Origin of the sequence: Pedobacter puniceum (genome assembly GCF_009674685.1) — a bacterium.
Classification (GTDB): Bacteria; Bacteroidota; Bacteroidia; order Sphingobacteriales; family Sphingobacteriaceae; genus Pseudopedobacter; species Pseudopedobacter puniceum.
In genome coordinates this window covers 1-345316 of sequence record NZ_WKJI01000004.1, presented here as the reverse complement: position 1 = coordinate 345316, position 345316 = coordinate 1, and the positions used below count along the sequence as shown (strand labels likewise).

Annotated in this window: 308 protein-coding genes, 6 tRNA genes and 1 pseudogene; 116 read left to right on the top strand and 199 right to left on the bottom strand. The window is 33.8% G+C overall.

The genetic code is table 11. The features are described from left to right. Nucleotides 1–152: 152 nt before the first annotated feature. The 20 genes from GJJ64_RS15090 to GJJ64_RS14995 form a co-directional block, all read right to left on the bottom strand. The gene (locus GJJ64_RS15090) at nt 153–1622 is read right to left on the bottom strand and encodes a sialate O-acetylesterase (RefSeq protein WP_195759296.1); all 1470 of its coding nucleotides are present in this window, start codon (nt 1620–1622) and stop codon (nt 153–155) included. A gap of 2 nt (nt 1623–1624) precedes the next feature. Further along, nucleotides 1625–3565 carry a hypothetical protein gene (locus GJJ64_RS15085; protein ID WP_195759295.1) on the bottom strand — a complete coding sequence of 647 codons (1941 nt, stop codon included), beginning with the start codon at nt 3563–3565 and terminating at the stop codon, nt 1625–1627. Between the two features lie 25 nt (nt 3566–3590). After that, a complete protein-coding gene (locus tag GJJ64_RS15080) occupies nt 3591–5390 on the bottom strand; it encodes a hypothetical protein (RefSeq protein ID WP_154288584.1) in 1800 nt (599 codons plus the stop codon). Nucleotides 5391–5396: 6 nt separating this feature from the next. Continuing rightward, complete coding sequence (locus tag GJJ64_RS15075; protein WP_154288583.1) at nt 5397–7337, bottom strand: sialate O-acetylesterase; 1941 nt, start codon at nt 7335–7337, stop codon at nt 5397–5399. Between the two features lie 12 nt (nt 7338–7349). Beyond that, nucleotides 7350–8225, bottom strand: coding sequence for an ROK family protein (locus GJJ64_RS15070; RefSeq protein WP_154288582.1), 876 nt, complete (start codon nt 8223–8225; stop codon nt 7350–7352). A gap of 305 nt (nt 8226–8530) precedes the next feature. Next, nucleotides 8531–8770: a T9SS type A sorting domain-containing protein gene (locus GJJ64_RS17110; RefSeq protein ID WP_154288581.1), complete on the bottom strand. Its 240-nt coding sequence runs from the start codon at nt 8768–8770 to the stop codon at nt 8531–8533. Further along, nucleotides 8770–9639 (bottom strand): hypothetical protein, encoded by an 870-nt coding sequence (locus GJJ64_RS15060; protein ID WP_195759294.1) that lies wholly within the window; start codon nt 9637–9639, stop codon nt 8770–8772. The genes GJJ64_RS17110 and GJJ64_RS15060 overlap by 1 nt, the downstream gene beginning before the upstream one ends. Nucleotides 9640–10329: 690 nt before the next feature. Beyond that, on the bottom strand, nt 10330–10860 hold the full coding sequence (locus GJJ64_RS15055; protein ID WP_039450519.1) for an outer membrane beta-barrel protein: 531 nt from the start codon (nt 10858–10860) through the stop codon (nt 10330–10332). Nucleotides 10861–10867: 7 nt separating this feature from the next. Continuing rightward, a complete protein-coding gene (locus GJJ64_RS15050) occupies nt 10868–11431 on the bottom strand; it encodes a hypothetical protein (protein ID WP_154288579.1) in 564 nt (187 codons plus the stop codon). Between the two features lie 224 nt (nt 11432–11655). Continuing rightward, nucleotides 11656–13344 (bottom strand): hypothetical protein, encoded by a 1689-nt coding sequence (locus GJJ64_RS15045; RefSeq protein WP_195759293.1) that lies wholly within the window; start codon nt 13342–13344, stop codon nt 11656–11658. Nucleotides 13345–13939: 595 nt separating this feature from the next. Beyond that, complete coding sequence (locus GJJ64_RS15040; protein ID WP_154288577.1) at nt 13940–14374, bottom strand: PH domain-containing protein; 435 nt, start codon at nt 14372–14374, stop codon at nt 13940–13942. A gap of 2 nt (nt 14375–14376) precedes the next feature. Next, on the bottom strand, nt 14377–15690 hold the full coding sequence (locus GJJ64_RS15035; protein WP_195759292.1) for an O-antigen ligase family protein: 1314 nt from the start codon (nt 15688–15690) through the stop codon (nt 14377–14379). A 480-nt stretch (nt 15691–16170) separates the two neighbouring features. Next, nucleotides 16171–16614 (bottom strand): DUF2059 domain-containing protein, encoded by a 444-nt coding sequence (locus tag GJJ64_RS15030; RefSeq protein ID WP_195759291.1) that lies wholly within the window; start codon nt 16612–16614, stop codon nt 16171–16173. A 34-nt stretch (nt 16615–16648) separates the two neighbouring features. Further along, complete coding sequence (locus GJJ64_RS15025; RefSeq protein WP_154288574.1) at nt 16649–17440, bottom strand: hypothetical protein; 792 nt, start codon at nt 17438–17440, stop codon at nt 16649–16651. A 206-nt stretch (nt 17441–17646) separates the two neighbouring features. Beyond that, a complete protein-coding gene (locus GJJ64_RS17105) occupies nt 17647–17967 on the bottom strand; it encodes a LytR/AlgR family response regulator transcription factor (RefSeq protein ID WP_154288573.1) in 321 nt (106 codons plus the stop codon). Nucleotides 17968–18003: 36 nt separating this feature from the next. Continuing rightward, nucleotides 18004–18291: a PH domain-containing protein gene (locus GJJ64_RS15015; protein ID WP_195759290.1), complete on the bottom strand. Its 288-nt coding sequence runs from the start codon at nt 18289–18291 to the stop codon at nt 18004–18006. 370 nt (nt 18292–18661) lie between these two features. Beyond that, nucleotides 18662–19474, bottom strand: a complete 813-nt coding sequence (locus GJJ64_RS15010; RefSeq protein WP_154288571.1) for a hypothetical protein — start codon at nt 19472–19474, stop codon at nt 18662–18664. 416 nt (nt 19475–19890) lie between these two features. Further along, the gene (locus tag GJJ64_RS15005; RefSeq protein WP_154288570.1) at nt 19891–20151 is read right to left on the bottom strand and encodes a hypothetical protein; all 261 of its coding nucleotides are present in this window, start codon (nt 20149–20151) and stop codon (nt 19891–19893) included. Next, entirely contained in the window at nt 20142–21386 is a 1245-nt protein-coding gene (locus tag GJJ64_RS15000; RefSeq protein WP_154288569.1) for a hypothetical protein, read from the bottom strand. Before GJJ64_RS15000 ends, GJJ64_RS15005 begins: the two co-directional genes overlap by 10 nt. Next, nucleotides 21383–24280, bottom strand: a complete 2898-nt coding sequence (locus tag GJJ64_RS14995) for a beta-mannosidase (RefSeq protein ID WP_229655557.1) — start codon at nt 24278–24280, stop codon at nt 21383–21385. Before GJJ64_RS14995 ends, GJJ64_RS15000 begins: the two co-directional genes overlap by 4 nt. Before the next feature lie 401 nt (nt 24281–24681). Between GJJ64_RS14995 and GJJ64_RS14990 the strand changes: the two genes are divergently transcribed. After that, nucleotides 24682–25824: a T9SS type A sorting domain-containing protein gene (locus GJJ64_RS14990; RefSeq protein ID WP_154288568.1), complete on the top strand. Its 1143-nt coding sequence runs from the start codon at nt 24682–24684 to the stop codon at nt 25822–25824. Nucleotides 25825–26508: 684 nt separating this feature from the next. Here the strand turns inward: GJJ64_RS14990 and GJJ64_RS14985 are convergent. The 26 genes from GJJ64_RS14985 to GJJ64_RS14860 all read right to left on the bottom strand — a co-directional run bounded on the left by GJJ64_RS14985 (nt 26509) and on the right by GJJ64_RS14860 (nt 65611). Then, nucleotides 26509–28071, bottom strand: a complete 1563-nt coding sequence (locus tag GJJ64_RS14985) for a sulfatase family protein (protein ID WP_154288567.1) — start codon at nt 28069–28071, stop codon at nt 26509–26511. 76 nt (nt 28072–28147) lie between these two features. Continuing rightward, a complete protein-coding gene (locus tag GJJ64_RS14980; protein ID WP_154288566.1) occupies nt 28148–30478 on the bottom strand; it encodes an IPT/TIG domain-containing protein in 2331 nt (776 codons plus the stop codon). A 30-nt stretch (nt 30479–30508) separates the two neighbouring features. After that, nucleotides 30509–32332, bottom strand: coding sequence for a RagB/SusD family nutrient uptake outer membrane protein (locus GJJ64_RS14975; protein WP_154288565.1), 1824 nt, complete (start codon nt 32330–32332; stop codon nt 30509–30511). Between the two features lie 18 nt (nt 32333–32350). After that, the gene (locus tag GJJ64_RS14970; RefSeq protein ID WP_154288564.1) at nt 32351–35218 is read right to left on the bottom strand and encodes a SusC/RagA family TonB-linked outer membrane protein; all 2868 of its coding nucleotides are present in this window, start codon (nt 35216–35218) and stop codon (nt 32351–32353) included. Nucleotides 35219–35250: 32 nt separating this feature from the next. After that, nucleotides 35251–37206: a RagB/SusD family nutrient uptake outer membrane protein gene (locus tag GJJ64_RS14965; RefSeq protein ID WP_154288563.1), complete on the bottom strand. Its 1956-nt coding sequence runs from the start codon at nt 37204–37206 to the stop codon at nt 35251–35253. A gap of 10 nt (nt 37207–37216) precedes the next feature. Next, nucleotides 37217–40435 (bottom strand): SusC/RagA family TonB-linked outer membrane protein, encoded by a 3219-nt coding sequence (locus GJJ64_RS14960; protein ID WP_154288562.1) that lies wholly within the window; start codon nt 40433–40435, stop codon nt 37217–37219. A gap of 312 nt (nt 40436–40747) precedes the next feature. Then, nucleotides 40748–41569 carry a hypothetical protein gene (locus GJJ64_RS14955; RefSeq protein ID WP_154288561.1) on the bottom strand — a complete coding sequence of 274 codons (822 nt, stop codon included), beginning with the start codon at nt 41567–41569 and terminating at the stop codon, nt 40748–40750. Between the two features lie 78 nt (nt 41570–41647). Then, nucleotides 41648–42280: a hypothetical protein gene (locus GJJ64_RS14950; RefSeq protein WP_154288560.1), complete on the bottom strand. Its 633-nt coding sequence runs from the start codon at nt 42278–42280 to the stop codon at nt 41648–41650. Nucleotides 42281–42585: 305 nt separating this feature from the next. Beyond that, nucleotides 42586–42750, bottom strand: a complete 165-nt coding sequence (locus tag GJJ64_RS14945; RefSeq protein ID WP_154288559.1) for a hypothetical protein — start codon at nt 42748–42750, stop codon at nt 42586–42588. A gap of 31 nt (nt 42751–42781) precedes the next feature. After that, nucleotides 42782–43330 (bottom strand): DUF6252 family protein, encoded by a 549-nt coding sequence (locus tag GJJ64_RS14940; protein ID WP_154288558.1) that lies wholly within the window; start codon nt 43328–43330, stop codon nt 42782–42784. 57 nt (nt 43331–43387) lie between these two features. Then, nucleotides 43388–43930, bottom strand: coding sequence for a DUF6252 family protein (locus tag GJJ64_RS14935; protein ID WP_154288557.1), 543 nt, complete (start codon nt 43928–43930; stop codon nt 43388–43390). A 28-nt stretch (nt 43931–43958) separates the two neighbouring features. Continuing rightward, entirely contained in the window at nt 43959–45791 is a 1833-nt protein-coding gene (locus GJJ64_RS14930) for a T9SS type A sorting domain-containing protein (RefSeq protein WP_154288556.1), read from the bottom strand. 21 nt (nt 45792–45812) lie between these two features. After that, entirely contained in the window at nt 45813–47972 is a 2160-nt protein-coding gene (locus GJJ64_RS14925; protein WP_229655556.1) for a glycoside hydrolase family 3 N-terminal domain-containing protein, read from the bottom strand. Nucleotides 47973–48088: 116 nt separating this feature from the next. Further along, nucleotides 48089–52264, bottom strand: a complete 4176-nt coding sequence (locus GJJ64_RS14920) for a hybrid sensor histidine kinase/response regulator transcription factor (RefSeq protein ID WP_154288555.1) — start codon at nt 52262–52264, stop codon at nt 48089–48091. Nucleotides 52265–52460: 196 nt separating this feature from the next. Continuing rightward, nucleotides 52461–52547: transfer RNA gene (locus GJJ64_RS14915), tRNA-Ser, on the bottom strand. 7 nt (nt 52548–52554) lie between these two features. Next, entirely contained in the window at nt 52555–52797 is a 243-nt protein-coding gene (locus GJJ64_RS17100) for a GIY-YIG nuclease family protein (RefSeq protein ID WP_154288554.1), read from the bottom strand. Between the two features lie 178 nt (nt 52798–52975). Next, nucleotides 52976–54991, bottom strand: coding sequence for an HD family phosphohydrolase (locus GJJ64_RS14905; protein ID WP_154288592.1), 2016 nt, complete (start codon nt 54989–54991; stop codon nt 52976–52978). 219 nt (nt 54992–55210) lie between these two features. After that, a complete protein-coding gene (locus GJJ64_RS14900) occupies nt 55211–55840 on the bottom strand; it encodes a hypothetical protein (RefSeq protein ID WP_154288553.1) in 630 nt (209 codons plus the stop codon). 23 nt (nt 55841–55863) lie between these two features. Continuing rightward, nucleotides 55864–56886 (bottom strand): Holliday junction branch migration DNA helicase RuvB, encoded by a 1023-nt coding sequence (gene ruvB / locus GJJ64_RS14895; RefSeq protein WP_154288552.1) that lies wholly within the window; start codon nt 56884–56886, stop codon nt 55864–55866. 215 nt (nt 56887–57101) lie between these two features. After that, nucleotides 57102–58175: a GDSL-type esterase/lipase family protein gene (locus tag GJJ64_RS14890; protein WP_154288551.1), complete on the bottom strand. Its 1074-nt coding sequence runs from the start codon at nt 58173–58175 to the stop codon at nt 57102–57104. Beyond that, nucleotides 58172–58909, bottom strand: coding sequence for a polyprenol monophosphomannose synthase (locus GJJ64_RS14885; protein ID WP_154288550.1), 738 nt, complete (start codon nt 58907–58909; stop codon nt 58172–58174). Before GJJ64_RS14885 ends, GJJ64_RS14890 begins: the two co-directional genes overlap by 4 nt. Before the next feature lie 73 nt (nt 58910–58982). Beyond that, nucleotides 58983–60482: a peptide MFS transporter gene (locus GJJ64_RS14880; RefSeq protein ID WP_154288549.1), complete on the bottom strand. Its 1500-nt coding sequence runs from the start codon at nt 60480–60482 to the stop codon at nt 58983–58985. A gap of 70 nt (nt 60483–60552) precedes the next feature. After that, nucleotides 60553–62331 carry a peptide MFS transporter gene (locus GJJ64_RS14875; RefSeq protein WP_154288548.1) on the bottom strand — a complete coding sequence of 593 codons (1779 nt, stop codon included), beginning with the start codon at nt 62329–62331 and terminating at the stop codon, nt 60553–60555. Between the two features lie 215 nt (nt 62332–62546). After that, the gene (locus GJJ64_RS14870; protein WP_154288547.1) at nt 62547–63443 is read right to left on the bottom strand and encodes a hypothetical protein; all 897 of its coding nucleotides are present in this window, start codon (nt 63441–63443) and stop codon (nt 62547–62549) included. Further along, nucleotides 63444–64622: an acetyl-CoA C-acyltransferase gene (locus GJJ64_RS14865; protein ID WP_154288546.1), complete on the bottom strand. Its 1179-nt coding sequence runs from the start codon at nt 64620–64622 to the stop codon at nt 63444–63446. A 344-nt stretch (nt 64623–64966) separates the two neighbouring features. Continuing rightward, a complete protein-coding gene (locus GJJ64_RS14860) occupies nt 64967–65611 on the bottom strand; it encodes a hypothetical protein (RefSeq protein WP_154288545.1) in 645 nt (214 codons plus the stop codon). Between the two features lie 130 nt (nt 65612–65741). Here GJJ64_RS14860 and GJJ64_RS14855 point away from each other — a divergent pair, with 130 nt between their 5' ends. Continuing rightward, nucleotides 65742–67328 carry an IS1182 family transposase gene (locus GJJ64_RS14855; protein WP_229655555.1) on the top strand — a complete coding sequence of 529 codons (1587 nt, stop codon included), beginning with the start codon at nt 65742–65744 and terminating at the stop codon, nt 67326–67328. A 156-nt stretch (nt 67329–67484) separates the two neighbouring features. On the opposite strand, the gene GJJ64_RS14850 is transcribed toward GJJ64_RS14855, so the two are convergent. From GJJ64_RS14850 to arr, 5 genes are all read right to left on the bottom strand, one after another. After that, nucleotides 67485–68114, bottom strand: a complete 630-nt coding sequence (locus GJJ64_RS14850; protein WP_154288544.1) for a hypothetical protein — start codon at nt 68112–68114, stop codon at nt 67485–67487. A 168-nt stretch (nt 68115–68282) separates the two neighbouring features. Then, on the bottom strand, nt 68283–68975 hold the full coding sequence (locus tag GJJ64_RS14845) for a formylglycine-generating enzyme family protein (protein ID WP_154288543.1): 693 nt from the start codon (nt 68973–68975) through the stop codon (nt 68283–68285). Continuing rightward, a complete protein-coding gene (locus GJJ64_RS14840; protein WP_149912884.1) occupies nt 68975–69334 on the bottom strand; it encodes a DUF4180 domain-containing protein in 360 nt (119 codons plus the stop codon). Before GJJ64_RS14840 ends, GJJ64_RS14845 begins: the two co-directional genes overlap by 1 nt. An 82-nt stretch (nt 69335–69416) precedes the next feature. Beyond that, the gene (locus tag GJJ64_RS14835) at nt 69417–69830 is read right to left on the bottom strand and encodes an ester cyclase (protein ID WP_154288542.1); all 414 of its coding nucleotides are present in this window, start codon (nt 69828–69830) and stop codon (nt 69417–69419) included. A 23-nt stretch (nt 69831–69853) separates the two neighbouring features. Continuing rightward, nucleotides 69854–70306, bottom strand: coding sequence for an NAD(+)--rifampin ADP-ribosyltransferase (gene arr, locus GJJ64_RS14830; protein WP_154288541.1), 453 nt, complete (start codon nt 70304–70306; stop codon nt 69854–69856). 333 nt (nt 70307–70639) lie between these two features. Here arr and GJJ64_RS14825 point away from each other — a divergent pair, with 333 nt between their 5' ends. The 11 genes from GJJ64_RS14825 to GJJ64_RS14775 all read left to right on the top strand — a co-directional run bounded on the left by GJJ64_RS14825 (nt 70640) and on the right by GJJ64_RS14775 (nt 80941). After that, nucleotides 70640–71440 carry a type II toxin-antitoxin system antitoxin SocA domain-containing protein gene (locus GJJ64_RS14825; protein WP_154288540.1) on the top strand — a complete coding sequence of 267 codons (801 nt, stop codon included), beginning with the start codon at nt 70640–70642 and terminating at the stop codon, nt 71438–71440. Then, the gene (locus GJJ64_RS14820; protein ID WP_149074539.1) at nt 71424–71780 is read left to right on the top strand and encodes a hypothetical protein; all 357 of its coding nucleotides are present in this window, start codon (nt 71424–71426) and stop codon (nt 71778–71780) included. The genes GJJ64_RS14825 and GJJ64_RS14820 overlap by 17 nt, the downstream gene beginning before the upstream one ends. Before the next feature lie 82 nt (nt 71781–71862). Then, entirely contained in the window at nt 71863–72024 is a 162-nt protein-coding gene (locus GJJ64_RS14815) for a DUF2188 domain-containing protein (protein ID WP_229655554.1), read from the top strand. A gap of 894 nt (nt 72025–72918) precedes the next feature. Continuing rightward, nucleotides 72919–74007 (top strand): tRNA 2-thiouridine(34) synthase MnmA, encoded by a 1089-nt coding sequence (gene mnmA / locus GJJ64_RS14810; protein ID WP_154288539.1) that lies wholly within the window; start codon nt 72919–72921, stop codon nt 74005–74007. Between the two features lie 18 nt (nt 74008–74025). After that, nucleotides 74026–74700: a hypothetical protein gene (locus tag GJJ64_RS14805; RefSeq protein ID WP_154288538.1), complete on the top strand. Its 675-nt coding sequence runs from the start codon at nt 74026–74028 to the stop codon at nt 74698–74700. A 99-nt stretch (nt 74701–74799) separates the two neighbouring features. Next, nucleotides 74800–77361: a type I DNA topoisomerase gene (gene topA / locus GJJ64_RS14800; RefSeq protein WP_154288537.1), complete on the top strand. Its 2562-nt coding sequence runs from the start codon at nt 74800–74802 to the stop codon at nt 77359–77361. A gap of 1 nt (nt 77362) precedes the next feature. Next, complete coding sequence (locus GJJ64_RS14795; protein ID WP_154288536.1) at nt 77363–77770, top strand: hypothetical protein; 408 nt, start codon at nt 77363–77365, stop codon at nt 77768–77770. Between the two features lie 237 nt (nt 77771–78007). Continuing rightward, nucleotides 78008–78712: a 3'-5' exonuclease gene (locus GJJ64_RS14790; protein WP_154288535.1), complete on the top strand. Its 705-nt coding sequence runs from the start codon at nt 78008–78010 to the stop codon at nt 78710–78712. A 72-nt stretch (nt 78713–78784) separates the two neighbouring features. Continuing rightward, nucleotides 78785–80017: a nucleoside recognition domain-containing protein gene (locus GJJ64_RS14785; protein ID WP_154288534.1), complete on the top strand. Its 1233-nt coding sequence runs from the start codon at nt 78785–78787 to the stop codon at nt 80015–80017. A gap of 17 nt (nt 80018–80034) precedes the next feature. Then, a complete protein-coding gene (locus GJJ64_RS14780; RefSeq protein WP_154288533.1) occupies nt 80035–80400 on the top strand; it encodes a methylglyoxal synthase in 366 nt (121 codons plus the stop codon). Nucleotides 80401–80482: 82 nt separating this feature from the next. Next, entirely contained in the window at nt 80483–80941 is a 459-nt protein-coding gene (locus GJJ64_RS14775) for a PA2169 family four-helix-bundle protein (protein ID WP_154288532.1), read from the top strand. Between the two features lie 153 nt (nt 80942–81094). Here GJJ64_RS14775 and GJJ64_RS14770 read toward each other — a convergent pair whose 3' ends face one another. Continuing rightward, on the bottom strand, nt 81095–82486 hold the full coding sequence (locus GJJ64_RS14770) for an alpha-L-fucosidase (RefSeq protein WP_154288531.1): 1392 nt from the start codon (nt 82484–82486) through the stop codon (nt 81095–81097). Between the two features lie 334 nt (nt 82487–82820). Between GJJ64_RS14770 and GJJ64_RS14765 the strand changes: the two genes are divergently transcribed. Next, nucleotides 82821–82896: transfer RNA gene (locus GJJ64_RS14765), tRNA-Lys, on the top strand. A 53-nt stretch (nt 82897–82949) separates the two neighbouring features. After that, nucleotides 82950–83025 (top strand) — tRNA-Lys (locus GJJ64_RS14760). A gap of 85 nt (nt 83026–83110) precedes the next feature. Here the strand turns inward: GJJ64_RS14760 and GJJ64_RS14755 are convergent. From GJJ64_RS14755 to GJJ64_RS14695, 13 genes are all read right to left on the bottom strand, one after another. Then, entirely contained in the window at nt 83111–84151 is a 1041-nt protein-coding gene (locus GJJ64_RS14755) for a hypothetical protein (RefSeq protein WP_154288530.1), read from the bottom strand. A 120-nt stretch (nt 84152–84271) separates the two neighbouring features. Next, nucleotides 84272–84598, bottom strand: a complete 327-nt coding sequence (locus tag GJJ64_RS14750; RefSeq protein ID WP_229655553.1) for a metal-sulfur cluster assembly factor — start codon at nt 84596–84598, stop codon at nt 84272–84274. Further along, entirely contained in the window at nt 84585–85874 is a 1290-nt protein-coding gene (locus GJJ64_RS14745; RefSeq protein WP_154288529.1) for a hypothetical protein, read from the bottom strand. Before GJJ64_RS14745 ends, GJJ64_RS14750 begins: the two co-directional genes overlap by 14 nt. Beyond that, the gene (locus GJJ64_RS14740; protein ID WP_154288528.1) at nt 85867–86691 is read right to left on the bottom strand and encodes a DUF2249 domain-containing protein; all 825 of its coding nucleotides are present in this window, start codon (nt 86689–86691) and stop codon (nt 85867–85869) included. The genes GJJ64_RS14745 and GJJ64_RS14740 overlap by 8 nt, the downstream gene beginning before the upstream one ends. Continuing rightward, nucleotides 86672–87139, bottom strand: a complete 468-nt coding sequence (locus GJJ64_RS14735; RefSeq protein WP_154288527.1) for a hemerythrin domain-containing protein — start codon at nt 87137–87139, stop codon at nt 86672–86674. Before GJJ64_RS14735 ends, GJJ64_RS14740 begins: the two co-directional genes overlap by 20 nt. A gap of 26 nt (nt 87140–87165) precedes the next feature. Then, entirely contained in the window at nt 87166–88119 is a 954-nt protein-coding gene (gene ric, locus GJJ64_RS14730) for an iron-sulfur cluster repair di-iron protein (protein WP_154288526.1), read from the bottom strand. 124 nt (nt 88120–88243) lie between these two features. Beyond that, nucleotides 88244–89014, bottom strand: a complete 771-nt coding sequence (locus GJJ64_RS14725; protein WP_229655552.1) for an ABC transporter permease subunit — start codon at nt 89012–89014, stop codon at nt 88244–88246. Next, nucleotides 89011–89721, bottom strand: coding sequence for an ABC transporter ATP-binding protein (locus GJJ64_RS14720; RefSeq protein WP_039447295.1), 711 nt, complete (start codon nt 89719–89721; stop codon nt 89011–89013). The genes GJJ64_RS14725 and GJJ64_RS14720 overlap by 4 nt, the downstream gene beginning before the upstream one ends. After that, nucleotides 89706–90938, bottom strand: a complete 1233-nt coding sequence (nosD, locus tag GJJ64_RS14715) for a nitrous oxide reductase family maturation protein NosD (protein WP_154288525.1) — start codon at nt 90936–90938, stop codon at nt 89706–89708. Before nosD ends, GJJ64_RS14720 begins: the two co-directional genes overlap by 16 nt. Then, entirely contained in the window at nt 90935–91387 is a 453-nt protein-coding gene (locus tag GJJ64_RS14710) for a nitrous oxide reductase accessory protein NosL (protein WP_154288524.1), read from the bottom strand. Before GJJ64_RS14710 ends, nosD begins: the two co-directional genes overlap by 4 nt. Next, nucleotides 91384–91956 (bottom strand): hypothetical protein, encoded by a 573-nt coding sequence (locus GJJ64_RS14705; RefSeq protein ID WP_154288523.1) that lies wholly within the window; start codon nt 91954–91956, stop codon nt 91384–91386. The genes GJJ64_RS14710 and GJJ64_RS14705 overlap by 4 nt, the downstream gene beginning before the upstream one ends. 46 nt (nt 91957–92002) lie before the next feature. Next, nucleotides 92003–93991 (bottom strand): Sec-dependent nitrous-oxide reductase, encoded by a 1989-nt coding sequence (nosZ, locus tag GJJ64_RS14700; RefSeq protein WP_154288522.1) that lies wholly within the window; start codon nt 93989–93991, stop codon nt 92003–92005. Nucleotides 93992–94009: 18 nt separating this feature from the next. Beyond that, entirely contained in the window at nt 94010–94498 is a 489-nt protein-coding gene (locus GJJ64_RS14695; protein ID WP_154288521.1) for a c-type cytochrome, read from the bottom strand. A gap of 220 nt (nt 94499–94718) precedes the next feature. Here GJJ64_RS14695 and GJJ64_RS14690 point away from each other — a divergent pair, with 220 nt between their 5' ends. Next, the gene (locus tag GJJ64_RS14690; RefSeq protein WP_052176702.1) at nt 94719–95147 is read left to right on the top strand and encodes an RrF2 family transcriptional regulator; all 429 of its coding nucleotides are present in this window, start codon (nt 94719–94721) and stop codon (nt 95145–95147) included. A 199-nt stretch (nt 95148–95346) separates the two neighbouring features. Next, the gene (locus GJJ64_RS14685; RefSeq protein WP_154288520.1) at nt 95347–96888 is read left to right on the top strand and encodes an alpha-L-fucosidase; all 1542 of its coding nucleotides are present in this window, start codon (nt 95347–95349) and stop codon (nt 96886–96888) included. Between the two features lie 56 nt (nt 96889–96944). On the opposite strand, the gene GJJ64_RS14680 is transcribed toward GJJ64_RS14685, so the two are convergent. Both GJJ64_RS14680 and GJJ64_RS14675 read right to left on the bottom strand, forming a co-directional pair. Then, nucleotides 96945–97874, bottom strand: coding sequence for a sulfite exporter TauE/SafE family protein (locus GJJ64_RS14680; RefSeq protein ID WP_154288519.1), 930 nt, complete (start codon nt 97872–97874; stop codon nt 96945–96947). 82 nt (nt 97875–97956) lie between these two features. After that, the gene (locus GJJ64_RS14675) at nt 97957–100881 is read right to left on the bottom strand and encodes a TonB-dependent receptor (RefSeq protein WP_154288518.1); all 2925 of its coding nucleotides are present in this window, start codon (nt 100879–100881) and stop codon (nt 97957–97959) included. A gap of 224 nt (nt 100882–101105) precedes the next feature. On the opposite strand from GJJ64_RS14675, the gene GJJ64_RS14670 reads away from it, so the two are divergent. Genes GJJ64_RS14670 through GJJ64_RS14660 form a run of 3 tightly spaced genes read left to right on the top strand, consistent with a single transcriptional unit; the run spans nt 101106 to nt 103718 of the window. Continuing rightward, nucleotides 101106–101981 carry a chromate resistance protein ChrB domain-containing protein gene (locus GJJ64_RS14670; protein ID WP_154288517.1) on the top strand — a complete coding sequence of 292 codons (876 nt, stop codon included), beginning with the start codon at nt 101106–101108 and terminating at the stop codon, nt 101979–101981. A 39-nt stretch (nt 101982–102020) separates the two neighbouring features. Next, nucleotides 102021–102545 (top strand): hypothetical protein, encoded by a 525-nt coding sequence (locus tag GJJ64_RS14665; RefSeq protein ID WP_229655551.1) that lies wholly within the window; start codon nt 102021–102023, stop codon nt 102543–102545. Nucleotides 102546–102554: 9 nt separating this feature from the next. Then, nucleotides 102555–103718 carry a chromate transporter gene (locus GJJ64_RS14660; protein WP_154288516.1) on the top strand — a complete coding sequence of 388 codons (1164 nt, stop codon included), beginning with the start codon at nt 102555–102557 and terminating at the stop codon, nt 103716–103718. 4 nt (nt 103719–103722) lie between these two features. Here the strand turns inward: GJJ64_RS14660 and GJJ64_RS14655 are convergent. The 7 genes from GJJ64_RS14655 to GJJ64_RS14625 all read right to left on the bottom strand — a co-directional run bounded on the left by GJJ64_RS14655 (nt 103723) and on the right by GJJ64_RS14625 (nt 113770). Then, nucleotides 103723–103793 (bottom strand) — tRNA-Cys (locus tag GJJ64_RS14655). 9 nt (nt 103794–103802) lie between these two features. Beyond that, complete coding sequence (locus GJJ64_RS14650; protein WP_154288515.1) at nt 103803–105062, bottom strand: YeiH family protein; 1260 nt, start codon at nt 105060–105062, stop codon at nt 103803–103805. A 3-nt stretch (nt 105063–105065) separates the two neighbouring features. Further along, nucleotides 105066–106493 (bottom strand): phytoene desaturase family protein, encoded by a 1428-nt coding sequence (locus GJJ64_RS14645; RefSeq protein WP_154288514.1) that lies wholly within the window; start codon nt 106491–106493, stop codon nt 105066–105068. 8 nt (nt 106494–106501) lie between these two features. Then, nucleotides 106502–107947 carry a hypothetical protein gene (locus GJJ64_RS14640; protein WP_154288513.1) on the bottom strand — a complete coding sequence of 482 codons (1446 nt, stop codon included), beginning with the start codon at nt 107945–107947 and terminating at the stop codon, nt 106502–106504. A 17-nt stretch (nt 107948–107964) separates the two neighbouring features. Then, a complete protein-coding gene (locus tag GJJ64_RS14635; RefSeq protein WP_154288512.1) occupies nt 107965–109296 on the bottom strand; it encodes a DoxX family protein in 1332 nt (443 codons plus the stop codon). An 11-nt stretch (nt 109297–109307) separates the two neighbouring features. Continuing rightward, nucleotides 109308–110678 (bottom strand): RagB/SusD family nutrient uptake outer membrane protein, encoded by a 1371-nt coding sequence (locus GJJ64_RS14630; RefSeq protein ID WP_154288511.1) that lies wholly within the window; start codon nt 110676–110678, stop codon nt 109308–109310. An 11-nt stretch (nt 110679–110689) separates the two neighbouring features. Then, entirely contained in the window at nt 110690–113770 is a 3081-nt protein-coding gene (locus GJJ64_RS14625; RefSeq protein WP_154288510.1) for a SusC/RagA family TonB-linked outer membrane protein, read from the bottom strand. A 397-nt stretch (nt 113771–114167) separates the two neighbouring features. Here GJJ64_RS14625 and GJJ64_RS14620 point away from each other — a divergent pair, with 397 nt between their 5' ends. Beyond that, nucleotides 114168–114623 (top strand): RrF2 family transcriptional regulator, encoded by a 456-nt coding sequence (locus tag GJJ64_RS14620; protein ID WP_026903670.1) that lies wholly within the window; start codon nt 114168–114170, stop codon nt 114621–114623. Between the two features lie 66 nt (nt 114624–114689). Here the strand turns inward: GJJ64_RS14620 and guaB are convergent, their stop codons facing one another. Further along, the gene (guaB, locus tag GJJ64_RS14615; protein ID WP_154288509.1) at nt 114690–116159 is read right to left on the bottom strand and encodes an IMP dehydrogenase; all 1470 of its coding nucleotides are present in this window, start codon (nt 116157–116159) and stop codon (nt 114690–114692) included. Between the two features lie 106 nt (nt 116160–116265). Between guaB and GJJ64_RS14610 the strand changes: the two genes are divergently transcribed. The 4 genes from GJJ64_RS14610 (at nt 116266) to GJJ64_RS14595 (ending at nt 122865) form a co-directional block, all read left to right on the top strand. After that, nucleotides 116266–118302: a DUF3857 domain-containing protein gene (locus GJJ64_RS14610; protein WP_154288508.1), complete on the top strand. Its 2037-nt coding sequence runs from the start codon at nt 116266–116268 to the stop codon at nt 118300–118302. A gap of 4 nt (nt 118303–118306) precedes the next feature. Then, complete coding sequence (locus GJJ64_RS14605) at nt 118307–120196, top strand: DUF3857 domain-containing protein (protein ID WP_154288507.1); 1890 nt, start codon at nt 118307–118309, stop codon at nt 120194–120196. 99 nt (nt 120197–120295) lie between these two features. Next, on the top strand, nt 120296–121603 hold the full coding sequence (locus GJJ64_RS14600) for a thioredoxin family protein (RefSeq protein WP_154288506.1): 1308 nt from the start codon (nt 120296–120298) through the stop codon (nt 121601–121603). Between the two features lie 131 nt (nt 121604–121734). Then, nucleotides 121735–122865: a TlpA disulfide reductase family protein gene (locus tag GJJ64_RS14595; protein ID WP_154288505.1), complete on the top strand. Its 1131-nt coding sequence runs from the start codon at nt 121735–121737 to the stop codon at nt 122863–122865. Between the two features lie 29 nt (nt 122866–122894). On the opposite strand, the gene GJJ64_RS14590 is transcribed toward GJJ64_RS14595, so the two are convergent. Both GJJ64_RS14590 and GJJ64_RS14585 read right to left on the bottom strand, forming a co-directional pair. Beyond that, nucleotides 122895–124166 carry a M16 family metallopeptidase gene (locus tag GJJ64_RS14590; RefSeq protein ID WP_154288504.1) on the bottom strand — a complete coding sequence of 424 codons (1272 nt, stop codon included), beginning with the start codon at nt 124164–124166 and terminating at the stop codon, nt 122895–122897. Nucleotides 124167–124172: 6 nt separating this feature from the next. Further along, entirely contained in the window at nt 124173–125408 is a 1236-nt protein-coding gene (locus GJJ64_RS14585; RefSeq protein WP_154288503.1) for a M16 family metallopeptidase, read from the bottom strand. A 125-nt stretch (nt 125409–125533) separates the two neighbouring features. Between GJJ64_RS14585 and mqnC the strand changes: the two genes are divergently transcribed. The 4 genes from mqnC to GJJ64_RS14565 all read left to right on the top strand — a co-directional run bounded on the left by mqnC (nt 125534) and on the right by GJJ64_RS14565 (nt 128752). After that, nucleotides 125534–126658 (top strand): cyclic dehypoxanthinyl futalosine synthase, encoded by a 1125-nt coding sequence (gene mqnC, locus GJJ64_RS14580; RefSeq protein WP_154288502.1) that lies wholly within the window; start codon nt 125534–125536, stop codon nt 126656–126658. 19 nt (nt 126659–126677) lie between these two features. Beyond that, a complete protein-coding gene (gene scpB / locus GJJ64_RS14575; RefSeq protein WP_195759289.1) occupies nt 126678–127241 on the top strand; it encodes an SMC-Scp complex subunit ScpB in 564 nt (187 codons plus the stop codon). Nucleotides 127242–127380: 139 nt separating this feature from the next. Continuing rightward, complete coding sequence (locus GJJ64_RS14570; protein ID WP_154288500.1) at nt 127381–127560, top strand: hypothetical protein; 180 nt, start codon at nt 127381–127383, stop codon at nt 127558–127560. A 73-nt stretch (nt 127561–127633) separates the two neighbouring features. After that, nucleotides 127634–128752, top strand: a complete 1119-nt coding sequence (locus GJJ64_RS14565) for a GNAT family N-acetyltransferase (protein WP_154288499.1) — start codon at nt 127634–127636, stop codon at nt 128750–128752. Between the two features lie 38 nt (nt 128753–128790). Here the strand turns inward: GJJ64_RS14565 and GJJ64_RS14560 are convergent, their stop codons facing one another. From GJJ64_RS14560 to mce, 7 genes are all read right to left on the bottom strand, one after another. Continuing rightward, nucleotides 128791–129132 carry a helix-turn-helix domain-containing protein gene (locus GJJ64_RS14560; protein ID WP_154288498.1) on the bottom strand — a complete coding sequence of 114 codons (342 nt, stop codon included), beginning with the start codon at nt 129130–129132 and terminating at the stop codon, nt 128791–128793. 76 nt (nt 129133–129208) lie between these two features. Further along, entirely contained in the window at nt 129209–130576 is a 1368-nt protein-coding gene (locus GJJ64_RS14555; protein ID WP_154288497.1) for a UDP-N-acetylmuramate--L-alanine ligase, read from the bottom strand. Nucleotides 130577–130581: 5 nt separating this feature from the next. After that, nucleotides 130582–131418: a 50S ribosomal protein L11 methyltransferase gene (gene prmA / locus GJJ64_RS14550; protein WP_154288496.1), complete on the bottom strand. Its 837-nt coding sequence runs from the start codon at nt 131416–131418 to the stop codon at nt 130582–130584. 76 nt (nt 131419–131494) lie between these two features. After that, on the bottom strand, nt 131495–132262 hold the full coding sequence (gene tpiA, locus GJJ64_RS14545) for a triose-phosphate isomerase (RefSeq protein WP_154288495.1): 768 nt from the start codon (nt 132260–132262) through the stop codon (nt 131495–131497). 1 nt (nt 132263) lies between these two features. Further along, the gene (locus tag GJJ64_RS14540; RefSeq protein WP_154288494.1) at nt 132264–133448 is read right to left on the bottom strand and encodes a GlmU family protein; all 1185 of its coding nucleotides are present in this window, start codon (nt 133446–133448) and stop codon (nt 132264–132266) included. A 68-nt stretch (nt 133449–133516) separates the two neighbouring features. Next, entirely contained in the window at nt 133517–133765 is a 249-nt protein-coding gene (locus GJJ64_RS14535; protein ID WP_026903657.1) for a type B 50S ribosomal protein L31, read from the bottom strand. A 92-nt stretch (nt 133766–133857) separates the two neighbouring features. Beyond that, entirely contained in the window at nt 133858–134259 is a 402-nt protein-coding gene (gene mce, locus GJJ64_RS14530) for a methylmalonyl-CoA epimerase (protein ID WP_154288493.1), read from the bottom strand. Between the two features lie 121 nt (nt 134260–134380). On the opposite strand from mce, the gene GJJ64_RS14525 reads away from it, so the two are divergent. The 4 genes from GJJ64_RS14525 to GJJ64_RS14510 all read left to right on the top strand — a co-directional run bounded on the left by GJJ64_RS14525 (nt 134381) and on the right by GJJ64_RS14510 (nt 138591). After that, a complete protein-coding gene (locus GJJ64_RS14525; RefSeq protein WP_154288492.1) occupies nt 134381–135595 on the top strand; it encodes an IscS subfamily cysteine desulfurase in 1215 nt (404 codons plus the stop codon). Nucleotides 135596–135746: 151 nt separating this feature from the next. Then, nucleotides 135747–136160 (top strand): Fe-S cluster assembly scaffold IscU, encoded by a 414-nt coding sequence (gene iscU / locus GJJ64_RS14520; RefSeq protein ID WP_026903654.1) that lies wholly within the window; start codon nt 135747–135749, stop codon nt 136158–136160. A gap of 73 nt (nt 136161–136233) precedes the next feature. Then, the gene (locus GJJ64_RS14515) at nt 136234–136560 is read left to right on the top strand and encodes a HesB/IscA family protein (protein WP_154288491.1); all 327 of its coding nucleotides are present in this window, start codon (nt 136234–136236) and stop codon (nt 136558–136560) included. 117 nt (nt 136561–136677) lie between these two features. Continuing rightward, nucleotides 136678–138591: an AMP-dependent synthetase/ligase gene (locus GJJ64_RS14510; protein ID WP_154288490.1), complete on the top strand. Its 1914-nt coding sequence runs from the start codon at nt 136678–136680 to the stop codon at nt 138589–138591. A 25-nt stretch (nt 138592–138616) separates the two neighbouring features. On the opposite strand, the gene gldC is transcribed toward GJJ64_RS14510, so the two are convergent. Genes gldC through GJJ64_RS14495 form a run of 3 tightly spaced genes read right to left on the bottom strand, consistent with a single transcriptional unit; the run spans nt 138617 to nt 140540 of the window. Further along, nucleotides 138617–138949, bottom strand: coding sequence for a gliding motility protein GldC (gene gldC, locus GJJ64_RS14505; RefSeq protein ID WP_154288489.1), 333 nt, complete (start codon nt 138947–138949; stop codon nt 138617–138619). Continuing rightward, on the bottom strand, nt 138946–139212 hold the full coding sequence (locus GJJ64_RS14500) for a hypothetical protein (RefSeq protein ID WP_154288488.1): 267 nt from the start codon (nt 139210–139212) through the stop codon (nt 138946–138948). The genes gldC and GJJ64_RS14500 overlap by 4 nt, the downstream gene beginning before the upstream one ends. Next, nucleotides 139209–140540 carry a DEAD/DEAH box helicase gene (locus GJJ64_RS14495; protein WP_154288487.1) on the bottom strand — a complete coding sequence of 444 codons (1332 nt, stop codon included), beginning with the start codon at nt 140538–140540 and terminating at the stop codon, nt 139209–139211. Before GJJ64_RS14495 ends, GJJ64_RS14500 begins: the two co-directional genes overlap by 4 nt. Nucleotides 140541–140615: 75 nt before the next feature. Here GJJ64_RS14495 and GJJ64_RS14490 point away from each other — a divergent pair, with 75 nt between their 5' ends. Both GJJ64_RS14490 and hscA read left to right on the top strand, forming a co-directional pair. Beyond that, nucleotides 140616–141953: a dihydroorotase gene (locus GJJ64_RS14490; RefSeq protein WP_154288486.1), complete on the top strand. Its 1338-nt coding sequence runs from the start codon at nt 140616–140618 to the stop codon at nt 141951–141953. A gap of 117 nt (nt 141954–142070) precedes the next feature. Next, complete coding sequence (gene hscA / locus GJJ64_RS14485; RefSeq protein WP_154288485.1) at nt 142071–143909, top strand: Fe-S protein assembly chaperone HscA; 1839 nt, start codon at nt 142071–142073, stop codon at nt 143907–143909. Between the two features lie 177 nt (nt 143910–144086). Here hscA and GJJ64_RS14480 read toward each other — a convergent pair whose 3' ends face one another. The 4 genes from GJJ64_RS14480 to GJJ64_RS14465 form a co-directional block, all read right to left on the bottom strand. Further along, nucleotides 144087–144380 carry a hypothetical protein gene (locus GJJ64_RS14480; RefSeq protein WP_154288484.1) on the bottom strand — a complete coding sequence of 98 codons (294 nt, stop codon included), beginning with the start codon at nt 144378–144380 and terminating at the stop codon, nt 144087–144089. A gap of 65 nt (nt 144381–144445) precedes the next feature. After that, nucleotides 144446–144910, bottom strand: a complete 465-nt coding sequence (locus tag GJJ64_RS14475; protein WP_154288483.1) for a DUF4268 domain-containing protein — start codon at nt 144908–144910, stop codon at nt 144446–144448. A 17-nt stretch (nt 144911–144927) separates the two neighbouring features. Beyond that, complete coding sequence (locus tag GJJ64_RS14470; RefSeq protein WP_154288482.1) at nt 144928–146007, bottom strand: lipase family protein; 1080 nt, start codon at nt 146005–146007, stop codon at nt 144928–144930. Between the two features lie 49 nt (nt 146008–146056). Beyond that, on the bottom strand, nt 146057–147004 hold the full coding sequence (locus GJJ64_RS14465) for a Smr/MutS family protein (RefSeq protein WP_154288481.1): 948 nt from the start codon (nt 147002–147004) through the stop codon (nt 146057–146059). 91 nt (nt 147005–147095) lie between these two features. Here GJJ64_RS14465 and GJJ64_RS14460 point away from each other — a divergent pair, with 91 nt between their 5' ends. From GJJ64_RS14460 to GJJ64_RS14435, 6 genes are all read left to right on the top strand, one after another. After that, nucleotides 147096–147950: an SDR family oxidoreductase gene (locus tag GJJ64_RS14460; RefSeq protein WP_154288480.1), complete on the top strand. Its 855-nt coding sequence runs from the start codon at nt 147096–147098 to the stop codon at nt 147948–147950. Between the two features lies 1 nt (nt 147951). Continuing rightward, on the top strand, nt 147952–148584 hold the full coding sequence (locus GJJ64_RS14455; RefSeq protein ID WP_154288479.1) for a hypothetical protein: 633 nt from the start codon (nt 147952–147954) through the stop codon (nt 148582–148584). A gap of 117 nt (nt 148585–148701) precedes the next feature. Then, nucleotides 148702–149994: a DEAD/DEAH box helicase gene (locus tag GJJ64_RS14450; RefSeq protein ID WP_317162943.1), complete on the top strand. Its 1293-nt coding sequence runs from the start codon at nt 148702–148704 to the stop codon at nt 149992–149994. A gap of 54 nt (nt 149995–150048) precedes the next feature. Continuing rightward, nucleotides 150049–150243: a DUF4287 domain-containing protein gene (locus GJJ64_RS14445; RefSeq protein WP_039447404.1), complete on the top strand. Its 195-nt coding sequence runs from the start codon at nt 150049–150051 to the stop codon at nt 150241–150243. A gap of 105 nt (nt 150244–150348) precedes the next feature. Further along, entirely contained in the window at nt 150349–152067 is a 1719-nt protein-coding gene (gene lysS, locus GJJ64_RS14440; protein ID WP_154288477.1) for a lysine--tRNA ligase, read from the top strand. 85 nt (nt 152068–152152) lie between these two features. Continuing rightward, nucleotides 152153–152359: a hypothetical protein gene (locus GJJ64_RS14435; RefSeq protein WP_154288476.1), complete on the top strand. Its 207-nt coding sequence runs from the start codon at nt 152153–152155 to the stop codon at nt 152357–152359. A 1-nt stretch (nt 152360) separates the two neighbouring features. Here GJJ64_RS14435 and GJJ64_RS14430 read toward each other — a convergent pair whose 3' ends face one another. Next, nucleotides 152361–152573 carry a DUF3820 family protein gene (locus GJJ64_RS14430; RefSeq protein WP_026903636.1) on the bottom strand — a complete coding sequence of 71 codons (213 nt, stop codon included), beginning with the start codon at nt 152571–152573 and terminating at the stop codon, nt 152361–152363. A 57-nt stretch (nt 152574–152630) separates the two neighbouring features. Between GJJ64_RS14430 and GJJ64_RS14425 the strand changes: the two genes are divergently transcribed. Together GJJ64_RS14425 and GJJ64_RS14420 are read left to right on the top strand one after the other, a co-directional pair. Next, nucleotides 152631–153323: a class I SAM-dependent methyltransferase gene (locus GJJ64_RS14425; protein ID WP_154288475.1), complete on the top strand. Its 693-nt coding sequence runs from the start codon at nt 152631–152633 to the stop codon at nt 153321–153323. Between the two features lie 99 nt (nt 153324–153422). Next, the gene (locus GJJ64_RS14420; RefSeq protein ID WP_154288474.1) at nt 153423–153896 is read left to right on the top strand and encodes a hypothetical protein; all 474 of its coding nucleotides are present in this window, start codon (nt 153423–153425) and stop codon (nt 153894–153896) included. Between the two features lie 194 nt (nt 153897–154090). On the opposite strand, the gene GJJ64_RS14415 is transcribed toward GJJ64_RS14420, so the two are convergent. The 3 genes from GJJ64_RS14415 to GJJ64_RS14405 form a co-directional block, all read right to left on the bottom strand. Beyond that, a complete protein-coding gene (locus GJJ64_RS14415) occupies nt 154091–154426 on the bottom strand; it encodes a type II toxin-antitoxin system PemK/MazF family toxin (RefSeq protein ID WP_154288473.1) in 336 nt (111 codons plus the stop codon). Next, on the bottom strand, nt 154416–154646 hold the full coding sequence (locus GJJ64_RS14410) for a hypothetical protein (RefSeq protein ID WP_154288472.1): 231 nt from the start codon (nt 154644–154646) through the stop codon (nt 154416–154418). Before GJJ64_RS14410 ends, GJJ64_RS14415 begins: the two co-directional genes overlap by 11 nt. Nucleotides 154647–154832: 186 nt before the next feature. After that, nucleotides 154833–156032, bottom strand: coding sequence for a BaiN/RdsA family NAD(P)/FAD-dependent oxidoreductase (locus GJJ64_RS14405; protein WP_154288471.1), 1200 nt, complete (start codon nt 156030–156032; stop codon nt 154833–154835). A gap of 94 nt (nt 156033–156126) precedes the next feature. Here GJJ64_RS14405 and GJJ64_RS14400 point away from each other — a divergent pair, with 94 nt between their 5' ends. Genes GJJ64_RS14400 through purE form a run of 4 tightly spaced genes read left to right on the top strand, consistent with a single transcriptional unit; the run spans nt 156127 to nt 158875 of the window. Continuing rightward, the gene (locus GJJ64_RS14400) at nt 156127–156711 is read left to right on the top strand and encodes an NADH-quinone oxidoreductase subunit A (RefSeq protein WP_154288470.1); all 585 of its coding nucleotides are present in this window, start codon (nt 156127–156129) and stop codon (nt 156709–156711) included. Further along, nucleotides 156708–157190 carry an NADH-quinone oxidoreductase subunit B gene (locus GJJ64_RS14395; protein ID WP_026903629.1) on the top strand — a complete coding sequence of 161 codons (483 nt, stop codon included), beginning with the start codon at nt 156708–156710 and terminating at the stop codon, nt 157188–157190. Before GJJ64_RS14400 ends, GJJ64_RS14395 begins: the two co-directional genes overlap by 4 nt. A gap of 33 nt (nt 157191–157223) precedes the next feature. Continuing rightward, entirely contained in the window at nt 157224–158363 is a 1140-nt protein-coding gene (locus GJJ64_RS14390) for a 5-(carboxyamino)imidazole ribonucleotide synthase (protein ID WP_154288469.1), read from the top strand. Continuing rightward, on the top strand, nt 158363–158875 hold the full coding sequence (purE, locus tag GJJ64_RS14385; RefSeq protein WP_154288468.1) for a 5-(carboxyamino)imidazole ribonucleotide mutase: 513 nt from the start codon (nt 158363–158365) through the stop codon (nt 158873–158875). The genes GJJ64_RS14390 and purE overlap by 1 nt, the downstream gene beginning before the upstream one ends. On the opposite strand, the gene GJJ64_RS14380 is transcribed toward purE, so the two are convergent. Beyond that, on the bottom strand, nt 158872–159435 hold the full coding sequence (locus GJJ64_RS14380) for a YqgE/AlgH family protein (RefSeq protein ID WP_154288467.1): 564 nt from the start codon (nt 159433–159435) through the stop codon (nt 158872–158874). The two genes, purE and GJJ64_RS14380, sit on opposite strands and share 4 nt — an antisense overlap. A gap of 116 nt (nt 159436–159551) precedes the next feature. Between GJJ64_RS14380 and pdxH the strand changes: the two genes are divergently transcribed. The 3 genes from pdxH (at nt 159552) to GJJ64_RS14365 (ending at nt 161894) form a co-directional block, all read left to right on the top strand. Continuing rightward, nucleotides 159552–160208: a pyridoxamine 5'-phosphate oxidase gene (gene pdxH / locus GJJ64_RS14375; protein WP_154288466.1), complete on the top strand. Its 657-nt coding sequence runs from the start codon at nt 159552–159554 to the stop codon at nt 160206–160208. Further along, nucleotides 160205–160705 (top strand): NADH-quinone oxidoreductase subunit C, encoded by a 501-nt coding sequence (locus tag GJJ64_RS14370; RefSeq protein ID WP_154288465.1) that lies wholly within the window; start codon nt 160205–160207, stop codon nt 160703–160705. The genes pdxH and GJJ64_RS14370 overlap by 4 nt, the downstream gene beginning before the upstream one ends. Nucleotides 160706–160769: 64 nt before the next feature. Then, a complete protein-coding gene (locus tag GJJ64_RS14365) occupies nt 160770–161894 on the top strand; it encodes an NADH-quinone oxidoreductase subunit D (RefSeq protein ID WP_229655559.1) in 1125 nt (374 codons plus the stop codon). A gap of 74 nt (nt 161895–161968) precedes the next feature. On the opposite strand, the gene GJJ64_RS14360 is transcribed toward GJJ64_RS14365, so the two are convergent. Next, complete coding sequence (locus GJJ64_RS14360; protein ID WP_154288463.1) at nt 161969–163066, bottom strand: S1C family serine protease; 1098 nt, start codon at nt 163064–163066, stop codon at nt 161969–161971. Then, a complete protein-coding gene (locus GJJ64_RS14355; RefSeq protein WP_154288462.1) occupies nt 163063–163641 on the bottom strand; it encodes an RNA polymerase sigma factor in 579 nt (192 codons plus the stop codon). The genes GJJ64_RS14360 and GJJ64_RS14355 overlap by 4 nt, the downstream gene beginning before the upstream one ends. 342 nt (nt 163642–163983) lie before the next feature. Between GJJ64_RS14355 and GJJ64_RS14350 the strand changes: the two genes are divergently transcribed. Then, on the top strand, nt 163984–164175 hold the full coding sequence (locus GJJ64_RS14350) for a hypothetical protein (RefSeq protein ID WP_154288461.1): 192 nt from the start codon (nt 163984–163986) through the stop codon (nt 164173–164175). A gap of 130 nt (nt 164176–164305) precedes the next feature. Here GJJ64_RS14350 and GJJ64_RS14345 read toward each other — a convergent pair. After that, nucleotides 164306–164379 (bottom strand) — tRNA-His (locus tag GJJ64_RS14345). A gap of 148 nt (nt 164380–164527) precedes the next feature. On the opposite strand from GJJ64_RS14345, the gene rnhA reads away from it, so the two are divergent. Then, complete coding sequence (gene rnhA / locus GJJ64_RS14340; RefSeq protein ID WP_154288460.1) at nt 164528–165001, top strand: ribonuclease HI; 474 nt, start codon at nt 164528–164530, stop codon at nt 164999–165001. Between the two features lie 34 nt (nt 165002–165035). On the opposite strand, the gene fbp is transcribed toward rnhA, so the two are convergent. The 4 genes from fbp to purL all read right to left on the bottom strand — a co-directional run bounded on the left by fbp (nt 165036) and on the right by purL (nt 169617). Continuing rightward, nucleotides 165036–166046, bottom strand: a complete 1011-nt coding sequence (gene fbp / locus GJJ64_RS14335; protein WP_154288459.1) for a class 1 fructose-bisphosphatase — start codon at nt 166044–166046, stop codon at nt 165036–165038. Between the two features lie 24 nt (nt 166047–166070). After that, nucleotides 166071–166565, bottom strand: coding sequence for a metallophosphoesterase family protein (locus GJJ64_RS14330; RefSeq protein WP_154288458.1), 495 nt, complete (start codon nt 166563–166565; stop codon nt 166071–166073). 8 nt (nt 166566–166573) lie between these two features. Next, a complete protein-coding gene (locus GJJ64_RS14325) occupies nt 166574–167287 on the bottom strand; it encodes a tRNA1(Val) (adenine(37)-N6)-methyltransferase (protein ID WP_154288457.1) in 714 nt (237 codons plus the stop codon). A 107-nt stretch (nt 167288–167394) separates the two neighbouring features. Continuing rightward, nucleotides 167395–169617: a phosphoribosylformylglycinamidine synthase subunit PurL gene (purL, locus tag GJJ64_RS14320; RefSeq protein WP_154288456.1), complete on the bottom strand. Its 2223-nt coding sequence runs from the start codon at nt 169615–169617 to the stop codon at nt 167395–167397. An 88-nt stretch (nt 169618–169705) separates the two neighbouring features. Between purL and porU2 the strand changes: the two genes are divergently transcribed. Continuing rightward, nucleotides 169706–174613 carry a putative type IX secretion system sortase PorU2 gene (gene porU2 / locus GJJ64_RS14315; protein WP_154288455.1) on the top strand — a complete coding sequence of 1636 codons (4908 nt, stop codon included), beginning with the start codon at nt 169706–169708 and terminating at the stop codon, nt 174611–174613. Here porU2 and GJJ64_RS14310 read toward each other — a convergent pair. From GJJ64_RS14310 to GJJ64_RS14300, 3 genes are read right to left on the bottom strand one after another with little or no spacing between them, the layout of a single operon-like run. Next, nucleotides 174598–175809 (bottom strand): lipopolysaccharide biosynthesis protein, encoded by a 1212-nt coding sequence (locus tag GJJ64_RS14310; protein ID WP_154288454.1) that lies wholly within the window; start codon nt 175807–175809, stop codon nt 174598–174600. The genes porU2 and GJJ64_RS14310 overlap by 16 nt on opposite strands. Beyond that, on the bottom strand, nt 175803–176969 hold the full coding sequence (locus GJJ64_RS14305) for a glycosyltransferase family 4 protein (protein ID WP_195759288.1): 1167 nt from the start codon (nt 176967–176969) through the stop codon (nt 175803–175805). The genes GJJ64_RS14310 and GJJ64_RS14305 overlap by 7 nt, the downstream gene beginning before the upstream one ends. Nucleotides 176970–176979: 10 nt before the next feature. Then, on the bottom strand, nt 176980–177834 hold the full coding sequence (locus GJJ64_RS14300; protein WP_154288452.1) for an FkbM family methyltransferase: 855 nt from the start codon (nt 177832–177834) through the stop codon (nt 176980–176982). A gap of 356 nt (nt 177835–178190) precedes the next feature. Here GJJ64_RS14300 and GJJ64_RS14295 point away from each other — a divergent pair, with 356 nt between their 5' ends. Together GJJ64_RS14295 and GJJ64_RS14290 are read left to right on the top strand one after the other, a co-directional pair. Beyond that, nucleotides 178191–178598 carry a hypothetical protein gene (locus tag GJJ64_RS14295; protein WP_154288451.1) on the top strand — a complete coding sequence of 136 codons (408 nt, stop codon included), beginning with the start codon at nt 178191–178193 and terminating at the stop codon, nt 178596–178598. Then, entirely contained in the window at nt 178591–179388 is a 798-nt protein-coding gene (locus GJJ64_RS14290; protein ID WP_154288450.1) for a hypothetical protein, read from the top strand. Before GJJ64_RS14295 ends, GJJ64_RS14290 begins: the two co-directional genes overlap by 8 nt. Nucleotides 179389–179408: 20 nt before the next feature. Here the strand turns inward: GJJ64_RS14290 and GJJ64_RS14285 are convergent, their stop codons facing one another. From GJJ64_RS14285 to GJJ64_RS14270, 4 genes are all read right to left on the bottom strand, one after another. After that, complete coding sequence (locus tag GJJ64_RS14285; protein ID WP_154288449.1) at nt 179409–180383, bottom strand: hypothetical protein; 975 nt, start codon at nt 180381–180383, stop codon at nt 179409–179411. 93 nt (nt 180384–180476) lie between these two features. Beyond that, on the bottom strand, nt 180477–181322 hold the full coding sequence (locus GJJ64_RS14280) for an energy transducer TonB (RefSeq protein ID WP_154288448.1): 846 nt from the start codon (nt 181320–181322) through the stop codon (nt 180477–180479). Nucleotides 181323–181444: 122 nt separating this feature from the next. Next, nucleotides 181445–182482 carry an outer membrane beta-barrel protein gene (locus GJJ64_RS14275; protein WP_154288447.1) on the bottom strand — a complete coding sequence of 346 codons (1038 nt, stop codon included), beginning with the start codon at nt 182480–182482 and terminating at the stop codon, nt 181445–181447. Between the two features lie 96 nt (nt 182483–182578). Then, on the bottom strand, nt 182579–183886 hold the full coding sequence (locus GJJ64_RS14270; RefSeq protein WP_154288446.1) for an ammonium transporter: 1308 nt from the start codon (nt 183884–183886) through the stop codon (nt 182579–182581). Nucleotides 183887–184380: 494 nt separating this feature from the next. Here GJJ64_RS14270 and GJJ64_RS14265 point away from each other — a divergent pair, with 494 nt between their 5' ends. Both GJJ64_RS14265 and GJJ64_RS14260 read left to right on the top strand, forming a co-directional pair. After that, nucleotides 184381–186555 (top strand): glutamine synthetase III family protein, encoded by a 2175-nt coding sequence (locus GJJ64_RS14265; protein ID WP_154288445.1) that lies wholly within the window; start codon nt 184381–184383, stop codon nt 186553–186555. 204 nt (nt 186556–186759) lie between these two features. After that, the gene (locus GJJ64_RS14260; RefSeq protein WP_154288444.1) at nt 186760–187938 is read left to right on the top strand and encodes an AIR synthase related protein; all 1179 of its coding nucleotides are present in this window, start codon (nt 186760–186762) and stop codon (nt 187936–187938) included. 68 nt (nt 187939–188006) lie between these two features. Here GJJ64_RS14260 and GJJ64_RS14255 read toward each other — a convergent pair whose 3' ends face one another. From GJJ64_RS14255 to GJJ64_RS14245, 3 genes are all read right to left on the bottom strand, one after another. Beyond that, on the bottom strand, nt 188007–190175 hold the full coding sequence (locus tag GJJ64_RS14255) for a S46 family peptidase (RefSeq protein WP_154288443.1): 2169 nt from the start codon (nt 190173–190175) through the stop codon (nt 188007–188009). Nucleotides 190176–190303: 128 nt separating this feature from the next. Continuing rightward, nucleotides 190304–191824, bottom strand: a complete 1521-nt coding sequence (locus GJJ64_RS14250) for a DUF4394 domain-containing protein (RefSeq protein ID WP_154288442.1) — start codon at nt 191822–191824, stop codon at nt 190304–190306. 127 nt (nt 191825–191951) lie between these two features. Then, nucleotides 191952–195110, bottom strand: a complete 3159-nt coding sequence (locus GJJ64_RS14245) for a TonB-dependent receptor (protein WP_154288441.1) — start codon at nt 195108–195110, stop codon at nt 191952–191954. 211 nt (nt 195111–195321) lie between these two features. Between GJJ64_RS14245 and lpdA the strand changes: the two genes are divergently transcribed. The 5 genes from lpdA (at nt 195322) to GJJ64_RS14220 (ending at nt 200248) form a co-directional block, all read left to right on the top strand. Next, nucleotides 195322–196710 carry a dihydrolipoyl dehydrogenase gene (gene lpdA, locus GJJ64_RS14240; RefSeq protein ID WP_154288440.1) on the top strand — a complete coding sequence of 463 codons (1389 nt, stop codon included), beginning with the start codon at nt 195322–195324 and terminating at the stop codon, nt 196708–196710. Between the two features lie 100 nt (nt 196711–196810). Next, entirely contained in the window at nt 196811–197665 is an 855-nt protein-coding gene (locus tag GJJ64_RS14235; RefSeq protein WP_154288439.1) for an MBL fold metallo-hydrolase, read from the top strand. A gap of 68 nt (nt 197666–197733) precedes the next feature. Further along, nucleotides 197734–198552 carry a metallophosphoesterase family protein gene (locus GJJ64_RS14230; protein ID WP_154288438.1) on the top strand — a complete coding sequence of 273 codons (819 nt, stop codon included), beginning with the start codon at nt 197734–197736 and terminating at the stop codon, nt 198550–198552. Next, a complete protein-coding gene (locus GJJ64_RS14225; protein ID WP_154288437.1) occupies nt 198533–199150 on the top strand; it encodes a hypothetical protein in 618 nt (205 codons plus the stop codon). The genes GJJ64_RS14230 and GJJ64_RS14225 overlap by 20 nt, the downstream gene beginning before the upstream one ends. Before the next feature lie 237 nt (nt 199151–199387). Further along, complete coding sequence (locus GJJ64_RS14220) at nt 199388–200248, top strand: sigma-70 family RNA polymerase sigma factor (RefSeq protein WP_026904076.1); 861 nt, start codon at nt 199388–199390, stop codon at nt 200246–200248. Nucleotides 200249–200323: 75 nt separating this feature from the next. Here the strand turns inward: GJJ64_RS14220 and GJJ64_RS14215 are convergent, their stop codons facing one another. After that, nucleotides 200324–200998: a DUF2490 domain-containing protein gene (locus GJJ64_RS14215; protein ID WP_154288436.1), complete on the bottom strand. Its 675-nt coding sequence runs from the start codon at nt 200996–200998 to the stop codon at nt 200324–200326. A 73-nt stretch (nt 200999–201071) separates the two neighbouring features. On the opposite strand from GJJ64_RS14215, the gene GJJ64_RS14210 reads away from it, so the two are divergent. Continuing rightward, a complete protein-coding gene (locus tag GJJ64_RS14210) occupies nt 201072–202163 on the top strand; it encodes an AI-2E family transporter (RefSeq protein WP_154288435.1) in 1092 nt (363 codons plus the stop codon). Here the strand turns inward: GJJ64_RS14210 and GJJ64_RS14205 are convergent, their stop codons facing one another. The 9 genes from GJJ64_RS14205 to GJJ64_RS14165 form a co-directional block, all read right to left on the bottom strand. After that, on the bottom strand, nt 202164–202520 hold the full coding sequence (locus GJJ64_RS14205) for a hypothetical protein (RefSeq protein WP_195759287.1): 357 nt from the start codon (nt 202518–202520) through the stop codon (nt 202164–202166). Between the two features lie 83 nt (nt 202521–202603). Next, nucleotides 202604–203776 (bottom strand): ABC transporter permease, encoded by a 1173-nt coding sequence (locus GJJ64_RS14200; RefSeq protein WP_154288433.1) that lies wholly within the window; start codon nt 203774–203776, stop codon nt 202604–202606. Nucleotides 203777–203779: 3 nt separating this feature from the next. Beyond that, the gene (locus GJJ64_RS14195) at nt 203780–204406 is read right to left on the bottom strand and encodes an ABC transporter ATP-binding protein (RefSeq protein ID WP_154288432.1); all 627 of its coding nucleotides are present in this window, start codon (nt 204404–204406) and stop codon (nt 203780–203782) included. Nucleotides 204407–204523: 117 nt separating this feature from the next. After that, entirely contained in the window at nt 204524–205696 is a 1173-nt protein-coding gene (gene uxuA, locus GJJ64_RS14190) for a mannonate dehydratase (protein WP_195759286.1), read from the bottom strand. 17 nt (nt 205697–205713) lie between these two features. Beyond that, a complete protein-coding gene (locus tag GJJ64_RS14185) occupies nt 205714–206538 on the bottom strand; it encodes an SDR family oxidoreductase (RefSeq protein WP_154288431.1) in 825 nt (274 codons plus the stop codon). A 111-nt stretch (nt 206539–206649) separates the two neighbouring features. Next, nucleotides 206650–207135, bottom strand: coding sequence for a CinA family protein (locus tag GJJ64_RS14180; protein ID WP_205943825.1), 486 nt, complete (start codon nt 207133–207135; stop codon nt 206650–206652). Between the two features lie 29 nt (nt 207136–207164). After that, nucleotides 207165–208418, bottom strand: a complete 1254-nt coding sequence (locus GJJ64_RS14175; RefSeq protein WP_154288430.1) for a DUF2130 domain-containing protein — start codon at nt 208416–208418, stop codon at nt 207165–207167. Between the two features lie 71 nt (nt 208419–208489). Further along, the gene (locus tag GJJ64_RS14170; protein WP_154288429.1) at nt 208490–209245 is read right to left on the bottom strand and encodes a sulfite exporter TauE/SafE family protein; all 756 of its coding nucleotides are present in this window, start codon (nt 209243–209245) and stop codon (nt 208490–208492) included. Between the two features lie 57 nt (nt 209246–209302). Further along, nucleotides 209303–211744 (bottom strand): PAS domain S-box protein, encoded by a 2442-nt coding sequence (locus GJJ64_RS14165; protein WP_154288428.1) that lies wholly within the window; start codon nt 211742–211744, stop codon nt 209303–209305. A 164-nt stretch (nt 211745–211908) separates the two neighbouring features. Between GJJ64_RS14165 and GJJ64_RS14160 the strand changes: the two genes are divergently transcribed. Both GJJ64_RS14160 and GJJ64_RS14155 read left to right on the top strand, forming a co-directional pair. Next, complete coding sequence (locus GJJ64_RS14160) at nt 211909–212223, top strand: HPF/RaiA family ribosome-associated protein (protein WP_154288427.1); 315 nt, start codon at nt 211909–211911, stop codon at nt 212221–212223. Nucleotides 212224–212336: 113 nt separating this feature from the next. Next, entirely contained in the window at nt 212337–212561 is a 225-nt protein-coding gene (locus tag GJJ64_RS14155; RefSeq protein WP_154288426.1) for a CDGSH iron-sulfur domain-containing protein, read from the top strand. A gap of 63 nt (nt 212562–212624) precedes the next feature. On the opposite strand, the gene GJJ64_RS14150 is transcribed toward GJJ64_RS14155, so the two are convergent. The 11 genes from GJJ64_RS14150 to proS form a co-directional block, all read right to left on the bottom strand. Further along, on the bottom strand, nt 212625–213098 hold the full coding sequence (locus GJJ64_RS14150) for a YMGG-like glycine zipper-containing protein (RefSeq protein ID WP_154288425.1): 474 nt from the start codon (nt 213096–213098) through the stop codon (nt 212625–212627). 82 nt (nt 213099–213180) lie between these two features. Beyond that, on the bottom strand, nt 213181–213780 hold the full coding sequence (locus tag GJJ64_RS14145; protein ID WP_154288424.1) for an NDR1/HIN1-like protein: 600 nt from the start codon (nt 213778–213780) through the stop codon (nt 213181–213183). Between the two features lie 56 nt (nt 213781–213836). Further along, nucleotides 213837–214055, bottom strand: coding sequence for a hypothetical protein (locus GJJ64_RS14140; RefSeq protein ID WP_154288423.1), 219 nt, complete (start codon nt 214053–214055; stop codon nt 213837–213839). A gap of 43 nt (nt 214056–214098) precedes the next feature. Continuing rightward, nucleotides 214099–214500 (bottom strand): hypothetical protein, encoded by a 402-nt coding sequence (locus GJJ64_RS14135; protein WP_154288422.1) that lies wholly within the window; start codon nt 214498–214500, stop codon nt 214099–214101. Next, nucleotides 214490–215008 (bottom strand): YdeI/OmpD-associated family protein, encoded by a 519-nt coding sequence (locus tag GJJ64_RS14130; protein WP_154288421.1) that lies wholly within the window; start codon nt 215006–215008, stop codon nt 214490–214492. The genes GJJ64_RS14135 and GJJ64_RS14130 overlap by 11 nt, the downstream gene beginning before the upstream one ends. Nucleotides 215009–215038: 30 nt before the next feature. Continuing rightward, nucleotides 215039–215860, bottom strand: coding sequence for a phosphatase PAP2 family protein (locus tag GJJ64_RS14125; RefSeq protein ID WP_154288420.1), 822 nt, complete (start codon nt 215858–215860; stop codon nt 215039–215041). 69 nt (nt 215861–215929) lie between these two features. After that, nucleotides 215930–216649: a hypothetical protein gene (locus GJJ64_RS14120; protein WP_154288419.1), complete on the bottom strand. Its 720-nt coding sequence runs from the start codon at nt 216647–216649 to the stop codon at nt 215930–215932. An 81-nt stretch (nt 216650–216730) separates the two neighbouring features. Further along, entirely contained in the window at nt 216731–217153 is a 423-nt protein-coding gene (locus tag GJJ64_RS14115; RefSeq protein WP_154288418.1) for an META domain-containing protein, read from the bottom strand. 44 nt (nt 217154–217197) lie between these two features. Further along, on the bottom strand, nt 217198–218061 hold the full coding sequence (locus tag GJJ64_RS14110; RefSeq protein ID WP_154288417.1) for a TIGR02757 family protein: 864 nt from the start codon (nt 218059–218061) through the stop codon (nt 217198–217200). 89 nt (nt 218062–218150) lie between these two features. Then, nucleotides 218151–219290, bottom strand: a complete 1140-nt coding sequence (locus GJJ64_RS14105; RefSeq protein ID WP_154288416.1) for a cystathionine gamma-synthase — start codon at nt 219288–219290, stop codon at nt 218151–218153. Nucleotides 219291–219346: 56 nt separating this feature from the next. Further along, complete coding sequence (gene proS / locus GJJ64_RS14100) at nt 219347–220819, bottom strand: proline--tRNA ligase (protein ID WP_154288415.1); 1473 nt, start codon at nt 220817–220819, stop codon at nt 219347–219349. A 173-nt stretch (nt 220820–220992) separates the two neighbouring features. On the opposite strand from proS, the gene GJJ64_RS14095 reads away from it, so the two are divergent. Continuing rightward, a complete protein-coding gene (locus tag GJJ64_RS14095) occupies nt 220993–222018 on the top strand; it encodes a hypothetical protein (RefSeq protein ID WP_154288414.1) in 1026 nt (341 codons plus the stop codon). A gap of 109 nt (nt 222019–222127) precedes the next feature. Further along, nucleotides 222128–223615, top strand: coding sequence for an OmpP1/FadL family transporter (locus GJJ64_RS14090; RefSeq protein WP_154288413.1), 1488 nt, complete (start codon nt 222128–222130; stop codon nt 223613–223615). A 72-nt stretch (nt 223616–223687) separates the two neighbouring features. On the opposite strand, the gene GJJ64_RS14085 is transcribed toward GJJ64_RS14090, so the two are convergent. The 4 genes from GJJ64_RS14085 to GJJ64_RS14070 form a co-directional block, all read right to left on the bottom strand. Continuing rightward, the gene (locus GJJ64_RS14085; RefSeq protein WP_154288412.1) at nt 223688–224662 is read right to left on the bottom strand and encodes a hypothetical protein; all 975 of its coding nucleotides are present in this window, start codon (nt 224660–224662) and stop codon (nt 223688–223690) included. Between the two features lie 17 nt (nt 224663–224679). Beyond that, nucleotides 224680–227196 carry a fibronectin type III domain-containing protein gene (locus GJJ64_RS14080; RefSeq protein WP_154288411.1) on the bottom strand — a complete coding sequence of 839 codons (2517 nt, stop codon included), beginning with the start codon at nt 227194–227196 and terminating at the stop codon, nt 224680–224682. A gap of 274 nt (nt 227197–227470) precedes the next feature. Further along, nucleotides 227471–227953, bottom strand: coding sequence for a Dps family protein (locus GJJ64_RS14075; RefSeq protein ID WP_154288410.1), 483 nt, complete (start codon nt 227951–227953; stop codon nt 227471–227473). Between the two features lie 32 nt (nt 227954–227985). After that, nucleotides 227986–229317 carry an NfeD family protein gene (locus tag GJJ64_RS14070; protein ID WP_154288409.1) on the bottom strand — a complete coding sequence of 444 codons (1332 nt, stop codon included), beginning with the start codon at nt 229315–229317 and terminating at the stop codon, nt 227986–227988. 26 nt (nt 229318–229343) lie between these two features. On the opposite strand from GJJ64_RS14070, the gene GJJ64_RS14065 reads away from it, so the two are divergent. From GJJ64_RS14065 to GJJ64_RS14045, 5 genes are all read left to right on the top strand, one after another. Next, a complete protein-coding gene (locus GJJ64_RS14065) occupies nt 229344–230087 on the top strand; it encodes a DUF4905 domain-containing protein (protein ID WP_154288408.1) in 744 nt (247 codons plus the stop codon). A gap of 31 nt (nt 230088–230118) precedes the next feature. Next, nucleotides 230119–231024, top strand: coding sequence for a DPBB and LysM peptidoglycan-binding domain-containing protein (locus tag GJJ64_RS14060; RefSeq protein WP_154288407.1), 906 nt, complete (start codon nt 230119–230121; stop codon nt 231022–231024). After that, nucleotides 231014–231649: a uridine kinase family protein gene (locus GJJ64_RS14055; RefSeq protein WP_154288406.1), complete on the top strand. Its 636-nt coding sequence runs from the start codon at nt 231014–231016 to the stop codon at nt 231647–231649. Before GJJ64_RS14060 ends, GJJ64_RS14055 begins: the two co-directional genes overlap by 11 nt. Nucleotides 231650–231713: 64 nt before the next feature. Then, complete coding sequence (locus tag GJJ64_RS14050; protein ID WP_154288405.1) at nt 231714–232937, top strand: TCR/Tet family MFS transporter; 1224 nt, start codon at nt 231714–231716, stop codon at nt 232935–232937. Beyond that, nucleotides 232921–233454 carry a GtrA family protein gene (locus GJJ64_RS14045; RefSeq protein ID WP_229655550.1) on the top strand — a complete coding sequence of 178 codons (534 nt, stop codon included), beginning with the start codon at nt 232921–232923 and terminating at the stop codon, nt 233452–233454. The genes GJJ64_RS14050 and GJJ64_RS14045 overlap by 17 nt, the downstream gene beginning before the upstream one ends. 46 nt (nt 233455–233500) lie before the next feature. Here GJJ64_RS14045 and GJJ64_RS14040 read toward each other — a convergent pair whose 3' ends face one another. Next, the gene (locus tag GJJ64_RS14040) at nt 233501–234067 is read right to left on the bottom strand and encodes a tetratricopeptide repeat protein (protein ID WP_154288404.1); all 567 of its coding nucleotides are present in this window, start codon (nt 234065–234067) and stop codon (nt 233501–233503) included. A gap of 78 nt (nt 234068–234145) precedes the next feature. Between GJJ64_RS14040 and ung the strand changes: the two genes are divergently transcribed. Together ung and GJJ64_RS14030 are read left to right on the top strand one after the other, a co-directional pair. After that, nucleotides 234146–234823, top strand: a complete 678-nt coding sequence (gene ung, locus GJJ64_RS14035; RefSeq protein ID WP_154288403.1) for a uracil-DNA glycosylase — start codon at nt 234146–234148, stop codon at nt 234821–234823. Nucleotides 234824–234980: 157 nt separating this feature from the next. Next, entirely contained in the window at nt 234981–236762 is a 1782-nt protein-coding gene (locus GJJ64_RS14030; RefSeq protein WP_229655549.1) for a sensor histidine kinase, read from the top strand. Between the two features lie 5 nt (nt 236763–236767). Here the strand turns inward: GJJ64_RS14030 and GJJ64_RS14025 are convergent, their stop codons facing one another. Further along, nucleotides 236768–237232 carry an Lrp/AsnC family transcriptional regulator gene (locus GJJ64_RS14025; RefSeq protein ID WP_039447626.1) on the bottom strand — a complete coding sequence of 155 codons (465 nt, stop codon included), beginning with the start codon at nt 237230–237232 and terminating at the stop codon, nt 236768–236770. A gap of 150 nt (nt 237233–237382) precedes the next feature. On the opposite strand from GJJ64_RS14025, the gene GJJ64_RS14020 reads away from it, so the two are divergent. From GJJ64_RS14020 to smpB, 5 genes are read left to right on the top strand one after another with little or no spacing between them, the layout of a single operon-like run. Beyond that, on the top strand, nt 237383–238039 hold the full coding sequence (locus GJJ64_RS14020; protein ID WP_154288401.1) for a metal-dependent transcriptional regulator: 657 nt from the start codon (nt 237383–237385) through the stop codon (nt 238037–238039). After that, nucleotides 238036–239910: an Nramp family divalent metal transporter gene (locus GJJ64_RS14015; RefSeq protein WP_154288400.1), complete on the top strand. Its 1875-nt coding sequence runs from the start codon at nt 238036–238038 to the stop codon at nt 239908–239910. Before GJJ64_RS14020 ends, GJJ64_RS14015 begins: the two co-directional genes overlap by 4 nt. A gap of 1 nt (nt 239911) precedes the next feature. Next, nucleotides 239912–242260: a TonB-dependent receptor gene (locus tag GJJ64_RS14010; RefSeq protein WP_154288399.1), complete on the top strand. Its 2349-nt coding sequence runs from the start codon at nt 239912–239914 to the stop codon at nt 242258–242260. Between the two features lies 1 nt (nt 242261). Next, entirely contained in the window at nt 242262–242711 is a 450-nt protein-coding gene (locus GJJ64_RS14005; RefSeq protein WP_154288398.1) for a thioredoxin family protein, read from the top strand. A 54-nt stretch (nt 242712–242765) separates the two neighbouring features. Then, entirely contained in the window at nt 242766–243233 is a 468-nt protein-coding gene (gene smpB, locus GJJ64_RS14000) for an SsrA-binding protein SmpB (protein WP_154288397.1), read from the top strand. 81 nt (nt 243234–243314) lie between these two features. On the opposite strand, the gene GJJ64_RS13995 is transcribed toward smpB, so the two are convergent. Further along, nucleotides 243315–243971: a protein-L-isoaspartate(D-aspartate) O-methyltransferase gene (locus GJJ64_RS13995; RefSeq protein ID WP_154288396.1), complete on the bottom strand. Its 657-nt coding sequence runs from the start codon at nt 243969–243971 to the stop codon at nt 243315–243317. Nucleotides 243972–244069: 98 nt separating this feature from the next. Between GJJ64_RS13995 and GJJ64_RS13990 the strand changes: the two genes are divergently transcribed. Continuing rightward, on the top strand, nt 244070–245431 hold the full coding sequence (locus tag GJJ64_RS13990; RefSeq protein ID WP_154288395.1) for a sugar transferase: 1362 nt from the start codon (nt 244070–244072) through the stop codon (nt 245429–245431). Between the two features lie 33 nt (nt 245432–245464). Continuing rightward, nucleotides 245465–246148 carry a hypothetical protein gene (locus tag GJJ64_RS13985; protein WP_154288394.1) on the top strand — a complete coding sequence of 228 codons (684 nt, stop codon included), beginning with the start codon at nt 245465–245467 and terminating at the stop codon, nt 246146–246148. Here the strand turns inward: GJJ64_RS13985 and priA are convergent. Then, on the bottom strand, nt 246142–248622 hold the full coding sequence (gene priA, locus GJJ64_RS13980) for a replication restart helicase PriA (RefSeq protein WP_154288393.1): 2481 nt from the start codon (nt 248620–248622) through the stop codon (nt 246142–246144). The two genes, GJJ64_RS13985 and priA, sit on opposite strands and share 7 nt — an antisense overlap. Then, nucleotides 248619–249005, bottom strand: coding sequence for a DUF423 domain-containing protein (locus GJJ64_RS13975; RefSeq protein WP_154288392.1), 387 nt, complete (start codon nt 249003–249005; stop codon nt 248619–248621). Before GJJ64_RS13975 ends, priA begins: the two co-directional genes overlap by 4 nt. Nucleotides 249006–249098: 93 nt before the next feature. Here GJJ64_RS13975 and GJJ64_RS13970 point away from each other — a divergent pair, with 93 nt between their 5' ends. Continuing rightward, the gene (locus tag GJJ64_RS13970) at nt 249099–250715 is read left to right on the top strand and encodes a hypothetical protein (protein ID WP_154288391.1); all 1617 of its coding nucleotides are present in this window, start codon (nt 249099–249101) and stop codon (nt 250713–250715) included. Nucleotides 250716–250751: 36 nt separating this feature from the next. Then, nucleotides 250752–252200, top strand: a complete 1449-nt coding sequence (locus tag GJJ64_RS13965; RefSeq protein WP_154288390.1) for a DUF5723 family protein — start codon at nt 250752–250754, stop codon at nt 252198–252200. On the opposite strand, the gene tsaB is transcribed toward GJJ64_RS13965, so the two are convergent. The 5 genes from tsaB to mscL form a co-directional block, all read right to left on the bottom strand. After that, the gene (gene tsaB / locus GJJ64_RS13960) at nt 252197–252886 is read right to left on the bottom strand and encodes a tRNA (adenosine(37)-N6)-threonylcarbamoyltransferase complex dimerization subunit type 1 TsaB (protein WP_154288389.1); all 690 of its coding nucleotides are present in this window, start codon (nt 252884–252886) and stop codon (nt 252197–252199) included. The genes GJJ64_RS13965 and tsaB overlap by 4 nt on opposite strands. A gap of 4 nt (nt 252887–252890) precedes the next feature. Further along, nucleotides 252891–253121, bottom strand: a complete 231-nt coding sequence (yidD, locus tag GJJ64_RS13955; RefSeq protein ID WP_154288388.1) for a membrane protein insertion efficiency factor YidD — start codon at nt 253119–253121, stop codon at nt 252891–252893. 2 nt (nt 253122–253123) lie between these two features. After that, nucleotides 253124–253510, bottom strand: a complete 387-nt coding sequence (locus GJJ64_RS13950) for a ribonuclease P protein component (RefSeq protein ID WP_154288387.1) — start codon at nt 253508–253510, stop codon at nt 253124–253126. A gap of 77 nt (nt 253511–253587) precedes the next feature. Then, complete coding sequence (rpmH, locus tag GJJ64_RS13945) at nt 253588–253746, bottom strand: 50S ribosomal protein L34 (RefSeq protein WP_017258626.1); 159 nt, start codon at nt 253744–253746, stop codon at nt 253588–253590. Nucleotides 253747–253876: 130 nt separating this feature from the next. Continuing rightward, nucleotides 253877–254266: a large-conductance mechanosensitive channel protein MscL gene (gene mscL, locus GJJ64_RS13940; protein ID WP_154288386.1), complete on the bottom strand. Its 390-nt coding sequence runs from the start codon at nt 254264–254266 to the stop codon at nt 253877–253879. 158 nt (nt 254267–254424) lie between these two features. Here mscL and rpoN point away from each other — a divergent pair, with 158 nt between their 5' ends. Beyond that, nucleotides 254425–255897 (top strand): RNA polymerase factor sigma-54, encoded by a 1473-nt coding sequence (gene rpoN / locus GJJ64_RS13935; RefSeq protein ID WP_154288385.1) that lies wholly within the window; start codon nt 254425–254427, stop codon nt 255895–255897. A gap of 18 nt (nt 255898–255915) precedes the next feature. Here the strand turns inward: rpoN and GJJ64_RS13930 are convergent, their stop codons facing one another. Together GJJ64_RS13930 and GJJ64_RS13925 are read right to left on the bottom strand one after the other, a co-directional pair. Further along, nucleotides 255916–256881, bottom strand: a complete 966-nt coding sequence (locus GJJ64_RS13930) for a PorP/SprF family type IX secretion system membrane protein (protein WP_154288384.1) — start codon at nt 256879–256881, stop codon at nt 255916–255918. Beyond that, nucleotides 256881–260375 (bottom strand): PKD domain-containing protein, encoded by a 3495-nt coding sequence (locus tag GJJ64_RS13925; protein WP_154288383.1) that lies wholly within the window; start codon nt 260373–260375, stop codon nt 256881–256883. The genes GJJ64_RS13930 and GJJ64_RS13925 overlap by 1 nt, the downstream gene beginning before the upstream one ends. A gap of 222 nt (nt 260376–260597) precedes the next feature. Between GJJ64_RS13925 and GJJ64_RS13920 the strand changes: the two genes are divergently transcribed. Next, entirely contained in the window at nt 260598–261308 is a 711-nt protein-coding gene (locus GJJ64_RS13920) for a glycosyltransferase family 2 protein (RefSeq protein ID WP_154288382.1), read from the top strand. Between the two features lie 6 nt (nt 261309–261314). Then, nucleotides 261315–262778, top strand: coding sequence for a cellulose synthase family protein (locus GJJ64_RS13915; RefSeq protein ID WP_154288381.1), 1464 nt, complete (start codon nt 261315–261317; stop codon nt 262776–262778). On the opposite strand, the gene GJJ64_RS13910 is transcribed toward GJJ64_RS13915, so the two are convergent. The 7 genes from GJJ64_RS13910 to GJJ64_RS13880 all read right to left on the bottom strand — a co-directional run bounded on the left by GJJ64_RS13910 (nt 262775) and on the right by GJJ64_RS13880 (nt 273564). Further along, nucleotides 262775–265303 (bottom strand): ATP-binding response regulator, encoded by a 2529-nt coding sequence (locus GJJ64_RS13910; protein ID WP_154288380.1) that lies wholly within the window; start codon nt 265301–265303, stop codon nt 262775–262777. The two genes, GJJ64_RS13915 and GJJ64_RS13910, sit on opposite strands and share 4 nt — an antisense overlap. A 68-nt stretch (nt 265304–265371) precedes the next feature. After that, complete coding sequence (locus GJJ64_RS13905; protein ID WP_154288379.1) at nt 265372–268080, bottom strand: DNA gyrase/topoisomerase IV subunit A; 2709 nt, start codon at nt 268078–268080, stop codon at nt 265372–265374. 68 nt (nt 268081–268148) lie between these two features. Then, nucleotides 268149–268640 (bottom strand): cytidine deaminase, encoded by a 492-nt coding sequence (locus GJJ64_RS13900; RefSeq protein WP_154288378.1) that lies wholly within the window; start codon nt 268638–268640, stop codon nt 268149–268151. Then, nucleotides 268640–270565: a DNA topoisomerase IV subunit B gene (locus GJJ64_RS13895; RefSeq protein WP_154288377.1), complete on the bottom strand. Its 1926-nt coding sequence runs from the start codon at nt 270563–270565 to the stop codon at nt 268640–268642. The genes GJJ64_RS13900 and GJJ64_RS13895 overlap by 1 nt, the downstream gene beginning before the upstream one ends. A 180-nt stretch (nt 270566–270745) precedes the next feature. Then, nucleotides 270746–271477, bottom strand: coding sequence for a tRNA threonylcarbamoyladenosine dehydratase (locus GJJ64_RS13890; RefSeq protein WP_154288376.1), 732 nt, complete (start codon nt 271475–271477; stop codon nt 270746–270748). 8 nt (nt 271478–271485) lie between these two features. Beyond that, nucleotides 271486–272166: a TatD family hydrolase gene (locus tag GJJ64_RS13885; protein WP_154288375.1), complete on the bottom strand. Its 681-nt coding sequence runs from the start codon at nt 272164–272166 to the stop codon at nt 271486–271488. After that, on the bottom strand, nt 272167–273564 hold the full coding sequence (locus GJJ64_RS13880) for a DUF4403 family protein (protein ID WP_154288374.1): 1398 nt from the start codon (nt 273562–273564) through the stop codon (nt 272167–272169). It lies immediately after the preceding gene. A 211-nt stretch (nt 273565–273775) separates the two neighbouring features. On the opposite strand from GJJ64_RS13880, the gene GJJ64_RS17010 reads away from it, so the two are divergent. Beyond that, the gene (locus GJJ64_RS17010; protein WP_262884809.1) at nt 273776–273901 is read left to right on the top strand and encodes a hypothetical protein; all 126 of its coding nucleotides are present in this window, start codon (nt 273776–273778) and stop codon (nt 273899–273901) included. A gap of 99 nt (nt 273902–274000) precedes the next feature. Continuing rightward, nucleotides 274001–274074: transfer RNA gene (locus GJJ64_RS13875), tRNA-Ala, on the top strand. A 245-nt stretch (nt 274075–274319) separates the two neighbouring features. Here the strand turns inward: GJJ64_RS13875 and GJJ64_RS16845 are convergent. Further along, the gene (locus tag GJJ64_RS16845) at nt 274320–274487 is read right to left on the bottom strand and encodes a hypothetical protein (RefSeq protein ID WP_195759285.1); all 168 of its coding nucleotides are present in this window, start codon (nt 274485–274487) and stop codon (nt 274320–274322) included. A gap of 168 nt (nt 274488–274655) precedes the next feature. Between GJJ64_RS16845 and GJJ64_RS17095 the strand changes: the two are divergent. Both GJJ64_RS17095 and GJJ64_RS13870 read left to right on the top strand, forming a co-directional pair. Further along, nucleotides 274656–274757, top strand: a pseudogene (locus tag GJJ64_RS17095) (DUF5670 family protein); the annotation flags it as partial. A 17-nt stretch (nt 274758–274774) separates the two neighbouring features. Further along, complete coding sequence (locus GJJ64_RS13870; protein ID WP_039447704.1) at nt 274775–275107, top strand: hypothetical protein; 333 nt, start codon at nt 274775–274777, stop codon at nt 275105–275107. 66 nt (nt 275108–275173) lie between these two features. Here the strand turns inward: GJJ64_RS13870 and GJJ64_RS13865 are convergent, their stop codons facing one another. The 4 genes from GJJ64_RS13865 to surE all read right to left on the bottom strand — a co-directional run bounded on the left by GJJ64_RS13865 (nt 275174) and on the right by surE (nt 278485). After that, nucleotides 275174–276253, bottom strand: a complete 1080-nt coding sequence (locus GJJ64_RS13865) for an alkene reductase (protein ID WP_154288373.1) — start codon at nt 276251–276253, stop codon at nt 275174–275176. 89 nt (nt 276254–276342) lie between these two features. Further along, nucleotides 276343–277449 carry a lipid-A-disaccharide synthase gene (gene lpxB / locus GJJ64_RS13860; RefSeq protein WP_154288372.1) on the bottom strand — a complete coding sequence of 369 codons (1107 nt, stop codon included), beginning with the start codon at nt 277447–277449 and terminating at the stop codon, nt 276343–276345. A gap of 9 nt (nt 277450–277458) precedes the next feature. After that, the gene (locus tag GJJ64_RS13855) at nt 277459–277719 is read right to left on the bottom strand and encodes a stationary phase survival protein SurE (RefSeq protein WP_154288371.1); all 261 of its coding nucleotides are present in this window, start codon (nt 277717–277719) and stop codon (nt 277459–277461) included. Further along, complete coding sequence (gene surE, locus GJJ64_RS13850) at nt 277712–278485, bottom strand: 5'/3'-nucleotidase SurE (protein WP_039447717.1); 774 nt, start codon at nt 278483–278485, stop codon at nt 277712–277714. Before surE ends, GJJ64_RS13855 begins: the two co-directional genes overlap by 8 nt. A 36-nt stretch (nt 278486–278521) precedes the next feature. Here surE and GJJ64_RS13845 point away from each other — a divergent pair, with 36 nt between their 5' ends. Continuing rightward, nucleotides 278522–280306, top strand: a complete 1785-nt coding sequence (locus GJJ64_RS13845) for a chloride channel protein (protein WP_154288370.1) — start codon at nt 278522–278524, stop codon at nt 280304–280306. Nucleotides 280307–280484: 178 nt separating this feature from the next. Here the strand turns inward: GJJ64_RS13845 and GJJ64_RS13840 are convergent, their stop codons facing one another. From GJJ64_RS13840 to GJJ64_RS13805, 8 genes are all read right to left on the bottom strand, one after another. Next, the gene (locus tag GJJ64_RS13840) at nt 280485–280670 is read right to left on the bottom strand and encodes a CsbD family protein (RefSeq protein ID WP_154288369.1); all 186 of its coding nucleotides are present in this window, start codon (nt 280668–280670) and stop codon (nt 280485–280487) included. Between the two features lie 65 nt (nt 280671–280735). Beyond that, a complete protein-coding gene (acs, locus tag GJJ64_RS13835; RefSeq protein ID WP_154288368.1) occupies nt 280736–282646 on the bottom strand; it encodes an acetate--CoA ligase in 1911 nt (636 codons plus the stop codon). An 8-nt stretch (nt 282647–282654) separates the two neighbouring features. Further along, nucleotides 282655–283047 carry a response regulator gene (locus GJJ64_RS13830; RefSeq protein ID WP_154288367.1) on the bottom strand — a complete coding sequence of 131 codons (393 nt, stop codon included), beginning with the start codon at nt 283045–283047 and terminating at the stop codon, nt 282655–282657. Continuing rightward, nucleotides 283044–285767, bottom strand: a complete 2724-nt coding sequence (locus GJJ64_RS13825) for a sensor histidine kinase (protein ID WP_154288366.1) — start codon at nt 285765–285767, stop codon at nt 283044–283046. The genes GJJ64_RS13830 and GJJ64_RS13825 overlap by 4 nt, the downstream gene beginning before the upstream one ends. A 2-nt stretch (nt 285768–285769) precedes the next feature. Further along, nucleotides 285770–285970, bottom strand: a complete 201-nt coding sequence (locus tag GJJ64_RS13820; RefSeq protein ID WP_154288365.1) for a hypothetical protein — start codon at nt 285968–285970, stop codon at nt 285770–285772. 5 nt (nt 285971–285975) lie between these two features. Next, nucleotides 285976–286200 (bottom strand): DUF6814 family protein, encoded by a 225-nt coding sequence (locus tag GJJ64_RS13815; protein ID WP_154288364.1) that lies wholly within the window; start codon nt 286198–286200, stop codon nt 285976–285978. An 11-nt stretch (nt 286201–286211) separates the two neighbouring features. After that, nucleotides 286212–287783 carry an MFS transporter gene (locus GJJ64_RS13810; protein WP_154288363.1) on the bottom strand — a complete coding sequence of 524 codons (1572 nt, stop codon included), beginning with the start codon at nt 287781–287783 and terminating at the stop codon, nt 286212–286214. Nucleotides 287784–287888: 105 nt separating this feature from the next. Further along, a complete protein-coding gene (locus tag GJJ64_RS13805; protein ID WP_154288362.1) occupies nt 287889–288320 on the bottom strand; it encodes an IS1/IS1595 family N-terminal zinc-binding domain-containing protein in 432 nt (143 codons plus the stop codon). 122 nt (nt 288321–288442) lie between these two features. On the opposite strand from GJJ64_RS13805, the gene GJJ64_RS13800 reads away from it, so the two are divergent. The 15 genes from GJJ64_RS13800 (at nt 288443) to GJJ64_RS13730 (ending at nt 303211) form a co-directional block, all read left to right on the top strand. After that, nucleotides 288443–289342 (top strand): helix-turn-helix transcriptional regulator, encoded by a 900-nt coding sequence (locus tag GJJ64_RS13800; protein WP_154288361.1) that lies wholly within the window; start codon nt 288443–288445, stop codon nt 289340–289342. 62 nt (nt 289343–289404) lie between these two features. After that, nucleotides 289405–289746 carry a cyclic-phosphate processing receiver domain-containing protein gene (locus tag GJJ64_RS13795; RefSeq protein WP_154288360.1) on the top strand — a complete coding sequence of 114 codons (342 nt, stop codon included), beginning with the start codon at nt 289405–289407 and terminating at the stop codon, nt 289744–289746. Between the two features lie 68 nt (nt 289747–289814). Then, the gene (ftsA, locus tag GJJ64_RS13790) at nt 289815–291110 is read left to right on the top strand and encodes a cell division protein FtsA (protein ID WP_154288359.1); all 1296 of its coding nucleotides are present in this window, start codon (nt 289815–289817) and stop codon (nt 291108–291110) included. A 22-nt stretch (nt 291111–291132) separates the two neighbouring features. Further along, nucleotides 291133–291366 carry a beta propeller repeat protein gene (locus tag GJJ64_RS13785; RefSeq protein ID WP_154288358.1) on the top strand — a complete coding sequence of 78 codons (234 nt, stop codon included), beginning with the start codon at nt 291133–291135 and terminating at the stop codon, nt 291364–291366. A gap of 70 nt (nt 291367–291436) precedes the next feature. After that, the gene (locus tag GJJ64_RS13780; protein ID WP_154288357.1) at nt 291437–293176 is read left to right on the top strand and encodes a DUF262 domain-containing protein; all 1740 of its coding nucleotides are present in this window, start codon (nt 291437–291439) and stop codon (nt 293174–293176) included. Next, on the top strand, nt 293166–295406 hold the full coding sequence (locus GJJ64_RS13775; protein ID WP_154288356.1) for a DUF262 domain-containing protein: 2241 nt from the start codon (nt 293166–293168) through the stop codon (nt 295404–295406). The genes GJJ64_RS13780 and GJJ64_RS13775 overlap by 11 nt, the downstream gene beginning before the upstream one ends. 103 nt (nt 295407–295509) lie before the next feature. Then, nucleotides 295510–296145 carry a metallophosphatase domain-containing protein gene (locus tag GJJ64_RS13770; RefSeq protein WP_154288355.1) on the top strand — a complete coding sequence of 212 codons (636 nt, stop codon included), beginning with the start codon at nt 295510–295512 and terminating at the stop codon, nt 296143–296145. An 856-nt stretch (nt 296146–297001) separates the two neighbouring features. Continuing rightward, entirely contained in the window at nt 297002–297235 is a 234-nt protein-coding gene (rpmB, locus tag GJJ64_RS13765; protein ID WP_026902657.1) for a 50S ribosomal protein L28, read from the top strand. 27 nt (nt 297236–297262) lie between these two features. Next, nucleotides 297263–297445, top strand: coding sequence for a 50S ribosomal protein L33 (rpmG, locus tag GJJ64_RS13760; protein ID WP_154288354.1), 183 nt, complete (start codon nt 297263–297265; stop codon nt 297443–297445). 36 nt (nt 297446–297481) lie between these two features. Then, nucleotides 297482–297655, top strand: coding sequence for a DUF4295 domain-containing protein (locus GJJ64_RS13755; protein WP_154288353.1), 174 nt, complete (start codon nt 297482–297484; stop codon nt 297653–297655). 73 nt (nt 297656–297728) lie between these two features. Next, nucleotides 297729–298697 (top strand): signal recognition particle-docking protein FtsY, encoded by a 969-nt coding sequence (gene ftsY, locus GJJ64_RS13750; RefSeq protein WP_154288352.1) that lies wholly within the window; start codon nt 297729–297731, stop codon nt 298695–298697. 50 nt (nt 298698–298747) lie between these two features. Further along, complete coding sequence (locus GJJ64_RS13745; RefSeq protein WP_154288351.1) at nt 298748–299128, top strand: GxxExxY protein; 381 nt, start codon at nt 298748–298750, stop codon at nt 299126–299128. A gap of 38 nt (nt 299129–299166) precedes the next feature. Then, nucleotides 299167–300495 carry a 30S ribosomal protein S12 methylthiotransferase RimO gene (rimO, locus tag GJJ64_RS13740; protein ID WP_154288350.1) on the top strand — a complete coding sequence of 443 codons (1329 nt, stop codon included), beginning with the start codon at nt 299167–299169 and terminating at the stop codon, nt 300493–300495. A 47-nt stretch (nt 300496–300542) separates the two neighbouring features. After that, nucleotides 300543–302129 (top strand): bacillithiol biosynthesis cysteine-adding enzyme BshC, encoded by a 1587-nt coding sequence (gene bshC, locus GJJ64_RS13735; protein WP_154288349.1) that lies wholly within the window; start codon nt 300543–300545, stop codon nt 302127–302129. Beyond that, nucleotides 302129–303211, top strand: a complete 1083-nt coding sequence (locus GJJ64_RS13730; protein ID WP_154288348.1) for an Ldh family oxidoreductase — start codon at nt 302129–302131, stop codon at nt 303209–303211. The genes bshC and GJJ64_RS13730 overlap by 1 nt, the downstream gene beginning before the upstream one ends. Before the next feature lie 79 nt (nt 303212–303290). On the opposite strand, the gene lepB is transcribed toward GJJ64_RS13730, so the two are convergent. The 5 genes from lepB to GJJ64_RS13705 are packed head-to-tail and all read right to left on the bottom strand — an operon-like array spanning nt 303291 to nt 307486. After that, the gene (gene lepB / locus GJJ64_RS13725; protein WP_154288347.1) at nt 303291–304400 is read right to left on the bottom strand and encodes a signal peptidase I; all 1110 of its coding nucleotides are present in this window, start codon (nt 304398–304400) and stop codon (nt 303291–303293) included. 11 nt (nt 304401–304411) lie between these two features. Further along, on the bottom strand, nt 304412–305158 hold the full coding sequence (gene dapB / locus GJJ64_RS13720) for a 4-hydroxy-tetrahydrodipicolinate reductase (protein WP_154288346.1): 747 nt from the start codon (nt 305156–305158) through the stop codon (nt 304412–304414). Continuing rightward, complete coding sequence (locus GJJ64_RS13715) at nt 305155–305766, bottom strand: DUF5683 domain-containing protein (protein ID WP_154288345.1); 612 nt, start codon at nt 305764–305766, stop codon at nt 305155–305157. Before GJJ64_RS13715 ends, dapB begins: the two co-directional genes overlap by 4 nt. A gap of 1 nt (nt 305767) precedes the next feature. Continuing rightward, complete coding sequence (locus GJJ64_RS13710) at nt 305768–306679, bottom strand: ParB/RepB/Spo0J family partition protein (protein ID WP_154288344.1); 912 nt, start codon at nt 306677–306679, stop codon at nt 305768–305770. Nucleotides 306680–306682: 3 nt separating this feature from the next. Then, nucleotides 306683–307486, bottom strand: coding sequence for a ParA family protein (locus GJJ64_RS13705; RefSeq protein WP_154288343.1), 804 nt, complete (start codon nt 307484–307486; stop codon nt 306683–306685). Nucleotides 307487–307655: 169 nt separating this feature from the next. Here GJJ64_RS13705 and GJJ64_RS13700 point away from each other — a divergent pair, with 169 nt between their 5' ends. After that, nucleotides 307656–308177, top strand: a complete 522-nt coding sequence (locus GJJ64_RS13700; RefSeq protein WP_154288342.1) for an NADPH-dependent FMN reductase — start codon at nt 307656–307658, stop codon at nt 308175–308177. Here GJJ64_RS13700 and GJJ64_RS13695 read toward each other — a convergent pair. The 4 genes from GJJ64_RS13695 to GJJ64_RS13680 form a co-directional block, all read right to left on the bottom strand. Continuing rightward, nucleotides 308174–309097 carry a cobalamin-binding protein gene (locus GJJ64_RS13695; protein ID WP_154288341.1) on the bottom strand — a complete coding sequence of 308 codons (924 nt, stop codon included), beginning with the start codon at nt 309095–309097 and terminating at the stop codon, nt 308174–308176. The genes GJJ64_RS13700 and GJJ64_RS13695 overlap by 4 nt on opposite strands. A gap of 89 nt (nt 309098–309186) precedes the next feature. After that, entirely contained in the window at nt 309187–311667 is a 2481-nt protein-coding gene (locus GJJ64_RS13690; RefSeq protein ID WP_154288340.1) for a TonB-dependent receptor domain-containing protein, read from the bottom strand. Nucleotides 311668–311785: 118 nt separating this feature from the next. Further along, nucleotides 311786–312217 (bottom strand): hypothetical protein, encoded by a 432-nt coding sequence (locus GJJ64_RS13685; protein ID WP_154288339.1) that lies wholly within the window; start codon nt 312215–312217, stop codon nt 311786–311788. A 74-nt stretch (nt 312218–312291) separates the two neighbouring features. Beyond that, nucleotides 312292–315375, bottom strand: a complete 3084-nt coding sequence (locus tag GJJ64_RS13680) for a leucine--tRNA ligase (protein ID WP_154288338.1) — start codon at nt 315373–315375, stop codon at nt 312292–312294. A 214-nt stretch (nt 315376–315589) separates the two neighbouring features. Here GJJ64_RS13680 and GJJ64_RS13675 point away from each other — a divergent pair, with 214 nt between their 5' ends. The 6 genes from GJJ64_RS13675 to GJJ64_RS13650 are packed head-to-tail and all read left to right on the top strand — an operon-like array spanning nt 315590 to nt 320326. Next, a complete protein-coding gene (locus GJJ64_RS13675) occupies nt 315590–316468 on the top strand; it encodes a cell division protein FtsX (RefSeq protein ID WP_154288337.1) in 879 nt (292 codons plus the stop codon). A gap of 3 nt (nt 316469–316471) precedes the next feature. Then, nucleotides 316472–316708, top strand: a complete 237-nt coding sequence (locus GJJ64_RS13670) for a DUF3098 domain-containing protein (RefSeq protein ID WP_154288336.1) — start codon at nt 316472–316474, stop codon at nt 316706–316708. Next, the gene (locus tag GJJ64_RS13665; RefSeq protein WP_154288335.1) at nt 316708–317502 is read left to right on the top strand and encodes an undecaprenyl-diphosphate phosphatase; all 795 of its coding nucleotides are present in this window, start codon (nt 316708–316710) and stop codon (nt 317500–317502) included. The genes GJJ64_RS13670 and GJJ64_RS13665 overlap by 1 nt, the downstream gene beginning before the upstream one ends. Beyond that, nucleotides 317502–318227, top strand: coding sequence for a tRNA pseudouridine(55) synthase TruB (gene truB, locus GJJ64_RS13660; protein ID WP_154288334.1), 726 nt, complete (start codon nt 317502–317504; stop codon nt 318225–318227). Before GJJ64_RS13665 ends, truB begins: the two co-directional genes overlap by 1 nt. Before the next feature lie 9 nt (nt 318228–318236). Continuing rightward, a complete protein-coding gene (locus GJJ64_RS13655) occupies nt 318237–319238 on the top strand; it encodes a bifunctional riboflavin kinase/FAD synthetase (protein WP_154288333.1) in 1002 nt (333 codons plus the stop codon). 11 nt (nt 319239–319249) lie between these two features. Continuing rightward, nucleotides 319250–320326, top strand: coding sequence for a DUF2157 domain-containing protein (locus GJJ64_RS13650; protein ID WP_229655547.1), 1077 nt, complete (start codon nt 319250–319252; stop codon nt 320324–320326). A 58-nt stretch (nt 320327–320384) separates the two neighbouring features. Here GJJ64_RS13650 and GJJ64_RS13645 read toward each other — a convergent pair whose 3' ends face one another. Both GJJ64_RS13645 and GJJ64_RS13640 read right to left on the bottom strand, forming a co-directional pair. Beyond that, entirely contained in the window at nt 320385–320918 is a 534-nt protein-coding gene (locus GJJ64_RS13645) for a YceI family protein (protein WP_026904451.1), read from the bottom strand. Nucleotides 320919–320998: 80 nt separating this feature from the next. After that, the gene (locus GJJ64_RS13640; protein WP_154288332.1) at nt 320999–321613 is read right to left on the bottom strand and encodes a LysE family transporter; all 615 of its coding nucleotides are present in this window, start codon (nt 321611–321613) and stop codon (nt 320999–321001) included. A 94-nt stretch (nt 321614–321707) separates the two neighbouring features. Between GJJ64_RS13640 and GJJ64_RS13635 the strand changes: the two genes are divergently transcribed. Continuing rightward, nucleotides 321708–322646: a DMT family transporter gene (locus GJJ64_RS13635; RefSeq protein WP_154288331.1), complete on the top strand. Its 939-nt coding sequence runs from the start codon at nt 321708–321710 to the stop codon at nt 322644–322646. A 53-nt stretch (nt 322647–322699) separates the two neighbouring features. On the opposite strand, the gene cysN is transcribed toward GJJ64_RS13635, so the two are convergent. The 9 genes from cysN to uvrA form a co-directional block, all read right to left on the bottom strand. Next, complete coding sequence (cysN, locus tag GJJ64_RS13630) at nt 322700–323947, bottom strand: sulfate adenylyltransferase subunit CysN (RefSeq protein WP_154288330.1); 1248 nt, start codon at nt 323945–323947, stop codon at nt 322700–322702. Continuing rightward, nucleotides 323947–324837: a sulfate adenylyltransferase subunit CysD gene (gene cysD / locus GJJ64_RS13625; RefSeq protein WP_154288329.1), complete on the bottom strand. Its 891-nt coding sequence runs from the start codon at nt 324835–324837 to the stop codon at nt 323947–323949. The genes cysN and cysD overlap by 1 nt, the downstream gene beginning before the upstream one ends. 79 nt (nt 324838–324916) lie before the next feature. Continuing rightward, nucleotides 324917–325627, bottom strand: coding sequence for a phosphoadenylyl-sulfate reductase (locus GJJ64_RS13620; protein ID WP_154288328.1), 711 nt, complete (start codon nt 325625–325627; stop codon nt 324917–324919). Between the two features lie 44 nt (nt 325628–325671). Beyond that, nucleotides 325672–327186: a TSUP family transporter gene (locus tag GJJ64_RS13615; protein WP_154288327.1), complete on the bottom strand. Its 1515-nt coding sequence runs from the start codon at nt 327184–327186 to the stop codon at nt 325672–325674. Nucleotides 327187–327204: 18 nt separating this feature from the next. Next, a complete protein-coding gene (locus GJJ64_RS13610) occupies nt 327205–329310 on the bottom strand; it encodes a HEPN domain-containing protein (protein WP_154288326.1) in 2106 nt (701 codons plus the stop codon). 218 nt (nt 329311–329528) lie between these two features. Continuing rightward, on the bottom strand, nt 329529–329960 hold the full coding sequence (locus tag GJJ64_RS13605) for an RrF2 family transcriptional regulator (protein WP_039447813.1): 432 nt from the start codon (nt 329958–329960) through the stop codon (nt 329529–329531). Between the two features lies 1 nt (nt 329961). Continuing rightward, nucleotides 329962–330378, bottom strand: coding sequence for an OsmC family protein (locus GJJ64_RS13600; RefSeq protein ID WP_154288325.1), 417 nt, complete (start codon nt 330376–330378; stop codon nt 329962–329964). A gap of 172 nt (nt 330379–330550) precedes the next feature. Then, nucleotides 330551–331720: a trans-sulfuration enzyme family protein gene (locus GJJ64_RS13595; RefSeq protein ID WP_154288324.1), complete on the bottom strand. Its 1170-nt coding sequence runs from the start codon at nt 331718–331720 to the stop codon at nt 330551–330553. Nucleotides 331721–331839: 119 nt separating this feature from the next. Then, nucleotides 331840–334632, bottom strand: a complete 2793-nt coding sequence (gene uvrA / locus GJJ64_RS13590; RefSeq protein ID WP_154288323.1) for an excinuclease ABC subunit UvrA — start codon at nt 334630–334632, stop codon at nt 331840–331842. A 314-nt stretch (nt 334633–334946) separates the two neighbouring features. Here uvrA and GJJ64_RS13585 point away from each other — a divergent pair, with 314 nt between their 5' ends. Beyond that, nucleotides 334947–335531, top strand: a complete 585-nt coding sequence (locus tag GJJ64_RS13585) for an RNA polymerase sigma factor (protein ID WP_154288322.1) — start codon at nt 334947–334949, stop codon at nt 335529–335531. 80 nt (nt 335532–335611) lie between these two features. Beyond that, nucleotides 335612–335806: a hypothetical protein gene (locus tag GJJ64_RS13580; protein WP_154288321.1), complete on the top strand. Its 195-nt coding sequence runs from the start codon at nt 335612–335614 to the stop codon at nt 335804–335806. Between the two features lie 37 nt (nt 335807–335843). Here the strand turns inward: GJJ64_RS13580 and hemJ are convergent, their stop codons facing one another. The 9 genes from hemJ to hemA are packed head-to-tail and all read right to left on the bottom strand — an operon-like array spanning nt 335844 to nt 344833. Beyond that, nucleotides 335844–336383 carry a protoporphyrinogen oxidase HemJ gene (gene hemJ, locus GJJ64_RS13575; protein ID WP_154288320.1) on the bottom strand — a complete coding sequence of 180 codons (540 nt, stop codon included), beginning with the start codon at nt 336381–336383 and terminating at the stop codon, nt 335844–335846. A 48-nt stretch (nt 336384–336431) separates the two neighbouring features. Continuing rightward, nucleotides 336432–337469 (bottom strand): uroporphyrinogen decarboxylase, encoded by a 1038-nt coding sequence (gene hemE / locus GJJ64_RS13570; protein WP_154288319.1) that lies wholly within the window; start codon nt 337467–337469, stop codon nt 336432–336434. Next, on the bottom strand, nt 337466–337981 hold the full coding sequence (locus GJJ64_RS13565) for a tetratricopeptide repeat protein (protein ID WP_154288318.1): 516 nt from the start codon (nt 337979–337981) through the stop codon (nt 337466–337468). The genes hemE and GJJ64_RS13565 overlap by 4 nt, the downstream gene beginning before the upstream one ends. 5 nt (nt 337982–337986) lie before the next feature. Next, entirely contained in the window at nt 337987–338688 is a 702-nt protein-coding gene (locus GJJ64_RS13560) for a response regulator transcription factor (protein ID WP_026904638.1), read from the bottom strand. Between the two features lie 12 nt (nt 338689–338700). Beyond that, nucleotides 338701–339564: a sensor histidine kinase gene (locus GJJ64_RS13555; protein WP_154288317.1), complete on the bottom strand. Its 864-nt coding sequence runs from the start codon at nt 339562–339564 to the stop codon at nt 338701–338703. A gap of 1 nt (nt 339565) precedes the next feature. Then, nucleotides 339566–340942: a glutamate-1-semialdehyde 2,1-aminomutase gene (hemL, locus tag GJJ64_RS13550; protein ID WP_154288316.1), complete on the bottom strand. Its 1377-nt coding sequence runs from the start codon at nt 340940–340942 to the stop codon at nt 339566–339568. A 28-nt stretch (nt 340943–340970) separates the two neighbouring features. Continuing rightward, on the bottom strand, nt 340971–341942 hold the full coding sequence (gene hemB, locus GJJ64_RS13545) for a porphobilinogen synthase (protein WP_195759297.1): 972 nt from the start codon (nt 341940–341942) through the stop codon (nt 340971–340973). Nucleotides 341943–341955: 13 nt separating this feature from the next. Then, nucleotides 341956–343545, bottom strand: coding sequence for a hydroxymethylbilane synthase (gene hemC / locus GJJ64_RS13540; RefSeq protein ID WP_154288314.1), 1590 nt, complete (start codon nt 343543–343545; stop codon nt 341956–341958). Between the two features lie 58 nt (nt 343546–343603). After that, the gene (gene hemA / locus GJJ64_RS13535; protein ID WP_154288313.1) at nt 343604–344833 is read right to left on the bottom strand and encodes a glutamyl-tRNA reductase; all 1230 of its coding nucleotides are present in this window, start codon (nt 344831–344833) and stop codon (nt 343604–343606) included. Nucleotides 344834–345316: the final 483 nt, after the last annotated feature.

The following is a 345316-nucleotide window of genomic DNA, read 5'->3' as shown; positions in this document are numbered from 1 at the left end:
AAATGAGTTTTACAAAATGGAATAAAAATACCGTTAGAGGCGGCCACAAAGCCCCAGAAAAAGAAAACGGTTACTAAAGTATACAATGCTGATGTATAACTTTTTTGTGTTGTTGATGTCATGTATATAGTTTAATTTAATTTGGTTTAATATTATTCATTCCAGTTATCTGTACGAAATGGTACAGCCGGCAAATTACTTTTATTTTGGAAATTAGTTACAGGATAATTTTGAAAAGCATAACGTACTGCTACAGGATGTTTAACCTCGGCTGCAAAAACCACAACTTTATCTCCTTGAATACGAGCTTCTGCAGGGTAAAACTTTTTATCCTCGCCGGCAATTAAAAAGTGCTTTGGACTGAAGCCATACTTGGTTCTTAAACCTTCTGCGATACTTTCTTTTGTAAAACTAATCAAGACTTTACCCTCTTTAATTTTGCAAGCTTTATATTGAGGCCCTAGATAATTTATATCTTTAAAACCATAGCTTTTGTGCAAAGCTATTTTAGCTAAACGTTGCCCTACTTCTTTTTTTCTTCTCGGATGTATATCATCTGGCTCACCAACATCCATAGTAATAGCCATACCGGTATTTTTAACCTTTAGTATGGCTTCTTGTGCTTCTCTAAAAAAAGCATATTCATTTAATGGATAACTCTTTTTATTCCAATTAAAAGGCGTCATCTGTACAAAATAGAAAGGTAAATCACCTTGCTTAAAATCAGACCGCCAGCCTTCAAGCATTGCCGAACATAATTTTGTATACATACCTCTATCCCAAGAATTAGACTCTCCCTGGTACCATAATATCCCTTTTATAGACAAGTTTATCAAAGGGTAAATCATTTTATTATACATCAATGATGGTTTATTGGTTAAGATAACGCTATCTGGTTGTAGTAGATATTTATTTAGATATTTCTTTTTCAATTGAGGATCTGCTTCTAAAACTTCTCTAGCTGTAAAAGCTTGACAAGAAGCACCTCCGTAAGCAGAAAGTACTAAACCCACCGGAATATTTAGTTTCTTAAAAACATCAACACCAAAATAATAAGCTACACCACTAAAAGTACCAACCGTTTCTGGGCTACAAACTTGCCATTTAGCATCAACAAAAATAGTTTTACTACTACTGGTATCTCTTTTAACTTTAAAAAGCCTAATGTTTGGATAATTAGCTTCAGGAATTTCTGTTTCATAATCCAGAACTCCTTTATGCCAAGGCGGTGCAGGTAACATAGTCATCTCCATATTAGACTGTCCGCTACACAACCAAACCTCGCCTATTAGAATGTTATCTAGTTTAACTTCTCCTTTTGTATGTTTAATGATGATATAATGAGGCTTAAAATCACCAGGTTTAGCTTTAGGAACTGCTAATTGCAATAACCATTCGCCATTAACACTGGCAGTTACAGTTACCTTTTTATTATCCCAACTTGCCTGAGCACTGATTTGCTCATTTGCTTCAGCTAATCCCCAAATTTTAAAAGCTTTATTTTGCTGCACCACCATATTACTTTGTATAGCAGTTGCTAGTTTAAAAGTTTGTTGTTTAGCATACAGCTGTGTATGCAACATAAAAAACAGAAGGCTGTAAAGAAGCTTTTTAAATTTCATGTTTACCATTGGTTTAGAGATTGATTTTGAGTTTGAACTTTAGCTTTGCTTGAAGAAAAATCTACCTGAATAGCACCTTCTTTAACATCAGCTAAACTGATAGCTAATTTCTGGAAACCTTCATTTGCCGAGTTCTGTGTTAAAGAGAAAGTACGACCGGGTAAATAGCTAGCGGGTAAAATCTCAAATTTTACATTTAAGGGAGTATTTATTTGGGCATACATTTTCTTTTTACCGATACTTAAAATAGCTGTTTTACCATCTTTTGATATTTTTATTTTAGCTTTGGTATGCATACTCCACCATAAGTTTGATGATGAGCGAGCTTTAAATTCATCTCTGACAGTAATGACCCCATGAAGTCTGTCTAATTTAATTCCGCGATGATAGCTTTCTACATCTCTGCTATAACAATTACTTAAGTTTAAAGTATAAAAGCCTTTTGTTTTATCGCTATGTTGTTTTAGTAGCGTAGCTTCGCCTGTGGGGTTTTGATCTGGACGATAATCTGGATTAAAAACCAAGCAGTTTTTTCCTTCTGCTCTTAAACGATAGAAATGCCATCTTCCGGCTTCTTTTGGCTCGCTAGGTGCATCTAAATAATCTGGCAAAGTAGTTTTACTAAAATATCCCGGAAAGGTATAATTATCTCTTCCTAAATCTCCGTAAGCCCAAACCTCGCCTAAACCTTGAATATCAAAAGTACCAGCATCTAAATGCCCGTGATTAGCATCGTTTTTACCACCATGCATGGCTATATATAAACCCTTAGCTTCCCAATTTTCTCTTAAAGACATAAGTTCTATTCCGCGGATGTAATTATCGGTGGGCAAAGCAGCTAAAGGTGACGGACCATTTACCATATCAGGCTGGTAATAAAGCATATCCATCCAAGTAACTTGCTTATTTTCTAAACATAAATCGTATTGTAATTTAGCTAAGGCTTTATCCTGATAGCGCTTTGCAAACCAAAAAAATGTGGTACTTCTTTTATTTTTTAGGGGGTCATCGCCGATGCTTAAACTGGTTACTGGCCCTGAAACATAAAGCGGGAACCATCCGGTTTTTTTAAAACCGGGAGCTTCATCTAAAGCATAAGTAGTACCTAATACCCTTTGCATACTTTCTAGCGCTATGGTGGTGTACATCAAACCATAACTCCAATACATTAAGCCTTCTTCGCTTTGCCCATCAGGCTCAAAAGAATTGATATAATAAGGAAGAGCGTTAGCAGCTAAAGAGGTGATATGACTCATGAGTTGAGGATCATCCTCGAACATGGCTAAAGCTGCCATGATGATGCCTCCGTTACAGATACCATTCCAATTATGATGTGCAGTATGCCACCAAATTCTTTTTTCCATTTGGATTTTAGCAGGCATCAATACATGCTTCATAACTGCTGCTTTCAGTTTCGATTTTTGCTCGGCAGATAAATAATCATGTAAACCATCATAAGCTAAAGCAAAGTTAAAAGCTCCTATCCCGGCATCTAAAAAATGACGGTTGGCGCCCCAATCTGGATAATCAATAAATTTATCTAACTGCGCCCAGGCCCTATCAGCGTAAGCTTTATTACCTGTAAATTGGTACATCATCACTAAACTTGGCAATTGCGTTGCAAAATTATGGATAGAAGGAATTCTTAATTTAGCGGCATCTAAAGCATAAGTTTGAATGGGTTCTTTTAACACTTCCTGTGCTTTTTCTTCTAAAGCAGCATAAGCAATTTTCACAATAGGGTCTTGCTGTTTGTATAAAGCTTTTACCCTTTCTATATCTTGTTGGTTAAAAAATAAACGACTGTATTGATTGCTTAAACCAGTTTTTTGAAAACTTTCTTGTACCTGCTGAGCTGTTATTTGTGCATTAAGCTTTATGGTAAAACTTGTAAAAGCCACTATAAGCAAGATGAATGAGGCTTTCATTTTTATATTTAGCATGGATGTTTGGTTAGTCATCTTAAATTTAGTTTAATAAATCCCAATTGCCAGAATAATAAGCTTTATCTATGCTGTGGATTAATTTTTTGTCGTTTTTAACTTTTGCTTCGTAACGCATATCCTGATAGAGATAGAAATTTAGCCAATAGCCAAAATCATACTTTTCATGTAAAGAATGTGGTTGTAAATAAAAAGCATAATGAAAAGTATTGATGTTAAATTTCTTAGCTTTTTCTACTGCCTTTTGAGCTTTTGACCACATATTTTCGGCAACGGTATTAAAAACAGCTTTAAAGTTTTGGTAAGAAGTTTCTGCTGTGTTGATGAGCGCTTGTTTATCATCTATACCTAAAACCAATAAGGAGATTTTATCTTCAAAAACTTTATCGCCATCTAAATCATATTCTAGCTGGTCTATAAAGCCATTATTATCAGTATCGGTATATTTTACAGTAGCAAATTTATCTTGCGGTCTTTGCAAACGGTCTCTACCCCATCTATCATACTGGCCACCAAAACCTTGAAAAGAGTAAGCTGTTTGGTCTATACGCCAAGCACCCCACTCGGCACCATATAAATGTATTCTACCATCAAAAGCACCAATATACAATTGCCCTTTTCCGGAGTTATCCATATCAAATTCTCCACGGTCACCTAAAGCATCCGCTTGTTTATTATGGTCTAAACCACCTTTTTCTACACCTATGGTAAAAATATCTTTAGGGTCGTAAAACTCTACCCGCTCCCAACGGTTGCAATCATCATCTTCATCAAAAACGATACGACATTCTTGCCAGTCGCCTTGTTTAAATGTCATGGCATAAGCCGTATCTCTATCTGGGTAAAATAAGGTATCTATACTTCTCCATCTGTTATCATCAAAAAATTTATTGGCTTCTGGTAAACCTTTTAAACTTTTAAAATGATGCCCTTGGTCTTGATAGCTATAACCTTTTCCTTTAAAAAGCATACTCATATCAAAATCAAACTCGTTACCCGGACCGTTATCATTATCTAAATCCCAAGTAATGGCGGCATAATCTATATTTTTTGTAAAGATGATATCAATATCTTGCGGAACCTTATCAAAGCCATTTTTGGTGTTTTTTGTTGCTGATGTATCTCTAAAATGTGGTGTATCTACCAAACGGATAGCCATTTCGGTGAGTTTATCTCCATCCTCATCATAAAAAATAAAAGGGTTTTCCCAGTTGTAACGTAAATCATCTATCCTGAAACTAGAACCATGCATTTTAAGAAAGGTAGAATTACCACTATAATCGTAAAAGAAATTAGCATGGCCGTTATGCTCCCAGGCTTGCATGGCAATTTTATTCCAATCTACATAGTGCATGATATTGTCTTGATCATCATCTAAGACATACATAAAATCTGCACCCCAATCAAAATAATTACGCACTTTGGTACCAGCATTACTTACAATCAGCTGAATATCTGCTTTGCCATTTTTATCTTCATCGGCCCAATCTAAACTAAAATCATACGGACCAGCAAATTTGCCATCTTTATTTTTATCTATCAGCAAGCAATCATCTATGGTATCGCCTTCTTTATCGCCATATTTCATGTTATCGTTATCATCAATCCACATAATTGGGATTTCACCATTTAATAAAGCTCTTAAAATATCAGGGTCGCCGTCTTTATCTAAATCTTCATAAGTGATATTGGTGATGCTAGGCACAAAACGCCAAGGCAATAATTGTGTGTTTTTATTCCAATAAGGAATGCTATTTTTTTGCGCCCATGTTTGGGTAGTGCAAAGGATAAATGCTATGAAAAAGATTCTAAATTTTGTAAACATGCTGGTTTAATTAAGAGGTTTATCGGTTCTAAATGGCGAGGCTGGCAAACCTTCTTTGTTGTAAAGATTTGCTCCTTCAGGATTATCTGCCCAAGCGTAACGTACAGCAACAGGATTTTTAATATCAGGATGAGAAACTTCTACCTTATTATTTTTGATGATGGCATTTGCCCACACAAAGTTTTGAGCATCAGCACTTATAGCAAAATATTTCAAAGCTTTACCATCTTTAGAGATGAGTCCGCTGCCTGTACTGGTGAAATATAAGATAAGCTTATTTTCTTTTTTCTTCATCTTTTGATAGATGGGCCCCGAGTGTACAACTTTCTCTTGATAAGCTATTTTTTGTGCTGCTAAGGCTAATCTTAAACCTACATCTTTTTTATTTTGAGGATGGATATCATTCCACTCACCAATATCATAAGTTACCGCCATACCAGTTTTAGGTAGTGATAAGGTAAAGAGCTGTGCCTCTCTAAGCTCGGCCCAATTGCTTTGCGAGGGTTGAGGTTTAACGGCTAAATAATTAGGTAACTGAACGTATAAAAAAGGAAAATCACCTAAGTTCCATTGCTTACGCCAATCTGTAATTAAAGCAGGAAAAAGTTGCTGATATTCTTTTCCTCTGGCACTATTAGCCTCACCCTGATACCAGATTACTCCTTTTATAGGATATGGTGTGAGTGGAGCAATCATTCCTTTATATAAAACTGCTGGCTGATAGGCTAAATTTGTCGTAGGAGGTAAAGGCTGTGCGGCAATCCCTAATTGATACTTCCATGTGCCTGTTAAATCTATAGTTTCGCCTTCTATTTCTATTTTATAAGGCTTATCTTTTACAAAACCCGGAGGCGAAGCCCATGCTAATACTCTAACAGTTATGGTATTTATACCCGGCTTTAAGATATAATCATTAAGCTGATAAACCCTAGCCTTATGCTTATCTTCTGTATGGCCTACTAAAATGCCGTTTATCCAGGTAGAATCTTGGTTATAAATATTACCTAAATAAAGTAAGGCTTTTTTACCTGATAAAGCAGCCGGAATTTCAATATCTTTTTGATACCAAACTACACCTGCATTTACGTTTTTAAAGATTTCTTCTGTCCAGAAGGCAGGTAATTTAGTAGTAGGCCAGTCTTGTGTATTGGTTTGTGCGCTTGCCCAGTTTAAACCATTGGCTAAATGCCCTTTATCTTGTTCTTTGATGTTTTTAAACCATTGGGCTATTGCTTGTTGGTCTTTATTTTTTACTTCTTGTAGGTATGGTGCTGATTTAAACTGATTCACCGTAGCGGTAAAATTTGGGAAATTTTGTAAACCGTCTTCGCTTAGCCAAGCCTCTGCAGGTGTACCGCCCCAAGTAGCATTAATTAAGCCAATAGGCACTTTATATTTTTGATGCAATTCTAAAGCAAAAAAATAACCAGCAGCTGTAAAATTGAGTACATTTTGCGGATTAGCCACTTGCCAGCCCTCGGTTGCTGTAACATCTTGAAGAGCTGTAGTAAAAGAAAATTTCTTTACCACTTCAAACTGCCTAATTTGAGGGTAATTGGCTGCTGCAATTTCTTTGGCATAAAGCTTTTGAGCTTTAAACATTTCAAACTCCATGTTAGACTGGCCAGAGCATACCCAAACATCACCTATTAAAATATCATCTATGGTGATGCTATTTTTAGCTTTTAGCTGCATTTGGTAAGGTCCGCCAGCCTCCATAGCAGGTAATGTTAAGGAGAATTTTCCATCTGCTTGACCTTCTGTTTGGTAGGTTTTACCCTTAAATGTGAGGGTGATTTGTTCGCCAGCATCGGCCCAACCCCAAATATGGATAGGCTTATTTCTTTGTAAAACCATACCTTTACTTACCAAAGCGGGTAGTTTAACATCGGCGAAAGCCAAAACAAAGAAAAAACAATTGATGAAGCTTAATAAAAACTTTTTCATGGTTTAATTATCCTAAATAGCTTCTTGTACTGCCCATAAACTTGCTGCACCAATTAATGCCGCTTCTTCCTTTAGCTGTGATAGGCAAATAGGTAAAAGCACATCATGATGGATAAGAGCTTGTTCTACTTCATTTTTAAAATAAGAGAAAGCGTTGGCAATGTTACCTCCAATAATTACAACTTGTGGTTGGTCTATTTTGATAAACTCGACCAAAAACTGCCCTAAGTTTGTGCCAAATTCTTTAAAAACTTGCTGTGCAGCAGGGTCTTGCTCATAAATTTCTGCCAATGCTTTTACATCTTTAATAGCATTTCCTTTAAGCTGTTGATAGCGGTTCACACAAAAGCGGGTAGAAATATGCTCTTCGGCTATGCTATCTTTAAAAGGGAAACACCATAGGTTGGCATCATCTGCACTGCCTGCATGGTAACGGGCGGTACCTAAACCTGTACCTAATGTTAAGCCTATAACATGCTGATAACCTTTTGCTGCTCCAGAGAATACTTCGCCTTGTAAAAAGCAACCTGCATCGTTCATCATCCGGATGTCAGCACTGCTGCAATAAAGCCTTTCTGCCAACATTTCTTTGATGTTTAAACCATAAAGGGCATCAAATTTAGAAAGACCTTTAATTTTACTGATGCCTGCCTCATAATCAAAAGGGCCTGGCATGGCAATACCGTAGTAATGAATGGCTGTTGTATGTTTGGCTATAGTACTTTGTATGCAAGCCACCCAAGCATCTACAATTTCTTCTGGACTGCCATGAGGGTTAACCCTTTCTCTTTTTAAGGTTTGAGCTACCAGCTCTTGCGTTTCTAAATTAATTAAGGCTGTTGTGATGTGTGAACCGCCTATATCTGCACCTAATACGATGTTGTTCATTTCTTATTTCTCGGCTAGGAAACTGTCTTAAAAAACATTTGTCTTCTAGAGTGGAGTGGAAATATTCTCTGATATACTCAAAAAAAATGGCTTCGACTCCGCTCAGCCTGACATAAAATGGTGATTTAAGATAGCCCCATAATTTTAGTCAATTGGTTTATGTTACAATAATACACCATTAAATGATTAGTTATTATGTACTGTAGTTTCTATAGGGTGTACATGAGTCTCAAAAACTTAATAGAGGGGGTATAAACTAAGAAAATTCACATTTAGGGGTGAATTTTCTTAATAAGCTCCATTAATTAATGTTTAATAACAATTTGCCTTTTTATTATTTTTCTATTTAATTGTAAAATATGGAGATAATAAATTCCTGGAGGGATTGTTTCTGTATTTAAACTTACAGTTTTTTCCGTTTGTAGAATTTTATCTTCTCTTAAAACTTTACCCTTATCATCTACAAGCCGAATGTTAATTGCATTACTTAAATCTGATAAAGACTTATTATTCTTATTATTTTTTTGTTGAGTATCATAAGACACTATAGTTCGTTGTTTGCCGGATTAGGATATATACTATAAGTATAATAACCCCAATCATAATCAGCAGTATCAACAGCTAAATAAAAAAGATTTATTGAGTTAGACTCTCCACAATCTGTAAACGCTTTTACAGTTACCATATAATCTCCCGGATAGTCAAAATCAAAAACTGCTTGACTTCCATTATTGAATACAGAGCCTGAAGGAACTGGTTTTCCCTGATTAATATAAGTTTGAGCATCTGGGTAGGGCTCTAATATCCAACTATAATAACTAGCATTTGGATAAGGGTTTGTTAAAGTAGCGATAACTGGTGTATTAGTACCAACCACATAATCTCCTGGGCCATCCCATACAGTAGTTACGCCATCACTAAGCGGAGGTAAACCTACGGTAATACTTTTGGTTCTCGTAAAATTACCACAGGCAGAACTAATATTTGCTGTTAATGTAATTACTTCTGTACCACTGTTATTAATAGTTACGCTGTTTCCTGTTGCATTACCCCCATTAAATGTGGTATTTCCCGTTGCAGACCAATTAACAGTAGCTCCACATGGCAAATTACTTATACTATAAGTGCCACTACCACTACAAATGCTTGAACTACCAATTATAATTGGTGAAGTTGCAGCAGCTCTGCTAACTGTGGCAGTATAACTTTTGTAATTTGCATTATTTACTTTTATAGTTACCCCAACATTATTTACTGTTGCAGCATTACAAACAGAAGTTAAAGCGAGAGAATTGGATGTTGTAGTTATATTTTGTGGGGCTGGGCTACCATTATATAACCACCCATTATTAGCTGAACCTAAATTCCATTCGTAAGAGGTAATGCTCGCCATACCACTTGGGTTGCTTACCATAAAAGTTTGATTAGTAGAAACGCCACATGTTGTCGCCAAAGTTGTAGGTGATAATACCAATTCTGGGGCGGTTTCTTCTATGGTTATTTTTTTGATATATGCTGTTTGTATAGTGGAATTATTTTTAATTACCGCTCCAACAACTAAATAAGAAAAAGCAGATTGTAAAGTGTTGAAGTTATATAATAAATCAGCATCATCTTCAGAAATGATATTATTGAAGATTGAAGTTGCTGTATTTCCATTATCATAATTATTATTAAACTCTGGTCCTAAGCATTGTGCTGTTGTAGTACTTGAGTTAACTAATTCCGAACGTAATCTAATGTCAGAAGAGGTAGGATTACTTTTTTGTCTCCAAACTTTTATTGTTATTTTGTATTTATAACCTTTTTTAAAATTATAATTTATTCTAAATGACGTCCCTCTGGCTTGATAGTTAGAAATATCTGATCGTAAAACTATCGATTTATTTACCGTTTCATAAGTAGGCGTACCAAGAACAGTTCTATGTTCTAAGTTATTAATTGATGGCCCTGTTGCAAAAATATTACAGCCAATAGCAGCAGTCCAATTTGTATAATCAATTACGGTTGTTTGTGCCTTTAAAGAATCTGCTTTGGAGATTAGAAAAAACAGAATAAAAAAGTTAGATAAATTGTTTTCATAACGTGTTTTTAGGTGAATAAATTATTTAGTTAAGTGTATTTGCAGGCTAATACCCGATTGAATTGTTTTAATATTTAGCTCGTTATTTTTAAAATTAGTGTTAGCATAACCCAAATTAAATTCTAATGCAACATGCTGATTTAAGAAAATAACAGGGCCACCTAAGGCTGAAAAAGTACGAATTGCTCCTTCGCTATCATTCCTATATTTAAATTCAAAGGCTGTTTGAGCATAAATATTAAATACTTTTTCAGGAGAAAACAGATAATATCTAACAAATGGACCTACGGTATAAAAATTTGTTTTTATTGACGTTTTAGGGATATAATCTGAGGTAAATGATAACTTAGTTCCTAAAGCAAGCTTGTCCAAAACGAAATATCCTGCATTTGAAGAAATGGCTATATTGATTGTTTCTGATGCGTTTTCGCCATCAATAATAGTATTTGCAAAACTTACGCCCCCACCTACCAGCCAACTATTTTTAGTAATCTGAGAATAAGATAGTTGGGATATAAAAAGAATAGTAATTGTTAAAAAAGTAATTTTCATGATGTATTTATTTTTTTGTTAGATGGATCTGAAAACCTATTCCTGTTGAAAATCTTTTTTGCTTATACTCAATTTCTCTAAAATCTGCTAAAGAGTAACCAAGAAATAGATTTATCCCTATAGATTGGTTGATGAAATATACAGGCCCTCCTGTAATTTCATAAGAGTCTTGTGAATCTTCACTGTTTGAACTTGAATCTTTCTGCCACAAGTAGCCATAACTAACTTGAGTTAAAAAATTAAATGGTTCAGTTTTTTTCAACAAATAATAACTTAAAAAAGCACTTATGCCCAACTCATTAATTTCTGAGTTGTTTGAAAACCCAGAATTATCAGCAATTATTTGATAACTGTAAATAGGCTTTAAACCTCCTGCTAATTTATTGGCAAAGAAATAACCAATTGCGGGAGATAAATTTAAATTAGTTGTTTTAGAATTGCTTGTTCCATAATTGTACTTTTCAGAAGAAAAACTCCCACTCCCCCCAACCAGCCAATTTCCTTTTTCTAATTGGGCAAAAGAGGATTTAAAGGCAAAACAAATAAGTAATAGCACTATTGTTTTTTTCATAAGTTATATGTTTTGGGTTAATTGGTTTATGTTACAATAATACGCCATTAAATGATTAGGTATTATGTACTGTAGTTTCTATAGGGTGTACATGAGTCTCAAAAAGTATTATATCTAAACATAAAAATATGATTGTACTTTTTAAGAGTAATTATTTGTGGAGATTTTTGACAGACTTTGTTTAAATTATGATAATATCGATTAGTCCATAATAGTATTAATCATTAAAACCAAATTTGCTTATTATTTACATACTTAAATATTCTGTGTTCATTACCATGATATATATTTTTTAATAACAATAATGAGTTCTTAGGTACATTCTCAAATTTGATTTTTTTATCATTTGCAACTTTAATTCCTAAGGAGTTCCATTTATTTTGCCAGTAAAACAACTCATAAGTCTGGCCTTCATATATTCCATTAAGATCATTTCTTGGCATATAACCAATAGCATTTATTCTTTCTTTTTGTAGAAAATCCATTCCAATCCATAAATTTCCTTCAGATTTATCAACAAGAATATAGCCATCAAAAGACATCTTTTCCATTCCGGGAACAAATTTTAAATCGTCTATGTAAGAAGTACTATCTCCAAACAAGACTTTATACTGCCCTGGTTTTACTTCTGTTGATGATAAATATTCCCCATTTAAACGTACTGTCTTATTTCCTTCTTTTTTATAAAAGCCAATATTGGTTATACCTCCTTGTAATATTTCTGATGGTGGAAATACATATCTCACATATCTATAAGAAGCTGGCTTGATCTTTTCTTTTACAGGATACTGAGGTGGAAGTTTTTTTATCACATATAAATCTGCTGCATCTTTAAAATCTTTTCTATTTGCCCCCTGAAACCTTCCACCAATAGTAACGGCAGACATTTCTATTAATCTTTTATTATAAGGATACTTTCTATCGAGTATTACATTTTCTGTTTTAGAAGATGAAAAGAAAAGTTTTACTTTCCCTAAGGAATCAAGTAAGAAAGGATTTCCGGCCGGAATAATTTCTCCAGAACTATACGTAGCTGGCAAGTAAACAATTCCTCTTCCCATGTCTTTAAATACTGCTCTACTGTTTCTTATTTTAGCATAATCTACTGGTATCCAATCCTGATTATTAAATACACACAGATAGCCTATTTTACTTTTATCCTTAATATTGAAATTTATATGTACATCAGTAACCGGGACTATTGATGAGGTAATGTCTTCATACCTTTTATTTTTTAAAATAGCAGGAATTTCAAAAGTAGAATCTACGTTAAAAGGCAAACTTGTTTTTTGCAACGCAAAATGTTTAATATAAGCCTTTGGAACCTTATTCCTAATAATATTCTTACCGGGATTAAATTCACCTCCTAGAAAGTCAATCCATTTACCATTGGTATCTAAAACGGCACTAATATCATGCCCCATGCTCCTGTCTCCCCATTGTGGTATAACAATGTGACACACAGGTATTCCTATGCTGCGCATAGCTAACATGGCTATAGCATTTTGGTCTGCACAAGTACTTAATACTTTACCTTTTAATAAATCCAGAGGGCGTATACTATTGGAAATATTTTTTAAGCCAGAATTATACGCAAAAGTATATTTTGCCTTAATATGATTGTTAATTATGGCACAAACTTTAACAGGGTCTTTTTCTCCTTTTGCAGAATCTATTACCCATTTAAATTCTTCAAAATATACTGCTCTCCAGGGCTGTAACTCCTCGGCTCCATACCTGTATGGAAGTATATAATTGCAAAAATCTTCAAAGCTTAAATGTTTGGCCCAAGGTAATTGCCAGGCTTTAAAAGCATATTCTATGTTTTCAATAATATATTCTGATTTAATAGTACTAATATCTTGTTGAGATGTGAAGTCATATAAATTAAACTCATTTTTCTGATTTTCCATATTCTTCCAAAGCCTTTTTAAATGAAAACTTTTAGCAAGAACATTTATCTCTTTTTTCAGCTTATTTTGATGAGTACTATCATAAAAATTTAATGAATCAAAAACAGCAGAAAACATATTATAATCAATAAATTTTCTCGAATATTGACTAGGTATGTTTTTAATTAAAAAAACAGCCGCTTTATACTTTAAACTATCTCCATATGAATAATGAGATAACACTTTTTCTAATTCATAAATGTTCGTTGTTGATGAATTTAAAATCTCTTTCAATTCATTATCATTTGAGGCATTAGAACAACTTAAATAAGTTAGAGAAAAACTGAATATTATAACTTTATTTAATTTTTTGAACATACCATTTAACATACTAATAACCCAAAATCTTAATTTCTTTTTGCATTAACATTGTTTCTATAGTTCCCACTTTAGGTTTAAGTGCTATTACTTATCTTGATATGCATTGCCATTTTTGGGCTGCTAATTTGAATTAACAGTTGCAGAAATATTAAATTAAATTGCAAAGAATAATAAAGAATAAACTTTGGATAATTTATAGCTAAAAGTTATAGTACTAGTTATCTAAACTAGTTATCTAATTGCTATGAATGTCCCGGTTTTTAATACTTTTCTCTAAAAAAGCTATAAAATCCTCACCGTTTTCAGGTGATATAATTAATTTTCTATTTTCTCCATAAGTTATCTCGACCCCTTTCAAAGAGTTACTATAATTTATAAACCAGTTATGAAATCCAACACTTTTTTCACCTGAAATGTGGTAGATGCTTTCCAGAGGGATTACTTTTTTCTTGAACGAAACGTGTAAAATCAGGAAGGAGTTATCTACGATGGTATAATGGCATCGAAACAATGTCATCAGAGCAAAGACAACAGGTACCGCCAAAAGCAATGTATTAATTGGCGAACGGACAATAGTCAGTGCAAGTATCAGAAATAATGATGGTATAAACTTTATTACTATTACTGAGATGCTTCTCTTTGAGTTAGCTTTTTTATTGATTGTTGGCATAATTAATGTTTTAAATGAAGTAAATAATTTTCAGCAAATAATTGCATCTTAAAAGCAGAGTCTGAATTAACCTTAAGAGGCGTTTCAGATATATGTTTAGCCATATTGATTGCATTTAATGTGTCTCTCGTTTCTATAAATAGTTTCAATAGCATGTACTTGGGTAACAGTTTAGAAGGAATATATTGATTAGCTGAAATTAGATATTTTTCTGCCATTACATAGTCATTCAAATATTGGTAATTAGATGCGATAAATATTGGTATCTCAATATTTGAATATATTTTTTCAGTCTTCAGCAAAATGTCGGTACTCTCTTGATATAAAGAGTTTCTATGTAATAATTTTCCGTAATCAAGTAAAAACTGACTATTGTAATCTAGAACGGATAATAATTCTTTATATTTAATTAACGCAAACTTTGGTTGTTGTTTTTTCAAAAGGTTCCAAGTAGCAATAGATGTTGATCTTTGGTAAATAAAATAAGTCATAGCCGGAATAATTAATAACATAATAACGTAACTAAAACGAACGGTATAATTTGTCATTATATAATTATTTTTCAACCCTGAAGCTAAGCAGCCCAGTACAGACACAGAATAGATTAATATTGGAAAGCTGTGAAAGGGATAAGAAAAAAAAGAAAATAATAATACATTTAAAAGGGAAATCTTAAGTGTAGTTTCCAAAAAAACTGGAAAATTAGTGGATGCCCTGAATACTGCAATTATAATTGATATAAAAATAATAAAACCGCTGGTTCCTAATTCTATTAATATCTGTAATGGTTCATTAAATGCATTTTTTGGTAAATCTGCTAAATAAGAAAAATAACTGTTATCGTTACTTTTAAAATAGTCGCCCTGCCATCTTCTGTATTGAACCGGAAATTCTCCATAACCAATTCCATTGACGATAAAAGATTTGTAATTTTTCAGGCAGACGTCCCAAATAAAAAATCTTCCGTTTATGGAATCAATTTTAAAAAAGCTAAAACACACTACGATTAAAATGATAAGTGCAGATATTAAGGTAAAGAAAGTCTTTCTCATTTTAAGAAGTCTTCTGTATCTTTTAAATGTAAGCAAAATCAGATGTATTGTTCCCAAATATGCGATGATTGCAGCCCTTGAATTTGTTAAGATTATTAATAAGAAAATCAATAACGTTAAAGTAACTAATATAAATCTATGCTTTTTTTTGTTTGTAATATAAAAAAGTAGAGGTGACACTATTAATAGTAATCCTGCTAATAATCCTGTATTACCAAGGCTTCCAGCAAGGATTGTGGTATTATAAAATCTTAGATCATACATTCTATAACATATCAGTATTATTTGAATAGCGGCAAAGATTACTGATGTAAAAAAAATAAGCTTAATGTTATTTTGTAAACTTATAGTCCTAACCGCTAGATAAATTATACAAACGACAAGAAAATTGCATAAGATTTCTGAAAAAAATACCGTTCTTTTACCTGCAAAAATTATTAAGAGCATAAGAATACTAAGCAGAAGATCTAAGAATGTTAGTTTGTATATTATATTCTTAAAAAACAACCCTTTGATGCATACTAGCGTAAGTGTAAGAATAGCTAAATAAACAAATGTATAATGATTATCTTTATAATCTTGATAATAATAAAGATAAGGATTACACAGCAATATTTGAATAAACAATATGCCAAGAGTGAGCATTATAAGGAAATCAAAAGTAACTTTATAACACTCACGCATAGTTATATTAGTTGTATTATTAGACTTTTTTAAATGTCTTAGATTGAATTTAGCGGGCAATTAGTTTTGACTAACAGTTTTTAAAATTATCGGTAAATATTTCTGATTAACAATTGTTATTAATTCCTTTGTGATTGTCGGAGACACCGAATGAAGTTTTCTCCCAATTGGGCTTGAATAAAATTTTATCAACTCGTCTATATCAGTCTCTGTAAAATAATTCATATAGATTTTTACGAGATCGTTTTCTAATAATTTCTCATTCATTTCATTAATAAGCGGTAACATTTCGTTTATTTTCTTTTCCATCGCCAACCTCGTTTTTAAGTTATTTTGTTGCGATAATAATGGGCCTAAAGTACTTTTAATTACCTTTTCCATAAGTGAATCTTGCTTCATTAACTTAGTAAGCTCAATGATTTTCTCCTGTTTTGGTTGAGAAAAACAAACTTGATGATAACCAATGGTAATTGTTAGGAATATATAAACTATAAAATAATTCATAATAAACATTTAAATAAAATCGCAGTTACTTTAATTATATATTAAATAATACAGATTTTCTTTTTTGATTTATAAAGTTTGTTGGATTATATTGAGTAGAGCAAGAATTATATTCATTCATAGCCCTTTGATATCCATCCTCATATCGACTATCATTAGACAACAAGGCTATAAAGGTCACTAGCTCTGCTACTGCAACACATTCTAAGTATCCAGCAGGCCCTGTATAATAACACCCTATTAGTGCTGCCCCATTCAAAGCCATAATTTCATTCTTAGTCATGTCATAATTATAATCAAGCTCATCTGCTGTATAGTTAAATGCATCTGCACATGGCCCAGTTGCATATTCTTGTACTTTTTTAAAGAGGTAATTGGTGTTCCGCTTTTTTGGATTTAGTCTTTCATTAATCTGTAGTAAGCTACTTTTTATTATGAGCTCTACTTCGCTTTGTTGTAATGATCTTAACTCAGGATTTTCACGAATAAATGCGGACATTTCAGCTACAGCCTCTTTTAAATTCAATTCCATGCTTTGGGCTTCTTTCTCGTAGCCCATATATGCATAAACTTGTCGAATATCCTCAGTTCTTTTAAGCTGATTGATTTTGTCTTTAATTATGGATTGATTCAGTTTGTTGGTCTTTTTAGAAAAACGAATAATTCTTTTATTCAATTTAAGTTTTTCTGCAATAGCAATCAGGTGGCGATTTTGAGAATAAGACTCTATCACCTCTTTTGTGTTCAAAACTGTTTTCTTGTTTTGAATTTCATTTTTAAAAGTCTCCTTTGATGTTTCTTTCTCACATGCATAAAAAGTCGCCAATATAGTTACCGTTACGAGAACATAAGCAATTAGTAATTGGCTGCTTGATTTTTTTCATAATTTTTAGTTTAATTAATTATTTCATCTCTAAACTATTTAAACTAAATCGTAATTTTTAATTTTAAAAACTTTATTAAGTATTACCACACTTTAACTAAGAATTATAAGTTTCTTACCAAGAACTAAATTTTAATTAACTTCAATAATTATTGAATTTTAAAAATTCCCATAATTTCTTTGAAATTTAAAGAAATAGATATTTCCATATTATTATATAGATGTATTTTCTTACTTTTCTTATCTATAAACTTTACAAAATTTCTATTTATTAAATAAGACTGATTTACTCTTATAAAAACTACCGAGCACAATTCTTTAGAAAACATTGCTAATGATTTACACACCATAAAACTATCATTGTTTATTAAGTGAATATTTGTATAACAGTCGTCTGATTTACAATAAAGAATATCTTGTTGATTTATAAAATGTATATAATCTTGAGTATTGATAATTATTTTTTTCATAGGTATGAATAGATATTTATTTCTTATTAAGTATAATTAAACCTTCCTCAACGCTTCTAACAAAGCTTTAAATTCTTCTCTATTTTCAGGGGAGATAACCACTTTAGAGCTTTTATGATAAAAAATTAATAAACCAGATGTATCATTACTCCAACTCACAAACCAACTGTAAAGGCTAAGCCTGTTTACTTCTGTTATTGATGTAATACTCTTTATAGGAATAGTTTTACGGTTAGGCCCAAAGTTTATAATTAAATCTTTTTGGTTTGAAATGACATAATGACACCTACAAAGACGTACTATACGGATGATGTTAGTAAACATCAGCATGGGTAAAATATACAAGGGAAGCTTCCAAGTTGTAAAAATAAGTATAAATGCTATTCCTATTAGAGGTAGGAACACTAAGAATGTAATAAAATAACTCTTTTGGCTTTTAAATTTTATGGAGTTTAATGGCATAGGTAAATGTTTTTTAATGATTTTTCTTTTAAACTTTTAGACTACGCCTGCTTACATAATAGTAATATCCATACCCTAAAAAGGGTACGAATATGACGATGAGTAACCAATAAAATCTATAATGTATAGCTTCTTTAGCTGATGCTCTTACAGCAAAAAAAAACCACTATCATGCAGTGAATAGCTATTAAAATATTTATTAGATGATTCATATAGTGTGTTTTAAGTAAGTTTACTGCGGTTGGTCTGTTGCTAAATAATAAACTCCAATTTTAGAATAATGCTCGCCTTGGTAAGAGGAGTAAGTACCACCTTTCCATTGTACATTGGCTTGAGGAAAAATAGAAGGATAGGTTGCCCCAACATAATTAGCAGCGGGAATGTCTACTCCGTTTAAATTTGCTTTTACATAGCCTGTACTATTTTTACTGAAGTTGATGGTTAAAGCTAACTCGAAAGTTTGACCAGCAGTGATAGCATTTCTCACGATCCTTGAAACCGGGAAACCAGTTTTTGGTCGGTATGTTTTATTAGGCGCATCCCAGATATAATCATAAACCAAGTAATCTACTTTATCTGCTAAAATCCGAGCAACAACCAAAGGTTTATATACAATAGAGTCATTAGGATCTCTATAACCCCAAGCCATGGTTTGGATAACCCAACCACCTTCATTAGGTTTATTGTCCTCGGCAGTAAGGGCCATTTTAAATTTTCCTTTTACGGTTACCAATTTATCGGTATTGGTAAAAGTTGTTAATCTTCTTGATACTTCTGCCCTACCTATAGCTTGGTTGCTAGGATTATTGATGATAGACCAATTGAGTTTCTCTACCGCATCAAACTGCCATTTACCACCTCCAGATATATCCTGATTCCAGCCGTTTGCAAAGCCATCGCTCATGTTATCTATCCAAGATACGGTAGGCTGGTTACTAGGTGGCGGAGTTGGCGTTGACCTTACAGGAGTTTTTTCGTCTTTTTTACAAGCTAATAAGCTTAAGCTTAATAAAAATAGGCAGGTTAAAAATTGTAATGTTTTCATCTTGATATAGTTTAAGTGTTATTATTCATTTAATTGATACTTACCCCTATTTTATTAATAACATAAATAGTAAGTAGATAAAAAGTAGTTAAGCATGCTCCAAGTAAAATCTTATCATTTAATTCATTTTTGAAATAGCTATTTAAACCTGTTATTGTAGCCACTAAAAAAAATATGGGTATCAAAGAATAAAAACCATTTTTCTTAATTCTAAGTTTAGTATAAAGTCCCATAACAACGGCTATTTGAAAAAATAGCATACATAAGCAAATCACAATCATGGTTTTATTCCCCTCTTTCTATTATTGATTTATTTTGATTTAAATTTTCATGTACCATAAGGTAATCTATCATCATCAATAAAAAAAGAACCGTAACGATGCCGATGATGATTGTCCATACTCTTTTCTTATTCATTACATTAAACCGCTAAAAATTCTTATTAAAAAGCCTGCAACAGAAAAAAATGCTACAAAACCGTAAATACATAGCTTAATTAATTTGGGTAGGTTAATTAAAAAAGTTAGCAATAAAACCAAAAGCATCACTTTAGTAACACCCTCATAATAAGTGCCTTTAGGATTTATAAAATAATCATAAGATGAAAAAACGACATAACAAGCCACTAAAGCTATCGCTATTTTAATCCATAAAGTTTTATTTAGTTTTACTTCCATTGTTTACCTGCGTTTTTTAAAACCTTATCAAAATACTGCATCGCATAACCTGGCTTACCATCAGGCTTTAATAGCCAAAAACCATTTAAATCTGTTTCTTTGGTGGTAAAGTTGGGTTGCTCTATTTTTACATCTTTGGCTGTTTCATTACAATACAATTCCCACATCACTACGTAAGGAATATCTTGTGCTAAACAAACGGCTAAATAATTATCCCAACGCTCTTCAAACTCAGCAGGTAAATTTTTAGTTCCCATTTCTGGGATACCTATCTCGCCAATATAAACAATGGGCTTTTTCACATAAGCAGTAGGCTTAATTTTGCTTCTGAGGTATGTAATACCACGATATAAATCAACTCCTCTTTTATCAAAATCTGTAGCATCATAAGCAGACCATGACACCATATCTACTTCTACATGCGGTAAAACATCATTGGTAAGTGTAGGTACGCCGTACATGGCATCTATCACCTTATTCACTTCTATAGAATGGTAAACTTTACATTTTGTATTTTGCACTTCTGCTCTGGCTTGGTTTACCCCATCTTGGCGGGCTTTAAAAGCCTTAATCATACTGGTAAATCTTTCCGCCACATCAGCAGGAGGCTCTATTCTTCCCCATTGCGCAAATCGGCCAACACCGCCACGTAAAATCCAATCGCCTTCCCAGTTTTTAAGGATAAAATTAACTTCTCTATCCTGATATTTTTGAAGTAAATACTTAGCTAATTCATAATACTCTTGTTGCTCTTTCACCAAACCGCTATCACTTACATTTACCATACTTTTGATACCAGAACCACCCGTACTGAGCATAAATGTAGTAAAAGGAACATCAAAAGCTTGTTGATAATAAGGATGTTGAGCCAATTGCTTTAAACTGATATTGGGTGCTAAATTCCAATTAGAATTGTATTGATAACCCGATGGATTTTTATAAAACCAAAGCTTACATACCCCAAAACCCAATTGATGTAATTGCTTTGCACCTTCTATTAAATAAGGTTCTTTAGTTAAAAAATATTTACCTCCTACGTGGGTAGCCCCTAAACGAGATTTAATATCTTGAGGGATGCTAGCACCTTTACTGATTTTATGTTTATCGATAATTTTAAGAATACTTAACTCTTCTTTAAGTTTAAGCTTATTTGGTACCTCTTGTGCGTTTACACTGATATAAAAGAAACCAGCAATTGCAAAAATTGCCAGTTTCCCTATTTTTTGATGAATCATTTAGCAGCTATTTTGATGTTTTTAGATGAATCGATGTTATAACCATCAACCGCAATTTCTACCTCGCCGTTTTGTATAGGATAGTCTACCATTAGTTTTCTGCTTTCGCCTGGTAAAAGGTTGAAATAACCATCAGAAAAATAAGCTGGTAAAATAATTTCTTTGGTAGTGCAAGATTTTAAATTAAGCTTTACCGCAATAGCTGTTGTAGCAGATGGATTACTTACAGTAAAATAGGTTTTCACCGTTTCGGTGGTTTTTTTATCGTTTATCTTGATATCTAACTTTACGTTTGCCAGTTTATTAAAAGCTAAGAAATTGGCTTCTTTACCGTTGTTTTTCCAATAGTCGTTATCAGAAAGGGTTTTACCATTTCTATCGGTAAGCTTTAACCTTACCAGATAATTAGCAGGTAAATTTGCTGGTAATTGCGCTTTAAAGCCTTTGTTTAATTGGTTTGCAAGCACATTTATAATAGCTTTTTGCTGATGGATTTGCTTCCCATCTAAATCATACACATTTAAATGAAGTTTGGCATCTTTATAAGCGTTTAAAGATGTATTCACGACTACCACTTCATCGTTATGTAAATTCATTTGAACGTGAACAGGCTCGCAAGCTTTTTGGGAAGCAAAGTAAGAACCAAAAGTTTCAAAATCCCAAGAGTAAACTTGCCAAACGGTACTTGGCCAAGCCGGATGCGTCATCCATAACAATAAACCACTGGTATTTTGCCATAATTTGCTATTCCAAGACTCAAACATAGCTCTGTGGCTATCATAATTTATCATTTGTGCTTTCTTGCAAAAATCTTCTAAGTTGGTAGCAGGGCCATATAAAGAATCTATCGCTCTGCGATAATCATGTTGCCCGAAATGTAAATCGTGATAATACCAAGCATCACTAATAGGCCAAACATCTTCTTTCGCCATCATTTTACGCATGGATGCTGCTGTTGGTACAGATGGTGTACCTAACTCGGTACTAAAACCATCGGCCATTTTAGTAAAATAAACGCTAGGATCTTTTTCATAATCCCACGGACCACTAGCTCTTAAATTCATTAATCTGGAGTTGCCATGATAATGGCGAGTTCCATCTTCTTTAGCAATTAAGGTTGCCAATTCAAAATCTAATTTTGGTAGCGCATAACCTTCATTACGAGGGCACCAAATAGCAATAGATGGGTGGTTTCTGAAACGTTTTACTACGTCTCTGGCGTTTTCTACAAAAAGATGTTCATCATTAACTTCCAGATTATATCCTTCTGTAGAAAGCCAGAAATCGTTCCAAACTAACATGCCATATTCATCACATAATTCATAAAAAACCTCTTCTGTGCTTTCGCCAGTCCAGTTTCTTATCATGGTAAAATTAGCGTCTTTATGCAATCTAAAATAAGGCTCAAGCTGCGTTCTGGATACACGTTTCATTGCGTCATCCATACCCCAGTTACCGCCTTTGCAATATATTTTTTGTCCGTTTACTTTAATTACTAAAAATGGTGCTGTAGAAGTTTCTTTACTATTCTGTAGTACAGCTGGGTTAATACCGGGTAATAAACTTGGGATAGTAACATTATTAGCTACTTCTCTTCTATTAGCATTATCAAAAAGGGCTTTACCATCTTTTAAAGCCGTTATCGGGTTAAGCTCAACCCTTTTGTTTTTTTCTTGAGGAAAATCAACAGTTAAATCATAAGTTAATTCTCTGATACCAAAGCGGGTAGTTTTATCATCACTACTTTGGCCATTAACTTGAGCATTTAAGGTTAACTGATATAGTGCTTGTTTACCATATCCATTTGGCCACCATAAACGAGGGTTCTTCAGGTTTAATTGAGCAAATTCTGTTGGAGAGAAGCTTACTATTTTACGCTCTCCGGCTGCTAAATCAACCGTTTTGGAGAAAGTGATATTTTCTATTTTACCTGTTAAGGTAACTTTTTGAGCTGTTTTGCTGGTATTATGGAGTTCTGTTTTTACAGTTATAGCTGCTCTGCTGGTATCTGGCAAAGGTAAATCTGTTATTACTTGTGGATATTCTATAACCACCGGACCACTTAATTTTAACCTTACATCTTGCCAAATACCAATATTTCTATCGCGGATGCCCGGTACCCAATCCCAACCTTCTGAAGAGATGAAAGTAGGTCCATCCACTGCCAATAAACCACCATTTGGCCCTCTGCCTGCTGTTGCAGATTCTTCATGCGGAATACCCGGATTTTGCGGAGGAATAATACGCACCGCTACCACGTTCTCCCCTTTCGGGTTTAAATGCTTGCTAATATCATAAGTGGCAGTTTTAAAAGCACCGCTCATTTTACCTAATAAATGGCCGTTCATCCAGATGTCTGCTTGATAATTGATACCATTAAAAACTAACCAAAGCTGTTTTTTATCGTTTAAAACAGGTGTTTTAAAGGTAGTACGGTACCACCAATTTTGTCTGCATAAATCTTCAGGAATATACATATTGTTTAAACCGAAATATGGATCTGGATAAACGCCTTGATCTACCAAAGTAGTTAACACCGTACCCGGTACTGTTGCATTGTACCAGCTTTTGGTGTTTACCGCTGCTGTTGAGATATATTCACCAGAAGCCTGTACTGCTGATGCCTGAATCATTTCCCAACCGCCGGTTATTTGTAATTCATCATTAGCCAAAGGCTTTAAGATGGTTTTTGCTTCTACTTTTTCTTTTTTAACGGGTAAAACCACTGCGGCCTTAGATTTTGGTAAGGTAGCAGGATCTTGAGGTTGAGATAAACCATAATTGAGTTTGTATTGCTGAGCGTTTAATTGTGTAGCCCCCAAGATTAACAAACTTGTTAAAGCAGTTTTTTTAAACCCACTCCAAAGCATCCTTTTTGTACTGTAATGATTCATAAATTTTTTCGTCGTTCTTCTGGGATTTTCAAAATAAACAATATGCATTGTCTCTTTTTTAAAATACCTGATTTTTAGCAATTGGTTGTAGATGCAATATTAGCTTTAAATACCGCCTAGCTTATATACCACAGTATCTATATAGTGTACAGCAGTATAGAAAAGTTAAAAAAACTATGTTTTAATGTTAAAAAGCAGGTTTTTGCTGTGCTAGCATTTCTAAAAACTGCCTTTCTGAAAAGAAAATTTTTAAAAGATTTTATAAAAAGAGAATCCTGTACATAACTCTAATACCTGTATACATAAGCAAAAAAAGTATTTGAAATACTTTTGTATACATCAATTATAAAGTGCTCATAAAATTTATTAGAATACATTTTTTTAAACTTAATTAATACAACATGAAAAAAACTTACTTAACTTTTTTTGGACTATTAGCGGCAACTTTTAGTGTACAGGCGCAAGCACCTACTGTTAATGCTCCAACACCTCCTTACAACGCATCTATTGTACAATCTATTTTTAGTGATACTTATACACCTGCGGTAACTGTTTCACAGTTTAATGAGAGTACGGGGCGAGCGAATTTAAATGGTTTAAATGCCGCTAATCCTGGAACATTAAATCCAAATTTAAGTATCAACGGAAATCAAATATTAAGATATACTTTTACTAATACAACTGGATTTTTTACGCCAATATTATTGGCTACAACAATTAATGCATCTACTGCTAGATACTTACATATTGATATTTTCACTCCAAATGGTGGGATGCCTAAATTTAAAATTATTGACTATGGGCCTGATGGAGTAAGTGCAACTCCTAATTCTGAAACCTTATTAACTCCTACAACCTTTACTCAAGGCGCATGGAATAGCTATGATTTTTTAATTACTTCAGTTGCTCAAAAAAGTAATGTGTGGAAAATCTTGATAGAAGGAACAGGCTTGTTTGATTATTATGTTGATAATATTTATTTCCATGCAGCTACTACCTTACCAGTTACCTTAACTGATTTTGTAGCTGAAGCTGCTTCAAATGGTGTTGTATTAAATTGGAAAACTGCTTCAGAAGAGAAATTCAATGGTTTTGAGGTTGAACATAGAACAGACAATTCTGATTTTAAAGCTATTAATGGTGCATTTATCAGCGGTGGTAAAAATACTTACAGCTACACGCACAACAATCCGGTAAATGGCAACAACTATTACAGATTGAAAATGGTAGACCAAGATGGTACTTTTGAATACTCTGATATTGAAGTTGTGCAATATGGTTTAGCTAACGCTGATGTTAAGATAACATGCTATCCTAATCCAGTTACAGACCAATTAAATATCAGCTTTAATGCAAGTGCTACAGGTGAGGCTATCATCTCTCTTCAGGATTTACAAGGAAGAACTATCAGTCAAACTAAAGTAAATGCTGCTAGTGGTGATAACCAAGCGGTTATAAACACAAGTAGCTTAAATAAAGGAGTGTATTTGGTTAGTATCTCTTTAAATGGAAAAGTACTTGGCTCGCAAAAAGTAGTGAAGTAGTCTTAATTTAATAGTTTGGTTTTTGTTAGAAGGTGCTTTTATCTATTGATGAAGCACCTTTTTTTTGTTATTAAAATTGAACCCCGTTGGGGTTGATAACTTGTTGGTGAGTTTCTTATTGACATTGAACCCCGTTGGGGTTAATAACTTGTTGGTGAGTTTCTTATTGACATTGAACCCCGTTGGGGTTGATAACTTGTTTGTGAGCTTCTTATTAAAATTGAACCCCGTTGGGGTTGATAACTTGTTGGTGAGCTTCTTATTGACATTGAACCCCGTTGGGGTTGATAACTTGTTTGTGAGCTTCTTATTAAAATTGAACCCCGTTGGGGTTGATAACTTGTTGGTGAGCTTCTTATTGACATTGAACCCCGTTGGGGTTGGTATTTTGACGATGAGTTTCTTATTGACATTGAACCCCGTTGGGGTTAGTATCTCGACGATGAGTTTCTTATTGACATTGAACCCCGTTGGGGTTGGTATTTTGACGATGAGTTTCTTTATTAGAATTGAACCCCGTTGGGGTTAGTATCTCGACGATGATTTTCTTGTAAGAATTAAACCCCGTTGGGGTTATTAGTAGTATAGAAGTTTTGTCTATTTCCCTTAGGAGTTTATATACAAGTTAAACCTATTTATCATCTTATAAATAAGCCCCGATACTTATCAAGTCGGGGCTTATTTTCATTTGTGCTCTGCGTTATTTACTGTTTCTTTCCTCTTAAGATTAGATGGAAATTCTGCAGCTGGTGAGCCATATTCGTATCTTAAAATACTCTGTCCCCCACTATCTGGATAAAGTGGAATATACATTCCTGATGATTGCATCAATTTCGAAAATAATTCTTGATTCATTTGCTTAGCAATTTCTTGATGCTTAGGACTTCTAATTAAATTAACTGCTTCTTCTGGATCTTCCTGTAAATCATACAATTCATCGGTATCCCAAATTCCATGATAATGAATGTATTTATACCTATCGCCACGTAAAGCATGTATGGTTGGTGTTTGCGGATAATTTCTTTCCCAATAGTATTCGTACATCAATCCCGACCTCCAATTTAGCTGCTTACCTTGTAAAAGAGGTAAAAAGCTTTGTCCATCCATATAAGAAGGTGCTTTTAAACCTGCTAGTTCTAAAAATGTTGGAGCTATATCAATATTAGCTACCACTTCTTTTACTATAGTGCCTGGTTTAATTAATGCAGGATGATAAGCTAACAAAGGTACTCGCATAGATGCTTCATAAGCTGTACGCTTATCAATAATACCATGCTCACCAAATTGGAAACCATTATCTCCCATATAAACAATAAGGGTTGATTCTAATAAACCCTGCTGCTTTAAAGTTTCTATTACTTTACCTACGGATGCATCTACACTATAAAGCGTTTCAGCATATCTTTTATAATATTCGCCAATATCTAAATTACTATGGTAAGGAAACTCTACCCCATGCCAAGAATTGCGTTGGTTTTGTAACCACATGGGCGCTCCCTGATGTGTGCCATTAAGCATGGTTTTAGGTGCAATAAATTGATGATTTGCAGACATCCCTTTATCTCTATCTGCCGGTATAAAATCGGCATGTACACCTTTGTGTGAAAGGTAAAGCATAAATGGCTTATCTTTTTTTCTGCTTTGGATAAAATCTATGGCATAATTTGCCAACTCATCGGTAATGTAGCCCTTTTGCTTTACATGCTTACCATTTACATTTAAGCCATGGGCATCTGGCAGATAAGATCCTTGCCCTTTAAAAGACACCCAATAATCAAAACCGCGTTGCGGGTCATCAAAGTCTCCACCCATATGCCACTTACCTATCAATGCTGTTTGGTAACCTTTGGCTTGTAAATACTGGGGATAAAACACCAAATCTTTCGATACTGGATTCTGATTATCTACCACTTTATGTTTATGCGCATATAAACCTGTTAAAATAGAAGCCCTCGAAGGCGAACACAAAGAAGTAGTCACGAAAGCATTAGGTAGGTAAGCCCCATTTTTGGCCAAAAAATCTAAGTTTGGGGTTTTAATAAAAGTTTGAGCTTTTAAGAAACCAAGTGCATCAAAACGATGATCATCAGTTAAAATGAAAACAATATTGTTAGGTTGTTGCCCCTTAATACTTTCTAACTTTAGAGAAGCATTTTTTTGTTGAACGATAGCATTTTGGGCAAATAGCGAACTGCCACTCCAAAACAATATCCAAAAAACAGTGATTTTTAATTGACGTTTTAGCATGTTATAAAAATAAAAAGGTCTGCCATTCATTTCATGATGAAATAAATGGCAGACTTCAACTTTTCTTTAATTTATATTAGTTAGTGCTTGTCCATGTATCTAAATCTGCCATAGCTGGTGTATTTGCTGATGCAGACTTAACAAAATCCACCCTTATTCTTGTAGCACTATTTACGCCAGAAAGTCTAATCTGTAATTTACCATACCACCTATTTGCTGAATTCTTATTGGCCATTGCTGTAGAAAAAATATTAACAGTTTCCGGCAAATAAAGTGGTAACGTTTCAGACCTATCTATTTTAGTAAAAGTGGCATTTGAAGGTGATTTAATAACAGCATAGTAAAGTTTACCATTTCTATTCATGGCAGCAGTTTTTCCATCGCTACTTATTTGTAAACCATCTGTTGCAGGGCTGTGCATAATCCAATAAACAGTTGAGCTACGTGTTGGCGTAAACTCATCCTGTATGGTAATTATACCTGTATTTCTATTCATTTTCATTCCCCTTTTATAGGAGCTTACATCTCTACTGTAACAAGAACTTAAATCCAATACGAAATATCCGCCTGAGGCATCATGACCTTGTTTACTAATAGTAGCTCTGCCACTTGGATTTTGCTCTGGTCTGGCATCTGGATTAAATACTAAACAGTTTTTAGACTCTGTTCTTACACGGTAATAAGAAAATCTGCCAATGGTACCTAAGGAATTGGTTGGCGATGCTGCATAAGTTGGCGTAGCATTAGAGAAAAAATCTCCTGGATACGGATTTTCTGCACCTAAATTCCCTTGGGCATAGGTTTCGCCCAAAGCCTGAATAAAGAATGTACCTGCATCTAAATGCCCGTGACTAGCATCATTAGCTCCACCGTGAATACCAGCATATAATGCTTGGTCGCTATTAAAATTTTCATGAATATACATATACTCTATACCCTCTAAATGACCAAAAAGCGGGTAAGAAGCTGCACTACCCTGACTAACTAATTGAGGACTATAGTACAGTAAATCTAACCAGCCATTCATTTTAATACTAGAAGCAGCATTACGCTCCATACAAGCATCATAATGTGCTTTGGCTAAGCCTGCATCGTTAAAATGATTGGCAAACCAGAAATAAGACAAAAATTTATTCGCTTTTCCTGAGTAAATAAAATCATCACCAATAGTTGCTGTACCTACCGGACCAGACATATAATAAGGGAACCAGCCTGTTTGCCTGAAACCATTATTATCTGTTAAACCATAAGTGGTACTTAATACCCTTTTCATTGACTCAAAAGCTTGAAAAGTATTACTTAAACCATAGCTCCAATAAGACATTCCTTCTTCGCTAGCTCCTTCAGGATCTAAAGATTGAATATATTTCAAAGTGCCATTAGCGCATAGAGCAATCACTCGGCTCATGTAGGCCGCATCTGTCTCATACATCGCTAGAGCTGCCATAATCATTCCACCGTGACAAATACCATTCCAGTTATCATTAGATAAATTCCATCTAAAAGGGCCAACGCCTCTTTCAATCAAATTCATACCTGGGGTTAAAACAAAATCTCTTACGGCTTTAACTAATTTCGCTCTTTGATCTGCGGTTAAGTAATCATATAAGCCATCATAAGCCATAGCAGCCGCTTTAGCAGCAATACCCGCATCTAGGAAATGACGTGTGCCACCCCAATCTGGCCAGGTTGTCATAGCGTTAAACTGATCCCAACACCTTTTAGCATACCTTACATCTTTAGTAAATTGGTAGGCCAATACTAAAAATGGCACTTGATCATTAGAAAAAGTGTGAATATTGTTTATTCTTAATCTAGCACCATCTAAACCGTATGTTAATAATGGAGATGATAAAATCGTATTCGCTCTTGAAATGATATTATCATAAGTAGGTTTTGCAAAAGCATCTGTAAGTGCTAAGGATTTAATTCTAGAAATATCTGTTGTTGAAAACAATAATCTAGGATGTACCCCTGCTTTACCCCAATCCATAAAGCTTTTATTAACTATAGCAGCATCAATGGGTAATTTAGCCGTACTCACAATACCACTACCTCCACTGGTTTGGGTAACCGTAAATTTAGCACTAGCTATTACGGTTACCCCATTTACTTTTACCGATATGGGATAAGTACCCAATGGAATTCCGGGAGGAATTACAAAAACCAATTTATTTACAGATGCTGTTGTTGGGGTAGTGCTAAAATCACCTATGGTAATTAAATTTAAATTAGCAGCCGCACTAAAGTTTGCTCCATTTATCGTAACTATAGTAGAATCTTTACCAGATACAGGAAAGAAATCATTAATGGTTAATCCCTTCACTTGCCCGCCATCAACTTCTTTCTTTTTGCAAGCAGAAGTAAGCATTAAACACACTACAAATAAATAAACTAACTTTCTCATAACTATTACCACTTTTAAATCTTTAATATTTTACCACCCTGGGTTTTGAGTGAGTTTACCATTACTCTTTGCAATTTCTTGGAAAGGTATAGGATATAAATACATTTTATTATTTGTTGCATCAAAGCTTCTTGGTTCTACTTCAAAAACCTGATAAGTAAATCCACCTAAACCATTAGGAAGCACACGCATACCTCTAAGCGGCTGATTCTCGGTAACTTCAGCAATTTTCCATCTTCTTACATCAAAGAAACGGTGTTCTTCAAAAGCAAGTTCTACCCTTCTTTCGTTACGTATACGCTCTCTCATTTGCTCTTTACTTAAACCTGCTGGTATAGCTGGCATAGCCACCCCTGGTCTCGCTCTAATAAGGTTTACTGCTGCTCTTGCAGTTAAAGTAGTACTAAAGCCATTAGAAGCTGGCGGAACAACATCTGGCCCATAAGCTTCATTAGCTGCTTCGGCAAAGTTTAATAAAACCTCTTCATAGCGCATTAAAACCCAGGCTTTTGGTCTACCATCAGTTCTGCTAGGATCAAAATTCTCCACCAACATTTTTCTTAAGTAATAACCTGTGGTTGTTGCTCCAAATTTTGCTCCTATACCATCTACTCCACCTACAAAAGATTGTATTGGTCTAGGTGTTGTACCTACTACCCCCATGTTAGATCCATTTACAGCAACAGTAAAAGCTAATCTTGGGTCTCTATTCGCATAAGGATCATTAGGATTATAACCCGATGCTGGGTCAGTAATCGGTAAACCTGTAGTACGCATTTCAAAGGCATCAACTAAATTTTGTGAAGGTGCTGTTACAGCGCCTCCGGCATTTGTCATCCCTACAGGGTAATTAGCTCTTTCAAAAGCATTGGAGCTTCTAGCAAATGGTCTGGTTAATATAATACCCGTATTAGCCCCTTTTCTTGGTGTTAAAGTATTAGCTGTATTTTGAGATTGAAATAAATCTTTGAAATTACCAAAGATGTGCCTTACATGAGCACTATTAGGATCTGAAAACAACTGCATAGCAGCTTCTACAGCCTTTTGCCATTTAGTAACGTCATTACTAGGGTTATGTAAAGGACTAGCGGCATAAAGCAGAGCTCTCAATTTAAGGGCTAAAGCCACAGGTTTTTCTATACGTCCAATTCTGCTGATATCTGTACTGCCCGGAGCATCACCTCTACCTACAGTCTCGCCAGTAGGTATACCATAATTTACATAATGATTGGTTAAAATAGGATAAGCAGCATCACACTCGCTTACGATATAGTTTACAACCTCATCAAAAGTAGCTCTAGTAACTTCTCTAGATTGCTGCTCGTTTAAAACGGTAGTTACTAAAGGTACACCGCCATAACGTTTTATCAACTCAAAATAAAAGAAAGCTCTTAGCACTCTTGCTTCTGCTCTAAGTTTGGTAAAATCATCAAGATTATCTATGTAAATAGCTTTTTCTGGACCAATGGTATCTTGTACAATTTGATTTCTGTAATCTTCTGTTTTTTCCAAAAAAAGATTTACATGGCGTATTCCTCGATAATAATTAGCATAAACATCATCTGGATTGGTAAAAGGGCTTAAAGCACCGGTATTGAAACGCTGTAAATTTGATGGGATAGCAAAATCAGCCTCATCACTAGCTGCAGCCAACATACCATTACCAAATCTATTAAATTGTGGTAGGTAATTGTAAGACTCCATTCCTAGTGCTTTCAGGTTGTTAAAGCCTGATCTGAAGAACAATTCCTCATCAAAGTTTTGCTGTATTTCTGTATCCAGAAAATCTTTCTGACAACCCACAAAAGTAGTTGCAGCTAAGAGTATAATTGATATATATTTTTTCATTTTCATGACCTTATGGTTAGCGTATTATAATTGTAGAGATAATCCAACATTGTAGCTTTTAAGCATTGGATGCGTTAAAGGATTTAAAATTTCCGGATCTACATCTATTTCATCTATGTTATCCCAAGTGTATAGGTTATTACCACTGATGTATAAGCGTAAATTATTAACATTAATTTTACGCGTTAACTGTTTTGGGAAGGTATAGCCCAACTCTAAAGTTCTTAATCTTAAGAAATTACCAGAACGCTGCCATAAAGTTGAAGCTCTGTAGTTGTTATCATTAGCTTCTGTTGTTAATCTTGGGAATTGTGCACTGTTTCCTCTCTCTGGGGTCCAGTAGTTATCTTTTACCCATTGCGTAGGTTTGATATTATTCAAGATTGGCGTTACTGCACCTTGTATAGAAACATCTCTACCAGCAACACCTTGAAAAAAGGCGTTTAAATCAAACCCTTTGAATTTAAAGCCACCGTTAAAGCCATACCAAAAACTTGGATAACTAGTATTACCTACTGGGATACGGTCGTTATCATCAATAAAACCATCATTGTTTTGGTCTTTGTATTTGATATCACCTGGTAAAACTCTACCAAATAATTGTTGCGGACTATTAGCTATATCTGCAGCATCTTGAAAAAAACCTACAGCTTCTAAAATAAAAGGTTGGTTGATAGGATTGCCTTTTGCATACAAATAAGTATCAGCTCTTAAAGGTTCTTCTATATTAATGATATTATTTTTAGCATAAGAAGCATTACCTCCAAAATAATACTCTACATTTTTAACTTTACCATTGTAAGATAAAGTTAAATCAACACCTCTATTCTCTGTTTCGCCGCGATTAAGATTATTAAAAGTTGCACCTATAACAGCTGGAATAAAATTTGAAGGACTGATAAAAATATCATTTCTATACTCATAGAAATAATCAACTGCAACATTTAAACGCTTATAAAGGCTAGCATCAAAACCAATGTTATATTTCAAAGCTTTTTCCCATGTAACATCGGGATTTGCTAAAGGACCTTGTTCAAAAGTTGTAGCATCTACACCTAAGTTATTGCCCAATAAATAATTATCAGATCTTAAATAAAATTGGTTATAAATGAATCTTCCTGTGCTACCTGCCCTATCATTACCAGTTAAACCCACAGAACCTCTTAACTTCAAGAAATCAACAGTTTTGTTCCCTCTTAAGAAATTTTCTTCACTTAGTACCCATCCACCGGCAATACTTGGAAAGAAACCAAATCTACTTCCTCTAGGAAAACTTTCTGAGCCGCTAAAAGCATAAGTAAACTCACCAAAATATTTACTTTTGAAGTTATAAGACAAACGTCCCATAATATTCTGCTTTGCAAAAGGAATTTGCGATGCAGCAAACTCAAATTTTTCTTGCAAATACATAGCAGAAGCATAAACTTGATGATTGCCAAACGCTCTTTCATATTCAGTACCCGAAATAAACGTTGTTCTATTTATTTGTGTTCCTGAAGGTTGGCTAAATGCAAAATTAGGATTATTATCACCTCTAAGGATAGTATTGAAAGGAATAGGTTCGCCTGGTATAGCTTGATTTGGTAAAGGAATAATTTCTTCAAAAGCAAAACCTCTGGTTTTATTATAAAAAGAAAAATAGAAATTATTAAAGTTTAATTGTGCAAAGGCTTTTAGACCTGGTGTAATAAAGTCTAGCTTACCTATTACTTTAACGTTAGCATCAACTGTTCTATCGTTTAAAGAACCAAAACCACCTTGTAAAATTGAGGCAACTGGGTTGGCCCTGTAACCTTGTGCGCCACCAAATCTTCCGCTTGGCGTACGTACCGGGTAAGGATTAAAAGTACCAAGTGTTTGCCAAATAGCAGTTTCGGCAATATTGGGATATTTTTTATCTAATGTAGTACCTCTTAAACTAAATTCTGAGCTTAAAAAATCAGTAATATCTACATCAAAATTAGCTCTAACATTATACCTTCTAAATTTATAATTGCTATTGATTAAGCGATCTTTATCGGTATTGTCATAAAGTCCGTTATAATCTGCCAAACCTAAAGCCACAAAATATTTAGCATTAGGTTTACCTCCTCTAAAAGTTAAGTTATAATCCTGACTATTAGTAGTAGGCTTTAAAACCTCATTATACCAATTTACATCTGGATAAAGAAAGGGATATTCTCCAGATTTATAATAGTCTACAATAGCTTGACTAGGAAATAAACCTGAACTAATCACTTTACCATCGCTTAGCATACCTACATTATATAGTTCAGCAAAATCGCCATTACCTAAAAAATTAGGTAAAACACTTGCTTGTTGTAAACCTGCTCTGGCATTAAATGTAATTTGGTTTTTATCTGCCACTTTACCTCTCTTGGTCGTAATTAAAACGATACCATTAGCACCATCTAAACCATAAATAGACAAAGAACCAGCGTCTTTTAGTACAGATACACTCTCAATCTCATCGGCAAGTAGGTTATTATAATCGGTTTCAAAACCATCAACCAAAACAACTAAACCATTATCACCAAAAGTTTGTCGGCCTCTGATAGATAAACCCGGGTTATCATTATCACCTGGTGCACCAGCGGCAGCAGAAACATATAAGCCACTTAACTGACCTAATAAGGTATTACCAAATTTTGGTGTATTAAAACTTCTAGTATCTTCTGCTTTAACAGTTGATATGGCTGATGATAGCGCAGACCTTTTAACCCTAGGGCCAAACAAAACATTTACATCATACTCTAAAAAAGTTTGTTTCTTTTCTTGAGTGGTGGTATCTGGCTTAGCTGCAGACACCACTTTATTGTCTTGAGCAATAGCAGGGAGGCTAAGTGTTAAAATACCTCCCAGTAATATGCTATTTAATTTATTTATAATCATTTTATGATAATTCTTGGATATAGAAAAATTAATTACCAACCTGGATTTTGAACTAAAAACCCTTTATTAACCTCGGCAACTGGGAAAGGATAGAAATAATGTTTAGGCTCAAAGATCCTTGTCTCATATCTTACAATCCTATAGTTAAGCCTGTTATCATTTGCGATTCTTTGAGCTTGAGTCATCGTTGGACTAGGATTTATATATCTATCGCTTGCATTCCTCTCAAACAAGAAAAAAGAGAAAAATTCGCCTTTCATCACACCATCTTGCTCTGCTATTTTCCATCTTCTTACATCAAAAAACCGATGTTCTTCTCCGTAAAGCTCTACTGCTCTTTCTCTTCTTATCACCTCACGCATTCTTTCTTTATTACCAAAATTTTGGTCATAAGTAGCGTTACCCGGAGCTAAATCTGGCAAACCCCCTCTTCTTCTGATAAGGTTTAAGTAAGTAATGATATCTGGATTGGTTGGTTGGAATTCATTTAAAGCTTCGGCATAGTTCAAGTAAAACTCCGCTAATCTAAATATTGGCCAATAAGCATCTATAGTACCGTTTATACCGCTAACCAAGTTAATAAACTTTTTATGATGGATACCATTAGGAACTCCGTTAACTAATAATTGCGGACCAGCCCCCATCGCTTCAAAAGCACCTGTTGGACCACCTCTTCTAATTAAAAACTTAGCGGTATCATTCCCTCCTTGAGTGTTCATTAAACCTGTATAAGTATACTGAAAGCCAGGTGCCCATGCTGTTGCATGAAATCTTGGTTCTACCCTTCTCATAATGTTTTTAAACTGTGTAAAGCTTCCCTCAGTTGGTAAAACAATATCATTACCATTAACATCCCGATAAGTCTTCGTAATAAAATTCATAGGCAAAGCCATAACAGTATTACCCCATGAGAAATAAATAGGACATCCCCATCTGATTAAATTATTTCCTGCTGGAAGTGTAGATCTAGAAAAATCAAAATGAATAATTTCTTTATTTATAGGATCTAATACCCTACCGGTAGCATAGTTATAACTTTCTCTTTTTCCTAAAGAAGCATCATCTAACAATTCTTTACCATTTGCAGCAGCCCAATCAATAACTTCTTTATTTGCTACTGCGGCTGCTCTCCACCTGTTTTCTACATCACTTGGATTACCGCCTAATACCAAAAGGTTATTATTAGCACCAAAATCCACTGGAGGGGTGTCTGAGCTATATAAAGGACTAGCAGCATGCAATAAAGTAACTGCTTTTAGAGACAGAGCTGCACCTTTAGTGATACGACCTAAATCTGCTGATGGATATGTATTAGGTAAATCGGGTACTGCTTCATCGCAACTTCTTACAATAAAATCTATTACTTCTTGTAAAGGACGACGACGAGCATCAGGAATAACGACAGCTTTTTTGATACCATTTTCTTCTACAATTACAATTTCTGGAGTACGGTCTGTAATTGGAATACCCCCATATCTAATCATCATCTCATAATGCATCATGGCTCTTAAAACTTTAGCCTCTGCAATGGTTTGTGCTTTTAGCTGTGGAGTCCAGTTAAATTGGGTACCATTTATAAAAGGTACTTTATCTACATTATCTAAAAAGATACAGGCATTTCTTATTCCTAAAGTAACCCTACCCAGGTTGAACTCGTTTTGGTTGTTTGGTCCCCAAGAACCTTGTGTAAAAGTATTGGCTACACTGGCTGTACCTATCTGGTCTCCTTCGTCTGATGCTGCCAGTAATAATCCATCATTGGTTCCAGCATCCGATCTTCCAGTACCACCGCTTCCGGTAATAAAACCATCAACCACACAAGTAGCATAAACATTAAATAAGCTACGCATGGCATTATCAGGATTATTAAAAACAGAGTCTACTGTGATAAAACTATCACTAGGTTGTTCTAAATATTTTTGACATGAGGTACTTAACGCTAATAAAGCACCTGCAAAACCAATGATTGTATTTCTTATAATTTTCATAATCTTTTATTTAAAATTGAATATTGGTTCCAAGGTTAAATACTCTTACCATAGGATATACCGCTCCGTTAGAGTTAGCTATCTCTGGATCGAAATATTTCATTTTAGAGAAGGTTAACAAGTTTTGGCCGTTTACAAATACTCTTGCGTATTTTAAACCTATCTTTTTGATTAATTGAGGATTAAATGTGTAAGCAATTTCTACGTTTTTTAACCTTAAATAACTGGCATCTTGCATCCAAAAAGAAGAAGTAATGTAGTTGTGTTGATTTCCTCCTGGATTACTTGTTAAACGAGGCTGGGTAATTTTCTCGCCATTTGCATAACGTTCTGGTGTCCATCTTTCTTTTGCATTTTCAAATGCTGTTTTAGTACCAGCCATAAATGGCCATGCTGCTTCTCCAGTTAAATAGGTAGAAACATTTGAAGCTCCTTGAAATAAGGTATTTAGCTCAAAGCCCTTATATTTCAAACCTATATTAAGGCCATAAGTAACTTCTGGAATATTTGGGTTACCGATATTTACAAAGTCGTTAAAATCAATAATACCATCTCCAGAATCAAAAATACCATCCCCATCAGTATCAACTGTTGGTTGGTCTACATAACGTATATCTCCGGGTCTTATACCAAAAGCTTGGTTTACGTAAGTTGAGGTAAGCCCGTCATTTTGTATTTCTTCAACGGTATTATAAATACCATTAGCTTGTAAACCTTTCATTTGGCCTAATCTGCCTCCTGTAAAAACTAGGTTTGGAAATTGTTGAGGAATTTCATCTTGGTAAAGGATCTTGTTACGAGCAAATGAATAATTTCCTTTTATGGAATAAGTAAAATCCTTACCTATTTTATCATCATAGCCTAATTCGAACTCAAATCCCTTATTTTCTACCTGTCCTACATTTAATGGTGCTACTAAACCGGTTGGCCCAAAAGTTACAGGGATATTGTTTAATCTGAGTAGAATTCCGCTTCTAGACTCTGTAAAGTATTCTCCTGTTATGGATAATTTATCTTTAAAGAATTTTAAATCGGCCCCTAAGTTCAGTTTCACAGCAGTCTCCCAGGTTACATCAGGATTACCAATAGTACCTTCTCTGAACCCTGACACACCGTTTCTGTTTTGACCAAAGAAATAAGTTGGACCTGGCACAAATGCAGAAGGAATAAATAAGAAGCGGTTATCCCAAGGCTCTCCAGCTTTGTCATTTCCCACCTTACCTAAGGAGCCTCTTAGCTTCACGTAGGTGAGGTAATTATTTTTAGGAATGAATGATTCCTCTGATAAAATATAGCCTAAAGAGCCCGCAGGGAAGAAACCAAATTGCCTACCTCTGGCAAAATTTTCAGAGCCATTATAACCCATATTAAATTCTGCCAAATATTTAGTTTTATAATTATAGGTTATCCTACCTACTACTCCTAAATAATTATATGGTAATTGGATAAAGGTATTTGGTAAACTATTATTACGTCCGTTGTAAGAACGCTCTATAGTACCTAAAGCTAATGCCGATACGCTGTGTCCTCCATCAAAACTTCTATTATAATCTATAGCTAGTTCCCCATAAATCCTTCTAAACTTGGTAAAAGATTCTCCTATAAAAGAAACAGGACCTTCAAACTGATTTATTGTAGCAACTGGTACAATAGAGTCTTGAAAATTTTGTGCATTAGGGTTATAATCTAAATCCCATAATGGAATTTGTTTACTCCTTGAAGCTGTTTGAGCATAAAAATTATCATAAGCCCCCATAGCTCTTACACTTAAACCTTTCGTTACGGCATCAAGGTTATATTTTAAACCAATATTAGTATTTAAATTACTACTAAAATTGGTATTGAAACCTTGAGTTAGCATCTGAAATAATGGTGTATTTGAAACCTGAAAAGCCCCTGCTACACCTCTTACATTCCTGATAACTTTACCATCATACAAAACTGGCGACATTACCGGGCTGGCAGAAAGTATGGTACCAAAGATATCACTGGTAGAGCTTCTAGAATAGTTTGAGTTGGTTAAATCGGTACCAGCTTTAATAGATAATGTCAATTTCTTGGTTACATTAAAATCAAAATTGGTTCTAATGTTATATCTTTTAAAGTTAGGGTTGGCACTAAATTCATTAAAAATATCTCCTAGCTCATAAGCACCGTCTTGGTTCAGATAACCTAAAGACACAAAGTATTTAGCATCCTGAAAACCACCACTTACATTTAGGTTGTATTGCTGTTGTGGCGAATAATCTTTTAACATATACTCCATCCAGTCCACATCTGGGTGAAAATAAGGGTCATCTCCTTTTTGGTAGCGCTCTAAATCATAAGCACTAAAAATTGGAGGTAAACCTTCATTAACACCAGCTTCATTTCTTAAGGTTGCAAAATCATAAGAGTTTAGCATTTCTGGTAACCTGATAGGATTTTGCATGGCCAAATTGCTAGAGAAAGAAAACTGAGGCTTACCTACACTACCTGTTTTGGTGGTGATGATGATGACACCATTTGCACCCCTTACCCCAAATACAGCTGTTGCTGATGCATCCTTTAAAATATTTAAAGATTCTATGGTATAGGGGTCTATGGTAGCTAATTCACGTTCTACCCCATCTACTAAAATTAAAGGTCTAGCATTTGCTGAGTTGATAGTAGCTAAACCTCTAATGAAAATATTAGCCACATCTCGTCCAGGCTCTCCACTTCTTTGGGTTGCGGTAATACCTGTTGCCCTACCTGCTAAAGCATTGGCAATATTAGAAACAGGTGCTCTTAAAATTTCTTTACCACTGATAGAAGAAATAGCTCCGGTAATAGTTGGCTTAGATTGTGTACCATAACCAATAACAACCACATCATCTAAGGCTTTTACATCTGTTAATAAGGTTACATTGATGGTGTTGCTTGTTGCGGTAACTTCTTTTCTGTTGTAACCAACATAGGTAAAAACTAAAACGGCATTAGGCTCTGCTACCCTAATGCTAAACTTACCTTCTACATTGGTTTGGGTTGCTATAGATGAATTTTTTACTTGTACGCCTACTCCAATCAGAGGCTCTCCATTATCATCAACTACAGTTCCTGTAACTTGCCTGGTTTGTGCCAAGGCAGAGAACGTGAGTAAATTGAGCAGGATGAGAGCTAATGAAGTGCTCTTCAAAAATTTCAGCAACCATTGAGGACAAGATTCCTTTTCAAAGGGAACATTCCTTAAGGTAAAATTTCTCTTCATATATATATTTAAATTGGTTTATAAAAATGCATTCAACTTATTATCGAGGATTACATTTTTAGGTTTATCTCTTTTAATGAAAGAGATTTGGTTTGTTTAATTGATACAATATTACAAGCAATAAGCCCCCAACCTTATGCACTGTAGTATCATTGTTCTGTACAGCAGTATAGAAATACTTAAAAATGCTACTTATTGGCATATTTTGGAGAAAATGTAAATTATTATAGTCTTACTTTAGATTTAATACAGAGATGAAAATAAGTTCAATTACCTTTTCTTTTAGAAATAGATAATTGAACTCAAGCTTATTTATTGAGCTTGATCTGTATATAAATAGAATACACCAATCTTAGAATGTGCAGTACCTGGGTAAGATGGATAATTACCACCCTTCCATTGTATTTGTTGATTGGCTGTTGGGAAAATAGTTGGATAGGTTATGCCATCGTAATTGGCAGCCGTAACATTAGTACCATTTAAATTTGCTCTTACAGAACCTGCCGAGGTATTACTAAATTTAATGGTTAAAGCCAATTCTACCGTTTGCCCTAGCATATTTGCTGCACTCACAGTTCTAACTATTGGAAAACCTGATTTCACAACTGGATTACCGCCTGCATCCCAAACATAATCATACACGAGATACTCTAGTGCATTGGGAAGCATACGGGCAACTACTAATGGTTTATATTCTTTTTTTCCGGAAGGCGCTGTAAAACTCCAAGCCATGGTTTGTAATATCCAGCCACCTGTATTAGTAAAGCCATCTGCTGTAGTTTCTAGCTTAAATTTACCTTTAACAATTACTGTTTTGTCTACGCCAGTATAATAAGTAAGCCTTCTGGAAACTTCTGCCCTACCCTTAACGTTAGGCGTGGTATTATGTACAATTGCCCAATTGATGCCAGTAGAAGTTTGCAACCACCAGCTTCCACCGTTTTCTACATCTTGTGTCCAGCCAGTATCAAAGCCATCGTTCATAAAATCTGTCCATAATACCTGATTGTTAGTCCCCGGTTTGGTTTTAGGTAGTTTTTCTTCTTTTACCGCTACGCTTTCGCTTTTTTTACAAGCTGATAAACTGAATAGAATTGCAGCAGCTATATAGCCTGCCTGTTTTAGTTTTTTCATGAGAATTTTGGTTTATAATTGATAAAAAAAATATGGCCACTGTAATAGGTAGGGTATTTAATATCTCTTTGATAAGAATTAAATAATTACTTTATACCGGTATAATTTCTTTCCCTCGATAATAAATAAAGCGTATTCTCCTTTAGATAAATTCCCAATTTTCATAGTAGACTTTTTATTTACTTGAGATATAACAGAACTAATTTCTTTACCTGATTGATCAAAGAGAGAAGCTTTATAACCTTTAAAATCAAGAGATTTATTATTAGTATAAACTTCTAAAGATTGGTTCAAATAATTTAATTTTGTATCATACATACTATAAGAATTATATGAAACAAATAACATTGGAGAGCTAGCTCCTATATTCCCACATTCAGATTGTGCTGTAACTTCAATCAAAAAATCACCTTCATTTTCAGAGTAAAAAATGGCAGTGGTACCACTTCCTGATATATTTCCACTAGGAATAGGTAAATTATTATCGATATAGTATTGAGTATTTGGATAAGGAGAAATTGACCATAAATAGTTGTAAGCACCAGCATAAGGACTTACTTCCGCTGTGTAGGCGACTAGAGGAGAACCATTCGCAAAACTCGTATATTGTGGTTGTTCCACACAATTAACGCTCGCACTCCATGAAGAGCATTGTCCTAAGGTTTCCAATGCGCAGATTAATCCTAAAAAGGAAAAAATTAATTTTTTCATAATGTTTAATTTTTAAATGAAAGATGTTTTGAGAGATAATTTTTAAATACTCTACTTATTACAATTGGTTATACCAATATTACCCTATTGAAAAACTAAACTTATGTACTGAGGTATGAAATTTATGTATGAGGGTATCAGATAATCAATAGGTATTTTTATCTAATGATATTAATTTTGTAATAGGCTGCTTTTGTAGAAATAATTTTTTCATGCTTATAAGGTTAATTTAATCGCATAAACAGGCGTTTATTTTAAAATCAAACCCACCATTTTTTTTAAGGAATGTCATGTATTTAATAATATTACTTTCTATTAGTATCAGGATAAGTTACACCTGGTGTTAATGTACCTGCTTGAATAGGATTGCTAATGGTAGCACCCATTGGTTGTGCCCATACTTTTAACCCTGTAAATAAGATAGCTAAAAATATGATTATGGTTATTTTAAAGTTAAAAATTAGTTTCATAATATGTTGTTATAAATATAACTAAGTGATATTAACGATAACTCATATCAAAACGCCCTTCTCTAACCTCTACCTTTTCCCCAGTTTCATTTACTGCATCAAACCAAAAGGTGCCTGATATAATTCTTTTACTTTCATCCAGCTTGGTAATTGTAATTTCTCCTTTTGATGTAGCGTTTGTATTAAATTCATCTATCGAGGTCTTAAAATAAATGGCATTAGCATACCCATCTTGCAATTCTCGTATATCGAGCCTAGTACCAGAAATTAATGAAATACCATTAAAAGAAATTATTATTGTATTTCTATTTGAACTTTGAATTCTATCACTTCCTCTTAAATAAAATCTAAATGAATTAGTCTCTGAATTAAAACCATATTCACACGCGAAGTATGGCGGACCAAATCCAGTTCTACTTCTTGCAATAAAAACCTCCCCATTAACCAAGCAACCAAAGGTGTTTTTACCTTCCTGCGTAGCTGCTGGTAAAGCATCTATTCCAGTTTTATCTTTTTTGCAGGAAGATGCACTTAAGCTGAGATAGCTTATAAGTATGATGATGTATTTTAATGTTTTCATGATGTTTGCTTTTATTTTTTTATTTGATTTCTTTCTGTAGTTGGTATTATTTTATAATTAATATTTCATATCAAAACGCCCTTCTCTCACTTCTACCTTTTCTCCAGTTTCATTTACTGCATCAAACCAAAAGGTGCCTGATATAATCCTTTTACTTTCATCCAGCTTGGTAATTGTAATTTCTCCTTTTGATATAGCGTTTGTATTAAATTCATCTATTAAAGTTTCAGAATATCTTGCATTGGCATTACCATCTTTTAATTCTCTTAAGTTTAGCTTGGTACCAGAAATTAATGAAATACCAGTAGAAGAAATTGTTATTGAACTAAAAGGTTCTCTGATACTATCTGTACCCTTTAGTAGAAATCTTAAAGAATTAGTTACAGAGTTGAAACCATATTCACAAGCAAAGTAAGGTGGGCCAAATAACCCTCTGGTTCTTGCAATAAAAACCTCCCCGTTAACCAAGCAGCCAAAGGTATTTTTACCTTCTTGTGTAGCTGCTGGTAAAGCATCTATTCCGGTGTTATCTTTTTTACAAGAAGATGCACTTAAGCTGAGATAGCTTATAATGATGATGATGTATTTTAATGTTTTCATAGTTTTTCATAGTTAGATGTAGTTTTGATTATTTTAACACTACTTTTTTGGTTTCATTTAAATTATCACCAGATAGTTTAATAACAAAAATGCCTTTTTGCAAGGCAGGAAGTAATGTCTCATAACTCCCAATCTGCTGTTTTAATTCTTGCTTAAACACTTCTCTACCCAACATATCTATCATAGAAAATGTACCTAAAAATGGCTCATAAAACATCATCTTCAACTTCCCGTCTTCTACTCTAACATGATAGCTATCATCGGCTTTAGCCTTGCTGGCTACTATTTTACTTGTATTATACGCTCCATCTTGGTCATAAGTAACAATACGGTAATAAACTGTTCCTCTATCCTGATGATAATCATCAAAGCTATAACGCTTTAAAGTAGTACTGTTTCCTGTTGCTATTTGGGTATGTATAGCATTAAAATCTTTACCATTAACAGATTTCTCTACCACAAAATGTTTCACATTGTGCTCGCTTAAAGTTTCCCAAACAATGGTATTCTTATTAAAACCTTGTTTAATGCTTACATCTTTTAAAGTTACTGGTAAAACATAATTCTTTTTGGCATAAGCAAAAGCTCTTATCTGCGTAAGCGTACCTACTATTAGATCGTACTCATACTCGTAAACAGCATTTTTACCAATGGTTTCTGTTCTTAAAGGCGACATATAACCTGTAGATGAGCTGGTAGCGCCTCCACCCTGTGCACCATTATAACCTCCAACAAAATAAGTTGATAAGCCGTTGTAAACTCCTACTCCCCAGTTATTAGCATCTACCAAAGCAGCCCAATGTTCTGGCGTTGTCCAATAAGCCCAAGGTGGCCCAGCATTGGTAATTTTGTTTGGCGCAGCACTGGTAAAAGGCGCATTACCTGTATAAGTATATAAATTATATAAATCTCCAATAATATACACTGCCGGAAGCTCCTGATGTCTAGGAATATCGCTCCATCGGTTATCTGTTCTAAATACGGTAAGTTTATTCTTAACATGTACGGTACTACCCCTTAAAGACAACCACATTTCCATGTGGCATTGTGCCAATTCATTATTCATATCCCATAACAATGGCTGTGTTTTAGTATAAATGGTGCTATCTGTAAAAGAGCTTGCCAATACTGGCGATGAATTATTGTAAACATCGCCTACTTGTATCGGGTTCCAGTTCCATGGCGACCATGACGGATGCTGCCCTTCTGCCAGCCTATTAATGGCAGAGCCTGCATAGTAAGATTGCTGTATATATCTACCTCTATCATAAATATTAACCAAATTCTTATTATCTGATGATTTTGAAAGGTAAGAAATAGCGCCACCCATTAATAAATCGGCCTTAACTTTTAAAATACCATTATCCACCACAAGTGTATAGGCATCATTTGTAAGTTTGATATAATCTATAGCTATAGAGGTATTGCTAGCCGGATTCCCAGGATCTAACCTAATTTGCTTGATAGTACCTTGCCAACCTGTTACCGAGCTAAAATCAAAAACATATTCTTTTTGTGTAGCCAAATTAGGGGTTACAGGTATCTGAATCAGTTTAGCCGAGTTATAAGTTTGATCTGTATTGGTAATCCAGTAAATCTGAAAGGCCGACTGATTGGTGTTATTTTGAACCCTTATTCTAATGGTTTTAATCAACGATGCATTGATGTTTAGGTTATTGGGCGAGTAAATATAAGGATCTGTACCTGTAGCTGTTAATGTTAAAACACCATTATTGACACTACTTGTTAAGTTATTTGCACTTCCCCAGCCTTCTGTAGAGGTAGCAAAATTCCACTCGGCTTGTGCTTTTACATGTACATAAGACAAGATGAAGCAAATAACTATTAAAAGTTTTTTCATGTTGTAGGTTTATTTTATTGATTAAAATTTGATAGTAGTTTTGAGTTTTTCATCAGCAGCATGGCTACCCAAAACCAACTCGTACTGACCAGGATTTAACAACATCTTCTTTTGTTTTATCGACCATTTTTTTAGTTCTTCTACCGGTATTTCTAGACTAAGCGTTTGCTCTTCTCCAGCTTTTAAACTTATTCTCTTAAAAGCTTTAAGCTCTTTTAAAGGAAAATCTGGATTTGTTGGATATTTGATATAAGCTTGTACAACTTCATCGGCATCTACCTTCCCTGTATTTTTAACTTTAACAGAAAAAGAAATACCCTTAGCAGTCATTTTTATATTTTGAGTAGGAGGTATTACCCAGTTATAGGTAAAAGAAGTATAGCTTAAACCAAAACCAAAAGGATATTGCACTTTGCCATTAAAATAACGATAGGTACGTCCTTTAACATCATAGCTTTCATAAGGAGGTAAATCTGCCAAAGACTGGTAAAACGTAACAGGCAGTTTTCCGGATGGAGAAACCTTACCAAACAAGATATCTGCTAAAGCATTTCCTCCTTGTTCGCCAGGATACCAAGCTAAAATTATAGCATCGGCGTAAGCCTGAATAGCAGCTATATCTACTGCACTACCAGCGGTTACTACTGCAACCAAAGGCTTATTTGGATTTTTTGTCTTCAACTCTTTTAATAAAGCTACATGAGCTTTAGGGATATCCAAACCACTTTTATCGCCACCTTTTTCAGATAAAAAAGCATCATGCTCTTCGCCTTCCAAAACAGGGGTTAAACCTACAACGGCAATGGTTAAATCGCTTTGTCCGGCTGCCCAAACACCACCAAATCTTAAGGTATCTGTATAATCGCTACCTTGTTCATATTGTACGGCTACAGCAGGACCAGCAGCAGTAGTAATACCTTCAATAAAAGTGACTAAGTTTTCTGATACCCCATGATAATTGCCTAATAAAGGCCCTACAGAACCTGCATTGGGGCCAATAACCACAATAGATTGATATTTTTGAGCTGCTAAAGGCAATAATTGCTTGTCGTTTTTTAGCAAAACCATGCTTTGCTGCGCTGCTTTTCTGCTTAAAGCGATATGCTGTGCAGACTGTATATGTTGCTCGTTTAAATAACTGTAAGGATTACTTTTAGCATCATCATAAAAACCTAATTTAAATTGTGTTCTTAATAAGCCTGCCAAAGCCTTATTGATTTCACTTTCTGTAATAAGTTTTTGCTTTACGGCTTCTAGTAAATCTTTCTGTACAAGCTCAGAACAATCAAGGTTTACACCTGCTTTTAAAGCTGCTGCAGCAACTTCAACTGGATTTTTCAATACCTGATGACCTTTATAAATATCATCCAAAGCCCAGCAGTCTGCAACTACATGTCCTTTAAATTGCCATTCTTCTCTTAAAATCTTATTCAGCAAAAGGTTATTAGAGCAGCAAGGCACATCATTTAAACGGTTATAAGCACACATCACAGATTCTACACCCGCATCAACTAATTTTCTGAAAGCATACAGATAAGTTTCTCTTAGATCTTTCTCGTTTACTTGTGCATTAAAAGAATGACGCACCACCTCTGGCCCGCTATGGGCTGCAAAATGTTTAGCACATGCTGCTGTTTTAAGATAGGTTGGATGATTGCCTTGCAAACCTTTAACAAAAGCAACCCCCATTTTAGCGGTTAAAAAAGGGTCTTCGCCGTAAGTTTCTTGTCCACGCCCCCAACGTGGGTCTCTAAAAATATTAATATTGGGCGACCAAAAAGTTAAGCCCATATACTGGCTACGGTTACCACGGGCAACGGCCAAATTATATTTAGCTCTGGCTTCGGTAGAGATAACATCGGCTATTTGCTGTACCAATCCATCATTAAAAGTAGCTGCCATAGCTATGGCTTGAGGAAAAACAGTGGCCTTACCTGCTCTGGCAACACCATGCAAACCTTCGTTCCACCAGTTATAAGCTGGTATGCCTAAGCGCTGTACTTCTTTACTTTGATAGCCTAGCAAAGAAACCTTTTCTTCTAAAGTTAATTGGCTAATTAAATGTTGAACACGGTTTTCTAAGGGCTGGTGAATGTCTTTGTAAACTTGGGCTTTTGCAGCAAGCACCAAGAACAAACTAAGCCCTATCGGGACAAGATACTTAGTAAAAATTTTCATCATATTTTTGAATGAACAGACTGATAGTCTTAATTAGGTTCATTCAAAAATAGCTTTGTGCGATAACTAAGATTTGTACCAGAGTAACAGAGTTATGTACAGGAGTTCCAAAATGACATTTAGCTACTTGGTAACCTGTAACCGGCTCTATACTCAGCAGGCGAACAATTATACTTTTTCTTAAACTCTCTATAAAAATGAGACTGATTACTGAAACCTGTTTTATAGAAAATCTCCGAAACTGAGAAATCAGAGTTTTCTAATAAAGTAGCTGCATGTTGTAATCTGATATTTTTGATTAACTCGCCTGGCGTCATATTAGACAAAGCTTTCAACTTTCTATAGAAGTTGGCTTTACTCATCCCTAACTTCTCTTCAAGCATAACAGCATCTAAATTTTCATCATCCAAATGGACTTCTATAAGTGTAATAATTTGCTCTAGAAACTCTTTATCACCATCTTTCATCCCTACATCGGGTATTTTTATTGGCGATTGTTCTTTGTTAAACAAATCATGTAGCCTTTGTTGATATTCTAATAATTTCCTTATCCTCACCAATAAATGCTCTGTTTGGAAAGGCTTAGGAATGTAAGCATCGGCACCTGCCTCATAGCCTTCTGTTTTATGCTCCATGGTTCCTCGGGCAGATAAAATTACGAAAGGTATATGACAAGTTTCAGGAGTATTTTTAATGATATTACAAACTTCTAAACCGCTCATATCGGGCATCATCACATCGCTCACAATTAAATTAGGAATAACTTTTCTGACTATTTCAAGTGCCTTTTTACCATTGCTAGCTTCATAAATATTGTAAGTATCTTTTAAAATGTCTTTTAATAAGAATCTGATAGAAGGCTCATCTTCTATAATCAAGATACTTTTCTTTTCTTGCTTATCTAGTGCTGTTAAAACAGCTTGTTTATTATTCTCTGTGATAACTTTTTCTTCTCCCTTTTCTTGTTCTATAGCCATAGAGGTTAATAAATAAGAAGGCACCTCAAGTTTTTCTATGTTATCCTCTAATTTTTCTTGTTCTGTAGGGATATAATAAAGTGGCAACAAAACTTTGAAAGAAATCCAATCGTTTTCTGAAGCTACATGAATACTACCTTTTAATAAGGACACCAATTCACGCGTAAAAGCCAAACCAATACCAGAGCTTATCTTACTTTGTTGGGTATCATCTACTACAAAAAATCTATCAAATAAACTGTTAAGTTCTTCTTCAGAGAGATTATTACCAGAATTAGCCACAATAATTTCTAACTGATTATCATCCTTTAACTGTTTAACAGAGAAAGTTATTTGCTTACCTGGTAGCGTGTGTTTAAAAGCGTTAGATAATAGGTTAAAAATAATTTTTTCGAGCTTATCCTTATCTATCCAGAGTTCAATATTTCCCTCAATTTTCACAGAAAAATCAAACTTATTTTGGTCGTTTAGCTGTGAAAACAACTCGGTAATATTAGATAAGAGCTTAGATACATTTAAGTAACTGTAATGATTTTTAAGATGCCCTGATTCTGCTTTTCTAAATTCTAATAATTGATAAACCAAATAATTTAAGCGAGATGCTTGTTGATTTACAATAGACAAAAAATAATCATTTTTAGATTTTAGATCGGTTTTAGTTTTGATTAAATAACGCTCTAAAGCCCCTAAAATAAGAGTTAATGGCGTTTGTAGTTCATGTGCAATATTGGTAAAGAAATTAAGCTGCTCTTGGTGTATTTCTTCGTCTTTTTCACGTAGCATGTGCTCCATAGATAATTTATATTGCATCATTACTTTATTTTTTCTGTAACGATAAAAAGCTAAGCCTGCACCTAAAATAATCAAGAAATAAACTAGAAAAGCTGGCCACGTTAACCAAAAATATTGTTTAATATGGATATCGAAAGCGGCAATTTCATTTGTCCATACCCCACTACCGTTAGACCATTTCACTTTTAAAGTATAATTACCCGGCGTAATATTACTATAACTTATTCTATTATCTTCCCCTAAATAATGCCATACTTTATCATTACCCTCAAGAAAATAAGCATATTGGCATTTTTCTGCTCCTACATAATCAATAGCTTTTAATTTCAGTTCAAAAAAATCGTCACCGGGTTCTAATGTATATTTTGGAGTTGCCTCATTAACTTTATAATTTAAGACATGAAAGCCAGATTGCTTTTCTAATTTACCAGCCATTTGAACCTCTGTTAATAATAGATTAGGTAAATAGCTGTTGGATTTTATTTTTTCTGGTAAGAAGTAATTGAAGCCATAAATACCTCCAAAAAACAAATAACCTTGCTTATTTTTATAAACGGCATTATCACTAAACTCATCACTTTGCAAGCCGTCTGTTGCTTTAAACCTTACAATTTGTAAAGATTTTGGATTAATCTTTACTAAACCTTTATTAGTACTTGCCCAAATAAACCCCTCATTATCCTGTGTAATGGTATGTATGGTATTATTAGGTAACCCATTTTCAGTAGTAATTTTCTTGAAAATTGGTTTTTCAGTACTTAAATCTTGTTCTGTTATATAATTAAGTCCGTAACTGGTACCAATCCAAATGGTATTACTTTTGTCTTTATAAACCGATAAAACATCGTTATTAGATAAACTACCTTCGTATGAAAATGCCTTTAGTGTTTTAAACTTCTTTGTTTTTTTATCAAAAACACTTAATCCACCATATCGGCAGCCTACTAATAATTGGTTTTTACTACCATTTTCTAAGGTATAAATAACATTGTTACCTGGACCCAGATTATCACCAGTATAAGGATATCTTTTGAGGTAAGTGATTTCTGGAGAACCACTGGCCGACTTCTTTATTTTAAGATGAATTAATCCGTAAGTTTCTAAACCAAGCCATACAGAACTATCTCTATCTATTAATATACTATGTATCGAGTTAAATAAAGGATAACGGTCATGACCTTTAACCTCATTCCATTTATACCATTTTTTATCTTTTAAATCATAAATGGTAATACCCAAAGCATCAGAGCCTACATAAACATAGTCATTTGCCGCTTTTTCTATAGCATAAACACAATTATCTAGTAAATCAGAAACTGAGTAAAAACTTCTTATCATGTTATAAGAAGCGTTTTCTTTACCAAGGTTTTTAATAGTGATGATACCATTTCCTTTAGTCCCAATCCAAAGTTCATCATTTACCTCATTAAAAGCCCTTATAGGAATATTAATGCTGTTTCCCCCTGGTAATTGTTTTACAGAACCGAAGTGATTTTCTTCTTCTGAAAGTTTTAATACTCCGCTACCATCAGTACCTACCCAAAGCATACCTTGGTTACCTATTTGTAGAGAGGTTACACGCATATTAGCTATAGCAGGGATTTCTTTATTTACCGTAGTAAGCGTTTTAAAATCCTTACTATACTCGCCCAAACCTTTAGAAGACCATGCTAAAAAGTAATTTCCTTTATAATAAGCCATAGCCCTTACTGCAAAAGGCAAACTAGCTACTTGCTTAAAATTTAAACCCTTGCCTTGGTAAAGTTTTTTATCATTACTGGTATAAAAAAGCTGATTATTGGTATAGTATATATCACTAATTTCTTGACCTAAATTCAAATGAATCTTGACAAATCCTGATTTAGTTTTCTGAAACGCTTGTAAGTTACCGTTAGCTTGATGAATCCATAATCTGTTTTGTTTATCAATAATAATCTTATTGATTATACCGGGCTGTAAACCTTTAAGATTTAGAGGCTTAAAAACATCTTCTTCTTCATTATAAACATTTAATTTCTGCTCAGACTTTGCTGTACCATAAATAACACCATCTGCATCAATATCTATAATAAAACCTTTATCAATAACTTTATTTTTACTGTTTCTATTATAAAAATAGTGCTTGTAGTTACCCGTTGTTTTACTGTATTTAGAGACGCCTTCTATGGTAGCAATCCAAATATTCTTTTCTTTATCTTCTTTAATTTCATAAATCACATTACTACCTATACTTTTAATTGGATTACCTTGGCTGTAATTGAAAACATGAAAAGAAGAACCATCAAAAACATTTAAACCATCCCAGGTTCCTAACCAAATTAAATTATCAGAATCTTCATAAATAACATTTAAACAACTGTTAGATAAACCTGTACTGTTATCTAATCTTTGAGAATAATAATGAATTTGTGCATTGGAAAATGTGCTCAACACAAGCAAAAACATTAATCCTGTATAGAAAAGGATTTTAGGATAGTGTAGTAAAAAAGAATATCTTTTAGTAGTTAAACTCTTCATCTGATTCATAAAAACCCTTCTAATAATCTTGCTTGCTGAGTTTATAAATGGCTTGGTTTATTAAAACTAATTTAAGGAAATAATTTAATTTCTATCAGGAAATAGTTGTAAGATTAAAAGAATTACCAATTGGATTATATTTTATTGGTTGACTGTAATACCAAAACAACAAAAGCAGCTTTTAAAGCTGCTTTCTTGTAGTTCGCGGAGAGAGCGGGATTCGAACCCGCGGTACCGTTTCCAGTACGACAGTTTAGCAAACTGTTCCTTTCGGCCTCTCAGGCACCTCTCCGTTTTTATTAAATGATATTATTTTGTTTCAACCAAATGTAACCATCTATTGATTTAAAATAATACCCTCTTTTTTGAGCTTCTGACCTCGTTTCGTATTCTTCTTTATAGATGAGTACAAATGGTGTTCTGCTCTTTGTAGACTTGACTTTGCCACTATTGTGCATAGTTAATCTTTTGTCCATATCTCCACAACTACCATAATAATATCTACCGTCTTTAATAGATTTTAAAATGTAAGTGATATACATATCTTATCACAATTTTAGTTTAGCTCCGAAGGAGTCCCTTTGGGAATTCGAAGGAGTCCCTTTGGGACAAACTGTTCATTTCGGCCTCTTTCCGAGGGAATCCCTTCGGGACAGGCACCTCTCCTTCCCTTATGGGTCTGCAAATATAACAATCCCAATATATCTACAAAAAGAAATTTTAATTCTGTTGTGGGTAATCTATCCTAACATGGTAGATACCCATTAGCATTGTTTTGAAAATCAGCTTGATAGTCTCAATTTCTTTCAATGTAATATTACTATCATTTAATTGATTTTGCTCCAATTTATAATCAATAATACGCTCAACTAGGTTATTAATGTTTTCTGCATCGGGTTCTTTTAAGCTTCTAGAAGCTGCTTCAACAGAATCTGCTAACATTAATACCGCAGTTTCTTTACTAAACGGAATTGGCCCCGGGTAGCGGAAAGTATTCTCATCAACAATTTTCTCTGGGAAATTTTTCAAGAACGACTGGTAAAAATAATCCACCCTAGTGTTTCCATGATGCGTCCTGATGAAATCTATAATCACTTCAGGTAAATTATGTCTACGAGCAAGCTCTACACCATTTACCACATGTCTGATGATAATTTGGGCACTTTCCTCATAGGGTAATTTATCATGCGGATTTAAACCTTTATTCTGGTTCTCAATAAAAAACTGTGGGTTTTCCATCTTGCCAATATCATGATAAAGTGCTCCAGCTCTCACTAGCAGCGCATTCCCTCCTATTTTAAAAATGGCCGATTCTGCCAAGTTAGCTACCTGTAACGAGTGCTGAAAGGTACCAGGAACCTTATAGGCGAGTTCTCTTAATAAAGTAGAGTTGGTATTGGTTAGCTCCATTAAAGTAATGTCTGAGGTGATGCCAAACATCTTCTCGAACAAATAAATTAAAGGATAAGCCAATAAAGAAAGTAATACACTAAAAATAAATGGTAAGAATTTGAGCCATTCTACAGATGCTAAAGCCCCTTCTCTTATTAGCGAGATTCCTAAATAAGAAATAAAATAGGTAAGTAATATCAATAAAGCACTAATTAAAAACTGCTCTCTACGTACCAGATTTTTAATACTATAAATAGAAACCATACCTGCAGAAATTTGCAAGAAGGCAAACTCGAAACTATTTGGCACAAAAAAACTTGCTATCAATACCACTAATAAATGGATATTCATAGCTAAACGAGTATCAAATAATATCCTGATGATGATAGGTACTATGCAATAAGGAATGTAATACAAACTCGGCAACTTCATCCGGATAGACCAAGAAAGAAATACCAGCATACCTGTTACAACCATTAAAATAAGCGAGATCTGCCTGTTATCCTGAAAAATATCTTTTCTAAATAGGTAAAGAAAAACCATCAATAAAGAAACAATAAGCGCAACTAGCAAAAACTGCCCTAAAAGCACCAAATTTCTATCTCCGGTAACACGAGCATTCTCTTCATAAGCCAAACGTAAAGATTCTAGCTTTTGATAAACTTCATCATTAATGGTAGAACCATTTTCAATAATGACCTCACCCTTTTGCACCATACCTCTTGTAGAGGAAACATTTTCTATAGCTTGCTTTTGTAAGCTTTCTGTAAAGCGTTCGTCTAATAAAATATTGGGCGTTATTCTATCTTTAAGAACATTTACCAAAATATCAGTCCTCACTTTTTTATTTTCTACTACACGCTCGCTTGCCAAAGAAAAGGCCGATGTTGTAGTTAATAAAGTTGCTGTACTTACCTCTGTTTTCACGTTGTTTTTCAACAACATGATTAAATAATTAGCATTATCCTTTTCTTTCTGATAATTCTTATTTAACCCAATAACACCTTTTTGATAGATGTTTTTTAAGAGCTCGAAACCAAATTCAAAAGTTCTTTCTTTGTAATCATCATCGGGTAATCCTGCCGAACGCCATTTGGCTTCAAAATCTGCCTGATACTCACTTAATTGAACTTCTAAAACTTTTTCATCTAAACGGTAAACAGGTAAAATAGACTTTAAAATATTGTCTTTATCAGATTTTATTTCTTGTGTAGTTTTTCTAATAGCAAAATTATAGGGCGATATTAAATCATCATGCATCCAAACTATACCCTTTTCAAATTCATATTTGAATCTAGCTTGTTTGGGTAGTATAGCAGTGATAAACAGGATGCTAAGCACCATTAAAACATATTTAAGGGCATAGGCATATTTCCTGTAAATAATCTTGTGCGAATCTCTGTTGATAGTAGCCACTTGTATAATTTGTTCAAAAATAGGATATTAATTATAAAATACCGATTTACATCTTAGAAGAATATCAGCATTATTTATCTTTTAATGCCAACAAAGGCTAAGCCTATTTTTTTGAGCATAAAAAAACCCGCATCTGCGGGCTTCTGATTATATTTTTTCTCCTTTGGCGAGTTTCTCTTTCCTGTGATCTTGCCATAGATAATGCATCAGGGTATTCAAAACTACAGCATTCCAATCGTGGTGTAAGCTTAATTTTACTTTTTTACGCTTATCGCTGATGCTATCCACATGTAAAATACCTTTATCTAGGTAATATTTAATATCGTTCCAATGAACAAGCTCTGTTTTTATTTTACCCCAAAACCAAGTTTTGTAAGTCATCATAAAACCTTGATTACTTACGGTTGTATTCCCGATATCAAAAGTCTCACCGGCATTTAAAACTTCAATAAAATGGTTTACCAAATACTTTTTAACATACTGCCACAAGCCAGACATGATATAATAATAAGTATGATCTTCTTCTAAAAGTTCCTCAACCTTACTACTACTAAACTTTATACTAATGTTTTTTCCATCCTTAGCCTGCACATCAATGGTGTATTCTTTCCTTTCGGGCTTCTTTGCCGAGCCAATTAAAGAAACGCCGTAACGTATTGCCGAAACATCAGCACAAGCTATAGTGCTTTGGTTAACCTCAATAAATTCTTTATTGATTTTTACTTTCTGTTTCGATGAAGGGATGACGATATCAACGTCAAAATTATGTTGCTGCATGCCTCGAATATAATAATTATGAATTAAAAAAGTGTTCCGGTACTGCCGGATTTTAATTTACCTAAATGATGATAAGCAGCTTCTGTAGCTTCTCTTCCTCTTGCTGTACGCATTAAATAGCCTTCTTGTATTAAAAAAGGCTCGTAAACTTCTTCTATCGTACCCTCATCTTCACCTACTGCAGTGGCTATAGTTTTTAAACCTACAGGCCCGCCTTTAAACTTATCTATAATGGTTGATAAAATTTTATTATCCATCTCATCCAAACCATGTTCATCTACATTAAGTGCATTTAACGCATAACGGGCTATTTCGGTTTCAATTTTTCCGTTACCTTTTATCTGCGCAAAATCTCTGGTTCTTCTTAATAAGGCATTAGCTATACGTGGCGTACCTCTGCTCCTTCTGGCTATTTCGTAAGCGCCTTCTTCTGTAATAGGTGTTTTTAAAATATCTGCCGAGCGCATCACAATAGAAGTCAACAACTTAGCATCGTAATATTGCAGTCTCGAGTTTATACCAAATCTTGCCCTTAAAGGCGATGTTAACAAACCAGACCTAGTAGTGGCGCCAACCAAGGTAAAAGGGTTTAAAGATATTTGTACCGACCGAGCATTGGGCCCAGTTTCTAGCATAATATCTATCTTAAAATCCTCCATGGCAGAGTATAAATACTCTTCTACTAGCGGACTTAAACGGTGTATCTCATCAATAAATAAAATATCACCTGTATCTAAATTGGTAAGCAAACCAGCTAAATCTCCAGGTTTATCCAACACCGGGCCACTGGTTATCTTAATACCCACACCCATTTCATTAGCGATGATGTGAGAAAGTGTAGTTTTACCCAAACCCGGAGGACCATGCAATAAAACATGATCTAAAGCCTCGCCTCTTAAACGAGCAGCCTTCACGAAGATTTTAAGATTCTCTAGTATCTTATCTTGTCCGGTAAAATCTTCAAACTCCTGCGGACGCAACACTTTTTCAATCTCCTTATCTGTAGGATTTAATCGATCTTTATTGGGATCAAGATTTTCATTCATGGGGATGAAGTTAATAAAAACACTTCTGGTTTAGAATAAGTGTAGAAGATTTTTTAGAAAGCAAATGAAATGCTGCTATTCACCGCCAGTCCTGCTAAACGCTCATACGCCTGCCAGTCATTAAACACAAGGCCGGTATCCGCTTATATCAGGTTTATGATTGAAAAGCCTGTAGAAATATCAAAGTTTTATTTTCAATAATTCTTCATAAATATTTACCAGTTCATCTTTCCCGCTAAAAATTCAATCAAACTGTTTGCTAAATCTTGCTGCTCTTTGATACTAGGATGCCCACCCGAATTCTTGTAAGGAATAAAATGTGTATAAATCTTTTCGTCTTTTAAACCAGCTACCGCTTTTTTAACATAAGCAGGCCAAGGCGAGCCCTCTCTGGTGATATCCATATTTCCTAAAATACATACTAGCTTAGCTTTAGGATATTTATTTCTGATGGATGTTAAGAAATTTTGATAGGATTTGATGATGAAATCTTCTGTAGGTGGCTGTGTTCCAAAAGTAGCTTTAAAGCCTTCGGTATTGGTTTTCTTTACTAGCCAAGAGTCGTTCTGGAATAAATTAACAATTACTACATCTGGTGTATACTGCTTAAAATCCCATTTACTTGAGGCATCGTTAGGATCTAAACGATCATACATTTGTGGCATAATCAAAGGGAACCAGCTAATCATGATACCTATGCCACTTCTACAAATGCTATGATATTGCGCATTAAAATGCTTTGCCGTTAAATGAGCATAACTCAAATAAGCATTGGTAAAAGTACTATCAGGAGAATCATTACCAGAAAAATCTTCAACCGCATAACCCGCTGTAATAGAATTCCCGTAAAACTCCATTTTTCTTGTTTTAGGTTTATCAACAGGTAAAACTTTAGCATTCTTCGGTATATCAAACCCGTAAAACAAGGTTTTACCCCTTGTCCATTCTGTTCTTTTAAAAACTTCTATTTGATGTTTACCAGGCTTTAAGTTTTGGACAAGTATATAAGTTTTCTTTACTTTTTCTGGTCTAAAAATATAGCTACTATCACCATCTATAATGATATTATAATAATTGTTCCCAGTTTCGTCTTGAAATGTTGCTGAGATTGCACTCCCCTTAAAATTAAGCTTTACACTTGTGGCCGACCAATATAACTCAGCAATAGCTTTATCTTTTTTAATTCTCCCTTGATATGCAATAGCTTTATGCTGCGGATTTAATTTTTGTTGTGCAAAAGAAGTATAGTTAATGATCCAAATAAAGAATATAAGGAAGCACTTTTTCATTTTGATTTCTGCTTATAAGTTCTAAACCAACTTCTTATTTTCATTTCAATCACCCCTAAAAAAGCTTCTCTGAAGATTTTAGTCGACATTTTAGAAGTCCCCTCAGTCCTATCCGTAAAAATGATAGGAATTTCTATCACATTAAAACCGTGTTTAATGGCTGTAAATTTCATTTCTATTTGGAAGGCATAACCCACAAATTTTATCTTATGAAACTCTATAGTTGCTAAAACTTGTTTACGGTAACATTTAAAACCAGCCGTAGCATCCTGTATATCAATACCTGTAATTAAACGAACATATACCGATGCAAAATAAGACATCAGAACCCTGCCCATAGGCCAATTTACCACATTTACACCTTTAATATATCTAGAACCTATAGCAACATCAGCCCCAGCTACACAAGCTTCTCTTAACCGAACTAAATCATCAGGGTTATGAGAGAAATCGGCATCCATCTCAAAAATAAATTCATAAGTGTGGTTTAAAGCCCACTTAAAACCATGTATGTAAGCAGTGCCTAAACCTTGCTTTCCGCTGCGCTCTTCTATAAAAAGCCTTTCGGGATATATGCTTTGCAAATGTTTAACAATAGATGCTGTACCATCCGGCGAGCCATCATCAATAATTAAAACATGAAAAGGCTGAGCTAATGAAAAAACCTTGTGAATAACTTTTTCAATATTCTCTTTTTCATTATAGGTAGGAATTATAACTAAGCTATCAGACAATTTGTAAATTTTTAGCTTCCAAAAATACATTTTTGGAAGCTTATACATCAATTCTTATTCTCTTTTTATCGTATTAATGTGTTGCTGGTTCTAGACCTTCTTCTGCACCATGTGTAAGTCTCTTTAAAGGCTTAATAATTAAGAAGACCAATAAACCAAATAGCACACAAAAGATAGCAATGCCCGCAAAAATAGTAAGCTCGCCAGCTTCTGCAGATGCTTCTGATAAAATACCAGCAACTTTATTTCCTAAACCAGTAGCTGCAAAGTAAGCACCCATCATAAAAGCTACATACCTTTCTGGCGATAGCTTGGTGATGAAAGAAAGTGCAACCGGAGATGCACAAAGCTCGCCAATGGTATGAAATAAATAAGCTAGAATTAACCAGTGCATAGCAGATTTACCAACTTCTTGATATTCTAAAGCGGCAGCTGTCATAAACAAAAAGCCCGACCCCATGATGATCACTCCAACGGCCATTTTAAAAATAGAAGAGGCTTCTTTACCTGCTTTAGCCCATTTTATCCAAAAAGTACCCACTAGGGTAGCAAAAAGTAAAATAAAAATAGCATTCACACTTTGGAACCAAGATGCCGGAACTTCAGGTAAGAAACTTAAACCTATCATACGGTTGGTTTTTTGGTCGGCATAAACATTCATTAAACCGCCTGCTTGTTCAAAAGCTCCCCAAAAAACAATAATGATTAAAAAAGATAGAAAAACAACTTTCATCCTATCTTTTTCTATGGCATTACACTCGTTATACATCACCATAGCAACCCCTACGGCAAAGCTTAAGCCCATAATTAACAAGCCATATTGCCAGCTAGAAGTTGCAAAAACAACTAATCCTAAAGCTAAAACTGCTAGGGTTGAGAACAGAGAGTTTTTCTTTTTAAAGATGTCTAGAAACAAATTTTGTTGAGGCTCGCCAGAGGTTTTCTCTACCACAGCTAAATCCCCAACATGAGTTAAATATTTTTGTCCGTATAGGTACACCATTTGGCCTAAAGCCATACCCACACCTGCCATCCCAAAGCCATAATGCCAGCCATAAGTTTCGCCAACATAACCAACGGCTAAAGCAGAAATAGCAGCACCAAGATTTATCCCCATATAAAAAATATAGAAACCCATATCTTTTCTTCTATCGCCATTGGCATATAAACCGCCTACCATAGTAGAAATATTAGGTTTTAAGCATCCTACACCGGCAACAATTAATATTAAGCCTGTATAAAAAGCCCACATTTGCTCAATAGCTAAAATACCATGCCCCGCAACCAATAACCAACCGCCTAGCATTACCGATTTCTTTTGACCTAAATATTTATCAGCTATAATACCACCTGGGATAGAGGCCACATAAACAAACATGGTATACCAACCGTAAAGTGCATAAGCCTCGCCTTCTGTCCATCCTAAACCTGCATTTAAATCGCTTGTTTTAGCTACTAGATAAAGTACCAAAATGGCTCTCATACCATAATAACTGAAGCGTTCCCACATTTCTGTAAGAAACAAGATATATAGCCCTATGGGATGGCCAAATAATTCTTTTTGCTTTTCCATTCAATCGTTTTGTTAGTGTGTTTTTGAAAGATATTGAATTTAGCTGGATTTTATAAATATTAAAAGCCGATTATTTTACCCCATGCATTAATTTTTTCAATAATGGTGTTAGTAAAATAATAAATACCCCTAAAGCAACTGGAATAATAGTAAAGATTAAAAAGAAGGCCGACATAGAGTAGTTAGCCGTAATCTGGTCTATCATCCCTCCCATGGTACCTGCTATTTTATTACCTATAGCAATAGCTAAATACCAAATACCAAACATAATGGCTATCATCCTACCCGGTACTAGTTTACTTACGTAAGATAAACCTACTGGAGATATACAAAGCTCGCCCATGGTATGGAAAAAGTATGCCAACACTAACCAAATCATACTAACTGCTGCTGTTTGTGCCCCTTGTGGAATATCACTTGCACCATAAGCTAAAACTGCAAAACCGGTTCCTAATAACATCATCCCTACACCGTTTTTAACCGTTGCAGGCGGGTTATACTTACTTTCCCAAACTTTAGAAACCAAAGGTGCACAACTGATGATGAATAAAGAGTTTAAAACGCCAAACCAAGTTGCCGGAACTTCAGATTTCACATCGCTATACTGCTGAGATAACATGTAAATAACAATTACCCAAACGATGATAAAACCTATAGCCAAGATGATATTTCCTAAAGCAAATCTTTTAAAAGTATTAGCGAAAAGCTTAAATAAAACATAGGAAATGATGATTAAAGGCACTACTGTTATAAGGGTATTGGCAATATTAAAAATCAGTTTATAATCGCCTGTTAAAACACGGGCAGTATAATCACTAGCGAAAATGGTCATAGAGCCACCAGCCTGCTCAAAAGAAGCCCAAAAGAAAATAGTGATGAAAGCTAAGATGATCACTGCAATCATTTTATCTTTTAAAATAGGTGTGTATTGCGAAATTCTTTTGATTAAGATGAATAAGAATAATACCAAAGCGGTGATAATCATGAAATTGCTACCGCTTAAACCCACAAACTCAAAATTAAAAGCATTTAAACTGGTGATTTTTGATACCGGATCATTAATAACCCACGTTAGGCCGATGATAGATATCAAGCCTATAATCGCTAAATCAAACTTAGAGAATGGATTCAGTTTTTCATCATCATTTACCGCTGCACCAGCTATATTTGAGGCCTCTTCTTTTATCGGCTTTAAGCCAATATCACCAAAAATATTTTGTGTAAAGTAAAATTGCAGCATACCTATCAGCATAAAAATTCCGGCTAAACCGAAACCATAGCTCCAACCCCAATCCGGACTTTCGCCTATATAACCGCATAAAAGCATCCCTAAAAAGGCTCCAGAATTTACACCCATATAGAAAATGGTATAAGCACCATCTTTCTTTTCAGGATAATTTTTATACATCTGTGCGATGATAGAAGTCATGTTAGGTTTAAAAAAACCGTTACCAAACACCAATAAAGCTAAACCCAGATACATAAAAATTGGATCTACCTCTATCGCCATAGACAAATGGCCTAAAGTCATTAGTAAAGCGCCAACAACTACAGCCCAGCGATAACCAATAATTCTATCGGCAATATAACCACCTAAAATGGGTGTGAGGTAAGCAAAAGAAGTGTAAGAACCATAAATGGCCAAAGCATGTTCACGTGGCCAGCCCCAACCTGGGTTATCACCCATGATAGACGAGGTTAGAAACAGTACCAATAAGGCTCGCATTCCGTAATAAGAAAAGCGTTCCCACATTTCGGTAAAAAAGAGTACAAAAAGCCCTGCCGGATGCCCTAAAACTTTAGATTTAAAAAAATCTTCTTCTGAAGATTGAAGATGCGTACTAGCCATAAATATCTAAGGATAATTTGAAAATTATTATCTCAATTTTTTTGTCACATTGAGCGGAGTCGAAATGTTTACTGACTTACCCAAAAAAGGCTTCGACTCCGCTCAGCCTGACAATATAGTTGCTTTGAGACAACCTCTACTATTTCAATATTAATTAATTGCTATGTAATTGTATAACTTGTATTCTTGAGAAACGAAAATATTACAAATTTGACTTACTTCTGCTGATTAACAGGTGGAGCCAATTTTGTAGGGTCTATAAACAGTTCATCACTAATATCAGGGCTGTTTTGCAGTTTTACATTTTCCTGCAATTGCCATTTACCATTTTTAAAACGGTAAGCATCGTAACTTAAATCGGGCCCATACATAGAGGCTATGCCAGAGGCCTCTTCATTTGGTGCTGCCAAATGGTCTAAAACAATCAATTTATCGTCTTTTACGTAACGTAATAGCATAGAAACGCTACTGCTATAATCAAATACTTTACGGTTTAAAAAGAGTTTACTTTTTGCATCATCCTGTAAAACAGGCTTTCCAAAAACAGCATCTTTTCCACTGAAAGATAGTATCTCTATTACTTTAGATGAAGTGGTTAAAGATTTACCCTTCCATCCTAACAAAATATAATAAGGGTCTTTGATGCCTAAAACCGGTATAATTTGATAATAAACTGCCCCGTACCATTGCTTATTAGATAAAATCAGACTGTTATCAAGTATTTCAGAAGTGTTATCTGTTAGCGGGATAAGTTCTAACTGATTAGGATTATTCAATTGTATAGCGCCATAATACCTAAAAGAACCATCATCTAACATCAAAAACCAAGTGAAGAGTTTAAACTTTTTATCATCAGCAGTCTTCACTGTGATGTAGGTGGATAGACTATCAAATGGATAAGCAAAAGAATTTTTCTCTTTTAAAGCACTGATTAAAGTTCTTACAAATTGGTAATTCGCTTTGATGCGATTTTGCTCTAGCGAATCGTTAGTCATCACTTCTCCTAACTTTTGAAGGCTAAGCTCGTAACTCTGCATCGTTTCTGGCTTAAGCTGAGCAAAAAGGCTATGAAACCCTAAAAATAAGACAGTTAAAATACTGTAAAACTTCATTTATGTATGATTTTGAATAACTATAGCACTAGCACCACCACCGCCGTTGCAAATACCAGCAACACCATAACGAGCATTATTTTGTTTTAATATATGGATAAGCGTTACCAAGATACGAGCACCCGACGCCCCCAGTGGATGCCCCAAAGATACTGCCCCACCTTTAATATTTACTTTATTTTCTGCTAAACTTAAAGCCTGATTATTTGCTAAAGCCACCACAGAAAAAGCTTCGTTAATTTCAAAATAATCAATATCTGATATTTTTAAGCTTGCCTTTTGCAATGCTAAAGGAATTGCTTTTGCCGGAGCTGTAGTAAACCATTCTGGACTTTGCTGCGCATCTGCAAAAGAAACAATCTGGGCTAAAGGCGTTAAACCTAATGCTAATGCTTTTTCTTTGCTCATTAAAATAAGGGCTGCTGCACCATCATTTAAGGTAGAGGCATTGGCAGCTGTAACGGTACCATCTTTTTTAAATACTGGTTTTAGGTTAGGGATTTTATCAAAAAATACTTGAGAAATTTCTTCATCTGTAGCTATAGCTATTTCATTCCCTTTTTTATCTGTTAGCCTTATCGGGATGATTTCATCTGCAAACAAACCATCAGCAGTGGCTTGTTGAGACCTTTTATAAGATTGTATGGCATAAGCATCCTGCTCTTCCCTACTGATGTTACATTCGCTAGCGCAAAGTTCTGCTGCGTTACCCATGTGGTAATTGTTATAAACATCCCACAAACCATCTTTTACCAAACCATCTGTCAACTGGCCATGCCCCAGTCGATAACCATTTCTTGCTTTATCTAAGTAATACGGCACATTACTCATGCTCTCCATACCGCCTGCCACAACAATATCTTTATCTCCTGAGGCTATGGCTTGTGCAGCTAACATCACCGCTTTCATACCCGATGCACATACTTTATTGATAGTAGTTGCCGGAATATCAGGCAAGCCTGCGAATTTTGCCGCTTGTGTAGCCGGTGCTTGCCCAATATTGGCAGAAAGCACATTACCCATATAAACTTCTTCTACCTTATTGGCCTCTAAACCTATCTGGTCTAAAGCGCCTTTAATGGCAAAACCACCTAACTGGGTAGCGGTAAAGCTTGCTAAACTCCCTCCGAAACTTCCTATAGGCGTTCTTACTGCCGAAACAATGACTACTTCTCTCATGCTTAAAAATTGGTTGAAGCAATTTAGTGATATTATTGTTGATTTTGAATGATGTGTGGAGAATTAGAGAGATAATGAAGTTAAAGGTATGAAGTCTAAATCTCATACCCTAAGTGTGGATGTATTAAAGCTAAATCAGCATATCAAACTTAATTTCTTAAACCCTTTATATCTGAACTAAAATAAGCCTTTTAGAGACTCGCTTTTTTTACAAACAATAAAACAACAAAAAAAATGTGCCTCGCTTATATCAGATTTAAATAACGCTTCTTTACTTAATAAAATGATTTTATATAACTATTTTGTGAGTTGTGCAACAGTTACGCCTGTTAGCAGTAGTTTTTCTATACTTTAATTTCAGGTGCATCTTCAAATGTCAGTCCTTTTATGTTATTTTTTTCAAGTTCGTCTTTAAGTCTTTTTGTTACGTAAGTTGAGTTCGCAAACGGCAAAAAGACAAACAAGTCAAGTGTTTTGTCGAACAGATTATTAACATATATTTCGTCAAGTTTAACCCCAAACATTGCTTTTTTGTCTTGAGACTTTAATTCCTTGTAGTGGTCGTAGGAATTAATTCGGATAATGTCAACTCGTGAAGTCCACTTTGTTTCATAGAATACAGACTTGTCATAGTCGAGTAGTCTTGATAAGTCTGGGTCACAAGGATGAAAATAATTGAACGGTATTTCTTCTCCGGTTTTCGGAATAATTATCTTGGCGTCATAAAACTTATGCTTCATTAAATTAAATTTGGACAAAGTTTCTTTCATTTTGTCATTCATTAATAGACCAAAACCAGAAATAGCTGCATTAGATAAGACATCTGTAAGTTTCGCTGTCTTGTTTAACTCAAATTCAAGTTTTGGAACAAAAGACGGAAATTCCCATGCACTTAATTGATGAGCGTAAATCTGTGTCAGACAATGAAGTTGAGGAAAGTCTCGCCCTATTTCCTTGCCAGTCGAATATGTCATTCTAAAATATTCCATTGTCTCTTGTCAGGATTGTGTGTTTTAAAATTACTGCTAACGTCAAACTGTCTAAAAACCATCTATAACTTTTCCACAGGCTCTTAATAAGTAAAGTACTTTTTCTATGGTGTTTTTGGTATTTTGTAATATGAAATTCATCACAGGAATAGATAGAAACCAAACCGAGTTTTTTTGCTTAGAGCAAGCTATATCAAGAGATCATGAAGTTCGTTTGATAGACTTGTTTGTAAACACGATAAAGATGTCTGATTATGGATTTGCTATGGATTTTACAGATAACGGTCGTCCTGCGTACGATCCGGCAGATTTACTAAAGCTTTTTATTTATGGTTATCTTAATAGAACTCGCTCTTCCAGGCAATTGGAAAAAGAATGTCGCCGTAATATAGAGGTGATGTGGTTGATGAAAGGTTTGGTACCAGACCATAATACGATTTCTAATTTCAGGAAAGACAATCCTAAAGCCATTCGCAAAGTGTTTTCGGCAACGGTAGCATTAGCAAAAAACTTTGAACTGATAGGAGGAAAGTTGTTGGCAGGCGACAGCACTAAACTGCGAGCACAAAACTCTAAGAAGAACAATTTCAATCCTTCAAAAATAGAAAGGCATATCGCTTACATTGATGATAAGCTAGAGCAGTATCACACATTGCTAGCTCAAGAAGATGGAGATAGTATGAGTACAGATAAAAAAGGACTGACCTATAAAATAGCAAAACACCATAAGCAAAGGAATAAATACTTGGGCTTTAAAAAAGCGCTTGAAGAAAGCGGAGAAGTACAGATTTCAACCTCAGACCCAGACAGTCGGCAGTTGATTACCCGAAACAATATTACAGAGGTTGCTTATAATGTACAGGCAACAGTTGATAGCAAATATCATCTAGCGATAGATTTTAAAGTAACCAATCAGAATGATAGTAAAGCCATGGGAAATATGGTACGCAGAGCAAAAGCCATATTGGGAAAGCGAGATTTTACCATGCTTTACGATAAAGGCTACCATACAGGAACAGAGTTTGCTTATGCCGATAAACAAGGGATTGAAGTTATGGTAGCTATACCAGAGGTAGCCTCGCATGCTCCGGATATAGCATTTGATGTTGCCAACTTTACTTATGATAAAGGGCAGGATGTATATACGTGTCCAGCAGGAGCGACCTTAAGCAGTAATGGCCGATGGTACTTAAAGAAGCATGGAAAAACCACCAACAGGATGAAGCATTATAAAACTGCTTCCTGTAAAGCATGTGCAATGTTTGAGAGCTGCACCAAGAACAAAGCAGGCAGATTGATAGAGCGAACTGAACATGCAGAGGTGATTGAAGCCAATAAACAACGAATCGAGCTTAACAAAGAAATTTACCGGAAGCGGCAGGCAATAGTAGAGCATCCCTTCGGGATCATCAAAAGGCAGTGGGATTTCTATTATATCATGACAAAGAAAACCATTAACCACGCATCAGCTGATGTAGGGCTTATCTTTACCGCCTTTAACCTGCGAAGGATATTCAATATTATTGATAAAAACCTACTGAAAGAGTACCTCAAAGTACTTGTCTTGATTTTGCTGCTACAGAAGGCTTATTTTAAGCACTTATCAGCAACAATTATTTCTTATAGCATGAAAGCAAAAGTGAAAACTACAGATTTTTTAATGCGCTATAATCGCTTATATTTAACTCCTGATAAGCTCGACTTTAACCTATTTTAGGTTTTTAGACGGACTGACGTTTCGCGGCTACAAGAAGTTGGCGATTTAGAAGCACAAAACTGTCTGCTAGCACTGAACTTGATACGAAGCACAAAGCTTCTTTTAACCACTGAACCACCAATTTCTTGTAGGTGCTGTTATAGGGCGCTTTTTCTTTCATTTGTTTCTGTTGTCCTCCGTCACACGAAACCGAAATTCTCTATCAATTTCATTTCCCTTGTCGTCAATTTGTGTAATGTAATTAGCTTTTGATTTTATTAGGTCAATGCTGTCTTTTTGATAATAACTTTCAGTTCTTATAACAAGTTTGTTCGTCTTTATGCAATTGTCAATATTTGATTTGTCAATTGTAATAATGCTGTCTTTCAACTTGTATGTCCCATAAAAGTAACTCTGTCCAAGTCCGCTTCCGTTTGCCATTACGTAATTTCCGTCTGTCTTAAAGTCTACTGAGAAACCATTAAAACCACCGTCATAAAAACCGCTAATTAAAGTCGGTGCATTTGTCTTGCTGTCTTGGTAATAGAATAAGCCAATGTTTGTCAGGATAAATAAAAGTCCAATAAAGCTAGGTAAATAGCTTGTCAGTTTTTGTGTAGTCTTAAACTCTTTTCTGTCTTTACGAATTGTCCAAATAAAGATTAGAAGACCAATGAAAGCAATTACTATCAAAATAATTCCGTCAAGAAAGAAGTCGTCTTGAGATGTCTGATACAATTTGTATGTGAACCAAGTCCCGAAAATTGTCAGCGGAATAATTCTTAATATTTTGTAGTCTCGTGTCAATTGTGTCGTCTTTTAAAATGCCCTATAACGTTTTGCGGCTTTGCGAAGAAGCGGATTTCGGAGCTCAAAACTTTCAACATAGCACAAAAGTTGATGCGAGGTAGAATGTTCAATGACCACTTCACCCGCTTTTTTGCAAAACCGCTGTTAGCGGGTCGTTGTTCTAGTTTATTTGTTTTTCGCAATTCTAAATCCAAGGTCGTCAATTTTAAATTTTAATGGGTGACTTCTTCTGCGTGTCGTTGCCATTACACTCCTTTCTATGTCACAAAATCCGCCACCACGAAAAATGCGGTAAGAACCATAAACTTCTGTGTCGTATAGGTCAGAACACCATTCCCACACGTTTCCCAACATATCATAAAGTCCCCACGCATTTGGTGTCTTTTGTCCAACGTTATGGGTTTTATTTTCCGAATTGTCTTTGTACCAAGCAATGTCATTAAGTTCTCCATATCTTATTCCTGTTGTGCCTGCTTTACAAGCATATTCCCATTCTGCTTCTGTAGGCAAACGAAAACCGTTCGCTGTTTTTTCAAAGATTATTTCTTCGTTTTTATCTTGGATTAAATAGCAAGGTGTCAAGTTAAATTGAGCAGAGATTTTATTGCAAAAAATTACTGCTTCTTTAAAAGTTATGGTTTCTACAGGAAGTAAATCTCCTTTAAAAGTGCTTGGATTTTCATTGGTTATTTCAAAATATATGTCTTGCGTAATAGGAAACTTGTAAAGCAAAAAAGGTTCAATTTCTACAGCCCATTTTTCTTTTGTTCTGTCATCACGTAATTCAATCCTTCCTTTCGGTATTTCAACCATTTGGACGAGAATATTTGAAGTCATCTTTATGCTGTTCAAATTCATTAGGCTGAAAGTATTTTTAATGCTTCTGTTGTTGAATTAATAAAGTTGATATGTCTGCCTTTGTTGCTTTCATATATGAAGTCAGTTAAACTTTTGCTTGTGTATTTAGAGAAGTCGCCAACTATAGCCAAGCGAACTCGATATGTCGAGAATTTTTGAAGAATTTCTCCTGCAATTCCGGTTTTTAGGTCAAAAAAGTTTGGTGTAATATTTTTTTCATTTAGAACAATTCTGTCAAAGCCTTGATAGTATAAGTTTCCTAATAAGTCCAACCCATCTTGAGATGTGGTAATGATTGTCTCGTCCGAAGTTATTTCGGCTATTTTTATGTCGTTTATATTGTGAGTTTCAATCTTCATTTTTCGTTTTACTTTTCCTTGTCGGTGTCCTTTACAATGACCGCTGTTAGCGGGTCGTTGTTCTTTTTTCTCGTCATTCTCTTCAATTTATCTTGTAGTGTCCAAGTTGAATTAGTCCATTTAAGTTGTCATACTCAACCCAACTTTCTTTAATTTTTCCTTCTGTCACACGAAAGAAGCAATTGAAGTCTGCTGTTAGTTTTTTACCAGTTGGTGGAAAGTTTATGAGTTGTCCTAATTGTGTTCCCGAAAAATTTATTCTGGCAGCAACAAAGTCGCCTTCTTCAATTGCAAAAATTATTGTTTCTTGTAAATCGGGGAATGTTTCTAACTCTGCCTGATGAAATTTAACTAACTCAATATTTGTTTTTATCTGCTTTGGTTCAGATGAACTATGTCTTACGAAATCATTATCAACTAAAGTCAGAACCTTATCCCAATCTTTTTGATTTGTTGCATTGATAAAGTCCGAAACTATTTCTTTGTTACTTTTCATTTGCAGAATACTATTAATCTTTTCTATTCGTCATTGAGTGAATTAATGCCTTGTTCTTTTAGCTTTTTAAGGTGTTCTTTCATTGTCTTTACTTGTTCGGCTGGGTGTCCTTGCCAAACGGTTACTTCTCCAATAACTCTGAATGGCTTAGTTGAACGGTACGATTGTGTTGGATTTCCGGGAAATTTCTTGTCGGTCAAGTCCGGGTCATTTTCAATTTCTCCTGTTGGTTCTACTAAATAAATTCTTTCTCGTCCGTCACCAAATGCAAGTTCAGCTCCCCAAATTGCAGCGTCTAATGTCCTTGTCAAGAAGATGTATTTGACATTTTTCTGTTGTCCGTAGTTAGAGTTGAAACCAACTTCAATTAAGTCGCCAACTTTTAGGTCTGCCTTTGTTCCGTGAAAGTATGTCTGAGCGAAAGGTGTTGCTCCTTGTCCGCTTGTTGAAATTGATTTATTATCGTTATTCTCCATTGTCAAAAGTTTATTTGTTCGGACTGGTCGGTCTTTACAATGCCCGCTAACTTATTTATATGTATAGTTTTACTTCCGTAATACACCCAAAACTGGTTGTATTACGGAAGTTTTGTTTGTTCTTTATATAAAGAATAACTTATGAAATAGCTTAAAAACAATTATCTCTAATATCCAATTCCACAGGCATTTTCATATTTAGATTTTAATTCTAAGTAAGTAAATTTTTATTGAAAGTCAAAAATTAAAAATGTTTCAATACAAAACAATCACTTGCTTTATATTGAAACAATACTTATATTTATCCCGCTAAACAGCGAATCATAAACTGATATGAACATACAATTGTCACAAAAGCAAATAGGTCAGAGGATAACCGAACTTCGTAAAATGAAAGGGTTGTCTCAGGAAGATTTGGCTAAAAGTGTCAAAATTTCCCGACCGTCTTTGGCTCAAATTGAGTTAGGAAATAGAAGTGTTGATATACTCGAATTGCAAAAACTATCATTGGTTTTAGGGTTTTCATTAGACGATTTTATGTCTAAGGATTTTTCTACAAGTATAGATGTTGATGTAAAAGAAGAAAAAAAGGTAAAGAAAGAACAAGAGCGTATCTCAGTACCAACCTTACAAGTCAATAAATTTAAAAATGTATTGTTATACATCCTTGAACGCTGTGCAGGTAAGCCAAATGTTGGCGAAACGGTTCTTTATAAATTACTCTATTTCTCGGACTTCAACTACTATGAATTGTATGAAGAACATTTAACAGGCGCAAAATATCGCAAGTTACCTTATGGGCCAGTTCCGCAAAAATTAGATATAATCATTGGTCAAATGATTGAAAAAGGTCAGTTGCAAAGAATAAAAACCGAATATCACGGTTATCCTCAAACTCGCTATCTACCTTTAGAAAAAGCAGATTTAACTGAATTAAAGGCAAGTGAAAAAGAAATCATTGACAGGGTAATAGAACAGATGAGTGATTGGTCTGCTGCAATGCTTAGTAACTATTCTCACGGTGATAAACCTTGGAAAGCATCAAAAGATGGTGAGGAAATAAATTATGAATTGGCTTTTTACAGAAGGCCACCTTATTCAATTAGAGTTTATGAAGATGATGAACCATATTGAATTTGATGAACTTTCAGAGTTTAAAAAGGATTTGAAGAATCTTTTAAAAAAATACAGAACACTCAAAGAAGACTTGGAAGTAGTTAAATTGGATTTGAATGACGAACCGGGAGAAAGTCCTCCTTTTAGTTATCGTATTGACAATTTGGGCTTAAAAACATGTATCATAAAGGTTAAGAAAATTGCTTGCAAAGCATTAAAAGGAAGAGGAGTAAATTCAGGTTTGAGATTAATTTATGCTCACTTTCCTGAAGAACAAAAAATTACCTTTATTGAATTGTACCATAAGAATGACAAGGAAAATGAAGACAAAAAAAGAATAACAGATAATTTCAAATAGGTAAATAATGGCAAAAGGTAAAAATCAATATGTTGTGCCAACCAAAGATGGCTGGGGCGTAAAAGGTCAAAGAAACTAGAAGTTGACTGTAAAAACCGACACTAAAGTAGATGCTTTGAAAATTGGAAAAAAGATTGCAAAAAATCAACAATCTGAATTAACCATTCTGGGTAAAGATGGTAAAATTCAAAATAAAAATAGTTACGGAAATGACCCATTTCCGCCAAAGGATAATAAACATTAAGCTATATACAATGAGCTTTTCATATTTCCACCCCTTTTTGTTTTAAATACCTTCTATATTTATTATGTTTGTTTAACCTTTTCTACAGCAACCTATATCATCAAGAAAATTTATTAACACAAGTCCACGTATAGCCCACCTATACCCCACCTTTTATCCACGTTTTATCCATACTTCCTTCGGTGCTTCTCCAAGACTTCTTCGTAACACCTTCGGAAAAATGGGGCTATTTCCCGAACAAGTCTCGAACATGGTACGGAGAAGGTCTATGTAAAATTGAGTGAAAATTCAAAAGGAAAAATTAAAAAAACAGAAAAGTCATCATATAGAACTGGAAACTGTTAACCAACAACCGATAACTGATTCAATCATTCTCTCATTCAAAAATCAATCAATCAAAAAAGTTGAAGGCAAAAAGCTAAAGGCGGAAAGCTTCAATCAATTATTCTCTGATTCAAAATTCAAAAGGAAAAATTAAAAATTAAAAAATAAGAAACTAATCAAAATCTATCAATCTCTCATTCAAAAATCAATCAATCAAAAAAGTTGAAGGCAAAAAGCTAAAGGCGGAAAGCTTCAATCAATTATTCTCTGATTCAAAATTCAAAAGGAAAAATTAAAAAAACAGAAAAGTCATCACCCAGAACTGATAACTCACAACTGGCAACTGACAACTGATTCAATCATTCTCTCATTCAAAAATCAATTAATAACACTAACCACCCAGAACTGGAAACCGGCAACTAACAAACCAACCACCTAACAAACTAACAAACCAACCACCTAACAAACTAACCAACCAACCAACCACCTACATATTTACATCCTCCTGACTACACGCATTCTGCTCATCAAAAAATAAAAAATTATCTTTGCAGCCAGAAATAATTAAAAATGAGTAAACACGGAAGAATATTAGTAGCCATGAGTGGTGGTGTGGATAGTTCTGTTGCCGCAGTAATGCTACATGAACAAGGGTATGAGGTGATTGGCTTAACCATGAAAACATGGGACTATGCTTCTTCTGGGGCTAATTCTAAGGAAACCGGCTGTTGCAGCTTAGATTCTATCAATGATGCCCGCTCTTTAGCCGTAGGATATGGATTTCCGCATTATATTTTAGATATCAGAAACGAGTTTGGCGATTTCGTGATTGATAATTTTGTGGATGAATACCTGGCTGGCCGTACACCAAACCCTTGTGTACTTTGCAATACACATATCAAATGGGAAGCTTTACTTAAAAGAGCCAATAAACTAGATTGCGAATTTATTGCCACAGGACATTATGCTAATATCCGTCTGCAAGACAATGGCAGGTATGTTATTTCTAAAGGTAAAGACGAAAACAAAGACCAGTCTTATGTTTTATGGGGCGTTTCTCAAGAAAATTTAGCTCGTACTAAATTCCCGCTTGGTTCTTTTACCAAAGCAGAAATTAGACAAATGGCTTTAGATATGGGCCAAGAGGAATTAGCAAAAAAAGGCGAAAGCTACGAGATTTGCTTTGTTCCGGATAACGATTACAGAGCCTTTTTAAAACACCGTGTACCAGCACTAGAGCAAGAAGTAGATGGTGGCGATTTTGTTTTAACCAATGGCACCAAAGTGGGTAAACACAAAGGCTATCCTTTTTACACCATAGGGCAAAGAAAAGGTTTGGGCGTTGCTTTTGGTAAACCTATGTACGTTACCCAAATTTTACCAGAAAGTAATACTGTTGTTTTAGGCGAGGAAGAAGAACTACAAAAAACAGAAGCCAGCGTAAGAAATTTAAACTTGGTGAAATATGCTGCTATTCCAGAGCCATTAGAAGCCATTACCAAAATCAGATATAAAGATGCTGGTACTTTTAGTCATATCCACCAAGAAGGTAATATCATGAAAGTAAACTTCCACCATGCTGTTTCTGGTATTGCACCGGGGCAATCGGCAGTTTTTTATGAAGGTAATGATTTGCTAGGCGGTGGTTTTTTAATGTAAATCTATTAAATTAGATGCATGAAAAAATTAGGCTATGCAGTTTTAACATTTATGGTAATGCTTGTTTTAAGTTGCACCAAAGAAAAAAATGCCGCTCCTAAATCTTTTCAGTACGAGTATTACCCCCTAGCTAAAACTAAAGTTTGGGTTTATGATGTAGATTCTACCCACTATAATAACTTCAACAACTCGGTAACCAACTTCCAGTTTCAAATTAAAGATTCTATTGCCGATTTTTTTATTGGCCTTAGTGGAGATACTATTTTTAGGGTAGAGCGCTACAAAAAACAAAATAACAGCAATACTTGGGTTTTCCAGAAAAGCATAGCCAGAAGCAAAAGCATTAGAGCGGCAGAAGAAACCTTAGATAACCAAACTTTTGTGAGACTTATTTTCCCACCAGAATTTGGAGCACAATGGAACGGCAATAGCCGAAATAATATAGGCGAACAAAGCTATACCATTACAGATTTTGAAGTAGCAAAAGAAGTAAATGGAACAAGCTACCCTAGCACCCTTACCGTTACGCAAATAGACGAAAACAACCTCATCAGAGAAGAATTTGCTACAGAAACCTATGCTAAAGAAATAGGTTTGATAAACAAAGAGGTAAAAGCTATTGACAAAAATATTTCTAACGGAAGAATCACAAACGGCTTTGTATATTCTTTTAAGTTAAGAGCCAACAATTAATAAAAAATCCTGTTTCACTAAATAAATAATATGTTTTTAATCCCTTTTTTTTGGGATAAAAAATATATTATCCTTTATTTGCGGTAAAATCAATTTTTAATGGCGAAAAACTTACTGATTGTAGAGTCTCCGGCGAAAGCCAAAACTATAGAAGGATATTTAGGCAAAGACTTTCTGGTGAAATCCAGTTATGGTCATATCCGTGATTTGAAGAAAGATGATGGAGCGATTGAAGTTGATAACGATTTTAAACAGCACTATGAAATTCCTGCCGATAAAAAACAGGTGGTAGCCGAGCTGAAGAAGTTAGCAAAAGAAGCAGAAATGATTTGGCTAGCATCCGATGAGGACCGCGAGGGAGAAGCTATTGCCTGGCATCTGTATGATTCATTGGGTTTAAAAGAAAGCAACACCAAACGTATTGTTTTTCATGAGATTACCAAACCAGCTATTTTAAAAGCCATTGAAAACCCAAGAACAATTGATTATAATTTAGTAAATGCCCAACAAGCCAGACGTGTTTTAGACCGTTTAGTTGGTTTTGAGCTTTCGCCAGTACTTTGGAAAAAGGTAAAGCCTTCCCTTTCGGCTGGCAGGGTACAATCTGTTGCGGTAAGATTAATTGTTGATAGAGAAAGAGAAATCAACCATTTTACGGCAGAATCTGCTTATAAGATTATTGCTATTTTATCTACAGGTAAAGCAAAAGAGATTTTTAGGGCAGAACTGCCACAGCGTTATGCCAATAAAGAGGAGGCTGAGCAGTTTTTAAAAGATTGTATTGGAGCTAGTTTTAAAGTTAGTTCTTTAGATACCAAGCCAACCAAAAGAAATCCGGCTCCGCCATTTACCACCTCTACCCTACAGCAAGAGGCAAGCAGAAAGCTAGGTTTTTCGGTTTCAAGAACCATGACAGTGGCTCAGAAACTATATGAAACCGGAAAAATTACTTACATGAGAACCGATTCTGTTAACCTTTCTGATACAGCTATTGAAGCTGCTGAAAGAGAAATTAACAGCGCATACGGCAATAAATACCATCATAAAAGAACGTTTAAAACAAAATCTGCAGGGGCGCAAGAAGCTCACGAAGCTATCAGGCCTACTCATTTTGAATGGCATAGTATTGATGGTGATGCTAGTGAAAAACGTTTGTATGAATTGATTTGGAAAAGGGCCATTGCTTCTCAAATGAGTGAAGCTCAGTTTGAAAAAACTACAGCTAAAATCAATATCTCATCAAGAAAAGAAGATTTAACCGCTAACGGCGAGGTAATGAAATTCGACGGTTTCTTAAAAGTATACCTAGAATCTGAAGACGAAGAAAGTGATGCACATTTAGAAGATGATAATAATGCTATTTTACCTCCTTTAAGTGTTAACCAAAGCTTAGAATTGGTAGAAATGAATGCTACGGAGCGTTTCAGCAGACCACCAGCAAGATATACCGAGGCTTCTTTGGTAAAAAAATTAGAAGAATTGGGTATTGGCAGACCATCTACTTACGCACCAACCATTTCTACCATACAAAACCGTGGATATGTGGTGAGGGAAGACCGTGAAGGAAAAAACAGAAATTATGGCGTTTACACGCTTAAAAACAATCAGATTGTAAATACAACTAAATCTGAAGTTACCGGAACAGAAAAAGGGAAGCTTTTCCCTACAGATATTGGCGCTGTTGTGAACGACTTTTTAGTAGAGCACTTTAAAGATATTGTAGATTTTAACTTCACAGCATCTGTAGAAAAACAATTTGATGAAATTGCTAACGGCTTGCAAGAGTGGACAAAAATGCTTCACAGCTTTTATCAGCCATTTCATAATGAAGTAGAAGATACCTTAAAAAATGCTGATAGAGCTAGCGGAGAACGCCTATTAGGGGTAGACCCCGCATCAGGTAAAAACGTTTATACCCGTATTGGAAAGTTTGGCCCAATGGTGCAAATAGGCGAAGCAGAGGATGAAGAAAAGCCTCGTTACGCTAGTTTATTAAAAGCACAATCTGTAGAAACTCTTACTTTAAAAGATGCCTTAGAACTCTTTAAACTACCTTTTTCTTTAGAAGACTATGAAGGTAAAGAAGTTTCGGTAGGTGTTGGCAGGTTTGGACCGTATGTTAAATGGGGTGAAACTTTTATCTCCTTACCTAAAAACGAAGATCCGTTAACGGTAAACCAAGAAAGAGCTATTGCCATTATTCAGGAAAAATTACATACCGATGCTCCGGTAGCGCAGTATAGAAATATGCCGGTTACCAAAGGTAAAGGCAGATTTGGGCCATTTATTAAATGGAACGATTTATATATCAACATCCCGGTAAGGTATAATTTTGACAATTTAAGTCAGCAAGATATTGAAGAGCTGATTAGTGCTAAAATAGAGAAAGAAGCTAACCGTTATATCCAACAATGGGAAAGCGAGAAAATTGCTATTGAAAATGGCCGTTGGGGACCGTTTATCCGCTTTGGAAAACAAATGTTAAAGCTTGGAAAAAATGCAGCCACCAACCAGAAATTTACTCCAGAAGATTTAGCAGCTATCTCTCTAGAAGATGTTAAAAAGCTCATTACCGAGCAAATACCTGATGCTTTTGAGCCAAAAACAAAGAAAGCTACCAAAAAAGCTCCTGCAAAGAAAGCAGTAGCGAAAAAAAAGTAATATGAAAAAAGACTTACCAGAAAATCTGGTTGAAGATATTTTTATTGCAGTAGTGCTAGAAAATGAAACTCCTCATGCAAAATCATGGGGAGTTTACTTGATTAACCTCAAAGAAACGGCTATAGAAACCGTTTTAGTAACTTCTAAAGGTTACGGAGAGCGTAATGGTGAAGAGGTTAAAACTTCTGTTTTGAGGCATATGATTCCTACCGTAGAAGCCAAAAGCTTTGCTAAAATTGAAATGATAGACGAACAAGTTTTTGGATTAAGTAACGAATATTGGCTGTCTTACTACATAGGACGAGATATTTACGACAAGAAATTCATTTTCTTACCAGAAAGTATCGTAGAATCTAACTTCATCAAAATCCCACTGGTAAATATGCCAGGAGTGATGATTGGTGTTTAAAAACCTTCATTTTTTCTAATATCCTCTTCTTAAAAAATAACAATTAAGCTTAATAGATTAACTATTGAGCTTAATTGTCTTAACCAAATTTCTTGTTATTTGCAGTATCAATGATGAATTGATGACATCGGCTAAACCGATACTCTCTCCTCTTTATTTAATTGGCTACATCCCGGTTTAGTTCTTAACCCGGGATTTTTTTATTTTAGTAAAAATCGATAAACAACTATAAAACCTATGTTAGCTCAATTAGATTTACAAAGCCTTCTAGTTTTAGATATAGAAACGGTTCCTCAGTACCCAAACTTTCATGAATTACCAGAAAACCTACAATTACTATGGGATAAAAAGACCCAGTATCAGCGTAAGCAAGACGAAAGTCCGGCCGAGTTTTATCCAAGAGCCGGTATTTGGGCCGAGTTTGGTAAAATCATTTGTATTTCTGTAGGAGTTTTTAAATCTGATACTCAGTTACGAGTTAAATCTTTTTGTTGTGATGATGAAGTGGAAATACTAAAAGATTTCATTAACCTCTTAAATAATCAGCCTAGCAACTTAATCCTTTGTGCTCATAATGGTAAAGAATTCGATTTTCCTTATTTATGTAGAAGAATGCTCATAAATGGACTATCTATTCCCGCCCAACTTCAAATTGCAGGAAAGAAACCTTGGGAAATTAATCATTTAGACACCCTAGAACTATGGAAGTTTGGAGATTATAAGAACTATACATCTTTGGCTCTTTTAGCTGCTATTTTTGATATTCCTACACCTAAAGACGATATAGATGGCAGTATGGTTGGTGATGTTTATTGGAACGAGAAAAACTTAGAAAGGATAAGTACTTATTGCCAAAAGGACGTGATTACAACTGCTCGTTTAATTCAAAAATTTAAAGGTATAGAAATGGTAAAAGACGAGCACATCACTATTGTAGTATAGAATTTTAAATTGCTAGCCTATTAAGGTTTAGAAATTCGGAAAAATTTATAACCTTTAGGCAGAAAAATCATTATGGCATTAAATTACGTTTGGATAGCATTCTTCCTGATTTCTTTTGTGGTTGCTTGTATAAAGCTTTTTTTCTTTGGCGATACCACCATTTTCACCAATGTGATGAACGGAATGTTTGAGAGTGCAAAAACCGGCGGAGAAATATCTTTAGGCCTCATAGGTATCATGACATTTTGGTTGGGTATCATGAAAATTGGGGAAAAAGCAGGTATGATAACTTTATTTGCTAAAGGAGTAAATCCTTTCTTTAGCAAATTATTTCCTGGTGTACCTAAAAATCATCCGGCTAACGGCTCTATCATCATGAATTTTTCTGCTAATATGCTCGGCTTAGACAATGCGGCCACACCAGTAGGCCTTAAAGCCATGCAAGAACTTCAGGAAATTAATCCAGATAAAAATACAGCTACTAATGCCCAAATCATGTTTTTGGTATTAAATACAGCCGGTATTACTTTAATTCCTACTTCTGTTATTGCTTTAAGATTGGCCAATGGCGCTGCTAACCCCGCAGATATTTTTATCCCTTCTTTAATAGGAACTTTTATATCCTTCATTTCTGGGATGATTGCTGTTGCTATTTATCAAAAAATAAACCTTTTTAAACTGCCTGTATTATTGTTTCTAGGCTTTTTTGCAGGTTTAATGGCTGCTTTATATTTTGGTTTAAACGGTTTACCACCTAAAGAGATAGAAAGTATTACGGGCTTAATTGGTGGTTTGTTGATTTTCTCTATCATCATGCTGTTTATTGGTTATGGAGCAATTAAAAAAATTAATGTTTACGATGCTTTTATAGATGGTGCCAAAGAGGGTTTTTCTACTGCCGTGATGATTATCCCATTTTTGATTGCCATATTAGTAGCCATTAGTGCTTTTAGAAATACAGGCTGTATGGATTATTTGGTAAATGGAATAGGAAGCTTAGTTGCACTTGCAGGCTTAGATACTTCTTTTGTACCTGCCTTGCCTGTGGGTTTAATGAAAACTTTGAGTGGTGGCGGTGCTAGAGGTTTAATGGTTGATGTGATGACCACTTACGGAGCTGATTCTTTCCAAGGAAGATTAGCAAGTATCATACAAGGCTCATCAGAAACTACTTTTTATGTTTTAGCGGTATATTTTGGTTCGGTTGGAATAAAAAACACCAGACATGCACTTACTTGTGGTTTAATTGCCGATTTAGTAGGTTTAATTGCCGCTATATTTTTAGCTTATATATTTTTCGGATAACAACAAACAAACATATAATGAAGAAACGTATCGCTCTTATTGCACATGATGGAAGAAAAGCTGAAATGGTGGCTTTTGTAAAAGATTTTAAAGAAGTTTTAGCACAAATGGACTTAGTTGCTACAGGTACAACCGGCGGGCATATAGAAAGAACTGGTCTTAATGTAACTAAAAAATTAAGCGGACCTAATGGTGGCGATGCTCAAATTGCAGCTATGGCTGCTGAAGGCGAACTTGATTGTATTTTATTCTTTAGAGACCCGCTAGGTAAGCACCCACATGAACCAGATGTACAAATGCTTTTAAGAATTTGTGATGTACATAATGTACCATTAGCCACTAATCCTGCAACAGCAAAATTTTTGCTTTTAGGTATTCAGTAAGCGTGTAAAACCAATTTTATTCTTTTGCAAAAGCTTTGGAACAGTAATTGCAAACCTTGGTATACATCAAACATAAAATACCATGGAAACAATTGCAATGACAACTGAGATTCTGAATGATTTAGTACAAATCAATAACGACAGAATTGTGGGCTATGAAAGAGCCATCAAAGAATTAAAAGACGAAGATGCAGATTTAAAAGTTTTATTTGCCGATATGATTAGAGAAAGTCATCGTTATAAAATGGCTTTAGCTACAGAATTAAGCGTACTAGGAGCAGATATTGAAAGTGACACCACTACAAGTGGCAAAATTTACAGAGCTTGGATGGACGTTAAAGCTGCTTTTACTGGGCATGATAGGAAATCTATTTTAGCGAGTTGTGAGTTTGGTGAAGACGCTGCCCAAAAAGCTTATGAAACTGCCATCAACGAAGAGGATTTACCTAGTCACATCATGACGATGATTTCTGAACAAAAACAATCTCTAAGATTATCTCATGATCAAATTAAGGCTTTAAGAAATCAGCAAATTGATTAAGGATTTGCTGATTAAAAGAAAGAGGTTGTCTCAAAAATCTTATTTATCAAATTGACCAGAGTTGAAATATTCTCTGATATACTCAGAAAAGGCTTCGACTCTGCCCAGCCTGACACAAATTGGTAATTTGAGACAGCCTCTCTTGTTTTTAATCTATTTCAAAAACAATTCTATAACTGGGATTTCTGTATTTGGAGCTTGTACCGGTAATTCTAGAATAACATCATTTTCGCTTACCGTTTCTGTTGTATGGCCTCCTGGTTTTATATCTTGCTTAAACTTAATTTCAGAACCATCATTTAGCAACTGCGCATAAGAGAACTTATCTTTAAAATTCTTAAGATGTAAAGATTTGAAAGGCCACTGCAATACATGAATGTATAAACGTTTAGTTTTCTCATTATAAGTTAATAAACAATTGGCAGGCTTCTCAAAAGTTTCTGGTGCTTGTGTACAACCATAAATAGCTCTGTTATTATATTTCATCCACTTACCTATTCCTTCCAGGCGCTCATCTGCTCTATCATCAAATACTCCTCTGGCTGTAGGACCTACATTTAGCAATAAATTACCGCCTTTACTAACTGTCTCGATAAGCATCGCAATAAGCTGTCTATTTGATTTCCATGAATATTCATCTCTAAAATAACCCCATGAACCAGAAAAGGTCTGACAAGTTTCCCATGGTACTTGTACACCGTTTACCGTTGGCCATTTGGCTGGCATAAACTGCTCTGGTGTTTTATAGTCGTAACCCGAAGGCATATCATTTAAGTCTAACCTATCATTAACAATAATTTGCGGTTGTAACTTTCTAGTTAATGCTAATAATGCTTGTGAGTCCCAATCATCCTTTCCTTTTCCATTAGGACCAGGGTAAGAGTAATCATAAAATATCAAATCTATTTTACCGTAATTGGTTAAAAGCTCTGTTACTTGATTTTTTAGATACTGTTGGTATTTTTTGATATCTCTCGTTTGATTAAGCTCTTCTATATTTTTTGCTTGGCTTAGAGGGTGAATCCTGTCAATAGGAAAATCCGGATGATGCCAATCTATCAAAGAATAATAAAAACCTACTTTTAAACCTTGCGAGCGTAACTCCTCAACAAAAGGCTTTAACAAATCTTTAGCAATAGGTGTGTTGGTAGCTTTATAATCGGTAAATTTTGAATCCCAAAGACAAAACCCTTCGTGGTGTTTGGTAGTGATAACCACGTATTTCATTCCGGCTTCTTTTGCCTTTTTTACCCATTCCTTTGGGTCATACATATCAGGATTAAAAACTTCGAAATATTTCCTGTATTGTTGCGCATCCATTTTTTCACGACTCTGCACCCACTCATGTCTGGCTGCTGATGCATATAAACCCCAATGAATAAACATCCCAAAGCGGGCATTAGTCCACCATTTTAAGCGTTCTTCTTTTGCTAGTGATGTTTCTGTTGCAGTAACTGCTTTAGAAGATTGGGCTTGAAGTGCCCCTACATTAAGGCAGCATAAAAAAACTGCAAATAGGCAGTAATTGGTAAAATTTCTTTTCATTATTTAAAATTGGTTTGGTGTAGTTTTATAATTGGATATTAAAACTTATCTAATTTAAAATAATTTTTGTTAATGATAAGGGGTTTAAAAATTAACTATGATAAAGTTTACTATATCCATAAATTAGCTTCATATTTAGTAAGTATCTTATAAATAAAAGGCTAAAGCAAGATTAAATATCATCGTGAAAACAAGGAGTTTTTACTTCGAAATCATTTTAATCCCTTAAAGTTCAATAGCTTCTAAAAAAAGGTAAAAATCATTTGCATGGTATAGCTTAGAACGCTATCTTTGCACAACTTTCGAGAAAACGGTAAAACGAATAAGAAAGTATGATTCCGTAGCTCAGCTGGTAGAGCATTACACTTTTAATGTAGTGGTCCTGGGTTCGAATCCCAGCGGGATCACCAAAAAAATACACAAGCCTCAGCAAGTGAGGCTTTTTTTATCAAATCAAGAAACTGATTCCGTAGCTCAGCTGGTAGAGCATTACACTTTTAATGTAGTGGTCCTGGGTTCGAATCCCAGCGGGATCACCAAAATTAAAGCTTCTCTTATAGGGAAGCTTTTTTGGTTTATAGGCGGTTTATCATCCCTATCAAAATCACTTACAATTTCCTTCTTTTAAACCCTTAGCAGCCTCAATCTTAAATAATAAAACAAGCCTAAGCCAGCAAAAAGTACAGATATTATAAAAAGTAAATCCTGATAATAAGGAATAACAACTGCGTAAAGACCTAAAAAAGGCTGTAAAAAAAGTAGAAATACGTAAGCAAAGCTCAAGAGCAGATAAAACCTATTGAGTAATTCTGTCTGTATAGTTTTTAAGATTAATTGATGAAAGAGCACCGGAGTTATACATCCTAAAGTTATAAGGTGTAAATAACCAATAATTAAGTTTCTTTGAGACGCTACCCAAGAGGAAACCTCTGGCAAACAAATGATCACTTGAAAAAGTACTTTGAGAGATATCGCCAACACTACAAAATTGATGGAATAAGGTAATTTAGCTGTTCTTTTACGCAGCTTAAATAGCATAACAAACCAACTTATAGCATGCAATAAGGCGCTTAAAAAAGCGATGATATAAACATACTGAAGGGGCTTTGCCCATAATGTAAAAATGAAAAACAAAGGCAACGTAGAGCCTATAAATAACTTTAACCAGGTAGAAATGGGCTGATGGTTTTGATCTTTCAAAAACTCAAGAGCAATTAATCCTAATGCGGCTAACAACATCCAACCGTTAAGCTGAAAGTGCAAATAAAAATAGATAGCGTTTTGATAAACAACTCCGCTATAGCCTAATGCTTTTAAAAAACCTAAAGCAAAAGGACCAACAGAAGATAATATCAAGAACCAAATACTAGCTTTAATTAATTGTTTTGATACCAGCTGACCCATTTGCCGCAGCCGCCCTAATACCACATAAGCAAACCAATAAGTAACAAATAAGAATAAGGTAGACAAAATGATAGAAATAAGCTTATAGCCTTGTATGGAGAAACTAACAAGCATCCCGTAAGAAGAAAGAATAGTTAAAAGTGCTATCCAAGAAAAAGATTTTTGATGCTGTACAGGTAGTTTATTGGCGAAGATTAAAACAAAAGCTAGAAAAACCCATCCAGCGAAAGCGAAATGAGAATGTGCATGTAAAATATTCATGTAGTTTAGCTGGGGTATAGAGAAACTAATCATGTACCTCAGAACGACACCAAATAATGCCAAAACCACAAAATTGAGAAACACCCAATGCACAAAATTTATCTTAGCTATCCGTTTCATTTAGATACCCAATAAACGTTTTCCTTCTTCCGATATATTTTTATGAGACCATGCTGGCTCCCAAACTAAATTAACGGTGGTTTTATAATCAGGATAATGCTGCTCTAGGCAATTTTGCACTCCACCTACTATACTGGATCCCATTGGACAATGTGATGAAGATAAAGTCATCTCTATTTCAATTTGATTTTCTTTTACATAAACCGCATAAACCAAACCTAAATCCATGATATTTATTTCTAGCTCTGGGTCTATAACTAAACGTAGGGTTTCCATAATTTCCATCTTTAAGAAATCATCTTTTTCTGTAATATCAAACTGTTTCATGACTTATTCTTTTGGGTTTATGAAGAACAACCACCAATACATTAGCAACATACAGTAGCGCAGTTGATAAAAAACATATCAATCCTATTTTAACGAGTAAAGTAGATTTCACCATTAAGCCCACATAAAATATCAAGCAGAAAAGCGAAAAAACAACAAGTTGCACTTTAAGCAAACCATTGTTGTATAAGTTTGCGGGCAAAGGGATATTGCCTTTTCCTGTTAAGTGCTCATAATGTTTTACCCAAGCTATATAAGGTAAGGTTTTAAAGGTTTGCCCCAAAATAAGCGCTGTTATCCATCCCATTAATAATAAAGTACCATATAAATTAGAATTTCTGATGGCTAAGGGATTCTCTTTTAACTGATGATAAATGATAAATGGCAATACAATAAGTGCCACTACAAGCAAAATAAAAGATAAAAGCGTATGCCAAATAGGTAAATCTACAGTTTTACGCATTCTACTAAATACACATTCTAAAACATAGGCTAACCAAGCTGTAATACCACAAGCAGCAATTAAAGCAATAAAATATGTTTTAAAGTTAATTCCGGCATAATAAGTATCTATCAAAAACAAAAGCAAACTAATATTGATGAGATAATAAGCCACATTTAGATATTTAACAGGTTGTTTGGTTGATACTAAAAACATAGGAATAAGTTTAGCACTAGCCCCCATAATGAGTAATAAAAACCAACCACCTATACCCATATGAGCATGCATTTTTAGAAATTGAAGATGGTCCTTAGGCAAAAACGGATATCGGAAATTAAATACCATTAGCAGTCCTAAAATAGCCGTTACTAAGAGCCAAATGCTTGCTGTAACCATAAACTCTTGATAAATATTTTGGTTTTTAACTTGTTTAGCTGTTAAAACCATGTTTAGCACAAAAAACACAATGCCTACTAAAAGAAAAACACTAGCGATTTGCATGATGATGCCGGGCTCAAAAATCCAAAAGGAGAACACTAAAAAAATTAAACCTATAAAGAATAAGCCTAAACTTAACCAGCTTAGTTTTATACTATACAAAGTGGTTTCTAAAATTACCGGGAGCAGTTGATAACAAGCACCAAAAATAATTAAAGTAGCCCATCCTAAAGCTGCTGTGTGGGTGATAGCCAATAATTTGGGATGAAAATAATGTCCGTTTAAATCCTCAGAAGCTATCCATAACATGACAGCCATAGCTAAAAAAGAACAAGCGGCTAGGAGATAATGCGTAACCACTAATTGATATAAGGATGATTGGCTTTGGTTAGTCATGATGGAAAATCAAAAGGTTTATATTTTTATCATCTACTCTTTGCATCAAGCATGTAAAACCACGTTCTTTTAGCTGCTCTAGAAGAATTAATGGAACCTTCTTGTGTTTAACATATAAAGCTTTAGCCTGAGGTAGTTTTTCTAGGCTTTGCAAAATGCTTACCATGGGTAAAGGCATTTCTAAATGCCTAACATCTTGTGTTATTATATCGTCACCAAAAACTTGCAGCTGTTGTATAAACTCATCATGAGCGCTTTCAAACACATCATTTGTTTTTATTTTCTCTTTTAGCTGATCCTGTTCTTGCTTGGCAAACCATGTGATAACCAAATTGGGGTTTTGTCTTTCTACATGATGTTTAAAACCTTTTTTGGCTAGTAAATGAATTAAAGGTATGGGTTCAAAAGTATTGATAAGCTTTAAACACTGCTGCTGCTGGAGGTTTTCAATAGCATGAAGGATTTGCTTTAAAGGATCTTCCTGACGATTGATAAACGCTCTTACATCTAATGTTACCGGTTCTAAATCCTGAAAAGGAAAATCTTTAAGGCTTAATACTGTATTATCTTCTAAACGCTTAGCATCATCAATCTCAAAACCTATTTCAGACATTTTCTGCATAAAATCTTCTGGCTTGGTATCTGCAATTTTACAGGCATCGGCAATGCTAACTCTGCCTGCAAAAAGTTTCCTCAAAAGCGGATTTCTGAGTTTATTAAAATGAGGATTTAAAGCTGCTAAAGCCTCTATCACAGCAGAATTATGCTTTATTAATACAGAAATTTTGGTTTGTAAATTAATTTGCCCAGAATTCATGAGGATAATTTTCTATGTAAGGAACATGTAAATGATCAATCTCTTTACCTATAATTTCTAACTCATCTGCAGCTAAAGTAGACTCTAGATAAGGAAAAAATTCTCTTTCCTCGTAACGGATATGAGCCTCTAATAACTCAGCTAGACGCATAAGACCCGCTGAATCTTTCGGCTTTGAAGAAATAAGTTGCTGAATTAATGTTCTAATTTCTTTATGCTCTTTCATTACTATTTTACCATGCTCATCATCAGGAAGCAAGTAAACAAGAATCTGATTTTCTTCTGCTTCAAAGTGTTTAAACAACGCTTCCTGAGCAAAATAAGCCACATACTTTATGATTTCTATTACAGCCGCTTGCTTTTTTAAGCCTTGCTTAATTTTCCATCCTAATAATAAACCATGATGATGGTCTCTGGATAACTCAATCAGATTCTTGTTACGTTTCATATGCTTTTTGGTGGATTTTATTGTTTTCAAACCGCTAAATCTTCCTCTAAGCGAATGGCTTTAGGGAAAAGAATGTTGTTTTCTAGATGAACATGATTAAACAAATCGTTTTCAAACTCTTGTAATTTCTTAAAGAGAATAGTGTAAGATGTGCAGGCATCCTGAGGCAACAAATAATTATGCGTAAGCTCACGAATTTCAGCTAAATCTTCTCCGGCATGTTCATGTTCTACCTCCATAATTTGTGTAGGATTACTTACGCTACCAAAAGGTGCTTCAATAAATTTGGTTTTATTTTTAGCTGCCGATGCTAAAGCTTTAACATGAGGAAAAAGAATTTTTTCTTCTTTTTCAAGATGTAAGCTTAAATCATGAGCTATCCTGTTGAAGATATAAGCAACTTTTATAAGCTCTGGATGTCTATCGCCATGTACACGAGCAACTTTATTTGCGAGTTCAAGAATGAAAGGAATATTTTCTTTTACGTATTGATGATGGGTATTTTCAATATAATCACTTAAAAAAGCTAAATCCCATGAATCAAAAGGTAATGTATTTGCCTGCTCTATATCGTTAATTTCAGAAAGTTGTGCTTTTACGACTTCAACATCAATTCCCTTTTTATCGCAAACTTCGGCTAGTGTTTTTTTACCTCCACAGCAAAAATCTATACCTAACTTTTTAAAAACCTGTGCTTTTCTGTAATCTTTTACAACCATTTCGCCAATGGTTTCTTGCGGCTGATTGGCATCTATTTTACCAATTTTTACTTCCCAAATTTCTGGACCATTGGCTAAATACTCCCATGTAAAAACATGGCCACGCTCTCCTATCAATTGGTAATAAAGCGGTTTTGGATCGTGGTCGTTATGAATAATAAATGCCTCATTTGGATTTAAATCGTCAAATTTTTCAAAAATTTGTGGATGCTTAAATCGAGGTTCAATCTTGGTTACATCAAGTGTTAGAATAGTTTTCATAAAATTTCTTGCTTTACATAATAAAAGATAAATTTATCTTCTATTACAAAAGAGCTAAGAAATTCAGTAGTAAAAAATGATGACCATCACGTTTGAACGATTTTTAGGAGAATAATTGAAGTAATTAGAGGTCTTTCTTTTTGAAGATTTTAAGTGCCAATATCATAGGAATTACAATCCACAAAAGTTGGAGTATTAAAGAAAAAGCTATGCCTAAACCGCTACCAAAAAACTGCTGATATAAGGCCCCGGTATAACCCATAAGGGCAGAAATATCTAATTGCAAGAGAATCAATATCCTAGCTAAATCAATAGGATTAAGAGAGATAATAGCTATCATGGCTTTTTCTAAAGGATAATCGCCAAAAAGGAAAAGAAAAAGCAGTACCAAGCCATCAAAAATAATAGCGAAATAAAACCAAATCATTAAAGCCAGACCTATCCCTTTAGCTTTATCTCTGGTAATGGTTGATGCCCAAAAAGCAAGAGAAATAAAACTTAGTGTAAGTAAAGCGCCGGTAGCCATCATGGTTAAACCTGTGGTAGAAAAAGCAAATACCGCTATGGGCACACAAACACCCAAGACAAAAGCAAGAAGAATAGATGTACTGATACCTATATATTTCCCCATCAGAATATGCAGCCTACTTATTGGCTGTGATACCAAAAGTTCTGTAAACTCGTAAGCATTAAAATAATATGTAGTTGCATAAACAATACTTACCAAGGGCACAATAATGAGCATGACTGTTGTAATACTTACCAAACCTTTAGTAACATCGGCATCAGCCATAAAAATGCTGGTACAAATAATGGCAAGAAGTAAGGTATAAGCAAGTAAAACCTTACTTTTAAGAATATCAAAAATGATATATTTAGCTATTTTAAACATCATGATGCTAAAATTTTAGTTAAGGCTTTGCCTAATTTTTCTTCGCCTGTGCTAGATTTAATTTGGCTAAGTGGCATAAAGAATTTTACTTGTCCTTCAAATAAATACATCACTTCATCTGCAATTTCATCAACCTCGCTCATGATATGTGAAGTAATAAGAATTAATTTCCCTTTCGCCTTTTGCTCCTGTATTTTTTCTTTCAGGATTTCTGCTGCTAAAGGATCTAAACCTGCTGTTGGTTCGTCAAGTATTAAAACATCCGGATTAAATAAACAAGCTAGGGCAGCGCTTACTTTTTGTCGCGTTCCGCCAGATAAGGTATGCATGGCTTTGTTAAACATGCTTTGAAGTTGAAAAGCTGCTATCAAACTTTCATCTAAACCGCTATGCTTTTTCCTGATATCCTGCATCATTTTCAAAAGCTGTCCTATTTGCATATGATCTGGATAACGCCCAATTTGAGGCATATACCCAATATTTTCTTTGTATTGATAGGTGTTCACAACAGGAGAACCTTTAAAAAATATCTCGCCACTATCTGGTATAACCATACCTAAAATAGATTTGATTAAAGTGGTTTTACCTGAAGCATTTGGACCTAAAATAGATACTACCCTACCGCCATTAAAACTACAGTTTAAGCCTTTTAAGACATTGAGTTTGCCAAAAGACTTTTTAAGATTGGAAATTTTTATAAGTTCTTCCATGGTTTCATTTTTGGTTGTACATCTTTAACAGATTCTGGCGTTACCGATGGTATAGAGCGCTCTACTTTATCCATCAGATTAATGATAAAACTCCTCATCAGCATAACACTTTGTGGTATTTGCTCCATAATTTGTGCATATAAACTGATGGGGCGGTAGGGAATATCACCTATGCCGTTTTTATTTAAATCATAACCTTCGTATTTATCCCAATAATTATGTTCAAAATGGTTGAGGTTAAGGGTTCCGTTGGTACTTACATCAAAAGAATTGGCAATGAAATTATTAGCTATAAACTTGCTATTTATGCAATTGGCTAATACTCTTATGGCCCATCCGTTATTATTAAAATTGTTTTTACTGATGCTTATTTCCTCGCAAGCTTCCATATAAACACCCGTGGTATTTCTTATGAAATTGTTATTACTTATTTGACTGTAAGAAATATCTTTTAGCAACAAACCGTAAATAGAACTCCCCCAGTTTTCTTTAAAGACATTGTTTGTCATTTTTATGCGTTTAGAATACATCACCGCAACACCAGAACCATTGTTTTTAAAGGTATTGTATTGATAAACATCATCATCAGAAAACATAAAATGTAAGCCGTATCTAAAATTTTTCTCGCTTAAATTGTGGTGTATTAAACTGGCTTTCACAAACTCGAAATAAATCCCATCCCGGTGGCCGGTTACATAATTATTTTTGATGGTGATGTGGTTAGATTTCCAAAGGTGAATGCCATTGCCAGATTCCATTTGTATGGCACTACCTTTACACTCGTTATTTAAGATTTGGATATTTCTAGAATCTGAAACATATATCCCAAAAAAATTATGGAGTAATTTATTGTTACTGATGGTTACATAAGCCGTATGATGCAAACGTATACCTGCATAATCTCTCATGGCTCCGGTTTTAGAGTTTTTAACAATAAAACCATCCACTTTAACGTGGTGTGCGGTAATGGTTAAGCACTCTTCTTTAAAACCAGCATCTAAAACCGGATAACCTTGCCCTAAAATAGTAAGCTGTTTATTAATGAGGGTATTGAAAGAATTGTATTTACCCGCTTTAACTATAATTGTATCTCCGTCTTTTGCTAAGGCAACCGCATTTTTTAACGACGTTATCTTACCTGCTGGAGCAACAACAATAGTCCTAGAAATAAGCATTTCTGGAATAAACAAACATAAGACGAGCAGTAATACCCTCATTTTAAAACAGTTGAAATTTGTTGATTTTCTAAAAGTTCATCCCATGAGAAAATTTCCCAATCTGGATTTTGCCTATTGTTTTCTGCCAATTGTTTTAATTCAAAAGCCGCTAAATTACCACCCATGGGAGATTTAAAAGCTTTGTCTTTTAAGAAATAGGCTTTTTTAGCATCAATAAAATTTCCTGGTTGTGCCATATTCATTGCTAAGAAAGAAGCTTCAGGAACATTAATTTCCTGGTTCTCTTGAATAAAATCTGTCATGCATTCTATAGCATCAAACTTGTAAATTTTGCCTTTAGCGGTTATAATTTCTGCTGCAAACTTATCATCCATAATACTCATTTTACAATGAGCGCAAGCATCTTTACCATAGCTTATAGGTTCTGGCCCTTGATTGCAAGCACTTAAGCTTAAGCATATCCATAAAAAACAAATTAGTATTTTCATGATGTTAATGATTTAATATTTCTTTCCATAAATAATGTAAGCCCTACCAGTATTACTGCAATTGAAATAAATACACCGCCTATATCTGGAAAAGAACCCGCAAGAAAATTCAATAGTTGTTTGTAGCCAATAAGTGGCGGTTGGTAAGACATCCCCGGCACTTTTATAGCCGCTTTAGGGTCTAGGTTATGGCCGTAATCGTACTCCCATAAATAAAAATCTACCAAACCCACTACAGAAAAAGACATCAGTAAAATAAATAGAAACCATAAAAGCTTTTTATTGCCTATTGTGGCCGTTAAAAAAGCAGTTAACACAATCGCAGTAAAAACATAGGGTACAATTTTAAACTCTATAAAATCTTCTACAACAATATGTTTCATACCGATGTAGTGGTTTAAGCCATTTATTTGGTCAACATTTCCGGTTATATTATTTAGCCAGATTTTTAAGCCTAAACCTTCTGGGTATTGTGGTGCCTCTAAAATGATTTGCCACAAAGGCAAGAAATAAGCACTTAATAAGAGTAACCCGCTTATGGCAATGATAATTCTGGATTTCTTTTTCATGACTCAATTTTAAAAAACCGGGGGAATTTCTCCCCCGACTTGTTGGTTATTTTTTGGCTATTGGATTCTCCCCTATTTTATAGGAAATAGGAAGTGTAGAGCTTTTTGGAGATACCCTGATATAGCCAGACATTTCTTGGTGTAAGGCAGAGCAAAAATCTGTACAATAGAAAGGGAACATCGCTACGCGGTCTGGCACCCATTTTAATGTTGCTGTTTCACCTGGCATCACTAAAAGCTCGGCTGTATTGGCACCTTTTACGGCAAAACCATGCGGCACATCCCAGTCTTGCTCTAAATTTGTTAGATGGAAATAAACTTCATCGCCTAGTTTAATGCCTTCAATATTGTCTGGTGCTAAGTGAGAGCGAATGGCTGTCATGTAAACATCAACGCGGTTTCCTTTTCTTACCACTCTTGCGTCTTTTTCTGATTTAGCAACGTAAGGATGGTAGTTATCTTCTAATTTGAAAAACTTAACTTGATTTTTGGTTACTAGCGCTGCCGGGATAGATTGAGCATAATGCGGCTCGCCAATGGTAGGAAAATCTAACAATAGCTTCATTTTATTACCAGTAATATCTATCAATTGAGCTGATTGTGTAAGCTCTGGCCCGGTTGATAAATACCTGTCTTTGGTAATTTTGTTAAGCGCTACTACATATTTTCCGTAAGGTTTTTTATTATCACCACCCGGAACAGATAAGTGACCAATAGAATAATAAGTAGGAATTCTGTCTATAATCTCTCTGGTAGATAATTTCCATTTCACAATTTCTGAAGAAACAAACATAGAAGTATAAGCATAACCTTCGCTATCAAACTCGGTATGTAATGGGCCTAAACCTGGTTTTTCTACTTCGCCTTCTAAAACGGCGGCATATTTAAGAACTGGTATGCCTGTTTCTAAACCTTGGTCTTCAAACTGTTTGCTTTCTATAGCTTTTAACATTTTTTTGAAGGAAAATACCGGAATAACAGCTGCTAGTTTACCACTGGCCACAATATATTCGCCACTTGGGTCTACATCTGCACCATGCGGAGATTTTGGACAAGGGATATAGTAAACAATACCCGGATAATCTTTAACATCTAACATTAATACATCTTTTTTGATGGTTGATGTTGCAGAGTGTGTTTCTTCATTCCATACGTTATGTGCGTATCTGGCAGGTACTTTTTTACCTTTCCCTTGTGCTATAAGCTGTTCTGCCTTTCTCCAGTTTACGGCCATTACAAAATCTTTATCACGCTGACTGGCATTTACTTCTAACATGGTATTGGCTTGCTCTGTATTGTAAGTAGAAAAGAAAATCCAATCTTTAGAAACGCCTTTTCCGGCTCTGGCTAAATCATAGTTGAAACCAGGAATTACCAATTGAAAAGCTAAATTCATGGTACCTTTATCTTTATCTACTTTTATAAAAGATGCAGCGCCTTTAAAGTTTTGTTTGTAAGAATCTATAGATACATCACTATTGGCATCTAAAGGAACACTAAAACGGGTGTTACCTACAATATACTCGGTATTTTCTGTGCAAAACGGCGATGCGTGATTTCCGCCAACATTAGGAAGCTCAATAATTTCCTCTGTTTTAAAAGTAGCGAGGTTAATTCTGGCAATTCTTGGCGTATTATTACCATTAATGAATAACCAGCGACCATCATCCTGTCCATTAGTTTTTGATAATTGTGGATGGTGGGTATCATCCCAAGGGACAAAACCATGCGATGTATTGAGCATGGGTTTGGTTTCTTCTGAATAACCATAACCATTTTCTGGATTTTGAGAAAATACCGGAATCACTTTTAACAATCGGCCAGAAGGTAAACCGTAAGCAGCAATTTGCCCGCTAAAACCTCCGGAAGCAAACATATAAAGTTCATCATACTTCCCTGGCGCTACATAAACCTTTTCGGCGGCATCTCCATCTGCCTCTTGGCTTACTTTCCCTGGTTTACAACCAGAAAAACCCATAGCTGTTACAACAGTAATACCTGCTGCAACCCATAAACAATTAAATTTCATTTTCATGTCTTTATGTTTTAAATTCTATTGTGAATCGTTTTTGCGAAGAAATTCCAGAATCTGCCTGGCTTCATCGTCTGATACATTTTGAAAAGTCATTTGAACTAAATGTTCTTCAAATAAAGCTTTAGCAACAGGGTCTTTTTTGGTCATTTCTTCTGGATTGGTAATCATATTCATGATCCATTCTGGTTCTCTGATATTGGTGATATTTTTAAGACCTGGCCCAACTACCTTATCTGCCGTGGTTTTGTGGCAAGCAGCACATTTAGAAGTAAAAACAGCTTCTCCTTTGGCTGCCAAATCATGATCTATAGGCCCAATTTCTACTGATGTAAAACGCCCTACTCCCTTGCTGTTACTTTTTGCTTTGGTATCTGTAACGGTTGCTTGCTCTGCTGGCGCTTCTGCTTGCTCTTGTGTTGATGTAGGCTTATCGCTACCACCACATGCGTAAATGAAGGTTACTATTACCATCCATAATGCAATTGATACTTTTGTTAAATTTTTCATTTTACCTGTTTTATGAGTTATTAATATGTTCTTTAAATCCGCTTCGGCATTTTAAAATGAAGCAAATTCTATTACCTTTATAATTAAAGACAAAATTATCTTTTATTATTTCCTGATAAATGATTTACATCACATTCTTAGATTTATAAAGAATAAGAGACGTAATTATAATTTTTGCTTTATCATAACATGCTTAACTTAGCTATGATTTTTATACAGAATGATACTTTCAAAATCTTGCGAATATGCTGTTAGGGCAGCTATTTATATCGCTTTAAAAACACAACAAGGTGAAAAAACCGGGATAATTGCTATTTCTGAAGCTATTGGCTCGCCTACACATTTTACTGGAAAAATTTTACAAGCTTTAGCTCGTAAAAAAGTAATCTCTTCTATTAAAGGACCACACGGAGGCTTTTTCATAGAAAACCCAAAAGACATTTATTTGGTAGATATTATAAAAGCAATTGATGGTTCTGGCCTGTTTAGCTCTTGTGTAATGGGTTTAAAAACTTGCTCTGATACCAAACCCTGCCCAATGCATGAACAAATAAAACCCATAAGAACACAATTACTTACAGAGTTTAGTAAAAAATCTGTTGATGAGCTGGTAAAAGACTTTGATAAAACAGGTTACTTTCTGAGATAAAATTCATTTTCTTCTTTTTTTTCCTGAATAAGCCTATTGTTTATCTAATTCAGTGTTAAGAAAATAAAAATCGATTTCAATTTTTGTTAGACATTCATTTACAATACTTTACAAAATTTATTTTTTATTAGATTTTAAAAAAAATAGCTACATTTAAAATTCCTAAAAACCAATTTTAAAAGATAATTTAGAATCTATTATGACCAGATTAAACTGTAGAATTACAGGAATACTAGCTTCGCTATTTTTTCTTGTGTCTTTTTCTAGTACGCTTAAAGCTCAAAAATTTGAAGCCAATCTTGAATCGTTTAAACAATACGAATACCCAGCATGGTTTAGAGATGCTAAGTTTGGTATATGGTCTCATTGGGGGCCGCAGGCTGTACCCAGACAAGGAGATTGGTACGCCCGTGATATGTATCAAAGTGATTATTATGACAGAAAAAAGAATGAATATACCGGAAAACCTCATCCTGCTTACTTATATCATGTAAAAACCTACGGACATCCATCAAAATTTGGATACAAAGATTTATTACCTCTTTGGAAAGCAGAACGATGGAATCCGGAACAATTAATGGCTCTATTTAAAAGAGTTGGAGCTAAATATTTTGTGAGTATGGCGGTGCATCATGATAATTTCTTTTTATGGGATTCTAAAATCCATAGATGGAACTCGGTAAAAATCGGCCCTAAGAAAGATGTTGTTGGGTTATGGCAACAAGCAGCTAAAAAAGAAGGCTTAAAGTTTGGCGTTTCAGAACATTTAGGTGCTAGCTATAACTGGTTTCAAACTAATAAAGGTGCTGATAAAACTGGGCCTTTAGCTGGAGTTCCTTATGATGGAAACGACCCACAGTATGAGGATTTATATTATGCCAAATCTGATGAAAAAGCATGGTTAACTACCGACCCAAAAAATCATGCGAATTGGTTAAAAAGCGTTAAAGAATTGATAGATCTTTACCAACCAGATTTATTATATTCTGATAGTGAATTACCTTTTGGTGAAACTGGCCATAAAATGCTAGCTCATTTTTATAATCAAGATATCGCAAAAAACAACGGCAAATTAGAAGCCGTTTACAATAGTAAGAGAAGACCATCTGAAGGACGTTGGGTGCAAGATATAGAACGTGGTGTGATGGATTCTATCAGTCCGTTTCCTTGGCAAACAGATACATCTATTGGAGATTGGTTTTACCGTACCGGACAGAAGTACCGTAGTGGAACAGAAATTTTGCAAATGTTAGTTGATATTGTAAGTAAGAACGGAAACTTATTAATTAACGTAGTGCAAACTCCAGAAGGAGATTTAGAACCTGATGTTTTAAACATCTTAGAAGAAATTGCCGCTTGGACGCCAGTAAACGGAGAAGCAATTTATGGCTCTAGACCATGGAAAATTTATGGCGAAGGACCATCAACAAGTTCTAACAAACCTGAAGGTAAATTTGGTGGTGTAAGCGATGAGCGTTCTTTTGAATCAACTGATATCCGTTTCACAACAAAAGGCGAAACATTATATGCTTTCTGTATGAAAAATCCTCAAAATGAGATTAGCATACAAGCATTAGGTAAAAACACAAAATACAATAATAAAACTATTGCTTCTATAGAGTTATTGGGAAGCAAAGAAAAACTAAATTGGAAACAAGAAAATGGTAAGTTGGTTATCCAGAAACCAACAAAACTTCCAAATTGGCAGGTTACCACTTACAAAATACAGTTTAAAAACTAAGTTAAAAAAGCCCGAAATTGATGAAATTTCGGGCTTTTTTATGATTAATATTTCACCTACAACAACTTATCTATAGAGTTCCATATAATCCGGATACTGGAAATTAATACAATTAAGCCTACCCCAATAAACATTTTCTTTACGGGTAGTTTTCCCACTAATTTGGCTGCTATAGGTGCCGCTAAAAGACCTCCTAAAATTAAACCTATAATGGTTTCTATATGGCTTGTACCCAACATGATAAAGAAAGTTACCGCACTAGCCATAGTAACAAAAAATTCGGTTAAACTAACAGAACCAATAACATATTTTGGACTTCTTCCTTTTGATATCAAGGTACTGGTAACTAAAGGCCCCCAGCCACCGCCACCAAAAGAATCTAAAAAGCCACCTGCACCCGCTAACCATCCTGCTCTTCTTACTTTTTTAGGTTTGATATCTTTTTTAAAGGCATTGGTTAGAATTCTTATTCCTAAAATAAAGGTATAAACAGAAAGTACCGGACGAACCCATTTAGAATTCTCTTCGCCCAGAGTTGTTAATAATAAAGCACCTACTATTGCACCAATAACACCCGGAATTAAAAGTGTTTTAAACAGCTTCATATTCACATTGCCAAACCTGTAATGGCTAAAACCTGATGCGCCACTTGAAAACATCTCTGCCGTATGTATACTTCCAGAAATAACAGCCGGATTTAATCCGCCAGAAAGTAATAAAGTAGTAGAAATTACACCGTAACCCATCCCTAATGCACCATCTACCATCTGGGCAAAAAAACCAACAGCCACCATAAACAAAAATTGCTTATCTACCTGTTTAATTACATAATCTCTAACCTCGTTAAAGGTAAAATACTCTACCACACTTACTCCTATTATAACTAAAGCTAATAGCGCTAAGCTAAGTGTAGCAATGTTCTTCCATTTTCGTTCTTCTGTTTTAGGTAAATTAGTTTTTGTCTGCGTTGTTTTTTGATCTATCATTCTGAATTGTATAAATGGAAAAAATCTGGCCCTGTTTTTATTCAAAAACAGAAACCAGATTAACCAGCGTGTTAATAATATTTTAGTTTAAAAGCCCATCAAATGTAAGTGCCAAATAATACAAACCTCCTAAAGTTGGTCCGCCGGCGTATTGCACATAATTCCTATTAAATAAGTTAGTACCTCCTAATTTTATATTGGCTTTTGCTTGAGGAACTTTATAAGTAACCTGCGCATCAAAAGAGTGGAATGCTGGCACAGTACCATTTACAAGCGGACTTTCCCACAAGAAAGATTCTTGCCACCTCCAACCAATATTAAATCCTAAGTTTTTAACAATCTCTCTGTTTCCGAAAGATAAATTTGTAGCCCAATTAGGTGTATTAAAACCAGTTACAAATACATCTCTGTTTTTACTTTCAGTAATATCATTATAGGTAACATTACCTGCTATGGTAAACTTCTGATAGAAATTGTAGGTTAAGCCTAATGAAGAACCATAGTTTGTGTACTGGTTTTTTGCATTGGTATATACCCTGTAACGCACTTGCTGATTGTTTCTATTAGCTTGAACAGCAGCTAAAACAGCCTCATCTGAACCTACTGTTACTTGCTGTGTTAAATTGGTGCCTGCTCTGTAAGGTACAGCCACCTCAACCTGACCCAAGAAACCATCATACTCATTGATATAAGCATCAATATCCACAACTAATTTATTTTCTAATAAAACGCTTTTATAACCTACCTCAAAAGAGTTAATACGCTCTGGGCGAGTTTCACCTAAATTGGTAACCTCTAAAAGATCTCTATTTTGCAATGCTGCTGCATTTGTAGTAGCCCCACCTGCTACGCTTCTGTTTACCGCAGCATTAAATGCATTTATAGATGCTAAAGTGTAAGAATTGTCTAAATAATTTAAACCATTGTTGATATAAGACAAACCTCCTACCCTTCTGATGTTTCCATTATTCACATAAGAAATAGCTTCAAACAAGGCAGGGAAACGGTATCCATTTTGGAAAGATGCCCTAAAATTGTGCTTTTGCGCCAAGGTATAAACCGCAGCTATACGTGGGTTAAGTTTAGGATCAAACTCTGGGTTATAATCTAATCTTACCGAACCAAATAACTTCAATTTTTCATCAAAAAAGGTTTTTGTTACTTGCGCAAATGAACCAAATTTCTTGTAATAAACATTGTTTCCGAAGCTCCCATCAGCTAAAGGAGTAGTTCTTTCTGCTATAGGTCTAGAGAAATCTACGAAGTTATTACCATCAGGGATAACCTCATAAATACGAGCATCAGCACCTATCAACAAATCAAATATTTTAACTTTTTCTGATAAATCCCACTGCGCATCGGTATGGTAAGTACGACTTCTCTGTGTTAAAAACGCCCCTCCGGTTGCTGGTGCACCCGGGATAACCGCACCATGATCCCAATTATTAATTTTAATAATCTGGCTTTTTAAAGCATTAAATTGTGGTGTACCAGGCTCTACTCTTCCGGCGTCTGCTGCGGCCCTGCCTATACGTAAAGCTTCTGCTAATGGTGTACCATTGTTTAGCGCATTTTGTAAAGCTGTTCTATATTTTGCTCCCCAAACACTATTTGTTCCACCACTGGTAATATCCAAATTATCAACCAAAGGTTTAATATTATAAGAATCGCCTGTGTTTTCTACAGATAAGTAAGATTTAATAAAATAATTAGACCCTTTAAGCTCTAGTTTATGGTTTTGTACATTTACATTATCCATTTGGATTTTGTTACCACGTTGAAATAAACCATCTAATTTACCAAAGCGATAGCCATAAGAAAGCTCGGCATTATCACTAAATCTGTAATGTAAAGCAGCATCAAATTTTAGGTTATCTACTGTAGGTTGTACCACATCTTTTTCAAAATAACCTGTTCTTCTTACGATGATACTTTGACTTCCTGTTCTACCTGGAATGCTTAATCCAGTAAGTGTTACAGCATTGCTACCATTATCATCACCATATTTATTCCATGCGTCATAAGCTGGGTTATCCGCATCAGCGTTAAGCTCAGGAAAAGAAGGATTAGCAGTATTTAAATTGTTAGGATTTTGATTTGTACGCGTATCAGAAACCCAATCTGTACCTCTCATGTAGCTTAAATTAACCTTGAAGGCAAATTTGTTATTAAAAGCTTTAGCGTAACGGATAGCTGTTTCAGATAAATTGCTAAGCTCTCTTCCTGTGCCTCCCAAATGGTTTAAACCACTTTTTTGGTAAACACTTAACCCTTGATATAGAAAAGGACTTTTAGTTATTAAGTTGGCCATACCATTGATAGCATTCATCCCATAAAGGGCAGAAGCCGCACCCGGAGTAATCTCAACACTGGCAATATCTAATTCGGTTGGCCCGATAGCATTACCGAGCGGTACACCTAAGGTACCTGCTTGCATATCAACACCGTCTACCAATTGTACAAAACGAAAGTTATTAGGTATATTAAATCCCCTGGTGTTTGGAACTTTAAAAGTGATGCTTGAGGTGGTCATTTGCACACCTTTAACATTTTCTAAAGCATCATAAAAACTTGGAGCCGGAGATTCTCTTATGGCTCTGATATCTAATTTCTCAATAGCAACCGGAGATTTCAGGATACTTTCCTCTACCCTAGATGCAGTTACGACAACCTCTTTACCCAGTTGAGTTTGGGTAACGAGCTCTATATTAAGCTTAGAATCTGCATTTTCTATGAGAAATTCCTGAGTTTGAAAGCCAACACTAGAAATAACCAAAGTAAAAGGAAATTTAGCTCTAGTTCTTAGTTCAAACTGACCGGCAGAATTGGTAGATGTTCCAGAAACGGTATTTTTTATAGTTACAGTTACGCCCGGAAGAGGTAATTTATCATCCTGCCCTAGCACAGTTCCGGATACAACGATAAAGTTATTCCCTTGGGCTGATGTTGTTTTGGTACTGCCTATGAGCAGCAGTATAAGTAAGATAGTGGTATATAGTTTATTCATGATTTCTTTTTAATTCTTATTCATATTTCATTTTTCTTTTTTGCGGAGGTTGGCTCTTCTAACAACAACACATTTTTAACATCTTCATAGTCGACATAATTTATATAAACAATAAATCCTACTGATTTGGTCGACAATATTAAAACAAACTTTTAAACTATACAAATAAAATCTATAGATTTTGTAGATTTTATTTTTACTTTAGTGATTTCTAAGCAAAACATATGAAATGGATTACCAGAAAAAGGCCTAAAATAGATAGAATAGCTTGCCCTTGGCTTATTAAAAGATTTATTGATGCTGATGCAGAAATAATTTATGTAGCAGCGCAAGATGTTATAAGAAAAGCGCAAGAGCTGGGTGCAATTCCGTTTGATGTCCCTCATGTAGAGTTTACCCATTATCAAGATAAATGTACTTTCGATTATTTTATTGAGAAATACAAGCTAGAAGACGAGGCGCTTACTACCCTATCTTTAATTGTTAGAGGTGCCGATACAGATGCCCATCATTTAGCGCCCCAAGCTTCTGGTTTATGGGCAATATCCGCGGGTTTGGCTTATAATTATAAAGATGATAATGAACTTTTAGAGATAGGACTAATTATTTACGATGCTTTATACAGTTGGGCAAAACATTTAAAACATGTTAAACATACCCAAAATTCTACCGATAGCTTGTTTCTTGATGTTTATCATAAATATCTGAAACATCAAAAAGAGCAGGGTAAAAAAACGCCATCTTGGGCAAAAGAACTCAAGGAAATTATACAAGACCAAATAGACATTAATATGAATGTTAGTTTAAAAGATGTTTCAGAAGAGTTAAAAGTAAACCCTGCTTATATATCCAGAGAGTTTGCTAAACATTTTGATAATCTTTCTTTTGGAGATTATATCAGAAAACTACGCATAGAAAAAGCTATATCTTTAATAGAAAGCACTGATTATAAATTATCAGAAATAGCTTTTCTTACGGGATTTTCAGATCAAAGTCATTTCACAAGAATTTTTAAAAAAATTTATGACTTGAGCCCTGCTCAATATAAAAAAGCTTTAAAAAGTAAAATACATCCAAAAGGTAAAATCTCTTCTAAATAGTTTGTGCATCAGCCTTTATTCTTGCACAAAAAAGATATCATGAAATACTGTATTTATTTAAAATCGGCTTTAAGCCTGATATTAATTAGCGTTTGTTTTATTTTGGATGCTTATACGCAGGAAAATCAGACTACATTTCCTAAAATAACGGGTTATGTAGGCATTCTACACCCAATAGCTACTTTAAATAATGATGGTTTACATACCAATTTTACTGATTATTATGTAGTTGGGATGCCAACGGGTATTAATATCTGGAAAACAGAAAAAATAGGCTTTTCTTTTGAAATCGTTCCGTTTATTAGAACAGAAAACGGCCTAAGTAGAGCTAACAATATCCTCATTCACCCTGGTATATTGCTAAAACTTAAACATGGCTTTACTTTGGTTAACCGGATAGCTTTTGAAACTTCTGGTAGGTACGGTTTTACACCCATCCTTAATAAAGTAATTAAGAAAAATAAACACAGCAATTATTTTATAGCCATGCCATTACCTGTAAGATTTGGTAACAATAATCCGGCTTCTGCTACTGTAGCTTTTCAATTTGGAATTGGTTTTTAAATACATATAATGCAAAAAAAATACACACTTAAAGATATTGTTATTTATTTCTTCAAACTTGGCACTTGGGGCTTTGGAGGACCTGTAGCTTTGGTAGAATACATGCAAAGAGATTTAGTGGAGGACAAAAAATGGATTTCTCAGGAAGAATATAAAGAAGGCTTGGCCTTAGCACAGTTAGCCCCAGGACCACTAGCAGCACAGCTAGGTATTTATTTAGGCTTTGTACATTACAGAATATTAGGTGCAACATTAGTAGGTTTGGCCTTTGTACTACCCTCCTTTTTAATGGTACTCACTTTAGGTGTTGCCTATAAGCTTTACAGTGGTTTAGCTTGGATGCAAGCTGTTTTTTATGGTGTTAGTGCTGCTGTTATAGGTATTATTGCATTAAGTGCTTATAAATTAACCATCAAATCTATTAGTAAAATCAACCTTAAAGGTTTACAAGATAACTGGCTTTTATGGGTGTTTTATTTAGTTGGCGCTGTTAGTACAATTGTCTTACAGCGAGAAGAAATTCTATTATTCATTTTAACAGGGTTGATTTATATGTTGGTAAAAGCTAAGCCAAAAAAGCTACAAAAAACAGCAAGTTTACCCGTTATTGCGTTTTACTTCTTACCTATAATTACCTATGCAAAAGGCACTTTACCTAAAATGGCCTTATTTTTCTTAAAAGCCGGAGCTTTTGTTTTTGGTAGTGGTTTAGCCATCGTTCCTTTTCTACATGCCGGTGTGGTGCAAGAATATAAATGGTTAACAGAAAATGAATTTGTTGATGCCGTTGCCGTTGCTATGATTACCCCCGGACCAGTAGTTATTACCGTAGGTTTTATAGGTTATTTGGTTGCTGGTTTCTCAGGAGCTTCTGTTGCTGCAGGAGCCACCTTTTTACCTTGCTATTTGTTCACCATCTTACTAGCACCCTCTTTCAAAAAGATTTCTCAAAATCAGCAAATTAAACTTTTTGTTGATGGCATTACTGCAACAGTTATTGGTGCCTTGGTGGGTTCGGTTATTGTAATTGCTAGTCGCTCTATAATAGATTTAACTACTGTGATGATAGCTTTTGCATCCGTTTTAGGATTAATGTATTTCAAAAAACTAAAGGAACCTCATATCATTTTAATAGCGGCACTTATTGGTCTTGTGATTAAGAATTTGTTTTAAATAGACGCCGGGAGCGGATTCGAACCGCTGTAAAAGGTTTTGCAGACCCCTACCTCACCACTCGGCCACCCGGCTTTATTAAATTTATCCAAACAAAAAGTAAGCAATCACTAGCGTTACCACTATATTAAATGCTTGTGCTATTAAAAAAGCATAAAACGGTTGTTTACTATTTTCGGCAAATAAATCTTTAAAATTTGTTTCTAAGCCAATACTGGTAAAAGCTAAAGCAAACCATAATCCCTGAAGATTTTTTAAACTCCCCTTCACGGTAGACACCGTTTCTGTAGGTACTAAAAAGGAGAAAATTAAAGATGCAGCTATAAAACCAATAACAAACTTAGGAAACCTATCCCAAATAATTTTTAAGGTTGGTTTTTCTGGTCTTCCTGCTTCATTATTTTTGGTTTGTATAAAAGACCAATAAATACTGATGGCAAAAGCGGCTAAACCTAGCAGTACATTCTGAGAGAACTTCACTATAGTACTTATTTTTAAGGCTTCCTCGCCCACCAAAGAACCCGATGCAACAACCGCCCCGGTGGTATCAATACTTCCACCAAGCCAAGCACCTGTTACTTCTTGAGATAAACCGAGATATTGAGCTAGGTAAGGCATGAAAATCATCATCGGGATAGCTGTGATTAATACCATAGAAATTACATAAGACAATTTCTTAGAATTACCCTGAATAGCGCCAGATGTTGCAATAGCTGCTGAAACCCCGCAAATGGATACTGCACTAGAAATCATCATGGTTAACTCTTGATCTATTTTAAGCTTTTTACAAAGCCAGAAAGCAAAATACCAAACAGATAATACCACCAATAACGCTTGTACTAATCCTAGAGAGCCAGCTTTTAGGATATCAGAAAAAATAACACTGGTACCTAATAAAACTAAACCAATTTTCACGTAAAGCTCTGTAGCTAACGCTGCCCTAAACCAAGCTGGTATTTTAAAAAAATTACCGATAAGCAATCCAATAGATAAACTAAAAATAACAGCCTCTAAATTTATAGATTTTACAAAATCATTTCCTGCCAATAAAAGAGCAAGAATTGTTAACAAATACACCACTGGAAAAACAATAAGTAAATGTTTAATAGATTTTCCGGTAAGAAAAGCTCCTAGCATAGCAACCGCTATTACCAATACAAACTGTATAAGTAGTATTTCTAAATTTTTGGGATTAAAGATATCTGTATTTAATACGGATAAAGATTCCCAATTGAAATTAGGAACTGGTAATAAAAAGCCAAGAAGCGAAATAACAATGATGCTTGCTCCTAAAATAACAACAGCCCAATCTTCATGAACCCATTCTTTTTTAATTTTCGACATATTTTATAATAAATTGATTTTATAAATATCACTTAAAACAGTTTTTGCTGCATGATAACCACACATACCATGCACACCACCGCCGGGCGGTGTTGATGAAGAACATATATAAATTCTTTTAGATGATGTACGATAAGGCGAAATTTTTACTGCTGGCCTCGTATACAATTGAGCCAAATCAATGATTCCACCATTAATATCACCACCAATATAATTAGGATTATATGCTTCCATTTGTACAGTATTCATACGATGTTTTGCTAAAATAGTATCCTTAAAACCAGGTGCAAAACGCTCTATCTGATTTTCTATAGCATCAGTCATATCCTTAGTAGAGCCATGCGGAACGTGGCAATAAGCCCATGCGGTATGTTTTCCTTCTGGTGCTCTACTTTTATCAAATAAACTTTGTTGAGAGAATAAAACAAAGGGCTTTTCTGGGTGGATACCTTGAGACGAGCTTAATTCTGAACTTTCTATCTCTTGATAAGTATTACCTAAATGTACCGTGGCAGCTTTTTTACAAGCATCGGCAGTAAATGGTGTAGGCTCGCTTAAAGCCCAGTCTACTTTGAAAACTCCCATACCATGTCGGTAGCGTTCTAATTGCCATTTGTAAAGACTAGAAAACTCTGCTCCTGCAATGCTTATAAGTTGTTTAGGCGTTACATCAAACAATACAACCCGATGTGGCGGCAACTCTTTAATATTTTTAACCATAATGCCTGTTTCTATTTGACCTCCTAAAGAAATAAAATAAGATGCTAACGCATTTGCAATAGCTTGCGAGCCACCTTTAGGAATAGGCCAGCCATGTTTATGCCCTACAGCAGATAAAATTAAACCAATAGCTGCCGAAGCCCAGTTACATAAAGGTTGTATGGCATGTGCAGACATTCCGCCCCATAAACCCTTAGCCTCTTTTGTTTTAAATTTAGCAGCTATAGCATTAGCAGATCTGATAGCATTTAAACCAAACTGAGCCAACAAAAAAGGATGCGATGGAAAGCTTAAAGGCCCCATGGTATCTTCTGCTATTTCATCCCAGTGGTTAACAACGGGCTGGATAAGTTTTAAGTAGGTTTCTTTATCCTTACCTAAATAAGATGCGGTTTCCTCAATAGATTTTGATAAAAAAGCGGCCTTTCCATCATCAAAAGGATGGGCTGCTGCTAGCGGAGCTTGAATAAACTGCAGTCCGTGTTTTGCTAAAGGTAATTTCGAAAAAAAAGGTGAACCCATTGCCATGGGATGAATAGCCGAACACACATCATGTTTAAACCCTGGCAAAGTTAACTCTTGTGTACGCAAGCCACCGCCAATGGTATCTTTACCTTCTAACAACAAAACAGAAACCCCGGCTTGCTGCAGCGTTATTGCTGCAGCTAAACCATTGGGTCCCGAACCAACTATAATAGCATCGTATTTCATCTTACAGATTAAGGTGTTACAACCAAATTTTCTTTTTTGCCAGCATATAGCGGATAAACTTTGTCTCTTTTATCTAAAACCACATAAATAGAGTCTTTATACTGGTTTTTACCCCATAATATGATTCTGTTAGCTGATGGTCTTTGGTAATGAAGGGTAAAATTTTCATCCTTATATACTTTATTCTTACTTTGGAAAGTAATCGTCTTTTTAATAGTATCAGCTTCATAATAAAAATGTCTTCTGCCGCCACCTGTCCCGGCAGATTCATAGGTTCTATCAATATCTTTAAATTGTTTTCCTCTGCCTGCTTCTCCATGAATTAAGAAGGTATTAAAAACGGTATAAGACATGGTAGACCATTTTTCAAAAGTTACATTTTGCCATCTTACTGAATCAACCGGAGAATATGGGACAATTTTATTATTCACTTTAAACTCTGTTACATCATACAAACCTCTTGAGTCCGCTAAACCGGGTCTTGATGGTACTTTATAAGAATCGTATTTATAATTATGCCAATGTAAATAAGCACTCAATACAAAAAAGAACAGGAATACAAAGCTTTTAAAAGCTATTCTAAAGTACTTTTGTAGAGGTGTTTTAAAATCGTGGTAGTATAAATTAGGCTTAACATCTTTTTGGAGAACAAGTAAAGTCCAGATATTTTTAAGATAAGGCCATAGTACAAATGCACCACCTAAAGTAAAAAAAGCAGCAGCCAAGTGTATGCCACCATCATAAGCATGATTAGCAAAAGTTATATTACCAATCATTGCTAAAGATAAAGCCGCCCCAACTGCTCTGGTAGGCTTAAAAAGTAGAAAAAGCATGATCAGAAGCTCGGCTAAGCCCGCAAAAACTTCATAACCATGAACAAAGCTAAATTGTATCCAATACAGCTTTTGAGCAGTAAAATCGCCAAAAGGTGTATTCAACTGCGTTAAGGCTAAATCTGGCATCTGTGTAGGAAAGACCTTAGAAAAAGTTAAACCTTGCAGTTTAATCAGCATGGCATAACTTACACCTACCAATAAGAAATAGTATAAATTTCTGTAATGCTGACGCTTTTGATCTAAAAGGCCCCAAATAAAGGCCCCAATTATCCCAATACCTAAAGCTAAAAACCAGTTGATATAGCTTGCTAATCCATAAATTCCTTCTTTAGCAGTTATCGTTAAAAAATAAGTATTGGCATCTTTTAAAGAGCCTTTATCAGCCGCTCCGTCAAAAAGAGGTTTAATTTTAATGGGATTAAAGGAAGAACCGCTCAACCTCCCAATATCTCTAATATGTAAATTGGCCCAATCCGTAGTGAACCATCCTTTATAGTAATCTAGCTCTAAAGGCACTATGAGCAGGAAGAAAAAAATAAATGACACCCTAAAAGCCCATTTTTCAAAGGCTGACCAAACAGGTTCTTTGTTTTCTAAAAATATATCTGTTGTATTCATTTTGATTGATGTTGGGGTTATAGTTTAACAGATTTTCTTCTGCCTTCTAATAACATATACTTCCTGTTTATTTTATCTAAAACAGCATAAACAGAATCTTTCTTCTCATTTACACCGCTTAAAACCAAAGTAGAATCATTTAAAAAGCGATAACTTAACTGAAATTTTTCTGAAGCGTGGTTTTTGTTTTTATTTTGTAGGGAGAGCTTTTTAGAAACAGTATCTGCCTGATAGGCAAAATAATGTCTGCCTCCAACACCAGCCGATTCGAAATTTCTATCTATATCATTGATTTGATAAACATCCCCGAAAGAAGTATCTATTTTTACTGGTTTAGCAATTTTAATGCTTATAGTAGCCCATTTTTCAAAAACAACATTTTGCCATCTATTTGTATCTGAGGTAGTGTAAGGAATAACTACGCCATTGTACTTAAACTCTCTTACATTATAAAAGCCATAAGTTCCTTTTAAACCTGTTGTTTTAGGCAATTTATATGGCTCTTGAATATAATTAGCACAAGTGCTTACTCCCAAGACTATGAGAAATATAAATACAGATACTTTTAATATTGTTCTTAATCTTTTAAACCCAAGAGTAGTATAAATAGGCTCAAACTTGCTGGCTATGGTGTATTGCTCTAAAACCAATAAGCTGTAAAGTCGCTTAGCATCATAAATCAATAAAAATAATGCTATCACAACTAAATATAAACTATAAACCTCTTCGCTAGCATCGTAAGCTATATTAGCTGCAAAAACATTTCCTGTAAAACCGGCAATAATACCTGCGCCAAAAGTGGTGGTTCTTCTAAATAACAAGAGTATACCAGCTACTACTTCTATAGCACCTAGAAAAATTTCATAGCCTTGAGTGATACCTAACGTATGAAAATAAATCTTCCACGCTAAGAAATCACCATAATTGGTATGCATATTACTTAGCGAAGGAAATGGCATTTGTAGCGGAAAAACCTTTAAAAAACCATAAGCGATGATACCAATAGCTAAACGATAGCGCAAAATTACCCTTAACCAATAGTACAGACTATCGTAATTGCAATTAGTATTGCTAAAAGTCCAAATTATAGTAGCTAGAGTAGCTATGAAGCCAGCGAAAAGCCAATTCTGATAACCTACTAATCCAAAAAATTGTGGAGCATATTTGGTTAAACTAAATAGACTATAAAAGTTAAAAGTTGCCCAATTTATATTAAAAAGTTCTTGATAAAACTTCCAATCTATGGGTACAACCAAGATAAAGAAGTAAATAAAGAAAAATCTAAGTAGTATTTTTTCATAACCTTTCCAGTCGGACGAATCATGATTTGAAATATTTAGAAAACTCATAGGTTTTATAATTAATAATCAGGGTTTTGTTCAAGATTTTTATCTAATTGAATCTGAGCCACAGGAATAGGAAAAATATATTCATGCTCTTCCACTTCAATATTGCTATCTAAAGCTTCTAAAACTGTTTTAGCCCTGCCGGTTCTGGCTAAATCAAACCAACGGTGTGGTTCAAAAGCAAACTCATACCTTCGCTCTTCTTCTATTGCTTGTAATATTTCTTGCTGCGTAACCGCTATTGAAACGGGAAGTTCTGCCCTGTCTCTTACCAGATTTAAATCTGCTAAAGCACCATTAGTAATACTTAAATTATTTTGTTGAGCTCTTGCCTCTGCTCTTATTAAATACATTTCTGAAATTCTAAAGATATAAGCAGGATCTGTAGCTGGTAACCTATAATATAAATTACCAAACCAAATACGGGTATTATTTTGTACAACACTACTGATTAAAGCACTTCTTCCACCGCCAATAGCTGGATTATTAAGAAGTGAAACAAATCTATCATTTGGTGCATACCTGTAAGTACCACCTCTGGTAGGATGTTGCATTTGTGCTCTGGTAGCATTAGGGTTAATAGCGCTATATTGCAGTTCAAAAATAGACTCTCTGGTACCCACAACATTATTGGCAAACCAAGCACTATAAGGCTTAACCAAGGTATAATCTGCTGATTTTTCTATCAGCTTGGTGGCATATTCCTCGGCTAAAGCCCATTCTTTTTTGTAGAGGTGTAATCTCGCTCTTAAAGCCCAAACTGTTCTTTTTGTGGCTCTTATTCTATTAACCGCATCAGGTAATAATGCTTCCGCATCTTGTAAATCTGCTAGTACTTGCGCATAGGTTTGGGCTAAAGTACTTCTTCTAATATTTGGCCTTTCTTGTAAAGATACCGTAGGCTCTAAAAATAATTGTACACCACCCCAAGCTCTAGCCAAATCAAAATAGGCTAATGCTCTTATAAACTTGGCTTCTCCTATAATCTGATTTTTTAGGTTTGTGGTAAGCGTAGGGTCTTGTACTGAAGGTACTTTAGTAATAACATGATTAGCTCTGTTTATCGTATTATAAATAGCAGACCAAGCTGTATTAAACAATACCTCATCTGTACGGAAATTGATATTAACTAAATTTGCAGCTCCGCCAGTAGTAAGATTTTTAATATCAGCACTCGGAAAAAAACCTAATGTAACATAAGTTTCTCCGTAATAACCTGAAGAACTTAATTGCCTATAAACACCTCTTAAAGCTGTTTCGCTAGAACCTTTATCATAAATAGGATCTAGATCTGATACGGCATTTAAGGGCTCTGTCTCTAAAAAATTCTCGCAAGAAGACAATAAAATAGAAAAAGAGAATAATATATATTTTAAATGTTTCATGATACTCATATTTAAAGGGTGAGATTTAAACCAAACTGAACTGTACGTGGTTGTGGAGGTGTACCATAATCGTAACCTTGGATATTTCCTGTTCCTAGATTAGATTCAGGATCAGCCCCAGTATACTTCGTAAACAGAAGCAGATTATTACCCGTTACATAGAATCTTAGCTGATCTATTTTAGCTCTTGCTGTAAGTGTTTTGGGCAGGGTATATCCTAAGGTTAAGGAACGCAACCTTAGAAAAGATGCATCCTCAAAAAACCTACTGTTTTCTTGTCTGGCGTAATTAGCTGCTGTTAATTTAGGTACATCAGTAACTTGGCCAGGGCTTGTCCAACGGTTTAGCTGACTTGCTAACAAAATACGGTTAGCATCTAACGTACCACCTGTTTCTCCCAACATTCTATTATGGTTCCATAGATTATTTCCATAAGAAAAAGTAAAGAACACTCCTAAATCAAAGGTTTTATAATTAAAATTATTCGTAATCCCTCCAAATAATTTAGGCCAAGTACTTCCTAGTATTTGTCTGTCATCAGCAGTAATTCTACCATCTTTATTAAAATCATCAAATACGGCATCCCCAGTATTAGAGTCTACATAAAGCTGTTTATATAACCAGTAAGAGTATAACTCTTTTCCTTGTTGTAGTCTTATTAAATCTCTTCCTGCAAAAGGGATATCAGCCGGTATTCTTTCTATCGTATTTTTATTTTGAGCCAGATTTAAATCTGTTTTCCAAGTAAAGTTTTTAATCTTGACATTGGTAGAATTTATACCTAACTCAAAACCTTTATTACCAATTTCTCCAAAATTGGTAATGTAAGAAGAAAAACCTGATGTTGCCGGAGTTGCAACCAGGAGCAGCGCATCTCTGGTATATTTATTATAATAGTTAAACTCTATATTAATTCTGTCATTTAACAACCCTATATCTAAACCTGTACTAAACTGACTGGTTGTTTCCCACTTTAAATTAGGGTTAGCAATTTGCAAAGGAGCAGTTCCGGGTAATTCTGCACCTCCTAAAGCATCGGCATAGCCAAAACCGCCTGTCCATAAACCATTAGATGCAAAATCATTTATCCCACCTTGGTTACCAGTTGTACCGTAACTTACCCTTAATTTAAGATTAGAAAGGGTGCTTAAATCTTTCAGGAAATTCTCTTCATGAATACGCCAAGCCCCACCAACAGAAGGGAAATATCCCCATCTATTATTTTCTCCAAATCTTGACGAACCATCTGCCCTGATGGTAAATTCGAAAAAATATTTTCTTTTGAAATTATAATCTGCCCTCGAGAAAAACGATGCTAAAGTACTATTAGTCGTAAACTGAGATGCCGTTTGTATAGCTGCTGATGATATTTGTGTATAAGAATTATTAGGGAAATTTGTTCCCGTAGCCGATACGTTTTTAATCTCAGCGCTTTGCAAAGTATTACCAATCAATACACCAAAACTGTGTTCTTTTAATTGATTACGATAAGAAAGTGTTTGCTCATTAATAACCGTTGTAGATTGTGTAATACTTTGAGTACCTCTACCTCCACTTGCTCCTAAAATTGTTCGAGTATCCCAATATTCGTTCTCTTCATAATTATTATAATCAGCACCAAAAGTAGAACGAAACTTAATTTTGGGTGTGATATCATAATCCAGATAAACATTACCAACATAATGGTAGCTGTTAGACCAAAGATTAACTGTATTGGTTAATACAGCAATGTTATCAAAATTTACCCACCTTAATGGCGAACCATCTGCAGCAAAAATTGGTAAGTAGGTTGGGATATTTAGAGATGCTTGTAATAGCGTTCCGTTACCACCGTTTGCAGGTCTTGCTTGGTCTCGATAGCTTTTAGACAAGCTATTACTTGTACCAATGGTAATTTTATCATTTAATTTTTGATCTAGATTTACTTTAAAGCTTGCTCTATCAAAACCCATAGGCTTCCAAATAGATTCTTGATCTGTAAACCCAGCACCTAAATAATATCTTGTTTTTTCTGAACCTCCATTAACAGATAAATCATAATTTCTAAGATTCGCTGTACGATTTAAGAAGGACATCCTATCGAAAGTAGGTTGATCTTGTGGCAAGCCTCTTCCTGGTACATTATTAATAATCTGATTTGAAGGTCTAAATGGTTCTGGCAAACCTGAATTCCTGCTATACTCATTTACCAATATAGCGTGTTGTTCACCTGTAGTTGTTTTCCAAACCCTATCAGCTGGAGCCCAACCCAAACCTTCGGAAGCGTTAAAAGAGATACTTGGTTTTTGCCTGTAATTACCTCGTTTTGTAGTAACAATAACTACCCCATTAGCACCTCTAGAACCATAAATTGCAGTTGCTGTGGCGTCTTTTAAAATCTCTATACTTTCTATATCTGCCGGATTTAAGTCGGCCAAAGGCGATGTTCCTCTATCTTGTGATATATTTTGAAGACTTACATTATTAACAAATACGCCATCTATTACATAAAGAGGATCATTACTAGCATTTATAGAAGTAGCACCTCTTACCCTAATAAATATATCAGAACCTGGCACACCTGTATTACTGCTAATTTGCACTCCGGCTGCTTTACCTTGCAACTGGGCATCAAAGCTTACTTCTGGTATGGTTTTAACATCCGTTGGATTAATTTTAGAAACAGAACCTATTAAGTCTTTTCTATTTTGTGTGGCATAACCTACCACAACAACATCACTCAATTGTCTTCTATCTTCTTGTAATTCTATTGTTATAGGGGTTGTAGTTGCAACAATCCTAAGTTTTTGATAACCTAAATAGCTTATGATTAAAGTTACTGGAAGCTTCTGACCCGTAACAAAATTGAACCTGCCTGCTGCATCTGTTTGTGCATTATGGGTAACACCTTCCAATTGAACTAAAGCACCCGGCAATGGCTCTTTAGTTTGCGCATCTACTACTTTACCACTTAAGGTTGCATTAATGAGCGGTTTGGTTTGAACTTGAGCTTGTATATAGCCTGATGTAAATATTACAAGAAGAGATAATATGATTTTCTTGTATAAAGCTATAACACAAAAAGACTGTATAGCTTTTTCATAATTTTGCATACTTTTACTATGGTTTAATTGAACATTTTATGCAGGCGACAACGCCAATTGAGAACCTGCATGATTAAGTTTAAGCCTTGGGGAATATGCTATCATGTTCCCCTTTTTATTTTAATGTATCAACATATCATTTTAATCCTCCCGCGTTTTATTTTAAATCAATTTTCTGATGCAAATATAAAATTAAAATAATAATCTACAAATTTTATAGATTATATAGTTTATAAATTTAAATAGCTTTATAAGAAGCTCAAGACCATAATATAAAACATTAAATACAGACAGATATATTTTACTCTTAAAATCTATTCAAACAAATTTTATTAATTAATGGGTTATTTTAGTAGATTTAAGGCTCTTATTAGTTTTAATTCTTACCCATAATAAAGAATAAGTTTTGTTAACCAAAAAAACTAAATACGCAGTAAAAGCTTTAATTGCATTAGCTAGAAATGAGGATAATAAACCTATGCTGATTGCTGAAATTGCAAAAAATGAAGGTTTACCTAAAAGATTTTTAGAAGCTATTTTGTTGGATTTAAAACGCGGACAAATTTTAGGCAGCAGAATGGGTGCTGGCGGTGGTTATTTTTTGATGAAACCAGCATCAGAAATTATGGTATCTTCTATCATCAGAATATTAGATGGCCCAATTGCCCTATTACCTTGCGTAAGCTTAAATTTTTATCAGCGTTGCGAGGAATGTAAAGATGAAGTTACTTGCAGTATACGCGAAATGATGCAAAAAGTAAGGGAAGCTACCGTAGGCATTATGGATAATACCAGTGTTGCCGATTTAGTAAGAAGAGAAAAAGAAATGTTAAGTCAGAAGTCTGAAGACCGAAGTTTATGAGTTTTCGACCGTTTTAATAATTGGCAATCTTCGGACATCGGTCCTCGGACTGCCAACTTCTAAAATCTACCTACTATAATTAGGAGCTTCTTTCGTAATGGTAATATCATGAGGGTGAGATTCTCTGATACCAGAAGCTGTTATTTTCACAAATTTTGCCTTTTGTAAAGTCTCGATATCTTTAGCACCACAATAACCCATACTTGCTCTTAAACCACCTACGTATTGGTGCATCACTTCCATTAAAGTTCCTTTATAAGGTACACGACCCACAATACCTTCTGGCACTAACTTTTTAATGTCATCCTCTACATCTTGGAAATATCTATCTTTAGAACCTTGCTCCATAGCCTCAACTGAGCCCATACCACGGTAAGATTTAAACTTACGACCTTCATAAATGATGGTCTCCCCTGGCGATTCTTCTACCCCTGCAAATAAAGACCCAGCCATAATAGAACCTGCTCCTGCTGCAATGGCTTTCGCAATATCACCAGTATGCTTAATACCACCATCAGCAATTACAGGTACTCCGGTTCCTGCTAAACCTTTTGCTGCTTCGTAAACAGCATATAATTGGGGTACACCTACACCAGCAATAATTCTGGTGGTACAAATGGAACCCGGCCCAATACCAACTTTTACAGCATCGGCACCAGCATCAGCTAAAGCTTTAGCACCTTCTGCTGTGGCCACATTACCTGCTATAACTTGTAAGTCAGGAAAAACTGCTTTAACTTCTTTCAGTTTATCTATAACTCCTTTAGAATGACCATGGGCTGTATCAATGGCAATAACATCAACACCAGATTTAACAAGTGCTTTAACACGATCTAAAGCATCAGGCGTAACCCCAACCGCTGCACCTACGCGTAAACGGCCATGCTCATCTTTACAAGCTTTAGGGAAATTTTTAAACTTTTGGATGTCTTTAAAAGTGATTAACCCGCTTAGCTTACCATCTTTATTGATAACCGGAAGCTTCTCAATCTTATAATCTTGTAAAATGATTTCGGCCTGTGCTAATGTTGTACCTTCTGGAGCTGTAACTAAATTATCTTTAGTCATCACTTCTGTTATTTTACGATTCATGTCTTTCTGGAAGCGTAAATCACGATTGGTGATGATACCTACCAAAACATTATCAACAGAAACTACCGGAATACCGCCAATTTGGTATTCTTTCATAATTTTAAAAGCATCAGCAACTTTAGCATCTTCTTGTAAAGTAACAGGGTCTTGTATCATCCCACTTTCTGATCTTTTTACTTTACGTACTTCATCAGCCTGAGCTTCAATACTCATGTTTTTGTGTAGAATACCAATTCCCCCTGCTTGTGCTATAGCAATAGCTAGATTAGCATCTGTAACGGTATCCATAGCCGCAGAAACAATAGGAACATTAAGCTTTATTTTCTTGGTGAGGTAAGTTGAGGTATCAACTTCACGCGGTAAAACTTCTGAATAAGCCGGTACTAAAAGTACATCATCATAGGTTAAACCTTCGGCTAAAAATTTATGTGGATCTAATTGCATAGCAAATAAATTAGGGTGCTTTATTTGCCGCACAAAGGTAGATTATTTTTTTGGGATTGAAAGAAATATTTTATATTAGGTACTGATTTACCAATGAAAACATTTTATGCTAAAAAAATTACACAAAACTTGTTTCTATTTAACAATATTATCTTTTTGCTTATCAAAACAATTATCCGCACAAGAACAAACTCTTAAAGTAAAATTTGGCAAAGTTGAAATCGAAGAATTCAAACAAAAACCATCTGGGAAAGATAGCTTAGCCAATGCTGTAATGTTATTTGATATTGGTGATATCTCTTTCTCTATAAACAATAATGGAAGATGGGTTTATAAATTTTCAAGGCATAAAAGAATAAAAATCCTATCTAAAGATGGTTACAATTATGCAAATTTTGAAATTCCCATCTATAAATCATCAAACCTAAAAGAAGAAATTTCTAGTGTATCTGTTGCCTCTTACAACATAGTTGGAGAAAAAGTAATTCAAAATAAAGTTCTCAAAGACGAAAAATTTACAGATAAATATAATTCTTATTGGACCATTAATAAGTATACTTTATCTAATATCCAACCGGGTACAATAGTTGAAATTAAATATGAAATTATCTCTGAAGACACTTATGATCTAAGAAGTTGGTATTTCCAGCATGAAATACCTGTACTTCATAGCGAGTTAACATTAGCAATTCCTGAGTATTTTCAGTATAAACTTAACAGTCAAAGTTTAGTGAATTTAGATTTAGTGAATAATGAAGTAATCTCACAAAATCATAGCGGTAGTATAACGAGTTCTAGCGATAGCTACAGAAGTCAGAGTTATAACTTTATGTGTAACGCGACAAAAAGAACTTGGGTAGCTAAAAACATTTTTGCTTTTAAAAATGAGCCATTTATTACCACCTCTGATGACTATATTACAAAAATCTCTTTTGAGTTACAATCTACTACTTTCCCTAACGATATTATGAGAAATTATTCCAGTAGTTGGCAAAAAATAGTAGAAAATCTATTGGAATTAGAATCTTTTGGAGAACTTGTTAAGGTTAATAATTCCTCTAAAAATATAATTAGTGGATTCATAAATGAAGCTGATTCTACAGAGATTAAAATGCAAAAAATATATAACTACTTAAAAAAATCTATTAAATGGAACGAAAAAACAAGTATTTATGCATCACATAAATCTATTAAGAACATCATTGATCAAAAGAATGGGAATTGTTCTGATATTAATCTTACCTTAATAAATTTATTAAATAGCGCTAATATTAAAGCAAACCCAGTACTTATTAGTACCCGCAGTAACGGTCGCCACCCTGGCATTCCACTTATCTCAAGATTTAACTACATTATAGCTGCTGTAGATATTAATAATAAACGTTATTTCTTAGATGCCACTAATCCAAACTATTTTATCAATTGCTTCTATGAGGATGCTTTAAACCATAAAGGACTCCTGGTTGATCTTACATCAAAAGAAGGAACTTGGATACCTATAGAGCCTGAAAAAACTTCTAAAACGACAATAACTAATATTTTCACTTTAAACAATGATGCTCAATTAACAGGAAGTATAAACCTCTACAAGACTAATTATGAAGCGTTTTATGCAAAAACTAAATTAGACCGTTATTCATCAAAAGAAGATTATATTAAAGATTATACTAAAAATAAAAGCGGATTAAAAGTTGATGATTTAAAAAATCAGAATTCAGAAATAGATGGCGTTTTTGCTGAAACTATGGCTGTAACAATTGATGACTTGGTAGAAGAAGCTGGAAACCTACTATATTTTAATCCTTTACTTTTCGAACGTACAAAAGAAAATCCTTTTAAATCTGATGAACGCCTTTTCCCTGTAGACTTTGCTACCCCTAAAGAAGAAAATTATAAATTTATTTTTAATATTCCAGATGGATACAGCTTAGAAAAACTACCAACACCTATTTTGTATAAATTAGAAGACAACTCTGCTTTATTTTCTTATACAGTGATACAAAATGACAAACAAATTCTCATCAATAGCAAAATACTTATAAGTGGAATAGTTTATCCTTCTGAAAGATATTTCGAACTAAAAGAATTATTTAAAAATATTGTAAATAAACAATCTGAACCGATTGTATTAAAAAAATTATAAGCCTTTGAGAAAATTATTTTTCCTTATTTTATTATTTTATTCAAGCTTTTTAAAAGCACAAGAATATGCTACATCAAATATCCCAGACTCTCTTTTAATTAATGCCGATGCAGTAATTAGAAAAGAGACGAGGGAGTTTACCTTGAAATCGCCTTCAAAAGCTATTGAAAAATATGATTTAATAGTTACTATTCTGAACAAAAATGCAGAGGAATATAATAACTTAGGACTATCTTATGATAAACTCTCTCGGATTGAAGAATTGTCTGCGTCTTTAATTAATAAAGAAGGTACCGTTATTAAAGAATTTAAAACTAGCGATTTTACTGATAGAAGTCTTATCTCTAGTTTTTCTATTTATGAAGATAGCAGAGCTAAAGTATTACAAATTAATTATCCAACTTATCCATATACTATTAAGTTTTCTTACAAAATAAACCATAATAGTTTACTCTCATATCCTTCTTGGTATCCTCAATCAGATTTCAGATTATCTGTTCAAAAATCTACTTATGAACTCTCGCATCCTAGTGAGATGAAAGTACGCTTTAAATTAAATAAACTTCCTATACCTGCAGTTCAGGGTGATGATAAAACCAAATCAATTAAGTTTTCTATTCATAATTTGAAAGCTTATGCTATAGAACCCCTAAGTGCAGGCTTAAATAAAATAACACCTTGGGCATTATTTGGGCCTACCAATTTTGAGTATGATGGTTCCTCAGGAGATCTTTCTGATTGGAATGCATATGGTAAATGGCTTTATAATTTAAGCGCTGGTTTAGATGTTTTACCTAATGATATAAAAATCAAAGTTCATGAACTTACTGATAATTTAACTAATGAAAAAGATAAAATAAGAGTTTTATACAAATACTTACAAGCCAAAAGCAGATACGTAAGTGTACAATTAGGAATTGGAGGCCTTAAACCTTTTGAAGCAACAAAAGTTGCACAAAATAATTACGGAGACTGTAAAGCCCTTTCTAATTACATGCTCGCGTTACTTAAAGAAGCAAATATAAAATCATATTTAACGGTTGTAGGTGCAAATCCTAAAGGTGGTTTGAGGACTGACTTTGCTTCTGCAAACCAAGCTAATCATATGATTTTATGTGTTCCTTTACAAAAAGATACAGTTTGGCTAGAGTGTACCAGCCAGCGTTCTCCTTTTAATTATCTAGGGAGTTTCACAGAGGGCAGGAACGTACTTTTAATATCACCAAGTGGCGGACAAATTGTTAAAACTCCTGCTCTTAAACCCTCAGATAGCCAGCAGCTGAGAAAGATTAATGTTTTTATTGATTCTTTAGGAAATGCAAGAATTAAACTTTATACACAATATACGGGAGAGCAATTTGAAGACATTCAACATCAATTATATAATGAAATAAAAGAGCAAAAAGATTACATCTACAGTACTTTACAAACTCCAAATGTTAGAATAGAAAAAATCAATTATTCATTGGCAGAGAAAGATATGCCTAAAATAGAAGAAAACTTAGATTTAACCCTTGATAATATTTTTGTTAATGGAGGCAATAATAAGTTTGTAACACTAAATTTATTTAATAAGAAATCATATGTTCCTGAAATAGTACCTGATAGAAAAACAGACTTTAGAATTTCAATGAATTATCATGATTATGACGAAGTAATTTATGAGCTCCCCAAAAATTACAAAGTAGAATTTATCCCAAAGGAAACACAAATTAAAACAGATTTTGGTATATACACTTCATCTACTACCATGAGTGATAATAAAATCATTTATAAAAGAGAGCAAAAGATGTTTAAATCAACATATCCCGCAGAAAAATTTAATGATTTAGTGGCATTTTATAAAACCATTTATAAAGCAGATAAACAAAAAGCAGTTTTAGTTAAGCAATAACTAGGAAATATAGAACTCTAAATATTAAGTTATTTAGTATTAATAGAAATGTTAAACAAAAAATCACCGAGCTAAGCTTGTTGATTTAATTTATCCTATATGCTAAAATCATCTATTACTTATTTTTTACTTTTTTTACTTAGCATCCAATCTTTTGCTCAAGATAATCAAGGAATTAAATTCTCTCAATTTAAAGACTGGGAAAGTGCAAAATCTGAAGCAAAAAAATCTAATAAATATATTTTTCTAGACGCTTTTACAACTTGGTGTGGTCCTTGTAAAATGATGGCTAAAGATATATTCCCTCAAAAGAATGTTGGAGATTTTTTTAATGCAAATTTTATTAATGTTGCTATTCAGTTTGATAAAACAAAGCATGATAACGCCTTTATAAAAGCTTGGTATAAGGATGTGGAACAACTAGAAAAAGAATTTAAAATTGATAGTTATCCAACATATTTATTTTTTAACCCTAATGGTGAATTAGTATATAGAATTACTGGAGCTTCCGAGGATGCTTTTACTTTTATTTCAAAAGCGGAAAATGCTGTTAACCCCGAAAAGCAATATCACTTATTTAAAACAAAATTTGAAAAGGGAGTAAAAAATCCAATTTTGTTAAAACAGCTTTTAAGCACTGCGAAAGAAGAGAAGGATTTGCTCTTTTTGTCTAAAGTTGCCAATGAATACTTAATATTTCAAAAAGACATTTACACTAAGGAGAATTTAGAAATTATAAAAACAGCTACTGTAAAAAGCTCAGATGTAGGATTTAACGTTTTGAGATTTAATTCAACAAAAGCTGATTCCATGTTAGGGAAAGGAGAAAGCTATAAAATTGTTTCAAATATAATTTCTAACGAAATTGTAATACCTTATTTACGTAATGGTGGCACTAAAACAGACCTTGGTGGCGGAATGATAAGATATAGTGGAGAAATAAATAAAAATATTGATTGGGATACACTTGAGTCTAAACTAAAATCTGAATACCCAGAACTTTCAAGAAAAATACTTTTAGCTTCAAAACCCATTTATTATGATTGGGTGAAGGACTATAATAAATTCTGTGAATCTTTTATAGAATTTACCGATTTATATCCAGAAGTACTGGATGATAATCTACTACGCTATTATATATGGAATATCATTAAAAATTCAGAAGATAAAACTATTTTGAACAACGCTATTAAATTTACTACTCAAACTAAATTTTTCAAAGAGAAAAGAAGTCCTATTATACAAACTGGATATGCTACACTTTTATATAAGATTGGAAATAAAGTTGAGTCTTTATTAGCTGTGGATGAAGCTATTAAAATAGCAAAAGACTTAAATCAAGACTCTTATATTACACGATTAGAAAATTTGAAAATAAAAATAGAAAAAGGGGAAAAAGCTTGGTAGTTTTTAAAGCTTATATAGTCTCTATATTACATTTTTTTAGCCCCCACACAATGCTTTTTAACACAAATCTCATATTTAATAAAACATTGAAACTTTTATATTTTTTACATTAACTATTACTATGGGAAATTATGTTTAACACAACCCTCATAACCTTATTTTACGTTTTATATTTTGGACTTAACTCCCTATCACAACCTAAAACCTATAACTTCACAATTGAAGGAACTTCAAATATTGAAAAAGGAACTATAATTTTAGAATTGGCAGCAGATTCTAGTCTTTATCCAGAAGAATTAAGAAATGTTAAAACAAAAGTTGTTAATGGTAAATTTGAAATAAAAGGTAATATACCCCATCCTCTTGCCTATCGTATATCTTATCGGGATAGAGCTTATTTATCTGAACTATTTATTATTGATGAAGGTCATCAAAAAATAGTAATTGATACACTTCTAAACAAAAAAGTCCCGCAGATTTCTAACAAAATCATGAGTCATGATTACCAAAATTATCTAAATCATTTTCAAGAATTAACACAGCAGTATGACGCTTTAAATAGTAAATGGGATAGTATTAAAACGCAAACAAACAATAAGATTCCTAAAGAAATTAACACGCGTCTAAATCAAGAATTAAAAAGACTATATCGCTTAACCGATAGCACCTTACTAACTTATGTAATCAAAAATCCTGATTCTTATTATGCTTTATGGAGATTAGCTGAACTTCATCAATTTGGCTTCGAAAGCATATTCTTCACTATCTTTAACAGCTTTGATAGTACCACCCAAAATTCTTTTTCCGGGAAAAACCTCCATCAAAATCTCTTAAAAGGGAATGAATTATCCATAGGTAAAAAGATGCCAAAATTTATAGTATTAAGCCAACAAAACGATACCCTTTCTACCAACTTTTACCAAGAATACAAATACACTTTAGTAGATTTTTGGTACAGCAACTGTGGGCCATGCATCGCTCAATTTAAAGAGCTTAATGAAATATACACCAAGTACCACCAACAAGGCTTCCAAATAATAGGCATATCTACAGACCGTCAAAAAGAAAAATCTAAATGGATAGCTGCCATTCATAAACATAAACTCTTATGGCCGCAATATTGGGATATTGATGGAAAAGAAAGCTCGATGTTTTCTATTCAAGCTTTTCCAACCAATTTATTAATTGATTCTACTGGAAAAATCATAGCAAAAAACATCAAGCCTTCTGAATTAGATATTTTCTTGAATAAGTCGCTTTAGATACAACTCATATAAAATCAAATCTCCCCCTAAACCTTCCCCACAATTACCTTATAAAATTGGTCAAAATCCCAATATTTATTAGCTAATTCTAATAATTGTGGTGCATTAATGGTTTTAATGGTGTTGATATAATTTGTATAATATTCATAATCCTGATTAAAGAAATAAATATTCTTAAACTTGTCGGCATGTGAAAAAGCATTTTCTAAGCTGCCTAGTAAACTTCCTAAAAGATAATTTTTAACCAAGGCTAGTTCTTCATCACCAATTAATTGGGTTTTAAGGATATTAACTTCCTTTTCTATTTGCACCAAGGTATCAGCACAAACATCGGTGCCTACCTCAGAAGCAATAAAAAAGTATCCGGCTTGTTCTAAAGATACATTTGCAGAACCTATACCATAAGTATAACCTTTATCCTCTCTAATATTAGCCATCAATCTGCTGCCAAAATATCCACCTAAAACCGTATTTAGCACTTGTAAGGCAGGAAAATCTTTATGTTTTCTATTGATAGAAGGCATCCCAATTCTTATCGCAGATTGCAAAGCCTGCACCTTCTCTATATAATGATATTTATCATCTGCAGCTTTAAATTCAACCGTGTTAGGTTTAAAAACAACATCGCTTTTCCATGCGCCAAAAAGACTATTTAAAAGCGTTAAAATATCTTCATTTACTTTTCCAGAAACCACTATGGTGCAATTTTCTGGATGATAAGTTTGCTGAAAATGCTGTCTTAAATCTGCTTGATTTAAAGCGTCATAATCTTCCAAATTTGATGAAAAACCATAAATGGTATCGCCAAAAATAGCCTTGCTAAACTGTCTTCTTGCCAAAAAATCGTTCTTTTCTAAGCTTACTTTTAACTTTTGCTTTTGGTTATTGATAAAAGTATCAACCTCCTTTTCAGGATAAACAGAATCTGTTAAAACTTCTTTGATAATAGGCAAGGTATTAGGCAGATGCTTATTTAGAGAGTAAAGCACAACTGTAGAGCGGTCTAAACCATATTCGGTTTGAAAAAATGCGCCATAATAATCTATTTTATTAGCAATCTCGGCTCCACTTAAATTACTAGTACCATCATTTAACATGGTATTGGCCGCTAATGATAAAAGTGGCTTTTGAATATACCAATTAACATTTTTAAAAATAAACTCTATCCTTACCAATTCTTGCTCACCAGCATTGATGATGAAAACCGGAATATCATTAGCTAATTGATGCTTGCTGGCTTTTATAAAGTGTATATCCTCAATATTTTTAAACTGAGGGGCTGTGGTTCTATCTAACATGATGCTTTATTTAGCTAAATAATATAATGTAGTAGCTTGCTCTTTAGTAAACAATTGCTGTGCTTGCTCTTGAATATGAGCCGCTGTAACACTTAAATACTTATCAACTTCAGTATTAAAAAGTGAAGCATCTCCCATCAATTCGTAAAAAGCAATATTCATAGCTCTATCTAACAAACTCATCTCAGAAAAAGTTAAGGTAGACTCAAACTTATTCTTCACTTTAGTTAATTCATCATCAGCAACCAAATCTTTTTTAAGCTGATTTAACTCTGCCCAAATAGCTTCATCAGCAATTTCTACGCTTATACCTGGGTTTAATCTGCCTTCTACAATGAACATGCCTGTGTCTAAACTACCAAAATTATAAGCATTAATATCACTAAATAATTGTTGCTCTTTAACTAGGTTACGGTATAATCTTGATGATTTCCCTTGAGATAAAATATCAGAAATTAAATCTATAGCCGGATAATCTTTATCCATCTTTCCTGGCATTTTAAAAGCTTTATAAATAGCATTTAAAGGAACATCGGCATATATAGTTTCTTTAACCTCTGCTAGTTGCTTAGGTTCTTTGGGTAAGTTTCTATGGTATTTTTCTCCTGCCGGGATGGGGCCAAACCATTTCTCAGCTAGTTCTTTAACTTTCTCTTTATCAACCGCTCCACCTACTACCATAATAGCATTTTGTGGGTTATAGTGCTTTTTGAAAAAAGCTTTTACATCAGCCATTTCGGCATTTTCTATGTGTGATAACTCTTTTCCTATGGTTGCCCATTGGTAAGAGTGCTTTTTGTAAACTAAAGGACGTAGTTTTAACCAAACATCGCCGTAAGGCTGATTGAGGTAACGCTGCTTAAACTCTTCACAAACTACATTTTTTTGTACTTCTAGACTTTTTTCAGAAAAAGCTAAACTCAGCATCCTATCAGATTCTAGCCAAAAAGCAGTTTCTAAATTTACCGCAGGTAAAGTGATATAATAGTTGGTAATATCATTACTGGTAAAAGCGTTGTTTTCACCTCCAACACGCTGTAAAGGCTCATCATAAGAAGGTATATTGATAGAGCCTCCAAACATTAAATGCTCAAATAAATGAGCAAAACCCGTTTTATCCGGATGTTCATCTCTGGCCCCTACATCATATAAAATATTTAAAACAGCCATGGGCGTAGTATGGTCTTCATGTACCAAAACTTTTAAACCGTTTTCTAAAGTAAATCGCTCAAAATGAATCATAAAAGAATTTATAAACAAACAGCAAAATTGTATATATCCGGTGGATTTGTTGTCAAGACATAGTCAACAAAGTTTAAACTTAATGATTTCTAAAACAAATCAAACTGAATAAAGTATTTTTGTGTATGAATGTTGCTGAATTATTAAGCAGAGCGTTAAACTTTGAGTTTTTATCGCTTGAGGAAGGAGTTTACTTATATCATAAAGCCAGTACTCCAGAGCTCATGTACGTTGCCAACGAATTAAGAAAAAAACAAGTTCCACATGGTAAAGTTACCTGGCAAATAGACCGTAATGTAAACACTACCAATGTTTGTATTGCTAATTGTAAATTTTGTAATTTCTTTAGAAGACCAGGGCATGACGAAAGTTATATCACAGATATAGAAACTTATAAACAAAAAATTGAAGAAACTTTTCGCTTAGGCGGAGATCAGTTATTGCTTCAAGGCGGGCATCACCCAGATTTAGGTTTACAGTTTTACTCAGATTTATTTAAGCAGCTTAAAGAATTATATCCTACTTTAAGATTACACGCTTTAGGCCCTCCAGAAATTGCCCACGTAGCTAAGTTAGAAAGTATGAGCCATTACGATGTGCTTAAAGCTTTAAAAGAATCAGGTTTAGACTCTTTACCGGGTGCAGGTGCAGAGATTTTAAACGACAGAGTAAGACGTTTAATATCTAAAGGTAAATGCGGCGGACAAGAATGGCTTGACGTGATGAGAGCTGCTCATAAACTTAATATTGCAACTTCTGCTACCATGATGTTTGGCCATATAGAAACTATTGAAGAGCGTTTTGAGCATCTGATTTGGATAAGAGAAGTGCAGGCAGAAAAACCCGAAGGACATTATGGTTTCACCGCTTTCATTCCGTGGCCTTTCCAAGATGATGGTACGCTACTTAAAAAAATTAGAGGCATAACCAATGATGTTACTGGTGATGAGTACATCAGAATGATAGCACTATGCAGAATCATGCTTCCCAACATTAAAAATATTCAAGCATCGTGGTTAACTGTTGGTAAACAAGTTGCACAATTATGTTTACACGCGGGCGCTAATGATTTCGGTTCTATCATGATAGAAGAAAACGTTGTTAGTGCTGCTGGCGCTCCACATAGGTTTACATCAAATGGTATAAAAGAAGCTATTAAAGAGGCTGGTTTTGAACCACAACTAAGAAATCAATTGTACGAGTGGAGGACAGAAGAAAAAGATATCGTTCAACAAGAAATTAACTATTAATTTTTTTTCTTTGTAGTACATGAGTATGACAGAAAAATATATTGAAGCACTTATTTTTGCTTCTGATACCAGTATACGCTTAGAAGAGATTGTAGCTTGTTTACAGATAACCTTGCAAGAGGATATTAGCGATGCAGAAGTTCTTGCTCATATAAGCAACATTCAGAACAGATATGCTCAAGAAGAATCTGCAATTGAACTAGCTAAAACGGGTGGAGGCTATCAGTTTTTAACTAAAAAAGAAACTCAACCCATACTACAACAGCTTTATATACAGCGGTCTAAGAAAAAGTTGAGCCAAGCATCTTTAGAAACCCTAGCCATTATTGCATACAGACAACCTATTACAAAACTAGAAATAGAACAAATAAGAGGTGTTAGCTGCGATTATACCATTCAAAAATTGTTAGAAAAAGATTTTATCACCATTGCAGGCAAGGCTAATAGCCCCGGCAGACCACTTTTGTATAACTTAAGTACTTATTTCTTAGACTATTTCGGGATAAACTCGGTATTAGACCTCCCTCAGTTGAAAGATTTAGAAAGTACAGAGTCATCAGAAATAGGAGAAAAAAATGAATAATTTATGCTTTTCATTTTTTGGATTTAGAATTTCCTTCTATTTTTGAGGTATCAATTCGCAACAAAAACAAAAAAATTGTTGTTTAAATATTTATAAAATCTTATTAACTTTAATAGAGCTAAGAGTAAAATTTAAATTCATGAAAACTCCTAAAAAACCATTATCGAAGAACAGTGAGAACTCAGGGTTAGATAAACCTGAAGACTCTAAAGCCAACAACAAATTCATGGATGAAGAAGAGGATGATTTTGACCTTCCTTTGGATGATTTGGGTGGAATAGACGATTTTAACGACTTTGACGATGATGATGATTTTTAATCATCATAAATAAAATATATCTGTAAGCATTTCTATATGGAATGCTTTTTTTATTTCTGCTTAATATTTCATAATGCTAATAAAAGAGGTAAGCTCTACAAAAGACAAAAAACAGTTTTTAGACGTTGCAAAAGCTATTTATAAAGACGATGAACATTGGGTTTGCCCATTAGACCAAGATATTGAAGCTGTATTCGATCCTAAGAAAAACAATTTCCATAATCACGGTAAAGTTACACGTTGGCTTTTATATAACGGAAAAACCTGCATTGGCAGAATTGCAGCTTTTATAAATGATAAAAAGGCTTACACTTTTGAACAAGCTACAGGTGGTATAGGTTTTATAGAGTGTATTGATGATAAAGAAGCTTTTAAACTTTTATTTGATACCGCACAAAATTGGCTAAAAAGTAATGGCATGCAAGCCATGGATGGTCCAATTAACTTTGGTGAAAACGACAATTTTTGGGGTTTATTGATAGATGGCTATACACATCCTTCTTATGGCATGAATTACCATAAGCCTTACTATAAAAAACATTTTGAAGATTATGGCTTTAAAACCATGTATGAGCAGATTACTAACCATTTGGCAGTAAAAAAACCTTTCCCTGAACGTTTTACAAAAATTGCTAATTGGGTTGCAAAAAAAGACGGCTACACCTTCAGGCATCTTGAAGTTAAAGAGTTCAATAAATTTGCAGGAGATTTTATGGAAATTTACAATGATGCCTGGAAAAATTTTCCAAACTTCTCTCCTATAAAATACGAAACTGTTCTAGAAAGCTTTAATAAAATGAAGCTTATAATGGACCCAAAACTTATCTGGTTTGCTTATGTTAACGATGAACCCGCCTCTTTTGTGGTGATATTACCTGATGCCAACCTCATGATTAAACCTCTTAAAGGTAAATTAGGAATTATAGAAAAACTAAAATTCCTTTACTATAAAATGAAGGGCGTAAACAGAATGAGGGCCATTGTAATGGGTACAAAAGAGAAGTTTCAAAAACACGGATTAGAATCTGCTCTTTTTATTAAACTCAAAGAATATGTAATCCCGAAGAACCAATATGAAGAACTTGAACTTTCTTGGGTAGGAGATTTTAATGATAAAATGTTAGCAATTCATGAAGCAACTGGGGCAAAATTTGGAAAAAAACATGCCACCATGCGGTATATATTTAAATAAAAAAAGGGCTTAAGCCCTTTTTTTATTTCTTTACCTTGTTATGCAAATGATTTCATATTTCTTATCTCTTCATAAAGCTCAATTACTTTTTTCTGAAGATCAATAACTTCTGCTTCTCTTTCCTGCAATTTTTTAGTAATCACCTCTAAGTCAGACGCGTATTTTAATTCCTGCTCTGGATCATTATAAGTTAACAATTGTACTACTGTCATATCAAATAAAGCAGAAATTTGCTCTAATCTTGATAAGTTAACATCCGTAATTCCTGTTTCAATTTTTGAAAATGCAGGAATAGAAATATCCAATTGCTTAGAAACATCTTCCTGGCTCCACCCTTTTTGGTGTCTTAATAATCTGATTTTTTTACCTAATAACTTCATCTTTAACCTTACTAAAAAATTTTTTTAACTTTTAAATTTATAAAAAATTTAATAAGCATCAAAAATAACATGAAAATTAATTGATTAGCAATTTATTTGCCAATGTAACTAAATCAATACCTCCAAAGTTACCCGAGCTCATTAATAACAGATTAACATCTCTTAACTGAAACGTTAATAAGTATTCTTTTATTTTTTCAGGCTGATTAAAAAATTTAATATCTTCTGATTTAAAAGCATCCAGAATTTCTTGTGCCGTAAAAGCTTGCATCCCTTTCTGTTTTAATGTTTTATCATCAATAAAGACAATAGCATAATCAGCTTGGTTTAACGTATACGCATATTCATTTAAAAAGTTTCTGTTTAAGCTAGAAAAAGTATGCAATTCTATACAAGCAATTAATTTTCTTTCAGGAAATTGCTGCTTAACAGCTCCAACCGTAGCTTTAAGCTTTGATGGCGAGTGTGCAAAATCTTTATAAATAACCGTATGCTCGTTTTCTGCTAATTTCTCTAATCTCCTTGCGGCTCCTTTAAAATACTTTATAGCTTCATAAAATTCTCCCTCGGTAACACCAGCTTCTAAACAAGCTAATTTAGCCGCATTTAAATTCATAAGGTTGTGTGCACCAAAAATTTCTAAAGGCAGTTCCTCATTTTCATTAACTAAAAGAAAAGTTTTACCAGATTTTATAATAGCATCATGAGCTTGGTATGGATAAATATTTAAAGATTTATTGTTATCATATTTTTCTACCAAAGCTTTAAGCTCTGCATCATCTTCACAATAAATAAGCGTACCATTTGGCTCTAGGGTATCGATAAACTTTGTAAACTGCTCTTTATAATTTTCAAAAGTTGGAAAAACATTAATATGATCCCAAGCTACTCCACTTATAATACCTACATGCGCTTTATATAAGTGAAACTTAGGCCTTCTGTCTATAGGAGATGCTAAATACTCATCTCCTTCAATTATGATTAAAGGAGCATTGGATAAGCCTACCATATTATCAAAACCTTCTATTTGTGCCCCAACTAAATAATCAAAATCCTTTTGATGATACTTTAGCACATGCAAAATCATAGAAGTAATAGTTGTTTTACCATGACTACCTCCTACAACTATTCTTTTCTTTTGTTTTGATTGCTCATAGATATATTCTGGATAAGAATAAATAGGGATATTTAATTCTTGAGCTTTTAAAAGTTCAGGATTATCTGCTTTAGCATGCATCCCTAAAATAACAGCATCAAGCTCGGCACTAATATTTGCTTCATTCCAACCTTCTTTTACAGGCAACAAACCATACTTGTTTAACCTAGATTTTGATGGTTCATAAACAACATCATCAGAACCTGTAACCTTAAACCCTTTTAAATGTAGTGCAATGGCTAAATTATGCATAGCTGCACCACCAATGGCAATAAAATGTACTCTCAAAATTTTTATTTTATAAATTTAGCCGAAATCCAATTGTTTAATTCTTTATGCGATATAAATTTCAAATCATGCTTTCTTGCTTTATCAATAATGATTTCTAAATCTGGCTCTTTGTAGAAACCACTCATAAAAAGCTCGCCACCTTCTTTTAAAGCGGTGGCATATCTATCTATCTGTTCTAACAAAATGTTCCTATTGATATTAGCCAAAATAACATCATAAATCTTATTTGGGATAGCTTCTTTAGAACCACAAATAGCGGTAAGATTTTGAATATTATTAAGTGCTGCATTCTCTAAAGCACTATCATAACTTAATTCATCATAATCTATAGCATCTACCTCTTTTGCACCTAATTTAGAAGCCAGAATAGCCAAAATACCTGTACCACAACCCATATCCAAAATACTTTTATCTTTAAGCTCGGTTTCTAACAACCACTCCAACATTAAAACCGTGGTTTGATGATGCCCTGTACCAAAAGCCATTTTAGGATCTATCACAATTTCATATGGAAAATATGGCTTAGGCTCATGAAAAGTTGCTCTTATATAAACTTGATTAGCTAGTTCTATCGGAGAAAAGTTACTTTCCCATACTTCATTCCAGTTTTTTTGTGGGATAAGGTTAATCTCATATTTAAAAGTAAACATTTCATAATAAGCACTTAAAGCTTGGTCTAACTCATCCTTATTAAAATCCGCTGATTTAATATAGGCCTTAAAACCCAAGTCTGTTTCTTCAAATGTATCGAAACCGATTCCTGCGAGTTCATTAATTAACAAGTCTTGATGAAAATCTTCGGTAGAAATAAGGGTAAATACCAATTCGTAATAGTTCATGATGATAATTTATGGCAAAAAAAAACTTACAGCTATTGATAAATATACTGTAAGTTTTGAAATAGTAAGATTAAGATTATTGATTAAAAACTTTTACGATATCTAAAAAGTCTCTTGATTTTAACGATGCGCCACCTATTAATCCACCATCAATATCTGCTTGAGCAAATAATTCTGCCGCATTTTTAGGGTTACAACTACCACCATATAAAATAGTTGTTGCCTCTGCAACAGCCTCACCATATTTAGCAGCTATTTCTTTTCTGATAAAAGCATGTACTTCTTGAGCTTGCTCTGAAGAAGCTGTAACGCCTGTGCCAATAGCCCAAACAGGTTCATAAGCAATTACTAATTTTGAAAAATCAGCCGCTGATAAATGAAAAGTAGCTTCTGCTAACTGCGATTTTATAATGTCGAAATGCTTACCACTTTCACGTTCATCTAAAGTTTCCCCTATACAAAATATAGGCTTTAGGTTGTTCTTTAAAGCTACATCAGTTTTCTTTGCTAATAGCGCATTATCTTCACCAAAATACTGGCGACGTTCTGAATGTCCTAAAATTACATACTGAACACCAATAGATGTTAGCATACCAGCAGAAATTTCGCCAGTATATGCACCAGCTTCTTCTTGATGACAATTTTGTGCACCAACAAAAACTTTCTGGCTACCTTTACCTAAAGCTACTAAGCTATATAAATGAATAAAAGGAGCGCAAACCACAACTTCTTGTTGGCCTTGTACCTCATCATTTACCATATTTATTACCTCAGAAAATAAGCTCATTCCCTCGGTATAATCTTTATTCATTTTCCAGTTTCCTGCAACTATTTTTTTTCTCATTTTAAAATCTTCTGTATGCTTCTGTATTATTAAAAATATGTGTTAAAATATCTTTTTCAACATCGTTAAAAACGCTGTTTCTTCTTTTAAAAACTTCCTCAGCGGTAGTAAACATTTTCTTTAGTTGGTAAACCTCAAAACCATGCGAACCTCCCCAAGCAAAATCAGGCACAAAATTTCTAGGGAAACCAGCACCAAATATATTAGCACTTACCCCAACTACAGTTCCGGTATTAAACATGGTATTAATACCACATTTAGCATGGTCTGCCATAATTAAACCACAAAATTGTAACCCTGTTTTTCTAAATCTTTGACTGTTGTAATCCCATAACTTTACCTCATCATAATTATTTTTGAGGTTAGAGTTATTAGAATCTGCACCTATATTACACCACTCTCCTAATACCGAGTTTCCTAAATAACCATCATGCCCTTTTGATGAATGCCCCCAGATAACTGCATTATTAATCTCTCCCCCTACTCTAGAATAAGGACCAATAGTTGTACCTCCGTATATTTTACCCCCCATTTTTACCTGAGAGTCATGACACAATGCAAAACTTCCTCTTATATGTGTACCTTCCCAAACCTGAGCATTTTTACCCAAATAAATAGGCCCATTTTTGGTATTAAATGAAGAACACTCTGCTTCAACACCTTCTTCAACAAAAATATGCTCGCCTATAATAGTATTGGTACTGCTTAAAGTAGCTGATGTTCTGTTTTTAGTTAACAAATCAAAATCTGCTCTTATCTCTTGATCGTTATATTTAAAAATATCTTCAGGGTAAAGCAATTTGGTAAAAGTTCCTTCAAAATTTATCCGAGCGTATTTACCTAAATCTTGAAGATTAAAAGTTCTTGCATCGGCTTCAACTAATTTAATAGCTAGAACTACACTATCTTTAATCAAGAGCTCAGCTTCTTTTAAAGCATCAATTGCTTCTAATAAGGATTGATTAGGAAGAATAGAACCATTAACAAAAATATTATGAGCTTCAATAATGGTTGGAAATTTTACCTTAAGATAGTCTTCGGTTAAGTAAGATGATTGCTGATGCAAATAGTGTTCCCATTTTTTTGATATGGTGAGTATACCAATTCTAAGGTCTGCAACTGGGCGGGTAAATGTCAAAGGGGATAAACTTTCCCTGGATTGATCATCAAATAGAATGACTGCCATGCTGCAAAAAAACAAAAAAGTCCCGACAAATTAGCCGAGACTTTATAAAAAATATCTTTTTTATAAAATTATTTTTTTGCGTAACGATTTTTGAATTTATCAATACGTCCTGCAGTATCTACTAACTTCATTTTACCAGTATAGAAAGGATGTGAAGTATGAGAAATCTCTAATTTAACTAGAGGGTACTCATTACCGTCTTCCCATTTAACGGTTTCATTTGTATTGATACAAGATTTAGTTAAAAAAGCATATTCGTTAGACATGTCTTTAAAAACAACTAATCTGTAGTTTGATGGATGCAAATCTTTTTTCATTATATTTCAGTTCCTTTCAGTCCCATTTTTAAGAGGGGCAAATATATTAATTTATTATCTGAATTATCAAATGAATTCTACTTTTTTTTGAATTACCTTATTTTCTGGCAAATCTCTATTAAAACACCATGAGTATTCTTAGGATGTAAGAAGGCAATCCATTTATCATCAGCCCCCTTTCTGGGTTCAGAATTAATCAGCTCATATCCCAAAGCCTGCAATCTTTTTATCTCTGCAAAAATATCATCAACCTCAAAAGCTAAATGATGTATACCCTCACCCTTTTTATTTAAGAATTTAGCAATAGCACTTTCATCACTTAATGCATGTAAAAGTTCTATTTTGCTTTCTCCAGCTTGCAAAAAGACCGTTTTCACCTGTTGTTCCGGAACATCTTCTTCTTTATAAACTTTAGTATTTAAAATAGTCTCAAAAACAGAAATTGCCTCTTTTAAATCTTTGACTGCAATACCTACATGGTCTAATTTCTTCATATTCAAAATTGCATTTTTATGACCAATTTACCTATATCTGTATAGACAATATATATAACCTCTACAAAACTTTTTTCTTATCTTTGTTGTTGATTTAAAATAATTCTAAATAATAAACAAGATGTTAACTACACCTATATATCTAGATAATAATGCCACAACGCCTATGGACCCAAGGGTTCTTGAAGCGATGTTACCTTATTTTACTCAAAAATTTGGAAATGCTGCTAGCAGAAACCATCCATTTGGTTGGGTTGCAGAAGAGGCTGTTGATTATGCTCGTGAACAAGTTGCAAAATTGATTGGGGCTTCAGAAAAAGAAATTATTTTTACATCTGGTGCAACAGAATCAGACAACTTAGCTATCAAAGGCGTTTATGAAATGTATAAAGACAAAGGTAATCACATCATTACCTTAACTACAGAGCATAAAGCCGTTTTAGATACTTGTAAACACCTAGAAAAACTAGGAGCTCAGGTTACCTATCTTGAAGTAGAATCTGATGGCTTATTAGATTTACAAAAATTAGAGGCTGCTATGACTCCGCAAACCATCTTAGTTTCTGTAATGTACGGAAACAACGAGATTGGGGTTATCCAACCTATAAAAGAAATTTCTGCTATAGCACATAAACACGGTGCATTGTTTTTCTCTGATGCTACTCAAGCAGTGGGTAAAATACCTGTTAATGTAAATGAAGATGGTATTGATTTGATGGCTTTTACAGGTCATAAAATGTATGGACCAAAAGGTGTTGGTGCACTTTACGTAAGAAGAAAAAATCCAAGAGTTAAAGTAACATCCCAAATGGATGGTGGTGGCCACGAAAGAGGCATGCGTTCTGGCACATTAAATGTTCCCGGTATTGTAGGTTTTGGTAAAGCTTGTGAACTTTGCCAGTTAGAAATGGAACAAGATGCTAAAAGACTCTCTGCGTTAAGAGATAAACTAGAAAATAGTTTATTAGAACTAGAAGAGTCTTACGTTAATGGTAACAAACAAAACAGATTGCCACATACAACTAACATCTCTTTCAAATATGTTGAAGGTGAAGGATTAATGATGGCTATGAAAGATATGGCAGTTTCTTCTGGTTCTGCTTGTACATCAGCATCTTTAGAGCCTTCTTATGTTCTTAAAAATCTTGGTTTATCTGATGATTTAGCACATTCTTCTATCAGATTTGGATTAGGACGCTTTACAACAGAAGAAGAAGTTGATTTTGCTATAGAAAACACTAAAAAAGCAGTTAACCACTTAAGAGAACTTTCTCCGCTGTGGGAAATGTTTAAAGAAGGAATTGATTTAGACTCTATTGAGTGGGCAGAGCACTAGTTAAATTACAATTTAGAGATTTACGATTTTAGATTAGACCTACGTACTAAAAAGCTAAAATCAAAAATTTGAAAATAAAAAATAGAATTATAAAGTGATTTACGATAAAAAGGCTTAAGTCTAAAATCGTAAATCTTAAATCTTAAATAAAATGGCATATTCAGATAAAGTAATCGATCACTACAGTAACCCAAGAAACGTTGGTACTTTAGATAAAAGTAAAAAAAATGTAGGTACAGGATTAGTTGGCGCACCAGAGTGTGGCGACGTTATGCGTTTACAAATTGAAGTTGATGAGAACAATATCATTACCGATGCAAAGTTTAAAACCTTTGGTTGTGGTTCTGCAATTGCTTCTTCTTCTTTAGCTACAGAATGGTTAAAAGGTAAATCTATAGATGATGCAATCACTATTGATAACATGGATATTGTAGAAGAACTTGCTCTACCTCCTGTAAAAATTCACTGTTCTGTTTTAGCAGAAGATGCAATTAAATCTGCAATTAATGATTACAGAGTAAAAAATGGTTTACCAGCTTTAGAGTTGGAAAAATCGCATCATTAATTTGTATTGCGTATAACATATTGCGTAGTGATAATTCGCAATACCCATTACTTAATACCCAATACTAAAAATTATGGTTACAGTTACAGATAAAGCAAAGCAAAAAGTAGAGGAGCTAATGTCGGAGGCCAACCTTGATAGCTCTTATTTTTTAAGAGTTTCTGTTAAAGGTGGTGGTTGTTCTGGTTTATCTTACAATATGGATTTTGATAACGAATCTCAAACCGGAGACCAAATTTTTGAAGATAAAGGACTAAAAATTGTCTTAGACATGAAATCTTTCCTTTATTTAGCTGGCACAGAGCTTGATTTCTCTGACGGCTTAAATGGTAAGGGATTTAACTTTATAAATCCTAATGCTAGCAGAACCTGCGGATGCGGTGAAAGCTTCTCTGTATAAGATTATTCATCAAACATGAAATAAAAGGCATCCTTAAAGGATGCCTTTTGTTGTTTTATTACTTTAAATAGCATAATATTGTCATTAATCAACCAGTTATAAAAAGTCTTTATTAAAATGAGTTTGATAACAGAGAAAACTACTATACCTCATTTACTAAGAAATGTGGTGGTTAACATCCATCCTGCTGAACGTACTTTCTTAAAAAGAAAGGTAAAAGATACTTGGGAAGAAATATCTTACCAGAAAACTTTAGAAAATGCGGATGCAGTATCTTCTTATTTTTTAGAATTAGGAATAAAAAAGGGAGATAGAGTTGGCTTTATTTTAGAGAACTGCCCAGAATATGTGTTTTTTGACCAAGGTTTACAACAATTAGGTGCTGTAAATACTTCTATTTATCCTACCCTTACAGAACATGAGATAGAATACATCATTAATGATTCTGGTATAAAAATTCTATTAGTAGGAACTCATTTCTTACTTAAAAAAATCATCAAAATAGCTAATAATTGCCCTTCTTTAGGAAGAATAGTAACTAACTTCGACGATTACCAAAAGATAATTGAAAAAGTAGAGCTTAATGCAGGTGTCATTAGCTTTGATGAACTTTTACAAGAAGGATTATCATCTGTAAAGAAAAACCAAAAAGAAATAGCTATTGCAAGAGATGCCGTTTCACCTACAGATTTATCTGCTTTGATTTATACATCAGGCACAACCGGAACCCCTAAAGGCGTAATGCTTAGCCATTCTAATTTTGTTGAGAATGTAAAGGTTTGTTTAGAGCAAATCCCAGTCATAGATAAGAATGACTTATTCTTATCCTTCTTACCTCTATCTCATGTATTTGAAAGAACAGCTACTTATCATGTGTGCTGTGCGGTTGGATGCCAGATAGCCTTTGCCCAAAGTTTAGAGCTTTTGGCTAGCAATATGGGAGAAGTTAAGCCAACGGTTATGTCTTGTGTACCAAGACTACTAGAAAAAATACATGATAAAGCCATTAAAAGCGGAACAGCAGCTGGAGGTGCAAAAGCTAAAATATTTTTATGGGCTTTAGAAGTTGGACAAGCACACAGAATGGTTTTAGAATCCGGCAAAACTCCAGGTTTTCTATTATCCTTAAAACAAAATATTGCGGAGAAACTGGTTTTCAGCAAAATAAAAGAAAAAACAGGCGGACGATTAAAATTTATGATATCTGGTGGAGCTGCCTTACCTAAAAACGTAGGTGAGTTTTTCGGAAACCTAGGAATCAAAATATTAGAAGGTTTCGGTTTAACAGAAACATCTCCAGTAATGTCTGTAACAGAATATCATCGTCAGGTTTATGGTACGGTAGGTAGAATTATACCAGGTATAGAAGTTGGCATACAAGATGTAGAAACTAAAGAATTTGTCACCATTCAAACCTATGACACCTTTAAAGAAGACTATACTAGCGAAGAAGGTGAAATTTGTGTAAGAGGACATTGTGTGATGCAAGGGTATTGGAATAAACCATCAGAAACTGCAGCAGTGATAGATCCTGATGGATGGTTTCATACGGGCGATATTGGTAGATTTTACAAAGGTAATCTACAAATTACAGACAGGTTAAAGAATATGTTGGTGAATGCTTTTGGTAAAAATATTTATCCAACCCCAGTTGAAAACACTTATTTAAAAAGCCCTAAAATTGAAAGCGTTTTCTTAATTGGCGATAAAAAGGAATACATTACAGCTATCATCACCCCTGCAAGGGAAACCATGCAAGAAACCTTCAATTTATCAAACAGCTTCTTTGAACAAGCAGATTTATTTATTGAAGATGAAGCTATTAATAAATGGATTGAAGATGATATTAAAAGATTCTCTAGCGAATTAGCTAAGTTTGAGCGTATCAAAAACTTTAAAATTAAAAGGAACCCTTTTAGTATTGAAGAAGGTGAGATGACACCAACCATGAAAGCTAAGCGAAAAGTAATTGAGAAAAAATACGCTGATGCTATTGAAGATATGTATTTAGAAAAAGCAGACATGGATTAAGCCAGTCTGCTTTTTACTTTGTGATTTATTTTTCCATGATTTCCATTTTTTCTGCAAAATGGGCACAGTAATCTCTTAAATCTTCAACAATATTTTTTTCTCCTGTGGCTCTTAAAAAACTATCTCCCATGGTTTGTAAAGTTTCATAAAAGAACCTTTTCATTTCATCTACAGGCATATCTTTAGTCCATAAATCAATTCTTAAACTATTTTTAAAATTATGATCCCATAAGGCTAACATCATAGATTTTACTGCTAAAGCTTCCTTATTTTCTGCATCGCTAGATTCCCAAGTAATATTTTCAGGAACATTATTATCGTCTAACTCTATCGTTAGTTTTATTTCTGCTTTCTTCATATCGTTTGAAAAATTAAAATCATTAATATTATTAATATTATAAAAGAGCCTTGTATTAACCAAAGCCATCTTTTATCAAGAACAAATCTTCTAAAAAGTAAATCGGTAAGCCAAAGGATAAGGGCAAGTAATAGAGTAAAAAACACTTTTGAATTTACCCCTACCCCTTCTTTTGGAGTATCAAAACCTAAAAGCAGATAAAAGGCGTAAGTAACGCAACAAGCAACTACCAAGGTTAAAGGCGTAAACTTTAAATTCTTCATCTTTTCTTTTTCTTGCTTGATGTTACAGGCCTTTTACCAGTTGCTTTAGCTCGCTGCGCTTTAAATTTAGCTTTTTGGTTAGCTGTCTTTTTCTCATGAAATGCCCCTTTGAAATCAGGATTTTCACGTTTCTTCTGGTCGTCTATCTCCCTAGCAATACTTTGACGTTCCTCGTAAGGAGTTTCTTCAATAAATACTTTTTCAGGGATATTCAATACCGGAATAGCTTGTCTAATCAGCTTCTCTATTTTACGGAGGTAATACTCTTCGGCAGCATTACAAAAAGTAATGGCTTTACCTGCATTTAAAGCCCTACCTGTTCTACCTATACGGTGTACATAATCTTCAATCACCACAGGCACATCAAAATTTATAACATGGGTAACATTACTCACATCAATGCCACGGGCAGCAACATCTGTGGCTACTAAAATTCTAACTTCTTCGTTTTTAAACGCATTAATAGAGTTTATACGCGTATTTTGGCCTTTATTAGCATGCAGAACTTTTACATGGTTATCATTAAATCTTCTTAAAAGGAATTTGTAAACGTTTTCTGCATTAGCCCTGCTTTTACAAAAAATAATAAGCTTCTCTACGCTAGGGTCATCTTCAACAAAAACCTTTAATAAGTTTATTTTGGTTTTAAAATTAGGTACAAAATACAACTCTTGTGTAACCGTTTCCGCAGGAGTTGCTTGTAAACTGATCTCTACTTTTGTTGGCCACAGTAAGAAGTTCTCAGATAGTTTTTCAACTTTAGGGCTCATGGTTGCAGAAAAAAGCAAGTTTTGCCTTTTCTGAGGCACTACTTCTAAGATTTTATTGATTTGTGGCATAAAGCCCATATCCATCATCTTATCCGCCTCATCTAAAACTAATATTTGTAGCTTCTTTGTTGCAATATGCCCCTCTAGGTATAAATCTGTAAACCTACCAGGGGTAGTAATGAGTATATCTAAGCCTTTTTTTAGCTGTTCTATCTGGGTTTTAGGCCCTAAACCGCCGTACAACGCTACAATTCTTAAATCGGTATATTTAGCATAAAGTCTAACATTTTCCTCAATCTGAATGGCCAATTCTCTAGTAGGCGCTATTATTAAAGCTCTTATATCATTATCTTGTGCATATTTTAATTTCATGATAATCGGCAAGACATATGCAGCTGTTTTACCGGTACCCGTTTGGGCTATACCTAAAACATCTTGTCCGTTTAAAATGGGTGGTATTGCTTTAACCTGAATAGGCGTTGGAGTTTCGTAACCAGCATCAGCAATAGCGCTCAGAACCTGTTTATTGAAATTAAAATCCTCGAATGTTTTGGACATAGCGGCAAAGATACGAAATACAATACTAGCTACGATTTTTAGAACACGATTTTAGATTTTATTTATATTCGCAACATGGCAAACTCAATCCTTATCAAAGCAGCAACACTAGTAAACGAAGGCAAACAAACTGTTGCAGATGTTCTTATTAAAGACGGTAAAATAGCAAAAATCGGGAGTCAGCTGAGCGCTCCAGACGCAAAAGAAATTAATGCAGAAGGTAAATATTTATTACCGGGCTGTATTGATGACCAAGTCCATTTTAGAGAGCCTGGTTTAACCCATAAAGGAGAAATATATACAGAAGCGAAAGCGGCTGTTGCCGGAGGTATCACTACCTATATGGAAATGCCAAACACCGTACCTAATGCTTTAACCCAAGAATTATTAGAAGATAAATATCAAATTGCTCAACAAACATCACTAGCCAATTACTCTTTTTATATGGGTGCTGGCAATACCAATTTAGATGAGGTTCTAAAAACAGACCCTAAAAACGTATGCGGTATTAAAGTTTTTATGGGTTCTTCTACCGGAAACATGTTGGTAGATAATGAGAAAACTTTAGAGGGAATTTTTAAAAACGCCCCTATTTTAGTGGCTACACATTGTGAGGACGAAGCTACCGTAAGGCATAACTTACAATTATTTAAAGAAAAATATGGTGATGCTATTACTCCAGAAATGCACCCCATCATAAGAAATGAAGAAGCTTGTTATTTATCTTCTTCTTTTGCAGTTGATTTAGCTAAAAAACACCAAACCAGATTACATATTTTACATATTTCTACCGGGAAAGAAACCTTCTTGTTTGATAATAAAACGGCTTTAGCCGATAAAAAAATAACTTCAGAAGCTTGTATACACCATTTATGGTTTCATGATGGGGACTATAAAACCAAAGGAAATTGGATCAAGTGGAACCCTGCTGTTAAGACTATTGAAGACAGAGATGAAATTTTAAAAGCTTTATTAGACGATAGAATAGATGTAATAGCAACAGACCACGCTCCGCATACCAAAGAGGAAAAACAACAAACTTATTTAAACGCCCCTTCTGGAGGTCCATTAGTACAGCATGCATTAAATGCGATGTTAGAAATGCATAAACAAGGTAAAATAAGCCTTGAAAAAATAGTTGAGAAAATGGCCCACAACGTAGCTATTTGTTTCCAATTGGCTGATAGAGGTTTTATCAGAGAAGGCTACTGGGCAGATTTAGTTTTGGTAGATTTAAACGCTTCTTACACCGTTAAAGAGGATAATATCTTAGCAAAATGTAAATGGTCTCCTTTTGAGGGTACAACTTTCCACTCAGAAATTACCCACACTTTTGTAAGCGGACATTTAGCTTATGAACATGGTAAATTTGATGAGTCTGTAAAAGGAAAGAGATTAACCTTTAATAGATAGATTTTAATTCCTGCCCGGTTAACTTCGGGCAGGAAATTCATAAACCTCCTCTCGAATGACATTTTAATAACATACCCTAATTTAAAACTAATTACCTTTGCAGCCTGTTAATTTATTATGGCTAAAGTTTCAATTAACCTGGCAACGGGCTCTTTACAAAAAGAGGATATTATAGTAGGAATAGATTTAGGCACAACAAATTCTTTGGTGGCCTTTATTAATCCTGATGGAAATGCGCAAGTTATAAACGATATGGGCAGGGGCGTTTTGGTTCCGTCTATTGTACACTTCCAAAATAATCAGACCATTGTAGGTAATGAAGCTAAAGAATATTTAATTAGCGACCCGCAAAACACCATATTTTCTGTTAAAAGACTTTTAGGCCGTTCTTATAAAGACATCCAAAAACACGAGAATTATTTCTCTTATAAAGTTATTGATGATGATAACGAAGAATCTTTAGTTAAAATTAAAGTTGGCGAACAATTTTATACCCCTATAGAACTTTCGTCACTCATCTTAAAAGAACTGAAAGAAAGAGCAGAACACAGCCTGAAAACAAAAGTTACCAGAGCAGTTATTACAGTTCCGGCTTACTTTAACGATTCGCAAAGACAAGCCACCAGAGATGCCGGTAAACTAGCAGGCTTAGACGTTTTACGTATTGTGAACGAGCCAACAGCTGCTTCTTTAGCTTATGGTATTGGGTTAAATCCTGATGAATCTAAAACCATTGCTGTTTACGACCTTGGCGGAGGTACCTTTGATGTATCGATACTTAAAATACAAAATGGCATTTTTGAGGTTTTAGCAACTAATGGAGATACATTTTTAGGTGGTGATGATTTTGACCGAGCTATTATAGATTACTGGATTACTCAGAATAATCTTTCAGGAGATGCTATTCCTATGCAAGCCTTACGTCTGAAAGCCGAGGAAGCTAAAAAAGCATTAAGCCACCAAAACTTATTTAATGAAAAAATTGGGGATATAGCTTGTGCTATAGATAAACATACTTTTGAAAACTTAATTGCTGATAAAGTTGATTTAACCATTAAAGCTTGCCAAAATGCTTTACAAGATGCAGGCTTAAGCATTACCGATATTGATGAAGTAGTAATGGTTGGAGGTTCTACCAGAACAGCTTTGGTTAAACAAAAAGTTGCTGCTTTCTTTAATAAAACTGTTAACGATAGCATAAACCCCGATGAAGTTGTGGCCTTAGGTGCTGCCATACAAGCTGATGTTTTAGCTGGTAATAGAAAAGATATTTTATTATTGGATGTAACACCACTTTCCTTAGGAATAGAAACCATGGGCGGTTTGATGGATGTCATTATTCCGCGTAACTCTAAAGTACCTACCAAAGCTGGCAGACAATATACTACTTCTATAGATGGACAGGTAAACATGAAAATATCAGTTTACCAAGGTGAGAGAGATTTGGTAAAAGAAAACAGGAAACTTGCCGAGTTTGATTTAAAAGGTATCCCTGCTATGCCAGCAGGTTTCCCCAAAGTAGATATAAACTTTTTGCTTAACGCCGATGGCATCTTAAAAATACAAGCTATTGAGTTAAGGTCTGGTGTTAAACAAGAGATTGATGTAGTGCCAACATACGGTTTAAAAGATGAGGAAGTAGAAAAAATGCTTTTAGATTCTGTAACTCATGCAAAAGATGATGTTGCCCAACGTATGGTAATAGAAGCCAGAACAGAAGGCGAACAAATGGTTTACACCGCAGAAAGATTTATTGCTAAAAACAGCGCTTATTTAAATGAAGCAGAAATTGCCGAAACTCAAAAACTTATTGAAGCTTTAAAAGAAAGTTTAGGTAAAGCAGATAAAGACGCTATCTTAAATAATATTGATACTTTAAATGAATATACCAGACCATTTGCAGAAAGACTAATGGACCAAGCCATTGCCCAAGCTATGAAAGGTAAAAACATATAAAACCCATAAAATAAAAAGAGTCGTTCATGAAACGGCTCTTTTTATTTTGGCTCAATATAATACTTCTTAAACCCTTCGTTCTTCAGGAATTTCTATTTAATGTTTAAGATTATCTCCTAGATGTCCGGCTTCTGGGGTCTATATACTCTGTACTTTATAATTTAAACCCTGTACTTTCTATTTTACACTATTAACTAATTCTTGCTCTTTTAAAGTGTCAATATTGTTTTTACTCTCGTAAGAAGATTTAATACTTTCAAAATCGCTTAATATTTCCTGAATACTATCAACCATATCTGCTGCACTTTGGTGCATATCTGGCAATTTATCTTCAAGCTTTTTATTATTCAGCTCCATATTATCAATCTCAATTTTAGCCATCTTATTTAAAACAGCTACTTGGCTATTTTTAAGATCTTCTAGCTCATGTGAGATTTTCTCCATTAATGCAAATTTTTTCAACTTATCCATAATGATCTTAATTTTAGTTCATCATGAATAAACCATAAATGATGCCAGAAACAAGACAAAAAAATTTATCTACTTAGCTCAACAAAATTGTCTTTAACATCATACCAAAAATCATCAAGCGCTATGATACGTGGTTTAAAAAAAGAGATGATAGCCGGCCAATCTTGTTTATTAAAAACATTTACTTGATTTATTTCTAAACCAATGCGAGAAATGGTTCTGCCATAATCATCTTGGGTATGTTGCTGCCAATCCCATTCTTCTTTACAGGCTTGCTCTAAAAGTAACTTAAATTCTTGAAACTGTTCAAAAAATAGCTCTTGAAGACCTAAATCTGCATGAGTGATGGCTATACAAATTGATGCAGTTCTTTTATCAGCTTGCATCCTGAAATAAATATCCTTTACCCCAGTTTTATAATTAACCCAATTTACTTTAGTACCAAAGATTGATTGGTGGGGCGCTAGATACTTACCAAAGCTAGTCCAAAATTCTTCCCTTATTCTTGAGGCTTCTTCTCTTGTATACATGAAGGCACAAAAATAGCTTATTTTAGATTTAAAGCTAGCTGATAATATGCCCAATAGGTATGATGAGAAAAAACTTTACCGTCTTTTAAAGAGCGTTCTTTTAAATATTGTTCATCTGGCGTTAAAATAATAGGCGTTCCTACTCGGGTATAAGCATTGGAAGACTCGTATTTTGGTTCTTCCATCTCAGGGAAAGTTTTCTTTAGAATTTTAAAGACCTGAGTACCCATATAATGCTCAAATCTTTGCTGTGCTTTACTAGTACTTTTATCAATCCTTTTAAATAATCTTTTAGCATATAAGCGCACCAATAAAGGCTGTTTTTTTAACGCTTTATCTAGATTAACAAAAGGATTGGTTGGATTAAAATCTCTTAACGTTTGTATAGAAAATGGAGTTTCAGGCACCCAATCGGCCGAATTTATAACAGAAAAAGCCCAGCCACCATAGTTAATAGCTTCAAAATCATAAGCATAATATAAATTGCCTGGTTTAGGCGGCGCACTACAAAAAGTCTTAAATTGAAAAGCTTTGTTAAGTTTACCCTGTTGCTGTAAATAATGTAAATGAGAACGCAATAAATAAGACAAAGCAGCGCCTTGGCTATGCCCCATAATCAAGATTTGGTGTTTTCCAGCTTTATCTAATGAATCTAATTTTGGTAAAATATCTTTTTGCAAATAAGCCAACCCTAGTAACCAACCTACATGAACTTTAGCCTCTTCACTTTTAGCTAATTGATAATTGAAAGTAAAATTGTTTTCTAATTTTATACTTCCTGTAGCGGGCACCATAGCTGCATAGAAATTCTCCATCCAACTAGGTAAATCAGCAGTAGTGCCTCTTATACTAATTACAGCAGTTGTAGCATCTTCCCATAACTCCCATCTGTTTAAAAGACCTATCTCTTTAGAGCGATACAATTTTTTAAATCTTGTTGAGGCTGGAGTTTTATCTCCAGGAATAAGAGAATCTATATGACCTCTTGAAACGCTTAACATTTCCAGATATTCATCAACCATGAAACCTGGCTTTAACTGTGCAAAAGAAGAAAATCCGAAAAGGATAAGAAAAACTAAGGCAAATATATTTTTCATCTTTAAATATTTAACTCAAAATACGTATAAGCCTAGCATATGGTTTATTTTATTTGAAAATAACTTGTGTAGCACCATATCCAAACTTTTCTTTTTGAGCATCCATAAAGGTTTTTACTTGCGGATGCTTACTTACCGTTTTATGAATAAAATCTCTTAAAACACCATTTCCTACCCCATGAATGAAAATTATTTGAGGATATTTATGTGCTATTGCTGCATCTAAATTTTTTAAAAATAGCTCTTGCTGGATATTTAAAATCTCGTTTTTATTTAAAAACTGATGATCGTCTCTCAATTTTTCTATGTGTAAGTCAAGCTCTTTGGCCGGTCTTTCTAGCGTTAATTTTTCTGCGATAGGTTTAAAAAAGCTTTCTTTTAGTTTATCAACATCTATTTTAAGTTCGTCTTCATCAACTCTTAGTAACCAGCCATTTTGTTTTATTTGTGGCACATTTACCTTGGCACCAGAAAAATCCTTAGCCTTAAATTTAAAACTCGTGTTTAAAGGCTCTAAAGATTTAACATCCTGCGTAGCATAAGTTAAAAGTTGAATATGTAAAGTAGGCCAAACATCTAATTCTGGCAAAGCTGCCGAATAAATTTTTCTGTTTTGATGAGGCTCTATCAAACCTGCAAATTCCCCCGTTATTTTATTATTTTTATCTGCTTGCACAGCTGTTAAAAGCTGAAAAGAAGTTTCATTAACAATATAAAAATGTACAATAGAACCCTTGTTAGCATCAGGAATAACCGCTAAATGTATTCCTCTCTTAGTAAAATTATCTTTCACCATTTGAGGAGTGTCTTTTGCAGTTAAATCTTCCACATCTTGGTATTGATACCCATGAACACGGGTAATATGTGTAACTAAAACAGGAATCTCAAAATCATCTTCACCTGTTACACCTACCAATTGGTCATCAATAATTTTGGTGATATAACCTTCTCTATTTTCATCAACAAACCTTACAAATTCTCCCAGCTTAAAATTCATTTCTTTTATTTTTTTACAATATAAGTTTAATATCTGCCCAAAAACATATTTGGTACAAAAATAGCATGATTAGCTAAAAACATCTACTACCATGGAAAACGAACAAACATTACCAGCACAAGAGCAAAACCATCAACCAGGTATTGAATCAGAAATGACTCCGCAACCAGAATTTGAAAGTGTTATACAAACCGGACAACGTTTAAAGGGTAAAGTAGCCATCATTACTGGCGGAGATAGCGGCATAGGGAGAGCTGTTGCCGTAGCTTATGCCAAAGAAGGCGCTAAAGTAGTTATCTCATTTTTAAATGAATTTGAAGATGCAGAACTTACCAAAAAAGAGGTTGAGGAATATCAATCGGAATGCTTACTCATAGCAGGAGATATTTCTGAAGAAAAACACTGCCAATTGATTATCGATAAAACTATAGAGAAATTTGGCAAAATTGATATTCTGGTGAATAATGCTGCTGTACAATATCCGCAAGAAAGTATCGAGGATATTAGCTCATCGCAACTAGAACAAACTTTTAGAACCAATATTTTCTCTCAGTTTTATATTGTAAAAGCTGCTTTAGCATATCTTAAAGAAGGTTCATCAATTATTAACACAGCATCTGTTACGGCTTACAAGGGCAATCCGCAGTTGCTAGATTATTCATCAACGAAAGGAGCTATAGTTGCCTTTACTCGTTCTTTATCTATGTCCTTAGTAGAAAAAGGTATCCGTGTAAATGGCGTAGCCCCTGGTCCTATTTGGACACCTTTAATCCCAGCAACTTTCGATGCCGAAAAGGTTTCTAAATTTGGTTCTAATGTACCCATGAAACGCCCTGGACAACCCAATGAAGTAGCTTATTGCTATGTTTTCTTAGCTTCTAATGAATCATCTTATATCTCCGGACAAATGATGCATCCAAATGGTGGTGAAGTGGTAAATGGCTAATATGGAAAATCAAAACGAAATTATACCTAAACAACAAAAAGGTATAGCAACAGACATCAAGGAAAGCATTACTTCATCTAGTTTAGAAGAAGCTATTCAGGTTTATAATTTAGCTGTAAACCGCTTAAAAGATGTAAACCATTGGCATTTACTCACTAAACATACAGGTACTAAATTTACCTTGAGAGATAAGAATGGAAATGAGGCCAAACGTTTGGTTGCTTTAGGCGATTATTTTCAAATCAATATTCCTTTCCCTGGATTATCATCAGGGAAGGGATACGATTGGGTACAGGTTATAGAAATTAAAGAAGAAAACGATGCTCATGAAAACGAGCAAACCTATTCTATGTTAGTAAAACCTGTTTCACCACCTTTTGAAGAAGAAACGGCACATTTTTTTGACTCAGATGCGAGTTCTACTTTCTCTATTATACGTAAGGGCACTAAAATAACCGCTTTGGTACATGGTAGAAATGAAAAACCCAACACATTGGTTGAAACCTTATCAGGAAAAATAAGAAATTTAATAGTTGCTGCAGGCTCCTTTTTAGGCTTTTCTTATTTCCAATGGAAATCTTTAGTTAAAGGTTTATTGTCTGATGATCAGCCTATCCTAAAAGTAAACAGGTAACAACATCATCACCAAAAACAACAATACCAGAAATTATAAGCACCTTTGTAAAAATTTAAAAAGAAGGTTTGCCTATTTTGATATCAATAATGGGATTTTGCCTTAACCCCATATATGATTTCATTTGATGAATTGGATTTAATAAATCCGATAAAAAAAGCTTTACAAACAGAAGGCTATACCAAACCCACTCCTATTCAGGCACAAGCAATTCCACTAGTATTAGAGGGAAATGATTTATTAGGTTGTGCACAAACAGGTACAGGTAAAACTGCTGCATTTGCCATCCCTATTATACAATTATTACATACCTCATCGCATCAACAAGCTAAAGGTACAAGAGCTATTAGAGCTTTAATTGTTACCCCAACCAGAGAATTGGCTATACAAATTGCAGATAGCTTTGCTGCTTATGGTAAAAATACACCCTTAAAATATGCTGTTATTTTTGGCGGCGTTGGACAAAAAGCACAAACAGATGCTTTAGCAAAAGGTGTAGATATTTTAATTGCTACGCCAGGCAGGCTTTTAGATTTAATGAACCAGCGTTACATCAGTTTAAAAAGCATCAATCTTTTTGTTTTAGATGAGGCAGACCGTATGTTAGATATGGGCTTTATTCATGATGTTAAAAAACTGATAGCCGCTTTACCCACAAAAAGACAATCTTTATTTTTCTCTGCAACGATGCCTCCTGTTATTCAAAAGCTAGCATCAGAAATATTAAAAAACCCTGTTAAGGTTGAGGTCACACCAGAATCTTCTACGGCAGATACCATTAACCAATTTGTTTACATGGTAGATAAGGATAATAAGAATAAATTGTTAATCCATATCCTAGAAGATAAAAATATAAAAACGGCTTTGGTATTTACCAAAACCAAACATGGGGCAGATAAAGCAGTAAAAATGCTACTCAACCACGGTATCAAAGCTGCTGCCATACATGGTAATAAATCGCAAAATGCCAGACAAAGGGCTTTAGAAGAATTTAAATCTCATAAAATAAGGGTTTTAGTTGCTACAGATATTGCCGCCAGAGGTATTGATGTTGATGATTTAGCTTATGTAGTAAATTATGAAATCCCTAACATACCAGAAACTTATGTACACCGTATTGGCAGAACAGGTAGAGCCGGTGCTAACGGAACGGCCTTTTCTTTTTGCGAAATAGAAGAGAAAGAATTTTTACAAGATATCCAAAAAATCATAGGAAAAACTATCCCTAAAGCAGAAGACAACCCATTTCCTATGACTAAGTTTACGGCTTTACCCAAAACAAAAAAAGGCGGTAAATCTGGAAAAAGCAAAACTGCCGCTCAGCATAAACCCGCTCAAGGGAATGCTAAAAACAACACTGCTCCAACAGCTAAAAAGAAGTTCTTTAGAAAAAGAAAAGAAACTAATTAGTAGAGTATAAATTTTTGGCAAAATTATAGCTAAAGTTTTTATAAAAACTAGGCTATGAACCAAACAACAGAAACTATGATGACCGCTATTGAAGAAAATACCGGTCATCCTTTAGAATATTGGATAGAAATTATCAGAAAAAGTGGTAAACCAGATGCCGAGGCCATCATCAACTTTTTAATTGAAGAACACCAATTAAACCCTGTATTGGCCGAATTAATAGCTCAAAAAGCAAAGGGCAGCCATTAATTCCCCTCCTATTTCTTACTCATTAAAACAATAGGCTTTTCGGTGTTGTATTTAGACTATAAATAAACAAAGAAAAGCTTATTTTTGTCCGAAATTTTCAAATTAATGAGTATACTTTCAGAACAGGAAATACAAAGACGACAGTCTTTACAAGAACTAAGAAATTTAGGTATCAATCCCTATCCTGCAGAGGCATTTGAGATCAATGCAAATGCTTTAGATATTACTTCAAATTACGAAAGAGATAAAACTTCTTATAAAAATATCAGCTTGGCTGGCAGAATCATGACCCGTAGAATTATGGGAAATGCTTCTTTTGTAGAGTTACAAGACGCTACTGGCAGAATACAAGCTTATATCAGAAGAGATGATGTTTGCCCAGAAGAAGATAAAACTTTATACAATACCGTATTTAAAAAGCTTTTAGATATTGGCGATTATATTGGTGTTAAAGGTTTTGTTTTTACTACACAAACCGGAGAAATTTCTATACACGTAACAGAATTTAAGGTTTTAAGTAAATCTTTAAAACCATTGCCAATTGTTAAACGTGATGATGATGGCAATGTTTATGATGGCTTTACAGACCCAGAGATGCGTTACCGTATGCGTTATGTTGATTTAACGGTTAACCCTGAGTTTAAAGAAATATTCAAAACACGTTCTAAAGTCATTAGCACCATGCGTAATTATTTTGATTCGCAAGGTTGGATGGAAGTAGAAACACCTATTTTACAAGCCATACATGGTGGTGCAGCAGCAAGACCGTTTAACACCTATCACAATACCTTAGACATGCCTCTTTTCTTGCGTATTGCTAACGAGCTTTACCTAAAAAGACTTATTGTTGCAGGTTTTGATGGTGTTTATGAGTTTGGTAAAATGTTCAGAAACGAAGGTATGGACCGTACCCATAACCCTGAGTTTACATCCATGGAAATTTATGTAGCTTATAAAGACTACATCTGGATGATGGGCATGGTAGAAGAGTGTTTAGAAAAAGTTACTACAGCTATTCATGGCACAACAACTATCAAAGTTGGGAACGATGAAATTGATTTTGCTGGCCCTTACGAGAAATTATCCATGTATGATTCTATTAAGAAATATACAGGTATAGACGTTTCACAGATGAACGAGCAGCAATTGATAGATACTTGCAAAAGCTTAAATATTGAGGTTGATGCTAGTATGGGTAAAGGTAAATTGGTTGATGCTATTTTTGGCGAGAAAGTAGAACACAACTTAATTCAACCTACTTTTATTACCGATTACCCTATAGAAATGACACCTTTAGCTAAAAAACACCGTACCACAGAAGGTTTAGTAGAGCGTTTTGAGCTATTTGTACAAGGTAAAGAAATTGCTAATGCTTATTCTGAGTTAAACGATGCCATTGACCAAAAAGAGCGTTTTGAAGATCAATTAACTTTAGCCGCTCGTGGTGATGACGAAGCTATGGCTATGGATGATGACTTCATCAGAGCTTTAGAATATGGCATGCCTCCAACTGCAGGTTTAGGTATTGGTATAGACCGTTTGGTGATGTTGATGACCAACCAATCATCTATACAGGAAGTATTATTCTTCCCGCAAATGCGCCCAGAGAAAAAAGCCAAAGTAACTACTGATGAAGATTTTGTAGCAGCCGGCATTCCTCAAGCATGGGTACAAGTTATTCGTAAAATGGGTATCAATACCATAGAAGATTTAAAAACTGCAAACCCTAATAAAGTATTTAATGATTTAGGTGGGATGCGCAAAAAGTTAAAATTAGATTTAACCATGCCTCAAAAAGAGGAAGTTATGGAGTGGTTTAAATAAGCTAAAACTTAACAAAAGCTTAAAGGCCGATTAACGATAAGTTATTCGGCCTTTTTTATTTTAGGAGAAATTAAGATAAAATATTATGCAAAACTCAGTTTTAGAAATCACAGAACAGGAATACCTGATAAAACTCAATAAACAAGAGTTCGATTTATCTTTTATCCATGCGCTTTTAAAGAGGATACAATCAGAAAAAGCTTTTTTCTCTAAAATTTGGGATGATGATGACATCATCGCAAAAGGCAGATTTTTAGACGACCGAGATATAGATCACCTAAGTGAGAAATAAATCATCTATTTCTTAAAGGCTTTAATAAATACTCTAAGCCATTAATTTTAATCTCGTAAATGGTTGCTAGCTGTTGCCCCAATTTACCAGCTGGCCAACCTTTGGTATACATCCACTCTAAATAACTTACTGGTAAATCGCACAAAATGCGGTCCTTATATTTACCAAAGGGCATACGCACTTTAACTAAATCTAACAGTATCTCGGGATTCATAGCTCAAATTAAGTAATTTAATACCGAACATGAGGAATAGATTTTACCTTTGTGCTTATGAATGATGTTTATGGCGATTTTTTGAAAGATTACCTCGCTAAAGGAAAAACTTCTACCATTTGGCTGCACAACAATTACGCTGAGGCAGAAGAAATGCCCGCCGAAGTTTTCTTCCGTAAAGTCTATGAAATTACCGATTTGGAAGCTTTTGCTCTTAGGCAATGTAAAGGCAAAGTACTTGATATTGGCGCAGGTGCTGGCGCTATAACTCTTATTTTGCAAAAACGAGGTTTTGATGTTACAGCTTTAGAAATATCACCCGGCGCAGCAGAGGTAATGCAAAAAAGAGGCGTCCAAAAAATCATCAATACCAATATTTTTGATTATCAGGATGAGCAATATGATACTTTATTGTTAATGATGAATGGTATTGGTTTTTGCCAATATCTGGATGAGATTGAGCGCTTTTTACATCATGCTAAAAAACTATTAAAACCAGAGGGACAAATTTTATTCGATTCCTCGGATGTTTTATATCTGTACGAAAATAAAAAGTATGAAGATGATGGTTATTATGGTGAGATAGATTATCAATACGAGTATAAAGGCAAAAAAGGAGATTGGTTCACCTGGATTTACGTTGCCCGAGATATCATGAAAGAAATTGCCACCAAATGCGGCTACCAAATGGAAGTTTTATTTGATGATGGTAGCGACCAATATCTAGCAAGGTTGAGTTTAAAATCGTGATAATTTGTATTTTTAAAGAACAAAATGATAAGTCTAAATGTTGATGGCTATATATTTCCAACATTTAGTTTAGAAGAAAAAATACTCAAAACATAAAAAATGGCAAAGGCATCAATTTCTGTAATTCAAGCGCTGCTAAAAACGGTTGAAAACCTAGAAAAAGGCGCTGCATACCAGTGGGGACACATGGGGAGCTGCAACTGTGGTAATTTGGCTCAAGTAATTACCAATAGAGACAAAGCTGAAATTCATAAATCTGCAATGCGTAGCAGGCATGGTGATTGGAACGAACAACTGATAGACTATTGCCCAACTAGCGGCTTACCCATAGATCATATTATTGATGAAATGGTTTCCTTCGGTTTTACCAGAGCAGATCTAGCCCATTTAGAAAAATTATCAGACCCGCAAATATTACGTCAGCTACCTGCAAACAACAGATATTTGAAGCATAACCACAAACCAGATGTTATTTTATATCTAAAAACTTGGGTAAAAGTTTTAGAAAATGAACTTATTGATGGTATAAGTTTAGAGGATGTAAAAGAGGGAAAAGAATTGGTGACAGTCTAGAACTAAGCTTTTAAAGCTTATGAATATAAAGATAGTACTACTTGGCAGCGTATAACCTACGCTGCTTTTTTTGTTTATTCTTTGGGTTAACCAGACAACAAATTCTTCGCTATTTGTTCGCACCTTGTTCGTAACACCTTCGCAAAACACCCCGTTTTTGCGAACAAGTAGCGAACATGGTACGAAGATGCTAGCTAAATATCAAGCACAATTCTTAGGTTAGCTTTTAGCTTTTCTTTTTGGTTTTGAGTTAATTCTCCAAGTTTGCTCATAAGCCTTTTGTTGTCAATCGCCCGGATTTGGTCTACCAAGATATCACTTAATTTATCCAATTGATTTTCCTTCAGATGAACCCTTAATATTTGTATATCTTGCTGTACATTGGTAGTGATAGGACAAATAATGGTAGATGGATGAATATCATTCAATAAATCAGTTTGAATAACCACTACCAGTCTTATTTTACCCGGCTCTGTGCCCCTACTAGGATTAAGGTCTGCTAGCCAAATATCGTATTGCCTAATTTTCATCTAACAAGCGTTCAAATTCATGAAGAATATCCATAGATTCTTTACTTGTTAATGCAGATTCTTTAGCAAGTTGCTTCTTCAATAATCTCTTTTTTTGAACAAGATTATAAATTCTAACTGCCTCGTTGATATAACGATTTCTAGCTATATGTAGCTCATGAGTAATCTCCTCAGCCTCATTGAAGATTTCATTATCTAATTTTAATGATAGCACTTTCATACTACAAAAGTATATATTTTTAGTATATACTAGAGCTTATTTAGTTAATAATTTTGATAATTTAACTTATTAGGTATTTGACAATTTCAGAAAATTAACCACCTAACACCTAATAAACTAATAACTAACCATCTAAAAACCTAACTCCCGATAACTATCGGGACTAACCAACTAACACCTAACCAACTAAACACTATTCGCAATTACAAAACCACTAGCCCAAGCCCACTGGAAATTATATCCGCCTAACCATCCGGTAACATCCACACACTCGCCACCAAAATATAAACCGGGTACTTTTTTAGCTTCCAATGTTTTAGATGATAATTCGTTTGTGTCTACACCTCCACGCATTACCTCGGCTTTATCGTAACCTTTATCTCCTGCTGGTTTCACTTTAAAATGATGGATAAACTCGTTTATAGTAGCAAAATCATCTTTTGTTAAAGAGGCTAGATTCTTATGAATAGGTAAAATATTACTTAAAGCATCAACAAATTTTCGGGTATAAAATAAAGTTAAATAATTAGCCAACAGCTTTTTACCGTTAGCATTTCGCTCCTGCTCTATCAGTTCTTGTATGTTTTGATGTGGTAATAAATCAATAACAATACTTTGTCCCGGTCGCCAGTAAGAAGAAATTTGCAAAATAGCTGGGCCACTTAAACCCCAATGTGTAAACAAAATATTCTCCTCAAAGCTTATCTCATCATTACTCACAACAGCAGGCATACTATTGCCAGATAAATGGGCAAACCAATCTGCATCTTTACCTGTAATGGTTAAAGGAACCAAAGCTGGCGCTGTTTGAACTAATTTTAGTCCAAATTGTTTAGCAATTTTCAAAGAAAAATCTGTAGCACCCATTTTAGCAATAGGCAAACCACCGCTAGCCATCACCACTTTGGGGCTATATAAAGTTTCTGTTGTTCCGTTTCTTTCAAAAGTGATTTTAAAAAGCTTGTCTAGCTTTTCAACGGCTAAAACATTACTATTTAAGTAAATATCTTGCCCAAAATCATCACAAATTTGCTTAAAAACCTCAACAATATCTTTTGCTTTATTACTAGTAGGAAAAAGTTGTCCTAAGGTTTTTTCTTGCCCTATGATGCCATAAGTTTCAAAAAAACTAATGGTATCCTCCACCGTCCATTGTGATAAAGCCGATTTACAGAAGTGCTCATTCTCTGAAATAAAATTCTGCGCCGATGTATAATAATTGGTATAATTACACCTGCCGCCACCAGAAATCAATATTTTGGCACCTACTTGAGCATTTTTTTCTAAGATTAATGTTTTCTTACCTAAATATCCTGCTTGTGCTGCACACATGAGACCACAAGCCCCACCTCCAATAATAATGGCATCGTATTTAGTTTCTAACATCCAGCAAAAATGAGATTTTTATGAAGCATCACCAAAGAATATCCGGCTTAAGTTTGCAGCATTTGGCTTAATAATCTTATTTTTGTAACAAATCATGGAAGAATACTCCCAAATTTCGGCATTCGGTAAAGTTCTCATTTTCCTTATTATGGGAATTGTATTTGTGATGCTTGCTTTTATCACCAATAAAATTATTGCTCCAAATAAGCCAAATCCAGAAAAAAATAGCTCTTACGAATGTGGCGAAGAAGTTATAGGCAGTTCATGGATTCAGTTTAACAGCCGCTTTTACGTTATAGCTCTCATTTTCTTGTTGTTTGATGTAGAGATGGTATTTATTTTCCCTTGGGCTACCGTTTTTAGCGATGCCAACTTAATTGCACAAGACCAACGTTGGGGATGGTTAAGTTTCACTGAAATGTTAATTTTCATTAGCATATTATTATTAGGCTTGGTTTATGTTTGGAGAAAAAAAGATTTAGATTGGATAAAACCTGTTTTAAAACTACCAACCGTTGATACCAAAATTCCATTGAGCGCCTATCAAGCTATTAATGAGGAAAAATATCAGCCCGGCTTAAAAAATAAACAGCTAGAAAACAGCCTGATTGTGCAAGAAAACAACATCGAAACAGAAAATATAAAACCAAAATTTGTCCCAAGATTTAAAAAATCATGAGCTTAGAACAGCAATTAGAAAATGGTGGTGTTGTAGTTACCAAATTAGATGATTTGCTAAACTGGGCAAGATTATCATCTTTATGGCCTTTAAGTTTTGGTATTGCCTGCTGCGCCATAGAAATGATGGGCTCTATGGCTTCTAACTACGATTTAGACAGATTTGGAGTTTTCCCAAGGCCTAGTCCACGCCAAGCAGACGTGATTATTATTGCAGGTACGGTAACGTTTAAAATGGCCGAGAGAATAAAACGCCTTTATGAACAAATGCCAGAACCTAAATATGTAATTTCTATGGGTTCTTGCTCTAATTGCGGAGGCCCTTACTGGGAACATGGCTACCATGTGGTAAAAGGTGTTGATAGAATTATTCCGGTTGATATTTATGTGCAAGGCTGCCCACCAAGGCCAGAAGCTTTAATAGGTGGTATTTTAGAATTACAAAAGAAAATAAGTACACAATCCTTAAGTACAATTTAAGTTTTGTTTAAAACAAAGCTTTTGAATATATAAATGAAATCAAATATTACACAAACCCGTTTGGGTATTTTAGGTGGCGGTCAGTTAGGCCGAATGCTCATTCAGGAAGCTATTAATTTTAATCTTTCTATCAGTATTCTTGATCCTGATGCTAACGCCCCTTGTAAAAATATATGCGACTATTTTGAAGTTGGCTCTATTAGCGACTATGAAACCGTATATAACTTCGGAAAAAACCTTGATTTACTAACCATAGAGATAGAAAAAGTAAATATCGAGGCTTTAGAAGATTTAGAAAAAGAAGGCGTAACAGTTTTCCCTCAACCTAGAATCATCAGGTTGATACAAGATAAAGGCCTTCAAAAACAATTCTTTAAAGAAAATGATATCCCAACATCAGAGTTTCAGCTTATTGCTAACAAAGAGCAGTTACTAACTGATAAAATACCTTTCCCTTATATCCAAAAACTAAGAAAGGATGGTTATGATGGTAAAGGCGTAGTTAAAATTGTTGATGAATCTGATTTAAACAAAGCTTTTGAGCAGCCTTCCATAGTTGAGAAATGGATTGATTTTGAAAAGGAAATAGCTGTTATTATTGCTAGAAATGAAAACGGCCAAACAAAAACTTTTCCTTTAGTAGAAATGGATTTTAATAAAGAAGCTAATTTGGTAGAGTTTCTAATCAGTCCATCAACCTACAACTTCGAAATCCAGCAGAAAGCTGATAAAATTGCTAGAGATATTGCAGATTGCCTTAACATTGTAGGCTTATTAGCAGTAGAAATGTTTGTTACTAAAAATGGCGAAATTTTAGTTAACGAGTTAGCTCCTCGCCCGCATAACAGTGGTCACCATACCATAGAAGGAAACGTTACCTCTCAATTTCAGCAGCATTTAAGAGCCATTTTAAATTTACCTTTGGGTAGTACTGCAAGTATCGCAAATGCTGTGATGATTAATCTTTTAGGTGAAGCTGGCTATGAAGGCCCGGCAGAATATGAAGGTTTAAAAGAGGTACTACAAAAAGAAGGTGTTTATGTGCATTTATATGGTAAAGTTTTCACTAAACCTTTCCGTAAAATGGGCCATGTTACCATTGTAGATCAAGATAGAAACGCTGCTATAGAAAAAGCACAATTTGTTAAAGAAAAATTAAAAGTTAAATCATAATGTATAAGCCAAAAGTTGGTATCATCATGGGTAGCCGGTCTGATCTTCCTATTATGGAAGAGGCTGCAAATGTTTTAAAAGAATTAGGTGTAGCCTATGAGTTAACCGTAGTATCGGCACACCGTACCCCAGAAAGAATGTTTGAATATGCTAGTAAAGCAGCAGAGAGAGGCTTAAAAGTTATCATCGCTGGTGCAGGTGGCGCAGCTCATTTACCAGGCATGGTGGCTTCTATCACTACACTTCCGGTTATAGGTGTTCCGGTAAAATCAAGCAATTCTATTGATGGCTGGGATTCTGTTTTATCTATCTTACAAATGCCAAATGGCATTCCTGTAGCTACAGTAGCGCTTAATGCTGCTAAAAATGCGGGAATATTAGCTGCACAAATTTTAGCTACCGCTGATGATAATTTAGCGCAACAGGTATCTAAATTTAAAAACGATTTAAAAGCAAAAATAGAAGAATCGGCAGAAAGTTTAAAATCAGAAGGATACCCTTCTACCTTTTAATTCCATTCTGGATTTTCAGGAAAATTAGCTACATGGGCATATTTAACGCCTAAATTTAAGATGGCTTCTTTCCATATGTTTTTATCAGAATATTCAAAAACCATAGCTGGGTTGTATTTATCAGATACTATCCAGCTATTCTCGTTTATCTCGGCTACTAATTGTCCTTTATCCCAACCAGAATAGCCAATAAAAAACTTAACCTCAGCCTCTGTAATGTTATAACTATTAATCTGGAGCTTTAGCGTTTCAAAATCGCCACCCCAAAACAAATCCTTTCCTATAGGTATCCCTCCCGGGATTTTATCTGGAGAACAATGTATAAAATTTAAGGTATCATTAGCTACAGGCCCACCAATATGAACCAAAAAATTAGCATCCCAACAATCTGCAATGATATCTTTCAACAATAAATTACTTTTATGGTTTAATACATAGCCTATATCACCTTCATCGCCTCGTTCGGTTAGTAAAACAACCGAACGCCTGAAATTTTCATCCAGCATAAAAGGCTCTGATATTAATAAATCTCCAACTTTAGGTAAAACTTTACTCAGCATATTTATATAAACGAAGATGTATTGATTTAGATTTTAAAAATCGTAATAAATACTGATTCATGTCATTTATTTTAAATTATTTTTATCCCAATTTGCAATTCGTAAGTTTGTATAAAATGAGTGAGCAAAAATTAAATTTAAAAGATTTAAGACAAGATTATCGTTCTTCCTTTCTTCTAGAAGAAGATATTGAAAAAACACCTTTAAAACAGTTTGAAAAATGGTTTAAAGATGCACTAAAAGCAGAAATTTTAGAGCCTAATGCCATGACCTTGGCTACTGCATCTAAAGAAGGTATACCATCGGCAAGAATTGTTCTTTTGAAAGATTATGATGAAGATGGCTTCACTTTTTTTACCAATTATAGCAGCAATAAAGGGCAGCAATTAGCAGAAAACCCTTTTGCAGCACTGGTGTTTTTTTGGGGAGATTTAGAAAGACAAATTCGTATTGAGGGTGTGATAGAAAAGATAAGCATCCACGAATCAACATCTTACTATCACTCTAGACCAAAAGGAAGCCAGCTTGGCGCTTGGGCATCTCCACAAAGTAGTGTAATCCCAAATAGAACGTTTTTAGAATTGAACTTAAAAAAACTAGAAGAACAGTATAAAAACGAAGAAATTATTCCAAAGCCAGACTTTTGGGGAGGTTACAGACTAATCCCTAATTTGATAGAATTTTGGCAAGGAAGATCTAACCGTTTACACGACAGGATTATCTATAAAAGACAAAAAGACGAATCTTGGACTATAGAAAGGCTTGCTCCATGACATTTACCGAAATAAAAGAACTCTTAATACAAAAATTTGGTCCTGATATTATTGAAGCAGAGGAAACACAAGGCTTACAACCTGCTTTAGTTATAAAAAAAGACCATATTGTTGAGGTTTGTTTAATGTTAAGAGATAACGAAAATACTTGGTTTGATTTCTTATCTAACCTAAGCGGTGTTGATTATGGTGTAGAAGCGCAGAAATTTGGCGTAGTTTATCACCTATCATCTATCCTTAAAAAGCATCAACTGGTTTTAAAAGTCTATCAACAAAATGATAGAGACGAGCAAAATTTACCTGTATTTAAATCTGTCACAAGCATCTGGAAAACAGCAGATTGGCATGAAAGAGAAGCTTTTGATCTTTTAGGGATTTATTTTGAAGGTCATCCAGATTTAAGAAGAATTTTATTACCAGATGATTGGGAAGGCTATCCTTTAAGGAAAGATTATAAAACAGCAGAGCAATATCACAACATTAAAATAGACATGTAAGTTGAAATATACAGAAGCATTAGAAAGGTATCAGCATAAAATTAATAGCGTTTCTTCAGAAGAAATGGTACTTAATTTAGGACCACAACACCCTAGTACACATGGTGTTTTACGTCTAGAATTAATTACTGATGGAGAAGTTGTAAAAGAAGTAATCCCACATTTAGGCTATTTACACAGATGTTTTGAAAAACATGCTGAGGCGCTTAATTACAGCCAGATTATTCCTTTTACAGATAGGATGGATTATATGGCATCTATGAACAATAACCATGCTTTTGTTATGGGTGTGGAAAAGATGCTAGGGATTGAAGATAAAATACCAAAAAGAGTTGAATACATTAGAGTACTAGTTTGCGAACTTAACCGTATTGCATCGCACCTGATTGCTATAGGTACTTATGGTATTGATATTGGTGCTTTTACTCCGTTTTTATGGTGTTTTAGAGACCGCGAGCATATTATGAATATGTTAGAGTGGACTTCTGGTGCCAGAATGCTATATAATTATATTTGGATTGGCGGTTTGTTTTACGATGTTCCTGTAGGCTTTGAAGAACGTTGTGTAGAATTTGTAAAATACTTCAAACCTAAGATGAAGGAGCTGAATGAGCTACTTACAGAAAATCAAATCTTTATATCCAGAACAGCAAACGTAGGTGTTTTACCTTTGGATGTTGCTATTAATTATGGATGTTCTGGTCCTATGCTGCGTGGCTCGGGCTTAAAATACGATTTAAGACGTGAGGATGAATACTCTGTTTATCCCGAACTAGATTTCGAGATACCTTATGCTAAGGGAGAAATTGGTACTGTAGGAGATTGCTGGAACCGCTATAAAGTTAGAATAGATGAAATTGCAGAGTCTTTAAAAATTATTGAGCAATGTGCCATAAAATTACAGCATGAACATAAACGCACACCAGATTTTGACCCTAGAGCTTTAGTACCTAAAAAAGTAGTACCAAAGCAACAAGATTTTTATTGCAGAGCAGAAAATCCTAAGGGAGAAATTGGTTTCTATTTTATTGCCGATGGTAAATCTGACAAACCTTTCAGGGTAAAATCAAGAGGTCCAAGTTTTAATAACCTATCAGTTATATCAGAGATTTCTAAAGGTGTTTTAATAGCAGATTTAGTTGCTATTATTGGTTCTATAGATATTGTTCTTGGAGAAGTTGATAGGTAGCTTGAGGATTAATTAGATAACAAAAAAAGCTTCGACAAAAATCGAAGCTTTTTTAATATATCATTAGGTTAATCTTAATTATATACCTTAACCATAAAAATATAATCTTGCATCTTTTTAATTTGCTGTGTTCTGTTAAATGATGCTAAGCTATTTTTAGAGTTTATTTTAAGCTTTTTCTTCAAAGAATCCTGAGGTATATTTTCTATCGCTTTCAACAAATAATCTGATTTTATGGCAAATGCAGCACCATCAACCTGAGTTTGTTTACCACTAATAACACCAATTACGTTTCCTCTATTATCCATTAAAGGGCCTCCAGAGTTACCAGGGTTAACTGGTATAGAAACTTGGTAAGCAATAGAATCTCCACCAAAACCAGTTTGCGCACTTAAATAACCTTTTCCATAAACTACCTCATCTCTAGGATATCCAATAGTATAAACATCTTCACCTAAATCTGAAGATGACTTTTTAAAAGTATAAGGCAAAGGTGATAATGACTCAAACAAAGGGTCTACAATTTGCAAAATTGCAATATCATAAGAAGGGTCTATATAAATAGTTTGTACCTTAAAAGACTCGCCTTTATTATTTTGGATATAAACAGAATCTGCCCCCTGTACAACATGGTAATTGGTAACCAAATAACCATTTGATGATAGTGCGAAACCTGTACCACCAAACTGGCTGGGTGCTATTTCTTTGTTAGGAGATTTAGAATTGATATTTCTTATCAGAGCATTTTGAGACTTTTTGATAGACTCCATATCTCTTTTCAAGGCATTGTAAGTAGAAGAGTTGCTTGCCTTTCTAAATTGACCTGTAGAAATTAGTGTAATTAAAGTAGCTAAAATAGCTACAGAGGCAGCCACTGCTAGATTTCTCTTATATTTTCTAAAGAATATCACAAAGGCAGGTTCCTTTTCTTGTAATTCTTCTTTTAAAGCAACTATATCTAACTGTTGATGGAAGTTTTTCATTGATGATTTCAAATCTTGAACCTCACCATAGTTTTTTAATGATTTTAAGAAATCTAAGTGGGCAACAACTTTACTATCTAAAGCTGGGTTTGCTGCTCTCTCTTGCTCAAATTGTATCATTTCTTCATCAGACATTTCCTGATAGAGATATGCTTCAATTCTTTTAATCAATGCTAACTCACTACTCATTTTTCAATTTTTTGATTAAAAAATATTTTTTTCAATCGCTGTAAACACTTATACTTCTGCGTTTTAGCATTATCTGCGTTGGTATAACCAAATTTTTCGCAGATTTCTTGCATAGAACGGTTGTGTATATAAAAATCTTCAATAATAGTTTTACACGGCTCTCCCAAATCTTTTAATGCGGAATGCATCATCGTAAATTGTTTATCTTTTTCTTGATGATGTTCTATCTCCTGTTCTACAGGGATATAATCTTCATAATCTTTAATATCGCCGCTAAATCTACTTTTCTGACTTAACTTCTTTAACCATAATCTTCTGCAAACAGAATATATAAAAGTTTTTAGTTTACTACTTAATTCAAAATCTCCACTTTTTATTTTACCATGCAATACAATAATTGCTTCTTGGTAAATATCTTTTGCATCATCCTCATCACCATTATTATTGATAACAAGTTGTAGTATCATGGGAAAATAAGCCAGATACAAATGCTTTAAAATGGAAGATGAATTATTCAGAATACCTAAAATAATTTCACTATCTGTTGGCTTCGAATGATTTATCTTTTTATTCAATGTTAATACGCTTTAAACGGAATTGTAACCCAAAGTTGGTAAAAAAAAACTTTTAGCCAATTAAAATATAAAGAACTACCACAACTATAATTTTGAAAGTGTAATAAGTTTTAATAAACTATCTAAAAATCTAAGATTCTATCATCATTTATATTAAATATCTGCAAAAACAAAAGACTTAATACTTTTTTTTAAAAATTATTTTCGCAATAAAAAGCCTGATTTATTAGCAGTTAGCAGGTTTTTTCTTTTTTTATTAAAAAAATATTTAAAAATCGGGTTACCTTTTTACCTTTGCAGTATTAACGATTAAATTATCAAAAATTAAAAAAAGAAATTAACATGAAAAATTTATTAAAATTCGGATTTTTTGCTTTAGCTATCTCTTTATCAGTAGTTGCTTGTAACTCTAACAAACCAGCTGAAGAAGCAACTGATTCAGTTGTTACTGATTCTGTAGTTGTTGATACTGCTGCTGTTGATACTGCTGCTGTTGATACTGCTGCTGTTGATACTGCTGCTGCTGCTCAATAAGCAAAAATCTTTTAAGATTTTAAGAAAAGCCCTTGCAAATAGCGAGGGCTTTTTTATTTTAAGCAAATTCTCTAGAACTAAAGGCTATTATAACAAAAAAGGCTAAAACTTACGTTCTAGCCTTTTTTAGGGTAAGTAATCGGGCTCGAACCGACGACCCTCAGAACCACAATCTGATGCTCTAACCAACTGAGCTATACCTACCGTTTTATTTTAGTGATGCAAAATTAGCACAAAAAAGTACATCTTACAAGTTTTAAAAGCTTTTTTTATTTACAACCACTAACCTATTGATTATTAGCTAATAAAATTTTACTTAAATTGCTATAAAGGCAATGCTTATCTTAGCCACATGATTGAAATATTTACCGACGGTGCATCAAGCGGAAATCCAGGGCCTGGAGGATATGGAGTTATTTTGCGTTCTGGCAAGCACTATAAAGAGCTAGCAGAAGGTTTTAGATTAACTACTAACAATAGAATGGAATTATTGGCTGTATGTATTGGTTTAGAAGCTTTAAAAAGCTTGAATCAGCAAATAACCATATACTCAGACTCTAAATATGTGATTGATGCCGTAGAAAAAAAGTGGGTGTTTGGATGGGTTAATAAAGGTTTTGTAGGTAAAAAAAATAAAGATTTATGGTTAAGATTTTTAAATACATACAAACTTCATCAAGTAAAATTTATTTGGGTAAAAGGTCATGCTGGACATCCAGAAAATGAAAGATGCGACCAATTAGCTGTTTTAGCTTCTAAAGGGAAGGATTTGAAAATAGATAGTGTATTTGAGATGGAGAATAAAACCAATAAGACCATCTTTTAATGGTCTTATTGAAATTCATAATTTAATGAACCTTTTAGAGAGGAGAATATTCACGCATCATTTCTTCAGCTTCTAAAACCATTTTTGTTGATCCAATAAAAATAGAAGCCCGTTGATGAATCTCGGTAACCTCCATTTCTAAAATTCTTTCATAACCATTGGTAGCTCTTCCTCCTGCTTGTTCAATAATAAAAGCTAAAGGATTACATTCATACACCAATCTTAACTTACCGTTAGGAGCACTTGCAGTAGACGGATAAATATAAATCCCGCCTTTAATTAAATTTCTATGTAAATCAGCAACCATAGAACCTATATATCTTGAAGTATATGGTCTTGAAGTTGCAGAATCTTCTACCTGACAATATTTAATATATTTTTTTACCCCTTCCGGAAAATGAACATAATTACCCTCATTAATGCTATAAATAGAACCAGTTTCAGGTATTTTCATATCTGGATGAGACAGACAGAATTCTCCTATAGAAGGGTCAAGTGTAAAACCATTTACACCCTTACCAGTAGTGTAAACCAACATGGTTGATGAACCATAAATAATGTATCCCGCAGCAACTTGCTCTGTTCCTTTCTGTAATATATCTTCTAAAACACCAGGCCCCTCTTTGCTTTTCCTTCTGTATATAGAGAATGTAGTACCTACGGCAACATTCACATCAATATTAGATGAGCCATCTAAAGGATCTATTGCAACAACATACTTAGCATTTTTAGAGACTTCTTTATTGAGTAAAACGATTTCTTCATTCTCTTCTGAGGCTACCAAACAGCACTCGCCGCCACTACTTAAAGCAGAAATAAATTGCTCATTTGCATAAACATCTAATTTCTTCTGTGTTTCGCCTTGTACATTAACAACACCAGATTCACCCAATATATCTACCAGACCTGCTTTATTAATTTCTCTATTTACAATTTTTGCTGCTATTCCAATATCTCTAAGTAAACGAGAAAGTTCTCCTTTCGCGTAAGGAAAATCTGCTTGTTTTTGTATAATAAACTGCCCTAATGTTGTTACTCCATTCATAAATACCTTAGTGTATAATTTACATTATCTTGCGCCTAGCTCGACGACGTCTAAAGTATGAATTTTTTCTTCGGAAATACAAAATCTAATTAAAGTTCTCTGCTTATGCCATCCTATTTTTCCGGCAGCACCAGGGTTAATATGCAAGCATTGTATTTTTTTATCAAACATTACTTTTAAGATATGTGAATGACCAGAAACAAATAATTGAGGCGGCTTAGTGTAAATTTCTTTTTTCACAGATGGACTATACCTATCTGGATAACCGCCTATATGTGTCATCCAAACATTAACTTTTTCGCAAGTAAATTTCAAATGTTCTGGATAAACTGCTCTTACAGCATAATCATCAATATTCCCATAAACACCTTTTAAAGGCTTAAAAGCGGCTAGTTTATCAGCTAATTCCAAAGTTCCAAAATCTCCGGCATGCCATATCTCATCGCATTTATCAAAATATTTAAACACAGCATCATCTAAATAACTATGTGTATCTGATAATAATCCAATTTTAACCATAATAAATACTAAAAGATGGTAAAGAAGTTTTTGAGCGCACTTTTATATTGCAAAGAATGTTCACCTTCTTTTTCATAAATAATAAAATTCTCTGTTTGCTCTTCTACCGATGGATTTTTTTGAAACTTTAAAATATGCCTAAAAGCTTCTTTATCTTGAAAAGATTTAACAATTATTTTTCTTTCTAGATGTAAATAATAATCGTTTGCTAAGTGCTGTAACAGTAAAGATATTTCTAACGGAACAATAATTTCTAAGCTACCATTTTCATGCAAATGAGTTGATGCTATTCTTAACAAATCAATAAAAAAGGATTCATCTGTATGCTTAGCTAAATTAGTTTGATGATGTGGAGATTTTAATGCATTAAGAAAGAAAGGTGGATTAGAAACAATTAAATTGTACTTTTTTGTTGGATGCATCTCAAAAAACTCAATAAAGCTATGATGATGAGCTGACAAACGATCATGAAATAAAGAGTTCTGAAAATTCATACTTGCAGTATCAACAGCTCGATAATCAATATCCAAAGCATCTATTTTACTTTCGTGATTTCTTTGCGCCAACATTAATGCTATGACCCCTGTCCCGGTTCCGATATCACAAATACTTTTAGCCTTTTGAACATCGCATAAAGCACCTAACAACACCCCGTCGGTATTAATTTTCATAGGACAATTTTCCTGATTAACTACAAACTCTTTAAAATGAAATACCGACATATTACAAATTTAGGTTTTGATTTACTGCTAAAACAATAAATCCTAAACAAAAAATGCTCTTTCAACTTTAACGTTAAAAGAGCATTTATTCTGATAGGATAATAAATTTATTCTCCTAAGATATTGTGTAACACATTATCATATGTTGATTTAGCATCTTGAACATAACCAAAATTTTCATCATCTACCAATAATGAGCCTCCGGTTACATGACCTAATAAGCTAAATTCTGTTTCAGTAGTTGCCATAAACTCTACAAAAGCTTCCTGCTCTTCTGGTTTAACACTTACCACAATACGTCCTTGAGCTTCACCAAATAAGAAAGCATCTTTTCTAATTTCTGAATCGGAATTGATATTGAAACCTAATTGATTTGGCATAGAAGCTTCCAACAGGGCAATGTATAAACCGCCATCAGCAACATCATGAGCAGATTGAATTAGCTTATTACTGATTAATTGTTTGATTACTTGGTGAGTTTCATATTCTTTATCCAAATCAAAATACGGAGCAGGAGATGCTGCTATTTTATGATAAGATGCTAAATACTGTGATGATGCAATATCGTTTACAGATTCGCCCACTAAGTAGATTAAATCTCCTTCTTGTTTAAAGTCTAGCGTCATCATGTTATTGATATCATCCATAACCCCTAACATACCAATGGTTGGTGTTGGGAAAACCGGACCTTCATCTGATGATTGATTATAGAAAGAAACATTACCACCGGTTACAGGAGTTTCAAATTTGGTACAAGCTTCGCCCATACCTTTAATAGCTCCTACAAATTGCCAGTAAACTTCTGGCACATAAGGATTACCGAAGTTAAGACAGTTGGTGATAGCTACAGGCTCTCCACCAGCACAAGTAATATTTCTTGCAGCTTCTGCTACAGCTATAGCACAACCCTTCTGAGGGTCTGCATTTACATATCTTGAATTACAATCTACCGTAAGGACAATTGCTTTATTGGTATCTTTTACAGAAACTACCGCAGCATCGCTTGGTCTGTTAGTTACCATATTAGCTGTACCAACCATAGAATCATACTGATTGGTAACCCATCTTTTTGAGGCAATATTTGGATGATTTGTTAAATGTTGAGCTACAGCTTTTAAGTCTTCTGGCTCTTTAACATCATTGATATTAAATTTCTGGAATTCTTGATAATAAGCAGGCTCTTTATATTCTCGTTGGTAAACCGGAGCACCACCGCCTAGAACTAAATCATCGGCAGGAACGTCAGCAACTAACTCCCCATTCATGAAATATTGTAGTCGTTTGGTATCTGTTACTTCACCTATGATAGCGCAGTTTAAATCCCATTTCTCAAAAACAGCTTCTACTAAAGCTTCTTTTCCTTTTTCTACCACAATAAGCATACGTTCTTGAGATTCTGATAATAAAATCTCGAATGGAAGCATATTTTGTTGACGGGTAGGTACTTTATCTAAATCTATACGCATACCATGCTCGCCTTTTGCAGACATTTCTGAGTTTGAACAGATGATACCTGCCGCACCCATATCTTGCATACCAACTACAGCACCTGTTTTTATCACTTCTAATGAAGCTTCTAATAATAACTTCTCTTGGAAAGGATCTCCCACCTGAACTGCTGGCAAATCATTTACGGAGTCTTCAGTAATATCTTTTGAAGCAAAAGCTGCTCCGTTTATACCGTCTTTACCCGTTGCAGAACCTACAATATATACCGGATTACCTACTCCGTGTGATGTTGCTGAAACTGTTTCTCCTACTTTTACAATACCAGCAGACATGGCATTTACTAGTGGATTAACATGGTAACATTCATCAAAAAACACTTCACCACCTACAGTAGGAATACCAAAGGCATTTCCGTAGTCACCAATACCTTTTACAACGCCTTTAATTAACCATTGTGTTTTAGGGTGATTGGGATCACCGAATCTCAATGAGTTTAATTGAGCAATAGGTCTTGCTCCCATCGTAAAAATATCACGGTTAATACCGCCCACACCAGTTGCAGCACCTTGATAAGGCTCTAATGCTGATGGGTGATTATGAGATTCTATTTTAAAAACACAAGCTATACCATCGCCAAGATCTACCATTCCTGCGTTTTCTTCACCAGCTTTGGCTAGCATTCTAGGACCATCTTTAGGTAAAGTTTTTAACCAAGTGATAGAGTTTTTGTAAGAACAGTGCTCGCTCCACATTACAGAGAATATAGATAATTCTGTAAAATTTGGCGTTCTACCTAAAATTTCTTTTATTTTTTCGAACTCTTCGGGACGTAAACCTAAATCTTTTGCGGTTTCTTGTGTGGTAAAGTTATTATTTTCCAATTTGATACGTATATTTGAATTAGGCCTCAAAGGTATGAATTCAAATCAGTTACTAAAAGAGATTTTAACATCTTCTTTCTAAAATTGTATGCTTAAAATTAAGTTTCTTAAAGTATTTCTATTATTTAGCTGTTTATCTTTTAGCAATTTCTTACAGGCGCAATCTTTCGGCAACGAGTGGATAATTGCTTCTCAAAAATATGTAAAGATCAAAATTTCTGAAGAAGGATTATTCGGGATAGATTTAAATCAAATCATACAATCTGGTTTAGCTACGCAGAATATTGACCCGAAAAAATTCCAACTTTTTAATAAAGGAAAAGAAGTTGCTATTTTGGTAACAGGCGATTCTGATAATGTTTTTGATGGTAATGATAAGATTGTTTTTTACGGTAAACCTAATGACGCATCACTAGATAAGGTTTTATATAACAACCCTGCAGATTTACCCAATGATGAAGTAAGTCTCTATGAAAATGACAATTATTACTTTTTAACCTACAGCAATAACACAACTGGATTAAGATTAAAAGAATTTCAACAAAATAATACTGGATTAACAGAAGAAAACTGGATTATAGCTAAAAGCAGGATTAACCTAACAGATGGCTATTATCCTGGTGAATTTATACTTTCTGCCATGAGCCTTTCTGAATATATTGAAGGAGAAGGTTTCATGGGTAATACTTTTGGTAAAGGCCAAACTACTAACCTTAGTTTAAATACATTAGATATAGCATCAAGTAGCTTTCAACCGCAATTATCATTTTATGTAGCTGGTAGGTCTAACGCTTCTTCTACTAATGTTAATGGCTTTAACCATCACTTAAGAGTTTCATTAAATAATGCGACTGTTTTTGACACTTTATTTAGAGGTTATAAAACTGTTAGGAAAACAATCCCTATATCACTTACAACATCTAGTAATCAAATATCATTCTCTTCTATTGATGATTTAGGTGCACTTACAGATTTCCAAGCTATTTCTTATGCAGAAATTACTTATGCAAAAGGAACAAATATTAACAACTTAAGTAGTTTAAAATTCATTTTAAACAACAATAAAGCGTTAAGTTTTCTAAGATTTAGAAATTCTGGTCTTACTAACCCTATTTTATGGGATTTAACTACTGACTTTGTTATCAGAGGATTAAAAAATACAACGAATGCTGATTTTGTTATCAATACTACGAATCAACAAAAAAATTACTTTTTAGCTGATTTAGACAACTTAAAATCCACTAACCTAACTCCTGTTACTTTCAGAAATTTCTCAAACGCAGACATCAAGCCTTTTTTAATGATATCAAATAAGCTGCTTACTGCAGGAGTTAATAACTATAAAGCTTACAATGATACAAGAGGCATAGAAACTACTATCGCTTATACAGAAGATTTATATAACGAATTCTACTATGGATTTCACCATCCATTAGCATTAAAAAACTTTTGCGCTTGGGCATTAGCTAGAGGAAATCTAAAACCTGAATATCTGCTATTATTAGGCAAAGGGATGGAAATTTCCAAAGGCAACTTTAATAATGATTTAGTACCTACAATAGGATATCCTGCGTCTGACAACATGCTAACATCGGGTTTAAATGGCAGCAATTTAGAACCTGGTCTAGCAACAGGAAGAGTACCTGCAAAAACCAATGAGGAAGTTGAAAATTATTTGAATAAACTTAAAGTTTATGAAAAATTACCAAATGAGATTTGGAGGAAGAATATTTTATTTCTCAATGGCGGTAGAAGTTCTTCTGAAAACACAAGCTACACAAGTTTTCAAAATAGTTTATTTAGAGTTGCTGAAGGTGAGTTTTTTGGAGCTAAAGCATCTGTTATTTCTAAAGATGTAAACAATCCTGTTACTGAGAACCAAACACAAAGAATTATAAATGAGACAGCCTCAGGAGTTAGTCTAGTATCATTTTTGGGTCATGGCTCTTCTACCGAAACAGAGATTTCTTTTGGTCCCACTAGTAGTCATCGTAATAAAGAAAAACCCACTGTTTACATTGTAAATGGATGCAGTACGGGTGCTATTTTTGGAAGCAATTTAGCTTTAGGCGAACAATTTCTTTTAGCTAAAGATGTTGGTGCTGTAGCTTGGATAGGTACCACCAGTGAAGGTGTTGCTTCTTACTTAACTAATGCTACACGTTATTTTTACAGTAATTGGTTTAAAAACATGTATGGAAAATCCATTTCAGATGGCATTAAAAATGGTTTAAGAAGCTATCAAGTGCCAAGCGATAGATTAAATACAGCACATACAAGGCAATATATTTACATTGGAGATCCTTTAATATCTTTTTATAAAACAGAAAATCCAGACTATACAATCAATAATTCAGATATTTCTTATGATAATTCAAGCGTGAATGCGGTTAAGGATTTAGAATTACAAGTAATTATAAAAAATTTGGCTAAGGCTGTAAATACTGATAGCTTATCAATCAAAATAGAGAGAATATTACCTAATAACACAAATTTGTTATTACCAATTCTGAAGATAAAATCTGTATTAAATACTGATACTGTAAAAATTATCATTAATAACAATATCCAACAAAATATTGTTGGAAACAACCGCATTCTCATCACCTTAAATCCCGAAAACACAATACCAGAACTAAATTTAAATAATAATCAAGGGCAGCTATCTTTATTTATATCTGGAAATGGAATAAACACAATTTATCCACGTAAAAATGGTATCGTATCTACTTCAAATAATTTTATTTTAAAAGTACAATCTGAAAATTTATTTACCCAAACAGCAGAGTATATCTTTGAAATAGACACTATTTCAACCTTTACAAGTACTTTTAAAAAAACATCACCAGTTATTAGCTCTGGATTATTTGCTGATTGGAATCCTAGTCTTATACTAGAAAATGGCAAAGTTTACTTTTGGAGAGCTAGATTAAACCTACCTCAAGATCAAGGAGGTAATTGGGTTACATCAGTTTTTACTTATCTAAATAACGAGGATGATGGTTTTAGTTTATCACACAAAGATCAATTAAAAGATTTAAAATTTGAAGATGCAACTTTTGACTACAATACTGGATTATTTAAGTTTAAACCCACATTTTTCCCTACCTCTATACAAACAGAAGGCGATGACGGAGGAGCACCTTTTGATAAAAGGTTTAGAACAACGCAAACTATTTCATTCAGCTCTATAGGATTTGTAGGCTTAACCTTAGTGGCTTATCATCCTGTTAAAATTGGGAAAAAATTCAGTTATCCGAGTCCTTATAATTCTAATAGTGGGCCACCTGATGAGTATGATGCTAACGGATTTACTGGACAATATTTTTGGAATACAAACATCCCAGAACAAGTAGACTCGTTAATAAGCTATTTAAATCAAGTACCCGAAGGATACTATGTAATTGGTTATAATGGTCTTAATACTACGATTAATGCACTCCCTTCGGCTGCTAAAAATGCACTACAATCAATTGGTTTAAATAAATATGATTTAATAAATACTGGAGAACCTTATATGTTTTGGGGTATCAAGGGAGCTAGTCCTGGATCTGTTCTAGAATTTACGGCCGATTATAGTTCAAATATACCTCCTAGAGCGCAACGTATTAGACATGCTGAGAACCTTAAATATTCTTTAAGCTCAGGATATATTAATACAGATTTAATTGGGCCAGCTAAAGAATGGAAAAATGCTGAGCTGAAATACTTTTCTAATCAAAATGATAAAATTTCTTATGAGCTCAGAGGTATAAATCAACAAGGTATAGAAAGTGTTTTACAAAATAATTTAAATACTGATGAGATTGATTTATCACAAATTAATGCCAAGGAATATCCTTTTATTAAAATAAAAAGCACTTTTGAAGATAAAGAAGATTATAATATTCCTAAGTTGAACTTTTGGAGGGTAAATTTTAATCCAATAGCGGAACTAACTTTAAATCCTACATTTACTAATAATTTTTATAAAGAAAAAATACAAGAAGGAGATTCTGTAAAATGGGAATTGGGAGTTACCAATTTAGCTAATATATCTTCAGATTCATTAGAGCTAAGTTATACCATTAGAAAAGCTAATAATACCAGCATTATCAAAACTTTAAAAAGAGAGGCCAATTTAAACCCCGGAGAAAGCAAAAAAATTATGATAAGCGAAGCAACACAAGGTTTAGTAGGTATAAACACTTTAAGAGCAGAATTAAAGTTAAATTCATCATCAGATTTGTACACCTTTAACAATACCATATTTAAAAATTTCGAGGTTTTGAAAGATAGTAAACAACCTCTTTTAGATATTCTTTTTGACGGAAGGCCTATTGTAAACGGAGAGATTATTTCGCCAGAACCTATCATTAATATTACTTTAAAAGATGAAAACAAGTTTCTTTTATTAAATGACACTTCTTATTTAAGTGTATTCATAAGAAAAGAAGAAGAAACAAATTTTAGAAGAGTTTATTACGCTACCGGACAATTAAACTTGGTACCTGCCAATAATGGTGAAGAGAACAAACTTACCGTAGAATACAAACCAAGCAGATTAAGCGACGGTAAATATACCATGAAAGTTAGTAGTAAAGATGCCTCTAACAATACTAATCAAAATGATTATGAAATAACTTTTGAAGTAATAAACGAATCTAGCATATCAAACTTTTACCCTTATCCAAACCCTGTTACCACAGCAATGAAGTTTGTGTTTACCCTAACAGGAGATAAAATACCTGAAAAGGTAAAAATTCAAATTTTAACCGTTTCCGGAAAAGTAGTAAGAGAGATAAGTAAAGAAGAACTTGGAGCATTAAGAATAGGAAATAATGTTTCTGACTTTACTTGGGATGGTACCGACCAATTTGGAGATAGACTTGCAAATGGTGTTTACTTTTATAAAGTTATGATACAAGATAATGAACTGGGAGATCTAAAACACCGAAGTACTAAAGGCGATCAGTTTTTCAGGAATAAAATTGGTAAGATTTATTTAATGAGGTGATTTTGAGAGTTTTCACTTTCTTTCCAAAAGAAATAACCCAAAATAAAACTAGATAGAATAAATGAAATAGAACAAGTCAAAATTGCACCATATATTTTGAATTCTTTTATCAATATGTATCCCAATACAATAGAAGGTATTAAACCTGCTAGAGAAGCATAAAAGTTTATTTTCATTTTTCCCTGACTACTAAAAAAATAACCTAGAACTTTAGCCGAAGAGAATATTATTATCGCTGGCGACAATAATAATAATAATCGTTTTATTTGATAAAAATCTTTGTTTAACAAATCCACATATACCTGAGAAGGTAAAAGATAAATTCCAATTATCAGAATAAAAGTAAAAATAAGAGTTATCTTAATGTAATTTGAAAACTGAGCAATGCTTCCTCCATTTAATTTATCAGATTTAGAAACTTCATTACCTAATAATGTTCCAACAGTAACTGCAAATAACCAAATTACGTTAGCAAAAGAAAATAAAACACTAAAAACACCTACAGCTTTTAATCCTTCATATTTTTCTATGAAAAAAAACGACACCCTATAATTTACAATTTGAGAAAAGTTAGCCCCTTGGTTAATAATACCCAATTTAAATGACTCTTTTATTAAGTCTTTAATCACAAAAACCCGAAATTGCTCTTTGAATTCATTCATTAATAATAAAATAGAAAAAGCACTTGGAATCATATAGGAAACCCCCTGAAAGATCAAAAAGTCTTTAATGCTAAAATCTGAAAACCCTTTTAAGTATAAAAGTATAAAAACAATTAAAGGCTGTAATATTACCAACATATTATACCACTTTATCTTAACTTTATTTATTAAAATCCTTAGATTTAGCGCAAATATGCTTGCTGATAATACATTCAAGAAAAATACATATTTGAACTGAATACCAATAAGACCGATATGAGTTAAAATTAAAGTACCTATTGTAGTAACAAATAAAAACCATACATATGAAATAAATACTATTTCGTTTACTTGATATCTCTTAAGAAGAAAAAAAACGACACCTACTCCTAGTATATCATTAATTAGCTGCACCAAAGCTATATAAATAGCTATAATACTTAAATAGCCTCGCCCATAAGAACCAAGAAATTTTGCAGTTATCAATGAAATAACTAATGTTATTACTGCTACAACAAAGTTTGCTTGAAAAGAAAATATAATCTTTTTCAGCATTTGCTTAACCCAATTTTATAAAATTCCATAAAGCTGTTTTCTATTTTTTGAGAAGCGAACTTCTCTTTGATATCTATAACTATATTTTCAGGGGTCCAAAACTCAACTTCTTGCTTGATAACTAACTCCATAACCTTCTGTAATGATATCTCATCTTTTGGATCAATCATGATACTATTTCCTTGATGTAAATACTCCTTAAAGCAAAGTAAATTAGTAGTAATGACCGGCAATCCACAAAATAAGGCTTCCATTACAACTACACCCTGAGTTTCATAATTACTAAACATTACAAAAACATCCACTTTTTGATAATAAGCTATAATATCATCATTAAACTTAACACCATGAAAAAATATATTAGACTTAGATTTTAATTTTTTAGAATACAACTCAGATTCTGAAATAACATTTGGAAAGCCACCAACTATATGTAATTCAATATTTTTATTTTGCTCAAAAATCTTATCGAATACTCTTAGAATACCTATCGTATTCTTAGCCTTTTCATCCAATCTTGATATATGTAAAAACCTGAAAATCTCACCTTTTTGCTTTTGTTTGTATTGAAATTTAAGTTCATCAACAATATTTGGTATTACAAAAAAAAATCTATGATCAATCCTTAATTTTCTCATTCCATCTCTTAAGGCGTTAGAAACTGCACTAATTCCTAAACTCTCTTTTACAATAAAACGCTTAAACATATTCTCAAATGACCAAACTGAATTACATCTTAAGTATATTGTCGAATGTTCTGTAATATAATACGGAATTTTTTTAAAAATTTTATAAAACAAGGGTATTATTGCTTCAAATCCAATTACATGAATATGAATAAAGTCTACATGCTTTAAATGTTTCATTGCACATTTAAATGCTTTGACATATGCATTTAATTTTCTGTAAAAATTAACTATCTTTTTGTATAAATATAAATTACAACGGCTTGTCCTGTAGTAGCAAGTGTAAATGGGGTAATTTCCATTCTCTTCACTCTTAATTTCATAAATACCGTTTAGTAAATTAGATTCTACGGCAAAGGCGACTGCTACTTTATTTTTTCTTGAAATTAAATCGACATGCTTTTTCGTGAAAATTGCATCTAAAGGATTTTCTTTACTAGGAAACCAACTTGGAAAAATTAATATATTAAACAAATGTATATTTTTAATTAAACTCAGAAAACTTAGCTCTAAAAAAACAATTTTTAGAATATTTATTAAGTGATATTCTACTATTAGTAAGTACAGGATTAAAAATTTCAAACCCTATTTCATTAAAAAAACGTTCAATATCAAAGCTATTATAATCGGTTTTAACCAATATAGCATCATTTATTTCAATCTGGACAATCGGTTTAAACTTTTTAAGAGTATTTACCATTCCTATTAATGCTAAATATTCCCCGCCTTCTATATCTATTTTCACATATTTTAATGAATCAATTTTATTATTTGAAAGATATATATCTAAAGATATTGTAGAAACTTTTTCAGGCTCTTCATTCTTGAAATAATAAGATGATACCATTCCCAAGTTTTTTTCATTCTTATCGTAAAAAAGGTTTATGATGGAATTTTTATCCGCTACTGCTAATCTTTCTAATTGAATATTTTCAATATTATTTAGTTTAACATTTTCAGCTAAGACTTTAAAATTCTTTGAGAACGGCTCAAATGAAATCACCTTACCCTTAACTCCAACTAATTTGGAGCAAAAAACACTATAAAGTCCAAAATTTGCCCCAACATCTACAAAAACATCACCATCTTTAACGTTTTCTGAAATAAAGTTTAATTCGAAATCTTCATATTTATTTAAAAAAAACAACTGATTTTGAATCCAATCATTTAAATCTAAATTAAAATAAACCAGGTTTTTAAAATGAAATAATTGGTATTCATTATTAAAAAAAGAAGTCTTAGTATTTAAATATCTTATTAAGATGAATAGTCTATTAAACAATGGAATGCTTAAAGCTAATTTAACGCCAAGAATTAGTTTTTTTTTAAACTTAAACATTAAGAAAATTAATTAAATAATTATAGATTTAAAACAATTTCAGACATCCTTTCGCAAATAGATTTTTCTACCATTTAAAATGAAGATTAAACACTTTTAAAAGCAGTATTTATAACTACTTAACTTGAAAAAACATTTAAAAATGAAAAAAATACTGGAACTAATCTAATAACATTACTCATTTTTATATATTTAATCTTACGAAGCAACAGACTAGAATGAGCATATTAGAATATATAAAGTATACTAAAAAGAATTGGAGGAGCTTTTATACCTTCTTGTGCCTTTATTTTGTAGCAATTTTATTTTGTACACTAATTCTTAAACATTCTGTTCCTCCCTTTTATGTCTACTCCATGTATTCTTATCCAATCCCTAAAGAAGCAGAAATAATTATTCACCGAATAATTGTAAACGAAAAAGAGCTTAATACTTTTCAACTTCTAAAAGAAGAAGGAGATGTTGTAAGGGCAAATATTATTAGATATTCATATCTTAAGAAGAACTCATTTAAAGATAAATTTCATGGAATATTTGAAAAAAAAATCAGTAACCAATATTTATTAAAGATAAATGACAAGCTCTTTAATTATAAAAACTTAGATGAAGCTGTGTTTGGCAATTGGTTAAGAGATTATTTACAAAGTCATTATAAGCATAGTATTGAATCAATAAAAATTTATGAAACAACTTTAATGTTTACAAAAGAACAAAGGCCTTTAATATTAAAAGAGGTTTTAATTTTGAATAAAAAATATGAATAAAAAAAATATTAAGCAAATAGTTTTTATTTCTTATTTAGTAATTTTAGTATACAAGTATTTTAGTTCAACACTTTTATCACAACAAACACATCCTCCTTTACTTTACCCAAACTTAAATATCTTATATTGGACTTTTATAATTTCCGATCTAACAGATATCTTTAATTATCAATGGATTAAATACCTTTTAGATATCTCTTTATTTACCTCTTGTATTTTAACATTAGTTAACATAAAAAGTAATATTTATCCCATAATTTTCTCAGTGTCATTATGGTTTTACCAATTCTTATATTTCTCAATTGTAGCTTATCAACCATTTGCAATAGGTTTATTATTCCCTTGTTTACCCTTTATATTTAAGAGTGAAATTAAATTTTTCATAACATACAATTTTGGAAGATACTTTCTTTGTTGGTTATATTTCTTTGCTGGAGTACTAAAAATAATTAACCAAGGGATATTCAACATTAATCAATTAACTGATAGTATAAAAGTTTCAGCTGCTGACTTCATCTTTTATAATCCGAATCATATAAAAACTCAAATCATGGCGTTTCTGATTGAGAATATATATTTAAGTTATAGTCTATTTATTTCTGCTGTAATAATAGAATTAACATTTTTTATAGGATTTCTAACTAAAAAATATGATTTACATTTAGCAGTTTTATTTTTAACCTTCCATTTAATAAATTATCAAATCTTGGATTTACCTTTTATTAATCATGCGATTATTGTAACGTTTTTTCTGCCTTTAAAGAATAGTTTAAATTACTCATCTAGCTAAAAACACATTTGAAATCGCTTTCATGACTCTCTATTATTTTTAATAATGTCAGATATTGTATTTTTTATTTTATATAACATCATAAATAACTTACCTCCTAAACCGTTAAGTTTACTTAAGGATGAATGGTATGATACTTTAAAGTAAATTTCCAATTGAGTATTATAATAAGATTTAAACAAAGAAATATTTTGCATATTTGCACCACAGAAATCAATATAATAAATATCATTTTTTAAACACCAATCTACGATAGACTGATACAAATATGTATGAGCATATCTTTCTGCAACCCCAGCCTTATTTAGCAATATAGTATATGCTTTTTTTGATTTTAAATCTACCAATACCAAATTTGAGCAAATTAAATATCCTTCTTTATAAACATTAAAAGCTTTTAAAAAGCCTAAGTCACCCCATCCTTTCAATAAATCATTATACTTTTTACAATGTTTAATTGAGCTACCTATTTCTTGTAAAAATTTAAGATTTAAATTAATGGAATTATCATTAGGTTCTTCTACTTTAAAAGAATAAGTTTTAATTATTTCTTTCTTTAGATTTTTTAAGACACTAGGATGAGATGATAAATTATTATTCTTTATATGGGTGTATTTCACTTGAATCCTAAAACTATTCCATATAAAAGGTCTAATATCAAAAATATTACTCTCAAACTTTAAGAAAATACGATTGTAATTTTTCTTAAACAGATTAATTAGTGAATTATTTATTTCGAAGAATACTTGCTCACTTAAATTTTCTATGATGTAATAAGGTGTGTAAGAAAATCCTTCAGGGGTTATTATTTTTTTTCTATTTGAAAAAAAAGCAATGACTGCAATAGTATTCCCTTTTTTTATATATCTATAGTAGTTAACTTTAAGATTGTATACGTTAGCAATTGTCGTTAGATACTCTCTTTGAAAGAAAACAGATAGATTTAACAAAGAAATTTCCTCTTGCCAACTTTTGTCGTTAATTTCTTGCCACATCGTAATACAATAATAGCAATTTAAATTTTACTACAATTACTCCATAAAAAAAGGAACTAAAGAGTCCCTTTTTTTTAAATCAAGTTAATATCATCAATCCAACCTAAAAACAATAGGAATAACATAAGAAACTCTTACGGTCTTACCATTCTGTTTCCCTGGTTTCCATAATGGAGATTTTTTTATCACTCTTATTGCTTCTTCATCACAGCCAGCACCTATACCTCTTAAAACTTTTATATTGGTAATTTCGCCGTTTTTTTCTACCACAAAAGACACGGTTACACGACCTTGAATTTCATTTTCTCTAGCTATAGCAGGGTATTGTAAGTTTTTATTTAAATATTTAGCCCAAGCTGTCATTCCTCCAGGAAACTCTGGCATTTCTTCAGCAGAAATTAAGTATTCATTTCCTGAATCTACACTAGTACCTGCTTCCAAAGTACCATTCGCCCCTTCCTGATGCGTAGCATTAAGTCCGCCAGCTTCACCAGCTTTATCTACTGAACTTATAATGCCTGTTTCTAATTCATCCATAGTAGGAGCCTCTTTTGTTAACAACTCATCTATGGTAGGTTTAAAGGCGGTATATTTAATTTCTTTTTGTGTAGTTTGTTTGGTTACAGCTAACTCAGAACCTGCTTTGACTTTATTTAATTGTTTTGGTGGGAGTTCTACATCTATAAATCTATGTACTTGTTGATCATCTTCTTTAGGAATATCATCTAACAGAGCATCTACTGCTTTATGCTTATAGAAATAATAAGCAGATGGACCAATAATGAGCATTCCAAAGCTAAAAGAAGCTATAAATAATGCCTTAGCTAGGTAGTTACCAGAATTTTTTCTCAGCTCGTAAGCTCCATAAACTTGGTTTCTGCCATCAAAAATAAGATTAAGCCACTCAATCTTATTTACATTAAATTTCGAGTATAACATAAGAAGTAGAATTGTTTTACTAAAAATATAAAAAATTAATCAATAAATCCAAATGAAAATCTAACAAAAAAGTCGCCTTCATTTTCATGAAGACGACTTTGAAATTGAATAAATATATCTGATTAAAATGCGTAAACTACAGCTAAAGAAAATTGTGCGGCTGATTTTGTTCCTGTTATTCCATCGCTTTTCAAGAATTGCTCATTACTAGCGTTATCTAATCTAAACTCAGGTATAAATGTTAAGCCACCATGTTTTAAATTTGCAGTTAAAGTTAATGCAGTGGTAGATTCATCTGCAGATGCGCCAAATAAGGCAGTTGCATTTTGTTTTGCCTTAAAATATTCACCTCTTAAACCCAAAGCGAAACCATCTGTTATAGCTACAGAAGGGTATAAGGCTAAACCGGTATAACCTTCATCGTCATTAATACCAGACCAGTCTGCAGCGTTTAATCCTAACTTAAATTTCTCTGTTATTTGATATGCGGTTGTGAAATCAAAAATAGTTCCGCTTTGTGAACCAGATAAAACGTTTAAGTAAGCACTCCATCCTTCTACAGGAGATAAAGAAAGTTGAGCTCCGAAAGTGTTTACACCAAAAGAAGGATTAGCTATATAAGTATTCCAACTATCATTAAATAAACCTACCATTACACCAACTTTATCTGAAATAGCGTAATTAGCTTTGATACCCGCATTTTGGAAAGGACCGTTAGTAAAAAGATAAGAGGTAGAGTAATTAAAGTTTCCTACCGGAGAAATAACTTCATAACCCACAAAAGTTCCCATAAAACCAGCTGTCATGCTAAATTTATCAGAAAAAGCGTAAGAAGCATATAAATTTTGAATGTGAAATGATTCTGGAGTTCCATCTTGAGGTAAAATAGATTGAGATTGACCTCTAGGACCAAAAGAAACTTCACCAACAAAAGAAGCTTTACCAGTGGTTTTCTTTAAGGCGATATCAACCATACCTAAAGAAACAGAATTTTGATCTGAAGCAAAGCTAGTACCTATATTTGCTTGTTTTGCAAAATCATATTTATAATAAGCATCTACCGAACCAGAAATTTGTAAAGGAGTTGAAGTACTATCTTGTGCTTTTGCAGTAAATAAACCAGCCGATAATAGTAATGATAAAAGAGTTAATTTTTTCATGTTTGTTTGTTGTTTAGTTTAAGTTGTTTGTTTAAAAAGAGTAAAGAAGCCGGGTAAATAAAGAGAGAATAAAAACCCGACTTCAATATTTTTAGATTATAGTTCTTCGCTATGTTGAGAAATATCCAAACCATGAGTTTCTTCTTCTTCTGAAACCCTTAATGGTAGGATTAGATTTGTAATTAATAATAATAAGTATGAGCCAACGAAAGCGAATATGGATACACCTACTAAAGTTGCTAAGTGCAATAAGAATAATTTAGTTTCTCCGTAGAATAAACCGTTTCCAGTTGTATTAGCCGCATTTACATTTTGAGAAGCAAATACACCTGTTAGAATCATACCAACCATACCACCTACACCATGGCAAGGAAATACATCTAGCGTATCGTCTATATTAGTACGTGTTCTCCAGATAACAACTAGGTTACTTACGATAGCTGCTACAAAACCTATAATTAAAGAACTTGTTATGGTTACAAAGCCAGCTGCCGGAGTAATAGCTACCAAACCAACCACAGCACCAATACAAGCACCAACTGCAGTAGGCTTCTTACCTCTCATCATATCAAAGAAAACCCATGCCATTGCAGCAGCGGCAGAAGCTGTTGTAGTTGTTGCTAAAGCTGTTGCGGCTAAAACACCTGCACCACCCGCTGAACCTGCATTGAAGCCAAACCATCCGAACCAAAGCAAACCTGTACCTAAGATTACGTAGCTAATTCTAGCTGGTGTATGATCTATTTCATTTCTCTTTTTAAGGAATAAAGCTGCCGCAAGTGCAGCCCAACCAGCAGACATATGTACCACTGTACCTCCTGCAAAGTCTAAAACTCCTAATCCAAATAGTAAACCTTCTGGATGCCAAGTAGCATGCGCTAAAGGTGTATAAATAAACACCATAAACAAGCAAAGGAAGATTAAGTAAGAATTGAATTTAATACGTTCTGCAAAAGCCCCGGTAATTAATGCTGGCGTTATAACAGCAAACTTTAACTGGAACATTGCAAATAACACCAAAGGAACGGTAGGCATTAATGACCATGAAGCTAATCCTAAAGTATCTTTCATCATGAAAAATGTACTAGGATCTCCTATGATACCACCAATATCTTCCCCAAACGCTAAACTGAAACCAAAAACCATCCATAAAACGGTAATTAATCCCATACATACAAAGCTTTGTAACATTGTAGAAATCACATTTTTCTTACGAACCATACCGCCATAAAAAAATGCTAAACCAGGTGTCATTAATAATACTAACGCAGTAGATACAAGTAACCAAGCGGTGTCTCCAGTATCTATTTGAGTGTCTTTAACTTCCAGGACATTACCGTTAGGAAATATAAAACACAAAATTGCTACTAAAAGAAGAGCGAGAAATGGAACTGTTTTTTTCATTGTTTTTAGTTTAAGGTTTATTTTTAATTAAATAAGTAATTCGTTTTAAATTTTAAAATCTTTAATTATCTAAAAGTTTAGTTTAAATTCTTTCATTTTTAACACTGCTAAATTGTATATTTTATAATTTAATACAAAATATTTGATTTTTTTTCTAATTTTTTAGTATAATTTTAAATAATCACTTATAATTTTAGACAATTTTGAGTTTTTTTTAAATAAAAAACATAAATTTTATATTTTCTTTAAAGTAAACAGAAAATAAACATCATATTTTTTCACAACTTTTTAGAAAAAAGCACACAAAAACCTTAAATGAAGACCAGAAAACAAGCAACAGAAGATTTTTTTTATAGACAAAAACGGTATTTTCAAAAAAAACTATAATTTTTTGACATATTTTTTTAAATTTTTATTGAGATTTAAGAAAAAGCCCGTACTTTTAGCCAAAATTTAATCAAAAACATAATTTATTCATTAAAATAACCTAAGCAATGTCAACAATCAGGTTTCAAGCTTTACAAACTGTTTTAACCAGAACTATTCCTGAGGTAAAACAACCATCATTTAAAATCTCTGATTTTTATGGTTCAAATGTTTTCGATAAGAAGAAAATGCAAGATTATCTACCTAAAGAAACTTTTAAGGCAGTACTTGCTTCTATAGAAAGTGGTTCTCCTATAAGTAGAGAGATTGCAGAACAAATTTCTTCAGCTATGAAAGCTTGGGCTATGAGTAAAGGTGTAACTCATTACACTCACTGGTTCCAACCTTTAACAGGAACTACAGCAGAAAAGCATGATTCTTTCTTTGAGCCAACTTCAGATGGCCAAGCAATTGAAAGATTTGCTGGTGATGCATTAGTACAACAAGAGCCAGATGCTTCAAGTTTTCCTAATGGTGGTATCCGTAGTACTTTCGAAGCTCGTGGTTACACAGCTTGGGATCCATCTTCTCCAGCATTTATTTTTGGTAAAACATTATGTATTCCAACTGTATTTGTTTCTTACACAGGTGAGGCTTTAGATTATAAAGCTCCTTTATTAAAAGCATTATCTGTAATGGATAAAGCAGCTACAGAAGTTTGCCACTATTTTGATAAAAGCATAGAAAAAGTAAATGCTTCTTTAGGTATAGAGCAAGAGTATTTCTTAGTTGATTTAGCATTATTTAATGCAAGACCAGATTTATTCTTAACCGGAAGAGCTTTATTTGGACATGCATCAGCTAAAGGACAACAATTAGAAGACCATTATTTTGGTTCTATTCCTGAAAGAGTTCTAGCTTATATGCAAGACTTCGAAACTGAAGCTTTACAGTTAGGTATTCCTTTGAAAACTCGTCATAATGAGGTTGCTCCATCTCAATTTGAATGTGCTCCTATTTATGAAGAAATAAACTTAGCTATTGACCATAACCAGTTATTAATGGATTTAATGGAAAAAGTAGCTAAAAGACATAACTTTAAAGTTTTATTACACGAAAAACCATACGCTGGTATTAACGGATCTGGTAAACACAATAACTGGTCTTTAATAACTAATACTGGTAAAAACTTACTTGCACCAGGTAAAACTCCTAAAAACAACTTGATGTTCTTAACATTCTTTGTTAACACCATCAAAGCTGTATACGAGCATGCAGATTTATTAAGAGCATCAATCGCTTCTGTAAGTAATGATCACCGTTTAGGTGCTAACGAGGCTCCTCCAGCAATTATATCTATTTTCTTAGGTGAGCAGTTAAATGATGTTCTTGATGAAATCGAAACTTCAAGAATTTCTAAAAAAGCAAAAGAAGATTCTGCCATGTGGCATAGTATTCCAAAAATCCCTCAGATTCTTTTGGATAATACAGACCGTAACCGTACTTCTCCTTTCGCCTTCACAGGAAATAAATTTGAGCTTAGAGCTGTAGGTTCTTCTGCTAACTCTTCTAGCCCAATGACTGTATTAAACATGATTGTTGCAGACCAATTAATCAAGTTTAAAGCAGAAGTTGATAAATTAATCAAAAAAGGAGATAAAAAAGATGTTGCTATCTTAACTATCCTTAAAAAATATATTAAAGAATCTAAAAATATCCGTTTTGAAGGTAATGGATATAGCGATGAATGGGCTGCTGAAGCAGAAAAACGTGGTTTACAAAACATCAAAACTACGCCTAAAGCTTTAGATGCATTAGTTTCTGAAAAAACAGAGAAAATTTTTGAAGAAACTGGCGTATTTACAAAAAGAGAAGCTCATGCAAGACATGAAATCTTATTAGAGGCTTACTACAAAAAACTTCAAATTGAAGCTCGTGTAATTGGCGAATTAGTAACTAACGTAATTCTTCCTGCTGCTGTTAAATATCAAACAGAATTGATTAATAACGTAAAAGGCTTAAAAGATTTAGGTTTAGCTAAAGACACTTATGCTTCTCAATTAGAAATTATCGAACGTTTATCAAAACATATCAACTTTATTAAATCTAATGTTGAGCAAATGGTTGAAGAGCGTAAAAAAGCTAACGTTCTTGAAGATAGCCGTGATAAAGCGATTGCATACGATGAAAAAGTTAAATCTTACTTCGAACCAATCAGATATCATGTTGATAAATTGGAATTATTAGTTGATGATACCTTATGGCCTCTACCAAAATTCAGAGAGCTATTATTTATCAAATAAGCTAAAAGCAAAAGGCTGTAAGCCAAAAGCAAAAATAGAAAAGCGTATCTACATGTTAGATACGCTTTTTTTGTTGACTTATAGCCGACTTTAAACTAAGATACATCACTTAGAGATAATACATAATATAAATTATCTACAAAGTCATTCTTTTTACTTCTTACTTTCTACTTTCTACTTTCTACTTTATTATCTTTGCAGACCATGAGTGATAATAGATATAATCAAAGAGGCGTTTCTGCCGGTAAAGAAGACGTACATAACGCAATAAAAAATATAGACAAAGGAATTTTCCCACAAGCTTTTTGTAAAATCATTCCTGATATTTTAGGTGACGACGATGCTTATTGCAATATTATGCATGCTGATGGTGCCGGAACAAAATCTTCTCTAGCTTACATTTATTGGAAAGAAACCGGAGATTTATCTGTTTGGAAAGGTATAGCACAAGATGCTATCATCATGAACTTAGATGATTTACTTTGCGTTGGCGCAACTGATAAAATTCTATTATCATCAACCATAGGAAGAAATAAAAATTTAATCCCAGGTGAAGTTATCGCCGAAATTATCAATGGTACCGAGGAAATCTTAGCTGATTTACGCTCTATGGGTGTAAATATTTACTCAACTGGTGGAGAAACAGCTGATGTTGGTGATATTGTTAGAACCATCATTGTAGATTCAACCGTTACTTGTAGAATGAAACGTTCTGATGTTATTTCTAACCATACTATAAAAGCAGGAAATGTAATAGTTGGTTTAGCTTCAGACGGGCAAGCCAATTACGAAAGCTTTTATAACGGAGGAATGGGCTCTAATGGATTAACATCCGCAAGACATGATGTTTTCCATAAATATATTGCTGAAAAATATCCAGAAAGTTATGACCCAGCAGTTCCTTATGATTTATTATTCTCGGGTAGTAAGAAATTAACCGATGAAATTAAAGTTAATGATACTACCGTTTTAACAGCTGGAAAATTGGTTTTATCTCCAACCAGAACTTATGCGCCTATCATCAAACAAATATTAGATAAATATAGATATCAAATAAACGGCATGGTACATTGTAGTGGAGGAGCACAAACGAAGGTTCTTCATTTTATAGAGAATCTACATATTGTAAAAGATAATTTGTTCCCTACCCCTATATTGTTTGAATTAATTCAAGAACAATCTGGTACAGACTGGAAAGAAATGTATAAAGTTTTTAATATGGGACATCGTATGGAACTTTATGTAGATGAAAATATCGCTCAAGATATCATAGAAATATCAGCATCTTTTGGTGTTAAAGCACAAATTATTGGAAGAGTAGAAGCTGCCGAAAAGAAGCAAGTAACAGTTAAAAGTGAGTACGGTACATTTATCTACAACTAAATAGATTTTAAAAATAAAAAAGGGCTTTTGAGATTTCAAAAGCCCTTTTTTATCACCTGAGCGCTCTATTATTTAGTTCTAATATCTAATTCATCGATGATGTTTTTTGCCCCTCCAAGTACATCAATACACCATAAAACAAATCTAACATCGACGTTTATAGTACGTTTATAATTCTTATCAAAAGCAATATCGCCACTCATAGCTTCCCAGTTACCATCAAACGCTAAACCGATAAGTTCTCCTTTTCCATTGATTACTGGAGAGCCAGAATTACCCCCTGTAATATCGTTATTACTAATAAAACCAACTGTTAAAGTTCCGTTCTTTCCGTATCGTCCAAAGTTCTTTGCGTTGTAAGCTTCTATTAAATTCTGAGGTAAATCAAACTCATCATCACCTGGTACATACTTTTGCATCATACCATCAATAGAAGTTGTGGTTTGATATAAAATACCATCTTTTGGAGAGTAATTTTGAACATTTCCATAAGTAATTCTCATGGTTGAGTTTGCATCTGGAAACATTAGTTTTCCGCTATTTTTCTTTAGCAAAGCTTGAAGATATAAATGGTCTAATTTAGCCTTACTTTCTTCAAAATTTGTAATGATGCTTCCAAAATTAGATTTCACATACTCTGCTGGAACTAGATTTTTAGCGTATTGATATCCTGGATCTTTATCTAAAACTTTTAAGTCGGGATTATTTAAGAAGGCCCTTAAAGCTTCTGGTTTTACTATTAAAGATTTCTCCCAAACTTCATTGGTAAACTTTTTAAATGTAGCCTCTGGTGAGCCATCCCAATATTTTTCTACAATTAACGTGATAAATTGTGGATGTTGATTTTTAGGAACATCTGTATAAAAAGCATTTAGAATTTGTGCAAATATCTTCTTATCTGCAGATTCGTTATAAACTGCTTCATAAGCGGCCACTGTTTCATCTACCCTAGCCTTAATATTTTTTAAAGCTTCTGGATTATCTTTTGCTTTTTCTAAAGCGTTAATAATTGGACCTAGCTGCATCCCTATTTTAACCCATTCTGAAGCCATAAAACCTTCATTGATAAAAGTTCTATGTATAGCGTAAGCTTCATAAGCTTTATAGATATCGCTATATTTTTGCATTAAAGAAGCATATTCTGGTGTATTTGCTGCCCAAGTAGTAAAATTAGCTTCCTCTTCTTGCTTCTTGTCGTAAATCTTTAGTCTTTTTAATTGCTCAGTTTGTCCAATAAAGTATTTCCAATAATTAGCAATGCTAGCATATTTAGAAGAAATTTTCAGTCTGAAAGCTACATCCTTATCCATTTCTTCTTTCCAAGCCTTTAAACGGATATCTCTTAGTTTAACAATTTCTGGCGACACATACTCGGTTGCTAACTTAACACCATGAGAAGTTAAAAATCTATCTGTTCTTCCTGGAAAACCATAAACCATAGCAAAATCACCATTTTCTATACCTTTTATAGATACTGGCAGGTATTTCTTAGGAACGTATGGTTTGTTATCTGCAGCATATGCCGCTGGCTTATTGTCTTTATTAGCATAAACTCTAAAAACAGAGAAATCTCCGGTATGGCGTGGCCATTCCCAGTTATCAGTATCACCACCAAACTTACCAATAGATTGTGGCGGAGTACCAACCAATCTGATATCATTAAATTTCTCAAAAATGTAAAGAAAATACTGATTGCCTTTATAGAAATCTCTTACAAAAGCCTCATAATTAGTTCCTTTTGTAGCTTCTGCCGCTAAACTTTTTCCTACTTCTAAAATTTTAGCAGCCTTTTCTTTATCAGAAAGACCTTGAGTAGCATCCATTACCTTTTGGGTAACATCTTCCATTTTTACCAAAAAATTCACAAAAAGACCTGGAATTGGTTTTTCTTCGCCAAAATTCTTTGCGTAAAAACCATTATCTAGAATATTATCTTGTGGTGTAGATTTTGAAGCAATAGCATCATAACCGCAATGGTGATTTGTAAAAATTAATCCGTTTTTTGATACAATTTCTCCGGTACAAAATCCACCGAAAGAAACAATTGCATCTTTTAAACTTGCTTTATTAATACTATAAAGGTCTTCAGGAGTTAATTTAAAACCTTGTTTTTTCATCTGATCGTAGTTTTTACCAATCAGCATCGGGATCCACATCCCCTCATCAGCTTTAGCTATATTACCTACAAGTAATAAAAACGAAAGTGACAGAATTGCAAAAAATCTAATTTTTTTCATTTTTCTAGTGTTATCAATTCAAAATTAACGTTAAAAACAAGATTGTGTTTTTTTTCATGCAATTGTTACAAAATAAAAAAGCCATCAGAATAATATCCTGATGGCCAACCATTAAATTAAAATAAAAGCTAGAATCCTAGACCTAAAGCAAAACCTCTTACTTGTTTTGGAAAATCTGCAACTGCTGTAGCAATACCTGTTGTTAAATTTATCTGATAAATTTTAGAAACATTACTAGAAGTTAGTATAGCATAGGCTATTCCTGTTGTTCCGCCAATATCAAAACCATTTGCTGCATCAACATTAACACCTAGACCTGTGCCAACCCCAACTAAGGTTCCATCATTTGGAGGGATTTGTGTAAATAATCTATCGCTATTTACATCTATATCAAATAATACGGTAGTAGTAGCACCAGCAAAGTTATTAGTATAAGCAGCAGCAGTTACCGTTGGTGTACCAGGGTTAAGCATCCCATCTGTTGCTGCTAAGGCTCCATCATTAGGATTAAGTCTTAAATTTTGTCCGGTATTGCTTACTACTCTTATTCTATCTACTGTTGGGTTAAAATCAAACCCAAAAGAAGTTCCAGATAAATAACCTAAGAGCGGTGGTAGCCCAATTGCAGTTGCTGCTCCGCTAGCTAAGTTAATGGTATACAGCCTACTTCCACTACTTAAAGCATATAATTGTCCGTTAACTGGACGAAAATCTATACCTACGATATTTTCCCCATTACCCAATCCTGTGATTGCTTTTGTAATAACTGATGGATTTTTTGGATTAAATATTAATAGATTATTAGTATCATCTACTGCATAAGCAACTGGCTCTGTTGGTATAGCAATGCCTATGGCGTTACTTGCCAAGTTACCTAAATTAGTAGCTGCACCAGTATTAACATCTATTTGATATAAGGTTGTGTTAGAGCCATTAGCAATAGTGGCTAAAGCAATACCATCAGCAGAAATATCAAATCCTGAATTACCTGTAGATGCTGATATACCTAAAGAACCAATTTCTACCAGTTTACCATCGTTTGGAGGATCTTGCTTATACAATTTTTGCGCTACAACATCTATATTAAATAAAGTTGTACTGCTTGCTCCCGCTTTATTATTCGTATAAGCTGATGATGAAATAGCTACACCATTTATTCCATTGATATTACCATCTACTGCGGCAACAGCACCAGTTTCTGGATGTAAGCGTAGGTTTTGTCCTGTTGAAGTAACTAATCTGATTCTATCTACAGTTGGATTAAAATCAAAACCCAATATATTACCAGAAATAGCTGGTGTAAAAGCTCCAGAGCCAATTGCTGTTGCTGCTCCTGTATTAAGATTGATAGCATATATTCTACTCGAACTACCTAAACCATATAGTTGACCTGTTGCTGGTCTAAAATCTATAGCTAAAATAGTTTCAGAAGTTTGCAAACCAGTAATATTAAGTGTAGCCCCCATAGGCATCTGTGTGTTATTTGCATTATATTGCATTAACTGATTGTTACTGCCTAAAGCATAAAAAACAATATCTGGTTTGTTAATATTATTACTATCCTTTTTACAGGCTGTAATTCCAACGTCAAGTAATAAGAGAAAAAGTAGCTGTACCTTTAATCTCGTGTGTCTAAATGTTTTGATCATATAAGTTCTTTTTAAGGTTATGAATTTTTAGAACTACTTACGAGAGAAGATGATACCTGGATTTTGAGAAATAAAAAAGCCGCTTCAATTATATTTTGAAGCGGCTTTAAGAATTACTGACTTAAGATTAATTAAATATATATCTGACACCAAATTGACCAGACCATGCAGAGCCGAAAGGTGAAGTTTGATAACCTTTACCATTTGCTGGCGCTCTAAAGGTAAATCCAGCGTTAGCAGGATTTGAATTAGATGTATAACTAATTAACTGTAAAGCTTGGTTTGTAACAAAATATTGTCTACCCCAATCTTTATTAATTAGGTTTCCTACATTAAACACATCAAAAGTAAGTTGTATTTTGTTCTTAGTACCTTTGATAACTCCTCCTAAATCTTGGGTTATTCTAAGATCAAATTGATGTTGAAAAGGTGCTTCTGCCCCATTTCTTTCAGTATATTTACCTCGCATTTTTCTTAAATAAGGATCTGATTCAATGAATGCATTAAGAGCTGCCCACTGTTGATCTACTGTAAGAGCAGGATTAGCTCCAGAAGCACTTAGAGGTAATAATTTAATTTCTGACTGAAAACGTGGAACATACAATAAATCATTTGAAAAACGACCGTCACCGTTAAGATCACCGTTATACAAATATGTGAATCTTTGACCAGAGAAACCTGCGTAAAATAAAGACACACCTGTTCCAAAACTCTTTTGTTTACCGTAAGCTAAATAATAATTTAAAGATCCAATTATCCTATGACGAGTTTGGAAATTTGAGGTTGCTAAATCAGGGTTATTAGGATTATTTACAATTTGTACAAATTCCCAGTTTGATAGAGCAGTACTACTTCCACCATCATTAACAGATTTTGCTTCACTATTGGTGTAAGCTATCATTGCTGATAAACCATTATCAAAGTTTTTCTGTAACTGAGCAGTTAAGCTATAAGTATACCCTTTGTTAGAATTATCTAATAAAATAACATTCGTAAAGTTAGGATTATCAACTTTAGCGCCATATGTTAATCTGTTATCGGCATTACCAGAAAAAATTGGATTTAATCTATTTCCAGTATTAGCCACTAAATTTATATCGCTATAAACAACATTGTTTAATGTTTTAGAATAAATACCTTCTAACGTTGCTACTATGCCTAAAGGTAATTTAAAATCTGCTGCAAAATTAGTTCTGAAAACTTGTGGTACTTTAAAATTTTCTGAAACTAAGTTAACTTCAGCTCTATTAGAACCTGCACCTGCAGAAGATTGATCATTAGGGTCAGCTATAAATCTTAAAGCTGGATTTGCTGTACCAAGAACATCCACAGTACTAAATAACATACCGCTATTTCCGTATTGATTAGACATCCAAACAAATGGCACACGACCAGAAAAAATACCTGTTCCACCTCTTAATTGAACAGATCTATCTCCAAACACATCATAATTAAAACCTAAACGTGGTGCAAATAAAGGACTACTACTTGGTGTTCTATCGGTTCTAAAACCCGGGAAAGAAGCGGCTAACGTAGGGTTGGCTAAAGGTTTATCACCAAAAATAGGAATATCAACTCTCAATCCTGCTGTTAATTTCAAACCTTTAGCTGCTTCAAATTCATCTTGAGCATAAAAGCCTAGCTGCGCTGCCTTAAACTCAGCTGCAGGTCTTGGATTACCTGTTATTCTAGAAACTGTAGCTTGAACTTGTCTTGGAGTACTGTTGTTTAAATAGTCATTCAAATTATTAAAAGTCCATCTACCATTAAAATTATTAATAAATAAATTTCTAAATGAAAAGAATTCATTATGAGTACCAACAGTCACATTATGCTTTCCTAAATTGATTTTTAAGTTATTAGTGAACTCCAAGATATCCTGATCTAACTCATTAGCTACTGAACTTCTTTGAGATCCAAACTCCGCACTTACACCAGATACACCACCGATATTATTGATAGTTACGGAAGGAAACAAATCTCCCTCAGTATCTCTTGCATCTCTAATACGAGTATAACCGATTAATAAGTTATTTGAAAATCTATCATTAATTTTAGTTCTTAATTCGGCTACTCCTACATGTTGTTTATTAGTAAACTTATATCCGTTATTCCCGAAATTAAAAAAAGTAGCAGATCTTGTAAGGTTATCATCAAAAGCATTGATATAATTATATCTAACAGTTAATTGATTTTTAGTATCAATGTTCCAATCAACCTTTCCAAAAATCTTAGTGTTTTCTCTAGATAAATCCTGACTCCCAAAAGAACCTACGTTATAATCATAGGTATCTAGAGTATAGTTAGCAATTTGTTGAGCAATAGCAGTTGTAATCCCTGCACCAGCATCACCTGCATTATTAGTTAATGGAGCTTGTCTTCTACCTATCTCAGCATTTGCAAAAAAGAATAACTTATTCTTAATAATTGGCCCACCAATTCTGAAACCCATCTGATTATCTGTATAGGCTGTCGATTTTGCATTAGTTAAAACATTTTTACCCTGGGTATTTTCATTTCTACCGAAAAAATAGGCTGACCCTTCAAAGTTATTCGTTCCTGATCTAGTAACTGCGTTCACACCGGCTCCTGTAAAATTACCTAAAGTCACATCGTACGGTGCAAGTACAACTTGTATCTCTTGAATTGCATCTAGAGAAATAGGCTGAGTACTTGCTTGGCCTCCTGGTGTTCCACTACCTGACAAACCAAAAACATCATTGTTAACAGCTCCATCGATAGTAATATTGTTGAATCTGTTATTTGCTCCGCCAAAAGAGTTCCCGTTTGCTTGAGGTGTTAGTCTGGTAAAATCTTGTAAAGATCTGCTTAAGGTTGGTAAATTTTCTATTTGCTCTTTACCAATATTTGTTGCAGCTCCTGTTCTTTTACTATTAAGAACATTATCCCTTCTTGCTAGAACTTGAACTTCAGCTAACTGAGTACCTGACTCAGATAAAGTGATATCATAATTCCCAGTTTCTCCTAATTTTAAATAAATGTTACTTGATTTAGAAGGATTGAATCCTATGAAAGTTGCCTCTAAAATGTAAGGACCACCTACTCTCATGTTGTTAATACTGTAACGTCCGTCAGAGTTTGTAACTGTACTATAAACAGTTCCTGTAGGCTGATGTAGTACTTTGACAGTAGCTCCTGGCAAAGCGCCTTTAGAGTCTTTAACTGTCCCTGTCATGCTACTAGTTGTAATCTGCCCGTAAGCCACAGAAGTGACTGCTAGCATCAGTACAAACAAGTAATTTAGTGTTAGTAAATACTTCTTCATAAATTATAAGTTAGTGTTAATTAGCAACAAAGATAACTTGAAGAAATCACTTTGCATGAAGAATTACATTAAATTAATGTTAAATCCACAAAGAATTTATTAACATTTTACAATTATTATATCTAGTTGATATTTAAAAGCATTGTTATGTTAATACTTCACTCCCCTTTTTAGATTATTTTCTTAAATTCGAGGCCAAATTTAAATAGATATGAATTACGATCTTATTGTTATTGGTAGCGGTCCTGGTGGTTATGTTGCAGCTATTAGAGCAGCGCAGTTGGGCTTAAAAACAGCTATTATAGAAAAAGAATCTTTAGGTGGAATTTGCCTAAACTGGGGTTGTATACCAACAAAAGCATTGTTGAAAAGTGCACAAGTTTTTGAATATATCAATCATGCTGCTGATTACGGTATTAAAGTTAATGGTGCCGAAGCTGATTTTGAAGCTGTTGTTAAAAGAAGTCGTGGTGTTGCCGATGGCATGAGTAAAGGAATCCAATTCTTGATGAAGAAGAATAAAATCGATGTCATCATGGGATTTGGAAAAATAAAAAAAGGCGGTAAAGTAGAGGTTAAAGCTGCTGACGGTTCTGTAAAAGAGTACACCGCTAAACATACCATTTTAGCAACAGGCGGCCGTTCTAGAGAGCTACCTAACTTAAAACAAGACGGTAAAAAAATTATTGGCTACCGCGATGCTATGGTACTTCCAAAACTACCTAAAAGTTTAGTGGTAGTAGGGTCTGGCGCTATTGGTGTTGAGTTTGCCTATTTCTATGCAACAATGGGTACAAAAGTTACAATTGTTGAGTTTATGGATAACATTGTCCCTGTTGAGGATGAAGAAATCTCAAAACAACTAGCTCGTTCTTTCAAAAAAGTGGGTATAGAGATTATGACTAAATCTTCTGTAGAAGCGGTTAATACCAGCGGAGAACTTTGTAAAGTTTCTATCAAAACAGAAAGCGGAGTTAAAGAAATAGAAGCTGAGATTGTTTTATCTGCTGTTGGTGTTACCACCAATATAGAAGGAATTGGTTTAGAAGAAGTTGGTGTTAAAACTGATAAAGGAAAGGTTTTAGTAGATAAATTCTATAAAACCAATGTAGATGGTGTTTACGCCATTGGTGATATTGTAATGGGCCAAGCCCTTGCTCACGTTGCTTCCGCAGAGGGAATTATTTGTGTTGAGAAAATCGCTGGTCACCACCCAGAGCCTCTAGATTATAACAATATCCCTGGATGTACTTATTGCTCACCTGAAATTGCCTCGGTTGGTTATACTGAGAAAAAAGCAAAAGAAGCAGGTTACGAAATTAAAGTAGGTAAATTCCCATTCTCTGCCTCAGGAAAAGCAAGTGCCGCAGGTGCTAAAGATGGCTTTGTTAAAGTTATTTTTGACGCTAAATATGGCGAATTCCTTGGTGCACACATGATAGGAACCAATGTTACAGAAATGATTGCTGAGGTTGTAGTAGCTAGAAAACTAGAGACTACAGGTATGGAAATCATAAAATCTGTACACCCACACCCTACCATGAGCGAAGCCATTATGGAAGCTGCTGCTGATGCTTACGGAGAAGTGATTCATTTGTAAAATAGTTTATTAGATGGTTGGTTTGTTAGATGGTTAGTGATTTATAATAAGCTACCTCCAAGTTCTAACAAACTAACCAACTAATACCTAACAAACTAATATGAAACTCCATACCATAGATACCGGTTTTTTTAAATTAGATGGCGGCGCTATGTTTGGCGTTGTGCCTAAAGCTATTTGGAATAAAACTAACCCAGCAGATGAAAATAACCTATGCACTTGGGCTATGCGTTGTTTGCTAATTGAAGACGGTGATAAACTCATTTTAGTTGATAACGGTATTGGAGATAAGCAAGATGAAAAATTTCTAAGTCATTATCATTTACATGGCGATGCTACTTTAGATAATTCACTGGCTAAACTTGGCTACAGTAAAGATGATATTACTGATGTTATTTTAACACACTTACATTTTGACCATTGTGGTGGCTCTATAGTAAAAGAAGGCACCCGCCTTGTTCCGGCATTTAAAAATGCAACTTTCTGGAGCAATCAACAACATTGGGAATGGGCTGTTTCACCTAATGCTAGGGAAAAAGCATCCTTTTTAAAAGAAAATATTTTACCAATACAAGAAAGCGGGCAGCTAAAATTCATCCCAGTAGAAGATGGTTATGCTTTTTCAGAAAATATTAAAATACGCTTTGCTTTTGGTCATACAGATGCGATGATGCTTCCTGAAATTCATATCGATGATACAACATTCTTGTATATGGCAGATTTACTTCCTTCCGTTGGCCATATCCCCCAACCCTATGTTATGTCTTATGATATGTTTCCTTTAAAAACTTTAGAAGAGAAAAAAAGGATTTTAGAGTTAGCAGAAAAAAACAACTATATCCTAATTTTAGAACATGACCCACTTCATGAATGTTGTACGTTACAGATAACAGAAAAGGGAATCAGACTTCATAAAACTTTCGATTTGAAAGATTATAAGCAACAAATTGTTTAAATTCTTTACTGTAACTTAAAAAAAAATATACTGGCTAAATAATTGATTATTGCTGACAAAAATATCATATGTTGGCAAATACATCTTTTACCTATTTACTTATACTTCTAATTTCTTTCATTACTTTATCTTGTAATAAATTAGAATACAGCCCAAATCAAAGCTTCTCAAAAAATAGTGCATCGGCAATAAACGCAAAAAACATAGCTAAATTAGCAAAACAACAATCTGCGGATGATACCTTAAGATTTATCCTTACCGGAGATACACAACGTTCTTATGACCAAGCCACTGCTTTAGTAAACCTCATAAATTCTAAATTCACTAAGCTAGATTTTGTAATCCTTAGTGGTGATATATCTGATTTTGGCTTACTACAAGAAATGGTTTGGGTAACCGATATATATGCGGGCTTAAAAGTGCCTTATTTAGCTGTTATTGGAAATCATGATTTAATAGCTAACGGTAGAAATGTTTATCTAAAAATGTTTGGTGATTTAAATTTCACTTTCACGCACAAAGGAGTAAAATTCATTTGCCATGATGATAACAGCAGAGAATATCAGTTTAATGGGAATGTACCTGATTTAAAATGGATAGCACAAGAATTACAAACCGGCAATGAAGTTGAGGCTATAGTAGGGGTAGCACACATCCCACCCAGAGGTGGAGATTTTGATCCATCTATGGAAGATGCTTACATTAATTTATTTAACACTCCTAAAGTAGTAGCTTGCTTATTTGCTCATGAAAACAACAGCGATTTATATTACCCCATAGCAGGAGGAGTTCCGTTTATCGTAACAGACGCTGTTACCAACAGAGAATGCTTATATGTAGAAATTGCTAATGGCAAATTAATTAAAAATGAAAATATCAGCTACTAGAATATATTTAATTGCGCTTTGTTTGTTTATAAGCAAATTAAGCTTTGCTCAAGAAACAGATTCTGTGAAACATAAGTGGTATATACCTAGCAGTATCACCATACAGCATGCTGGAAGCATCGGTTTTTTCAGTCTTGGTGCAGGTTACTATCTTAATAAAAGTCACTCAAGTACTTTAGACATCAGCTATGGATATGTACCCGCTAAATTTGGTGGAGATTTAAATATTATAGCAGCAAAATTTTGTTGGAGACCATTTGCTGTAAAATTATCAGACTGGGCTTTAATACTACCTGTAAATCCTGGAGCTTTTTTATCCTATCATGCTGGTGGTGATTATGATTCTTCTTGGGATGATGATGATTATCCAAAAGGTTATTATTGGTGGTCAACTGCTTTTAGACCTCATATTACTGTAAGCACTGAAATTAAACTTGATGCTCAAAAGATTTTAAAGACATCAAGGATAAAAAGTATAAGTCTTTATTCAGAATTTAACACTAATGAACTTTATTTCGTTAGCTATTTTCAAAATATGAGGCGTCTAGACGTAAATGACATTTTTAAGCTAGGCTTTGGCACCAGAATTTATTTTTAATGATTTACACAAACATAAATCACTATTAATCAATTTATTAAAACAAAATTAACAGCTTACCTGACTGACTGACAACATGTTGGTGGAATGATTTTTGTGGTGTAATTTCTAAATGTTTAATTCAAATTTTTTCTAAATAACTCCAACATTTTCATTTAATTAACGTTAAATCAAACAAAGTTTTATTAGCTTTGCAGGCTTTCGTTATTCAGAAAATAGAGAATATATAATAAATAGATGAGACAACTCAAGATTACGCAATCCATTACCAATCGTGAATCACAATCACTTGACAAGTACCTTCACGAAATTGGAAAAGTTGATCTAATTACAGCAGAAGAGGAAGTAATCCTCGCACAAAAAATCAGAGAGGGCGACCAAGCAGCCCTAGAACGTCTAACAAAGACAAATTTACGTTTCGTTGTTTCCGTAGCAAAACAATACCAAAATCAAGGTCTTACCCTAGGCGACCTTATAAACGAGGGTAATTTAGGCTTAATTAAAGCCGCAAAAAGATTTGATGAAACTAAAGGTTTTAAATTCATTTCTTATGCAGTTTGGTGGATTCGCCAATCAATCTTACAAGCTATTGCAGAGCAATCACGTATAGTACGTTTGCCGCTTAACCAAGTAGGTTCTTTAAGTAAGATTAGTAAAGCGTTTTCTAAACTTGAACAAGAATATGAAAGAGAACCATCTCCAGAAGAACTTGCAGACATTTTAGAAACTACGGTTGATAAAATTTCAGATACGTTAAGTAACTCTGGTCGTCACGTATCTATGGATGCACCGTTTGTACAAGGTGAAGAAAATACGCTTCTTGATGTACTAGAAAACGATAACCCAGATACTGATAGTATGTTAATTGATGAGTCTTTATCTGAAGAGATAAAACGTTCTTTATCAACTTTAACAGAAAGAGAAAGAGAAATTATTGTTCTTTTCTTTGGTTTAAGCACCAATCACCCACTTTCTTTAGAAGAAATTGGTGAGAAATTCAACTTAACCCGCGAACGTGTTCGTCAGATTAAAGACAAAGCCTTACAAAGACTTCGTCATACTTCAAGAAGTAAAATCTTAAAATCATATTTAGGATAATTATCCTTCTTAAGATTAGATATTCTATAAAAAGGCTGTCCTCTAAAAGACAGTCTTTTTTGTTTAAACTCAGGTTTAGAAACTATAAATTGTATTTACACGAAGTGCAGAAATAAATCTATCTTTCCCCTTAAAAGACTCTTGTTGGGTGAATTGATAAAAGGGACTCATCTTAAGCTCTTTCCCTAAAGAAAACTGAAACCCCAAGTGCATTCTATTTTGATCAAAATGAGAGCTAACTGCATTTTCTCTAGCATTGTACATAATTTCATCCCCAAAAATTAAGCTTAAATCACTTTGCTCACTAAGCTTTAATATTTTTTTTATGAAGTTAATCTGAAATCTAACCCTCAGATTAGAACTTAAATTAGCGTGTTCATCAAAAAATCTTTGCTCAATTCTCAACCTATTAATGGTATTAAAACAACCTACACTCTTTTTGTAATTAGCCTGAATGTAAAACCTATTTTCCTTACTATAAAAGGCTTGTTGAGATGTCTCAAAGTAAGCATATCCAACACCCAACTCTAAGTTATTATTTACATTGTATTTGATATCAGGCCTTAAAAGCCAAAGTTGTTCTTTATCAAAAAAACCTGTATAGCGAGGCATATACTCTACTGAGGCAGCAAACTTGTTATTAATTTTCTTAGCTATTCTAAAACTCATCCAGTTTTCTAAAGGTTGTGCTTCGGCATAAACATTGCTCAATAGAAGAATATAAAACAGAAATATTTTTTTTGAAAACATCCAGATAATCCTAAAAATTTGCAATTTACAATCAGTAAAATTATTTAGGCCCAAATAATAGATATATTTACAAATGAAAGATATTCCTTTAACCGTTAAAAGATCAATAGAGCTTTTAGGATTAGTGCTGATTATGACCGTTATCTTCTTAGGTAGCGATATTATTATGCCGCTATTGATGGCCTTTTTTGTGAGTATCATGCTATTACCGGTATATCGATTTTTTAAAAAATATAAGTTTCCTGATATTATTTCAATCGTTATTCCCATCGTTACCTTATTAATTATAGTTGCAGGAATTATATGGTTTTTATCTTCCCAAGTAGCTGTTTTGGTTGATGATTTCCCTCAGATAAAGAAAAATGTAAATATTCATTTAGATTCTTTAAGCTACTGGATTAATAAAACTTTTAATATTTCATCAAAAGAGCAAATAGATTTTATTAACGAGCAAAGCAATAAATTACTTAGCTCTGCCGGTAATATCCTATCTGGTGCAGTAGGTTCTGTTTCGGGCTTTTTCTTATTTTTTGGACTTTTACCTATTTACATTTACTTGTTTTTATTCTACAAAAACTTATTTCTTAGATTTATTTTCATGTGGTTTAAAAATGATAGCCATGAACAGGTTAAAGAAAGTCTTAAAGCCACAGAAACTATCATTAAAAGTTATTTAATAGGTTTATTGATACAAGTAACCTATATGACCATTTTACTAGGTGGTATTTTGATGCTCATAGGTATTAAACATGCTTTATTAATTGGTGTAATATTCGCCTTACTAAACTTAATACCCTACATAGGAGCTTTATTTGGTAATATCATTGGTGTTTTACTCACCTTAACTTCATCTGAAGAATTATGGCCTGTTATAACTGTTTTGCTTGTTATTGCCGCCGTACAGTTTTTAGATAATAATATTTTAATGCCTAAGATTGTGGGCTCAAAAGTTAAAATAAATGCCTTAAGTGCTATTTTAGGTGTGATTATAGGTGGTACATTGGCTGGTATATCAGGTATGTTTTTAGCTCTACCTATTATTGCGGTACTCAAAATCATTTTTGACCGCTCTGAGATGTTTAAACACTGGGGTGTTCTTTTAGGCGATGAAAAACCTGAAAAAAGCCCAATGAATGTAAAAAATCCTCAAACTTTAGGAGACTAATTATTTTAAAACAACCCCATTTAATAATTGGAATGTTGCCCCATCTGGGTTTTCATTAATTTTTAATTTCCCTTTTAAGGTAATAGGTTTATTAGAGAATTTGATAGGCATATCCATCATTACTTCTACCATTTCTGGGATATCGCCCTCGCCACAAAACTGACATTGCATAATAGGCAAAACGGATAGTAAAAATGTTTTATGTAAAGCGGCAGTTTTAAGCGGCACTATATATCCTGGTAAGGTAATAGTTGTTCCGTTTAAAGCCATTAAAGGAGGCGGAAAATAAGGCTCGTAAGTACCGGATGCACTCTTTTTAATAGTTCTAGAGCTTAATAAGTCCCAATATTTATTCATTAAAGGAATATGTTTGGGAGCTTGGGCAAAAGCAGACGAACAAATAGACCCAATAAAAAACAATAAAAACAAACTCCTTCTCATTAGTTATTTAAAATTTTAGCAATATCATAACGGTAAACATGTACAGCTGGTATGATAGACGCTATAATACCTAACATAACGCCTGCAACTATTACATATATCTCGCCTTTTAAAAACATAAATCCAGAAAATAAAATTTGAGATTCTCCATCTAAACTACCTAAAACATCTACTAATATATGCCCGGCAACTAAACCAAATAAAGCACCAATAAAAGTAAGTATAATACCTTCTATCAGCATCATAAAAAAAAGCTGTTGTTTGGATGCTCCTAAAATGCGTAGTACAGCTAAATCATACTTACGCTCTTTAAGTGAAGAGAATAAAGTTATAAAAACACTAATGGCTGCAATAACAATAATTAAAATTGCAAAATAATGTAAAACATCAAAACCTATACCCACCAAAGAAAATAAACGAGCACTTTCTATAGCTGGTGATGCTGCCTGTAAATTGGTTTGCTCATTTACCATTTTTGGAAATAAAACAGTTGATACCGGAGAGCGATATTGGATTAAGATAGAAGTAATATCTTGCTCCTCTTCCACAATGTTTTCATGACTATGCATTGCCCAAATACTTGATAATTGAGTAAGTACCAATTGGTCTGCACTAGTATTTTGCTTTTTTAAAATACCTACCACTTGGTAAGCGTGTTCTTCATGTACCTCTGCCCCACTTGTTAAGCCATGTGAGCCATAAATAAGAGCACCAAGCTTTATATTCTTGGCTTTGGCAACATCGGCACCAATAATAACTTCAAAATTTTTACTCCAAAGTTTACCAGTAGCCAATTCTAATTGATGGAGCTTTAAAAAAGATGGTTGCGTTCCTACTATCCTATATCCCTCATAGCTATCGCCCAAAGCAATAGGTACAGCCATTTTAACCATCCTATTTTTCTGAATTTCCTCAAATTCTTTTAAAGGAATGTTACCTGTAGGAAAATCAATAAAATAAACGCTACTTAATATCAATTGTAAAGGACTACCTTTAGCACCAACAACTGCATCAACATAAGCTGCATTACGTTCTAATTTCTGCGTAAGCTGATGAGAAACTAAAATGAGTGTGGTGATGATAGCCATACCAAAAGCCACCAACAAGACACTTAAAAAAGATGATAACTTTTTAGCTTTTAATGCTTTAAGACTTATCTCTACTATAGTCATAACCTAAATTTGATAAGTATTTTGAAAACAATCTTTCACTCTTTTATCATGCGTTGCGATAATTAAACCTGCATGATTTACAGCTGCCTGTTTTATAAAAAGATTTAATACTGCTTCCGCATTTTCATCATCTAAACTTGATGTAGGTTCATCTGCAATGATATATTTTGGCTTGTTTAAAACTGCCCTCGCGATAGAAACTCTTTGTAATTGCCCTACGCTTAATTGTTTAGGATAATGGTTTAACTTATCAATAATTTGTAATTGTTCTAAAACTTCAAGAATACGCCTTTTATCTTCTTTAAGTTTGGCAAACTTTTGTGCCACCAATAAATTCTCTGAAACGGTTAAACTTGGGATAAGATATGATTTCTGAAAAACGATGCCTAAATTTTTAGCTCGCCATTTATCTAAATCATTTCCATTTAACTGATAAACATCTTGTTGATTTATGATAACTGTACCAGAAGATGGCTTTAATAAGCCCGTCAGGATATTAAGCAAAGTTGTTTTACCACTACCAGAATTACCCAACACCAACCAATTTTCATCAGATTTAATAGTTAAATCTTTAAAATTGATGCTTTTGATATTAGGATAAGAATAAGTAATTCCGCTTAAGGTAATCATGCTATAGTGCTATTTAATTTACAAATAAGCAATTTTTAAGGCTTTGAAGTATCATCTATTTGTTGAAAAACAAAAAGCCTATCACATAAAAAATGCCGGCTTAGCCGGCATTCTGATTTATAAAATACTTCTTGAAATTCCTAATTCTAATCCTCTCAACTCTGCTAATCCGCGTAAGCGACCAATGGCAGAATAACCCGGATTGGTTTTTTTGGTCAAATCATCTAACATTTGATGACCATGGTCTGGCCTCATCGGGATATTTACCTGTCTTTTTTGCATCAATTTTACAATCTCTGCAACTACAGCATACATATCCACATCGCCCTCTAAATGATTATCCTCATAAAAATCACCAAATTCATTTCTTCTGGTGCTTCTTAGATGAAGAAAATTGATACGCTCTCCAAACTGACGAACCATAGCAGGCAAATCATTATCGGGTCTTACACCAAAAGAACTAGTACAAAAGCATAAACCATTACTTAAAGATGGTACAGCATCAGCCAAAGCTTGAATATCTGAAGCGGTACTTACCACACGTGGTAAACCTAATATGGCATAAGGTGGGTCATCTGGATGGATAACCATTTTTACGCCACATGATTCTGCTACGGGTATAACCTGCTTTAAGAAGAAAATTAAGTTTTGTCTAAGTTTATCAGCATCAATACCAGCATATTGGTCTAATGCTAATTGAAATTTCTCTACCGTGAAACTCTCTTCGCTACCTGGCAATCCTGCAATAATATTTCTTTCTAACAAAGCTTTATCAGCATCACTCATAGCAGCAAAACGCTCTTTAGCTCTCTTAATTTCATCGGCAGTATAATCTTGCTCTGCTCCTTTCCTTTTCAGGATAAATAAATCAAAAGCAATAAAAGCCGCTTTTTCAAAACGTAGGGCTTTAGAACCATCGGCAACGGTAAAAGCCAAATCGGTACGTGTCCAGTCTAAAACAGGCATAAAGTTATACGTAACCGTATAAATACCGCAAGCAGCTAAGTTTTGAAGAGATTGCTTATAATTTTCTATATGCAATAAATAATCTCCTGTTTGGGTTTTTATAGCTTCTGATACAGGTACGCTCTCTACAACGTTCCAAACCAAACAAGCATTTTGCACTCCTGCTTGTCGTTTTTTTATTTCTTCAACTGTCCAAACTTGTCCGTTAGGTATATGATGAAGAGCTGTTACAACGCCCATACATCCTGCTTGCAGAATATCTGATAAACTTACCGGATCATTAGGACCATACCAACGCATGGTTGGCAACATTTGATATGACATTTATGCTAAATATGTAATTAAACCCCTCCGAAGGTAGCAAAACCACCATCTACGTTAACAATTGTACCCGTTACAAATTTAGAAGCATCACTTAACAGCCAAATTAAAGCTCCTTCTAGCTCTTCTGCTTTACCAAATCGTTTGTATGGAGTTTGTTTGATAACTAAATTTCCTCTCTCTGTATAGCTACCATCTTCTTTGGTTAATAAGGTTCTGTTTTGCTCTGTTAAAAAGAACCCTGGTGCTATGGCGTTCATTCTGATTTGGTCTTTATAACGATTAGCCAACTCTACAGCAAACCACTTAGTATAAGAATCTATAGCTGTTTTTGCCATGCTATACCCCAAAACTTTGGTAATAACACGCTGCGAAGCCATAGAAGATATATTTACAATACTACCATTACCTGTTTTGGCAATTTCGGCTCCAAAAACTTGAGTAGGTAAAACGCTTCCAAAAAGGTTAAGATCTAAAACTTGTTTTAAAGCTGGTATATCCAACTTAAAAATATCTGCTGATGGATCTACCACAGCACCAGGCATATTGCCTCCAGCACCATTTACTAAACCATCTATTCTGCCAAAAGCAGCTAAAACTTGCTCCTTTGCTTTTAAAAGACTTTCTTCATTTAATACATCAGCTACTACAGCTATAGCTTTACCACCTTTAGCTTTAATAGCTTCTGCTCTTTCTTTTGCTACTGCCTCATTTCTCCCTAAAATAGCAACGCTACCACCCGCTTCTGCAATAGCATTTACAAAAGACTCGCCTAAAACACCTGTTGCACCGGTAACAACAATCACTTTACCTTCCAGAGAGAAAGGATTATTTTTGTTCATCATAATTTTATAATTAAATTGGTTTGCTGCCTTTTTCCAAGACGAAGCGAAATTATAAAATTAATTGAAAAAGCGATTAATTAATTGAAATTAAGCAAATTGATATTAAATTTCTTAATAAGATTTTAAGAGTTTGATGATATTTTGATAAGTTTGAGTAACTGCAAAAGAAATAACAGCCGCTGCATCTCCTGAAAACACATCTCTATAAGCCAGGCTTTTATCTTGATGAAGAATATGTGTAAAAATAGTACCTACTGGTTTGTATGGTGCTTCGCTACCGCCTGGGCTACACAAACCTGTAATGGCAACTACTATATCAGCACTTATAAAATCTTTTAAACCGATTGCCATTTGCCTGGTTACCTCGGCAGATTCTGGCGTATAATGTTCAATCATGGTATCGCTTACGCCAAGATATTGCTTTTTTAACTCACCATCATAACAAACTAAACCGCCTTTAAATACCGCTCCAGAGCCTTCTACAGTAGCAAAACCTGCACATAAAGCTCCTGAAGTAACACTTTCTGCAAAAGCAATAGTTAACTTTTTATTTTTTAGTAGTTGGCAACATTGTTTGGCAAGCTCTTCCATAATCATGGAATTACAATTTTAACGCCAACACTTACTTATTCTATTAGAAAAGAATCTTCTGTATCATCAGTTAAACTAAATTGGTTGTTATCTGTACCCGCAATACCCTCTACAGAACCATGAATATGGGCTGCATTTAACATTACTTTTTCCAATTGCTTTTCGCGAGCTTTCCATAATTTCTCCATGGCATCTCTTTCTCTTTGGATACTCATTTTCATGCTTAGGAAACCTTCACGAATAGCTTTCCATTGCTCGGCAAATTCATTACCCGTAAGATAATCATACAACATGTGCATTTTATCTCCTTTATTTTCCTGCGAACGTGTTACGCCAGAAATTTTAATAATGCTATCTCTTAATAAGTGGGCTACGGCTTTAACTTCAGAAAAAGAACAAATCCAAACGCCATCTTTTTCACCAAAGCAATCCATACCTTTAGGGTAAACCTGGCTAACGATAACAGCTACATCTACACCTGTACTACGCATATCTCTTTTTAATTTTTCTATCCATTCCATAGAAAAATCTTTGGTACGTTTGCTTTCATAGATGATTTTACCACAATCTTGCCCAAATTTATTGCGTACCAATTGAACGCAATCTGCTCCTCGAACGCCTTTTCCAACTTCAGAAATCACATCAAAAGGGAAACTATTTCTTAAGAGTTCTTCTAAAATTAGTTCCTGAACCTCGCCTTGTAATTGCATAGAGCCTTGTTCGGCTTTCCTACGCATCTCTTCAGCAAGCTTCTTTTGGTCTTCTATTTGTTTTTCGAGTTCTTTAACTTTTAGTTGGTACTCGGTATCTTTTACACTATTCTTTTCTGCTTCTTGCTTTCTAATTTGCTCTGCTAGCTCTTGGCGTTGTTCTTGAAGTTTTCTCTGTAACTGAATTTCAAGTTCTGCTTCTTTATCTTTTAAAGCTTGTTCTTGCTTTAAAAACTCTAATTCTTTTTGGCGAGCAAGCTTTAATTTCTCTTCGTTTTCTTTATTATTTTGCTCTAATAAGGCAAGTTTATTCTCAAAATCATTAGCAATTGCTTTGCGTAAATTTTCTTCTACATTTTGCTGTAACAGCTTTTTTTCTTGTTGTAGGCGCAACTCAAAAGCTTGCTCTTGTTGTTGTTTTTCTTTATCAAGGTCTTCTAGTTTCTTCTTAAATTCCTCTTCCTTTTGCTTTGTAAAAGAAAGCATTTTCTCTCTCAATTCTTTCTTATACTCCTCTGTCATAGCTTCCTCCATAGGAAAAACATGAGCGCAGTTAGGACATTTAATTTCTGTAGACATGAATAATATTTTGATTAAAATTTACATCGCTAAAGCTAAAAAAAATAGCAAAATATACCTAATACATATAACTATTTTAAGAGCATGAGTACAGAAGCTAATAAAGTAATAGCAATGATAAACCAGCGAAAAGTTTTATCGGTTAATTGCTTTACAACGGTTATGCCTACGTAAGCACCTAATAGTATAGCTGGTATTGTTAAAAGGTTTAAAACAAAACCATCCCAATGTATGGTATGCCATACAAAAACATGAAACGGAACTTTAAAAAAATTTATCACAAAGAAAAACCATGCTGTTGTACCTATAAAAGAGTTTTTGTTGAGCCTCATAGATAAAAAATACACTGCCATAACAGTACCAGCCAAATTTCCTATCATAGATGTAAAACCTCCGGCTATGCCCATAGAGGCTGCAAAAGCCGGATGTTTAGGAATCTTTTCTCTATTTGTCCGCTCCATCCAAATCATCACTATAACGCTTAAAACAATAATTACAGCCATAAAGGCTCTAAAAATTGCATCATTAATATAAGCACCCACCCAAGTACCTAAAATAATCCCCACAGCTGCCCAGGGGAATAATTTCTTTAGATAAGACCACTCTGCATGGCGATGGTAGTAAATAACTCCAAAAATATCTGCTATAATAAGCATCGGTAAAATAATACCGCTTGATGATTGTCCGCCGAAATAAATAGCCATTACCGGTACAGAAAGCATGCTGGTACCATGTATACCTGTTTTAGACATCCCTACCAAAAAAGCAACCAGCATGATTACCCAAACTTGGGTGGTATCATAAGAAAAGGAAAAAATTTCTATCAAAACGCTTAGTTAAGTGTAACAAAACAACTAAGAATTTATGTGATAGAAGAATTTATTTTAAGGATTTTGAGCTTCTATGGGTAAAGAAAAATAAAATGTAGAACCTTTACCTAACTCGCTTTCTATCCAAAACTCGCCTTCGTGTCTGTTGATGATTTCTTTAGAGATAAACAAACCTAAACCCAAACCTTGAAAAACCATAGCTGTTTTATCAACCCTAAAATAACGGTCTGATATATGTAAAATATGCGTATCTGATATACCTATTCCATAATCCTGAACAGCCACAACTAACTGATTGCCTTTAACTTTGGCACTAACGTTTACTTCTTTTGCATTTGGAGAATATTTAATAGCGTTGGATAAAAAATTATAAATAACCTGTTCTATTCTAAATTTATCTCCGTTAATACTTACTCTTGCAGATTCTAATAAATTAATTTGATGTGTAGGAGATATATTTTGAATACTGGCAATACTTTCTTCAAGCATTTGATGAAAATCAAACTCTTTTATATGATAGGTAAGTTTTCCGGCATTTATCTTAGATACATCTAACAAATCAGCAATTAAAATTTCTAATCTTTTGAGGTTTTTAGACGCTTTTAATACAAACTGATAAGCTTTATCATCCTTATTTAAAGATTTCTCTATCAATTGGATAAAAGCTTTTACACTGGTTAAAGGTGTTTTAAGTTCATGACTGGCAATGCTTAAAAATTCATCCTTTTTAGCAGATAGTTCTTTTTCTGCTTGTTGCACCAATTCTTGCTCAGTGATATCGATGATGCTACCAATAAAACCAGCAAATTCTCCATCGATATCATAAGGATTGGCTTGCGCATAAACCCAGCGTAAAGCACCATCAGCTCTTCTGAGCTGAAATTTATTTTGGTAGGCTGTTTTTGCAGCAATTGCATTGGCCCAAGCTATTTTACGTTCTTCATCATCTAAAGGCGGAATTGCATTTCTAAAGCCAGAGCCCAAACTTTCTGATACGCTTAACCCTGTAAAAGCCGTCCATTGCTTATTAACATATACAAAATTACCCAGTTCATCAGATTTCCAAACCATAAAAGGCGTTTCGTCTGCCAAGGTTTTAAAATATTCTTCGCTATCTTTTAATAACTTAAGTTGTTGCTTTTGATCGTGGATATCACTATTTGAACCCACCCAAACCAATACTTCATTTTCTTTACTTTTTAAAGGAACTCCTTTAATTAAATGCCACCTATAATCTCCTTTTGCATTTTGTAAACGAGCCTCAATGGTGAAATTTTGATCATATTTCATAGCTTGTGACCATAAAATTTGCACTATGGCTTTGTCTTCTGGATAAACGGTATCATACCAACTCCAACCATCTAAAGATGTTTTACCTACATAATCTAACCAAAGTTTATTTACATAAATGAGTTCTTTTCCGTTTGCTGATGTCATCCAAACTTTTTCTGGCATGGTATCGGCCATAGAAGCAAAACGGTCTTTACTAATTTCCATTTCTTGGTTGGCCAAAACTAAATCTGTTACATCAAAACCAAATGTGGCAATACCGTCTACCTTACCTTCATAATCATAAACAGGGGTAATTAAGTAATCTAAATAAATGTTTACCATCTCTCCCTTCTCGTTTTTATAACGAGCTTTGTGACGTTTACCTTTAATGGCTAATCCAGTACGAAATACTTGTTCGCTTATCTCTTTATCTTCCTCACTAATTAAATCTGGAAATAATTCTTCGGGGGTTTTACCAATGTAATCATCTCTATGGGTAAAATCTGTAATGGCTTTATTTACAAAAGTGTATCTCAACTCGGGCCCTCTTCTTATAGAAATATAAGCAGGAGCATTCATAAAAACCGATTTAAACTCTTCTTGCTGACGTTTAATGATGGCATTAAATTGCTTAGTTTTTGCGTCGATTTCCTTTTTTGCAGAAATATCTATCACATAAGTAATAGCATCACCTCTATTATCATTCAATAATCTTGATGAACCAACCAAAACCCATACTTTACTTCCATCTTTATGGTAGTATTGTTTTTCAAAAGGTGTACAAACCCCTTTTTCCTTTAATTGATTTAGCGCAAGAAGAGATTCTTCTTTAAACTCTGGAGGGGTTATTTGATTCCAACGGATGAACCCTTTTTCAAGTTCTTCTCTACTGTAACCAATGATATCTAAAAAAGCATCATTAGCATCTACGATTAAGCCGTTAAAATCAGAAATTAAAATACCTAAAACGTTAGCATCATAAATACGCCCAAATTTCTGCTCGGCATTTTTAAATTTATGTTTTGCATTTTGTATAGTTAAACTGATGGTTTTTCTAAGCAATAAGAAAAAAGCTATGGCTATGATTAATAAAATAGCGATAATGATTTTAAAGATTAGTAAATCAATACCATCTATCAGAAACAGAATAACCGTACTAGAAATAATGAAAAGAAGTACTATTGAAGCTATCTCAAGGGCATGGTAAACTTTCTTTTCATTCATAGGTCATAGGTAGTTAAAGCTATCATGAAGTAATTTGAGTTTATATACGTTTTAATTATTTATGAGTTGTGATATATATCACTAAAATTATACCATCTTATTACATAATTTAAGCTAGTAAAGGCATACTTTTAGATATATTTAAACAACAAAATACATACGTTATGATTATACAGGTTAATACAGACAACAACATCGAAGGAAAAGAAAGATTAAATGAATATGTTAAAGGCATTATAAGCGAAAGCCTTAACAGATTTAGCGGCCATATTACAAGAGTTGAAGTGCATTTGAGTGATGAAAACGGGCAAAAAGAAGGTGCTGATGATAAGCGTTGTTTATTAGAAGCAAGAGTTGAAGGTTTAAAACCTGTTGTAGTTACCAACTTTGCAGAAAACTTGCATAAAGCTGTAGATGGTGCTATCACTAAAATGAAAAGTGCTTTAGATAGTGCTCTAGGAAAAATTAAAGAACATTAAGAAATCATCTTTTTAAGGTGTTTAAATTTCATCAGCGTAAGGTTATTTTTATTTACCTTTCCGCAAAATCTTTAGATTGATGAAATTTAAACACCTTTTTTATTAAAATAATTATGGCAAAAACTAAACTTACGGTAAATAATAACGGTTCTTTAAAAGTAGAAGGCGATTTTGAAATTGTTGACAAAGCAGGAAATGTATACCATTTAGGAGGTAGAGAAATAATTTCTTTATGTAGATGTGGTTTATCTAAAAACAAACCTTTTTGCGATGGTGCACACAAAGGCCATTTTGAGCATGATGCTACTGCTTTTGACCTTCCACCTAGAAATATTTAAGTAAAAAAAGCAGCCTAATCTTCATTAGGCTGCTGATATAAATAATATGAAGAAGTATTAAACTTATTGTGCTCTACCTGTTTGTTTATCTCTTTGTCTCCCGATGATATAACCTGTACCAGCACCAACCACACCTCCTATTGCAGCACCTCTACCATCTTTTTTATCAACTAAAATACCAGTTACCGCACCTGCACCTGCGCCTATAACAGCTCCTTTTGCTGCTGAACTCCAGCCTTTTTTCTCTGGCTGGCTAGCCACAGTATTACTACCACTAGAAACAGAAGATGAAGACCTATAACTATTACGAACTTCTTCCCTTGCTGCAGCTTTTGCTGCTGCTATTTCCTCGGCTCTTTTTGCTTCGTCTTTTCTAGCTTGCTCTGCCCTTTCAAAGCTATCTAATCTTAAACTATCTCTAATAATTTTCACAGAATCTTTAAAGGTATAAGTTTGATTACCTTGATTATTTTTAGCGTTACTATTACATGCAGATACCGCTACGGCAACTGCAAGCGACATGATTAATAATCTCATAATTTCTTATTTTTTTCTATCCTCATTAACCTATGTATTTAGGTTAATAACCAAACTAACGTTAAGAAAAAACTATGCCAACTTATAAAAGTATTTTATTGCTGAGCTCTTTATCTATGGAAATATAACCCGGATATTTAATAAGTTTTTGACCAAGAGCTATACTGGGCTTTATCTTCAAAGTCACCAGCCCTTTTTGTTCTTTATCCGTATTTAAGAAATTTAAAATTTCATTTCGGATTTTCTCATCAGCTAATAAACTGTAAATATTTGCCTTTAAGGCGATGGGTACTGTGGTAGAAGAACCGGCGCCAACACTAACTTTCTGATTTACAAAGCCATTAGCTATCTCTTTACCTTTTATAAGTATTAAATATTCAAATTGATTGATAGAGGCTTGTCTAGATGTTGGATTAGTAATTTGAAGATTAACATTTCCCTCAATTGGGATGTTTTTTCTTAGCAAACCTAATGCCATGCTTGGGTACTTTGCCAAGTTAAAATCTTTGGCCGTAGTAAAATCTTTTAAAGCTATACCTGCAATATATACACTATCGGCAGAGTTAATGTTATACTTACAATCCTCTAAAGCTTTAAGCTCTCTGGTTTGTTTATTAACACCACAAGCTGTTGCAAAAATAGACAGTATAACGAGTAATAAAATATACTTAGTTAATTTCATGATTCTTTATTTTTAACCATAACGCTTAAAGCGGATGAAATATATTTAAGCAAAATTTACTCGTCTTCTAATTTTCCTTTTTCAGGATTATCATACTCTTCTGAAGTGCTTGTTAAAGGTGGATTGCCTTGAAATTCGGCATTAACATCATCAACCCATTGTTCTTTATTAGTGGGTTCATATTCATTTTCCTCATGAGGATAAAATGGAGCTCTTTCTAAAGGCTCCTTTTCTGGAAGATCTTCTGTAATAATTTTATTTTTCAAAGGTTTCATAAGCGTTTTTTCTCTAACACTCACAAAAACACGACCAATACCATCAAAACTTACTTTTTTTGGCTGTAATCCTTTTTGTATCCTGATCCATAGTTTCAAAAACCAATTGTTGGGCATTTAGCTCTTTCACCAGAAAAGGTATAGCCCTTTTTTGTCCATCTGGCAATACTTCTTCGTAACGGATAATATCACCATCTAAAACAAAAGTACCTTCTGATAGATTTTTTCCAGACGAAACAATTTTGGCTTTTCCGCTTTTTTCAAAAACGATATAAGGCTCATCTGCTTTAAGCTCATCACCTTCTGTAATGATAACAGGATTTTGTCTTAGAAACTCAACTTTTTGGTATAACCACTTACCTTCAATTTGCTCTGTTTTTAAGTTTTGTTTACAAGCGAAGAGCATACTAAAACTCCATATAACTATGTATAATTTATAGCTCATTCTTTTTTGTTCTGTTAGTACGTATCATGGTTCCAAAATCCATGTCAAGCTCCATAGCTTGTACGGTTTGGGTAAGTCTTTTTACACGGGTAAAATCTGTTTTGGCTTCGTTAATCCATTTAATAAAATAATTACGATGAGATTTACTCAGCTTCATAAAGTTATTCATTAACTCATCTTGTTCTGCAAGGCAAGCTTCTAAATCTTCCGGAATTTCTATTTTAAAATCAACATCTTCTTCTAAGCTAAGTTTTACCATAGCTCCGGGTCCTTTTGCGATAACTTTTCTAATGGCTTGTTTTAAAGGTAAGATGAAATCACCATCGCCAACAGGCAAAAGTGCTAAACCGTTAAATTTATAATTATCTATTTCTCCTCTTACTCTAAAACTAACTTTACAGGATGGTTTTAGCTCGTTAGCGATATGGCTCGGAATATCAAGATAAGTCCAACCCGTTTTTTCACCCATTTGCCCGTACTTTTTAATAAGTGTTTGTAGCGTAATCATTCACACTAAAGTATACATTATCAGGAAATATTAATGCTTAAATTGATATTTGATACTTAAACCTTGATAGTTAAAACCCATAGCTGGTGTAAGTGATACATTTGTTTTATTATTTTTCTTATGTAGCTGAGGCACTAAAATACCAGCCCCGGCACCAATAGCATACCCTAATAAATTATCAGAAAGAAAATGTTTACCTGCTTTCAATCTTAAATAGCCTACCGTAGCTGGTACAGCTGCTGCAGCGGCCCAAACATATGGCTTCGCTCTAGAATCGGGATTAAAATCTTGAAAAACTTTAGCTACAAAGAATGAAGCTGCTGCCGTTGCTGCTGTATGCCCTGCAAAAAAAGACCGTTGTGCATCTTTATCTATACGATCTTCTACTGGTAAACTGGTATTGTAAACCAAAGGTCTGCTACGGTCTACCAAACCTGCTGTTAAAGTAAAGGCAGCACCAGTAACCGCCATAGTTTCAACAAATAAAACCATTACTTGCCCGGTATGAGAACGTTGATTTTTATTTAGGAATGCCATGATGGGTGCAGCAGCAAAAGAGGCGTAGAAAGGAATATAACTATCTTTATCGGCTTTATCAGAAAAATTGCCCGCTGTACCTCTATCTATAAAAAATATATCTTCTTTATTTAAAGCGTTTAACTGGGCCAAAGTAAGCTCATCTTTATTTTTAATGATGCTAAGACCTAAAACATTTAAGCCAACAAAACCTGCTACAATAGGAGCATCGGTTTTTAAACTGGTTTTGTAAGGCGATGATTGTTCTTGAGCGGAAACTAAATTCCCAAGAAATAAAGACAATAATACGAGTGTATAAAATGATTTTAAGTTCATATGTTTTTCTTTTAGCAAAATTTTCGATTGATTTACACCTAATCAAAGTACTTGCCAAAAACACTTTACTTACATTTTATACACGATACCAAAGCTTAAAGAGGTATAACCACCCTTAAGATTTTCATTTTTAATCAATCCAAAATTACTACCACTGGTATATTGCAGGTTAAGATTTTTACCAATTTTCATCCTGGTAAAGAAAATAGGCTCTATAAAAACGTTACTTTCTAGAGGTGCATTGATGTTGTTGATGGTAAAATCTTGCATACTTATATAGTTTATCCGTATTGCAGTACCATAAGTTAGCGGAAATTTAGACCCAAATAATTTTAAGTCGTTCCTCTTTTTTTTACTGAAATTTACCTGAGCAAAGGCTTTACTTAAAGATGCATCTTGTATTTCTGTTATTTCAGGACCATCAAAAGTTAAATCTTTATATACTCTTCTGGAGTTACCAAAACCAAAACCGCCATAAACTTCTAAAACACGTTCTTTTTGCTCGCCAAAAGTGGTAAAGTAACCGGCGCCTATTTCCATAAAATCAGAAGTAAAATCTCTTTTATCTTTAACTTGGTCTACATAAGCTCCGCTAAAAATAACACCAATATGGTTTGATACTGCATAAGCTGCATTAGCACTGATATTTCCTTTTAAGCCTATATGGCCGTCTACATTAAACTCGCCTTTATTACGTAACATAGGTGTATTGGGTACATTAGGCAAATAAAGGGAAGAACATGAAGTAAGTAATACACCAACTAATACTATCGAAAAGATTTTTATCATATGTTTTTGTTACAATTTACAAGAATCCTAAACGAAGAAAAACCAGCATTAGTTTATATTCAAACTTCGTGTATTTCCTTTTTAGGGCTTTTTGGTAAATCTCATGATGGCTACATCATCTATCAAAAGCGTTAAAGTGCTTTGGTTTATACTATAACGTGTTGATTTTTTTAAGCTTTCAAGAAATAATTGCTCACCTTGTCCTTCACAAAATCTTTTGGTTAAGGCCATAGGAGCATTAAAATCTATACGATTATCAGAAATTACTAAAGCACCACTTAAACTATTGCAACTGGTATTACCGTAAAGTTTATTACTGGCTACATCAAAAGTAAGTTGTGGTTTTTGGTTGGGATATAAGCCTTCAAAAGCGATTCTAGGACCAGAAATATAATTAAGCTCCCAAGTACCATTAAGTTGATTTTTATCTTCTGTAGTTTTTTTAACAGCACAGCTACTGATAATAAATATGTATAACAAAATAAGGCAGTTGTATTTTTTCATGATTTTATTTTTTTTATGATAAATATAAGGAAAGGCTGCTGCTATCAAAAATTCTCTTCTATACCTAAGCCAAATAAGGCGAAATCGTATTTTACAGGGTCATCCTTATCTAACATTCTTAATTGCTGCGTAAGCTCTAAAGCTGTTTGCCAATCGGTTTGTTTACGGGTAATTAAATTAAGTTTACGGGCTACTCTATCCACATGTAAATCGCAAGGACAAATTAATTGTGCGGGTTTTATCCTGTTCCATATACCAAAATCTACACCTTTATCATCATGACGGACCATCCAGCGTAAAAACATATTTAAACGTTTACAAGTAGATTTCTGTAATGGTGATGAGATGTGCTTTTTAGTTCGATGAGGAAAATCTGGCAAAGAGAAAAAATAAGACCTAAAGAAATTAAGGTTCCCTTCAATGGTTTCAGCTGCTAAATCTTCTTGTAAGCAAACTGCCGATTGATTTTTATCTTTCTTTTTTAATTGTGGATTTTCTAGATAAGCATCTTGATAAACTTGCTGCAATTGAAAGGGTAAAAAAGCATCTTCCAAACTCTCAAAATTACTATAGTGATGCTTGAAGAAATGGATAAAATATAAAGTATCGGTATAGTTAAAGGTACGGTGTTTAAAATGCTGAAATCGTTGTAAATCTTGCTCTTGATGATGAAGGATAAAATCATGCGGAGTGCCATCCATTAAATCAATCAGCTCTTTACATTTATTAATGATGGTAATTCTTTGCCCCCAAGCCAAAATAGAAGCCCAAAATCCCATAATTTCTATATCCTGCTTTTTAGAAAACAAATGCGGAATACAAATAGGATCATGAGTAATAAACCCTGGTTGGTTATACTGCATCACCTTTTGATCTAAAAAAGCTTTAAGATTTGTGATTTGAGACATGAGAGATTGAAATTTGAGAAGTGAGACAAAGAAATTATACATCAAGAAGGTATAATACTCTGTACTTTCTACTATGTACTTTTTATCTTCTACTTTAACGCCACTTTTAAATCATCCAGTAAATCTTCAATATCTTCAACGCCAACGCTTAATCTTAATAAATTATCGGTAACGCCAACTTTTTCACGTTCTTCTTTAGGAATAGAGCCATGCGTCATTGTTGCAGGATGATTAATTAAAGATTCTACTCCGCCTAGAGACTCTGCTAAAGAAAATACTTTGAAAGAAGAAGCTACTTTGAAAGTTTCTTGTAAATCAGCACCTTTTAAAACAATAGAAATCATCCCACCAAAACCTCTCATTTGTTTTTTAGCGATATCATGATTAGGATGATCCTGAAAACCTGGCCAATAAATTTTTTCTACTTTAGGATGGTTTTTCAAGAATTGAGCAACAAGTGCTCCGTTCTCGCAATGCGCTTTCATTCGAAGATGCAAGGTTTTAATTCCTCTCAAAGCTAAAAAAGCATCTTGCGGACCAGGAGTTGCGCCACAAGAATTATAGATAAACCATAGTTTCTTATACAGATTTTCATCGTTAACCACTAAAGCGCCCATCACAATATCAGAATGCCCTGCTATATATTTGGTAACCGAGTGCATTACGATATCTGCACCTAAATCTAAAGGATTTTGTAAATATGGCGATGCAAAGGTATTATCAACCGTTAACAATAATTGGTGTGCTTTAGCAATTTTAGCACAAGCCTCAATATCAATAATTTGCATAGTTGGATTGGTAGGTGTTTCTATCCAAATTTGCTTAGTATTGGCATTGATATAAGGCAGCATATTATCCGGATTTGACAAATCCAAAAAATGAAATTTGATACCGTAATTGGCAAATATCTTTGTAAAGATACGATATGAACCACCATATAAATCATTCCCGGTGATAACCTCATCACCAGGCTGTAATAATTTCATAACCGCATCTGTAGCACCCATGCCACTAGAAAATGCTAAACCAAATTTTCCATTTTCTATCGCCGCAAGGCAATCTTCTAAGGCTTTACGAGTAGGGTTTGTTCCTCTAGAATACTCATAACCCTTATGGTCTCCCGGAGATTTTTGCCAGTATGTAGAAGTCTGATAAATAGGAGTCATAATTGCCCCAGTTGTTGGATCAGGTTCTTGCCCTGCATGAATAGCTTTAGTTGCAAATTTCATAAATCACTATTTTAAAAATTCCCCCACTTCCAACTCACCATCTTCTACTTACCATATTAATAAGCTCTCGCGAATAATACTCGTTGGCTTGAAGGTTTTCCAGTTACCATACAAACGCCTTCTTCCTGCTCATTATTTAAAGGAATACATCTGATAGTAGCTTTTGTTTCTTCTTTAATTTTTGCTTCGGTTTCAGAAGTTCCGTCCCAATGTGCGGCAATAAAGCCTGGCGTTTCGTCTAAAGCCTTTTTAAAATCATCATAAGAATCTACTTTTCTAGTATTTTCTATTCTAAATTGTAGGGCTTTATGGTATATATTTTGTTGAATTTCTTCAAGCAAAAGTTCAATTTTATCGGCTATACCATCTCTTGATACCGTTTCTTTTGTTTTGGTATCTCTTCTCGCAAGTTCAACAGTGTTATTCTCTAAATCTCTGCCGCCCATAGCCAAACGTACAGGTACACCTTTTAGTTCATATTCTGCAAATTTAAAGCCTGGTCTTTGTGTATCACGGTCATCATATTTAACAGAAATACCTTTTTTCTTTAAATCTTTGATGATTACATCAACAGCTTCAGAAATTTTAGCCAATTCTTCTTCTCCTTTGTAAATAGGCACAATAACTACCTGAATTGGAGCTAATTTTGGAGGTAATACCAATCCGCTATCATCAGAATGAGCCATAATTAACGCCCCCATTAAACGGGTAGAAACACCCCATGAAGTAGCCCAAACAAACTCTTGTTTACCTTCTTTACTGGTAAATTTCACATCAAAAGCTTTGGCAAAATTCTGACCAAGAAAATGCGAAGTTCCAGCTTGTAAAGCTTTACCATCCTGCATTAAAGCTTCAATACAATAAGTATCTAAAGCACCAGCAAAGCGCTCATTAGCGGTTTTCTTACCTTTTACTACTGGTAAAGCCATCCAATTTTCCGCAAAATCTGCATATACATCAAGCATTTGCTCGGTTTCGGCAATAGCTTCTTCTGCGGTTGCATGCGCCGTATGGCCTTCTTGCCATAAAAACTCTGCAGTACGTAAAAATAAACGTGTACGCATTTCCCAACGTACCACATTAGCCCATTGATTTACTAAAATTGGTAAATCTCGGTAAGACTGTATCCAACCTTTATAAGTATTCCAGATAATGGTTTCTGATGTTGGCCTTACAATTAGCTCTTCTTCTAGCTTGGCATCCTCATCAACAATAATATTACCAGAGCCATCATTTTTTAAACGATAATGTGTTACAACTGCACACTCTGTTGCAAAACCATCTACGTGAGAAGCCTCTTTAGAAAAAAATGACTTAGGGATGAATAAAGGAAAGTAAGCGTTGCTATGGCCAGTTTCTTTAAATTTCTGATCTAAAACTGCCTGCATTTTCTCCCAAATAGAGTATCCGTAGGGCTTTATCACCATACAACCTCTTACGGCAGAGTGTTCTGCAAGGTCTGCCTTAGCTACTAATTCGTTATACCATTGTGAATAGTCTTCTGATCTGCTTGTTAATCCTTTACTCATGAGCTGATATGGAATAATTTTTGTACTTTTATTATTGATTCTAGTGCTCAAAGTTATAAAAATATTACACTTATAATTTTAGGTTTGATGCAACCAATTGTAATATTTTACGTCTAATAAACGTATGTTATTAATAAAGCAGAATTGTCTTTAAGACCTTAAAAATATACAACATGAAAAATAGAGTTATTTTATCGGTAATTAGTGGGGGGATTGCTCTAGTTCTAGGTGGTTGTGCTACCGGCAATATCGCTACACAAACAGCTCTTTATGATGATGTTTACAACTCAGAAGTAGAAGCCAGAGTTTTGACATTTACGCCAAGGCCATCTGTTAACTCAAATCCTAATGGCGATTATTCTACAGATAATTATGCTTACGAGGAAGAGTCTAGACCACGTTTAGACATCGAAAACCGTAACAATTATAGCTGGAGAGATTATTATTACGATAACAATTTAGCATTTGACCCTTATTTTGACCCAGCATTTTCTTTGGGTTGGAATAATTGGGGTTGGAACAGCTGGAATAGACCAAGCTTTGGTTTCAATTTTGGGTGGAACAACTGGGGTTGGAATAGCTGGAACTTAGGCTGGAATAACTGGGGATGGAACAATTGGGGATGGAATAGCTGGGCTTATAACCCGTGGTATAGCCCTCTAGGTTCGCCTTATTGGGGAGTATACTCTTTCTATAACCCATGGGGTGGCGGTTGGATTGGCAATGGTGGATTCTGGGGTGGCGGAGGATTATTTCCGGGTGTAGGTGTTATAACCAGACCGAACAACCCAAGACCTGTTAGAGGAAGCGTTGCTACAAGACCAACTAATGCTGATGGAAGTAGCGTAAGTAGAATCCCTCGTCCAACAGGTCCGGTGAGTACAACTAGACCAGGAACGTCATCAAGACCTACAAGAGATAGCTATGGAGATTATAGCAGACCAGCAACTTCTAGTACAAGACCATCTTCTAATGGAGGTTCATCTAGCTCATCAGGAAATAGTAGACCAACAAGATCTGAAGCACAACAAAGTAGGCCTTCACGTACAGAAAGCAGCAGGCCATCTCGTACAGAAAGACCAAGTTATTCTCCTTCTCCAAGCTATAGCCCACCTTCAAATAGTGGTGGCAGTTCTGGCGGTAGTAGCAGAGGTTCTTCTGGAGGCAGCAGTTCTGGCGGTGGCAGACCATCAAGATAATTTTTATCCTAAATTGAGCGGTTAAAATTAAAGCCGCTCAATTTGTAAAAGATAATTTTTAACATATCATGGTATAACCTATTTCCATGATTATATCCTTACAAAAAACATGAAATTAAAAATATTTGCTCTTACAACTTTTATAGTAGGTGCGGTTTCAAGTGTTTCTGCACAATACACTGCTGACGCATTAAAATTCTCTGGAACAGAAAATAGTGTTACTGCTAGGTTTGGAGGTTTAGGTGGCCCACATACTTCTTTAGGTGGAGATTTAAGTTCTCTTTATGGTAACCCAGCAGGTTTGGGTATGTTTAGTAGTTCTGAATTTAGCTTTACCCCTGGCTATGTTAATTCATCGAATAAAACCACTTATTTAGGCCAAAACTCAGAATCTTCTTTAGGCAACCTAAATATCAATAATTTAGGCGTTGTGTTTCATAGTCCAACATACAGAACAGGCGATTTAAAAAAAGGCCTTGTATCCATAAACTTTGGTATTGGCTACCAAAAAAACAACTTTTTTAGAAATGAGCTTTCTTTTAGTGGAGTTACCAATGCTAATGGACTAGGAAACTATTTTGCTAATCTTGCTAATAATGATAAGAATCCAAACACTAATCAACCTTATCCGCCTGATCAAATTTTAGATAATTTAGTGTTTGCAGCTTATGAAGGTTTTTTAATAGATTACAATACAAATAACAATAGTTCTTTTTATTCATCCAATACTAGATCAGGAGCAGATCAAGTTGTTTCCTATGATAGAAAAGGTGGGCAGTCTAACGTTGACTTTTCTTTGGGGATGAATTTTAGCAATAAATTTTATCTGGGCTTTGGATTAGGTTTAGCTTCCATTAACTACCGTTCAGAAGAACTGCTAAATGAGCAAGGCTTTAATAATGTAGATAATGTTGACTATAACACTAATTTTTCTAAAAGTTTTGATACCAGAGGTTCTGGTGTAAACTTCAAATTAGGTGCTATTTTAAAGCCAGTGAAAGAAATTAGGCTGGGATTATCTTTAGAAACACCTACTTATTATTCTATTGATGATGATTATTATGAAGAACTCTCATTAAGAGACCCTAATAATAATCTAGTCACAGAAAACAACTCCTATCCTTTTTCTTATCGTTTAAATACGCCTTTAAAAGTAAATGGAGGTATTTCATTCTTTATTGGAAATAAAGGATTTATCAGTGCTGATATCAATTATCAGGATTTTTCTACCATAAAATTCAAATCTGATGAGGTTGATGTTAATAATGGAATAAAAAGAGATATTTCTTCTACATATCAAGAAAGTATCAATATTGGTTTAGGTGCCGAGTTTAAAGTGACTAATAGTGTAGCTTTAAGAGCTGGTTATAGAAATATGGGAAGTCCTTATCAAGATATTGACTATAAAGCTAATAGATATACCGGAGGAATTGGCTATCGTTTTGGTTCTTATACGCTAGATTTAGCGGTTCAGCATCAACAAAATAGTATCTTATCTACCTCTTTTTATACTTTTGATAATCCACAAGTTACTCCGTTTGCAGATACTAAAACGAATGTAACGGCTGTTAGCATTACTTTTGGAGCTAGATTTTAACACAAGTTAAACATCATAAAAAAAGCCTTAAATACAAATGTATTTAAGGCTTTTTCTTTTCTAAAGAAAAACTTATTTCTCTACCACAAGTTCTCTCAACTCGCTATTTGGATGATATTGATGATTACCTTCATGGAAAGCCAAAATAAGTGTCTTTCCTGGTCCTACAATGTGTACTTTACCTTCTGGTGTAATAGTTGCAACAGTTAAGTCAGAACTTCTATAAATTAAAGGCAATTTTGCGCTAGAACTTGCTCCTGCATCAAAATCAGCATCGCCTACTTTTTTTACTGCTAAAGGCGGATAATTGATTTTTTGTTCCTGTTTATCATACATCTTACCACCTTTATCTTTAAAATGCTGTACGTTACGCCATATTACCTTAGGGCTTTCATGCCCATCTCTTACGGTACCATAAACACCATATTTATGATAGTTTCCGTTAAAATTATTGATAGCTTTTTCGTTATCTGGCAACTCGAAAACCTTTTTATCATTTAAATAAACCATAAATTTATTACCTACATCTTCTTGAAGGTGTATAACATTTACCTTTATCTCTTTACCATAAATATTATTCATCACTTTAACTCTGGAAGAAGAACCACAATTAATGGTTAAGCTTCCGTTATCTTCATGAAAACCTCTTAACATAAATTGAGTTGCCCCTTCATGACTTCCCCAAATTTGCATTAAGCATTCATCATCTAAAGGTTTGAAAATGGTTACGTAGCCTTCAAACTGACGAGCTCCGTATTCATACTCATTAATCAACCTAATTTCTGCTCGGTTAGATTTCTTGTCGTACAGTTGGAATGTTTCTGTCTTATCTTTTGGGTTATAAGTATAACTAGCATTTTTACCCACAGAGGTATGTAACTCTTGATGAGCCGTCCAATCGTACATCATGTGTTTGCCAACTTCGTTACAGAGGTGTATTTTCTTTTTTGGATTGTAATTTTCCCAAGTAATACTAGTTACAGGAATTTGGGCTATTATTTGTGTTGATACGGCCAATAAAATAGTAATTAAGGTGATTTTTTTCATGATTAAAATATTTCAGCTTATGGCTGCTTTATAAATTTTATGTTGTTGATAAATTCTTGTGATGATAGAGTTAATAGGTATATACCATCAGTAGCCCCTGTTAAAGAAATTGGATAAATGTTTTCACCTTCTTTAAGTACAACTTGTTGGCTGTATACTTTTTGGCCATTTAAATTACAAACACTTATAGTACCCTGTAGCTGCCTTTTAGCATGAATAACTGCATGATACTCATTAGGAGACAATTTATATATATAGCTCGTATTTATATTTTCTAAACTATAATTAACAACTTTAGGCCCGTAATATTCATATTTACCATTAAAATCTATTTGCTTTAAACGGTAGTAGTTATTTCCATTGAGGGGATTATTATCAATAAAATTATAAGTTAAAGTTCTGTTGCTATTGCCAGCTCCTTCTTTTTCACCTATTTTAACAAATACCCCATTATCATTGGCTCTTTCTATCTCGAACCTAGCGTTATTAGACTCTAATGTAGTACTCCAATTTAGACTTACGCCATTGGAAACTCTTCTGGCATCAAAACCTATTAAAGAAACTGGTAGAACTGCCGGGTCATTTAAATCGGCTAAAAAGTTTGCATATCTAAGATCATCTAAGATAATCTCTCCGTCTGCATTAGAATTGTTATTAACGATAAGAGAAATAAAATCTAGTTTAGCATCAGCTGGTAAGCCAGTAGCACTAAAATTATGGCTACCGCCTGTTGTAGTTAAACGTGTATTATTAACCCATAAATGATATGTACCTGCTGCTACTGTATAGCTTTGCCCAGCAATAGTATAATTTAGGGCTTGTATGGTGTTATTACAAAACATCCTTATATTAAATTCATTACCATTGCTTAAACTTACACCAGAAATATTGTTATAAGTACCTGTAGTCCCTACTCTTGTAGCAAAATTATAGCTTCCATTTGATTGTGGTTGCCATCTAATTACAGCAAAAACAGGGTCTGTGTTCACTAAATTTGAGCCACTTGAGCCTGCGGTAGTAGCTGCGCCATCTCCAACTAATAATTGATAAGTACCATTAGTACCAGATACAAATTTCACATTCATACTTAGGCTAAATAAATTAGTCGCTATTCTTGGTGTTTGGTTAGTAGCACCAATATTGGTGATATAAAATTTGTTAACACTTCCTCCAGTTGCAGGATAAATAGCCAATCTAGCTCCATTACTTCCGCTAGAAAAATTTGTACCCGATGTAACTAACCTAAAACCTCCATTTGCGTTACTATTAACTCTAATAGTAGCATTTTGACCCTCGCCAGGAGAAGTTAAGGGATTTGTACCACTACCTGCAGCACCACCTGTATATGTAGCTGCCCCTATTGTAAATGTTGCTGCTTGTGTACCAAAATTATATTGCCAGATAGCATTAGATGCACCTGCAAATGGGATATTAGTGGTATTAACAAGTATAGCATTAGAAAAAGCCGAGTTCGTTACTCCATTAGCTCTTACTCTATACCAATAATTTACACCCGCTGTTAAGCCTGTTAATTGAAATGTATTAACATTAAAATTTGTTGTTGTTAAATCAGAAAAACCAGTAGTTGCACTTGTTGTTGATACTTGTATGGTGTAACCAGTATCATGGCTTACATCTGCCCAAGAAAGATTAGCAGCAGTTGGACTAACAATTGAAGCAGATAAACCCATAGGAATAGCCGGGCTAGGGGTGTTAGTAGGGACATACCTTCCACCGCTCCATAACCTTATATTACGCCATTTAACCTCAGAATTTACAATACCATTTGTAGAAGTCTCATCTTCTCGACCATAACAACCATATTTAAAATAATTATCAGCATTGTTGGGGTCAAAATTTTCTGATAAGGTTAAGGCTAAATTATCATTAACAAAAATGTACACTTTACCTGCTGTATTAGCTGTTTGTTGCTCGTGTATAACATTAATTTTTACTTCTTGATTTAAAATATTAGTAGCTATAGTTGTGCTTCCTAATACATCAAATGTTCCATTATGTACTACTCTTAAAGTTCCATTATTTGAAAACGCATCTCCCCTTATTTGTAATAATGTAGCTCTTTGTGTTACTCCATCACTTTCTAATAATCCACCAAAAATTTGAAAGACAGCATTATCAGCAAAAACATTATTATTGATAGTTACAAAACCTTCAAACTGGCGTGAGCCGGTAGTATAATCATCTTGAACTCTAATTTCTGAACGATTACCTGGAAATTTATATAATGTGAATGTGTGGGTCTTATCTGATCCTATTTGTGTATAAGCATAACCCGCAGTTGTATTAGTGCTAAAACTTGAAGAATTGACACCATTAATATCAAGAAATCTAGCGGCTCCATTATTCCAAGTTGTAATATTTGGGCTACCTAAAGTATAATTTTGTAAATGAACCCTATGCCTTGCTTCTTCTTGCGCTGTAATATCTAGCCAGTTTATCCCTTGTTGGGCTTTTGAAGAAGAAACAAAATATGCGAGATTAAAAATTAAAATGATGAGTAATTTTGCTTTCATAATAAATTTAAGTGTCTTGATGCATGAATTGAAATTATTTAACCAGTAGCATCCTTCTTAATAGACGAATGATTAAATAGATTTCATTGAAATAATTGGTTTTTCCGTTTAAGGATTATCTCAAATATCAAGATTAAAAAGAATGAAAAACTAATCTACATTAGCAGATTTATCATTCAAATTAGCTTTAAACTTAGTTTTCAGCATACTTTAGAGCATAAAAAAAGGCATCTACCATAAGTAGATACCTTCCTTAAATCATGAATAAAGAAACTTATTTATTTCCGTTGTATGCCCTTAGCATCCAACTGGTTTTTTCTTGGAATTTCATAAAGCCTGTAATCATATCGGCAGTACCTTCATCATTCGCATTTTCTGATGCATTTTCTATGATTTCTCTTTCTAAATCAATAAGGGTTTTATAGTCTTGTAATATAGCATCAACCATTTGGGCAGGTGCTAATCCTTCTGTTTCTATCTCTTTAATTTGAGCAACTTCTACATAGCTTATGAAAGTACTGTATGGAGATTTGCCTAAAGTTAGAACACGTTCTGCAAGCTCATCAATGGTAAGTTGGGCGTTATTATATAATTCTTCAAATTTTACATGAAGGGTAAAAAAATCATTTCCTCTAACATTCCAATGGCAGCCTCTAAGTTTCTGATAATGGACCTGATAATTTGCTAATAAATCATTCAGTTGGTCTACTAATGCTACTACTTTTTTGTCGTTCAATCCTATTTTATTTGTTGCCATAATCTATAAGTATGATTTAAATTAAAAGGTAATTAGCTAAGAGATTTTCTAACTACCAGATTATAATTTTCAATCTTACTTACAACAATATTCGTTCCGTTCTCAATAAAACCATCGTTAGAAACAGCATCGTACCAGTTTCCATCTATTTCTATTTTACCTGATGGGCGTAAATCGGTTTTAGCAAAACCAGTTTTACCGATAAAATTCATATCTGGTTTCCTTACCTGATAGCCTTGTGTAGCCTGTTGCTCATCCTCTAAAACCAATCTTTTAAACATTTTAGATTTAAGGATATTACCGCCAAAGAAAGCACCAACTACAACAGCCCCAATCATAGAGAGGAGAACCAGTAAGAAAGAATTGGTTAAACGCTCTCCACTAGTTACGTTAAAATCAAAAAAATCATTCAAAATAAGGCTAAAAGCCAATCCGCTTATAATCATGACAATGCCTAAAATACCAAAAATTCCGAAGCCGGGGATAAGAAATATCTCTAATACTAATAAAGCTATCCCTACAATAAATAATAAAATCTCCCAGTTATCTGCTAAGCCTTCTAGATACAAAGGGGCAAAGAAAAGTAATGCCGCTACTACAGAAACAAGTAATGCGAAACCAATGCCGGGTGCTTGTAACTCAAAATAAATACCTCCAATAATCAATAAAATTAAAACACCACTTACTGCTGGGTTAATTAAAAAGCCTATAATCTTATCTGTTAAGGTGGGTTGATAGACTTCCAAATCATAAGATTTCAAGCCTTCTTTGGCTAGTAATTCTTTTACAGAACTTGCTTCTGCATTACAAAAACCATTAGCAATAGCTTCTTTAGTTGTAAAAGTGAGTACTTTTCCTTTAGGTTTAATATTGGGTATTTCTAAATCTGGATCAACAAAACCTTCTGCAATTTTAGGATTCCTGCCTTTACTTTCTGCTGTAGTACGCATTAAGCCACGCATATAAGACTGATATTTTTCTGGCAACACCTCCCCTTCTGCATTTACTACACTTGCTGCACCAATACTAGCTCCTTTATGCATATAAATTTTATCACAAGCTATGGCAATTAAAGCTCCTGCTGATGCGGCATTGTTATCAATAAAAACAACAGTCTTCATAGGTGCTGTTAAAATAGCAGAGCGTATAGAGTCTGCATAATCCAGCATCCCACCAAAAGTATTCATGTGTATCAATAAAACATCAGCATTTTGTTGTTTAGCGTTTTCCATAGCAATTCTGGTAGTGCGCCAAGCAGCTGGGTTTATTTCTTGTTTTAAATCAAACTGGTAAACTTTTGGTTGCGCCATAGTGTATTGACTGCATATTAAAACAGTTATGAACAAGTAAAAGATATGCTTCATGATATTAATTTCTATTTTTGATTAAGATGTTAAATAAAGATACATTAAAGCCCTTATTAAAACAGCAGATTGATGGAATTATCTGGAAATTAGTTTTAGATGATGAGCAAAACTGTTTAGCCATTGAAAGTAGAACTTTAACAAAACAAGTATTATTTTCTGTTTATGATTTTAACCAAAAATGCTTTCTTATCCTTAACTATTCTTTTGAAGAAAAGTGGCAATTAGGATTATTAGCTCTATATCAACATAAATTGATATTACATGGTTTTGAGAATGAATTTGCACCTACACAAAAAAATATCTTAGTCTTTAATTTAGTTGATAAGAATATAGGGTGGGAAAACTATAGTCATACTGCCCAAGCTATTTGTAAAGAAGGCATTATGGCTTATAATGCCAGAATAATGCCTCGTAAACTAGAATTATTAGATTTAAACACAGGCTCTTCTTTAGGATATATTAAAGCTAATGAAACTTTACAGCAGCTACAAAATCATATTATTTTACCAGATAACAAGCCCGAAGAAAATATCTGGGAAACAGCGCAACAATTAATTTACAAAGACCTTTTTATAAGAAGTTTATATCTTAAAAACAAAGACAGCTACACTCAAATAATTGAAGTTTATGATAAAGAAAACAATATTTTACTTTCTGATATTTTAAATGACAATATACAAAAACTAGTAGAAGACACGTTCTTTGTGTGGCTCGGCAAACTGGTTTACATCAGAAACAAATCAGAAATTGTGAGTTATTTACTATAATTGCAAAGTTTTTCAGAGAAGACCTTAATACATGAAGCTTAAAAAAATCTTGTTAATAACCTTTTCTATACTATCGTTTTCTGCATCTGCAACTACTATGGTAGATTCTGTAGGTGTAGAAAATTCTGCCGGAAAAAAAGTTATCCTACATAAAATAGAACCTAAAGAAACCTATTATGCTTTAGGCAGAAAATATAATGTTACGCCAAAAGCTATTATGGATTTTAATAGTAATGCCCCACTTAGCATTGGTCAAATTATTAAAATACCAACAGATAGGCCTTTTGCAGAACAAAAACCTGTAAGTTTTAGTTCTTCATCAAATACCACACAAAATAACGGCAAAAAAGAAACTACCCACGTAGTACAAGCTAAAGAAACATTATATAGCATAGCAAGCAAATACAATATGCGTGTTGATGATTTAAAGTTATTGAATAACTTAAAAACATCTGCCTTAAGCATTGGCCAAACTTTGAAAGTTTTGGTAAATGATGAAGTTAGCTTAAAGCCAGAAGTGGTTAAAAATACACAAACAGGTAAACCAGAGGTAGTGAGAGAGCAAATCACTAAACCTGAACCCAAAATTAAGTATCTAGATTCTACGGATTCAAATTCAGGCATAGAAATACCAAGAAATAGATACGGTATTACCGAAAAAAATGAAAAAGGTATTGCTGTTTGGATAAATGATGAAAACCTAGACGCTACCAAAAGCTATGCTTTACATAAACTTGCTCCGGTGGGTACTATAGTTAAAATCACTAACCCAATGACCAACAGAAGTGTATTTGCAAAAGTTGTAGGTAAATATACCGAGAATGAAACCACCAAAGATGTTATTATTGTGATTACCAAAGCAGCTTCTGATGCTTTAGGTGCGCTAGATAAAAGGTTTTTAGTAAACATTACATACGGACTTCCAAATGAACAATAAGCCTTTTGTGATAGGGGTTGCTGGAGGCAGTGGCTCGGGAAAAACGTTTTTTTTAAACTGTTTTTTAAATCATTTTACCCCAGAGGAGGTTTGTTTAGTTTCTCAGGATGATTATTATATCCCGGTAGGTGATTTATCTGCTGAAGAAAATAAGCTTTACAACTTTGACTTACCTTCATGTATTGATATTGAGGCTTTTGAAAGAGATATCACCAGCTTATTAAATTACCAAACCGTTTATAAAAAAGAATATACTTTTAATAATAGCAATGCGGTTCCTAAAATCTTAGAAATTAAGCCTGCTCCTATTTTAATTATCGAGGGATTATTTATTTATCATTACCCAAGCGTAGACCCGCTTTTTAACTACCGTATTTTTATTGATGCGGCCACAGAAATTGCACTAGAAAGACGCTTAAATAGAGATTTGGTAGAAAGAGGATATTCTGAAGAAGATGTGATGTATAAATGGGAAAACCATGTGATGCCTGCTTATGAAGAATTTCTATTACCTCATCGTAACCGTTGTGATAAAATAGCAGATAACTCTACCAATGAGCTTAGGAATATTCTTGATTTAACAGACGAAATATCTCAAGAACTACGTTTGAAGTTGAATATGTAGGCTTTAAAAAGTCTGGAGGAATTAATTCTCATAAAAAGCTCAATTATCGAAATCACTTCAATGTATGACTAAAGAGCCTAAAAATACAGCACTAGGATTTATATTTATCACCTTATTGATAGATGTTACTGGTTTAGGTATCATCATTCCGGTACTGCCTACTCTTATTTCCGAACTCATCCATGGAAATATTAGTGAAGCAGCAAGTATTGGCGGCTGGCTAACTTTTGCTTATGCTTTTGTGCAATTTATTTGCGCTCCATTGTTAGGAAATTTAAGTGACAGATACGGGAGAAGACCTGTTCTACTATTTTCTTTATTAGGTTTCGGGATTGATTATTTACTACTAGCTTTTGCCCCTACCATAGGGTGGTTATTTGTAGGACGCATTATTGCCGGGTTTACCGGAGCAAGTTTCACAACAGCTTCTGCCTATATTGCTGATGTTAGCACACCCGAAAAAAGAGCTCAGAATTTTGGTTTAATTGGTGCTGCCTTTGGTTTAGGCTTTATCCTAGGGCCAGTGCTTGGCGGTGTTTTAGGTCAGTTTGGATCTAGAATACCATTTTTTGCTGCTGCAGGTTTAAGCTTTTTAAATGTTATTTACGGATATTTTGTACTGCCAGAATCTTTACCAATAGAAAAAAGGCGCCCTTTTGATATTAAAAGAGCAAATCCACTAGGTTCATTATATCAATTAAAAAAATATCCAGCTGTATATGGTTTAGTGCTTACCCTTATCCTCATGTATATTGCCAATAACGGTTTACAAAGTACTTGGTCTTTTTATGGGATGGAAAAATTTAAGTGGAACGAAGCTTGGGTGGGCTACTCCTTAGGTTTTGTTGGTTTGATGATTGGAATTGTACAAGTAGGCATCATTAGGTGGGTAATTCCTAAATTTGGGCAAGAAAAAAGTTTATATATAGGATTAGCTTTTTACAGCCTAGGCCTACTATTATTTGCTTTTGCTGCAGAAGGATGGATGATGTTTGCCTTTATCATCCCCTATTCTTTAGGAGGCATAGCCGGACCAGCACTTCAAAGTATTATTAGCGGTTATGCCCCAACAAATGAACAAGGCGAACTTCAAGGAGCCTTAACAAGTTTAATGAGTGCCACAACCATTGTAGCACCACCGGTAATGACTAACCTTTTTGCTTTCTTTACAGGAGATAAAGCACCATTTATTTTCCCCGGAGCACCATTTTTTGTTTGTTCTATTCTGGTTTTGATTAGTGTTTTTACCGCTGCAAAAAGCATGAGAACACATGCACCAAAAAGTTAAAGATTTTGTATTCTTGTTTATGCTTTTAAGCCTTCACTATTTCGTTAAAGAAACCATTCTTAAAACTGTTGATTTTTTCTATCCAATCTTCAGGAAATTTATGCCGCTACAAACTTACCGTTATGCTGCTTGTGGAGGTTCAAACACCGCTTTAAACATTTTAATTTACTTTGTATCTTATAATTTCATTCTAAAAAAACAAATTGTTCATCTACCGTTTATTGCCATAAGCCCACATATTGCAGCATTCTTAATAGCCTTCTTTATAACCATGCCCATAGGCTTTTATCTAAACATGTTTGTGGTTTTTAAAGGCTCTTACCTGCGTAGAAGAATACAATTTGTAAGATACTTTATGGTGGTGATGGCTTGCGTAGTTTTAAACTATTTATTTTTGAAACTATTTGTAGAACAGTTTGGCTGGTATCCTACCCCTTCTGCAATTTTAACTACAGTAATCATTATAGGTTTTAGTTATTTATCACAAAGACATTTCTCTTTTAGGATTAAAAAATAAAAAAGGCCCAAATTTTTTCGGGCCTCTGATATAAAATATTGTATTATTAAAACTGTCTAAACCCGCTTCCTCCTCTGCCACCACGTACCATTTGGGTTTTATCTAGCATACTCATCTGGCCTTTCATCATTTTAATTTGCTCTGCTAAAAGCTTGTTCTTATCAGCTTTCTCAGCTTCTTTTAATAATCTTTGTGCTTCACGCTTATTTCTTTTACCCATCTCTACACCGGCCAAACTTAAGTTCGCTAAAGCAATGTTATGATCCATTGTTAAACCAAAAGACAGCGCTTTTTTAAAGAACTTTTCTGATTTCATCGGAGATTTTCTAGATTCTATTAAACCTAATAATAAATGATAATATCCCCACTGACCTTTAAACAGCTCTTTCTCATAATCCTTAATACTATTTAACCAAGATTCTGCTTTTTCCATGTTTTCTTTTCTTAAAAACCACTGTGCCAAAAGCATTTTTTCGTTAAAGATATAGGTAATAAAAATCAAGATAGAAATGAAGATTAACAGAATTCCCCAACCCCAGTAAGAGAAAACAATTAAGGTAATGGCGGCCCCAAGAATTAAAGCCCCTAATATAATTCTAATGAAATTTGGCATGTCAAATGTATTTAATATACTTTAGTGGCTGCAAATATCGTTTATTTGAGCTTTTAATCAATAAAAAGATAAAGAAATATGTCTGTACAATTAGAATCCTCTTGGCTGGCTGTATTAGGAGAAGAATTTGAGAAAAATTACATGCTGCAATTAAAGCAGTTTCTTCAAGAAGAAAAGCAAAAAGGAAAAACTATTTATCCACCTGGTGCAGAAATATTTAACGCTTTCAATTTAACTCCTTTTGATGACGTTAAGGTGGTCATACTTGGTCAAGATCCTTATCATGGCCCTGGACAAGCTCATGGTTTATCGTTTTCTGTTAAAGAAAACATGAAGTTGCCACCATCATTACAAAACATTTACAAAGAATTAAGTGACGATATTTCAGGTTTTAAAATCCCTTTTCATGGTAATTTAAGCAGTTGGGCAAAACAAGGCGTATTACTTTTAAATGCTACTTTAACGGTAGAAGCTACTAAACCTGGCTCACACCAAAATCAGGGATGGGAAATGTTTACTGACGCTGCCATTAAAGCCTTATCACAGCATAAAGAGAAAATCGTTTTTATTCTTTGGGGTAAATTTGCACAGCAAAAAATCGCTTTAATAGATGCTCAAAAGCATTTTATTATCAAATCTGCTCATCCATCACCGTTCTCTGCTTATAACGGTTTTTTTGGTTCTAAACCATTTAGTCAAACCAATACTTATTTGCTACAACAAGGTAAAGAAGCTATTAATTGGCAAATAATTTAGATTAATGCAAACTAGTAAATAAGATTAACCGTAAAACCATAAAATAGAACTAATTTTGTATTTATAATTAAGCAGCTTGAATCTACCTATAAGCAATCTTATAAAAAAAAATTACCGTACCCTGTTTGCATCTTGCTTACTTATGATTGTTCTATTTATGAGCATCAGAGAAAGTTATTTGCTGTTTCATACACTGGTAGAGCTATTTTCTGTTACAGTTGCTTTTGCGGTTTTTATTGTTACCTGGAACTCCAGAAAAATTCTTGACAATAACTATCTCTTTTTAGTAGGTATAGCATATTTATTCATTGGTATACTGGATATTTTACATGCCCTTACCTATAAAGGGATGAACATCATCAAAAGTACTACCTTTTATGCTAACCAATTTTGGATAGCCACACGTTTCTTAGAAAGTATTACTTTACTGGTAGGCTTCTGGTTCTTAAAGCGTAAACATAGGCTTAACGCCGATTACATTTTTATCATCTACCTATTAATCAGCAGCTTACTTATTTCATCTATCCTTTACTGGAAAAATTTCCCTATTTGTTATGTTGAAGGTATTGGTCAAACTGCTTTTAAAATTTACGCTGAGTACATCATTATATTCATATTAATATCAGCTTGTTATACATTAGTTAAAAGACAAAATTATTTTGATTCAAAAGTTTTTAAACTGCTTTTTGCTTCTTTAAGTTTCTCTATTCTAAGCGAGTTTTGTTTCACGCTGTACCTTACTAATGATGGTGTTTTTAATCAAATTGGGCATTATGGCAAACTTATCTCTTTCTTTTTAATATATAAGGCAAATGTTGAGACCAGTTTTCTTAACCCAACAGGCATTTTGTTTAAAGGATTAAAAGATAAGGAAGAAAGCTACAGAACTTTAGCAGAAAATCTTCCGGAACTTATCATCCGTTTAGATAAAAATTTTAGGTGTATTTACACAAACAGTGCATTAAGCAAATTTACAAACCTTAATAGTCAGCATTTTTTAGGTAAAGCATTATTTGCCATGGGTTTACCTGATTATTTTGAGCAAGCCTTAATGGAAATCCTATTGAGTGCCCAAAGAGATAAAAGCTTGAAAGAAACAAAGCTAGATATCGTTTTAGACTCTAAAACTTATTTTTTTGCGATACAAATTGTACCCGAATACATATCAGACAATGAAATAGAAACTTATCTGATTATTTGTTATGATATTACCCAACTTAAAAACACCGAGAATCATTTACAAGAACTAAATGCTACTAAAGATAAATTCTTTTCTATCATTGCTCATGATTTAAAAAACCCTTTTAATGCTTTAATCGGTTTTAGCGAATTGATTTATAAGAACACCGAAAAATACAGTACAGAACGTATCCAGCAGTTGGGATTAAGAATGTATACCAGTGCCAAACAAGCGTTTAATCTATTAGAGAACTTACTAAGTTGGTCTAGAATACAAACTGGTAACCTTGTACCAAAAATACAAACCCTACATGCTGTAGATTTATTAACAGAAACCCATCAGCTATTTTTAGCTGCCGCTGATGCTAAAAATATCTCCATCAATCTAAATTATAGAGAGTTTATTTATGTTAATGCCGATAGGCAAATGTTAAATACCGTTTTACGTAATTTAATAACCAATGCCATAAAGTTTACACACCCAAATGGTAAAATAGAGCTTAAACTAGAGACAAAAAATCAAGAAGTACTATTTAGTATTAGCGATAATGGTATCGGGATAGAAAAAGGTTACCTTGATGAAATTTTCAAGATAGAAAACAGATACTCTAAACCCGGTACAGCCGATGAAAAAGGAACCGGTTTAGGTTTAATACTAGCTAAAGAATTTATAGAGCTGCACAACGGAAAAATCTGGGTAGAGAGTGAAATTAATAAAGGAACAACTTTTTACTTTACGCTTCCTAGCCCCCTTACTTAGTAAAACTAGTACTCTAAAGGGATGATAGGCTCTTTTTTACTGGTAGACATAATCATCATGGTTTGGAAAGTCTTCACCACAGATATTCTACTAATTTTTTGCATAATCAATTGCTCATAAGCCTTTATATCTTTTACATAAGCTTTTAAAATAAAATCGCATTGGCCGGTTACATGGTGACACTCTGTAATTTCTTTTATGGCGTTAACCTCTTCTAAAAAAACAGTAATGGTATCATTCTGATGGAAGTCTAAAGATACCTGTATAAAAGTTTTAATTCCTAAGCCTAGCTTTTCCTCATCTACCAAGGCATGATAACTTTTAATATAGCCAGAGTGCTCTAGCTTTCTTACCCTTTCTAAAGTTGGTGCCGGAGATAAACCAATCATTTGCGAAAGCTGCAAGTTGGTAATTCTACCATTTTCTTGCATAATTTTAAGAATGTTTAAATCTATCTTATCCAGTTCCATAACCTTAAATTTTATACAAATTTAACTTTTAATCCTTTAAACCAAATAAAATTTCACAAAACAACTTATATCAGGATAATAATTGGTTGAAATTATTTTTAGATTAATCTAAAAATATAATTAGATTTGTAATAATAATATTTTAGAATCATGATTACTTCATTTACAGAAGAGAACTATTTAAAATCTATATATCATTTATCTCCAGATGAAGGCACAGCTGTAAATACCAATGCCATTGCAGAGTCTTTAAATACAAAAGCAGCCTCTGTTACAGATATGCTTAAGAAACTTGCTGATAAAGAATTTATCAATTACATCAAATATCAAGGGGTTACTTTAACGCCTTTAGGCAGAGAAAGAGCTTTAAATATCATCCGTAAGCATCGTTTATGGGAAGTTTTTTTGGTAGAGAAACTTAATTTTAAGTGGGATGAAGTACATGATTTAGCCGAAGAATTAGAGCATATACATTCTGATTTATTAATCAATCGTTTAGATGAATTTTTAGAATTTCCTAAAACAGACCCACATGGTGATCCTATCCCTGATAAGCATGGCAAATTTAACGTTCCGGAACTTATACCAATATCAAAACTTAAGAATGAAACTTCAGGAATTATTAGCGGTGTGAGAGAACACTCGCCCCTTTTTCTAAAATATCTTGAAAAAACCGGACTTGTTTTAGGTCAGGAGATCAAAATTAAAGAGCAAATAGAGTTTGATGGCTCTTTTATCATTTCTATCAAAGAAAACGACATCATGATTAGTAGAGAAGTAGCAAAAAATTTATTGATAGCTATATGAACCAAAAACATACAGAATCTTTAAGTGAGGTACATAGCAGTATCAAAACCGAAAAAAAAACAGGTTGGAGAAAAATTTTAGCCTTCATTGGGCCTGCTTATTTGGTTAGTGTTGGCTATATGGACCCAGGAAATTGGGCAACAGATATAGCTGGAGGCTCTCAGTTTGGATATAAACTGATATGGGTTTTACTGATGTCTAACTTAATAGCACTTTTATTACAATCATTAAGTGCTCGCTTGGGTATAGTAAGAGGTTTAGATTTGGCACAGGCGTCTAAAAAAGCTTATCCAAATTGGGCTAATATTCCGCTTTATATTTTAGCTCAAATAGCCATTATAGCCTGTGACTTGGCAGAAATTATTGGAATGGCTATAGGTCTAAACCTACTTTTTGGTATACCATTAATTTGGGGCATCAGTATCACCGTTTTTGACACCATTCTTCTACTATTTTTATTAAAAAAAGGTATGCGCAGCATGGAAGCCTTCATAGTATCTATGGTTTTTATAGTTGGTATTTCTTTTTTGATGGAGATGATTATTGTACAACCACAGTTAAATGATGTTGTAAAAGGATTTATCCCTAGCAATTTAAATGGCAGTGCGCTTTACATTGCTATAGGTATTATAGGCGCAACAGTTATGCCTCATAATTTATACCTACATTCTTCTTTGGTACAAACACGTAAAATAGAACGTAGTAGCAAAGGCATAAAAGAAGCTTTAAAATTTAATTTAATTGATACTACTATTGCGCTTAATCTAGCTTTTTTAGTTAATGCAGCTATTTTAATACTCTCGGCAGCTGCTTTTTTCACCAATGGGTTTAACGAAGTTGCAGAGATACAAGACGCACATAAATTATTAGGAAATATATTTGGTAACGCAGCACCAACACTTTTTGCAATTGCACTTATTGCATCAGGACAAAGTTCTACCATAACAGGTACGCTAGCAGGGCAAATTGTAATGGAAGGACATTTAAATTTACGTATAGCACCTTGGCTAAGAAGGTTAATTACTCGTTTATTGGCTATTACTCCTGCTTTTTTTACCATTATTTATTTCGGAGAAGAATCTTTAGGTGCACTTCTTATTTTAAGTCAGGTGGTGTTAAGCTTACAGTTAGGTTTTGCTATCATCCCACTCATCCATTTCAATTCAGATACTAAGCTCATGAAAGAATTTGCCATTAAGACATGGGTTAAAATTCTGGCTTGGCTAAGCGCAGTTATCATCATCAGTTTAAACGTAAAACTAGTTATTGATGAAATTAGCGGATGGATAGTAAGTGCTGGCGAAAATGCTTTTTGGTTATATATAACTGTAATTCCTTTAGCTATTGCCATTGGCTTATTATTGTTATACATCATTATTAAACCATTTTTCCCCGCACAAGACAAGCAAATAGCTGTGCCACATGGTAGCGCTATAAGCTTAGCAGATTTGAACACTCCTATTTACCAAAATATTGGTATTAGTATAGATTTTTCTGAGAACGATAAAAACGTTATCAGACATGCTATTTTACAAGGTGGCAAGCAGGCAAGTTATACCCTTATTCATATTGTTGAGACAGCCGGAGCCCGTTATCATCAACAAAATGTGATGGATATGGAAACCATCAGCGATGAGGAAAATCTTAAACAATATCAACAAAACTTAAAAGATTTAGGCTTTAACAGTACCTATAAAATTGGCTATGGCTCTACCTCTGGTGCTATCGCAAAAATTGTAAACAAAAGCGAAATAGACTTCTTAGTAATGGGTGCGCATGGCCATAAAGGTTTTAGTGATTTATTATTTGGTTCTACAGTAGATGCAGTAAGACATCAGGTAAACATACCTGTATTAGTGGTAAGAAAGTAAGATGAAAAACCTATTTATATTATCGTTTTTAATATTTCCCGCAGCTGTTTTTGCACAAAAAGCCGATATTTATGGGAGAGTTTTTGCTTCAGGCATGCCTGTAAAACAAGCTATCATTAAATTAGATAAGAGTTTAAATTATCAAATTACAGATAGCTTGGGTATATTTCATTTCAAAGATGTTACTCCGGGCGAGCATAACATCAGCGTAAGCTTATTAGGCTATAAAAATTATAAAAAATCTATTTCGGTTAAACCGGATGAAAACATATCGTTAGAAATACAGCTTAATAACGATGATTTAGGCTTAAATGAAGTGGTAGTAAGCGCCACCCGATATGGTGTATCCAGAAAGGAGGCTCCGGTTGTGGTTAATGTTATTGGTGCTAAACTTTTTAATGCTACACAATCTTTAAGTTTATCAGAAGGTTTAAATTACCAGCCAGGTGTAAGATTAGAAAATAATTGTCAAAATTGCGGCTTCACCCAAGTAAGATTAAATGGATTAGAAGGTGCATATTCGCAAGTTTTAATCAATAGCAGACCAATTTTTAGTGCTTTAAGTAGCGTTTATGGTCTAGACCAAATCCCCACCAGCATGATAGAACGTGTTGAAGTAGTGAGAAGCGGAGGATCGGCACTTTTTGGGTCTAACGCCATAGCCGGAACCATCAATATCATTACCAAAGACCCCATTTTAAACTCATGGGAAATAGGTTCTAACATAGCTTTAATAGACAGAAAAACGCCAGACCATGTTATAAACTTCAACGGAAGTTTAGCTGCGGAAGACTTAAAAAGTGGTGCTACTTTTTACGGAATGTTTAGAAATCGCTCTCCTTTTGATGCCAATTTAGATGGTTTTACAGAAATAACCCGAATGGAGAACAATACTTTTGGTGGTAAAGCCTTTTTGAAACCTAGCGATAGAAGTAAAATAACTTTAGATTTTAGCGCTATCAATGAATTTAGAAGAGGTGGAGACCGTCTACATCTTGCCCCTCAGTTCACCGATATTACAGAACAACTAAACCATCAAATTTTATTAGGTGGGTTAACTTTTGACCAATACAGTAAAAATCTTAAAAATAAATACTCTGCCTATATATCAACGCAAAGAGGCAAAAGGAACAGTTATTATGGTGGTTTAGGGGGAAGTTATACCGCAATAGATAGCACTAGAGCTAATAATGCTTATGGTTTTACTGATGATATTTCTGTGGTAGGAGGCTTCCAGTTTACTAAAAACTTAGAAAACACCTCGGTTTTTGTAATGGGTGCAGAACTACAACATAATCAAGTTGATGATGAAATTGCTGGCTATAACAGATTAATAAATCAATCTTTAACCACACTTGGTTTATATGCGCAATACGAATGGAAACCCAATGATAAACTAACGGCTTTGTTAGGCAGTAGATATGATTTAACCCGTGTAAACGGCAATTATACTTTACAAAATATTTTCAGAAGCTCTAACTTAAATAAAGGTGTATTGAGCCCTCGTTTTACCTTACTTTATAAATTTAATGAAGATTGGCAGTTTAGAGGAGGTTATGCCCGAGGTTTTAGAGCTCCACAGGCATTTAACGAAGACATGCATATTTCATCTGCAGCAGGCGAGCAACGGTTTGTAATTTTATCAGAAAACCTAAAAACAGAATTTTCTGATGCTTTTACAGCATCTTTAAGCTATGCTTGTACATGGGGAAATACACAAGTAAGTTTCTTAACAGAAGGCTTTTATACAACTTTAAAAAACCAGTTTGTTACCATTAATACAGGTACCTCTTTAGGAAACGGAACTATTTTAGAAGAAGTAAGTAATGGCGAAGGTGCTTATGTAAGTGGTGCAAATTTCGAGCTTAATATAGTACCATCGGCAAAGTTTAATTTGCAAGCTGGTGGTACATGGCAAAAAACAGCCTATAACACCCCACAAGTTATTTATGATAATCCGGATGATTTAACCAACACAAATGTTAGTATTACCGAGTTTTTAAGAACACCACGTAGCTATGGCTACCTAAACAGCAATTATAAGGCTACACAAAAATTAAGTTTTGATATGAGTGCAGTTTACACTGGAAACATGACCGCCGCCAGAATTATTAATGCTAACGGTTTACCTCAATTGATAAACACCCCACGTTTCTTAGAGTTAAACTTAAAAAACAACTATCAGTTTAAGCTTAAGAACATCATGATAGATTGCAGTTTAGGTGTTCAAAACATATTTAATAGTTTCCAAAAAGACTTTGACACAGGCCCTACCAGAGACTCTGATTATGTTTACGGACCAGCCAGACCAAGAACATTTTATTTAGGCTTTAAATTTAGGAGTTTATAATATGCTGAGGTTTTTGCTAGTTGTATTTTTTTGCTTAGGCGTGATAAAGTTTGGAAAGGCTCAGGAAATTACATGGCTAAGTTTTGAGCAATTAGATGATTCTTTAAAAATAAAACCTAAACCTGTAATTATTAGTTTTTATACTGATTGGTGTGTATACTGCAAAAAAATGGATAAAGAAGTTTACTCAAAAGCTGCTATCATTAAAGAAATAAGTCAAAATTATTACGCAGTTAAGTTTGATGCAGAAACTAAAATCCCCATCCAATTTGATGGAAAAACCTTTCATAAAAAAATGCAATTTCATGAGCTAGCCCTTTTGCTTGGCGCTAAAGAAAAACAATTTACTCCTCCGGTAACACTTATTTTAGATAGTAATTTCGTTGTTAAAAGCCGGTGGTTTGAATATTTAAGTAGTGATAAACTCCTAAAAATTTTAAAAACTAACTAGGAAAGTAGCCCAGTTAAAGCTTCAATAACTCAATTTTTTCACGATATTCGCGGTATGTCTAATAAAATAACATCCAGTGTAAACATCAGAAACAAGAAAGCCACTTTTGAATATAGCATTCTTGAGAAATTTGTTGCTGGCATTAAACTTTTAGGTACCGAGATTAAATCTATCAGACAAGGAAAAGCAAATATTGGCGATTCGTTTTGTTCTTTTATTAATAATGAGTTGTATGTAAGAAACATGGATATTGCCGAGTATTCTCATGGTTCTTTTTACAACCATGAAGCTAAAAGAGACCGAAAACTCTTACTCAATAAAAAAGAAATCAAAAAATTATTGGTTAAAGGCGAGGATAAAGGCCTTACGATTATCCCTTTACGCATTTTTATTAACGAAAGAGGCTTTGCTAAAATGGAAATAGCTTTAGCTCAAGGTAAAAAAGCTTTTGATAAACGTGATGCTATTAAAGAAAGAGACGTAAAGAGAGAGCTAGATATGGTGAAGAAGAAGTATGTTTAGGTACAAGTTGGTTAGGTGCTGGTTGGTTAGTTCCGATAGCTATCGGGAGTTTTTAGGTTAGGCATCTTAAACAGTTCTATTTTACCAAGCTTGGTCTCCTAACAAGGGTACAAATCTAAAAGTATCTAATACAATTTTATCAAAATCATTCTCAGACACACGTAAAACAGTGACCATTTTTTGGCTTTTTTCATCCCCCACGGGTATTACTAAAATACCTCCTATTTTTAACTGCTTTAATAAAATTTGCGGAACTAAAGGTGCTCCTGCGGTTACTATAATCTTGTCATAAGGAGCATGCTCTGCAATACCTTTAGAACCATCACCAAGAAAAAACTCTGCATGATAACCAATATGAGGTAATACTTGTCTCGTTCTTTCGTACAGTTTTTCTTGTCTTTCTATGGTATAAACCTTAGCCCCTAGTTCTAACAAAACGCAAGTTTGATAGCCACAGCCTGTACCAATCTCTAATACCTTATCTCCTTTTTTAATGTGTAATAACTCACTTTGGTAGGCTACAGTATAGGGGTTAGAAATGGTTTGACCCTCGCCTATAGGGAAAGCTTTATCAAGATAAGCTTGATTCCAGAAGGTTTCATCAAAAAAATAATGTCTTTTTACTGTACCAATAGCCTTTAGCACTTGTTCATCAGAAATCCCTTTTGCTCTAAGCTCTTCTACTAACTTCTTTCTGGCGCCTTTTTCGCGGTAATTATCAACAAATTTATATCCCATTTTGCTACAAAAATAGAATCTGAAATTGAATTTAAAGCAATTTTATTAGCTTTACCACTAGTTCATCATCATAAAAATACACAAGTAGCAGAACATCAATGTTTAAACAAAAAAAACTTATACTTTTTATTTTTATTGATTTACTTGCTGCACTATTATTTCTATTTAGCACAAAAAGCATCCTTACGGAGAATCTTTTCCTATTCTTTATCGCTTTTATCCTATTAGTGCTGCTTTATGCTTTTACAGGTACTTACGCACAGTTTACCAGAAAATCTAGATTTAAAGAACTGGTAAGAACGTTTAACCAATCTATCATCATCACTTTATTTTATATCTGGCTGTTTACAACTATAAAGGGTAGCAATCTATTCAGCGTATATTTAGAAGAATTCATAAACTTTGGCTTTTGTCATTTGATAATTGTTGGCTTTAGCCGATTATTATTTTTAACCTGGATAAAGAGACAAATACAAAAAGGTAGTATAGGATTTAATACAATTTTGATTGGTAACAATCATAAAGCCAAACAACTGTTAGAAGAAATTCAATCTCAGCAAAAAAAGTTAGGATTTAAATTTGTAGGTTATGTTTACCTTAATGATGGAGAATTAGATTCGACAACTATAAATCTTCCAAAACTAGGTAGTTTTGATCAAATACATCAACTTATTAAAGACCAAGAAGTAGAAGAAGTTATCATTGCTATAGAAAGCAAGCAACATCATCAACTAAAGAATATTTTAAGCCAATTAGAGCAAACAGAGGTTATTATTAATATCATACCTGATATTTATGATATCATTTCTGGTTTTGTTAAGCTTAACTATTTGTTTTCTATTCCACTTATAACGCTACACCCCGATAATATGCCTTTCTGGCAAAGAAGCCTAAAAAAAATACTAGACTATAGTTTCGCTATCATAGTACTAACGCTTTTTTCGCCGCTATTTCTAATTATCTACATTTTAATTAAAATAGACAGTAAAGGCCCAGGTATATATCAGCAAGAGAGAATTGGTAAAGATGGGCAGCCGTTTAATATTTATAAGTTTAGAACAATGTTTATAGATGCGGAGAAAAATGGCCCTTGCTTATCTAAATCTAATGATCCAAGAGTCACAAAAGTTGGTAAAATTCTTAGAAAAACTAGGTTAGATGAGTTACCACAATTTATAAATATTTTAAAGGGAGATATGGCTTTGGTAGGACCAAGACCTGAAAGAGCTTATTACATTCAAGAAATAGAAAAGAAAGCTCCTCATTATCATTATTTACATAAAGTTTTACCAGGTATTACTTCTTGGGGGCAAGTAAAATTTGGCTATGCAGAAAATGTTGAGCAAATGGTAAAAAGATTAACATTTGATATAATTTATGTCGAGAACAGGTCTTTGGCATTAGATTTAAAGATATTGTTGTATACTATCATTATTGTATTGCAAGGAAGAGGAAAATAAATTATATACTTGTAAAATTTTTCAGTTCAAAAAATGAAGAAACTACTATTCTTAACTTTAGGTATCATTATTTACGGTCAAGCTTTTTCTCAATCTCAAAACAATTATAGCTATAGTTTTGGCATTAAAGCAGCCAACTTTGGCGACTTTCCTAAATTGATGAACGAGGTTAGAGGTTCTGAAAGTTATCGCTCTTCTTATTTAAATGGTTTTGTTTTTAAATTTAACGATAACCAAATAAGCTACAGATTTGTTGGCTCAAAATACTACGATAAAAACTACACTTTCAAAAATGTTTGTCATGACTGTGAAACTGTAACGGGTACCTTTTCTGATTTCACTTTAAAAGCCGGTTTTGAACGTAGTTTAATTTATGGGGTTATACAACCTTATTACGGTTTAGACTTAGGATATAGAAAAATTTATTTTGATGGTACTGCTAACAACGCAAACAATAATACACTACTTTATGATGTCGTAGTTGAAAAAAATGGTGCCCTTATACATCCTTTATTAGGTGTTAAAGTAAATTTATATAAAGCTATGTTTACTGTAAGCGCAGAGGCGGGTATAGATATTCTTTACTCTAATGATAGAGAGACTAAAACTTTAAACGACGGTAACAGAACTACTTCTATTGCTAACTTTAGAAGATGGGGTTTTTATAACTTACCCTTAAGTATGCTAAGCTTACAATATAATTTTGGTCGTCAATAAGGGTCTACATTTACAACTATATAGCTGCCTTTATTTAGTTTATTAGCCTCAAAATTGCTAATCTCTTTTCTTAGATAATCTTTTATTTTTGGTATAGATTGATGTTGCAAATCTATCTTTAAAATAATAGTTTGGATGTAATAATTACGTATACGCCCAATAAGTGGAGTTTGAGGCCCTATCACCAAATCTCCTAACACTTTCTTAAGCTCTTTAGCAAAACCTTCAGCAATTTGTTGAGTTTTAGCAAAATCTTTATGCTTGATGTCGATATGAATTAAACGGTAAAAAGGTGGATATTTAAATTGCTTCCTTTCTAAAATCTCATGTCGGTACATCGCTTCATAGTCATTATTTACAATTTGTTGGATGACCCTATTTTTAGTATCATAAGTTTGGATAATAACTTTGCCTTGTTTATCTCTTCTACCAGCCCTACCCGCAACCTGTGATAATAATTGAAAACTTCTTTCATAAGCCCTAAAATCAGGGAATTGTAGCATGCTATCGGCATTAATAACACCTATAGTGGTCACATTATCAAAATCTAAGCCTTTGGCAACCATTTGAGTACCAACTAAAACATCTAAACGTTTCTCTTCAAAATCAGTTATAATATGTTGATGCGCATTTTTATTTCTGGTAGTATCATAATCTAAACGACCAATCTTTAAATCAGGCAACATTACACGTAAATCATCTTCCACCTTCTCTGTACCTAATCCTTTATAAGCAATATGTTTTGAACCACATGCTGGACATTCGGTAATATTATCTTCTCTGTAACCGCAATAGTGACAATGCAATTTTCCGGATGCTTTATGATAAGTTAAGCTTACATCACAATTGATACATTTTGGCGTATTACCACAAGTTTGACAAATAAGAATAGGGACATATCCTCTCCTATTTTGAAATAAGATAACCTGCTCTTTAACTTGTATAGCTTCCTCTATTCGATTTAAAAGTATGCTTGTAAAATTCTCTTTGATGGTTTTTCTGGCCTTCTCTTCAGTGATACTTACCACTTCAATTTGGGGCAGGTTAACTCCACTATAGCGAACATCTAACTTAACTAAACCATATTTTTGTTGCGTAGTAGCGTTAAAATAACTTTCTAAAGACGGCGTAGCAGAACCTAATAAAACCTTTGCTTGATAAATGTTAGCCAAAACAATAGCAACATCTCTGGCATGATAACGTGGTGCTGGGTCATATTGCTTATAACTAGCTTCATGTTCTTCATCAACAATTAAAAAACCTAAATCGGCAAAAGGAAGAAATAAGGATGAACGAGCTCCTAATATAATTTTAGCTTCGTTTTTTAAAACTTTTTGCCAAATTTCAGCCCTTTCGTTATCGTTAAACTTACTATGATAAACTACTATTTGATTTCCGAAATGAAATTTTAAGCGTTCAACAATTTGTGCTGTTAAAGCAATTTCTGGAAGCAGATAAAGTACTTGCTTGCTTAAAGCCAAATACTCTTCCATTAAACGGATATACAACTGGGTTTTACCCGAGGAAGTAATGCCATGTAAAAGTGTAACTGGCTTCTCTTTAAAAGATTGCTTTATTTCATCAAAAGCTTTTTGTTGTGGTTCACTTAAATTAAAATCGTTTGTATTTTCTTGATTATCAAAACTAAAGCGACTAATTACTTCTTCTTTAACCTCAAAAATCCCTTTTTCTATTAAGGCCTTTATAACTGCTGCACTAGCCCCACTAGCTTCTGTTAGAATAGTTCTTGTAATCTTTACATCTTCCTTTTGAAGTTTTATATACGCCAATAAAGCATCTAGTTGTTTTGGAGATTTACCAAGAATTTCAAACAGAGCTTTTAGATTTTCTTTATCCTCATAAAAGCTATTTAAACGAACTAGCTTAACAGTTTTAGGTTTAAATTTATCGTTTATCTCTTCTGATATGAAAACAATCCGCTTATCTAAAAGACTTTTAATGATGGGAAAAATAGTTTTCTGACCTAATATTTTTGAGATCTCTTGCAATGTAAGCTCATTCTGTATTTCAAGAGCATCTACAACAATAAACTCTTTATCGTTAAGTGTAGTTTTATCTATACCTTCTTCATTACTTAAGATAATCTTTGTTTCGCTTGCTAATTTAAGAGCTGATGGTAAAGCAGCAGCCATTACCTCACCGGTATAGCACAAGTAATATTCGGCAATCCAATCCCAAAGTTTTAATTGCTTTTGAGTAATGATAGGCTGCTCATCAATAATATCAATCAGATATTTAGCCTCGTAAGAAACTGGCGCTTTTTCTGATATAGAAGCAATAATAGCCGTGTAAATCTTACTTTTTCCAAATTGTACAACTGCCCTTTTTCCGATAGCCAATTCATCATTTAACTCAAATGGAACACGGTAAGTATAAAACTTAGGAATAGCTAGAGGCAAAATTACCTCGGCAAATAGTGTTTTTCTAGAATTATGATTCTCAAAATCTATCATTTATCTCTTAAGGCTGCTAATAACAAACTTAACCAACCCATAATAAATAATAAGCCACCAACTGGCGTTACCGGACCAAGAAAAGAAGCGACAGTCCATCCCATATAATCTTTTAAAGATAAGATATACAAAGAACCACTAAATAATAATATACCTCCTGTAAAGCAATAGGATGCAAAATTTATAAGTGCATTTTTATAACGAGCAAAAGTACTTAGAAAGAGCAGACCAAAAGTATGATAAAAATGATATTGTACAGCTGTTTGCCATACATCTAAACTTTGTACTGATAATATTCTTTTTAATGCATGAGCACCAAAGGCACCTAAAATTACGGCTAAAGCACCAAAAAAAGCTGCTGTAATAATTATTCTCTTATTCATAAACCCGCAGTGTAAATCGCTAATTTAATAAAGATGCAATCAATTTTCGGTGCTTCAATACAAAAATCTATTTTTGTTGAGAGGAAATAAATAATGAGAAAAATAATCATCACCATTAGCTTACTTATAATTGCCGTTTTTGCTGCCGTATGGCTATATTTTAGTAATATTTCTTCTTTTGAGAGTACTACAGAAAAAGCTTTTAATACTATCCCTGCTGATGCTTCTTTAATTTTCGAATATAAAAATGAGACTTCTTACTATGATATTTTTAAAGATTTCACACTTTTTAAAGATGTTTTAGGTACAGATATAAGCAATCATTTAACTGCTCTTAAAAACACTTTTATTGATGAGGCAGATTTTAATGATGCACTCTTCAGTTCTGAACTATATTTTTCTATACATCAAATTGGTAAAAACCAAGCCGATGTATTGATTATTGCTCCTTTAAACAATAAACAACTAAAAAGTAGTGAAGAAAGCCTTAATAGTTTAAAACAGAAATTTAAAATAGAGGAAAAACAACTAGATAAAAACAAACTCTATACCCTCACTTTTAATAATCAAAGCAAGTTCTATTTTACCTTAGTACAAACCGTATGGATAGGTAGTTTTAATGAAAATCTTATTCAAAAGGCGCTTTTAGAAAGCTCTAATAAAAAGCAAAAATTCTTTAAAGGCGAAAGTTTTAGCTCGGTAAGAAATAAAAACGCTATCGCAAACTTATATATCAATTACCAAAATCTAGCTTCTTTTTTAGCCGGTTTTTCAAAAAAAGATAAACCAGCAGAAACAGAGAACTTAAAAACGTTCCCCGCTTTCTCAAGCCTAAACATCAATTACCAAAAAAATGCTTTCATGTTTAGTGGGATTACCGAGTTAGAGCAAAAAGGTAGCTTTGCAGCTCTATTCTTAAATCAGCAGCCTGGAAAATGTTCACTCTTAGATTTAGTTCCTTTTGATGCAGCCTCTTATCTTTTTTACCTTGTATCAAACCAAGAAGCTTTTCAAAAAGATTTAAACGCTCTGTTAGAAAAAAGAAAAGAAAGCGATAAAAGAAAAAGTCAGCTTCAAAATATCTCACAAAGACATTCTATTAATATCGAAAAAGAATTTCCGTTGGTTTTAGGCAAAGAGTTTGGGTGTATACAAGTTGCATCGGGTAATAAAATTGGTATCATTAAAACTACCAATACCGGAAGATTATCTTTTATATTATCTACCATTAGTACGGCAGTTAATTCCAAAATCTCACGATTTGATGATTCTGATTTACTTTATTACCATTTGGGAGATCCTTTTAAAGGGTTTAGAAGACCCTATTACGCAATCATAGAAAACCATCTGCTAGTTTCTAATAATGTACAAGCGCTAAATGGTTTTCTAAAAGATTATGAAGAACAAGACTTCCTAAACAGAACCGACAAAAATTTACATTTTCAGCAATATCTATCTAACCAAGGCAATATCTTTTACTTCTTACATAATAGCAATGCCAAAGCAATTATAAAATCTTATTTAAGCAGCAAAGCAAGCAAGAAATTTAAAAGTGATGACTTTGGCTGGAAAAATATTTATGGAGTATCTATGCAATTTAGTGCAGATAAGAATAAGTTTTTTACAAACCTTTACATGAGTAAAGTTCCAGAGTTAGAAGATTTAAACCCAAAAGCTGATTCTTTACTTATAGACTCTTTATTAAAATAAACTTTATTTAACCCAGTTTTTTAGATAAATTTAATCATGAGAATTTGGGTGTTATTAAGCTTTATATTATTAGCTCATTTTGTAGTTAAAGCTCAAGAAACATCCTTAATTCATTCCAAAACAGTATTTGACTCATTTGAAAATCCTGTAAATACAGCTTTTACCCCAGAAGTAAGCAATAAATACGCAGTAAGTTTTTTATTTTCTTCTTTTAGTACTCAATTGCGCATGAAAGGCGATATAGAACCTAGCTTAAAAGCCTTTATTTTTAATAGAGATACAATAAAAGGCGCTCCATTATTAGGAAGAAATAATTTAAACCAACTATCAGGCAATTTAAATTACTATCTGGCTATGTTTAAATTATTTAGAAGTATAGATTATCAACGAGAAATTGGTGCATCAATACAATTTAGAAATATTGGCGATGCACAAATACCTAATTCTACTTTTGCCTTTTTAGATAGTTATAAAAATTTTAACAGCCCTTATGCTGATGTCTTTAACAGTACAGCACTTAACCAATCTTTTTGGCAATTTGGACTTACTTATAGAGAAGATTATAATGAAAAGCTTGCTTTTGGTGCTAAATTAAGCTTTCTAAGTGGCGCAACTTATCATCAAATTGATATTCGAGAGTCTAGTATTAAGCCTTTAACTAAAGGCTACGAGGCTTATTTTAATGGAACTTACCGTTCTAACCTAGGAACAGATTCAGTAAAAATTAGCCATTTATTACCTAATCTTAGAAACCCAGGACTAGCCTTAACACTAGGGAGCTCTTATAAATTTAAAAACAAAATTTATCTAACCGCACATTTAAAAGACTTAGGTTTTATCAGATGGAATAAAAATGCTGTGAGTTCAACTTTTAGTGATACCTTAACTCCCACTAAAATAGATACCCTCGTACCCAATGGTAATATTAGAACAAACCTCAACAGGATGATTGCCAGTGAAGCCAGTTTAGGAAAATTTACTAGCTTTTTACCTGCGCATCTACAAATTGCAGCATCAAGAAACTTTGGTTTTTACAAACCTGTTTTTGTAGCCACACAGTATTTTGATGGTCGTAGTACCCAAGTAGCTTGGGTTAACAATTTTAAAACAGGAAGTTTTAACTTCACCATCAACACCACTTACGAAAAACAAAACGGCCTTCAAATTGGTGCTTTGGTAATGTTACAATCTGTAAATACAGAATTATACTTAGGCTCTGAAAGACTTCTTTCGAGCTACTATTTTACTAAAGGTTTGATAAGTAAAAATAGCAATATTGGTAGAAGCCCAACCCAAATGAATATTTTTATGGGACTTAATATTAAGTTTGGTAGGAAAGTACAAAGTGATGGTATGGCAGATTTTATTGATGGTCTAAATGATGCAGAAACAGGTTTTGTTTATCGGTTAAGTAATAAAGAAAGAAAAGCCGTTAGAAAGGAAGCAGCTAAAAACAGTAAAAAAGCTAATAAAAGAAGAAATTAAGCTTTTTTCTTTCCGGCTACATAATCTTTTAAATAAAAAGGTTCAAAATAGGCTACATCTTCAAAAGTTCTTTCTTTAAACTTCTCAAAAGCAGGCTCTATTAAATCCTCAGCAGAATTTGTAAAATCATCCATTATCCTGGTATTCATATGTGTACCTAAAACCTCTTCGCATTTAGGTGCTCCATCGCCAAAAAAATAAACAATGTAAGTATCTAAAATAGCTTTAAAAGAATTTTCATCTACAATTACAGCTTCTGTAGCTTTTAATACTTCTACTTCCTTATTATAAAATGCGGTATAAACTTCCATTCTTCTGGCATCTATCATCGGACAGAAAACTGTATTACCATTTACAGAATAGCACTTTTTAATAAAACCATTAGCCATAGCTGTTAAGGTATTTATAGCTATCAAAGGAATATCTAAAGCAAAACACAAGCCCTTAGCCGTAGAAACACCTATCCTTAAACCTGTATAAGAACCAGGCCCCATACTCACAGCAACCGCTTCAAGATCTTTAAAACCTCTTTGATTTTTTTTTAAAAGTTCATCAATAAAAACCGTTAAAGATGAAGCATGTATATTAGCCTCTGTACGTTCTATTTTATCGATAAAAACGCCATTTTCTGCCAATGCAACAGAACAAGTAATAGTTGCGGTTTCTATATGTAAGATAAGTGCCATAAAATTAAGGTACCGGATCATGTCCATGCCCACCCCAAGGGTGACATTTTCTAATTCTATTTAAGGTTAACCACATCCCTTTAAAGGGGCCATGTTTCTTTATTGCCTCAACACCATACTGAGAGCATGTAGGAGTAAACCTACACGATGCTCCAAATAAAGGCGACAATAGATATTGATATATCCTAATCAGCAACAAAAACAAAAATGAGAATATTTGTTTGATAAAACTCATGATTATTTAATTTGCTTTTCTAGGTTTATTAATGCTAATGATAGCTTTTGATGCAGATAAGAATAATCTAAAATCTCTTTACCAACATAATTAAACGCAACTAAGATTTGCTTTTGTTGAGTTTCTAAGAAGGGATAAAAAGTATTAGACTTTTGCAACCTGTAAGCTTCTTTTATCCTTCTTTTGAGTAGATTCCTATCAACACTTCTTTTAAATCTCTTTTTTGGAACTGAGATAACTATTTGTGCGGGATATTTTTGAGGCTGTGGATTGATTAACCAGGTTATCCTAAAAGGATAAAATAAAAAAGAAGAACCATTGTTAAAAAGCTCTGTTAAAAGCTTTTTGCTACACAATCGTTCTTCTTTTGTAAATTGAAAATTTTTCATTGCATTAAACCCGATTTATAAATATAGAGACATCGGATTATACATTGACCTTAAAAAGGTAATGAACGCAATTAAAATTATGCTTTATGACGACGCTCGTCAGAAACTGTTAATCTTTTTCTGCCTTTAGCTCTTCTAGACGCTAATACTCTTCTACCGTTTGCAGTAGACATTCTTTCTCTGAAACCATGCTTGTTTCTTCTTTTTCTTTGAGAAGGCTGGAATGTTCTTTTCATGATTATATATAATAATAATTTCGCTCTATAAAATAAGAGTGCAAATATAGACTTGTTTTTCTATAAATCAAAACCAAATTAGAAATAAATAAAATTTAAGCTTTGATTATATCTATCCTGTTTCTTGCCTTTATTTAGCCTTTAAAAGATCTCTTATTTCTGTAAGCAATACTTCTTCCTTACTTGGTGCTGGTGGAACAATAGCCTCTGCTTCTTTATCCTTTTTGTTAATCTTATTCACCCCTTTAATGATGATAAAAAGAACAAATGCAACAATAATAAAAGCTAAAACCTCTGATAAAAAGTTACCATACTTAATAGCTGTGCCTGGTATTACCAATTGATTAAGCTCTGTTAAATTTGCAGCTGTTAATGCCGGAGTTAAGATAGCTGGCGTGATTACATCATCCACCAACGAACTTACAATTTTACCAAAGGCAGCACCTATTACAACCCCCACTGCTAAATCAATGACATTACCTTTAATGGCAAACTCTTTAAATTCTTTAATTATTCCCATAGATTTTGGTTTTAGTTTTGTTATTAATTAGAAATGAAATTATAAAAAAATTTAATACTGCAGAAATTAATCGAACAAAATATCCATAAAATATGCTTAAACTAGTGCTGTTAATATTAAGCAGCTTTGTTTAACTTTGCTATTTCTGATACACTATTATGCTTAAACAGAATCTTCAACAAAAATTATTACAAAAATTATCCCCTCAACAAATACAGTTTATCAAGCTGTTACAAGTGCCTACCGTTGCTTTAGATACAAGAATTAAAGAAGAATTAGAAGAAAACCCTGCTTTAGAGGATATTAGCTTAGCTGATATGAATGATCCAATTGAGGAATATCCTGATAAAGACCCTGATGATGATTTTAGAGGTGAAGATTCTGGGGATGATTTAGCAGAGTTTAATGTTGATGACTATCTTCAAGATGACAATCTGAATGAATATGGGAGCAGGTATGACAGCAACGATGATGAAGATGATAAAAAAGAGCTTCCTATAGCTATAAACAATACTTTTTTTGAGAATTTACAAGCGCAATTAGATTTGATTCCTTTAGAAGATAAAGAATATTTGATTGCGCAGCAAATTATAGGAAGTTTAGATGATAATGGTTATTTAAGAAGGCCAATACCTTCATTAATAGATGACTTGGCTTTTTCTCAAAGTGTACTAGCAGAAGATGAAGAAGCGGAGGAAATGTTAAAGGTTATTCAAAACTTTGATCCGCCAGGTGTTGGTGCTAGAGATTTACAAGAATGTCTACTCATACAGCTCAGAAAAAAGGACACTTCTTTAAAAACGATACAAATTGCCATCAACATTGTTGAAAATTATTTAGATGAATTTACAAAAAAGCATTACGATAGATTAGAAAAATCTTTAAGCTTAACTTCCGAAGAATTAAAAGAAGTTATCAATGAGATTTTAAAACTAAACCCTAAACCGGGAGATTCTGGAGTTTCTAATTTGAAACAAATGCAAGTAATTCCGGATTTTCATATCACCAAAAATGATGGTGTTTTAACGCTTACTTTAAATTCTAAAAACGCCCCAGAACTTAGAGTGAGCAAATCTTACCAAGAGATGTTTCAGCATTATGAAAAAACAGCAGAAAAAGATAAAAAACTAAAAGAAGCTGTTCATTTTGTAAAACAGAAACTAGACTCTGCAAAATGGTTTATTGATGCAATTAAGCAAAGACAACAAACCTTGCTTAAAACCATGAATGCGATTATGCACTATCAATATGAATATTTTCTTTCTGATGGCGATGAACGTTATTTAAAACCTATGATTTTAAAAGACATTGCCGATAAAATAGGAATGGATATTTCTACGGTTTCTAGAGTAGCCAATTCTAAATATGTGCAAACAGAGTTTGGTACTTATCTTTTAAAATCATTCTTTTCTGAGGCTATACAAACCGAAAGTGGTGAAGAAGTTTCTAACAAAGAAGTTAAGAAAATTTTGGAAGAGTGTATTGGTAATGAAGATAAAAGAAAGCCTTTAGCTGATGAAAAACTAACTGAAATCTTAAAAGATAAAGGCTATAACATTGCTAGAAGAACGGTAGCTAAATATAGAGAGCAAATGGGTATACCTGTTGCTAGATTAAGAAAAGAACTTTAATATTTAATTGTGATAGGTCTAAAGCTTTAGACCTATCACAATTTCATGTGTACCGTTAGATACTGTATTCAAAGAAGATCTGGTAATATCATAGGCATAGCCGGCATCTAAAGTTTTACTAATGGTAAAGCCCATTATAGCCGAAAAAGAATCTTTTCTTCTGTACGAGCCTCCTAACCAAAAGTTGTTCCTGTAGCTCATCCTTAAATTTAAATCAATACCAACAGGCAAAGGTTTTATATACTTAAACATGACAGAGGGTGTAAAAGAAAGATCTTCTGTTACCCAAAATCTATATCCTCCGTTAATAAAATAATGACTAACCTCTAAACCATCTTCGTAATTGTTATTAAAAACTAGCTTTTGCTTCATTACCTGTTGCATGGAAGCTCCTAAAAAAAATTGATGCGCATATAAATAAACGCCAACATTTACATCAGGAATCCATTTTACGGTACTGCCTTCTGCTAAAGCTGGCTCAAAAGGGTCTTCAAAATTAAGTGTATTGGCATTAAGACTTATTCTGCCAACGCCAGCGCCAACTCCTACAGATAAATTGGCTATATCGCCTAAAGCTAGATGATACGCATAAGTTAAATTGATGCTAGCCCTACCAAAAGAACCTGTTTGGTCATTCAAAACAGTAGCACCAAGACCATGATGATTTTCTGAAGATAAATAGCTGTTTTTATCAGAACGTGTTCCTACTTCATCTACACCATAATCAGCAGAGCCAGCAATTAACATATCACGATCAAAATTTATGGGCGTTGAAATGGTGAGATAACTTGTTTTAGGCGAACTTTCTAATCCTAGCCATTGATTTCTAACTCCCCCTCTAATTTCTAAAGCTCTAAACATACCTGTTACAGCAGGATTTATAACCTGCATATTTTGCAAATATTGTGTATAATGAGGCCTCTGTTGCGCTAGAACAGTTACGTGTAACATCATAAGTAATACCAACAGCTTAACTATCTTCATTATCTTATCAATGTTATAGAACCCGTGTACCTATTTCGTCCATTATTTGGCTCAATGATGTAATAATAAACACCAACCGGAACATCTATTCCTTTAAACCTACCATCCCAAGGAGTGTTGTATTGTTGAGACTCAAAAACAACTTGTCCGTATCTATTAAATATTTTGATAGACGCATTTACAAAAGACTCTAAATATTTAATCACCCATGTATCGTTATATCCATCGCCATTAGGGCTAAAAGCATTAGGAATATTTGGTTCCTGATAAACAGACACCAATACCTCATCTGCCACATAACAACCTTGTGGCGAAGTTACTGTTAAAATATATTTTGTTGTTTCTGTAGGTGATGCGATAGGATTTAGTATTTTATCATCACTTAATCCTTTAGAAGGAGACCATTTAAAGGTAAGATTTTGCCCTTTTAAAATTTTCGCTTGTATTTGCTTTTCTCCTGCTAATAAGATGTTTAAATCTTCACCAGCATCTACTTCAGGAATATCTAAAACTTTTATAGTTTGCTTAATTGTATCTGCGCAACCTTTCGGAGTTAAAAAAGAGTAAACGATTTCATGACTACCAATTCCTGCAACAGCGGGGTCAAAGTACACCCCATCAACAACTCCTTTACCTGTATATTTACCAGTCCCTGCTATGCTGTTAATGTCCTTTCCATTCAAAAGAATTCTGAAATTATTTAAACAAAGTTCTGCCGGTGCAAGGAAACTTAAAGAAGGACTGCCATTAACAGTAACTATTGTTGGTAAAGATTGTTGAAAACAAACCGACCCTGAATAGGCTCTTAGTACCACTCTATAATTTATTGCTAAATGGTTTTTAGGATATTTGAAACTGTATATTTCATCAAATTGCGGATTCACATCCACCAAATCAGGTACAGAAGAAACTCCGTTATACTGAAAAAACCACTCTAATTTGGTGATATTACCAAAAGGAATAGTGCTTTTATTTTTAAAAAAGACTTCTTTATTGCTACACAATCCACTAGCATCTACAACTTCAAAAACTGGCTGAGGGTTGGCCCCACTTATTTTAATCACTCTAGAGAAAACCGAGTTACAGCCATCATTAGAAACAGCGGTTAAAGTAACCGTGTATTGGCCTGCTGCATTATATTTATGTACAGGCTCTGCTTTAGTGTTTTGAGAAACATCATTGGTACCATCTCCAAAATTCCAAAACCAAGATGTTACAGCCCCAGTTAAAACTTTAGCTTTAAAAACAACAAAATCATTTACGCAAGAGCCAGGGTCATCAAAAGAAATTTCGGCAGGATTTTTAATTACAAAACTTCTGATTATGGTATTTTTACAATTAAAGGAGGTTGTAGTAGTTAGTTTAACATTATAAGTCCCTGCTGTTGCAAAAAGATGAGTCGGATGCTGCAAAGTGCTTATTGCTGTATTGTCTCCAAAATCCCACTCCCAAGCTATAATATTTCCATCTTGAGAGGTACTTTCATCTCTAAAACTAATATTGGTATTTACGCAAAGAGGAGATGCTACACCTATTTTAGAAACCGGAGGGGCTGCAATAAAAACAGTTTTTTCTAATACATTAGATTGACAACCAATTATACTTTTTAATACTAGTTTAACCTTATAGTTTCCGGGATTTGCATAAGTATGTGAAGGATTTTGCAAGGTAGAGGTACTTCCATCGCCAAAATCCCAAGACCAGCTATTAACAGGCTCGCCGATATTTTTCTCTACATAGGTAAAATTAACAGGAGCGCCTAAACAAGTTGCCGCAGGAAATGTAAACTCTGGGACTGGCAAATCTATTACCTCGAAATCAAATTCGATGATTTCTTCATCTGTAGTAGAACAAATATTTGCCCCTGGCGGAGTTGTAGAAGTTATAATAATCTTTTTAACGCCGGAAGATGAAAAATTCTTTTGTGAGGATAAGCGATATTCATATAAAACCTTATTACCCGAATTAACAACTGTAGGAGTAGGATTATTTTGCACAATTTCTGTATCACTAGCTTCTAATTTCCATACTAATTTGGTGGTTCTGTAAGGCAAGGCCAATTTAAAATCATAGCTATCACTTACGCAAGCAATTTTTACAGCCTGGTTTGTTCCACTCTTAAGTGCCGATACATTGATATTAGAAGCTAAACTTGTTCCTGCAGAATAAGCATAAGACTCAACATTACCAAAACCATAGGCTATAGCATTGAAGCCAGTATCGGCAGATAAACTAAAACTACTTCCTCCAATTTGATGAAGTAATATTTGTGCATAAGAAAACTCAGGTTTACTTGAAAAAGCAGTAAAACGATTAGAAAAATCCTGATTATTTAGTTTGAATGAGGATACTTTAGAAGTAGGAATGGTGATATTTAAAAACTGCTCTGTTATGGCTAATTTAGTTGATGAATATAAAGTTATCCTATCTATACTATATTCTAAGGGATTCAAAAGCACCATATCAGGGTCGCTTGGTCTAGTAGCACCATTAACTCCGTTTCTAGAATCAGCACATAGTTGTGTAATAGCATATTGTGCTACCGATATTTTCTTATCGGCATTGATAAAAGAAAATAATGTAGTAGGCTCAGTTGTATAATATTCACCCGCATTCAAAGTAATAGTTCTTCCTAATAAATTGATGTTTGTATTATCCTCAGAAGCAAGTATCCTATAAATACTGCCAACATCTCTATCATAAAACGGAATCATACTAAAATTTAATCCCCAACTCTCAATCGGATATAATTGCTGTAATAAAGGGTCAGCAGACAAGCTCATTGAAAAACAGGTAGGAGATGATATAGCCACTACAGAGCTACCAGAAAAAACAGCAATTTTTTTACAGTTTGAAACAGTTTTATCTACTTCTATCAAAGTACCTGTTATATCTTGGCTGCTTTGATACTGATAAACATCACCAACTGCAGGTAAAACTACCTGAAATGCAGTTTGCTTAACTCCATTTAAAACCGGTGTTACATTAACCGTTGTATTTGCTTCTACTGCTACAATATTGAATTGAGACGATCCGCCTTGAGTTTGGGTATAAGCCATAGCATGATACTTTTGCCCCAATGCTTCATTAGGAAGAACTAGCGTAGCTGCCGACCTTGCACCAGCAAAAATATGCCCATAAACAACTATTTTAGGTTTGCCAGGGTCTACAATTACTTTTATGCCTTTGTTGGTAAAAACACTTGTCCCATCACCTAAATATGAAACATTCCTGGGCAATACTACTTCTGTTATGGTATTTGCTGTTACGCTAAAATTCTGCGAATAAGTACCACATTGTACCTTACCAGAGCTATTACTTTTAGAAGTTATAAAAACAGAAATATTTGCTAAACTACCTCCAGAAGGCACATGTGCCGGAAAACAAAGCCAAAAAGAAGTTCCCTCATTAGAAATATTCTGGGCTTTACTAACAGCAGATATAGCTAAAAAAGAAAGTAGAAAGTAAAAAAAAAGCAACCTACGCTTAAACATGAAAATATCTCAACCTATTAAATTTAAAATACAGACTACTTAACATTTTTTATAATCTTAAAACTTTTCTTTAGCTGCCAACGTAATTGTTAGTAATTTTGAGGAAAGGTTTAATTAATTCTAATCTAAATATTAGTTTAATTAAAATTAAATATATTTTAAAATATTAATATCAAAATTTAGCCTCCTCTATTTGTCATTTACAACTTATTTTCAACATAAATGCTAGAAGAATTACCAAAAAGAAAAATGGATGTATATGTAATTATTCCGGCATATAATGAAGAACAGTCTATAGCTAAAGTTATAAATGCTATACCTAAAGAATTTGTTAAAACAATTGTTGTAGCCAATAATAACTCTAAGGATAACACAAAAATACAAGCGGAAATGGCTGGTGCTGTGGTTGTTGATGAACCCCGCCCTGGTTATGGATATGCATGCTTAAAAGGTATGGATTTCTTAAAGCATAATATCAATCCAGAAGATATTATTGTTTTTTTAGATGGCGATTTTTCTGATTATCCTGAAGAAATCCCTGACATTATAAATCCTATCATACAAGATAAAGCCGATTTAGTTATTGGTTCTAGGGCTTTAGGGGTAAAAGAAAAAAACTCTATGACTATCCCGCAAGAGTTTGGTAATTGGCTAGCCACAAAATTAATCAGGTTATTTTACGGAGTTAAATTTACAGACCTAGGACCATTTAGAGCCATAACATGGTTACATTTGCAACATATAAACATGCAAGATAAAACCTATGGTTGGACAGTTGAGATGCAAATTAAAGCTGCTAAACAAGGTTTGAGATGTATGGAAGTACCGGTTAAATACCGTAAAAGAATTGGAGTTAGTAAAGTTTCCGGAACGGTGAAAGGTGTTATCTTGGCAGGTTATAAAATTATTTGGAAGATTTTTAAAAATCTATAAAGCAGAATGTTTCTACAGTTTTCTATTTTATTCATTTATGCTTTTTGCTTATTAGCGATTTTTATTTTTAGTATTGGCCAAGCTTTCTTGATTTATTATTACATCAAATCACCTAAAAAAGAAGTTAAAGCTTTATCATGGCATCACCAACCTAAAGTAACCATACAATTACCTTTATTTAATGAGCTTTATGTTGTAAAAAGATTGATAAAAAGCGTTTGCGAGTTAAACTACCCTAAAGAATTATTAGAAATACAGGTGTTAGATGATTCTAATGACGATTCTCTTGCATTAACAGCGCTATTGGTAAAAGAACAACAAGCTGCTGGTTTTAATATTAAACATATTACCAGAACAAAAAATATTGGCTTTAAAGCCGGAGCTTTACAATATGGCTTAGAACAAGCTTCTGGAGAATTAATAGCTATTTTTGATGCAGATTTTGTGCCTCCAAAAGATTTTTTACAAAAGCTTGTACCCTATTTTCAAGAAGCTAAACTTGGAATGGTACAAAGTAAATGGGAGCATTTAAACGAAGATTATTCTTTACTAACAAAAATTCAAAGTTTTGGCTTAGATGGTCATTTTACGGTTGAACAAACAGGTAGAAATAAACAGGATTTATTCATCAACTTTAATGGTACGGCTGGTGTTTGGCGTAAAACCTGTATTGTTGAAGCAGGTGGCTGGCAGCATGATACCTTAACAGAAGATTTAGATTTAAGCTATAGAGCACAACTAAAAGGCTGGAAATTTAAATATGTAGAAGATTTTGGAACTCCGGCAGAACTACCCATGGAACTTAACGCTTATAAATCTCAACAACATCGTTGGACAAAAGGCGCTATAGAAACCTCAAAAAAAATGCTTTCACAGATTTGGCAATCAGATGAAAATCTTAGCCGTAAAATCTTTGGTTCTTTACACTTGCTTAACGCTTATGCTTTTTTACTGGTGTTTATAGCTAGTATTTTAAGCTTACCTATTTTGATAATCAAGAATCTGCATCTGGTTGATATTTTATATTTTAATTTGATGACTGTTTTTGTTGGTGGATTTATCATCGTTGCTATTTTCTACACCACCTCTTATTTTTCTAAAAAAACTAGTTTTATAAACTTCTTGAAGCTTTTCCCCGTTTTTCTATCCTTCTCTATGGCGATGAGTTTCCATAATGCAATAGCTGTTTTAGAAGGTGTATTCGGTTTTAAATCTGATTTTATCAGGACACCAAAATTCAATATCAATAATAAAGAAGAAGGTTTTACCCATAATATTTACATCAAGAAGAGTTTACCAAAATCATTTTATATAGAGCTTTTCTTGGCTTTTTATTTCCTTAGCGGGATAATCATGTCTTTTATTTATCAAGACTTTGGTTTATTACCCTTCCATACACTATTGTTTTGTGGTTTTTGTTTATTAAACTTTTATTCCATTAAACATAGTTTTATGGGGTCAAAAAATTAAGCTTTAACTTTCAACTTATCTAGCTCATCCATCAATAGTTTAAGCTGTTTGATGAGCGTATGAAGTGTTTTATCAAAACTTTCATCCCAGTGCTTAGCATCCTGCAAAAGTAGTTCTTGCTCTCTAAATAAAGCGGCCAAAGGCCTTGCCCCTACTTGCGCAACACGCCCAGCAATACGATGTGACACTAATCCAGCTTCTTCTAAATTCTGCTGTTGGATATTGGCTTCTAAAATTTTAATATCTTGATGAGAATCTTCCATAAAGCGATTTAAAATATTTAAGGTTTGTTCCCAATCGCCAAAAGTCATTTTCTCCAACGCAGTTAAGTCAAACTCCGAATGATTTTGATTCTCTACCTCAACAAAAGTTAAATTACCATTTATGAGTATAGAAAGTAATTGTTCTTCTTTAAAAGGTTTCATCAGCAAACCATCAAAACCATTATTTACCACTTGTGCTGTTTCTTCTGGTAAAACTTGTGCTGTTAAAGCGTAGATCAACACATCGGGATGTTGAATTTTCTCTTTTAACTTTTTACAAAGAGTAATACCGCTCATACCCGGCATACGCATATCTAAAAAAATAAACTTAACATCATTTGTAATATCAGCCTTTAAAGCCTCTTCGGGCGAAGAAAAACATTGATAAGCTATTTGATGATGAGCAAAAATTAAAGCACATAAATCTAAAATGAATTGATCATCATCTACTATCCAAACTTTACCACTAAAAGCAGTTGATAGTAAAGTATTTTTTAGCCCTAACACACTGTCCTCTTGAGGTTTATTTACTTCTCTAAACTTTAAATAAACCGTAAATGAACTTCCTTTTGAGGGAGTACTTTTTACATGTATTCTTCCTTCCTGAGTTTCAACCAAGGCCTTTACAATGCTTAAACCTAAACCAGCCCCTGCTTTATTCATCTCCTTATTTTGGGGGTTATTAGCTTGTTCAAACTCATTAAATATAAGTTTCACTTCATCTTTAGTCATTCCAATGCCAGTATCTTCAACAACAAACATGAAATGCACATCATGAGCTTGTTTCTTATAAGAAACTGCAATGCTCACCATCCCCGCATGGGTAAATTTTATGGCATTACTCAACAAATTATAAAGAATTTGTTTGAGCCTAAAAGCATCACCTTCTACCCACAAATCGTCATCAATATCAAAATCCTGAACAATTTTAAGCTCTTTTTTCTCTGCTTGTAAATGCATCACAGATAGCACCTCTGTCAATAATTTTTGCATATTAAAAACTTCATGAGAAAAAGTAAGCTTACCTGATACAATACGGTTATAATCTAAAACCTCATTTACAATTTGCATTAAATGTTCTGATGAATGATAAATGGCTTCTATATCTTTCTTCCGAGGATTTTCTTGTTTTCTGATAAGTTCAGAATAGCCAATGATAGCCTGTAAAGGTGTTCTAATTTCATGGCTCATGTTAGACAAGAAGCGTTGTTTTGCCAAACTGTGATATTCTGCTTCTTCTTTAGCTAACTCTAAATCTTTACGGTACTGGTTGCTTTTAGCAATATCAGAAAGGATAAAATAGAGCAGGATAACCGTAGCAAGGAAAAATACAATAATGATGATACTGATTTGCTTAATGCTATCATTTACAACCTCACGGGCTTCTTTATTATTGATTTCTATTTGCTTAACAGCTTCGCTTTCTACCTCACGTAAAACGGTTAACATTTTATTGATGAGTAAATCGCTAGTACTGGCTAAAACAGCCTCTCTATTAATAAAAACCTCGCTTTTTTTACGTTGAGCTTCTTCTAACTGTCTAATAGTTTTTTCTACATTTTGGATAATACTATCCTGACGAGATAAGGCTACTGTATCCACTTTAACGTCCAGTTCCTCATTCATGATATTGAAAGACTGATTATTTTTATCATCCTTTTTTTTACCAAATAGCTTACCGAAGAAAGTTTTAGGCCCATCAGAAGATTTATTCTCGCTAGTATTTTTAATGGTTGTGGTTAATGTTCTTTTTTCTGAACGTAAAACCAAACTGTCTAAATCTTTTGATGATGCGTCAACCAAGGCATTTAGCTCTTCAACTTGGTTAGAAAAAGAATTATTATTAAGCAACCCTTCTCTTACTTTAAGGTAATTGATAAACAAACGGTCTCTTTCTTTTAGCAGCGTATTCATAGATTTTATACGGCTAAGCTGTAAAGAATCATTGGAATAAAGCTTACTTAAGCTATCAATACCAAAACTTAATTGCTTTGTTTCTTCAAGAAAAATACTGTAATCACCAGGATTATTTAAAGCCTGTGCTTTTTGTAATTGATCTAAACTGATGATTTTAAATGTAAGTTCATTTACTAATCTTAAACGTTCGCCGGGTTTGGCTATATCCTCAAAAGAACCGAGCATTTTGTTAAATGCATATTTACTGGTAGCCCAAGCGAGACCTAATGCAATACAAGCAAAAAATGCTGCTATGATAATTTTACCCCGAACAGATTGGCTGAAGCTTTTTGTTTGTTGGTTCATTAAAAAGCTTTAAGCAAAATTTAATCCAAACAAAAAGGCGAAATTTTAAAATTTCGCCTTTTTTATATTTAAAATAATCCCAATTGCCCTTTGTCGTCTATATCAATGTCATCGGGATTGGTAATTTCAAAATCTATTTTTTTTACTGGTTTTACCTCTACCTTTTCTGGCTGTTTTTCATCTCCATCAGCTTCATCTGCGACCTCTACTGTGGAGTTTTCTAATTCATCTACTTCATCCTCTTCTAGAGATGTTTCCGGCTTTTCTTCTTCTGGTTCTTCGGCTTGTTCATCAGTTAATAAAGTTACTTTCTGCACATCATGCGGACTTAACTTATTCCCTTGTGCTTTCATGCCTTTTACATCTATCAACTCGGCTAAATTAACCTCGCTTTCATCAAAAAGTTGGCTTTTACCTTTTAATGCCTCTATTTTCACTATTGGATGTTGGGCTTTTGTAATGATAATCATCTTAGAGCCAGATTCTTCATTAATGAAGCCAATTCTTTTACCTATAGCTATATCCTCAAATTTAAAGCGTTTAATGTAGTAAACTTTTGATTTTCCGTCTTGATGGATAACAGAATAGATAGCTTCTGGATTAAACTTTTCCATCCTCACCATTTTATCATCAAAATGGTTGGTTAAATCAAAACTACTAAGCTCGTAGCTGCCATCAGCAAAAACACATAATATTTTATCTTCTGCTTGGAACTCACCTAAGAAACGTCCATGGCCGTTTTCATTTAGGCGTTTTACTACATCATCAAACCAAATTCTTCTTCCAGCAAGGGTAGAAACTCCTTTAGATTTTAAGGTGATTTTCTTTACTGCATATTTGGTTGCGATATTACCCTGCGAGGCTCTCCCTTTAATAGCTGTCTCGGCAAAATCTAAATCGAAACTTAATTTACGGAGTTTAGACATCGGCTTTAAAGCTACATTTACAACTTCTGCCTCTCCGTTAGGGTTTGCTGTAAAATATAATACTTTAGAGCCTTTGGTGCCTTTTGTTAAATCGTATTCTTTATCTCTGGTAACGCCACCAACAGCAAATCTTTTGATGTAAGATGTGCCTGTTTTACCATCTTTGTAAATCATGTTATAAATGGTACGGTCGTCGTTCTTTTTAAATACTCCAACATGTAAAATACCTTTCCCTACGAAGGTTTTGTCTTGAACTTTGGTTACCAAGCAGATACCATCTTCTCTGAAAACAATGATATCGTCTAAATCAGAACAATCAAATACATATTCATCTTTTCTTAAGCCTGTTCCTACAAAACCATCTTCACGGTTTACATAAAACTTGGTATTTGCTAAAGCTACTTGAGAGGCCTCTACCTTGTCAAAAGCTCTAATTTCTGTTTTGCGACCTCTATCTTTTCCGTACTTTTCTTTAAGTCTTAAAAAATAATCAATAGCAAAATCTGTAAGGTTCTTTAAATTCTTTTTTACTTGAGTGATTTCTTTTTCTAAAGCAGCCATTTGCTCATCCGCTTTTTTAACATCAAAGCGGGTGATGCTACTCATAGGTTTATCAATCAATCTTTTAAAATCTTCGGGTAAAATCTCTCTGTAAAGAGATGGCTTAAAAGGCTCGAAAAGTTGGTGTAATACTTTTACAACTTCCTCAAAATTTGATGAGTTTTCATATTCAGGATGTTTATACATCCCTTCCTGAATGAATATTTTCAGTAATGAGCTAAAGAAAATTTTCTCTTGCAAATCATGCAATTTAATCTCTAACTCTCTTTTTAATAAGTTTTTGGTGTAATGTGTACTCTCTATCAGAATATCATTGACACTCATAAAATGAGGCTTATCGCCTTTGATAACACAAGTATTTGGAGATATAGATGTTTCACAAGCTGTAAAAGCATACAAAGCGTCTATGGTAACATCTGGTGATATACCTGGCGCCAAATGAATCAAAATCTCTACATCTTTAGCTGTATTATCTTCTATTTTTTTGATTTTGATTTTCCCCTTATCATTAGCTGCGATAATACTATCAATTAAGCCAATAGTTGTGGTGCTGAAAGGGATTTCGGTAATAACTAAAGTCTTTTTATCAAGCTCAGATATTTTAGCCCTAACCCTTACTTTTCCACCGCGTTGACCTTCATTATAAGCAGAAAAATCTGCCATACCTCCGGTTTGAAAATCAGGAAGGATATCTGGTCTATTTCCTTTTAAAACCTCTATTGAAGCATCAATTAACTCAACAAAGTTGTGCGGCATAACCTTCGTAGCTAATCCAACAGCTATACCTTCTGCACCTTGCGCCAATAACAATGGAAATTTTACGGGCAGTGTAACTGGCTCTTTATTTCTACCATCATAAGAGGCTTGCCACTCTGTAGTATCGGGATTAAAAACTACATCTAATGCAAACTTAGAGAGCCTGGCTTCTATATAACGTGGGGCTGCAGCAGAATCTCCGGTAATTGGATCTCCCCAGTTTCCTTGTGTGTCTATTAAAAGATTTTTCTGACCAATTTGTACCATGGCATCGCCAATAGAGGCATCACCATGCGGATGATACTTCATGGTATTACCAATAACGTTTGCCGCTTTGTTAAAACGACCGTCGTCCATTTCTTTTAAAGAGTGAAGAATACGTCTTTGTACAGGCTTTAAACCATCATGTATATGAGGTACCGCCCTATCCAAAATTACATAAGAAGCATAATCTAAGAACCAGTTCTCGTATAAGCCATTTATAGGCGTTACATTATGAAGTACTTCTTCGTTTTCGTAATTGTTTTCTTCCATATTATATTAATCGCAAAGATTAAATCATTTCCTTATATATGTGCTTATTCAGTTTATTCGAAGCAACTCTACCCTTTACCCAACCTTTTTTCAAAAAACATCATCGGTAAAAAGCTATTGACACCTTTAACTTTCCAAACTTCTCCGCCAATACAATAAAGCAAAACCTCTATGGGTTTATCTTGCTTCTGTTCATACTCAGCCATTACCTGCAAACAAGGTCCACAAGAAGTAACAGGTCTTAATAATTGAAACTCTTGTGTTGATGCTGTAACTGCTATCGTAACTATTTCTTCATTTGGAAAATTAGCTCCTGCAGCAAAAAGTGCGACCCTTTCTGCACATAAACCCGATGGATAAGCGGCATTTTCTTGATTGCTTCCTCTAACAATCTGTTTATTACTTAACAAAACTGCAGCACCCACCCTAAATTTAGAATAAGGAGAATAAGAAGTCTCCATGGCTTTAACAGCTTCTAAACACAATTGCTTGTCTTGGGCAGAAAGTTCATCAATACCTGTGTAAGCCTCGTAAGCTATGGTTATATTTTTAACTTCCATTAAGCCGCGTTTTCCTTACTAGCCAATAAAGCATCTGCTGCATCTTGTACTGCTTTAGCATCAGCAATAATATCAGCTTCGTCTTTCTCTATTCTTAAATTTTGTACAATATGTTTTTGCCTATCCGGAGTGTTTTTTCCCATATAATACTCCAGTAAGTTTTTGATTTTCATATCGCCTGATAAAATAACAGGATCTAATCTGATATCTTCACCAATAAAGTTTTCAAACTCATCCGGAGAGATTTCTCCCAAACCTTTAAATCTGGTGATTTCTGGCTTATTACCCAATTTATCAATAGCTAGAACCCGTTCTTCATCACTATAACAATAAATGGTTTCTTTTTTATTTCTTACCCTAAATAATGGCGTTTGTAAAATAAAAACGTGACCTGTTTTTACCAAATCAGGAAAAAATTGCAAAAAGAATGTCATTAATAATAAACGGATGTGCATTCCATCCACATCGGCATCTGTTGCAATTACAATATTATTGTAGCGTAAACCTTCTAAACCATCTTCAATATTTAAAGCGTGTTGCAAAAGGTTAAATTCTTCATTCTCATACACTACTTTTTTGGTTAAACCATAAGCATTTAATGGTTTACCTTTTAAACTGAAAACAGCCTGTGTTTTTACTTCGCGAGCTTTGGTGATAGAACCTGAAGCCGAGTCCCCCTCGGTAATAAATAAAGTTGTCTTTTTACGGTCTTCTTCAGAGAGTTTCTCATCATCCATATGCCATTTACAATCTCTTAGCTTACGATTATGTAAAGAAGCTTTTTTGGCTCTTTCGTTAGCTAGTTTTTTGATACCAGCTATATCTTTACGCTCCCTTTCTGATTGCAGAATACGCTTTAATAAGGCATCTGCCGTTTCCGGATGCTTGTGTAAATAATCGTCTAGTTCTTTCTTAACAAAATCATTAACAAAAGTTCTAACCGTAGGACCATCAGGACCAACATTTAAAGAACCTAGTTTAGTTTTGGTTTGCGACTCAAAAACAGGTTCTTGAACCCTGATAGAAACTGCCGCTACAATAGAAGCCCTAACATCAGAGGCATCAAATTCTTTTTTATAAAATTCTCTGATGGTACGCACCACAGCTTCTCTAAAAGCTTGCTGATGTGTGCCGCCCTGAGTGGTATGCTGCCCGTTCACGAAAGAATAATACTCTTCGCCGTATTGTTGCCCATGCGTCATGGCTATTTCAATATCTTCTCCTTTTAAATGGATAATTGGATATCTGTTAGCTTCTGCATCGGTATTTCTTACCAATAAATCATGTAAGCCTCTTTCTGAGAAGTATTTTTGATTATTAAAATTGATGGTTAAACCAGCATTTAAGAAAACATAATTCCAAATCATGTTCTCAATAAACTCTGGTATAAATCTAAAATTCCTAAAAATGCTTTCATCAGGAATAAAAACTACTGCTGTACCATTTCTTTGCGTAGTTTCTATTTCAGGATTATCTTTAACTAATTCTCCCTTTTCAAATTCGGCTTTTTTTGTTTTTCCATCTCGGTAAGATTGAACCGTAAAAGATGCAGATAAAGCGTTAACGGCTTTAGTACCTACCCCGTTTAAGCCAACAGATTTTTGAAAGGCTTTAGAATCGTACTTACCACCAGTGTTTATTTTACTTACGCAATCTATTACTTTCCCTAAAGGTATACCTCTACCATAATCTCTGATAGAAACTTTATGGTCACTAACAGAAATGTCTATGGTTCTACCTGCACCCATCACAAACTCATCTATAGAGTTGTCCATAATCTCTTTCAGGAGAACATAAACACCATCATCAAAAGCAGAACCGTCTCCTAGTTTCCCGATGTACATACCAGGTCTGAGCCTAATGTGTTCTTTCCAATCGAGCGAACGTATGCTATCTTCACTGTAATTCACTTGTAATTCAGCCATTTCTTTTTATAGATTGATATGGAAAATGAGAAAACATCATATTTTCCCTTGTACAAAGCTAAAATTTTACGCAAAAGGGGCAAATATGATTTATTAACATTTAGACATTCTGGATAAGCCAGGCTTAAAACCAAATTACAAACATCCAAACGCTTAATAATAATTATTAAGGAGCTTTAATTAAGCTTTATTATACAAATCTCTGATAACTACACTGGCTACCGTACAGCCAAATATGGCCGGCATCCAGGAAACTGTACCAATTAAAGACTTTTTAGGACCACCTTCTGGCGCTAAGATAACTTTATTTGCATCAGGAAGTTCTGATGAGAACACCACTTTCAAGCCTTTTCTAATACCAAATTTCTTTAACCTTTTTCTTACATAGCGGGCTAAAGTACAATTATATGAGGCAGATATATCTGAAATTCTCACTTTTGAGGGGTCTAGCCTACCGCCAGCACCCATAGATGACACTAAAGGAATGCCTTTTTCTAAGCAGGTTTGGATAAAAAATACTTTTGGAGAAAGCGTATCAATACAATCTACGGCATAATCAAAATTACCTTCATTAAGAATTTCTTCAGTACGCTCGTCTTTGATGTATTCATTAATAACAGTTAAATCTATATCAGGATTAATGTCACGTAAACGCTGAGCCATTACTTCTGCTTTAGGCTGATTATCGGTAGATATTAAAGCAGGAATTTGTCTGTTACGATTACTTGCTTCTACCACATCAGCATCTACAATAGTCATTTTACCTACACCAGCTCTGGCTATCATTTCTGCACAAATGCCTCCTACACCACCTAAACCCACTACCAATACATTGGCATTTATTAATTTTTGCATTTGATGATTGTCTAGCAATAAGTTGGTGCGAGACATCCAATGAGGAATTTCAATCATGATATTATTTATGTAGTTAATCTTTTAAAAACGGCCTCAAAATTATAAAAAACCTGCCTTTTTAATTGCGCTATCTCCATTTTCCTGATTTTTGCCGCTTGCTGATAAAGCTCTTCAATCTGTAAATGAGCTGTATCTGTTTCTAAAAAGAAACGGTCTGCTGGTACTTCCTTAAATGTTTTTGCAGCTTTACTATCTTCATAAAACAAATCTTGCCCAAAAGAAAAATACACCTTAGGATATTTTAAAAACTGATTTAGCTGATGCAGATTACCATTAAAACCATGCAATAAAAACGGCACAGACAACAGCTTTAGATAGGACATTACATCGGCGTAAGCCTTAACAGCATGTATAATAACTGGTTTTTGATAAGCTTCTGCAATGGCTAATTGCTTTTGAAAAACTTGCTTTTGCAGTTCTAAATTAGGTCCATTTACTCGGTCTAGGCCAATTTCACCTATGGCTAATACATTTTCAAGTTTTAAATAAGAAGCTAAATTTTGGGATATATCTTGAGCCTCAGTAGCAAACCAAGGATGTAAGCCAACGGAAACAGCATAATCCAAATGATGCAAAGTCTGAGGTGGTAAAACAAAAAAAGCATTCCTCAAAATCCACTCGTGACGGCTAGATGCCTTTTTATGCGTGTGGATATTGATGAAATGCTCTTTTGTAGGATATATCATTTATTCTAAGCCATCTATAGTTACAGCAACTTTTCCGTTTGCAGTCATCATGGCTACAATAGCATTTGGCGTTAAGATGATTTTATCTGGAGTAAACTGATTTAAAGCGCCATTTACTTTTACACCCTTAACAGGTTGATAATTGGTTAAATAGCTTTTCATTGATTTTTCTCCCTCTGCTAATTGAGAGGCAATAGAAAAACGACAATTTTGTTTGATTTTATTGAGGATGATACCATGTGCTAACCAACTTCCGGCTTTAAGGAGTTTACTTTTAGAATCTAAAACATAATCTACCTGATCTAGATATACCTCTTTTGTTGTAGCATCATACAACGGAACCCCTGAAAGATAAAAATCTCCATTAACAGAGCCACTCATATTTACAGCTACAATCATTTTTCCTTCTTTACCCCAAAGGTCAATTTTATTAACTGTTACTGATTTTTTACCAGACTCGAACTTCTGTCCGGCAAAGTTTTTCTGTATAATTTCTGATGCATAAGTGTATGGTGCAAAAGCAGCTACATTAACTTTAAACTCGTTAGGGATTTTATCTACTGCTTTTAAAGCAATGGCATTTTTATTAAAAGTAAGCGATGGTTTTCTACCTACAGAAGTTTCTAAATAAGTCTTTAAGCCTAAAGTAGCCGTTATTTTTTTATTAGCCGCAACAGCTTTAGTAGCATACATCTCTACTGGCTGCATAGCAAACCAAGTATTATATTGCTCATCAACTTGTATTGGAGCCGCAATAGCTTGTAAAGCATCTAATACATAAGGTTTAATATCTAAAGATTGTGCTATAGCGTCATCAACCATTTTAGATAATCTACCTTTAAAAACGCTAATTGCAGGGTTAATTAAATAAGTAATAGGTACATTTTTACCCGCCACGCTTATGCTAGGACTTTCTTTCCAAACAATTTCCTGAATAACTGTATTGGTATTAATTTTCCAATCTTTTAAAGCCACCAAAGAGTTTAGTTTTACCACGCCATTTAAATAAAAATCACGAGTATCGTACATAGAAACACCTAAACTCTCGAAACCATACTTAACTTTTCCGTTGATACGTAATGGAAGGTCTATATAAATTCTTCCGTTTTGTTCTTTAATCGCTATAGGAGCTTCTTTAGTAACTTTCATCATCACGTTATCACCATCTAAAGATTTATCATCATAAATGATACCTACCAAATACTTATTAGTTTGATTTTGTAAATCGGCAACGCTAACTTCTACAGGCATATTGATGTATGATAATTGCTTATCATATACAACAGTAGTTGAAGAATAGTCTGGAAGAGGTTTTAAGGCTGTTACTTGTTTGCTAGTACTACAACCAGCTATTACAAATAATATGGATGAGAATAATATAGATAATACGGTTTTCATGTTTTTAAAAATTTCACAAAGATAATTCATAATTGATGTAAAAAAACAGGATAAAATCATATTTTTTTGAAGATAAAACACTAGAAAGTAAAAATTAATCTCCTTTATAATGAGATAGTTATAAAAAAATAAAAATTTCAAAAACCAATTTGGCATTGTTTTTCGTAACCTATTATAAAATCAGTCGTCTTATAATCTAAAAACCAAACATATGAAAACTATAGAAACTACTAAAAATACTACGAGCAAGGTAAAAAACTTGATTAAAAAATTTGATAAGCAGTTAGCTGCTTTATTGATGGAAGATATTAAATCTTTAAAACTAAAAACTGCCTAGTCAAGCTTAATGAGCTTCCGTTTGTAATAATTTCATAATTATTAGAGCCCGTATTGTAAATACTCTTAAGTTTTTACATATTTGCTCACTTTAAGAAACGGGGGTTTAGCTCATTTGGCTAGAGCGCTTGCCTGGCAGGCAAGAGGTGACCGGTTCGAATCCGGTAATCTCCACATTATTTAAAAATCCTCTTTAAGAAAATTAAAGGGGATTTTTCATTTTGCAGTTTCCTCACTAACAATCAAGCTATAGTATATCTTATTTTCAGTAAGGGGAAATATATACTTAACAGGGTACTAACAGGGTACTAACAGGGTGCTAACAGGGTCATAACAAGGTTATCACAAGTAAATTAACGAGTAAGCTCCTTGTTAGATTCTTATTATATTCTTATAAGTTCTAAACTTATCCTATTACGCTATTGGCCTCGCTTACGCTGATTATCCTTATTAGAAGTTTGATCAGACCGCTGTCCACCCGCATTGCTGATACCTATTTTCTTTTTGTCCTCTTTTAAAGAATTAAAATTTCTGTCGGCAGTAGATTTACCTTGTAAACTTCCTGCACCTTTTGTTTTGTCTTTCATATTTAGTGTTTAGGATGTATTTAACAAAGGGCAGACCAATAATAACATACTGAATAAAATAAATGGCATATAGTTTGCGAACTTTTATTTCGGGAAAATGGACCTGATATTATGAAAACATTATTGAATATTCTTGCAATGCTGTTTGTATTGTGATGGGGCTTAGGAGTATTTGTTTTTACTGCCGGTATACTGATTCATATTTTATTGGTATTAGGTGTGTTCACGATGATTATTAATTTGTTAAGCGAAGAAGAATCTACAGGATAACATAAATATACATCTATATGGAAAACGCAAGCCAACATCGAAAAGATTTTGACACTATGGTTGAAGCTTTAAATGATTTAAATGCCAGAGGTTATTCTGGAAATTTAAAGCTTAGAGCCGATTTTTTAGAAGAAACAGAAAAGCAACTGATTTTATATCCAGAAAACTTCAAAGTGGTAGAGTCTTACCGTTTTGAAGGTATTACAGACCCAGCAGATAATGCTGTGGTTTATGCTATAGAATCTATTGAAGGAGATTTTAAGGGCGTTTTGGTAAATGCTTATGGCGCTTACGCTGATGATGCCTCTTCTGAATTAATCAAAAAACTAGAAATAGAACATCAGCATTAATATTGTTTAAAATGAAAAAGGGATAGTTTTCAGTGAAGACTATCCCTTTTCTATTTGACCTACAACTTAAATAGCCGCAGGATAATCTGTATAGCCTTTTTCATCTGGCGTGTAAAGTGTATTAAAATCTGGCTGTGCTAAAGCAAGGTTTTGTTGTAAGCGCTCTATCAAATCAGGATTTGAAATAAAAGGCTTACCAAATGCAATTAAATCTGCCCTTCCTTCTTTTAAATCTTGGTTAGCTCTTTCTAAATCATATGCTCCACACCAAATTAAAGTACCTTTAAAATTAGCTCTTACGGTTGCTCTTAAATCTGCTGGTACTAAATCCAATCCGTTTGGAGAATGATCTAAAAAGTGTAAATAAACAACACCTAAATCATTTAATTTTTTAGAGAGGTAATCATAAGTTTCGGTTATTTCATTGTAAGCTGGTATGTCATTAAAACCGCTAAATGGAGAAAACCTTACTCCTACTTTTTCTTTACCTATTGCTGCAATTGTTTGTTCGACAATTTCTAATAAAAATTTGCTTCTATTTGCTACAGAGCCGCCGTATTCATCTTTACGGTTGTTTACAACTCCGTTAATAAATTGCTCAATCAAATAACCATTAGCCGCATGAAGTTCTACGCCATCAAAACCTGCATCAATAGCTAATTTTGCTGCGTTTACATATTCTTGAATGGTAGCCTTAACTTCTTCCGTAGTTAGTGCATGTGGCTGGGTATGAGGCTTCATTCCTTCAGCATCTGTCCACATATCACCTGCAGCGGTAATGTTAGACGGACCAACAACTCTAGCTCCTTTAGGAAGATTTACTTCGTGTGAAACTCTGCCTGTGTGCATCAATTGTATAAATATTTTAGCGCCTTTTGCATGTACCGCATCTGTAACTTTACGCCAACCAGCTACTTGTTCCTGATTGAAAATACCCGGAATTCTGGCATAACCTAAACCATTTGGTGATGGAGAAGTACCTTCAGTAATGATCAAACCTGCACCTGCTCTTTGCTGGTAATAAGTTACCATTAAATCGTTTGGAATGTTATTTATAGCTCTTGAACGAGTCATTGGAGCCATAACAGCTCTATTTTGTAAGGTAAGTTGACCTAATTTATAAGTCTGAAATAAGTGATTACTCATATTGTAATTATATGTTTAAACAAACATATTACAAATATCATTCCCACTTGTCATGAAAGAAACAGTTATTCGTCAGTAAAAAGTAAGTCTTACCTATTCAAATACTCATGAATAAGCTTTGCGGTTTTCTCAGAAGCACCCGGTAAACCCATTTTATCAGCTAGTAGCTGATATTGCTGTAACTGAAGCACTCGCTTTTCTCCGTCTAAAAGTGGTTTTAGTTCTTTTAAAATTTGCTCGGCATTACAATCTTCCTGAATTAATTCTTTAACCACCTCTTCATCCATAATTAAATTCACTAAAGAGATAAATCTAATTTTCACAAGCATCCTAGCAATAGCAATACTTATTTTTCCGCCTTTGTACAAAACAACTTCTGGTACTTTAAATAAAGCGGTCTCTAAGGTTGCTGTTCCGGAAGTTACCAAAGCAGCATGAGCATGATGCAACAAATCATAAGTAGCACCAAATACAACAGGAATATGTCTTCCGTTTAAAAAAGAATCATAATGTTCTTGATTAAAACTAGGAGCTCCGGCAATTACAAATTGATATTCAGGCAGCTTATCGGCTACAGCCAACATATCTGGCAACAAGTATTGTAGTTCTTGTTTTCTACTTCCGGGTAAAAGTGCGATGATTTTTTTATCACCTAAATTATGTTGGGTTAAAAAATCATTCTGAGGTGTAAAGGCAGCAATGGCATCTAGTAAAGGGTTGCCCACGTAATCAACCTCCATACCCCATTCTTTATAAAAATCAACTTCGAAAGGTAAAATGCAAAACATTTTATCTACTACCTTTTTAATTTTGAGTACACGTTTTTGATTCCATGCCCAAACTTTGGGAGAGATATAATAATACACTTTGATGTTGTTCTTTTTAGCAAAATCAGCAATTTTTAGATTAAAACCAGGGAAATCAACTAAAATTAAAACATCTGGTTGGTAGGCTAATACATCCTGTTTACAGAAACTAATATTTTTAAGAACAGTTCTTAAATTCATGAGTACTTCTAAGAAACCCATAAAAGCCATATCTGCATAGTGCTTCACCAAAGTTCCACCTTGTGCCTGCATTAAATCGCCACCAAAAAATCTAAAATCGGCCTTAGTGTCTAAATTTTTAAGCGCTTTCATGAGATTTGCACCATGTAAATCTCCGGATGCTTCGCCAGCTATAATGTAATATCTCATGAATAATGTTTAAAGATTGTATTTGTAAAAAAAGAAAATTATAGCGCAAATGAATGATGCAGAAATAATACCTCTAACTGTTTGCTCGTATTCGTCTTTATATACAAACTTTATAAGAACCAAGTTTAATGCTACACAACCAATGTACAATAAATCGTCTTTAGCTAGTACAACTAAGTTTCTTTTTAAAAATTGCACCAGCAAAAAGGCGATACCAGGTACAAAAAGACCTAATGCTAAGCCTAACCAAACATTATCTTTCTTAAACATTAAAATCCCACGTATTTAAGGTAGAAATTGCATGATGAGCTGTCATATCAAACTGAACCGGTACAACAGAAACAAAACCATTGTTTAAAGCCCAAACATCAGAGTCTTCACCATGGTCATGCGATTGGAAAACACCCGTTAACCAATAATAACTTCTTTTATAAGGGTCTTGTCTTTCATCAAAATCCTCAGCCCATTTAGCATTTGCTTGTCGGCATATTTTTATACCCTTTAATTGCTGCCCTGCCGGGAAATTAACATTTAACAAAACACCCGGTTGTAGACCGTTTTTAAGTACTTGTAAACAAATCTCTTTGATGTATTTTTTGCAATGTTCAAAATTGGCATCCCATGTGTAATCATCTAAAGAGAAACCAATTGAAGGAATACTTTCTATAGCGCCTTCTACAGCTGCAGACATGGTACCAGAATATAAAACATTAATAGAATTATTAAGACCATGGTTAATTCCTGAAACGCAGATATCTGGCTTTTTACCTTTAAAAATTTTGGTTACAGCTAGTTTTACACAGTCTACAGGTGTACCAGAGCATTTGTACATCTCTACACCTTCGTACAAACTAACCTTATCCATTCTTAAAGGTTTACCAATAGTGATAGCATGGCCCATACCAGATTGCGGACTATCAGGAGCAACTACGGTTACTTCTCCTAACTCTTTCATCACTTCTATTAAAGCCTTTATTCCCGGAGCAGTTATACCATCATCATTAACTACCAATATTTTATATTTTTTTGTACTCATCTGTTTTATCCTAATGATTAATTAATCTTGAAACGTATGCCTAAAAACACACCAAGTATCACAAAGTTAAGAAAGCTAAGGGTAAAAGTAAGAAAGATTATAAGTAGGCAAAAAAACAAGAACATTACTGTTATCTTATTAAGTGCTTTAGTGGGTTTAATAGTTGGTTTAGCAGCTATTTTAATAAAACAAATAATTTATGCTGTAGAAAATTATGCGGTGAGTTTCTTTCCGGGCTATTTGTTTTTTATTTTACCGATGATAGGCTTACTTCTTGTGACCTTTTTAAACGGAAATATTTTCAAGAAGTTGGTGGCTTTTAAAGGGATGCAACATGTTATACAAGCTATAGAAAACCATCAATCTTTTATCAATATCAGGTTAATATATGCCAAGTTTGTTACAGCGGGTATTACCATTGGTTTCGGTGGAAGCTCTGGTATGGAGGCCGCAATTGTTACTTCTGGAGCCTCAATTGGCTCTAATTTAGGAAAATCATTAGGCTTAAATTATCAACTTAGAACTTTATTAATTGGATGTGGAACGGCATCTGGTATTTCTGCCATGTATAATGCGCCTATTGGCGGATTTTTATTTGCCTTAGAAGTGATATTACCTGAATTCACCCCTGCTTTACTGATTCCTTTACTGATAGCATCTGCCACAGGAAAAATTTTATTTGAGATGATTATGGGCGAAAATCTCCGTTTTGATGCTCATGTAGATGCTTTTTCTTATGAAAGTTTACCCTATGTAGTTTTGATAGGTTTTGTTGGCGCTTTTACAGCGATGTATATGATTAAAACTTATGGTTTTTGCTATAAAATACTCTCTAGATTAAATAATCCTTATTTAATGGCTTTAATAGGTGGTGCGCTTTTAGGTTGTTTAATTTATATTTTCCCTGCGTTGTATGGTGAGGGCTATGTAAGCATCAATCGTTTGCTACATGGCCAAGAAACTGAGGTTTGGAAAAATTCTATCTTCCAAAATTTAAATATTCCTTTTCAGGGATTACTGATTTTATTGGTATTACTATTACTACGGCCGCTGAGCACCGGCCTGAGTTTGAGCGCAGGTGGCGAAGGAGGTTATTTTGCACCATCTTTAGTGGCAGGTGGTATAAGTGGTTATTTACTTTACAAGATAATTATCGCGGTAAGCGGAACCCATTTAGATTTAGAAGGTAATACTTTTATATTTTTAGGGATGGCTGCCACTTTTGCATGTGTTATGCGGGCACCCGTAACGGCTATTTTCCTCATTGCTGATACCACCCAAAGCTATGCGATAATAGTCCCTTTAATGATAGCAACAACTATAGCTTACACTTTTAAGAATTATATTGACGCACACCATCCTCGTACAAAAGATAACCATGGACCATTACAAATGGAGAAATTTATCCTTAACCAGATTAATTTACGTGATATTATAGACCCTGTGGACACTTTTGTGTACACTAACTATACACTCCGAAAAATAATTGAAAAATTTTCTTATCATGATTATACTATTATGCCGGTTTTTAATCAGGAGAATAAGATTGTTGGAGTTATTGAACTAAAAACAGTACGAGAATTAATGAAAAATTTTGAGCAGTATGATAGTATTTATGCTGAGCAGATTTTACAAACAGAATTTATATTGATTGAATATACTCAACTTAGAAATCAATTGATTAGTGCACCAGAACTGATAAATCTAAACCATATTTTAGTAAGTAAAAAAGAAACTATCATTGGTTATGTTTCAAAATATAAGGTTTTAAACCTATACAACCAGTATTTAAACTATCCAGACCGCTTATTTGCCAAATAAGCTTAAAAAGAAAAAGGAGACATGGGCATGTCTCCTTAATCTTTACTAAACCTAAACCTAAACGTATGAATAATCTTTCAATCAGAGAAGATTACATTTGGTATTAATCAAAGTGTATACCAAAATTTCATAATAAGTGTAACAAAAAGGTAGCTTGTGATTAGCTTATCCTTAATATTTACAAACTTCTTAACCAATTAATCACTTCGTCTCTGGTTTTACCTGTTTTGCTTTGTATTTTTCCAAGCATTTCATCTTCTTGGCCTTCTTGGTAAGTTAAATCATCATCGGTTAAATCGGCATAAGCCTGCTTTACTTTACCTTTAATTTCATTCCACTTACCTTTTAATTCTAATTTGTCCATGATGTTTTTCTTTTAAGGTGAATAATATTTCTATCATTCAACCAAGCATCATGCCACTAGAAAAACTAAGATAATCTGCCATTTTTAATCTCATCTACTATTGCTGGGTCTAACAAAGTTGAAGTATCTCCTAAGCTATCAACCTCTCCCTCAGCTATTTTTCTTAAAATTCTTCTCATAATTTTACCTGATCTTGTTTTAGGTAAACCACTTACAAATTGTATCTTATCTGGCTTTGCAATGGGACCAATAATACGACTAACCGTCATAGAGATATCTTTTCTTGTCAGTTCGTCATCATCAGTTTCTTTAGAAAGTATCACATAAGCATAAATACCTTGTCCTTTAATGTCATGCGGATAACCCACCACAGCAGATTCTACCACATCAGAAAACATATTGATTGCATTTTCTACTTCTGCAGTTCCAATTCTATGTCCAGATACATTAATAACATCATCTACCCTGCCGGTAATGCGGTAATAACCATCTTCATCTCGCATACAACCATCGCCAGTAAAGTATAAATTATCATAAGTGGCAAAGTAGTTTACCCGACAACGCTCATGATCTCCGTAGGTTGTTCTTAGCATACCTGGCCATGGAAATTTGATACATAAATTACCAGAAACGCCATTTCCTATAATTTCTTCGCCCTTTTCATCAACTAAAATAGGCTGTATACCCGGTAATGGTAAAGTGGCAAAACATGGTTTTACTGGTGTAATATTGGCTAAAGGAGATATTAAAATACCACCTGTTTCTGTTTGCCACCATGTATCTACAATAGGACAATTCTTTTTACCTATATGCTCGTTATACCAATTCCATGCTTCTTCATTAATGGGCTCGCCAACAGAACCTAACACTCTTAACGAACTTAAATCTTTATCTTTTACGAAATCTAAACCAAACTGCATTAAAGAACGGATTGCTGTAGGCGCTGTGTATAAGATATTTACCTTATATTCTTCTACAATATCCCAAAATCTACCAGCATCTGGCCAAGTAGGTATACCTTCAAACAATAAACTTGTGGCACCCATTGATAATGGCCCATAAACGATGTAGGTGTGTCCAGTTATCCATCCAATATCTGCTGTACAGAAATAAACTTCTTCTGGCTGGTACTGAAAAACATTTTGGAAGCTATAGCCAGCATAAACCATGTAGCCTCCGCAAGTATGTACTACGCCTTTAGGTTTCCCGGTTGAACCGGATGTGTATAGAATAAACAATGGGTCTTCTGCATCCATTTCTTCTGCAGGGCAATCTAACATTCCCAAAGTTTCTACTTTCTTAATTTCATCTTCCCACCAAACATCACGACCTTTTATCATTGATATTGGCGTTCTGCTACGGGTAAGCACAATAACTCTTTTAACAGATGGACATTGTACCAAAGCATCGTCCATTACATTTTTTAGGGGAACTTCTTTGGTACCACGGTAAGAGCCATCTGCGGTAATAACCATGCTACAATTAGCATCTTGTATTCTATCTGCAATAGATTGAGCAGAAAAACCACCAAATACTACCGAGTGTATAGCCCCAATTCTAGCACACGCTAAAACCGCAACGGCCAACTCTGGTACCATGGGCATATAAATACAAATTCTATCGCCTTTTTTAGCTCCGTTATTTTTTAAAACATTGGCAAATAAACATACCTTTTGGTGTAATTGCTTATAGGTAAAAGCTCGGTGATGTTCTTCGGGGTCATTTGGTTCCCAAATTAGAGCAGGCTGGTCGCCTTTATCTGCCAAATGCCTATCTAAACAGTTTTCTGTAATATTTAATTTTCCTCCAACAAACCAATTGATATCAGGCTCTTTAAAGTTCCAGTCTAACACTTTATTCCACTTCTTTTTCCAAACGAAGCTGCTTGCAACAGTATCCCAAAATTGCTCTGGCTGCTCAACACTGTGTTGATAAACTCTCTGATAATCTTCAAACGACTTGATGCTTAAATCCATTTTTCTCTTTAATTTATTGTTTTATAATCTTCCTTATTTAATGCTGTTATTTTCTCTATTAAACGGCGGGTGGAGAAAGGTTTTATGATGAATAAATCTGCTCCTTTACTATACGCTAGTTTAATATCCTCGTCTTTACTTTTTGCCGAAATAAAAATCACTTTTATATGTTTGTAAGCTTCGCTTTGCTTTACAAAATCACAAACTTCATAGCCATTTACATCAGGCATCATGATGTCTAGTAGTATTAATTCTGGCTCATGCTCTTTTATTTTCACGATAGCTTCTGTACCGCTTAAAGCAATAAAAACCTCATAGCCCGCTTTCCGCAATAAAAACTCTACAGACATGACTATGGCTGGATCATCATCAACTATTAAAACTTTTCTAGCTACGCTCATGATATAATCTCTATAGGTAATGTAAAATAAAAACAAGCACCAGATGTTTTGGCATCAATAACACCAATTTCACCTTGGTGTAACTCTACAATTTTCTTGCAAATGGCTAAGCCTAAACCGCTTCCTTCTGCCTTTTTGGTTTGATTTTCTGTTTGATAAAACTTGTTAAAAACATAATTTTTATCCTTGTCAGGGATGCCCTCGCCATTATCTGTAATGTTAACCTGTATAAATCTGTCTATCTCTAAAACCTCTACTTTTATACTCCCCTTACTTTTATCACAATATTTTATAGCATTTGAAACCAGATTATGCACCACACGAGATAATAAATCTTGATCTCCGTAAACTGATGAAAGATGCTCAGGGAAAGAAATAGATAAATTGATATTCTTCTCTTTTATTAATTGCGATAAAGCGTGTAAAACTTCTTCTATTAACTTTTTAATAGCTATTTCCTGATGCTGTATATTTTGCTTACCAGATTCTAATTTCTCTAAATCCAAAACCTGAGTAATTAACCTACTTAAGCGCTCAATTTCTTTAATCATGGTGGCTAAAAACTGCTGTCTTTGCAAGGTATCCAACTCGGGGTTATCATATAAAATTTCAGAGAAAGCCCTAATAGATGTAAGCGGTGTACGTAACTCATGCGTAATGCTGTACAGAAAATCATCTTTAATAATTTCTGCCTCTTTCATTTGCATATTGGCCAGTTCTAAGGCATCAGAAGCTTTTTTTAATTGTTCTGATTTTTGCTGCAATTCTTTATTTAAGCTGATAAATTGCTGAGATTCTTTAAGGATTTCTACAACTTCATTTAAGCTTATTTCTTCTTCTTTAACAATAGATTCTATTAGTATTCTTGATGATGCAGAACCAATAACACCTGATAAAATTTTCTCAGCATAAGTTATTAAGCGTTGGTCTGCATTGGTATCTTCTTGCAATAAGTTGAGCTGATATCTTTTAGAAAAATTTGTTAAAAGTTGCTTGGTTTTCTCTTGTCCTAAGAATTGCTCCATTAAACTTTTAATTTCCTTTATTTTGATTTGCCCTGTCCTGTTTACTGATGTTTCAAAAGCAGTTTTATATTTTGATACGTTGATGAAAAGCTCGGCCTGTATTTCTTCCTGATTGCTTGATTTTGTATATAAAGAGCCTAAAACATACAGTAAAATATTGATAAACATGCTCCAAAAGAAGGCATGTGTTAAGGGTGTAAAAGCATCCAAACCAAATAATTGATTTGGTTTTAACAGATAAACGCCAAATAAACCATCACTTAATATCTCTTTTGGTAACAAACCCGCACCAATAATAGCTGGGATGATTAAGGTAAAAAACCATATGGTAAAACCGCTAATGACACCTAATAAAGCGCCATTTTTATTGGCCCGAGACCAGAACATTCCGCCAATAACAGCAGGTGCAAATTGTGCTACTGCTGCAAAAGAAATTAAACCTGTTGAAACTAACGAGTAACTTTCTGCTATCTCAGCAAAATAAGCATAAGCCAAAAGCAGGATTAGGATGATAGATAACCTTCTGATATTTTTAATAGAACGCTCTACTTTATCAATAAAAATCTTTTTAAAAGGTGCTACTTTAAGGATAAGGGGTATCAACAAATTATTGCTCAACATGGTGCTTAAAGCAATAGTTTCTACAATAATCATCCCGGTTGCAGCCGAAAAACCTCCTAAATAAACCAATAAAGTAATCCCTTGATGATGATGCACAAATGGCAGAGAGAGTATGCTAAAATCAGCCTCAAAGCTAGATGATGTAGGTATTAACTGCCCCGCTAAAGCTATGGGTAATACAAATACATTAATAACTAAAAGATACAGAGGGAATAACCAAATAGCTTTATAAAGATGCTTTTCATCAACATTTTCTACCACCGCAACTTGAAACTGCCTTGGCAATAACAACACAGCAAACATAGATAAGATACACATCACCATCCAATCGGTATAGTTATATGCGGCATCAAAAGTAAAACTCTTTTGTAATGCGGGTATAGCGGCTGCTCTGCTAAAAATATCATCAAAGCCATTAAAAAGAAAGAAAACAACAAAAATTCCACCTACCAGAAAAGCTAATAATTTCACTATCGACTCAAAGGCTACCGCGGTTACCATCCCTTCATGTCTTTCTGTTGAATCTACTTTACGTGTACCAAAAATGATGATAAAAATAGCTAGTAAAACAGTTATCCAAAAGGGAATATTACTTGATAAAGAGATGTTTGTACTTGAATTGGTATGCTGAGGATGATTAACTAAAAAAGCAAAGGTTATAGCGATAGCCTTTATTTGCAAGGAAATGTACGGAATTACGCCCAACACACAAACAATAGTTGCTAAAGTACCTAAAGAGGTATTTTTACCATAACGGGCAGAAATAAAATCGGCAATGGAAGTAATTCTTTGTGCTTTGCAGATTCTTATCATCTTCCTGAGAATCAAGAACCAAAGCGGTGCTGCAATGGTAGGCCCTATGTAAATAGCTAAAAAATCAGGGCCAAAATCTGCCGCCCTGCCAATGCTGCCATAAAAAGTCCATGCAGTACAATAAACCGCCATAGAAAGCGCATAAACGTAAGGCTTAAGTGTATTACTGTTTTGGTTAGATCTTTTCTCGGCCCAATAAGCCACACCAAACAATAAAAGCAGGTAACCAAAAGAAAATATGACAACCAATAAAGTATTCATATCTATTCTCGACTATCCTTTCTTACCATATAAAACAATACAGCGATGATGAAAATCCAAGCAGAAAATAGGTATAAATACAAGGTTGGAATACCCCAAATCAAAGAAGAGCGATTAAAAATAGAAAGTAAAGGATATAGCAATAGCACACAAAATATGGCGCTAAAGAAAACCAACTTTTCATTCATTAATCGCTCTTTCATTTCTCTTAATCTTCCTGATTATATTCGCCCTGCATAGCGTATAAGCCAAAAACAAACATCCCACCTACTATAATAGGAGCTAAAATAAAGCAGTAAATAATGGCAGGCACTAAATCTTCTGTACTGCCAGTAGCAAATTTTGGAAAGGCTTGACTTACCAGTAAATAATAACCAGCTGCAATACCCAGAAGAATCCATACTATTCCTAATATTCTTTTTATAAAGTTCATGTCTTTTAAAATTAATCGTTCATAGCTTTTTGTTTACCAATGTAGAGTACACCTATAATAAAGCATACACCAGCAATAATAATTGGATACCATAAACCTTCTAAATAAGGCTTATCAAAAGGTAATACTAGCCCTGCTGCTACGGCAGCCTCGTTAGCTGTGCTAGCTTGAGATGCTAAATAAGTAGCAATAGCAGGTAATAATCCTCCAAAAACCCCATTTCCAATATGGTATGGTAAAGACATAGATGTATATCTGATATTGGTTGGAAACATCTCTACTAAAAATGCTGCAATTGGACCATAAACCATGGCCACATAAATAACCTGTATCAGTACTAAAGCAACCAGAATATAAAAGCTCTCATTACCCACATTTACTATTTTAGTAATTTTAGCTTTATTAGCTTGCGCTGATGCTGAAATAGCTTGTTCAGAAACCTCTGTATAGATAGTTCCATCTGTATAATATTTGGTTGTTGTTACAGTTTTGATAGAATCAGAAGTACCTTCTTTAAGCGAAACAGCAATATCTGTTTTTAATTGATCTTGAAGTTCTACTTTATTGGCTACATCTGCGGTTTGATAGATTTTATCATAGATTGGTCTGTAAGTTAAAATCGCGATAAGCATCCCCACCATCATGATTCCTTTTCTACCAATTTTATCTGATAACCATCCAAAAAATACGAAGAATCCAGTTCCTAACATTAAAGCTAAAGCAATAATATAATTGGTCTGATCAAACTCTATATGACAAACGGTTTGTAAGAATGATAAAGCATAAAACTGCCCAGTATACCATACCACACCTTGCCCCATAGTTGCACCAAATAAGGCTAGTAAAACAAATTTGAAGTTTAACTTTTTCCCGAAAGACTCTTTTAAAGGATTAGCAACGGTTTTACCCTCGGCTTTAGCTTTCTTAAATAATGGAGATTCATCCATATTTCTTCTGATGAAGTAAGAAACAGCTACCATCACAATGGAAATTAAGAACGGTACACGCCATCCCCAGTCTTCAAAAGAAGCTTTATCCATTGCATTTCTAGTAATCAGAATCACAAAAAGCGAAATAAATAAACCTACCGTGGCTGTAGTTTGTATCCACGCGGTTCTTAAACCTCTTTTGTTAGGCTCAGAATGCTCTGCCACATAGGTTGCTGCGCCACCGTATTCGCCACCTAAAGCTAATCCTTGTAATAATCTTAAAATCAAAACTAAAACTGGAGCTATAAAACCAATAGTATCATAACTTGGTATTAAGCCAATGGCAAAAGTTGAGAAGCCCATCAATAATAACGTTACCATAAAGGTGTATTTCCTTCCTATGATATCGCCTAATCTACCAAAGAACAATGCGCCAAAAGGCCTTACCACAAAACCTGCTGCAAAGGTGGCTAAAGTTGATAAAAACGCTGCTGTGGGATTGTCTTGCGGGAAAAATTTAGTTGCAATAATAACGGCTAAGCTTCCGAAGATATAGAAGTCATACCATTCAATGAGGGTGCCTGCACTGGAGACACCAATTACTTTCCAAAGGTTTTTTTTATCCACCTTTTGTTGCGGAACACTTTCTAACATAATTAAAATTCTAGGTTGTTTGGTTTATAAAAGTTTTATAAAGCTTGTTATAAAGTCGCTTAAAAACAAACCCCAATCTTAAAAATGCTAACTATATACATAAGCTTATTTAAACCTATCCCACTTGATGAGCATATATTTGTCTCCTAATTCTGTAACAATCATTCCTGCTCCTTTTAAATTCTCTTCCTGAGCATAAAAATCTATCAATTCTTGATGTTTAAGTATTTTATATGAAGGTTTATAGACCGTTTTAACCGGTCTTGTTAACTGAAACTTTTTAACCCATTTCATTACGGAAACATGGCTTACACCCAACAAACGTTCTATTTCTCTATAAGAAACTCCCTCTACATATAGCTGCAAAGCTTTGATAATGTAATAATTATCTACTTGTTTACCTATTTTATCTACAGTAAAATAATATAGGCAATCTTTGCACTTAAAGCGTTGTTTATCATTGATAATTCCGCTTTTTACAACCTCACGAGATTGACACTTGGGACAAGTTTTTTTAACTTTTTTTGATACATTCATAAACTATAGCAAATTAGCAATAAATTTTAGAACTACAATTTTAAATTTATCACAACCCTTATCTTAAACAAAGACATATTTTGTCTTTGTTGATTCGTATGTTTACGAAAAATAATCTCAATATGTCTAAAAAGGAAGTTATCAATCGTTATAGTCTTATTATTAACAGAATAAGAAAATCTCCTGCCACTTTAAAAGATATCAACAATTATCTAGAAAGAGAATCTGAAATTCAGGGTTATGATTTTAGAATTTCTAAACGTACGCTAAAACGCGATCTTGAAGACATATTTAGTCTTTATAAAATAGACATCCAATATGATTTCTCTACAAAAGTTTATCGCATTGTATCACAAGATGAACCTGATTTAAACAACCGGATGCTAGAAGCTTTCGATACATTTAATGCCTTAAATCAAACCGAAGGTATTTCAAGATTTATCCATTTTGAAAAGCGCAGACCAAACGGTACCGAGAATTTTCATGGTATATTACATGCTATTCAAAATTCTAAAATGATAAAATATATTTATCACAAGTATTGGAATGATGAAATCTCTACTCGACTAATTGCGCCTTATGGATTAAAAGAATTCAAAAACCGTTGGTACGTTATTGGTAAAGATGAAAAAGACGGAGAAGTAAAAACCTTTGGTCTCGACCGTATCACCCAGTTAGAAATTACTGCTAAAAAATTTAATTATCCTTCCGGGTTTGATTTAAACGAAAGATTCGCTAATTGTTTCGGCATCATTAATCCTAAAGATCTTAAACCCGAAAAAATTGTGCTTTCTTTTGATGTAGAACAGGGAAAATATATCAAAAGTTTTCCTTTGCATAGCAGTCAACAAGTATTAAAAGACAATGCTCAAGAATTTCAAATTAGCCTAAATGTATTAACATCGTTTGACTTCATCATGGAAATACTTTCTTACGGCGATCGAGTTAAAATTATCCAACCAAAAGGTTTAAGAAATGAAATTAGAAACATCTACATGAGAGCATTAGAAAATTTCAGATAGAAAATTTAACACTTTTTAATACTGATTCTAAACGCTATAACTTATAGTATTAATCACATAATATGCCATATAAACTTTTCTTAGATGATATAAGAAATATAACAGATGTTTATAACAATGCTGATAACTTTGTTGTGGTAAGAAACTATAACGATTTTGTCAGATACATTAAAAATCAAGGGCTACCTTGTTTCATTAGTTTTGATAATGATTTAGGTGAAGATGAAAACAAAAATATTCTTCCTGATGGTTATGCTTGTGCTAAATGGCTGGTATATGAAAGCGATATAGATTTAAGAAACTTACAGTTTCGTGTACACTCGGCCAACCCTATTGCGAGAGTACAAATACAATCTTTATTAAATAACTATATCAACTTTTTAAAAACAGAGAAATTTCTCTAGAGAGGAGGCTTAACTGTGCCATGTTTTGGCTGGGTACAAATATATTTTTGTCTTCAACTTAAAATATAATGAATCTTAAAGCCTTATTTAATTTTAATCTTGAAAAGATATTTAACCGCATATCCGTTATCAACCAAAGAGTTTACGGAGATAGTATTAATATTATAAAACCTCCTGTAAATTATAATACTATAGAGAATGAGCATCATCAAAGTGATGAGATTATTACGGTTGCAGATATTGGTAATTATAAAATAGCAGTTTTTATTGCTCGTTTAAACGCCAGTAAAAAAATCGAAATTATTGGTTTTGGAGAATCAAAAACAGAAGGTATCAAAAAAGGTATAATTGCAAATTACTCTAAAGTATCACAATGTTTAAAAAACGCTATTGATAAGGCAGCAAAACAAGCAGATTTTATTCCAAAAAGTATTTGTGCTAGTATTTCATGTGCAGTAAAAGCTTATGAACACCAAGAGATATGCGTCAGAAAGCGGCATTCAGAAATAATTTCAGATGATATTGAGAAGTTGAAATTAGCTATACATCAATCCCGATTGTATGCAAATGAATATATTTTATATACCGAGTCCATGCATTTTAATGTAGACGGGGTTGATGAAATAATAAATCCAATAGGGATGAACGGCACAAGCATTGAAGGAATTTTTAAAGTTCTTACTTGCCCTTCTGTATGTATTAAAAATTTGAGAAGATGTTGTGATTTGATTGGTATTTCTTTAAAAACGACCTATCCTTCTATTATAACTTCTGCAGAAAGTATTCTAAATCGAGAAGAAAAAGCAGAAGGCGTTATTGTTGTAGATATTGGCGCAGAAAAATCTGATATAGCAATTTATAAAAACAGTAGCCTTTTTTTTACTGAGAGAATACCTTACGGCGGCAACATGATTACGAAGGATATTGCAAAGTATACTGGTTTGTTCTTAAAAAATGCCGAAGAAATCAAAATCAAACATGGCAATGCCATCTATTTAAATATAGATGATAATGAAACTATTGAAGCGAAATTATTTAAACACTACAAAAAGGCAGTATTTAAAAAAGACTTAGCGTTTGTAATTCAATGTCGCCTTATTGAAATACTAGAACTTATTAATTTTATTATTAGCTCTCATATTGATAAACATCAAATAATTTATGGAATAGTGTTTACAGGAGGGCCTTCAAATACACCTCAATTTAAAAAATTACTTAAACCTATATTTAAAACAAATTATTTTTATGATTTCAAAATTAAACCTATATTCACAACAATCAACCCTGAAATAAAAAAATTATTAAATCAACCTACATATACATCTGCATTAGGAATTTTAGAATTAGAATTTAAGAAACATTAACAATCATAAAAATCAAAAAATTATGGCTCAAATAATCAACACAGGTAAAGAACTTATCAGAATTAGTTCAAAACAACAAAACAAAATTGAGTATTCTACCAATGACGGGAGAACATGGGTTCTTCGTTACTCAGGGTCATCATCTACTGGTGATTTTCAAGATTTAACAGACAACGGAAAAGAAATTTTGGCTACAACATCAAAAGGTCTTTATTATTCAACTAATGGCGGAAGAACTTGGGGTAAGAGGAGTTAAAATTAAATAATGCTATAAGCGATGCTAAGTTTATGCCGAATTGTTTTTAATATATCACAAAGTAAATAAAATGAGTAACAACATATCTATAAAACCAATTAGTGAATTATTAGGAATGAATTTTTTTATTCCTGCGTATCAGCGAGGCTATCGCTGGACAGAACAACAAGTAACAGAATTATTGAATGATATATGGGATTTTATAAACAAACCAAATAAAAAGGATGATGAATTTTACTGTTTGCAACCAGTTGTAGTAATCAAGAGCGATGATAAAACAAAAAACAATAATAATTTAATTGGAGATTGGTACGATGTAATTGACGGACAGCAACGATTAACAACAACATTCCTTGTCTTAAAAAACTTAGAACGCTTTGTTGAAAGTGAAAGAAATAACTTCAAAATACAATATGAAACACGAAAAGGCAGTGAAGACTTTTTGATAAAATTAGACAGCAAATCAGAAGTTGATTCTAAAAAAAATGTTGATTATTTTCATATTTACAATTCCCACACGACTATTAAGACTTGGTTTCAAAAAAAAGTAAATGAAGGGCATACCTCAATAAGTTCAAAGTTTATTACGCCATTTTTAGAGAAAGTTAAAATCATTTGGTACGAAACTTCTAAAAAGGACGAATCGGAAAATAATGACGATTCTATCGATATTTTCACAAGAATCAACAGTGGTAAAATTCCGCTAACAAATGCTGAATTGATTAAGGCTTTGTTTTTAAATAGTTCAAATTTTGCACAAGCAGACAATGAAAAACTACGTCTAAAACAATTAGAAATTGCTTCAGAATGGGACAGAATTGAATATGCCTTACAAGACGATTCTTTTTGGTATTTTATCAACAAAAATGAAAATAACTTGGCAACTAGAATTGAGTTTATTTTCAATTTAATGTCAGACAAGCCAAGTGATGATAAGTATTCAACTTTCCATTTCTTTAATGAAAAATTCAAAACCAAATCAGAAAAAGAAATAAACGACAATTGGAAGGAAATAAAAAAGTATTTCCAAACACTTGAAGAGTGGTACAATAACAGAGAATTATATCACAAAATTGGTTATCTGATTACAGTTGGAACTGACTTGAAAACTATTCTTAACGAGAAAAAAGAAAAATCAAAAACGGAGTTTTCATATTGGATAGACCAAAAAATAAAATCCAAATTTGAAAATGTGAATTTGAAAGAAGTCGAATATAACGGAAAATATGTTCGTGAAATTTTATTGCTTCACAACATACAAACGATGCTTAACAACGAAAACGAAACTAATCGTTTCCCTTTTGACCGATACAAAAAAGAATTTTGGGATGTTGAACACATTCACGCAATTGCCACCGAGGTAAAAGTTAAAAAGGAAAATCAAGTTGAATGGCTAAAAAACAACTTCATAAAAACAGACAATCATCAAAACGAGGAGTTTAATAATAAAATTTGTTGCACAATACATGACAACAACCTGATTGATGAAAATGAATTCAAATCTATTGTGGAATATGTTTTAGGTGAAGAGGATAATAAGTTGCAAAACCTTTGTTTGTTAGATAGAGGAACCAATCGATCATACAAAAACGATTCTTTCAAGGAAAAAAGGAGAAAAATTATTGAAAGAGAAATGAATGGAACTTTTATTCCAATTTGTACAAAAAATGTTTTTATGAAATATTATTCAGCAAACGTGAAAGACATTGAAGTTTGGAATGAAAACGATAGAACTTCATATTTTGAAAAAATACAAAAAGTAATAAATCAATATTTACCACAAGCAATATTATCAGAAAATGAGCTATAATCCGACATCTAAAAAACTTACTTTTTTACAATTACTGTCAAACGACTCTAATGTTTGTAAACAATGTAATAATTTGGAATGGCAACCGCATAGTAAAATTGAAATTCCAATTATTCAGCGTGATTATGCTCAAGGAAGAGAAAGTAAAGAAGAACTGCGAAAAAACTTTTTAAATTCTTTATTTGAAGCTACTAATGGAAAATCTTTAGAGTTAGATTTTGTTTATGGCAGCTTAAAAGACAATGTTTTTCAACCGCTTGACGGACAACAACGATTAACAACCTTGTTTTTGTTGCATTGGTTTGTTGCAGTCAAAGAAGATAAGTTAGATAATGAGCTAAGAAAACTATTGACCAAATTCACTTACGAAACACGAACCAGTTCAAGAGAATTTTGTCAAGATTTAATAAACAAAGGAATAGACTTTAAAAATCTAATTGAGACTGATTACCTAGACAAAGAAAAAACAAAACCCAAAAACAACGAGCTGTCAAAAACTATAACTAACAGCTATTGGTTTTACCTTTCTTGGAAAAAAGACCCCACCATAAAATCAATGCTTAACATGCTTGATTCTATTTATCATACTTTTAAGGATACAAAGGAAGTATGGGACAAACTAAACAACATTAGTTTCCACTACATAGAATTACAAAACTTCGGTCTTTCTGATGATTTGTATATTAAAATGAACGCAAGAGGTAAACCTCTTACTGATTTTGAGAATTTTAAAGCAAAGTTTGAACAACATATAACCAAAGAGAGTTGGGAAAGCAATGCAGAAGCCACCGAATCATTCTCACATCAAATTGATACACTTTGGACAGATTTGTTTTGGAATTATCGTGATAAAACCGAAAATATTTTTGACGAACAGCTTCTGAATTTTTTCAGAACAATGGCTGTAATAAATTACACTTTAAAAGCAGACAAATCAAAGAGTGATGTTTTCAGAACCAATATTGATTTATTAACAAACAATTCAAAAAAAGTTTCATTCAATCAATATTTGGAGTTAGGCTGTTTTGATGATGATTATTTTAAAACATTGAAATTCGTTTTAAATAAAATTTCTGATAAAAGCGGATTGAAAACATTTCTTTTTGACACGACTTATGTAAATGAGGTAGAAATTTTTAATGGCGTAATTAAAAATGACTTATCATACCCTGACTTAGTTATTGCATTTGCATACTATCAATATTTAGCATTAGAAGAAGATATTGAAATAGAAAAATTAACAAGTTGGTTGCGTATTGTTCGTAATCTGGTAGAAGGTAGCAGACCCTATTTATTTAACAATGCTAATGATTTTGCAAATGCTCTACGTTCTATAAACGAATTGTTGCAACATAGAAATTCAATCGTTGATCACTTCGCAGACACACAAATTAATTCGCTTTCGGGTTTCATTAGTGAGCAATTTATAGAAGAAAAACTAAAAGCGAAACTTATTACACAAAATGATGATTGGAAAAACGCAATTATTGAAATTGAAAATCACCGATATTTCAAAGGACAAATCGGCTTTATTTTAGATTGGTGTAAAGACGAAAACGGAATACACAATATTGATAAATTCAAAGCATACTCAGAAAAATCAAATGCCGTATTTAGTAATGAAGGGTTGAATAAATTTGACAATTTTCTTTTTGAAAGAGCCTTATTAGCAACAGGAGATTATTTGTTAAGCAAAGGTAAGAATCTCAGCTTTCTCATCAACAATGAACGTGATATTAGCTGGAAAAGACTCCTTAGAGATAATAACCAAAAGCGAGAGATTTTAAAACAATTATTTGATAAAGTATCTACTCTAAATTTAACAAACGATTTACAAAAAATTATAGATGAATTTTCAGACAAAAATGATTGGCGTTATTATTTCATTAAACATCATGAAATGATTACCGTTTGTGGGAAGGAAAAATTAATCCGTAAGAATAGCGATTTTGATATTCTTTTGTTAAAGACAACACAAACAAACGGAGAACATAGAACATATTATTCATATTCTCTTTTCCTTGAATTAAACAATCCAAACCTAATATATCACCATCAAAATTCAACAAATGAATGCAAATACTTTGAAATAAATGGAATTCAAATCGCATTCAATAGTAACTCTAAGAAATTCTTTTGGACAGAAAACAAAGACTGGGTCAACACGCATGAATTTGATGACAGAGATTCGGCATTAAGCTTTATCAAGGAGCTATGTAAAACCAATTAATAAACTTAATAGGAAATAACTTAAACCCCTATGTTCATATTTTAAACAATTATAGAAAGACTTTCGAAATCTAAAAACTTCGTGAAATTTCTAATGTTGCGTTATGCCTGCTTTTACCATCTTATCAGACACCCACAATCTCCATCACAAATTAAAACTTTGTGGTGGAGATTTCCTTATCCATTGTGGAGATGTAACCGAATACGGTACAGAAGATGAACTAGAAGATTTTATTTATTGGTTTACCAAACAAAATTATACCCATAAAATTTTCATAGCTGGCAACCACGATTTATGCTTGGAAAACATTTCTAAAAAACAAAAGAAAGCTATTATACCACCAAATATTACGTATTTAGAAAACAAAGGCATTAACATTAATGGAATTAATATTTACGGTAGCCCTGTAACACCGTACTATTTAGGCATGGCTTTTAATCGGAAAAGAGGGGATGAAATCAGAAAAATTTGGAATAAAATTCCTCTAAATACAGATATATTAATCACCCACACACCACCATTTACCATAATGGATAATAAACTAGGGTGTGAAGATTTGCTCAAAACTTTACAAAAAGTTAAACCCAAATTAGCAGTTTTTGGTCATATTCACGAACATTATGGTACACAAGAAAAAAACGGAACAGCATATATTAATGCTGCAATAACCAGCAACATTACCGGTTCACATCAGCCATATTATAAATTATTACACCCACCCGTTGATATTCTTATTTAATTGGATAATATTTTTATTCTGACTATATAACAATTAATTAGTAATAACTTAAACAGAATAATTAATTACATAAATTATAAATTTTATTTTAATCCCGGCTTTTTCCGACTACTATTTGAGCTCAATAAAGAGCTACTAAAAGAAGCTTAAGCTCTAAAAATTTAAAAAAATCTGATTTTTTCAATTAACTCCGCCATTTTATGGCTGCGTAGTGTGTAGATAACATATTTTGTATAGACAAATATGATTATCCTTTATTATCATGTAATTCAAATTACGAATTTACACCCCATAGCCTAAAAAGATTAGTAGAACTAAATGATAAACTAAGACTTGAAGAAATTCGGACAAAAAAATTCTATATAAAAAACAAACTTAATGATGATTACAATATAAATACTACTCTATCTTTATGGAGTGAAAATGAAGTATTCAACAAAAAGCACAAAACAAAAATTGGTAATCCATTTTTTGAAATAAGAGATTTCGGAATACCGACCACTAGTTTTCTAGATAAATATTTTTTGAACATCAACTGGAACGAGTATAAATTTTGTAACAACCACCCTTTAAAAGAATTACACACGTGTTATACGATGCATTGCTTAGTCTTTCATTCTCGTTTAACGTGGGATGACCTACTAAAACAGATGATGTGTGGATGGAATTTAATATTGATTTTCAGTTTTTTTTTATAGAAAACACACCATAATGTAACAGTTTTTATTAATTAAAACACTTCTTTTAAAATTATATTGAAATAAATTTGATGAGTACTTGTCAATTAAGAAATATTTTCTGATATTTGCAAACTCTTTGTAAAACTGAGTTTTAATAGAAAAAACACGATATAGTCATGTCAAGAATTTGTGATTTAACAGGAAAAGCATCATTAGTAGGTAACCACGTATCTCACTCGAACGTGAAAACCAAACGTAAGTTTCATCCTAACCTTCAATTAAAGAGATTTTATATCCCTGAAGAAGACCGTTGGATAACTTTAAAAGTTTCCACATCAGCAATAAAAACTATCAATAAAATCGGTATTACCGAGGCTATTAACAGATTCATCAATAAAGGATCTATTTAAATTTAAGACTTTTAAAACCGAAATAGAATGGCTAAGAAAGGCAATAGAGTTCAAGTAATTTTAGAATGTACTGAACATAAAGAAAGCGGAATGGCGGGTACTTCAAGGTATATCACTACTAAGAACCGTAAAAACACTCCAGAGAGATTAGAGATAAAGAAATTTAACCCTATTTTAAGGAAAGTTACTTTACACAAAGAAATTAAGTAAGAAATAGCTACCTGTTAGCATAAAATAATATTTAACATGGCAAAGAAAGTAGTTGCAACCCTAAAAACCGGAACCGGTAAAGAGTATTCAAAGGTTATTACTATGGTAAAGTCTCCTAAAACAGGCGCTTATACCTTTAAAGAAGTTATTGCACACAATGATCATATTAAAGATGCTATCGTTGCTGCAAAAGAGAGCACTAACGCTTAATTTAATACTTCTATGATATTGAAGCCGTTCCAATAATTATTGGAATGGCTTTTTTTATTTAATTTTATACCCTATGGGACTATTTGATTTCTTTAAGAAAAAAGAAAAAACTGTTGAAGAAAAAGAAGCACTAGATAAAGGGCTCGAAAAAACCAAAGACACTTTTTTTTCTAAAATAAGTAAGGCTGTTATTGGAAAATCTACAGTTGACGATGACGTACTAGACGAGTTAGAAGAAATACTGGTAACCTCTGATGTTGGTGTTAGCACTACTTTAAAAATTATTGAAAGAATTCAAGCAAGAGTTGCTAGAGATAAATATTTAAATACGAGTGAACTTAATGGTATTCTTAAAGAAGAAATCCAAGCATTATTAGAAGAAAATAATTCTTCGGACTTTGAGAATCTAGCTTCTTACACTAACCAAAAACCGTATGTAATTATGGTAGTTGGTGTAAATGGCGTTGGAAAAACTACCACCATAGGCAAGTTAGCTTATCAATTAAGAGAAGCTGGGCAAAAAGTTGTTTTAGGTGCTGCCGATACATTTAGAGCTGCAGCTGTAGACCAAATTAAACTTTGGGGAGAGCGTGTTAACGTTAGAGTAGTGTCTCAAGGCATGAATGCCGACCCTGCCTCTGTTGCATTTGACACTTTACAATCTGCTGTTGCGAACCAAGAAGATATAGCCATTATTGATACAGCCGGAAGGTTACATAATAAGGTGGGCTTAATGAACGAGCTTTCTAAGATTAAAAATGTTATGAATAAGGTTGTACCTGGTGCACCTCATGAAATTTTATTGGTTTTAGATGCCTCTACAGGGCAAAATGCTATTGAACAGTGTAAGCAATTTACACAAGCAACAGATGTAAACGCCTTAGCACTAACTAAATTAGATGGTACAGCCAAAGGCGGTGTAGTTATCGGAATTTCTGATCAGTTTAAAATCCCAGTAAAATATATTGGTGTTGGCGAAAAAATGACCGACTTACAGCTTTTCAATAAAAAAGAGTTTGTGGATAGTTTGTTTAATACATGATTACTCAGATTGATTTGATTACACTAATCTCAAGATAATCTATCTATAACATGGCAGAATCAAATTTAGTAAAAGATACTCTTACACATAAGATAATTGGATACTGTTATGAAGTGCATAAAGAATTAGGCTCAGGTTTTTTAGAAAAAATATACGCTAGAGCTCTTATACTTCAATTTAGTAAGGAGAATTTGAAATTTGAGTATGAAAAAGAATTCACAGTTTTATTTCAAGGACAATCTGTAGGTAAATTTAGATGTGATTTTTTAGTAGAAAATAAAATTATTGTTGAATTAAAATCAGTTACCGGAATAATGCCTAAACTTTTTCAAAGTCAAGTAATATCTTATTTAAAAGCTAGTAAAGTAAAAACCGGTTTGTTAATAAATTTCGGCAATACAAGCTGTGAAGTAAAAAGATTCTCTGTTTAAATACAGTGAAATCAAAAAATCGGTGAAATCAAAAAATAATGAAAGTAAAATCAACAAAATCCCCTATCATAAAACCACGTGTTAATGTAGTTACCTTAGGCTGTTCTAAGAACACTTATGACTCTGAGGTTCTTATGGGGCAATTAAAAGGTAATCAAATAGATGTTGTTCATGAGGCAGATCGTGTGCAAGAAAACGATATTATTGTTATCAATACTTGTGGATTCATAGATAATGCTAAGCAAGAATCTATTGATACGATATTGCAGTTTAGCGAGTTAAAAGAACAAGGAAAAGTTGGAAAAGTTATCGTTACCGGATGTTTATCAGAACGTTATACTCCAGAATTATCAGCAGAAATCACCAATGTTGATGCCTGGTTTGGTACTAACGATTTACAAAACCTACTAACCTCGGTAGGTGCCAACTACAAATATGAGTTACTTGGAGAAAGGCTTTTAACAACACCATCGCATTTTGCCTATTTTAAAATAGCCGAAGGTTGTAACAGACCATGCTCTTTTTGTGCTATTCCTTTAATGCGTGGCAAACACCTATCAAAACCTATTGAAGAATTGGTAAAAGAGGCTAAACATTTAGCTAAAAATGGTACAAAAGAACTTATTTTAATTGCTCAAGACCTTACTTATTATGGTTTAGACCTTTATAATGAGCGTAAATTGGCCGATTTAATGCGCCACCTTTCTGATGTTGATGGTATTGAATGGATAAGATTACAATATGCCTATCCGTCTGGTTTCCCTATGGATATTTTGGATGTGATGAATGAGCGCTCTAATATTTGTAATTACTTAGATATGCCACTACAACATATTAGCGATAATATGTTAAAATCTATGCGCAGAGGCACAACTAAACAGAAAACCATCGACTTGGTTAATCAGATTAGAGATAAAGTACCTGATATTGCTATGAGAACCACCTTGATTTGCGGTTACCCAGGCGAGACTCAACAAGATTTTGAGGAAATGTTAAATTGGGTTGAAGAAACCAAATTTGATAGATTAGGCTGTTTCACTTATTCGCATGAAGAAAAAACCCATGCTTATGATTTGATTGATGATGTACCACAAGAAGTAAAAGAAGAACGTGTTGAGGCTATTATGGAAGTGCAGCAAGGTATTTCTTTTGACCTTAACCAGCAGAAAGTTGGCAACACATACAAAGTTTTAATTGATAAAAAAGAAGGCGATTATTTTGTGGGCAGAACACAATTTGATTCTCCGGAAGTAGATAACGAAGTTTTACTACATGCTGCGGATAATTATGCTACTACTGGCAGTTTTGTTCAAGTTAAAATAGACCGAGCCGAGGACTTTGACCTTTATGGAACTATTGTCAAATAATTGATAGAAATAGGGGAAATGATGAATTTCTCCTATTTTCGTTTTCAATGGAAGCTCAGTATATTGATTATGAAGAAACCCGATGTTTCTCAACGGCCTTAATCAGATACATTCGGCAAGATGCCGATTTAAAGCCTTTTTATAAGCACCCAGCAAATATTGCAGGTTTTAAAGCTTTGTTAACAGATAAAAAAGTCATCGCCAACAGGCAAACTTTGGTTGAGGTTTTAAAAGAACAATATCAACAAATCAACAACCAATCTGCTGCTACACAAGCTCATATCAACCAACTATTAGAAGATAATAGTTATACTATTACAACCGGTCATCAACTCAATATTTTTACAGGTCCGCTTTATTTTATATTCAAAATAGTAACTGCTATTAATTTAGCCAAAGACCTTAAAAAAGAGTTTCCTAACCAAAATTTCATTCCTGTTTATTGGATGGCTTCAGAAGATCATGATTTTGAAGAAATTAACCATACTTATATTGGAGGTAAAAAAATAGCGTGGAAAAAAGAAACAGCTGGTGCAACAGGCAGAGTAGATACGAAATCCATCATCCAAGCTTTAAATGAATATAAAGGAATTTTAGGTCTTACTGATAATGCTTTACAATTGAGTAAAATAATTGATAAAGCCTATACCAAGTTTACTAAACTTGCTGATGCTACCAGATATTTAGTGAATGAGCTTTTCGGGAAACACGGTTTGGTGATTATAGATGCAGATCATCCTAAATTAAAAAAACAATTTATCCCTATCATTAAACAAGATATTATTGGGCAGCATAGCTTCAAAAATATCTCTGCTACTAATGAAGCATTAACGGACATTGGGATAACACCGCAAGTTAATGCCAGAGAGATTAATTTCTTTTATTTAACCGATGATTTACGTGAGCGAATCGTTTTTGAAGATAATCAATACCAAGTATTAAATACGGCGATTAGGTTTTCTGAGGATGAATTAAAGCAGGAAATAGAAAATAATCCTGAAAGATTTAGTCCAAATGTGGTGATGCGCCCACTTTATCAAGAAGTGATATTGCCCAACATAGCTTATATAGGCGGTGGTGCCGAGGTTATTTATTGGCTACAACTAAAATCAAATTTTGATTTCTATAAAGTAGATTTCCCTATTTTGATACTTAGAAACTCGGCCATGATTGCCAATACTAAACTTAAGGATAAATTAAGTAGACTAAAATTAGATTTTAAAGATATTTTCGAGGATATAGATACCTTAAAAGCTCGTTGGCTAAAAGTACACTCTAACCATGTTTTAGACTTAAAAAACGAGTGGCGAGAGCTTGAATGTATTTTTGAAAAGTTAAAATTAAGAGCCCATAAGATAGATCCTACTTTATCGCCAAGTACAGAAGCTGTAAAAGTAAGACTAGAAAAAGCCATTCTGAATCTCGAGAAGAAACTCTTAAAAGCCGAAAAAAAGAATTTTGCTGACGCGATGAACAATCTAGATAAAATAAAATCTGCCCTATTCCCTGGTGGAGGTTTGCAAGAACGGAAAGAGAATTTCGGCTTATTTTATGTAGCTCAAGGAGATGATTTTATCCAAAACCTAATCCAACATTTTATACCTTTAGATTTTAAATTTACCATACTTATTTAATGGAATACCATATTTTCCCTGAGCAGCAATTAAGAAGTTTTACAGAAAATATTTTTAAAGCCATGGGATGTTCTGATGAGCATGCCCAACTAGCTGCTGATGTTTTAATAAAAGCTGATTTAAGAGGAATAGACTCTCATGGCGTAGCCCGTTTAACAGGATATGTAAGGCTATGGGAGAAAAAAAGAATTAATACCAAGCCTCATATTAAAGTAGTACACGAAACTAATAGTACGGCTACCGTTAATGGCGATGCAGGATTAGGGCTTATTGTTGCGCCTTGGGCTATGCAAGTAGCTATCAGAAAAGCCGAAGAATGTGGTTCTGGCTGGGTAGCAGTAAGAAACTCGAACCATTTTGGTATTGCCGCTTACCACACTTTGATGGCTGTAGAACAAGATATGATTGGCTTTGCTGTAACCAATGCCAGTCCTTTGGTGGCACCAACCTTTTCTACCGAAAGAATGCTAGGGACCAACCCTATTTGTTACGCTTTTCCAGCAGAAAACTACCCGCCAATGGTGGTAGATATGGCAACTTCAACAGCAGCTAATGGCAAATTAGAAATAGCACAAAGAAAAAACACAGAAGTACCTAGCGGTTGGATACAAGATAAAGAAGGAAATGCTACCATAGACCCCCACGGATTAAAAGCTGGTGGTTCTTTACTACCACTAGGCTCTGATAGAGAACATGGCAGCCATAAAGGATTTGGCTTAAGTGCTACGGTTGATATTTTATCGGCAGTATTATCTGGTGCTAGTTATGGGCCTTGGGCTCCGCCTTTTGTAGCATTTATGGATCCACTGCCAAATCAACCAGGGCAAGGACTTGGTCACTTCTTAGGCGCTATGCGTGTTGATGGCTTTAGACCTAAAGCAGATTTTAAAGCACACATGGATAATTGGATAAAGCGTTTTAAAGAAGCTAAGCCTATTAACGAAAATCAAAAAGTTATCATCCCTGGTGAACCAGAATTAGAAGCAGAAAAGGACAGAAAAATTAATGGTATACCTTTAATAGAAGCTGTTGTTAAAGATATGAACGAGGTTGCTGCCAAATTTGGTTTACAGCAATTATAAAATAATCTAATAATTAGTCATTAAAAAAGCGAACCTCAGCAGAATAGAAGTTCGCTTTTTTTATAAGCTTAAATGAGAATTAATGAATCCCCATAAATAGTCTATTCCATCTTATCTTGTCAAAGAAAGTTCCATTTTCGTTCCAGCTCATCCATACGAATAAAGCTTTACCTACGATATGATCCTCGGGTACAAAACCCCAATATCTAGAGTCTAATGAATTATGACGATTATCTCCCATCATCCAATAATAATTCATTTTAAAAGTATAGGTATTAGATTTTTTCCCATTAATATAAAAGTCATTACCCTTTACTTCTAATTGGTTACCCTCGTACAATTGAATGGCTCTTTTATAGATAGGGTAAGTTAAGCTATCTAAAGTAACTGTCCAGCCTTGTTTAGGAACTATGATAGGCCCGTAATTATCTTCATTCCATTTCAAATTAGGATCATGAGGGAATATCTCTTGTTTAAACTCTCCTTTTTGAGCTATCATAGGCGTAAAAACTTTCACATTTGAGAAAGCTTTCACTTTAGTGATTTCTGTAGATGGCATAATAAAAACATATTCATCGGCACTTACACGCTCTACATCAGTATCTATATCCTCTAAAGCTTTAGGATTAAATTCGCTACCATCAGTTTTAACGTAATAGGTTGTTTGACTTCTTTCTGGAATATCAACCTGTTTTCCGTTTACGAAAACAATACCATTATCTATACTTAAAGTATCGCCGCCAATGGCTAAACATCTTTTAATATAATTCTCACGCTTATCAATTGGACGATTTAAAGGTTCATCAGCGTCCATAGGGTAATTGAAAACCACTACATCATTACGCTTAATATCCTGAAAACCAGGCAAACGGTAATAAGGTAATTGCCAACCATCCCAATAAGCTTTAGTACCTGTTATAGGCATCGTATGATGAGCAAAAGGAAAGGCTATAGGTGTTATAGGTGTACGAGCACCATAATTAACTTTACTTACAAATAAGAAATCGCCTACTAATAAGGAGCGCTCCATTGAACCTGTTGGTATGGTATAGGCCTCTATAAACAAACCACGAATTAAAGTAGCTGCTATAACAGCAAAAATGATAGCATCGAGCCACTCTCTACCTGCACTTTTCTTTTTTGCTGGTGTTTTTTTGTTTTTGTTCTTCTCCCAGAATTTAAAATTCATGTGTGTATTATTTATACATTAAAATTGTACATCTCTTTTACAGAGTAAAAACCTTTTTTACCTTGTAACCATTCCCCAGCTAAAACTGCCCCTAAAGCAAATCCTTGTCTGCCATGTGCTACATGCTTTAATTCTATACGATCTACATCAGAATCATAAATCACAGCATGTGTACCCGGTACTTCGCCTTCTCTGTAAGATTCTATAATTAGATGCTCTGGACGGTGTTGTGTTACATGATTTTCTGAAGCACTTACATCAATCCACTCTTTTTTAGTTTTAAACTCTTCTAAAATATCTTCTGCAATGGTGATGGCTGTACCGCTTGGCGAATCTAATTTATGAATATGATGAATTTCTTCCATACCAACATCATATTGGTCAGAAAAGTTATTCATCATCTTGGCGGCAATTTTACTGATTTGGAAAAATATATTAACCCCTACACTAAAGTTTGAGCCATACATAACAGTTGCATTAGCGCTTAGACAGGCATCTTTTACTTGCTGCAACTGGCCATACCATCCGGTAGTACCAACTACCAATGGCACTTGTGCATCAATACATTTTTGGATATTGGTTAAAACAGTTGCTGGTGTACTAAACTCTATGGCTATATCTGCTTTTTGCAGATTCTCTAATGTAAGCTCATGCGTATTGCTTTCATCTATTTTTAAAACAATTTCGTGATTACGGTCTAAGGCAATGCTCTCAATCATTTTACCCATTTTACCGTAGCCTAGTAATGCTATCTTCATAATTTTATGGTTAATTTAAGCATAGGAACCGGAGCTTGGTTTATGCCGAAAGAATAAACTGGTGTATAAATAGAAGGTGAAATTTTGATGGCTAAATCGTCATCAACATCAAAAGTTGCTAAGCGAGCATCTATATAGGCATCAATCATATTGATACCATAAAAACCTACAAAAGCCAATATACTTAAATCTCTATTTCTTCTATAAAAGTCTTTTGCACTGTAAATTTGTACGTCTGAGGCATTAAGGTATTGTTGTAGTTCTTTACGCCCTTCGCTTCTGGCTTGGCTTTCGCCTAAAAACTCTTTATAAAAACGTTGATTAAAATCGTAAACCAAGCCTATACCTACAAAACCGCCATAAACTAATGGAACTTTCCACCATTTGCCGTTTCTTGCTTGTCCCCAGCCAGGGATAATAGCCGAACGTAAAACAGCTTTACGTGGCGATTGCAGTTCTGTGCTATCTTTAAATAAAGAAAAAACATCTCTATTTAAACGCTGCTTGACAGAAATTTTTGGCTTTTCTACCGATACGGTATCTTTGTTTTGTGCAAAACACAAAACACTAGTACATAGTAAAATCGCAAAAAATAAGGGCTTAAGCATGCTACCAGTCCAAAAGTTCTAAAATCCTGTTCAGGTCATCATCAGATAAAAAAGGAATTTCTATACTTCCTTTTCCGTTTGGCTGAACTTTCATTTTAATTTTAGTTGCAAATTTTGAAGATAAATCGTCCTGTATTTTTTGATACTGGAAAGAAACACCATCTGCTTTTTTAGCCGATTCTGACTTTTTAATACCGTTTTGTTTGATATTTCTTACCAATTCTTCTACTTTTCTTACTGATAAATCTTTATCAATAATCTCTTGAAAAATAAATAGCTGACTGGATGGATCTTCTACACTGATAAGCGCTCTTGCATGCCCCATAGATAAGTGGTTATCTCTGATGGCAGCCTGTATTACCGGAGGTAATTTTAACAAACGCAAATAATTGGTAATGGTTGAGCGATTTTTAGAAACCCTATCACCCAATTCTTCTTGCTTTAAAGAGCACTCATCTATCATTCTTTGGAAACTTAAAGCTACTTCTATAGCATTTAAATTTTCTCTTTGGATGTTCTCTATTAAAGCCATTTCCAGCATCTGCTGGTCGTTAGCGGTACGTATATAAGCCGGTATTTCATCAATACCTGCCATTTTAGTGGCTCTTAATCTTCTCTCACCAGAAATTAATTGATAAGCATCTCCAACCTTACGAACGGTAATAGGCTGAATTAAACCTTGCAGTTTAATAGATTCTGAAAGTTCTTTTAAAGCTTCTTCATCAAACTCAAAACGAGGTTGAAACGGATTAACCTGTATTTGATTAATTTTAATTTTACTGATAGAACCCAAAGAAACAGTATTGATATTCTCTGTAACGATGGGCTGCTGACGTTGATAGGATGTATCCGGAGTATCATTAAGTAAAGCACCTAATCCTTTACCTAAACCAAATTTTCTTTCTTTAGTCATGCTTTATACTACTTCTTTTTGATCAACCGGACTTTCTTTTGATAAACCATTTTTCTTGATAATCTCTCGGGCAAGGTTTAAATAGTTTATTGCTCCTTTAGAGTTAGCATCATGCATAATCACAGAAATGCCAAAGCTTGGCGCCTCGCTTAATCTTGTGTTTCTTGCTATAATAGTTTGGAAAACTAAATCCTCAAAATGTGAACGCACTTCTTCAACTACTTGATTAGAAAGACGTAAACGTACATCATACATGGTTAGTAAAATACCTTCTATTTGTAGTTCTGGATTTAAACGTGTTTGTACTATTTTAATGGTATTTAACAATTTACCCAAACCTTCAAGTGCAAAATATTCGCATTGAACAGGAATAATAACAGAATCTGCAGCGGTAAGCGCATTAATGGTTATCAAACCTAAAGATGGAGAACAATCAATAATAATGAAATCATATTGATCTCTAACTTTTTCTAAAACAGCCTTCATCTTGAACTCGCGTTCGTGAAGGTTAATCATTTCAATCTCTGCACCTACTAAATCTATATGTGCAGGTAATAAATCAAGATTAGGGGTTTCTGTTTTCCTAATAGCCTCTTTAGGATCAACATCATTAATGATACATTCGTAAATACTTGTTTTGATGGTACGAGGATCAAAGCCTATACCTGATGTAGAATTTGCCTGAGGATCGGCATCAACAATTAAAGTTTTAAATTCAAGTACGGCTAAACTTGCTGCTAAATTAATTGAAGAGGTTGTTTTACCTACCCCTCCTTTTTGATTGGCAATTGCTATTATCTTACTCATCTACCTAAAGTGTATGCTATTATGCTTTGTATGTTTTTTTTACAAGGGTTTTAAAAAAGCCATAAATTTGTAATTTTAAGCCCGTTTAACCCTTTTTCATAAAGGGCTAAGATACAAATTTAAACAATATCAATTTCCACACGTTTACAAGACTTATAAACATATCAATATGACTTTAATAATTTCAGCAACTAACAGGCTGAATAGTAATACGCTTAAAGTAGCAAAATATTACCAAAAAATTTTAAAAGCCAAAGGCACAGAAGCTTCTATATTATCTTTAACAGATTTACCAGAAAACTTAATTGCTTCTGATTTATATGGTAAAAGAAGTGCCGAATTCCAGAATATACAACAATTGGTGTCTGCTGCTGATAAATTTCTATTTGTTATTCCAGAATATAATGGCAGTTTCCCAGGCGTTTTAAAAGTTTTTATGGATGCATGTGATTTCCCTCAATCTTTTTATGGCAAAAAAGCAGCACTGGTTGGTATATCATCAGGCAAATATGGGAACATACGTGGTGTAGACCATTTTACTGGTGTTTGTAACTACATGAATATGCAGGTTATGCCCTTAAAAATTCATGTAACAGCGGTACATAAAGAATTAAATGAAGATGCTGATTTCTTTAATGCCGATACAGTTAAATTTTGTGATGAACAGGCAGAAAAATTTATTGCTTTTTAAGCCACATCAAACTTAAGCCAAGCATTACCTTCATAACCAAAATTGAAATATTTTGGTGTGATAATTTCAGCTAAAATCTCAATAGAATCTACTAACCTAGGACCACTTCTGTTAAAATAGTGGTTACCATCGGCAACGTAGATTTTATTGTTTTTAACCGCTTGTAAATTACTCCATTGTGGCTGGCTTAATAAAACATTTATTTCTTGCATGGTTCTAGAGATAGAAAATCCGCATGGCATGATGATGATGATATCAGGATTTGCTTCTGCAATTTCTTCCCAGCTTACAAAGGGAGAATGCTGACCATTTTGAGCCAATAATGATTTACCCCCGGCAATTTCTACTAACTCAGGAATCCAATTCCCTGATACCATTACAGGTTCTAGCCACTCTATACAAGCTACTTTAGGTTTATCATTAAAAAACTTTAGTTTATGTTTTACGATATCTTTTCGCTCTTCTAAATCTTCTATCAAAGTTTCGGCTACAGCCATAGTGTCTGTTGCGGCAGCTATTTTTCTAATATCATCAAAAACATCATTTAAAACTTTTGGCTCTAAAGAAATAATTTGGGTTTGATGACCTATAAAATCGGCTAAAGCCTCTTCTACATCTTTTAAAGAAACAGCACAAACATCACATTGTGCTTGGGTAATGATGATATCAGGTTTTAATTCTTGAATTAAAGCTTTATCAATTTTGTAAATGGATAAAGAATCTGATAAAATTTCTTTAACCTGTTGGTCTATTTCTTTACTGCTACCTGTTGAAGTAAACTTTGCATCAGAGCAAATAGGCAAATACTGGATACTTGCCGGAAAATCGCACTCGTGAGATCGTCCAACCAAATTTTCTTCTAAGCCTAAGGCACAAATAATTTCGGTTGCGGCAGGTAACAAAGAAATAATCCTCTTCATGAATATCAAATTTCCGCAAAGATAGTAAAATCAAAACAGGGATAAACCTATCCGATTTATCCCTGTTTTAAATTGTTTTATTAATGGTTTTAGTTTCCCATACCTCCACCCGCTTGGCCTCCGCCATCACCTTGTTTTAAGTCGTCATTTTTAACACCTTTTTTAGGATTTTGATTAACCTTTAAACTTCCAAATCTCCAACTGAAGTTAACACCAACAGAACGGAAAGGTATGGAGAAGTTGTTAGACTGTATAAATGCCGGGTTTCTAATCTCAGATTCAAAATTCTTGCGATTATTAAATGGATCTATCACATTTAAGCCAATACTTCCTTTTTTATTAAAGAGCTCTTTCTTAAGGCCTAGATTCCACATATTAAATGATGGATTTCTACCTTGAAAAGTTCTTCTAGGAGAATTGGTAATTAAGAAAGTCTCGAAAGTTAACCCCTTAGGCATGGTATAAGTTGCACTTAAGAAACCATTGTACATCAAATAAACTTTATCCTCTATGGCTGATATATTTGCACTAGCTGCTGATAAGTTAATATCGTAAGTATAAATATTGAAATTACCTCTTAGTGTAAGTTTTTTTGTTGGATTAACAGAACCAAAAAAGTTAAATCCTACAGAGTTATTTCTACCAACATTATCATAAGTAGTAAAAGAAATGTTCTTTCCGTCTACGGATCTGTTAGTAATAATACTCTCAATAATATCTTTAGTAGCCCTATAGTAAATAGAAGCATTAATGATAGTTGTTTTAACAAATGTTGAGTAATTAATCTCAAAATTATCTGCCAACTCTGGCCCTAAAAGCGGATTACCTTGAGATTGATTGTAAAAATCGGCCGAATTTAAGAATGGGTTTAAGAAAAACACACTAGGTCTTTGTAAACGTTTATTATAGCTAAATTTTACTGTTTGAAAATTTTTGAACGTTCTTGAAACCACAAAGCTCGGCACAAAATTACCATAATCATTAGTAAAAGGTGTAAAAGCTGCAGTTCCGGTTGCAAAACCATTAATATCTGTAAACTCATATCTACCTCCTACTTTTACACCATACTTTTTAGCTAAGGTAAATCCAAAGGTGGTGTAAGCAGAAAGCACATCTTGATTGTAATCATAAATAAAGTTTCTTCCATCTACTGGGATTCTATTACCTCCTGATAAATCCGCACTATCTACACCAGAATCATTAGTAATATCTCTTAGAATAGCTTTAACACCTGTTTCCCAAACTATTTTTTTGAAAGGATGGGTATAATCTAACTGAAAGGTAGATTCTTTATTGATAGCATCACTTGTACCAATTTCTTGGCGAGCTACGGTAGAAAAATAAGAATCATAATCATTAACCAAATTACTTTGAGTTAGCTGCCAAGCTAATGAAATTTCTTGTCCTTCTTTTTTGAATTTGTGGGTATAATCGTTATTCCAATCATAACCTGTAACCCTATTTTTATTATTAGTTACTCTGGTAAAAGCTTGTTGTACTCCTCCAAAAGAGTTTTTATTATCGTTAAAACCATCAACACCAAACTGAAACCAATTTAATTTAAGGGTAGAGCTAACCGAATTATATTTATTAAAATCATAATCGGCACCAATAGAGCCATTGGTAGCTAAACGCTCAGTAGTACTTCTACCGTTTTGTAAATTAAAATCTCCATTGTTATTAATTCTGTTGAAATCTAGGATAGAAGTTTGTGGCCAAGAATAATAACCTCCTCCATTTGCAGTTACAGTTAACCTACTCTTTTTAAGATTTAGATTTAAGTTTCCACTGTTTTGGCGAATACCAACACCTGCATTTACAGAACCGCTCATGCCTTCTAGGTTATTCTTTTTGGTGATGATATTGATAATCCCTGATGTACCCTCAGCATCGTATTTGGCTGATGGTGATGTAATGACTTCTACGTTTTTAATTTGATCTGCAGGAATTGCTTTTAAAGCATCAGCTATGTTACCTGCCATTGTACCTGATGGTTTACCATTAATTAACACCCTGATGTTTGAGCTTCCTCTTAAAGATACATTACCATCATAATCAACTGATAAAAGTGGTACTTTACGTAAAACATCTGTAGCATTACCGCCAGCAATAGCTACATCTTTCTCTGCATTATAAACCAGTTTATCTATCTTGTTTTCTACTATAGATGTTTGTCCTTCTACAACAACTTCGTTTAAAAGCTTTGCGTTAGGCGACAACTTGATGGTGCCTAAATTAATATCTGGCTTACTATTGGTTGTTGTTACAGGATCTATAATTTTGGTTTGATAACCAATAAAAGAAACGGTGATTCTGTATTTACCGGGTATTATTTTCTCTATTTTGAAAGCGCCTTTATCATCTGCCAAAGAGCCATTGGTTGATTTTGTTTGCTGACTTTTTGATAGTGCGATAGTTGCATAATCTACTGGCTTGTTTGTTATTGAATCTATTACTGTACCTGATATTTTTCCGATAATGGCACTTGACCCGCCACCTGCTCCCATAGGCATTTGAGCAAATGTTTTAGTTGATATAAAAACAACTAATAATAAGTATAAATATTTCATCCCTTGTTTTGTTGTGTTTGCAAAGTTAGAAGCAAAAAAAAAGTAAATGTTACAGGAGTGAAGAAATTATTTTCTCCTGTAACACTTACTTTACCAAACCTCTCTTTAAAAAAGAGAATTACATGTATTTGTTTTGAATTAAATATTCAATAACTCTTGAGAATTGTGGTGCTGTTTGATCTACTTTATCTGCTACGTTACTATTAAAATCTAAAAAGTTAGACCCTGTATGGGTAACGTTATCTTTATAGGTTTTTAATGATGCTTCTAATATACTACGATCTTTTTTCGACTGCTTTAGTACAGATTTAACATCGTAAGTAGCAATTAAAGCTCCCTTTTTGTTGTAAATAGAAACTATATAATTTTTGATTTTAGACTTTGCAGCAACTATCTCCTTTTCATCTGCTTTAATTTTTCCTAAAACCTTGTCTTTTGCTTTGATTTCATCATTCTCTATTACTATATCTGATTTTTTATCATCAAAAGAAGCCGCATTTGAGAAATTAGCACATAGCAGTACAAATAAAATAAAAATTAAATTTTTCATAGTTTTTGGGTTGTTAATTTGTTTAGTATAGATTGTTACGTAAAGATAGTATTTACGGTTTTAATTATTTAATTCTAAACTACAATATTAACAATTCTTCCTTTTACTATTATCACCTTTTTAGGGGATTTCCCTTCTAAATATTTTTGAACAGCTTCGTTTGCTAAAACTTCTTTCTCTATGTCTGCCGGCTCCATACTTAATGGGAAGCTTAAATTAGTTCTGGTTTTACCATTTATAGAAATAGGATAATTAAAATCATTCTCTACCAAATACTCCGGATTAAATTTAGGGAAGTTTGCATAAGAAATTGTTCCTTCTGCATTTCCCAATAAAGCCCAAAGTTCTTCTGTAACATGTGGTGCATAAGGGTGCAACAGCAAAACTAAATCTTGAAGGATAGCTCTTTTGTTACATTTTAAATCGGTTAACTCATTAACCGCAATCATAAAACTAGAAACCGAGGTATTGAAAGAAAAACGTTCTATATCTTCTTCTACCTTTTTGATGATTTTATGTAAAGCTTTTAACTCGGCTTTGTTTGGTGCTTCGTCAGAAACTACAAAATTGAAAGCATCATCATGAAACAATTTCCAAAACTTTCTTAAAAACTTAAATACACCTTCTATACCATTGGTATTCCATGGTTTGCTTTGCTCTAGAGGGCCTAAGAACATTTCGTACATGCGTAGGGTGTCTGCTCCGTAACGTTCTGTTAAATCATCAGGGTTAACCACGTTGAATTTGGATTTAGACATTTTTTCTACTTCAGCCCCGCAAATGTATTTAGCCTCACCCCTGCCCTCTCCAAAGGAGAGGGAGTTGGTTCCATCCTCAAAAATAAAGACAGCATCTTTATACTCAGGTCTTGATGCTTTGAATTTTTCAGTATCTAATATGTCATTGTTTACGATATTGACATCAACGTGAAGGTCTACAAATGAATCTTTTGATATAGTTATTGTTTGTGTTCCTTCCACAGCCACTTTAAATAGAACATCTTTAAAATCGTACAAAAACTTAGTACTTTCAGTAATAACTATATCCTTGAAACCTAAGGAAATTGTGTTCGCAGTAAATGTTAAATAAGCATCATTATGTTTAAAAAACTGCATTAAAAGATTAAACTGATTATAAGAAATAAATATTCTTTTTAGATTCCTGTTGAATAAGTCATCATCAAATTTATCCCCAAAACCAGTTGTAGAAAGATTGTTAATCCTATAAACAAAATTAGACCTTCCCTGAATCATCCCCTGGTTAATCAATTTTTTGAAAGGTTCTTCTTCTGTTACATAGCCTAAATCTTTTAAGAATTTATTCCAAAAACGGCTATATAATAAGTGTCCTGTAGCATGCTCAGAACCACCTATGTATAAATCAACATCTTTCCAATAAGCTATTTTATCTTTATCAGCGAAAGCGTTTTCATTTTTTGCATCCATATAACGATACCAATACCAACTACTACCTGCCCAACCTGGCATGGTACTTAATTCGTACTCGTATTCGTCTTTATATTTCCAGTCTTTGGCTCTTCCTAGCGGTGGTTCACCAGATTCTGTAGGCAAGTATTTATCAACTTCTGGCAGCATCAATGGCAATTCGCTTTCATCTATTAAGTATGGTAGGCCATTTTTAAAATAAACAGGAACAGGCTCTCCCCAATAACGCTGGCGACCAAAAATAGCATCACGCATACGGTAATTTATTTTTGCGTACCCCATACCTTCTTGCTCTAAAAATGCAATAACTTTAGCTGTTGCCTCTTTATAGTTTAAGCCGTTGATAAATCCTGAATTAACATACTGACCTTCTTTAGTTGGATCGGCCTCGTTTTCCATTTGCTGTGCATCTAAGATTTGGATGATTGGCAAATTGTACTGCTGTGCAAATAAATAATCACGCTGGTCTCCGGAAGGAACAGCCATAACAGCACCTGTACCATAACCTGCTAATACGTAATCAGCTATCCAAATTGGCACTCTGGCACCATCAACCGGGTTGATGGCATAAGCTCCTGTAAAAGCTCCTGAAACCGTTTTAGTATCGGCCATACGATCTAATTCTGATTTCTTTTTGGTTTGAGCAATATAAGCTTCAATTTCTGCTTTTTGTGCAGCCGTAGTAATTTGCGCTACCAATTCATGCTCTGGAGCTAACACCAAGAATGAAACACCAAAGATGGTATCTACACGGGTTGTGAAAACTTCAATCAAGTCCGAAGTCCGCAGACGGAGGTCCGAAGAGTCCTGGCTTCCGACCTCGGACGTCGGTCTTTCCAGACTAAATTTCACCATCGCTCCAACACTCTTCCCTATCCAGTTGCGCTGCATTTCTTTTAGAGGCTCTGGCCAATCTATATCATTTAAACCTTGTAGCAATCTCTCAGCGTAAGCGGTAATACGCATACTCCACTGCATCATTTTCTTTTGCTCTACAGGGTGGCCACCACGCTCAGAAAATCCATCTTTAACTTCATCATTAGCTAATACGGTACCTAAAGCCGGGCACCAATTAACAGTACTTTCTTTTAAAAAGGTTAAACGGTATTTTAGCAATTCTGCTTGTTTCTCTTCTTCAGAAAAAGCAGCCCAATCTGTTGGTAAAAGTTTTTGTGTATCATCATCAGAAACGGTATTTAAATTAGCAGTTCCTTGTGTTTCTAAATGATGTATTAACGTAGAAATATGCTCTGCCTTATCAGTAGATTTATTATACCAAGCGTTAAACAATTGCATAAAAATCCACTGCGTCCATTTATAATAATCAGGAGAGCTGGTACGCACTTCTTTACTCCAATCAAAAGAAAAGCCTAGATTATCTAATTGCTCACGATATCTTTTAATGTTAGCCTCTGTGGTAATTGCCGGGTGTTGCCCCGTTTGTATGGCATATTGTTCTGCTGGTAAACCAAAAGAATCATAACCCATAGGGTGCAAAACGTTAAAGCCTTTTAATCTTTTATAACGAGCAAAAATATCAGAAGCTATATAACCCAGTGGATGCCCAACATGTAAACCTGCACCAGATGGATAAGGGAACATATCTAAGACATAATATTTGGGTTTGGTGGTATCGGTTTCTACTTTATAAGTTTGGTTTTGAGCCCAGAAATTTTGCCACTTAGCTTCTATACTTTTAAATTGATAATCCATTTCGCAATTCTTTATTTGTGCGAAAATAAAAAATTAATGTATAGGCTTTAGGGTTTTATTTATTTTAAGATGTTGAGTTTATAAAATATCAAGAAACAAAAACGTTATTTAAATATTTTAAAAGCCAAAAAATGTTAAATTCTACAGTTTACAAGTAATCATGCTTATTTTAGACTAAGGTTTCTTATTTTCGCAGAAATAATCGTCAGTTTTTATGGAAGAATTTGAAGATAGCAGAGCATCAAAAAAAACCAAAACCATTTATATCTCAACCGTTATAAGCATTTCTTTAGTGTTATTAATGGTAGGTTTACTAGGTTTAATTCTGGTACATGGTAAAAATTTATCAAACTACGTTAAAGAAAACATTGTGCTTAACTTGGTAATTAACGAGGGCACAAAAGAAGTTGATATTTTAGCTCTACAAAAACAAATAGAAGCAAATGGTTATGTAAAATCTACACAATATGTGAGTAAAGAAACAGCTGCTGTAAACCTTACTAAAGATTTAGGTGAAGATTTTATTAAGTTTTTGGGCTATAATCCTTTACTTTCTTCTATTGATGTTTATTTAAAAGCAGAATATGCAAATAATCAAAGTATTGAGATTTTAAGTAAACAGCTTCAAAAAAATCCGATGATTAATGAAGTGAGGTATCAAAAATCTTTGGTAGATATGATTAACCAAAATATCAGAACTATTTCATTAGTGATTTTTGGATTTGGTGCTGTACTTTTAATTATTGCTATTGCATTAATTAATAATACTATAAGACTAGCCATCTACTCGCAACGTTTCTTAATAAAAAGTATGCAGCTGGTAGGTGCCACAAGAAGTTTTATAAGAAAACCTTTTTTAGTATATGGCTTTTTACACGGCTTAATTGCCGGTTTAATAGCCATTATTTTGTTGCTTTTAACTTTATATTTTGCACAACAGCAAATTCCTGAACTGGTAATATTAGAAAATTATTATGAGTTTGCAGTTGTATTTATAGCTGTAATTGGCGTTGGTATCTTTATATCTTGCTTAAGTACTTACTTCGCTGTTACAAAATATTTGAAATTAAAAATTTACGATTTATACAGATAAACCATGTCTCAAAAACCAACATCAACTCCAGAAAATAAAGTTCAATTTGTTTTTGGTAAAAGCAATTATCAGTTTTTGGTGATTAGTATTGCTATCGTAATAATTGGTTTTGCTTTAATGACAGGCGATAAAGATATTTACGATTTTAGAAAAACTGTTTTAGCACCTATTGTGGTTTTAGCTGGCTTTGCTTTAGGCTTTTATGCTATCTTAAAAAAATCAACACCTAAATCTCATTAATGAATCTTTTAGAAGCTATTATTTTAGCCATTATAGAAGGTTTAACAGAGTTTTTACCAGTTTCTTCTACTGGCCACATGATTATTGCCTCTTCTTTAATGGGCATACAATCAAATAACTTTGTTAAACTATTTACCGTTGCCATACAATTAGGTACTATTCTATCGGTTTTTGTACTTTATTTTAAAAGATTTTTTAGATCTATAGAGTTCTATTTCAAACTATTAGTAGCCTTTATACCAGCCATTATTTTTGGTGTTCTTTTTAGCGATAAAATAGACGAATTATTAGAAAGCCCACTTACGGTAGCCATTTCTTTATTGGTAGGAGGTGTTATCTTACTATTTGTTGATAAATGGTTTAAAGATGGAAATATAGATGATTCTGATGCTATTAACTATCCAACAGCTTTTAAAATAGGCTTGTTTCAATGTATTGCGATGATACCTGGCGTTTCTAGGTCGGCGGCTAGTATTATAGGTGGGATGACACAAAAATTGAGTAGAAAAGCAGCTGCAGAATTTTCTTTCTTTTTAGCTGTGCCTACCATGTTTGCAGCAACAGCAAAAAAACTATTCGATTTCTATAAAGACGGCAATACCATTACCACCGAGGAATTAAACTTACTTTTAATTGGCAACATAGTTGGTTTTGTAGTAGCATTAATTGCCATAAAAAGTTTTATAGGTTATTTAAGCAGGCATGGCTTTAAAGTATTTGGAATATACAGAATTATAGTTGGAGCCATATTAATTGCTTTTATATTAAGCGGAGCCAACCTACAAGTGATGTAATGGAAGAAGTTCAAGAAAAGAAATTCCCAGATTTTAATTTTACTGCAGGCGAAGTTTTATTGATTAATAAGCCTTATAAATGGACATCTTTCGATGTAGTAGGTAAACTGCGTAATTCCTTTAAGCCCTTAAAATTAAAAGTTGGTCATGCAGGTACTTTAGACCCATTAGCTACAGGTTTATTAATCATTTGTACAGGAAAACTCACCAAACAAATAGACACTTATCAGGCCGAGGAGAAAGAATATACAGGCACTATAACTGTTGGAGCTACTACTCCTTCTTATGATTTAGAAACAGAGGTTGACCAACATTTTGATACTTCTGCACTTACAGAAGATGCTATAAAAGACAATACCAAACATTTTATTGGCGAACTAGACCAATTTCCACCAGCACATTCTGCCATTAAAGTAGATGGTGAAAGGCTTTACATGAAAGCAAGAAGAGGTGAAGATGTTGAACTAAAGTCAAGAAAAGTTACCATTTCTGAGTTTGAAATTACTAGAATAGAACTTCCTGAAATAGATTTTAGAGTGGTTTGTAGTAAAGGAACGTATATACGTTCTCTGGCTCATGATTTTGGTAAAAAACTAAATAACGGCGCTTATTTAAGTAAACTTAGAAGAACCAAAAGTGGTAATTTTAATATTGATGATGCTTTTGAGATTATGGAATTGGTAAATCACATCAGAGAGATTAAACAAAACCCTGATTTTAAATAATTCAGTATCATGAAGATTTATAATCATATAAATGAGTTTAAGAAGCTAGATAACGCTGTAGTTACCATAGGTACTTTTGATGGTGTACATCTAGGTCATCAAAAAATAATAGGAAAACTTGTTGAAGAAGCTGCCAAAACAAACGGAGAAACAGTTATCCTCACTTTTTTTCCGCATCCAAGAATGATTCTTCATCCTGAAGATCATCAGCTAAAACTTATCAATAACATGATAGAAAAAGCTGCTTTACTAAGTAGCTTAGGTGTAAACCATCTAATTATAACACCCTTTACCAGAGATTTCTCTAACCTAAGTCCTGAGAACTATATCAAAGACATTCTTGTTGATAAAATTGGAACCAAAACCATCATTATTGGTTACGACCACAGGTTTGGTAAAGACCGTAGCGGAAGCTTAAAAGAGCTCCAACATTTTTCAACTACTTTTAATTATAAAGTTGAAGAAATACCCGAGCAAGATATTAACGATGTTACAGTTTCATCAACCAAAATAAGAGAAGCTATTTTAGCTGGTGATGTAAAAACAGCTCATGATTTTATGGGGCATCCTTTTTCTTTAACCGGAAAAGTTATCAAAGGCGACCAAATTGGGCGTACCCTTGGCTACCCTACTGCCAATTTATTTATTGAAGAAAACTATAAGCTTATTCCGTCTGACGGGATTTATGCTGTAGAGGTTAAAATTCAGGATTTGAGAAATAAAAATCAAGTGATTGATAACCCTTTTCAACCAAATCAATCAAAAATCAAAAATCAAAAATCAAAAATATATAAAGGCATGGCTTATATTGGCCACAGGCCAACCATTAACGGAATGAGCCAAAATATTGAAGTAAATATTTTTGATTTTGCCGATGATATTTACCATCAACATATTCAATTAGATTTTCTTCACTTTATTAGACATGATATTAAATTCGAAAATCTAGAGCAACTTACCGCTCAACTTGCTAAAGATAAAATTGCTGTAGAGAAAATATTTGTATCTTAAATTTATAGCTATTGGCTGATATTTTGCCAGCTTATTTTAAAGGGTTAAATATGAATATAGACCGCGAGAAAGCAGAGTTTTTAGATGAAATGATAGATTATTGGCAACAAGAATCTATCATTGAAGAAGAAACTGCCAAAAAGCTAAAATCTTCTTATGAAACCAAAGCATTTGATTGGCGCAAATTAGCACAATACTCTATTTATATTGCACTAGCTTGTGGTGTATTTGCTTTAGGCTCCCTCCTTATTGATGATGAAATACTAAATTTTATTTATCAAATTTACGATGCTCCAAATTATGTCATCAGTTTATTATCTTTTGCTATAGCCGCTTGGATACTTCATAGGGGCAATAAAAGAAGAATAATCTTACCTAAACAGCAATTCACAAATGAAGCCTTACTTTTTATAGGTGTGATGCTTATTGCAAATGGTTTAGCTTACTTAGGAAAATCTTTTCAAGGTAATACTGATAGATATTCTACTATTTTCCTGATGGCGATACCTGTTTATGCATTTTTAGGCTATTTCTTTAAATCTAGGTTGATATGGGCTTTTGCGCTATTCTCCCTAGGCGCTTGGTTTGGTACAGAAAGCAGCTATCTATCAAGAAGTAATTTTTATTTCTTAGGGATGAATTACCCTTTACGTTTTGTTTGTTTTGGAGCTATACTAACTGCTTTATCTTTTACATTAAAGAATATTAAAAAACATCAATTTCTTTTTCAAACCACTTATTTTATTGGTTTATTATACTCATTTTCGGCACTTTGGCTCTTATCAATTTTCGGAAATTTTGCTTCCATAGACCAATGGTATCAGGTAAACCAAATACAGCTTTTTGCTTGGGCTTTACTTTCTATTTCCATCTGTATCATTACCCTATTTATTGGCTTTAAGTTTAAAGATGAAATGGCTAGAGAGTTTGGGGCTACCTTTCTCATCATTAACTTATACAGCAGGTTTTTTGAATATTTCTGGGATAGCTGGCATAAAGCTTTATTCTTCTTTATTTTAGCTATTTCTTTTTGGTTGATTGGGCGTAAAGCAGAAAAAATTTGGAATCTAGAATTCCTAAAAAAGTAAAAGCCCTCCAAATTTGAAGGGCTTTAAGATATATTAGTGTGTTAGTGTGTGTTCTAAATTATGCTTGTTTTGTAAATTGTACGTTAATAGCCAATTTAATTTCATCGCCCACAACAATTTTACCTGCCTCGGTTACGCCATTCCAAGTTAAGCCAAATGCAGTACGACTTATTTTACCTGTAACCTCAAAACCTGCTTTTTCTTGATTATAGAAATCTGTTGCTGTACCACCAAATTCAACATCAAGCGTAACTGGTTTAGTTACATCTTTAATAGTTAAATGACCTTCCAATTTATAATCATCTCCGCTTTTAGTAAAAGCGGTTGAGATAAATTTCATTACCGGGAATTTCTCTGCATCAAAAAAATCAGCAGATTTTAAGTGGTTATCTCTATCTGTTTGGTTAGTGTCTATGCTGGTAACATCCAAAGAAAAATCTATAGATGCATTCGTAAAATCTTCGCTTTCTGTTGTTAAACTACCATCGAATACTTTAAAAGTTCCTGTTACGGTAGAAATTACCAAATGTTTCACTTTAAATTGCACTTCTGAGTGCATAGGGTCTACAACCCATTTTCCGATGTTTGACATATGCCTTTTATTTTTAATTTACAATCTAATATACGTGTTTAAACATATAAAAACAATAATTGTTTTATCTATCAGATTTATTAAAAAAAACTAAGCTTCACAACGTGAATAATGGCTAGAGCAAAAAATATACAAGCTACGCTTTTATTGATGATTTGATGGCTTAAAGCAAACTTATTTTGAATGTATTGGGCAAATCTGGCAAATAAATACAAGGCAGAAAAAGCCCCTATTGCCGCACCTACTGCAAAAATTTCTAGTCCAAACCCTTCTGTAGTAATCCATTCATGAGAAATAAGATAAGTCCCACCAATCATCCAAAAAGGTATTTGCATAGGATTAAATATCCCTAAAATGATACCAGTTTTGATGCTGTCTCTTTTTCTGTGATTAGTATCAGGTTTTAATTCTTTTTTTGCTGTACGCCAGCTGTTTACCCCTAAAATGATAAAAACAGCTATTAATACCCAATCTAACCAATGCATCATATCTTTTTTAGTAGCAAACCACTCTGCAAAGCGCATCAATACATAAGTAAAACAGGCCTCAAAAATAGAGAAGGTGAGTATAAATACCAATGCTTGTTTCATGCCTTTATTCACAGACATTTGAACAGCCGTAAGGTTAATATTGCCGAAAGGCAAATAACCTACAAAATTTACAACTACAGCAACTATAAAGGTGAGTAAAAACATGGCTGCAAATATATATGGCTTATTTCATATTAACTCTAACAAAGGAGACGTTTTTTCTTTGAGTTAAAATAATACTTTTGCAAAAAATTATCACATGTCTAATCCTTTAAAAGCAATTCTATTTGGTTTACTATCTGCACTATTTTTTAGTGCCACTTATATTTTAAATAAAAGTATGGCTAGTGCCGGAGGAGATTTTTTATGGTCGGCATGTTTAAGATACATCATTACCTTACCCATTATTTTGATGGTAGCTTTATTAAGTAAAGGAGGTAAAATCTTATTTAAAGCAGTTTTTAATAATCCCTTACCTTGGTTATTATGGGGTAGTGTAGGTTTCGGACTTTTTTATATAGCCTTAACCGCTGCGGCATCTTTTAGCCCAGCATGGTTGGTTGCAGGTACTTTTCAAACTACTATTATTGCAGGTTTACTTCTTTCGCCTTTTATCTACAAAGACGAGCGAAAAATCATCCCTAAAAAGGCCTTTATTGCTACCTGTATCATCTTATTAGGTGTAATTATTTCTCAGATTGGAGAAGTTAAATCATCTTCCTTGCTTCATATCATAATTGGAGCTTTATTGGTAATATTTTCTGCCTTTATGTTTCCTTTAGGTAATAGGATGATTTTACTATTTCAAGAAGAAGAGCATATTAAATTAAATGCTATACAACGTGTTGCCGGGATGACTTTAGGATCTATGCCCTTATGGATAATAGTTGCCGCTATAGCTTATTTTAGGAGTGGTGCACCATCATCAGCAGAGGTTGTACAATCTGGTGTAATTGCTTTATCGTCTGGTGTAATTGCTACTATTTTATTTTTTAAAGCTACAGAAATGGCCGGTAGCAATACTTCTATTTTGGGTGCGGTAGAAGCAACACAATCTGCCGAGATTGGTATTACCTTAATGCTAGAACTTTTATTCTTAAATGGCAAAGCTCCATCAGCATTAAGTATTATAGGAATGATATTGATAACCGTAGGTATGTTATATTATACCAAAATCTCATCGGCTAAAAGCCATTAAATAAAAAAAGCTGCTACATTTCTGCAACAGCTTTTACCATCATAAATTATATCTTAAAGTGCGGCTCTTAGCATTAAAGCACCAACAGTTACATTGGTTCTGCTATCAATAATAATGGCACCACCGTTTCTTTTATTTGTTTCATAAGGATCAAAAGCTAGTTCATCAGCTGTTTTAATTTCTACCCTACCAATGTCATTCAATCCAAAAGCATCTGCATTTACTTTTTCTAGTGTATTGATATTTACTTTATATAGTATCTCTTGAATTTTGCATCGCGTAAGTTTACTATTATGCTGAATAAAATATGTAGCTGATGTATCTAATTCACGAGTATCCATCCAGCAGATATCAGCCTCAATTAAATTAGAAACGATAGGCTGTCTTTCGGCCTCAGAAATCATATCTCCTCTACTGATATCTATCTCATCTTCTAAATGCATAGTGATAGATTTTCCTTCCTCTGCAATAGCATGCTCGCCATCAAAAGTTTCTATTTTAGCAATTTTTGATTTCATTCCAGAAGGTAATACTTTTATCGTATCTCCTACTTTAAAGGCACCACTTGCCACACGGCCAGCATAACCTCTATAATCATGAAGCTCTTCTGTTTGTGGCCTAATTACCCATTGTACAGGGAAGCGGGCTGGCAAAAGCGCATCCATTTCTCTAACAGGTACCGTTTCTAAATGGTCTAACAAGCTTTTACCTTTATACCAAGGCATGTTTAAAGAGTTATTTACGATGTTATCTCCTTTTAACGCACTTACAGGAATAAAAGTAACCTCATGTAAATTTAGCTTGATAGCTAAAGAATGGTAATCTGCATGTATTTTCTCGAAAACTTCTTCGCTATAATCAACCATATCCATTTTATTTACGCAAACTACCACATGCTCTAAAGCAAGTAGCGAAACTAAATAAGAATGACGAATGGTTTGTTCTATAACACCCTTACGGGCATCTATCAAGATAATAGCTAAATCTGCATTAGAAGCACCTGTAACCATATTTCTGGTGTACTGGATATGACCAGGTGTATCAGCAATGATGAACTTACGTTTCTCTGTTTGGAAATATTTATAAGCAACATCAATTGTAATACCTTGTTCACGTTCTGCTTTTAAACCATCGGTTAAAATGGCTAAATCTATAGAACCATCATCGTTTTTACGACTAGAGTTTTGGATAGCTTCTAATTGATCTTGTAAAATAGATTCTGTATCGTACAGCATTCTACCAATTAAGGTACTTTTACCATCATCAACACTTCCTGCTGTTAAAAACTTTAAAATATCCATTAGAAATATCCTCCTTTTTTACGGTCTTCCATAGCCGCTTCTGAAACTTTATCATCCATTCTAGCACCACGCTCACTTATTTTAGATTGCGAAATCTCTAAAATAATATCATCTATTTGGTCTTTATCAGACTCTACAGCTGCGGTACAAGTCATATCACCAACGGTTCTAAATCTTACTTTTTTTCTAGTGATGATATCTTCTTCATCCATATTTAGATATTCTGAAGCTGCCATCCATTGCCCATTACGCATAATCACGTCACGTTCATGAGCAAAATAAACAGAAGGTAATTCTATATTCTCACGCTTAATATAATTCCAAACGTCAAGTTCTGTCCAGTTACTAATTGGAAATACCCTAACATTTTCTCCTTTATGGATTTTTCCGTTGTAGATATTCCAAAGCTCTGGACGTTGGCGTTTTGGATCCCATTGGCCAAACTCATCACGAACAGAAAAAATTCTCTCTTTAGCTCTTGCTTTTTCTTCGTCTCTTCTAGCCCCACCAATACAAGCATCAAACTTACCTTCTAAAATGGTATCTAGAAGTGTAACCGTTTGTAAAGCATTTCTACTAGCGTTTTTACCTGTTTGCTCTATTACTTTGCCTTGGTCTATAGAATCTTGAACGTAACCTACAATAAGTTTTTCTCCAAGCTTTTCTACTAACTTATCTCTAAATTCAATAGTCTCAGGAAAATTATGGCCTGTATCAATATGTACCAAAGGAAAAGGAAATTTTCCTGGACGAAATGCCTTTTCTGCTAATTTCACAAGGGTAATAGAATCTTTACCTCCCGAGAATAAAAGTGCAGGCTTCTCAAATTGCCCTGCAACTTCTCTTAAAATTGCAATTGCTTCTGCCTCTAACTGATCTAAATAATCCATATTTTAATGCTGAAAGCTGAAAGCCTAAGGCTAAAAGCTTCTTATAAATTTTATATTTTTTACTTTGGGCTTTTCCCCTTTAGCTTTTCGCTTCTAAATCATGCAACCCGCATTCTTTTTTGCTTTGGTCTTCCCACCACCATCTTCCTGCTCTAAAATCTTCTCCTTCTCTTACAGCTCTGGTACATGGGGCACAACCTATGCTAGGGAAACCTTTGTCATGTAAAGGGTTATATGGGATGTTGTTTGTAGCAACATACTTTTTAACATCATCTAAAGTCCAATGAAAAATTGGATGTACTTTTACCAATTGATGTGCTTCATCCCACTCTACCCAATCCATATCTTCACGGTTGGCAGATTGATCTGCTCTGATACCTGTAATCCAAATTTTCTGGTCTTTTAAAGCTCTATTTAAAGGTTCTACTTTTCTTATACCGCAGCAGCTTTTTCTGTTTTCTACCGATTCGTAGAAACTATTTGGACCTTTGGCTGATACAAACTCTTGTAACAAAGTAGCATCAGGAAAATAGGTATGAATAGGCTTCTGATAGGTTTCTAAAGTTCTATTCCATACATAATAAGTTTCTGGAAACAATCTACCTGTTTCTAAAGTAAATACCTTTACGGGTAGGTCTTTAGTAAAAATTATGTGTGAAATTACTTGGTCTTCCCAACCAAAACTTGTTGAAAAAACAATCTCTCCCTCGTAGCTTTTTGCTAAAACTGCTAAAACCTCTTCAGGACTAAGACCTTTTATAATTTCTTTTATTTCTTCTGCTTTATTCATTTTAAAATTTCGGCAAAAATACAATTCTTAAACTTTATAAAACCCTATGCTAAAAATTTCATGATAAAACCTATGATATTTTTGCTACTGGCTAAAATCACAATAATACCTACTGCAAACATGATAGTTTTAGCTGATATTTTATTTGATACTTTAGCGGCTATGGGCGATGCTATGGCGCTTCCTAAAACTAAACCGCTTACGGCGTACCAATGCAAATCATTCAACATGGTAACAAAGGTTAAGGAGCTCATTAAAGCCACAAAAAATCTACTCAGTTTTACTGAGCCTAAAGAATAACGGGCATGTCTGCCGCCAGCAATAAGGGTTGATAAAACAATGGTACCCCAACCACCGCCGCCAACAGCATCTACAAAACCACCTGTAAAACCTAGAGGAGCTACTTTTGTAATTTTTTTCTTTGCAGGCTCGTTCTTTCTTCTGTTGGCTATAATAGCTTTTCTGATGATAATTACCCCTAAAACAAAAGTATAAATAGAGATTAAAGGCTTTGTATAATGACTATAATGTTCTAATGATGATAATAAGTATGCGCCTGTAACAGCACCAATAATTCCAGGGATAACCAACATTTTAAAAAGCTTCTTATTAACATTGCCCATTTTAAAATGCATCCAACCAGCTATACCATTGCTTAATATTTCTGAGATGTGCACCGCCGTACTAGCTGATGCTGGAGGAATACCCATAGACAGCGAAAAAGTTGTTGATGTTACGCCGTATGACATTCCAATAGCGCCATCAACCATAGCGAAAATAAAACCAGCTATTAAAAAATAATAAAAGTATGGATTAACGGTAAGCAAGTAATTCTTAAAAGCCGGGTCTTGATTCCAAAGGGCAAAAAATGTGATCCCTGCAAAGGCCAGAACAGTTATCCAGATAATCCAACCTAAAGCTTTAGGAGAAATTTTCTGTTTAGGCTGTTCATCAACCAAACTAGCGGTAACTTCATTTAGCTTTTTAACTTTATAAGCGAAATCTCCTGTTAAGGTATTTCTTATTTTGTTGATGTTATCTAGAGTTTGATCTAACTCATCTGGCAAGCTTTCGTTTAAAACCTGTTTTAGCCTTTTAGCTACCGTTGGCGATTTACCGTTGGTAGAAATAGCAATTTTAAGATTTCCTTTTTTTACGATTGAGCCTAGATAAAAATCACATAGATGCGGAGTATCAGCAACATTAACCAATATGCCGTTTACCTTACATAATTGCTGTATTTGTTGATGAAGCTCGTAATTATCAGTAGCTAATATCACCAGCTCCTTGCCTTCTAAATCTGATACTTGAAATTGACGATGAATAGTTTTTACTTGCGGATGTTTCTCTAACAAGGTAAAAACTTCGTCTAAATACCTATCTGCAACTACGGTAATATTTGCATCAGGACTATTGTTTAACATAGCTTCAAGCTTTTCTAAACCCACATTACCACCACCTACCAATAAGGTATTGAAGTTTTGCAGCTTTAAGAAAATAGGAAAAAGCTGATTTCCAGCTTTTTCTTTTTCACTATCTTGAGCTAATGTTTGATTCATTTTTCTGTTGGTAAGCTATTATGCGTTTGCAGATTTCTCTAACTCTGGCTGATTTCTGTAACTTTTAACCTTCTCAAGAAAATCATTAGCTTGTGCAAGGTAAGACTCTGCGAAATCTGCTGTAGGCTCATTTTTATTGATTTGCAAAACTAAATCACTAAAAGACCCATCTACAAACTGACCTTCAAAACGCTCTGTAAATTCTTTAATGATACCAGATTGTGTACTGCTATTCACTCCCAAATCTAACAATAATGCTTTAGCACCGCTAACAAATACGCTATAAGAATAGTAAATAGCATCAGACCAAGCTTGTTTTTCAAAAGCTTCTACTGCCCAGCTAAATTTCTCTTCAGCTTCAAATATTAAAGTAGCTACTAAGTCTATCACAACCCCGGCACATTCTCCCACACCGATAGCTGTTTGGAAAGTTTCTTCATGCCCCCAATCAACAAAATCACTATCTGTAAATAAAGTACTATCTGCCAACGGTTTTAATAATTGGTAGAAATAATCTTTACCTTTTTCATCGTAATAAGCATGAAATGTTTGATTTTCTGATGCATTTGTATGGAAATCATCCAATACATTTCTTAAAACCTGTGGCGCTCTTTTAGATGGAACTTTTAAAACCTTATCTGCTGCTCTGCCTAAACCATCGCCAACAATACCACCACCTAAAAGTACTTGTACCGCTGGTAAAACTTTACCATTGGCTTTTAAAGAACTTCCGTGGAAACCAATATGTGCTAAACCATGCTGACCGCAGCTATTCATACATCCACTAATTTTAATTTTGATATCTCTATCGTAAATCAAATCTGGATATTCTTCATAAATTACTGATTCTAGAATACGGCTTAACTCGGTACTATTAGAAATACCCAAATTACAAGTATCTGTACCTGGGCAGGTAGTTACATCGGAAACGCTATCAAAACCTAATGCAACCAGATTTAATGATTTTAAAACATTATATAAAGCAGGTAAATTTTCTGCTGGCACATATTTTAAAAGTAAACCTTGGTTAATGGTAATTCTAATCTCATCAGCAACTAAATTCTTGATACCATCAATCAATAACCTTGCTTGCGCAGTAGGCATATCACCGGTACTTACTTTGATATAAGCCCCAAAAAAGCCTTTTTGCTTTTGCTCGAAGGTATTAGTAGCCAACCATTTTTGGTATTCTACTTCATCTATAACGGTTACTTGCTCAGTAACTTTTAATGGTAAAACCGGAGCTTTAACGGTATCTCTATTAATTTTAAAAGTTTTAACTTTTATAGCGGTTTTTTCTTCTTCAACTAATTTTAAAACCTCGTCTATACCGATTTTATTAACTAGGAACTTCATACGAGCTTTATTTCTATTATTACGCTCGCCATGTCTGTCAAAAACACGAAGTACCGCTTCCCCAAAAGGAATAATATCGTCTTCATGCATAAACTCGCTTACTACATGAGCTAGAGAAGGTTGTGCACCCAAACCACCACCTAATAAAACTTTAAAACCTCTTACTTCTTGGCCGTTCTCTATTTTTACTTTAGGGATAAAACCTAAATCGTGAATAAAAGAAAAAGCAGTATCATCATCACTTGAAGAAAAAGAAATCTTAATTTTTCTACCCATTTCTTGGCAGATAGGATTTCTTAAAAAATACTCAAAATATGCCTGTGCATAAGGAGAAACATCAAATGGTTCTTTAGGATCTATTCCTGAAGTTGGCGATGCTGTAACATTCCTTACCGTGTTACCGCAAGCTTCTCTTAAAGTAATATCATCTTCTGCAAGTTTTGCCCATAATTCTGGCGTTCTATCTAAACTTACATAATGAATTTGAATATCTTGACGGGTAGTAAAATGCAGATTTTTTGATGCATACTCATCAGAAATATCTGCAATTTTTAAAATTTGCTTAAAAGTAACTTTACCAAAAGGCAATTTAATACGAACCATTTGAACGCCAGGCTGTCTTTGGCCGTAAACGCCTCTTGCCAACCTAAGACTTCTAAATTTTTCATCATGAATTTTTCCTTCACGAAAAGCTCTAATCTTTTGTTCAAGATCTATAATTTCTTTTTCTACTAAAGGATTTTCAAGTTCTGTTCTAAAGCTTTGCATAATATTTTTATATAAAAAAACCTCCCTGAAACAAATCAGAAGAGGTTTTCAATTAACACACTAGAAATAATATTTTGATGTGCTTGCTCTCCTGTACCCACCTCAACTATTTATTTTTTGCAGGCAAAATTCAACTGTAAATCATCAAACTAATTTTGACTCCTGCAAATATATATAAAGTATACAGAATTAGTAGACATTTTTTGAAAAAAATTAGCTTAGCCAGCTAATCTTTTCTCCTTAGCAATTAAATCTGCGATGGTAGTCTCAGATAAAATTTTTAAAGTTGCGTCTCTTACATCTTTAAAAGTATCTCTGATACCGCAAGTGCTTTCCTCTTTACACTCATCGCAACGTTGATAAAAATTTAAGCTTACGCAAGGTAATTGAGCTATTGGCCCCCCTGTCAAGCGCATTACTTGCACAAGATTTATCTCTTGAGGATCTTTTAATAAAGAATAACCACCGCCAGCACCTTTTTTACTGTATAAAAATCCAGCGTTACGCAACTCTAGCAAAATTTGTTCGAGAAATTTCTTAGGAATTTTCTCTGTTTCTGCAATAAAAGAAATATTAACAGATTCTTTCTGGTAGCGTTCTCCTAAAGCAATAAGTGCTCTAATAGCGTATTTGGTTTTCTTGGATAACATTTTAATTTATTTCTATAGCATAGGTAATATCAACACCACCAGCTGCAAGCATATCATGTACAGAGCAGTATTTTTTCACAGCCAATTCTGCTGCCTTTTCTACCTTTTGCAAATCTAAGTTACCTTTAAATTTAAAAATCATATGTATAGAAGTGAAAACTGCTGGTATAGCATCTTTTCTTTGGGCTTCTACTACCACTTTTAAATCTTCTATAACTTGTCTTTGTTTTTTTAGTATTGATATTAGATCTAAAGAACTGCAAGACGCTAACGCCATTAAAACTAGCTCCATAGGTCTTGCGCCTAAACCTTCACCACCAATTTCCGGAGAACCGTCTATATGTACTTTAATATCACTAAAACTACTTGCAGCTTCAAAATGTACTGCATCGTTAACTCTATTTAATTCTACTTTCATTTTTTTTGATATGAGTATTGATTTTAGATTTGAGTATTGAGAAATGTGTATTGAGACTTGCTTATCTTAAGATAAAATTTTCTAAAAATCATTAAACAAAACTTATCATCTCATATTACTCAAATAAACTTGAATCTAACTATTCACTATTGAACTATCTCTACTAATAAACTTACTTACTAACCTCTAAAGCTCTAGAAATATCCTCCACAATATCATCAATATTTTCTAAACCTACAGAAATTCTGATACTACCTGGAAAAATACCAATCTGCTTACGCTCTTCTTCTGATAATTTAGAATGTGTAGTAGATGCCGGATGTGTTGCGATGGTTCTTGAATCCCCTAAATTTGAAGAAATTAAAACCATTTCTAAAGCATCTAAGAAACGCTTAGCTCTTTCAAAACCACCTTTTATAACAAAAGTTACAATTCCACCGCCTTGTTTCATTTGTCTTTTTGCCAAATCATACTGTGGGTGTGATGGTAAATGCGGATATCTAACTACTTCAACTTCTGTACTAGCCTCTAAAGCTTCTGCTACTTTCAAAGCATTGCTACAATGCCTATCCATTCTTACAGGTAAAGTCTCTAAGCTTTTAGATAATAGCCAAGCGTTAAATGCAGACATAGCCGGGCCTGTATGCCTAATGAAGAACATCATCTCTTTAATTAAATCTGCTCTTCCGGCAACAATACCACCTAAAACACGTCCTTGTCCGTCCATATATTTTGTGGCCGAGTGACTCACAATATCAACGCCGTAAGCGATAGGTTTTTGTAGATATGGAGTTGCAAAGCAATTATCTACATTGATAATAATGTTTGGATACTTTTCTTTGATTTTACAAAGCCACTCTAAATCAACCAGCTCAAGACCTGGGTTTGATGGCGTTTCTAAGAAAATCATCTTGGTATTTTCTTGTATGGCTGCCTCTAAGCCTTCTGGATTTGCAGCATCAACATAAGTTGAGGTAATGCCCCATCTAGGAAACAAAGTTGTTAAAAGCTGATGGGTAGAACCAAAAATAGAACGGAAAGCCACTACATGATCGCCACTTTTTAATAAGCCTGCAAATGATGCAAATACAGCCGCCATACCAGAAGAAAAAGCCAAACCTGCCTCTGCTCCTTCTAAAGCACATACTTTTTCAATAAACTCCGTTGTATTTGGATTAGAGTATCTTGAGTAAATATTACCTTGTATTTCATCAGCAAAAATAGCTCTACCTTGCTCAGCATCATCAAATATAAAACTTGATGTTAGGTATAAAGGCACAGAGTGTTCTCTATTTTGTGATCTTGTTGTTTGTGTTCTTATTAATTTTGATTCTTCTTTCATCTTTATTCAGTTGTCAGTTTTTAGTTGACAGTTATCAGTTTCTCGTTGTCAGTTGACCATTGCCAGTTTTAGTTAGCCTTCCAAACTTCGGACTTCGGTCATCAAACCTCTGTCTTCATCTAAAACCTCTCTCTCAAATATTCCCCAGTATATGATTTTTGTTCTTTGATGAGCTGTTCTGGTGTGCCTTCAAAAACTAGGTTACCACCTTTATCGCCACCTTCTGGGCCAATATCTATTATCCAATCTGCACATTTTATAACATCCATATTATGCTCTATCACAATAATAGTATTGCCTTGCTCTATTAATGCTTCAAAAGATTTTAGCAATTTTTTAATATCATGAAAATGCAAACCTGTGGTTGGCTCGTCAAAAATGAATAAATTTTTGTGACTATTATTACCTTTTATAAGAAAAGATGCCAATTTTATCCTTTGTGCCTCGCCTCCAGATAGCGTATTTGATGATTGTCCTAAGTGTACATAACCCAAACCAACATCTGCCAAAGGTTTTATTTTATTGATGATTTTTTGCTCAGATTCAAAGAATACCAAAGCTTCATCAATGGTCAAGTCTAAAACCTCTGATACCGTTTTATCTTTATAAGTAACATCTAAAACGTGTTGTTTAAAACGTTTTCCTCCGCAAGCTTCACATGGCAAGAATATATCTGCCATAAATTGCATCTCTATTTTCACCTCGCCTTCGCCTTGGCAAACATCACACCTACCGCCCTCAACGTTAAAAGAGAAGGCCGCTGGTTTTAATCCGGCTGCTTTAGCCGCAGGTTGTGCTGCGTATAAAGCTCTTATCTCATCCCAAGCCTTAACATAAGTAACAGGATTTGAACGAGACGAACGCCCTATTGGATTTTGATCTACCAACTCAACCTGATTTAATAAATCATAAGCCCCATCTATACCATCATACAAACCGGTTTGCTCACCAGAATAATTACCTAAAACTTTTTGTAAAGCAGGAAATAAAACTCTTTTTACCAAAGATGTTTTACCCGAACCCGATACTCCTGTAACAGCAGTTAATACATTAAGCGGAAATTTTACATTGATATTTTGAAGATTATTTTCTCTTGCTCCTTTTATTTCTATAAAATCTACTGGCTTTCTTCTATTTTTAGGAATAGCAATTGCTTCTCTTCCACTCAGGTATTTACCGGTTAAACTCTTCTCATCTTTAAGAATCTGTTGGTAAGAGCCTTCGAAAATTAAATTTCCCCCTTGTGTACCTGCTTCGGGGCCAATATCAATGATATGATCTGCGGCTTGCATAATTTCTTCCTCATGCTCTACCACCAAAACGGTATTACCAACATCTCGTAAAGATTTTAAAACACCTATCAGTCTGTTAGTGTCCCTTGGGTGTAAGCCTATACTTGGCTCATCTAAAACATAAACAGAGCCTACCAAAGAACTGCCAAGAGATGTTGCTAAATTAATTCTTTGCGACTCGCCACCGGATAAGGTGTTGGATAAACGATTTAAAGTTAAATATCCTAAACCAACCTCGTTTAAAAAAACTACTCTATTAGTAATTTCTAATAACAATCTTTTAGAGATTTTCTGCTGCTGCTCATCTAATTCGATATGTTTAAAAAACTCCAGAAGTTTTTCTAAAGGCATTAAAACCAAATCTGTAATAGAAAAGCCATTAACTTTAACATAAGCAGCATCTGGACGTAAACGTGTACCCAAACAATCTGGGCAGTTGGTTTTACCACGATAACGTGATAGCATTACCCGATATTGAATTTTATAAGTTTGTTCTTCTAAGTATTTAAAAAATTCATCTAAACCTTCAAAGTATTTATTTCCTTTCCAAAGCAATTTACGCTCTGCAACGGTTAACTGACTAACAGGTCTGTGAATAGGAAAATCAAATTTAGATGCATTTTTGATGAGCTTATCTAACCACTCTCGCATCTTTTCACCTCGCCAAGGAGCTATAGCACCATCATAAATAGATTTTGATTTATCTGGGATAACCAAATCTTCATCAATACCGATTACTTTTCCATAACCTTCGCATTTAGGGCATGCTCCATAAGGATTATTAAAACTAAAGAAATTTGGGCTTGGCTCTTCAAACTTTATCCCGTCTAACTCAAACCTATCAGTAAAATGCTTTCTATCATCGTTATAATCAACAAAACAATCTCCTTTACCTTCAAAAAAAGCAGTTTGTACAGAGTCTGCAATTCTACTTAAAGTTTCATCTTCTTGATTGGTTACTACCCTATCTATCAGGATTAAGATTGCATGCTCATCGGCTAAATATTCGTTCTTAATGCTAGTATCTTCTAAAATAGCTTCAACCTTTTTTATCTCGCCCTTAAAAACAACTCTGGCGAAGCCTTTCTGCAACAATACAGCTAACTCTTCTTTTAAAGTTCTGTTATTGTGCGGATGTAAAGGACATAAAATAGTAACTGTAGACTCTTCAGGTAAGGCTGATATGTAATTTACAACATCAGTAACCGAGTCTTTTTTAACAACAGCACCAGAAACCGGAGAAATAGTTTTTCCTATTCTACTAAAAAGCAGCTTTAAATAATCGTAAATTTCTGTTGATGTACCAACGGTAGACCTAGGGTTAGAGGTAATAACTTTTTGCTCAATAGCAATTGCAGGAGCGATACCTTTGATGTAATCTACATCAGGTTTATTCATCCGACCTAGAAACTGCCTTGCATAAGAAGATAAACTTTCTACATATCTTCTTTGACCTTCAGCATAAAGTGTATCAAAAGCCAAAGATGATTTCCCCGAGCCAGACATACCCGTAACTACTACAAGTTTATTTTTTGGTATAGCTACATCCAGATTTTTTAGGTTATGAACCCTTGCCCCTTTTATAATTATATTTTTTACCGAGTTTTTATCTTCTATCATCCTTTTACAAAAGTAGGGCTTCTAAAAATTGTTTTGCACTTTATTAAGTATTTTGACTTATTTTTAATATATCTTGCAAAGATGTAGCAAATTAATAAAAGCTAACGTATTAGGATTTTAATTAACTTTTTCATTTTTTATTCCAATTGATTAAAATACTATATCTTATAAAAAACTTGATGTTTACATTTTGATTTTTATAAAATTATTATTTCATTTGGTAATAATAAATTTAACAACTCAAATTTTTAGCTTATAGAGAAAACTCTTACTTAATTAGAACTAACACAAGGAAGAATTAACTAGGAGGAATTATGAGCTATCAAACCAAATCAGACCAAGAACTGGTACATCTTTACATAAAGGGTAAAGAAGCTGCTCTAACAGAATTAATTACCAGGCACAAATCTAGAATATATACATCCATTTATTTATTAGTAAAAGATGAATATTTAGCTGAAGATATTTTTCAAGATACTTTTATCAAAGTTATTAAAACCCTAAAACAAGGTAGATATAACGAAGAAGGCAAATTTTTACCATGGGTATTAAGAATAGGCCACAACTTGGTTATAGATTATTTTAGGAAACAAAAAAGATCGCCAGTTATTACCAATACCGATGGCTTTGACATTTTTGATGTTTTAGGTATTTATGATGAAAGTGCAGAAGACAAAATGGTAAAAGAGCAAACCCATCAAGACTTAAAACAACTGATTCATTTATTACCATCTGAACAAAAAGAGGTGTTAATTATGAGACATTATGGCGATTTATCTTTCAAAGAAATTGCAGATTTAACTCAAGTAAGCATAAATACAGCTTTAGGAAGAATGCGTTATGCGCTAAATAATTTGCGCAAAATGATTACAGAAAAAGAATTATCATTAAAAAATTGATTTTTTATTTATCTGTAAAATAATAGCAGCAGCTAAACGTTTCTATCTTATATTTTAACAAATTTTAACAGTTAAAGCTTATGATAGAAACTTTTACACAACAAAACTCTGAATTGTTTCACGAACAAAATAACGAGGAGGAAACTGCTATGAAAAATCTTACTAAAGAAGAACATTTGTTTTATGAACAGTTAAAACCTGCTTTAAACAAACTGATTAAAAACCCATCAGAAGAAAGTATAAACAGGATTTTAAAATACTCCAAATCGTTATAACAAAAAAGCCTCTTTAAAAATTAAAGAGGCTTTTTTATTATACTTTATTTTTTAGGCGGTAATACTTGTAAACCTTAACCGCCGACATGATGACTGCACTAAAAATAATTAGACCTATTAACCCGTAGAGCCAATCTACAGCACTTTTTAAAACCACCGTAAAAACTATAGCTACCAAAAATATAGTTGCTAGTTCATTCCATAACCTTAATTGGGTACTTGTCATTTTAAAAACGCCATTTTTTAGCTGTTTGATGATTCTACCGCATAAAAAATGATAAATAAGCAAACCTACAACAAAAGCTATCTTAACTTGCATCCAGCCGGTTTGTAATAAACCCGGATTTAAATGTAGCATAGTTAAACCAGCCAAAACACTTAATAACATAGCTGGCGTAGTAATAATATTCCAAAGCTTAGCTTCCATAACTTGGAATTGCTTTTGTAAAATATCACGTTCTACAACAGGCCTATCATTAGCTTCTGTATGGTAAATAAACAACCTAACGATATAAAAAAGCCCTGCCATCCAACTAACAACAAATATGATATGTATTGATAAGACGTAGGGATACATTTTATTTCTTAATTAAATTTTGCCTGAATAGAATCTAGATTAGTAGCTTTAATATCTAAACTCTTTTACTACTTCTATAGCATATTTTACATTATCAAAAGGAATATCAGGCATAATACCGTGTCCTAAATTAAATATAAAGCCTTTTTCGCCACGCATACGTTCAAAAAGTCTATGGATTTTTTCTTTGATGACCTTTTTATCTGCATAGAGAATAAATGGATCAAGATTTCCTTGAACTGCCATTCCTTGTGGTAAACGTTGTTTAATATCTCTCAAATCAACATTCCAATCAATAGAAACAACATCTGGTTTAGCTTCTGCCATAAGTGGCGCAAAAACAGAACTTCCTTTACAAAAAGAAATTACAGGAATATCTTTCCTATTTAGTTTACTAATAATTTCATTGATATAACGATGAGAAAACTCAGTATAATCATCCCAGCTTAATGCCAAAGCCCAACTATCAAATATTTGAACTGCGTTAACGCCAGCTGCTATTTGCAGATTTAAATAATCAGCAGTTACTGTTGCAATTTTACTTAAAAGCTTATGCGCCAATTCTGGATGATTATTAATCATCAGCTTTGTTAATTTAAAATCTTTAGAAGAACCGCCTTCAACCAAATAGCTCATCACGGTAAAAGGTGCCCCAGCGAACCCAATTAAAGGAATCTGCTTATCGCCCAAAGCGCTTAACCTTTGCTGTATAACTTTAATTGCATCAGCAACATATTGTAAACGATGCGTAACATCAACATCTAAGGCATCGATATCTTGAGCCGTTCTTACCGGATTGGCAAACTTAGGCCCAACGCCTTGCTCAAAACTTAAATCTCCGCCCATTGCTTCTCCTGTAACCAGAATGTCTGAAAACAAAATAGCAGCATCAATCCCTAATAAATCGACTGGTAACATGGTTACATCAGCAGCAATTTCTGGTGTTTTGCACATTTCCAGAAAAGAATATTTGTTTTTAATCTCCCAGTATTCCGGCATAAATCTACCTGCCTGACGCATCATCCAAACTGGTGGGCGTTCTGTTTGCTGAGATAAAGCTGCTTTAATAAATAACGAATCCTTCATTTAATTTGATGTAACTCTTTTTCTAAATTTTTTAATATGCTTTGTTGTCTAGCAGGCAAAGGTATCTTTTTTGCCTCTGCTATCCATAATAAACCTTTGTCTTTTTGCTTATTCCTAAGATTGATATTGGCTAAATGCATGATAGCTGTACCTAAATCTTGGACTTTAAGACCTGAAAAAGCTGCTTTCTCTAAATGTTTCTCAGCAGTTTGATAATCCATTTGGTGTACAGCTATACAGCCTAATAAGTACTCGTAATAAGGTTTTCTCTTTTTACTCAGATATTGCGGCTTAGCAATACTTAAAAGTAGATTTTTAGCTGCTTCGTAATCTTTATTTTTAAACTGTTTAGCTGCTAAAATAATAGGTCCTTCTTTAAAATAACCCCAAATAACTAAGCCAACAAATAAAAAGCTTAATGCTGCAATTTCGTAAACCTTTAAAGTTATAGCCAACATGGCCACAATTAAAAGCAAGAAACCAACTAACCACCTAGCCTTATTACTAAACATATTGCTTAAGCATCAGTAAATTTATAACCAACGCCTCTGATAGAGTGGAAATAAATTGGATTTTTTTGATCTGGTTCAAAATATTTTCTGAACGTAAGGATAAAATTATCTATAGTTCTTGTTGATGGATAAACATCGTAATTCCAAACCGTTTCTAAGATTTGCTCACGAGAAACTGCCTCATTCTTACGTTCTATCAACAACTTTAAAAGCATGGTTTCCTTTTTGGTTAATGGAGTAATAGTTCCGTTTTCATGCTTTAACTCAAAAGAATTGAAATAAATAGTTTTATCTCCTATTTTATAAGAGTTGATTTCCTTTAAATCATCACCCTTCATACTTCTTTTGATGAGATTATTTACTCTTAAAATAAGCTCTTCTAAATTGAAAGGTTTGGTTAGATAATCATCAGCACCTTTTTTAAGTCCTGTAACTCTATCTTCAGAAGTATTTTTAGCAGTTAAGAACATGATAGGCACCTCGCTATTTTCTAGTCTAATGGTTTCAGCAACCTGAAAACCATCTATTTCTGGCACCATAACATCTAAAATGATAAGGTTAAATTTTTCTTCTTTAAATACTTTTAAAGCTTTTTTCCCGTCGGTAACAGCTCTTACAAAAAAGCCTTCCATTTCCAGGTTTAGTTTGATGGCTTCAAGAAGATGTTCTTCATCTTCCATCAATAAAATTCTTTGTTTATTTACCATAATTGTAATTTTTTATCCAAAAGAAACTTCAAATACAGTTCCACTTGGTGTATTATTCTTTACTTTAATAAGTGCTTGATGATTTTCTAGCACTTGTTTAACAATAAATAAACCCAAACCTGTGCCTTTAGTTTTACGTGTATTCTCGCTGCCTACTCTGTAAAACTTATCAAATATCTTAGGCTTTTCTGCATCTGGTATACCCATACCTAAATCGGCAACTTTAAAGCATACTTTACCATTACTTTTACGCTCTAAACTTACGTGGATAGGCACACATTCTGGTGAATATTTTACTGCATTTTCAATTAAATTAGTAACTACAGAAGCCATAGCAAACTTATCACCAGTAATAAAAATATTAGGTTCTATTTGTGTAATTAAGGCTTCTTTATTGCAAACGTGTATCTGTAATCTGGCTACAATTTTCTCTATTAACTCTGATAGATTAAGTTGCTCTTTAGGAAAACTGTATGAATTATTTTCAATTTTTGAGGCTAACAACATATTTTCTACTAAATCATCTAGCCTTTCTATGTCTAAAAGTGACTTTCCGATAAAATTCTTTTGAGTTTCTTGATCTAAATCTCTTTTCTGAATAGTTTGTAGATACAATTTAATAGATGCCAAAGGCGATTTCAACTCATGAGTTACAGAAAGTAAGAAATTCTTTTGCTGGGCATTCATTTTCTTTTCTCTGTTAATAGCTTTATGCAATTTATAAGCTCCAAAACTCATCAAAGAAACAAAAACAATACCTTCGCCAATTACCATACCTCTTCTTATAGGCTCCAACTCAATGAGTAAAGTTGCCCACCAAAATAATTGTGCAATTACGTAGAAAACTAAAACGTAAAATATGGTTAGCGGTTTCATGTTATCTGCTTCTGAATACGATGTCTAAAGTTTCAAAAATTTGTCTTTTTGCCTTCTCTAAATCTAACTTACTATGTGCTACCGATATAAAGCCTACCTCGTAACCTGAGGGTCCGAAATAAACTCCTCTATTAAGTAATTCTTTATGCATCACCTTAAACTTCTCCATACTAGCCGGGTCTATTTCTTCTGCCGTTTGGATTTTATCTTTATCGGTGAAGGCAAACCAAAAAATAGAACCTATAGTAAATACTTTAAATTTGTAGTTTTTTGCAGTAGCGTAACGTTGTATAGACTCTGTAAACTCTTGAGTTTTATTGTTTAATTCTTTATAAAAACCAGATTTACTCAGTTCGGTTAATTGAGCAATACCAGCAGCCATAGCAACCGGGTTACCAGATAATGTACCTGCTTGATAAACCCCTCCTTCCGGAGATATATTAGACATAATTGACGATGAAGACGCATAAGCACCTACAGGTAAGCCACCGCCAATAATTTTACCGTAAGTAACTATGTCTGGCTGTATATCATAATATCCTGCTGCACCTTCAAAACCTACTCTAAAGCCAGAAATTACTTCATCAAATATTAATAAAGCGCAATTTTCATTACAAATATCTCTTACAAATTGTAGAAAATCTTTGTCTTGTAAAAGTAAACCATTATTAGCTGGAACTGGCTCTATAATAACTGCCGCAATTTGTTCCTTAAAATCTTCAAAAGCCTTTTTTAGAGCTTCTTTATCATTAAGTGAAACCACAATAGTTTCATTAGCAAAAGATTTAGGTATACCAGCAGAAGATGTTTCTCCGAAAGTTACCAAACCAGAACCCGCTTTCACTAGAAGAGAATCTGAATGGCCATGATAACAACCTTCAAATTTTATAATTTTATCTCTCTTAGTAGTACCTCTTGCTAAACGAATAGCAGACATTACGGCTTCTGTGCCAGAACTCGTAAATCTTATCTTTTCTATATATCTATTATTTGATATAATAAGCTCTGCTAGTTCATTTTCTAAGGCTGTTGGAGCACCAAAAGACATTCCGTTAGCCATTACTTCAATAACCTTTTCTCTTACTTTAGCAGGATTATGACCTAAAATTAATGGTCCCCATGAGCAGCAAAAGTCAATAAACTGATTTCCATCTGCATCCCATAGATAACAACCATCACCTTTTTCTATAAAAAGAGGTGTTCCATAAACTGATTTGAAAGCTCGTACGGGCGAATTTACTCCACCAGGAAAAAAGGTTTTAGCTTTTTCATATAATTGAGCAGACTTTTCTCTTGATATATCTGGTTTTGCACCAGAAGTTAAGGATGTAGTTTCTTCCTCACCGCTACTAAAAATCTTTTTTATCGAATCGAACATCTTCTTATTGTTATGGGTAAATCTTTATTTAAATCCAGTTATTAGCTAAAACTTCTTTAGCATGATAAGTTAAAATAACATCCGCTCCTGCTCTTTTTATTCCCATTAAGGTTTCTACAGTTGCTCTTTTTTCATCTAACCAACCATTTTGCGCTGCTGCTTTTATCATGGCATATTCTCCACTTACGTTATATGCCGCAATAGGTAAATCAAAATTATCTTTCATTAATTTAATGACATCCAAATAAGCTAAAGCTGGTTTAACCATTAAAAAATCAGCTCCTTCTTGGCTATCTAACATCCCTTCAATTAAAGCTTCTCTTTGATTGGCCGGATTCATCTGATAAGTTTTTTTATCACCAAAACGCGGGGCAGAGTCTAAAGCATCTCTAAAAGGTCCGTAAAATGCGCTTGCATATTTTGCTGTGTAAGACATAATAGAAACATTGGTAAAACCTGCTGCATCTAACGCTTCTCTGATATAGCCTACTCTACCATCCATCATATCAGAAGGAGCAACAATATCTGCACCAACTTCTGCCTGTGCAATAGCCATTTTAGCTAATATTTCAAGTGTTTCATCGTTTACAATTTCGCCATTTTTTACTAATCCATCATGCCCGTCAGAACTATATGGATCCATGGCTACATCTGTAACAATGCAAGCTTCTGGAAAATTAGATTTTACCTCTTTAATAGCTTTAAGGTATAATCCATTTTTATTTAAACTCTCTGTCGCAGTTTTATCTTTTAATGACTCTTCTAAATTCGGAAATAAATCAAAAGACTTTAGTCCTAATTTAAGACAAGCCTCTACTTCCTTCAACAGTAAATCAATTGAATACCTATAAATGCCAGGCATAGAAGAAACTTCTGTTTTTTGATTTTTACCATCAATAATAAACAGCGGAAAAATAAAATCAGAAGCTCTAAGAAAGTTCTCTTGAACCATATTTCTAATCACTTCAGATTTTCTGTTTCTTCTTGGTCTGCTAAGCATCATCATAATAATTTTATTTTATATCTATACCAAAAACTGCCTCAGCTAAACCAATTTCATCTGGCGATGATGGCAATATATATGGAACATTCATCTCTTCAAACTTCTTACCTGTAGAAGCCCCTATAGCAACAATTTGCTGCCCTGGTTCCAATAAGTTGTCTACAAAATAAGCCTCAACATTTGAAGGGCTTGTAAATACCAATACATCTGCAAAACTTTGAGCAACATCATCAACCAAAATAGTTTCATAAATGGTTAAATCAGTGATTTGTGTTTCTTGCGATAAAGCTTTTTGAATTGTCTTTAAAGAATCTTTAGCCGATGGAAATAAAATATGCGTTCTATTCGCTATAGTGGCAAATTCCTCGGCTACTTCTGTAATATCACTACTTTCTCCAACAAAAGAGGGCACTTTCCCTAATTGTCTTAAGGCATCTTCTGATCCTCTCCCTACTACACCAAATTTCACATCTTTTGGCAATACAGGATTTAATTTAAAAAAATACTCTATACCGTTCTTGCTACTAAAGAAAATCCAATCTACATTTCTAAAAATATAAGAATCTAACTTATGAATAGTAGGTACTGTTTTAATTAAAGAACGAGCTTCAATCTCAATACCATGTTTTATTAAAGCTCTATAGAAATAGCTATGTTCAGATAATTCTCTTGATATAAAAACTGTTCTTGCTAACCTTCTTTTTTCTAAGTCAAATTTAGCGACAATTCTTTGCGCCAAGTTCTCTGTAGTGGATGATTCTAAATAGAGTCTGTCTGGTAATTCATCACCTGTATCTGCTTTAGTTGTCCATACTTTAAACATCCCATCCTCCTTTTCACAATAACATCCCAAGGGCATATGACAGCCTCCGTTAAATAAATTCAGAACTTTTCTCTCTACAGCAATACAAGTTGCTACATCAGTATCATTTATTTGCTGTAACACCTCATGAAGTTCATCATCGTTATCTCTAATTTGAATGGCTAATACCCCTTGTGCTGGCGCAGGTACAAGCTCAGAAGTTGGCTCAATTTCTTCAATATAAAATTCAGATAAATCCAAATTTAATCTGCTAATACCAGCTTTAGCCAGAATAATAGCATCATAATTCTCATCTCTTAACTTTTGAATTCTTGTATTAACATTACCTCTTAAATCCTCAATCTCTAAATCAGGTCTAACCGCTAATAACTGAGACTGCCTTCTATTAGATGATGTGCCTACAATACCATTATGTTTTATTGATAGCTTTTTCGATAAATCCACACAATCCTTTAGGATTAATATGATTTCAGATGGATCTTCTCGTTCAGAAACAGCGGCTATTTTTAATCCTGGAGGATTCTCCGTAGGTAAATCCTTATGAGAGTGAACAGCTAAATCAATTGTTCCAGCTAGTAGGTGTTCTTCTAATTCTTTAGTAAAAAAACCTTTCCCTTCTAATTTATCTAGTCTTAAGTTTAAAATATTATCACCTTGAGTTTTAATGATTTTAATTTCAGTACTTATTCCTATCTTATTAAGTTTGGCCGCTACGTGGTTTGCCTGCCATAGCGCAAGATCACTACCTCTTGTTCCTATAATAACTGTTCTGTTCAATTGACTTAAAATATGAGTAAAAATAAAACTTTTGGAGGTACTTTAAGTAGATTATTAACTAAGCATTGTTAACTAAGATATCCTTAGCCATAACCATAGGAACGCTAATATATTTCTTTTCCATATAAGCCATAACTTTTTCAAGAACCTCTCTAGAACTAGGGTCTAATGAATTTACTTCTTCTGCAAAAACAGAATTTAAAGCCTTAGTTTTAATTTCTTTAATTTTCTCAGGAACCTCTTTCATGGCAAGCTCAATCCTACGCTGCTTTAAAATAGGTCTAAACTCTTTTATATTTTTTTCAATAATAGCTTCACCATTTATTAATTCTTGGTAACGCTCTTTAAGATTCTTATCCGCAATATCTTGCAAAGTCTTAACATCAATATACTCAAGTTTAAAATCAGAGATTACATCTTGATGAGTATCATTAGGAATAGCTAAATCAACAATGATTTTCTTAGATGTATCACCATTAAGTAGTTTAATATACAAGTCTTTTGTGATAATTGGCTCTGTAGCACCTGTACAAGTTATAATAACGTCAAAACCAAAGGAATAACTTTCTAGATCATTCAAACTATAAGCAACGCCACCTAATTCCAAAGCTAAAGATTGAGCCTTACTTAAAGTCCTATTAAAAATCGAAAAGTTTTGATATTTATGTTTTTTGAGATATTTAGCTAGGTTTTGGTTAGTTTCCCCAGCCCCTATGATTAAAATTCTACTATTAGGATTAATCTTAAGCTCTCTTAGTTTTCTGTAAGCTAAAGAAACAACTGATATTGGATTTTTAGAAATATTGGTATACGTATAGACTTCTTTAGCAGTTTTAACCACTCTGTTCATGATTAACCTTAGAAAGTCTCCTGTAAATCCTTTTTCTTTACACGACTCATAAGCTTTTCTAACTTGAGCTAAAATCTCCTTTTCTCCTACCACTAAACTCTCTAAAGAACTAGAAACTCTCATTAAATGATTAAGAGCATCCTCTTGTTCATAAATACAGCAATTATCAACTATTAAATCCAAATCCTGATTGGACATTCGCCCATTATGGAATAAATCTAAGAAGCGTTTCACGAAATCTTTAGTGATATCATGTTCAGCCGTAAAAATAAATTCTACTCTATTGCAAGTACCTAAATAGAATATTTCGGCAATATTAAACTTCTCACGAACTAAATTAAGCACAGAATCAATAGCATCATTACATAATACTAAACATCCCAACTTATCAAGCTCAATCTGCTTATGCGTAAATGCTATAACTTTAAGATACTTCAATGATGATATTTTTTGAACTGTACAAATGTAAAATAGCTAAGTTACACCTATGTCAATCATTTGTCAATTGCATTTATTTAGAAAGGATTTAAATAACAGCCATTGTAATTGATAGTCTTTATAACCATATACTTTACACAGTAAAAGCGAGTTCTCTTATTCCTATTGATAAGGATATTACACAGCTAATCTTATTAAGAGCCTTGATATTATTATAATCAAGTTTCATGAACAGTAAACACTTCACAGCTTTCGGAAGATTGAAGCTTTAAGGGTGATATATTTAGGATGGTTGCTTAGATTTATGTATACCCTTAGCATGGGGTAGTATAGTATAATACGGTATCGTAAGCATAGCCTATACAAACACAAAAGCTCTTGATATTTCTATCAAGAGCTTTATGTTTATTTATTTAATAAAAGTCGGCATCGACCTACTCTCCCACATTTTACTGCAGTACCATTGGCTCTGATGGGCTTAAC

Excerpts from the sequence above, each read along its gene's own strand:
- GJJ64_RS15090 (WP_195759296.1), bottom strand. The coding sequence starts at position 1,622 with ATGAAATTTAAAAAGCTTCTTTACAGCCTTCTGTTTTTTATGTTGCAT.
- GJJ64_RS15085 (WP_195759295.1), bottom strand. The coding sequence starts at position 3,565 with ATGCTAAATATAAAAATGAAAGCCTCATTCATCTTGCTTATAGTGGCT.
- GJJ64_RS15080 (WP_154288584.1), bottom strand. The coding sequence starts at position 5,390 with ATGTTTACAAAATTTAGAATCTTTTTCATAGCATTTATCCTTTGCACT.
- GJJ64_RS15075 (WP_154288583.1), bottom strand. The coding sequence starts at position 7,337 with ATGAAAAAGTTTTTATTAAGCTTCATCAATTGTTTTTTCTTTGTTTTG.
- GJJ64_RS15070 (WP_154288582.1), bottom strand. The coding sequence starts at position 8,225 with ATGAACAACATCGTATTAGGTGCAGATATAGGCGGTTCACACATCACA.
- GJJ64_RS15060 (WP_195759294.1), bottom strand. The coding sequence starts at position 9,639 with ATGGTAAGCAACCCAAGTGGTATGGCGAGCATTACCTCTTACGAATGG.
- GJJ64_RS15055 (WP_039450519.1), bottom strand. The coding sequence starts at position 10,860 with ATGAAAATTACTTTTTTAACAATTACTATTCTTTTTATATCCCAACTA.
- GJJ64_RS15050 (WP_154288579.1), bottom strand. The coding sequence starts at position 11,431 with ATGAAAAAAACAATAGTGCTATTACTTATTTGTTTTGCCTTTAAATCC.
- GJJ64_RS15045 (WP_195759293.1), bottom strand. The coding sequence starts at position 13,344 with ATGGAAAATCAGAAAAATGAGTTTAATTTATATGACTTCACATCTCAA.
- GJJ64_RS15040 (WP_154288577.1), bottom strand. The coding sequence starts at position 14,374 with ATGCCAACAATCAATAAAAAAGCTAACTCAAAGAGAAGCATCTCAGTA.
- GJJ64_RS15035 (WP_195759292.1), bottom strand. The coding sequence starts at position 15,690 with ATGTATGATCTAAGATTTTATAATACCACAATCCTTGCTGGAAGCCTT.
- GJJ64_RS15030 (WP_195759291.1), bottom strand. The coding sequence starts at position 16,614 with ATGAATTATTTTATAGTTTATATATTCCTAACAATTACCATTGGTTAT.
- GJJ64_RS17105 (WP_154288573.1), bottom strand. The coding sequence starts at position 17,967 with ATGAAAAAAATAATTATCAATACTCAAGATTATATACATTTTATAAAT.
- GJJ64_RS15015 (WP_195759290.1), bottom strand. The coding sequence starts at position 18,291 with ATGTTTACTAACATCATCCGTATAGTACGTCTTTGTAGGTGTCATTAT.
- GJJ64_RS15010 (WP_154288571.1), bottom strand. The coding sequence starts at position 19,474 with ATGAAAACATTACAATTTTTAACCTGCCTATTTTTATTAAGCTTAAGC.
- GJJ64_RS15005 (WP_154288570.1), bottom strand. The coding sequence starts at position 20,151 with ATGGAAGTAAAACTAAATAAAACTTTATGGATTAAAATAGCGATAGCT.
- GJJ64_RS15000 (WP_154288569.1), bottom strand. The coding sequence starts at position 21,386 with ATGATTCATCAAAAAATAGGGAAACTGGCAATTTTTGCAATTGCTGGT.
- GJJ64_RS14995 (WP_229655557.1), bottom strand. The coding sequence starts at position 24,280 with ATGAATCATTACAGTACAAAAAGGATGCTTTGGAGTGGGTTTAAAAAA.
- GJJ64_RS14990 (WP_154288568.1), top strand. The coding sequence starts at position 24,682 with ATGAAAAAAACTTACTTAACTTTTTTTGGACTATTAGCGGCAACTTTT.
- GJJ64_RS14985 (WP_154288567.1), bottom strand. The coding sequence starts at position 28,071 with ATGCTAAAACGTCAATTAAAAATCACTGTTTTTTGGATATTGTTTTGG.
- GJJ64_RS14980 (WP_154288566.1), bottom strand. The coding sequence starts at position 30,478 with ATGAGAAAGTTAGTTTATTTATTTGTAGTGTGTTTAATGCTTACTTCT.
- GJJ64_RS14975 (WP_154288565.1), bottom strand. The coding sequence starts at position 32,332 with ATGAAAATGAAAAAATATATATCAATTATACTCTTAGCTGCAACTACT.
- GJJ64_RS14970 (WP_154288564.1), bottom strand. The coding sequence starts at position 35,218 with ATGATTATAAATAAATTAAATAGCATATTACTGGGAGGTATTTTAACA.
- GJJ64_RS14965 (WP_154288563.1), bottom strand. The coding sequence starts at position 37,206 with ATGAAAATTATAAGAAATACAATCATTGGTTTTGCAGGTGCTTTATTA.
- GJJ64_RS14960 (WP_154288562.1), bottom strand. The coding sequence starts at position 40,435 with ATGAAGAGAAATTTTACCTTAAGGAATGTTCCCTTTGAAAAGGAATCT.
- GJJ64_RS14955 (WP_154288561.1), bottom strand. The coding sequence starts at position 41,569 with ATGAAAAAACTAAAACAGGCAGGCTATATAGCTGCTGCAATTCTATTC.
- GJJ64_RS14950 (WP_154288560.1), bottom strand. The coding sequence starts at position 42,280 with ATGAAAAAATTAATTTTTTCCTTTTTAGGATTAATCTGCGCATTGGAA.
- GJJ64_RS14945 (WP_154288559.1), bottom strand. The coding sequence starts at position 42,750 with ATGAAACTAATTTTTAACTTTAAAATAACCATAATCATATTTTTAGCT.
- GJJ64_RS14940 (WP_154288558.1), bottom strand. The coding sequence starts at position 43,330 with ATGAAAACATTAAAATACATCATCATACTTATAAGCTATCTCAGCTTA.
- GJJ64_RS14935 (WP_154288557.1), bottom strand. The coding sequence starts at position 43,930 with ATGAAAACATTAAAATACATCATCATCATTATAAGCTATCTCAGCTTA.
- GJJ64_RS14930 (WP_154288556.1), bottom strand. The coding sequence starts at position 45,791 with ATGAAAAAACTTTTAATAGTTATTTGCTTCATCTTGTCTTATGTACAT.
- GJJ64_RS14925 (WP_229655556.1), bottom strand. The coding sequence starts at position 47,972 with ATGATGAAAATTTTTACTAAGTATCTTGTCCCGATAGGGCTTAGTTTG.
- GJJ64_RS14920 (WP_154288555.1), bottom strand. The coding sequence starts at position 52,264 with ATGAATCAGATGAAGAGTTTAACTACTAAAAGATATTCTTTTTTACTA.
- GJJ64_RS17100 (WP_154288554.1), bottom strand. The coding sequence starts at position 52,797 with ATGTATATCACTTACATTTTAAAATCTATTAAAGACGGTAGATATTAT.
- GJJ64_RS14905 (WP_154288592.1), bottom strand. The coding sequence starts at position 54,991 with ATGGTGCTTAGCATCCTGTTTATCACTGCTATACTACCCAAACAAGCT.
- GJJ64_RS14900 (WP_154288553.1), bottom strand. The coding sequence starts at position 55,840 with ATGCAGCAACATAATTTTGACGTTGATATCGTCATCCCTTCATCGAAA.
- ruvB (WP_154288552.1), bottom strand. The coding sequence starts at position 56,886 with ATGAATGAAAATCTTGATCCCAATAAAGATCGATTAAATCCTACAGAT.
- GJJ64_RS14890 (WP_154288551.1), bottom strand. The coding sequence starts at position 58,175 with ATGAAAAAGTGCTTCCTTATATTCTTTATTTGGATCATTAACTATACT.
- GJJ64_RS14880 (WP_154288549.1), bottom strand. The coding sequence starts at position 60,482 with ATGGAAAAGCAAAAAGAATTATTTGGCCATCCCATAGGGCTATATATC.
- GJJ64_RS14875 (WP_154288548.1), bottom strand. The coding sequence starts at position 62,331 with ATGGCTAGTACGCATCTTCAATCTTCAGAAGAAGATTTTTTTAAATCT.
- GJJ64_RS14870 (WP_154288547.1), bottom strand. The coding sequence starts at position 63,443 with ATGAAGTTTTACAGTATTTTAACTGTCTTATTTTTAGGGTTTCATAGC.
- GJJ64_RS14865 (WP_154288546.1), bottom strand. The coding sequence starts at position 64,622 with ATGAGAGAAGTAGTCATTGTTTCGGCAGTAAGAACGCCTATAGGAAGT.
- GJJ64_RS14860 (WP_154288545.1), bottom strand. The coding sequence starts at position 65,611 with ATGGAATATTTTAGAATGACATATTCGACTGGCAAGGAAATAGGGCGA.
- GJJ64_RS14855 (WP_229655555.1), top strand. The coding sequence starts at position 65,742 with ATGAAATTCATCACAGGAATAGATAGAAACCAAACCGAGTTTTTTTGC.
- GJJ64_RS14845 (WP_154288543.1), bottom strand. The coding sequence starts at position 68,975 with ATGAATTTGAACAGCATAAAGATGACTTCAAATATTCTCGTCCAAATG.
- GJJ64_RS14840 (WP_149912884.1), bottom strand. The coding sequence starts at position 69,334 with ATGAAGATTGAAACTCACAATATAAACGACATAAAAATAGCCGAAATA.
- GJJ64_RS14835 (WP_154288542.1), bottom strand. The coding sequence starts at position 69,830 with ATGAAAAGTAACAAAGAAATAGTTTCGGACTTTATCAATGCAACAAAT.
- arr (WP_154288541.1), bottom strand. The coding sequence starts at position 70,306 with ATGGAGAATAACGATAATAAATCAATTTCAACAAGCGGACAAGGAGCA.
- GJJ64_RS14825 (WP_154288540.1), top strand. The coding sequence starts at position 70,640 with ATGAACATACAATTGTCACAAAAGCAAATAGGTCAGAGGATAACCGAA.
- GJJ64_RS14820 (WP_149074539.1), top strand. The coding sequence starts at position 71,424 with ATGATGAACCATATTGAATTTGATGAACTTTCAGAGTTTAAAAAGGAT.
- mnmA (WP_154288539.1), top strand. The coding sequence starts at position 72,919 with ATGAGTAAACACGGAAGAATATTAGTAGCCATGAGTGGTGGTGTGGAT.
- GJJ64_RS14805 (WP_154288538.1), top strand. The coding sequence starts at position 74,026 with ATGAAAAAATTAGGCTATGCAGTTTTAACATTTATGGTAATGCTTGTT.
- topA (WP_154288537.1), top strand. The coding sequence starts at position 74,800 with ATGGCGAAAAACTTACTGATTGTAGAGTCTCCGGCGAAAGCCAAAACT.
- GJJ64_RS14795 (WP_154288536.1), top strand. The coding sequence starts at position 77,363 with ATGAAAAAAGACTTACCAGAAAATCTGGTTGAAGATATTTTTATTGCA.
- GJJ64_RS14790 (WP_154288535.1), top strand. The coding sequence starts at position 78,008 with ATGTTAGCTCAATTAGATTTACAAAGCCTTCTAGTTTTAGATATAGAA.
- GJJ64_RS14785 (WP_154288534.1), top strand. The coding sequence starts at position 78,785 with ATGGCATTAAATTACGTTTGGATAGCATTCTTCCTGATTTCTTTTGTG.
- GJJ64_RS14780 (WP_154288533.1), top strand. The coding sequence starts at position 80,035 with ATGAAGAAACGTATCGCTCTTATTGCACATGATGGAAGAAAAGCTGAA.
- GJJ64_RS14775 (WP_154288532.1), top strand. The coding sequence starts at position 80,483 with ATGGAAACAATTGCAATGACAACTGAGATTCTGAATGATTTAGTACAA.
- GJJ64_RS14770 (WP_154288531.1), bottom strand. The coding sequence starts at position 82,486 with ATGAAAAGAAATTTTACCAATTACTGCCTATTTGCAGTTTTTTTATGC.
- GJJ64_RS14755 (WP_154288530.1), bottom strand. The coding sequence starts at position 84,151 with ATGAATATTTTACATGCACATTCTCATTTCGCTTTCGCTGGATGGGTT.
- GJJ64_RS14750 (WP_229655553.1), bottom strand. The coding sequence starts at position 84,598 with ATGAAACAGTTTGATATTACAGAAAAAGATGATTTCTTAAAGATGGAA.
- GJJ64_RS14745 (WP_154288529.1), bottom strand. The coding sequence starts at position 85,874 with ATGACTAACCAAAGCCAATCATCCTTATATCAATTAGTGGTTACGCAT.
- GJJ64_RS14740 (WP_154288528.1), bottom strand. The coding sequence starts at position 86,691 with ATGAATTCTGGGCAAATTAATTTACAAACCAAAATTTCTGTATTAATA.
- GJJ64_RS14735 (WP_154288527.1), bottom strand. The coding sequence starts at position 87,139 with ATGAAACGTAACAAGAATCTGATTGAGTTATCCAGAGACCATCATCAT.
- ric (WP_154288526.1), bottom strand. The coding sequence starts at position 88,119 with ATGAAAACTATTCTAACACTTGATGTAACCAAGATTGAACCTCGATTT.
- GJJ64_RS14725 (WP_229655552.1), bottom strand. The coding sequence starts at position 89,014 with ATGATGTTTAAAATAGCTAAATATATCATTTTTGATATTCTTAAAAGT.
- GJJ64_RS14720 (WP_039447295.1), bottom strand. The coding sequence starts at position 89,721 with ATGGAAGAACTTATAAAAATTTCCAATCTTAAAAAGTCTTTTGGCAAA.
- nosD (WP_154288525.1), bottom strand. The coding sequence starts at position 90,938 with ATGAGGGTATTACTGCTCGTCTTATGTTTGTTTATTCCAGAAATGCTT.
- GJJ64_RS14710 (WP_154288524.1), bottom strand. The coding sequence starts at position 91,387 with ATGAAAATACTAATTTGTTTTTTATGGATATGCTTAAGCTTAAGTGCT.
- GJJ64_RS14705 (WP_154288523.1), bottom strand. The coding sequence starts at position 91,956 with ATGAAAAAGAAATCCAGAATTATCATTGCCATAAGCGGGTTACTCTTA.
- nosZ (WP_154288522.1), bottom strand. The coding sequence starts at position 93,991 with ATGAAAATGAAATTTAATTGTTTATGGGTTGCAGCAGGTATTACTGTT.
- GJJ64_RS14695 (WP_154288521.1), bottom strand. The coding sequence starts at position 94,498 with ATGAAAAATTTAACAAAAGTATCAATTGCATTATGGATGGTAATAGTA.
- GJJ64_RS14690 (WP_052176702.1), top strand. The coding sequence starts at position 94,719 with ATGATACTTTCAAAATCTTGCGAATATGCTGTTAGGGCAGCTATTTAT.
- GJJ64_RS14685 (WP_154288520.1), top strand. The coding sequence starts at position 95,347 with ATGACCAGATTAAACTGTAGAATTACAGGAATACTAGCTTCGCTATTT.
- GJJ64_RS14680 (WP_154288519.1), bottom strand. The coding sequence starts at position 97,874 with ATGATAGATCAAAAAACAACGCAGACAAAAACTAATTTACCTAAAACA.
- GJJ64_RS14675 (WP_154288518.1), bottom strand. The coding sequence starts at position 100,881 with ATGAATAAACTATATACCACTATCTTACTTATACTGCTGCTCATAGGC.
- GJJ64_RS14670 (WP_154288517.1), top strand. The coding sequence starts at position 101,106 with ATGAAATGGATTACCAGAAAAAGGCCTAAAATAGATAGAATAGCTTGC.
- GJJ64_RS14665 (WP_229655551.1), top strand. The coding sequence starts at position 102,021 with ATGAAATACTGTATTTATTTAAAATCGGCTTTAAGCCTGATATTAATT.
- GJJ64_RS14660 (WP_154288516.1), top strand. The coding sequence starts at position 102,555 with ATGCAAAAAAAATACACACTTAAAGATATTGTTATTTATTTCTTCAAA.
- GJJ64_RS14650 (WP_154288515.1), bottom strand. The coding sequence starts at position 105,062 with ATGTCGAAAATTAAAAAAGAATGGGTTCATGAAGATTGGGCTGTTGTT.
- GJJ64_RS14645 (WP_154288514.1), bottom strand. The coding sequence starts at position 106,493 with ATGAAATACGATGCTATTATAGTTGGTTCGGGACCCAATGGTTTAGCT.
- GJJ64_RS14640 (WP_154288513.1), bottom strand. The coding sequence starts at position 107,947 with ATGAATACAACAGATATATTTTTAGAAAACAAAGAACCTGTTTGGTCA.
- GJJ64_RS14635 (WP_154288512.1), bottom strand. The coding sequence starts at position 109,296 with ATGAGTTTTCTAAATATTTCAAATCATGATTCGTCCGACTGGAAAGGT.
- GJJ64_RS14630 (WP_154288511.1), bottom strand. The coding sequence starts at position 110,678 with ATGAAACATTTAAAATATATATTATTCTCTTTTTCTATTTTATTGTCT.
- GJJ64_RS14625 (WP_154288510.1), bottom strand. The coding sequence starts at position 113,770 with ATGCAAAATTATGAAAAAGCTATACAGTCTTTTTGTGTTATAGCTTTA.
- guaB (WP_154288509.1), bottom strand. The coding sequence starts at position 116,159 with ATGCAATTAGATCCACATAAATTTTTAGCCGAAGGTTTAACCTATGAT.
- GJJ64_RS14610 (WP_154288508.1), top strand. The coding sequence starts at position 116,266 with ATGCTAAAAAAATTACACAAAACTTGTTTCTATTTAACAATATTATCT.
- GJJ64_RS14600 (WP_154288506.1), top strand. The coding sequence starts at position 120,296 with ATGCTAAAATCATCTATTACTTATTTTTTACTTTTTTTACTTAGCATC.
- GJJ64_RS14595 (WP_154288505.1), top strand. The coding sequence starts at position 121,735 with ATGTTTAACACAACCCTCATAACCTTATTTTACGTTTTATATTTTGGA.
- GJJ64_RS14590 (WP_154288504.1), bottom strand. The coding sequence starts at position 124,166 with ATGTTAGATAGAACCACAGCCCCTCAGTTTAAAAATATTGAGGATATA.
- GJJ64_RS14585 (WP_154288503.1), bottom strand. The coding sequence starts at position 125,408 with ATGATTCATTTTGAGCGATTTACTTTAGAAAACGGTTTAAAAGTTTTG.
- mqnC (WP_154288502.1), top strand. The coding sequence starts at position 125,534 with ATGAATGTTGCTGAATTATTAAGCAGAGCGTTAAACTTTGAGTTTTTA.
- scpB (WP_195759289.1), top strand. The coding sequence starts at position 126,678 with ATGAGTATGACAGAAAAATATATTGAAGCACTTATTTTTGCTTCTGAT.
- GJJ64_RS14570 (WP_154288500.1), top strand. The coding sequence starts at position 127,381 with ATGAAAACTCCTAAAAAACCATTATCGAAGAACAGTGAGAACTCAGGG.
- GJJ64_RS14565 (WP_154288499.1), top strand. The coding sequence starts at position 127,634 with ATGCTAATAAAAGAGGTAAGCTCTACAAAAGACAAAAAACAGTTTTTA.
- GJJ64_RS14560 (WP_154288498.1), bottom strand. The coding sequence starts at position 129,132 with ATGAAGTTATTAGGTAAAAAAATCAGATTATTAAGACACCAAAAAGGG.
- prmA (WP_154288496.1), bottom strand. The coding sequence starts at position 131,418 with ATGAACTATTACGAATTGGTATTTACCCTTATTTCTACCGAAGATTTT.
- tpiA (WP_154288495.1), bottom strand. The coding sequence starts at position 132,262 with ATGAGAAAAAAAATAGTTGCAGGAAACTGGAAAATGAATAAAGATTAT.
- GJJ64_RS14540 (WP_154288494.1), bottom strand. The coding sequence starts at position 133,448 with ATGGCAGTCATTCTATTTGATGATCAATCCAGGGAAAGTTTATCCCCT.
- GJJ64_RS14535 (WP_026903657.1), bottom strand. The coding sequence starts at position 133,765 with ATGAAAAAAGATTTGCATCCATCAAACTACAGATTAGTTGTTTTTAAA.
- mce (WP_154288493.1), bottom strand. The coding sequence starts at position 134,259 with ATGAAGAAATTAGACCATGTAGGTATTGCAGTCAAAGATTTAAAAGAG.
- GJJ64_RS14525 (WP_154288492.1), top strand. The coding sequence starts at position 134,381 with ATGTTAACTACACCTATATATCTAGATAATAATGCCACAACGCCTATG.
- iscU (WP_026903654.1), top strand. The coding sequence starts at position 135,747 with ATGGCATATTCAGATAAAGTAATCGATCACTACAGTAACCCAAGAAAC.
- GJJ64_RS14515 (WP_154288491.1), top strand. The coding sequence starts at position 136,234 with ATGGTTACAGTTACAGATAAAGCAAAGCAAAAAGTAGAGGAGCTAATG.
- GJJ64_RS14510 (WP_154288490.1), top strand. The coding sequence starts at position 136,678 with ATGAGTTTGATAACAGAGAAAACTACTATACCTCATTTACTAAGAAAT.
- gldC (WP_154288489.1), bottom strand. The coding sequence starts at position 138,949 with ATGAAGAAAGCAGAAATAAAACTAACGATAGAGTTAGACGATAATAAT.
- GJJ64_RS14500 (WP_154288488.1), bottom strand. The coding sequence starts at position 139,212 with ATGAAGAATTTAAAGTTTACGCCTTTAACCTTGGTAGTTGCTTGTTGC.
- GJJ64_RS14495 (WP_154288487.1), bottom strand. The coding sequence starts at position 140,540 with ATGTCCAAAACATTCGAGGATTTTAATTTCAATAAACAGGTTCTGAGC.
- GJJ64_RS14490 (WP_154288486.1), top strand. The coding sequence starts at position 140,616 with ATGGCAAACTCAATCCTTATCAAAGCAGCAACACTAGTAAACGAAGGC.
- hscA (WP_154288485.1), top strand. The coding sequence starts at position 142,071 with ATGGCTAAAGTTTCAATTAACCTGGCAACGGGCTCTTTACAAAAAGAG.
- GJJ64_RS14480 (WP_154288484.1), bottom strand. The coding sequence starts at position 144,380 with ATGGATAAGTTGAAAAAATTTGCATTAATGGAGAAAATCTCACATGAG.
- GJJ64_RS14475 (WP_154288483.1), bottom strand. The coding sequence starts at position 144,910 with ATGTATACAAGAGAAGAAGCCTCAAGAATAAGGGAAGAATTTTGGACT.
- GJJ64_RS14470 (WP_154288482.1), bottom strand. The coding sequence starts at position 146,007 with ATGAAAAATATATTTGCCTTAGTTTTTCTTATCCTTTTCGGATTTTCT.
- GJJ64_RS14465 (WP_154288481.1), bottom strand. The coding sequence starts at position 147,004 with ATGAATTTTAAGCTGGGAGAATTTGTAAGGTTTGTTGATGAAAATAGA.
- GJJ64_RS14460 (WP_154288480.1), top strand. The coding sequence starts at position 147,096 with ATGGAAAACGAACAAACATTACCAGCACAAGAGCAAAACCATCAACCA.
- GJJ64_RS14455 (WP_154288479.1), top strand. The coding sequence starts at position 147,952 with ATGGAAAATCAAAACGAAATTATACCTAAACAACAAAAAGGTATAGCA.
- GJJ64_RS14445 (WP_039447404.1), top strand. The coding sequence starts at position 150,049 with ATGAACCAAACAACAGAAACTATGATGACCGCTATTGAAGAAAATACC.
- lysS (WP_154288477.1), top strand. The coding sequence starts at position 150,349 with ATGAGTATACTTTCAGAACAGGAAATACAAAGACGACAGTCTTTACAA.
- GJJ64_RS14435 (WP_154288476.1), top strand. The coding sequence starts at position 152,153 with ATGCAAAACTCAGTTTTAGAAATCACAGAACAGGAATACCTGATAAAA.
- GJJ64_RS14430 (WP_026903636.1), bottom strand. The coding sequence starts at position 152,573 with ATGAATCCCGAGATACTGTTAGATTTAGTTAAAGTGCGTATGCCCTTT.
- GJJ64_RS14425 (WP_154288475.1), top strand. The coding sequence starts at position 152,631 with ATGAATGATGTTTATGGCGATTTTTTGAAAGATTACCTCGCTAAAGGA.
- GJJ64_RS14420 (WP_154288474.1), top strand. The coding sequence starts at position 153,423 with ATGGCAAAGGCATCAATTTCTGTAATTCAAGCGCTGCTAAAAACGGTT.
- GJJ64_RS14415 (WP_154288473.1), bottom strand. The coding sequence starts at position 154,426 with ATGAAAATTAGGCAATACGATATTTGGCTAGCAGACCTTAATCCTAGT.
- GJJ64_RS14410 (WP_154288472.1), bottom strand. The coding sequence starts at position 154,646 with ATGAAAGTGCTATCATTAAAATTAGATAATGAAATCTTCAATGAGGCT.
- GJJ64_RS14405 (WP_154288471.1), bottom strand. The coding sequence starts at position 156,032 with ATGTTAGAAACTAAATACGATGCCATTATTATTGGAGGTGGGGCTTGT.
- GJJ64_RS14400 (WP_154288470.1), top strand. The coding sequence starts at position 156,127 with ATGGAAGAATACTCCCAAATTTCGGCATTCGGTAAAGTTCTCATTTTC.
- GJJ64_RS14395 (WP_026903629.1), top strand. The coding sequence starts at position 156,708 with ATGAGCTTAGAACAGCAATTAGAAAATGGTGGTGTTGTAGTTACCAAA.
- GJJ64_RS14390 (WP_154288469.1), top strand. The coding sequence starts at position 157,224 with ATGAAATCAAATATTACACAAACCCGTTTGGGTATTTTAGGTGGCGGT.
- purE (WP_154288468.1), top strand. The coding sequence starts at position 158,363 with ATGTATAAGCCAAAAGTTGGTATCATCATGGGTAGCCGGTCTGATCTT.
- GJJ64_RS14380 (WP_154288467.1), bottom strand. The coding sequence starts at position 159,435 with ATGCTGAGTAAAGTTTTACCTAAAGTTGGAGATTTATTAATATCAGAG.
- pdxH (WP_154288466.1), top strand. The coding sequence starts at position 159,552 with ATGAGTGAGCAAAAATTAAATTTAAAAGATTTAAGACAAGATTATCGT.
- GJJ64_RS14370 (WP_154288465.1), top strand. The coding sequence starts at position 160,205 with ATGACATTTACCGAAATAAAAGAACTCTTAATACAAAAATTTGGTCCT.
- GJJ64_RS14365 (WP_229655559.1), top strand. The coding sequence starts at position 160,770 with ATGGTACTTAATTTAGGACCACAACACCCTAGTACACATGGTGTTTTA.
- GJJ64_RS14360 (WP_154288463.1), bottom strand. The coding sequence starts at position 163,066 with ATGAGTAGTGAGTTAGCATTGATTAAAAGAATTGAAGCATATCTCTAT.
- GJJ64_RS14350 (WP_154288461.1), top strand. The coding sequence starts at position 163,984 with ATGAAAAATTTATTAAAATTCGGATTTTTTGCTTTAGCTATCTCTTTA.
- rnhA (WP_154288460.1), top strand. The coding sequence starts at position 164,528 with ATGATTGAAATATTTACCGACGGTGCATCAAGCGGAAATCCAGGGCCT.
- fbp (WP_154288459.1), bottom strand. The coding sequence starts at position 166,046 with ATGAATGGAGTAACAACATTAGGGCAGTTTATTATACAAAAACAAGCA.
- GJJ64_RS14330 (WP_154288458.1), bottom strand. The coding sequence starts at position 166,565 with ATGGTTAAAATTGGATTATTATCAGATACACATAGTTATTTAGATGAT.
- GJJ64_RS14325 (WP_154288457.1), bottom strand. The coding sequence starts at position 167,287 with ATGTCGGTATTTCATTTTAAAGAGTTTGTAGTTAATCAGGAAAATTGT.
- porU2 (WP_154288455.1), top strand. The coding sequence starts at position 169,706 with ATGCTTAAAATTAAGTTTCTTAAAGTATTTCTATTATTTAGCTGTTTA.
- GJJ64_RS14310 (WP_154288454.1), bottom strand. The coding sequence starts at position 175,809 with ATGCTGAAAAAGATTATATTTTCTTTTCAAGCAAACTTTGTTGTAGCA.
- GJJ64_RS14300 (WP_154288452.1), bottom strand. The coding sequence starts at position 177,834 with ATGTTTAAGTTTAAAAAAAAACTAATTCTTGGCGTTAAATTAGCTTTA.
- GJJ64_RS14295 (WP_154288451.1), top strand. The coding sequence starts at position 178,191 with ATGTATTCTTATCCAATCCCTAAAGAAGCAGAAATAATTATTCACCGA.
- GJJ64_RS14290 (WP_154288450.1), top strand. The coding sequence starts at position 178,591 with ATGAATAAAAAAAATATTAAGCAAATAGTTTTTATTTCTTATTTAGTA.
- GJJ64_RS14285 (WP_154288449.1), bottom strand. The coding sequence starts at position 180,383 with ATGTGGCAAGAAATTAACGACAAAAGTTGGCAAGAGGAAATTTCTTTG.
- GJJ64_RS14280 (WP_154288448.1), bottom strand. The coding sequence starts at position 181,322 with ATGTTATACTCGAAATTTAATGTAAATAAGATTGAGTGGCTTAATCTT.
- GJJ64_RS14275 (WP_154288447.1), bottom strand. The coding sequence starts at position 182,482 with ATGAAAAAATTAACTCTTTTATCATTACTATTATCGGCTGGTTTATTT.
- GJJ64_RS14270 (WP_154288446.1), bottom strand. The coding sequence starts at position 183,886 with ATGAAAAAAACAGTTCCATTTCTCGCTCTTCTTTTAGTAGCAATTTTG.
- GJJ64_RS14265 (WP_154288445.1), top strand. The coding sequence starts at position 184,381 with ATGTCAACAATCAGGTTTCAAGCTTTACAAACTGTTTTAACCAGAACT.
- GJJ64_RS14260 (WP_154288444.1), top strand. The coding sequence starts at position 186,760 with ATGAGTGATAATAGATATAATCAAAGAGGCGTTTCTGCCGGTAAAGAA.
- GJJ64_RS14255 (WP_154288443.1), bottom strand. The coding sequence starts at position 190,175 with ATGAAAAAAATTAGATTTTTTGCAATTCTGTCACTTTCGTTTTTATTA.
- GJJ64_RS14250 (WP_154288442.1), bottom strand. The coding sequence starts at position 191,824 with ATGATCAAAACATTTAGACACACGAGATTAAAGGTACAGCTACTTTTT.
- GJJ64_RS14245 (WP_154288441.1), bottom strand. The coding sequence starts at position 195,110 with ATGAAGAAGTATTTACTAACACTAAATTACTTGTTTGTACTGATGCTA.
- lpdA (WP_154288440.1), top strand. The coding sequence starts at position 195,322 with ATGAATTACGATCTTATTGTTATTGGTAGCGGTCCTGGTGGTTATGTT.
- GJJ64_RS14235 (WP_154288439.1), top strand. The coding sequence starts at position 196,811 with ATGAAACTCCATACCATAGATACCGGTTTTTTTAAATTAGATGGCGGC.
- GJJ64_RS14230 (WP_154288438.1), top strand. The coding sequence starts at position 197,734 with ATGTTGGCAAATACATCTTTTACCTATTTACTTATACTTCTAATTTCT.
- GJJ64_RS14225 (WP_154288437.1), top strand. The coding sequence starts at position 198,533 with ATGAAAATATCAGCTACTAGAATATATTTAATTGCGCTTTGTTTGTTT.
- GJJ64_RS14220 (WP_026904076.1), top strand. The coding sequence starts at position 199,388 with ATGAGACAACTCAAGATTACGCAATCCATTACCAATCGTGAATCACAA.
- GJJ64_RS14215 (WP_154288436.1), bottom strand. The coding sequence starts at position 200,998 with ATGTTTTCAAAAAAAATATTTCTGTTTTATATTCTTCTATTGAGCAAT.
- GJJ64_RS14210 (WP_154288435.1), top strand. The coding sequence starts at position 201,072 with ATGAAAGATATTCCTTTAACCGTTAAAAGATCAATAGAGCTTTTAGGA.
- GJJ64_RS14205 (WP_195759287.1), bottom strand. The coding sequence starts at position 202,520 with ATGAATAAATATTGGGACTTATTAAGCTCTAGAACTATTAAAAAGAGT.
- GJJ64_RS14200 (WP_154288433.1), bottom strand. The coding sequence starts at position 203,776 with ATGACTATAGTAGAGATAAGTCTTAAAGCATTAAAAGCTAAAAAGTTA.
- GJJ64_RS14195 (WP_154288432.1), bottom strand. The coding sequence starts at position 204,406 with ATGATTACCTTAAGCGGAATTACTTATTCTTATCCTAATATCAAAAGC.
- uxuA (WP_195759286.1), bottom strand. The coding sequence starts at position 205,696 with ATGTCATATCAAATGTTGCCAACCATGCGTTGGTATGGTCCTAATGAT.
- GJJ64_RS14185 (WP_154288431.1), bottom strand. The coding sequence starts at position 206,538 with ATGATGAACAAAAATAATCCTTTCTCTCTGGAAGGTAAAGTGATTGTT.
- GJJ64_RS14180 (WP_205943825.1), bottom strand. The coding sequence starts at position 207,135 with ATGATTATGGAAGAGCTTGCCAAACAATGTTGCCAACTACTAAAAAAT.
- GJJ64_RS14175 (WP_154288430.1), bottom strand. The coding sequence starts at position 208,418 with ATGTCTACAGAAATTAAATGTCCTAACTGCGCTCATGTTTTTCCTATG.
- GJJ64_RS14165 (WP_154288428.1), bottom strand. The coding sequence starts at position 211,744 with ATGAATGAAAAGAAAGTTTACCATGCCCTTGAGATAGCTTCAATAGTA.
- GJJ64_RS14160 (WP_154288427.1), top strand. The coding sequence starts at position 211,909 with ATGATTATACAGGTTAATACAGACAACAACATCGAAGGAAAAGAAAGA.
- GJJ64_RS14155 (WP_154288426.1), top strand. The coding sequence starts at position 212,337 with ATGGCAAAAACTAAACTTACGGTAAATAATAACGGTTCTTTAAAAGTA.
- GJJ64_RS14150 (WP_154288425.1), bottom strand. The coding sequence starts at position 213,098 with ATGAGATTATTAATCATGTCGCTTGCAGTTGCCGTAGCGGTATCTGCA.
- GJJ64_RS14145 (WP_154288424.1), bottom strand. The coding sequence starts at position 213,780 with ATGAAATTAACTAAGTATATTTTATTACTCGTTATACTGTCTATTTTT.
- GJJ64_RS14140 (WP_154288423.1), bottom strand. The coding sequence starts at position 214,055 with ATGAAACCTTTGAAAAATAAAATTATTACAGAAGATCTTCCAGAAAAG.
- GJJ64_RS14135 (WP_154288422.1), bottom strand. The coding sequence starts at position 214,500 with ATGAGCTATAAATTATACATAGTTATATGGAGTTTTAGTATGCTCTTC.
- GJJ64_RS14130 (WP_154288421.1), bottom strand. The coding sequence starts at position 215,008 with ATGATTACGCTACAAACACTTATTAAAAAGTACGGGCAAATGGGTGAA.
- GJJ64_RS14125 (WP_154288420.1), bottom strand. The coding sequence starts at position 215,860 with ATGAACTTAAAATCATTTTATACACTCGTATTATTGTCTTTATTTCTT.
- GJJ64_RS14120 (WP_154288419.1), bottom strand. The coding sequence starts at position 216,649 with ATGATAAAAATCTTTTCGATAGTATTAGTTGGTGTATTACTTACTTCA.
- GJJ64_RS14115 (WP_154288418.1), bottom strand. The coding sequence starts at position 217,153 with ATGAAAAAATACAACTGCCTTATTTTGTTATACATATTTATTATCAGT.
- GJJ64_RS14110 (WP_154288417.1), bottom strand. The coding sequence starts at position 218,061 with ATGTCTCAAATCACAAATCTTAAAGCTTTTTTAGATCAAAAGGTGATG.
- GJJ64_RS14105 (WP_154288416.1), bottom strand. The coding sequence starts at position 219,290 with ATGAAATTTGCAACTAAAGCTATTCATGCAGGGCAAGAACCTGATCCA.
- proS (WP_154288415.1), bottom strand. The coding sequence starts at position 220,819 with ATGAGTAAAGGATTAACAAGCAGATCAGAAGACTATTCACAATGGTAT.
- GJJ64_RS14095 (WP_154288414.1), top strand. The coding sequence starts at position 220,993 with ATGAAAAATAGAGTTATTTTATCGGTAATTAGTGGGGGGATTGCTCTA.
- GJJ64_RS14090 (WP_154288413.1), top strand. The coding sequence starts at position 222,128 with ATGAAATTAAAAATATTTGCTCTTACAACTTTTATAGTAGGTGCGGTT.
- GJJ64_RS14085 (WP_154288412.1), bottom strand. The coding sequence starts at position 224,662 with ATGAAAAAAATCACCTTAATTACTATTTTATTGGCCGTATCAACACAA.
- GJJ64_RS14080 (WP_154288411.1), bottom strand. The coding sequence starts at position 227,196 with ATGAAAGCAAAATTACTCATCATTTTAATTTTTAATCTCGCATATTTT.
- GJJ64_RS14075 (WP_154288410.1), bottom strand. The coding sequence starts at position 227,953 with ATGGCAACAAATAAAATAGGATTGAACGACAAAAAAGTAGTAGCATTA.
- GJJ64_RS14070 (WP_154288409.1), bottom strand. The coding sequence starts at position 229,317 with ATGAAGCATATCTTTTACTTGTTCATAACTGTTTTAATATGCAGTCAA.
- GJJ64_RS14065 (WP_154288408.1), top strand. The coding sequence starts at position 229,344 with ATGTTAAATAAAGATACATTAAAGCCCTTATTAAAACAGCAGATTGAT.
- GJJ64_RS14060 (WP_154288407.1), top strand. The coding sequence starts at position 230,119 with ATGAAGCTTAAAAAAATCTTGTTAATAACCTTTTCTATACTATCGTTT.
- GJJ64_RS14055 (WP_154288406.1), top strand. The coding sequence starts at position 231,014 with ATGAACAATAAGCCTTTTGTGATAGGGGTTGCTGGAGGCAGTGGCTCG.
- GJJ64_RS14050 (WP_154288405.1), top strand. The coding sequence starts at position 231,714 with ATGACTAAAGAGCCTAAAAATACAGCACTAGGATTTATATTTATCACC.
- GJJ64_RS14045 (WP_229655550.1), top strand. The coding sequence starts at position 232,921 with ATGCACCAAAAAGTTAAAGATTTTGTATTCTTGTTTATGCTTTTAAGC.
- GJJ64_RS14040 (WP_154288404.1), bottom strand. The coding sequence starts at position 234,067 with ATGCCAAATTTCATTAGAATTATATTAGGGGCTTTAATTCTTGGGGCC.
- ung (WP_154288403.1), top strand. The coding sequence starts at position 234,146 with ATGTCTGTACAATTAGAATCCTCTTGGCTGGCTGTATTAGGAGAAGAA.
- GJJ64_RS14030 (WP_229655549.1), top strand. The coding sequence starts at position 234,981 with ATGAGCATCAGAGAAAGTTATTTGCTGTTTCATACACTGGTAGAGCTA.
- GJJ64_RS14025 (WP_039447626.1), bottom strand. The coding sequence starts at position 237,232 with ATGGAACTGGATAAGATAGATTTAAACATTCTTAAAATTATGCAAGAA.
- GJJ64_RS14020 (WP_154288401.1), top strand. The coding sequence starts at position 237,383 with ATGATTACTTCATTTACAGAAGAGAACTATTTAAAATCTATATATCAT.
- GJJ64_RS14015 (WP_154288400.1), top strand. The coding sequence starts at position 238,036 with ATGAACCAAAAACATACAGAATCTTTAAGTGAGGTACATAGCAGTATC.
- GJJ64_RS14010 (WP_154288399.1), top strand. The coding sequence starts at position 239,912 with ATGAAAAACCTATTTATATTATCGTTTTTAATATTTCCCGCAGCTGTT.
- GJJ64_RS14005 (WP_154288398.1), top strand. The coding sequence starts at position 242,262 with ATGCTGAGGTTTTTGCTAGTTGTATTTTTTTGCTTAGGCGTGATAAAG.
- smpB (WP_154288397.1), top strand. The coding sequence starts at position 242,766 with ATGTCTAATAAAATAACATCCAGTGTAAACATCAGAAACAAGAAAGCC.
- GJJ64_RS13995 (WP_154288396.1), bottom strand. The coding sequence starts at position 243,971 with ATGGGATATAAATTTGTTGATAATTACCGCGAAAAAGGCGCCAGAAAG.
- GJJ64_RS13990 (WP_154288395.1), top strand. The coding sequence starts at position 244,070 with ATGTTTAAACAAAAAAAACTTATACTTTTTATTTTTATTGATTTACTT.
- GJJ64_RS13985 (WP_154288394.1), top strand. The coding sequence starts at position 245,465 with ATGAAGAAACTACTATTCTTAACTTTAGGTATCATTATTTACGGTCAA.
- priA (WP_154288393.1), bottom strand. The coding sequence starts at position 248,622 with ATGATAGATTTTGAGAATCATAATTCTAGAAAAACACTATTTGCCGAG.
- GJJ64_RS13975 (WP_154288392.1), bottom strand. The coding sequence starts at position 249,005 with ATGAATAAGAGAATAATTATTACAGCAGCTTTTTTTGGTGCTTTAGCC.
- GJJ64_RS13970 (WP_154288391.1), top strand. The coding sequence starts at position 249,099 with ATGAGAAAAATAATCATCACCATTAGCTTACTTATAATTGCCGTTTTT.
- GJJ64_RS13965 (WP_154288390.1), top strand. The coding sequence starts at position 250,752 with ATGAGAATTTGGGTGTTATTAAGCTTTATATTATTAGCTCATTTTGTA.
- tsaB (WP_154288389.1), bottom strand. The coding sequence starts at position 252,886 with ATGGCACTTATCTTACATATAGAAACCGCAACTATTACTTGTTCTGTT.
- yidD (WP_154288388.1), bottom strand. The coding sequence starts at position 253,121 with ATGAGTTTTATCAAACAAATATTCTCATTTTTGTTTTTGTTGCTGATT.
- GJJ64_RS13950 (WP_154288387.1), bottom strand. The coding sequence starts at position 253,510 with ATGAAAAATTTTCAATTTACAAAAGAAGAACGATTGTGTAGCAAAAAG.
- rpmH (WP_017258626.1), bottom strand. The coding sequence starts at position 253,746 with ATGAAAAGAACATTCCAGCCTTCTCAAAGAAAAAGAAGAAACAAGCAT.
- mscL (WP_154288386.1), bottom strand. The coding sequence starts at position 254,266 with ATGGGAATAATTAAAGAATTTAAAGAGTTTGCCATTAAAGGTAATGTC.
- rpoN (WP_154288385.1), top strand. The coding sequence starts at position 254,425 with ATGCTTAAACAGAATCTTCAACAAAAATTATTACAAAAATTATCCCCT.
- GJJ64_RS13930 (WP_154288384.1), bottom strand. The coding sequence starts at position 256,881 with ATGAAGATAGTTAAGCTGTTGGTATTACTTATGATGTTACACGTAACT.
- GJJ64_RS13925 (WP_154288383.1), bottom strand. The coding sequence starts at position 260,375 with ATGTTTAAGCGTAGGTTGCTTTTTTTTTACTTTCTACTTTCTTTTTTA.
- GJJ64_RS13920 (WP_154288382.1), top strand. The coding sequence starts at position 260,598 with ATGCTAGAAGAATTACCAAAAAGAAAAATGGATGTATATGTAATTATT.
- GJJ64_RS13915 (WP_154288381.1), top strand. The coding sequence starts at position 261,315 with ATGTTTCTACAGTTTTCTATTTTATTCATTTATGCTTTTTGCTTATTA.
- GJJ64_RS13910 (WP_154288380.1), bottom strand. The coding sequence starts at position 265,303 with ATGAACCAACAAACAAAAAGCTTCAGCCAATCTGTTCGGGGTAAAATT.
- GJJ64_RS13905 (WP_154288379.1), bottom strand. The coding sequence starts at position 268,080 with ATGGAAGAAAACAATTACGAAAACGAAGAAGTACTTCATAATGTAACG.
- GJJ64_RS13900 (WP_154288378.1), bottom strand. The coding sequence starts at position 268,640 with ATGGAAGTTAAAAATATAACCATAGCTTACGAGGCTTACACAGGTATT.
- GJJ64_RS13895 (WP_154288377.1), bottom strand. The coding sequence starts at position 270,565 with ATGGCTGAATTACAAGTGAATTACAGTGAAGATAGCATACGTTCGCTC.
- GJJ64_RS13890 (WP_154288376.1), bottom strand. The coding sequence starts at position 271,477 with ATGATTGAAATTCCTCATTGGATGTCTCGCACCAACTTATTGCTAGAC.
- GJJ64_RS13885 (WP_154288375.1), bottom strand. The coding sequence starts at position 272,166 with ATGATATATCCTACAAAAGAGCATTTCATCAATATCCACACGCATAAA.
- GJJ64_RS13880 (WP_154288374.1), bottom strand. The coding sequence starts at position 273,564 with ATGAAAACCGTATTATCTATATTATTCTCATCCATATTATTTGTAATA.
- GJJ64_RS17010 (WP_262884809.1), top strand. The coding sequence starts at position 273,776 with ATGAAAACTATAGAAACTACTAAAAATACTACGAGCAAGGTAAAAAAC.
- GJJ64_RS16845 (WP_195759285.1), bottom strand. The coding sequence starts at position 274,487 with ATGAAAGACAAAACAAAAGGTGCAGGAAGTTTACAAGGTAAATCTACT.
- GJJ64_RS13870 (WP_039447704.1), top strand. The coding sequence starts at position 274,775 with ATGGAAAACGCAAGCCAACATCGAAAAGATTTTGACACTATGGTTGAA.
- GJJ64_RS13865 (WP_154288373.1), bottom strand. The coding sequence starts at position 276,253 with ATGAGTAATCACTTATTTCAGACTTATAAATTAGGTCAACTTACCTTA.
- lpxB (WP_154288372.1), bottom strand. The coding sequence starts at position 277,449 with ATGAGATATTACATTATAGCTGGCGAAGCATCCGGAGATTTACATGGT.
- GJJ64_RS13855 (WP_154288371.1), bottom strand. The coding sequence starts at position 277,719 with ATGTTTAAGAAAGATAATGTTTGGTTAGGCTTAGCATTAGGTCTTTTT.
- surE (WP_039447717.1), bottom strand. The coding sequence starts at position 278,485 with ATGAGTACAAAAAAATATAAAATATTGGTAGTTAATGATGATGGTATA.
- GJJ64_RS13845 (WP_154288370.1), top strand. The coding sequence starts at position 278,522 with ATGCCTAAAAACACACCAAGTATCACAAAGTTAAGAAAGCTAAGGGTA.
- GJJ64_RS13840 (WP_154288369.1), bottom strand. The coding sequence starts at position 280,670 with ATGGACAAATTAGAATTAAAAGGTAAGTGGAATGAAATTAAAGGTAAA.
- acs (WP_154288368.1), bottom strand. The coding sequence starts at position 282,646 with ATGGATTTAAGCATCAAGTCGTTTGAAGATTATCAGAGAGTTTATCAA.
- GJJ64_RS13830 (WP_154288367.1), bottom strand. The coding sequence starts at position 283,047 with ATGAGCGTAGCTAGAAAAGTTTTAATAGTTGATGATGATCCAGCCATA.
- GJJ64_RS13825 (WP_154288366.1), bottom strand. The coding sequence starts at position 285,767 with ATGAATACTTTATTGGTTGTCATATTTTCTTTTGGTTACCTGCTTTTA.
- GJJ64_RS13820 (WP_154288365.1), bottom strand. The coding sequence starts at position 285,970 with ATGAAAGAGCGATTAATGAATGAAAAGTTGGTTTTCTTTAGCGCCATA.
- GJJ64_RS13815 (WP_154288364.1), bottom strand. The coding sequence starts at position 286,200 with ATGAACTTTATAAAAAGAATATTAGGAATAGTATGGATTCTTCTGGGT.
- GJJ64_RS13810 (WP_154288363.1), bottom strand. The coding sequence starts at position 287,783 with ATGTTAGAAAGTGTTCCGCAACAAAAGGTGGATAAAAAAAACCTTTGG.
- GJJ64_RS13805 (WP_154288362.1), bottom strand. The coding sequence starts at position 288,320 with ATGAATGTATCAAAAAAAGTTAAAAAAACTTGTCCCAAGTGTCAATCT.
- GJJ64_RS13800 (WP_154288361.1), top strand. The coding sequence starts at position 288,443 with ATGTCTAAAAAGGAAGTTATCAATCGTTATAGTCTTATTATTAACAGA.
- GJJ64_RS13795 (WP_154288360.1), top strand. The coding sequence starts at position 289,405 with ATGCCATATAAACTTTTCTTAGATGATATAAGAAATATAACAGATGTT.
- ftsA (WP_154288359.1), top strand. The coding sequence starts at position 289,815 with ATGAATCTTAAAGCCTTATTTAATTTTAATCTTGAAAAGATATTTAAC.
- GJJ64_RS13785 (WP_154288358.1), top strand. The coding sequence starts at position 291,133 with ATGGCTCAAATAATCAACACAGGTAAAGAACTTATCAGAATTAGTTCA.
- GJJ64_RS13780 (WP_154288357.1), top strand. The coding sequence starts at position 291,437 with ATGAGTAACAACATATCTATAAAACCAATTAGTGAATTATTAGGAATG.
- GJJ64_RS13775 (WP_154288356.1), top strand. The coding sequence starts at position 293,166 with ATGAGCTATAATCCGACATCTAAAAAACTTACTTTTTTACAATTACTG.
- GJJ64_RS13770 (WP_154288355.1), top strand. The coding sequence starts at position 295,510 with ATGCCTGCTTTTACCATCTTATCAGACACCCACAATCTCCATCACAAA.
- rpmB (WP_026902657.1), top strand. The coding sequence starts at position 297,002 with ATGTCAAGAATTTGTGATTTAACAGGAAAAGCATCATTAGTAGGTAAC.
- rpmG (WP_154288354.1), top strand. The coding sequence starts at position 297,263 with ATGGCTAAGAAAGGCAATAGAGTTCAAGTAATTTTAGAATGTACTGAA.
- GJJ64_RS13755 (WP_154288353.1), top strand. The coding sequence starts at position 297,482 with ATGGCAAAGAAAGTAGTTGCAACCCTAAAAACCGGAACCGGTAAAGAG.
- ftsY (WP_154288352.1), top strand. The coding sequence starts at position 297,729 with ATGGGACTATTTGATTTCTTTAAGAAAAAAGAAAAAACTGTTGAAGAA.
- GJJ64_RS13745 (WP_154288351.1), top strand. The coding sequence starts at position 298,748 with ATGGCAGAATCAAATTTAGTAAAAGATACTCTTACACATAAGATAATT.
- rimO (WP_154288350.1), top strand. The coding sequence starts at position 299,167 with ATGAAAGTAAAATCAACAAAATCCCCTATCATAAAACCACGTGTTAAT.
- bshC (WP_154288349.1), top strand. The coding sequence starts at position 300,543 with ATGGAAGCTCAGTATATTGATTATGAAGAAACCCGATGTTTCTCAACG.
- GJJ64_RS13730 (WP_154288348.1), top strand. The coding sequence starts at position 302,129 with ATGGAATACCATATTTTCCCTGAGCAGCAATTAAGAAGTTTTACAGAA.
- lepB (WP_154288347.1), bottom strand. The coding sequence starts at position 304,400 with ATGAATTTTAAATTCTGGGAGAAGAACAAAAACAAAAAAACACCAGCA.
- dapB (WP_154288346.1), bottom strand. The coding sequence starts at position 305,158 with ATGAAGATAGCATTACTAGGCTACGGTAAAATGGGTAAAATGATTGAG.
- GJJ64_RS13715 (WP_154288345.1), bottom strand. The coding sequence starts at position 305,766 with ATGCTTAAGCCCTTATTTTTTGCGATTTTACTATGTACTAGTGTTTTG.
- GJJ64_RS13710 (WP_154288344.1), bottom strand. The coding sequence starts at position 306,679 with ATGACTAAAGAAAGAAAATTTGGTTTAGGTAAAGGATTAGGTGCTTTA.
- GJJ64_RS13705 (WP_154288343.1), bottom strand. The coding sequence starts at position 307,486 with ATGAGTAAGATAATAGCAATTGCCAATCAAAAAGGAGGGGTAGGTAAA.
- GJJ64_RS13700 (WP_154288342.1), top strand. The coding sequence starts at position 307,656 with ATGACTTTAATAATTTCAGCAACTAACAGGCTGAATAGTAATACGCTT.
- GJJ64_RS13695 (WP_154288341.1), bottom strand. The coding sequence starts at position 309,097 with ATGAAGAGGATTATTTCTTTGTTACCTGCCGCAACCGAAATTATTTGT.
- GJJ64_RS13690 (WP_154288340.1), bottom strand. The coding sequence starts at position 311,667 with ATGAAATATTTATACTTATTATTAGTTGTTTTTATATCAACTAAAACA.
- GJJ64_RS13685 (WP_154288339.1), bottom strand. The coding sequence starts at position 312,217 with ATGAAAAATTTAATTTTTATTTTATTTGTACTGCTATGTGCTAATTTC.
- GJJ64_RS13680 (WP_154288338.1), bottom strand. The coding sequence starts at position 315,375 with ATGGATTATCAATTTAAAAGTATAGAAGCTAAGTGGCAAAATTTCTGG.
- GJJ64_RS13675 (WP_154288337.1), top strand. The coding sequence starts at position 315,590 with ATGGAAGAATTTGAAGATAGCAGAGCATCAAAAAAAACCAAAACCATT.
- GJJ64_RS13670 (WP_154288336.1), top strand. The coding sequence starts at position 316,472 with ATGTCTCAAAAACCAACATCAACTCCAGAAAATAAAGTTCAATTTGTT.
- GJJ64_RS13665 (WP_154288335.1), top strand. The coding sequence starts at position 316,708 with ATGAATCTTTTAGAAGCTATTATTTTAGCCATTATAGAAGGTTTAACA.
- truB (WP_154288334.1), top strand. The coding sequence starts at position 317,502 with ATGGAAGAAGTTCAAGAAAAGAAATTCCCAGATTTTAATTTTACTGCA.
- GJJ64_RS13655 (WP_154288333.1), top strand. The coding sequence starts at position 318,237 with ATGAAGATTTATAATCATATAAATGAGTTTAAGAAGCTAGATAACGCT.
- GJJ64_RS13645 (WP_026904451.1), bottom strand. The coding sequence starts at position 320,918 with ATGTCAAACATCGGAAAATGGGTTGTAGACCCTATGCACTCAGAAGTG.
- GJJ64_RS13640 (WP_154288332.1), bottom strand. The coding sequence starts at position 321,613 with ATGTTTTTACTCACCTTTATAGTTGCTGTAGTTGTAAATTTTGTAGGT.
- GJJ64_RS13635 (WP_154288331.1), top strand. The coding sequence starts at position 321,708 with ATGTCTAATCCTTTAAAAGCAATTCTATTTGGTTTACTATCTGCACTA.
- cysN (WP_154288330.1), bottom strand. The coding sequence starts at position 323,947 with ATGGATATTTTAAAGTTTTTAACAGCAGGAAGTGTTGATGATGGTAAA.
- cysD (WP_154288329.1), bottom strand. The coding sequence starts at position 324,837 with ATGGATTATTTAGATCAGTTAGAGGCAGAAGCAATTGCAATTTTAAGA.
- GJJ64_RS13620 (WP_154288328.1), bottom strand. The coding sequence starts at position 325,627 with ATGAATAAAGCAGAAGAAATAAAAGAAATTATAAAAGGTCTTAGTCCT.
- GJJ64_RS13615 (WP_154288327.1), bottom strand. The coding sequence starts at position 327,186 with ATGAATCAAACATTAGCTCAAGATAGTGAAAAAGAAAAAGCTGGAAAT.
- GJJ64_RS13610 (WP_154288326.1), bottom strand. The coding sequence starts at position 329,310 with ATGCAAAGCTTTAGAACAGAACTTGAAAATCCTTTAGTAGAAAAAGAA.
- GJJ64_RS13605 (WP_039447813.1), bottom strand. The coding sequence starts at position 329,960 with ATGTTATCCAAGAAAACCAAATACGCTATTAGAGCACTTATTGCTTTA.
- GJJ64_RS13600 (WP_154288325.1), bottom strand. The coding sequence starts at position 330,378 with ATGAAAGTAGAATTAAATAGAGTTAACGATGCAGTACATTTTGAAGCT.
- GJJ64_RS13595 (WP_154288324.1), bottom strand. The coding sequence starts at position 331,720 with ATGAAAGAAGAATCAAAATTAATAAGAACACAAACAACAAGATCACAA.
- uvrA (WP_154288323.1), bottom strand. The coding sequence starts at position 334,632 with ATGATAGAAGATAAAAACTCGGTAAAAAATATAATTATAAAAGGGGCA.
- GJJ64_RS13585 (WP_154288322.1), top strand. The coding sequence starts at position 334,947 with ATGAGCTATCAAACCAAATCAGACCAAGAACTGGTACATCTTTACATA.
- GJJ64_RS13580 (WP_154288321.1), top strand. The coding sequence starts at position 335,612 with ATGATAGAAACTTTTACACAACAAAACTCTGAATTGTTTCACGAACAA.
- hemJ (WP_154288320.1), bottom strand. The coding sequence starts at position 336,383 with ATGTATCCCTACGTCTTATCAATACATATCATATTTGTTGTTAGTTGG.
- hemE (WP_154288319.1), bottom strand. The coding sequence starts at position 337,469 with ATGAAGGATTCGTTATTTATTAAAGCAGCTTTATCTCAGCAAACAGAA.
- GJJ64_RS13565 (WP_154288318.1), bottom strand. The coding sequence starts at position 337,981 with ATGTTTAGTAATAAGGCTAGGTGGTTAGTTGGTTTCTTGCTTTTAATT.
- GJJ64_RS13560 (WP_026904638.1), bottom strand. The coding sequence starts at position 338,688 with ATGGTAAATAAACAAAGAATTTTATTGATGGAAGATGAAGAACATCTT.
- GJJ64_RS13555 (WP_154288317.1), bottom strand. The coding sequence starts at position 339,564 with ATGAAACCGCTAACCATATTTTACGTTTTAGTTTTCTACGTAATTGCA.
- hemL (WP_154288316.1), bottom strand. The coding sequence starts at position 340,942 with ATGTTCGATTCGATAAAAAAGATTTTTAGTAGCGGTGAGGAAGAAACT.
- hemB (WP_195759297.1), bottom strand. The coding sequence starts at position 341,942 with ATGCTTAGCAGACCAAGAAGAAACAGAAAATCTGAAGTGATTAGAAAT.